Below are 451,123 nucleotides of genomic sequence, written 5' to 3'. Positions count from 1 at the left end.
GATGGCCGAGCGCATTGCGACCTTCGATCCGCTATCGAAGCGGCTGGCCGAGGCATTCTGGCCGGGGCCGCTGACGCTGGTGTTGCCGCAGCAAACCGGCAACGGCATCCATCCGCTGGTTACCGCCGGGCTGGACACGATTGCGCTGCGCATGCCGAAGGGGTTCGGCGGCGAGTTGATCGCAAGACTCGGCCGGCCGCTGGCGGCGCCCAGCGCGAACTCTTCGGGCAAGATCAGCGCCACTACGGCCGAGGCCGTGGCGGCGGATCTCGGCGCTAAAATCCGGTTGGTGGTCGACGGCGGCGCGACCCCGGTCGGGCTGGAATCGACCATCGTCAAGGTCGAAGGCAACATAGTGCGGCTGCTGAGGCCAGGCGGCATCGCCGCCGCCGACATCGAAGCCGTCATCGGCACAAAATTGCTCCGCGGCGTCATGGCGGGCATCGAGGCGCCAGGCATGCTGGCGTCGCACTATGCGCCGGGCGCCGCGGTGCGGCTCAATGCGCAAAGCGTATCCGAAGGCGAGGCCTTGCTGGCATTTGGTGGCGACCGCGCCGAAGGATGGCAAACGGCCGTCGCCTTGCGCAACCTGTCCGCGTCAGGCGACCTGCGCGAAGCAGCAAGCAATCTCTTCGCCTATCTGCAGGAGCTCGACAGCAGCGGTGCGGCGACGATCGCCGTCGAGCCGATCCCGGTCGACGGGCTCGGCGAGGCGATCAACGATCGGCTGTTTCGTGCTGCTGCCCCACGTGACAAGCTCGACTGAGCGCCATAGTTTCTGCCCATGAACGACGCCCCCTTCGATCTCGACCCCGCCCTCATCGATCGCTTCGCGGCAATCGTCGGCGACAAATATGCGTTGCGCGACCAGGCCGATATCGCGCCATACCTCACCGAGCGGCGCGGGCTTTGGCACGGCAGGACAGGGCTGGTGCTGCGGCCTGGCAGTGTCGACGAGGTCAGCCGGATCATGCGTTTGGCGAGCGAGACGGGAACGCCTGTCGTGCCGCAAAGCGGCAACACCGGGCTGGTCGGCGCGCAGGTGCCCGACGCGTCTGGTCGCGAAATTGTGCTGTCGCTGTCGAGGCTGAACCGCATCCGCGAGATCGACGTCTTCTCCAACACGGTGACCGTCGAGGCCGGCGTCATTCTGCAGACGCTGCAGGAAGCCGCCGATGCAGCCGACCGGCTGTTTCCGCTGTCGCTCGCCGCGCAAGGCTCCTGCCAGATCGGCGGCAATCTCTCGTCCAATGCCGGAGGCACCGGCGTGCTTGCCTATGGCAATGCCCGCGAACTCTGCCTCGGCGTTGAAGTGGTGCTGCCGACCGGCGAGGTGTTCGACGATTTGCGCAAGTTGAAGAAGGACAACACCGGCTACGATTTGAAGAACCTGTTCGTCGGCGCCGAAGGCACGCTCGGCATCATCACCGCGGCGGTGCTGAAACTGTTTCCCAAGCCGAAAGGGCGCGAGGTCGCCTTTGCCGGCCTGTCGTCGCCGGAGGCGGCCCTGTCCCTGTTCAGCCTGGCCATGGACCGGGCAGGGGCCGCGCTGACCGCCTTCGAACTGATCGGCCAACGCCCCTATGACTTCACGCTCCGCCACGCGCAGGGCGTCACCCGGCTGCTGGCCGAGGATTGGCCCTGGTATGTGCTGATGCAGGTTTCGTCGGGCCGCTCGCCCGAGGACGCTAGGGGGCTGATCGAGGAAGTGCTGTCGGAAGGTCTCGGGCAAGGCATCGTCGGCGACGCAGTGATCGCGGCAAGCCTGGCGCAGGGCGACGCCTTCTGGAATTTCCGCGAGGTGCTGCCGGATTCGCAGAAGCCCGAAGGCGCCTCGATCAAGCATGACATTTCGGTGCCGGTGGCATCCATCCCGGCGTTCATCGCCAAGGCCGCCGGCGCTGTCGCCTCGGTCAGCCCGAAAGCGCGTGTCGTCTGCTTCGGCCACATGGGCGACGGCAATCTCCACTACAACATCTCCCGGCCGGAGGAGGGTGACGACGAAGCCTTTCTCGGCCTCTACCACGCGATGAACCATGCCGTGCACGATGTCGTGCGCTCCTTCCATGGCTCGATCTCGGCCGAGCACGGCATCGGCCAGTTGAAGCGCGACGAACTGATCGCAACCGCGCCGCCAATGGCGATCGATCTGATGCGCCGTGTGAAGGCCGCTTTCGATCCGGCGGGGATCATGAATCCCGGTAAGGTTATCTGATCCTTTCAACATCTTGTGGCTGGTCTCATTCCGATAACCATCCACTGAGATCAGCAAAATTTAACTGACTTTCTTAAGCGCAGCGGTAAGGAGCCCGCGCTACTGTTTCGCATAACGAGGCCGGGAAAACTGGCCCGGTGGGATCCGTGAAAACGGCTCTCAGGAGAAACACAGGAAGGCAGTAGATGAACAGTGTACTGAAGCCCGTCTGGGCTGGGCGCAACATGCGTCTGGACCCATTCCGCCTGCCGCAAGTGGTCAGCTATGCCACCCGCGACGATTATGGCGACGTTACCTTCACCATCGACCAGCGTGGCGCCGTCATCCGCCGTACGCTCGAGATGAGCGGCGTGCCGGCGATCATCGCGCTGCCCGCCAACGCGTTTCGCGGCGTCGCCGCCCGCGCGATGGAGGATCCGGAAGGCAATGTCACGGTAACCCTGGAACTCCTGCACAACGACCCGATGCTGTCGGTGCCGCTGCTGGTGGCCGACGATCTCGACGACGTCGCCGCCGACTGGCGCGCCTGGGCCGATGCCTACCGGCTGCAGATGCTGCTGATCGAATCCGACGGCATTGCCCGTACGCTGGAAGAATCCCTGGGCGCTGCCATCAAGGCGTTGCCGGCCAAGGATCGCCGCAAGGGTCGTGTATCGACCACGCGCCGTCCGCGCTTCCTCGCCCGCCGCAGGGCTGGCGATCTCGGCCTGCGACTGGTCATCGACGGCGAAGAGATCATTTCGAGAGAGTAGCCAAAGCCGCCGCTACACCAGCGGCTTCAGCGCCACCCACAGCGAGCCGCCGATCAGGCCGATGAAGATCAGCCAGCCGACCTGGTTGTTCGATTTGAACAGCCGCAGGCACTGGTCGGGATCGTTGATATCCAGCACCGCTATCTGCCGCGCCATATGGGCGCCGGCGGCGATCAGCCCGGCCAGCGCCACCACCGGCGCTTGCGCCGAGGCAAAGGCAATGGCGAAGCAGACCAGCGTTCCGCCATAAAGCCCGACCAGCCAGGTCTTGGTGTTGTCGCCGAACAGCCGCGCCGTCGAGCGCACGCCGACAATGGCGTCGTCTTCCTTGTCCTGGTGCGCATAGATCGTGTCGTAGCCGATCACCCAAAGGATCGAGCCGATATAGAGCATGATGGCAGGGCCATCGAGATCGCCGAACTCCACCGCCCAGCCCATCAGCGCACCCCAGGAGAAGGCCAGGCCAAGCACGAATTGCGGCCAATTGGTGAAGCGCTTCATGAAGGGATAGACGGCAACGATGACCAGCGAGACGATGCCGAGCGGAATGGCGAAGTCGTTGAACTGCAACAGCACGACGAGGCCGAGCAACGCCTGGATGACCAGGAATATCCAGGCCTGGCGGCGCGTCACCTTGCCGGCCGGCAGAGGCCGCGAACGCGTGCGCTCGACCTTGTTGTCAATGTCCTGATCGACCAGATCGTTATAGGTGCAGCCGGCGCCACGCATGGCGACGGCGCCGACAAAGAACAGGGCCAGGAACCACGGCGACGGCAGCAATGTGAGCAGCGGGTCGGTGGGGCGCGGATAGGCGCTGGCGGCAAGCGCTGCCGACCACCAGCAGGGCCAAAGCAGCAATTGCCAGCCGATAGGCCGGTCCCAGCGGGCAAGCTGCGCATAGGGCCATAGCCAGCGCGGCAGTATCTTGTAGACCCAATGGCCGCTCGGCGCGTCGGCGACGCGGCCCTGGGCCGCTTTCGACTGGATGGTTTCCATCGTGCTGGAGTGGCAGCAGCGGCAAGCGCCGTCAAGCGGCCGCATTGTCGCTCAGGCGGTGAAAACATCATGGCTGGCAAACCATTCCTTCGCCACCTCGATGAAGGCCAGCGCCGCCTTCGAAAGCCTCTGCCTTGTGTCATGGGTGAGGATGATGCGCTGCATCGGCAGCGGGTCGGACAGCGGCTTGCAGACCAGCGGCAGGCCGTCATAACTCCTGTCGCCATATGGCCTGGTGTAGCTCACCGCGACGCCGAAGCCGTTGGCCACCATGCTGCGCTGCAGTTCGAATGAACTCGTCGTCGACTGCGAGACCGGCGACAGGCCGCGGCTGAGGAACAGGTCCAGCATATGCTGCCAGCTGTGCGGCTGGTCGGTGGTAACAAGTGGATGGCTCGCCAGCTCCGCCAGGCTGACGCTGGCCTGGCCGGCCAGCGCGTGGCCTTGCGGCAGAAGCGCGTGCGGCCGCAGCTCATGCAGCAGGATGCGGGCGAAGTGCGAGGGCAGGCCGAGATCGTAGGTCAGGCCGAGATCGATGGCGGAATCGCCGAGCCGCCGGCCCAGCGTCTCGAAGGTCTCGTCGCGCACGACCACAGTGACCGTCGGGCAGCGCTGCGAAAAAGCACGGATCAGCGCCGGCGCGAAATAGGGCGCCAGATCCTCGAAACAGCCGAGCACCAGCTCGCCGCCGACATCGGCATCGCGCGTGCCGAGCCCTACCAGTTCGTCAGCTTCGGCCAGCACCTGCTTTGCCTTGGCCACCGCGCCGCGGCCGAACGAGGTCAGCGCGATGCCGCTGCCGCGTTGGCGCACGAACAATTTCTGGCCGAGCGTGGCTTCGACATTGTCGATCGCCACCGAGATCGACGGCTGTGAGACGTTCAGCATCCGCGCGGCCGCGGTGACGCTGCCATGCCGGGCAACGGCGACGAGGTAACGGAGCTGGGCAAGGGTCAGGTTCATAGGATTAAGCTATAAGGAAGATGAGAAGTTATTATTTTACGCGATGTGCGGCGGCTGCGATAGTCGGTCATCCAACAGGGGAGACATGACATGGCCGCCAGATACATCGATGCCGCAGCAATTGCCGATTATCAGCGCGATGGCGCGGTCTGCATACGTGGCGCCTTCAAGGATTGGGTCGGCACCATCGCCGCCGGCATCGAGCGCAACATGCAGAACCGCAGCGCCACGGCGTCGGACATCGCCAACGGCAAGGGCAGCTTCTTCGACGATTACTGCAACTGGGAGCGCATTCCCGAATTCGTCGACGTGGTGCGCAACTCGCCGGCCGCCGAACTGGCCGCGGCCGCGATGCAGTCGCGCAGCGCCCAGTTCTTCCACGACCATGTTCTGGTCAAGGAGCCGGGCACGCAGAAGCCGACGCCCTGGCACCAGGACATCCCGTACTATTTCGTCGACGGCAGCCAGACCGTCAGCTTCTGGATCCCGATCGATCCGGTCAAGGAAGCGACGCTGCGGCTGATCGCCGGCTCGCACAAATGGGACAAGATGGTGCTGCCGGTGCGCTGGCTGAACGATGACAATTTCTACGCCGGCGAGGGTGACTATCGGCCGGTGCCGGATCCCGACAACGACCCGTCGCTGAAGGTGCTCGAATGGGAGATGGAGCCGGGCGACGCCATATTGTTCGACTTCCGCACAGCGCATGGCGCGCGCGGCAATCCGACGGCGGCGCGACGCCGGGCGCTATCGCTGCGCTGGGTCGGCGACGATGCGCGCTATGTCGAGCGCCCCGGCCGCACGTCGCCGCCCTATCCCGGCCATGATATGAAGCCCGGCCAGAAATTGCGCGAGGACTGGTTCCCAGTGGTTTTCCAGAGCTGAGCCTGCGAGACAGCGCTTTTCTACCTCGGCTTGCCGGTGCGCGCGACGTTCCCGTGCGCAACCGGCATCGCGCAAGGTAAAGCTCTTGACCCGCGCCGCCCGGCGCAATAGCGCAGTCCCTGTCGTGAAATGACAAGGGACATTGGCATGCGCGTTTTGTTGATCGGCTCCGGCGGCCGCGAACATGCCCTGGCCTGGAAGATCGCGGCCTCGCCGCTTTTAACCAAGCTCTATGCCACGCCCGGCAATCCGGGCATCGCCCGCGAGGCTGAACTGGTCAAGCTCGATATCGCCGACCATGCCGCGGTCACCGCCTTCTGCAAGGACAACGCGATCGACCTCGTCGTCGTCGGGCCGGAAGGCCCGCTGGTCGCCGGCATTGCCGACGATCTGCGCGATCAGGGCATCCGCGTCTTCGGCCCGTCGAAGCGGGCGGCAAGGCTTGAAGGCTCGAAAGGCTTCACCAAGGACCTCTGCGCGAAATACGATATCCCGACCGCCGCCTATGGCCGCTTCACCGATCTCGCCGCCGCCAAGGCCTATGTCGAAAAGGTCGGCGCGCCGATCGTCATCAAGGCTGATGGGCTTGCCGCCGGCAAGGGTGTCACCATCGCCATGACGTTGGACGAGGCGCGCGCCGCGCTCGATGCCTGTTTCGACGGCGCCTTTGGCGATGCCGGCGCCGAAGTGGTGGTCGAGGAATTCATGACCGGCGAGGAGGCAAGTTTCTTCTGCCTGTGCGACGGCACCACGGCACTGCCCTTCGGCACCGCGCAGGACCACAAGCGCGTCGGCGACGGCGACACCGGCCCCAACACCGGCGGCATGGGCGCCTATTCGCCGGCGCCCGTAATGACGCCCGAGATGGTCGAGCGCACCATGCGCGAGATCGTCGAGCCGACCATGCGCGGCATGGCCGAGCTTGGCGCGCCATTCGCCGGCATTCTCTTTGCCGGGCTGATGATCACGGACAAGGGACCGAAGCTGATCGAATACAACACCCGCTTCGGCGATCCCGAATGCCAGGTGCTGATGATGCGGCTGAAGGACGATCTCCTGGTGCTGCTCAACGCCGCCGTCGATGGGCAGTTGGCACACAGTTCTGTGCGCTGGCGCGACGATGCCGCGCTGACCGTGGTGATGGCGGCGCGGGGCTATCCCGGCACGCCGGAAAAGGGCTCGGTCATCCGTGGCCTCGACGAAGCCGCTGGCGACGGCGATGGCGTTGAAATCTTCCATGCCGGCACCGCCATCAATGGCGGCGCGCTGGTCGCCAATGGCGGCCGCGTGCTCAACGTCACCGCGTCAGGCAAGACGGTCGGCGAAGCGCAGAGCCGTGCCTACGCCGCCCTCGACCGCATCGACTGGCCGCAAGGCTTTTGCCGTCGCGACATAGGCTGGCAGGCAGTGGCGCGGGAGAAAACCAGCGCCGCCGGGTAATTCAGCGCTCGCGAACCAGTTCCGTCGAGGCCGTACTGACCGGATCGGCGGCCTGGGAGAAGGCGGCCTCGAGCAGAGCCTCCGAACGATACGCGGTCCGCTTCCAGGCAACATACTCGGCAATGCCGAAGCGCGCGCGGCGCGGCACCGTCTTGACCACCGGCATGCGGAAGGCGGCGCGGAATGTCTGCCAGCGCGCGCCGAGCACCGTCACCATTTCCTCGACCGTCGGCGGCGTCGCCACATCGGCGTAGGTGATGGTGACTTTGCCGGCCAGCCCCGCCTCGCGCGAAACCGGCACCGGGATCGAGGCGAGGTAGTCGGCCGGCACATCGATCAGGCCGCCAAACGGCCATTGCTGACGTAGTGCTGCCGCATCCATTGGCGCGACGTTGACATCGATGTCGTTGGGCGTGCCGGCGACGCGGTACGGGCAGCGCAGGCGGCCGCAATTGGCCTGCGCCGAAAACTGCCATAGCGCATAGCCCTTCCAGTTGCCTATCGGAAAATGCACGTCGATGTCGGGCTTGTAACGCGCATACCAGAGCGGCAGCCGCGACAACAGCCGATATTGATAGCGGTTGTCGGCGATGAACTGTGCGGTCTTGCCATTGCTGTAGAGTATCGGGAATCGGCCGAGCCGCCGGTGCACCTGGCGCACGAATTCCTCGGCATCCTCCAGCGACATCCACTGCGAGGGGTCATTGCCTTCGAGATCGAGGGCCAAGAGATCGTCCGGCGCCGGTTCGGCAAAATCGATGAAATTGTTCGCCTGTTCGACTGGATTGCCGGGGCGGGCAAGATGATAGGCGCCCCATTTCAGCCCGAGCGCCTTGGCCACCACCTTGCGCGTCTGGAATAGCTCGCGCGTCACCGCATAGCGTTTCCACAATGTCTTGCAGAGTTTGACCGTAGTCTCGTCGCCATAGCAGAAATAGGGCGGCGGCAGCCCGTCCGAGGCCTTGTTGATGAAGCCGACAACGCGCTTGTCGGTGGAAAGTGCGGCCCAGTCGATGGAATTGTATTCGTAGGCGTCGACCACCAGCGCGCGGTCGCCATCCCGCCACGGCTCGGAAAAGTCGGAGGCTTTAGCCGCCGATATCAGCGCCATCATCGCCGCGAGAGCGATCGCTGAGCGGCGAAGAAGATGCGCCGGCGTTTTCAAACAGGGGATCCCCGCTGACCAAACACCGATGGTGAACTGCTATGGTTAAGGAAGTGCTTTCTTCTGTGTCTCAGCACATAAGGTGCCGCTGGGAGGATGACGACGTCAACTAAAGAGCTTCAACGCCGTGGCGATGGGTAAGAACAGCGAAAGCGGACGACTCTCAAATGGCGTGAAACCATGCTTGCGATAGAAAGCGGCGGCCTGATTGTCTTTGGCATCAACGATTAGCGCAAAGGAGGCAGGTGCTGCCTGGGCGCTGCGTCGCAATGCGTCCACGATCAGCGCTGTCCCAACCTGCCGTCCCTGGTATCGGGTGTCGACCGCCAGCCTTCCAACTAATATCGCGGGCAGGACAGGATAACGAGGCAGGCGCCTTGTCAGGTCTTCTGGCAACGATGCGATGGGTATGCTTGAAGCCGCGAGGGTGTAGTAGCCGGCAACGGCACCGCCGTCGCTGTCGATGGCGACGAAGCAATTGCTGACCCGCCGTTTGATGTCCTGGCTCGCTTGTTCGCCGAGGTAGCGGTCGAGCGCCGCCACGCCACAGCTGAATGCGCTACGATCATGCGACCCGGCAAGCGGCTCGATGATCAGGTTCAGATTCACCGGGATTCGGCGACAAGTCGCTTGTAGGCATCGGCGGCCTTGCGGAGCGCGTCATTGGGCTCGGGAGGATTGAGAATGGCGTCCACCAGAGCGCGCTGATCCTCGATGGACAGGCGGATGATAGCGGTCTCCTCAATGGTGCGTTGTGCAGCTTCCTGTGCTGCAGCGACAACAAAGTCGCTGACGCTGCGGCCTTGGATTTCGGCAGCACGTTTTACTACGCTCAGCATATCCGGCGAGATACGCGCTTCGAGACGGGAAGTACGGGTCTGTTGGTTTGGCATCATGTCACCTCGGTTTGTATATGTACGGGATTTAGCCGTACATATCAAGAGATGGCGGTTTTCAACGCCGCGTAACCGGCGGCACCTCAAGCGGATCCGGCGCCGGCTCTTGCGGCAGCGTGCCTTCAGCCGCGCGCTTGCGGTAATGGGCGAGCGAGCATTTTGGTGAGCACAATATGCCGCGATCGGTCCAATAGGCGGGACCTCTCTCGAGCTCGCCATGATAGTACCAGAAGCCACTCGCTTGATAAGGCAGGCCGCATTCGATGCAACGGTAAGTCTCGGGTCTGGCAAGCATGGCAGGTTCCGGTTCGCTTTGGCGCCGGCGCCGGCGCCGGCGTCGGCGTCGGCGTCGGCGGTCGACTGCGCGGAGTCTAGCGCGACTGTCAGCGATTGCAAAATCCGCGTGACAAAGTTTGACGTTTACGTAAAAAGAAGATCGGAGGCCGCCCAAAGGCGGATGGTTTTGCGTCGGCCCGGGTCCTAGGATCGAGCGACCGAAGCAGCGGAGGAGAAAAGCGGCATGTATAAGGCGCCTGTCGACGACATTTCGTTCACGCTCAAGCATGTCGCCGGTCTCAAGCCGGCGCTCGACAGCGGCGCGTTCGGCGATCTCGGCGAAGACCTTGTCGATGCCATCCTGGCCGAGGCCGGCCGTTTCGCCAGCGAAGAGGTGGCGCCGCTCTACAAGATCGGCGATGAGCATGGTGCGGTGCTGAAGGATGCAGCCGTGACCACGCCGCCCGGCTGGAAGGCGCTTTACCGCAGCTGGATCGACGGCGGCTGGAACGCGCTGTCGGGGCCGGAAGAGTTCGGCGGCCAGGGCCTGCCGACCATGCTCGGCGTCGCCGCGCTCGAAATGTGGAACTCAGCCGCCATGGCCTTCGGCATCGGCCCGACGCTGACCATGGGCGCCGTCGAGGCGTTGGACAAGCACGCTTCCGATGCGCTCAAGGCCAAGTATCTGGCCAAGCTCGTTTCCGGCGAATGGATGGGGACGATGAACCTGACCGAGCCGCAGGCCGGTTCCGATCTCGCCGCCCTGCGCAGCCGCGCCGAGCCTGCCGGCGACGGCACCTACCGCATCTTCGGCCAGAAGATTTTCATCACCTATGGTGAGCACGATTTCACCGACAACATCATCCATCTGGTGCTGGCGCGGCTGCCCGACGCGCCGGCCGGCACGCGCGGCATCTCGCTGTTCCTGGTGCCGAAATTCCTCGTCAATGACGACGGGTCGCTCGGCGCCCGCAACGACGTTTTCTGTTCGGGCCTGGAGCACAAGCTCGGCATCCATGCCTCGCCGACCTGCACCATGATCTATGGCGACGGTTTTCAGGGCGCCACGCCCGGCGCCGTCGGCTGGCTGATCGGCGAGGAGAACAAGGGGCTGGCCTGCATGTTCACCATGATGAACAACGCCAGGCTTTGCGTCGGCATGCAGGGCGTGGCGGTGGCTGAAGCCGCGACGCAGAAGGCAATCGCTTATGCCAATGAGCGCCGCCAGGGCAAGGCGTCGGACTATACCGGCGCCGGCATGGCGCCGATCGTCCATCACCCGGACGTACAGCGCAATCTCCTGACCATGAAGGCGCTGACCCAGATCGCCCGCGCCATCTCCTATAGCTGCGCTCACGCCATAGACCTCGCGCGTGCCTCGGCAGGCGAGGAAGCAGCGCATTGGCGCGACCGCGCCAATCTCCTGACGCCGCTGGCCAAGGCCTTCTCCACCGATGTCGGCGTCGACGTCGCGTCGCTGGGCGTCCAGGTGCATGGCGGCATGGGTTTCATCGAAGAGACGGGCGCGGCGGCGCTCTATCGTGATGCCCGCATCGCGCCGATCTATGAAGGCACCAACGGTATTCAGGCGATCGACCTGGTGGCGCGCAAACTGCCGCTCGGCGGCGGTGAGCACGTGCATGGCTACATCGCCGAACTGAAGGCGGTCGCCGATGAGGTGCGAACCTCGAACCTGCAGGGCTTCGGCCGCACCGCTGAAAACCTCGATCGGGCGCTCGATGATCTCACCGAAGCGACGCGTTTCCTGCAGACACTGCTGGCCGATGGCCGTCTCGACGAAGCTCAGGCGGGTGCCACGCCCTATCTCAGGCTAATCTCGCTTGCCGCCGGCGGCGCCTATCTGGCGCGTGGCGGGCTAGCCGAGCAAAGCCGCGTCGCCCTTTGCCGCTTCTTCGCCGAAAACCTGTTGGGTGAAGCGCACGCCTTGAAGGACCGCGTCATCGACGGCGCCGAAAGCCTCGCCGCTGCCGGCAAGGCGCTCATGTCAGCCTGAATTACTAAGGCGCTCACCAGGGAAAAATGACCGTGACAGACCATATCCTCGTCGAGCGCCAGGGCGCCATTCAGATCATCCGCATGAACCGTCCGGACAAGAAGAACGCGCTGACGCGCGCCATGTACGCGACAATGTCCAGGGCCTTGGCCGAAGGCGATGCCGATCCGGCGGTTCGCGTCCATGTCTTCCTCGGCGTGCCCGGCGCTTTTTCGGCCGGCAACGACCTCGCCGACTTCCTCGTCATCGCCACCGGCGGCGAAGGCGGTAACGAGGTCTGGGACTTCCTGATGGCGCTGGCCAAAACGGAGAAGCCCATCGTCTCGGGCGTCGACGGCATTGCGGTCGGCATCGGCACCACGCTCAATCTGCATTGCGACCTGACCTTCGCCACGCCGCGCACCGTCTTCCGCACGCCCTTCGTCGACCTCGGCCTGGTGCCGGAGGCGGGCTCCAGCCTGCTGGCGCCGCTCATCCTCGGTCGTCAGGGCGCCTTCGCCCTGCTCGGTCTCGGCGAAGGATTTTCCGCCGAACGCGCCAAGGCGGCCGGCCTGATTTACGAAGTCGTCGAGGAGAGCGCGCTGGAGAGCGCTGTGCTGGCTGCTGCCGGCGCGATCGCCGCCAAGCCGCCGCAGGCGCTGAAGATCGCGCGCGACCTTATGCGCGCGCCGCGCGATGAGCTCGTCGCCCGCATCAAGGTCGAGAGCGGGCATTTCTTTGAACGATTGAAGTCCGATGAGGCGCGCGCCGCGCTGACCGCCTTCATGACGCGGAAAAAGGGATAGGCGCCCGCGGCAGCGGACGCCTACGATTCTCTCAGGTCAGCTTCTTGTTGGCCTGCTCGTCCAGCGCCTTGCCGAAATCGTCCGCTGCCCAGCCGGCATCGAGCGCGCGATGGAACAGCGCCTGTTGCGTCTCCGGCGCCAGCCCGCCGATCGGCGGGTCGCGATCGAGGTTGGTCGGGAAGGAATAGCCTTCGGCCGTCGAGGCGATCGCATTCACGGCCGCTTCCTTCGAGATCGCGCCCGCTGCCAGCAGCTTCTGGATGGTCGGATAGAGCGCGCGGCTCATCCGGGTGCGGTCGACGCTTTCCATCGCCCGGCCATAGCCTGACGAGACCTGTAGCAGATTAGCCATGCGCCTGATGTTGGTGGAGCGGTTGTTGCCGGCGCCGTGGAACAGAGCCGGGTTGAAGAACGCCGCGTCGCCTTTCTCCAGGGCAAGCTGCACATGATGCTCGGCGAAATAGGCCTTGAACTCGGGCAAGCCGGTGGCGAGATAGCCGTGCAGATAGGCTTGCGAATAGGGCAGATAAAGCGTCGGGCCGCTCTCCAGCGGCATGTCGCAATGGGCAACGGCTCCCTGCAGCGTCAGCACCGGCGAGATGCGGTGAACATGCACTGGATAGCGCTCGATGACTTCCGGCGACTGGAAGCCGAGATGATAGTCGCGATGCGCCGATTGCGCCGCGCCGCCCGGGTTCACGCAATTGATCTGTGACGTCATCTGGTAGGCCGGACCGAGCCATGCCTCGGAGATCAGCGCGGTGATCTCATTGCCGTAATAGGCCGCGAAGGCGGCGGGATCGCGCAGGCAGAATTTTTCGAGCGCATTCCAGATGCGGTCATTGGCGCCAGGCTTGGCGAAATGGTCGCCGCCGCCGGTGCCGGTGGCATGTTGTTCGGCGATCATGTCGTTGAAGAGCGTCGTTGCGGCGTCGATCGGCGCGGTGTCGGCGAACGCCTTCTTGAACGCCACCACGCCCGGCCCGTCGGTCAGCGCCTCGACCCATTCGGCCAGCAGCGCCTTGCGGGTTTCGGGATCGCCCGCCGCCTCGCGCACGACGTCGCCATCATAGACCGGCACGTTCTTTTCGATGCTGGCGGCGAAGGGATAGTCGGCGGCGTCCGTCTTCTGCTCGACAAGCGCGCGAAAATCCTCGATGTCGCATTGCTGCTTGGTCAGCCAGACCTTCGCGGACCTGATCCTGGCTAGGTTGTCGGCCTTCATGACGCATCCTCCTGTTGCGGTTCTGATTGTGATTGCCGTATACAACAGCCTGCTGTGCTTGTTGCCTCGCAAACACCTCAAAAACACCTCAAGACATGTCGCGCGCGTTTCTCCTCAAGGACATCGCCCTCCAGGCTGGGCTCAGCCTCGCCACCGTCGACCGTGTGCTGAACGACCGGCCGGGCGTGCGCGAGCACACGGTGCGGCGGGTGAAGCAGGCCATTGGCGAGCTTGAACAGCAGCGCGACCAGATCGGCCTTTCCGGCCGCAAATTCGTGCTCGACGTCGTCATGGAGGCGCCCGCCCGCTTCAGCGACGCGGTTCGGCAGGGGCTGGAGCAGGCGATGCCGTCCTTGCAGCCGGCGATTTTCCGCGCCCGCTATCATCTCGCCGAGACCCGTAACGTCGAGACTACCGTCGGGATCATCGATGCGCTGCAGCGTCGGGGCTCAAATGGCGTGTTCCTCAAGGCTCCGGATGTCGCGGAGGTGAGGGCCGCCGCTGCGCGGCTTGTTGCAGCCGGCATCCCGGTTGTGACGCTGGTGACGGATCTCCCTGATACGGGGCGGCAAGCCTATGTCGGGATGGACAACCGCGCGGCGGGCGAGACGGCGGCCTACCTCCTGGGCGAATGGCTCGGCGGCGGCCCGGCGCGCATCCTGGTGACTATTTCAAGCAACCGTTTCCGCGGCGAGGAAGAGCGCGAGATCGGCTTCAGGCAGGCGCTGCGCGAGCGCTACCCCGGGCTTGGCATCGTCGAGGTCAGCGAAGGCCATGGCCTCGACCGCGACACCGGCCGGCTCGCACGCGATGCCTTGCGCGAGCATTCCGACATTGCTGGCGTCTATTCGATCGGCGGCGGCAACCTGGCTGTCGTCGAGGCTTTCGCCGCGCTTGGCCGCTCCTGCCGCGCTTTCGTCGGTCATGATCTCGATGCCGACAACATCGCGCTGTTGCGTGCTGGGCGCATCAGCGCTGTGCTGCATCACGATCTCGGCCAGGACATGCGCAACGCCTGTCTGCATGTCATGCGTGCGCACGGGTTGCTGCCGAAGTCGCCTGTGTCGGGCATGGCCAACATCCAGATCATCACGCTGTTCAACCTGCCGCAGATGGTGGCGTGGCGGTAGGCGTCAGGGGACAACAGCTCAAGGGTTGTCAAGGCGCTGCGGCTTGCACTATCTCTCGACGGCCGCTGGCGGGGGCCTTGCCAGGTGGAGAGGACATGACCCGAGAATTTGCCATCGATGCGCGCAGCGCCGAAGCCGCCGCGCATTGACGGGTTGAACGCCACGACATGCTTGCCGATGTTTTGAAGCCGCTGGGCCTGACGTTCAGGCTCTGGTGGCGTTTTTGGCCGCAGCTGATCGCCATGGTGCTTTTGGGCATTGTCGGCAGCGATCTGTTCATGCAGATCGCAGCGCGCACCGCTTTCCTCAACCATATGGCCGGGCTTGCGCTGCTGACGCTCGTCGCCTTGACGCAGCTCGTCGTCACCGTCGCCATGTTCCAGACGCTGCTACCCGCCTTGCCGGCGATCCGTGCCGCGCAGCAGGCGGCTCGTGGACAGGCGTCCGGCGAGACGGGTGCCGAAAAGAGCAGCGGCGCCGCGCGGCTGGCGCGCATGGTCACCGTCGCGCTTCTGCCCTTCTTCGCCTACTACGCCGCCTGGGGCTTTCTCGGCGACACGGTGCGGCAATATTCGCGCGTCACGCTCGACATGGCGCCGTTCGGCGAAGGCGCGGGCAATGTGCTCGATGTGCTGGATTCGCGTTGGCTGGTGTTTTCCGTCGTCATCTCCTGGCTGGTCAGGCGTTTCGCACAGGCGATGCAGAAACGCGGCGGAGCAAAATCCTTCTGGCAGATCGTGGTGGTGATCTGCGAGACCAACTGGATTTTCGTCGGTCTCTACGTCATCTCGCGCTGGAAGGACGACATTGTCGGCTGGATCATGAGCCGAAACATCTTTTCCGTCCTGCAGGCTGCCGCCGACGGCGTGGCCAACCCTGTGGCAAAAGCCTTTGCCGAGCCGATGGTTCCGGTCGAGATCACGTCCATCGACACGACGACGAAGCTGATCGCGCTGTTCTTCTTCATGCTGCTGCCGGTGATCTGGCTGGTCATGACCGCGCTGATCTATGGCTATGACGTGCGCGACGACAAGGAGCTACTGCGCGTGCACGAACGGGTCGGACGCCTCGGCGCTCGCTACCGCACCATTCCGAAATTCATGCGCGACTTCGTCGAGCATTTCATCTCCGGCTATCGCTCGCGCTATCTGCCGATCGCCAACGGCGTACGAATCACGCTGAGTTCCGGCGTCATGCTCATGCTCACGCTGATCGTCGGCTATCGTCTCATCGATTGGCTGGCGGCGTGGGCGTGGCTCGGCGCGACCCGCATCATCGGCCCGCACGACCTCGACACCTGGCAGGTGCTATCTGAAGGCGTCTCGCTGCTGTTCGGCAGCGCCTTCCAGGACTCATCGACCGGCATTCTGGTCGAGCCGCTGCGCATCTGCTTTCTCGCCGCCATCCTCGAAACCGCCTTTGTGTTACCCAAGCGCCAGACCAGCGAGACGGCGCAGCGGACCGGTCCGGCGGGAGCGGCGCAAGATGCTTGAGAGCGCCCGCTCGCGGCTGAAGACATGGGTCGCCGCCGGCATCGGCACGGCGGCGGCGATTGCCGTTGCCGGCGCCTTCGGGGCAAGGCATGCGCAGGTGCCGGTTCTGGCTCCGGCAAGCCCGATCGAAACAGGGCAATGGCTGCTGCAGCCAGTGAAGGCCTATGTCAGCGCTGAGAAATACGTCTACGGCACCTTGCTCAAGCCCGGTGCGAAAGCGCTGGTCTTCGAGGTCGACATGACTAACCGCACGGCCCAATCCACCAAGGACTATTTCGAGCTCCTCCAGGCAACCCGGCCGCCGCTCGACCCCGCGACAAAACCGTACATCGTGCTGACCCGCGATTCGACACTGTCGCCGGAATTGCACCCCGGCATGACGGAGCACATGGCCTATATCTGGGAGCTGCCGGATGGTACTGCCGCACCGGCAAGCCTCGACCTGACGGTCATCAGCAAAATCTACAAACAGCGCGACAATCTCTACGGTCTGCCGGGCTGGTTCAATCCAAGCCCGATCGGCACGCTGACCATCCCTGTCGGGCCCGAGACCGGGGACAGCCAGCAATGATGCGCAGACTGGCCAATCTCGTCCTGCTGCTTGTCGCCGTAGCCTTCTGCTACGGCCTGCAGATTTCGAAGCCGCATTATGCCGACCTGATCGGTCCCATTCCCGTGCGCGGCAAGGTCGGAGACACTGTCATCGGCCGCAGCTTCGAGGTGCGCGCCGAAAAGCTGGAGTTTGCCCGCAAATTGAAGACGGACCGGTTCGGCGAGACGAAGTTGCTGACCACCGGCGGCGTGTGGGCAGTGGTGACGGTCGAGTTCGCGGCCAGGGCTGCGTCGACAACGGTCGCGGTCGCGTCCTGGCGCGGACCAACGGGATTGATCTACGACCACACCGAGCGGCTGTCCTTCATCAACAACGGCTTTCTCCCTGTGACTGTCGATCCTGGCCTGCCGCGGAAGGCGAGGCTAATTTTCGAAATGAGGCCGGAGGACGCCGGCGACGCGACGGTGCTGATCTCGAGCAAGCTGATGGCGGCGCTGGATTCACAGGCCGAGATTTCGATCGGGCCGGTCGCTTCCGGTTCCGACGGCATGCCTGCCGGAACCGTCGACACGCTCGATCTGACCCAGCCGATTGATGGGCAACCGAAATGACGGCGCTGATTGAGGACAGTGGGCTGACGGAGAAAAAGTGGCGCCGCCGCAGCCTTTGGGCGTTGCTTGTGCTCATTCCCCTGACCTTGGCCGTCGAAGCCTATGACAGCGTCAAGGCGCTGCTCGGCGACAATGATTTGTTCGAGCGCCGCGTCGCCTGGGGCCAGAGTGCGCATTTCGGCGGCAGCGACTGGAAATTGACCGACCTGCGCGGCGCCTTCGGCATGAAGAACCTGCCGCCTGATTCCGTTCCGGTGCTGGCCGATTTTGCGGTGACTGTCGGCGATCCTGACCTGCAGAATCTCTGGCTTGGCTGCAAGGTGATGCTGATCGATGCCGAGGGCCGGCGCTGGTTGCCGACGTCCATTGTCTCGCTGAAAACGCCGGACAATGTGCAGACCTGCATTTCGGCAATGTTCTCAAACGCCAAGACCGGCGACACGCTCAATCTGCGCGAGACCTTTCTGGTGCCGAAGGAAGCGACCAAGTCGATACGGCCGGCGGTCGGCGTCGCCAGCGAACGGCCGCATTTCCTGCTGTTCCAGCTGGAAAAGGATTGATCTCCAGCGGTCACGGCGATCCTCAGGGATAGAGCCGCGTCTTGTCCCAGCCGCCTTCGGCGTTGCGTGAAAAGACCAGGCGGTCGTGCAGCCGGAACGGCCGGTCGTGCCAGAACTCGATCGCCTGCGGCACGATACGGAAGCCCGACCAGTGTTTTGGTCGCGGGATCTCGCCGATTGGATAGCGCGCCGTGTATTCGGCCACCGCCTTCTCCAGCGCGAAGCGGCTTTCCAGCGGCCGCGACTGTTTCGAGGCCCAGGCGCCGATGCGGCTGCCGCGCGGGCGCGTCGCGTAATAAGCATCCGCCTCGGCGTCGCTGACGATCTCCACCGGTCCGCGTATGCGCACCTGGCGACGCAGCGATTTCCAGTGGAAGCACATCGCCGCCTTCATGCTGCCAAGAATCTCGCGGCCCTTGGCGCTCTCGAAATTCGTGTAGAAGACAAAGCCGCTTTCATCGAACCCCTTGAGCAGAACCATACGCACATCCGGCATGCCGTCTGCATCGACGGTTGCCAGCGCGACGCCGTTGGCATCGTTGATTTCGCTTTTTTTGGCGTCCTCCAGCCACTCGGCAAAGAGCCGGAACGGCTCGGCGGCCTCGGTAAAGTCACCAGTTGTTAACTCAGTGTCACTCATAGTTTTTCTCAAATTGTCTCGAGCTTCAGGAGGTTGCCGATTGTCGCGTATCGCGCAAGCTTTTGACAGCGGGCAATGGAGCGCTTTCGCTTCGGCCAGTTCGAAAGCCGTGATCGTGATCGTCGCCTTGCCGCTTGCCGCCTGCGGCGCCGGCGGCTTCAGCCTGGAAAAGGCCGAAGTCGACCGTTCCATCGTCACCTCAAGTGCGCCGGTGAGGACGACATCAACGGACGCCGACAGCGCTTCCGACCAGACCACGATCGGCAATGCGGTCTCTTCGGCCGACATCGAGGAGCTTCGCGGTCAGGCCGTGCCGTGGGCGAATGCAGACACCGGCTCGCGCGGCTCCATCACCGAACTGGCCGAGTTGCAGGACAAGGGCCAGACTTGCCGCAGCTTCACCGCCTCGCGCGAAAGCTTCGATGGCGTGGCTTTGTTCAAGGGAGAACTGTGCATGGCCGGCGCCGGCGGCTGGCACATGCAGGACTTCAAACCGTTCTGATTTTCGAGACTTGCGGGCACCGCAATTTCAGCCTTGATAAGCCTGTGCGCTACTGGAATTTCTTCCTATGCAAGCGCATATAAGGGGTAACGTGGATTCACTCTTTTTCCAGGGCAGGACGCATGCGCGACCCCTATGAGGTGCTGGGCGTTGCCAAGAACGCATCGGCCAAGGACATAAAATCGGCCTACCGCAAACTCGCCAAGAAGCATCATCCGGACCAGAATCCGAATGATCCCAAGGCGAAGGACCGGTTTGCCGCTGCCAACCAGGCCTATGAAGTGATCGGCGACGAGAAGAACCGCGGGGCGTTCGACCGCGGCGAGATCGACGCCGACGGCAAGCCGAAATTCCAGGGTTTTGAGGGCGCAGCCGGCGGCGATCCGTTCGGCGGCTTTCGCCGCCAGCAGGGCGCCGGCGGCTCGCGCTTCGAATTCCGTTCGGGCCGTCCGGGCGGCGATCCGTTCGACGGCAACAGCGACATCTTCAGCCAGATCTTTGGTGACGCCTTTTCCGGCGCGCGCGGCGCCGGTGCCGGCGACCGCCGCCAGCAGGCGACGGCCGCAGATTTGAACGTGACGCTCGACGTCACCATCGAGGAGATGGCGACCGCCGAAAAGGTGACCGCCATGTTCCCCGACGGGCGCAAGATTGCGGTCAAGCTGCCGGTCTATGTCGAGGACGGCCAGACCATCCGGCTGAAGGGCCAGGGCGAGCAAGGGCCCGGACAGCCCGGCGATGCGCTGGTCAAGATCCACATCCGCAGGCACCCGCGCTACCGCATTGAGGGTCGCGACCTGCATGCCGATCTGGAGGTAGCGTTGGCCGATGCGGTGCTGGGCGCCAAGGTTCCAGTCGAAACGCCGACCGGCAGGCTGGCGGTCAATGTCCCGGCCTGGTCGAGCTCGGACAAGGTTTTACGCCTGAAGGGCAGGGGCTTGCCGCAAAAGGCTGGCGGCCATGGCGATCTTTACGCCCATGTCCGCATCATGCTGCCGGAAGGTGGCGACAGCGAGCTCGAAGCGCTGATGCGCGGCCGCAAAGGCTGACGCAACTCGACTTCGCTGGCTAGCTGCCGGGCGCTGCTTCCTCCATCCGCCTGATGGTTTCGCCGAAGCGGCGCAACGCCTGCCGCACCGGGACATGTGGGCTCTCGATCTCCAGCAGGATCATCGTCTCGCTGCCGAGGAAGGCGGCGCTGACCAGGCTGGTCACTTCGGCGGCGGAAAATGGCCCGAGGCCGCCGAACCGCCGCTCCGCCTCTTGCGCCAGTCCCTCCAGCAGTTCGAACCAGCCGCGCAGGTCACGGCGCACCGCCTTGGCGATTTCGGGGCTCGACAGGCTTGCCGCGATCATCTCGTGCAGGATCCGGACATAGCCGGAGGCCAGATCCTCGTTGAGGAAATCGCAGGCGCGCTCCCAACGCTGCCATAGCGGCATCGGCGCAGCAAACGTCTCCGCCTGGCGCTTCAACAGCCCCTCGTTCAGATGATCGAGCAGGGCCAGGAACAGCCGTTCCTTGGAACCGAAATGATAGTGGATCTGGCTGAGCGGAACACCGGCGATCTCGGCAACGCGGCGCGTCGACAGATCGGCATAGCCGCCTCGATAGAGGCACAGCTCGGCTGCCGAAATCAGTTCGGCGCGCGTGTCGCGCTTTGGCTTGTTCTGGGGTGAAGCAACGGCTTCGGCAGCATCCGTCATGCGGCGTGCCTGCCGCTTGTAGCGGCACAATCTGGGCGGGTCATAGCTTCTCCTGTCCGGGCTGGACGTCGCGCCACCATATCTCGGTCGAGCGACCGATCAAGTTGACTTGCTATAAGATTTATGGTTTTTGACGCGAATTCGGTCGACCGACCGAATATTGGTGCTTGCATGGAGGGGCAGTCATGGCGGGCGTAATCACCCTTATCTACGGCGTTGCCGCATACCTGATATTTCTCGGCTCGTTTCTCTATGCAGTCGGTTTTGTCAGCAATACAGTCGTACCGAAATCGATCGATTCAGGGATTGCGGGAAACCCGGTCGAAGCCATCATCATCAACGCCTTGCTGCTCGGTCTTTTCGCCGCCCAGCACAGCATTATGGCGCGGCCGGTGTTCAAGCGCTGGTGGACGCGGATTGTCCCGCACACGGCTGAACGCAGCACCTACGTGCTTTTGGCCAGCCTTATCCTGCTTTTGCTCTACTGGCAGTGGCGGCCAATCCCCGGTCCCGTCTGGACGGTCGAGAATCCGATGTGGGTCGCCATCATCCAGTGCGTATTCTGGCTCGGCTGGGCGGTTTTGCTGATCAGCACCTTTCTGATCAACCATTTCGAGCTGTTCGGCCTGCGCCAGGCTTTGGCGGCGTTGCGCAAGACGGAACCGGCTCCGCCGGTCTTCAGGACGCCGCTGTTCTACAAATGGGTCCGGCACCCGCTTTATGTCGGCTTTCTCCTGGCCTTCTGGGCGACGCCGTCGATGACATGGGGCCATCTTCTGTTCGCGGCGGGCAGCACCGGCTACATCCTGCTCGGCATCTTTCTCGAAGAACGCGATCTCGTCGCGATGTTCGGCGATCAGTACCGCCTCTACCGCAAGCAGGTGGGAATGCTCATTCCCTGGCGCAAAGTCACCGAGTAGGCGGCATTCGGTGCCGACCGGCCGATTCGGCTGGTCGGTCGCGGGCCTGGGCTGTCGGGGCGCGCTGGCCGCAGTGAGCCATTTGAAGCTCACAAACACGTTACATACCCCCAATCGTTGTTTGCCCAGTGTCTGAATTGAACGCGCGGCCCGTCTGCGCTTGAAGCGCCTTTCTGCCTGTGCGATAGGCACTCCAAAGCAGAAAATCTTTCGGAGAGCGCTGACATGGCGGGTGGACAGGGCCTTATGGCCGGCAAGCGCGGGCTTATACTGGGCGTCGCCAACAACAGATCGATCGCCTACGGCATCGCCAAGGCCTGCGTCGACCATGGCGCCGAGATCGCGCTGACCTATCAGGGCGAGGCGTTCAAGAAGCGCGTCGAGCCGCTGGCGGCGGAACTGGGCGCCTTTGTCGCCGGCCATTGCGACGTCACCGATCCGGCGAGCCTCGACGAGGTGTTTGCCAGTGTCGCCAAGCACTGGGGCAAGCTCGACTTCCTCGTCCACGCCATCGCCTTCTCCGACAAGGACGAGCTGACCGGCCGCTATGTCGAGACCACGCGCGACAATTTCCTGCGCACCATGGACATTTCGGTGTTTTCCTTCACCACCATCGCCAAGCGCGCCGAGGTGCTGATGACCGAGGGCGGCTCGCTGCTGACGCTGACCTATTACGGCGCCGAAAAGGTCATGCCGCACTACAACGTCATGGGTGTCGCCAAAGCCGCGCTCGAAGCCAGCGTGCGCTATCTCGCCGTCGACCTCGGTGGCAAGAAGATCCGCGTCAACGCCATCTCGGCCGGTCCGATCAAGACCCTGGCTGCCTCCGGCATCGGCGACTTCCGCTACATCCTGAAGTGGAACGAATACAATTCGCCGCTGAAGCAGACGGTCACCCAGGAAGAAGTCGGCGATTCCGGCGTCTACTTCCTGTCTGATCTGTCGCGTGGCGTCACCGGCGAAGTCCATCATGTCGATTCCGGCTATCATGTCGTCGGCATGAAGGCGGTCGACGCGCCGGATATTTCGACTGTCAAGGAATAGTCCTGTCGCGATTTCCGCCTGCCTGTCCTGATTTCAGGAAGACCTGATGGTTCCGCTCGTCTACATCGTGCGCCACGGCCAGACGCAGTGGAATGCAGAGGCCCGGCTGCAGGGCCAGGCCGACACCGATCTCAATGAACTCGGCCGCGAGCAGGCGACCCGCAACGGACGGCGGTTGGCCGGACTGATCGACAATCCCGGCGATTTCGATTTTGTCGCCAGCCCGATGAAGCGGACGCGAGAGACGATGCAGCGCCTGCGCGCGGCAATGGGGCTCGATCCGGACGCCTACCGCACCGACCCGCGCCTGGTCGAGGTGCACTTTGGCGACTGGCAGGGCTTTACCTTTGCCGAACTTGAGGCGCACAGCCCCGGCTCCCCGAAGGCGCGCCGGCGCGACAAGTGGAATTTCCAACCGCCGGGCGAGGGCGCCGAAAGCTACCAGATGCTGCTCGAACGGGTGAAGCCCTGGTTCGACGCGTTAAACCGCCAGACCGTCTGCGTCATCCACGGTGGCGTCGTGCGGACCCTGTTCAGGATGGTGGAAGGTGTTTCCGAGCACGAAGCGGCGAACCTGGAAGTGCCGCAGGACCGCGTGCTCAGGCTGCAAGACGGGCGTCTGAAGTGGCTTTAGGGCCGAAAGCCCAAGCTTCCTGACGCCAAGGACCGACAAACAGGACGTCCGTCCTGTTTGGCCAGGCAAAGCTCCGTGGAGCGGGCAAGAGCCTTCGGTATCGGCCCTATTCGGTGCCGGTCTTACTCGGTATCGGGCAGTTCCATGTCGGTGACGACGTTCTCGCCATTCGTCACGTCATAGGCGATCACGATATCCATGCCGGGCTTCAGCGAGTCGAGATCGGTCTCGGCGTTGAGCTTGTAGGACTTGCCGTCCTCCAGCGTCAGCGTCAGCGCGTCCTTGTCGACCTTCTTGATCAGGCCTTCGGTCTGGCCGGCATAAGCGGCGGTGGAAATCAGCAACATGGCGGCAGCAGCGCCAATCAGGGTACGCATCGTCGTCCTCTTTGTCATTGCGCCTGCACGGATGGCGGCGAGCTTTTCAACGGGCGGATGGAAGAGAGCAGAAACCAACCGAATGTGTCAAAACTAAAACCGCCGGATCACAGTTTGACCCCTGGGGAAAACGCCAATAGAACGCACCCTTGATCCGGTTCCGCTGCCGGACAGGGCAAAATTCCATGTCTCACAACACGTTCGGCCATCTGTTCCGCGTCACCACCTGGGGCGAAAGCCATGGCCCGTCGCTCGGCTGCGTCGTCGACGGTTGCCCGCCCGGCATCCGCTTCACGCGGCAAGATATCCAGGCCGAACTCGACAAGCGCCGTCCCGGCCAGTCACGTTTTGTGACGCAGCGCCGCGAACCCGATGAGGTCAAGATCCTGTCCGGCTTCATTCTCGACGACGACGGCGAGACGATGATCACCACCGGCACGCCGGTCTCGATGCTGATCGAGAATGTCGACCAGCGCTCCAAGGATTATGGCGAGATCGCCCGCCAGTACCGGCCCGGCCACGCCGACTACACTTATGACGTCAAATACGGCGTGCGCGATCATCGCGGCGGCGGCCGTTCCTCAGCCCGCGAGACGGCAGCACGCGTGGCTGCCGGTGCGCTCGCCCGCAAGGTGGTGCCGGGCATGGTGGTGCGTGGCGCGCTGGTTTCGATGGGCGAAAAGTCCATCGATCGCGCCAACTGGAACTGGAATTTCATTGGCGACGCCGAAAACCCGTTCTTCACCCCGGATCCGGCCTCGGTTCCGGTCTTCACCAGCTATCTCGACGGCATCCGCAAATCCGGCTCTTCGGTCGGCGCGGTGATCGAGATCGTCGCCGACGGCGTGCCGGCCGGCCTCGGCGCGCCGATCTACGCCAAGCTCGACCAGGACATTGCGTCCGGCCTGATGTCGATCAACGCCGTCAAGGGCGTCGAGATCGGCAACGGTTTCGAGGCCGCCCGCATCACCGGCGAACAGAATGCCGACGAGATGCGCATGGGCAATGACGGCAAGCCGGTCTTCCTGTCCAACAATGCCGGCGGCATTTTGGGCGGCATCTCGACCGGCCAAGCCATCGTCGCCCGTTTCGCGGTCAAGCCGACCTCGTCGATCCTGACGCCGCGCAAATCCATCGACAAGGACGGCAACGACGTCGACGTCACGACCAAGGGCCGCCACGACCCCTGTGTCGGCATCCGCGCCGTGCCGATCGGCGAAGCCATGGTTGCCTGTGCCATCGCCGACCACTATCTGCGGCATCGAGGACAGACGGGAAAGGGAATAGGCAGTAGGGAATAGGCAGTAGGCACCATGCCGGCCCGACACAGCCCTTTTCCTTCCCCACGGCCTATTGCCTAATTCCTATTCCCTGCGAGCGAAGCGAGCCTTCCATGCCTTACGATCAGAAGAAAATCGTCGAAGCCCTCCGCGCTTTCGAGCGCGGCGAGATCGTCGTCGTCATGGACGATGACGGGCGCGAGAATGAGGGCGACCTGATCGTTGCCGCCGTGCATTGCACGCCCGAAAAGATGGCCTTCATCATCCGCCACACCTCGGGCATCGTCTGCACGCCGATGCCGCGCGAGGAGGCCAAGCGCCTGAACCTGTCGCCGATGGTCGCCGACAATGATTCCGCCCACACCACCGCCTTCACCGTCAGCGTCGATTTCAAGCATGGCACCACGACCGGCATTTCGGCCGAGGACCGCACACTGACCGTGCGCAACCTCGCCAACGGCAATGTCGGCGGCTCCGACTTCGTCCGGCCCGGCCACATCTTCCCGCTGATCGCGCGCGAAGGCGGCGTGCTGATGCGCTCGGGCCATACCGAAGCGGCGGTTGATCTGTGCAAGCTCGCCGGCCTGCCGCCAGTCGGCGTGATCTCGGAACTGGTCAATGATGACGGCACGGTCAAGCGCGGCCCGCAGGTGGCGAGCTTTGCCGAAGAGCACGGCCTCAAGCAGGTTTCGGTCGCCGATCTCATCGCTTACCGGCAGCGCAAGGAAACGCTGGTCGAGCGCGTCGCCTGCTCCGAAATCGATACGCTGGGCGGCAAGGCGCAGGTCTTCACCTACACGCTGCCCTGGGACTCCATGCACCATGTCGCCATCGTCTTCGGCGACATCAGAGACGGCGAGGACGTGCCGGTGCGCCTGCATTCCGAGGATGTGGTGACCGACGTGTTCGGCACCAGCCACAGGCTCGACGGCATCATGAAGGCGATGGGCGAGCGCAAGCGCGGCGTTATCGTCTATCTCAGAGAGGGCTCCGTCGGCGTCGCCCATCAGGAGCGCAAGCGGCCGCTGAGCGCCGACCGCGAGGACCATGAAGAGGCGCGCCGCCGCGAGAACGAATGGCGCGAGATCGGCCTCGGCGCGCAGATCCTGAAGGATCTCGGCATTTCCTCGATCAACCTGATCGCCTCGCGCGAACGCCACTATGTCGGCCTCGAAGGCTTTGGTATCCACATCGCCAAGACCGAGATTATCTAGGGTACTGGGGGCAGTCGGATGAGCTTCGAGGCATATCTCAATTGCTTTGAAGGTGGCGAAGAGAGCTACTTCCCCACGTCGATCATCGAGGAAGCCTTCGCGCCGTTCATCACCAGGCGTGAACCGGAGTTCTCATGCTGGGTCGTCACCTATGACGATACTTCGTCGGCCGACCTCTATCTCAATCTGGATCCCGGTGACGCCTCGCAATGTTCCGGCTTCACAATCGCACGGCCGCCTGATGATCTACGCCTCTACGAGGCGTTGTGGAAAATCCTGCGCGTCACCAGTTCGGTCGTTTATTGCGCTGGAGAATGCCTGCCGATGGTCGGGCGCGTTGAAACCATACCCCATCTGGACTCGGATATGGTCGAGACACTGGGAAGTCCTGTTGTCGTTGTTGACGGGGACGAGATTCGCAGCAGGCTTGAACAGTCCTAGGAAGCAGGGCTTCTTCAAAACTGCGTCCGGTCCGTGAGCTGAACCGGACGCGTGTGCTTCTATTCCGCGGGAACGGCGGCCGCGTCGCATCCGTCCAGTTCGCATGTGTGGGTGGCCAGGCTGCGCTGTCCGGCGAGCACGGTGACCAGTGCGATAGTGCCGGCAGCCACAGAGACCCAGAACCCGTTCCGGGCGCCGAATTCATCCACCACCGCGCCGGCGGCAAACGAGCCGAGCGCCATGCCGATGCCGATCCCGGTCATCACCCAGGTGATGCCTTCGGTCAGCATCGTTTCCGGCACGTGCCGCTCGATCAGGCCGAAGGCGGTGATGAAGGTCGGCGAGATCGCCACGCCGCTGATGAACACGGTCAGCGCCAGCAGCGGCACGGTGCCGGCGGTGAGCGGCAGCAGCGTGCCGAGCGCGACGAGGGCGACCGCGATGGCCAGCTGGCGTTGCAGCGGCGCCTTCAGGTTGAGCGCGCCGACGACGAGGCCAAGCACGAACGATCCCAGCGCATAGACGCCGATAACGAGGCTGGCGGCGCCGGGCTGGCCGAGCTCCTTGGTGATCGCCACCGTGCTCACTTCCGTCGTCGCGAAGGTCGCGCCGACAAAGATCAGGGCAAAGGTGATGATCTGCACTGGCCGCAGCCGAATGGCCGAGCCGCTTGAGACATGATCCACCGGCCGCACTTGCGGCTCAGTCGAACGCTGCAGGATGAAGGCTGTCGAGCCAATAGCGAGGAACAGTGTGCTGACCAGAACACCGGCTTCCGGGAAGAGGGCGGCGCTCAAGCCTACCGACAGCGATGCCCCGGCGATGTAGACCAGCTCGTCCGCTGCCGACTCGAAGGCGAAAGCGGTGTTCATCTGCGGCCGGCCGCGAAAAATCTCTGTCCAGCGCGCGCGCACCATGGCCGGCATGCTGGGCATGGCGGCGGCCGCCAGCGCCGACACGAACAGCGTCCACACCGGCCAGTCCTGATTGGCGGCCGCAATCAGGATTGCGAAGGCGAGCACGGTGACGATGGTGGTGGGCACGACGACCCGCGTCTGGCCGAGGCGGTCGACCAGCCGTGAGATTTGCGGCGCCACGAAAGCATTGCTTAGCGCGAAGGCCGCAGAGACGGCGCCCGCCAGCCAATATTCGCCGCGCGTTTGCGCGAGCATGGCCACAATACCGATCGGCGCCATGGCGATCGGCAGGCGGGCCAGGAAGCCCGCGGCGGCAAAGCCCTTGGCTCCGGGGGCGCGAAAGATTTCGGCGTAGGGGTTTTGCATGGCTTGGTTCCTCGACAAAGGCCAATTCGACAATTACATACGATGCGTATGATTGTAAGATAGGTCATACGCCGCGTATGTCAATTGGCATACGACGCGTATGTAAGTAGGTCCAGAACCATGCACAGACCCCGCAAGGAGATGATCGCCGAAACGCGCGCCAAGCTGATCACGGCGGCCCGCCACGCTTTCGGCACGATCGGCTACGCCGAAGCCTCGATGGACGACTTCACCGCATCAGCCGGGCTGACGCGTGGCGCGCTCTATCATCACTTCGGCGACAAGAAGGGCCTGCTGCAGGCGGTCATCGCCGAAATCGATGGCGAGATGGCGGTTCGCATAAATGAGATCGCGTCGAAAGCGCAGAACCGCTGGCAGCATTTCGTCGACGAATGCACGACCTATATCGAGATGGCGCTGGAGCCGGAGATCCAGCGCATCATGTTCCGCGATGGTCCGGCCGTACTCGGCGATCCGGCACTTTGGCCGAATGCCAATGCCTGCGTCGGTTCAATGACCGATCATCTGACCGCTCTGCAACAGGAGGGGGTGGTCGTCCCCGGCGTCGACCCCGAAACCGCCGCGCGGCTGATCAATGGCGCCAGCAGCCAGGCGGCGCAGCGGATCGCCAATTCGAGCGATCCCGAAGCGACGTCGAAGACCGTGGTGGCCGCCTTCAAGCAGCTGCTCGAAGGCCTGCTCAAAAAGCAGGGTTCGCAGCCGGTCTGAACTCTCACCAGCCGAGACCCGGCATTTGCCGAGATTGACAATTCCGGACCCGGGTTCATCCTCTGCCACCATCTCTGAGGGGAGATTCGGGCATGTGGGATTTCGAGATCGGCAGGTCGGTGTCCATCATGATCAGGACATGGCCGTTCATCGTCTTTCGCATGATCGTCTATTTCGGCATCACGCTCGCCTACATCGTGGCGACCGGCAGCGGCGCCTCGGTCGGCTATGGTGTCGGCCACATCTCCACCGATCCTGACGGCCCGCTTTCCTTTGCACTCTGGGGCGGCATCGTCGGCATCGGCGTCGTTTCGATCGCGCTCTACTGGGTCCGCGAATACATCCTCTACGTCGTCAAGGCCGGCCATATCGCCGTCATGGTCCATTTGATCGACGGAAGGGAGGTTCCAAATGGCCAGGACCAGATCGCCTACGCCAAGGATGTGGTGAAGGAGCGTTTCGCCGAGGCCAACATCCTTTTCGTGGTCGACCAGCTGGTCAAGGGCGCCATCCGCGCCATCACCGGCCTGCTCGGCGGCATTGCCGCTTTCCTGCCCATTCCGGGCCTCGGCGGCCTGGTCGCTTTCATCAACACGGTGATCCGGCTGTCGCTGACCTATGTCGACGAAATCATCCTCGGCTACAACATCCGCATCAACTCGTCCTCACCCTTCGAAACCGCCCGGCAAGGCGTCGTGCTCTATGCCCAGAACGGCAAGACGATGGTCAAGAACGCCGTCTGGCTGGCGGTCATCATGTGGGGCGTTTCCTTCGTCATCTTCCTGCTGATGCTGGCGCCGGCCGCCGCCATCATGTGGTTCATACCGGGGCAGCTCGGCGGCTGGGCCTTCGTGCTCGCCATCCTCCTTGCCTGGGCCTTCAAGGCGGCCTTCATCGAACCCTTCGCCATAGCCTGCCTGATGCAGGTCTATTTCAAGACCATCGAAGGCCAAGTGCCGAACGCCGAATGGGACCAGCGGCTGGCCGAGGCGTCGTCCAAGTTCAGGGAACTCAAGGACAAGGCGCTGGCCTCCTTCGGTGGCTCGCGCTGGACGCAGCCGAGCACCTAGAGCCCCATCCCGATAGAAGCGGGATGAGGCTCTGTCTCTTTTGCTTGACCATGATCTTTCCAAAAACCGGTTCCCACTTTTTGGGATCATGGTCTAAACCCTGTTGAACGTCTCAACGGTGCGCCGTCAAACCATGGTCAAAGCGGCCGGGCGCGCCTATATCGGGTCATGGTCACAAGGCTCTACACCCATCCGATCTTCCTCGAACATCTGACGCCGCCCGGTCATCCCGAGCGGCCAGACCGCTTGCGCGCCATCGAGCGCGTGCTCGACGACGAGGCGTTTGCCGGGCTCGATCGGGTCACGGCGCCGCAAGGCGACGAGGCCACCATCCTTTACGCTCACCCTGAGGATTTCGTCGCCCGCGTCCGCGCCGCGATCCCTGAAAGCGGCATCGTCCCGATCGACGCCGACACCAGCGCCAGCCCGAAAAGCTGGCAGGCTGTGGTCACCGCGATCGGTGCGGCCAATGCCGCCGTCGACGATGTCTTCGAGGGCCGTGTCGCCAATGCCTTCGTCGCCGCGCGTCCGCCCGGCCATCACGCCGAAAAGACCACGGCGATGGGCTTTTGCCTGTTCAACACCGCAGCCATCGCGGCGCGTTATGCCCAGAAGAAACATGGCGCAGAGCGCGTCGCCATCGTCGATTGGGATGTCCACCACGGCAACGGCACGCAGGACATTTTCTGGGACGATCCGTCGGTGCTCTATTGTTCGACGCACCAGATGCCGCTCTATCCCGGCACCGGGGCCAAGAACGAGACCGGCGTCGGCAACATCGTCAACGCGCCGCTGGCGCCGCAGACCGGCTCAGACATGTTCCGCGATGCCTTGCTGTCGCGCGTTCTGCCGGCGCTCGACAATTTCGCGCCCGATTTGATCATCATTTCCGCCGGGTTCGACGCCCACCATCGCGACCCGCTTGCCGAGATCAACCTCAGCGAGGACGATTTCGACTGGGCGACCGGCCAGCTGCTGGAACGCGCCGGGCGCCACAGCGGCAACCGGCTCGTCAGCCTGCTCGAGGGCGGCTACGATCTGCAGGGTTTGGCATTTTCGGTCGCCGCCCATGTCGGGCGGCTGATGAAGGGATAAAGTATGGCTGGCGAAGCAAACGAAGACGTCAAGGCGATGAGCTTCGAGCAGGCACTCGACGCGCTGGAAAAGATCGTCGATGATCTCGAACGCGGCGACGTGCTGCTCGATCAGTCGATCAAGATCTATGAACGCGGCGAGGCGCTGAAGGCCCATTGCGACCGGCTGCTGAAGTCGGCCGAAGACAAGGTCGAGAAGATCCGGTTGTCGCGCGACGGCAAGCCGGTGGGAACGGAGCCGCTCGACGCGGAGTAATTTGTCAAACGGGGCGGGCAGAGAAAGCAGGTAAGGAGTTCAAGCATGTGCAGAAACATCAAGACCCTGTTCAATTTCGATCCACCCGCGACCCATGACGAGATCCGCGACGCCGCCCTTCAGTTCGTGCGCAAATTGAGCGGAACGACGCGCCCCTCGCAGCGCAACCAGGCGGCCTTCGACCGTGCCGTCGAGGCGATCGCTGAATCGGCGCATGAATTGCTGCATTCGCTCGAAACCACGCATCATCCGCGCAATCGCGAAGAGGTGGCGGCCAAGGCGAAAGCCAAATCGGCGCTGCGCTTCGCCTGAGGAAATCCAGATGAGCTTCTTCCCCGGCAAGGACCCTGAGCCTGGCGATGCCTTCGCCAGCGACCAGATCGAGCTGATGGTCATCCCGAACGCCAAGGACATTGACGGTTTTCAGGTTCGCCGCGCTCTGCCGACGGCAAGGCGGCGGCTGGTCGGTCCCTTCATCTTCTTCGATCGCATGGGGCCGGCGATATTGCGCGCCGGCCAGGCGCTCGATGTCCGGCCGCACCCGCATATCGGGCTTTCCACCGTCACCTATCTGTTCGACGGCAACATCAGGCACCGCGACTCGCTCGGCACCGAAATGGTCATCCAGCCCGGCGACGTGAATTTGATGACCGCTGGCCGCGGCATCGTCCATTCCGAGCGCACGCCGGAAGAACTGCGCGGCGCGCCGATGTCGATCTCCGGCCTGCAGACCTGGCTGGCTTTGCCCGACGGCAAGGAGGAAGTGGCGCCGGTGTTCGAGAACACCGCAGCGCTCCTTCTGCCCGAAATCGACGCCGAAGGCGTCAGCGGTCGCGTGGTGATCGGCGATTTCCAGGGGTTGCGCTCGCCGGTAAGGGCCGATACCGAAACGCTCTACGCTGATCTGCGCCTGGCCCCCGGCGCCAGCGTGAAAATTCCCGCCGACGCCGAGGAACGCGCCATCTACACGCTGGACGGCGATGTTTCGATATCGGGTGACCGCTTTCCGGCCGAACGGCTCCTGGTATTCAGGCCTGGCGACGAAATTGTTGTTTCGTCCGAGCGCGGCGCCCATTTCATGCTGTTCGGCGGCGCTTCGCTCGGCTCCCCACGCCACATCTGGTGGAACTTCGTCTCGTCGTCGAAGGAGCGCATCGAACAGGCCAAGCAGGAATGGAAGACGGGCCGCTTCGATATCGTTCCTGGAGACGAGGAAGAATTCATTCCGTTACCGGACAATTAACGTCAGCAGGACCCGCGTCACTGACACGCATTTACATTCGGGCGGCGCAGGCATATTTCGCCCATGATCAACGCGCATGAACGAAAATAGCTGGGCAGGCTCCTAAACAGTGAACGCAACGCTGCATACGCCGCTTCTCGACAAGGTTCGCATTCCCGCCGACCTGAAGAAGCTTGACGAAAGCGAGCTGCCGCAGCTGGCCTCGGAGCTGCGCGCCGAGTTGATCGATGCCGTCTCGCATACGGGCGGGCATCTCGGCGCCGGCCTCGGTGTCGTCGAACTGACCGTGGCATTGCACTACGTCTTCAACACGCCGGAAGACCGGGTGATCTGGGATGTCGGCCACCAGGCCTACCCGCACAAGATCCTGACTGGGCGCCGCGACCGCATCCGCACGCTGCGCCAGGAGGGCGGCCTGTCCGGCTTCACCCGCCGCACTGAGAGCGAATACGACCCGTTCGGCGCCGCGCATTCCTCGACCTCGATTTCGGCCGGCCTCGGCATGGCCATGGCGCGCGACCTCTCCGGCGGCAACAACAATGTCATTGCCGTCATCGGCGACGGCGCCATGTCGGCGGGCATGGCCTTCGAGGCATTGAACAATGCCGGCGCGCTCGATGCCCGGCTGATCGTCATCCTCAACGACAACGACATGTCGATCGCGCCGCCGACCGGCGCCATGAGCGCCTATCTGGCGCGTCTCGCTTCAGGGAAGACCTATCTCGGCCTGCGCGATTTCGGCAAGAAACTGACCTCTTATCTCGGCAAACGCGCCGATCGTGCTATCAAGCGGGCGGTCGAGCATGCGCGCGGCTACGTCACCGGCGGCACGCTGTTCGAGGAGCTCGGCTTCTACCATATCGGCCCGATCGACGGCCATAATCTCGAGCATTTGATCCCGGTCCTGAAGAATGTCCGCGACCATGCCGACGGCCCGGTGCTGATCCATGTCGTGACCCAGAAGGGCAAGGGTTACGCGCCGGCTGAGGCTGCGCCCGATAAATATCACGGCGTCAACAAGTTCGACGTCATCACCGGCGCGCAGACCAAGGCGCCGGCCAACGCGCCGGCCTACACCAAGGTGTTCGCCGAAAGCCTGATCCAGGAAGCCCGCGCCGACGACCGCATCGTCGCCGTCACCGCCGCCATGCCGAACGGCACCGGCCTCGATCTGTTCGGCGAAGCGTTTCCGACCCGGACCTTCGATGTCGGCATCGCCGAGCAGCATGCGGTGACCTTTGCCGCCGGCCTCGCCACCGAAGGCTACAAGCCCTTCGCCGCCATCTACTCGACCTTCCTGCAGCGCGCCTACGACCAGGTCGTCCACGACGTGGCGATCCAGAAACTGCCGGTGCGCTTCCCGATCGATCGCGCCGGCTTTGTCGGCGCCGACGGCGCCACCCATTGCGGCGCTTTCGACACCACTTTCCTCGCGACACTGCCCGGTTTCGTCGTGATGGCGGCGGCGGACGAGGCGGAGCTTCGCCACATGGTGCGCACCGCCGCCTATTATGATGAAGGCCCGATTGCCTTCCGCTATCCGCGCGGCAATGGCGTCGGCGTCGATATGCCGGAGCGCGGCTCGGTGCTCGAAATCGGCAAGGGCCGTATCGTTAGGGAAGGCACCAAGGTGGCGCTGTTGTCCTTCGGCACGCGGCTGCAGGACTGCCTGATCGCCGCCGAGGAACTCGGCGCGGCCGGGCTTTCGACGACGGTCGCGGACGCCCGTTTCGCCAAGCCGCTCGATGAGGATCTGATCCGCCGGCTCGCCCGTTCGCACGAAGTGCTGGTGACGGTGGAAGAGGGCGCTGTCGGCGGCTTCGCCAGCCATGTGCTGCAGTTCCTCGCCCATGAAGGCCTGCTGGAAAGCGGCCTGAAGGTGCGGCCGCTGGTGCTGCCGGACGAGTTCACCGACCACGCCAAGCCGGAAAAAATGTATGCCGATGCCGGGCTCGATGCCGCCGGCATCGTGCGCACGGTGTTCGTTGCGCTTGGCCATTCGGCCCACGCGCAGCGCGCCTGAATCAAAATCTCAAGCCTTTGAAGCGGTTTGCCGGCTTCCTTCCGTAACGTTCTGTTAACGCTTCTGTTTGGCGTTTCGCTTACCGTGTCTTTTGGCCGTTTTTCAACGCCGCCCTGCTAGAACCCGACCAAGGCAGGGAGTTAAAAACAATGCGAACGCTTCTGTGCGGCGTGGCCCTTTTGGCCGTCATCGCCGCGCCGGCCGTGGCCGAAACCCGCTACGACCGCAAGCTCGAACAGGCGGTGGTCGAGATCGTCGCCGGCAAGATGGGCAACATCAGGGGCGGATTCTCCTACAAGCAGGTGCCGCAGCTCGTCGTCGTGCCGGATGCGCCTGTCGTGCCTGTCGAGCCGTCGCGCAAGCAGGCCTCCGGCGATGTGGGTGATGCCCTGATGCCGGCCGTCGAACGGCCGGTTTCGCGTACCATTTTCTAGAACCACATATCGCGTACGCAGCGCCCATCGCGCGGCAGGTCGTCATAAGTATCGAGCCCGTCGAAATGATCGATCGGCAGGTCCGCGACCGCCTCCGGCGGCGCCAGCCTGACATTGACGGCGATCCGCGTGCGGCCGCTGGAACCGGTGCGCAGGCCGCGCCAGGCAAGCACACAGGCGCAGGTAGGGCAGAACAGGATCTCGAGCGAGGGCGTCTCCTCGCCGGCCCGCGTGTAGGAACACACCGGCCCCACGACGCGGATGCGCTCATCGACAAAATCATAGGCCCAGAGCGTACCGTAGCGGCGGCAAAGCGTGCAGTTGCAGGCGGTGATCGGCCCGGGGTCGCCCTCCAGGTTCCAGTGGGCGGCGCCGCAATGGCAGGTTCCCGTCAGCATTGGTCCTCCTCCGTATTGCCTGACCATCCCGCCCCGGCATCTTTCAGCTGGGCATGTTCTCGAACTGGGGAAGGTCAAGTGGCTTTACCCATCCGAGACGACGCCTGGTGAACATCTCGAGTTTCGGCGCGATCAGCTCAGGGCGGTCGAGACTTCCGAGCTGGACGAACACCGTGCCGGGGAAGCCTTCGAGATTGTCCGTGAATACCCGCGCCGCACATTCCGGGCAGTAATTCCGGTCGAGCCCATTGCCCGAATTGGCGATGTAGTGAAACGCTTTCGGTTTGCCGCTGATCAGCGTGAAATCATCCTCTGGCACGGCGAAAAACGTCGCAGCTTCGCCGCCGGAAGCCTTCTTGCAGTCGAGACAGTGACAAATTGCAATGAAAGTGGGATCGGTATCAAACTCGAATTTGACGGCGCCGCAGGCGCACTTCGCAGTGTACTTCTTGGCCACGACTTGGTCTCCTTGTATTGCAATGACAGTGGTTTTAAACGTGCCCACCCTGCGTCGCATGAAGCGTCGTTAGGGGTCGCCTTCAAACGTCCAGCGGGCGGCGCCGCAATGGCAGGTTCCCGTCAGCATTGGTGTTCCTCCGCAATGCGTGAGCGCCCCGGCCATCTTGCCGGACTTGCTGCGATATTCAACCGGCCGACTGATCTGCGTCTCCAGTTCCAGTGTCGCTCTCATGCCAATGTCCTTGCCTTCGCGACCGGCTTTCGCCATGAAGGCCGATGAACTCCCCGCTGCCAGCCAGCACACGCCAGCGGCTCGACGAACTGCTCGTCCAGCGCGGCCTGTGCGCGAGCCGGTCGCGCGCCCGTGACGCGATCGAGCGTGGCACCGTGACGGTCGACGGAGTGATCGCCCGCAAGCCCGGCCAGACGGTTCTGCCACAATGTCTCATCGCCATCGACGATCCCGCGCAGGGCTATGTCTCACGCGCGGCGCTGAAGCTGATCGCCGGGCTCGACCATTTCAGTCTCGACCCCGCGGGCAGCGAGGCGCTTGACATCGGCGCCTCGACCGGCGGCTTCACCCAGGTGTTGCTCGAACGCGGCGCGGCTCACGTTACGGCCATCGATGTCGGCCACGGCCAGATGCATTCCGATGTCTCGTCCGACCCGCGCGTCACGGCGATCGAGGGATTGAACGCCCGCGAGCTCACGGCTGCCGATCTCGGCGGCCGTACCCCGGATTTCATCGTTTCCGACGTCAGCTTCATTTCGCTGAAACTGGCGATGCCACCGGCGTTGGCATTGGCACGGGACGGCGCTCGTGCGGTGCTTCTGGTCAAACCGCAATTCGAGGCCGGCCGCGAGGCAATCGGCAAGGGCGGCTTGCTGAAAGACCCCTATGACGCCGCCCGCGTTGCCGGCCTGCTGCAGGAATGGCTCGAAGGCGTCCCTGGCTGGCGTACATTGGGCCTGCACATGTCGCCGATCGAAGGCGGCGACGGCAACCGCGAATTCCTGCTCGGTGGGATCAAGGACCGATGAGCACGCGCTTCACCATCAAGAGATTAGGCTCGCAAGGCGATGGCGTCGCCGAGACGGAAACGGGCGAGCTGTTCATCCCCTTCACGCTGCCCGGCGAAACCGTCACCGCGGCGCGCGAAAGGGACCGAGCCACGCTGATGGCGGTGCTGGAGGCCTCGCCACTGCGCATCGAGCCGGCCTGCCGGCATTTCACCGAATGCGGCGGCTGCGCCGTCCAGCATCTGCAAGCCGACGCTTACCGGCAATGGAAACGCGACAAGGTCGTACACGCCTTGAAGGGCATTGCCGGCGACGTCGGCGCCTTGGTGCCGTGTGCACCACACACACGCCGCCGCGTTGTGCTTGCCGCAAGGCGCGCCGACACCGGCATGCTGCTCGGCTTCCATCGCCATCTGTCGCCGGAAATCATCCCGATCGAGGAATGCCCGATCTCGCTGCCGGAGATCGTCGCCGCGCTCGATCGCTTGCGATCCGTCGCCGACCTGGTTTGCGCCACGACCAAATCGTTCCGGATGGCCGTCACTGTGACGGGTTCTGGCCTTGACGTCGCGGTCTATGAGTCGGGCAAGCTGGGCGAGAACCAGCGTCGGGTCGCCTCCAACTTCGTCATGGCCAATGGATTTGCCCGGCTTTCGATCGACGACGAGATCGTCATCGAGCCGAAAAAGCCGGTGGTCATGTTTGGCACCGTCGCTGTCGCCGTGCCGCCTGGCGCCTTCCTGCAGGCAACCGAAGCCGCCGAGCAGACGATGGCCGACCTTGTTGGCGGACACCTGAAACGGGCCAAGAAAGTCGCCGATCTTTTCGCCGGCTGCGGCAGCTTTGCGCTTCGGCTCGCGGCGAAATCCGAGGTCCATGCGGTCGAAGGCGACGCGGCCGCCCTTTCGGCGCTCGACCGGGGATCACGCTTCGCGACCGGCCTGAAACGGGTAACCGGCGAACGCCGCGACCTGTTCCGGCGTCCGCTGACGTTCAAGGAGCTGAACGCCTTCGACGGCGTCGTCTTCGACCCGCCGCGCGCCGGCGCCGAGGACCAGTCGAAGCAGATCGCCCGCTCGGACGTGCCGTTTGTTGCCGCTGTCTCCTGCAATCCGGTAACGCTGGCGCGGGACCTGCGCATCCTCATGGACGGCGGTTATGTGCTGAAAAGCGTAACACCCATCGACCAGTTCCTGTGGTCGCCGCATGTCGAGGCCGTGGCGCTGCTGGAGAAGCCGAAGAGACGGCGTTAATCCGCCGATTTTCACAACGCCGTGCTTGAGTTTGCCGCTCCCCGCAAGACGTAATCGGCTTGCATCCTAGCCTTCGCGGACGCTTTCGTACCCGGCCGCTTTTGCGGCCTTAATGAACTTACGGTCGAAGGTCACAAACGCAGAGCAGTGCGAGGACTTGCCCAGATGGAGCGCATCGGCGAAATCCATTCCCGTCTCGGCTAGATCGAGCGCGGAAGAGACAATCGCAGCATCCTCTATCTCGACAGCGGGAAGCCCGCCGAACACCCGCAGTGCATTGACGATCGAGGCCTGATCATAACCATAGGCGCTGCGCAGCACCCACTCAGCCTCCAGGATCACCGTGACGGTGACAAAGACGGGTTGACCGTCGATCAGCCGCCGGGCTCGCGGGGACTGCTCGGGATCGTCGTTCGTCAGATACCTGACGACAACGTTGGTATCAATCGCGAGCATGGCGCCGTCGGGCTTCAGCAAGGACGCCCGCGTCCATTTCCTCCAGCGTCTTCGGCCTGCCACTGTGCGGTAGGACGCCAAAGACATCTTCTGGTCGCGTCGGGGCAAAGGCCGGCGCCGATTTCAAAAGTACTCCGTCCGGCGTGTCTTCGACCTGAAGGCGCGTGCCCGCGCCCCAGTCCCTCCGTTTCCGGATCGCGCTGGGCAGGATTACCTGTCCCTTGGTGGAGACGGTCGTTATAAGCTTTTCTGTCGCAGCCATCGCGGACACCTTTGTGTAAGACAAAGGTAAGATAGCCTTATCGCGGCAGCTATTCAAGCCGGCCGGATTTGTATCCTCAAACCCTGGTGCCGCCGACCGTCATCTGGTTCATCCTGAGATGCGGCTGGCCGACGCCGACCGGTACGCCCTGTCCGGCCTTGCCGCACATGCCGATGCCGTTGTCGAGCTTCATGTCGTTGCCGATCATCGACACACGGTGCATGGCGTCAGGCCCGTTGCCGATCAGCATGGCGCCCTTGATCGGCTGCGTCACCTTGCCGTTCTCGATCATGTAGGCCTCGGTGCAGCCGAACACGAACTTGCCCGAGGTGATGTCGACCTGGCCGCCGCCGAAGGAAACGGCATAGATGCCGTTCTTGACCGAGGCGATGATCTCGTCCGGTTCCATGTCGCCAGATGTCATGTAGGTGTTGGTCATGCGCGGCATGGGCTGGTGCGCATAGCCTTCGCGCCGGCCGTTGCCGGTCGCCTTCATGCCCATCAGCCGGGCGTTCTGGCGGTCCTGCATGTAGCCGACCAGCTTGCCGTCCTCGATCAGCACATTGCGGGCCGATGGCGTGCCTTCATCGTCGACGGTCAGCGAGCCGCGCCGCTCGGGCATGGTGCCGTCATCGACCACCGTGACGCCCTTGGCCGCCACCTGCTGACCGAGCAGGCCGGCAAAGGCCGAGGTCTTCTTGCGGTTGAAGTCGCCTTCCAGCCCGTGGCCGACCGCTTCGTGCAGCATGACGCCCGGCCAGCCGCTGGACAGCACGATGTCGAACGTGCCGGCCGGCGCCGGGATGGCTTCGAGGTTGACCAGCGCCTGGCGCAGCGCCTCCTTGGCCGCATGCTTCCAGCTGTCCTCGACCAGGAATTCGCCGAACGCCTTGCGCCCGCCCATGCCGTAGGAGCCGCTTTCCTGGCGGTCGCCGTCGCCGACCACGACTGAAACGTTGATCCTGACCAGGGGGCGGATGTCGCGCACCATCTGGCCGTCGGCGCGCACGATCTCGACATGCTGCCACGACGCTGCAAGCGAGGCCGTCACCTGGCGCACGCGCGGATCCTCTGCCCGCAGCCATGCGTCGATCTCCTGCAACAGCTTGGCCTTGACCTCGAAGGAAGGCGACGGGATCGGGTTCTCATCGCCATAGAGATGGCGGTTGGTGCGGGCAGGGGCGGCGGCAAGCGTGCCGGAATAGCCGCCCTTGACGGTCGACACCGCATCCGCCGCGCGCAGCAGCGACGCTTCGGACAGATCGCTGGAATGCGCGTAACCGCTGGCCTCGCCTGCCACGGCGCGCAGGCCAAAGCCCTGGTCGGTGTTGAAATTGGCGGTCTTCAGCTTGCCATTGTCGAACATCAGCGCTTCGCTCTCGCTGTATTCGAGGAACAGTTCACCGTCATCGGCGCCGTTGAGAGTGTCGGCGACGATCCGCTTGATGCGATCGTCGGAAATATCGAATTGGCCGATCAGGCTGTTCATGGCAGGTCCGTTCACGCGAGGAATGGTTGTCGCCACGATGTAGGCGCGAAGACCCGCCTGCACAATCCGCAATGAGAATTGCTAGCCGGCGACCGCCTGGACATCAAGCTCAGGGCAGGGCGGCAAAACCGTCGGCGAAGCCTTTGAGGTCGACGGGGATGCCAATGCCTTCTTCCGGCGTCTGAAAGACGATGAAGGTGGCCGACGTGCCGGTCTTCAGCGTGTCGAGCAGCGGCTTTTCGAGAATGACCTCGGCATAGCAGCCGTCCTGGAAGCAGCGCACGAAATAGGCGCGGCCGATGTCCTTGCCGTCGACATTGAGGCCGAGCCCGTTGGGCAGGAGCACGCCGAGCGGCGCCAGCACGCGCAGGATCTCGGCTTTGTTATCTGCCGTGCGCAGCACGACGACGGAAAGTCCCATTTCCGGGCGATCCTCGGCGACGACGTTTTGCATCATCACGCACTGTTCCGAGGTGGCGCCGGCCGGTGTGTCGCAGATGATCGACCACGCGCCATGCGTCGACTTGACCGTGCCGCTCGGCTGCGCTGCATTGGCGATGCCGGTTGCGGACGAGCCGATACCGATCAGGGCGGCGAGAAAGATGACCTTCGCCCCGCTTCTCGAAAGCCAAGCGCTTTTCGAATGCCAAGCGTTTCTCGAAAGCCAAGAGGTCATGACGGCTCCATTGCGAATCACGGCACTTTAAGCCGCGCCAAGGCCAAGTAAAGGATAGGGCGACCGCCGGTCAGCCCCGGCAAGCGCAATAATGCGCTTTTCCCTAGCAAATTCGCCCGAATTGCGACCGTCGCGCGCATTCCGGCCACAAGCCCGCGCAGCCCATCTGTCGACGATACGCGCGGGGCAAAAGGCCGCTGAAACGGTGTGGTCGCGCTTGCGCGCAAAAATGCCGCACGGTTTCGTCCGCTCCTTTCTTGCGGAGGGAAATAGAGTATGGTTTGAACCAGCTTGGGACTGTCCGGGATTCCCATCCCGGCATTGTTCGATATTCTTGCGTCGCGATCGCGAGGAACCGGGAGATGAAGAGGGCGATGAGAAAATTCCCAGCAAGCGCCAAATTGATGGCAACAGCAGGTGCTGCCGTCGCATTTTTCGCCGGTGCCTCCGCCCACGCGGCCCAGCCGCAGCCGTGGGAGACCAGTTTTCAGCCGCCGGCAACCGACATGATGCGGCAGATCGAGTGGTTCGGGAACTACACGATGTGGTTCGTCGTCCCGATCACCGCCCTGGTGCTGGCCCTTCTGGCCTGGTGCATCTTCAGGTTCCGGGCAAGCGTCAACCCGGTTCCGTCCAAGACCAGCCACAACACGCTGATCGAGATTATCTGGACAGTCGGGCCGGTCGTGATCCTGCTCTTCATCGCCATTCCCTCGTTCCAGCTCCTGACCGCGCAGTACACGCCGCCGGAAGAAGCCAAGCTGACCGTCAAGGCGACGGGCAATCAGTGGAACTGGGACTATGAGTACCAGACCGAGAACACGCTCTCCTTCAACTCGGCCATTCTTCAGGACGCCGATCGCGCGGCGATCGGCAAGGAAGACCGCAAGGTCTATCCGCGCCTGCTGGCGGTCGATAACGAGCTGGTGGTGCCGGTCAACACCATGACCCGTGTCCTGATCACCGCGACCGACGTCATCCACTCCTTCGCCATGCCGGCCTTCGGCATCAAGATGGACGCGGTTCCCGGCCGCACCAACGAGACCTGGTTCAAGGCGGAAAAGGAAGGCCTCTATTATGGCCAGTGCTCGCAGCTCTGCGGCAAGGACCACGCCTTCATGCCGATCGCCATCCGCGTCGTCTCCGACGCGCAGTACAAGACCTGGCTGGCAGCAGCCAAGACCGACCTTCCCGGCGCCAACAAGGCGCTGATGGCCGAGGTCGACGGTACCAACAAGGTAGCGGCCGCCGGCAATTGATGCCGCGGGTTAGCAAGAATTAGGGAACGGAGCCGACCATGGCAGATGCTGCAGCTCACGACGACCACGACCACAAGCCCTATCACGGCTGGGTCCGCTGGGTGTATTCGACCAACCACAAGGACATCGGCACGCTCTATCTGATCTTCGCGATCTTCGCGGGCATCGTCGGCGGCGCGCTTTCGGTCGTCATCCGCATGGAGCTGCAGGAGCCGGGCATCCAGATCTTCACCGGCCTGGCGCAGATGGTCTACGGCATGAACGGCGATGCCGCCATCGACGGCGGCAAGAGCATGTACAACGCCTTCGGCACCGCGCACGCCCTGATCATGATCTTCTTCATGGTCATGCCGGCGCTGATCGGCGGCTTCGCCAACTGGATGGTGCCGATCATGATCGGCGCGCCTGACATGGCCTTCCCGCGCATGAACAACATCTCGTTCTGGCTGCTGCCGCCGGCCTTCATCCTGTTGCTCACCTCGATGTTCATGCCGAGCGCGCCCGGCGCTTTCGGCGTCGGTGGCGGCTGGACGCTCTATCCGCCGCTGTCGACCTCCGGCCAGCCCGGGCCAGCCATGGATCTGGCGATCCTGTCGATCCATATTGCCGGCGCCTCGTCGATCCTCGGCGCCATCAACTTCATCACCACCATCTTCAACATGCGCGCGCCGGGCATGACCCTGCACAAGATGCCGTTGTTTGCGTGGTCGGTGCTGGTCACCGCCTTCCTGCTGCTCTTGTCGCTTCCGGTTCTGGCCGGCGGCATCACCATGCTGCTTACCGACCGCAATTTCGGCACCACCTTCTTCGCGCCGGACGGTGGCGGCGATCCGATCCTGTTTCAGCATCTGTTCTGGTTCTTCGGTCACCCGGAAGTGTACATCCTGATCCTGCCGGGCTTCGGCATCATCAGCCACATCGTCTCGACCTTCTCGAAGAAGCCGGTGTTCGGCTATCTCGGCATGGCCTACGCCATGGTGGCAATCGGCGCCGTCGGCTTCATCGTCTGGGCGCACCACATGTACACGACCGGCCTGTCGCTCGACACGCAGCGCTATTTCGTCTTCGCCACCATGGTTATCGCGGTGCCAACGGGCGTGAAGATCTTCTCCTGGATCGCGACGATGTGGGGCGGGTCGATCTCGTTCAAGACGCCGATGCTGTGGGCGCTGGGCTTCATCTTCCTGTTCACCATCGGTGGCGTCACCGGCGTCCAGCTCGCCAATGCCGGCCTCGACCGCTCGCTGCATGACACCTATTTCGTCATTGCGCACTTCCACTATGTGCTGTCGCTGGGCGCTGTCTTCGCCATCTTCGCTGGCTGGTACTACTGGTTCCCGAAGATGACCGGCTACATGTACTCGCCGGTGATCGCCAACACCCACTTCTGGGTCACGTTTGTTGGCGTCAACCTGATCTTCTTCCCGCAGCACTTCCTCGGTCTTGCCGGCATGCCACGCCGTACCATCGACTATCCGGACGCGTTTGCCGGCTGGAACTATGTGTCGTCCATTGGCTCCTATATCTCGGCCGTCGGCGTTTTGATCTTCCTCTACTGCGTCTTCGAGGCTTTCCAGAAGAAGCGGGTCGCCGGCGCCAATCCATGGGGCGAAGGTGCAACGACGCTCGAATGGCAGCTGCCTTCGCCGCCGCCCTTCCACCAGTGGGAACAGCTGCCGAAGATCAAGTAAGGCAGCTGAATACGAAACCGCCGGCCCGCCGGCGGTTTTGGCCAACGGAATGATTGGACTCAACTACGCATGGCCCTGGTCGACGACCCAATGATTGACGAAGCGGGCTTTCGCATGTCGGAAGCAACCGCGGGCGATTTCTTCGCCCTGCTGAAGCCGCGCGTCATGTCGCTGGTGGTGTTCACGGCCTTTGTCGGCATGGTAGCGGCGCCCATGACCATCAACCCGCTGCTGGCGGTGATTGCCATCCTGGCCATTGCCATCGGCGCCGGCGCCTCGGGCGCGCTCAACATGTGGTACGACGCCGACATCGACGCGGTGATGAGCCGGACCGCCCGCCGCCCGGTGCCTTCCGGCCGCATCCTGCCCGGCGAAGCCCTGAGCTTCGGGCTTGTGCTGTCGGTGCTGTCGGTGATGACGCTGGGTGTGCTGGTCAACTGGCTGTCGGCGGCGCTGCTCGCCTTCACCATCTTCTTCTATGCCGTCGTCTACACGATGTGGCTGAAGCGCTCGACGCCGCAGAACATCGTCATTGGCGGCGCTGCCGGCGCCATCCCGCCGGTGATCGGCTGGGCGGCGGTGACCGGGACGGTCAGCCTCGAAAGCCTCGTCCTGTTCCTGATCATCTTCTTGTGGACGCCGCCGCATTTCTGGGCGCTGGCGCTGTTCAAGTCCGATGACTACGCCAAGGCCGGCATCCCGATGATGCCTGTTATCGCCGGCCAGGCCTCGACCCGGCGCCAGATCTTTGCCTATGCGCTGATCCTGGCGCCGATCGGCGTGCTGCCCTGGGTGCTCGGCTTCACCACCGCCTTCTATGGTATGGCTTCGCTGGCGCTTGGCGCCGGCTTCGTCTGGTATGCCTGGAAAGTGCTGCGCATGACTGACGACGACCGCGTCATGAAGCCGGCCAAGGCGTTGTTTGCCTATTCGCTGCTCTACCTCTTTGCCATCTTCGCCATCTACCTCGCCGACTGTGTCGTCGGTCGCGCCTTGGCCATCGGTGGAGCATGACCATGATCGACAAGAAGCTTGAACTGGTCACGCTGACCGAGAGCCAGAAGAAGGCGCGGCGCAACCGTTCGGCGGCCATCGGCGTGGCGCTGGCGGTGCTGGTCGTCATCTTCTATGCCGCGACCATCGTGAAATTCGGCCATACCGGATGAATGTGAGGCCGATGATGACCCGCCAGACCGTGACTGATCCCGAAAAGAAGAACACCAACCGCGTCGTCGCCGCTGTTTGCGTTGCCTTCTTCGGCGGCATGATCGGCATGGCCTATGCCGCGGTGCCGCTCTACAAGATGTTCTGCCAGGCCACCGGCTATGGCGGCACCACGCAGCGCGCCGAAAAGCAATATGCCGGCCGCGTCCTCGACCGTGACATCACCGTCCGCTTCGACGCCAACACCAACGGCATTCCCTGGCAGTTCCAGCCGGTCGCCCGCTCGGTCACCATCAAGATCGGCGAGACCACGCAAGCCCATTACAGCGCCACCAACAAGTTCGACCGCGCCATCACCGGCCGCGCCACCTTCAACGTGCAGCCGGAACTGGCAGGTCCCTACTTCAACAAAGTCGAGTGTTTCTGCTTTACCGACACGACGCTGAAGCCCGGCGAGACGCTGGACATGCCGGTCGTGTTCTATGTGGACCCAGACATCGTCAACGTGCCGGAGCTGAAGGACTTGAAGACGATCACCCTGTCCTACACCATGTTCCCGGTCGAAAAGAACAAACCGGTCGCTTCATCGGCGCCGGACAGCACCACCAAAGTTTCAGATACCGAAGCAAATCTCGGGGGTTGATATGGCAGACGCGCACGCAAAACCACAACACGACTACCATCTCGTCAACCCGAGCCCATGGCCCTTCCTGGGGTCCATCGGGGCGCTGGTCATGGCGATCGGCGGCGTCGCCCTGATGCAGTATCTCAAGAACGGTGATTTCCCGGTCTTCGGCCACAACATCGCCAACCCGTGGCTGTTCTTCATCGGCCTGATCATCGTCCTCTACACGATGTTCGCCTGGTGGTCGGATACGATCAAGGAAGCGCATGAGGGCCACCACACGCGGGTCGTGTCGCTGCATCTGCGCTACGGCATGATCATGTTCATCGCTTCGGAAGTGATGTTCTTCGTCGCCTGGTTCTGGGCCTATTTCGACGCCAGCCTGTTTCCGAGCGAAGCGCAGCAATATGCCCGCACCGCCTTTACTGGCGGCGTCTGGCCGCCGAAGGGTCTCGAAGTCCTCGATCCCTTCCATCTGCCGCTCTACAACACCATCATCCTGCTGCTGTCGGGCACCACGGTCACCTGGGCGCACCATTCGCTCATCCACGGCGATCGCAAGGGGCTGATCAATGGCCTGGTGCTGACCGTCGGTCTCGGCATGCTGTTCACCATGGTGCAGGCCTATGAGTACATACACGCGCCGTTCGGCTTCAAGGATTCCATCTATGGCGCCACCTTCTTCATGGCGACCGGCTTCCATGGCTTCCACGTCATCATCGGCACCATCTTCCTGGCTGTCTGCCTGATCCGTGCGATGAAGGGCGACTTCACGCCGAAGCAGCATTTCGGCTTCGAGGCGGCCGCCTGGTACTGGCACTTCGTCGACGTGGTCTGGCTGTTCCTGTTCAGCGCGATCTATGTCTGGGGATCGGCCGGTGCGATGATTGAAGGCCACTGACGGCTTTCATCGGGGGATCAGCGCCCAAGGAATCAGAGAGGCGGCCGCGGCAATACGGCCGCCTTTCTTCTTTTTGGCGCCCATCCATAGCTTACGGTTTCGGCAGATGGGGCTGGCTGCTTCAATTGGTCGACTGGACCGACGGCTGCATTGCGGTTACCGACTCCGACATGGATGAAATCTGGACTATGGTGCCGGACGGAACGCCGATTGAAATCGAGCCGTAGAGCATGAGCGAAGACAAAGCGATCTGGCCACCCGTCGAGCCGATTTCGGCCGGCCTGCACGGCCGCTGTCCGCGTTGCGGCGAAGGGCGGCTGTTCTCCGGCTTCCTGACCGTCGGCAAGCGCTGCATGAATTGCGGGCTGGATTATTCCTACGCCGATGCCGGCGATGGTCCGGCCGTGTTCGTCATCCTGATCATCGGCTTCATCATCGTTGGGCTGGCGCTGTGGGTGGAAGTGACGCTGAGCCCGCCGCTCTGGCTGCATTTCATCATCTGGATACCGCTGGCGGTGGCGCTGTGCCTGACGGCGCTCAGGCTGATCAAGGGCGTGCTGCTGACGCTGCAATACACCAACAAGGCTGCCGAAGGCCGGCTGGACCACGAGCAATGAGCGAGGCACTGGCGAAAACCGCCGGCCGTTCGCGGCCGAAGACGGCGTTGCTGCTCGGCCTCGGCCTGGTGCTGTTCGTCATACTACTGGGGCTCGGCACCTGGCAGATGCAGCGCCTGCACCGGAAGGAAGACCTGCTGGCGACCATCGACCAGCGCACCCACTCGGCGCCGCGGCCACTGGCGGACGTCGAAAAGGAATTCGCCGCCACCGGCGATGTCGACTACACGCCGGTCACTGTCAGCGGCACATTCCTGCATTCGGGCGAGCGGCATTTCTACGCCACCTGGGACGGTGACGCCGGCTTCAATGTCTACACGCCGCTGGCGCTCGACGATGGCCGCTTCGTGTTGATCAACCGCGGCTTCGTGCCCTATGATCTCAAGGATGCCGCCAAGCGCCCGCAAGGCCAGGTGACGGGCAAGGTCACGGTCACCGGGCTGGCCCGCAATCCGCTGCCGGCCAAGCCGTCGATGATGCTGCCCGACAATGACGTGGCCAAGAACATCTTCTACTGGAAGGACCGGGATGTCATGGCGGCGAGCGCCAGCCTGCCGGCTGGTGCCGCGCTGGTACCGATCTTTATCGACGCCGACAAGACGCCGAACCCCGGCGGGCTGCCTGTCGGTGGCGTCACCATCATCGATCTGCCGAATTCTCATTTGCAATATGCCTTCACCTGGTATGGCTTGGCAGCCGCCCTTGCGGCGGTTCTGATCATCAGGCTGCGCCGCCCGGCAAAAGCCGAATGATGCCAGTCGCCCTTGACAGGGCAGGGGTGCACACCTCATTTCGGCTCTGAACAACGGCCCCGGATTCATGCTTCACACCAAGACCAAGCCTCCTCTGACGATCCGGCTCTGCCAGCCGCGCGGCTTTTGCGCCGGCGTCGACCGCGCCATCCAGATCGTCGTGCTGGCGTTGAAGAAATACGGCGCGCCGGTCTATGTCCGCCATGAGATCGTGCACAACCGTTATGTCGTCGAAGGCCTGCAAAGCCTCGGCGCGGTGTTCATCGAAGAACTGTCGGAAATCCCGGCCGAGCATCGCAAGTCGCCGGTGGTGTTTTCGGCCCATGGCGTGCCGAAATCGGTGCCGGCCGATGCCCAGGCGCGCGAACTCTTTTATCTCGACGCCACCTGCCCGCTGGTTTCGAAGGTGCACAAGCAGGCGATGCGCCACCAGCGGCTCGGCCGCCATGTGCTTTTGATCGGCCATGCCGGGCACCCCGAAGTGATCGGCACCATGGGCCAGCTGGCGGACGGCGCCGTCACGCTGATCGAGACCGAGGCCGACGCCGCGGCCTTTGCGCCGGCCGACCCCGAGGCGCTCGGCTTCGTCACCCAGACGACGCTGTCGGTCGAGGACACCGCCGGCATCATCCGGGCGTTGCAGGAGCGCTTCCCGCAGCTGCATGCGCCGGCCGCCGAATCGATCTGCTACGCCACCACCAACCGCCAGGAGGCGGTCAAGGAAACCGCCGCCGGCGCCGATCTCTATCTGATCGTCGGTGCGCCCAATTCCTCCAATTCGCGCCGTCTTGTCGAGGTGGCGGAGCGCGCCGGCGCCACCATGTCGCTTCTCGTACAGCGCGCCGCCGAAATTCCGTGGAATGACATCACCAACATTTCGACGCTCGGCCTGTCGGCCGGCGCGTCGGCGCCGGAGATCATCGTCGACGAGATCGTCGATGCCTTCCGCCAGCGCTTCGAGGTGACCATCGATCTCGCGATCACGGCGACCGAAACGGAGGATTTTCCAGTCATGCGGGTTCTGCGCGATGTCGAACTGACGCGGGCCGACATGGCCTTCGTCAACGGAGCCGCGTGAACAGCCCATGGCGGTCTACACCGATGTCAACGAGGGCGAACTCGGCGCGTTCCTCAAGGCTTATCCGGTCGGCGAACTCTTGTCCTACAAGGGGATTGCCGAAGGCACCGAGAATTCGAACTTTTTGCTGCACACATCGAGCGGCGCCTACATCCTGACGCTCTACGAGAAGCGCGTCGACAAGGCCGACCTGCCGTTCTTCCTCGGCCTGATGGGCCATCTCGCTCGCAAAGGCATTTCCTGCCCGCTACCGGTGACTGCCCATAACGGCACCGTCATCGGCACGCTGGCCGGCCGCCCGGCGGTCATCATCACCTTCCTTGAAGGCCTGTCGCTGCGGCGGCCGACGGCGGCGCATTGCGGCGAGGTCGGCAAGGCGCTGGCGGCACTCCATCTCGCCGGCCAGGATTTTGCGATGACGCGCGAAAACGCGCTGGCCATCGATGGCTGGCGCAAATTGTGGAACGCCTCGCGCGGCCGTGCCGACGAGGTCGAGCCGGGGCTGGCGGCCGAGGTCGACGCCGATTTCGCCGATTTCGAACGCCATTGGCCACAGGGCCTGCCTGCCGGCATCATCCATGCCGACCTGTTCCCGGACAATGTCTTCTTCCTCGGCGAAAAACTGTCCGGCCTGATCGATTTCTATTTCGCCTGCAACGACCTCTACGCCTATGACGTCGCCACCTGCCTCAACGCCTGGTGTTTCGAGAAGGATTTTTCCTTCAACCTCACCAAGGGTACGGCGCTGCTGGCCGGCTATCAGAGCGTGCGGCCCTTGAGCGACGGCGAGAAGGCGGCGCTGCCGATGCTGGCTCGCGGCTCGGCGCTGCGCTTCATGCTGACCCGGCTCTATGACTGGCTGACCGTGCCCGATGGCGGGCTGGTCATGAAGCGCGATCCGACCGAATATATCCGCCGCATGCGCTTCCACCGCGCGATCAGGTCTCCTTCGGAATACGGACTGGCATGACCAAGCAGGTTGAAATCTTCACCGACGGCGCCTGCTCGGGCAATCCTGGTCCCGGCGGCTGGGGCGCCATCCTGCGCTTCAACGGCAAGACCAAGGAATTGTCGGGCGGCGAGGCCGAGACCACCAACAACCGCATGGAGTTGCTGGCCGCCATTTCGGCGCTGAATGCGCTGAAGGAGCCGTGCGCCGTCGAGCTTCATACCGACAGCAAATATGTCATGGACGGCATTTCTAAATGGATCCATGGCTGGAAGAAAAACGGCTGGAAGACCGCCGACAAGAAGCCGGTCAAGAACGGCGAACTCTGGCAGGCGCTGGACGAGGCCAACCGGCGCCACAAGGTGACCTGGAACTGGGTCAAGGGTCATGCCGGCCACACCGAGAACGAACGCGCCGATGAGCTCGCGCGTGAAGGCATGGCGCCATTCAAGAAGGGCTCGGCCAAACCTGCCGCGCCGAGGCTTGCAGCGGCGGTGAAGCCGGCAGCATCCGAGAAGCAGCCGGCGACCCCAAGAGCACGGCGCTCGACCCAGAGCTATTGAGTTCGGGCTACCGGCAGGAAAACATCGCTCGTGCCGATCGCATACTACATCACCACCCGCAGGTTCAGATCGATGCCAACGTTCCCGTGCCGGAATGGGGACTGTCCGACATCGGGCGGGCGCGTGCATCAGCCATGCTCGGCCAGCCATGGGTCGGGTCGATCCGCCGTATCGTCTCGTCGGCTGAGCGCAAGGCGATCGAAACCGCTGAGATCCTCGCCACGCATCTCGGCCTTACGGTCGAGGTGAGAGCGCGCATGCACGAGAACGACCGCTCGGCTACAGGCTTCCTGCCGCCGCCGGAGTTTGAGGCGGTCGCCGACCAGTTCTTCGCCAACCCGCACAAAAGCATCCGCGGCTGGGAGCGGGCCATCGATGCCCAGCAGCGCATTGTCAGCGAGGTCGAAACGATGCTCGGCACCACCAGCGACGGCGATATTGCCTTTGTCGGCCATGGCGGCGTCGGAACGCTGTTGTTGCTCTTGCTCAGCGGTCGCGAAATCAGCCGCGAGGCGGACCAGCCGGCGGGAGGTGGGAACTTTTTCACCTATGATGTCGGCGCGCTTCGCGTCGTCCACGGATGGTGGCCAATCGACAAGCCGCGCCGCGGCAATTGATGGCCGGAAGCCAGCAATTCTAGGCTTTGGCTTAAAGTCGATTTCATCCCTGGGTGATAGAACTGCGCAATCGATCTTAGCGATGGGGCGCGGCAATGTTCGGACGCAGGACTTTCGGCAAGCAGCAGCATAGCTTTGCCGATCTCAAGAAAATGATGCGTCCGACGCCGGATGCCGATGGCGTGACGCGCGTTTTCTCGAAGGAACTCTGGGACGATCCGAAGATCGGCTCCTTCCTGCGTGAGGCCGGCTTCGCGCCGGACGACCAGCGCAACATCATGCGCACGGCGAACGACTACATCGCTCTCTTCGCTGCGGCCAGGTACCGGCTTCAACTACGCACCGAGGCCTTCAACGCCGAGATGGCGGCACGCCACGACTATTGCTGCGCCACCCCCTTCCTGGTCATCGACCAGTCGATCTGGGACGGCGAGCATGGCGCCTTCCTCTATGCCCAGATGGATCTCATCGGCTTCGACGATTGGAACGTCGTCATGCTGGCGGCGGATGCGCGGACCACGCAGTCATGCGGCTTGCCGGCTCATCCAGGCTCGGTGCCGGCGCTTGCCCAGGCCATGACCGGGCACGTGATCCTATGGAAGGCGCGCTACGAATCCGCTCTGGAGGAATTCGGCGTCACCGCCACTGGTGGCCAGGGCATCACGCGAGAGCAGTTCGAGGCGGAGAAAGACGCGCTGCGTCAGGAGATCATCGACACCGTGGCCGCGATGAAGCCGCTCACGATCACCGAATAGAATCCTCAGCGGATCAGCAGCGCCGTGCCATAGAGGCCGAGTGCGAACACCGTGTGCGAGATCACGTTGAAGGCGCGGATCTGCATCGGGTTGGGGCGCTTTGACGCTGCCCAGCCGGCGCCCATGCCAGGCGCCAGCAGGAACCAGCCGGCGCCGATGGTGACCATGCCGAGGATGAAGGCCGGCAAGAAGGTCGGTGCGTCCAGCCATGCCCTGCCCACCAGCGCCACCAGGATGATGCCGTAGACGATGCCGGTGAAATAGTGGAAGACCCAGCCCAGCGCCTGCTCATGCGCATAGGGTGCGGCATCAGCGATATCATCGTGGAAGACCTTGCCTTCCCTAAGATGCCAGACCCAGCGGCCGGGCGGCCCCCAGTTCGGCCGTGGTTGGCCGAGCGCTAGATGCAGGAACATCGCCCAGAGATCCATCAGCACCGTGGCGCCGATGCCGATCGCAACACTGCGCCAGATGATGTCAAACATCGTCGATGTCCCCCAAAGCAGGCAATCCGGCAGGAAGCGCGCCGTGGTCAGGCCATGGCGCGCATGACCCGATGCGGCCGCAGCGGCTTAGAGCTGGCTCAGAATGTGAGCCGCACCGGATGTGTCGACACCGGGCTTGGTCTCGACATTGAGCGCGGTGACCTTGCCGTTGTCGACGATCATCGAAAAGCGTCTCGAGCGCAGCCCCATATCGTTGCTTATGAAATCGAGGCCGACCGACTTGGCGAAGTCGCCATTGCCGTCGGCGAGATAGAGGATCTTGCCTTCACCACCGGTGAAATTTGCCCAGGCGCCCATGACGTGGGCGTCATTGACCGAGACGACGGCGATGGTGTCGACGCCGCGCGCGAGGATGGCGTCGTGGTTCTCGAGATAGCCCGGCAGATGGTTGTTGCTGCAGGTCGGCGTGAAGGCGCCGGGAACGCCGAACAGCACGACCTTCTTGCCCGCAAAAATCTCGGCCGAGGTGATAACCTTGGCGCCGTCGGCGGTCATTTCCTTGAAGGTCGCATCGGGCAGTTTGTCGCCAACGGCAATCGTCATGACGGTTCCTCGTGTGAAAGCAGGGAAGGTTTCTTGCGATAGCGAAATCAGGCATCTCCCGCAACCGCCGACAGGGCCTGGATCAAGGGAAAGCCTGGATCGGGACTCGGATCAGGGGAAAGGCAAGACGCCCTCGACCGCGCCTTCCGCACTTGTCAGCGTATAATACAACCCGCCATCGGTCGGTGTCGTCGACGGACGGTCGAGGATCGGGATGGTAAACACCAGCCGACCGTCCTTTTCGCTGCGCGCCGGGGCGCCGAACATGTAGTCGCGTTCGCCGGCAACGAAGAAATCCGCCGCCTCCGGATCGCCGGGAAAGGTTGCCTCGACGATCAGCGTCTCGTGGTTGCCGGGCAGGACCTTGATGCCGAAATCAGCCTTGGCAGGGGCGGGCAAGGTGGCAAGGGCCGCCTTCACCAGGGCCGCGTCCTCGGCATTGTCGGGATCGGCGGCGGGATCGACGCTCAGCCGCGTCTGCACCGGGATGCAGATCGTCTCGCAGATGCCGAGAAAGATGTCGGCATCGATGACGGCTGCATCCCCAGGCGACGACAGGGTGAATGTCACCGGTAGCGAAACCGGATGGTTGTAGCCGGCCCATTTGCCGTAGCCGTCGTCATGGCGCTGCGGCGGCGGGAAGGAAAAAGCCGCATCGGTGATGTTGGTGCTGGCCGAGACATCGATTTGCGGCGGCACGCCGGCATCGCCCGGATCGCGCCAGTAGGTTTTCCAGCCGGGCTTGAGCGCAATGTCGAGCACGCCATGGATACGGCCGGCCTCGTCGGCCTTGCCTGAGGTCACCAGGCGCACCTTGCCGCCTTCGCTGTTGTACCAGTCCGAAGAGGAAGCCGCGGCGGGCAGGGCTGCCCCGCATCCGATTGCGGCGCCGAGCAGCAGGATTTTCAAGCTTTGCATGGCAGTGATTTGATCGTCAGTTCATGGCCGCGCAATGTTTTCATGGCGCTCTGCGTATCATATTTCCGTGACCTTCGGGCAATGAACAGTCGAGTTCAAGCAATCAGCCGAGGGAAGTTGGTAATCAGGAATCCGTTGTTCCAGCCATTGGGCTTTGGGCGAATCGCGCGCGGCGCATCTTTTCGGCGTGTCGGAAACGCGTTACGCTCCCTTCCATGGACTTGTTGCGCCACAAAAAGACGGCCGGCGGACGCGGCTTTCTTGACGACCAGTTCCTGATTGCCATGCCCGGCATGAAGGACGACCGCTTCACGCGCTCGGTCATCTACATCTGCGCGCACAGCGATGAAGGCGCGATGGGCCTGATCATCAACCAGACGCAGCAGATGCTGTTTCCCGATCTTCTGGTGCAGCTCGGCATCATGAACGAGCAGGAGGCGATCCGACTGCCGGCGCAGGCCCGCGACTTCGTCGTGCGCAATGGCGGCCCGGTCGACCGCAGCCGTGGCTTTGTCCTGCACTCCGGCGACTACCGGGTGGAATCCTCGCTCACCGTCTCCGACGACATCTGCCTGACCGCGACCGTCGATATATTGCGCGCCATCTCGTCCGGCCGCGGCCCGCGCCGCGCGCTGATGGCGCTCGGCTATTCCGGCTGGGGCGCCGGCCAGCTGGAAACCGAGATCGCCGAGAATGGCTGGCTGACCTGCCCGGCTACGCCGGAGCTTCTGTTCGACGCCGACATCGAACGCAAATACGACCGCATCCTGGCTTCGATCGGCATCGACCTCGCGCATCTGAGCCTGGCGGCTGGGCACGCCTGACATATCAGCCGACCTAGAGGCCGTTTCGAAACTCGCTCATGCGAGTCATATGGTGGTGATTTCGAGAACCGGAGCGGAGCGTACTTCTCGTACGTGAGCACCGGAAGCGCAGAAAGCGCCATCAGATGGCCGCAGGAGTAGAGTTTCCAAACGGCCTCTAAGCCTGCGTCATCGGATACTGCTCCTTCAGCGCCTTCAGCACCTGGTCGCCGGGCATTGGGGCGCCGAACATGAAGCTCTGCACGTATTCGCAGCCCATCTGGCGCAGTTCCAGCGCATCGCTTTCGTCGGAAATACCCTCGGCCACCACCGACAGGCCGAGCTCATGCGCCATGTTGACCATGGATTTGAGCAGCACCGCGCGCTTCGGCGTCGCGTCGTCGACAAAACTCTTGTCGATCTTGATGGTGTCAAAGGGGAAGCGCGTCAGATAGGCGAGCGAGGAATAGCCGGTGCCGAAATCATCGAGCGACAGGCCGATGCCGAGCTGCTTCAGCTTGGTCAGCACATGCGAGGTCTGCTCGGGATTGTCCATGACCAGCGATTCGGTGAGTTCGAGCCGGAAGCAGCGCGGCTTCAGATTGGCGCGCGCGATGACCGAGCGGACGTCGCTGACCAGGTCGCGGCGGATCAGCTGGCGGCTGGACAGGTTGACCGAAACCGACAGCGGCGTGTCGCCGATCTGCTTTTGCCAGCCGGCGAGGTCTTCGGCCGCCTGCTGCATGGCGAACAGGCCAAGCTGCACGATCAGGCCGCAGCTTTCGGCGACCGGGATGAAATCACCGGGCGGGATCATGCCACGGCGCGGATGGTCCCAGCGCAGCAGCGCCTCGAAGCCGGCAATGCTGCCATCCTCCAGCCGCACGATCGGCTGGTAGGCAAGGGTGAATTCACGCCGCTCGATGGCGCGGCGCAGATCGGATTCGAACTGCAGCCGGTCGGTGCCGACGGTGCGGAACGCCGGCCGGAACGGCTCGATCCTGTCGCCGCCGAAGCGCTTGGCCTGGTGCATGGCAAGCTCGGCGTCCTTGACCATGTCTTCGGCCGACGTCTGCGCCGAGGTCCAGGTGATGAGGCCGATCGAGGCAGTCAACACGATCTCGCGCTTGGCGAAGGTGATCGGGTTGTTGATCGCGTGCTTGATGGCATCGGCGACCGCGGCGATGCGGGCAGGGTCCTGTTCGGAAAGCAGCATCAGCGCGAACTGGTCGCCGGCAAAGCGCGACAGCGAATCTTTCGGCTTCAACAGCCGGTGCAGGCGGCGCGCAATGGTGAGCAGGATGGTGTCACCGGCCGAGATGCCAAGCCCGTCATTGACCTGCTTGAACCGGTCGATGTCGATGACGAAGACTGTCGGCCGCACCTTCTCTTCGGTACGCGCGATCGAGATGATGGCTTCCAGCCGGTTCATCAAAAGTTCGCGGTTGGGCAGGCCAGTCAGGTTGTCGTGAACGGCGTCGTGCAGCAGCCGTTCCTCGGATTTTTTCTGCTCGGTGACGTCGACCATGGTGCCGACGCAGCGAATCACTTCGCCGTCCGAGCCGATCACTGGCCGCGCCCTGAGCAAGAACCAGTGGTAATGCCCGTCGGCGCCGCGCAGGCGGAAATTCTGCGACACCCGGCCGCGCCGGTGTTCGAGCACCACGTCGAGCGTGGTGCGGAAAGTATCGCGGTCGTCGGCATGCAGCACCGGCAGCCAGTTGCGGGCAGCACCCCCCAGGCTGTTGGGCGCGAGGCCAAGCTGGATGCTGACATCGGGCTTGGTGACGACGCGGTCGCGCAGCACGTCCCAGTCCCACACCGTGTCGCCGGATCCGGCCACCGCCAGCGCCTGGCGCTCGAGATCGGAGAACAGGCCCTGATGCAGCGCGCCGCCGGCAAAGGCATGCTGCATGACGGTGAAGCCGATCAGCAGGATGATCAGGATCAGCCCGCCGCCCAGTGCCGGCTGGGCGATGTCGTTGTCGAGCATGCCGGTGATCGCCATCCACGAGCCGCATAGCCAGAGCAGCACCATCACCCAACTGGGCACCAGCATGATCGCCCGGTCGTAGCCGCGGATGCCGAGCAGGATTATGAGGCCGAGCCCGGTCAGCGCAGTGGCGGCAAAGGACAGTCGGGCGATGCCCGAGGCGACGGCCGGATCGACGATCGCCACACCCGCAATCAGCACCAGGCCGAGGATCCAGACCAGCGCGCCATAGCTGAAATGGCCGTGCCATCGGTTGAGGTTGAGATAGGCGAACAGGAACACCACGAAGGTCGCCGCAAGCGCCACCTCCGTTCCCGCTCGCCACATCTGCTCATTGCCGGGCGATATCTCTATGATCTTGTTTAAAAAGCCGAAATCGACGCAGATATAGGCGAGAACGGCCCAGGCGAGTGCTGCGGTCGCCGGGAACATCGAGGTTCCCTTGACGACGAACAGGATGGTCAGGAACAGCGCCAGCAGGCCGGCAATGCCGATGACGATGCCGCGAAACAGCGTGTAGGAATTGACCGAGTCCTTGTAGGCTTCCGGCTCCCAGAGATAGACCTGCGGCAGCTTGGGCGAGGCGAGTTCGGCGATGAAGGTGATCACCGTTCCCGGGTTCAGCGTCACCCGGAACACGTCGGCGTCAGGGCTTGACTGGCGGTCGAGAGCGAAGCCCTCGCTGGGCGTGATCGCGGCAATGCGGGTGGCGCCGAGATCGGGCCAGAAGATGCCCGAATTCACCAGCCGGAAATGCGGCGCCACGATCAACCGATCGAGCTGCTGGTCGGTGGTGTTGGCCAACGCGAACACTGCCCAGTCGCCGGTCGAGCGCGCGTCATTGGCCTCGACCTCGATGCGGCGCACAATGCCGTCGGGGCCGGGCGCGGTCGACACCTGGAAGTTTTCGCCCTGGTTGCGGTAGATCTCAACGGCGCGCGACAGGTCGAGCGCGACATCGTCACGGGCAATCTTGATCGGTTCGACGGCGAGGGCCGGGAGCGCCGCGCAAAGCGTGACGACAGCCGCCAGAACGAAGGCCAACAGCGACCCGTTTCGCAGGAAATTCGTCAAAAATCAGTCCTTCGTTCCACCGCCCGGCGGATCGTCCGCGATCCGGGCGTAGAGGTAGTGGTCCTGCCAGATGCCGTTGATCCTGAGGTAGGATCGCAAAAGTCCTTCGCGCCGGAATCCGGCTTTTTCAAGCACGCGGATCGACCGGGCGTTGTCGGGAATACAGGCAGCTTCGATCCGGTGCAACCTCAGCGTATCAAAGGCGAAGCGGCAGACCACCTTGACCGCGTCGGTCATCAGGCCGCGGCCGCCGAAACGCTCGCCGATCCAGTAGCCGACATGGCCGCTTTGGGAGACGCCGTGGCGGATGTTGCCGAGCGTAATGCCACCGGCAAGCTTGCCGCTGGCCTTCTCGAAGATGAAGAAGGCGATCGCGGTTCCCTGTGCATAGTCTTCGCGGTAGCGGCCGATGCGTAGCCGCCAGGCGGTGCGGTCGAGCTCATCGGGCGTCCAGCGCGGCTCCCACGGTTCGAGGAAGCCGCGGCTTTCGCCGCGCAGTGCCGACCACTCGCGATAGTCGTTGGTGTAGGGCACGCGCAGCGTCACCCGGTCGCCCTTCAGTGCCGGCAGGTCACGGCGAAAGAAAGGGAGCGCGAACACGGGCGCTTGAGGGGCTTAGACGGCGAGCTTGCGGGCCGTGGTGTGCGTGCCCGCAAGCGAATCGAGGATCGCCTCATAGGGCGCGAGCGTACCCACGGGGCCGACGGCGGTCAGCGTCGGCTTGGTCGAAAACAGCCGTGACGACAGGTCGGTCAGCCGCTCGATGGTCAGCGCCGACAGTCGTTCCATCAACTCCTCCTTGGCAATCGGCCGGCCGAACAAAAGCAGCTGCCTGGCGATCTGCGAGGCGCGGCTGGCCGGGCTTTCCGCCGACATGATCAGTCCGGCGCGGTATTGCGCACGGGCCCGGTCGAGTTCTTCCTGCAGGATGTTTTCGCCGGCCTTCTGCAACTCGTCGATGATGACCGGCACCAGTTCGGCGATGTCGCTCTGTCCGGTCGCGGCATGGACGCCGAAAATGCCGGTGTCGGAAAAGCCCCAATGGAAGGCATAGACGGAGTAGCACAGGCCGCGCTTTTCACGGACCTCCTGGAACAGCCGTGATGACATGCCGCCGCCGAGGATCATCGACAGCACCTGCGAGGCGTAGAAGTCGCGCACATGATAGGCGCGGCCTTCGAAGCCGAGCACGATCTGCGCATCCATCAGGTCGCGGTCTTCACGGAAATCGCCGCCGACATACTGCGCATATTGCGGCATGGTGCTGTCGGCCTTGCTGCGGAAGCCGCCGAGATGCTTTTCGACCTCGCGCACGAAATTGTCGTGCTTGATGTCGCCGGCCGCCACGACCACCATGCGCTCGGCGCCATATTGGCGTTCGATGAAATCGTGCAGCTGTTTGGAGGTGAAGGATTTGACGGTTTCCGGCGTGCCGAGGATCGAGCGGCCGATCGTCTGGTGGCGAAACGCCGTCTCGGTGAAACGGTCGAAGACGATGTCGTCAGGCGTGTCGTGCGCGGCGCCGATCTCCTGCAGGATCACATGCTGCTCGCGCTCCAGCTCCTGCGGATCGAACTCGGACTCCTGCAGGATGTCGGCCAGAATATCGACCGCCAGCGGCACGTCGTCGGACAACACCCTGGCATAGTAGGACGTCGTCTCGACGCTGGTGGCGGCATTGATCTCGCCGCCGACATCCTCGATTTCCGAAGCGATTTCGAAGGCGGTACGCCTTTTCGTGCCCTTGAAGGCCATATGCTCAAGCAAATGGGCCATTCCGTGCTCTTCGTCACGCTCATTGCGAGCGCCCGACTTAACCCAGGCACCAAGGGCAACGGATTCGAGGCTTGGAAGGGTTTCGGTGGCGACTGTCAGGCCGTTCGACAGACGGCTTACCTCAACACCCATATGGCAAGTACTCCCTAACGCGCTGCCCTTGAGTGGCGGCTCACGTAATCTTCCACCATTTTCAGGTCGGATGGAAGTACCGTGTATTTTTCGTCGGCTGACATCAAGGACCCCAGCCATGCGGGCAGGGCCGGTGACACGCCGCAGGCGGCTTCGACGGCGGCCGGGAACTTCGCCGGATGGGCGGTGCCCAGCACCACCATCGGCACTGCGCCGTCAGCCTTGCCGGCGGCGACATGCACGGCCGCCGCCGTGTGCGGGTCGAGCAGATAGTTGCTTGTTTCCAGCGTCGATCGGATGGTGGCGGCGACTTCATCCATGTCAGCGCGGCCGGCGTCGAATTCGGCCCGCATCCTGGCCATTTCAGTCGTTTCGATGGTGAAGGCGCCGGACTGCTTCAGCCCGGCCATGTAACGCCGAACGGTCTCGGCATTGCGGTCGGAGGCCTCGAAGAGCAGGCGCTCGAAGTTCGACGACACCTGGATGTCCATCGATGGCGACGTGGTCGCAAACACACCCTTGGTGCGGTATTCGCCAGTCGCGAAGGTGCGCGCCAATATGTCGTTGTCGTTGGTGGCGACGATCAGCCGCTCGATCGGCAGGCCCATCTTTTTCGCGGCGTAACCCGCAAAGATGTCGCCGAAATTGCCCGTCGGCACGGTGAAGGACACCGGCCGATCTGGTGCGCCGAGCGAAAGCGCCGAGGAAAAATAATAGACGATCTGGGCCATGATGCGGGCCCAGTTGATCGAATTGACGCCCGAGAGCGAGACGCCATCGCGAAAGGCGTGGTCGTTGAACATATCCTTCAGCAGGCCCTGGCAATCGTCGAAATTGCCTTCGATGGCCAGCGCCTGGACGTTGGCGGCGGTCGATGTCGTCATCTGCCGCTGCTGCACCGGCGAGACGCGGCCATGCGGGAACAGCACGAAGATATCGGTGCGGTCGCGGCCGGCAAAGGCGTCGATTGCCGCTCCGCCGGTGTCGCCTGACGTGGCGCCGACGATCGTGGCGCGCTGGCCGCGCTCGGCCAGCACATGGTCCATCAGCCGGGCAAGCAGCTGCATGGCGACGTCCTTGAAAGCCAGCGTCGGACCGTGGAAGAGCTCGAGGATGAAGGTGTTCGGGCGGGTCTGCACCAGCGGGCAGACGGCCTGGTGGCGGAAGGTGGCATAGGCTTCGCGCACCAGGCGTTCGAAGACGGGGGCGGCGATCTCGCCGCCGAGGAACGGCGTCAGCACGCGGATGGCGAGGTCGGCATAGGGCAGGCCCCGCATGGCGCGGATATCGGCTGCCGAAAACCGCGGCCACTCGCGCGGCACATAGAGCCCGCCGTCGCGTGCCAGTCCGGCCAGCACCGCGTCGGAAAATCCCAGCGCGGGCGCTTCCCCGCGAGTACTCACATATTGCATGTCACAGACCCGTTGCCGCTTGGCGTTTCCGTTCACCACAGAGTGGTTAATTTCTGCGCTGGCTCAGTCGCATTTTTGCCGCGCCGTTGCTATACGTCACCAGCTTTGCGAGAGGGAAGTGCAGTTTCATGGCGTTTTATAAGTTCGACCGTCGCTTTGTCGCGGGTCTGGCGCTCACCGGCTTTATGCTTGCCGCCGCCGGCTGCCAATCGAGCGACAATGGCATCCTCAACCTCGGAATAGGCAAGAAAGCCGACCCGAACGCGCCAATACCGCCGCAGGACCCTAAGATTCTCGCCAGCCAGCTGCAGGCCTATTGCCCGAAAGTGACGGTGCGTGACGGCACCGCCTATTTCAACACCTATGCCAAGGGCGCGCCGCAACCGAAAAAGAAAAAGGCTGACGCCGCGCAGGGTGCCGAGGCCGCTGCCGCCGCGCAGACAGCGCCGGATGGCACCATCGTCGACCCGAACAAGGATCCGACCAAGATCATCTACCAGGCCTCGATCAGCGATGTGAGCCGCGATTGCAGCCGTGCCAACGGCCAGCTGACGATGAAGGTTGGGGTTGCCGGCAAGATCGTGCCGGGACCGATGTTCACCCCCGGCACCATCACCATGCCGATCCGCATCGCCGTCATGCACGGCACGGACGTGCTTTATTCGCAGATCCACCCCTATCAGATCCAGGTCAGCGATCCCTCGACCGCCACCCAGTTCGTCTTCACCGATTCCAACGTCGTCGTGCCCGAGCCGTCCGCCAGAGACTACCAGGTCTATGCCGGCTATGACGACACCGCGCCGGCGGCGGCGGACAAGAAGTCCGGCAAGAAAAAGAAGCGGGCTCCGGCGACGAACTAGGCGTCGCCTGGGCGCCGTCGCGGCTGCGACGGTGGCGGTCAACTCTCTGAAAGATCGAAACGATCCGATCGTTACCCTGCAGGTGTGCGCCTGCAGGCAGGTGGCGTCTTGCGCTTTAAATCCTGATCCATTCCACCAGCGCACTTGACTCATTCATATCTCGGCGGTTATACGTCGATCAATAGCTCGCAGGTTATTGATCCCGATGCCAGACGCCCACGACACTCTGTTCAGAACGCTTGCCGACCCGACCCGGCGGGCCATCTTCGAGCGCCTTTGCCGCCAGGGTGAGCAGACCGTTGGGGCGCTGACGGCGCAGTCCGGGGTCTCGCAGCCGGCGGTGTCGAAACATCTCGGCGTTTTAAAACTGGCCGGCCTGGTGCGCGACCGCCACGCGGGACGGCAGACCCATTACAGCGCCCAGCCCGCGGCACTTGGTCCGCTGGCCGACTGGACAGTTCAGATGACCGGATTCTGGGAAACCCGTTTCGACCATCTCGAGGATCTGCTGAAAAGGATGGACCAGTGAGTAAGCCGGAACTGCGCACCGTCGTCGTGGAACGCGAAATATCCTGGCCGGCGGAAAGGATCTGGCGGGCACTGACACAACCGCATCTGATGGAGGAGTGGCTCATGAAGAACGATTTCAAGCCTGTCATCGGCCACAGTTTCAATCTTCGCGGCGACTGGGGCGGCGTGCTCGACTGCGAGGTGCTGGCCATCGAACCAAACAGGACGCTGTCCTACAGCTGGGATTTTGCCCATGAGGATGCCGCCTACAATCTGAAGAGCGTGGTGACGTTCACGCTCACGCCCACCAGCACGGGAACCCATCTGCGCGTCGAGCAGTCGGGCTTCCATCCGAGCCAGAAGCAGGCCTATGGCGGCGCCCGGGTCGGTTGGCAGCAATTCCTCACCAAGCTGGAACAGGTTCTGGCGAAGCCAGATTGAGGCCTGCCGGCACAATTCAGCGCCATGCCCTGATCTTGGGGCACCAAACGCAAAAATGGAGAAATCAATGAAGATCAAGCTGACCAGCGTCTATGTGGACAACCAGGACAACGCACTGCGTTTTTACACCGACGTGCTGGGCTTTGCCGTGAAGGCCGACTTCAGCAACGGGCCTTTTCGTTGGCTGACCGTAACCTCGCCCGACGAGCCCGAGGGAACCGAGCTGCAACTCGCGCTCAACGACAACCCGGCTGCCAAAACCTACCAGCAGGCCATCTTCAAACAGGGCCAGCCCGCGCTCATGCTGTTCACCGACGACGTCAAGGGCGACTACGAGCGCATCAAGGGGCGCGGCGGCGCGTTTGCCATGGCGCCAACTGAAGTGACCGGCTCGACCATTGCCCAGCTCAACGACAGCTGCGGCAATCTCATCCAGATCACCCAGCTGGCACGCTGGTAAGCGCTCGTTTTCAAGAGGAGGTGGCAATGAACTGGAGCAAATGGATACGCCAAACTCACCGCTGGCTGTCGATCATCTTCACGCTGACCGTGGCAGCCAATTTCATCACCATGGCATTCGGGCAGCCTCCGGCATGGGTGGTCTATTCGCCGCTGCTGCCGTTGTTCCTGCTGCTGTTCAGCGGGCTCTATATGTTCGTGCTGCCTTACGTCGCGAGATCGCGTGACGAGCAGGGCGCGCAAGGGTAGGACATGGCGAAGGCGCCCGGACAATTGAAGGCTGCAAAGCAGGACGCGGCGAAACCGGTCCTGCTTTCAGGCGGCAATCCGCAGATCGCCAAGGGCTACGGAGATGGCCCGGTGCAGGCCTATATCGCGGCCATGCCGGACTGGAAGAGCGATGTTGGGCGCCGTCTCGACGCGCTCATCACCGACACCGTCTCCGGTGTCTACAAGGCCGTCAAATGGAACTCGCCGCTATATGGCATCGAAGGCGAGGGCTGGTTCATCAGCCTTCATTGCTTCACCAACTACGTCAAGGTCGCCTTCTTCCGCGGCGCCTCGCTGGATCCCGTCCCTCCCGGTGGTTCCAGGCAAAAGGACGTGCGCTATCTCGACATTCATGAAGGCGAGGAGATCGACGAAGACCGCTTTATCGCCTGGGTGAAGCAGGCCAGTAAACTGCCCGGCGAGAAGATGTGAACGGAGGCAGACCATGAAGACCAGCGGTGCGAACAAGTCAGAGGCGGGACCCTCTGCTTCCGAGCGGATAGACGCCAGAATCCGCGAACTTGACGATTGGCGGGGCAAGACGCTGGCCAGCCTGCGCAAGGCCATCCTCGACGCCGATCCCGAAATCATCGAGGAGTGGAAGTGGATGGGCAGCCCGGTGTGGTCGCGCGACGGCATGATCGCCGTCGGCAACGCTCACAAGGAAAAGGTGAAGCTGACCTTTTCGCACGGCGCCAGCCTGCCGGATCCCGACAAGCTGTTCAACAACGGCCTCAATGGCAAAGTGTGGCGCGCCATCGATGTTTCCGAGGGTGAGGAGATCGATGCGGATGCGCTGAAAGCGCTCGTCCGCGCCGCCATCGCCTATAACGGGGCAAAGAAGAAACCGGCGCGCGCCAAGCTGGCCAAAGCCAAGGAGTAAGGTCAGGCGTCTGACCACTCGGACAGCGCGGCAATCACGCTTTTCAATTCGGCCCAGCGGCGGATGACGGTTTCGGCACCGGCCTCGGTCAGTGCGTCGGCATGGCCGGGATAGCTGTGCGCGGCGCCGGTGAAGCCGATGACGCGCATGCCGGCGGCCCTGGCGCCGGCGACGCCGTGCACCGAATCTTCGATGACGAAGGTGTTTGCCGGATTGGCGTTGAGTTTCTCGGCCGCGACCAGGAACACGTCGGGGGCGGGCTTGGTCTTCTTGCTCGGTATCTCCAGCGCTGAAAAAATCCGGCCGGCGAAGAACGGCAGCAGGCCCACCTTCTCCAGCATGAATTCGATCCGCTCGGAGCGTGAATTCGAGCAGACGCAGCGCGGCGCGGTGACCGCCGCAACCGCTTCGCGCGCGCCGTCGATGGCGCGCACATCGCTGCGCAATTTGCGGTCGACCAGCTCTTCGGCGCGGTCGATCATCGAGGCCTGGAACGGTATGGCGGATTTTTCCTCGACCCGCATCATGATGTCCTTGAAGGTCAGCCCGGCATAGCTTTCCGCGATCTCTTCGGCCGATATTTCGAAGCCGGCGAGTGTCAGCAGTTCGGCTTCGACGCGGGCTGCGATGATTTCGGAATCGACGAGTACGCCGTCGCAATCGAAGATGACAAGATCTGGCTGGGGCATGGCAATCCGGAACGAGGGAGGGCGGTGGCAGGCCCGGCAGGGCTCAAGCGGCGCGACATACACCAACGGGCCGGGCTGCGCAAATTAACGGAGTCAGGGATGCCGCGCCGATTTCGCCCTTCACCGAATATTTACGCTGATCGGTAACCATAACGGGGAGTAAACAGTAACGCGTGCTTTGGGTGTAAACATGTCTGCCGTGCGTCTTCTCGACGACCTTTCTCACGCTCCCCAGCAATCCGAGTGGCTGGACACGATCCTCAAGGGCGATTGCGTTGCCGCACTCGACCGGCTGCCGGAAAAATCCATCGACATCATCTTCGCCGATCCGCCCTACAATCTGCAGCTCGACGGCGACCTGCACCGGCCCGACCAGTCCAAGGTCGATGCCGTCGACGATGACTGGGACCAGTTCGAGAGCTTCGAGGCCTATGACGCCTTCACCCGCGCCTGGCTCTTGGCGGCGCGCCGCGTACTGAAGCCCAATGGCACCATCTGGGTCATCGGTTCCTACCACAACATCTTCCGCGTCGGCGCCAAGATGCAGGATCTCGGCTTCTGGATCCTCAACGATGTCGTCTGGCGCAAGACCAATCCGATGCCGAATTTCCGCGGCCGTCGCTTCCAGAACGCGCATGAGACCATGATCTGGGCCTCGCGCGACCAGAAGGGCAAGGGCTACACCTTCAACTACGAAGCCATGAAGGCCTCCAACGACGACATCCAGATGCGTTCCGACTGGCTGTTCCCGATCTGCACCGGCGGCGAGCGGCTGAAGAACGACAATGGCGACAAGCTGCATCCGACGCAGAAGCCGGAAGCGCTGCTTGCCCGCATCATGATGGCCTCGACCAAGCCGGGCGACATCGTGCTCGACCCGTTCTTCGGTTCCGGCACCACCGGCGCCGTCGCCAAGCGGCTTGGCCGCCATTTCGTCGGCATCGAGCGTGAGCAGGCCTATATCGACGCCGCCAATGAGCGCATCGACGCCGTGCGGCCGCTGGAAAGCGCCGATTTGACGGTGCTCACCGGCAAGCGCGCCGAACCGCGCGTCGCCTTTGTCAGCCTCATCGACACCGGGCTAATGCAGCCCGGCGCCACGCTTTACGACGCCAAGAAGCGCTGGTCGGCCAAGGTGCGCGCAGACGGGACGGTGGCGATCGGCGACAGCGCTGGCTCGATCCACAAGATCGGCGCCGAGGTGCAGGGGCTGGACGCCTGCAATGGCTGGACCTTCTGGCACTATGAGCGCAGCGGCGGCCTGACCCCGATCGACGAGCTGCGCCGCATCGCCAGGCTCGGCATGGAGCGAGCAGGGGCCTGATTGCCCTTCCGCAACCGCCTAAGATCAGACTTCAATCCCAAAACGCTCAAGGTCCGCCTTGAGCGTTTTTGCATCCGTGAACAGCACTGACTGCCAGCCGGCTGCCTTGGCTCCGTCGACATTTCTGGGGCTGTCGTCGATGAACAATGTGGCCGATGGTTCGAGCCCGAACGCGGCGACGTGGTGATCGTAGATGGCGCGGTCGGGCTTGATCTCATGGATGTCGGCCGACACGGTGACGCCGCGCGGGCGGCTGAGGAAGTCGAAGCGCTCGCGGGCTTCAGCAAGCGTGTCGGCGGCGAAATTGGTCAGCATGGTTACGTCGTGGCCGCTCTCGATCAGGCCCAGCATGATGGCGACGCTGTCGTCATAGGCATGCGGCACCATCTCGTGCCAGTGGCGGCGGAAATTGCGAATGTTTTCAGCGTGATCGGGATGCTCGGCAATCAGCAGTGCTTCCGCCTCTTCCCACGTCCGGCCACGGTCCTGCTCGATGTTCCAGTCATGCGTGCAGACATTGTCGAAGAACCACTTGCGCTCTTCGGCATCGGGGATCAGGCGGCTGAACGGAATGTTCGGATCGTAGTGGATCAGCACGCGGCCGATGTCGAACACGATGTGGCGGATTTCAGGCATCTTTATCCCTTCAATGCGGACGCTGCTTGCTGCATGTCGCCCAAAAGTGTGCAGCGGTTTTGGGAAAACGACATGCACAAAAAACAACCCAAAGCGCGTCGCGGTGTGATCGCCTCACACAAGACGCGCTTTGGTCGCGCCCGGTATCGCCGCTTCGATTACCTTTTTCATGACGGTTGGCAGCGCTTCCCCGGAAATGTCATGGGCCAGCGACCAGAAATGCCCTTCCGGCGCATCACGTTTCACCTGCGCATGAAAGACGTCGAGCTCGAGCGCGAAATGAGTGAAGACATGCGCAATCTGGCCGGCGCGCCGCCAGTCCGCGGGGAAGGGAGCGGCTTCCGCCGTCGTTGCGCCGTCGATCCGCGCGGTCCAGCCGGTGGTCGGCACCTCGGTCATGCCGCCGAGCAGGCCTTTGTCGGGCCGTTTGCGCAACAGGATGGCGCCGTCGCCGCGTTCGGCCACGAAGGCAGCGCCGCGCCTCAACGGCTTGTCGGCCTTCGGCAGGCGGACCGGAAAGCGCTCGGGATCGCCGGAGAGGATGGCGGTGCAATCCTCGCGCACCGGGCACAGCATGCAACGCGGCCGCTTTGGCGTGCAGATGGTCGCGCCAAGGTCCATCATCGCCTGGGCGAAGTCGCCGGGCCTGGATTGCGGAACCAGCTTCTCGACCAGTGCGCGGATTTCGGGCTTGGCCTCGCTGACCGGGGTTGCGATCGAATAGAGCCGCGAGATGACGCGCTCGACATTGCCGTCGACGACAGCCGCCGGCCGGTCGAAGGCGATTGCCGCGATCGCCGCCGCCGTATAGGCGCCGATGCCCGGCAATTCGCGGAGGCCGGCTTCATTGTCGGGAAAGCGCCCGCCTTGCTTTGCAACGAGATCGGCACAGGCCTTGAGGTTGCGGGCCCGCGAATAGTAGCCGAGCCCGGCCCAGGCCTTCATCACATCCTCGGTCGGCGCTGCGGCGAGTGCCCCGACATCAGGCCATTTTTCGACGAAAGCGCGAAAATAGGATTTTACCGCTTCGACAGTGGTCTGCTGCAGCATCACTTCCGACAGCCAGATGCGGTAGGGATCGGGCATTTTGCCGCTAGCCGCCGCGCGCGGCGTGATCCGCCATGGCAGCTCACGATGGTGTGCGTCGTACCAGGCCAGCAGGCGGGTCGGGATGTCAGACGCGGCTTTGCCGCTGTCTCCGGACGCGGCTTTGCCGCTGTCTCCGGATGCGGCCTTGCGGGTCTGTTCGTGCAGTGCCATTGATCGCGGGCTGGCTCTAAGCTGGTGTGGAGCGTGGCTGGAGAACGTACATGGCAGGGAGAACGCCTTACGGCAATCCCGTTCCGGTGAGCGATCTCGCGACCCAGATTCTCGATCCCGTGCTGCGCAAGCGGGCCGGCATTTCGATCGGGCTGGTGCAGTCGTGGGAAGAGATCGCCGGGCCGCGCCTTGCCGGCCATTCGCGCCCGGAAAAAATTCAATGGCCGCGCCGTATGCATGAGGACGACCCGTTCGAGCCGGCGACGCTGGTCATCGCCTGCGAAGGCATGGCGGCGCTTCATTTGCAGCACGAGACGGGCGAAATCATCAACCGCGTCAATTCTTTCCTTGGCTTCAACGCAATCGGCCGCATCAGGATCGTGCAGAAGCCGGTGCTGTCAGAGAAAGCCCGGCCGAAACCGGCTCCCAGGCCGCTGACGGCTGTCGAAAAGGCCAAATTGTCCGATACCGTGGGCAAGATCGAGGATGAGGGCCTGCGCGCCTCGCTCGAGCGGCTGGGCGCCACTATTCTCGGCGAGCGGAAGAGGCCAGGGTAGTCGGCCGGTCATGAACCCGTCACCAATCTCGCGCATTCGTGATGATGCATATAGAGTTAGGCGATTGGAATGGGGACAGCGATGCCTTAATTCCCGCCAACTCTCGCCTTTTCTAGCCTTTGCATTGCAAAATCCAACCATTGTCAGGTGATTCGCATGAACCGTAGCTTGTCCCGCAGAAACCTCCTGTCGTCGCTGGCAGCCATTCCGGCAGTGGCACTGCTCGCCGCATGCAGCGATTCCGGCGAGGACGCCAAGGCTGCGGACGTGAAGCCTGCGGCGCCAGCCGTACCTGCTGCGACGCCTGCCACGCCGGCCGCCGCCAAGGCGCCGGACTCGACGGGCGACGTCAACATGGCGGAGCTGCTGAAGCCTGGCGCTCTGCCCGACAAGCAGCTCGGCAAGGACGACGCCAAGGTCACCATCGTTGAATATGCTTCGATGACCTGCCCGCATTGCGCGCATTTCGCCGCGACCACCTTCCCTGAGTTGAAGACCAAATACATCGACACCGGCAAGGCGCGCTACATCCTGCGCGAATTCCCCTTCGATCCGAGCGCCGAGGCCGGTTTCATGCTGGCGCGCTGTTCAAAGGACAATTATTTCCCCATGGTCGACGTGCTGTTCAAGCAGCAGCCCAACTGGGTCGGCGTCAACAATACCAAGGATGCGCTGCTGCAGATCTCCAAGCTCGCCGGTTTTACACAGGAGTCCTTCGAGGCCTGCTTGACGGACCAGAAACTTCTGGACGATGTGAGATCGGTCCAGAAGCGCGGCGCCGATGAATTCAAGGTCGACTCGACGCCGACCTTCTTCATCAACGGAAAGACCTACAAAGGTGCGATGTCGATTGAGGAAATGTCGGCCATCATCGACCCTCTGCTCTGACGTCCAGGCGACGTCGGAGCGACTGCGCTTTGGCGTCTGCGCACCTCCGTGTCTTCCAGGCAGGCGCGAATGAAGTTTTCGCGCCTCCGCCTCCTCGGCTTCAAGTCCTTCGTCGAACCCGGCGAGTTCGTCATCGAACGCGGCCTGACCGGTATTGTCGGGCCGAATGGCTGCGGCAAGTCGAACCTCGTCGAGGCGATGCGCTGGGTGATGGGCGAAAGCTCGTACAAGAACATGCGTGCGTCCGGCATGGACGATGTGATCTTTTCCGGTTCGGGAACGCGTCCGGCCCGCAATACCGCCGAAGTGACGCTGTTCCTCGACAACAGCGACCGCACCGCGCCCGCCGCCTTCAACGACGCCGATGAGTTGCAGGTGTCGCGCCGCATCGAGCGTGAGGCCGGCTCGCTCTATCGCATCAACGGCAAGGAAGCCCGCGCCAAGGACGTACAGCTTCTGTTCGCCGACCAGTCGACCGGCGCCCGCTCGCCCTCGATGGTCGGCCAGGGCCGCATCGGCGAACTGATCCAGGCCAAGCCTCAGGCACGCCGCGCGCTGCTCGAAGAAGCAGCCGGCATTTCCGGCCTGCACACGCGCCGGCACGAGGCCGAGCTTAGGCTGAAGGCTGCCGAGCAGAATCTGGAACGGCTGGACGACGTCGTCGGCGAACTGGAGAGCCAGATCGAAAGCCTGAAGCGCCAGGCGCGCCAAGCCTCGCGCTTCAAGAACCTGTCGGCCGATATCCGCAAGGCCGAAGCCACGCTGCTGCATCTGCGCTGGACGCTTGCCAAGACCCAGGAAGGCGAGGCGCGCTCGGCGCTTGCCGTTGCCACCGCTTTGGTCGGTGATCGCGCCTCGGCGCAGATGAACGCCGCCCGGGAGCAAGGCATCGGTGCCCACCGGCTGCCCGATCTGCGTGACGCCGAAGCGGCAGCGGCCGCCGCTTTCCAGCGCCTGTCTATCGCTAAAGCGCAGATCGAGGAGGAGGCCGGCCGCATCCGCGCCCGCCAGGCCGAACTCGAGCGCCGGCTGCAGCAACTCGACGGCGACATCGCCCGCGAAGAGCGCATGGTGCGCGACAATGCGGATATCCTCGAGCGCCTGCGCGAGGAAGAAGCCACGCTCAACTCCGAAAATGCCGGCGCCGCCGAACGTGAAGCCACCACGCGGGCCGCTTTCGAGCAGGCTGGCGCGACACTCTCGCAGAGCGAAGCCAGGCTCGCCGCGCTGACCGCCGAACGGGCCGAGGCGGCCGCCTCGCGCAACCAGATCGAGCGCACGCTGCGCGAAACCGCCGAGCGCCGCGACCGCTTTGCCCGCCAACTGGTCGACGTCGACCGCGAACTGTCGGAGATCGTGTCGAAGGTCGCGGGCTTGCCCGATCCTGCCGAGAAGCGTGCTCTGGTCGAGGACGCGCTCGCCCGGCTGGAGGAAACCGAGGCCGGCGCCATATCAGCCGAACAGGCGGTTGTCGAGGCTCGTGCTGCCGAGAGTGCCGCCCGTCCGCCGCTGCAGGATGCCAGGGCGGAACTCGCCGGGATCGAGACCGAAGCCCGCACGCTGGCCAAGATCCTCAATGCCGCCAGCGGCGATCTTTTCCCATCGGTGCTGGAGCAGCTCAGCGTCGAGCGCGGCTATGAGACGGCGCTTGGTGCGGCTCTTGGCGAGGATCTCGACGTGCCGCTCGACCGCAGCGCACCGGTGCATTGGGGCGAAAGCCAGGTTCAATCAGGCGATGCGGCTTTGCCCGAAGGCATCAAGAGCCTTGCCAGCGTAGTGCGCGCGCCTTCGCAGCTCGCCCGCAGGCTAGCGCAGATCGGTATTGTCGATACTGCTGACGGCCGCCGGCTGCAGGCGCTGCTTGCGCCCGGCCAGCGGCTGGTCAGCCGCGACGGCGCGCTGTGGCGCTGGGATGGACTGACCGCCAGCGCCGATGCACCGACCGCAGCCGCGCAGCGGCTGGCGCAGAAGAACCGGTTGGCCGAACTCGATGCCGAGGCGGTGCAGGCGACGCAGATCGTGCGCGAGGCGGAAGCCGCGCTGGCCCAAGCCGAACAGGCGCTGCGCCAGGCGAGCGAGGCCGAGCGCAACGCGCGCCAGGCCGGGCGCGATGCCCAGCACGGGCTGGACGCCGCCCGCAACGCGCTGGCCGAGGCTGAAAAGGCCGGCGGTGAACTGGCAAGCCGTCGCGCCGCCCTGGACGAGGCGCGCGCGCGCATCGTCGACAGCCATGAAGAGACGGCCGCCGCCTTTGCCGAGGCCGAAATGCTGCTGCAAGACGCGCCCGATCTAGGCGACCTGCAATTGCAGCTCGAACAATCCGCCGCCAATGTCGGCAGGGACCGCGCAACCCTTGCCGACGCGCGCGCCGTGCATGAGGGCCTGCGCCGCGAAGCCGAGGCGCGCACACGCCGGCTCGACGCCATTGGCGCCGAGCGCAGCAGCTGGCTGCAGCGTGCCGAAAACGCTTCGACGCAGATCGCCTCGCTCGGCGAGCGCAGGGCCGAAGCCGAAGCGGAGCGCGAGACCTTGGCCGACGCGCCCGACGAAATCGACGCCAGGCGGCGCGCGCTGCTGTCGCAACTGACCGAGGCCGAGACCTTGCGCAAGGCCGCCGCCGACCGTTTGCAGGAGGCCGAGAACAAGCAGGCCGAGCTGGACAAGGCCGCCACCGCGGCAATCCAGTCGCTGGCCGATTCCCGCGAAACCCGCGTCCGTGCCGAAGAGCGGCTGACCGCCGCCGACGAGCGCCGGCTCGAGGTCGAGGCGCGCATCCAGGAAACGCTGAACACGCCGCCGCATCTGGTCATCCGCCACACCGGCCTGGAAGCCGACAGCCCGATGCCGGAAATGGCCGAGATCGAGCGCCAGCTCGACCGGCTGAAGGTCGAGCGCGAACGGCTCGGCGCCGTCAATCTGCGCGCCGAGGAAGAGCAGAAGGAACTGTCGGACCGGCTGGAGACCATCGTTTCCGAGCGCGAAGACATCATCGAGGCGATCCGCAAGCTCAGGCAGGCGATCCAAAGCCTGAACCGCGAGGGCCGCGAACGGCTGCTCGCCGCTTTCGAGGTCGTCAACGGCCATTTCCAGCGGCTGTTCTCGCATCTGTTCGGTGGCGGCACGGCGGAGCTGCAGCTGATCGAGTCAGACGATCCGCTCGAAGCCGGGCTCGAAATCCTCGCACGTCCGCCCGGCAAGAAGCCGCAGACGATGACACTGCTGTCCGGTGGCGAGCAGGCGCTGACGGCGATGTCGCTGATCTTTGCCGTGTTCCTGACCAATCCGGCGCCGATCTGCGTGCTCGACGAAGTCGACGCGCCGCTCGACGACCACAATGTCGAGCGCTTCTGCAACCTCATGGACGAAATGGCCGCGACCACTGAGACGCGCTTCGTCATCATCACCCATAATCCGATCACCATGGCGCGCATGAATCGCCTATTCGGCGTGACCATGGCCGAGCAGGGCGTAAGCCAGCTGGTGTCGGTCGATCTGCAGGCCGCCGAGGCGATGCGCGAGGCGAGCTGACGCGTCAGCTTGGCCAGTGGCCTCAATTTCGGCTTTCGACTATAGCAGCAATGGAACGCAGCCAACTGACGGCTGGTTTGCCCATGCGCTTGGAGAATCCTGTTGCCTGTACTCGTCACCGGAGCCGCGGGGTTCATCGGAAGCCATGTCTGCCATCATTTGCTGAACCGTGGCGAAGCGGTCGTCGGCGTCGACAACATGAACGACTATTACGACCTGGCGCTCAAGGAGGGCCGGCTCGCCCGCCTCACGCCACATAATGGCTTTTCCTTTCACCAGCTCGACATCGCCGAGCCTGGCGCGCTCGCTGATGCGCTGGCCGGACAAGGCATCGTCAAGGTCGTGCATCTGGCGGCACAAGCGGGCGTGCGCCATTCGCTGGACAATCCCCGGCTCTATGTCCGTTCCAACGTCGTCGGTCATCTCGAAGTGCTCGAATTCTGCCGCGCAACAGCCGGCTTCGAGCACCTGGTCTATGCCTCGTCGAGTTCGGTCTATGGCGGCAACCGCAAGGTGCCGTTCTCGGAGACCGATCAGGTCGACAGGCCGGTATCGCTCTATGCCGCCACCAAGAAGGCCGACGAGTTGATGAGCCACACCTACGCTCATCTCTTTGGCCTGCCGCTGACCGGCCTGCGCTTCTTCACCGTCTACGGCCCCTGGGGCCGGCCCGACATGGCCTACTGGCTGTTCACCCAGGCGATGCTGGAGGGCAGGCCGATCCGGGTCTTCAACGATGGCGAGATGTGGCGCGATTTCACCTATATCGACGATGTCGTTCGCGCCATTGTCGCCGTGCTCGACAAGCCGCCGGTCGAGGCGCCGCCATGCCGGATCTATAATGTCGGCAACAATCGGCCCGAGCGGCTCGACGATTTCATAACCACGCTGGAGCGCCTGCTCGGCGTCACCGCCATCCGCAACAGCGAGCCGATGCAGACCAGCGACGTCGAGCAGACCTATGCCGACATGACGGCGCTGGAACGCGATTTCGGTTTCAGGCCCAGCGTCTCGATCGAGGATGGCCTGAAGAAATTCGTCGACTGGTACCGCTCGGAATGGATGGCAAAGGCGGCAGATCGCTGACTGCGGGAAGCCGGCCATTGTGTGCCTGCGGAGAGGGAAATTTAAGCGCAAACTGAGAGATTGACGCAACGTCAAGACGACGGGGAGGCTTGCGGTGGACCTGAACTACGACTTCGAAATGCAGTCGATCTTTCCGAAAGCCGTCTGGCTTGTCCCGGAATGCAAGGAGCTGCTCGACGGGCAGGGGATCGCCCACAACATGAAAGGCAACTACGTCGCGGCTTTTGTCGATCCGGCAACCGCCGTTGCGCTTTGGCAAGAGACCGCCGACTTCAGATCGTCGTTCATAAAGGCGGACTGGAGCACACTGCCTTATGAAGGTGAATCGGATGCCGGCAAGGCCCATTTCCTGATCCCCAAATTGATGGAGATCCATGCCAAGGCCGCCAGTGGCGCTTATACCGCGGAAGCCGTCCGCTACGCCGTGTATGACCTTCATCTCTTCACCAGGAAGCTGACCATGGGCGAGATTCTCGATGCGAACGGCAAGCCGACATGCTCGGATCTGACCCGGCAGAAAATGACCAACGCCCGGCCCGCATCGAAATTCGACGCCAACAAAGCGGTGATGGCCATGGCCTCCGACCCCAGAAATCATCCCGCGCACGAGAAGACGACGGTGCAAGCATCGCCAGCCAAACCGACTGAAGCGGGCCTCGGCCTGTTTAGACGCGCCGCCCGTGCCTTTGGCCGCAAGACGAACTGACGGCCGGATTGTCATGTCGGATCAACACGCAACTTCGGTTGCTGAAATATGATGGGACGCATGGCGCCCTCAACTCATCACCCGAAGTTGTGCGCGAACGAGTTCGTGTTTGTCGCCAATTCGGCAGACGCCACGTTTATCGGAAGCCAAGGAAGCTCAAGATCGCAATCACGATGACCACTGCTCCGACGAGCCAAATTATGTTGTTCATGATACCTCTCCCGAAATCTGTTGCTGGGAGTGAACTCGTTAGAGCCAACTAACGTTCCCGCATTTTTCTGCGTCGAAACAAATGGCCGCCATCCCTTTCGTCGGCCGGCGGACCAAGGTCCGAGCAGGGTATGACTGAAGTCCTGGTGCCAGAGCCATAGGTCTGAAGGCGGCAACCTATGCCCTCCAAATACATTAGGACCGGGCTGCCGAGCGTGAGTCCCTTCATCGGCGGTCAATCGGGTGCCCGCCAATCCTCAGAGAGTAGCGGGCACCCGATTTCCGTTCACCCCAAACGGCGTGCGTTTCAACAACGAGGCTAACAGTGACCTTTGTCCAGAGATCAGTGCGTGAAGGCGCAACCCGACCAGCAAACGACAACGACATTCATACCCATACCCCGGAAGTTTCTTCGATCCTTGACCTCATACCGTCCGCTGACGACGACAAAGTCGCTGACCTTGTCAGGCGAACAGAGCGCCTTGGAATCGCGGTAGTTATCGCGATGGGTATTTTGCTGATCCTGGCACCGGTGGTCTACCTTGCACTTTCCTACGGGATCTGAGACGGCCGGATTGGTGGCCCTCTCGGGAAGTCCTGAAAGACGTGTGCCGGCGGTCTTCCTCGTAAGACAGATGCTTCACACCCCAGATCAGCAGTTCGAACCCGACGACATAGAGGGTCATGCGCAGCGCTGCTTTGTCGAGTTGCGCAACTCCTCGTGGTTGGCTTTGAAAGAACGTCTTCACCAGATGCAGCCAACAAGACCTGGTGTCGCAATTCCTCTTTCGACATGCCGTGTTGAGCGGAGCAGCCGCCATTGATCGCGCCGCGTGAACCGACAACGCCGCTCGGAACCAAAGGGGTGGGACGCGGTTATCCCCGCGAAGGGAAAATTAGCAGATGGAGATATTGCAATGAAAACAATGATCGCGAGCGCTTTGGCGCTGTTCATCGCGATGCCGGCGGTAGCTTCGGCAGCCGAAGCTGACGTCATCATCACGACCCACCATCGACATCATCACAAGAGCGTCAAGATCATCAATGACCAGGGTCAACGCCTTCATCACCGCAAGCACGGCACGGTTGCCTTCTACGACCACGGCCGCAGACATCATCGCCCGGATACTGTTATCGTGACCGGCTCGATCGAGCGTCGCCATCATCGGCATTATCATCCCGTTATCATCCAGGACGACAACGACTACTGATCCTCTTCGCACGGCCCGGCTCTGTGGATGGAGTCGGGTCGCGTGGGGACTCGGATAGCCCATGACGGCAGCCATTCACGACGTCTGTAAATCATTGAGTTCAAAAGACATACGAATTGGCTGGGGCGCCAGGATTCGAACCTGGGAATGTCGGTACCAAAAACCGATGCCTTACCACTTGGCGACGCCCCAGCAGGCGAGCTTTGCCCGCTGCGCGCGGCCTTATAGGACGAGCGGCACGAAAGCTCAATGCCGAGTTGGCCCCTGTGCAAAACTGATCCACCGCTCGGCACGGGTGCTCGCTATTCGCCCCAGACCGCCAGCTCATTGCCGGCCGGATCAGTGAAATGGAACCGCCTGCCGCCCGGGAACGAAAAGATTGGCTTGATGATCGAGCCGCCGGCATTCTCGACCGCGTCTAGGGTTGCTTCCAGATTCTGCGAATAAAGCACCGGCAGCGGTTTGGCCGGCGCCTCCGTGGCATCCGCCTGGAAGCCGCCGTCGAGCCCTTCGCCAAAAGCCGAATAGGTCGGCCCATAGTCGGTGAACGACCAGGAGAAGGCAGAACTGTAGAAAGCCTTGACGCTGTCCAGCGTGCCGCCGGTTGCAGGCAATTCGAGATAGTCGATTTTTCCGTTGAGTTTCATCACGCTACTCCCAACTTGTTCCCTATATGTTCTATATCGCGGGCGGCTAGTCGGCAAGTCTTTTTGACGCAGCTTTTGCTTAATCGATTGTAGTGGCCGGGCTTGGCTGACCACGCCTTGCCTTTCGCACTGCAGCATAATAACGCTCGGGTCGGAATGCGGGGGAACCGGGTCTTGGCCCCGGTGTTGTCTATCTTCCACGGAAGTGTTGTCTATCTTCCAAGGACTTGGAGGGCGAGCATGACCAAATGGGTCTACACCTTCGGCGATGGCGCCGCGGAGGGACGTGCGGGCGACCGCAATCTTCTCGGCGGCAAGGGCGCCAATCTGGCCGAGATGTGCAGTCTTGGTCTGCCGGTGCCGCCGGGCTTCACGCTGACCACCGAAGTCTGCAACGCCTATTACGCCAACGGCAGCGCCTATCCGTCCCAGCTGAAAGCCGATGTCGTCAAAGCGCTGGACCATATCGGCACGCTGACCGAACGCCGTTTCGGCGATCCGTCGAAATTGCTGCTGGTCTCGGTGCGCTCCGGGGCGCGGGCCTCGATGCCCGGCATGATGGACACCGTGCTCAACCTCGGCCTCAACGACGAGACGGTCGAAGCGCTGGCCACCGATTCCGGCGATGCCCGCTTTGCCTATGACAGCTACCGCCGCTTCATCCAGATGTATTCCGATGTCGTCATGGGGCTCGACCACGAAGTGTTCGAGGAGATCCTCGAGGACCAGAAGGCGAGTCTCGGCTATGAACTCGATACCGAGCTGACATCTGAGGAATGGCAGGGGGTCATTGCGCTCTACAAGGCCAAGGTCGAGGAGGAACTCGACAAGCCGTTTCCGCAGGACCCGCACGAGCAGCTTTGGGGCGCGATCGGCGCGGTGTTTTCGAGCTGGATGAACAACCGCGCCATCACCTACCGGCGCCTGCATGACATCCCGGAAAGCTGGGGCACCGCGGTCAATATCCAGGCCATGGTGTTCGGCAATATGGGCGACACTTCGGCCACCGGCGTTGCCTTCACCCGCAATCCCTCGACCGGCGAAAAGATGCTCTATGGCGAGTTCCTGGTGAATGCGCAGGGCGAGGACGTGGTTGCCGGTATCCGCACGCCGCAGAACATCACCGAGGCGGCGCGTATTGCCGCCGGCTCCGACAAGCCTTCGCTGCAGAAGCTGATGCCGGACGCGTTCCACTCCTTCGTCGACATCTCCGACCGGCTGGAGCAGCATTACCGCGACATGCAGGATCTCGAATTTACCATCGAGCGCGGCAAATTGTGGATGCTGCAGACGCGCTCCGGCAAGCGCACCGCCAAGGCGGCGCTGAAGATTGCCGTCGAAATGGCGCGCGACAAGCTGATCACCACGGAGGAGGCGGTCGCCCGCATCGATCCGGCCTCGCTCGACCAGCTGTTGCACCCGACCATCGATCCGAAGGCGCCACGCGACGTCATCGGCGTCGGCCTGCCGGCTTCTCCGGGCGCGGCGACCGGCGAGATCGTCTTCTCGTCCGCCGATGCAGAAGAGCTGAAGACGCAAGGGCGCAAGGCGATCCTGGTGCGCATCGAAACCAGCCCCGAAGACATTCACGGCATGCATGCTTCGGAAGGTATCCTGACGACGCGCGGCGGCATGACCAGCCACGCCGCAGTGGTGGCGCGCGGCATGGGCAAGCCTTGCGTGTCGGGCGCCGGCTCGCTGCGCGTCGACTACAAGGCCGGCACCCTGATGTCGATGGGCCAGACCTTCCGCAAAGGCGACATCATCACCATCGACGGCAGCAACGGCCAGGTGCTGAAGGGCGCCGTATCGATGCTGCAGCCGGAACTGTCCGGCGACTTCGCAGCCATCATGGAATGGGCCGACGGCGCGCGCCGCATGAAGGTGCGCACCAATGCCGAAACGCCGCTCGATGCGCGCATGGCGCGCTCCTTCGGCGCCGAAGGCATTGGGCTCTGCCGCACCGAGCACATGTTCTTCGACGGCGAGCGCATCGTCGCCATGCGCGAGATGATCCTGGCCGACACCGAGAAGGACCGTCGCACTGCTTTGGCCAAGCTTTTGCCGATGCAGCGCTCGGATTTCCTCGAATTGTTCGAGATCATGGCCGGCCTGCCGGTGACGATCCGGCTGCTCGACCCGCCGCTGCACGAATTCCTGCCAAAGACTGAAGCCGAGGTGGCGGAAGTCGCCGCTGCCATGAATGTCTCGCCGGACAAGCTCCGGCAGCGCACCGAGGCTTTGCACGAGTTCAACCCGATGCTCGGCCATCGCGGCTGCCGTCTCGCCGTCTCCTATCCCGAGATCGCCGAGATGCAGGCGCGCGCCATTTTCGAAGCTGCCGTCGAGGCCGGCAAGAAGGCCGGCGCGCTGGTGGTTCCCGAAATCATGGTGCCGCTCGTCGGCCTGGTGAAGGAACTCGACTACGTCAAGGCGCGCATCGATGCCGTCGCCAAAAGCGTGATGGAAGAGACCGGCGTCAAGATCGACTATTTGACCGGCACGATGATTGAGCTTCCTCGCGCGGCGATCCGCGCCCATGTCATCGCCGAGTCGGCCGAGTTCTTCTCCTTCGGCACCAACGACCTCACCCAGACCACCTTCGGCATCTCGCGCGACGATGCGGGCTCGTTCCTCGAGACCTACCGCCAGAAGGGCATCATCGAGCAGGATCCGTTCGTCTCGCTCGACATCGAAGGCGTCGGCGAACTGGTGCGCATGGCTGCCGAAAAGGGCAGGGCGACGCGGCCCGACATCAAGCTCGGCATTTGCGGCGAGCATGGTGGCGACCCGGCCTCGATCCGCTTCTGCGAAGAGGTCGGCCTCGACTATGTCTCGTGCTCGCCCTATCGCGTGCCGATCGCAAGATTGGCTGCCGCGCAGGCCGCGGTGCAGATTGCCAAGATGGTGGCGCCGCGCCCCAAAAAGAGCGCCGCGGCATCCTGATTTCGACATAGTTCTTTCCGCGTCGCACAGATGGCCACCTCGAGGGTGGCCGTTTGGCGCTAAGTTTACGAATTTGTATGGAAATTCACGCTGATTTGCCCGCTTTAACACGCAATCCCGACATCGTTTCTACCCACCTTTGCGGTCCCCCAACCCGCCCGGTGCCGAAAACAGATGTTGCAGATTTCGCCCAGACCCTTCCGCTCGATCCTGATCCTCCAGACCAAGTTCATCGGTGATATTGTTCTCTCCTCCACGCTCGCCAGGAACCTGCAGCTCGAATATCCCGGCGTCAGGATCGTTTTTCTCTGCGAGGCCCGCCTCGCCAGTTTCGTCACCGCCCACGGCATCGCCGAGGTCGTGACCTTCCGCCGCGCGGCCATGCGCGGCACCCCGCTGGAGCGTGGGCGCGAACTCTATTCGATGATCAGCAAGCTGCGCCAATTTCGCTTCGACCTGACCATCGACCTCACCGATTCAAAGACCTCGCGCATCATCGTCAGGTTTCTCAATGCCAGGACCCGCATCGGCTATAACCCTCCAGAAAGACCGCTGCGCTGGCATGAGCGTCAGCCCGCCAATCTGTTTGCCAGGCCGTTCGGCTTTGGCGAGCAGCACTATCTCTACCGCTATCTTTCGCCGCTCGAGCCGCTTGGCGTCCCTCTGCGCGTGCGCGTGCCGTCGATCCGGCCCCAGCCGCTGGAGACAGCGAGGGCCCAGGCGCTGCTGGAGAAATACCGGCTGCGGCCAAACGGTTTCATCGCGGTGCATGCCGGCGCCAGCTTCCACGGCCGGCGCTGGCAGCCGGAACGCTTTGCCGCCGTGATCGACACGATTGCGCGCGAGACCGGACTGGATTTTGTGCTGGTCGGCGGACCGGACGAGCGCAAGCCGGCCGAGCAAATCCTCGCTCACGCCGCGTCGCCGATGGTCAACCTCGTCGGCGCGCTATCTCTCGAAACGCTGCTCGCGGTGTTGCAGCAGGCGCGCATGTTTGTCGGCAATGAGAGCGGCCCCATGCACATGGCAGCAGCCGCCGGAACGCCGGTGGTCGGCCTGTATGGCCTGACCAGCCCGGTCGTCTGGGGGCCGGTCGGCGTGCCCAGTCTCGCCTTGCAGCCGTCCATGCCGTGCAATTGCGTGGCGGGCAGCCTGTGCAATCCGCTCGATCCCAGCAAGGCCTGCTGTGTCTGGCGCCTCGAGGTCGAACCGGTCGTCGCAGCGGTGCGCGAAGTCCTGTCGCGGATGCATGTGGAGTTGGAACGCGCTGTCTGATGGTGCGCGGCGGTCACATTGTCGGGATATCAGCTCTTCTCATGGCTGATATCCCGATTTCCGCCTTGTTGCGGGTCTTGGGATGCGGCTATGACAGCGCCGATTCTCAGACAAGACAGGCATCCTTTGCAAAAGCTGCTTTGCGCCTTGGCGCTATCTATCTTGGCCGTGTCCTCGGTCCAGGCTGCGCCGCTCGTCGAGCCGACGCTGCATCTGAAGGCTGAGGACGGTGGCAGTGCCGGCCGCGTCGCGCTCACGCTCGACGCTTGCGGCGGGCAGACCGATACGAGGATACTTTCGGCCCTGGTGGAAAACCGGATTCCGGCGACGATCTTCGTCACCGGCATCTGGCTGAAGCGCAACGCCGCCGCCGTCGAGATCATGCGCGCGCATCCCGATCTGTTCGAACTGGAAAACCATGGCGGCCATCACATCCCGGCCATCGACACGCCGCGCAAGATTTACGGCATCCGCAGCGCCGGCAGCCCTGAAGCTGTGCAGGCCGAAGTCGAGTCGGGCGCGGCCGCACTCGCCCGGACCGGCGAGCCGGCGCCGAAATGGTTCCGCGGCGCGACCGCCGAATACAGCCCGTCGGCGATTGCCATGATCCGCAAGCTCGGTTTCAAGATCGCCGGCTTTTCGATCAACGGCGATGGCGGCTCGTTGCTCGGCGCCAAGGAAACCGCCCGGCGCATTGGCGCCGCCAAGGATGGCGACGTCATCATCGCCCACATCAACCAGCCGACCCACGCGGCCGGCGAGGGCGTCGTGCAAGGCCTGCTGGCGCTCAAGGCCAAGGGCCTCACCTTCGTGCGCCTCGACGACGCCGATGGTGTCGGCAACGACGGCACCACGGATTAATGGTCGAGCACCGACGTAGGGGTGCGTTCAGATTCAGGTCAGGCTGAGCCGAGAATAGTGCGCTCCGAGAACCGGAGCGGAGCGTACTTGAGGTACGCGAGCACCGGAAGCGCAGGAACGTGCTGTTCGCAGGCCGGCCTCACCTGAATATCAATGCAGCCCTCAGCCAGGCGTGGCTTCGATCGTCACCCTGTTCGGATAAAACGCGCCGTGATCGCGAATCCCGGCCATCTCGTCGAAAGGGTGCTGATAGGCCCACATTGCGTCCTTGCCGGTCTCGCCTGCCGGCAGCACGCTCCAGTAGCTGGCGTCGCCCTTGTAGGGGCAGTGGGTCGACAGAGCGGTTTTGCCGAGCTGGGTGAAATCGATGTCTTCGAAGGGGATGTAGAAAGCCTGGGGGTAGGGCGGTTCGGACAGAAGCTTCGCCCGCGTCGACGAGGCGATCACCGTATCGCCGGCACGCACGACCACGGTGCCGCGATAGGGTTCGACGGTGATGACCTTGCCGGGATTGCTCTGAAAGCCGGGGGCGGGGTTGGCGATCTGGTCCATGCGGTGGTTCTCCTGTCCGGGTGGGAGCGTTGTCCGATTGGGAGCACGGGGGGATTGCTTCCCATCTCCTTAAAGTGTGTTCGGAGAACCTGTTGCGCAAGGCCATCGTGACATGCCAGGCGTGCCTGGTCGGTCGTTGAAACGATCACATATGCGAGAACGTCAGGCTGCGGTTTTGAACACGTCCATGAGGCCGGCATAGGCTGCGGCAATACCGGCCACCGGATTGGTGCTTCTTGACGTGGTCTCGACCTTCAGCGCGCCGCCGCCGGTCGGCAAAGTGAGCAGCAGGAACTGGCGATTGCCGCCGTCACCGATGGATGCGGCCGCGACATGCTGGCCCTCACCTTCGTTCTGGACGCACATTTTAAACAGCAGCGTGCCGCCGACCGCCTCGAGGGCGCCGCCGACCACCTCGACAAATTCGTCTTCGGAAACCTTTTTGGCCTCCGGCACCAGATCGGCCAGACTTGCGGCCACCGTATCTTCAAGCTCTTTGTCGTCGAGTTGAATGTCGTCCAACTGCACGTCTTCGGCCTGGCTGTCGTCCAGTTGCCCGTTGTCCAGCTGCCCGTTGTCCAGCTGCTTGTCGTCGAGCTGCGCGTCCATGCGAACCTCTTTCAGTCGCCTATCGCACCCCTTGCCCCGTTAACGAACGTTAACACCGACGATGGCCGGATTATGGCGGTTTTCTCTAGCGTTCGATCACTGCTTGCTTCAGCCGTTAACGGTTGGAGACTTGATGACTGGACAATCTGTCCGTTCGTCTCACAATGGAACAAAAGACGGGAAAACGAGGAACCAATGGGAGGAACCAGATGCTCGGACTGATGCAGGAATGGCCGCTGCTCTGCCACAAGCTGATCGACAATGCCGAGCGGCAGCACGGGACACGCGAGATCGTGTCGCGCTCGATCGAAGGTCCGATCGTTCGCACCACCTATGCCGAGATCCATCGCCGTGCGCTGAAGGTTGCCCAACGGCTTGAACGCGATGGCTTTGCGCTCGGCGACCGCATCGCGACCCTGGCCTGGAACACGGCGCGCCACATCGAGGCCTGGTACGGCATCATGGGCATCGGCGCCATCTATCACACGCTCAACCCGCGGCTGTTTCCCGAGCAGATCGTCTGGATCATGAACAATGCCGAGGACAGGGCGATCTTCGTCGACCTGACCTTCATGCCGCTGCTGGAAAAGATCGCCGGCGCGGTCAAATCGCTGCGCAAGGTGATCGTGCTGACCGACAAAGCGCATATGCCCGAGACGACGCTGCCGAATGTGGTCGCCTATGAGGACTGGCTGAACGAAGTCGATGGCGACTTCGCCTGGCAGGTTTTCAGCGAGAACACCGCCGCCGGCATGTGCTACACCTCCGGTACGACGGGCGATCCCAAGGGCGTTCTCTACAGCCACCGTTCGAACGTGCTGCACGCCATGATCGCCGCCATGCCCGACGCCATGGGCATCTCCGCGCGGGACACGATTCTGCCCGTCGTACCGATGTTCCATGCCAATGCCTGGGGCCTTGGTCAGAGCGCGCCGATGATCGGCGCCAAGCTGGTCATGCCCGGCTGCAAGATGGACGGCGCCTCGATCTACGAACTGCTCGACACCGAGAGGGTGACCTTCAGCGCCGCCGTGCCGACGGTGTGGATGATGCTGCTGCAGCACCTGGAGGAGACCGGCAAGAAGCTTCCTCATCTCAAGAAGGTCGTCATCGGCGGCTCGTCCTGCCCGCGCGCCATCACCAGGAAATTCCAGGACAATTACGGCGTCGAGGTCATCCATGCCTGGGGCATGACCGAGATGTCGCCGCTCGGCACGCTGTGCACGATGAAGCCGCAATATCGGGAGCTCGAGGGCGAGGCCCGGCTCGATATTCAGGGCAAGCAGGGCTACCCGCCCTTCGGCGTCGAGATGAAGGTGACGGATGACGACGACAAGGAACTGCCGTGGGACGGCAAGACCTTCGGTCGGCTGAAGGTGCGCGGTCCGGCCATCGCCAGAGCCTATTATGGCGGCGTCGGCTCCGAGCAGTTCGACAAGGACGGCTGGTTCGACACCGGCGACGTCGCCCATATCGATCCGGGTGGCTATATGCAGATCACCGATCGCGCCAAGGATGTGATCAAGTCGGGCGGCGAGTGGATCTCGACCATCGACCTGGAGAACCTCGCCGTCGGTCATCCCGATGTCGCCGAGGCCGCGGCAATCGGCGTCCATCATTCGAAATGGGGTGAACGGCCCTTGCTGGTCGTGGTCGCCAAACCGGGCAAGGAGCCGAGCAAGGCCGACATCCTGGCCTTCATGGACGGCAAGGTGGCGAAGTGGTGGATGCCCGACGACGTCGCTTTTGTCGGCGAAATCCCGCACACCGCCACCGGCAAGATCCAGAAGATCACCTTGCGCAAGCAGTTCAGCGATTACCGCCTGCCGACGGATTGACCGGGACCGTGCGATTCTTGGGGCGCATACCGTTGTCGAAAACGTTAGGCAGGGGATGTTCAATTTGAGCATCCTTTGCTCTAAGCCTCTGTGCGGGTTGGGGCGGTGCTGAAGACAATGGACGTTGACGAGCGGCAGACATCGAAGGCGGCCGGCTGGTCGCGGCGCACGGGCGCTTTTGCTCTCGTGCTGCTGCTGACCGTGCTGGCCGGCCATCATTTCGAACTGGTTGAAACGCCGGCCTTCCTGTGGGTGCTGGCGATTGTCGCTCTGCTGGCTGCGTTCGCTTTGCTGTTTGCCGGCCTCGCTCTGTCCAGGTTGTGGCATTTCGGCGACCGCGGCGGACGCGACCTCTCGGTCGGCGCCTTGCTGGCGCTGCTGGTGCTGACGCCCTACGGCATCGCCGCCTATTGGGCGGCGACCACGCCGCCGCTCAGGGACATTTCGACGGATCTCGACAATCCACCTGATCTCGATACCAGCGACCGCACCAAGGATATGAACGTGCTCGCGCTGCCAACCCCGGGCGAAGCGCGGCTGCAGGCCGACGCCTATCCGCTGGTCACCGGACACAGCTACAATTTGCCGTTCGAAACCGTCGTCGACGCCGTCGAAACCGTGCTGGACCGCCGCGACTGGCCGCTTACCGCGCCGTACCCGGTGACAGAAGGCCAGGACGAGGTGACGATATCAGCCGTGGCCCGGAGCTTCGTGGTCGGCCTGCCCGCCGATGTCGCCATCCGCGTGAGCAATGATGGCGACACGATCGTCGTAGACATGCGCTCGGCCTCCCGCTACGGCCGCTACGACCTCGGCGACAATGCCGCGCGCATTGTTGGGTTCCTCGCCGAACTCGACCAGGAGGTTGCGGGGCAGGTGGGTGCTGCGCCTGCTGAGTGAGGTCCACGTCCCCGGTACCAAAATGCCGTCGATGGCCGGGTTACCGAGGCAATGCGCGAGGCAAGCTGACGCAAAAAGCTGTTCTCGATAGCGCTATAGGGGCTTGGGTTTGTCCTGCCTGGTTCCAATGAACAGGGAATATGTTCCTGTTGGCCATACTTCGGAAAAAATCCAAGTGATTTACCCTCAAAAAATCAACGGGTTATCGAAAAAATTCCCTAGGTCGCGGAGCAGGGAATTGTTTTTTGAGAACAGGGAATGAATTCAGCGCTATCAGCGCCCTAGCAGGGAAATCTGCAGATCACCAGAAAAGCCACCGGGGACAAATACTCACATTCGCGCCATCGCGGGCCTGGACTTAAATATGGATCGGACAACCACCATGGTGCCGCTCACGTGGTCGGATTGGGTAATCAATTCAATCACAGCCGGGACGCCTAATCACCGGCAAGCGAAAGGATGCCCCGTTTGCCGAGAACCCTGCAAGCTATATCCGGCGCCGTCCGTTGTATTCGTTCCCAGCCGATAGACCGTCGCTCTCGCCAACCATCGTCTTTGCAACTTCAAATATCGCTCTTTCGGTGAAAATGTGCTTGTGCTTTAGATCGCCGAGCGAGCTTGCGATGAAAGGCGGGTCCATGAATTGGCCGCCCGTTCCTGGCCGCGAACGGTAGCTCTTTCGTTCCACGGGTTCCAAGGTTGGAACGTGATCCTCATCATAGCAGTATAGGCCAATCGCCAGTTCCGACCATGGGAGCGGCTCATTCATTTCTAGCCTTACACCCAGTCTTATCCCGCTCATAGTTCCCAAGGCCGGCGTTCGAAGCTCGCCAGTTCGAAGGTCAATTCGGTTTGCGGTTGCCATGAGGATGAGCGCTTCAAGTGCATCTGCAAGCGTGTGATCGCTCGGCAAATCAGAAAGCTCCGGCATTGGTACGGGAAGGAACGCAAGGTTCCAAGGCCCGCCTTCGGTCGTGGTCGCACCGTTTTGTTCCACAGGATACGTGCTGTATTTGACGCGCGCCGTCCCTCCCACGGCCAAGAGAAGGTTTGCTGCATCGCGCGCACCCATGGTTCCCGATCCACGCCCGGCCTTTTCCTTGGCCATAAACCCGGCATTGCGAAGCATACGAGCCTGTTGACGCACGGTCGCTAGCTCAATGTCGAACACCTCAGAAATAGCTTGGGCGAGTTCACCAGGTCGGGCCATGGGCTAGTCCTTTCCTGCCACTCACGCATGAAGCTTGACATCGGACCTTGGGAGTCATAATCGATACCTTTACAATCGATACTTTAAATATTGATAGATGGTGGATCTGGGTGATGGCGACAATCGAGCACGCGAGAATGTTCTCCCAAGCATGCCTGAAACCATACCCAGGAAACCCTCGGCGCCATACTCAGTCACAAACCAGGAAGCTGGCACGTCTCATAACCCGATACGGTTTCACCAATCCGATTGTCATCGACGAAGACAACGTCATTCTTGCGGGCCATGGTCGCTTTGCCGCGGCGCAATTCCTCGGGCTAGACGAGATTCCGGCAGTGCGGGTTCTTGGGCTGACCGAGCCTGAAAAGGTCGCCTTTCGCATTGCCGACAACAGGATAGGTGATGAGTCCGTCTTTGACCCTGAACTTTTGAGCATCGAATTGCACCACCTTCTCAGTGTTGACTTTGCACTCGAAGATACCGCCTTCGATGCGATCGAGCTCGATCCAATCCTGAATATCGGAATGGCGGCTGCGGTACCAGACGAACCCGCTTTCCCAGAACTTGAACTTGCAGCTACGGCAAGGCCAGGTGATCTATGGATGCTAGGTAATCATAAAATCCTGTGTGGCGATGCCCGAGACCCAACCAGCTACGCGTTGCTGCTAGGCCCGGATCTCGCAGACATGGTGTTCGCTGACCCCCCTTGGAACCTCAAGATCGATGGGTTCGTCAGCGGTAAGGGCCGGGTCAAACATCAAGACTTTCGCCTAGCGTCAGGCGAGATGACTGACAACGAGTTCTGCAGCTTTCTGGACGCTGTCCTTAGAAACATAAAGACCGTGATGTCAGACGGATCGCTGGCTTACGTTTGTATCGACTGGCGCGGTGTACATCATCTCATCAACGTAGGGGCGAGCCAATTTTGCAAGACGATGAACATTGCCGTCTGGGCCAAATCCAATGCTGGAATGGGCAGCCTCTATCGAAGCCAGCACGAATTTGTGGTCATATTCAAAAATGGTACCGCACCCCACGTGAATAACGTGCAGCTCGGAAGGCTTGGCCGCTACCGTTCAAATCTTTGGCAATACCCAGGAGCATCAGGTTTCTCGAAATCACGTAAGACCGATCTGGCTGATCATCCGACGGTTAAGCCTATCGAACTGATTGCCGATGCAATCAAGGACGTTACCAAACCCGGTGACCTCGTTCTGGATCCATTCGGCGGAGCCGGAACAACGTTGCTCGCGGCACAGCAGACCAAACGTCGTGCCGCGCTGATAGAGATCGAACCTAAATTTGTCGACGTCACGCTCCGCCGCTTCCAGCAGACGACCGGAATTGAACCCCTGTTGCTGCCCGATCATGTCCCGTTGTCGCTCGTTCGAGCACAGCGTCTCGGCAAAAAGGAGATCGTCCTTGCCGATTGACGAGAAGGATGGGGGTTATGGACGTCCTCCAAAAAAAAGTCGTTTCAAAAAAGGCGTTTCCGGCAATCCGAAAGGGCGTCGGCCGAAAAGTCGGAACACTGTCACGATTTTGTTCAACGAACTGGAGAGCATCATCACCATTGGAGAGGGCGATACGAAACTCAGACTCACCAAGCGAGAGGCTCTCATAAAAAGCCTGGTAAACGACGCCATCAAGGGGAAAAATCAAGCAAGAGCTCTCCTGCTGCGCATTTTGGAAGTCGATAACCCACCAGAGCCGTTCTCCAAAACGATGGATGACGAGGCAGTGCTTGACGACTACGTGAAAAGGCAAAAGGACGGATCAGACGAAAGCCCTGCGGATGAACAGCAATAGCGCGATTATAGCGCTCTATCGTTCGGATTTCATGTCCTTCCTGAAATTTGCCTTTAGGGAATTACATCCGGGCAAACAATTGGAGGGAAATTGGCACGTCGACGTCATGGCGGATCGCCTCGAGCGTCTTTTGAGGGGCGATGTTAAGCGGCTGATGATAAACATTCCGCCACGGTCGCTGAAATCGTTTTGCGGGTCTATCGCTTTGACAGCCTTCGCACTGGGAAGGCGCCCGACAAAACGGATCCTGCTGATAGCCGGCAGCAGGCAGCTTGGGCAGGAACTCCTGGGAAAACTCATCAAGCTGATGCGATCGGGTAGATACAAATCACTGTTTCCAGACGTGCGCGCACGATTTTCGTCAGGCGCCCTCGAATCCGCCCACGGCGGTTTCGTCAGTCTCGCTATTGTTGGCCAACAACTTAGCGGACGCGGAGCCGACCTCATCATTGTCGATGATCCTCTTTCCCCGTCTCACGCTAAGGATGAAGCGCGACGCAATGAAGTGAATGCGTGGTTCGATGACGAAGTCATCACCAGATTGAATAGCCAGGCGGGCGCCATATTAATTTTGATGCAGCGTGTCCACCCCAACGATCTTTGTGGACATATTGGCCCTAAGAGCGGTTTCGAGAGGCTGACCATAGCGGGCGTTGCTGGCCGCGATGTTGCCTATGAGGTGTCTGACGGAAGAAAATTTATACATAAAATGGGCGAGGTAATGGATCCTCAGCGCGAGTCCCGTGCCACCCTGATAGATCGGCTCAACCAGATTGGCGCCTTCAATTTTATATCACAGTATCTGCAAGGAGATTTTCGGGTTTGGAGCGAATCTGAATTTAGAACGGGTTTCGTCTATTCTGTGTCTAAAAACTGGACGCCTGAGATGGAACTGCCAGGTGGTTTTGTAAGAATACCAATAGCCAACGATATTCTGCACGAGATTTTCTTCGTACCACGCGATGGCCCGAAGCTCGTTCAACCCAGTGAAATTCCGTCTGATTTGCTGGACAGACACATGGCATTGCTGGTCGAAACTCTAAACAAAAGATACAAGGAGTGGGAGCTGCAGAACCAAGCAGAGCGGGATCAACGGCGATTGTCGTCGTAAAAATGATCCCCCAATCCTGGGCGGCCTCGCGCCTAGCAAGGCGCCGCTACCAGGACATCTGGTGAATTTTGAGCCATACCTACGCTCATCTCTTTGGCATACCATAGACCGGCGTGCGGTTCTTCACCGGCTAAGGCCCCCGGAGGCGCGTGACATAGCCTATTTGGCTGTTCACCAAGGCCACGCTTGACGGCGGGCCGACCGGTTTGCTCAACAATGGCGAGATGTGACGGGTTTCACTTACATCGACGATGTGGGGAGGGCGATCGTTGTCGTACTGGACAGCCAACTTTGGCCAACGTCCCGCCCAGCAGGCTTGCAACGTCGACAACAACTAGGTGCGGCTCGGCGATTTCATCGACACCCTGGAAAGATTGCTCGGTGCAAAGGGGATTCGCCAGAGCGAGTCTATTCAGAGCAGCGACCTGTGCAGGCATTAACCACAGAGCGCTACTTCGCGGAATACTCTTGACAGATCCTCCACGTCGAGCAGTACTGATCTAGCGTAGTTACATGGCCTTGAAATGAAGTAGTACTATTTTGTGGAGACAGATATGAAGGAAAAAATTGCCATCAATAGGGCTGCAAATATTCAAGCAGAGATTTCGCACCTTCGAGCCATATGCGGGGAGGAGGACGATGACTTGTTGGCTGATATGATCGAAGGCGATACTGATATTGATAGTTTTATCGGAAAGATGGTTGAAATTATCCAGATCGACGAAGCTTATTGTGAGGGTTTAAAAATCTATCAGCAGAAATTGGCCGGCCGAAAGAAACGACTGGAAGAGCGCTCGAAACGTCTGCGAACCCTTCTTGCAAGTGTAATCACCGAGCTGCCGGGTCGGAACTACCGACATGCTCTGGCTCATGTCCGTGCCTTTGACGTTGATCCACGCATCATCGTCACCGACGAAAGCGCGATTCCCTCGATCTACTGGGTACCGCAGGACCCAAAACTCAATGAGCCTGAATTGCGGAGGCATCTTCTTCAGCGGCAGACGTTGATGAAGCTTTTAGCCGATTGTCGCACCGAGGATGAGAAGCAGGCACGACGACAGGAGGTTGATCGCGACATCCCGGACATCGCGGGCGTGTCATTGGGGAATGGCGAAGTATCTGTCCGAATTCGAGGATCATGAGATGATCTTGTCTTCTCGACCGGACCTATTTCCGCCCGCGACGTCGGCCCACCAAAGGTTCAATCTGACTCCCGCTCAACTCGACCTGGTTTGGGATATGAATCGAGGTTTGAGCCGACGCGAGTTCGACCAATTCATTGAAACAAGCCGAACGCTCGGCCTGAACCCATTCAAGCGGCAAATATGCGCTTTCATCCTGAACAAGTACAACGCGAAGGCACGGCAATTCGTGATCGTCACCACCATTGCCGGCCTGCGGGCCATCGCTGACAGGACAGGGACCTATAGGCCTGATTCAAAAGCCGCGCGTATCACATTCAGCGATGAAGCTAAGAACGCTCGTTCAAACCCGCACGGGATTGTCGATTGCATCGTAACACCCTACCGATTTTCAAAGGACCGGTGGCACCGAATTGTTGGTCAGGTTTGGTGGGACGAAATTGCGCCTATTCGCCAACGCGAGGACGGAGAAGCGTATCTGGATAGCGGTACTCCATGGCCTATTCGGCCCCGGGGACAGATCATCAAATGCGCTGAAGCTGCTGCCCTGAGGGCCGGCTGGCCGGCCGATCTTGCGAATGTCTATTCAGATGACGAGCTGGATAGGGCCAGGACAGCCGACATTCTGCCATCAGATGCTGCCGATGACGCGAAAAAGGCGCGATTACTGGAGCGTACGCAGCCGCGTGGCACGGTGTTGATCGACATGTGGGATGGCAACGGTCTGTATGCTGTTCCCATCAGCGGTTTTCACTATCGCGTAAGTGAATTCATCCGATCGTATCATGACACGCGGCACGATGAGCTGCTGCGATGGCGAGATCAGCAGCGCGTGGCGTTTCAGCAGTTCTTCGTACACGACAAGATTGCCGCTATGGACCTCAAACGTCAATTTGAAGCCATCGAGGCCAGAGCATCGGTACAGCCGGTGGAGTTGGCCAGTGGCAAATAAGGTACCAATCGCGTCTCGAGAAGAAGTAGCGCGCCCGCCCAAGGGTTGGCGCAAGCCGATGCCGTTGGCGGTAAAACTGCAAGTGATCGTGAATCAACGCGGTATGGCGCCCAATGGCGACCTCTTGGACGCGATCGAGATAGGGATTCATTTCGATCATCGACCGCCAATTCACGAGCGAGTGTATGACGCCGATCGAGACGAAACTACGCCTCGAGCAAATGACATCGAATTCATCGTCGCATTACCGATCCCCGCTCATCGCAAAATCAGTGCACAGGATGTCTCACGAATGGGCAAAACCGAACGCCAACGCGCGACGGAATTAGACTTCCGGCAGCGACTTCATCGAAAACTCCCAGGGCAGGGCCGCGAGTCTCGCGGAAAAATCCGAAGCAGGCCGTTCCAAAAAAAAGAAAAATGATTTGACGTAGGGAGGCAACCTTGCGGATGTGAGCATGACAACGCTTAGGGGTTCTTTGAGAACGTCGTAGGTTTTTAAATATATCGACGTGAGATTTGGCTGGGGCCAAAATTCGAACCTGGGAATGCAGTACCAACTCGGATGCCTTACCACTTGACGACGCCTCAGTAGCGGGCACATGTCAGCCGAATAGTATTACGCCGCCGGCACAAAAATGCCGTCGATGGCTGCATCCCCCTCGGTGCTGACCTGGCCGCGGGCAACCAGATCCTCGAGATGGGCAAGCACCGACAGGGCGGCAGCACCGTGCAGGCGCGGGTCGGTGTCCCTGTAGATCGCCTTGACCATGTCCGGGATCGTCCGGTCACCGCCGCGGATCCGCTCGAGGATCGCCCGTTCGCGCATCTTGCGGTGAGTCTTCAGCCCGCGCATGAAACTGCGCGGCGCTGTCACCGGCCCGCCATGGCCGGGCAGCAGCAGGCGGTCGTCGCGCGCGATCAGTTTGTCGAGCGAGGCCATGTAGTCGGCCATCGCGCCGTCCGGCGGCGCCACGATCGAGGTCGCCCACGCCATCACATGGTCGGCCGAAAACAGGATACCGGTGCCTTCCAGCGCAAAAACCGCGTGATTGGCGGTGTGGCCCGGCGTGAGCACGGTTCTGATCGCCCAGCCATCGCCCTCGACCAGCGCATCGTCGGGCAGCGCGACATCCGGGAGGAAAGCCGTGTCGGCGCTGGCGTCGAGCGGGTTGATCTCGCCGATCCGCAGCGGCCGCGCCGGACGGTGCGGGCCTTCGGCCAGCACGACAGCACCGGTGCGCTCCTTCAGCCGGGCGGCCAGCGGAGAATGGTCGCGATGCGTGTGGCTGACGAAAATGTGGCTCACCGGCCGGTTTGCGATCACTTTCAGCAATGTCTGCAAATGCCCATCGTCGTCGGGGCCTGGGTCGATCACCGCCAGTGTGTTGCGGCCGATGATGTAGCTGTTGGTGCCGTGAAAGGTGAAGGGGCTGGGATTTTGGGCGGTGACGCGCTGGACGTCCGGCGCAACGGTGACGCCCTCGCCATAGGCCGGATCGAAGCTGGTGTCGAATTTGAGCGCCATGGCGGTGTCGTTGAGCTCCGGTCAAGGGGACGGCAAAAGCGATTGCCGCATAGCACGGAAGCCAATATAGGAAAAAGCGAGGCTGCGATCTGCGGCAATCCGGATTGGGGAAGACCATGGCACTTGCAACGACGATGCGTCCGCTTGTTTCTCTCGCTTTGCCGCAGGAGGGCGCGATGCGCCTGGCAACGCAGCTTTTGCTGGCGATCGCCGGAACGCTGCTTTTGACCCTGTCGGCGAAGACGAAAGTCGTGCTCGGGCCTGTCGACATCTCGATGCAGACGCTGGCCGTCCTGCTGATCGCCACCGCATTTGGCCTGCGGCTTGGCGTCGCTACGTTGCTCCTCTACATGGCCGAAGGCGCCATGGGCCTCCCGGTCTTCCAGAGCACGCCTGAAAAAGGCATCGGCATCGCCTACATGATCGGCGGCACCGGTGGTTATCTCGCCGGCTTCGTCGTCATGGCGGCTATTGTCGGCTGGGCCGCCGATCGCGGCTGGGATCGCCACCCGATCAAACTGTTCAACGCCATGCTGGTTGCCGAAATCGTCATGATGGCCATGGGCTTTGCCTGGCTGGCCACCCTCATCGGCGCGGAAAAGTCCTGGCAGTTCGGGGTCCTGCCGTTCATCCTCGGCGACCTGATCAAGGTGGCGCTCGCCGCCAGCCTGGTGCCGGCGGTATGGTCGCTGCTGCCCAAGCAACCCTGAAAATCGCTTGAACGCAAATGAGCCGGCGGGTGCGAGCCCGCCGGCTTTTTGTTGACCAGCCGTCGGCTCCGGCCGAAACGCTGATTGCTCGCTCCGGAGCAAAGCAGGATGTTTCATCGAAGATGGTGGTCGACGATATACACTCCCGGCGGCGGCGGTCGGCATGTCGAAACATGCAAGATGATGCTCTCTCGCCCGGAGGCTCTGGAACACAGAAATCCATGCGACTGAATCACTGGGTCCTTGCGAAGCGAGGCCGCTTTCAGCGTCGGCGCCTGTCGAGTTGGTGATAAAGATCGGCGTAAGACTTCCCCATTCTGTCGCCGGTAAAGAAACGAACGTACCGATCACGCGCGGCTTGCCCCCATTTAGCCGCTTCGACCGGCGAGTCGACCAGCCGGTTGATGGCTTCGGCAAGACGCGTCGCGTCCGATGGCGGAATGACAAGTCCGGTCTCGCCATTTTCGTTCACATAGCTTGTTCCAGTACCGAGTTCGCAAGAAATCATCGGCTTGCCGCACATCGCGGCCTCGACCAGTGACAGCCCAAAGGCCTCCGACCTCTGGTTTGACGGAAAAACAAATCCGAGGCAGTTGTGTAGCAGCGCCATTTTGCGCGGCTCGGCCACCTCGCCAAGGAAAATCAAATTGTCGCGGCGCAGCGTTTCGGCCTGAGCCTTGAGTTGCCGCTCAATGGGCCCAGAGCCGGCGATGACGATCTTGCAGCGGATCCGGCCGGCGGCCTCGATCAGGACATCCAACCCCTTATAGTAGCGCAGGACACCGACAAACAGCACGAACGGTTCGGTGATCGTCGATCGGCACCAGTTGTTGTCGGCTTCGGTTGGCACAGGATAGGCATTTTCGTCGATGCCGATGGGAATGACCTCCGATTTGGCTCTGAATGCCCCAAGGACAGGACTCGAATCCAGATAGTTCGGGGACGTCGCCACGATCGCATCGACGTCCCCAAGGAAGCGCATCATCAGCGGACGGTAGAAAGGTAGTATGAGTCTCTGTTTGACGATGTCGGAATGATAAGTGACGACGCTTGGCTTGCGGTGACGGGACTGAAAATGCACCACGTCCATAAGCGGCCATGGAAAGTGATAATGGATCAGGTCGGCCTTTGCCGAGAGTGCCTTGAACTTGGCGAAGACGTCACGCGAAAAACCGGTCGACGCCAGTTCGAAATCCAGCCTGGCTTTTGTGGCCATGTGTTCGTCCAGGTGCTGCGTGGCCTCGCGCGGATTGCGGCTCAGCGACAGCACTTCCGTTTCGATGCCGTGCCGTGCAGTGCTTTGCGCGATGGCATGGATCGTCCGCTCGACGCCGCCAAAGGTATCCGGCCAATAGGTCTTGAAGAAGTGCAGGACTTTCAAGCGGAGGTCTTTCGTCTTTGCCCGATGGCCTGTTCAAAAATGCCAAGCATGCCCTTGGCGTGACCTTCCCAGGTGAAGCGCTCCGCATTCCGGCGCGCTCCTGCCGAGATTCTCTGCCGCAATTGCGCATCGACGCACAGCCGGCCGAACGCGCTGGCCATTGCATCGGGATCGTTCGGGTCGACAAGAATAGCACCTTCGCCGGCGACTTCCGGCATCGATGATGTATTAGAGGTCAGCACCGCCTTGCCGAAAGATTGCGCCTCGACGATCGGAAAGCCAAAGCCTTCGTAGAGCGACGGCATCGCCAGGAAAAGGCAGTTAGAATAGAGCGTGGCAAGCATCGCGTCGTCGACAAAGCCGGTGAAGATGACATTTTTCTCGAGCCCGGCAAGCCGCACCTCGTCGGCCAGGCTCGTCTGTTTCCAGCCGCTGGCGCCGACGATGACAAGATCGCAGCGCAGCCGCGTGCTTGCCGGTAACATGCCGTACGCCTGTATCAAATTGCGCAGGTTCTTCCTCGGTTCGAGCGTGCCGACGAAAAGCGCGTAGGGCCTGATGATGCCTAGAGGCTCAAGGCTTGAAAAGCCGGATGGAGCGGGCAGGGCGGTCGTACCGGGAGCCACGGTTTTGATCGGCGATTTCAGCCAGCTAAACTCGCCTGCCAAGGCAGTGGCGATAGCCGCCGAATCCGTAACCACGACATCGGCGCGCTTCAGGGCGGGCTTCATCATCGTGCGGTCGCCCATCCAGGTCCGGATGCGCATGGTTTCCGGCGCGTGCAGCCAGACAAGATCGTGGATGGTGACCACCCGAGCGACCCGTTCATCCAGACGGAGGGGCAAGCGGTGAGCCGGCCCCCAGAAGACATCTAGCCCATCGCGCGCGGCCCAGGCAGGCAGGATGGCTTGCCCCCAGAGCGCCCGGCTGAGAGGAGCCTTGAAGCCGCCTGTCCGCAAGCCTACGCCGCGCGGGAGTTCATAGTTGGCGTTGATTTGGGCGGGAACGTAGACACATACCTCGGCACCGAGCGTCGACAAGGCCTTGATCGAATTGTGGACAAACCTACCGATACCATCCGTGGCTGATCCGAGATTTCTGCCGTCGATACCGATTCTCAAGATTGTGCTCCAGCCGGCCAGCGAGCCCGACTTGCTTCCCTGCCAAAAGCGCGCGCCTCTAGACTAAACCGACTTGGGGATGAGCTTCCGCTTCCAGAGTTGTCCCCATGCATAAAACAACAAATCTCCGGTGACCGTAGTCCCGCGCCCGAGCACCACAGCCAGCAAGATGACCGCGGGCGGTGCCAACCCGACCAGGAGATAAAGCAGGGCGGCTTCCCTCACCCCAACGCCGGCGGGTGCGCCTGGTGTAATCAACCCGAGCAGCCATGCCAAAACATAGGCGCCGCCCACGAGCGGGATCATCGCTGCAGTAAAGGTAGCTCCCGCCATAACAAATACGGAAACGAAAACAGCTCCGGCGACGCCGAGAAAAATTAGATAATAGAGCACGGCGCGCCCGAACAGCCTTCCGGCCATCTTCGTTGCCATCAGCGGGCATATTGCTGCAATGCATAGAAACGCTATGACCCCGACAAAAACTGGAACACTTGGTAACAACTTTGGCACCACAAGCGGGAGGAACAGCATGGCAACGGCAGCAATCACAATCAGCTCGAGGCCTGCAGATTTTGCCAGCGCACCGTGCCTGATCCCCGCCGCTGCGCCAATCACTTGTCTGCTTGTATAGTGAAATATGTTACCCGGAACGTACTTCGCGACCTGGGACGTAGAGTAAGCCCAGAGCGCCCAACGGCTGTCTGGTGACTCGCCCAGATAGAGTAGAAACGAGCGCCAGGCCAATGCCAGCAAGGAGTTTGAGGCGGCAGTGATAACGGCAGCAAGCGCGATCGAGATGTATCCGACAGGGCTCAAACTGACTGCATCTAGCTCTCCTCTGTAAGCCCATAACTTGAACGATACAGCGGCCAGACCGGCGATACCGAGAAGTCCCCCAAACAGGTTGAGCGTCCTCTTTGCCCCCGCGGAGGAATATGCCGACCTCATTTCTGAGATCAAACTGCCCTTGCGGTTCACTTCTCGCTCGACTCGAAGACGGCCAATTGGTTTGCACCAAAAAGAAACCGCCTGAATGTAGTCATGCGCAATCCGCTATTGCTGCCGGCATCGCTCAATTGCTTTCGGTTCATCAAGCTCTGATGTTCGTCATGGCTTTCTCGGGCGAATATCCCAATCCTGGATCCGAGGCCGTGGGCCCAATCGAGAATCGGATTGGGCGTTGTCAACACGAGCTTTCCTCCCGGAGCGAGACGCTTCCTCGCGTCAGCTAAAAAGCCCAGAGGATCAGGCAAATGCTCAATTATGGCCAGTCCAACTACCGTGTCAAAAACCTCCCCGTCGAGAAGGGCCATCTGGTCCAGAGTGTAAAACCGTCCCTTGGGATTTCTCGATTTGGCAATTTCAATGACCCTGGCGTCAATGTCGACGCCGGCATACTTGGTCGCGTCGACTGTATCGCATACCAGACCAATACCGCACCCAAAATCCAGCACTCTGCCTCCGATAAATGGAGCAGCAGCACTCATTCTTTGCCTGCGAAGAAACGGAGAAAGGAGGCCGTCTAGATTGTCATTCATCGATGCGTCTGTGAGGTGTCCTGGTGATCACGATCAATTTCGCGAGGATGCCGAGCGTAAACATTTGAAAGCCAAACAAGCCAGCTCCCATCACAAGATTCACGTTTTCGACTGGCTTTGACGTTCTTCCCAGCATCCATTCGAGAATCTGAAATAGAAAAACAAAAATCGAGAGCAATATGAACGCGGATCCAATAGCGCCAAAAATTTTCATCGGCTTCGAGATTGCGACAACGACGATAATCTGACGCAATACCCTGAAGGGATATTTGAATGAAACAAAAGACTCCCCAGTCTTCCTTTCATGAAATGACACAGGAACCTGCGAAAAGCGCATTCCTTTCAAGAAGGCATCCAGGAGAATTTGCTGAGTGTAATTATAGTCCCCTGGTATGTCGAAAACAGCAAGGTAAGCGCGATTGCATGCGAAAACGCCAGGCTGACTGTCTTCGACAGGCCATTTCGTCAACCATTGCATAAGTGCACGGAAAGTGCGGTTCCCCCATCTGCGAACAAGCGGCATTTTGTAGGAAATTCGGGAAAACCTGGCGCCATAAACGAGGTCTGACTGATCGGACAAGATCGGCTGGATAATTTCGACAATGTCCTTGGGGTCGTGTTGCAGATCAGCGTCGAATTTGACGACAATGTCGGCACCTCGCTTGGTGGCTTCCTCCATACCACTTCGAACTGCGGCCCCCAGCCCGCGGTTCTTTTTGTGCGTGACGACCACATTTGCTCCGGCCGCAACAGCCAGTTCTCCTGTTCTGTCCTTTGATCCATCATTGACGACCAGGACTGAGAGTCGAACGCCATGCACCAAGAGGGCTTCTTTTATGGTGGACACTCCCTTGATGGTCGCTTCAATGCTCTTTTCCTCATTGTAAGCGGGGACTACCACGAACAGGGTGGATACGCGTGGTTTTGTCGGCTCAGCAACCTCAAAAGAGCTCACAGTGGTATCGTCGAGCGTTACCATAACTCGTGGCGTCTCCATGGCTTGATCGTCTAAGAGGGCGCCAGCGCGTCCCTCATTTGTCGGCGGCACTATCATACGAGCGGAGGCAAGCCAACTATTGTCTGGAATTTTCCTCCGGCCGTGCTAGCGCGACAAACATTAAGTAATTGATTTAATTTTATTTTTTGTGAGTGAGAAAATCTCTGCAATTTTTCTGTCGACAGGATTTGCGAGGGAAGAAATAGCCACTCGGTAGCGCCCACTATTGCGCTATGCTAGGCGTTCGCGCGCCCCAGGAGATGATAACAATGCTCAAAGCCGCTGCGCTAAGAATTCCGCAGATCAGGAGGCTGTGGCACGATCGCGCCGATCTCCTAGCGCAACGTGACGCCTTGCTGTGGGAATCGGTATCAGGGAGGCCGTCTTGCTTTTTCTCCTTGGGCGGCTCAGTTCCGGCCCGGTCATTCTTCTGGCAGTGGTGATTGGCCGAATGATCACCGTCTTGGGCGATCTTCTCTTTTTTGCCGGCGGGCAGGTCGCCGGTCGGTGGTTGCGCTGCCAGGCTCGATGAGGCCACTCATGGCGGGCTAGTCGTCTTGATTTTGCGGATGATGTCGTGCTTAGACGTGCCATGAATACATCCGAGTATCGGCCAGACATTGACGGAATCCGCGCGGTCGCGGTGTTGGCCGTACTCCTGTTTCATCTTGACATTTGGCCGTTCACCGGCGGTTTTGTTGGCGTCGATGTGTTCTTTGTCATCAGTGGGTTTCTAATCACGAAAATCCTTTCTGACAGCGAAAGAATCGGGAGGTTTTCATACCTCGGGTTTTATGCCAGACGCGCGAGGAGACTACTGCCGGCACTTCTGGCAACCATCGTCATCACGTTTGTCATGGGAACCGCATTCCTTCTACCTGAGGACTTGTCTCGACTTTCAGGGTCGACGATCGCAGCGATGCTGGCGGTCACCAACATCTTCTACTGGAACGAAAGTGGCTATTTCGATATTGAATCGACTTTGAAGCCGCTCCTGCATACTTGGTCGCTGGCAGTCGAAATTCAATTCTATCTCATCTGGCCGGCGTTCATCGTCTTTCTGGCCAATCGAAGGATGATGTCGGTTGGGATATCGGCGGCAGCGGCTGTGAGTTTTGTGGCCTGTATCTATGTGATGACCGTCGCGCCGACCATGGCGTTCTATTTCACGCCATTCCGCGTATTCGAATTTGCCATTGGTGGTTTGGTCACCGTTGCCCCGCGGATCAAATCCAAATTGCTGACGGAGAGCGCCTACGCTCTCGGGCTTGCGGCGGTTCTTTGGTGCGTCGTCAGGTACACCAACTTAACGTCTTTTCCTGGCTGGACGGCGCTTCTACCCTGTGCGGGCACTGCTCTGGCGATCTACGCAGGGGATGCCCATGGGTCTGTCTTGCTTCGCGCTAGGCCTGTCGTCTGGATCGGGCGCATCAGCTATTCGCTATATCTCGTGCATTGGCCGCTGATCGTGTTCGCCAGATATGACATGCAAAAGCCGATCACAGGATCGGAGCAAATCGCCCTCATCGCATGCACTTTTGGCCTCGCCATTCTGTCTTTCTATGTGATCGAGGCCCCGTTCCGAAAGAAAGCGCGCCGAGCGGCGTATGTGGTTGCAGCTATGGTCGCCGCGATGGTCTCTTTGACAGCAGGCCAAAGCTGGGCGACCGGCTGGCCGTGGCGATTCTCAAAAAGCATACTCGCTCTTTATATACCCGATCGAACTGCCCTTACGAAATATGTATGGGCGAACCACGTTGAGAGATCGCTTGTCGAGGATTTCAAAACCTCAAAAGTCCGGATCCTGATCGTCGGAGACTCCCAAGCCGCGGATGTCACAAACATATTTGTTGAGGCTGGCGAAGAGCGAGCGGCAGAGATCATCACCAGAACCGTGTACACTGAGTGTGGGATTCCGTATCTCCCACCAAAGGCTGCAGAGCAGTTTATGACCGCAACGAACTTCATGACGATGAAGGACAAATCGTTCGTTGCGAGGTGCTTGTCCCTGCAGCAGCGTGTTATCGCTTCTAAGGCTCTCGCGTCGGCGGACTATGTCGTGATCGGCTACTTCTGGCGTGATTTCGCGCTGCCTTACGCTGATGACATGATTGCTGCGATCAAGCAGCACACACACGCAAGAATCGTGATTGTGGGCAACAAGGCGTTCTCTTCCACCCCTACACAAATGGCGCGTCAGAATGGCGGCCTTGTCGGTTTGGAGCAGTACGCCTATGCGCGTCGTGACGAGAAGGCCATGAAGGCCAACGACTACCTGAAGAGCAGAGGCGAGTTGTTCCTAGACCTCATGCGGTTCGTCTGTCCTCGCATCGGCTTCTGCAACGTCGTATCGAGTGCGGGCACTCCCCTGTATTTCGAGCTTACCCACTTGACCCAAGAAGGGGCCAGATTCATGTCTAAACCCACGACAAGTGCTTTTTATCAATCGATCGGCAAGACCACGACCATTGCGCAGCCGTAGTGTTGCGCCCGATCGCACATGAGCGGAAAAGCTTCCTTTTTCAACTTTTGGAACACTGCCGATCATGGCCAAGTTGTGGCCCACGTGTTGCCTTCTTCGTTTGCGGTTGAAAACAAGACCGCCCGTGGCGGTCTGTGATTTGTTTTGCTAGGCGTTGCGCCACTTCAGGGAGACGACATGCTCAAAGCCGCCGCGCTAAGAATCCCGCAGATCAGGCGGCTCTGGCAGGATCGCGCGAATCTTTTGGCGCAACGCGATGTCCTGATCAGAGAAAACGAGGAGCGGTTGCGATCCGGCGGACCGGAACCTGGAAGTGTATTCTTTCACTACAACTGCAGTTTCGATGCGATCGACGCAATCAACAAGCACGCTCGGAACGACGTGATGGCACATCCGTCCTACGTTACGAACTTTCTCGGCGTCAAAGTTTCGCCGCGGTTTTTCCCAGGTATTCTCGATGGCAAGGCCGGCACCCTCGAGCCGATACCGATCCCCGCCAACTGGCATGCCGACATAGCCGAATGGGCTGCCGCACTCAGGGCTGTTGACTTGGCTTCGGGACGCTTCCGCGTGGTTGAACTGGGCTGCGGCTGGGGGTGCTGGTTGAACAACACCGGCGTTGCTGCGCGCAACAAAGGGCTAGCCGTCGAACTGATTGGTATCGAAGGCGATAGCGAGCATGTCGCCTATGCCTACGAGGCAATGGCGGCAAATGGCTTCTCTAGCGAAGAGTTCCGTATCATCCATGGTGTTGCGGCGCCGGAAAAAGGCGTGGCTCTCTTTCCGGTAGTCGACAATGCCGGCGCATCCTGGGGCTCGGAGCCGATCCTCAATGCGACGGCTGCACAGATCAAGGAAGCCGAGGCGTCCGGGCAATATCAGCAACTTGGCGCTTTCCCGCTAGCCGAGATCGTCAAGGGCGAGCCGGTGGATCTCCTGCACATCGATATCCAGGGCGGCGAAGCAGACTTCGTCGAAGCCGCTATCGGCGACCTCAATAAATTCGTCCGCTACATTGTGATCGGTACCCATTCACGCCAGATCGAGGGACGGATCATGAGCATCCTGTTGAATGAAGGCTGGAAACTCGAGATGGAGCGGCCGGCAATCATTCGGCTGATCGACGGGCGCCCACAGATCTCGGTTGATGGCGTCCAAGGCTGGCGGAACGCTTCCCGCTCTGGACAGTAGCAAATCCTGCGGAGGCCAGTAAGTCGAACTGGGTGGACAAGATGGCGGGAGCGGCAAGGAGCCCGAGTGCCACCGCGAGAAATCGCTAGCTATTGGTGCCCATTTTCAATTGTCCCGCCGACGTGTTTGTCCCTTGCCAGCCGCGAAATTCCGGTCGTGGTTGAGATGGCGACAATCCGATATCCGCCGGCGCACTGCGGTTTTTTGTAACGGTAGCTGTCAAGATCGACAACTTCGCTGATGAATGTCTCCCCGCCGTTCACGCATTGCGCTTGCAGGTAAGCGAGGCTGTCAAACGGGATGATGATCTCACCGCCGGCAGCGTCTCGATAGGTGACATCAACGGCACACGATTCCCCGACGCAGGTTTCCGCAGCATCCATCGACGCGATATGCGTGCTCTCGATGCGCGGGAACCCAAGAGTCCAAGGCATGACTTGCAGGCCAACAATCGAGATGACAAAGACACCGCCGACAAGCCAGTTTTTCTCCCATCTGGTGAGATAGTCGCGGCCGGCTAGGATCAGGACGCAGACCATGAGAAAGATGGTTGAGGTGAATATTTCTCGCGAAAACCCGTACTTCAGTTGGTCCGCACCACCCATGATGTAGCTGGCATAGCCGACCGGAACGGCGATCGCAGACCCTAGACCAATCAATATGGCCCTGTCGGTAAATACGCTCCCTATGAGGGCCGGACGCCTGACAAGCAGGAGAAGCCCGACGACAACCGTCGCAACATAGAATGGCACCTGCAAGGCGAATGGCATGCGCCAATTGCTTAGGGTTGGGTCATCCTGAACAACCAGCATCGTGGCCTTTTGATAGTCGACCTCTCTGCAGACGGAATAAAAGCACGGATCGGCGAACATCTGAACGAGCTTGATGGGTAGATCGTCAAGCCGGATGTTTGACCCTCCGGCGCTTTCGTGATCCATCCCCCCGGCGTATTGATGATAGAAATTGAACTGGCCAAGGACGAAGAAATGCGCGGCGTATCCAGAAACGAACGCGCCGGCGAAAGCAGCAACCAAATCCCACTTGATGCGGCGGCTGATCGCGACATCGATCAGAAAGGCAACGATGAGAAACCCGACAATCACGTAGGTATCGAACAGTCTGGTTGTCGCCATGACGCCGAGGCAAATACCCGCAAGCGTCGCCGTTTGCCATGATTGCTTTAGAGACATCGCGATCAGGAATACCACCGCTGGCAGGCCGTAGACGAAATGCGACCACGGGATTGATGACATGAAGATATACGGCGTCGAAAGCACAAAGGCAGCGAACGTGAGCCCGACGAGGACATTCCTCCTGTAGTCATGCGAGAGAGCCATTGCGGCAGGGACGGCAATCGCCAATGCGACGCACAGCCGGTTGAGCAGAACAAAGGCTCCGATTGAATCGAGGCCAAACAGCCTCTTCAGCACCGCGACAGCGGCAATATAGCTCGGGCCCATGTATTCGAAATCGAGGGCCGTTCGTGCGTCTCCGCTACCGACCGTGTCCATGATGCGCATATAGAACGACTGATCAGCCCAACCGTTCATGGCCTCATAGGTTTGTTTGTAGTGCGGGAAAAGAAGGATGACCAAAGCCAGTGCCAACGCGATGACTACCCTGTGACCAAATCCAATTGGGTTGTCATCTTGCATCGCCGCCGGCCCCGTTACTTCCCGAGCCTCCCATTGTCATGAAAGACCAGCTAGCGCAACGGCAGGCGCGATGCCTAATCGCCGACCTCCGGGAGCATATCAGCGCCAACTTCAAAGAACCATTGATTGCCGTTTCACAGGATGGTGTCGGCGTCAGGACCATTGCCGCCAAGACTGCGCAACGACCGACGAGGTCAATGTCAATGAATGCGCCGCTGTACTCTCGCATGAGGTGGGACACTGGCCTTCGCCGCCTGGCTAATCCGAAGAGCACGTTCTATTGTTCAGCCCGATTTGCGGGCGATCATGATCCAGCCGATCGAGCCCGGCTCTTCCGCGAAATGCTCAACCTCGAAACCGCATCGCTTCACGCATTTTGAGATGAAATCGGCGCTCCATCCGCTTTCGAACCAGCCGAACTTGCGAATGCAATAAATCGAAAGCGGGTCGGTGCGAATGCCCCAGTGCTTCCAGATATCGTTAACCGGTTCGCCCGCCAGCATGAGCTTTCCGCCTGGTTTCAACCTGTTGTGCACGAGCGACAGCGTTTCCCATGGCTTTATCGCGTGGTGCAGGCTCTCATAGTAAAGCACGGCGTCATAAAGCCCGTCGCCGGGAATGGTCTCGAAGCTGCCTTGAACGGCGCTGACCTGGTGGCCGATCCGCTTCGCCCTGGTGTTCACCAGTTCGACAAAGCGCGGATTGATGTCGAGACCGGTGACTTCGAGTCCGCTGAAGGCCATCAGTTCGCAACTCGTACCCCAGCCGCAACCCATGTCCAGAACATGGGCGCCGATCTGTAGTCCCGAATACTGGATGGCCCGCGCGACACGCCCGACATGCAGCGCTACCGCCGTAGGCGGCTGATGGGTGTAGGGATTTGCGCCGGCAATGTGGTCCGCCATCGCGAAGTCGGTCAGTTCATTTACATCTTGGTTGATGTCGCGCCGCGCGATCTCCCGATATACGGCTATCTGCTGAGCGACATATTCGTCCCCGAACGGATCCAGCTTCTGGTTCACTCTGATCTCGGGCAGATAGTTCATGCCACGCCAGAACTGCTCGACCTGCGGAGAACTTGGAGGCCCGAGGCTGTCGGAACAGGCAATGAAGGAATCGAGGTTGCCGGGCGTAATTGCCTTCCCGTGCCGCCAATTTGATGGCCGCACGGACAACACCGGATTCCCGGCCGAGGCTCTGTTTTTCGCCAGGTATTCGGACGACTGTCTGATGCTGTCGTGAAACGCCTCGACATCCCGGTGGGCTGCCTGGTGCGCGGAGATGACCTCATCCGATTCAGGCGGGCGATCAAGGAGTTGCTTGTAGCCGGCAATGACATCGCTGCGTGCGATCATGCGTTTCTGCTTCCTACCCAGTCAGCCCATGAACCCATCTGGCTACAAAGCCACGCGAAGGGGGCTGCCGAACCAACGGACGCCCTCCTGGACGAGTTCGATATCGACGCGTGCGGCACCACGTTCTCTAAGCGACGCGGGGACGTTTACGGCCAGATAGATTGTATCATTCGGCACCAGAACAAATGGAATATAGGTGCGCGCTTGGTCATACTGGAGGAGTTCGCCAGCGGCGTCGAACGCATGATAGCTTAACGCAACTCCCATGTGGCCGTCGGTCGGGCCGAGGCTCGACCAGGCTGTCCCGGAGAGGTTGGTTACATTGACAACGATCTTCAATGCAGCGCCGTCATCGGTCCTATAGGGACCTTCCACAAGTTCAAGGCGATGGACGCGCTGCTCCTCATCGAGGGCTGCTGCGACCCGTGTGTCGCCAAGGTCGGTGAGCGGTGTGAAAGGCCTAGGCGATCGTGGCTCGTAGACCTTGTACCAGTTCCGCCCAACAACAATATCTTCCAGCTGCGCTGCGCTTTCGGACCAGGTTGGCCAGGACGCATGGGGAGGCGTGCCACCGGACGTACGATTCAGAAAACTCTTAACGGCCGCAGCCAGCGCGGCAGGCGAGCCGACCTTGAAGAAATGCGCCTCCGCTGCCCCCTTGCTCACTTCGCGGAACACGGGAATGTCACTGGCCAGCACCGGTTTGCCAAAATGGCCTGCCTCGACAATGGGCAGCCCGAAACCTTCGGCAAAGGAGGCCGCAATCAAGGCGTCGCACTCGCTGTACCGAGCGGCCAGGTCGGTATCGCCAACCTTTTCGTGTAGGTGAAGACGCTTGCCGAATTCCGCATGGCGCCGAATACGGTCGGCCAGATCCGAGATGCCCCACCCGATCTTTCCGACGATAACCAGCTCGACATCGAAACCATCGGCCCATAGTGCCTCGAAGGCTTCCAGTGCAACGCGGTGGCCCTTGCGGGGCTCCAGCGTTCCGACCATCAGGAAGCGAGGACGGGCCGCGGCCATGTTCCGCCGAGCCGGCTTGGGTGAGGACACGTCGGTTGCGAAATCCGCGCCGAGATGCCAGTAGCCGACCCTCATGCGGCGTGGAAACCGGATGCCTGCGAGCAATTCCAGCAATTCGTCGGCGACTGCGCGCGAAATGCAGACAAATCCGGTCGAATAGGCGAGAGCGGTTTGAAACCATGCACTGAAAATGGGCGGCATGCCTTCATGGCAAAAGGCGGCCGAGCGCAGGGGAACCGTGTCGTAGAGGCAGGATATGACTTCGCCGCCCTTGATCAGGACCGGGCGAAGAAATGCCGGATGGAGGGTGTGGAAAGGCCACGAGCTGTCTAGCATCAAGACGGTGTCGCCGGCGTGTGGCCGGATACGGTTCGATGGTTGCTTCGACGGCGGGCGTGCTGTCCATTCTCTTGCAAAGTACCAGCCGGATTCGTCGTCGCAGAACGAGATGTACTTGCCCTCGTCGCTCGACCGGGGCGGGAACATGTTTTCACAGATCCGCCGAACAACGCGTTGAATACCAGTCTTGTGGTCGTCTATCAGTGTTGCGCTCGCGTCCACCAGCAACCGCGGCTTCGTGGCTTCAGGCTCGGCGAGGGCCATCAGGGTCGCCAGGTCCGTTTCATCACCTTTGTTGACGCCAAGCGCCTTGACCAGGTCAACCTGCTGCGGAGCCGTGTGGCGGTTGACTCCGTGCAAGCCCTGAACGACGCGCTCTGCGACTTTTCGCCAACTGAACGTGTCAATTCTTTCCCGCGCGAGTTCATTCAGCCTTTGCGCATCGAGCTTGCCTGCCGCCACCGTTTCGATTTTCTCCGCAAGATCCGAAGGTGACGAGGGGTCGAAGAGCAATGCGCCGTCTCCGACAACTTCGGGAAGCGCGCCCGTTCTGGCCGCGATTGCAGGCGTTCCGCAGGCAATTGCTTCCAGCGCAGTCAGCCCGAATCCTTCCATGAACGACGGCTGGACTAGTGCAAGCGCCCCTTTGTAAAGACGAACCAGCGTTCTGTCATCGACCGCGCCTGCGAATACGAGGCGGTCAGAAGATAAGTTGTGCAATTCCCAATTTTTACGGTATTCAATCTCTTCTCGGTCGGTAATCTCTCCGGCGATTACGAACTTCAAGTTCTCCTGCAGTGATATGGAAATTTTCTTAAATGCAGATGGGATTATTTCAAGATTCTTTCGCCAATCTGAGCCGCCAACGTAAAGAACGTATTTCCCATCAATTGGACTTTCACCCGAGATATCGTTGATGCATTTAATAAAGCTTTCAGATATTCCTGTGCCGATGCATGTCTCTTGTGACGACTGGACGAAATGTCGAAATTCTTGAGAAGAAAAATCTGAAATGGTGAACACCAGATCGAAATTCTTGTAGCTGGAAAGACGCCGGTGATAATATTCCCGTTGACGAAGATCGCGAATGTATTTGTGCGGAAACCTGAACGGGATCGCATCATAAAACAGGGCCGCCGTTCTGACCGCCGCCAATGACCCTCCGAGGTAGGGAATCGCGGAGTCGACTGCGCCTTCGAACGGGCTGGCAGACAAGGCAACGTCTGGATTGAGCTGATTGACATGATGGACGAGGGCCATCTCACTACGACTGCGCCATGGCGTGTGTCCGTAGTCGGCTTCACCGCCTTCGACTTTACCATGCCATACGTGAATGCGCTCCGATGGCACGATGCCCGAAAGCAGCGATCGCGCAGCAACTGTGGCGTCAGGCATCGCGGCATTAAGCGAAACCGAGAGCTCGATGCTGCTTTCGTGAGTCGAAAGGGCGCTCAGCAGATCCAGGACGTAGCGTCCGATCCCGCGCTTGCGGCTATGCGTCTGGAGACACTGGCCGTCGACCCAGAGTCTCAAGGGCTGTGTGTTGGTCATGCCGACTTTCCGGTCTCGAGGCGTTTGCGCCACAGGCCAAGAGCAACCGGGTCAGGTTCAAGCGTCCAACCCGTGTCGATGGGGACCAAACCGCTGCTTGCGCGTGCGAACGCCAGGAGACGGCGTTCGACCGGCGGAACCAACCGCACCATGCGCTGGACAAATGCGGCGATCCTGGGCCTTCGGCGCAACCACAGAAACCCATGCACCATCACAAGCCGGGCATTTGCCTTTGGAAGTCGACCCACAGCCCGAGAGCCGTAGACAAGACCACGCATTGGCGCTGCAACTCTCCATGAGGTCGAGTTCTGAAAGGCGGTGATCTGGGTTGCCAGCTGCTGAGCCCGTTCCTCGACACTCGTGACTTTTTTGCTTAGCTTGGCAATTTCGGCATCACGCTCGCGGATGGCGGCTTCCTTGCGAGCCAGCAGTTCCGTGCTCGCGGTATCTGCATCCGCAATGTGCTGGTGGAGGCGGTCAATTTCATCATCCCTCCCCTGGATGGCAGTCTCTTTCAAGGCCAACTGTTCCGCCTTGGCAACCTCCGCTTCGGCAATCTGCAGACGAAGACGTTCGATCTCGCCATCGCGCGTGGCTACCGCCTTGTCTTTGACTATTTCCGCCAGCTGCTTGCCGAGAGAAGCCACCGTGTTCCTCAGGGCGATATTTCCTGTTCGCAACAGCTTCGACTGGGCAGTGAGATTGTCGCTCAATTGGCGAAGTTGGTCCGCGTTGGAGGACATCGTTGCCTTGACCCCTTCCGATATGCCCACGATCTCGTCATCGGCTGAGCGGAGCCATTCCCTTAGCTTTCCGGTGTCGGTGGGGGCCGGCTGTGACACTGACTGGACAAAGGCGGCAAGCGAGTCTGGTGCTTCCGCAGCTTGTTTATCACGTTTTCTTGCCAGGCAGGCATAGTCACGCGCCACTTCGAACATGAGATGAATGCTTCGCTCGATCGGCCCCGCGTTGATCATCGGCGCGCCGTTCAACCTGACGATTGCTGTCTCCGGGAAGCCCGCTTGTTCCACCAGAAACTCAAGAAGATCGGGGGGCAGCGGGCTTTTGTGAGTCGGATCGAGGTGGAAAGTATGCGTCCCGACCGAGATATTTTCCGGATTGGGTGTCTCCAGGATCAGCAGGCCGTCTTCGGCCAGCACCCTCTGGCATTCACCCAGCAGTCCGATAAGGTAATCGGTCGGTACATGCTCGACCATGTGGAAGGCCGAAATGACGGCCACGCTATTGTCCGGCCTGCCGCCGAGATATTCGAGCGCGTCCTGCAATTCGATTGTGAGGCCGTTGTCGATGGCCTCCTGCGCCATGCGCGCATTGGTATCCACGCCTATCGCATCGAACCCGGACTCGGTGAGTATCTCCAGCCATTCGCCCCGTCCGCAGCCGAGATCGACTGCCAGGGTCGGCCCTTCGGCCTGCCGCGGCATCTGCTCCAACAAGGGCAGATAGACCGTCAGCCGCTCTGTTATGAGTTCTCGCGAACCCCGGAAGCGGTCCTCGAACGCCTTGTACAAATCGTCAAAGCTCTTTTTCATCGAGTGATTTCAAACGCGTGTTCAAGACGGCTTGTCCCAATGAAAAATGGCGGGCTCGAATTGATGACGTCGAAAACCTCGACGTTTTCAATCCAGTCGAAGTTGTTGTTGATATGAACGTCTCCCGTATGCAGCGATATGGAAAGGCCGTATGAGCCTTGGCCAAGAGCGCAGGAGAGGCGCAGGCGGCATTCGACCTTGTCCCCGGCCGAGAGGTTGGAAAGAACTTGGCCCGTATGCCAGGTGTTGGTTCCCCAGACGATATGGCCGGCGCGGTCCTTCAGCATGAAACCGATGACAAGCTCCGGGACATCTTCCTTGGCGACAACCCGCGCCCGAATCGTCACGGTCTGCCCCGAAACGGCGGTCCTGATTTGCCCCCCGCTGTCGCTGCCGAGCAGCGTCACCGATTCAACGGCCACTGCCTTGGTCCCGCTTCTGCTGTAAAGCCACTCGTCCCTTTCGCGCCGCTGCTCGATGGTCAGCTTCGCGTTCTCCTTGGCCGCAATCAGGGCGTTGTAGTAGTCGACGACCTCGTCCGGCGGCCCGTCCTTCAGCACCTGTCCCTTGTCCAGCAGAATTACACGGTCGCACAATGCTCTCACATCGCCCATACCGTGAGTGACCAGGATGATCGAGGTGCCGGCGGCCCTGAAACTGCGTATCCGGTCGAAGCTCTTGTGCTGGAAATAGCTGTCGCCAACCGAAAGCACCTCGTCGACGATCAGCACCTCCGGCCGTTCGGCAGTGGCGAGCGCGAAGGCCAGGCGCGCCTGCATGCCGCTTGAATAGGTTCGCAGCGGCTGGTCGAAGAAGTCGCCGATTTCGGCAAAGTCCTCGATATGTGGCATGAGTTCGGCCAGGCGCGCTTGCGAGAGCCCCATCAGTCCGCCGGCATGGTAAGCGTTCTGCCGCCCGGTGAACTCGGGATTGAAGCCGAGCCCGAGTTCGAGGATGGCGCTGATGCGGCCACTAACGCTTGCCGCCCCTTCGGTTGGCCGCACGGTGCCGGTGATCAGCTTCAGAAGCGTGCTCTTGCCAGCACCGTTCTGGCCGATAAGGCCAAGGGCCTCGCCGGCCTCCAAGGAAAACGAGACGTCCCTAACCGGCCAGAATTCCTCCGTGGGCTTGACTGGCGCTCCGAACCAACCCGCAAACCTTTCCAGATTGCTTGCATAGTTCGCGTAGCGTTTCGACAGATGGCTGACGGAAAGCACGGTCATGGTTACAGCACGTCGACGAGTTCGGCGCTTGCGCGCCGAAAAAAGATCATCGCGCAGACCATGCTCACAAGTCCCAGTACTGCCGGCACAATCAGGCTTTCCGGGTTTGGCCAGCGGTTAAACAACAGCGCATCCTGGTAGAGCGCCACCAGCGGCGCGATCGGATTGAGATCGATCATGAAACTATATCTCTCGGGCACGACATTAGCCGGATAGACGATCGGCGTCAGCCAGTACCAGAGTTGCAGCACGATCGTCATGACCTGCGCGACATCGCGGATGAACACGTTCATCACGCCGAGGATCACGCCAATGCCGAATCCGATCGCCGCGATCATAATGATCCCGATTGGTAGCAAGACCAATGCGCGGCCCGGAATATGTCCGAGGAAGATGAAGATGATGAACAGTGCGGCCAGCAGCAGCAAATGATTGATCAGCGCCGTGCCTCCCACGATCACGGGCAGGCACAGTCGCGGAAACGCAATCTTCTTCATCACGGATGCCTGTTCGATGAAGACGGTCATGCTGCGCGTGAGAATCTCGCTGAACAGTGTCCAGGCGGCCATGCCGGATAGGAGATAAATCGGATAGGCTGCGGGACTATCCGTATCCGGAAGCCTTGCCTTGAGAACTTCCGAAAGGACGATCGAAAAGATAACCGCCTGCGCAAGCGGGTGAAGGATGAACCATAGGCCACCCAAGCGCGACCGCACGAAACGCCCTTTCAGGTCGCCTCTGATGGAGGATACAACGAAGTGGCGATATTGCCACAGGCTTCGGAACATTTGCTAGACCCTTTGCGCGCTGCGTCTTGCTGTCAGCCTGCGCTGCACATCCGCTGCCAATACCCCAGAACGTCGCCCAGTGTCTGCTCGAATGGCACCAGAGGCTGCCAGTTCAACTCGGCGCGTGCCTTTGACGCATCACCTGACGCGACGGGAATGTCGTTCGGGCGGAGTTTTTCTGGGTCGGCACGCACTTCGATGTCGATGCCTGACTGCGCGACAAGCGTGTCAAGGATATCCCGGATTTTGCGGGGTTGTCCGGACGCGATGTTGTAAACATGGTCCGGTCCGGCATCCAGATCCAGTATCGCGGAGCTCACATAGGCACGCACGACGTCGCGAACATCGAGGAAATCGCGCTCCGCTTCAAGATTTCCCACGTGAATGACTGGTTCTCTTTTGCCCGACACGATCTCGGCAACCTGGCGCGCGAAATCGGAGACCACATAGGTATCGGACTGACCGGGGCCGGTGTGGTTGAACGGACGATGGCGAACGGCGCGCAGGCCGTCATAGGCCATTTGCCCAATCATCAGGTCGGCAGCCGCCTTGGTCGCGCCGTAGACCGTCATCGGCCGAAGCGGCGCCGTTTCCTTCACCGGGCCGGCAGTGTCCTGGAACGAAGCACCATAGGCTTCCGAACTACCGACATAAACCAACCGGGCGTCAGCCGCATGGCGCATAACAGAGTCGGCGAGGTTCATTGTTCCCGTAACATTGACGTTCCAGGCATGCCGCGGCGAATTGCGTGCATCGGATGGCACCGCGACCGCCGCCAGATTGATAAGCGCGGTTGGCTGTACCTTACGGACGGCCGTGTCGACTGCTTCTCGGTCCAGCAGGTCGATGGCGTTTTGTTGTCCTTTGCCGTGACCGAACGCAAACACCTTGCAACCAGCGTGGTCCCGCTCCAGCAACTGCAATAGCGCCGAGCCGACGAACCCGCTTGCGCCGGTTATTAGAATTCGATGCGTCAACCTATCACCTCTAGCGCAACCAAGGCTCTCTGCCCAACTCAGCGCGCGGCGGGATTGGTGTGGCGTTCGAGATCGGCGTCTACCATTTCACGGATCATCTCTTCCAGCGTGATCGTCGCCTCCCAACCCAGCTTTTGCTTTGCCTTTGCCGGATTTCCAAGCAGAATTTCGACTTCGGCGGGCCTGAACAAGTCCGGATCGATGACCAGATGGTCATCGATGTTGAGGCCCACATGGTCGAATGCGATACGGCACATATCGCGTACAGTTGTTGTCCTGCCTGTGGCAACGACAAAATCATCCGGCAGGTCCTGTTGCAGCATCAGCCACATGGCGCGGACATAGTCCTTCGAATGACCCCAGTCACGCTTGGCATCGATGTTTCCGAGCCGCAATTCCTTCGCCGTGCCCTTTTTGATGCGGGCCACCGCATCGGTGACCTTGCGGGTCACGAACTCGATGCCTCGAAGCGGTGATTCGTGATTGAACAAGATGCCGCTTGAAGCGTGCAACCCGAAGCTCTCGCGGTAATTGATGGTGATCCAGTGGCCGTAGAGCTTCGCTACCGCATAAGGGGAACGGGGATGGAAGGGCGTTGTTTCCGACTGCATGGGCTCCTGGATGAGACCGTACATCTCCGACGACGAAGCCTGATAGAAACGCGCCCCGGGGATCTCGAGGCGAAGCGCCTCCAGCACATTCGTCACGCCTATGCCGGTGACGTTGCCGGTCAGGATCGGCTGCTGCCACGAGGATTTGACGAAGGATTGGGCGGCAAGATTGTAGACTTCGTCCGGTCTAACGTCGCGCATGGTTCGCGCCAGGCCGGATAGATCCGTCAGGTTACCGTCGACGATCCTGACGTCCCTCTCGATGCCAAGCCATTTCAGACGCGTCGTGTTGACGTCGGCCGTGCTCGATCGCCGCGCCAGTCCATGGACCTCGTAGCCCTTTTCGAGCAGGAGTTCCGCCAGATAGGCGCCGTCCTGCCCGGTAATGCCGGTAATCAAAGCTGTTTTTGTCATCAATGCTCTCGATGTGTCTGTTTCTCCCCAGCCCGTTTCCGATGATTGCCCGCCCCGCCTGCGAGCCAAATGAAATGGATTGCTACACCCGACCGTATGCGTCGTCGAAGCGCACGATGTCGTCCTCGCCGAGATAGTCGCCGCTTTGGACCTCAATGATCACGAGGTCAACTCGACCTGGGTTTTCCAGCCGATGTTTGTGACCGCAAGGGATGTAGGTTGACTGGTTGGTTGCCAGGAACAATTCCTGGTCGCCGTTCACTATTTTCGCCGAGCCGCTGACCACGACCCAGTGCTCGGAACGATGATAGTGCATCTGCAAACTCAGGCGCCGGCCCGGCTTCACCTCGATGCGCTTGATCTTGAAGCGCTCGCCCTCCTCGAGAACCGTATAGGTACCCCATGGCCGGTGGACGGTGCTGTGAAGCAAATGTGCCTGATGTCCAGAAGTCTTGAGGGAGTCAAACAGTTTCTTGACGTCCTGAACACGGTCGCGGGATGCTACTAACAAAGCATCGGGGGAATCCACGATCACCAGGTCGCTGATGCCGACTGTGCCGATGACGCGCTTACCCGAACTTATGTAACTGCCTGTGGTGTCCACCGTCCGAACGTCGCCACGAATTCTGTTCCCGCTCTCGTCGGGGGCGACCAGTTCGGCCATTGCGTTCCACGATCCGATGTCATTCCATTCCATGTCACACGGGACGACGGCCAGGTTCCGGGTCTTTTCCATCACCGCATGGTCGAGCGAAATGCGCGGAGCCAAAGCAAAATGTTCGGATGAGAGTTCGATGTTGGCAAAGCCTTCGTCACGGCTGACGCGCCCGTTCTCATAGCTGGCGAGCGCGGCCTCGATCACTGTGGGACAATGCAAAGCCATTTCGTCGAGCATGATCTGGGCTTTGAAGCAAAAAATGCCGGCGTTCCAGTAGAATTGCCCGGACGCGACATAGGCTTTGGCGGTCTCGATATCCGGTTTTTCGATGAAACGGACGACTTTTTCACCGTCGGCCTCGATATAGCCGAACGCAGTGTCAGGTCTGGTCGGGCTTATGCCCAATGTCGCAATACGCCCATGCTCGGCATGTTCGATGGCTTTGGCCATGACGCCTAAAAACGCAGGCACATTGCCAATCATATGATCCGCCGGAAAAATGCACAGAATCGCATCGGGACCCTGTGTTGCCTTGGCGTGGATGGTGGCCGCAGCCACGGCGGCTGCCGTATCCCGACCCTCGGGCTCAAGCAGAAAAGTACGCGGCAGAACGACGGAACCCAGTTCGTCGAAGTCGTCTTTCGTAAGGAAGAGATGATCCCTGGACGTCACCGTAACAAGCTCGACAACATCCTGGATTGAAGCGGCGCGCAGCACAGTATGCTGTATGAGCGAATGTCCATCCGCCACCTTGAGGAAGGGTTTGGGATGCGATTGCCGGGAGGCTGGCCACAACCGCGAACCGGCTCCACCACTGATGATGACGGGAACAACTTTCATCAAATGACCTCTGTGCCTGTGGACGCGATTGTCCGCGCCTTCTCCAGTGTCAACGCCACAATAGCCGCCGCCCTGCTGGAGGTCGCGGCCTCCGAATAGCAACGCAATTCCGGCGCATTCCCGGACGGTCGCAAGTGTATGATCTCGCCTGTATGCATGCGCGCCCTGATCCCGTCGGTTTCATCGACGTCGGCAACGGTGCCAAACGGGGCTAGAAATTGTTGGAGCGAATTGGGGCTCGCAAGCTGACGTATCAAATTGCGCGAACTTTCCAGCGGAAAGTTTTCAAGACGCTGGCTTGCGCAGAACGGAAGCTTCCACATCTCGCGTAGGCGGGATACCGATCTTTTTGCGGATGCTGCGGTGCCGAGCACCGCCAGGATGGGCAAGAGCGAGTCTCGTGTCGGCAATGCAGCCAACGTCTTTCCATCAAGCAAGCAATCCGAACCCAAGAGGACGCCGCCGTTGGCCTCAAAGCCGACGACAATGCTGCCATCACGGTAAGACGCCTCCATGGCTTCGATGACAAATGGAGACCCAACCTTAGTTCTCAGGACCTCAAAACCCAGAGCGTTTGAAATACCCGAATTGGAGGTCACGGGCGTTACGACAGTATCTGCGGCTACGAAAAGAGCCGTGGCCAGCCCAATCAGGTCGCCCCGAAACAGATTACCGTTCTCGTCAGCGATAAGGGGGCGATCGGCATCGGCGTCCGTCGACACAATGGCATCAAGCCTGAACTCCTGGGCCCAACCTTTCAGCTTTGCAAGCGTGGCCGAATCCACGGCCTCGGTATCGACAGGCACGAAGGTTTCGCTTTTCCCGACCGGGATCACGTCGGCGCCGAATGACAGCAGAACCTGCTCCAGCAGTTCCGCGGCCACCGAACTGTGCTGGTAGACGCCTACTCTCATTGCGGAAAGCGAATCTGCTCTCAGGATACTACTGGAGCGCTCCAAATAGCCGGCAATCGCTTCATCGCGGCGCGTTGGCCAGGCCGTTCCGGGAAGGGGCGGCAGGCGGTAGATATCTGATCTTTCGGCGACATATTGCGTTATCGCAGCCTCGTCCGCCTTATCGATCTCACCATGCGGGCTGTAGAACTTGATCCCGTTGCGATCTGCAGGAATATGCGAACCGGTTACCATGAGGGCCGGCGCGCCGTGCCTTTGGGCATACAGAGCCAGCGCGGGCGTTGGGATAGCGCCGCAATCGATCGGCTGAAATCCACTTCTGGCCAATGCCGCCATGCAGTTGTCGGCAATGGCCGGACTGCTGTCGCGCAAATCGCGGCCGACGAAGACAAGGCTATTCGACTGGACTCCGCTGGAAACTAAGCGCCAAGCGAAGGCCTCGGTATAAAGTCCGCTGGGTCCTCCAGCCAATTCCGAAGCCAGACCTCGAACACCGCTTGACCCGAATTTCATTATTCCGCTTTTCTGGTTTGAAAGGAAGGCTGGTAATATTGCAGTAGGCTATGCTGTCAACCGCAAATTCGCTCGTGACCCTACCCTTTTCTGTTTCCCCGGACCACAAGCACATTCCAGGCAGGGTCGGTGAAATGGAAACGCCGGCCGCTGGGAAAGTGAAGAGATCAGCTTGACGTCGGGCTGCCTGTGTTCTCAACGGCGTTGCCGCGGGGGGGGCTTCGTAAGAAATTCGAGCTAGTTCTGTCCTGATGCTGTTAGGTGATGACCAATTTAGGACCGAGATTGACAAGCCGTTGCGCGAAACCTACGAGCAACTGGCGTCGAGACGGGGCCTCGGTAGTTCAAGGAGATCTTGTTGAAGGGAATTATCCTTGCAGGAGGCAGCGGCACCCGTCTTTATCCGATAACGTTGGCTGTCTCGAAGCAAATCCTCCCCATATACGACAAGCCGATGATCTACTATCCGCTGAGCGTATTGATGCTCGCCGGAATTCGCGAGATTCTTATCATCTCAACACCACGCGACTTGCCGATCTTTCGCGAGTTGCTGGGTGACGGTTCGGAATTCGGGCTTGAATTGTCCTATGCCGAACAGCCGCAGCCCAACGGGCTTGCCGAGGCCTTCATCATCGGTCGCGACTTTATCGGCAAGGACAACGTGTCGATGATCCTCGGCGACAACATCTATTTCGGCGAGGGCCTGTCGCAGCTCTGCCGCGCCGCCGCGCAGCGGGAAAGCGGCGCTTCAGTGTTCGCCTACCATGTCGAGGATCCGCAGCGTTATGGCGTAGTGTCGTTCGACAAGCTCAGCGGCACCGCTTTGACGATCGAGGAAAAGCCGGAGAAGCCGAAGTCCAACTGGGCGGTCACCGGCCTCTATTTCTACGACAACGAGGTCGTCGACATCGCTTCGAGGATCAAGCCCTCGGCGCGCGGCGAACTCGAGATCACGGCGGTCAACAACGTCTATCTCGAGCGCGGGCAGCTGCATGTGCATCAGCTCGGCCGTGGCTATGCCTGGCTCGACACCGGCACGCATGACAGTCTGCATGAAGCCTCTTCCTTCGTGCGCACCATCGAGCACCGCCAGGGCATCAAGGTCGCCTGTCCTGAAGAAATCGCTTTCGAGCAGGGCTGGCTGACCGCCGACAAGGTGCTCGTGCGCGCCACGCGCTTGGGCAAGAACGAATACGCTGCCTATCTGCGCCGGCGTGTCACCGAGCTGACGGAGGATTAGAGTGGACGTCAGGCAGCTCGGTCTCGACGGCGTGCTGGAGATCGTGCCGAAGCGGCACGGCGACGCGCGCGGCTATCTCATCGAGACCTGGAATGCCGAGCGCTTTTTTGAAGCCGGTATCGACTTGCGTTTCGTCCAGGACAACCACTCCTACTCGGCGGCAGCGGGCGTCTTGCGGGGGCTTCACTATCAGCTGCCTCCACGCGCGCAGGACAAGTTGCTGCGCGTAATCAGAGGCAGGATCCTCGACGTCGCGGTCGATATTCGCCGCGGCTCGAAGACCTTCGGCAAGTGGGTGGCGCTCGAAATATCGGCCGAGAAAGGCAACCAGATCCTGGTGCCGAAGGGTTTCGCGCACGGCTTCGTCACGCTCGTGCAGGACACCGAGGTTCTGTATAAGGTCACTGACACCTATTCGCCGGCGCACGACCGCTCGATCCGTTTCGACGATCCCGACATCGGCATCGATTGGCCGTCGCCAGCCGGCGGCTTTGAGCTCTCGGCCAAGGATCTCAAGGCGCCGATGCTTGCCGCAGCCGAGGTGTTTGCATGATGCGCGACGATGTGAGGAGAGCGCCATGAATTTTCTGGTGACAGGCGGTGCCGGCTTCATTGGCTCGGCGGTGTGCCGGCATTTGTGCGCCAATCCGGCCTACCATGTGACCAACCTCGACAAGCTCACCTATGCCGGCAATCTCGCCTCGCTGCGCACGATCGAAAATGCGCACAACTACAAATTCGCGCAGGCCGACATCTGTGACGAGCGGGCGGTTCTCGACATCCTCCACCGCGACGAGATCGACGTCGTCATGAATCTCGCCGCCGAAAGCCATGTTGACCGCTCGATCGACGGCCCAGGCGCCTTCATCGAGACCAACATCGTCGGCACCTACCGGGTGCTGAATTCGGCGCTCGAATATTGGCGCGGCCTTGGCGAGGACAGAAAGGCCCGCTTCCGCTTCCACCATGTCTCGACCGACGAGGTGTTCGGCGATCTGCCCTTCGACGGCGGCACGTTCGTCGAGGAAACGCCCTATGCGCCGTCCTCGCCCTATTCCGCCTCGAAAGCGGCGTCCGACCATCTGGTGCGGGCCTGGCACGAGACCTACGGCCTGCCGGTCGTGCTCTCCAACTGCTCGAACAATTACGGGCCTTATCACTTTCCTGAAAAGCTGATCCCTCTGGTAATCCTCAACGCGCTCGACGAAAAGCCCCTGCCGGTCTACGGCGCCGGCGCCAATGTGCGTGACTGGCTGTTCGTCGAGGATCATGCCCGCGCCCTGGAGCTGGTCGCCACCAAAGGTCAGCCGGGCGAGAGCTACAATGTCGGCGGCAATTCCGAGCGCACAAACTTGAGCGTCGTCGAGACGATCTGCGACCTGCTCGACAGAAGGCGCCGGCGCAGCGGCGGCAGGAGCTACCGCGATCTGATCAGCTTCGTCACCGATCGCCCCGGCCACGACCGCCGCTATGCCATTGATGCCTCCAAGATCAGCAGGGATCTTGGCTGGGCGCCGGCGGAGAGTTTCGACAGCGGCCTAGCAAGGACGGTCGACTGGTTCCTCGACAACAAATGGTGGTGGGGGCCGATCCGCGAGCAGCGCTATGCCGGCGAGCGACTGGGGCAAGTCCAGTCGCGGGGCCAGGTTGAAGGCAGGAAGGGCGCGGCGTGAGGCTGGTTGTCACTGGACGCAACGGTCAGGTCGCCACCAGCCTGCTGGAGGCCGGGAAGGCGCGCGATGGCATCGAGGTCGTCGCCGTCGGCCGGCCGGCGCTCGATCTGGCGCGGCCCGACACGGTGTTCGACGCCATCGCAGCAGCGCGGCCGGATGTCGTTGTGTCGGCCGCCGCCTATACCGCCGTCGACCAGGCCGAGGACGAGCCCGATCTTGCCTTCGCGGTCAACGCCGTCGGCGCCGGCAAGGTCGCCGAGGCGGCGGCACGGCTCGGCGTGCCCGTCATCCATCTGTCGACCGACTACGTCTTCGACGGCACCGGCGAGGGGGCCTATGTCGAGACCGACGCCACCGCGCCGCTCGGCGTCTACGGCGCCTCCAAGCTTGCCGGCGAACTGGCGGTGGCGGCCGCCAATCCGCGCCACCTGATTCTGCGCACCGCCTGGGTCTACAGCCCGTTCGGCAAGAATTTCGTCAAGACCGTGCTGCGGTTGGCCAGCGACCGCGACGAGATAGCGGTTGTGGCCGATCAGTGGGGTAATCCCACCTCGGCGCTTGATATCGCCGATGCGATCCTGCAGGCGGCGGCGATGTTGCGCGATGACGACAGCTTCGATGGCTATGGAATCTACCATCTCGCCGGAGCTGGCGACGTCAACTGGAGCGGCTTTGCCCGTCACATGCTCGACACGAGCGCGCGGTACGGCGGTCCCACAGCGCGGGTGCGCGACATCGCGACCAGCGACTACCCGACCAAGGCGCGCCGCCCCGCCAATTCACGGCTGTCGACGGCAAAATTCGCCACGACTTTTGGCTGGAATGCGCTGGGTTGGCCGAAATCGACGCAAAAGGTGGTTCTATGTCTCCTTCGGTCTGCTTGATGATGCCCTTGCCAGGATCTGTCCATAAAAGGGCGCGAATCGGCAAATTCGCGCATTCTGATCACGAACAGAGGCGCAGCCTCGCCTCGCCGATGCACTCCTGCTTTTGATGCCCCAGTTGCACCTGTCGTCCCAGCGGCTCGACTTTTTGCGAAAATCTCGCGAAAATATTAGCCGATTGATCTCCCAATCCCTTAACCAAGCAGCTTGCGAAAAAAATATCTGGCGACGACCTCAACTCCACGCTATGCGATACAAAGCGGCGGGGCTGGGGATTGGCACTCTAAACTGGTGATTGGTGACGGGTTTCCGTCGCTCTCGCACCACGTTAGTGTCCATGTTCTTGCGCCTGGAGTTCAGTACTACCCAATGACATCCTATGTAGAAGCCGTGTCGGGACTTCGGCCGAAGATGCGGCGCGCCATCATCATGGTCCAGGATCTTGTCATGGTTCTGGTCGCGGTGGCGTTCAGCCTTGTTTTGTCGCAGTCGAGGCTGTCGTTCGATCCGCTGTCTTATCCTGGTCTCGCCTGCTGGACGCTCATCGTCGTGCTAGGCCATCTCCTGTTCAGGTTTTGCGGCCTCTACAACACCGTGTGGCGTTTCGCGTCGACGCCGGACTTCTTCAATATCCTGAAGAGCTGCGCGATCCTGACCGTCACACTCTATGTCGTCTCGCTGGCGGTTCGATCGTTTCAGCCGGTGACCGGCCTCAACGAGCGCCAGTTTATCGTCTTTTTCCTCGTCTCCTTCACCATCATATCGGCGCCCCGGCTCTACTACCGGTTCCTGCGCGACGGGGCGAGCTGGCGAATCCTGAGCCGCAACGCAAACAATGTGGCGATCAAGCAGGCGCTGTTCGTCGGCAGGCTGGGCGAAGCAGACGTCATCATCCGGTTCACGCGCACGGCCGAGCCGGCCGAGTATTCCATTGCCGGCATCATGGCCATCGAGAACGGCGCGCCGTTGGGCACGCAGATCCAGGGCGTCCCGGTGGTGGCCGTGCGGCCCCGCCTCGTCGAGGTCCTGGAAGAATATGCAAGAGGCACCAAAAGCCTCGACATGCTGATTTTCGGCAATGGCACCGAACGCGAGATCGAGGAATATTCGGAGCTGGTCCGTGTCGCCCGTCACAGCGGCATCGCCGTCGTCCAGTTCTCCGGCGTTTCGGAACTCGGGCAGGGCGGAAAGCTGGTTCTCGACGCTGTCGAAATGGAAACCATCCTGCGCCGCTCCACGGTTCCTTCCGATGTCGAGCGCATCGGCGGCTTCGTCAGCGGCAAGCGCGTCCTGGTCACCGGCGGCGCCGGCTCCATCGGCCGCATCCTGGTCAAGCGGTCGCTGGAACTTGGCGCCGAGGCGGTTCTGGTCGCCGATATCTCCGAGTTCGGGATTTTCCAGCTCGACCAGCAGGTCGACGAAAAGGATCATGCCCGGCTCAAGAGCCGCATCGTCGATGTCACCGACCGGCGCCAGATCACCCGGGTCGTCAGCGATTTCAAGCCCGACATCATCTTCCACGCCGCCGCGCTCAAACATGTGCCGCTGCTTGAGGAAAACTGGGAATCGGCGATCCAGACCAACATTTTGGGAACCCTCGTCTGCGCCGAGGTTGCCGCCAAATGCGGCGTGCCGCAGTTCCTGCTGATTTCCAGCGACAAGGCGGTCGATCCAACCTCGGTGCTCGGCATGACAAAACGCGCCGCCGAGCAGATCGTGTCTTCGCTGCACGAAACGCACGCCACCGAGCCCAATGGCCGTCGCTCCGGCACCAAGTTCATCGCCGTGCGGTTCGGCAATGTCTTCGGCTCCAACGGATCGGTCGCCACCATATTCCAGGCGCAGATCGAGGCCGGCGGTCCGGTCACCATCACCGATCGCCGCATGACCCGCTACTTCATGACGGTAGCCGAAGCCGTCGACCTCGTCATCATGTCGGCGGCCGATGCCGAGCGGCGCCAGGGCAAGGACGACTACGCCATCTACATGCTCGACATGGGCAAGCCGGTGCCGATCCTCGAAGTCGCCGAGACCATGATCCGCATGGCCGGCAAAAGCCCCTACACCGACATTCCGATCCGGTTCACCGGGATCAGGCCCGGCGAGAAGCTTCACGAGGTGCTGCATGGCGGCAATGAGGAGATTGTCGCGCTCGACATCCCCAAGATCTTTGGTCTCAGAACCGATGTCGTGGGATGGCCCAAGGTCCAGGCCGCGCTGACATCGCTGCAGGCGGCCATGCGTGATCAGGACAAGGCCGCTGCGCTTGCCGTGATGGCCGGACTTCATCAGGTAGAAACATCTGTCGGCGACGCGCGCCAGCAAATGCGATCGAAAACAATCGGACAAGCAAGCTAGAGACTGTCGCGAGCGGCTGCGATTGGATCCGCCATGATCCGCGGCCGATGGTGCGATATCGGCAGCATGAGGCAAATCTGATCGAGGCCAACGTGTCGTGCTTGCCTTGTGGGCGGATGGCCGCGTACTACCCGACCGTCATTTTGCCTCCGGCGTTGGCCGGCATTGTTGTCTGAACCTGGGAGCATGCCGGCATGGCCGTGAAAGGACCGAAGCGCGCCTTCGACCTCGTCGTGGCGGCGGTTCTCTTGCCGCTGGCGTCGCCTTTCGTCCTGCTTGCCATGCTGGCAATCAGGATGACGTCGCCTGGACCCGCATTGTTTTCGCAAACTCGGGTCGGCCAGAATGGCGTGCTATTTGCCTGCCACAAGCTGCGGACGATGGTTGTGGGAACGCCGTCTCTGCCCTCGCATCAGGCGCCGGCAAACTCCGTCACTGCCGCCGGCGCGGTGCTGCGAAAATTCAAGATCGACGAACTGCCGCAGCTGTGGAATGTGCTGGTGGGCGAGATGAGCCTGGTCGGCCCGCGACCGTGCCTACCCACGCAGACCGACTTGATCGAACGCCGCAGGCAATTGGGTGTGCTTGCTGCGCTTCCGGGCATTACCGGGCTGGCGCAGATGAAAGGCATCGACATGTCGGATCCGAATCTCTGCGCCGAAACCGATGCCGAATATCTCAAAGCGGCCTCGGTCGGCCTCGATATCCGCATTCTCATAGGCACGATCTTCTATCGCTGAGCAGCGCCTGATTTGTAGCGGCGCGCGAGTTCGGTCAGCTGTTCGAGTGTATCCGTCCGCGGCGCCCAGCCTTCGGACACCAGCAGGGACGGATCGCATATTTGCGTCGCTGTCATCGCGTCCCATGCCTTGCGTTTGCCAAGCATGGTCAGCACTGCGCGCATCATGCCGGCAGGCACCGCAGACAGCCGCAACGAGTAGCCATAACCGTCCCGGAAGGCCTTGATGATCGCTGAGACCGGGAGGGGTGGGAGGTCGCAGGCGACGTAGACGGGGCGAAGCGGCTGCGGACGCCTCAACAGATACACCGCGGTCCGCGCTGCCGTCTCGCATGACATCAGCGATCGTACGCCGCTGAAGACCGCCGCCGGCAGCGACAGGCTCATAGGCATGCCGCCCATGCGCATCAGCGTCGCCAGGTTTCCCTTCATGCCTTCGCCATAGACCGGCGGCAGGCGCAGCGCCGTGGCGTCGGTTGGCCTGGACGCATAGGCTTCCAGTGTCCTGATCTCGCCTTCGCGTTTCGAGCGTCCATAGGCGCATTGCGGGGCAGGGGGTGTCGCCTCGCTGATCGTTCCGCTGAAACCGGGACCGGCCACCGCGCGGATCGACGACAGATAGATGAAGCGCCCGCTTGACCGCCAGGCGGCCGCGCGCGCCAGCTGTGCGGTCAGTGTCGCGTTGGCGGAAAGGAAGTCGGCCTCGCTGGCCTTGCGGTCGTTGTTGAGCGCTGCACAGTGGACGACATGGGTGACGTCTCGCATCAGCGCCTGGAATGCCTGGGCCGGCGCATTGAAGGCCGGTAACAGGACCGCATCGCTCGCGGGATCGAGCTGTTGTGGGCGACGCGATGCCAAGCGTACTTCGAACCCGGCTTCGCCAAGCTGGTTGACGACCTGCCTGCCGATGAAACCCGTCGCGCCTGTGACCAGCACTTTCATCGCTGGCTTGCCTGCGGCGTCGAGGTCGGTTCCGGCAACGCCTGTTGGCGGCCCGATGCAAGATAGGTCCCGGACACCAGGAACACCATCAGTGTGGCATCGAGGATGTCGTGGCCGACCAGGATGCCGGTCAGGCCGCCGATGAGATAGGTGATCACCGTAACGACAATCATCGTGGCGCCGAACCGCTCGCTCGTGTCGGTGCTGGTGCGCAGCACGATGGCAGCATTTCTTGCGGCAACGACGAACACAGCCGCGAGCGTTACGGCTCCAAGCAGCCCGGCCTCCACCAATGCGGTCAGGAAGCCGTTGTGGAAATGGCTGAAGCCCGTGGACGGCATGTTGAACTGATTGTGGAATCCATCCTTTATCAGCTCGCGGCTTGCAGCAATGCCGTGACCGAAAATCGGCATGTCGTGGAAGGCGCTCAGCCCAATCTGCCAAAGTGCTGCGCGCAAGCCGAGCGCGGTTGTGTGGTCACCCTTCGTGGCGAGCGCATTCCAGTCGCTGAACAGGAAGGCCGCGCGCTCGGAAATGATGGGGAGGCCGACGACAGCGATGACGATGCCGGTCGCGCCTGCAATCAGCAAAAGGCGAATGGCGTTTCTGTTGTTGAGCTTGCGACGGTTGATCAGCAGGACGGCGATGCCGGCCACCAGCATCGCCAGCCAGATGATCCGCGACCCCGAATAGAGGATGGCGACCGCACCGGCCAGCGCCGCGCAGGCCAGCAAGGCCTTGTTCTTTTCGATGCCCGACAGGGCGCCTGCCAGGCACATCATCACGCTGAGACAGGCAACGGTCGCAAACACGATTGCGTTGCCGGCGCCGCCTTCGGCTCGCATGCCCAGCCAGTAATATTGCACGATCGCCAGCAGCAGGGCGCCAAAACAAGCGGCAGCGCTCGCCAGCACGACGATGCGCGTCAGCGTGGTTTTCTCGGTAATGCTCCAGGTCGCGTATGAGACAGGGAAAAACAGGAAGGTGATCAGCCCTGCCAGATGCGGCGCATCCCTGGCGATCGAATTGTTGACGATGGAGGCGAGTACGCAGGCTGCGCAATAGGCATAGATCGCCACCGTCATGGCGACCATCGGCCGGTCGATGTTGAAACGCCGTCTTTTCAGCGCAAGCAGAAACACCGACCACAGGCCACCGCCATTGAACACGAAGCTGACCGCCGATCCCAGCACAGGCGGGCAAAAGAAGCAGAGGATGGAGAAGGTGATGTTGATCCGTGCGGGCGAGACGTGCTGCTTGATCGTGGAAATCGGGGTCAATGCTCTGGTTCACAATGCGCTGGGTCGCTGCGCGACGGATGGTGTTTGGCGGCGGCATTTTGCGGCATGCCACGTGGCGCGGGTTCAGCAGCCGGTATAGCGATTGGGCCCGGTTTTCGATAGTGCGGCGAGGTCGGTCCGCCATTTCTCTCGGTGCAGGCAATATTTTCCCCGGCCTTTCAGGGGTATCGATCCGCTGAGCAGGAATTTCCAGATTTTGCGTTTTGCGTGGAAAATTCGTTCCCGATCGACGCTGCTACCGGCCTTTCCAGCATTGTTATATCAGATGGCGATCTGCTAAAACGCCGGCACGAACCAAATAATGTCCAGCAGAGAAGCTTGAACCGGGTGGCTGAGAAGGACGCCCGATCCATCTGATGCAAGGTCTGGATGGCACGAGAGAACGCTCACAGTCCATGAACATTGCACTTACGCATTTGCAGCGGCTCGAGGCCGAATCCATCCACATCTTCCGTGAGGTTGCTGCCTCCTTCTCCAAGCCGGTGATGCTCTATTCCGTCGGCAAGGATTCCTCCGTGCTGATGCATCTGGCGATGAAGGCCTTTTACCCGGCCAAGCCGCCTTTTCCCTTCCTGCATGTCGACACCACCTGGAAGTTCCGCGAGATGATCACCTTTCGCGACCAGATGGCGCAGAAGCTCGGTTTTGACCTGCTGGTCCACGTCAATGAAGACGGCGTGCGCGACGGCATCAACCCCTTCGACCACGGCTCCAACACCCACACCCATGTGATGAAGACGGTGGCGCTGCGCCAGGCGCTCGACAAGTACGGTTTCGACGCCGCCTTCGGCGGAGCGCGGCGCGACGAGGAGAAGTCGCGCGCCAAGGAGCGCATCTTTTCCTTCCGCAACGCCCAGCATGTCTGGGACCCGAAGAACCAGCGGCCGGAAATGTGGAAGATCTTCAACACCCGCATCGCGCCGGGTGAATCGATCCGCGTCTTTCCGCTGTCGAACTGGACCGAGCTCGACATCTGGCAATACATTTTGCAGGAAAACATCCCGATTGTGCCGCTCTATTTCGCCAAGGAGCGGCCGGTGGTCGAACGTGACGGCATGCTGATCATGAAGGATGACGATCGCATGCAATTGCGCCCCGGCGAGACGGTGGAGAACCGCCTGGTGCGCTTCCGCACGCTCGGCTGTTACCCGCTGACCGGCGCCATTGAATCCGACGCCGACACGCTCGAAGCCATTGTCGGCGAGATGCTGACGGCGCGCACCTCCGAGCGCCAGGGGCGCCTCATCGACCGCGATGAAGCCGGCTCCATGGAAAAAAAGAAGCGCGAGGGGTATTTCTGAGCATGCGCCACATCCTGGCCAAGAGCCTCGCCCCCACCGACGGCATCCGCGAATACATGGCGGCGCAAGAGAAGAAGTCGCTTCTGCGCTTCCTCACCTGCGGCTCGGTCGACGACGGCAAGTCGACGCTGATCGGCCGCCTTCTGTCCGACACCAAGCAGATATTCGAGGATCAGCTCGCCGCACTCGAGCGCGATTCGCGCAAGCACGGCACCACCGGCGACGACATCGACTTCGCGTTGCTGGTCGACGGCCTCGAGGCCGAGCGCGAGCAGGGCATCACCATCGACGTCGCCTATCGCTTCTTTGCCACGCCCAAGCGCAAGTTCATCGTCGCCGACACGCCCGGCCATGAGCAATATACGCGCAACATGGCGACCGGCGCCTCGACCGCCGATCTTGCCATCGTGCTGATCGATGCGCGCCAGGGCGTGCTGCGCCAGACCCGGCGCCACTCGATCATCGCCTCGCTGCTCGGCATTCGCCACATCGTACTTGCCGTCAACAAGATCGACCTCGTCGGTTTCGACCAGGCGGTGTTCGACCGCATTGTCGAGGATTACCGGCAATTCTCGCACGAGCTCGGCTTCCAGACGATCGTGCCGATCCCGATGTCGGCCCGCTATGGCGACAATGTCACCAGCCGCTCGGACAAGACGGCGTGGTATTCCGGCCCGTCGCTGATCGAGCATCTCGAGACCGTGTCGGTCGACGAGGCGGCGGTCGAACTGCCGTTCCGGTTTCCGGTGCAGTATGTCAACCGGCCCAATCTCGACTTCCGCGGTTTTGCCGGCACCATCGCGTCCGGCCAGGTCGCGCAGGGCGACGAGGTGGTCGTCGCCAAATCCGGCAAGGCCTCGCGGGTTAAGCGCATCGTCGCGCACGGCGGCGATCTCGCCCAGGCCGTCGCCGGCCAGGCCATCACGCTTGTGCTCGATGACGAGGTCGAGGTCTCCAGAGGCAACATGCTGGTGTCGCCAGCGGCACGGCCGCAGGTCGCCGACCAGTTCGCCGCCAACATCGTGTGGTTTGACGAGGCAGCGCTGTTGCCGGGCCGCTCCTACATTCTCCGCACCGAGACCGACCAGACCAGCGCAACCGTCACCGACCTGAAATACCGCGTCAACGTCAACGATTTCGCCCGCGAGGCGGCGAAGTCGCTCGACATGAACGAAGTCGGCATCTGCAACATCTCGACCCGCGCGCCGATCGCTTTTGACACCTTCGCCGACAACCGCACCACCGGCGCTTTCATCCTGATCGACCGCATCACCAACGCCACGGTCGGCACCGGCATGATCCTGCATACGTTGCGCCGCGCCGAAAACATCCACTGGCAGTCGCTCGATGTCGGCAAGCGCGGTCGCTCCGACCTGAAGGGCCAGCGCCCGGCCGTGTTCTGGTTCACCGGCCTTTCCGGATCGGGCAAGTCGACCATCGCCAACCTGCTGGAGAAGAAGCTATTCGCCTCCGGGCGCCACACCTACATTCTCGATGGCGACAATGTCCGCCACGGCCTCAACCGCGATCTCGGCTTCACCGATGCTGACCGCGTCGAAAACATCCGCCGCGTCGCCGAAGTGGCCAAGCTGATGGCCGATGCCGGGCTGATCGTCATCGTCTCCTTCATCTCGCCCTTCAGCGCCGAACGACGCATGGCGCGCGAGTTGATGGCCGACGGCGAGTTCGTTGAGGTGTTCGTCGATACGCCGTTCGAGGAATGCGCCAGGCGCGATCCAAAAGGCCTTTACGCGCGGGCGCTGAATGGCGAGATCAAGAACTTCACCGGCGTCGATTCACCGTATGAGGCCCCGGAAAAACCGGAAATCCATCTTAAGACACTCGGCAAGACGGCCGAGGAGATGGTAGAGGCTCTGGAACACTGGCTGAACGAGCGCGACATTGCTGAAGACCAATACGAAGCCGGCGGCGGCATCTGACGACGAGGTGATGCTTGGCCTGTTCGAGCGCCTGGCGCTCGAAGCCGGGCGCGAGGTGATGCGGGTCTTCAGGGCGGGCTGCGCGGTCGACAGCAAATCCGACTCCTCACCGGTGACGGAAGCTGACCGCGAGAGCGAGACGATTATCCTTGCCGGCCTGCGTGCGGCTTATCCCGACATTCCCTGCGTCGCCGAGGAAGAGGTCGCTGCGGGCATCGTGCCACCCGATCTCGATGGCGCCTTTTTCCTGATCGATCCGCTCGACGGCACCAAGGAATTCGTCAACCGCAGGACCGATTTCACCGTCAACATCGCGCTTGTCCGGCATGGTGTGCCGGAGATCGGCGTCGTCTTCGCGCCCTGCAGCGGGCGCTTCTTTTCGGGACGGCCGGGCAGGGCGGAAGCAATCGAAGTCGACGACAATTACCGGATCGTCGGCCGCCGGCGGATTTCGGTCAGGACGGCGGTCACGCCGCTGGCCGTCGTTGCCAGCCGCTCGCACAACACACCGGAGACCGAAGCCTTCATCAGGGACCTCGGCGCCGCCGAGATCGTTTCGGTCGGCTCATCGCTGAAATTCTGCCTGCTCGCCGCAGCCGAAGCCGACATCTATCCGCGCTTCGGCCGCACCATGGAGTGGGACACGGCTGCCGGTGACGCCGTGCTGCGCGCCGCCGGCGGCATGACGCGCACGCTGGACGGTGAGCCGCTGGCCTATGGCAAGCGCAAGCAGAGCGACGACGAGGATTTCGCCAACCCGCATTTCATTGCGAGTGGGAAGGCGGCGGAGGCGGCGTAAGGCGCCTCTAAGCCGCTGCTACATGCGCCGAGTTCGAGCCGATATAGTTGCGGATCGTCTCGATGATGCGGTCCTGGTCGGCTTCGCTGAGGTAGGGATGCATCGGCAGGCACAGGATCCGTTTCGGCAGTTCCTCCGACACGGTAAGGCCGGTCGGCGTGCGCCGATAGTCGCGATAGGCGACCTGCTCGTGCAGCGGCTTCACGTAATAGATCACCGACGGGATCTTCTTTTCGGTGAGATGTGCCCGCAAGCCGTCGCGCTTCGGCGTCTCGATGGCATATTGCGCCCAGGCCGAGCGGCCGCCACCCAGATTGCGCGACGCCTTGACGATGTCGCCGAGACCTTCGGCATAGCGCTTGGCCACTGCCTGGCGGGCGACCATCTCGTCTTCGAGGATGGCGAGCTTTTCGATCAGGATCGCCGCCTGGATCGTGTCGAGGCGTGAATTGATACCGACGCGGACATTGTCGTACTGGGTTTCGCCCTTGCCGTGGAAGGCAAACGAACGAAGCTGATCGGCCAGCGCGTCGTCATTGGTGAACATCGCGCCGCCATCGCCGTAGCAGCCGAGCGGCTTCGCCGGATAGAAGCTGGTCGAGCCAACATGGCCGAACGCGCCGCACATCTTGCCGTCGGCAGAGCCGCCGATCGATTGCGCCGCGTCCTCGATCACCAGCAGCCCTTCGCGCTTGGCAATCGCCATGATCGCCTCGTAGTCGGCGGCAAGCCCGAACAGGTCGACCGGAATGATCGCCTTCGGCTTCAGCCGGCCTTCCTTCTTGATCATGGCAATCGCCGCCTCGAGGCTGGCAATGTCGATGTTGTAGGTCTCGGCGTCGACATCGACGAACACCGGTTCGGCCTTGGCCAACGCCACCACTTCCGCCGTCGCGGCGAAGGTGAAGCTTGGCACGAACACCGCGTCGCCCGGGCCGATGCCGGCGGCAAACAACGGCAAAAGCAGCGCGTCGGTGCCGTTGGCGCAAGCCACGACATGCTTGGTGCCGATATAGGCGGCGAGCTTGTTTTCGAATTCGGTGACCTGCGGCCCGAGGATGTAGCGGCCTTCCTCGACGACATTGTCGATCGCGGCCTTCAGCCGGTCGCGGATACGTTCGCGCTGCGCGCCAAGATCGATGAACTGCATGTCGGCCTCAAAACGGTAATGCGCGCGGGTCCCGGGGACAACGACACGCGCAGAAACAACAACTTAACCGGCCCGCTGGTACCAGAGTTGGGCCGGTCGAGAAAGCCGGCCAGGCCAGGCGGCCGGTGGCCGAGGTGTCGCAGCCTGTTACCACAGGTTTTTGCCGCACTGCAGCAAGATGCCGGAAATCCGGGCTTTTCAAGACGCGACGCGGCTAACTTATTGCGTCTTTCCGGCTCGCGGAAACATAAAGTGATCGGATCTCGTGGCGGCTAGCGGCCGGATAAAGCGTGGATCAGGCGATTTCATGCCGCCAGGGCGGGTTGGCGCCGGCTCGTGACACGGTCACCGCCGCCGCCTTGGCGCCAAGCGCCAGCGCCTGGCGGATGGCGTCCTCGGAAAGGCCGCCGATGTCAGCCTTGGTGAGCAAGCCTTGTTCGTGGAGCGAGGCCAGAATGCCGGCGTTGAACGTGTCGCCGGCGCCGACCGTATCGACCACCTCCACTTTCTGCGGCATCACCGTAACCTTGTGCTCGCGGCTGTAGCCGACAGCACCCTCGCTGCCATGGGTGACGACGATCAGCTTGGGGCCGCGATCCAGCCAGTTGCGGATGACGTCCTCATGCGAGCCGGCCTCACCAAACCAGTGCAGATCCTCGTCCGACAGCTTCACGATGTCGGCCATCGCCATCATCGAGCGGATGCGACGAAGATGCTTTGCCTTGTCGGGGATGAAATTCGGCCGGATGTTGGGATCGAGCATCATGACGCGGCGCTGGTGCTCGCGCTTCATGAATTCCTCATAGGCAGCACCCGCTGGGTCCGAAATCAGGCTGATGGCGCCGAACAGCATTGCCTCGATCTCTGCGCCCAGCTCCGGCAGGTCTTCGGTGGTCAGCATGCGCCCGGCGGTGTTCTCGTCATAGAAAGTATAGGTGGCCTGGCCGTTGGTGAGCCGCACGAAGGCAAGCGTCGTTGGGCGAGGGGAGGTGTGTGCGTAGGTCGAGCTGACCTTGCTTGCGCCGAGCGCCTCGCGAAACTGGCCGCCGAACAGATCCGACGACAGGCCGGAAAAGAAGCCGGCTGGTGCGCCGAGGCGGCCAAGCGCGATCGCCGTGTTGAACACCGCGCCACCGACATAGGGCGCGAAGGCCGGCTCGCCCTGCGTCGTCGTGCGCGGCAGCATGTCGATCAGGGCTTCGCCGCAGCAGAGGATCATGATTTCTTGTTCTCCGGCGGATAGATCACGCCCTTGCGGATGATGATGTTGGCATAGAGCCGGGGTTCGCTGGTCGCGACGATCGCATAGGCCGACCGGACGCGTGCATAGAAGTCGGCGCCGGCTAGCGCAACCACTTTGCGCCCCGGCGCGCGCCTGGTGCAGATTGCCTCGATTTCATGGTGGACCGGATCGGCAACTGAGGGATCACCCCTGACCGAGGCGCGAAACAGCGCTTCCGGCACGAAGTCGTCCACCGGCAGCACGCTCAAAATGGCGTCGAGCACTGGAATGAGATGATGGCCGTCGGCGCGGACCAGCCGGTTTGCCTGCTCCTCGGCTGGGTAGTTGCCGTCGACCAGCGCGATCTCGTCGCCATGGCCCATGGCGCGCAAGATCGCCAGAAGCTCCGGACCGAGCAGCGACGGAATACCGATCAGCATTCAGGTGCTCCTGGAAATCGTGGTCGAACCGATGAGGAAGCGCTCGGACAGCGGCAGGCTGGCGCCACCCAGTGCCCGCGCATGGATGCCGACGGTGCCTTCGCGTACCGCCGGCAGCTTCAGGCCTTCGCCGTCGATCGTACCGATGGCCGCTTTGATTGCATCGACGAGGCGCCGCCGGACAGCGAGCGGCATCCAGCCATCGATCACCGCGGCCTCGAAATCGATCACCGAGGACGCCGCAACGATGGCGTAGGCGAGCGCCTGAGCGGCATTGGCGATCCAGTCGTCGAGCTCGTGGCCGATCTCGCCCCAATCCTCGGGCGACGTCCACAGATGCGAAGCCTCGACGCCGCGTGCGTTAAGCGCCTTTTCCAGCATGGCAATCGAGGCGACGTCGATGAGCTGCGTCGGCTTGCCGTCCGGCCCCGGCACCGGTATCGAGCCCAGCGCCCCGGCATTGCCGGTTGGTCCACCAAAAAGCCGGCCGTTGAGCACGATGCCGCCGCCGGCAAAGGCGCCGATATAGAAATAGACGAAGTCGCGCACGCCGCCGGTCTGGCCGAACACCAGTTCAGCGCCGCAGGCAGACGTCGCGTCGTTCTGCAGATAGACTGGGAATTCGCATTGCGACTGGATGTCGGCGCGGATGTCGCGATGTCGCCACTCGTCCATGATGTCGCGCGGCGCACCGGCGGTGTCCGCCCAGTTCCACAGTTCGAACGGCATGGCGATGCCGAGCCCGGCAATGCGCTTGTCCTGCGCCGGTGTCAGCTCGGCACGCATCGTCTTCATGCCCGATGTGACGAACTCCACCGTCTCGCGCGGCGCCGGATATCGGTAGGAATGCTGCAGCATCGAGCGCACATGCCCAAGGAAATCGATCAGCACCAGTTCGGCGCTGCGGCGGCCGATTTTCAGGCCGATGAAGAATGCGCCTTCGGGGTTGAGCGCCATCGGGATGGAAGGCTGGCCGATCTTGCCGCGCAACGGCGCCTGGCGCACCAGCAGGCTGTCTTCCTCCAGTTCGCGCATGATCACCGAGACGGTCTGCGCCGAAAGCCCGGTCATGCGCGCAATGTCTGATTTGGCCAAGCTGCCATGCTGGCGCACCAGCGACAGCACCAGCCGCTCATTATGGTCGCGCATGCCGCTCTGGTTGGTGCCACGGTGGAGACGGCTGTCGGCCGCCTCGGGCGAACCGTGCCTCGCAATGCCGGTCTCCACCCTTGTTCCTTCCCTTGGTTTATTCTCACTGCTTTTGCGGCAGAATGGGTGAACGGCGCAATGCTGTCAATAATAAATAAGAGTGATTTAATTATTGACAGGCCCGGCGGACTGGTGTCTTTTGAGGGCGCGTCCACACTGGGAGAACTTCGGTGGATGCGCTCGAGATGCCGGTTGGCGGCATCCGCATGGTTCCATGGGAGGAAGATCGTGACCAAAGCATTTTTGAAGTCCACCGTGTTCGCCGCGGCGGGCCTCGGCCTGATGGCTTTTGCCTCTACGGCATCTGCCGCCGGCGTCGGCGCCTGCCTGATCACCAAGACAGACACCAACCCCTTCTTCGTCAAGATGAAGGAAGGCGCCACGGCGAAAGCCAAAGAGATCGGCGTCGACCTCAAGTCCTATGCAGGCAAGGCGGAAGGCGACAATGAAGGCCAGGTTGCGGCGATCGAATCCTGCATCGCCGACGGCGCCAAGGGCATTCTGATCACCGCGACCGATACGGCGGCTATCGTGCCGGCGGTGAAGAAGGCACGTGACGCAGGAGTGCTGGTGATTGCTCTGGATACGCAGCTTGAGCCTGCCGACGCCGCCGATGCGACTTTTGCCACCGACAATTTCAAGGCTGGCGAGCTTATCGGCTCCTGGGCAAAGGCGACGCTGGGCGACAAGGCCAAGGACGCCCATATCGCCTACATGGATCTGATTGCCAGCCAGCCCTCGGTCGACGTGCAACGCGACCAGGGCTTCATGAAGGGCTTCGGCATCGACCTTGGGGATCCCAAGAAAATCGGCGACGAAACGGATGCACGCAATGTCTGCCATGATCTGTCGAGCGGCAACGAAGATGGCGGCCACACCGCCATGGAGAACTGCCTGCAGAAGGATCCGGACATCAACGTGGTCTACACCATTAATGAACCGGCGGCCGCCGGCGCCTATCAGGCGCTGAAGGCAGTCGGCAAGGAGAAGGACGTGCTGATCGTCTCGGTCGACGGCGGCTGCCCCGGCGTCAAGAATGTTGCCGAGGGTGTGATCGGCGCCACGTCGCAGCAATATCCGCTGCTGATGGCCTCGCTTGGCATCGAGGCGATCAAGGCCTTCGCCGACAGCGGCAAGAAGCCCGAGCCGTCGCCGGGCCTGAACTTCTACAACACCGGCGTGACGCTGATCACCGACAAGCCGGCCGCCGGCGTAGAGTCCATCGACACCAAGGCAGGTCTCGCCAAGTGCTGGGGTTGATTTGAGCGCATAATCGGCTCAGTCTCAAAACAACGATAAGAAAAATTGCGCGGGGCGGTTCAACGCCTCGCGCATCAGGCGGGAGGCCGTGTTGAGCGTTGAAACGACCAAAGTCAGTGGACCGCAGGAATTTGAGAAGACTCTAGCCGCTAGCGACACCAGCGTCGCTTCTTTCGACACCCATTCCCGCACCGCTCTGGAGAGCATCCAGCACAGGCTGCACAAAAGTCCGGCCATGGTGCCGTTGATCATCCTGCTCCTCTCAGTAATCCTGTTCGCCGTCGTCGTCGGCGGGCGTTTCTTTTCTCCGTTCACGCTGACACTGATCCTGCAGCAGGTGGCGATCACCGGCATGGTGGGCATCGCGCAGACGCTCGTGGTGCTCACAGCCGGCATCGACCTGTCCGTAGGCGCAATCATGGTGCTGAGTTCGGTCGTAATGGGTCAGTTCGCCATGCACTACGGCGTCCCGGCCCCGATCGCCGTCGCCGTCGGGCTTCTCGTCGGAGCGCTGTGCGGCTTTATCAACGGCGTCCTCATCGCCAGGGTGAAGTTGCCGCCTTTCATCGTCACGCTCGGCACATGGTCGATCTATGCGGCCATCAATTTTATCTACTCCGGAAACGAGACCATCCGCAGCCAGGATCTCGAAACGACTGCGCCGCTGCTGCAGTTCTTCGGCAGCTCCTTCAAGGTCGGCGGCGCCGTCTTCACCTATGGCGTGCTTTTGATGCTGATCATGGCGGCGATCGCCTGGTACGTGCTCAACCACACCGCCTGGGGACGGCATGTCTATGCAGTAGGTGACGATCCGGAGGCGGCCGAACTATCGGGTGTTCGGGTCGACCGGATGCTGCTCGCGGTCTATACGCTCACGGGCATCATCTGCGCCATTGCCGGCTGGGCACTGATCGGGCGCATCGGATCGGTGTCACCACAGGCCGGCCAGTTTGAGAACATCAACTCGATCACCGCCGTGGTGATCGGCGGCACCTCGCTGTTCGGCGGACGCGGCTCCATCCTCGGTACGATCTTCGGTGCCCTCATCGTCGGCGTGTTTGCGCTCGGCCTGAGGCTCTGGGGCACGGACCCCCAATGGACGCAATTGTCCGTTGGCGCGCTCATCATCGTTGCGGTCGGCATTGACCAATGGATCAGAAAGATCTCGGGATGACCCAAGAACCCATCCTCACCGCGCGCGGTCTGGTCAAGCGCTATGGCCGCGTCACCGCCCTCGACAATGCCGACTTCGACCTGTACCCGGGCGAGATCCTGGCCGTCATCGGCGACAACGGCGCCGGCAAGTCGTCGCTCATCAAGGCGATTTCCGGCGCGGTGACCCCCGACGACGGCGAGATCCGGCTCGAAGGGAAAACGATCGCCTTCAAATCGCCGATGGAGGCTCGTGAAGCCGGCATCGAGACCGTCTACCAGAACCTGGCGCTGTCGCCGGCGCTGTCCATCGCCGACAACATGTTCCTCGGTCGCGAGATCCGCAAACCCGGCTTCCTCGGCGACTGGCTGCGCATGCTCGACCGCCCGGCGATGGAGAAGCGCGCCCGCGACAAGCTCACCGAGCTTGGGCTGATGACCATCCAGAACATCAGCCAGGCCGTGGAAACGCTGTCAGGCGGCCAACGCCAGGGCGTTGCGGTAGCGCGCGCCGCCGCCTTCGGCTCAAAGATGGTGATCATGGACGAGCCCACCGCGGCACTTGGTGTCAAAGAGAGCCGCCGCGTGCTCGAACTGATCCTCGACGTCAAGAAACGCGGCCTGCCGATCGTGCTGATCTCACACAACATGCCGCATGTCTTCGAAGTGGCCGACCGTATCCACATCCATCGGCTGGGACGTCGCCTCTGCGTCATCGATCCCAAGCAATATACGATGTCGGATGCCGTGGCTTTCATGACTGGAGCCAAGGTTCCGCCCGAGGCGGCACTGGCAGCTTGATCCCTTGCCACGGATAAATTGCCGCAGGGGAACCGACGGCTATCCGATCTAAATCGATTGAATGTATGTTGCGATGCACTAGGATGGGCTGGGACTGACAGCGAAAGCCGGTATGATCGCAGCACGATCACGAGAGGCAGTATGACGCGAACAATGACAGCCAAAGCTCCTGTTCTCGAAATCCCCGATCCCAAGACGCTCGCCGACGAGGTGCTGTCGGCCCTCAAATACAGGGTCGGCAAGGGCACCAACGTCGCCACGCAATATGATTGGCTGACCGCCTCGATCAAGGTCGTGCGCGACCGCATCGTCGATCACTGGATGCAGGCGACGCAGGAGGCCTACGCCCAGCAGGAAAAGCGCGTCTACTATCTGTCGCTCGAATTCCTCATCGGCCGGCTGATGCGCGACGCCTTCTCCAATCTCGGCCTGATGGACAATATGCGCGAGGCGCTGAAGTCGCTGGGCGTCGACCTCGACCTCATCGCCGGGCTCGAACCGGATGCGGCGCTGGGTAATGGCGGTCTCGGCCGGCTCGCCGCCTGCTTCATGGAGAGCATGGCCACCGTCGACATTCCCGCGCATGGCTACGGCATCCGCTACGCCAACGGCATGTTCCGCCAGGAAATTCATGATGGCTGGCAGGTCGAACTGCCCGAAACCTGGCTCGACCACGGCAACCCCTGGGAGTTCGAACGCCGCGAACGCGCCTTCGAGGTCGGCTTCGGCGGTTCGGTGGAATCGATTACGTCCAAGGATGGACGGCTCGAACGCCACGTGTGGAAGCCGACCGAACATGTCCAGGCCGTCGCCTACGACACGCCGGTGGTCGGCTGGCGCGCCAACCGGGTCAACACGCTGCGGCTGTGGTCGGGCATGCCGGTCGATCCTATCCTGCTCGACAAGTTCAACGCCGGCGACCACATCGGAGCGCTGGCCGAAAGCAACAAGGCCGATGCCTTGTCGCGCGTGCTCTATCCCGCCGATTCCCACAAGGCCGGGCAGGAGCTAAGGCTCCGCCAGGAATACTTCTTCTCCACGGCCTCGCTCCAGGACATCCTTCAGCGCCATCTCAGCCAGTATGGCGATCTCGTCTCGCTGCCCGACAAGGCGGCGATCCATCTCAACGACACCCATCCGGCGATTGCCGTGCCGGAGCTGTTGCGTCTGCTGATGGACATCCACGGCATGGATTTCGACCAGGCCTGGGACATCACCAAGCGCACCTTCGGCTATACCAACCACACGCTGCTGCCAGAGGCGCTGGAAAGCTGGCCGGTGCCGCTGTTCGAGCGGCTTTTGCCGCGCCACATGCAGATCGTCTACGCCATCAATGCGCAGGTGCTGCTCGAGGCACGCGCCACCAACCAGTTCTCGGGCGAGCAGATCAGCCGCATCTCGCTGATCCAGGAAGCCGGCGACCGCCGCGTGCGCATGGGCAACCTCGCCTTTGTCGGCTCGCACTCGATCAATGGCGTGTCGGCGCTGCATACCGAGCTGATGAAGGAGACGGTGTTTGCCGATCTCCACAAGCTCTACCCCGACCGCATCAACAACAAGACCAACGGCATCACGCCGCGGCGCTGGCTGATCCAGTGCAATCCAGGCCTCACCGCGCTCACCCGTGAAGCGATCGGCGACCGCTTCCTCGACGATATCGACGCCATCAAGGGGCTCGACGCCTTTGCCGGCGACGCTGCCTTCCGCGACAAGTTCGCCGCCGTCAAGCGCTCCAACAAGGTCAAGCTCGCCAATCTGGTCGCCGACCGGCTCGGCATCAAGGTCGATCCGTCGGCGCTGTTCGACATCCAGGTCAAGCGCATCCACGAATACAAGCGCCAGCTGCTCAACATCCTGGAGGCCGTTGCGCTCTACGACCAGATCCGCTCGCATCCCGAGCTGGACTGGATGCCGCGCGTCAAATTCTTCGGCGGCAAGGCGGCGCCCAGCTACCACAACGCCAAGCTGATCATCAAACTGGCCAACGACGTCGCCAAGGTCATCAACAGCGACCCGTCGGTGCGCGGCCTGCTGAAAGTGGTGTTCGTACCGAACTACAATGTCAGCCTGGCCGAGGTGCTGATGCCGGCCGCCGACCTGTCCGAACAGATCTCGACCGCCGGCATGGAAGCGTCGGGCACCGGCAACATGAAGTTCGCGCTGAACGGCGCCTTGACCATCGGCACGCTCGACGGCGCCAATGTCGAGATCAAGGAATGCGTCGGCGACGACAACATCTTCATCTTCGGCTTGACCACGGCCGAAGTCGCCGAGCGGCGCAGCAATGGCTACAACCCGCGCGCTGTCATCGAAGGGTCGCCGGAACTGGCGCAGGCTGTCGCCGCCGTCTCATCGGGCGTGTTCTCGCCCGACCAGCCGGATCGCTACCGCGAACTGATCGACGGTCTCTACAACACCGACTGGTTCATGGTTGCGGCGGATTTCGACGCCTATGCCGCCGCCCAGCGCGATGTCGACGCTGTCTGGCGCAACAGTCCCGACTGGTACGCACGCGCCATCCGCAACGTCGCCCGCGTCGGCTGGTTCTCTTCCGATCGCACAATCCGCCAATATGCGAAAGAAATCTGGAACGTGCCCGCCTGATATGATTGCATGAGGCCGCGAACAACGTGGCCTCGTGAATGTCGCCCAAAAGTGCGTAGCGGTTTTGGGATAACGACATGAACAAAACAAAATAGATCCCTGGGAGGGACGCTACCTGATGAGGAAACCACGCGTGACCGCTGCGACAAGCGGGCCGGACGGGCTGGCGCCAGCCGGCGATGTCGCGGCGATTGTTGCCGGCACGCATGGTGATCCTTTTTCAGTCCTGGGCGTGCATGAAGCCGGCAAGGGCTTTGTCGCCCGCTGCTTCGTGCCCAATGCCGAGTTCGTCACCGCCTATACGTTGACCGGCAAGGCGGTCGGCGAACTCTCATGCCGCGACGATGCCGGTTTCTTCGAGGGCAAGGTTTCGATCGGCAAACGCCAGCCGCTGCGCTATCACGCCAAAAATGCCGGCGGCGACTGGTGGTTGACCGATCCCTATTCCTTCGGCCCGGTGCTCGGCCCGATGGACGACTATTACATCGCGCAAGGGTCGCACCTCAGGCTGTTCGACAAGCTCGGCGCCCATCTCATCGACCATGAAGGCGCCTCCGGCGTGCATTTTGCCGTCTGGGCGCCCAATGCGCGGCGCGTCTCGGTGGTCGGCGATTTCAACGAATGGGACGGCCGCCGGCACACAATGCGCGACCGCCGCGACACCGGCATCTGGGAACTGTTCATTCCCGATATTGGCGCCGGCCACCCCTACAAATACGAGATCATCGCCCCCGATGGCGTGCGCCTGCCGCTCAAGGCCGATCCGTTCGCCTTCAAATCCGAGCTGCGCCCGGCCACCGCTTCGGTGACGGCGGTGCCGCCGGCGCATGAATGGGGCGACGAGGCGCATCGCAGTTACTGGCGCAAGGCTGATCCCAGGCGTGAAGCCATCTCGATCTACGAGGTCCATGCCGGTTCGTGGCAGCAGCACGATGACGGCAGCTTCCTGTCATGGGACGAGCTTGCCGACCAGTTGATCCCCTATGCCGTCGAAACCGGCTTCACCCACATCGAATTCCTGCCGATCTCCGAACATCCCTATGACCCGTCCTGGGGTTATCAGACAACCGGGCTTTATGCCCCTTCGGCCCGCTTCGGCGACCCAGACGGCTTTGCCCGTTTCGTCGATGGCGCCCACCGCGCCGGCGTCGGCGTCATCCTCGATTGGGTGCCGGCGCATTTCCCGGTCGACGCGCATGGCCTGGCCAATTTTGACGGCACAGCGCTCTATGAGCATGCCGATCCGCGCAAGGGTTTCCACCCCGACTGGAACACCGCGATCTACAATTTCGGCCGCCGCGAGGTGGTGTCCTTCCTCGTCAACAATGCGCTGTTCTGGGCCGAGAAATACCATGTCGACGGTCTGCGCGTCGATGCGGTCGCCTCGATGCTTTACCTCGACTACTCGCGCAAGGCCGGCGAATGGATCCCCAACGAGAAGGGCGGCCGCGAGAACCTCGAGGCGGTCTCCTTCCTGCAGAAGATGAACAAGGAGCTCTACGGCCACCATCCCGGCGTGATGACCATCGCCGAGGAATCGACTTCATGGCCGAAGGTCTCCGCGCCGGTGCATGAGGGCGGACTGGGCTTCGGCTTCAAGTGGAACATGGGCTTCATGCACGACACGCTGGAGTATTTCGCCAAGGAGCCGATCTTCCGCAAGCACCACCATAACGACCTGACCTTCGGACTGACCTACGCCTTCTCCGAGAATTTCGTGCTGCCGCTGTCCCATGACGAGGTCGTGCACGGCAAGGGCACGCTGCTCGGCAAGATGGCCGGCGACGACTGGCAGAAGTTTGCGACTTTGCGCGCCTTTTACGCCTTCATGTGGGGCTATCCCGGCAAGAAGCTGTTGTTCATGGGCCAGGAATTCGCCCAGCGCCGCGAGTGGAGCGAGGCGCGCGCGCTCGACTGGAACCTGCTCGATTTCCGCCCGCATCGCGGCGTCTGGCAGACGGTGCGCGACCTCAACTATCTCTACCGCTCGCGCCCGGCGCTGCATGCGCGCGACTGCGAGCCGGACGGCTTTTCCTGGCTGATCGTCGACGACAAGGAAAACTCGGTCTTTGCCTGGCTGCGCAGCGCGCCCGACGGCAACCCGATCGCCGTCATTTCCAACTTCACGCCGGTGCCGCGCGACAATTATCGCGTGCCGCTGCCCAAGATCGGCAAATGGCGCGAAATCATCAACACCGACGCTTCGGACTATGGTGGTTCGGGCAAGGGTAATGGCGGCGTGGTCGAAGCCAGGGCGGAAGGAGGAGGCATTTCGGCGACGATGCTTTTGCCGCCGCTGTCGACGATCATGCTTGAACTCGTAGAGGACTAGGTCCGTCGACGCGTTGCGGACCTTGTTCGTCAAACTCGTTGCGGACTGAGCGATGCTCCAGACTGGTAATTTGGGAGGGTAAAAATGGCAGACTTGAAGAGAACCCAGCCGCTGGCGCGTGATGCCATGGCCTATGTGCTGGCCGGCGGCCGCGGTAGCCGACTCAAGGAGTTGACCGACCGCCGCGCCAAGCCAGCGGTCTATTTCGGCGGCAAGACGCGCATCATCGATTTCGCGCTGTCCAATGCGCTCAACTCCGGTATTCGCCGCCTCGGTGTCGCCACCCAGTACAAGGCGCATTCGCTGATCCGCCACCTGCAGCGCGGCTGGAACTTCCTGCGCCCCGAGCGAAACGAAAGTTTTGACATCCTGCCGGCCAGCCAGCGTGTCTCCGAAACGCAGTGGTATGAAGGCACCGCCGATGCCGTCTACCAGAACATCGACATCATCGAGGCCTATGGCCCCGAATACATGGTCATCCTGGCCGGCGACCACATCTACAAGATGGACTACGAGCTGATGCTGCGTCAGCACGTCGACGCCAATGCCGACGTTACCGTCGGCTGCCTCGAAGTGCCGCGCATGGAGGCGGTGGGCTTCGGCGTCATGCATGTCGACGGCAAGGACAACATCATCGCCTTCGTCGAAAAGCCCGCCGATCCGCCCGGCATTCCCGACAATCCGGAGTTCGCGCTGGCCTCGATGGGCATCTATGTCTTCAAGACCAAGTTCCTGATGGACCAGCTGCGCCGCGATGCGGCCGAGCAGGGCTCAAGCCGCGATTTCGGCAAGGACATCATCCCCTATATCGTCGAGCACGGTAAGGCGATCGCGCACCGCTTCACCAAATCCTGCGTACGCTCGACCGCCGAGAACGAGGCCTACTGGCGCGATGTCGGCACGGTCGATGCTTACTGGGAAGCCAATATCGACTTGACCGATATTACCCCCGAACTCGACCTCTACGACCGCGACTGGCCGATCTGGACCTATGCCGAGTTGAAGCCGCCGGCAAAGTTCGTGCATGACGAGGATGGCCGCCGTGGTTCGGCCGTGTCCTCGCTGGTCTCAGGCGATTGCATCGTTTCGGGTGCTTCGCTGAAGCGCAGCCTGATCTTCACCGGCGCCCGCATCAACTCCTATTCGACGCTGGAAGAAGTCGTCATGCTGCCCGATGTTCATGTCGGCCGGAACGCAAAGTTGAAGCGCGTCGTTATCGACCACGGTGTAAGGATACCGGAAGGCTTGGTGGTTGGCGAGGACCCAGTCCTCGACGCCAAACGCTTCCGCGTCTCGGAAAAAGGCATCTGCCTGGTCACGCAGGACATGATCGACAAGCTGAAGCTGTAAGACAGGATCGGACCAGAAACGCATGCAGGTTCTGTCGGTCACGCCCGAAATCTTCCCGCTGATCAAGACCGGCGGACTTGCCGACGTGACCGGCGCACTGCCGATCGCACTGGCCGCCAAGGGCGTGACCATGCGCACGCTCATCCCAGGCTTCCCGCAGGTGATGGGCGCCTTCAAGAAAAGGAAAGCCGTCTACCAATATCCGCTGCTACAGGGCGGCAAGGCTTCGGTCCACACCGTGCAGATCGCCGGGCTCGATCTGTTCGTGCTCGACGCGCCGCATCTCTACGACCGTCCGGGCGGCCCCTATGGCAATGCGGCCGGCGCCGACTGGCCCGACAACTGGCGGCGGTTCGCGGCGTTGAGCCAGGTCGGCGGCGACATTGCCGGCGGCGCCATCTCCGGCTACCAGCCGGATCTGGTGCACGCCCATGACTGGCAGTCGGCCATGACGCTGGCCTATATGCGCTACGGCAAGGCGGTCGGCGTGCCGTCGCTGATCACCGTGCACAACCTTGCCTTCCAGGGCCAGTTCGGCGCCGGCATCTTCGGCGAGCTCGGCCTGCCGGCGGTGGCGATGGCGCTCGACGGTGTCGAATATTATGGCGGCGTCGGCTTCCTCAAGGCCGGCCTGCAGGCGGCCTGGGCGATCACCACGGTGAGCCCGACCTATGCCCAGGAAATCCGCTCGCCGGAATTCGGCATGGGCCTCGACGGCCTGATCAACATGCGATCCTCGGACCTCTACGGCATCGTCAACGGCATCGACACCGACATCTGGAACCCAGAGACCGACAAGCATCTGGTGTCGGCCTATTCCGCGCAGACGCTCAAAGCTCGCCTTCCCAACCGGGCGGTTGTCGAGGATCGTTTCAGCCTCGAACGCGACGACAGCCCGATCGTCTGCGTCATCAGCCGGCTGACCTGGCAAAAGGGCATGGACATACTGGCGGCGGTGGTCGACGGCGTCGTCGCCACCGGCGCGAGGCTGGCGATCCTCGGCTCGGGCGACGCCGGCCTCGAAGGCGCGCTGCTTGCCGCCGCCGCCCGCCATCGCGGCCGCATCGGCGTCGTCGTCGGCTATGACGAGGGGCTTTCCCACACCATGCAGGGCGGCTGCGACGCCATCATCATTCCATCGCGCTTCGAGCCTTGCGGACTGACCCAGCTCTACGGCCTGCGCTATGGCTGCGTGCCGGTCGTTGCTCGTACAGGCGGCCTTGCCGACACCATCATCGACGCCAATGAGGCAGCGATCTCGGCAGGCGTCGCCACCGGCTTCCAGTTTGCGCCCAACAATGGCGGCGCGATGCTGCACGCCATCCGCCAGCTGGTCGACGCGCATTCAAATCCCGCCGTCTGGGAACAGATACAGCGCCAGGGCATGAAGGCCGATGTCTCCTGGGACAAGAGCGCCGACAAATACGTTGAACTCTACCGCCTGCTGCTTTCGAAAAGGGTTGCCTGAAGCATGATCCGGACCGTCCCCACCAAACCCTATCTTGACCAGAAACCCGGCACGTCCGGCCTGCGCAAGAAGGTGCCTGTGTTCCAGCAGGAGCATTATGCCGAGAACTTCATCCAGTCGATCTTCGACGCGCTGGACGGCTTCAAGGGCAAGACCCTGGTGATCGGCGGCGACGGCCGCTTCTACAACCGCGAGGTCATCCAGAAGGCCGTCGCCATGGCGGCGGCCAACGGCTTCGGCAAGGTGATGGTCGGGCAGGGCGGTATCCTGTCGACGCCGGCCGCCTCGCATGTCATCCGCAAATACAAGACCTTCGGCGGCATCATCCTGTCGGCCAGCCACAATCCGGGCGGTCCGCATGAGGATTTCGGCATCAAGTACAATGCCGGCAATGGCGGCCCGGCGCCGGAAAAGCTGACCGACGCGATCTTCGAAAAGACCAAGACGATTTCGAGCTTCAGGACCGCCGACATCGCGGCGATCGACATCGACAAGATCGGCACGGTCGAGGCTGGCAGCATGGCTGTCGAGGTGATCGACCCGGTCACAGACTATGCCGAATTGATGGAAAGCCTGTTCGATTTCGACGCCATCCGCGCCAATTTCAAATACGGCTTTCGCATGCGCTTTGATGCCATGCATGCGGTCACCGGTCCCTATGCCAAGGAAATCCTCGAGCGCCGGCTTGGCGCGGAAAACGGAACCTGCCGCAACTACAAGCCGCTGCCTGATTTCGGCGGCCATCACCCCGATCCGAATCTGGTCCACGCAAAACATCTCTATGACGAGATGATGGGGCCGGATGCGCCCGATTTCGGCGCCGCTTCCGACGGCGACGGCGACCGCAATCTGATCATCGGCAAGGGCATTTTCGTCACCCCGTCGGATTCGGTGGCGATGCTCGCCGCCAATGCCCAACTGGCGCCGGGCTACAAGGACGGCCTCAAAGGCATCGCCCGCTCGATGCCGACCAGCGGCGCGGCCGACCGCGTCGCCGAAAAGCTCGGCATCGGCATCTATGAGACGCCGACCGGCTGGAAGTTCTTCGGCAATCTGCTCGATGCCGGCATGGCGACGATCTGCGGCGAGGAAAGTGCCGGCACCGGCTCCAACCATGTCCGCGAAAAGGACGGGCTGTGGGCGGTGCTGTTGTGGCTCAACATCCTGGCGGTGCGTGGCGAAAGCGCCAAGCAGGTGGTCACCGAACATTGGGCGACCTACGGCCGCAACTACTATTCGCGCCACGACTATGAAGAGGTCGAGACCGAGCGCGCCAATGCGCTGGTCGACGAACTCCGTGCGAAGCTCGCTTCGCTGCCCGGCACCAGCGTGCGCGGCCTGAAGATCGCCAATGCCGACGACTTTGCCTACCACGATCCGGTCGACGGTTCGGTGAGCAAGAACCAGGGCATCAGGGTTCTGTTCGAAGGCGGCTCGCGCGTCGTGTTTCGTTTGTCCGGCACCGGCACGTCGGGCGCGACGCTTCGCGTCTATATCGAGCGCTACGAGCCGGACAGAGCGAGGCACGATCTCGACACGCAAGAGGCACTCGCGGATCTGATTGCCGCGGCGGATGATATTGCCGGGATCAAGAGCCACACCGGCCGCAACAAGCCGAGCGTGATTACTTGAGAGTGGCGCCAACCTTACCCTCCCCCTTATGGGGAGGGTCGATCCGCGTAGCGGATCGGGGTGGGGGCGCTCGTAGAGCGCTTTCGCTGCGCCGACCCCCACCCCGCTCACTTCGTTCGCGACCCTCCCCACAAGGGGGAGGGTGGGGGACGCGCCCATGACCCAACTCGGCGCCACCATCACGCCCGATGGCATACGCTTCGCCGCCTGGTCGTCATCCGCGCGGCGCCTGTGGGTGTCGATCTTCGACGACAACGGCTCGCGCGAAATCGACCGGTTCGAACTCCAGCCGGAAGGCGAGGGCGTCTATACGCTGTTCGTCGCCGGCCTTGCCACCGGCACCCACTACGGCTTTCGCGCCGATGGCGACTATGCGCCGGAGCGCGGGCTGTGGTTCGATCCCGACAAGCTGCTCACCGATCCCTACGCCGTCGAGATCGACCGGCCCTATGTCCATCACTGGCGGCTCGCCGCCCGGCGCAACGAAGGCGCCGACACCGCGCCGCTGATGCCGAAGACCGTCACGCGCGCACTGTCAAAGCCGCTGCCGATCGAGCCGCCGCTGTTCAAGCCCGGCGGCCTGATCTACGAACTCAACGTCCGTTCCTTCACCAAGCTCCATCCGGATGTGCCCGAAGCGCAGCGCGGAACCATCGCCGCACTCGCCCATCCTGCGGTCATCGATCACCTGAGACGCCTTGGCGTCTCGGCCGTCGAGTTGATGCCCATCACCGCCTCGATCGACGAGCGCCATCTGCCGCCGCTCGGTTTGAGCAATGCCTGGGGCTACAACCCCGTCACCTTCATGGCGCTCGATCCGCGGCTGGCGCCCGGCGGGCTGGCCGAATTGCGCGACACCATTGCGGCCCTGCGCAAGGCCGGCATCGGCACCATCCTCGATCTGGTCTTCAACCACACCGGCGAGAGCGACCGGCTCGGCTCGACGCTGTCGCTGCGCGGCCTCGACGATCAAGCCTACTACCGGCACGAGCCGGGCGGCAGGCTGGCCAACGACACCGGCACCGGCAATACCATCGCCTGCGACCACCCGGTCGTTCGCGACATGGTGCTCGACACGCTTCGCCATTTTGTCCGCCACGCCGGCGTCGACGGTTTCCGCTTCGACCTGGCACCGGTTCTCGGCCGTGTCGATGGTGCGTTCGAGCCCGCAGCGCCGCTGCTCCAGGCCATCGCAACCGATCCGATCCTTGCCGACAGGGTGCTGATCGCCGAGCCTTGGGACATCGGCCCGAATGGCTACCAGCTCGGCAATTTCCGCCCGCCATATCTGGAATGGAACGACCGCTACCGTGACGACGTCAGGCGCTTCTGGCGCGGCGATGCTGGCGCCGTCGGTGCGCTGGCAACAAGGCTCGCCGGCTCGTCCGATGTCTTCGCCAAAGAAGGGCACAGCATCAGCCGGACGGTGAATTTCATCGCCGCGCATGACGGCATGACTTTGGCCGACATCGTCGCCTATGAAGCCAAGCACAACCAGGCCAATGGCGAGAAGAACCGCGACGGCCACAATGAGAACCTGTCCTGGAACAATGGCGTCGAGGGCGAGACCTCCGACAAGGCGATTGCCGAGGCCCGTTCCGATGATCGCCGGGCGCTGCTTGCCACCTTGTTTGCCTCGCGCGGCACGATCATGCTGACGGCGGGCGACGAATTCGGCCGCACGCAAAAGGGCAACAACAATGCCTATGCGCAGGACAATGCCATCACCTGGCTCGACTGGGCCGGGCGCGACACCGCGCTGGAAGCCCATGTGTCGGCGCTCGCGGCACTCCGCCGCGCGGTTTCAGCGCTTGCCGACCCGCGCTTCCTGACCGGGGAGCCGCCGGCCGGTTCGGATGTGCCCGATGTCGCCTGGCTGGCCGAGACCGGCGCGCCGCTTGGCGAAGCCGACTGGAACGATGCCTCGCGCCATCGCCTCGTCATGCTGCTAGCCGATAGCGGGGACGGGCGCCTCGCCGTCATCGTCAATGGCGACCGCCGCCAATGCGTCTTCACCCTGCCCGTGCGGGAAGGGTTCCAATGGCAGCCGGCGATTGAAACGCAGGCGATCGACCTTGCGCGCCCGCTGTCCGGCCGAAGTGTCAGTTTCATGATCGAGCGCCGGACCGCAAAGGGCCGCGCCAGGAAGGGTTCGTGATGGCCGACGGCAATACAGAGCAGGGGGCCGACTGGTGGCGCGGCTGCGTCATCTACCAGATCTATCCGCGCTCGTTCCAGGACACGACCGGCGACGGCAGCGGCGACCTCTCAGGCATCACATCGCGGCTGGCGCACGTCGCCTCGCTGGGCGTCGACGCCGTCTGGCTGTCGCCCTTCTTCAAGTCGCCAATGGCCGACATGGGTTACGACGTCTCGGACTATCAAGCGGTCGATCCGATGTTCGGCACGCTCGATGATTTCGACGCGCTGGTGGCCGAGGCGCACCGGCTCGGCCTGAAGGTGATCATCGACCAGGTGCTGTCGCACTCCTCCGACAAGCACGAATGGTTCGTCGAAAGCCGTACCAGCCGCGACAACCCCAAGGCTGACTGGTACGTCTGGGCCGACACCAAACCCGACGGCAACGCGCCCAACAACTGGCTGTCGGTTTTCGGCGGCCCGGCCTGGGAGTGGGACGCGACCCGCCGGCAATATTACATGCACAATTTCCTGGCCTCGCAGCCGGACCTCAATTTCCACAATCCGGAGGTCCAGGACGCATTGCTGGAGACGGTGCGGTTCTGGCTCGACCGCGGCGTCGACGGCTTCCGCCTGGATACGGTCAACTACTACGTCCATGACCGCTGGCTGCGCAGCAATCCGCCTTTGGCGTCGAGTGTCGCCGGCACCAATGGCGAAACCAACACCTACCTTTTCCAGGAGCATCTGTTCGACAAGACGCAAGCCGAGAACCTCGATTTCCTCCGACGCTTTCGCTCTTTGCTCGACGAGTATGGCGGCCGCGCCAGTGTCGGCGAGGTCGGCGACGAAGGCCGCTCGCTGCAGACACTCGCCGCCTACACCTCCGGCGGCGACAAGCTCAACATGTGCTACACTTTCGACCTGCTTGGGTCACAATTCTCGCCCGCCCATGTGCGCGGCTGCGTCGAAGCCTTCGAGGCAGCGGTTGTCGACGGTTGGGTGTGCTGGGCGTTCTCCAACCACGATGTCGTGCGCCATGTCAGCCGCTGGACGCGGCCGGGCGGCGATCCAAATGCGGTGGCGGCATTCGCAATCGCGCTGCTTTCGTGCCTGCGTGGATCGATCTGCCTCTACCAGGGCGAAGAGCTCGGGCTGGAGGAGGCGGAGTTGACCTTCGAAGACCTGCGCGATCCCGTCGGCATTCGTTTCTGGCCGGGGGTCAAGGGCAGGGACGGTTGCCGCACGCCGATGGTCTGGGAGGCGGGCGCCGACAATGCCGGTTTTTCCTCGGGAAAACCCTGGCTTCCGGTGCCGGAAAGCCACCGCGCCCAAGCGGTCGACATCCAGAATGGCGACGAAAATTCCGTGCTTGCCGGCTACCGGGCGATGCTGGCCTTGCGCAAGGCGCATCCGGCTCTGGTCAAGGGTTCGATCCGCTTTCTCGATACCGGGGGCGATGTCCTTGCCTTCATCAGGCAAAGCGAGGGCGAGACATTGCTCTGCGTCTTCAATTTCGCCGACGAGCCGGCCGACTGGCCACTGCCGCCGGATTTCGGGCCCGTCGTGGCGATAGCTCCAGGTGGCGGTGCGGTCCTACAGGAGGAGGGGCTGTCGCTGCCGGCGCTGGGCTGGTTTGTCGGACGAACCGGCTAACCGATAGGTCGGGATTATTGCACCAGAACGGAGCGGCCGCAGGTCGCGCCGGTGACCCGGACATCGGCCTGGCCGACGCTCACACCGAGCGCCGCAAGCACATTGTAGACCAGCGTGTCGACGGGCGCCGTCACGCTGTTTAGCAGCGCCACCACAGCCGGCTTCACCGTTCCAAGCAGGGCGCTGAGGTTGATCGGCAGGCCCAGCACGTTGGCCGTCAGCGACAGATTGCTGACCAGCGAGGTGGTCAGCGACTGCGTCAGGTTCTGCGTTGAGACGGTCTTGATCGTCTTGGCGGTGATGTCGCTATAGTTGAAGACGAGGTCCGTCGAGTTCATGTTGGTCATCGCAAACGCCGCAGAGCCCTTCACCGACAAGAGCGGGACGAGCAGCAGCTTCACCGCAGCGATTTCGGTGTTGTAGAAGGATTGCGGTTTGGTGAAATCGGCGAAGGCGCCGGGATTACCGTCGGCACTGCTGGCCGCGAGATGCGCCTCGACGACACCGGGGCGCGTGGCGATGGTGACCTTGATGCTCTCGGGACGGCCCGTCGGACAGCTTATGTCCGTCAGCTTGGCCTCCGCATAGGCGATTTCGATATGCAGCGGCAAGGTAACGGAGAGCAGGGTGGTGCCGCCGCCGATATTGCTGTTGCCGACGGTGACCGACGCCAGCAGCTTGATGCGTGTCTGCGCGGTGCGCACCACGGTACCGGCCTCGCCGACAGCCAGCCATGGCGAGGACTGCATCGGCTCGCCAATGGCAACGTTGAGCGTCGTGGCGGTGAGGCCAGGCACGGTGAGGCCAAGGTCGAGCTGGGCCTGGTGGGTGCCGTTGGCAAGCGAGGCTGCGGCCGTCAGCATTCCCATGGCGCTGGTATCGACACCCAGGCCCGACGGCTTTTGCCCGAGGCCCAGACGGCCGACCGAGCCGAGGTCGACAAGGTGGCTGAGTGGAATCTGGACCGTGCTGGTGGCCTTCGAGGCCACCGACTGCAAGGCCAGCTTGGCCGTGTTGCCAAGCCCCGGGACATTGGCCATGGCGGTTGCGATCTGGCCGATGCTCGCCTTTGAAGCCAGCACATCCGAATACGACACACCGGTCATCTTCAACTGAACCGCGAGCGCGTCGACAAAGGAAAGCACGTTGATGTCGGCCGCGATCAGGGAATTATAGTCCATTACGCTGAGTGAGATGTTGCCGCCCACCAGCCCGTTGAGGAGTGCGTTAAGCAGGCCGCCATTGACGCTAAGCAGCCTTGAGCCGACCGAAAATGTCGCCTGCGCCTGGGCGTTTGCGGTTGCCATCGTGCCGATGACCGGCGGCGCCATGAGCGAGGTGCCGAAATAGAGCGTGCCCTGCTTCTTCAGGAAGACTTGCACGGAATTGTAAGGCAGCTTGCCTGCCTCGAACCGGCTGCCGGCGGCGATCGAACTCAAACCGGTGTAGCGCCCTGGCACAATCTGGACCACCGCCTTGGTGGCTGTCGGCGCGACGGTTGTCCCGTCTTTCTGCACGGCAACCGAGCTGATGCCATTGTCCTTCAGCGTCGTCAGCACCGCCGTTTCGACGTTGGCGAGGTTGGCTGCGGCAGTGATCGCCGCCAGGTCGACGATCGACTGCGCTGCGCGGCGCTCGTTGAACAGTGCACCCTGGTCGACGGCGAACGCCGTCAGCACCAGCGCGACGGGCGCGCAGAGCGCCGTCATGACAGCGAAATTGGCCCGCTTCTCGCGCAGCAGCCGCCGGCATATCTGCCACATTCCAGCAACGGCACTACGCATCAGATGCCCCCGACCCGGATCGTCGATTGACGTTGAATGGTCATGCCCGGCATCGACAGATTGGGAAACAGATTCCAGATCGGCAAATTCCGTGCGTCGTAGCTGACCGAGACCACGAACTGGCTGCCATCTGCGACGCTGTCCTTGGCATCGACCGTCAATTTCGTGGCATCGACGAAGGGATAACCGTTGACATCGTTGTTGATGAAGTTGGTCACCAGCGTCTTGCGTTCAGTGGCGTTCAGCCCCGCAATCGCCGTTCGCGCCGCATCCGCCGCGATTTGTTGGACCGAGTGGCTGGCACCGAAATAGATGCCATATGCAACCATTCCGAGCAGAAGCAGGATGAACAACGGCGCCAGCATGGCAAATTCGATCGCCGAGGTCCCCGAGGCGTTCGCCCGGAAACGACACCACAAAGCGGGGAGTTTTGGGTTCTGCAGCATACTGCCGAGCATGCCAAACTTCGCTTGCAAAAACAGAAAACCGATAAGGCAACCGCAAGGTGCAGCCAGTTGAAATGCATTTGAATTTTAGCTGGTTCTATTTTAGCGGAAGACTGCTCACTCAACGTCAAGCAGCGGGCGGTTGAAATAATATTTCCGTCTGTCTAGTCTCCTGCCACCAGCCGCCGGAAAGGGAACCGGCGGCGCGCTCGAAGGGGCCAGAAATCGGTCCCGGGGCGTCAACACTCGTAAGGCGTAGCCGATGGGCAGCGCCACAGGGAGAGACTTCATGCTGAAAAATATGCTGAAGGCGACACTGGTCGCCACGACCATGACCTTTGCCGCAGGCACGTTCCTGACGCCGGCCCTTGCCGAGACTGTCTATAACAGAGGCAGCGCCGCCGAAGTGGAGACGGTCGATCCGCACAAGACCTCGACCACCTACGAAGCCGATGTCATACGCGACCTGTTCCAGGGACTGGTCATGCACGATCAGAAGACGAACCTCATTCCGGGCGCTGCCGAAAGCTGGACCGTATCCGATGACGGCACCGTCTACACCTTCAAGCTGCGCAAGGACGGCTTGTGGTCGGATGGCAGCCCGGTGACGGCGGACGACTTCGTCTACTCCTTCCGTCGGCTGGAGGATCCGGCAACCGCCGCCGAATACGCTTCCATGCTCTATCCCGTGAAGAACGCCGAGGAAGTCAACACCAAGAAAGGCAAGCCCGAGGACATGGGCGTCAAGGCGATCGACGCCAACACCCTGGAAGTGACGCTGAAGGCGCCGACGCCATACTTCCTCGAGATGCTGACCCACCAGGCCACTTATCCGGTCAACAAGGCCTCGATCGACAAGCTCGGCGCCGACTGGATCAAGGCGGGCAATCTCGTTTCGAACGGCGCCTATACACTGGCCGAGTGGATTCCCAACGACCACATGAAGCTGGTCAAGAATCCGAAATTCTGGGACGCCGCGACCGTCAAGATGGACGTCGTCAACTATATCCCGACCGAAGACCGCTCATCGGCGATGAAGCGCTTCGAGGCCGGCGAACTCGACAGCTACGGCGACCTGCCGACCGAACAGCTCGCTGACCTCAAGACCAAGTTCGGCGATCAGGTCCGCGTCGGACCATATCTCGGCACCTATTACTATGCGATCAAGACCGACAAGGCGCCGTGGGATAATGTCGAGCTGCGCAACGCCATCTCGATGGCGATCGACCGCGACTTCCTCGCCGAGAAAGTCTGGCAGAACTCGATGCTGCCTGGCTATTCGATGGTGCCTCCGGGCATCGCGGGCTACACGCCGGCATTGGCCAAATATGCCGACATGCCGCAGATCGACCGCGAGGACGCCGCCAAGAAGATCCTCGAGAAACTCGGCTATACGCCCGAGCATCCGCTGAAGATGGAGATTCGCTACAACACTTCGGAGAACCACAAGAACACCGCGGTTGCCATCCAGGAACAGCTGAAGCCGCTCGGCGTCGAGATCACGCTGCTCAACACCGACACCAAGACCCACTATTCCTTCCTCGAGCAGAAGGGCAACTACGACGTGGCGCGTGCCGCCTGGATCGCCGACTACAAGGATCCCGAGACCTTCCTCGGCATCACACGCAAGGCCAGCGGCAACAACTATTCGGACTACGTCAGCCCGGCATATGAAGCGGCCATGGACAAGGCCGCGGCTGCGGGCGGCAAGCCGGAAGAGCGCATGAAGGACCTCACCGAGGCCGAGCGTATTCTTGTCGATGACGTCGGCAACATTCCGCTTCTCTACTACAGCTTCCACGATATCGTTTCCTCGAAGCTGCATGGCTTCGATGACAATGTGATGGACGTCCATCCGTCCCGCTTCGTCTCCAAGGACTGAATCATCCTTGACTGGACCGCCGCGCCCCATCGGGCGCGGCGGGCTGGTCGGTCATCGCATCGGTCCGAAAATCGTGCTCGATTTTCGGCAAGCCCGGTGCGAAGATTTGGCGCCGGAGCATGGCAATGCGTCCGTATGGACGTGATGTCGCTCTGGCCGAAACGGGGCGCCGATGCTGCGATATATCTTCCGGCGGCTTTTGACCGCCATTCCGACGCTATTCGTCATCGTGACCATGGCGTTCTTCCTGATACGCGTCGCACCGGGCGGCCCATTCAATCAGGAGCGGGGCTTGAGCCCCGAGATCAGGGCCAATCTCGAAGCTCAGTTCGGCCTCAACGATCCGCTCTGGCTGCAATATGCCCACTATCTCGGCAATCTTTTGCGCGGCAATTTCGGACCGAGCTACAATTTGCCTGACTTCACCGTCACCGAACTGTTCGCCAAGGGCTTGCCGATTTCCGTCCAGCTTGGCACCTCCGCGCTGATCCTGGCGCTGCTGCTTGGTTCGGTGCTCGGCACCATTGCCGCGCTCAACCAGAACAAGCTTGGCGACTATACGGTGATTGCGCTGGCGACCGCCGGCAGCACCATCCCCACCTTCGTCATCGCCCCGGTGATCCAGTTGCTGTTCGGGCTGACGTGGAAGCTGTTGCCGATCGGCGGCTGGGGTGACGGCGCACTGATAAACAAGATCGGCCCGATCTTGACACTCGCTTTGCCGCAGATCGCCATCGTCGCCCGCCTGATGCGCGGTTCGATGATCGAGAGCTTGCGTTCGCATCATATCCGAACGGCGCGTGCGCTCGGCCTGTCGGACTGGTCGGTGGTGGTCAAGCACGCGCTGCGCGGCGCCATCCTGCCGATCGTCTCCTTCACCGGTCCGGCGGCCGCGGCACTGCTCACCGGTTCGGTCATCGTCGAGACCATCTTCTCCATTCCCGGCGTCGGCCGTTATTTCGTCGATGCCGCGCTCAACCGCGACTACACGCTGGTGATGGGAACCGTGGTGGTGATCGCGCTCTTTACCATCGTCTTCAACCTGATCGTCGACGTCATGTACGCGGTCGTCGACCCAAGGGTGCGCTATGACTGAGGGCGCGCTATGACTGATATCACAGCCGCCGCCGCTCAGCCGGCCGTCGTCGGTCGCTCGCTCTGGGCCGATGCATGGGCGCGCCTCAAAGCCAACCGCGCCGCCATGTTCAGCCTCTATTACCTGGCCTTCATCGGCGTCATCAGCATATTCGGGCCCTGGTTCGTGCCGCATCAATACACCACCATCTACGCCGACTATGTGCGCACGCCGCCAAGCTTCTCAGCCTATCCAAAGGCCGACATGATCGAGACGGCGCTCACCGATGCGATCAAGCGCATGCGCGTCGACATCAAGGAGTGGAAACAGGACGGCGATCGCATCACCGTCACCGTCACCTCGACCAAGCCGATCGACGACCGCAACATCCGCTATCTCGACCGCTCCGATGCCTTCGACGATACCAAGATCGAGAGCAAATCGGCCGACGGGCTCGAAGTGACGATGACCACCTCGGTCAAGCAGCAATATTTCCTGTTCGGCACCGACAATACCGGCCGCGACCTGTTGTCCCGCACGCTGATGGCAGGGCGCATTTCGCTGGCCATCGGCCTGCTTGCCGGCGTTGTCGCCGTGGTCATCGGCGTGCTCTACGGGGCGGCAGCCGGCTTTTCCGGCGGCAAGATCGACGAGGTGATGATGCGTATCGTCGACGTACTCTATTCCTTGCCCTTCATCTTCTTCGTCATCATGCTGGTGGTGTTCTTCGGCCGCAACTTCGTGCTGATGTTTTTAGCGGTCGGGGCGGTGCTGTGGCTCGACATGGCGCGCATTGTGCGCGGCCAGGCGCTGTCGATCCGGCGGCAGGAATATGTCCAGGCGGCCGAAGCCATGGGCGTCGGCCAGCGCGGCATTCTGCTGCGCCATGTCATCCCCAATCTGCTCGGACCAGTGGTGATCTACATGACGCTGCTGGTGCCGCAGGTCATCATCCTGGAAAGCTTCCTGTCCTTCCTCGGCCTTGGCGTGCAGGAGCCGATGACCAGTTGGGGCGTGCTGATCTCGGTCGGCGCCAAGAACATCGGCACCGCCAACTGGCTGCTCCTGTTTCCGGCCTTCTTCCTCGTCTCGACGCTCTTTGCGCTGAACTTCGTCGGCGACGGCCTGCGCGATGCGCTCGACCCAAGAGACCGATAAAAATGGGGACCGTTGAGATGGACACTCCCGAAACGATCCTCAGCGTCAAGGACCTGCGCGTACGCTTCCGCACGCTCGACGGCGCCGTCGAAGCGGTCAAGGGCATCAACATCCACGTCAATGCCGGCGAGACCGTCGCCGTGGTCGGCGAATCCGGCTCCGGCAAGAGCCAGACGATGATGGCGGCGATGAGTCTGCTGGCGTCCAACGGCGAGGCGACAGGCCATGTTGATTATCGCGGCCGCAACCTTTTGACCATGAGCAAGACCGACCTCAACAAGGTGCGCGGCGCCAAGATCAGCATGATCTTCCAGGAGCCGATGACCTCGCTCGATCCGCTTTATTCGATCGGAAACCAGCTGATGGAGCCGATCCGCAAGCATCGCGGGCTGAACGCGGCCGAGGCGCGTGAAGAGGCGCTCAAGCTGCTCAGGCTGGTGCATATCCCCGATCCCGAGCGGCGGATGAAATCATATCCGCACGAAATGTCCGGCGGTCAGCGCCAGCGCGTCATGATCGCCATGGCGCTGGCCAACGACCCCGACATCCTGATCGCCGACGAGCCGACGACGGCACTCGATGTCACCATCCAGGCGCAGATCCTGGTGCTGCTCGCCGAACTGCAGCGCAAGCTCGGCATGGCCATCGTCTTCATCACCCACGATCTCGGCATCGTCAGGCGCTTTGCCGACCGCGTCTATGTCATGCGCTATGGTGAGGTGGTCGAGGAAGGCGAGGCCGAAGCGCTGTTCGCCAACCCGCAGCATGCCTATACGAAAATGCTTCTGGCCGCCGAACCGACCGGCACCAAGGCGCCGCCGCCGGCCAACGCGCCGGTGCTGCTCGAAGGCAGGAACGTCGAGGTGACGTTCAAGATCGGCGGCGGCTTCCTCGCCGGCGAGCCGCTGCTTCTGCGTGCCGTCGACCACATTTCGATCCGGCTGAAACGCAACCAGACGATCGGCATCGTCGGCGAATCCGGCTCGGGAAAATCGACGCTCGGCCGCGCGCTGCTGAGGTTGTTGCCGAGCGACGGCGTCATCCGCTTCGGCGATCGTGATATTTCAACCGCCGACCGCCAGGCGATGCGGCCGCTCAGACGCGAATTGCAGCTGGTCTTCCAGGACCCGTTCGGCTCGCTGTCGCCGCGCATGACCGTCGGCCAGGTCATCACCGAAGGGCTTCTGGTTCATGAGCCCTCTTTGTCCGGCAAGCAGCGCGACCAGCGCGCCGTGGAGGCACTGCTCGAGGTCGGCCTCGACCCCAATGCGCGCAACCGCTATCCGCACGAATTCTCCGGCGGCCAGCGCCAACGCATCGCCATTGCCCGCGCCATGATCCTGAAGCCGAAAGTGGTGGTGCTGGACGAACCGACCTCCGCACTCGACCGCTCGGTGCAGAAGCAGATCGTCGAACTGCTGCGCAAGCTGCAGGCCGACCACGAGCTGTCCTACCTCTTCATCAGCCACGATCTCGCGGTCGTGCGGGCGATGGCCGACTACATCATCGTCATGAAACAGGGCAAGATCGTCGAGGAAGGCCCGACCGAAGAGATCTTCAGCAACCCTCAGGCCGCCTACACGCAGACGCTGATGAACGCGGCGATCGATGTGACACGGTTCAGGTTGAGTGCTTGAGGCGTGACGTGAAGCAGATCGTCAGGGCAAGGGCCAGTTCGCTTAGCCCGCTGACCTGAGGCATCTGTTGGCTCTTGTCGCGACAATCGCGTCTTGTTGTTGCTTCAGCCCTTCGATCCTGGCTGTCTCACGATTGGCGACAGCGTTCTTCACGCGTGCGCCACCGAGCAGCCACTTCGGCACGCTGGTGTTGGCGACCTTGCCGCGGGTGATGGCGGTCTGCGAGATGTCGCGTGCGATATCGCCAACGGCATTGTTGAGCTCGGTGCAGGACATGCTGTCATATTTCGCCGGGTTGACCGCACTGCCCAGCGATGAGCAGCCGCCGACAATCGACAGAGCGAGCATCACCGCTGACAGCCGGCCTGCGTCCGAAATCAACAAGGTCATATTCCGCAAACCTCACTCCGTACCGATGTTTCGGCGGTTGTCCTATTATCGAGGTAGCGCAGATGGTTGTCTCGTCAAAACACCATGCCGACACCGGACGCCGATGCGGCCGGTTCGCCTCTAAGGTAGCTTGTGGGATGTCGGGAGAAACAAACATCTAAGTGTCTGTTTTTTCTGGTCGGAGTGGCAGGATTTGAACCTGCGACCCCCTCGTCCCGAACGAGGTGCGCTACCAGGCTGCGCTACACTCCGTGACCAGACCGCGGGCTTATAGCTGCCGCATCTCGTTCCTGCAAGCGGCAATGGCAGCGCTTCTGTCGCATTTCGTTCGCTTTCGTCGGGCATCGCCGCAAAGCCAGGATTTCCTCCCCGGGATAAACCCGGCTTAAAGCCTTGTGTGCTAGGTCGCAGCCTCGATAAATCGTGTTTTCGCCATCTGGAGCTCTGCTGCCTTGCCCCTGAAAATCGTTGGCGACGCCCGACCCAACAGCTTCGAATTCGAAACCGAGGCGCTGATCAAGGCGTCCGGATTTCGTGAATATGATGCGCGCTGGTGGTTCGGGCATGCCGGCTCCGCGCAGCCGCCGGAGCTCAACCTGATCGGTGTCCAGGCGCTAGGCATCGGCCTTGGTACTTTGATCCGTCGCCTTGGCGCCGGGCCTGACATTGTCACCGGGCATGATTTCCGCGCCTATTCGCTTGGCATCAAGCTGGCGCTGGTCTCCGGCCTGATGGCTGCGGGCGCCAGGGTAAAAGACATCGGCCTCGCGTTGTCGCCGATGGCCTATTTCGCCCAGTTCGCCCTTGACACACCGTCCGTCGCCATGGTCACGGCGTCGCACAATGAGAATGGCTGGACCGGGGTCAAGATGGGCGCGGCGCGGCCGCTGACTTTCGGGCCGGAGGAAATGAGCGCCCTGAAACAGATCGTGCTGGCCGGCGACTTCGATCTTGCCGGCGGCGGCTCCTACGAATTCGTCTCCGGTTTTCGCGAGACCTATCTCGATGACCTTGTCGGCGACAAGCGCATCGCGCGCAAGCTGAAGGTCGTGGCCGCCTGCGGCAACGGCACCGCCGGCGCTTTCGCGCCGCAGGCGCTGGAGCGCATCGGCTGCGAGGTGATCCCGCTCGACGTCGAGCTCGACCACACTTTTCCGCGCTATAACCCCAATCCCGAGGACATGCAGATGCTGCATGCCATCCGCGACAAGGTGCTGGAGACTGGCGCCGATGTCGGCCTTGGCTTCGACGGCGACGGCGACCGTTGCGGCGTAGTCGACAATGAAGGTAACGAGATTTTTGCCGACAAGGTCGGTGTCATGCTCGCGCGCGACATTTCCAGCCAATATCCCGGCTCGACCTTCGTCGTCGACGTCAAGTCGACCGGGCTGTTCAACACCGACAATGTGCTGCGCGCCAACGGCGCCGTCACCGATTACTGGAAGACCGGCCATTCCTACATCAAGCGCCGCGTTGCCGAGCTCGGCGCCGTCGCCGGCTTCGAGAAGTCAGGCCATTTCTTCTTCAACCCGCCGATCGGCCGCGGCTACGATGATGGTCTCGTCACCGCCATCGCCATTTGTGAGATGCTCGACCGCAACCCAAAGAGTTCGATGGCCGGCCTCTACCGCTCGCTGCCGCTGACCTATGGCACGCCGACCATGTCGCCGCATTGCGCCGACGAGGTGAAGTATGGCGTGGTCGAGCGGGTGGTGGCGGACTTCCAGGCGATGCAGCGCGATGGCGAGACCTTTGCCGGCCAGAAGATATCAGACCTCATCACCGTCAACGGCGTGCGCGTCGTCGCCGAGGACGGCACCTGGGGGCTGGTGCGGGCGTCCTCGAACAAGCCGGAGCTTGTCGTGGTGGTCGAGAGCCCGGTGTCGTCGGACCGCCGCCGCCAGATGTTCGAGGCCGTCGACGCCGTGCTGCGCGGCAGCCCCGAAGTCGGCGCCTACAACCAGACGTTCTAGAATCAGCGGTTGGCCGCTGAAGATGTCCGCCCGAGGGTGCTCCAGTCGAACTCTCGCGCCCAGTCGGCAAAACTGTGCCAGCCGACCTCCGGAAACTCCCTGTGCAGGGTGGCGATATCGACGTCGTAGCCGACGCGGTCGAACCACTCGAACATCCGCGCCGCGTCCTCGCTTTGCTGGCGAGCGACGGCGATCGGGATTTCCTGATAGCCTATCGGGCGCCCGATGACCTCCGACAGGATTTTCGCCTCCTCTTCGCCCGACAATTCGTCGCCGGCGAAATCGAAGCGCTTGCCGAACACTTGTTCGCGCCGCTCGGCCAAGGCCGCAACGAAGGCGCCGATGTCAGCCAGAGCGACCAGCTGAAGGACGCGCTTCGGCGGCACCGCGAAGGCATAAGTGCCCTGGCTGAGCGCGTTGATTGACCATGGTGCAACGACATTCTCCATGAAGGCGACCGGCGCGCTGATCGTGTAGGGGATGCCGAGCCCGACGACATGTTTCTCGACGAGATATTTGCTTTCGAAATGCGGGATGCCGGTTTTCTTGTCGGCACTGGCAACTGATGAGTAGATCAGATGCCCGACGCCGGCAGCCTTCGCCGCATCGGCGGCAAGGATCCCTTGGCGGGTTTCTTCTTCCATGCCAGCCTCATAGCTGTTGCCCATCAGGAACATTGTGTCGACGTCTCCAGCAGCCCTCATGACGGAGGCTTTATCAGCGAGATCACCGGCCACCACTTCGGCGCCCGCTGTCGCCAGCTGTCGCGCGACTTCGCTCTCTGGCTTGCGCGTCAGCGCCTTCACCCGATGTCCTTTCGACAGCAGGGCGCGCGCCACCGCGCCGCCTTGCTGGCCGGTAGCACCGGTCACCAGAATGGTTAGTTTGTTGATCATCTCGTCTGCTCCTTTTTGTTGGCTGGAGCAAAATTAGGGCCTGTCGCATTGATGCATAATTGCCTATAATTGGAAAACTTTGTCCCGTTTTTGGATACAATGCTCGATCTCAACGACATCGTCGTGTTCGCCCGCGTCGTCGAAGCCGGCAGCTTCACCGCTGCGGCGCGCCTGCTGGCCATGCCCAAGACGACCGTCAGCCGCCGCGTTGCCGCGCTTGAGCGCGAGGTTGGGGTCCGCCTGCTGCAGCGCACGACGCGTAGCCTCAACATGACGGCTGCCGGGCGTCTCTATTACGAGCAGAGCAGCCAGGCGCTGCGGACGATCGAGGAAGCCAATCTGCGCCTTGCCGAAACCAGGGCGGAGCCGTCGGGCACGATTCGCATTTCGGCCCCCGTCGGCTTCGGCGGCCATTTCCTTACCCCCGCCGTGGTCGACTTTCTCAAAATGTATCCAAAGACCAAGGTCGAGCTCCGCCTGACCGACGACAGGCTCAATCTGGTCGAGGACGGTATCGATCTCGCTTTCCGCACCGGCGTGCTCCAGGATTCGACGCTGATCGCCCGCAAGCTTGGCTCCACGCACAGGCTGCTCTGCGCCAGCCCGGACTATCTCGCGCGTCACGGAGTGCCGGAAGAGCCGGTGGATCTCGCGCGCCATCAATGCGTCGTCGCTGGCCCATCGACGTCGGGTGCCCACTGGGTGCTGGACGGGCCGCGCGGCCAGCAGACGGTCGCCGTGGCTGGCCGCTTCGCCGCCAATGAGATGCAGGCGGTCATCGCAGCCACGCTTGCGGGCTTCGGCATCGCCCAATTGCCCCACGTGCTTGCCGAGGGGTTGATCAATGAAGGGCGGTTGCGGCGCGTTCTCAAGGAGCATACGACACCGGCCGGTGGCATCAATGTCCTCTATCCGAGCAGCCGTCACCTTTCGCCTCTGGTCAAGGCCTTCATCGAGCTGGCAGCCGAGCGGATTTCCAGCCAGATAAACACGGCTTAAAGGCATGCGTGCTACCCAATCGACCAACAACTCCTGAGCGCGAGACCCGAATGACCGAGCGCATCGTCAGTTTTGTTATGAGCGGCGGCGTCGGTTCGCGGCTCTGGCCGTTGTCGCGCGAGGACAATCCGAAGCAGTTCCACGACCTGTCCGGCGACGGCTCGATGCTGGCCAAGACCTTGCGCCGGCTGACGGCGCGGCCGGAGGGCGAGACACCGATCTTCCTGATCGCCGCCGAACGTCATGCCGAGCGCGTCCATGCCGACCTTGCGGGTCTCGACCTCTCAGGCGGCGGCCCGCTGTTCGAGCCGACCGGCCGTAACACCGCCGCCGCGGTCGCGCTGGCCGCGCTGCGTACATTGTCGGAGTTCGGCGACAGCCTGGTGCTGGTGGTGCCGTCCGACCACGAGATCGCCACGCCGAAGCAATTCTGGCAGAGCGTCGAGGCTGGCAGCGAGGCAGCGCTTGCCGGCCGGCTGGTGGTGTTCGGCATCAAGCCGACGCAGCCGGAGACCGGCTATGGCTACATCGAAGTCGCGGCCGAAAGCAGCGGCGTCTTCGACGTCTCCCGCTTCGTCGAAAAGCCTGACCTCGCCACCGCGCAGAGCTATCTCAAGGCCGGCACCTTCTACTGGAACACCGGCATCTTCCTGTTTCGCGCCGGCGCCATGCGCGATGCCTTCGCGGTTTTCCAGCCTGATATCTGGCAGGCCACGGAAGCGGCCTACAAGGCCGCGACATCGGATCTGTCCGGCCTCTATATGCCGCTCGACCTCTACTCCGCTATCCCGTCGAATTCGATCGACTACGCGATCATGGAGCGGGCCAAGGACATCGCCATGGTGCCGGCCGGCTTCCGCTGGAACGATCTCGGCTCTTGGCAGTCGCTGCTCGATGTCGGCCCTGCCGATGCCAAGGGCAATGTCGTCGTCGGCGATGTCGTCGCCATCGATTGCGAGAACTCCTACATCAGAAGCGACGGCCGGCTTTTGTCGGCGATCGGCATGAAGGACGTCGCCATCGTCTCGACGGCGGACGCCACTTTCGTCGCCCCGGTCAGCCACAGCCAGCACGTGAAGAAGATCGTCGAGCAGTTGGAGAAATCGGGTCGGCTGGAAACCAGGTTTACGCCCGCGCATGACCGCGTCATCGAAAGCGGCGCCTGGCGCCGGCGCGTGCATCACTGGCTGTTCGAAGAGACCTTGCCGCTGTGGTCGACGGCGGGCGTCGACGAGCGCCATGGCGGTTTTCACGAGGCGCTCGGCTTCGATGCCAAGCCGCTGATGAAGCCCAAGCGCATGCGCACCACGGCGAGGCAAGTCTATGCCTTTGCGGTTGCCAAAGCGCGCGGCTGGGACGGTCCGGCGGACCGCCTGATTGCCCACGGCATCGACTTCATGGCCGGCAAGGGCCGCACCGACAGAGGCGGCTGGGTGCGCACACTCCATGTCGACGGCTCCGTCGCCGACGCCACCGAGGACGCCTACGACCACTCCTGCGTGCTGCTGGCGCTGGCGCATGCGCATATGTGCGGCAACCCCGATGCCTTGCTGCTCGGCGAGGAGACCTTCGTGTTTCTCGACGCGCATCTCGAAGACAGCCGCATGACCGGCTTTCTCGAGACGTCGGACGGCGAGGGCGAACGGCGTTCTAACCCGCATATGCATCTGCTCGAAGCCTTCCTCGCCTGGCACCAGGCGACCGGCGACCGTGCCTATCTGCGTCGGGCGGCGCGCATCATCGATCTCTTCCGCAGCCACTTCTTCGACGCCGATAGCTGGACGCTGGGCGAGTATTTCGACGCCGGCTGGAAGCCGGCGGCTGGCGAGAGAGGCACATGGACCGAGCCCGGCCATCATTTCGAATGGGCCTCGCTGCTCACCGATTTCGCCGCCCGCAGCGGCCAGAGCGAGTTGAGCAATTTTGCCCGAAAGCTCTATGCCTCGGCCATCGCCAACGGCCTCAACCGCGCCACCGGCCTTGCCTACGGCGCTGTCTCAAGACAGGGCCTGCCGCTCGACCTCGTCTCGCGCAGCTGGCCGCAGGCCGAAGCGATCAAGGCGGCGATCGCGCTGGACGGTTCAGGCGGTCCCGACCTCAAGCCCGAGATCGAGGCGCGCGTCGGCCGGCTGTTCCGCTGGCACATCGACCCCGCCCCGCTCGGCCTGTGGATCGACCGCATCGACGAACGCGGCCGCTCGCTCGCAAGCGACGTGCCGGCGAGTATCTTCTACCATCTGGTGTGTGCGCTGACGCAGTATCTGGATGGGACGGCGGAGGGGTGAGGCTGCTTATCTCCCCCCTCGAGGGGGAGATGGCCGGCAGGCCAGAGGGGGTCGGTTCGACTGGATGCGACCTTCTTGCGGCCGATGAAGGCTGGCGCTTCACGCGCGGCGACCCCCTCTGTCGCCTTCGGCGACATCTCCCCCTCAAGGGGGGAGATTACGCGCTCACCCGCTCTCGCCTCTCAATACGGGCTCGCCACATCCCCGGTCTCGACATACACCGCCTTGAGCTGCGAATAGAGCGCCAGCGCTGCCAGCGAATTCTCGCGCCCGATGCCGGACTGCTTGACGCCGCCGAACGGGATTTCCACTGGCGTCAGATTGTAGGCATTGATCCAGCAGGTGCCGGCCTGCAGCTCGGCGATGACGCGATGGGCGCGCTGCAGGTCGCGGGTAAACACACCGGCGGCGAGGCCGAATTCGGTGTCGTTGGCGCGGTCGATCACCTCGTCCTCACCATCAAATTTCAGCACGCTCATCACCGGGCCGAAGATCTCCTCACGCGCGATGCGCATGGTGTCCGTGACGCCTGTGAACACGGTCGGTTCAACGAAGAAGCCGCCGTCAAATCCTTGCAGCGACGGCACATTGCCGCCACAGGCGAGCGTTGCCCCGTCCTGCTGGCCGGCCTTGATGTAGGAAACGACCTTCTCCTGCTGCGCCTTGTTGACCAGCGGCCCCATCTGCGTCTCCGGATCGAGCGGATCGCCGATACGGATCTTTTTGGTCCGCTCGACCAGCCGGTCGACAAAACGGTCATGGATGCCGCTCTGCACGAAGACGCGCGTGCCGTTGGAGCAAATCTGGCCCGTGGAATAGAAATTGCCGAGCATGGCGCCGCCAATGGCGTTTTCGAGATCGGCATCGTCGAAGACGATCAGCGGTGACTTGCCGCCAAGCTCCATCGTCGCGTGCTTCATCTTCGAGCCGGCAAGCGACAGCACCTTGCGACCGGTCGGCACCGAGCCCGTCACAGAGACTTTGGCGACGACATCATGGCCGACCAGGCCGGCGCCGACATCGCCATAGCCTTGCACCACGTTGAACAGCCCGTCGGGCAGGCCGGCCTCTGAGTAGATCTCGGCCAGCGCCAGCGCCGACAAAGGCGTGTTTTCCGATGGCTTGAAGACCATCGCGTTGCCCATGGCGAGCGCGGGTGCGGATTTCCAGCCGGCGATCTGGATCGGGTAGTTCCAGGCGCCGATGCCGACGCACACACCCAGCGCCTCGCGGCGCGTATAGGCAAAGGGTCCGCCGAGATCGATGGCCTCGCCGTTGAAGGCGGCGACCGCGCCGCCGAAATATTCGAGGCAGTCGGCCGCCGACAGCGCATCCGCCACCAGCGTTTCCTGGATCGCCTTGCCGGTGTCGAGCGTCTCGATGCGAGCGAGGTCGGCGTTGCGGGCGCGCAAAATGTCGGCGGCGCGGCGCAGGATGCGGCCGCGCTCCACCGGCTTCATCCGCGCCCAGGCCGGTTGCGCGGCGCGTGCCGCCTCGATCGCCAGCTCCAGCACATTCGGCGTCGCCGAATGCAGCGTGGCGATGATCTCACCCGTCGCAGGATAGATCACCGGCAGCGGCGCACCGCCTTCGTCCTCGATGTAGCGGCCGTTGACATAGTGCGATGCCGTTGGCTGGGCGCGCATATGAATTCTCCAATGATCTTTCCTACAGCGCCGCGCGTCCTCTTGGACGCGCAAAGGTCGCTGTAGCACTTTAGTTTGGCGGAAGCAGTCCGCCCGACAATGCCCTATCGATCCGCGACCTGCCAGCGAGGATTGATCCAGGGTTCCTGGTTGGACGGCGCCAGCGGCGTGCGGCCGAGAATGTGGTCGGATGCCTTCTCGCCGGTCATGATAGACGGCGCGTTGAGATTGCCGTTGGTGACGCGCGGGAAGATCGAGGAGTCAGCGACACGCAGGCCGTCGACGCCGATGACCCGACACTCCGGATCGACCACACTCATGATGTCATCGGCGCGACCCATCTTGCAGGTGCCGCACGGGTGATAAGCGCTCTCGGCATGATCGCGGATGAAGGCGTCGAGATCCTCGTCCGACTGGACGTGCGAACCTGGCGAGATTTCCTTGCCGCGGAAGTTGTCAAATGCCTTCTGGCCGAAGATCTCGCGGGTCAGCCTGATGCAGTGGCGGAACTCGGTCCAGTCGTCTGGATGCGACATGTAGTTGAAGCGGATCACCGGGGTCGCTTTGGGGTCGGGCGAGCGCAGCGTCACCGAGCCGCGCGACTTCGAGCGCATCGGCCCGACATGCGCCTGGAAGCCGTGCGCCTTCGCCGCCGCCTTGCCGTCATAGCGCACCGCAGCCGGGATGAAGTGATACTGGATGTCGGGGTAGTCGACGCCGGCCTGCGAGCGCACGAAGGCCGCCGCCTCGAAATGGTTGGTGGCGCCGAGACCGGTCTTGAAGAACAGCCACTGCGCCCCGATCAGCGCCTTGGAGAATGGGTTGAGCACCGAATTCAACGTGATTGGCTGCGTGGATTCCTGCTGGATGTAGAGCTCCATATGATCCTGCAGATTGCGGCCGACACCCGGCCGGTCGGCGACGACCTGAATGCCGTTTTCGGCAAGATGCGCGGCCGGGCCGATGCCGGACAGCATCAGGATTTTGGGCGAATTGATCGACGATGCGGCGACGATCACCTCACGTCGTGCCTTAACGACTTGAATCTGTTTGTGAGCTTCGATCTCGACGCCGACGGCACGGTGATTCTCGATGATCACGCGGCGGGCGAAACCTTTGACCACACTGACATTTTGCCGCTTGAGAGCCGGCTTCAGATAGGCACTCGCTGCGGACCAGCGGCGGCCGCCGCGAATGGTCTGTTCCATTGGTCCGAAGCCTTCCTGCTTCGAACCGTTGTAGTCGTCGGTCAGCTCAAAACCCGCCTGACGGCCGGCTTCGACGAAGGCGCCGTAGAGTGGATTTTTGCGCGGGCCGCGCTGCACATGCAGCGGGCCGCCATGGCCGCGCCAGCCATCCTCTCCGCCGTCATTGTCCTCCATCCGCTTGAAGTAGGGCAGCACGTCGGCGAAGCCCCAGCCGGTCGCACCCTCTTCGGCCCAGTGGTCGAAGTCGCGGGCGTGGCCGCGCACATAGACCATGCCGTTGATCGAGGACGAGCCGCCGATCACCTTGCCGCGCGGCGTCGCCAGCACGCGGCCGCCGAGATGCGGTTCCGGCTCGCTGGCGAAGCCCCAGTCGTAGAGGCTCATGTTGAGGGGAATGGAAAGGGCCGATGGCATCTGAATCAACGGCCCAATATCGGTGCCGCCGAACTCGATGACGATGACCGAATTCTTGCCATCTTCCGACAGCCGATAGGCCATGGCCGAGCCGGCCGAGCCGGAGCCGATTATGACGAAATCTGCTTCAAGCATGGTTCATATGCGCCATGAAATCGGCGAGCGAAACGTTGCCGCCGGTAGCCACCACAAGGACAGTTTTGCCCGTTACATTCACCTTGCCGCCAAGCAGTGCCGCCAGCGACGCGGCGCCTGACGGCTCCAGCACCAGCTTCATCCGTTCGAAGGCGATCTTCATCGCCCGCCGCACAGAGGCATCGTCGACGGTGATGCCGCGCACGCCAGCGGCCTTGACCGCCGCGAAGGGCGCGTCGCCCGGCCGCCGTGACATGAGCCCGTCGCAGATCGATTTCGGCGCGATCGGCATGGTCTCGATGGCGCCATGCGCCAGCGACGAACCCATGCCGTTGAACCCGTCAGGCTCGACGCCGATGATCTCGGTTGCCGGTGACAGATAGTGGAAGGCGAGCGACACGCCGCCGATCAGCCCGCCGCCGCCGACCGAGCAGAACAGAAGGTCGGCGTGAGCACCTTTCGCATCGAGTTGCTCGAGCGCTTCGAGTCCGGCGCCGGCCTGGCCGGCAACGATCTCCGGATCGTCGAAGGGATGCAGCAGCGCGAGGCCTTCGGTCTCGGCGATCTGGCGCGCCTTGGCGGCTGCGACCTCTTCACGAGCGCGATCGCCATGATCCGTCAGCACCACGCGTGCGCCATAGCCTGCTGTCGCGTCGCGCTTGGCGGCCGGCGCATCGATCGGCATGACGATGGTGACGGGGATGCCGAGCGCCTGGCCCGCCGCCGCCAGCCCTTGCGCGAAATTGCCCGAGGAATAGGCGACGACACCTTTCCTGGCTTCATCCGGCGACAGCCGCTTCAGCCGCCAATAAGCGCCGCGCACCTTGAACGAGCCGGCCCATTGCAGCGATTCCGGCTTGATGAAGACGCGGGCCGCGCCGGTCTCCTTGGCCAAGGCTGTCGATTCCAGGAGCGGCGTGATCTGCGTCGCCTTCGACGTCACGGCATAGGCCTGCCTGAGATGGTCGAGGGAGGGGACAATGGTCATCATTCGCCTCGCGGAAAGCGTTTCTGTTCCTCGAGATTGTCGAGGTTCATATGGTTGCGCATGTAGCGTTCCGAGGCCTTCTGCAGCGGCTGGAACTCCCAGGGGTAGTGCGTGCCGTTGCGGAGCGCCGGATAGACCACCCAGCGTCGCGCCTGGCTGGCACGCACCGCGGCATCGAAGGCGGCCATGTCCCAGCGCGCTCGCACCGCTGCTGTGAAGGCCGCCACCAGATCGGCATGCGCCGGATCGGTGGCAAGGTTGGTCAGCTCGCGCGGGTCGGCTTCGAGATCGAACAGAAGCGGCGGGTCGATCTCGCAATGGATGAATTTGTAGCGGCCGTCGCGGATCGCCACCAATGGCGCGTTGGAACCCTCGGCGGCGTATTCCATCAACACTGGGGCGTCGCGTTTCGTGCCCTCGATCAACGGCAGCAATGACTGGCCGTCGGTCCACGGCGCGATTGCGGAGATGTCGATGCCGGCGAGATCGCACAGCGTCGGCGTCACGTCGAGGTTGGAGACCGGCGCCTCGATCAGGCCTGCCGGAATGCCCTTGCCGGCGATCATCAGCGGCACCCGCGCCGAGCCCTCGAAAAAGTTCATCTTGAACCACAGGCCGCGCTCGCCAAGCATGTCGCCATGGTCGGAGCAGAACAGGATGATGGTGTCGTCCAGCATGCGCGTGCGCTCCAGCACCGACATCAGCTCGCCAACCTTGTCGTCGAGATAGGAGATGTTGGCGTAGTAGCCGCGCCGCGAACGGCGGATCTGCTCCGGCGTAATGTTGAAACTGCCGTAGTCGCTGGCGCGGTAGAGCCGTTGCGAATGCGGATCCTGATCGACATAGGGGATGAACCCCACCTCCGGCTCAAGCGCCGGACAGTCGTCATAGCGATCCCAATATTGCCGCCGTGTGACATAGGGGTCGTGCGGGTGGGTGAAGGAGACTGTCAGGCACCAGGGCCGGCTGGTCGCATCATCGGAGGTGCGAGCAAGATCGTAGAGTTTCTGCACGGCATGGAAGGCGACTTCGTCGTCATACTCCATCTGGTTGGTGATCTCGGCGATCCCGGCGCCGGCCACCGAGCCCAGATTGTGATACCACCAGTCGATGCGCTCGCCGGGCTTGCGGTAATCCGGCGTCCAGCCGAAATCGGCCGGGTAGATGTCGGTCGTCAGCCGCTCTTCGAAACCGTGCAACTGGTCCGGCCCGACGAAATGCATCTTGCCCGACAGGCAGGTGTAGTAGCCGGCGGCGCGCAGATGATGCGCATAGGTCGGGATCGAGGAAGCGAACTCGGCGGCGTTGTCATAGACCGCGGTGCGCGACGGCAATTGCCCGCTCATGAAGGCGGCGCGGCCGGGCGCGCAGAGCGGCGAGGCCGTGTAATTGTTGCCAAAGCGCGCGGCACGCGCGGCCAGCGCCTTGAGGTGCGGCGCATGCAGGAAGTCCGCCGGCCCGTCCGCAAACAGCGTGCCGTTGAGCTGATCGACCATGACGATCAGGATGTTGGGTCGCTTGCCAGTCACTGTCGCCCGCCGAGTTTGATTTCCAGATAGTCCTCGACCAGCGCGATCGCGGTCGCCGCATCCGGCACGCCGTCCTTCAGCGCGCGCCTGATATAGAGCCCGTCGATCAGCGCCGCGGTTGCTTCCGCCGCGCGGTCGGCTTCGTGCCTGGCCAGGATGCCGGTCAGCCCGCTCATCAGGTTGGTATGCAGCCGCCGCGCATAGACCCTGAGCAGCCGGCGCAAGGCCGATGATTTCTGCGCCTCGACATAGAAGGCGAGCCAGGCGGCGATGGTTTCCGGCTGGAACTGGATGTCGGAGAAGTTGACGGCCACCACGGCCGAGACACGTTCGCGCGGCGAGCCGGCGGATTGCAGAGCGCGCCGCATGTCGATGGTCAGTTCTGCCAGTATGTGCCGCATCGTCGCCAGCAGCAGTTCATCCTTGGCGCCGAAATAGTGGTGCGCCAGTGCCGAGGATACGCCGGCGCGGCCGGCAATCTCCGACATGGTCACGTCGAGCGAGCCGCGCTCGCCGATCGCCGAGATCGTCGCGTCAATGAGCGCCCTGCGGCGCAATGGTTCCATTCCGACTTTCGGCATTGTTGTTCCCGGCTCTTGGCCTCCATGATTATTTTTTATTGACGCGTCAATCAACAAAAAATCGACTCGATTGCAGCCTGCACCAAGCGATTGTCGGTGTGCGGCCCTTTTCGACGCGGGAGGGATTGTTTATATTTGAACAATAAAGGCGAATTGCGCCACGAGCCGACATGCTAGGCTGGCGCCAAGGATGGAGACCGCCATGACCGCATGCATCGTTGGCTGGGCGCATTCGCGCTTCGGCAAGCTGGAAGGCGAGACGCTTGAGGGGCTGATCACCAAGGTCGCGGTCGACGCGCTCGACCATGCCGGCATCGGCCCCGACGAAGTCGACGAGATCGTGCTCGGCCACTTCAATGCCGGCTTTTCCCCTCAGGATTTCACCGCCAGCCTCGTGCTGCAGGCCGACGACCGGCTGCGCTTCAAGCCGGCGACCCGGGTCGAGAACGCCTGCGCCACCGGCTCGGCCGCGGTCCGGCAAGGCATCCGGGCCATCGATGCCAATGCTGCCCGCATCGTACTGGTGGTCGGCGCCGAACAGATGACGACGACGCCCGGTCCCGAGATCGGCAAGAACCTGCTCAAGGCCTCCTATCTGCCGGAGGAGGGCGACACGCCTGCGGGTTTCGCGGGTGTCTTCGGCAAGATCGCGCAGGCCTACTTCCAGCGCTACGGCGACCAGTCGGACGCGCTGGCGATGATCGCCGCCAAGAACCACAAGAACGGCGTCGACAATCCGTACGCGCAGATGCGCAAGGATTTCGGCTACGAATTCTGCCGCCAGGAAAGCGAAAAGAACCCCTTCGTTGCCGGTCCGCTCAAGCGCACCGACTGCTCGCTGGTCTCAGACGGTGCTGCCGCCCTTGTGCTTACCGACACATCGACAGCGCTGAAGATGCGCCGCGCCGTCGCTTTCCGCGCCAACGAGCATGTCCAGGATTTCTTGCCGATGTCGAAGCGCGACATCCTGTCCTTCGAAGGCTGCGAACAGGCCTGGAACCAGGCCTTGAAGAACGCAGGCGTGACGCTCGACGACCTCTCCTTCGTCGAGACGCATGACTGCTTCACCATTGCCGAGTTGATCGAATATGAGGCGATGGGCTTGGCCAAGCCCGGCGAGGGCGCCAAGCTGGCGCTGGACGGCACGACAGCCAAGGACGGCAGGCTGCCGGTCAATCCGTCCGGCGGGCTGAAGGCCAAGGGCCATCCGATCGGCGCCACCGGCGTGTCGATGCATGTGCTGACCGCCATGCAATTGACCGGCGAGGCCGGCGGCATCCAGGTGCCGAACGCCCGGCTTGGCGGCATCTTCAACATGGGCGGCGCTGCCGTTGCCAACTACGTTTCCATTCTCGACCGGATCAGGTAGAAGCAGCCCGTATTTTTCGGGGCAGCTTATGACAAATCCGGTTCTGGTCGAAGTCTTGCGCGGCGCGATCGTCGAGAGCGCCCATCGCGGCGCCGTGGCGGTATTCGACGCTGACGGCAAGCCTGTCTGGGAAATCGGCGATACGGCGCGGCCGGTGTTTCCGCGCTCCGCGGTCAAGGCGATCCAGGCGTTGCCGCTGGTCGAAACGGGCGCTGCCGACGCCTATGGCTTCGGCGACCGCGAGCTGGCGCTGGCCTGCGCCTCGCATTCCGGTGAGCCGGTGCATGTCGAATTGGCGCAGGCGATGCTGGCCAAAGCCGGCCTCGACAAATCAGCGCTGGAATGCGGCGCGCACTGGCCGTCGAGCCATGGTGCGGAGATTGCGCTGGCGCGCGCCGGTGGCCCGCCAAACCCGCTCCACAACAACTGTTCCGGCAAGCATTCCGGCTTTCTCTGCACCTGTGTGCACTCAGGAATAGCCCATCAGGGCTACGTCAAGGCAGGCCATGCCTTTCAGGAGATGGTGCGCGACGCCATGCAGGCGGTGACCGGCGCCACCCACGATGCCGATGACCGGGCAACCGATGGCTGCTCGATCCCGACCTATGCCGTGCCGCTGAAAAGCTTTGCGCTGGGCTTTGCCCGCATGGCGACGGGCAGGGGTTTTGCGCCGCAACGTGCAAAGGCAGCCAAACGTCTGCTGTCTGCCTGCATGGCCGAGCCCTTCCTGGTCGCCGGCACCGGCAAGGCCGACGTTGCGCTAATGCAAGCCGCGCCCGGCCGTATCTTCGTCAAGACCGGTGCCGAGGGCGTCTATTGCGCCGCCGTTCCGGAGCTTGGCCTCGGCATTGCGTTGAAATGCGACGACGGCGCCGGCCGCGCCGCCGAGGTGATGATCGCCGCGGTGCTGGCAAAACTTCTTAGCGCCGACGACACGCTGGCGGCCAACCTTCTGGACCAAGCCAATCCGCCGGTCGAAAGCCGCATCGGCGCCAAGGTTGGCTCGCTGCGGCCGACGGCGGCGCTCAGCTGACGCGGTTTCGCTCGATCGTCAGATGCGCATAGCCGCCATCGCTTGACCGTGCGAGGTCGCCGGTTGCCGGTTCGGCCCAGCGCTGGCCGATGATGGCGCCGTTCTTGGCCCCGTCGATAACATTGTCTGAGATGATTGCGGTTCCAGCCCCCTCGACCACGGTCACGGCGATGCCGGTTCCGGCCTGACGGATGATGTTGCCGGTCGCCACCACATTGCGCATATAGGCTCCCCAGCCGATCTGCATGCCGTAGAGCGGCGCGTTCTCGATGACATTGCCGCTAACCGTAGTGTCGGCCTCGACGCCGATGCCGACGCCGAAGCCCGGCGCATCGGCGGGATAGGGGCCTGTGGTCGACAGGTTGCGCACGATGTTGTTCGCGCACACGCCCATGCGGCCGCCCTCGTTGAAATTGACGATCGAGATGCCGTTGGCCGCACCGTCGACGATGTTGTTGCCGATGATGGCGCCCTCGAAGGAGAATTCGGAATAGAGCGCCGTCTCGCCCGACCGCGAACAGGTGTTGCCGGTCATCTGCAGATTACTGGAGCTGTTGGCGCGGATCGCCGAGAAGGCGCAGTCCGAGACGATGTTGCCGGTGATGGAGACATTGCCGGCGCGGAAGGCATTGATGCCGTTGCCGTTCTGGCCGGTGCCGCCGCTGCGCGCGCCGATCCGCTGCACGCGGTTGCCGCTGACGATGGTGCCGTCCTCGGCCTGCTGCCAGCGGTGCACGAGGATCCCGCCATTGCCGCAATCGGACACGGTATTGTCTGATATCGCCAGACCGGTCGCCTCGACCGAGTAAATGCCGGCGTCCGCCGCCCCCGAAATCTCCGAGCGCTCGACGCGGCCCGCTGCATGTTCGAGCGCCAGCCCGTGCTTGCCGCTGCCTGTAATCTGGCAATTGTCGATGACGAGATGAGCGACGCGGCGCAGGTCGAGCAGGCCTTGCGCGTCATCGGTCAGCCAGTTTTTGGCGCCGTCGAACACCAGCCCGGTGAGTTCGATATGCTCGGCCTGTTCGGCCGTCAGCAAATGACCGCCGCCGCCATAGACGATGCGCGAGGCGCCGGGCACGCCGGAAAGCCTGGCGCGGGCGGGCAGGATCAGGTTGGACACGACATAGTTTCCGGGCGGCAGGAACACCGGCGCGTTGCGGTCGCTGGCTTCGGCCAGCATTTTGGCGAAGGCCTTGCTCTGGTCGTCCGGTGCGTCCGGCTGCACGCCAAGCTCGGTGGCGTCGATCGAGCCGCGCGCTGCCGTCTTCGCCAAGGCGTTGCCCGACGAAAGACCGAGCACGGCAAAGCCGGCCGTCCCCTTCAGGAGCACTCGTCTGTTCAACATCGACACATCCCTTGCGATCCTCCGGCCTACCGCAGGAATCATGCCAGCCGCAGCGGCCTTCGCCCGGCCATAGTCCGGCCAATGACCGGGCTCGGCAAGTGGCTTGTACAGTCGCCGAAGCGGGCCTAAGTTTATCCAATGAGCAGAGCTTTTACCCGCGAGGAAGACAGCGAAAACGCCATTGCCGGCATTGGCGAGCGGCCGATCAGCCAGCATCGCAATCTGGTGACGGAGCGTGGCCTGGCGCAGATCGAGGACAATCTGACCGATCTGCGCGACATATTGGCGAAAGCCGAGAGAAAAGCTGATCGCGAGCGCATCGCCGTCGTGTCGCGCGACCTGCGCTACTGGACCGCGCGCCGTGAAAGTGCCGAGCTCTCCGTGCCTGAGCCGGGCAGCGACCAGGTGCGCTTCGGCATGGGCGTCACGCTGGAAAGTGATGACGGCAAGAAGGTGCACTGGAAGATCGCCGGCGAGGACGAGGCCGATCCGTCAAAGGGCAGCATTTCCCACGTCTCGCCGATGGCGGTGGCGCTGTTCGGCAAGAGGGTTGGCGACGTCGCAAGCGTCAACGGCAAGGAATGGGAAATCGTCAAGCTGTCGGATGTCTGACGTCAGCTGACCCTATCTGCTCAGCCAGCTTTTGCAACGCGGGCTCATACTTGTCCGTGACATCGCGAGCAACACGCATTTGCCTTTCGAGATGGTCACACGGCACCGGCATTAGGATGATGCCGTCATCGGTTTCGATGATCTGGAGTTCATCGCCCGCTTGCAAGTTCAAGCTGTCGAGCAATTCCCGCGGCAAGATTACGACGCCCGATCCGTCGTCAAGTCCGTGAATGATGGTGCTCATTTCTATACCGTAGGTTGCGTGATGCGTTATGACGCAACTCTGATAGGCATTGCAACTGTTTCGATCAGCCCGCCAGCAGCCGATCCAGCAGCCGATCCGCCGCTTCTGGAATAACCGTACCCGGCGGGAAGATTTCCGCCGCCCCGGCTTCCAGCACCGCGTCGTAATCCTGCGGCGGGATGACGCCGCCGGCGACGATCAGTATGTCGGCATGGCCGAGTTTCTTCAGCGTATCGCGCAGTTCGGGTATCAGCGTCAGGTGTCCTGCGGCCAGCGACGAGGCGCCGACGATATGGACGTCCTGCGCGACCGCCAGTTTGGCGATCTCATCCGGCGTCTGGAACATTGCGCCGACGGTGACGTCGAAGCCGAGATCGGCGAAGGCCGTGGCGATGACCTTCTGGCCACGGTCATGGCCGTCCTGTCCCATCTTGGCGACCAGGATGCGCGGCTTGCCGCCGGACTTCTTCTCAAAAGCTTCGAGCTTCTCCAGCAGCCGGTCGACCGTCAGATTGTCCCCAAGCGCGTTGCGATAGACGCCGGAGATCGTCTGCACCGAGGCGACGTGACGGCCAAAGACCTTTTCCAGCGCCAGCGAGATCTCGCCAACGGTCGCGTTGGCGCGCGCGGCGCGGATGGCAAATTCCAGCAGGTTTTCGTTACCTTGCGCAGCACGGGTCAGCGCATCGAGCGCGCTCTCGACCGCGCCGACATTGCGCGTGCCTTTCAGGTTCTGCAGCTTGGATAATTGCCGGGCCCTGACCTCGGCATTGTCGATCTTCAAGACGTCGACTTCGATGTCGTTTTCGGGGCGATGCGCGTTGACGCCGACCAGCATCTGCTCGCCGGAATCGATGCGCGCCTGCGTGCGCGCCGCGGCCTCTTCGATGCGCAGCTTCGGGATGCCCTGTTCGGTCGCCGCCGCCATGCCGCCGAGGGCTTCGACCTCTTCGATATGGGCGAGCGCGCGCGCCGCCAGATCATGCGTCAGCCGTTCGACATAGGCCGAGCCGCCCCATGGATCGATGATGCGCGTGGTGCCGGATTCCTTCTGCAGAATGAGTTGCGTGTTGCGGGCGATGCGGGCCGAATGGTCGGTCGGCAGCGCCATCGCCTCGTCGAAGGAATTGGTGTGCAGCGACTGCGTATGGCCCTGCGTGGCCGCCATCGCCTCGATCATGGTGCGGGTGATGTTGTTGTAGGGGTCTTGTGCCGTCAGCGACCAGCCGGAGGTCTGCGAATGGGTGCGCAGCGACAGCGAGCGCTCGTCCTTCGGCGCGAAATTCTTCTGCATCAGGCTCGCCCACAAAAGCCGCGCAGCGCGGAGCTTGGCGACCTCCATGAAGAAGTTCATGCCGATCGCCCAGAAGAAAGACAGCCGCGGCGCGAAACGGTCGATGTCGAGCCCGGCGGCAACGCCGGCGCGGGCATATTCGATGCCGTCGGCAATGGTGTAGGCAAGCTCCAGGTCCGCCGTCGCACCGGCCTCCTGCATGTGATAGCCGGAGATCGAGATCGAGTTGAACTTCGGCATGTGCTGGGAGGTGTAGGAGAAGATGTCCGACACGATCCGCATCGACGGTTTCGGCGGATAGATGTAGGTGTTGCGGACCATGAACTCCTTCAGAATGTCGTTCTGAATGGTGCCCGCGAGATCCTTCTGCGCAACACCCTGTTCTTCGGCCGCCACGATATAAAGCGCCATGATCGGCAGCACGGCGCCATTCATGGTCATCGACACCGTCATCTCGCCGAGCGGGATGCCGTCGAACAATTGCCGCATGTCGAGGATGGAATCGATGGCCACACCTGCCATGCCGACATCGCCTGATACGCGCGGATGGTCGCTGTCATAGCCGCGATGGGTGGGCAGGTCGAAGGCGACCGACAGGCCTTTCTGGCCGGCAGCGAGATTGCGCCGGTAGAAGGCGTTGGATTCTTCCGCCGTCGAGAAGCCAGCATATTGCCGGATCGTCCACGGTTGCTGGACATACATGGTCGGGTAGGGGCCGCGCACAAAGGGCGGCATTCCCGGATAGGTCTCGAGATGGGTGAGGCCCTTAAGGTCGCCTTGATGATAGAGATGTTTGACTGAAATGCCTTCCGGCGTCAGCCGCTGGCCCTTGACCTCGACGGGCGCGCGCCGTGGCGCCGACCAGCCGATCTCTGAGAAATCCGGGATCACGGTGCGGCTCCGATTGACTGGTCGATGCGGGCCGGAAACAGGGCCTCGCAAACCGCCACGCCCTCGGTGAAAGGAGGCCGCCGCTCGGCCGCCAGCGTCTCGACCGGAGCTTCGCCTTTCAGCGGGTAAAGCGTGGTGCCGATGATTGCCCGTTCGCCGCTCCGATAGGCCTCGGCACGGCGCTGGGATGCTGCCTTGACGCGCGACTGGATATGGCCTTGCTGCAGGCTTGCCAGAACGCCGCCTTCCGCTTCGATCCTCTGGAACTCCTCCCACGCCGCTTCGCAGAGGCCTGAGGTCAGCGCCTCGACCGCGCCCGACCCGAAGGCAGGGTCGGCGACATGGTCGATATGGCTTTCATTGGCCATGACCAGCTGCGCGTTGCGGGCGACGCGGCGGGCAAAGCCGGCCGGCAGCCCATGCGCGATGGTGTGTGGCAGAATGGAGATCGAATCCGCGCCGCCGGCGGCCGCGGCAAAGCTGGCGATGGTGGTGCGCAATATATTGGTTTCGGGGTCAGCCGCCGTCATCATGCGGAACGATGTCTCGGCATGGATGTTGGCCGTCGACGCGGGGATGGAACAGGTTTCCTGGATCCGCGCCCAGAGCCTGCGCAGCGCCCGTACCTTTGCCATGGACAGGAACTGAGCCTGGTCGACGCTCAGCGCGAAGCCGATATGCGGGGCGGCATAGACAAGCGGTTGGCGCGCATCCTCGAACATCCGGAGATAGGACACCGCCGAGGCAAGCATGGTGCCGAGTTCCTGCGCCTCGGTGGCGCCGGCATTGTGGAACACCCGCCCGTCGGCTTCGAGCAGCACGCCTGGCACGCCCAGCGAAAAGAAATGCGCCAACGATTGCGGCATCGATGCCTGCAGGGCCTCGATCGACATGCGCAGTCGGCCGGTTCCGGCAAAGATCGCCGCCGGGTCGATGCCGAAGGAGAGGTTGAGCTTGGCCGGGTCGGACCGGCGCTTGCTCAGGAATGCCACCAGCCAGTCGGCGACGGCGCGGCTCCATGGATGGGCGTCGATGCGGATCTGCGTGCGGTTGAGCGGCACGCCGTCCAGCACCGTCTCCAGCGCCTGCGCCGTCCTCGGCAGGCCATAGCCGAACGCATTCGGGGCGCCTTCGAAGACCAGCGACAGGCCGGTTGCGCCCTGCGCGACGTCGTCCAGAGCCTGAGCCTTGGCACGGCCGATATCGGGATCGTCGATGCGCTGGCTGACGATCCAGGGCAATTTGGGATTGGCACGGACCAGCGGTTCGGCCCCGGCGGCGCGATCGTAGAGCGGCTCTATGCGAATCTGATCGTCGGTGTGCGAGACCAGTTTTTCCTCGAAGGACGCGCCGGCGAGCGCCTTTTCCGCCAAGGCCAGCCAGCGCTGGCGCTCGACGTTTGTGGGTTCGACTTCCTTCAAGGCTCCGGCGCCCATCCATTTTCCTCGTTCTTATGCGGCCGCACCAGCCTGGAGCGGTTCAGTCTACGGTCCCCTGTCCGATATCGCAATGCAATGCGCCTCCAGGGTCCGAACTCGATCTCTCTGATATAGGCCAGCCCGCGTGGACGAACCATGAACGATTGCCAAACAGCGGCAAAATCCGCAAGCTCCAAAACCCGATTTGGAGCATTGGTTCAATTCAGACGATTGGCCCAATCTGGATGAATGGCCAATCTGGACGAATGGCATTGTCGCTGTGCAACGGCCTCACTATACGTGCGGCAAGGCCATTGGCTTTAACACATCAGCTTGCGGAGACATGGGCATATGGCTGACGACACCAGCATTTTCCTCGGCGCCAGCCGCAAGCCCGACGACAGCTATCAGCGTGCCGAACAGCTGCTGCTGCAATATGGCAATCGCCACGGCCTGATCACCGGCGCCACCGGCACCGGCAAGACGGTCAGCCTGCAGATCCTGGCCGAGGGTTTCTCCAATGCCGGCGTGCCGGTGTTCTGCGCCGACATCAAGGGCGACCTGTCCGGGATCGCCATGATGGGCAAGGCGCAGGATTTCCTGGTCAAGCGGGCCGAACAGGTCAAGCTCGACCCTTATGACTTCCAGGAATTCCCGGTCATCTTCTGGGACCTGTTCGGCGAGCAGGGCCACCCGATCCGCGCCACCGTCTCGGAAATGGGGCCGCTGCTCCTGTCGCGGCTGATGAACCTTTCCGAAGCGCAGGAGGGCATCATGAACATCGCCTTCCGCATCGCCGATGAGGACGGCCTGCTGCTGCTCGACATGAAGGATCTGCAGGCGCTGCTGGCCAACATCGCCGAGCGCGCCGAGGAAATCAGCTCGCGCTATGGCAACGTCACCAAGCCTTCCGTCGGCGCCATTCAGCGTACGCTGCTGGTGCTGGAACAGCAGGGCGCGGCGCATTTCTTCGGCGAGCCGGCACTGCGCATCGCCGATATCATGCGCACCACCCGTGACGGCCGCGGCGCCATCAGCGTGCTCGCTGCCGACAAACTGATGATGAACCCCAGGCTCTACGCCACCTTCCTGCTCTGGCTGATGTCGGAGCTGTTTGAGGAACTGCCCGAGGTCGGCGATCCCGACAGGCCGAAGCTGGTGTTCTTCTTCGACGAGGCGCATCTGCTTTTCGACGAAGCGCCGAAGGTGCTGATCGACCGCGTCGAGCAGGTGGTTCGCTTGATCCGCTCCAAGGGCGTCGGCGTCTACTTCGTCACGCAGAACCCTTTGGATATCCCTGAGAAGGTTCTCGCCCAGCTCAGCAATCGCGTCCAGCACGCGCTGCGCGCCTACACGCCGCGTGAGCAGCAGGCGGTGAGGACGGCGGCCGAAACGTTCCGGCCCAATCCCGATTTCGACTGCATGACCGCGATCACCCAGCTCGCCACCGGCGAGGCACTGGTCTCGACACTGGAAGCCAAGGGCATCCCGTCCATGGTGCAGCGGACGCTGATCCGGCCGCCGTCGTCCAGACTTGGCCCGATCACGGCGGACGAGCGCCGCAAGCTGATCGACCAGAGCCCGGTCGCTGGCCAGTACGACCAGACCATCGACCGCGAATCGGCTTTCGAAATGCTGCAGAAAAAGGCCAAAGAGGTGCAGGACGCGGAGGCGCAGCAGCCGGACGCCGGCCGCTCGCGCTGGACCATTCCGGGCTTCGGCAATGACGGTCCGCCGCCGCAATCAGGCGGTCGCCGCGCGCCGTCGCCGCGTCCGTCCAACCGCCAGACCGTGACCGAGGCCGCGATCAAGTCGGTGGTGCGTTCGGTCGGCTCGTCGGTCGGCCGCGCGATCGTGCGGGGGATTCTGGGCAGCCTGTCCAGGGGACGGTAAGAAGCACTAGCCCGTCAGGCTGACATGAGGCAGCGGAGGCCAACGCCTGCTGCCTGCCGCCATGCCGCATCGCCTAGCCGAAGCGGTTGCTCGATTGGCCTCGTTCCCCCGGCCGGAGCGCAAAGAGGCCGCCCTCGTGCGGGTGCGAGTCAAGGTGCTCGGCGGTCATCGTGAAGCGCGCCGAGGTAACGAACAGAGTATCGAGATCGGCGCCGCCAAAGGCGCAGCTCGTCGGCCACGAGCAGGGCAGTTCGACGGTCCGATCCAACCGGCCGTCCGGCGCGATGCGGGCAAGGCAACTGCCGCCCACGACCCGGCAGTTCCAGATGTAGCCTTCGGCATCCATGCACGAGCCGTCGGGCAGGCCTCGCTGGAAGTCGCCGAAAAGCAGCCGCCGATCGGCGAGCCGTGAAGCACCGCCGTCCCAAGCATAGCTGTAGATTGCATTTTTCATCGTGTCCGCAGTCACGAAGCGGCCGTCCTGCGTCCACACCATGGTGTTGGTGATGCCAAAGCGGTCGTCGGACAGGCGCGTCACGCCGCCGTCGGGGGCAACCCGAAACAGCTGCCCGGCTTCCTGCGTGATGGCGACGGGTGCGTCATCCGCTCCGATGTTGTTGGCCATCGTGCCGACCCAGAACGACCCATCGGGTGCGACGACGCCTTCATTCAGCCGTATGTCAGGCCTGTCCGGCTCGATCGTCGCGATCGTTCGGAACGCCCCGCCGAAGTTCCACAAGGCAATCTCGTTCCTGAGGCCGACAATGGCGCCGCCATCGGCGCGCAGGCCGATCGAGGTGACCAGATCGGGTGTCTCCCAGGACTCGTGATCTGAGGTCAGCGGATCCAGCCTGTGAATCCTGTGGCCGATAATGTCGATCCAGACCAGCCGGTTGCGGCGATCGTCCCAGATCAGGCTCTCGCCCACCACGTCGCGCGCATCGAAAGCCAGGCTGGCGTTCGTCTCGTTCATGCGGTTCCCCAGGTTAGAAACACTCTTGACACATATCTCTTGGATAAATTAACAACAATTAGATAGCAACCTGTCATACAGGTTTTGAGGGAGTGAGATGCAGGATCCGACGGAGACAGCGGCTGAGCCGAATCCCGGCCTTGTGAGCACGGCGATCCAGGCGATCACCCAGCACATCCGCTCCGAGGGCCTTGCTGCCGGCGATCCGCTGCCAAGCGAAGCGGCCATGACGCGCCAGCTCAATGTCTCGCGAACCGTCGTGCGCGAAGCGTTCCGATCGCTTTCGGCAATGCGCCTGATCGACATGAGCGCCGGGCGCCGCGCCACCGTCGCCAAGCTCGACACCGGCGCCATGTCGATGGTGATCGAGCACGGCATCACCACGCAGCAGATCAGCGTTCATCAGGTCTATGATGTCAGGCGTACGATCGAGATGCGCACCGTGGCGCTCGCGGCGCTCCGCCGCACCGAGGCGGAAGCCGCGGCAATCGCGCAATCCGCCAGGCTGATGCGTGAGAATTTCCAGAACCCCGAGATCGTCATGGAGCATGACATCGCCTTTCACGAGGCGATCGCCGCAGCCTCGCACAACCCGGTCTTCTCGCTGATCGTCACCGCCTTCAGCGGGGTGACACGCCGCACCTGGGTGATCGGCTGGCGAACACGCTCTTCCAGCGAAGACCAACTCAAAATGATCAAGGGGCACGAGGACATAGCCGAGGCGATTCTCAAGGGCGATCCGCGGCTCGCCGTCGAGCACATGGCGCAACATTTCGACAAGAGCGTCAAGGCTCTCCTCGATGCGGGAATCGCCTGACATGAAGATCACCGCGATCGAGACCATCCGCATCGAGGAACGGCCCAATCTTCTCTGGGTCGAGGTCCATACCGACGAGGGCATCACCGGGCTTGGCGAGACCTTCTTCCTGTCGCGCACCGTCGAGGCCTATCTGCACGAATATGTCGCGCCCCGCGTGATCGGCCGCGATCCGCTCCAGATCGACCTTTTGTCCGCCGACCTTGTCGGCTATCTCGGCTTCCGCTCCAGCGGCGCCGAGGTGCGCGGCAATTCGGCCTTCGACATCGCGCTGTGGGACATTTTCGGCAAGGTCACCGGCCAGCCGATCGCGCAGCTTCTCGGCGGCTTCAGCCGCCGCTCCATCCGCACCTACAACACCTGCGCCGGCACCGAATACATCAAGGACGCCAAGGGCCAGACGACGGCCAATTACGGCATCGGCGCCGGGCGCGACTATGACGATCTCAACGGCTTCCTCAACCGTGCCGGCGAGCTGGCCCAGGAACTGCTCGAGGACGGCATCACTGCCATGAAGATCTGGCCGTTCGATCACGCCGCCGAAAAGACGCGTGGCAACGACATTTCGGCGGCCGACCTGAAATCCGCGCTGCAGCCGTTCGAGAAGATCCGCCGCGCCGTCGGCGACAAGATCGACATCATGGTCGAGTTTCATTCGATGTGGCAGCTGCTGCCGGCCATGAAGATCGCCGGCGCGCTGAAACCTTACGCCACCTACTGGCACGAGGACCCAATCCGCATGGACAGCCTCGGCGATTTGAAACGCTACGAGGCGGTCAGCCCGGCGCCGATCTCGGCCTCCGAGACACTGGGCAGCCGCTGGGCGTTTCGCGACCTGCTCGAAACCGGGGCTGCCGGCATCGTCATGCTCGACATCTCGTGGTGCGGCGGCTTGTCGGAGGCGCGCAAGATCGCCGCGATGGCGGAGGCCTGGCGGCTGCCGGTCGCACCGCATGACTGCACCGGTCCGGTCGTGCTCGCCGCCTCGACGCATCTGTCGCTCAATGCACCCAACGCACTGGTCCAGGAGAGCGTGCGTGCCTTCTACCGCACCTGGTACCGAGACCTGGTGACGGCGCTGCCGGAAGTGAAGAACGGCATGATCACCGTGCCGCCGGGACCGGGGCTGGGGCTGGCGCTCAACCCCGACCTTGGCAAGGCCTACACCGTCCAGCGCCGCGTCTCCGACAAGACCGACATCTAGAAAATCCAAAGGGAGGAATTGAAATGAAAAAACTGACTGCAACACTTCTGCTTGGCGTCGCTCTTTTCGGCGCCCAGACTGCCGCGCGTGCCGACGGGCTGAACATTGTCTTCACGCACCATTCGTCGGCCTCGAACACCTTCTGGCAGGCGGTGAAGAAGGGCTTCGACGACGGCTGCGCCAAGGTCGAGGCTAATTGCAACATGGTCTTCACCCAGACCGAAGGTTCGATCGAACAGCAGGTCGCCAACATGCGCGCTGCCCTTGCCGCCAAGCCCGACGCGCTGCTGACCTCGATCGTCGACGACCATGCCTTCGATGACGTCATCAAGGAGGCGCGCGATGCCGGAGTGCTGGTGATCGCCGTCAATGTCGATGATACCGAAGGCGCCAAGGGCAATGCGCGCCAGGCTTTCGTCGGACAGGGCTTCAAGCCGGCGGGCTATTCGCTCGCCAAGGCCATTTCCGAAAGTTTCCCGAAGGACGGCCCGATCAAGGTGCTGGTCGGCATCTCGGCGCCCGGCCAGAACTGGTCCGAAAGCCGTGGTGCCGGCGTGATGCAGTTCCTTGAGGAATACAAGGCCGCGCATACCGACCGTGACGTGTCGTGGGAACGCATCGACAGCGGCACTGACCTTGCCATTACCTCCGACCGCGTCGGTGCCTATCTCAATGCCCATCCTGACACCACCGCCTATTTCGACACCGGGTTCTGGTGTGCCGGCGTCGCCCGCGTGCTGCAGGATCGCGGCGTAGCGCCAGGCAAGGTCCTGCTCGGTGGCTTCGACCTAGTGCCCGAGGTGCTGCAACAGATGCAGAAGGGTTACGTGCAGGCGCTGGTCGACCAGCAGCCCTACATGCAGGGCTTCATGCCGGTGATGGAGGCCTATCTTAACAAGAAGATCGGCCTGGCGCCTTCCGACATCGACACCGGCCAGGGCATCGTGCGGCCGAACGAGGCTGACGCGATCATGGCGCTCTCCGCCCAGGGCATGCGCTGACAGCGAAGCGCCAATGAGCGGCTTTGCATCGGCGGCGCCGCGCGCCGCCGATGCATCAACAACAGTTCGAATTGCTGGAGCCTGACGTGAAGCGTCTGTTCAAGACCTATCTCGAAAAGCCGGAGCTGGCCGGTCTGATCCTGCTCTTGCTGCTGATCGTCGTGTTCCAGATCCGCTCGCATGGCGTGTTCCTCAACCAGGACAATCTGCGCGGCATTCTCGGCATCCTGCCGGAGGCCGGCCTTGTTGCCATCGGCGTCACCATCCTGATGATCAGCGGCGAGTTTGACCTCTCCGTCGGCTCGGTCTTCGCGCTGATGCCGATGACGATGGCGGTGCTGATGGTGCATGGCGCCCCGTTCCCGCTGGCGCTGCTCGCCGGACTGCTGGTCTCGGCGGCCATCGGCTTCATCAACGGCTACATCACCATTCGCTTCGCCATACCGAGCTTCATCACCACGCTCGGCATGCTGTTCATGGCGCGCTCGCTCACCGTCGTCGTCTCGGGCGGCTTCCCGCCGCTGCTCCCGGCCGACCTGCCGAACTGGCTGTTCACCTCTTTCGTTGGCCCCGGCAACATGTTCCGCATGTCCTTCCTATGGTTTGCCGGCATCGCGGTGCTGACCTCGCTGATGCTTTCGCGCACCAATTTCGGCAACTGGATCAAGGCTACCGGCGGCTTCCCGCCGGCCGCCGCCGCGATGGGCATCCCGACCGCCAGGGTCAAGATCATCTGCTTCATGCTCTGTTCGATGCTCTCCGGCTTCGCCGGCATGCTGCAGGTGCTGCGGCTGGGCTCGCCCTTGCCGTCGATCGGCGAGGGCATGGAACTGCAGGCGGTGGCCTCCGCCGTCATCGGCGGCGCTTCGCTCGCCGGCGGTATCGGCACCGTCATGGGCGGCATCATCGGCACGACGCTTATCCGCATCATCGACAACGGCCTCGTGCTCAGCCATGTCGACGCCAATTGGTTCAAGTTCGCCATCGGCTTCCTGACCATATTCGCCGTCGTCGCCAATGCCTGGATGCGCAAGCGCGCCAAGGCCATCAAGATGGAGGACTAAAGCGGTGGCCGACGCGATCATCTCCGTGCACAACCTTCACAAATGGTATTCCGGCGTCCATGCGCTGAAGGGGGTAACGCTCGACTTCACCCGCGGCGAGGCGCTTGGGCTGGTCGGCGACAATGGCGCCGGCAAATCAACCCTCATCAACATCCTCTCCGGCGTCCACACGGCGGACCAGGGCGAGATCGAGGTCGAGGGCAGGACGGTCCGCATCGCCAAGCCGCGCGACGCGATGGATCTCGGCATCGAGACGATCTACCAGTACAATTCCATGGTGCCGACCATGTCGATCGCCAGGAACCTGTTCATCGGCCGCGAGCCGACCCGTTTTTCGGTCTTTGGCGTCGGCTTGCTCGACCAGAAGAAGATGGCCAGCGAAAGCATCCGCGCAATTGCCAATGTCGACCTGCACCTGCGCTCGCCGGATGCCCTTGTTGGCGAGCTTTCCGGCGGCCAGCGGCAGGGCGTCGCCATCGCCCGAGCCATGCATTTCAAGTCGAAGGTGATGATCCTCGACGAGCCGACCAATCATCTCTCCGTCAAGGAGACGAAGAAGGTGATCGGCTTCGTGCGCGGCCTGAAAGAGCAAGGCATCACCGGCGTCTTCATCAGCCACAACATGCACCATGTCTTCGAATGTTGCGACCGCGTCGTGGCGATGGCGCGCGGCGAAATCGTGCTGGACAAGCGGGTCACAGAGACTTCGATCGATGAAGTCCACAGCGTTCTGTAAGAGGCGGCGGCAATGAAGGTCCTTGCCGATCGTGTCGTGCTCTTGACCGGCGGCCTTGGCTCGCTCGGCCGGGCCCAGGCGGTGACGCTGGCGCGGGCCGGCGCGCGCGTGCTGGTGCTCGACCGCCCCGACAGCGAGGACGGGCCAGGAATTGCCTCGGCGCTCGCCGTGAAGGCAGGCGGCGACGTGGCTTTTGTCGGCTGCGACCTCAACCGGCTTGCGGAGGCGGAAGCCACGGTGGCGGCTTTGGCGCTGAGGGAAGGCGGCATCGACGTCTTGATCAACAACGCTGCCCTGATCATCAACCGGCCATTCGAGGAATTCTCGCTGACCGAGTATGAGGATCAGATCCGGGTCAACTCTTCGGCTGCCTTCGCCTTGGCGCGGGCCTGCGCGCCGGCGATGAAGGCGAAGGCCTATGGCAAGATCGTCAACTTCTGCTCGATCACGCTCAATGGCCGCTGGGACGGCTACGTGCCCTATGTCGCGTCGAAGGGCGCGATGCTGGGCCTCACCAAATCACTGGCGCGGGAGTTTGGGCCGCACGGCGTCCGGGTCAACGCAGTATCGCCCGGCGCGGTGGTTTCGGAGGCCGAGGCGCGGGTGTTCGGCGACCGGCTGGCGCAATACAACGACTGGATCCTGGAGAACCAGGGTCTCAAGACGCGCATCGAGCCGCATCACGTTGCCGATCTCGTACTGTTCCTCGCGTCGCCCGCCTCGGACATGATCAGCGGGCAGAACATCGCCATCGACGGCGGCTGGTGAGGGATGGCCGGCCTCCTGGAGCTGCGCGATGGCCGCGCCCGTGTCGTCCTGGCGCCGCAGAAGGGTGCGTCGATCGCGCGCTTCGACGCACTGGTGGATGGCGCAACGGTGCCGCTGCTGCGGCCCGGCGATGGCACCGGCACGTCGGGCTGCCAGGTTTTGGTTCCCTGGTCGAACCGCATTTCAGGCGGTGGCTTCGCGTTCGACGGCCGCTTCCACGCCGTCGAGCCGAATGTGCCGGGGGAGGTCTTTCCAATCCATGGCGACGGCTTCCAGAGGGAATGGCGGATTGCCGGCCACAGCGCCACCGAAGCGGAATTGATCCTCGACGCCGGCGGGATCGGCCCCTACCGATACACGGCATGGGTCGCCTATGCGCTGCACGACGGGGCGCTGGATGCCACACTCACCGTGGAGAATCGCACCGGCATTCGCCTGCCTTACGGCCTCGGCTTTCATCCGTGGTTCCCACGCAGTGCCGGAACAACGCTCGAAGCGAAGGCGGCGCGGGTGTGGCTGGAGGACAAGCGTCATTTGCCGGTCGGCGTGGCGCCTGTGGCCGATTATCCCGCATGGAATTTCTCAAGCGCCTCCCTGCTGCCGCGCAACTGGGTGAACAACGCCTTCGACGGCTGGGACCGCCGCGCCAGGATCACACAGCCCGAGGACGGGATCACTATCTCGCTCACGGCCTCACCGGCGCTCGACGTCTTCATCCTGTATTCGCCGTCGCAGGATGCCGATTTCTTCTGCTTCGAGCCGGTGTCGCATGCCGTCGATGCGCATCACGGCGAAGGGCTGACGCCGCTTGAACATGGCGCTACGCTGAGCGCAAACATGCGGCTTGATTGGAGTTCCACCGCTTCGCGTTGACGCGAAACAGGCCCGCGCAACCGTTGAGACCCTTGATCTAGCGCGCCTTGAGCCGCTGGTGGTGGGTCGCCTGCTTGGCGCGGTTGCCGCACAGCGCCATGCTGCACCAGCGGCGCTTGCGGCCGCGCGTGTGCCGCCGGACGCGGCAAATGCCGCTGCTCCGGCCGGGGCGGGGAAGGGAACTGCCCTTCGCTCCGCCGTCACAGATCGTGTTGCCGATCAGTTCACCGGGCCAAGCAGAACCGAACCGTCCGGCACGCCGCCATCGATCGGAATGGCTCTGCGATTTGCGCTCGCCACCATCGGCTGGCCGATATCGGACGTCACCATGACCGGGCTCTTCGACGGCACGCGGTCGTAGAGATCGATGATGTCCTGGTTCATCAGACGCACGCAGCCCGACGAGACGGATTTGCCGATCGAGTTCCATTCCGGCGAACCGTGCAGACGGTAGAGCGTGTCGACATTGTCATGGAACAGATAGAGCGCGCGGGCGCCGAGCGGGTTCTTCAGCCCGCCGGGCATGCCACCGTTCTTGGCGCTGTATTGCTCGAGTTCAGGCTGGCGGGCGACCATCTCATCCGGCGGCGTCCATTTCGGCCACTTCTGCTTCCACTGGACGACGGCGTCTCCCGACCATTCGAAGCCGGCGCGGCCAAGGCCGACGCCGTAACGGATCGCCTGGCCGCCTTCGCGCACCAGATAGAGGAAGTGGTTGGTCGTATCGACGATGACGGTGCCCGGCCTCTGGCCGGTCGGATCGGGAACGATCTGACGCAGGAATTGCGGGTCCATCTTCTTGATCGGGATGGCCGGCAGGTCGAAGCCGCTGTCCGAAATCGGGCCGTACATCGTCGCATAGTCGCCGAGCGGCGGCTCTTCATAGGTCGGCGGCGGCGGTTCTACCGGCGGCGGCGTCGAGCTGGTGGTGGTGCAGGCGGAGACCGCAATCGAGGCGGCGCCGAGGGCTGCGGCGTTCAGAAAGCCGCGACGGCTCAGGCGATAGGGGTCGAATTCGGTCTTCAACATGGTTGCCTTTTTTAAGTCTCAAATCGCAAAAAAGCGTGAATGCCTTCAAGCGGCGCAGTGTTGGCCTCCCCCCCAATGCCTGGCGCGATAGGCGGTTCCGATTCTGGCCTGAGGGTGGACAAACAAAGGCGAAGCTGTGACCGTCCTGCCACTGTTGCTCCAAGGCAACAGAGTGGTCAGCCGCCGGTCAGCAGGCCTTCAAGCGATGGCAAAATCAAAGCCGGCGGGAAGTCCCTGTATTCCTCGGGCTGGTTGGCGCGGTTGATCCATACGGTGCGAAAACCGAATTTGGTCGCACCGGCAATATCCCAGCGGTTGGACGACTGAAACGACACCGCGCCCGGATAGAGGCGCCAGCCCGTCGCCACCATGTCGTAGGTCGATGGGTCGGTCTTGAAGCGCTTGACGGCATCGACCGAAAAGATGTCATCCAGCACCTGGTCGAGCGCCGCCGATTTGACCGCCGCCTCCAGCATCTCGGGCGAACCGTTGGACAGGATCGCGAGCTTGGCGCCGGATGCTTTGAGCGCCTTCAGCACCGCCGGCACCTCCGGATAGCAGTCGAGCCGCCAATAGGCTTCGAGCAACTTGGCCTTCAGCCCCTTGTCGGCGGACGGAACCTTGCGCAGGGCAAAGTCGAGAGCCTGTTCGGTGAGCTGCCAGAAATCGGCGTAGCCGCCCATCAGCGTGCGCACCCAGGAATATTCCAGCTGCTTGGCGCGCCAGATTTCCGAAAGAAGCTGGCCGTCCGGCCCGATCTCGCCGTCATGACGGCGCACGGCAGCGTGCACGTCGAACAACGTGCCATAGGCATCGAAAACGTAAGCCGCGTAATGCATGGCGACAGTTTTGAGGGCAGGCGGGGCAAGGTGCAAGCATCGATTGCAGTCCTGGTCGCTTTCTTGGGGCTCGCTGGCCTCAACAAAATCCGCCCCATGCCGGTTGACGGCGCCGGTCAAAGCATCTTCCAATGCCGGGAACAGGCAGCTTTGAAGCGGAACCGAAACAATGACACTGGCGACTGCGGCGCTCTCGACGACATGGACCTTCGTCGACGGCGACTGGTACGAAGGCAATGTCGCCATCCTGGGGCCGCGCAGCCACGCCATGTGGCTCGCCACCAGCGTCTTCGACGGCGCCCGCTGGTTCGAAGGCGTCGCCCCCGACCTCGAACTGCATGCCGCCAGGGTGAACGCCTCGGCGATCGCGCTCGGTCTCGCGCCGTCAATGGACGTTGACCAGATCGTCGGCCTGACCTGGGATGGGTTGAAGAAGTTCGACGGCAAGACGGCGGTCTATATCAGGCCGATGTACTGGGCCGAGCATGGCGGCTATATGGGCGTGCCTGCCGATCCGGCCTCGACCCGCTTCTGCCTTTGCCTCTATGAATCGCCGATGATCTCGCCGGCCGGCTTTTCGATCACCGTGTCGCCGTTCCGGCGGCCGACCATCGAGACCATGCCGACCAATGCCAAGGCCGGCTGCCTCTACCCCAACAATGGCCGCGCCATTCTCGAAGCCAAGGGGCGCGGCTTCGACAATGCGCTGGTGCTCGACATGCTGGGCAATGTCGCCGAGACCGGAACCTCCAACATCTTCCTGGTCAAGGACAGCCATGTGCTGACGCCGGCGCCGAACGGCACATTCCTGTCCGGCATCACCCGCTCGCGCACCATGACGCTGCTTGGCGATTACGGCTTCAAGACCACGGAGAAGATGCTGTCGGTGCGCGATTTCCTCGAAGCCGACGAGATCTTTTCGACCGGAAACCATTCCAAGGTCGTGCCGATCACCCGCATCGAGGACCGCGATCTGCAGCCCGGGCCGGTGGCCAAGAAGGCGCGCGAACTCTATTGGGAATGGGCGCATTCGAAGCCTGCCGGCTGAGCTACCGGCGCTTCGTTGGCCGGGCGTTCTTTTTTGACGCAGCATCCTGTCCGCAAAACCGTGTGACACCTTTCCGGAACCCGCTTAGAAAGGAACCGGCGCTTCATTCCGGAGTTGTTCCAGAACAATCCAGCCCTATCTTAATCCGGTATCCGCACCGGGTTTTTCCATGAGGAGTATGACCGATGGCTTTTGAATTGCCCGCCTTGCCCTATGACTACGAGGCCCTGCAGCCCTACATGTCGAAAGAGACACTGGAATATCACCACGACAAGCACCACAAGGCCTATGTCGACAACGGCAACAAGTTGGCCGCTGAAGCGGGTCTTGGCGACCTGTCGGTCGAAGAGGTGGTCAAGCAGTCGTTCGGCAAGAATGCCGGCCTCTTCAACAATGCCGCCCAGCACTACAACCACATCCATTTCTGGAAGTGGATGAAGAAGGGCGGCGGCGGCAACAAGCTTCCGGGCGCCCTGCAGAAGGCGGTCGACGCTGACCTCGGCGGCTACGACAAGTTCAAGGCCGACTTCATCGCCGCCGGCACCACGCAGTTCGGTTCGGGCTGGGCCTGGGTCTCCGTCAAGGACGGCAAGCTGGCAATCTCCAAGACGCCGAATGGCGAGAACCCGCTCGTCCATGGCGCCTCGCCGATCCTCGGCGTCGATGTCTGGGAACATTCCTATTACATCGACTACCGCAACGCGCGGCCGAAATATCTCGAGGCCTTCGTCGACAGCCTGATCAACTGGGATCACGTGCTCGAAATGTACGAAAAAGCGAAAGCTTGATTCATTCAGAAAAGCCCCGGTATCCCCGGGGCTTTTCTTTTTTCAGCCGAAACACGAGGCACACAGAAAATCGGCAGAATCCGTTCGGCAGACAGGGAATAATCCCGGCCCGCCGTCCGTTAACGTTAGGTCGCGACCCCCCATCATCCTTGGAGCCAATTGAATGAGAAAGCTTGTCATCGCCATCTCTATGCTCAGCCTCGCCGCCTCGGCGGCCTTTGCCGACCCGATCCTCGACCGACAGGGACTGATGAAGGAGCGCGGAAAACTCGTCGGCGGCCTGTCGAAAATCGCCAAAGGCGAAGCAGACTTCGATGCCGCTGCCGTGCTGACGGCCTTGCAGGCGCTGCAGGTCAACGCCGAGAAGGTCGATATCGACACGCTGTTCCCGGCCGGCAGCGACAGCGGTGACACCACCGCTTCGCCGAAAATCTGGGAAGACATGGCGGGCTTCAAGACGACGAACGAGAAATATGTCACCGACGTCAAGGCCGCTGTCGCCGCGGCGCCTGCCGATGTCGACGCGCTCAAGGCGCAGATCGGAACCCTTGGCAGCGATTGCGGCACCTGTCACCAGACCTACCGGGTGAAGAAGGGCTGACCCCGGGCAATGGCCCTGTTGAAAAAGCTCATCGGCGCCGCCCTTGTCCTGGGCGTCGTCGGCGCCGGCGCCGGCTGGTTCTTGTCGGCGCCAGTGAAACTCGACACTGACACCTTGGCGCAGCTCGGCCCCGGCGACGCCGCCAGGGGCAAGCGCATTTTCAATGCCGGCGGCTGCACCTCCTGTCACGCCAAGCCGGGCTCGGCGGGCGAAGCCCGCCTGCAGCTGGTCGGCGGCCTTGAACTCAAGACACCGTTCGGCACCTTCGTACCGCCCAACATCTCGCAAGATCCCAAGGACGGCATCGGCGCCTGGACGGTCGAGGACCTGGCCAATGCCGTGCTGAAAGGTGTGTCGCCTTCCGGCGAGCATTTTTATCCAGCCTTTCCCTATGCGTCTTACGCCCGCATGAAGCCGGCTGACATTGCCGATCTTTACGCGTTCTTGAAGACCCTGCCGGCGGTCGCCGGAAAGGCGCGGGATAACTCCTTGAGCTTTCCCTTCAACATCCGTCGCGGCCTAGGCCTGTGGAAGCGGCTCTACCTCAGCAAGGAGCCGGTGATTGCCTTGGCCGACGGCACGCCTGACCCGGTACTGGCTGGCCGCTACCTCGTTGAGGGACCCGGCCATTGCGGCGAATGCCACACGCCGCGCGACTTCACCGGCGGCACCAGGAAGAGCCAGTGGCTGGCCGGTGCGGCGGCAGCCGCCGAAGGCAGCGGCATCGTGCCGAACATCACATCGGGCGAGGGCGGCATCGGCGATTGGTCGGAAGCCGACATCGCCAACTATCTCGAAACCGGTTTTACGCCAGATTTCGATTCCGTCGGCGGCGCCATGGTCGACGTGCAGCGCAACATGGCCCAACTGCCACCGGAGGATCGCGCGGCAATAGCCGCCTATCTTAAGGCGGTGCCGCCACACGCCAACGGCTACCCGGCGCGCAGCAAGCCGGCCAAGTGATCCCGACTATAGGTGGCGGTCACCGAGGAAATCGAAGCCCGTCTCGAAGAAATGACTGTAATTGCAGGTCAGTTCCTCGCCGGGCGCGATGTCGCGCAAGGCATAGGTCTCCTCGGGCGAAGAAACATCGCAATTCGGTTCGTCGTCATGGTTCATGTAGCGGGCGTCGTCGGCTTCGAAGACGATATAGGCCGGATCGCGACGGTCGGGATAGGAATAGCGGTCGAGATAGCTCTTCACCGGCCCGCTCTCGCCCTCATAGGTCTCGACGTCGATGATCCGGTCGAATCTTGGGTCGAGCTTCCAGACCAGCGTGCCCTTGGCAATGTGGTTCTTGGCGAAAACACCGATGCCCTGGATCGGCGATTTCTCGAGATAGGTGTCGACGAGCAGCATAGTGGACCCTTTGCGTATGCCATGACCTGGAAGGCGCCGCGCATTGGGTAGCGCGCAGCCATTGCAATTGCGAGTGAAAATGAGCAGCGCGGAATTCAAAAAGTGATGATCAATACGCCTCGACGGGCGCGCCTTTCGGCACCGGCATCAGCGCTGCTGCAAGGCCAGGCGAACGCCCAAGGCGCAGTAGATGCCGCCAACGACCTTGCCTTGCCATTTCACTACCGATGGATTTCGACGCAGGAACGTGCCGAGCCGGCCCGCACTCACGGCAAAGACAACTGTGCTGAAAAGGCCGAGCAGAACAAAGATCATGCCGAGCGCCATAAGCTGGAGCATCACCGACCCGTTTTCAGGCCGGACGAACTGAGGCAGGAAGGCGAGGAAGAAAAGCGCGGTCTTTGGATTGAGCACTTCGGTCAGGACAGCCTGTCGAAACGCCTTCCTGGCGGAGATCGCAAGCGCTCCGACAGTAGGATCGGTCGGTGTTCTCTCGATGATCGCACGAATGCCGAGGTAAACCAGATACGCCGCGCCGATGTATTTTACGATGCTGAACAGCATTGCCGACGTGGCGATGATCGCCGAAATGCCGACCATCGCCATGACGGTATGGAACACATCGCCGGCCGCGACGCCCGCGCCCGTCGCGATGCCAACCCTGGTTCCGGAACTCGTCGCTCGCGCCACCGTCAAAAGCGTGGCTGGGCCCGGAATAAACACAAAGCTAAGCACAACCGCTATGTAAGCCGTCAAGGTGGATAGATCGATCATTTGCTACGCCTCCGTTGCAGTCTCTGCCTTGCCGGTCACCTTCAGTGCAAAGGAATAGGTGTAGGCGATCTCCTCAAGCCGGGAAAACCGGCCCGACGCGCCGGCATGGCCGGAATCCATGTTGATCTTGAACAGCACCGGATTGGTCCCGCTCTTGCGCTCGCGCAGCCGCGCCACCCATTTGGCCGGCTCCCAATAGGTGACGCGCGGATCGGTAAGGCCGGCCAGCGCCAGGATCGGCGGATAGTCGTGATCCGCGACATTGTCATAGGGCGAGTAGGCGGCGATGATCCGGTAGTCCTCCGCTGATGCGATCGGATTGCCCCATTCGGGCCATTCCGGCGGTGTCAGCGGCAAACTTGCATCGAGCATGGTGGTCATCACGTCGACGAAGGGAACCTCGGCAACGATGGCGCCGAAACTTTGAGGGGCCATGTTGGCGATCCCGCCCATCAGCATGCCGCCGGCCGAGCCGCCTTGGGCGACGATGCGGTCATTCTGGGTGTAGCGCTCAGCGACGAGATGCTTCGCGACGGCGATGAAATCGGTGAACGTGTTCATCTTATGCGCCCGCTTGCCGTCATCGTACCAGCCATAGCCCTTGTCCTTGCCGCCGCGGACATGGGCGATGGCAAAGACAAAGCTGCGGTCGACCAGCGAGAACCAGTTGGTGTTGAAGGCGGCCGGAATGGCGATGCCGTAGGAACCGTAGCCATAGAGCAGACACGGTGCCGAGCCATCGAGCGGCGTGTCGCGATGATGAAGCAGCGAGACCGGCACCAACTCGCCGTCGGCGGCGGGCGCCATCAGCCGGCGCGTGACATAGTGCTCCGGATTGTGGCCGGACGGCACTTCCTGGGTCTTCAAGAGCACGCGCTCGCGGTTGCGCATATTATAGTCGAAGACCTGTGCCGGCGTCGTCATCGACGAATAGGTGAAGCGCATGATCTCGGTGTCGTATTCATAGGATCCCGACAGGCCGAGCGAGAACGCCTCTTCGTCGAATGAGATCAGGTGCTCTTCGCCGCTGCGGCGGTCGCGCACGACGATGCGCGGCAGGCCTTCCTTGCGCTCGAGCCTGACCATATGATCCCTAAAGCCGACCACTGACAGGATCAGCCGGCCCGGCTCGTGCGCCACCAGCTCTTCCCAGTTGGCGCGAACCGGGTCATTGGCCGGCGCCGTCATGATCTTGAAGTCCTTGGCGCCGTCGGCATTGGTGAGGATGAAGAAGATGTCGCCACCTTCCTCCAGATCATACTGCAGGCCGATCTCGCGCGTCGCCACCAGCTTTGGCTCGGCCAGGGGCTGATCAGCGCGCATCAGTCGGTATTCCGAGGTTTCGTGATCGTTGATGCCGATCATGATCCATTCGTTGGAGCGCGTGCCGCCGACATCCATGAAGAAACCGGGATCGGTCTCCTCATAGATCAGCCGGTCATTCTCAGGGTTGCCGCCGAGCGCGTGGAACAGCACCTTGGACGGGCGATGATTATCGTCGAGCCTGGTGTAGAAGAAACCGTCATCGCCGGCATTCCAGGTGCCGCCACCACTGGTGGCCTCTATCTGGTCGGGCAATTCCTTGCCACTGGTGAGGTCACGCACGCGAAGTGTGAAGAATTCCGAGCCCTTGTCGTCGAACGCCCACAAGAGCTTGCCATGGTCGGCCGAATGGTCGACGCCGCCGAGGCGGAAATAGGGCTTGCCCTCGGCTTCCGCGTCGCCGTCGAGCAGGATCTGCTCGTCGCCGCCATCGCGCGGCATGCGGAAATAGCGTGGCTGTTCGCCGCCAAGCTTGAAGGATGAGCCATAGGCATAGGGGCCATCCTTCATCGGCACCGTCGAATCGTCCTCCTTGATGCGTCCTTTCATCTCGCCGAACAGTTGTTTCTGAAGCTGGGCAGTGTCGGCCATCAGCACTGCCTGATAGGCGTTCTCGGCTTCGAGATGGGTCCGGATGCGGCCGTCGAGCAGGGAAGGATCCCTGAACATCGCCTGCCAGTTATCCGCCCTCAGCCAGGCATAATCGTCGGTGCGGGTAATGCCGTGATGCGTGTCGAAGACAGGTTGTTTCTCAGGGCTCGGCGGGCTGGCGGTCGGAAAGGCTGGGGTCTTGGTCATTGCGTCTCACTGAAGAAGTTACTTGAATGGCAAATGAACACGCCGATCAGCGCGGGTTCAAGGGCCGGGATGCATTGGTGGCGGCGGGCTCGGGAAGATGAGCCCAGAAGATGTACAGGAGGAGAGGACGATGAATTTCTATACTAGCACCGCTGCGGCTCTCGCCGTCGCTTCGACCGTTCTGGCCTTCACCGGCCAGTCTCATGCAACCGCGTTTGCCGCTTGGCAAGTGGCTGGCGTGCCGTTCGGCGACACGCTCAACGTTCGCAAATATCCGTCCAACGCATCCCAGAAGCAGGCCGCCTATCCCAACGGGACGATCCTGCAGATGACCGGCAAGTGCACGGGAGGGCTGAACCTTCTGGAGATCGCCGGCCAGCCGCGCTGGAAGCAGAAACAGGCAATCCGCTACCAATGGTGTCAAGTTTGGCACGATCCGGCACAAAATGGCGGTTTTGTTACTGGCTGGGTCTATGGAAAATACCTTACTCCATATTGAGTTGGGTGATTCCAGCGGCTTTTGTCCGTTTTGCTTGCGAGCGGCAGTAAATGTCCGCAACCTATGGTTCTCGCCGAATCCGATCGCGGGGACAGGCCGTGCCGCGCCCAAGCATAGCCGAAGCTTTTATCCGAAATCGCTGATGTAATGCCGGCATGACGTTGGGTCATGCTGCTTCTGGTCCGACCAGAAAATATCGCGAAGTTACAGAGTGCACGAAAGATTGAAGCTGAAGAGCGACTATTCGATGAATATCGTTGAATATAGCGCAAGATGCGAATTGACTTACTTGGTCCGCAGGCTCATTAAGATGCCCGGACGCGAATCCATGAAGCTCTTCCCGCGTGAAATTCGCGCCATGCCCGATCTCTCAAAAAGGGCGCAAACAGAAACATCTTTCGTTGGGGCCTAAACACCATGGATATCGTCGAAACACCTTCCAGAAATAGCGATGCGCTGATCGAGCTGACCGCCGATGTGGTGGCGGCCTACGTCAGCAACAATCCCGTGCCAGTCGGCGAGCTGCCGAATCTTATCGCCGATGTCCATGCCGCTCTCGGGCGCGTGGGCGGAACGAGCGAACAACCTCCGGCCGACAAGCAGAAGCCTGCGGTAAACCCGAAGCGTTCTGTCCATGACGACTACATCGTCTGTCTTGAAGACGGCAAGAAGTTCAAGTCGCTCAAGCGTCACTTGATGACCCACTACGGTCTGACGCCCGATGAATACCGCGAGAAGTGGAATCTCGACGCCAGCTATCCGATGGTTGCCCCCAACTATGCCGCTGCCCGTTCGCAGCTGGCCAAGAAGATGGGCCTCGGCCGCAAGCGCAAGGGCCGGTAACACCGGCTCCAGTTCGACAAGATCAACGGCGCCTTCGAGGCGCCGTTTTTGTTTCCGGGATTAAGCGGTCTGCTTGAGCGCCATTTCGGCGTCGCGCTTGATGCGCTTGACCATCGAGCGCAAGCCATTGGCGCGCTGCGGCGACAGATGTTCGTCAAGGCCGAGTGACTTCAGCGTCGCCTCTGCGTCCGTTTGCAGGATCCGGCTGGCAGTCCGTTCCGAAAACAGCGCCAGCATGATGGCGACCAGGCCGCGCACGATATGAGCGTCCGAATCGCCGGTGAAGGTGATCACGGGATCGGCGCCCGGCGCTCGGCTCGTGGTCAGCCAGACCTGGCTGACGCAGCCGGGCACCTTGTTTACGGCATTGCGTTCGGCGTCGGGAAATGGCGGTAGGGCTTCACCGAGCTCGATCACATAACGATAGCGATCTTCCCACTCGTCGAGCAAGGAGAAGTCGTCGCGGATCGTCTGGATCGTCGTGGCCATTGCTTGGCATATAGTCATCCGCGGCTGCGGCGTCACGGAAAAAGAAGAAAAGCACCGCAGGCGTCGAGAGGTCCGACCGGCCTGCGGTGTCGCTGCAGATACAGCGGAAACGGTGTTTAGTTCTTGGCTACCAGGTTGGCAGGTATGTTAACTGTCGCCGGCAGCACGATGTCCTCGGCGACGCTGCCGGTGGCCAGTGAGGTATCGGGCGACGTCGCGGGCTCGGTGCTGTTGTCGTCCAGCATGGCGGCGGCGATCTTGGCGGTTTCCTTGGCCCGGGCGGTGATCGTGTGCATCGCCGACTTGCCGGTCTCGCAGACATCGGGCTTGCGCTCGCAAATGCCGGCGATGTCGCCGACCGCCTCGCGCGCCGCAAACAGTGCCTGGATCGGCCCGACGCTCTGGTGGCCCTCCTCGTCGGAGCCGACGCTCAGTGGCAGCGCCAGCAGCACCAGCGAAAACCAGAACGCCATTCTAATCAGAAAGCCCATCGAATTGCCCTCTCGTCCATGACCGGATCATGCGTCCATGCGCCATGACCTCTTTTATCACACCGACAATGGCACAAGAGGCGCAAAGGACGGCTTGCTTGCTCAGTAAAAATTTTCCTCAAATTCTAGGCAAATTCGAAACGAAGCATTTTGCAATGCATTGGCTTCAAATGCCGGCAATTTTCTTCATCTTGCGGTAACCATCTAAGCGATTGTTCTGCATGGTGATATCCAGAAGTGGAGGCATGCCGGCTCAGGATTCTGCCGCCGCAGGCACGCCTTTCGCACATAACGCTCCGTTTACTATGGCCGCAAATGACGGTGCATTCCGGCGCCGGCGCCGCAATTTTCGCCGAAGCGCGGGCGTTGCTCCGGTCAGCCTTATTCATTCCTTAAACGCTGGATGCGACTTTCAAATCAACAAGAGCCACCTGCAAAGCAGGGGCAGTCACGACCGGGTGCGAGTGCGTTGCGTTGAGTTTGACAACGTCCAGATATTTTGAACTGCCTGGCGCGCTGGCGGCCGGTTGCGAACGCATGGTCCATCCCGCCATCGTCGGCCGGGATGGCCGCCTGCGCCAGCGCCGGTTCATCGGCACCATGCTTGCCGCTCCGTTCTTTGCCGCGGGCGCTGCCGTGACGCTGGTCACCTCTGGCATGGGCGCCGCCGTCACGGTCGCAACCATTTTCGCCGCCTTCGGTCTTTGCTGGTTCGCCGCCTTGCTGGTGGCTGCGTCAGGCAAGATGGCGCTGGCCGCTCAGGTCGCGCTTGTCGCCGGCGGTCTTGCCCTTGCCGGGGCCATCGCGGCCGCGGGCGGCCTGGCGTCACCGGTTGCGCTGTTGGCCCTGGCGCTGCCATTCGAAGCCTGGTGGATAGGCAGTTCAAAGCGCGCGGCACTTTGGGGCGGCATTTCCGCCCTTGCCGCAGTGCTGCTGCAGCCCTTTGTCGGCTCTGTCGTTCCGCTCGGCGCGGTGCAAGTCGCGGCGTGGCACTGGCTGCTGCCGCTGGCCTGGGGGCTGACGCTGGTTCCCCGCCTTGCAACTCTTGGCGATGCCGCACGCGCACAGCCTGCGTTGCTTCCAAATGAGCACCTCGAAGACATGATCGACGCCGTTGTCCTGCATGTCGCCCGGCATGGCGAGGTCCTGGATGCATCGGCCAAGGCGCGCACCATCCTGAAGCTGCCGCCGGAACTGCTTTTCGGCGCCGGGCTGTTTGACCGCATCCATCTGTCCGACCGCGTTGCTTATCTGAGCGCCCTTGCCGACCTGCGCGATGGCGCCTTGGCGCGGCGGCTCGATCTTCGCGTACGCCTGCCGCAGGACGGCAAGTCTCCGACGGCCGACAATTACCGGCCATTCCAGCTCGAACTGGTTCGGGCCGAAGGGCAGCAGGAGACCTTCACTCTGCTGCTGCGCGAGAACGACGAGATCGCCGAACTGCGCGACGAGCTTGCCGCCGCCAATGAGGCGGCAGCGTCGGCCGAGGTGGCGAAGGGCCGCTTTCTGGCGGTCGTCAGCCACGAGCTTCGCACGCCGCTCAACGCCATCATCGGTTTTTCCGACATGCTGCTGCATGAGATGTTCGGCGGCTTCAAGGACCCGCGCCAGAAGGAATATGTCGGCCTGGTCAGGGATTCGGGCCAGCATCTGCTTGCCGTCGTCACCTCGATCCTGGACGTGTCGAGGATCGAGGCCGGTGCCTATGCGACCGAGCCCGAACCATTCCGCTTCATCGAGGCGGTCGACATGTGCCAGTCGATGATGCAGCTGCAGGCCAATGCCAAGAACATCGACCTCCAGGCGCAGATTGCGCCCGACGCCGGTGAGATCAATGCCGACCGCCGCGCCGTGCAGCAGATCCTGATCAACCTCGTCTCCAACGCGATCAAGTTCACGCCCGATGGCGGCGATGTCGTCGTCGGCGCCAAGCGGATCGGTTCGCGGCTGCATTTCTGGGTCAGGGACACCGGCATCGGTATCGCCGAGGAAGATTTCGCCAATCTCGGCAAGCCGTTCATGCAAATCCAGAACGACTATACCCGCCGCTTCGAGGGCACCGGGCTCGGCCTCTCGCTGGTCAAGGGCCTGGTGGCGCTGCACGAGGGCACGATGTCGATCGAGAGCATGCCGGGCGAGGGGACCACAGTGACGATCAGCCTTCCGGTGAATGGGCCCAAGAAGCGCGCGACCGACAGGAACGGCGTGCTGCCGATGCCCGTGACCAGGACGAAGGGCGACGCGAAAGGGGACAGGAATGGCTCGCTCCGCAAAACAGCCTAAGGCGGTCAAGCGCCGCAGCAGCGCTTTCGAGACCGGCGCGATTGCGCTCGGCGGCGCGATCTCGCGCAATCCGGTCCTGGTCGGCGGCTCGACCGCCTTCCTGGTGACGCTGTTCTATGTTTCCGCCAATGCGCTGTGGTACCAGCCGTTTCCGCATGCCGGCGCCTTCTTCGCCACCCGCAGCATCGAGGGTTTTCCGCGCCCCGGCACAGACGAACCTGAAACCACCATCAACATCCTGCGGCCTGGCCCGACGCCGGCCAAGAGCGACCCGACGGTCGAGCAGGTGCAAGGCATCTTGAAGGATCTCGATTTCTACACAGGCACCGTCGACGGTATTTCCGGGCCGAATACCTACAAGGCTATCCAAGCCTATCAGCAGAAGGTCGGCCTGCCGGCATCCGGTGAGATCGACGCCGTCCTGCTCGACCAGCTCGGCGCCAAACAGACGACAGCAGGCATCCCGCATCCGGCGCCACGGCCGGTGGATATGACCGCTGCTCCCGCTGCCGCGCCCGCGGCTGTACCCGCGCCAATTCCGGTCTCCGCGCCGGCATCCGCCCAGGCGCCCGATCCCCGCATTGTCAAGATTCAGGCCGGGTTGAAGGCATTCGGCAATGACGACATGCAGCTCGACGGCGTCGTCGGCGCCCGCACCAAGGCCGCGATCAAGGAATTCCAGTCGCTGTTCGGCCTGCCGCAGACCGGCGAGCCCGACGAGGTCGTCTACGTCAAGATGCGCGAAATCGGGCTGACGAACTGAAGAGAGCAGCGACAGCCCTATGGCCAGTTAACTGAGCCACTGCTCCGGGTCGCGCATTCCGTGGACAATCGCTACGACCAAAATGCCGTAGGGTGTTGGCTCATAGATCATAATATAGCGCCCTTCCACCAGGATACGGGCCGTGGAGCTCAACTCCGGCCGCGCCGCCCCCATTTGAGGGTGCTCAGAGGCGAGTTCCAATTTGTCGAAGATACGCCCTATCAGTCTGTCAGCCGCCTTTTCACTATCGACGGCAATGTGGCGCCAAATATCCTGCAAATCCTGAGAGGCTCGTGGGGTAAGCCGATATTTAGCCACGGGCCGCGCGTTCTTCCTTCAAAGCGCGCAAGAAAGCGGTGCGGTCGACCTCCTGACCTTCGCCGCTCGCCATGCCCTCATCATAGGCCCGTTTGAGGTGAGCCAATTCAAGAACGCGGAGTTCCTCGCGTTGCTCCCACAGGCGCAACGCTTCTCTGACAATTTCGCTGTTGGATGCATAGTTTCCACCATCCACGGCGTCCTGCAGGAGAGCGACCTGCTTTGGCGTTAGCGATACGGTGAGGGTGCGCATGGGCTGATTTTTCATTCATCTATCCTAGCATTTCGCGCATTTCCTAACAAGGTTTGTTAGGAAATGGCTGTCGGAACGGTCATCATCTGCTCGCGGTTGAGCAAGAATCCCGATATTACCGGTCGCATGTCGTCCAGAACCCTGCCATGCGCGTAACCACCGATCTTTGGGTGTCGGCCCTGCTGCGCCGTGTGTTCGGCGCCGGCGGCTTCGCGGCTGTCGCCAAGCGTGGCGCGACCGAGGCCGGGGCTGTCTTCGTGCTGTCGCGCGGCAGGCTGGGCGGGGTCTCCCTGTTCGGGCCGGCGCCGCAGACGAGCTACGATTCGGCCAAACCGGACGACCGGTTTTTCACGTTGCTCGGCGCCGGCGACGATGCCGTGGTGCTCGATGCCAGACTTGAGCGGGAGAAAAAATTCGATCCCGATATCTGGGTGGTCGAGATCGAAGCCGGGACGGTTCCCGTCGAAGATCTTCTCTCCGTCAAGACGCCTTGAGGCTGGCCCCGGCAGCGTTGCTGTCTGGCGCCTGGTCGGCGTTCGCGGCGACGTGCGCGTTGCCGCGAACGGCCGTCGATAGTGTTTCGGCTTTCCAGACGCGGAGCTTTTCGAGGGCCGCCTCGTGGTGCAGCAGCCGGTAGCGGTCAAGGAAGATGCGGATCGCCTGCGGGTGCGGAAACTCCCGGGGGTAGACGGCGACCGTGATCAGGAATGCCCTGTCCTCGCTGAGGTCGAGCGCCCGCAAGGCGGCGAGCAGCAAGAGGTAGCTCGAATGCTCGGTCAGCGCGCGCGCCGTCGAGAAGTCGATGTCGAGTGTGTCAGCAAGCGCGGTCTGGAAGAAGGCGGCATTGCCGGTCAGTGCTGTTTCGCGCAGCTTGCCGTAGGTTGCTGAGCCGACGAAGGGATTGACCGATGTCGCCTCGCTCTCGGCGAGCATCATCGCGCGCAACCGGCGCCTGGCGCTTTCGGCAGCGCTGCCGGGCAGTTTTGGTGAGCTGAAAGCGGCGGCAGCGGATTCGGCACTGTCGTCCGCCACTTCGGCGATCGGCTCGGGCTGCCGCACCCGCACCAAAGTCGGCTTTTCCAGCGCTTTGATCAGCTGCGCGATCGTCGGGTTCAGACCCTTGCGGCGAGCCATGGCGCGCGCATGGGGCAGGCCGTGGCGGCCGATCAGCGCGATGAGGTCGATATCGCTCAGCGCCCGCGAACGGACCAGCAGGGGCGCGCAGACATCGACCGGCTCCTCGCAAAGCCGCCGCACCAGGGCGGCCGGGGCATATTCGCATTCAGAGAGGGCTGCGGCGACGTAGCGGCGCGATTCGACCGACACGCTGTCGAACAGCGGCAGCGTCAGATCCTCGAGCTGCGCGATCTCGCGGCGCGACGGGCGGGTCAGCGAACAGAACGCCGACACGGCGGCGCGAAAAAGCCTTTCGGCTTTTCCCGACTCCGTCCGTATGGCGATTTGCCTGAAATCCGAAGCTGACACGGAAGATACGCCCGATACTCGACACGACCCGGACCATGCTCAACCGCAACTGTGTCGGTTTCGCTTGAGGCCTGGAACAAACATCAAATTAGCGGCGATCCGTTAGCGCTCCGTTAACCCTCTGCCTGCCTTAATCACATTCGGAGGCGTTGCGTTGTGCTCCGGGGCAACCGAGAGGAATACGCGAACCATGGGCATGGTACTGTCTTTTGTGCCGCGACGGGCACCAGTTAATCGAGCAGTTCAGGACACCGGCGCGCCGGCGGCGGTGATCATTTTCCCCGGCGTCCGCTACGAGCAACCGCCAGTGGCGGGCGAGGCGCGGCCGGCCGGTTCGGACAAGCCAGGCACACCGCGGACGCCTGTTCCGCACCACTGAGCGGCCTCATCGGGCTGGAGATCAGTAGTCTTGCAGTTCACAGGAGCTCTGCTCCAGAAACTGTTCGACAATCGGCTTCCAGCTGTCGTCGGGCACGAAGGCGCGGATGACGAAGATGCCTTCCTCGATCGGCGCTTCGACGAAGATCGCTCCTTGCAAATCCTCCGGAAGTTCCCGGCGCACGTCGATCATCTGTGCCGGCGTCAGCACAACGGTGTCGAGCTTGTTGCCCGTCGCGGTATGGTCGTTGAAGGAATAGAAATTGTGGCCGTTGCGATCATAGACCGAGACCGACCAGAACGGCACGCTGCCCGGTGCCTTGATGCGCACCATGCCTTCGGCAAGGTCGAAGCGGCAGGCGGCGGCGTAAAACAGCGGATCGACCGACTTCACCACGGGCGCGCCACCGGCCTCGGCGTCGAGCCTGGTCATCTTGTAGAGGTCGGACGCCATCGCCAGCCGTGACCAGGCGTCGCGCTCGGTAAACTCCGGCACCAGCAAAAGCACCACGATGTGGACGATGCCGGCGCCGAGCAGGCCGAGCAGGATGGCGTGCAGCAGCCTACGCATTGCAGCCCGCCTTGACGATGCGGGGCAGCGTCACGTCGGAAAGGCCGGTGCTTGAGGCGATCGGCGTGTCGTAGAAGGTGAGCACGAAATACATCCGGCCAAAGCCTTCGGTCAGAAGCCAGTTGCCGGGCGCCGGGCGATTGCCGACGGCAATGATCACCGAATTGTCGGGCTGGCGCAGCACCTGGTAGGATTGCAGCGCCGCCAGCCGCGGCTTGCCGGTGTCGACCACGCCGAGCGATTGATCCGCGGCATAAAGCGTCCAGAACCGGGCGGTGGGGAAACTGCCTTCGATCCTGTAGTCGCATTGCCGCTGAAGTTCATCGCCGGCCGCATCGCGCTCGGCGATGAAGGACAGCCCCTCCGCCTTGCCGAGCGCCAGCACGCCCTCACGCGCCACGCGGGCCTTCGAATAGGGGTCGGCGTCTTGCGTGCCGATCTCGGGGAAGGCGGTCCATTGGCCGATGCTGATCGCGCCGACGCCACTCTGCGCCTGCAGCGCATACCAGACGCTGCCGCCGCCGCCGCCGATGGCAATGGCTAGCGAAAGCAGCGTGAAAAAGGCGGTCTTGAGCATGAAGAACCGGGACGAGAGAATTGTCGTTCGGGGATATAGCGGGGCAGGCCGCAGGGCAAGCGGCCCTGTGGAATGGCGGATCAGAGCGCCGACAAGGTCTCCGGCGTCGATGGTGCATCGAGCACGGGTGCGGCCTGGAACACCTTGGTCATCTCGCGCAGTGTCTGCGTCGTGCGGCTGGACAGCACCGGCGGGCGCTCGGCGGCGGCGTCGGCGGCCGCCTGCTCGGCATTTTTCTTCTCCGCTTCGTCGGCCTTGGCGGCGATCTCTTCGTCGACAAAAGGTTTGTCGAGGCCGGGGATCGGCTTCAGGTCGATATTCTGGTGCGCGTAGACCATCAGCCGCTGCCACACCATCGCCGGCAGCGTGCCGCCGGTCATGTTGCGGGTCGGGGTGAAGTCGTCATTGCCGAGCCAGACAGCGGCCGTGTAGTTGCCGGTGAAGCCGACGAACCAGGCGTCGCGGTAGGACTGCGTCGTACCGGTCTTGCCCGCAACAACGATGTTGGGCAGCTGCGCGCGCCGCGCCGTGCCGATCGCCGGCACTGCCGCCAGCATGGTGTTCATGTATATCAACGCCTGTTCCGACAAAACCCGATGCGGCGCCGGCGCATCCTTGGCGAAGTCGTAGACGACATCGCCGGTGCGGGTGACGAGCTGGGTGATGCCATGCCTGGAGCCGACGAAGCCGTTTTGGGCGAACACGCTGTAGCCCGTCGCCTGGTCCATCACCGTCATGCCCGATGTGCCGAGCACCATGGTCTTGTGCGATTCCAGCGGCGATTCCACGCCGAATGATTCCGCCATCGCCTTGATCGGGCCGATGCCGAGATAGTCCTTGGCCAGCCGCACCGGCACGGTGTTGATCGACTTGGCGATCGCCGTGATCAGCGTCACATTGCCGGCCGAGCCGCCATTGTAGTTGTGCGGCGACCAGCCGCCCCAGCTGATCGGCCCGCCGGAGACGACGGAGTCCGGCGTGAAGCCGTGTTCCATCGCAGTGGCGTAGACGTAAGGTTTGAATGACGAACCGGTCTGGCGCAGCGCCTTGGTGGCGCGGTTGAACTGGCTGGCGCCATAGTCGCGGCCGCCGACAATGGCGCGCACCGCGCCATTGGTCTCGATCACCACGACGGCGCCTTCGGTGACGTTGTATTCCTTGCCGAACTGGCGGAGATGGAATTCAACGGATTCTTCCGCCGCCTTCTGGATGTTGGCGTCGAAAGTGGTGTGGGCGACCAGCGAATGCTGGCCGGGCTTGGCGATCTTCTTGACCTCGTCGAAGGCCCAGTCGAGGAAATAGTCCGGGCTCTTCTGCTCGCCGCGGTCGACGATCTCGGCCGGATGCAGCCTTGCCTGCAGCACCTGGCCTTCGGTCATGAAACCGGAATCGACGAGGTTCGACAGCACCACATTGGCGCGGGCGCGGGCAGCCGGCAGGTTGATGTGCGGGGCGTATTTGGTCGGCGCCTTGAACAGGCCGGCCAGCATCGCCGCCTCGGCAAGGTTCAGGTCCTTGACGCTCTTGCCGAAATAGAAATCCGCCGCCGCTTCGATGCCGAAGGTGCCGCCGCCCATATAGGCGCGATCGAGATAGAGCTGGAGGATCTCCTTCTTCGACAGATTGGCCTCCAGCCACAGCGACAGGAAGGCTTCCTTGATCTTGCGCTGCAAGGTCCGCTCATTCGACAGGAACAGGTTCTTGGCCAGCTGCTGGGTGATGCTGGAGCCGCCCTGGACGACGGAATTGGCCCGCACATTCTCGAAGATGGCGCGCGACAGGCCGAGCACGTCGATGCCGTAATGCTCGAAGAAACGCCGGTCCTCGGTCGCCAGCACCGCCTTGATGACATGGTCCGGCATCTCGTCGACCGGCACGGAATCGCGCTGGATGATGCCGCGCTGGCCGATCTCATTGCCGTAGCGGTCGAGGAAGGTAACGGCGAAATCGCCCTGGCTGCGCCAGTCGCCTGTGGTGATCTGGAAGGCCGGCATGGCCAGCGCCAGGAGCACCACGAAGCCGCCGGCGCCCATGGTGAAACCTTCGCTCAGCACCTCGATAATGCCGCGCCGCCAACCGGTGACGCGGAAGCGCCGCGAGAAAATGGTTGCCGATTCCCAGAACTGGCCGGCCTTGAAGCCGATTTCGTAGAGCGAGGAATCGATCCAGGCATCCACCGCCAGCAATGCTGCGGCGATCGGACCTCTTCTTCTTGGACGTCGTTCTAAAGGACTGGCCATTCCCGAAACTCACCCCACCCGGACCTGAGAACCGCAAGCGGGCAATTTCAGGGCGGGCATACCCAGCAAAGACTATTCATCCATTTCAGCCCGGCTCACAAGGGCAGCCGGGCCACACCGCACGGATTGTTGAGCATGGGCATGCTGGCCTGTATCAGCGTGCGGCGATGAAGTGCATGAAATGCGCCACATCCGCTTCGCTCGGCTCCTGGCCGGTGAAGGCGCGCAGATAGGCGGCGAGATGGCTGACCCGCGCTTCGACTGGCTCCTTGAGGTCGAGCACGTAGTAGCCGATCTGCATGTAGTAGAGCACGCGTGCCCGGATGAAGGCGTCTTCCTCGGGATAGCCGTGCCGGCGATACATCTCGCGGATGGCGCCGAGACGGTCGTTGTCGGCCTGGTCGATGGCGGCACGAACATCGTCGGAGCGCCGTGCCCATTCACGGACGGCAAAATCGAGCCGCGGATCGAACAGGCGCTCATCGGCCCAACATTCGAAGACGTTCAAGACGGCCATGATGATGGTTTCGGCCGGCCGCTTCGCGCGCTCGACGATCGCCTTGGTGTTGGTGTCATGCCAATGGGCGAGCAACTGGTCGAGCAGGTCCTGGCGGCTCTCAAAATACCAGTAGAAGCTCGAGCGGGAGACGCCGAGTTTCTGGCCGAGGGTCAGCACCCGCACGCTTTCGATGCCGTCCGAGACCAGGGTCTGCAGCGCCAGATCGATCCAGTCCTGGCGCGTCACCTTGATGTTGCCGGGTGCCGGCTCGGCCTGCGGAGCAATCATGATCATGGACACACAAGTGCCATGGCGCGGAATTCTGCGCAAGCTCTGGACACAAGTGTCTGGACACATGTGTCCAGAGTATGTATCGTGTGGGCATCCAACGAGAGGGAGAGGCTCGTGAAGTCGCATTATCGGGCGGTCGTCATTGGCGGAGGCGTGGTCGGCGCCTCGGTGCTTTACCATCTGGCGCGCTTCGGCTGGAGCGAGGTGGCGCTGATCGAACGCGCCGAGCTGACCGCCGGTTCGACCTGGCATGCCGCAGCCGGATTCCATGCGCTGAACGCCGATCCCAATGTCGCGGCGCTGCAGGACTATACGATCAAGCTCTATCGCGAGATCGAGGCCGAGTCCGGCCAGAATGCCGGCCTGCATATGACCGGCGGCGTCAACATGGCAAGCGACCCGCAGCGCTGGGAGTGGCTGAAATCGGCCTGGGCGGTGTTCCAGTCGGTCGGCATCGAGACCGCGCGGCTGGTGACGCCTGAGGAGATCATGGCAATCTGCCCGATCGTCGACGTCAACGGCGTGCTGGGCGGCCTCTATGATTCCAACGAAGGCCATCTCGATCCCTACGGTACAACGCATGCCTATGCCGGTGCTGCAAAAAAACGCGGCGCCGATGTCATCCTGCGCAACCGGGTGCTCGATCTGAAGGCGCGCGCCGATGGCGGCTGGGATGTGCTGACCGAACAGGGCACGATCGTTGCCGAGCATGTCGTCAATGCCGGTGGCCTGTGGGCCAAGCAGGTCGGCCGCATGGCCGGCGTCGAGCTGCCGGTGACGCCGATGGAGCATCATTACTTCGTCACCGAGGACATTCCGGAGGTGGCCGCGCTCGACAAGGAGCTCGGCCTCGCCGTCGACCTCGACGGCTTTTCCTATCTCCGCCAGGAGCGCAAAGGCGTCCTGCTCGGCGTCTATGAGCAGAACCCGAAGCACTGGAACATGGACGGTGCGCCCTGGGATTACGGCATCGAGCTGATCCCGGAAGACATCGACCGCATCAGCCCCGAACTGACGAAGGCCTATGAGCGCTTCCCGTGCCTGGCCACGGCTGGCATCCGCAAATGGGTCAACGGCGCCTTCACCTTCACGCCCGACGGCAACCCGCTCGTCGGCCCCGTTCGCGGCCTTAGGAATTACTGGGTTGCCTGCGGCGTCATGGCCGGCTTCAGCCAGGGCGGCGGCGTCGGCAAATCGCTGGCCGAATGGATGATCCATGGCGAACCGCATGCCGACATATTCGGCATGGACATCGCCCGCTACGGCGCCTTTGCGGCCAACCGCGAATATCTGAAGCAGACGACACGCCAGTTCTATGCCCGCCGCTTCGTCATGACCTTCCCCAATGAGCGCCTGCCGGCCGGCCGGCCGCTGAAACGCCCCGGCGCCTATGACGGCATGACGGCAGCGGGATGCGAATGGACGTCCTCATGGGGACTCGAAATCCCCGCCTATTTCGCACCGATCGGCTTTCGCGAGGAGACGACGCTGAAGCGCTCCAACGCTTTCGACATTGTCGGTGACGAGGCGTTGCAGGTGCGCCACGCCGCAGGTCTCGTCGATACCTCGGCCTTCTCGCGCTATGCCGTATCGGGGCCGGGTGCGCAGGCCTGGCTCGACCGGCTGCTGGCGTCGAAGCTGCCGAAGCCGGGGCAGGCGAGGCTGGCGCCGATGCTTGGGCCGGACGGACGGCTGAAGGGCGACCTCACCGTGCTCAACTGGGGTGGCGGCGAATACTGGCTCATGGGCTCCTACTATCTCCGAGAATTCCACATGCGCTGGTTCGAAGCGCATCAGGCGCAAGGCGTTTCCGTCATCGACATCTCCGACACCGTCAGCGGCTTCCTCGTCACCGGACCGAAGGCGCGGGATATCGTGGCACGGACCACGCATCAGGACGTCTCGGCAGGCGCCTTGCCGTTCATGGCTTGCGGCCGGTTCGACATTGGTATGGTGAGTGCCCGCGTGGCGCGGCTGTCGATTGCCGGCGAGCTCGGCTTCGAGATCAACTGCCCGGCCATCATGCACGCCGCCTTGCGTGAAACCCTGCTCGCCGCCGGCGCGGATCTCGGCCTTGCCGAAATTGGCTACTATGCGCTCAACGCACTGCGGCTGGAAAAGAGCTTTGGCATCTGGTCGCGCGAATTCACCCAAGCCTACACGCCGGCGCAAACCGGCCTCGATCGTTTCATCGCGTTCGGCAAGGGCGATTTTATCGGTCGTGACGCCGCCCTCAGACAGCGTGAAGCAGGGTCCTCGCAACGGCTCGTGACATTGGAGATCGATGCTGTCGATGCCGACGCCAGCGGCTTCGAGCCGGTCTGGCACAAGGGCCGGCGCGTCGGCTTCGTCACCTCCGGCGGTTATGGCTACACGATTGGCAAAAGCGTCGCGCTGGCGTTGCTTAACGACGATTTCGCCGGGGAGGGGACCGAGCTTTCGGTGCACATTGTCGGCGTTGAACGGCCGGCGCGCGTTATTCCGGCCTCGCCCTACGACCCCGAGGGCAAGGCGATGCGGCAATGAGGAGAAACTGCCATGGTTGATGAGGCCGCACGGGACAACAGGCGCGAGCGTCGTCGAGGACACGCCAGTGAGGCCGGTAGCGGGTCAAGCCGCCACCCGAACTACCGGTCGCTGAAGAACCCGTTCCTACCGCAGCCGGTGTTTTCGGACGACCAGGTCGCCGCCATCCACGACACGGCGTTGCGCGTACTGGAAGAGCTCGGCATCAAGGTGTTGCTGCCCGAGGCGCGCACCATCTTCGCCCACTCCGGTGCGCTGGTCGATGAAGATAGCCAGATGGTGTGCATCGGGCGCGATATCGTCACGGCAGCGCTGGCCTCGGCGCCAAAATCCATCCGAGCGCTGGCCGGCGACCGCAGCCGCGACCTCACGCTCGAACTCGGCTCGATGACGTTCCTGGCCGGCGCCGGCGCACCCAACGTCACAGATCTCGAACGCGGCCGGCGGCCGGGCACACTCGCCGCCTTTGAGGAGCTGACCAAGCTTATTCAGCATTTCGACGTGCTGCACATGCTGTGCCCCTGTATCGAACCGCAGGATGTCGACAACCGTTTGCGCCACTATGCCGCCAACCGAGCCCAGCTGACGCTGTCGGACAAGTTCCCCTTCGTCTTCGCGCGCGGCACGCCGCAGGTCGAGGATGGGTTCGAGATGGTCCGGCTGGCGCGTGGTCTCTCGCAGGACGAGTTCCTTGCCGGCGTCCATTGCTACACCGTCATCAACACCAATTCGCCGCGCCAGCTCGACATCCCGATGGCGCAAGGCATCATCGACTTTGCCAAGGCCGGCCAGGTGTCTGTCATCACACCCTTCTGTCTGGCCGGCGCCATGGCGCCGATCACGGTGGCCGGCGCATTGACGCTGCAGCACGCCGAGGCGCTGGCCGGACTGACGCTGGCGCAGATGGTGCGGCCGGGCGCGCCGGTGGTGTACGGCTCGTTCTCCTCCAATGTCGACATGAAATCGGGCGCGCCGGCCTTCGGCACGCCCGAGCACGTCAAGGCGACCCTTGGTGCCGGCCAGCTGGCGCGCTTCACCGGTCTGCCCTGGCGCTCCGGCGGCGGCAGTGCGGCCAACGTTTCCGATGTGCAGGCAGCGCACGAGACGCAGTTCGCGCTGTGGGGCTCGGTGCTTGCCGGCGCCACCGTCTGCATCCATGCAGCGGGCTGGCTGGAGGGCGGCCTCAGCGTCTCCTATGAGAAGCTGATCACCGATATCGAGGCGTTGCAGACGGTTGCCGAACTCTGTGCGGCGACACCCGGTGATGAGGATGCGATCGGCTTCGATGCCATCGCCGAAGTGCAGCCGGGCGGACACTTCTTCTCCGCCGGTCACACAATGGCGCGCTACCGCACCGCCTTCTACGAGCCGCTGGTCGCCGACTGGTCGAATTTCGGCAACTGGACGCAGTCCGGCTCCAAGTCGGCCACCGAGCGTGCCACCGGCATCTGGAAACGGGCGCTGGCCGACTTCCAGCCGCCGGCGTCCGCAGCCGCCACATCTGATGTGCTCGACGAGTTCATCGCCCGGCGCACCGAAGAAGGCGGAGCGTTGCCGGTTTCCTGAAGTCAGCCCGGCTTGCGCCCGACGACAAAGGCGACGGGCGCCCCGGTCGGGCCTGGCAGCATTCGTGTCTCGACATAGCCGCACTGCTCGACGCAGTCGCAGGCGGCGTCCTTTTCAAACACCGTGCCACCGAATATGCCTGTGCGGAAATGGGCGAGCGCCTGTCCGAGCGCGTCCGGCCCGGGCTTGACCATCGCCAGCAGCAGCCAGCCGCCGGGACGCAGCGCGGCGTGGCCGCGCGCGACAATCGCCCTGACCTGCGGCTCGGGGATGAAGGCGCTCGGCACGAAGACAAGGTCGAACGCGTTCTCCTCAGTGATGTCCTGGCCGAGCCCGGTGCGCAGTTCGATGCGATGGTCGAGACCTGCCGCCATGACATTGGATCGCGCCTGTGCAATCGCCTCGGGCATGGGATCGACACCGACCACCTTGAGGCCGGGCCACTGCCTGAGCATTGCGATCGACAGCGCGCCGACGCCGACGCCGATATCCAGGAAGGTCGCGCTAGGCGACTCAAGCCGCTCCGGCAGATCGGCAAGCAGCGGCGCGATCAACCGCTTCAGCAGCAACGGGAAACCGGCCGAAACATCGCCGAAGGCCTGACGCATGCCATCCTCCAGATGCCGGCTGCTTTCAGAAGGCTCCGACAGAAGCTTGCCGCCCGACAGCAGGTCGGCCTTGATGCCGGCAAGCACCGGTGCAAGTTCGCGAGCGCTGGTGTTCGCCACCACGTCGGATATGCCGAGTTCGCCGAGCACCGCCTCGGTGCGCCGGGCGGTATCGCCGTCGAGCGTCGTGCCGCGCACGCGGGCGTCGATCGCCAGACCGAGTGCCACCAGCGCGTTGGTCGATGTCGCGTGCTTGGCAACCATTGTCCGTAGGTCCTGAATGTCCATGGCCATCTCCTTGACTTGGATCACGCCGATCCTCGCGCGAACGCGACGCTGTCGCGATTTGCAATTTGTGCGCATGTCTGTGCAAAATTGCACAGGCACCGACGGAGAAAGGCGCGTGGCAAAACCCGGCGAACCCGATTGGAACGACTTGCGCTATTTCCTCGCCACGGCACGCGCGGGAACGCTATCGGGCGCGGCGCGTGCGCTTGGCGTGCGCCATACGACCATCAGCCGCCGCCTGACCGCGCTCGAAGCAGCGCTCGGGGTCTCGCTCGTGGTGCGACGACCGCACGGCATCGAGATCACGCCGCTTGGCCGCAAGCTGCTGCCGCTCGGCGACGACGTCGAACGCGCAATGCAGGCGCTGCTGGCATTGGCGCGCTCGGGCAGGAACAGTGTTCGCCTCGCCCTTCCGTCCGGCCTCAGCCCGTTCTTCGCTGAGCGCATGGCCGCCTTCAACAAGGCCAACCCTGCCATCAATCTCGAATTGTTCAGCGGCAGCCGGGCGGTCGACCTGCAGCAGGGCGAGGCAGATCTCGCGATCAGGATGGGCGTCGTCGCCGACGATACGCTGATCGCGCGCAAACTTTGTATCGCCGGCTGGTCGATCTATGCCTCGCAGCGTTATCTCGACCGTCACCCGCAGCCTATCGACCCGCGTCATCTCGCCGGACACGAAATCATCGGATTCGATGCCAGGCTCGCCAGCGTTCCCGGCGCAAGATGGATAGAGGCGCATGGTGCCGGTGCGACAACGGTCTTTCGCGTTGCCGAAATGACGGAAATGCTGGCGGCGGCGCTGAGCGGCGCTGGGCTAGCCGTGATGCCTTGCATGCTGGCGGAATCCGAGCCGCGCATGGTGCGGCTTGCGCCCGACGTTCTCGGCAGTCACCCGGTTTTTCTCGCCTATCGTCGCGAAATCGGAGCGGAAGCGCCGGTGCGCGCGGTCATCCGTTTTGCAGTCTCCGTCATCAAGGACCATGCCGCATTGATCAGCGGCGAGACGCGCTGAGCCCTTTGGTGCAGCCGTTACATCGGCCGCTTGTCGCCGGTCTTCGGGAGATCGCGGCGGATTGTACCGGCGTCGGTCAGTCTGTGCTTGTCGGCGGCAATCCGGCGGATGCGATCGAAGCGGCTTTCCTCGGCCGGCTTCGCCGGCACGCCATTTGGCTTCGGGACGAACGTGATCATCTGTCGATCTCCCTGTCGTTGCTGACTGCTGACTGACGGAAATCCTCAGGCTGCCGGGAAAATCTCCCCGGCGGCCGTTGTTCTGCCTTGGCCCGTCCGGCTTTTCCGGGCGGGCATTTCTGGCGGTGGTCAGTAGCCGCCCATGCCGCCGCCGCCGCCCGCGGGCGCTGCATCCTTGGCCGGGATGTCGGTGATCATGGCTTCGGCGGTGATCAGAAGCGCTGCGATCGAGCCGGCATCCTGCAGTGCGGTGCGCACCACTTTCGCCGGGTCGACGATGCCCGCCTTGATCATGTCGACATAGACCTCGTTCTGGGCGTCAAACCCCTGATTGTGGTCCTTGCTGTCGGAAAGCTTGCCGACAACGATCGAGCCTTCGACACCGGAATTCTCGGCGATCTGGCGGATCGGCGCTTCGAGCGCGCGAAGCACGATCGAAATGCCTGCCGTCACATCGTCATTGGCGCCGGTCAGCCCATTAAGCGCCGACCTGGCGCGCAGAAGCGCCACGCCGCCACCGGGGACGATGCCTTCTTCGACCGCCGCGCGCGTCGCGTTCAGTGCGTCGTCGATGCGGTCCTTCTTTTCCTTCACTTCCGACTCGGTGACGCCGCCGACACGGATGACGGCAACGCCGCCGGCAAGCTTGGCCAGCCGCTCCTGCAGCTTCTCCTTGTCGTAGTCGGACGTCGTCTCCTCGATCTGCCCCTTGATCTGGGCGATGCGCGCCTGGATGGTGGCCTTGGTGCCGGCGCCGTCGATGATCGTGGTGGTGTCCTTCTCGATCAGCACGCGTTTGGCGCGGCCGAGCATCTCGATGGTGACGTTTTCGAGCTTGATGCCGAGATCCTCGGAAATCATCTGGCCAGCGGTGAGCACCGCAATGTCTTCCAGCATCGCCTTGCGGCGATCGCCGAAGCCCGGCGCCTTGACTGCCGCGACCTTGAGGCCGCCGCGCAATTTGTTGACGACCAGCGTCGCCAAAGCTTCGCCTTCGACGTCTTCCGAAATGATCAGCAGCGGCCTGCCGCTCTGAACCACCGCTTCGAGGATCGGCAGCATCGCCTGCAGATTGCCGAGCTTCTTCTCGTGGATGAGGACGTAAGGCTCTTCCAGCTCGACACGCATCTTGTCGGCATTGGTGACGAAATAGGGGCTGAGATAGCCACGATCGAACTGCATGCCTTCGACGACGTCGAGCTCAGTGTCGGCGGTCTTGGCTTCCTCGACGGTGATGACGCCGTCATTGCCGACCTTGTCCATCGCCTTGGCGATCATGGCGCCGACGCTGGCATCGCCATTGGCGGCGATGGTGCCGACCTGCGCGATCTCGGCCGACGACTTGACCTTCTTGGCCTTCGCCTTGATGTCCTTGACCACGGCGGCGACCGCCTGGTCGATACCGCGCTTGAGGTCCATCGGGTTCATGCCGGCGGCAACCAGCTTGGCGCCTTCGCGCAGGATCGAGGCGGCCAGCACCGTGGCGGTGGTGGTGCCGTCACCGGCAAGGTCGTTGGTCTTCGAGGCCACTTCGCGCACCATCTGCGCGCCCATGTTCTCGAACTTGTCGGCAAGTTCGATTTCCTTGGCCACCGTTACGCCGTCCTTGGTGATGCGCGGCGCGCCATAGGCCTTGTCGATGATGACGTTGCGGCCCTTGGGACCGAGCGTGACCTTCACCGCATTGTTGAGGATCTCGACGCCGCGCAACATACGGTCGCGCGCGTCGGTGGAGAATTTGATTTCCTTGGCAGACATTTTTTCATCCAGTTCGTATTTGGAGTGGACCGTTCGCCGCGCGGACCGCGCAGCGCGCCAATCAGGCAGCCTTCTTGGCTTCGACGCTCTTCTCGATCACGCCCATAATGTCGGCTTCCTTCATGATCAGAAGGTCCTCGCCGTCGATCTTGACTTCGGTGCCCGACCATTTGCCGAACAGGATCAAGTCGCCTGCTTTGACGTCGAGCGGGACAAGCGCGCCGTTTTCGTCGCGAGCGCCGGGGCCGACGGCGATGACTTCGCCTTCCTGCGGCTTTTCCTTGGCATTGTCGGGAATGATGATGCCGCCCTTGGATTTGGTATCGCCTTCGGCGCGCCGGATGACGACGCGGTCGTGGAGTGGCCGAAACTTCATGAGAACTTCTTTCTGGGGCCGGCACAGGCGGCCACGCCGCTCTTATAGGCGCGTTGGCACTCGATAGATAGGAGTGCCAAAAATTATTCGCGGGCAATCCAAAATATTTAAAAGTATTATGCGGCTTGCGGATTTCCAGACATCGCGCAGCGTCTAAATAATTCAAAAAATTGAATTTCTACGCCAAAGCGACTATTTATGTGGAAAGTTTCATTTCAACGATTTCAGCCACAAGGGAGATTTAAGCGATGGCCGACGGCAATCAGAGTATCATGGAAAAAGCTGAGGCCCGCTTCATGGACAAGCAGAAGAAGACGGCCGAGCGCAACAAGGCAACCTCCGACTACGTGTCCGAGGCGAGAGCCAGGGAGATCAAGACGGCAAGGCTCAGGGAATTACGCCTGGCCAAGGAAGAGGCCGACCGCGTTGCCGAAGCCTTGAACCCGACACCGAAGAAGAAGCGGGCGACAGCCAAGAAAGCCGCCACCGCACCGAAGGGAGCCAAGTCATGAGCCTGACATTCCCCAATCCAAGCCGCAGCTATGACGAGGCCGGGAAGCGCATACGCTTTGTCGGCCATGACGGTATGTTCCAGATTTCCTTCTCTGTTGCCGCCGATGCGCTCTCGAAGGCGCCATCGGGGACGGCGACCTCGGAAGCCACCTATCTGGCGGCCTTCGATACGGCGTCCAGCTCAATCCATGACATCGCCAGCAAGGCGTATGCCCGCAGCCGCAAGAGCGTGTATGTGCTCACCGCCGCGGACTTCAGCTAGCTGCTGGATCAGGATTTGCGGTCCGCCTTCGCCCGCCGCTTGACGTCTTGATTGTTCAGGCGGTCAGCCATCGCTTCCGCATCGCGTATAGTCATGCCCACCATGACCTGATGCTTGAGCTCGACAGGCTGGCCGGTGAAGATGTCGTAGATGGTCCAGCTCTCCGGCTCGTCCATGCGCAATGCGTAGCGGTTTGCCATCGCGGCATCAGGCCTTTGACATGAAAAATGCCGCCGCCAGGATCAGGATGGTCCAGACCAGCACCGACAGCTTCAAGGCCAGGCCGCCATGCACGGAAAGAACCTCCCGCATGCGCAAAGCTACGGTGCTCTTCGACAGGGTGGGTGCTGCTGCAATCGCGACCGGGGGCTTGACGCCGAGCTTTCCAAAAGCCGGCAGCAGCGATGGCGTTCGCATGAAATGACCTCGAATTGTCGGAGAAAACAGGCCTCCTCATAACACCCTTCTTGAAACTCCCTGCATGCCAAATAGAAACCGGTCGGTGAAACGGCCATGCCGCCCGATTCGCTTCTTCCACCAGGCGGATCGTCATCTGGCGAAATCCGTGCAACGCGGTTAGGTTGCGCGCGAAACTGCCGGCGAGCATGAGGTTTGTTCCAGAGCATGATGCCGAAAAGTGTGAAGCGGTTTTCGGATGACATCATGCTCTTAGGCGTGTGACAGGCGAGCGGAGACGACGATGACGGCGCCCGGCGATTTGCTGCAAGCCTTGTTCATGAGATTGAAGAGCGACGCCTCGCTAACGGCGCTGCTCGGCGGCGCCGGTTTGCGCGAGCAGGCGGCCGACAGTGCTGCCTTTCCCTATGTCACCTATGGCCGGACCAGCGCGTTCGATCTGGACACCGGCACTGATAATGATGACGACCAGCTCATCACGCTGCATGTCTGGTCGAAGGCGCAAGGCGAGGCCGAGACGCGGCTGATCATGGACAGCATCCGGGCGCGCCTCGACGGCGCTGCATTCGCCACCGGCTCGCGCGACCAGACCCGGCTGTCGCTGGAATTCGCCGAAGCCCGTTACGACGAGGACCTGGCGCTCCATCACGGAGTGATACGAATTCGGGCCATCACGCAGAGCGAACCCTAAATCTGCGCCTGGATCTCGGCCTTGTCGATGACCGACCACACCTCGCGGATGCGACCCTCTCCGAATTCGTAGAACACATTTTCGGTGAACGACACGCGCTTGCCATTCACCGGCAGGCCGAACAGCACTCCCTTGGGATGACAGTCGAAATGCAGGCGCGCCGCCACGCGCGGTGGTTGGCAGACCAGGAGTTCGATGTTGAAACTGAGATCGGGAATGGCCTCGAAGTCGCCTTCGAGCATGCGGCGATAGCCTGACAGGCCGAGCATTTCGCCATTGTGCTGGACTTCATTGCCGACAAACTTTCCGAGATTGGCCCAGTCCTGGGTATTCAGGCAGGCGATGTAGCCCCGGTAGAGGTCGGCAAGGTCACTATCCGTCATGGCGCGCTCCGATGGTTTGGCGTTTCCTACGCTATTTAGGGCGCCCGTCGAATATGTCGCTTTGACCGACGCCTAGGGCGCTTGCGACAGACCTCCGGTCGCCAGGGCAGGTTTCAAGAATCCGCCGCACGAAAACCATAGCCGCACAGCCTTTTTTCCGGCTATGAATCCCTCGCCCGGTCTGAGGGGACCGGGCGGCATGACTGCATTCATTCGTTTCGCGCGCAGGGGTATTGCGGGGATGGATTTTCAACCATTCACCGTTCATTTCACGTTCAGCACAGTTGCGTTACAACGCCAACCATGAAAACGCTTCGCTCCCATTTCAGAACCGCGACACTGGCGCTTGGCATCGCCGGCGTGTTGGCGTCGCAGGCAACGCCGGCGGCCGCGGCCGACTGCTACGCGATCGGCCAGCAGGTTGCCGAGCAGAATGGCGGAACACTGGCCAAGGCCTCGCAGTCGACGCGCGGCGGCCAGGAGGTCTGCGTCATCGTCGTGCTCGTTCCTGGCAAGGACGGTCAGCGTCCACGCCGTTCCGAGATCGTCGTCCCGGCGAACTGATCCAGTCTTCCCTCTTGCAGGGCTCGTTTCCCAGGCCGCCGGAATCGGCCTATATCTGAGACATCAACAGGCCTGACCGATCATGCGCGTACTCGTCGTCGAAGATGACAAGGATCTCAACCGACAGCTGGCCGACGCGCTGGTCGATGCCGGCTATGTCGTCGACCGCGCCTATGACGGCGAGGAGGGTCATTTCCTCGGCGACACCGAGCCCTATGATGCCGTCGTGCTCGATATCGGCCTGCCGCAGATGGACGGCATCAGCGTCGTCGAGCGTTGGCGCCGCAACGCCCGCAAGATGCCGGTGCTTATCCTCACTGCGCGCGACCGCTGGAGCGACAAAGTGTCGGGCATCGATGCCGGCGCCGACGATTACGTCACCAAGCCGTTCCACATCGAGGAGGTGCTGGCGCGGGTGCGGGCGCTGATCCGGCGCGCCGCCGGCCATGCCTCGTCCGAACTCACCTGCGGCCCGCTGCGCCTCGACACCAAGGCCTCCAAGGCCGATGTCAACGGCCAGCCGCTGAAGCTGACCTCGCATGAATTCCGCCTGCTTGCCTATCTGATGCACCATATGGGCGAGGTGGTGTCGCGCACCGAACTGGTCGAGCATCTCTACGACCAGGATTTCGACCGCGATTCCAACACCATCGAGGTGTTTGTCGGCCGGCTGCGCAAGAAGATGGGCATCGACATGATCGAAACCGTGCGCGGCATGGGCTATCGCATGCGTGAGCCGGAGGCGTAAGGCGGAACCGCTCCCCATACCAGCAAGGAAGCCGTTTTCGGCGCGGCTGTGGCCGCGCTCGCTGGCTTTTCGCGTCATCGGCTTTTCGACGATCTGGGCGATCCTCACCCTGATCGTGATCTTCACACTGATCACCACGCTCTACCGCCAGGCCAGCGAGCGCGGCTTCGACAGCCTGCTGTCGGCGCATCTGTTCAACCTGATCGGCTCCGTCGGCGTTTCCGACTCCGGCCAGCTCACCGGCGCTCCCGACCTCGGCGACCTCCGCTTCTCGGAGCCGAATTCGGGCTGGTACTGGTCGGTGGAGCCGGCTTCCGAAGGCGTGCACGGCAACCTCCACTCATCCTCGATGACGACGACGATCCCGTCGCCGACCGTCGCCGAGGTGCCTTTCAATTCCAGTTTCCAGCGCAGCTATTCCACCGACGGCATCGGCGACGAGGAACTGCAGGTGTTCGAAAGCGAATTCGTCCTCGACGCCAAGAACCGTGCCGCGCGCTTCCGCGTCATGGGCAACAAGACCGAGCTCGAGCAGGAGATCGCTACCTTCCAAGGCCGCCTGCTGATCTACCTCAGCCTGTTCGGTGTCGGCATGATCGCCATCAACGCGATCGCCATCCTGCTCGGTCTGCAGCCATTGCGCCGGGTCCGCAATGCGCTTGCCCTGGTGCGCGAAGGCACGGCGCAGCGGCTCGACGGCCAATTCCCCGCCGAGATCGAGCCGCTCGCCAACGAGACCAATGCGCTGATCGAAAACAACAAGCGTATTGTCGAGCGCTCGCGCACGCAGGTTGGCAATCTCGCCCATTCGCTGAAGACGCCGCTGGCCGTGCTGATCAACGAGGGGCGGGCGCTGGGCGGCGCCAAGGGCCAGCTCATCGCCGACCAGGCCGCCTCGATGCAGAAGCAGGTCGATCATTATCTGCAGCGGGCCCGCGTCGCCGCGCAGCGCGACAGCGTCGTCTACCGCACCCCGGTGACGCCGCTGGTGCAGCGCATGGTGCGCGTGCTGCAAAAACTCAAGCCTGATGTCAGCCTGTCGCTTGCCTTGCCTGCTGCCGACATCGTCTTTGCCGGCGAGCGCGAGGATCTGGAGGAACTGCTCGGCAACCTTCTCGACAATGCAATGAAATGGGCGAAGAACAGGGTTGTCGTGTCTGTCACGCCTGCTGCAAGCAAGGACGCCACCGGCCTGTTCGAGATATCAATCGAGGATGACGGTCCCGGTATTCCCGAGGACAAGGCCCGCGATGCGTTGAAACGCGGCCGCCGCCTCGACGAGACAAAACCAGGCACCGGGCTCGGACTTGCCATTGTCGCCGACCTCGTCAACGAGTATGGCGGCGCTCTGGCGCTGGACCGCTCCGCCATGGGTGGGCTGAAGGCGGTGGTGCGCTTGCGGAGCCTCCAATGATGCTTCAGCGCCAATCGACATGGCTGGGTGCCTGTGTTATGGCGACCTGTCGATTGCTCCTCGGATGGTCGGCAAACGGCCAAATTTCCGACAAATATCAATACTATGGCCAGCAGACATCCCCGATGACGCGGCCCCCAGCGCATCCCGTTCAAGAAAACCGGTTGTTGGCATGAAGATTCGCGTTGCGCTCGTTTCCGCACTGCTCGCTCTCTCCGGCTGCGGAACGCTGGGCAAGGGCAGTGGCCCGGATATCTCCATCACCAACCCGCCCGCGCCCCCTCCATCCGGTGCAAAGGTTGCCACGACGATCATCGCGGCCATGGCCGGCGGGCTCGTCGGCGGATCGATCGGCAGTGGCTTGAACGAGACCGAGAAGCGCAAGGCGCTCGAGGCGGAATACAAGGCGCTCGAATACACGGCGAGCGGCCAGAAGGTGACGTGGAAGAGCGACAGTTCGGCCCATTCCGGCGAGGTTGTCGCGGCCCAGCCCTATCGCGTCGGCTCGCAGGATTGCCGCCAATACACGCATACGGTGTTCACCGGCACGGCCGGCCAGACTGCGCGTGGCACCGCATGCCGCAACGCTGACGGCAGCTGGACGCCGCTGACCTGAGCATCCGGTCCGGCTGGTCGGGTCTCGTCAAAGCGTCGCAGCACGCTTGTGTTGGCAGAGCAGGGCTCTCGCTCTATTGGAAGAACCATGCTGTTCTGGGTCATAGCCGCAATCCTCACGCTGGGCGCAAGCCTGGCGGTGCTGCTGCCGCTGACCAGCGGCGGCAAGAGCGCTTCGACCAGCAGCGACCATGATCTCGAAGTCTACCGCGACCAATTGGCCGAGCTTGAGCGTGACGCCGCGCGCGGCCTGATCCAGCCGGCGGAAGCCGAGGAGGCACGCGCCGAAATCGCCCGCCGCATCCTTCGCCTGGGAGATGTTGGTCAAGCCAATACCGGCCAGGCCGATCAGCCCGGCACGCGGCAGCCGTCGAGGGCGGCCAGGCTGGTGGCGACATCAGCGGTGCTGCTGGTCCCACTGCTCAGCTGGGGCCTGTACAGCCAGCTCGGCTCGCCCGATCTGCCGTCGCAGCCGCTTGCCGAACGGCTGGCCAAGAACCCGGCCGACTCCTCGGTCGACGAACTGGTGGCGCGCGCCGAGGCGCATCTTGCCGCCAATCCGTCGGACGGCAGGGGATGGGACGTGCTCGCCCCGATCTATCTGCGCCTGCAGCGCTTTTCCGATGCCGTGACCGCCTATCGCAACGCCATCCGCCTCGACGGCGATACCGCAGCACGCCAGGCCGGTCTCGGCGAAGCCATCGCCAATGCGGCCGGTGGCATTGTCTCGGCCGATGCGCAATCGGCTTTCGAACAGGCGTTGAAGCTCGACCCGGCAAACCCGAAAGCGTCCTTCTACCTGGCCATGGCGCTGGCGCAGGAAGGCCGCATACCGGAAGCCACAGCGGCCTGGCAGAAAATGCTCGGGCTCCTGCCGCAGGATTCGCCGTGGCGGGGTGCTGTCCAACAGGCGCTGGCCGAGGCCGCCAACCGCAGCGTGGCGTCAGGAGAGCCCGCGAAAGGCCCTGATGCCGCAGCCGTAGATGCTGCCTCGTCGATGGCGCCGCAGGACAGGCAGGCGATGATCGACACCATGGTCGCCGGCCTCGACGAAAAACTGCGGCAAAATCCGCGCGACACGGAAGGATGGATGCGGCTCATTCGTTCCTATGTTGTGCTGGGCAAGGCCGACCAGGCGCGCGATGCGCTGCATCGCGGTATTGCCGTGTTTGGCGCCGACAGTGACGAAGCGAAGAAATTCACCGCCTTTGCCGCCTCGCTCGGCCTGACGGCGACGGAGTAGGGCATGACGCGCAAGCAGAAGCGATTGTCTGTGATCATCGGGGGGCTCGCCTTCCTCGGCGCCGCCACCGGGTTGACCTTCTATGCGCTGGGCCAGAAAGCCTCCTATTTCTACATGCCTGCTGATCTCACCACCGCCAGCCTGCAGCCGGGACAGCGCATCCGGCTCGGCGGCCTCGTCGAAAAGGGCACGGTGGTGCGCGGGCAGGGCGCAACGGTGGCGTTCTCGGTGACCGACACGCACAAATCGGTCAAGGTCACCTATACCGGCATCCTGCCCGATCTGTTCCGCGAGGAGCAGGGCGTCATCACCGAAGGCGCTTTCGGAACCGATGGCGTCTTCGTCGCCGACAGCGTGCTGGCCAAGCACGACGAGCGCTACATGCCCAAAGAAGTGGCCGACGGCCTGAAAGCCAAGGGTGTGTGGCAGGAAAGCAAGAGTGAGTGATGGTTGAGACCGGACATTTCGCGCTCGTCCTCGCCTTCGCGCTGTCGCTGGTGCAGACGCTGGTGCCGCTCTATGGCGCGCGCACCGGCAACCAGCGACTGATGGCCGTCGGCGGCCCGGTCACGGTCACCGGCTTCGCGCTCACGGCGCTCTCCTTCGCAGCCCTCGCCGGCGCCTATGCCAGCTCCGATTTCTCGGTGGCGAGCGTATGGGAAAACTCGCATTCGCTGCAGCCGCTGATCTACAAGATCACCGGAACCTGGGGCAACCACGAAGGCTCGATGCTGCTCTGGGTGCTGATCCTGACCTTCTTCGGCGCGCTGGTCGCCGTCTTCGGCTCCAATTTGCCGGCAACGCTGCGCGCCAATGTGCTGGCCGTGCAAGGGGCGATCGGCGCCACCTTCTTCCTGTTTATCCTGGCGACGTCCAATCCGTTCATCCGGCTCAATCCGGCGCCGATCGAAGGCCGCGACCTCAACCCGGTCCTGCAGGATCTCGGCCTCGCCATCCACCCGCCGCTGCTCTATCTCGGCTATGTCGGCTTCTCCATCTGCTTCTCCTTCTCGGTCGCGGCCCTGATCGAGGGTCGCATCGATGCATCCTGGGCGCGCTGGGTGCGGCCATGGACGCTGGTCGCCTGGATGTTCCTCACCGGCGGCATAGCCATGGGCTCCTACTGGGCCTATTACGAGCTCGGTTGGGGTGGCTTCTGGTTCTGGGATCCGGTCGAGAACGCCTCCTTCATGCCGTGGCTGGCCGGCACCGCCCTGCTGCATTCGGCGATCGTCATGGAGAAGCGCTCAGCGCTCAAGATCTGGACGCTGCTGCTCGCCATCCTCACCTTCTCGCTGTCGCTGCTCGGCACTTTCCTGGTGCGCTCCGGCGTGCTGACCTCGGTGCATGCCTTCGCCACTGACCCGACCCGCGGCATCTTCATCCTGTGCATATTGACGCTGTTCATCGGCGGCTCGCTGGCGCTGTTTGCGCTGCGCGCGTCGCGGCTGACGGCCGGCGGCCTGTTCCACCCGATCTCGCGTGAAGGCGCGCTGGTGCTCAACAATCTGTTCCTGACCACGGCCACCGCCACCGTGTTGGTCGGTACGCTCTATCCGCTCGCTGTCGAGGCGCTTTCGGCCGGCAAGATCTCGGTCGGCGCGCCGTTCTTCAACCTGACATTCGGCCCGCTGATGGTGCCGCTGCTGGTCGTGGTGCCTTTGGGGCCGTTGCTCGCCTGGAAACGCGGCGACCTCTATGCCGTCGCCCAGCGCCTGATGGCGGCCTTCGCCGCCGCCCTCTTGGCCATGCTGGTCACCGGCCTGTTCATCGACGGCGCCTCGGTGTTCGCCGCCCTCGGCGTCGGCCTCGCCTTTTGGCTGGTCTGCGGCGCGCTCACCGACCTTGCCGTCAAGTCCGGCTTCGGCAATGTGTCGCCCGCCATCATGCTGCGCCGTTTCGCCGGCCTGCCGCGTTCGGTGTTCGGCACCGCCCTTGCACATCTCGGCCTCGGCCTGACGACGCTCGGCATTGTCGGCACGCTGTGCTTCGGCACCGAAAAGATCCTGTCGATGCATGCCGGCGAAAGCGTCGAACTGTCCGGCCACACGCTGCGTTTCGAAGGGCTCTATCCTGCGCAGGGCCCGAACTACAGCGAGCAGCGCGGCCGCTTTTCCCTGATCGACGCCGATGGCGGCGTTTCGGCTGAAATCACCTCGGCCAAGCGCTTCTTTCCGGTGCGGCAGACGACGACGACCGAATCCGGCATCGAAACGATCGGGTTCAGCCAGCTCTATCTGTCGCTCGGCGACGAGGGCACCGACGGTTCCGTCGTGGTGCGCCTGTGGTGGAAGCCGCTGGTGACGCTGATCTGGGGCGGCGGTCTGGTGATGATGGCGGGTGCGGCGATGTCGCTGTTGGACCGTCGCCTGCGTGTCGGTGCCCCCTCGCGCCGCCGCAAGCAGGCAGCTTCCATGCCGTCGGCAGGCGTGCCGTGAGCACCAGGTTCTCGCTGGCTTCACTCGTCCTGCTGCTGGCGCTGCTGTTTGCCGGCGCGGCGCAAGCGGTGAAACCGGATGAGGTTCTCGCCGATCCCGCGCTCGAGGCGAGGGCGCGGCTGCTGTCGGAAGGCCTGCGTTGCATGGTCTGCCAGAACCAATCGATCGACGAATCCGACGCTGACCTCGCCCGCGACCTCCGCATCCTGGTGCGCCAGCGCCTGGTTGCCGGCGATACCGACCAGCAGGTGATGGACTATATCGTGTCGCGCTACGGCGAGTTCGTGCTGTTGAAGCCGCGCTTCAGCCCGCGCAACGCCTTGTTGTGGGGCACGCCCGTGCTTCTGCTTCTGGTTGGCGGCATTTTCATCGTGCTGACCACGCGTTCGCGCCGATCGCTGGCGACCAAGGCGCTGAGCGCCGAGGAACAGGCGGCGTTGGACAAGATGCTGACCGACTAGCTCGGCCATTCCTCCAGAGGCCAGTCGCGCGACGTGTGGATGACGCGCAGGATGACGACACTCTGACGGCCGGCGATTGGGCGCAGCTCATAGGCAATTATGTAGGGCAGGCGACCTATGGGCTTCTCGTAGGTGCCCGTTACTCGGCCTGGCCGGCCCGTCGCCATATCACCAAGGCCCCGACTCATTTCACGAATACGATCTGCGAGGCGTCTGGCAGCGTCAGGATTGTCCTGCGCGATAAAAGCAACTTGCTGCTTGAGATCGTCCAGCGCTTCTCGCGACCAGGTGACTGACCGCTTCACGCCTTGCCCGCGCGCCTGGTTTCAGCCGCTTCGATCACGGCGTCGATTTCGGCCATGGCTTCGTCGTGGGCCACGACACGGCCAGCCGTCGCGTCAGCCATACCGCGTTTGATGCCGTCGATGATATCGAGTTCGCGATCGACATAGGCCGAAACCGCCTCGGCGGCGAGGAAGGATTTGCTGCGCCTTGTGTCCGCAGCGATCCGCTCCAGCTTCAGCTTCGTTTCGGACGAGACCCGAATTGTCATGGTGGTGCTTGCTGTCATAGTGAAAGCCTTGTGCTCAAGTGTGTACACCATAGGACGCCGAGCGAGCGCCGCCAAGCGATTTGTGGACCCACAAACATTACAAAACTTTCATGCTTCGGAAATGGCGCCGTAATGTGCGCCTCTCTATTCCTCTTGTCCGAGGATGCTCTGCCTGAGCCGCATCCAGTAAAAAGAGGATACGAGACCATGCCTATTGCCCCCAGTTCATATTCCCGCACCCGCAAGCGCCTGTTGGCCGCTGCCGCTTCGCTGGCCATTGCCGGCGCCATTGGTTTCGGTGCCGTTGCCACCGGCACGGCCCCTGTTCTGGCCGACGCTGTGCGTGTCGAAGCACCGCAGGTGCCGGGCTTTGCCGATGTCGTCGAGCGCGTTTCGCCGGCTGTCGTGAGCGTCAAGGTCAAGGCCAAGATCGAGCCGGCCGCTGATGACGGCTCCGACCAGTCCGACGATCCGGATGGCGGCATGAACAATCTGCCCGACAATCCGCAGCTGCGCCAGTTCTTCAAGCAATTCCGCGGCTTTGGCGATCAGAACGGCCAGGGCGGCGGCAACCGCCGCTTCAGCCATCGCGACCACAACAACGACCAGCCCCGCCCGGTGGCGCAGGGCTCCGGCTTCTTCATCTCCGATGACGGCTATCTCGTCACCAACAACCATGTCGTCGAGGAAGGCTCGGCCTTCACCGTGGTGATGAATGACGGCAAGGAACTCGACGCCAAGCTGATCGGCACCGATCCGCGCACCGATCTGGCCGTGCTCAAGGTCGATGGTGTCGGCAAGTTCACCTATGTCGACTTCGCCGATGATTCCAAGGTTCGCGTCGGTGACTGGGTGGTTGCCGTCGGCAATCCGTTCGGCCTCGGCGGCACGGTTACCGCAGGCATTGTCTCGGCCCGGGGCCGCGATATCGGCGCCGGCCCCTATGACGATTTCATCCAGATCGACGCTTCGGTCAACCGCGGCAATTCTGGCGGCCCGACGTTCAACCTCAACGGCCAGGTCGTTGGCATCAACACGGCGATCTTCTCGCCCTCGGGCGGCAGCGTCGGCATCGCCTTCGACATTCCGGCTTCGACCGCCAAGCAGGTCGTGCAGGACCTGATGAAGAGCGGCTCGGTGCAGCGTGGCTGGCTCGGCGTCGAAATCCAGCCGGTCACCTCGGATATTGCCGAATCGCTGGGCTTGAAGTCGCAGAACGGCGCTCTGGTTTCCAGCGCCCAGGACGCTGGCCCCGGCAAGAAGGCCGGCATCACGGCCGGCGACGTGATCACCCAGGTCGAAGGCAAGGACGTTGCATCGCCGAAGGAGCTGGCCCGTCTGATCGGCGCCTATTCGCCCGGCAAGTCGGTCGATGTCACCGTGTGGCGCGACGGCAAGAGCCAGACGATCAAGGTCGATCTCGGCACGTTGCCGTCCACCGACAAGCAGGCATCAGTCGATCCGCAGCAGCCCGCCGCACCGGCAAAGCCCGCTGCGCTGGCCGATCTCGGCCTCACCGTTACCAAGTCGGAAAACGGCAAGGGCCTGGTGGTCACCGATGTCGACCCCGACAGCGATGCCGCCGACCGCGGCATCCAGCCCGGCGATGTCATCACCTCGGTCAATTCGACGGAGGTGAACGGCACCGAGGACGTCGCCAAGGCGATGGCCGATGCGGTCAAAGCCGGTCGCAAGGCGGTGCTGATGCAGATCACCCGCGACGATTCGAACCGCTTCGTCGCCCTGCCGGTCGCCAAGGGCTGACATCACACAGTTTCCAGTGCGGCGGTTTCAACACCCCCGAGCCGCCGCACGGGAAAGCAAGGGGCCGAACGCGTTAGTCAGTCATCGTGTTCTGCCCCCGGCGGCAGCGGGCCCCATCGCCCGCTGCCGCTCTAACAGCAAAGCATGTCGCCCAAAAGTGCACGGCGGTTTTGGGATAACGACATGCTTGAACGAAAGCTTTCACGCCAATGTCGGCCTCTCAATCTTCCAGCGAAATCGCGTATAACGGCTCTATGAAGATTCTCGTCATAGAAGACGATCGCGAGGCGGCCGACTATATGCAGAAAGCCTTTGCCGAGGCCGGGCACACCGCCCATGTTGCCGGCGACGGCGAAACCGGCTTTGCGCTGGCCGATGCCGGCGACTATGACGTCATGGTCGTCGACCGCATGATGCCGCGCCGCGACGGGCTTTCCGTCATCGCCGGCTTGCGTTCGCGCGGTAACACCACGCCGGTGCTGATCCTGTCGGCGCTGGGCGAGGTCGATGACCGCGTCACCGGCCTGCGCGCCGGCGGCGACGACTATCTGACCAAGCCCTATGCCTTTTCAGAATTGCTCGCTCGCGTCGAGGTGCTGAACCGCCGCGCCAGCGCCAGGGAAGCCGAAACCATGTACCGGGTCGGCGATCTCGAACTCGATCGTCTCTCCCATTCCGTGAAGCGCGCCGCGCGTGAGATCACGCTGCAACCGCGCGAATTCCGTCTGCTCGAATATCTGATGCGCCATGCCGGCCAGGTGGTGACGCGCACCATGCTGCTCGAAAATGTCTGGGACTATCATTTCGATCCGCAGACCAACGTCATCGACGTGCATGTCTCGCGGCTGCGCGGCAAGATTGAGAAGGGCTTCGACAAGCCGATCCTGCATACCGTGCGCGGCGCCGGCTATATGCTGAAGAGCGGCTAGAGCATGATCCCAAAAAGTGGGTACCGGTTTTTGGAGAAGATCATGCTCCAACAAAGGGGTAGGTCATGATGAGATTTCAACCAAATCTCATCATGAGCTAGGCACCCATGGCCCTTTCCCTGCCGGCCATCATGAGGACGACGGCGGCGCGGCTTTCGGCGCTTTATTTCCTGCTTTTCGCCCTCTGCGCCGTGTTGCTCGTCTTCTACATGACGTCGCTGTCGGCGCGCATGCTGACCGGCCAGACCCAGCAGACCATCAATGACGAGGTGCTCGGCCTTGCCCGCGCCTATCAGCGCGGCGGCCTGCCGGTGCTGGTGCGCGTGGTCGAGCAGCGCTCGCGCCAGCCCGGCGCCAACCTCTATCTCATCGCCGACGCCAACGGCCAGATCCTGACAGGCAATGTGCAGAGCCTCGAGCCAGGCGTGCTCGAGACCGACGGCTGGACCACCGAGCCATTCTCCTACCGCCGCTTCGGTGAAGGCGAGCTTGAGCGGCAGCGCAACTCGGCCGCCGACCAGAGCGATACGCAGCCCGGCCAGAACGAGGTGCAGGCGGAGGGCGAAAAGGGCCACAATGCCATCGCGCTGGTGCTCAGGCTGCCCAACCAGATGATCATGCTTGTTGGCCGCGATCTCGGCGAACCCGAGCGTTTCCGCGCCGTCATCCGTCGCGCCTTGATGCTGGCGCTGGGCATGATGGGCCTGGGCGGGCTGTTGATCTGGTTCTTTGTCGGCCGCGCGGCGCTGAAGCGCATCGACAGCGTCTCGGAAGCAAGCCGCCGCATCATGGGCGGCGATCTCACGGGAAGGCTGCCTGTGACCGGCGCTGGCGACGAATTCGACCGCCTGTCGGAAAACCTCAACACCATGCTGGCCAGAATCGCGACGCTCAACGAAGGCCTGAAGCAGGTCTCCGACAACATCGCCCATGATCTCAAGACGCCGCTGACCAGGCTGCGCAACCGCGCCGAGGCGACACTTTCGGGCAAGCACAAGACCACCGACTACCGTCAGGCGCTGGAAGGCACCATCGCCGAGTCCGACCATCTGATAAAAACCTTCAACGCCATCCTGATGATCTCCAGGCTGGAGGCGGGCTATTCCTCCGAAAGCACCAGCAAGGTCGATCTCGCAGCCGCCGTGCGCGACGTCGTCGAGCTGTACGAGCCGGTGGCTGAGGAGGCGGGCGTGGCGCTCGAAACCTCTGTGGAGGGGGATTTCTCCGTCAATGGCAACCGCGAGCTGATCGGCCAGGCGCTGTCGAACATCGTCGACAACGCCATCAAATATTCAACCGACGCGACTGAGAAGCCTTCTGTGCGCGTGACCCTGCAGCGCGTCGGTCATGACATCCGGCTCTCCGTCGCCGACAATGGCCATGGCATTCCCGATGACGCCGATCGCGCCAGGGCGACCGAGCGCTTCGTGCGGCTGGAAAAGAGCCGCTCGCAGCCGGGATCGGGCCTGGGCTTGAGCCTCGCCAAGGCGATCATGACGTTTCACAATGGCAGACTTGAACTTTCGCCCGCCAATCCCGGATTGTCCGTTATCATGAGTTTCCCCGCGCGGGAGGACCATTGATGGCGGTGAGGATGGCTGAGACGCGGATCGAGACCGAATGGCAGCTGCAGCTGGTGGCGCAACTAGTGCCGCTGGATGGGAGCCGCGCCCGGCGTAAACTGTCGGAGATCGCCGGCGCCGCCGAGGACGAAGGTCTGCCGCGGCTGGCGAAATTTTTGGGCGGCAAGGGCGCCGCCCAGCAGTTCCTCGCCGCCGTCTTCGACCTCTCGCCCTTCCTGCGCGATGTCGCGCGCCGCCGGCCGCAAATCCTCGATGCGCTGTTCGATGCCAGTGTCGAGGTTAGGCTGCTCGCAATCGCCGAAGCGATCGGCAAGGCCGCCTTTACCGAGACCGTTTCGGAATCGAGCCTGATGATGGAGCTCAGGCAGCGGAAGCGGGAAGCCCACTTCCTGATTGCGCTTGCCGATCTCGCCGGCGAGGCCGAGACGGCACTCACCGTGCGCCGCCTCAGCGATCTCGCCGACGCCTGCACCCGCGCCGCCGTCGACTTCCTGCTGCGCGACGCGCACAGCCAGGGCAAGCTCAAATTGCCCGATCCCGAAAAGCCGTCGCGGCAGTCCGGCTGGATCCTGCTCGGCATGGGCAAGCTCGGCGCTCACGAATTGAATTTTTCCTCCGACATCGACCTTGTCGTCTTCTTCGATCCCGAAGCGCCGGCGATCGTCGATCCGCTCGACGCCACCGAACTGTTTGCGCGCCTGACCCGCCGCCTCGTGCGCATCCTCCAGGATCGCACCGAACACGGCTATGTCTTCCGCACCGACCTCAGGCTGCGTCCCGATCCCGGCTCGACGCCGCTGGCGATCCCGGTCGAGGCAGCACTTCGCTACTATGAGGCGCGCGGCCAGAACTGGGAGCGCGCCGCCATGATCAAGGCGCGCCCGGTAGCCGGCGATGTTGCAGCCGGCGAAGCGTTCCTGAGGGAGCTGCAGCCCTATGTCTGGCGCAAATACATGGACTATGCCGCGATCGCCGACGTCCATTCGATCAAGCGCCAGATCCATGCCCACAAAGGCCATGGCGAGATCGCGGTGAAGGGCCACAACGTCAAGCTCGGCCGCGGCGGCATTCGCGAGATCGAGTTCTTCGTCCAGACCCAGCAGCTGATTGCCGGCGGCCGTTTTCCCGAACTGCGCGGCCGCGAGACCGTACCGATGCTGGGCGCGCTGACGGCGCGCAACTGGATCACCGCCGATGCCCGCGACGCGCTCACCCGCCAATACTGGTTCCTGCGCCGCGTCGAACACGCCATTCAGATGGTCGCCGACGAGCAGACGCACATCCTGCCCGACGATGATGAGGGGCTGGAACGCATCGCCCACATGCTGGGCTTTGCCGATGCCGCCAAATTTTCCGAAACTTTTCGCGCCGCTTTGCACGAAGTCGAGCGCCATTACGCAGCATTGTTCGAAACCGCGCCGGAACTGTCGGCCGGCGTCGGCAATCTGGTCTTTACCGGAGATGTCGACGATCCCGACACGTTGCAGACCTTACACGGCCTTGGCTTCAAGCGACCGAGCGACATCTGCCGCGTCATTCGCGGCTGGCATTTCGGCCGCTACCGCGTCACCCAGTCGGCCGAGGCGCGCGAGCGGCTGACCGAACTGACACCGGCGCTGCTCAAAGCCTTCGGGCAGACGCGCCGGGCCGACGAGGCTTTGGTGCGCTTCGACGACTTCCTCGCCGGTCTTCCGGCCGGCATCCAGCTGTTTTCGCTGCTGCGGTCGAACCCCGCTCTGCTGAAACTGATGGCGACCATCATGGGCGCCGCGCCCCGGCTGGCGACGATCATCACCAAGCGTCCGCATGTCTTCGACGGCCTGCTCGATCCGGCGCTGCTGAACGAACTGCCCAATCGCGCCTATCTGTCCGCGCGCCTGGCGGCTTTCATCGAAGGTGACAGGGCCTATGAGGACGTGCTCGACCGTCTGCGCATCTTTGCCTCAGAGCAGAAGTTCTTGATCGGTGTGCGCCTGCTCGCCGGCTCGATCAGCATGAGCCGTGCCGGCCGTGCCTTTTCCGACCTCGCCGACCTCACCATCGACGCCGCACTGCAGGCGGTGACGGCCGAATTCGCACTGCGCCATGGCCGCATCGCCGGCGGCACGGTTTCGCTGCTCGGCATGGGCAAGCTCGGCAGCCGTGAGCTTACCGCCGGCTCGGATGTCGACCTCATCCTGCTCTACGATCACGACGCGGATGCCGAGGAATCCGACGGCGACAAGCCGCTGGCGCCGTCGCACTACTACACCAGGATGACGCAGCGGTTGATCGCGGCTGTCTCGGCGCCGACCGCCGAGGGCGTTCTCTACGAGCTCGACCTGCGCTTGCGGCCATCCGGCAACAAGGGGCCGGTCGCCACCCATGTCGACGCCTTCAAGAAGTATCAGCGCCATGAAGCCTGGACCTGGGAGCACATGGCGCTGGCCCGCGCCCGCGCCATCGGCGGCGACGCCGCACTGTGCGCCGAGGTCGAAGTCGAGGTGGCCGCACTTCTTGCCCTGCCGCGCGACGCTGCCAAGGTGCGGGCCGAGGCATCCGAGATGCGCGCGCTGATCGAGAAGGAAAAATCGCCGCGCGATCTGTGGGATATCAAGCTGATCCCAGGCGGCCTCATCGACCTCGAATTCATCGCGCAGGTGGCCGTCATCACCGGCCAGGTCGATGCCGCCCACAGGCCGACCGCGACCGGCGAAATCCTGTCGCATCTGGCCCCGGATTTCGCCGAGGCTGACGTCAGGCAAGAGCTTGGCGAAGCCTACCAGCTTTATCTGGCGCTGACCCAGATGACGCGGCTTTGCCTCACCGGTGCCTTCGAACGCGACGACGTTCCGCCGGGATTGTCGGATCTGCTTCTGGCGGTGACTGGCCTGCCGGATTTCGGTGTGCTGGAAGCACATCTCAAGGAAACGTCGCAAAAGGTCAGAAAGGATTTCGACCTTTTGCTTCGTGCGAAACAATCGTGAGGGCGTGAAGCGCTGACGGCTGTTTCGGATCGCATCGGGGGTGACGATGCAACAGGAGAATACCCATGAGAAAGACAACCGGACTTGCCCTGGCCTTCGTCGCGCTTGCCGGCGCGGTCGGCACCACCGCCTATGCCGAGAACAATGCCAGCGCCAGAATGCGCGAGGGCACGATGATGCGCCTCGACAAGGCGATGAAGGATTCCAACGGCACCATCAGCTTCGACCAGTTTTCCGATGCCATGAACGCACGGCTGAAGAAACTGGTCGCCGACAATGGCGGCAAGCTGACCGTGGCGCAGCTCGCCGACGCGCTGGAGAAGGCGCGTTTCGAGGAAATGGCCAAGCGCATCGTCGCCCGCTACGACACCAAGGGTGACGGCACGCTGACCACCGACGACATCACCGGGCGCGAGAAGAAGGTGTTCGCCATGCTCGACCGCAACAATGACGGCAAGATCGAGCGCAGCGAACTGCCGAAGAACGGCCGCATGGGCCGCCATCGCCAATGGGACGGCGGCGACGACAGCATGCAGTGAGTGGTGACTACGGCCCCGGCGGCGAAAGCCGCCGGATTCTGGAGGGCCGCATTCCTTCACGCCCCCCTCTGTCCTGCCGGACATCTCCCCCACGAGGGGGGAGATTGGCTGTTGCCACGGCCTTCGCCAATCGCCAGCGTTGCAGAACGAGCGGAGCGTCGAAACTGCTGATCTCCCCCCTTGTGGGGGAGATGTCCGGCAGGACAGAGGGGGCGCTGTCCCGCATTGCCTAGGATTGCAGGCTAGAACTAAGCCGCCGCCTTCACCGCGGGCGTCACCTTCTTCACCGGGATGCGCACAGACACGATGGTGCCGACGCCTTCGGTCGAGCGGATTTTCAGCGCGCCGCCCTGCAACTCGGCCAGCGAGCGCGAGATGGCAAGGCCAAGGCCGGAGCCGGCGTGGTTCTTGGAGAACTGGTTCTGTACCTGTTCGAACGGCCGGCCGAGCTTGCTCAGCGCTTCCTTCGGAATGCCGCAGCCAGTGTCTTCGATGGTCAGCACCAGCGCGCCGGAGGTATTGCGGGCGCGCACCGAGATGTGGCCGCCCTGGCCGGTGAACTTCACCGCATTCGACAGCAGGTTGATGGCGATCTGCTTGATCGCCCTGCGGTCGGCGAACAGCGTCATCGTATCGGCAATGCGGGTTTCGACCGTGATCGATTTCTCCGCCGCCTGCAGCGAGATGACCCGCACCGTTTCGCGGATCAGCGGGCAGAGATCGATTTCCTCGCGGTCCATCGAGAACTGGCCTGCTTCGATCTTGGACATGTCGAGTATGTCGTTGATGACGCCGAGCAGATATTTGCCGCTGCCGTTGATGTCGTTGGCATATTCTTCGTAGCGCGGCGAACCGAGCGGCCCGAACAGGCCCTGCTCCATCAGTTCGGAAAAGCCGATGATGGCGTTGAGCGGCGTGCGCAGTTCGTGCGACATGTTGGCCAGGAACTCGGACTTGGCCCGGTTGGCGGCTTCGGCGCGCTCGGTTTCCTTCATGTACTTGCGGTTGAGTTCGACCAGTTCCTTGGCGCGTTCTTCCTCGGCCCGGCGGGCAAGGCTGAGGTCGTGGATGGTCGCCATCAGCCGGCGCTCGCTGTCGACCAGCTTTTCCTGGTGCAGTTTGATCTGGGTGATGTCGGAGCCGACGGAGACGGTGCCGCCATCCCGGGTCCTCAGTTCATTGACCTGCAGCCAGCGGCCGTCGGAGAGCTGCCGCTCGAAGGTCGCGCCGCCTTGCGGTCCGTTGGTGTTGGCCAGCCGCCGTTCCGAGGCGAAGGCCAGCATGCGCTCTTCCAGCGCGGCGCGCGCCGCACCCGGCATGACGTCGCGGTCGGACAGGCCGTTGTCCTTCTGGTACTTGGAATTGCACATGATCAGCCGCTGGGCGGCATCCCACAGCACGAAGGATTCGTTGATATTCTCGATCGCGGTCCGCAACCGCAGGTCGGCCGCCTCGGAACGCAGTGCCAGATGCCGCTGTTCGGTGACGTCGACGGCAATGCCGATCAGCTGAATCTCAGGCGCTTCCGGGTCGATCACCTGGGCCCTGGCGCGCATCCACACCCACTGGCCGTCGGCGTGGCGCATGCGGAACACCTGGTCGATATGGTCGATCTCGCGCTCGACAATTTTGTTGGCCAGCTCGAACAGATCGCCGTCTTCGGGGTGGATGATGTCGTCGACCTCGCCGAAGGACAGCATCGAGTTGCAGGGCTCGTAGCCCAGCATGTCGTACATCGAGCGCGACCAGTACATCTTGCCGCGCACCATGTCCCAGTCCCACAAGCCGCAGCGGCCGCGAACCAGCGCCATGTCGATGCGCTGATGGGCCTCGAGATAGATGCGGTCAGCCGTCTGGGCGCGCGATGCCTGGCCGAAATAGGCGTAGAGGATGATGATCAGCACGCCCGCCGTCAGCACGAACAGCGTGACATTGAGCGACACGGTCTTGCGCCAGCTGTCGAACACCGCCTCCTGCGGCACCAGCACGGCGGCGGCGTTCTTGCGGTCCCGCGTCAAGCTGACAGCAGCATACCAGTCCTGCCCACCGATGCTGACATCCATCACCCCGGCGCGGTCGCCGAACATGAACAGCGGCTGGCCGTCCAGCACGAGGCTGTCCAGTGATCGCCCTTGCCAGCCGGTCGACAGCGGCGACACGGCAATGATTTTGAAGGCGCTGTCGGTGATGACAAGTACGTGGCTTCTGCCCATGGCGCCCTGGCGACTGGTGCTTTCCAGCAGGTCGATGGCGCCGCCGTCGGCCGCGTTCGGGTCGGCCGAGATTGCGTTCGCCATCTGGCCAGCGGCCAGACCCAGCACCGCCTTGACGTCGCGCTCGGCCTCGTCGCGCTCGTTCATCAGCGACAGCACGCGAAGAGCGGCAATGACGATCAGGAAGATGATGATGAGCGCCGGTATCGAACGGCGCAGAAGGGGCTCGGCAGCCAGGAGCCGCCGGTAGGCTGGTTCAGCGATGAGCCGCGTATTGCCGGCGAGGCCATCGCCCCGCGCCTTGCGCCGCTCAAAAGCCGTTCCTTCGGGCGCGCCCCACGCGTCCGCCTTGGCCATAAATGGCACTCCCCGAATTTCCGTACGCTTGACGATCCGGCAACACCGCACGTCCGAATCGTCTGTAAAGAATCAAAGGTGATTCGCCTTGTCCAGTGGCGCGGGCGAAAAACATTAAAAATTGATTGAAATAACGCTGAAGCTGCTGATCTCCCCCCTTTTGGGGGAGATGGCCGGCAGGCCAGAGGGGGGCGCTGTCCCTCGGCGTATCAAATGGCTGGAGAGCCAACCAAAAAACAGTTACAACGGGTGCCGGATGCAGCCCTGAACTGAGGCGAGATCGAAGGCTGCGATCCTTCGCGCCCCCCTCTGCCCTGCCGGGCATCTCCCCCACGAGGGGGGAGATTATGCACCTCAAGCCAGCGTCCGCTCCACAATATCGCGCAAATCCGCTGACAGGTTCTCGCCATTGGCGATGGCCAGCAGTGCTTCCCTTGCCTTGGCTTGCCTGCCAGGCTCCAGCGAGCGCCAGGAGCGCAGCGCCGTCGCCAATCTGGCCGCCACTTGCGGATTGCGCTTTTCGACCTCGAGGACGGTCTGCGCGAAGAACCGGTAGCCTTCGCCGTCGGCGCGGTGGAAGCTGGTCTGGTTCGCGCTGGAGAATGTGCCGATGAGCGAGCGCACCCTGTTCGGATTGGCCATCGAGAAGGCCGCGTGACCGGTCAGTGCCCGCACCGTTTCAACGGTTTTCGGTCCCGGCACGCTGGCTTGAATCTGGAACCATTTGTCCATGACCAGCGGATCGATGCCATATCGCGTCTCGAAGTCTGCAAGCGCCTTGACCGCCTCGGACGACCCGTCATGGCGATGCGCCAGCACGGTGAGCGCCGCGGCGCGGTCGGTCATGTTGGTCGCGGCTTCGAAATGCCGAGCGGCAAGTGAGGCGCCTCCCGGCAGCAGCGAGAGATAGTCGAGCAGGATGTTGCGCAGCGCCCGTCGTCCAGCACTTGCGGCATCGGGGCTGAACGGACCATCGTCGGCGAGGCGGCCATAAAGATTGGTGAACGCGTCCTGGTTAGCGCGGGCGATCGCCAGCGCCAGTGCCTCGCGGGCAGCGAAGATGGCGTCGGGATCGATGTTCTTGCCGATGTCGCGGGCAATATCGGCCTCGCCGGGAAGCGCCAGCGCCAGCGCCCGGTAGGCGGGCTCCAGCGTCTCGTCGCCGGCAATCTTGCCGGCAAGTCCGGTCAGCCTGGCAGTGAAGGCCGGCTTCGCGCCGCCGAGGATCTGGCGGAAGGCCGCTATCAGCGCATCGGTGAGCAGCGTGTTGAACGCCTGCCAGCGCGCAAAAGCGTCGCTGTCATGGCCGGCGAGGAAGAACTGGTCGTCGGCCTTCTGCTCGACCGAAAGCGTGATCGGCGCCGAAAAGCCGCGGTTGAGCGACACTGCCGGCCGCTCGTCAACGCCGGAGAAGCGCACCAGGTGGCGGCGCTTGCGGATGTGGATGACGCCGTCCTCGACGGTAGCGCCCTCGACGCCGCTATGGGCGACCGGCTCGCCGCCGGCGCCGACCAGGCCGAAAGCGAGTGGGATGTGCATCAGCCGCTTGCGGCTTTCCGACGGCGTCGGCGGCACGGACTGCTCGATCTCGAGCGTGAACTCGCGCGTCGCCGGATTGTGCGTCGAACTGACGGTCAGGTTCGGCGTGCCGGCCTGGTGATACCAGAGCGCAAACTGCGACAGGTCGCGCCCGGAGACATCCTCGAACACCTTCAGGAAATCCTCGATCGTCGCTGCCTCACCGTCATGGCGCTCGAAATACAGGTCCATGCCGGCGCGGAAGGTCTCGGCCCCGAGGATAGTGCGGATCATGCGCACCACTTCCGAGCCCTTTTCGTAGACCGTCGCGGTGTAGAAATTGTTGATCTCGCGGTAGCGGCGCGGCCGCACCGGATGCGCCAGCGGCCCCTGATCTTCGGGGAATTGATGCGCTCTCAGCGTGCGCACCTCGGCAATGCGCTTGACCGCGCGCGAGCGCTGGTCGGCGGAGAATTCGTGGTCGCGAAAGACCGTCAGGCCTTCCTTCAGGCAGAGCTGGAACCAGTCGCGGCAAGTGATTCTATTGCCTGTCCAATTGTGGAAATACTCATGCGCTATGATCGCCTCGATATTGGCGAAATCGGCATCGGTCGCGGTTTCGCGGTCGGCAAGAACATATTTGTCGTTGAAGATGTTGAGGCCCTTGTTCTCCATCGCCCCCATGTTGAAGTCGGAGACGGCGACGATGTTGAAGACGTCGAGATCGTATTCGCGACCGAATGCCTGCTCATCCCATTGCATCGAGCGCTTCAACGCATCCATGGCGTAACCGGCAAGCCCTTCCTTGCCCGGCTCGACATAGATGCCGAGCTCGACCTTGCGGCCGGACATGGTGACGAAACTGTCAGCGACCTCGCCGAGAGTGCCGGCCACCAGCGCAAACAGATAGGACGGCTTGGGGAAGGGGTCGTGCCATGTAGCGTAGTGCCAGCCATCGGCCAGCGCGCCGCTTTCCATCGGATTGCCGTTGGAGAGCAGCAGCGGCGCCTCGTCCAGCTTGGCTTCGATGCGCACGGTGTAGACCGAGAGGATGTCGGGGCGGTCGAGGAAATAGGTGATGCGGCGAAAGCCCTCGGCTTCGCATTGCGTGCAATAGACATTGCTGGAGCGGTAGAGGCCCATCAGCGCCTCATTGCTGGCCGGCGCGATCTCGGTCTCGAGCAGCAGCTGGAAACGGGCTGGTGGCTTCAGAATGGTCAGCTGATCCGGCGTGACGAGATAATCGGCCGGGGCGAGCTCGCGGCCGTCAATGGCGATGCGCTTCAGCGCCAGCCCGTCGCCGTCCAGCACCAGCGGTGCCGAGGCGGCAGCATTGTCGCGACGTTCGATCGTCAGCACGGCGGTAACGCGCGTTGCGTCTGGCGAAAGGCGGAAGGTGAGGCCGGTTTGCGGGATGGAAAAGTCGTTGGGGCGATAGTCTTCGAGCTTGAAGACCTGGCCGGTATCGGTTCGCATTCCCTGGGGTATCCCTGTCGTTATCGGAGCCTGCGGAGGTATCCGCTGGCCCAAGAAATCTGAAGTGCGCGCTCTTTACACGAAACGGTCACTCGACAAAACTGCGCCAATGCCTATTTCGGGGCGTTTCCCTTCCATCTTCATCGCGAGGCCTTGATGACCGTCGTCACACCGAAATTCGGCATGGACGCCTCCGCGCAGTGTCGTGGGAAGCACATCTCGGCAACGATCCGGGAAGCGGCGGGAGCGTGACCTCAGGGCCGAGAGACGAGGCGGCCGGGAAGCTGTCCGATCATCCAGGGCGTGTGCTGACCGGGATCATGCTCAAGGTCATGTCAGTGGCGGTCTTTGTCGGCATGCAAACCTGCATCAAGGCAGCCGGCACTTTGCCGGCGGGCCAGATCGTCTTTTTCCGCTCCTTCTTCGCCATCTTCCCGATCATCGTCTTCCTGGCCTTCAGGAGAAAACTGGGCACAGCGTTTGCCACCAAACGACCACTGAACCACATTGCGCGCGGTGTCGTCGGCGTTTGCGCCATGGGGCTCGGCTTCTTCGCGCTGACGCGGCTGCCGCTGCCGGAAGCGATCACGCTCAACTATGCGCAGCCGTTGCTGGTGGTGGTGTTCTCCTCGCTTTTCCTCGGCGAGGCCATCCGCATCTATCGCTGGAGCGCGGTTGCGGTCGGTCTCGTCGGCGTGCTGATCATCTCGTGGCCGGAACTGACGCTTCTCACTTCGGGCGCCGCACTCGGTGACCAGGAGGTGCTGGGCGTTATAGCGGCGCTGGTTTCAGCGGCAATCTCCGCCAATGCCATCCTGCTCGTGCGCAATCTTGTCCAGACCGAACGAACAGCGACCATCGTGTTGTGGTTCTCGGCGACGGCGAGCGTCATGGCGCTGTTTACGCTGCCCTTCGGCTGGCAAGCGCTGACACCGCTGCAGGCCGGTCTGCTGGTCGCTGCGGGATTCTGTGGCGGGCTGGCGCAGATCCTGATGACGGCCGCCTACCGCCATGCCGAGGCCTCGGTGGTGGCGCCGTTCGAATATACCTCGATGATCCTCGGCGTGGTCGTCGGCTATTTCGCCTTTGGCGATATCGCCACCATCAACACGCTGGTCGGCGGTGTGATCGTCGTCACCGCCGGCATCTTCATCATCTGGCGCGAGCGCCAGTTGGGGTTGGAGCGCACCCGCACGCGAAAGGCGGCTCCGCCACAGGGCTGATCAGGACGACTGCGCGCGTTCTTTAGCGAGCCGCACCAGCACCGCTCGCGTCGGCTCGTCGGCCGGGAAGAACGATTCGATCGCGAGTTCCGACAGCGTCACATCGAGCGGCGTGCCGAAGACGGTGATGGTGCTGATGAAGGACAGCACCTGATCGCCATGCGCCAGCCGCAGCGGATGGACGATGCCATTCGGCTCCACTTGCACGGGTCGCGCGCCCTTGAGGCCGGAAGGATAGGTTCGCAATTCGCGCTCCAGCTCGACCAGTACGGGATCGCCGGCGGCATCGTTCTGGTGTTTTAGCCGCTCCAGCAGATGCGCCCGCCACTCGCCGAGATTGACGATGCGCGGGGCGATGCCGTTCGGGTGCAGGCTGAGGCGCAGCACATTGACCGGCGGCTGAAGCAGCGACGGCTCGGCAACATCGGCCAGAAACGGGCCGATGGCGGCGTTGGCCGAAACCAGGTTCCAATGTCGGTCGACGGCGAGCGCCGGAAATGGTTCATGGCCCTTGAGCACGGTCTCGACCGCCGCCATCGCCGGCGCCAGCGTCGCGTCGGTGAGCGGCCGTTCGCTGAAGCTTGGCGCAAAGCCGGCAGCCAGCAGCAACTGGTTGCGCTGCCTGAGCGGAATCTCAAGCTGCTCGGCCAGATGCAGCACCATGTCGCGCGAGGGGGCGGCGCGGCCGCTTTCGACGAAGGAGAGATGCCGCTGCGAAATCTCGGCCTCCATGGCGAGGTCGAGCTGGCTCATGCGGCGCCGCGTGCGCCATTCGCGGATCAGGCTTCCGGCTGAGGTTTGGAGTGTTGTCATGACGGAGGATTAGGCCGGGGAGGGGCGTATTTCAATTACCTCTGAGGTCATCCGATCTCCCCCACGAGGGGGGAGATCGGCCAATCACGCCAATCCCCGCAGCTTCGCCTTCACCTCGAGGAAATCCCGCCACGCCAGCTTCTTGTGCGCGGGCGTCCGCAACAAGTAGGCTGGATGCAGCGTCGGCATCGCCGGAATGGCGATGCCGGACGCCGTCGTATGCACCCGCCAGTTGCCGCGCAGCCGCAAGATGCCTTCGCTCGTGTTGAGCAGGGTCTTGGCCGATGGGCCGCCCAGATTGATCAGCACCTTGGGATTGACCAGTTCGATCTGCCGCTCGATGAACGGACGGCAGATCTCTGTCTCGTGCGGCGTCGGTGTGCGGTTGCCGGGCGGCCGCCAGGGAATGACGTTGGCGATATAGACGGAAGTCCGGTCAAGCCCGATCGCCGCCAGCATGAGGTCGAGCAGCCTGCCGGAGCGGCCGACGAAGGGCAGGCCTTCAATGTCCTCGTCTCGGCCGGGTGCCTCGCCGACCAGCATCACCGAAGCCTGCGGATTGCCGTCGGCAAAGACCAGGTTCTTGGCGGTGAATTTGAGGTTGCAGCCGTCGAAGGACGCCATGTGCTGGCGCAATGCGTCGAGTGTCGAGGCGCTTGCCGCCATTTGCCGGGCCAGTGCCGCCTGTGCCTCGTCGGGCACCGTCGCCGTGGCCGGCACGGAGCGCGCCGGCGCGTCCGGCACCCGGCTCGCGTCCAGTCCTGGGGTTGCCGCAGCTTGCTCCGGTGCATTGTTTTCGTGAGGCGGCGCGGCTGGCGCGGGCGCGCGCTCGGCCGGCCTCGGCGTGGCCTCGGCAAACCGGTTGACCGGCGCGTCTTCCAATGCCTCGTCGACGCCTGCGCTGGCGTAGAATGCCAGGAGGTCGGCAAGGCCGGATCGGTTGTTGGGGGAGGCGGCAGTCATGGCCGGCACATTCGTCCGCTGAGCGCCAATTTGCAAGCAAGGCGATCCTGTTCCGCACCAAGGTGTGTTGAGATTGAGGTCAGGCCGGCCTCACCTGAATATCAGCGCACCTTACCCGGTTGGTATGCGGGGATCCTGCACCAGATAAAACGTCCAGCGCGGCGTATAGTCGGTGATCAGAAATTCGAAGCTTCCCCTCTTCAGCGGGTCGATCTTGCCGTTTTTGAACAGCAGCCGGTCATAGGGTTCGAAATCGCGGTCGAAATCGGCATAGGCGCTCGACACGATATTGTCGGGCGTCTTGTTGCGCTGGTCGAAGGACAGGCCGTCGCCGAACACGCTCGGCTGGTTTAGGATCTCCTGCAGCTCGAACTGGAATTCGACCCAGGCCTGGCCGCTGTTGTTGAGCACCTCGATGCGCATGTACAGGACGCCGTTGGCGAATTCGCCATTGGTGCTGAACGGCTGGATCGGCTTGGTGGTGCGGATTGTGAGCGTCACCGGCGTCGACGAATTCAGCTCCTCGGAGATGATCAGCGGGTCGTCCTTGGTGCCGGTGCCCGAGGCGCCGGTGATGTGGAAACCGCCAAGCTCGTCGGAAAAGGAATAGGCCCCGGTCGCCCACACCTTCACCGGCTCGGCATGAGCAGCAACCGGCGCGAGCACCGAAAGGGCGAGAAGGAGCGCTCGGCAGGTCCGGCCGGGCGGAAGGGGAAAGCGCGTCAATGAAAAGCCGGACGGCGTGCGCATGGGCAGAAGTATGGCCGATAAGCGAGCCGTCGAACAATTAAAATATGGGGAGCTGAGCTCGGCCGCGCGCAAAAGGCTTGCGGCAGAGTTGTTATCCGCGACTTTTTGGCGAAAACGGCATTGTCACGTCAGCGCCGGTTTCCTGTCGCGAATTGATGCGCTATGCAGCGCAGGAGCCAGCAAAATGCCCGGAAACGGCTAGCCAGTGCGGAGGGGTTGATGAGCGAGATCGAACGCGAGAGCATGGAATTCGACGTGGTCATCGTCGGGGCCGGCCCGGCGGGCCTTGCCGCAGCGATCCGTCTCAAACAGGTCAATCCCGAGCTTTCCGTCGTTGTGCTGGAAAAGGGCGGCGAGGTTGGAGCCCACATATTGTCCGGCGCAGTCGTCGATCCCATCGGCATCGACCGCCTGTTACCCGGCTGGCGCGAGGAAGAGGGCCACCCCTTCAAGACGCCGGTCACCGCGGACCATTTCCTGGTTCTCGGTCCCGCCGGCTCGTTTCGCCTGCCCAACATCCTGATGCCGCCGCTGATGAACAATCACGGCAACTACATTGTCTCGCTCGGCAATGTCTGCCGCTGGCTGGCGACCAAGGCCGAAGCGCTCGGCGTCGAAATCTATCCGGGCTTTGCTGCCGCCAGCCTCGTCTACAACGATGCCGGCGCCGTCACCGGTGTCATCACCGGCGACATGGGCGTCGAAAAGGACGGCACGCATGGCCCGGGCTTTGCGCCGGGCATGGCGCTGATGGGCAAATATGTGCTGATCGGCGAGGGCGCGCGCGGTTCGCTGTCCAAGCAATTGATCGCCAGATACAAGCTGTCCGACGGCCGCGAACCCGGCAAATATGGTATCGGCCTCAAGGAACTCTGGCAGGTCAAGCCGGAGAACCACAAGCCGGGCCTGGTGCAGCATTCCTTCGGCTGGCCGCTCGACCTGAAGACCGGCGGCGGCTCCTTCCTCTACCATCTCGAGGACAATCAGGTGGCGGTCGGCTTCGTTCTCCACCTCAACTACAAGAATCCCTGGCTGTCGCCCTTCGAGGAATTCCAGCGCTTCAAGACGCATCCGGCGATATCGGGCACCTTCGCGGGCGCCAAGCGCATCGGCTATGGCGCGCGCGCCATTACCGAAGGCGGCTGGCAGTCAGTGCCGAAACTGTCCTTCCCCGGCGGCGTGCTGATGGGTTGTGCGGCGGGCTTCGTCAACGTGCCGCGCATCAAGGGTTCGCACAATGCGGTGCTGTCCGGCATGCTGGCGGCCGAACATGTCGCGCAAGCGATCGGCGCCGGCCGCGCCAATGACGAGCTCACTTCCTACGAGAACGCCTGGCGGGCAACCGATATCGGCAAGGATTTGAAGAAGGTCCGCAACGTCAAGCCGCTCTGGTCGCGTTTCGGCACTGTGCTCGGCATCGGCCTCGGCGGTCTCGACATGTGGCTGAACACGCTGTTCGGCTTCTCGCCCTTCGGCACGCTGAAGCACGGCAAGGCCGATTATGCGACGCTGGAGCCGGCCGCCCAGCACGAGAAGATCGTGTATCCCAAGCCGGACGGCGTGCTGACCTTCGACCGGCTATCCTCGGTGTTCCTGTCCAACACCAACCATGAGGAAAACGAGCCGGTGCATCTGCTGGTTGCCGATATGGCCCTGCAGCAGCGCTCCGAGCACGACGTCTTTGCCGGCCCGTCGACCCGCTATTGCCCGGCCGGCGTCTACGAATGGGTCGACAAGGATGGCAATGCCGCCGCCGATCCGGCCGCCAAGGACGTGCGCTTCGTCATCAACGCGCAGAACTGCGTGCACTGCAAGACCTGCGACATCAAGGATCCCAACCAGAACATCAACTGGGTGCCGCCACAAGGTGGCGAGGGGCCGGTCTACCAGGGCATGTGAGGGGCTGCCTTGGCCGCTGCCGGCAAAGATACCGGCGCGGGGCCGGTTACCAAGGCATGTAAGGCGCTCGGCGCCATGATTGTTGAAACCGTCATCTGCTTGTGGTCTCATTGTCGGGTCCATGTGGGAGAATGGCATGCGGGTGTTGGTCTTGTTTTGCGTCGCCGTCATAGGCGCGGCCTGCGGCACCGTCGGGACGGCGTCGGCGGGGGTGAAAACCGTCGTCAAGACGCGGACCTATGACATCACCGGCACCACAGGTGCCGGTCTGGTCATCGCCATGAACCGCAGAGGCCCCAAGCACGGTTTCATGACCCACGCCATCGCGCAGACAAGCTACACCGCGGACTGGAACCTGGATCTCGGCCAGGCCAACGGCGTCTGCCGCCTGCGCCAGGCCAATGGAACGCTCAACATCACCTACACCTATCCGCGCGTGGCCTCGGCCGTCACGCCGGCGCTGCACAAACGCTGGAACCGGTTTTTCACTGGCGTTCTCGCTCATGAAGGAACCCATGGCCGTATCGCCGGGCAGATGATGCAGGCCGCTGAGCGGTCGGTTCGCGGCCTGAAATTTGCCAACGATCCGCAATGCAATAAGACGCGCGTCGAAGCCAAGCGGCGCTTGCAAGCCACCTCCAAGCTCTACGAGGCAAAACAGATCGCCTTCGACGCGCGCGAGCACAGTGAAGGCGGCCATGTCGAGCGTATTATCGAGGCCCTGGTGGGCTTGTGAAACCTCAAGCCCGTAACGTGTTGATCTAGCTGCGCATGCCGGGCCGGATCAGCGACACGGTCGCTGTGGCGTCCTCGTCGGCCGGCTTGGTCTCGTCGCGCTTCAGCGAAAACTCCACCATCACCGGCAGGTGGTCCGAGCCGGTGTCCTCCAGCCGGGTTGACGACAGGATCGTCACCTTGCCCCTCGAGAACACCTGGTCGATCGGCAGGCCGGCATAGCGGCGCAGGAAGTCGGGCAGCGTCCGGTGAATCCAGCTCGGCCCGGCCGATGGCATCACAGTCAGTCCACCGAGCGAGGCGACACGCCGCACCGCAGCGCTCCACGGCACGGCGTTGCAGTCGCCGGCCATGATCGCCGTCTCGCCGAGCGAAGTGAGCGTCTTGGTCAACTCGCCGATCTGCCAGTATTGCTCCTTCGGCCACGGCCAGCTCAGATGGATCGCGGCGACATCAACGCCGATGCCGCCGAAATCAACGGTGGCGGTGGCCATCGCACCGCGCGGTTCACAGTATGGTTCGGTACCAACGGCAAACGGCCGCCTGGACAGGAGCGCCACGCCGAACACGCCGTTGGGATAGGCGCACAGGATGCGGTAGGGATAGGCGCTGCTGATATAGCCGAGTTCGGTTGCCCACATCGCCGATACTTCGTCGAGCGTGATCACGTCGGGGTTGGTGCGGCCGATCAGCGAGAGAACCTTCTTGGGCGTCGGATTGTTGAAGCGCAGGTTCATCTGCAGCAGCCGGTAGACCATCTCGTTGCCGGGCTCGGCGTCACCGGCGGCCTGCACCGGCCACAGGCGCGGCAAGGTGCTCAACGTGCTGGCGAAGGCGGCCACGGCGAGGAGCAGGCCCACACCCGCCTGCAGGCGAAACGAGGTGGCAAGCAGCGGCAGCCCAATCAGCGCCATCAGCACGGCCAGATGGATGCGGAAATGGGCGAAGGAATCGAAGGCCGGATGCAGTGTGCCAAAGAACCCGGCTACAAGCGCGGCCGAGATGCCGAGCATTGCCAGGAACGCCATCGAAGCCATCATGTTTCGCACGCGTGCCATCAGACCGGGTTTTGATTGCCGAGGTGTCAGGCCTGTTATCGGCGCAAATGCGGCCCAATCAAGATGACGAAACGCCTCGCGGCTAACATTTACCTGAAGCCAGTCTACTGGAACGCCGTCTCCGAAAAGCTTCTCAGCTTGCGCGAATGCAACCGCTCCATCGGCATTTCCGCCAGCTTCTCCATCGCTTTGATGCCAATGGTCAGATGCTGCGCCACTTGCCGCTTGTAGAACTCGGTCGCCATGCCGGGCAGCTTCAATTCGCCATGCAGCGGCTTGTCGGAGACGCATAAAAGCGTGCCGTAGGGAACACGGAAGCGGAAGCCATTGGCGGCGATGGTGGCCGATTCCATGTCGAGAGCGATGGCGCGCGACTGCGACAGCCGCTGGACTGGCCCGCGCTGGTCGCGCAGTTCCCAGTTGCGGTTATCGATGGTGGCGACGGTCCCGGTGCGCATGATGCGCTTGAGATCGTAGCCGGAAAGCCCGGTGACTTCGGCGACCGCCTCCTGCAGCGCCACCTGAATCTCGGCCAGCGGCGGGATCGGCACCCACACCGGCAGGTCGTCATCCAGCACATGGTCTTCCCTGACATACGCATGCGCCAGCACATAGTCGCCCAGCGCCTGTGTGTTGCGCAGGCCGGCGCAGTGGCCGAGCATCAGCCAGGCATGTGGCCGCAGCACGGCGATATGGTCGGTGATGGTCTTGGCGTTGGACGGGCCGACGCCGATATTGACCATGGTGATGCCGCCATGGTTCGGCTTCTTCAAATGATAGGCCGGCATCTGCGGCAGGCGCGGCGCCGCCACGCCTTCGCTGGGCACGCTTTGCCCCGCCTTGGTGACGACATTGCCCGGCTCGACGAATTCGGTATAGCCGTGGCCGCCTTCCGCCATCTGCGCCCGCGCGCGGGCGACGAACTCATCGATGTAGAACTGGTAGTTGGTGAAAAGCACGAAGTTCTGGAAATGCTGCGGGCTGGTCGCGGTGTAATGCGTCATGCGGTGCAGCGAATAATCGATGCGCTGCGCCGTGAATGGCGCCAGCGGCCTCGGTTCGCCGAACGCCACCTCGAATGTGCCATTGGCGATCTGGTCGTCGGTGCCGTCGAGATCCGGCACGTCGAACAGGTCGCGGATCGGCCGCTTGATGCGCTCGGCGGCTGCGCCATCGACATGGGTGCCTTCAAGGAAGGCGAAATGCAGCGGGATCGGCGTGGTTGATTCCGAAACCGTCACCGGCACGCCGTGATTGCGCATGATCAGCCGAAGCTGCTCGACGAGATAGGTTTCGAACAGCGCCGGCTGGGTGATGGTGGTCGAGAAATGCCCCGGCGTCGGCATGTGGCCGTACGCCTGGCGCGAGTCGATCTGGGTGAATGAATTGGTGGTGACGCCGATCTCCGGGTAGAAGGCGCGGTAGCGCTTGCTCTCGTCGCCGCCGGCGGCAAGTGCCGCAAAGGAGTCACGCAGGAATTTGGTGTTGCGGTCGTAGAGCGCCTGCAAGGCGGCCACGGCCTTTTTGGCGTCGTCGAAGCTCTTCTTGCCGAAAGGCTCCGGCATGACGACCGATTCGATAGCTTGTGGGTAGATTCGCTTTTCCATGGCTCAATATAGAGACTCAGGACAGCACTTGGGAGGGGGAGGTGGCCACCGAGGCAGCCAAGTCGTCGATTTATTCGTCCACGCTCCAAGGTGTGCTGAGATTCAGGTCAGGCCGAGTCGAAAATGGTGGCTTTCGAGAACCGGAGCGGAGCGTACTTGAGTACGTGAGCACCGGCCTTCGCCGGCCGTAGCCTTAACTGCCATGGCACCTATAAGTGCTTCGGCCGGCGAAGGCCGGAAGCGCAGAAGGCCGCCATTTGCAGGCCGGCCTCACCTGAACATCAGCACACCTTACCCGCGCTGCAGGCTGACCAGCAAGACAAAGCCAACGCCATGCTTCTTTGTCGCCGGCGCGTCGATCGTCGTGTCGTCACCGGCGCGCATCATCGGCATGGCCAGGACCGGCGCCGACAGCACGATCAGGACGAGCGCCGCCCGCGGCAGAAGCCGGAGGGTCTTGAGGGCGTTGGCGGCGATGCGGTTCATGGTCTTGGCTTTCTTTCTGGTCTCAGGTCTCTGTCGGTTCAGCGGCGGAAATGGTTCATGCAATCGAATTGGCAGGCGTTGGAACTGGCTGCATCCCAGGAGCGGGCCGGACGGCCGGCTTCGGCCACGAGAATGGCGAAGAACATGCCGAACAGGCTCATCAACAGGCAGACGATGGTGAAGCGGCGAGCGAGCATTTGCGTGGTGTCTCCTTGAGCACGCCATCAAAATGCCCTGATGCGACTGAACCGGCTCTGATGCCGGCGTTCATCTGCGGTTCAAAGTGATTGACGATGTTTTAGGGAGAGCATCTGCCCCGGATACGAGGCCGCGAGGTGCCGATGCGGGTGTGTAGTGGACCGTCCTGGAAAAGAAAACGGGGCCTGTGAAGGCCCCGTTGTCGTCATGTCAAAACCGCAAGCTCAGAGCTTGTGCCAGACTTAGCTTTTATTTTACGGAATGCGAAAAATGCATGGCTTGAAACGCGGGTTTCGGCTCCTGATATGGGGATGAAGGGCATCGTCGTGGACCTGACAGCCCAATCGCTGGGTTTGTGGAAATCAAATCGTCCGGTTGCCATTTCTCCTAACGGGCGGGTACCCCCACGGGGGGCTTGAGGTTGGAGTGCACTAAGCAATACCGAAGCAAATTTTTTTCGCAAAATGTCCGACCGATGAACGTCTGGCGTCGCTCGATGTCTATGACTTTTAATCCTTGTAGCGCCGGTACAGGAGTAATGCGCTATGGTTGACGCACTATCTGTGTAGCAAGTAATTTTCGTGCTACCGTTTCCTGCAACAGCTGGGGGGCGTGATTTGGTCGACGAAATCCATCGACTTGGGATAAAGCTGAAATTCGCGTATTCCGTTTGTGGCCTCTTTCTGGGCTTCACGGCGATAATTGTTGGCGGGGTTCTCGCCCTTTATGGCGCACTCGGGAAAACTTCCTTCGTAGCGAAAATGATCGGGTTCGAGACGAACCTTACAGATGCACCTCCTGGTGTCGTCTTGTTTGTTGTTGGGCTTTTTATGGTGCGCTTCACGAAATTTTCGGTTGTTGAGCAACTCAGGACGACCGAAGAGGTTCGACAAGATAGTCTCTCGCCAATCACTATCCCGGCACTTTCAGCAACCTCTGTTCCCGCAATTCCATTTCCTCCTCAGCCAGAGCCCCCACCGGGCCCGCCCGCATCAAAGCTGACTCGAACTGGAAAGTCGGCGAAAGACATCACCATGCGGGGTAGGGATGTAATAACGCGAACTACTGAGCAAAAGATTGCGTACAAGCTTCGCCCTGAGAAGCCCTACGCCAGGATCGAAAGCGCGCCTTCCAAACCCGCAGCCGCCAAAGCCGCAGCCAAACCCGTAGCCGCCAAAGCCAAGGCAGTAGCTGCAAAAGCCGCGCCCAAAGCAGCGGCCGCCAAAGCCGCAGCCGGAAAAGCTGCGCCTAAAAAGGCCATCGCCAAAGCGGCGCCACGCAAAGTAAGAGCCTGAGGTTGAATGGGGCGCGCAATGAACGTCGGGGTATGGCTTAGCAAGAATGCGTACGGGTGGTCGGATTTGACTACCGCAGAGAAGATCGCGATCAGGGACTTTCCCGTGTTGTGGGCGCTGTTTGAGCTTTCAGCGACGGGCAAGGAAGCGAACGTGAAATCCATCGTGGCTGCCGTGGCCGGTTTGGCGCCGTTCGTTAACCCGATCTCTGTGCCCTTCACTGAAGCCTTGGCTTACTACCAAGCTCGATTTTACCATGGCGGCTATCAGACCAAACACTTCAACGATCTTCGGTTGACCAACGAGGCTTGGCAGCATCATGTGAAGCCGGTTTTTGAGGGGGCTGCGGTCAACTCTCGCCAACGTTTGATCGCGCTGCTCCTAATAATACACCGGCTGCGCAACAACTATCTCCATGGCGAAAAGGCTGTCTACGGGTTTGCCGGACAGCTGGACAATTTCAGGCACGCCAATCGTTGCTTGATGGCCGCTATTCCACTTTGGCCATAGACGACCTGGCAAAGCCCTGCCCAGCTAACGTTCCATCCACTCAAGCGCCGGTAGTCGGCTTTGGGCCATTCAGGTCGCCCGCCATTACAAGTTCTCTTCGATACGTTAGCCACTGCGCTGGATCGATCGAGACATGTTGACCAATTTGGTCTTTCCCAACTTTCCGAAGAGAGGGGCCCATCTCTTTCTGAAGCAACTCGACAAAGCGCTTGCGCATCGCCCAGACCTGTTCCCGATGCAGGCGGTTGTGCGTGCTCCTTCCATGCGCAGCCAGGTATCTCGCTGCGTAGCAGGCTCGTAGAACTTCATCCAAAATGCTTGTTCGAATGCCATCGTCCTGCGGCCGCCATCGGTTCTTCACGTTTGGAAAGAACAAGCGCCCTTTGTCGACCAGTGCGCTGGCTTGAAAGCTGAGCCGTTCCACAGCAGTCCTATCGAGAGTTCCATCTTTAACTATCGGATCGCAGTGGGTCTCAAGCTCAGCCATCAGGTCAATAACGTCGCTGCCCCAACCGGTCAGGTCGCTGTCGCGCTCCCGTTTTGCTTTGCTTAGCGAAATGAGCCATTGAATGAATGCGAGGAGCAATCCGACCAGTGCGATCGCTGGTGTCCAGTCATAACTATACATCGTTGCTCCCCTGATGCTCGCGCGTTTCCCTCAGCTCTTCCCAAAGCTGCCCCGGTCCCAGCAGAACGTCCTTAAGACCCTCTCGGATTTTTGCAGAGTCCAACGCCTGCTTGCTCATAGTCTGGTGCGCCTCGAAGGCGTCGATAATGGCGTCGAGAATAGCTTTGGACAGATCCGGGGAATTGGCGAACTGCTCCTTGGTGTTGTTGGCGGCTTGCTCGGCGAGCGTGTCAGACTCCATCAGTTTGCCCTTGATGACGTTGTTGACGTAGATGAGCTGATCATCATCGGTCACATCGCCCTGAAACAAGTCATTGAGCTTGGCGACGATCTCCGCCAGCAACGCTTTCTGCTTCTCCTGAATTGAACCTGACCCGGTTTCAGAAATCGGCTGGAGCTTCTCGCCCTCTCCACCCAGCACCAGCGTGCGCTTCCCCCTGTCGGCCAGTTTGTGGTGGGTCAGCACCAGCCCTGACACGTCGATCTCCTGCCTCTCGCGTCCGAACTCCAGCAACGGGATGAGGCGGCGGTAAAAGATATGGCGGCTTTCGATAGCGGTGTTGCCGTAGTCGAATATCTGGGACAGGAACGCATAGAGGCGAACGAACGCGCCCATGTCGGCACGGAACAGCACGAGAGCATCCATCGTGTCCTGAGCGTCTTTGGCCGCCTTGGCATCATCTTTCGACCTGGCTATTCGCAACCGCTCTTGAGCATCCCTGTAGGAGCGCAAGAGCCGATCAGTGACAGGCGTGATGGCGGCGAGGAGGTCGCCCTGCTTTGATGTCGGGTCCAGCTCGACCTTGACCACCCGCTCGACCTCGAAATCGTCGTAGTACCCCAAGGCGTCCAGTTTGGCCCGCAGGTCGAAGACGAGATTGGGGTCAGTCACATTCTCCAACGAGGCAGTCTCGTAGTAGGTCTGGAAAGCCTTGAGGATGTCGTCGCTGCTGTTGATGAAGTCGAGGACATAGGTCGTGTCTTTCCCGGGATGCGCTCGGTTGAGCCGCGATAGTGTCTGCACCGCCTGTATGCCTGCCAACCGCCGGTCGACATACATGCCGCACAAAAGGGGCTGATCGAACCCGGTCTGGAATTTATTGGCCACGAGCAGGATGTGATACTCGGGCAACTTGAAGGCCTCGCGGATGTCGCGACCGTTCAACCCGGGGTTCATCTCCTTGCTGGTCTCGCTGAAAAGGTCCGGCCCGCTTGTCTGGTCGTTGACCTCACCCGAAAACGCCACCAGCGTCCCCAGCTTGTAGCCCTTCTCTTTGATGTATTTGTTGATGGCGAGTTGCCAGCGCACGGCCTCGATGCGGCTACCCACCACCACCATCGCTTTGGCCTTGCCGTCGAGCAGCGGCTGTACCAGCGACCGGTAGTGCTCGACCACCACCTGTACCTTCTGGCTGATGTTGTAGTCGTGGAGCCGCACCCAGCGCATCAGCGACTTGACCGCAGCACTGCGCTCGACCTCGGTGGCGTCCAGCTCCTTGCCCTCATGGGCAAGCTTGAAGGCCAGGCTGTAGGGCGTGTAGTTGCGCAGCACGTCGAGGATGAAACCTTCCTCTATGGCCTGTCGCATGGAATAGACGTGGAAGGCGGCGGGTAGGTTGGTCTCGCTGGCCGCCTGATCGGGAAAGGGGCGGCGACCGAAAAGCTCCAGTGTCTTGGCCTTGGGTGTGGCGGTGAAGGCAACGTAGGTAATGCCCTTGACGCTCGCTCGCGCGGCCATCTGGGCGGCGAGAATGTCCTCGTTGCTGACTTCGCCGCCGTCGCCGAGATCGTCAAGTTCCTCAGGGGAAAGCACGGCCTTCAGCTGAGCTGCAGACGCCCCTGTCTGGCTACTGTGCGCTTCATCGGCAATTACCGCGAAGCGCTTGCCCTGCGATGCCGCCAAGTCCTGCACGGCCTTAAGGGCAAATGGGAAGGTCTGGATGGTGCAGACGACGATCTTCTTGCCCCCAGCCAGCGCCTCCGCCAATTGTCCGCTTTTCGCGCCGCTCTCACTCTTGATCGTCGCGACGACGCCGGTGGTGCGCTCGAAATTGAAGATCGCTTCCTGCAATTGCGTGTCAATGACGTTGCGGTCTGAAACCACCAGAACCGTGTCGAAGACCTTCTGGTGCTTCTCGTCGTGCAGATCGGCGAGGAAGTGCGCGGTCCATGCGATGGAATTGGTCTTGCCGGAGCCAGCCGAGTGCTGGATCAGGTACTTGCCGCCAGCCCCTTCGGCCAACACCGAAGCGCGAAGCTTGCGCGTGGCGTCGAGCTGGTGGAAGCGCGGGAAGATGATGCCCTTGATCTTCTTCTTCGTGTCCCGCTCGGCCACCATGTAGCGCCCGAGGATTTCCAGCCAAGAGTCCCGCTGCCAGATGTCCTCCCACAAGTAGGCTGTGGGATGACCCTTGGAGTTCGGCGGGTTTCCCTTGCCGCCGCCGTTGCCTTTGTTGAAGGGCAGGAAGCGCGTCTGCGGGCCTTCAAGCCTTGTTGTCATCATCACTTCGGCGTTGCTGACAGCGAAGTGAACCAGAGCCCCACTCGGGAAGTTCAACAGGGGTTCGGGGTTCTGGCCCTTGGGGCTCGGACTGCGGTCGAACCTATACTGGTCTACCGCGTCGGTGACCGATTGTGTGAAGTCCGTCTTCAGTTCGACCGTGGCGACCGGCAACCCATTGAGGAACAGCACGAGATCGATGGCGTTCTCGTTGGCAAGGGAATAGCGCACCTGTCGCACGACACGCAGCCGGTTGGCCTGATAGCGGTTGAGGATGTCGGCGTTCATCGCCAGTGCTGGCTTGAACTGTGCGAGCGCCAAGGGTGCCCTGAGACCGATCATCTCGACGCCGTGCCGGATCACGTCGAGCGTCCCGCGTTCATCGAGCTGCTTGCGGATGCGGTCGAGCAGGAGCGGCTCAGCCGCAGCGCCATGGGTTTTGCTCAGGGTCGCCAAGGCGTTCGGCTGGCTCGCCCGGACCCACGCTACGACATCGGCGGGAAACAACGCACGGGTTCTGTCGTAGGTAGCCGCATCGCTTTCGTCGTGGAGCCAGCCGCTCGCGGCGAGGTGGGCGCAGACCTCGACCTCGAAGCTGATCTCCTTGTGCAGGGTCATTTTCCCTTGCTCCCCTTGCCGCTTCCGGGGGCGCCGCCTTGGACGAAATGAACTCTGGCCGACTTGCGACCGGAAATGCGCTCGCCTTCCTTGATCTTCGCTTGCCGTTCCTCGATGTAGGACCTTGGGAGCGGCACTCGAGACGCTTCAGGGCTTCTGTCCGGCTTCACGACAGCTAAGCCGCCCATCGTCTTCTGCAACCGGCAAAGCTCTGCTTTGAGACGTCTGCGCTGCGCGGCGTCTTTGCAATCCGCGAGAGTTTCCGAAAGCGATTTGATCCGCTTCTCGATCCATGCGGGCGGAGTAAATTGCGCAATAATTCGTCCGGAGAGTGTTCGCTTCATGCCGCCGTCTCGACGTTCGCGTGTTGCCGGACGTCGATCTTGCCTGTAACGGCGGCAGAAATAAGCGCGGATCGGCGCTCGGTCAGTAAGTCAATTGCCGAGGCCGCCTCAGCGAGAAGCCCGTCAATTTTTAACGTTTGTAGATCGAGGTACGTCGCTATTTCATCTTGCTCACGTGGGGGCGGCAATGGCACCCGCGCACGCTTCAGGTCGAAGATATTGATACCTCGGACCGCAGCTCCAAGGGACCGCTGCTCCAACTGAACGAAGACCGCAATCGATTTCAGAGCATAGAGCAACCAACGGCAGTTAAGGCTGGACCTCGGAGACACTCGCGCGACATCTTGTGTGATGTTGGCGTCGAGTAATTCGTCCGGCACCAACTCCGCATCCCCGATGGAGCCCCGTATCGAGTATACTATGTCGTTAGGCCGCAAGCGGGCTCGCGCAAACGGTGCTTCTATTTCCGCAGTAGTTCGGTTTAGTAGATCAATGCGGAGCCTGTGCGGTCGAACATCGCCGCCCTTTACGATAGGCACTCCCTCCGCGACATCAGGTCCTGGTAAAACAATGCCATACATGATGTTGCGACCGGGCGCGGTTAACCGCATCAGCGGCGACACGTCCCAATGCTCCGGCACATCGCCCAGCCACTCGACGCCCGAGGCCTTCATCGGGACAATAGGGTTCAGACCGTTCGTGACTGCATGGGAAATGACGGCCTGGCGCTTCTCCCTGAGCAATTCGATCAATCGCTTCTGCTCCTCCACCAGCGCATCAATCTTGGCCGTTTCGCGATCGAGGAACGCGACTATAGCAGCCTGTTCATAGAGAGGCGGCAGGAGCAGCGGGAAGTCCATGAGGTCTTCTCTGCTCATTTGCAGCGAATTTGGTCTAATGCCTGTTAATAATCGTGTATAACCTTGGACATAGATCGAGCATCGCATGAGATAATGGACGTACCGTCGATCAACGTCTTGCAAGAAATCGTATGAACGGTATGCAGGACTTACATATCCTTCAAAAGCAGATACTCCAAGGCCTGCATAGTTGAGCCACATCGTATTAACGACCAGTTGCCCGGGTCGAACAATGCGATAGCCAACTAAGTCGTCAGCCGACCGGCGACGGTTGTCGTCGTCGTATTCCTTTATTTCAATTCCACGGTATCCGGAGACGGAGAGCATCTCACCCACAATTTCCGTCTCAATCTTCTCAGAACTTTCTCCGAAGACGTATCGAAACCTTTTAATGGACCAACCTTCTGGTATGTCGCCGATCCAAGAAGTTCTCGACGGAACGCTGGAACGCTCAGTTGCCGGGATCATGCCGACAGCTCCCCGATCATAGTTAGGATGCGATCAGTAACCTGCTTCAGGTCCGCATCGATGTTAGCCAACGGGCGTGGCGGCTCGAAAACGTAGAAGTGCCGGTTGAAAGGGATCTCGTAGCCGACCTTCGTCTTCTCGTGGTCGATCCATGCATCCTCTGCGTGAGGCAGAACCTCACGTCGAAAATATGCATCCACCTCCTCGCCCAAAGGCACGTTCTCGGTGTCCCTGAGGGCGCTGTCAGCCTGGGGTCTGCCCTTGTTCTTGCCGCGCTCGACGAGGACAAGGCGTCCCCGCTTATCAAGCAATGGGCGCTCGACGGTTATGGTGCGGTAGCCAAAGTCCTCGTTTGAGAAGATCAACGACAGCGGAGCAAGCTTTAATTTGCCACCGTCGGGCGTTGCCGGGGGTTGTTCCCCCTCAAGCACGACCTGCCGCGCCATTTCTTTGTCATTCGCGTCCAGCACGGTTGCAAGTTTCGCCTGATGGAAACCGCCAAATAATTTGGTCACGGTGGCGATGTCGTCGTCGCCCATTTCCTTCCGCTTGGAGCCGAGGATCTTGCGCATCTTGCGCCAGAAACTCGAGCCGTCGATGAGCTGCACCTTGCCCTTGCGGTGAACGGGCTTGCGGTTCGACAGCACCCAGACATAGGTGGAAATGCCGGTGTTGTAGAACATATCGGTCGGCAAAGCGACGATAGCTTCCACCAGATCGTTCTCCAGAACATAGCGGCGGATTTCGCTTTCGCCGCCGCCCGCCCCCCCGGTGAACAAAGGCGAGCCGTTCAGCACGATGCCGAAGCGGCTGCCGCCATCGACCGCTGGTCGCATCTTGGAAATAAGATGCAAGAGGAACAGCAGCGATCCATCGGAAACCCGGGGCAATCCGGGACCGAACCTACCGTTGAACCCTTGGCTCTCATACTCGTTGCGGACAGCTTTCTCGACCTTCTTCCACTCGACGCCGAAGGGCGGATTGGAAAGCATGTAGTCGAACTTTTCGTGCGGATGACCGTCGTCGGACAGGGTGTTGCCGAAGACGATGTTGGCGACATCCTGCCCTTTGATAAGCATGTCCGCTTTGCAGATGGCGTAAGACTCCGGGTTCAGCTCCTGCCCGTACATGACGAGCGAGGCCTTATCGTTGTGTTCGACGAGATGCTCACCGGCCACCGAAAGCATCCCACCGGTGCCCGCTGTAGGGTCGTAGATGGTTCGCACCACGCCGGGCTTCGACAGGATGGCGTCGTCTTCGACAAACAAAAGGTTGACCATCAGCCTGATGACTTCGCGCGGCGTGAAGTGTTCACCAGCGGTCTCGTTGGAGAGTTCCGCGAACTTGCGGATCAGTTCCTCGAACACGAGGCCCATCTGGTGGTTGTCGACCTTGCTGGGGTGCAGATCGATGCGAGCAAATTTCTCGGTGACCTGATAGAGCAGCCCTGCCTTGGCGAGGCGGTCCACCTGTACCGCGAACTCGAACCGCTCGAAGACGTCGCGCACATCCGGCGAGAAGGCCTGGATGTAGGCGAACAGGTTTTGGGCGATATTGTCCTGATCGCCCATCAGTTTGCGCATGTCGAGCTTTGAGGTGTTGTAGAAGGTCTGCCCGGCCTTCCGCAGAACGAAGGGCTCGGGGTTCATGCCTTGGGCAGTCTTGGCCGCATGTTCCGCCAGCACCGCTTCCTTGGTCGGCTCCAGTACACAGTCCAGACGCCGCAGCACGGTGAAGGGAAGAATGACCTTGCCGTAGTCGGCCTGCTTGTAGTCGCCCCTAAGGAGGTCCGCCACGGACCAGATGAATGCCGACAATGCCTGCTGGTTCAATTTTCGATGTCCCCCAAATCAGCCTCGGCGAGACTAAAGACCAGTGGTCAACAAATGGCAATGTCGGAGGAGTAAGCAGTAGGCTTGTTCGCTCACCATTGTGCAGTATGGTCCTACGAAAGTCGCCATATGCCATATGGGGAAGGAAGTCTTGATGCAGTTCACCTTGAACAGTTCGCGGAGAAAAGACGATAGCCGAGGGATGACCCATGAGGGCACGCTGCGGCTCGCCGGGATGGAATGGTTTGGCGGCAAACTCGTGTTGTCGGCGAACGGATCAAACAACGATGCCAAGGCCTTTGGTCAACAAGACGGACAAACGGATTTTCAGCTTAGTTTGCAGCTCGATGAGGAGACCCTCTCCAATATCCTGATCGCGATCGCCAAGCGAAAGGAGAATGGCTCTGTGAGGCTGACGAAGCGATCGAAATGAAATAGTGGGCTGCCCCGCGTCGCAGCGATCAGGTTCGTCGCTCGCACAACAAAAGGCGACCACCTCAGAGCTCTGCAGAAGGATTTTAACTCCGTCTCGCTCACCTTGGGTCTCTCACGCAACGCGGCTATTCTCTGCGCTAACGGAGAGGCGTTGGTAGTCGCTCTTTTTTCCTGTTCAAATGTGTGAAACATCGGCTGTCGGCAATAATGCCAATGATTGGGAGCCGACAGAATGACACACTTCAAGATCGTGTTTTTTGATAGCAGAGGCCGGGTTGTTGCGGAGCGCACCATCCCCTGCGAGAGCTACTGGGATGCATGTCAATGGGGGTGGAAAAATATGCCCTCAAGAGCGGAAGATTTTCACGCCGAGGAAGCCTCGTACGACGAGCGGGTGGAGGAGTCCGAGCGGGAGAATGACCTGATAATTCTGAGAGCTTTTCACATTCTCAGGAAGCGGGCTGGGCTGACCAAAGGTCTGACGTGAGTGCATTTGGGCGTCGGCCTCGCGGCCCTGTCTATTCAGCGAAAAAAGGTGGGGGCAAGGACGCACGCCTTATAGCGAGCCCGACAGCCGACTTCAGGTTATCGTCAGGTAAGCGATCGGAGAGGCTTCGCCTATACCGATAGAGGAGCCTGACGGTACTGAAGCTGCGGCTAAGGTGAGACAAAAGAAATGATCATCAATGATGACCATCAATCTTGTCTCCAAGGCCTGTCTCAAAAGCGAAGCTGGCAGGGCGGTCGGTTGTCCCATGAACGGCGAAGCCGTCTCACGTATGGGTTTCCGACTGCGGGCCGCCAGTTATCTCCTCGACGAGATCTGACGCGCCCCCCAGTTACCTCTCGTCTATAGTATAGCGACGACCAGTTTCTTTGACTTAGAGGTTGCTAATGGACCTTGCGTGGTACCAAACCGCCTGCTTGGACATGCCACTCAGTCGAACGATCTCAGCCTGCGTTCTGCCCTCGGCCAGTAATGCCCGCACGGTATCCCGAGCCTTGGGTTTCTTGACGGCTCCCGCTGGTGCCTTCAGGAACTGGGCGAGAAACTCAAGTCCATCTGGGGTTACCAAGGTTCGGAGCCTCTGCACGCCGTTCGGTCCGTAATGAATGGATATCAGGAGGCCATCGCTTATCGCCGCTCTGGTGGCCACTGCTTCATGTCGGTACTCCGGGTTCCTTGCTGTCGGGTCGGTCACCATGGGCACCATGCGCCAAGCGATGCGTCGCTCGACAAGCCCCTTGCGCTCCAGCAGGGGGATCAGTTTTCGGACGCTGGTGTTGATGCCATAGCGTTCCCGAAGGACAACCAAGGCCTTGGATAGTGACAGGCAGCCGGTGACGATCTCGCCAGTGATGACGTTGAAGATTTCTCCGCGAGCAAGGATGGGCCGAACGCACCCGGCTTTGTGGCGGACACTCTCGGCGATCACCTCTGCGGCGGTCAGTGAGCGACCGCCACGGGCAACGGCTGCTGATTTGTGTTGCTTGATCCACCCCTTGAGGCCGGGCGTGGGCGTGGTGTGCATGGTCATAGGGATGGAATGCCTTTCTTCGGGCCGTACGGCGCGTTGGGAGTCGGTTGGCTGAGGTTGGCAGTTAGACAGCTGGCCTGGGCTTGACGCTTCTCAGGCCGCGCTCTGGGTTCAGGCGGCGTTGCCGTCCCGAATGGCCCTTAGTTCATCGACCGAATAGCGGCGGGTGAACCAGTCAGGCATTGGGGCTCGGGTGTCTTTGGGACGTCGGGTGCCCTCGGCGACAAGCTGCAATGCTGCTCAAGATGCAGGAGGGGGTGCCCGTAAATCGTGAGGGGCAGGTAGTCGCCGCAGGAAAGCGTTCTACCCCTCCGTATGGCAACCTAATGAACGGCCTCTATGCCCAGTATGGGCCCCTAATTAGCTCACACAAATGAGCGTCTTCCACGTGCAGTATGGAAGGGTATTGCGGCAGAGAAGGAAAGAAATTTTCCCGTTCTATGTCCCAGATGAGAGGGTAATTATTTTGTTCTAATCGCCGGTACTTTTGGGAGTGTTTGAGGAAAATTTTTCTCATCACGCCCTAAGCGACGGAGGTTCTATGTACAATATGAGTACCTAATTATCCCGGCTCGCCGGTGCTGTCGAAAATAAGCGTGTGGCTGTAGCCGCTTCGCATGGTGACGACCGCCCGCCTGAGGGTCTTGCTGTCGCTCTCAAGATCGATGCGCTTCACGAGGTTGGAGATAAGCCCTTGGGCTCCCTTCCGGTCCTCCTTGGCCAACCGCCTAATCTCGTCCTGATCCATCTCGAAGTCGATAACAGCCGCCGCGCTCTCACTGTACCGCGCGTCATTCTCGCGGATGGCCACGATCTCCCGCCGCTTCGCCTCTATTTGGCGGGCCAGTTCGTCGGCCTTCCCCAGCAGGACCTTGCGGACATCGGCGGTTTCAGCCTCGGCGATACCGGCGAGGACATTGGATTGCTTGGCCTCAAGGGCACCTATGCTCTCCTCAAGTTTCCCTGCGAGGTCGGGGGCCGTCTGGTCCTGCGGTACAGGAACAGCCAAGAAACCAATCCGGTCAATGAACTCCCGCTCAAACTGGTCGTATCGCCAGTTAGGCGCGGTGCAGTCCGTACTCTTGAACGTCTTCCCGGTGCAGGTGAAGTAGCCCCACCCCACACCACCTTTCTTGGAGGACGTGAGGGCCATTGAGGAGCCGCAGTCGCTACAGTAGACCATGCGGGAGAACAGGTTTGACGTATTGCCTACCTGTCTGCTGTGCTGTCGGGCCTTGGTGCGCTGACGGGTGGCCAGCCATTCGGTCTCGCTGATCAGGGCAGGAAAGTAGCCCGGCACCTCCTCGCCCTTAAGGACAAGGCACCCATAGGCGGCTGGTGAGCGGAGGACATCGCCGACCACAACTTGAGCCCATGAATTCCCTGCGGGCGAGGGGATGCCGCGAGTGTTCAGTAGCTTTGTAATGGCCTGCTGCCCGTGACCTTCCTTAGCAAGCTCAAATATCAGCCGGGCGTCGTCGGCACGGCCATTGAAGCCGTAGGTTTCCCGGTCGATCCAAAAGGGTAGCTTCGCAACCTTGACCCGCCCGACACCACTGGCGACTGCCTCACGGGCCTTCTGTGCCTTGCGGGACCATGCCTCGCCCACCCGATGCGATAGCTTGGCGCTGTACTCATAGGCCGCCTGCATGGACATGAGGGACATCATGAGGCTGGCAAAGTTAGCGCGGTAGTCGTCATAGGTGTGGACCCGCTGGTCTTGCAGGGTCACCAAGGTAAGGCCGGTCTTGAGGAGTTCGGAGAGGACTGGCTGGGCATCCATGGGATGAATGCGCGAGAAGCGGTCGAGGTTCTCCAAGAGGAGGACCGTATCGCTCGGGATGGTCCCGGCCTTCACATCTGCAATGAACTGCCCAAGGCTGGCCTCAAGGTCGAGGTTTCCACCCTTGAAGGCTGACACGCCGTTGTCGACCAATTGTCGGTCGAGGCTTAATCCATGGATTGCACAGAAGGTCTCGGCATTCTTGGTCTGTCGAGCGAGACTGTCACCTTGGGCCTGCTTGCCTGAGGACCAGCGAGCATAGGAAATCGCATTGCGGCCCTTGAGTTCGCGAGGCTGTAGCATGACTGGACGGTCTCCGTTGGTGCCTTGGAGACCGTCCGATATCAGTATGCAGAATTAAAGTCTATGCCAGGTCTGGCTCTTGCAGATCAGCCCACCGAGCACGCAGCCGCTCATCTTCAGCGAGGTGCCCGACAGTGTGGCCTTGCCGGAATAGGTCTTGTCGTTTGCCGGATCGGTGATGTCGCCGGCATATTTGTTGTTCCCGGTCGCCTTGAGCGAACCAATGGTCTTGCCGGCATATTTGCCGGTCTTCAGCGTGATGGAGAATGAACCGCTGCCGCCAATGAGTGCGGTGTCGCCGGCTTGCGTCTTCCAATTGCCTTCGATCGGATCGGCCCAGGCCGCACCCGCCATCATCACTGTAGCCGCCAGGGCCAAGCTCACTTTGCCAAACATATCTGTCCTCCCTGTGGTTTTAGGTGGGGCGCCCGCCTCTCTGCCCCTTACGCAAACGTAAGCTAATCCAGCTCCCGGCAAAACAAAAGCGGGTGCCGTGAGGGAAGGGTTTGCAATTTTCATGAGGGTCGAGAAAGCGCTCAGTGAGCAGGAAATGAAACGATCGAGGCGTTGGCTTTGGTTTCCGTGGTTAGCAGAGTGTTGATCGGTGCCCCACAAATTTTCGTCAAATCCGGCGCGAAACGGCGCCGTTGCAGGCTTTGTATCCTTAACGAATTTCCGCGTTTACTTCTTGTTTTAGCTTTGTTTTCTCCAAATTAAGCACGCCATTTAACGGCGGATTCAAGGCTCGGCTGCATTCTCGAAAGCATCGAAAGAGCGGCTCCCCAGGGGACACCGGGGGACAGAAAAGGCCCGCTCTCGGGAGCCAGACAGGGGACTAAAATGGCACGTTTTGAAATGCTTGAAGCGGGCTTCGGCGCCATGGGGGCAACTGCCCAGGCCGACATTCTTTTCGAACTGGGCATGATGTATGCGACCGGCCGCGATTGCGAGACCGATGTCGTTGCCGCCCACAAATGGTTCAACATCGCCGCCATCAAGGGCTCGATCCGTGCCGCCGAGCTGCGCTCGGAACTGTCGGCTGCAATGTCCAAGGTCGAGATCGCCAGGGCGCTGCGTGAAGCCCGCGAATGGATGACCATGCACTGAGATCTCAAGCAGACTATCGAAACAGGGAAGCCCCGGGGATCAAGACCGCAAAGACGGCCTGAACCGGTATAACAACAAGGCCGCGATAAGACGGCCGGCGACGAAGAACAAGAACGCGACAGGCCGGAATGGTCAAGTCGTGCACAATGGGGACGGAGAGTAGGTTTTCGGGCGCGGGGGCGCTTGGCGACTGCTCCACGAGCAAAAAAGCCACGACCGGCCGGAACAAGGCTGGCGTGGCTTTTTGCGTTGATGAGGCCCAATCGAGTGGCGCCGATGCGCCTAGACAGGCCCAATGAAGGATGAAATTGTCCCGCCTTCTGAAAGAAGCGCGGCCAGAGCGGCTGCGCGCGTGTGGGAGGAGTTCTATCACCATGAAAAAAATGGGTATTTTGAGCGCGGCCGTATTTGGCCTAATGATGAGCGCGCCGGTTGCCTTTGCCGATGACATCACCATTTCGGTGGTCGGCCCAATGACCGGACAGCTCGCCACGATTGGCGATCAGTTCAAGCAGGGCGCAACGGCAGCCGCCGACGCGATCAACGCCGCCGGCGGTGTCAACGGCTCGATGATCAAGCTCGACATCGAGGACGACCAGTGCGATCCCAAGCAGGCGGTTTCGGTGGCCAACCGCATCGTCGCCAACAGCGTCAAGTTTATTGACGGCCATGCCTGCTCGGGCTCCGCCATTCCGGCCTCCGCCGTCTATGCCGAAGCCGGCGCTCTGATGATGAGCCCGTCCGCCTCCAATCCCGAGCTGACCGACGCCGCCGCCAAGGCCGGTTGGCCGACAATTATGCGCCTCTACACGCGCGACGATGCGCAGGGCGCTTTCATGGGCCCGTGGATCGCCAAGAAATATGCCGGCAAGAATGTCGTCATCCTGCATGACAAGAGCGCTTACGGCCAGGGCGTGGCGGATGCCGTCAGGGCAACAATGAATGCCAATGGCCTCAAGGAAATCGACTATGAAGGCATTAATTCCGGCGAAAAGGACTATTCAGCGCTCGTCACCAAGCTGAAGGACCTCAAGGCCGACGTCGTCTATTTCGGCGGCTATCACCCCGAAGCCGGGCTGATCCTGCGTCAGTCGTCCGAGCAGAATGTCAAGTTCCAGCTGATCATGCCGGACTCGATCGCCACGCCGGAATTCTGGCAGGTCGCTGGCCCGGCCGGTGAAGGCACCATGTTCGTCTTCCCTGCCGACCCGCAGGCCAAGCCGGAAGCCAAGGAGGCCGTCGCCAAGATCAAGGCGGGCGGCTTTGTGCCGGAAGGCTTCACGCTGTTCTCCTACGCCGTGGTTCAGGCGTTTGCAGAGGGCGTCAAGCGCGCCGGAACCGACGATCCGGTCAAGGTTGCCGAAGCGCTGAAGAACGGCACGCCGTTCAGCACCGTGGTCGGCGACGTGACCTTCGACGAGAAGGGCGATCTGAAGAACGCCAGCTACGACATCAACCAGTGGCATGACGGCAAATACGCGCCGATCGCGCAGTAATCGTCAAAACCACCGATCGGAAATGGCCGGGCTTGTCCCGGCCATTTTTGTTTAAGCCGGCTATGCAGCCTCTTCGACGAAGCGAACCAGCACCGTCCCGTCGGTGACCTGCGCCCCTTCCGCCGCGATCTCGGCGATCACGCCGTCATGGCTGGCCGAGATCGTGTGCTCCATCTTCATCGCTTCCAGGATCAGCAGCGGCTGGCCCTTGACCACCGCTTCGCCCCTTGCGGCGCGCACCAGTTTGACCAGCCCGGGCATCGGCGCGCGCAGGCTGCCGGAAGCAGCGGCGGCCTCGTCGGTTCGCGCCAGCGGATCCGGGACGAGGAAACTGTAGCCGACCGCGCCTTCGAAAACGGTGACGTGGCCTGGCCAGCGGGCAAGGCGAGGGGCGGCGCGAAGATCATGCGAGTTGACGCTGTCATAGGGCGCGTCCAGCGCCACCTCGAAGCGCCCGTCCGGCCGCACTGAAACGCGTGCCAGTATATCGTCCTCGCCATGGCGTAGCCGCGTGCGCCGCGCAACAGTGTGGAAATGCGCATAGCCGGCAAGCGACGACCACGGATCATCCGATGGCGGCAACGCACCGGCGCCGGCCGCGGCAAGGGCTGCCGCGGCAACGATCTCGCCGCTCGGCGGGGCGACTGCGGTCAGTGCTTCCTGATGCCGGCCGATCAGGCCGGTATCGACATCGCCGGCCGAAAAATCGGCGTCTGCGGCAAGTGCCGCGAGAAAGGCGGTGTTGACAGTCGAGCCGGCAATTTCGGTTTGCGATAACGCTGTGCCGAGCGCGTCGAGCGCCGCCTGCCTGTCCTTGGCGTGGACGACCAGTTTGGCGATCATCGGATCGTAGAAGGGCGAGATCGCATCGCCGGCCCGCACGCCGGTCTCGATGCGCATCGTGGCGCCTTCGGGAGCTTTGTCGGGAAACGCCAAATGATGCAGCGTGCCGGTCGCGGGCAGGAATCCCTTGGCCGCGTCCTCGGCATAGATGCGCGCCTCGAAGGCGTGGCCGGAGAGCTGGATGTCGCTCTGCGTCTTCGGCAGCTTTTCGCCGCTAGCCACCCGCAACTGCCATTCGACCAGATCGGTGCCCGTGACCATTTCGGTGACCGGATGCTCGACCTGCAGGCGGGTGTTCATTTCCATGAACCAGAAGCGGTCGGCCTTCAGCCCTTGCGATGCGTCGACGATGAATTCGATGGTGCCGGCGCCCGAATAGCTGATTGCCTTGGCGGCCTTGACCGCCGCCTCCGTCATCGCCTTGCGCAACGCCGGCGTCATGCCGGGCGCCGGTGCTTCCTCGATCACCTTCTGATGGCGGCGCTGCGCCGAGCAGTCGCGCTCAAAGAGATGCACGGCGTTGCCGAAATTGTCACCGAACACCTGGACCTCGATGTGGCGCGGCTTGTCGACATATTTTTCGACCAGCACGCGGTCGTCGCCAAACGCGGCCTTGGCCTCGCGCCGTGCGCCCGACAGCGCCTCGGAGAAATCGTCTGGATGCTCGACCCGGCGCATGCCCTTGCCGCCGCCGCCGGCGCGCGCCTTGATCAGCACGGGATAGCCGATCTCGCGCGCCTTGGACGCGAGCAGCACGATCTCCTGCGCCTCGCCATGATAGCCCGGCACCACCGGCACGCCGGCCTTCTCCATCAGTCGCTTGGCAGCATCCTTCAACCCCATGGCGCGGATCGAGGCGGCCGACGGACCGATGAAGGTGAGCCCCGCCGCCACCACCTGGTCGACGAAATCAGGATTTTCCGAGAGGAAGCCGTAGCCGGGATGGATCGCTTCGGCACCTGTCGCCAGCGCGGCCGCAACAATCTTGTCACCGCGCAGATAGCTTTCACCGACGGGCGAAGCGCCGATATGCACTGCCTCGTCGGCCATTTCGACATGCAGAGCCTTGGCGTCGGCATCGGAATAGACGGCAACGGTGCGAACGCCGAGCCTGCGTGCCGTACGGATGACCCGGCAGGCGATCTCGCCGCGATTGGCGATCAGGATCTTGGCGAACATGGAGCCTCCAGAGTCAGAACCAGCACTCGCTGACCTTGCATGTCACATCCTGAACACGCCGAAGCGTGTCTCCTCGATTTCAGCGTTGAGCGCGGCCGACAGGCTGAGCGCAAGCACTTCGCGCGTTTTCGCCGGGTCGATGATGCCGTCGTCCCACAGCCGCGCCGAGGAGTAGAGCGGGTGGCCCTCGTGCTCGTATTTCATCAGGATCGGCTTCTTGAATTTCGCTTCCTCGTCCGCGCTCCACTCACCGCCCTTGCGCTCGATGCCCTCGCGCTTGACCACCGCCAGCACCGTGGCCGCCTGTTCGCCGCCCATCACCGAGATGCGCGCGTTCGGCCACATCCACAGGAAGCGTGGCGAATAGGCGCGTCCGCACATGCCGTAATTGCCGGCGCCGAACGAGCCGCCGATGATCATTGTCACCTTGGGCACGCGTGCCGTGGCGACCGCCATCACCAGTTTGGCGCCGTCCTTGGCGATGCCACCGGCCTCATATTTTCGCCCGACCATGAAGCCGGTGATGTTCTGCAGGAAGATCAGCGGGATCTTGCGCTGACAGCACAGTTCGATGAAATGCGCGCCCTTCAGCGCACTTTCGGAAAACAGCACGCCATTGTTGGCGATGATGCCGACCGGCATGCCCTGGAGATGGGCAAAGCCGGTGACCAGCGTGGTGCCGTAATTCTGCTTGAACTCGTCGAACTCGGAGCCGTCGACGACGCGCGCAATCACCTCGCGCACATCATAGGGCTGGCGCAGATCGGTCGGCACGATGCCGTAGAGTTCACGCGCGTCGTGAAGCGGCGGTGTGGGTTTCTGTAAGGTCAGGCTTACGGTCTTGCGCCGATTGAGATTCTTCACAATGCGCCGGCAGATGGCCAGCGCATGTTCGTCGTCCAGCGCATAGTGGTCGGCGACGCCAGACAGCCTGGTGTGCACGTCGGCGCCGCCGAGATCCTCGGCGCTGACGTCTTCGCCAGTGGCCGCCTTCACCAGCGGCGGACCGCCGAGAAAAATGGTCGCCTGGTTGCGCACCATGATTGTCTCGTCTGACATTGCCGGCACATAGGCGCCGCCCGCCGTGCACGAGCCCATGACGCAGGCTATCTGCGGGATGCCGGCCGCCGACATATTGGCCTGGTTGTAGAAGATGCGGCCGAAATGCTCGCGGTCGGGAAAGACCTCATCCTGGTTGGGCAGGTTGGCGCCGCCGCTGTCGACGAGATAGACGCAAGGCAGGTTGTTCTGCAGTGCGATCTCCTGCGCCCGCAAATGCTTCTTCACCGTCAGCGGGTAATAGGTGCCGCCCTTCACCGTGGCGTCGTTGACCACGACCATCACCTCTGTGCCTTCGACGCGGCCGACGCCGGCGACCATGCCGGCCGAGGAAATCTCCTCGCCATACATCGACCATGCCGCGAACTGGCCGATCTCAAGGAAAGGCGAGCCGGTGTCGAGCAATTGCGCCAGCCGCTCGCGCGGCAACAGTTTGCCGCGCGAAACATGGCGCTCGCGCGCCTCATCCGAGCCGCCACGTTCGACGCTTGCAGCCTTGTCCGCAATGTCGGCAACCAGCGCCCGCATACGCTCGGCATTGGCGCGGAAGGTGTCGGAAGAGGGCGAGATCTGGGAGGCTAAAGTGGCCATTGACGAACCTTTTGTGATATCATATTTTAGTATCACTATGGGCCCTCGCCCTAGCCCGAGAGGAGCCGATTACCACGGTATTCAATTTGGGGAGGGCGGAAAGTCGTGAAGGCCGCGCACCGGCAGACACTGGACAAGATATTTGCAAATCCGGTTAGCGCTTCGATCAAATGGCGCGATGTCGAGGCATTGCTGGTGGCGCTTGGAGCCGAGGTCTCGGAAGGCAGCGGTTCACGAGTGAGGTTCACCATCGCCGACCAGACACTGTTCCTGCATCGCCCCCATCCATCGCCCGACACCAAGCGATGGGCAATCAGGGACATTCGAGAATTTTTGAACAATGTTGGAATAAGGCCATGAAACTTTACAAGGGTTATGCCGGATCGATCGAGTTCGACGATGAGGATATGGTGTTCCATGGTCGCGTCCTTGGCATTCGCGACATCGTCACTTTTGAAGCCGAGACTGCAGAGGAATTGGTGAAGGCGTTTCAAGGCAGCGTCGACGACTATCTTGCTTTTTGCAAGGAGCGTGGGGCTGATCCTCAGAAGCCTTACTCCGGTAAACTCGCTTTGCGTACGACACCAGAGATTCATGCGCTTCTGGGCAAGGCCGCCGCCAGCGATGGCAAATCGATCAATCAATGGGTATCGGACACGCTTGCCGAAGTCGCGCGCAAGCGGCTCGACGAAGGTTCGACAAAAGTCCGAACCCGCGCGCACTAAACGCCCTCCGCCATGATTTCACGGCCGATCAGCCAGCGGCGGATCTCGCTGGTGCCGGCGCCGATCTCGTAGAGTTTGGCATCGCGCAACAGCCGGCCGGTCGGATACTCGTTGGTGTAGCCGTTTCCGCCAAGCAGCTGGATGGCGTCGAGCGCCATCAGCGTCGCCTTTTCGGCGGCAAACAGCACGCAGCCGGCGGCGTCCTTGCGGGTCGTCTGGCCGCGATCGCAGGCGGCCGCTACCGCATAGACGTAAGCGCGCGCGGCGTTCATCGTCGAATACATGTCGGCAAGCTTGCCCTGCACCAGCTGGAACTCGCCGATCGGCTGGCCGAACTGCTTGCGCTCATGCACATAGGGGATCGCCACGTCGAGACAGGCCGCCATCAGCCCGATCGGGCCGCCGGCGAGCACGGTGCGTTCGTAGTCGAGACCGGACATCAGCACCTCGACGCCGCGACCTTCCTCATGCAGTACATTGTCATAGGGAACCTCGACATTCTCGAACACCAGTTCGCCGGTGTTGGAGCCGCGCATGCCGAGCTTGTCGAGCTTTTGCGCCGTCGAAAAGCCGGCCATCTTCTTTTCGACTATGAAGGCGGTGATGCCGTGCGACTTCCGTTCCGGATCGGTCTTGGCGTAGACGACCAGCGTTTCGGCGTCGGGACCGTTGGTGATCCACATTTTCGAGCCGTTGAGCACATAGCGGTCATTGCGCTTTTCGGCGCGCAATTTGAGCGAGACGACGTCGGAGCCGGCGCCCGATTCCGACATGGCCAGTGCGCCGACCCTTTCGCCGGAGCACAATGCCGGCAGATATTTCTCCTTCTGCGCCGGTGTCGCCCAGCGGTTGATCTGGTTGACGCAGAGGTTCGAATGGGCGCCATAGGAGAGGCCGACCGAGGCCGAAGCACGGGAAATCTCTTCCACCGCGATCACATGGGCGAGGTAGCCCATGCCGCTGCCGCCGAAATCGGGATCGGCGGTGATGCCCAGCAGGCCGAGCGCGCCGAGTTCTTTCCACAGGTGCATGGGGAATTGATTGCTGCGGTCGATATCGGCGGCGATCGGCGCTATTTTCTCCTGGGCGAAGCGGCGCACCAGATCGCGCAGCGCCTCGATGTCTTCGTCATGCCCGAAGCTGAGCGTGTTCGTGTACATGCCGTTCCTCCCCGATATCGATCTTCGCGCCAACCAGGCGCATTGTCATGGAAAGATATGTCGCCGTGACTTCAGCCATCGACAGCCGCTCGCCCGGTCGGAACCAGACGATGACGCCGGTCATCATCTGGATCAGCGCCATGGCGGTGAGCCCGGTGTCCTCAACGCTGAAGGCGCCTGTTTCTGTCCCGTCGCGCAGGATGGCGCGCAGTTCCTTCTCATAGGCGGTGCGCATGCGCAGGATCTGCGTCAGCCGGTCATGCGACAGGCTGCGCAATTCCATGTTCGAGACATGGGTGGAAGGGCGGCGCTCGATATGGAAGGCGATGTGGTTTTCGACATAGGCGGCAAGCCGCGTCGTTGGATCGGCGGCGTCGGGGCGTGCGGCGTCCCACGCTACGATCAGCCCTTCCATGTGTTCACGCATCAGCGTGAACAAAAGATCTTCCTTGGTCGGAAAATAGCGGTAGAGCGCGGCAGCCTGGACGCCGACCTCTGCGGCGAGCTGGCGCATCGACATCGCCTCGTAGCCGAAGCGTGCGATCAGGCTGACCGCCGCCTCGCGAACGGCGGCTTCGGTCTTTTCACCGTCGGATCCGGTGGTGCGCGCCATGATCGCCTCCCAATAGGCTCTATTAATAAAACGAACGTTCAATTAATTCAAGTAGGCAATTAAAATCGTTCCGTCTAGACGATGATCCGAAAGTCGATGGGCGCGTCGCGGCGTTCGAATTCCTCAGTCTCGACCTTCGAAACCAAAGCTCCCCTTGGTCCTTGCCGAAGTCGTTCGATCATTGTCGAAACCGCAGCATCGGCACCGGCAATCCAGGCCGTCACTGTGCCATCCCGTTCGTTGCGCACCCAGCCCACGAGGCCAAGCCCTATCGCTTCGCGTCGCGCCCACACCCGGTAGCCGACGCCTTGCACCTTGCCATGCACGCGTACCTGCACCGCCTTTTGCTGGTCATCCATCGTTATCTCCCATGCACAGAGTCTGGCGCAGGATCGAACGAAAGCAACAGGCTTGAGAGGCTGGATTGTTGCTGGATCGACGAGCGCCGGGCTCACACCTTCGAGATGAATGGCATCGTCCAGTAAATAGTTGACCAAATCAACTAATTCGGTGAAGATCGGCACTGCGGAAATCTTCGGAGAAAGGTGCCTGCCATGCCAGCCGATCGAAATGCGTTGGTTGCCGAGATGCGCGGCTTCAACAGGTTCTACACGTGCCTGGTCGGGCTGCTCGACGAGACGCTGACACAGAGCGCCTACACGCTGACCGAAGCCAGGGTGCTGTTCGAACTCGGCCACCGGCCAGCTGACGTTTCTGCCGGTCCCGGCGGCGAATCGGGATTTTTGGCGCGGGCGTTCCATCTCGATCTTGCGCCTGTTGCATCGGACCTTGCTGGCGAACTCCAACTCCCGCCGGCCCATCTCATGCGGATCCTGAGGAAATTCATGGCCGCTGGCCTGACCGAACTGAGTGCCGATCCGGATGATCGGCACCGGCGGGTCCTGTCGCTGACCGCCCGGGGCAGTGCCGCGCTGGCCACACTTCAGGCGGCGGCGAATCGCGATCTCGCCTGTCTGACCGCCGGCCTCGCCGATGATGAAGCCGCCGAGCTTTCGGATGCGCTGAAACGGGTCACGCGGCTGCTCGGTGGTGGCGCCAAGGATCGCAGGCTCTGCCGGCTGCAAGGTGATGCCGGTCTGCCGGCTGTGCTCCCTCAGCGTCATGCCGTCGCCACATGGCGGTGGCAGCGGCCGGTCTAGTTCCCGCGCGCCGCGGCGAGTGCGCCGGGCAGTTCCTCGGCAAAGATGTCGAGCTCATGGTCGAGGCCGACGCTGACCCGGATGCAGCGGTCGAGGCCTGGCGCCATCGGCTTGCGGATGAACACGTCACGCGACAAAAGGTTTTGCAGCACCTTCAGCGCGAAGGCGCCGTCCCGGCAGCAATCGATGGTGACGAAATTGGTCGCCGACGGCAGCGGCTTCAACCCGTTTGTCTCGGCAATCCCGGCTATGCGTGTGCGCCCGGCTTCGACCCGCGCCACCACGCTGCGCAGCCAGTCCTGGTCGGCAAGCGCTTCGACGCCGGCGATCTGCGCCATGCGGCTGACGCCGTAGTGGTTGCGGATCTTCTCGAAGTCGCGGATCACCTCTGCCTCCGCCACAGCATAACCGCAGCGTATGCCGGCCAGCCCGTATGCCTTGGAGAAGGTGCGCATGCGGATGACGTTCGGCCGCGCGACATCGATCGGCGGCAGCGCCGAGGCCGGCCCCAATTCGCCATAGGCCTCGTCGAGCACCAGCATGGTGGTTTCCGGCAAGGCTTCGATGAAGCGGGTGATTTCGGCTGCTTCCCACCAACTGCCCATCGGATTGTCGGGATTGGAGAGATAGACCAGCGGCGCCTTCTCCCTGGCGACGGCCTTGAGCAGGCCTTCCAGACTTTCCTTGTCGTTCTCGTAAGGCACCGTGACCAGCCGGCCGCCGACGCCGGCGATATGGAAGTTGAAGGTCGGATAGGCGCCGAGCGAGGTGACCACCGCGTCGCCGGGCGCCGCATACATACGCGCGACCAGGCTGAGCAGCCCGTCTATGCCTTCGCCGACCACCACGTTCTCAGTGCCGACGCCCAGATGTGCGGCCGCGGCCACCTTCAGATCGTAATTGTCCGGGTCGCAATACATCCACTGGTCACGCGCGACGCTCTCCATACGGGCGATGACGCGCGGCGAAGGTCCGAAACTGCTCTCATTGGCGCCGATGCGGGCGCGAAACGCGCGGCCGCGCTCGCGCTCCTGCGCCTCCGGGCCGACAAAAGGCACCGTCGAGGGAAGCGCGCCGACAAGCGGCGTGAGGGCAGGGCGCTGGCGCATGGTAAGGCTCACGAGAAAAAGGGCCTTCTTGCTAGCGTGGCCGGTGAGTGGGTGCAATAGAGTAGACCGTCCCTGCTTGGTCGAAGTCCTTCAAGTGCCCTTCTGGACCAAAGGTCTCACCTGATGACCCGTTCGGACATCGTCTGGACCGTGCATAGCCTTGGGGTGATAGACGCCCCGCTCAAAACGAAAGAACCCGGCGGTTGCCCGCCGGGTTCGATCTTAAGCCAAGCTCTGTCTGTTAGAACGAGCGCTGGAAGCGGAGGATACCGCCGACGCTGCTCTTCTTGTCGGCATTGGTGAAGTTGGAGAAGTCGGCGTCGTCGAACTTGCCTGCGTTGAGATAGTCGACTTCGGCCGTGACCGTGAAGCCGGGAACCACATCGTAGGCGATGTTGGCGGCGATACCGAGGTTCTTCCATTCGTCATACGAAGCCTGGAGGTTGAACGAGGTCTTCTCGTTGATGGTGTAGGTACCACCACCCCAGACTGCCCAGTTGCCGCCCCACTGCTTGTAGAAGCCGCGGCCGCCGGCGTCGATCGCATAGCTCGGATCCGTCAAATTGTCGTCGCTGCCGTAGCCACCCATGACGAAGAGCGACAGGTTCTGCATCGGGGTGATGTCCAAACGAACCTTGCCTGCGACTTCTTCATAGTTGCTGTCATAAGCGACGACACCGGTGATGGCGCCCCAGCCCTGCGTGTACTTCACGCCGCCGACGACATGCGGAACGTAGCTGTCGATCGTGCCGACGGTGCCCGAACCTTCTTCGAGCGAGACCACGGCCGAGAAACCGTTCCCGGCGTCGAAGTAGTACTGGACAACATTGGTGTCGAAATCGCCGTAAGGAACCAGCGTATCCTGGATGACGTTGCCGGCGTAGCCGATGAACGTATCGAAGGCCGATTCGTCCTTACCGACGCGAAGGCCTCCGAGCTGGATCCAGGCGAAGTTCAGCGACACGTTCTTGTTGCCGGCCGGGTTGGAGTTGAATTCATCTGCTTCCGTTGCCGGATCGTCTGCCGAGGGGTAGCCGTTGCGGTTGCCGAAGTTGAAGCGCGTCTCGGTGTAGGTCTTCAAGGTGCCGAGTTCGGTTTCCTGGCCGGTCCAGGTCTTCAGCGTGAAGCGGGCATTCTTGTAGAAGGTATCCTGCTCGTCGCCATCCTTGTGGTCGAAGGACCTCGCACCGTCGAACGAGCCGACGTCGCCGACGCCGATGTCGTAACGGATATAGCCGCCGATGCGCAGGCAGGTCTCGGTGCCGGGGATGTAGAAGTAGCCCGAGCCGTAAACGTCGCAGATCTTGACGTATTCAGCCGGTTCCGGCTCGGCGACGACGACGGCGTCGGCGGCGCGCGCACCGGAAACTGCGATCAGGGCCGCAGCGGAGCCGAGAAGAAGGCTCTTGATGTTCATTTTCTGACCTCCAGTCAGAATCGAACGGAATTGCCGAGCAATCGACAGGCGTTTCGGTCATAATACCTTGTTATTGCTATATTTTATCGGGGAAAAGCGGGATTTTGCGACTGGCTTGCGGCCGTCACCACAGGCGCCTGTTGGCGAAAGCGTGCCCCGAACCGGATTTGAGATAACGCTCGAATGAAGCTGCCCTAGCCTGATTCGAGAAGGCCATATAGGTCACAATCCGCCATGGCAGGAACTTGGACGTATGGCTGGATTTCCCCGTATTGTGTTCGGCGAGCCGTCGTTTCAAGTCAGACGTTATGCCGACATAACGTTCGCCTTTCGAACCCTCGCTCTCAAGCAGGTACACGTACCACACGAGCCGGCCCTCCTTCGCCAAGGCTTCGGAGGGCATCCTCTCCGCCATCCTGCTTCGCACGAATTGTTGGGCCTGTCCTGCGAAGCTCGAAGAGCGAAGCAGGATGGCGGAGAGGATGGGATTCGAACCCACGAGAAGCTTTTGACCTCTACTCCCTTAGCAGGGGAGCGCCTTCGACCACTCGGCCACCTCTCCGTTGCGCCGGTGGATAAAGAAAAGCGCCGGCACAATCAACAAGCCGGCGCCATTATCCGTGAAAAATCCGGATTCGGCCGCAGCAGCCCCTTCGCATGCGGCGATTCTGCGGCAGCTCCCTGGCCAGCGAGTCGGTAACGGAGCCGCAATTTCGGCCGGCCATCGCCGGATTCGGCCGCATTTCGAAGCCCCGGCCAAGGCTTCCGGGCTCTTCGATAGTTAACGAGAGCTTTCTGACTGAGGCCAAATCGTGTCATTTGTGCAACAACGCCAGGGGATAGCGCCCGGATAGCCCTTTTGCCGGTACGATCGTGGTTGAACGACGCCGCCTCATGGGTAATGTCGAATTCGAAGGAGCGGCGCGGTGCGCATCTTTTTCGGTAGTGGGGATGGGGCAGGGAACGCTGTCCTTCAGCAAAGAATACCCAGACCCGTTTTTTAACTTTTGACTGGAGGTCAGAAAATGAACATCAAGAGCCTTCTTCTCGGCTCCGCTGCGGCCCTGATCGCAGTTTCCGGTGCGCGCGCCGCCGACGCCGTCGTCGTCGCCGAGCCGGAACCGGCTGAATACGTCAAGATTTGCGACGTTTACGGCTCGGGCTACTTCTACATCCCCGGCACCGAAACCTGCCTGCGCATCGGCGGCTATATCCGTTACGACATCGGCGCCGGCGACGTCGGCTCGTTCGACGGTGCGACGTCCGCCGACGTTGAGGACGGTGGCAGCAACGACACCTGGTTCAAGCACGCCCGTTTCTCGCTGAAGACCTGGACCGGCCAGGAAACCGAGCTCGGCACCTTGAAGACCTACACCGAGACCCGCTTCAACTTCCAGAACAACAACCGTGATTCGGGCGCGGATCCTGTTGGCCCCGCCGGCCCCAGCATCAATGCGGCTGGCAACGGCGACACCGTTTCGCTGAACTTCGCCTGGATCCAGCTCGGTGGTCTGCGCGTCGGTAAGGACGAATCGGCCTACAACACGTTCATCGGCTACGCCGGCAACGTCATCCAGGATACGCTGGTTCCCTACGGCGATTTCGACACCAACGTCATCCAGTACTACTTCGACGCGGGCAACGGCTTCTCGGCCGTGATCTCGCTCGAAGAAGGCTCGGGCGGCGGCACTGCTGATGTCTACGGCGTCGGCACGATCGACAGCTACGTTCCGCATGTCGTCGGCGGCGTGAAGTACACGCAGGGCTGGGGCGCCATCACCGGCGTCATCGCTTACGACAGCAACTATGAAGAAGTCGCCGGCAAGGTTCGTTTGGACATCACCCCGATGCAGAACCTGTCGCTCTTCATCATGGGCGGCTACGGCACTGACGACAACCTGACGGACTCGACCTACGCGTTCCCGGCTGGCGGTCGCGGCTTCTACAAGCCGTGGGATGGCAACTGGGCAGTCTGGGGTGGTGGCACCTACACCATCAACGAGAAGACCTCGTTCAACCTCCAGGCTTCGTATGACGAAGGTGAGAACCTCGGCATCGCCGCCAACATCGCCTACGACGTCGTTCCCGGCCTGACGGTCACGGCCGAAGTCGACTACGTCAATGCAGGTTCGATCGACAGCACCGATGGCCTGAACCACAACTGGACCGGTATTACTGATGGCGACGACGCCATCGGCGGCATGCTCCGCTTCCAGCGCTCGTTCTAAGGGCTGGCTTTATAAAGGTGAATACCAGCCCGGGCGCTTCAACGCCCGGGCTGTTTTGTTTCGTGACTGGGTCAAGACAAGCAGAAGGAACAGGGGGAATCGGCAGCTGAACAGTCCGTAGGGTGAGTTCGTGGGATCCGCTGATGGGCGGATGAATTCACAACTGCGTGATTTAAATCTCTTGAAAGGACGCTTCCAAGCGGATAGGTCTGACTCTATCCACTCGGGGGTGTGGCATTTTATGACCATCGAAGCGATACAAGAGGGTGATCCCTCCGAACATTTCTCAATGTTCTCTTCTCAGAATGCGAAGATAAAATACAGCTACAACAAGATCAGAGAAGTAAAGTCGCACAGGGTCGGAGAGCTCTTTTCAGCATACCGGGACATACTCTGGGATGATGGGCGACATAAGTACAATGTCAGCTCGTTCATCGGCGAAATAGACGAGATCCTCCTTGGGGATCGTTTTAGCGCCTTCGACCAGAGCACCCTCGACAACCTTATCGGCACCTTGCGCCAGCGCGGCAACAGCAACGCAACCATCAATCGAAAGATGGCTGCCCTCAGCAAACTGCTGCGCAAGGCTTACAAAATGGGGGATATCCACAGCCTGCCTGAGTTCCGCCGCCAGAAGGAGCGGGCGGGACGGATTCGTTTCCTCGAAAGGGACGAAGAGGCAAGGTTGTTCTCCGCCATCAAGAGCCGCAGCGAGGATGCCTACCGTCTCTCGGTCTTTCTCGTCGACACCGGCTGCCGCCTCGGCGAGGCGCTCGGACTGATCTGGAACGACATCCAGGAACACCGCGTCTCGTTCTGGATTACCAAATCCGGCCGTAGCCGCACCATCCCGATGACCGAACGGGTCAAAGAGGTGATCAAACTGCCTCCGGCCGAAGGCCGCCGGCCCAAGGGCCCGTTCACCAAACTCAGCCAGGCACAGTTTCGCGCTATCTGGAACGATGCGAAAGCGGAAGTCGGCCTCGGCGCCGACGACCAGGTGGTTCCGCACATCTTGCGCCACACCTGCGCCTCGCGCCTGGTCCAGGGCGGCATCGACATCCGACGCGTGCAGATGTGGCTCGGCCACCAGACGCTTTCGATGACCATGCGTTATGCGCATCTGGCCACCAACGATCTCGACGGTTGCGTCGTCGTGCTGGAGACGCCCCGCGGCGAGGGGCCATCCAGTGGAAGCTCGGCCTTCGCATCGCCACTGACCACTCTTTCAGCAGCAGCGCCGACGCAAAAGAGCGAAGCGACCGCGGCGAAAGCGGCGAAGGCGCCCAGAAAAAGCTCGAAGGCCAAATAGTTCCGCCGATCGTTGATATACTGAAAAGGTAACCCCAAGATCAGATTTGATCTTGGGGTTTACTTTGCCCGGGCCGTGTTTTCCGCTCCAGCCAGGAAGGCCGCGATGGCGCCGGGCAGATTGCCTGTCTCCAGGAAGGGTGCATGCCCCTGGCCTTCGACGACAATCGCTTCCATGCCGGGATGCCGCTTTCTCATCTCCTCGAGTGTCTCCCCCGACAAGAGTTTCGAGTTGGCGCCGCGTATGGCAAGCAGCGGTATGGCCGCCAGCGTCTCGAACTGCGGCCACAGATCCGGCAACGGCTTGCTGGGGTCGAGGCCGGCCAGCGTCTCGACCAGCCGCGGGTCGAAATCCGGCACCAGCCCCTGATCCGTCTCGCGATAGAGAGCCGACACCATCCGCTCCCAATCCGCCTCGGTCAGCGCGGTAAAGTCACCGCCATGAGCGCTCCGTTGGGCATTGATAGCCTCGGTCCGGCTCTTCGGTTTTGGTGATGGATCGAGATAGGTGCGGATATGGGCGAGCCCCTCGGCCTCGATCACCGGGCCGATGTCGTTGAGCACAATGGCTTTCAGCAAGATCGGCCGCAGCGCACCGAGCACATGGATGATCAGCCCGCCGCGCGACGTGCCGACAAAGGCTGCATCCGCGATGTCGAGCGCCGCGAGCCCGGCGAGAATATCGCCGGCTTCGATGCCGACATTATAATGGCCGATATCGGGGTCGTAGGTCGACTGGCCGCGGCCGCGATAGTCGAAGGCGATGACCTTGCGCGGATCGTCGGTGCGCTGTGAAAGATAGAACGCCAGTTCGTGAAAGTCGCGGGCGTTGCGGGTCAGCCCAGGCAGGCAGACGACCGGCCAGGTTCCCGAGTTTGTCTCGCCATAGACGCGGGCGTGAAGTCTTAGCCCATCCGGCGCTGTGTAGAAAAAGTCGGAAAAGCCGTCGCTGCTCGTCATATTAAAGGGACTCCTGGCCTGATCGTCTCCGACTGCTACAGGCGAGGGCGGGGGTGGTCAAATCGAGGGTTGTCGGCAAGCTGACACTCTTGGATATGTCGGAGGAACAGCGCCCCCCTCTGTCCTGCCGGACATCTCCCCCACGAGGGGGGAGATTGGCGGTTCCGGCGCTCCGCCTTCCTTCGACGGTGGAGATTGGCGAAATCGGCAATGAAAGCTGATCTCCCCACTCGTGGGGGAGATGGCCGGCAGGCCAGAGGGGGGCGCGAAGGATCGCCAACATCTGCTTTGACGACAGCCCTGTCGCCTCAGCTCCGCCCGTTCACCAGATCCCCCACAATGTCGTACTTCCCTGAAATGCGCATCTTGTAGACTTCGTAATTCTCCATCACGCGCTGCACGTAACTTCTTGTTTCCGTGTAGGGAATCCGCTCGATCCAGTCGACGACGGCGTCGATGCTCTTGCCGCGCGGGTCGCCATATTTGGCCACCCACTGAGTGGCGCGGTTGGGGCCGGCATTGTAGCCGGCGAAGGTCAGCACATAGGAGCCGCCGAAGCGGTCGAGCTGCTCGCCGAGGAAGGCCGCGCCCAGCGTCGCATTGTAGCCGGCATCGCTGGTCAGCCGATCCTGCGAAAAGCTCAAGCCGGCCTTCTTCGCCAATTGCTTTGCGGTGCCCGGCATCAGTTGCAGCAGGCCGCGCGCGCCGGCGCTGGAGACGGCGCCGACATTGAACTCGCTTTCCTGGCGCGCGATGGCATAGGCCAGCGCCTTGCCCGAGCCGGAAATGTCGGCGGTGTCGGGAATGACGCCCAGGGGATGCGACAGCGCGCCGACATCGATGCCGCGCGCCCCGGCGATCTTGCCGATCTTCAGCGCCATGAAATGATTGCCCTGCTTTTCCGCCAGAACGGCCAGCAGCGCCAGTTCGCCGGGGCTGGTCAACTGCCCGGCGAGATCGCGGTAGAGCGTTTCGGCATAGCGGTCATAGCCCGCCTCCTGCAGCCGTTTGATGGCGCTGACCGCTTCGCGGCCGTCAAAGCTTTGGCGGTCTGCGGTGCTTGGCTCGGGATAGACGATGTTCAGCGTGCGCAAACCAACCCGTTCCGCTGCCAACTGCCCGTAGAAAGTGGTGCCATAGGCGGACGCCTTGGTGAAATAGGTCTTCGCATCGCCGGGGCCGCCGACTTCCGCCGCGCGGCCAAGCCAGTAATAGGCGCGCGACAGCGACATCGGTCCCTGCGCGAGATCGGCGATGCGGGCAAAATGGGTCGAGGCGGTCGCGGGATCGTTGAGGCCGCGCAGTGCATACCAGCCGGCGTGGAATTCGGCCTCGGCGGCACTGGCGGGGCTTTCGGCGGCATGCGCGGCAACGATCTTGTAGGCGGTCTTCCAGTCGCCCTGGTCGACCAGTGCGCGCGACAGCACGCGGCGCTCGACCCACCAGGCATCGGGATCGACCAGCGCGTCGCGATCGGTTGGCGCTTTCATCACCACCGCGGCGGCGTCGGCAAACTTCCGCTGCTTGCGCAGATATTCGGCTTGCGCAAAGAAATAGCCGGCCGATTGCTGCGCCGCAGGCACTGCTTTCAACAGCAAGGCCGCGTTCTTGTCCCCACGCGAGGCGGCAGCCCAGGCATCGGCCAGCGGTTGCGCACCGGCAAGGCCGGCGACCCGCAGCGCCGAATTCTCCCGGTCTGCATAAAACATCCGCTCCATGCGGAAACGGTGATCGGCAGCCGGGATGATGGCGCCAAACTCCTTGACGACGGCCGCTTCGTCCTTGGCTTCCAGCTTTTCGGTGCGCCAGAACGGCGTTAGCACCGAGAGCGCCGCCTTGGTGTTGCCAAGCGCCACATAGGAGCGGGCCAGGATCACCACGCCTTCGAAGGTCAGCGGCTGGCTGCCGTCGAAGGCTTTCACCACCGTCTGTGGCGAAGGGCTTTCGCGGTAGAGCGCGCGCTCGCTGTTCTTGCGCAAGGCGATGGTGCCCGGCCAGTTCGGCAGCATCTTTGCTGCGTCCGCAATCTCGCCACTCGGCACCCGGTCGCCACCATAGAGCGCGATCGCCCAGGCAAGGATATGGCGGTCGAGCGACTTGGCCGGCAAGGTCTCGCGCACCGCGCGTGCGGCGGCAATGTCGTTGCCGGCAAGCGCATCGAGGCCGCTCTTAATCACTGCGACATCAGTGGCAGGCCCCGTCGTCTGCGTGCCTTCCTGTGCGCGGTTATCCTGTTGGCCCCCATTCTGCACGCTCGGCACCGGGATTGTCGACGTGACCTGCTCATCGACGTCGTTGCCGATCGTCACGATGGACATCAGCGCGGTGACGACGCCAAGCAGCGCGAAGCTATGGGGCCGACGGGCCGGCATGGTCTCTATGTCTTTCCTTATTCCGGCATTTCTTCCAACAGGGCATTTTGCCAGCAGGCGAAGATGCCTCGAAGCCTAGACTTAGGTCGTGAAGAGCCCGTAAACAAAGGGTTATCGAGGCCGTTCGAATTGCGCTTGCTGGCACCATCGGCATGCTTGCCGCGCAACAGTGTCGAGACTATGGTGCGCGGCTTCGCTTTCGGCTAGAAGGCGCCCGATGCATGTCGCCCAAAAGTGGGTACCGGTTTTGGGACAACGACATGCATAAACAAACAAGTCCCAAGGAGTTGGACGACATGCTGAGAGGCTCGCTTACTGCGCTCGTGACACCGTTCGAAAAGAGCGGGCGTTTCGACGAGAAAGCCTTTCGCGCTTTTGTCGAGTGGCAACTCGCAGAGGGCACCAGGGGCCTCGTCCCCGTCGGCACCACGGGCGAGTCGCCGACGCTGTCGCATGACGAGCATCGCCATGTCGTCAAGGTCTGCATCGAGGTGGCCAACGGCCGCGCTCCGGTCGTTGCCGGCGCCGGCTCCAACAACACCGCGGAAGCGGTCGGTCTGGTGCAATATGCCGAGCAGGCGGGCGCCGACGCGGCTCTGGTCGTCACGCCTTATTACAACAAGCCGACGCAGCGCGGCCTCTACGAGCATTTCGCCGCTGTCGCCAGGGCGACCAGCCTGCCGATCATCATCTACAACATCCCGCCGCGCTCGGTCATCGACATGATGCCCGAAACGATGGGCCGGCTGGCACACGACTTCAAGAACATCGTCGGCGTCAAGGATGCCACCGGCAAGGTCGAGCGTGTGTCCGAACAGCGCGCCACCTGCGGCAAGGATTTCATCCAGCTTTCGGGTGAGGATGCTTCCGCGCTCGGCTTCAACGCCCATGGCGGTGTCGGCTGCATCTCGGTGACGTCGAATGTCGCGCCGCGGCTGTGCGCCGAATTCCAGGAAGCCACACTGTCCGGCGACAGCGCCAAGGCGCTGGAGTTGCAGGACCGTCTGCTGCCGCTGCACAAGGCGATCTTCCTCGAGCCCGGCCTGTGCGGCGTCAAATACGCGCTGTCGAAGATTGGCAAGGTCGAGAATGTGGTGCGCTCGCCGCTGGTGACGATCGAGGCATCGACCGCCGAGAAGATCGATGCGGCGATGAAGCACGCCGGCTTGATAAATTGAGGATGAGGCGCCACCTCTCCGCATCATGAATCAAGTCAGAAAAGCCGATCCCAACAACAAGACCGTTGCGGAAAACCGCAAGGCGCGGTTTTCCTATGAGGTGCTCGACACGGTCGAGGCCGGTCTGGTGCTGACCGGCACCGAGGTCAAGTCGCTGCGCCAGGGCCATGCCAACATCCAGGACAGCTACGCCTCGGTCGAGGGTGGCGAGATCTGGCTGATCAATTCCTATCTGCCGGAATATCTGCAGGCCAACCGGTTCAACCATGAGCCTAGGCGGCGCCGCAAGCTGCTGCTCAACAAGCGCGAGATGGCAAAACTGTCGCAGAGCATCGAGCGCGAAGGTATGACGCTGGTGCCGCTAAAGATCTATTTCAACGATCAGGGCCGCGCCAAGCTCCTGCTCGCCGTCGGCCGCGGCAAGAAATTGCACGACAAGCGCGAGACAGAAAAACAGCGCGACTGGTCGCGCGAAAAGGGCCGGCTCATGAAGGAACGCGGCTAGAACCTCGGGCAGCCCCAGAAAAGCCAGACATCGGCTTTTCAAATTTCGAACAACTGCGGCAGCGACACATGACGGGGAAGGCTTGAAGAACCGGATCATCCTCTGGGGTGCGGCCAGTCTGGTCTTTGCCGGCCTCGTCGCGGCAGGCGGCTTCTTCTATTTCCAGACATTCTCGCCGGATCGGGACAGCTATCCGGTCAGGGGCATCGACGTCTCCCATCATCAGGGCGAGATCGACTGGCGGCGCGTCGCCGCCGATGATGTCGCCTTCGCCGTCATCAAGGCGACCGAGGGCGGCGACCATGTCGACGATGCCTTCGCCAAGAATTTGCGCCAGGCACGCGCCGCGGGTCTTGCAGTAGGCGCCTATCATTTCTTCACCTTCTGCCGGCCGGGCGCCGAGCAGGCGAAGAATTTCATCGCGGTGGTGCCGCACGATCAGCCGCTGCTGCCGCCGGTGGTCGACATCGAATTCGGCGGCAACTGTCCGCAACGCCCGTCACCGGAACAACTCGCCACCGAACTGCAAGCCTTCCTCGGGCCGGTTGAAGCTGCCTTCGGAAAACCGGCGATCATCTATCTGACCGACGAGGCTGAGGACGCCTATGCGGGGCAGATAGCTGTGCGTCAGCGCTGGCTGCGCTCGCTGGCGATCAAACCGAGCGAGGATGGCTGGATCTACTGGCAGTACCACAATATGGGCCGCGTCGACGGCATCGAGGGCGATGTCGACCTTAATGTGCTGCAGGGCGGACACCAAACGCTGGCCGAGTTGTTTGCGCCATCTGCACAACCTTCGCCATCGCCCTGAATCAGGCAGTCTTGGTAGCAGGTCTGGCGACAGCCGAAAAAGCCATCCCCGCAGCCATGATCAGGATGGCGACGAACTGGGTGCCGGTCGGCGTTTCACCGAGCACCGTCATGGCGATCAGGACCGTTGCGATCGGCACACATGGCATGAACAGCGATGCCGTTTGCGACCCCAGCTGCCTGACCACATAGGTATAGAGGAACATGGCGGCCGCACCGGCCAGAAACCCTTGAATGACGATCTGGCTGGCGATCTCGGCCGCTGATGCAGCGCGGAGGCCGCTTGGGGCAAAGAAAGAGAGCAACGGCAGCGGCATGCATGACAGGAGCACGACCGTTGCGGTCGCCGTGACCGGATCGACGCGCCAGCGCCGCACGAGAACGGCATAAGCGGCAAACATCGCGCCCGATGCGATGAACAGGAGATCGCCGAAGAAGACGTCCTTCATGTCGCCGCCGATGCGCGCTGGCGCAATGAACAGGATCAGCCCGGCGATGATGGCGGCGACGCCGATGGTTCGCTGGCGCGAAGCCTTGTCCGTCGTGGCGATGTGAGACAGCACGAACGAGAAGAACACGATCGACGCCGGGCAGAGCGCCGCGCCGTGCGCGGCGGGTGCGTAGGTGAGGCCCCAATTGATGATGATCGGGTAGGGCAGTCCGGCCAGCGCCGCCAGCGTCAAGGCACGCCTCCAGCCCAATGCCTTGCCAGTCGCCAGGCCGCTGCGCCAGACGACTGGCAGCATGACCATGCCGGCGCCGATAAAGCGCAAGGTCGCCAGATCCGTTGCCGTCAGATGCTCCCGCAGGCTAAAGCGAGCCGCGACGAACTGCACGGCGTAAATGCCGATCATGGCCAGGCCGGCAAGGATTGCCGGCTTTGTGTTTCGATCCTCTGTCACGCGCATTCTCGTCCCGCTCGATCCTGCCAGGGGAGGATTTTTCCTCCAGACGGCTTTCGTTGAAAGCGCAGCCTATTGTTGAAAATGGTGCGGCGAAATATGCTCATTTCGCGATAAGAAAGTGAAATTCACGCATAAGAGGCAATTTGAACGTGAATCATGAATCCGATCAGCTCGACGCCATCGATCGCAGCCTGCTGCGGTTGCTGCAGGAGGACGGGCGTCGCACCACGCTCGATCTAGCAGCCCGCGTCGGCCTGTCACCGACCGGCACCAGCCAGCGGGTGAAGCGGCTCTTCCGGGACGGTTTCATCACTGCGGTCCGGGCCGTGCTCAATCCGCAAAAGATCGGCCGCGGTACGCTCGTCTTCATCGAAGTCAGGCTCGACCAGGCGGCGCCGCATGTGTTCGACCGTTTCGCCGAAGCGGTGGCGAAAGCCCCCGAAGTGCTGGAATGCCACATGGTCGTCGGCGGCTTCGACTATCTGGTCAAGGCGCGTATTTCGGAAATGGCCGCCTACCAGGATTTCCTCAAGCGCGTGATCCTGCCGCTGCCGGGTGTCAGGGAGACGCACACCTATGCGTCGATATCGGACGTGAAGCCGGACGCGCTGCTGCCGGTGTGAGACGGGGCGCCTGAAGTCATGCAGCCCGCGAAACCTCCGGCGCCAGCGTCACATTCGCATCGCCCCAGACTTTCAGGGCTGTGATCACCGGCTCCAGGCTTCTGCCGCGCGCCGTCAGGCTGTACTCCACCTTCGGCGGCACCTGCGCATAGACCTTGCGGGCGATGAGCCCATCCATTTCCAGCTCGCGAAGCTGGTTGGTCAGCATCCGTTGCGTGCAGTTCGGGATGCGCCGGCGTATCTCGTTGAAGCGCATCGTGCCCTCCAACAGATGGTAGAGCACGACGCCTTTCCACTTTCCGTCGATGTAGCGGAGCGTGCCCTCCACGGTGCAGCCGGGACTGCAATCGAATCGCTCATGGCGAATACGCGGCATGACGGTATCCTTTTCGACACTATGTGCTTTATATGTGCATTCTTGCGCTTTGCGAACATAAGCCGCATCTCTGCCCCACACAACGCTCAACAGCAATTTCGGAGAACCAGAATGCGCGCCGTCGGCTATCAAATCCCAGCCCCCATCACCGATGAGGCGTCCCTCGTCGATATCGACCTGCCCAAGCCGGAGCCGAAAGGCCGTCAATTGCTGGTCGAGGTGAAGGCGATCTCGGTCAATCCGGTCGACACCAAGATCCGCAAAAGCGCCAAACCCGAAGCCGGAAGCTGGCGCGTGCTTGGTTGGGACGCTGCCGGCCGGGTGGTCGCCACGGGTTCGGACGCCAGCCTGTTCAAGTCCGGCGACGACGTCTTCTATTCCGGCGCACTGCCGCTGCAAGGCACCAATGCCGAGTTTCACCTTGTCGACGAGCGCCTTGTCGGCCGCAAACCGAGCTCGCTCCACTATGCGGAGGCGGCTGCGCTGCCGCTGACGGCGATCACCGCCTTCGAGGCGCTCTTTGACCGCCTCGATGTGAAGAAGCCTGTTCCGGGCGCCACAAATGCCGTCCTGATCATCGGCGGCGCCGGCGGCGTCGGTTCGATCGCGGTCCAGCTGGCGCGCCAACTGACCGATCTGACGGTGATCGCCACCGCATCGCGGCCCGAAACACGCGACTGGGTGCTCGGCCTTGGCGCCCATCATGTCATCGATCATTCCAAGCCTCTGGCCAAGGAAGTCGCCGCCCTCGGCATCGGCGCGCCGGCCTTTGTCTTCTCGACGACCAACACCGACAAGCATTTGGCCGAGATCGTCGAACTGATCGCGCCGCAGGGCCGTTTCGGGTTGATCGACGACCCCCAGGCGCTCGACATCAATCCGTTCAAGCGCAAGAGCGTTTCGGTCCACTGGGAACTGATGTTCACTCGCTCGCTGTATGAAACGTCTGATATGGCCGCGCAGGGCGCGCATCTCAACGAACTGGCACGGCTCGTCGATGCCGGCACCATCCGCACCACTTTGGGTGAGACGTTTGGCCCTATCAATGCCGCCAATCTGAAGCGTGCCCATGCGCTGATCGAGACCGGCAAGGCCAAGGGCAAGATCGTGCTGGAGGGATTCTAGAGCAATTCCAGGAAAAGTGTGAAACGGTTTTCCGTCCGGAATTTGCGTCAAACAAGAGATAGAGTAGTTCGCCCTTTCCGTGAAACGGTGAACTGCTCTATGGCGGCGTTAGTTCCGCAGGAATTCCGCGATCTCGCTGAAAACCTTGACGAACATGGCTTCGGTCAGGACACCAGTGTTGGTGTTGTAGCGCGAGCAGTGATAGCTGGAAAACAGTGTCACGGCGCCGGCCCCGAGCCGGCCGCCATGCTTGAACGGATAGGCGGCGACACGCTGGCCCAGCGCCCTGACCGTCGACTGGTGTGCAATCGAACCCAACGCCAGCACGGCGCGCAGCCTGGGGAAACTTGCAATCGTCGGCACCAGGAAGCTGCGGCAAGTGGTGATCTCGGCGCCAACCGGCTTGTTTTCCGGCGGCACGCAACGCACCGCGTTGGTGATCGCGGTGCCGACCAGCTGCAACCCGTCATCCGGCCGCGCCTTGAACTCGCCGCGCGCAAAACCGTGCCCAATCAGTGTGGAGTAGAGCAGGTCGCCGGCATAGTCGCCGGTGAACGGCCGCCCGGTACGGTTGGCGCCGCGCAGGCCGGGCGCCAGCCCGACGATCAGAAGTTCGACGGCGTCGTCGCCCTCTGGCGGCAGGAAGGTTGGCACCGGCGCATTGAACCAGGACGGCTCGCGCTGCCGCCAGTCCGCGATAAAATCATGCAGGCGCGGGCAGAGCGGGCAGTCGCGGTCGGGTTCGGAAGCGGCGTCCAAGGCCGCCGCCGTCAATAATCTTCCTCTTCGACCTCGGCCGGCTCGGGCCGGCGCACCGGCCGTTCGGAAGGATCGCGGCCGACCTCGTTCTTCAGCGATGTCAGGTCGATGAAATGATCGGCCTGGCGGCGCAGATCGTCCGAGATCATCGGCGGCTGCGAGGCCATGGTCGAGACGATCGAGACCTTGCGCCCGCGCCGCTGCAGCGCTTCGACCAGCGTGCGGAAATCGCCGTCGCCGGAGAAGATGACATAGTGGTCGACGACGTCGGCAAGTTCGAGCGCATCGACGGTCAGTTCGATGTCCATATTGCCCTTGATCTTGCGGCGGCCGGTCGAGTCGGTGAATTCCTTGGCCGGCTTGGTGACCACCTTGAAGCCATTGTAGTCGAGCCAGTCGATCAAGGGGCGTATCGAAGAGTATTCCTGATCCTCGACCAACGCGGTGTAGTAGTAAGCGCGCAGCAGATAGCCGCGCTTCTGGAAGCTGGACAGCAGTTTGCGGTAGTCTATGTCGAAGCCGAGTGCGCGCGAGGTGGCGTAAAGATTGGCACCGTCGATGAATAGAGCGATTTTTTCACGGGGGTCGAACATGGCAATATTCCTTTTTCGAAATAGGTGGCGGACTAATCGAAATGGGTCGCTTATATCGGTCGGCTCGTAAATAAACCGGCTGACCTTTCGTCAACCGAGATAGCGCCAGTTTTACGGCAATCCAAGGGTGCCAGGGCGCACTGCAAGCAATTGTGATCAGCACTGTGTCGACGCGGGCAGACGGGCTTTGCCGGCAAGGCATTGACCGGTGTCAGCCGGCCCACGAGGCCCCAGCGCCATAATGCTTGTATTTTGGCGGCGTTCGGGTTATGGACCGCGCCTGTTTTCCATCAAATCCAGGCATGAAAGGGGCAATCAATGGCCCGCGTAACCGTTGAAGACTGCATCGACAAGGTCGACAACCGCTTCGAGCTCGTGCTGCTCGCCGGCCATCGCGCCCGCCAGATCAGCCAGGGCGCGCCGATCACCGTGCCGCGTGACAACGACAAGAACCCGGTCGTGGCGCTGCGCGAGATCGCCGATGAGACGCTGTCGCCCGACGACCTCAAGGAAGATCTGATCCACTCGCTGCAGAAGCATGTTGAGGTTGACGAGCCGGAAGCCGACGGCGAGGCGATTGCCGACCAGACCGGCGGCGCCGTCGCGGCAACCGACGCCGACGACGCCGAAGATAACGTCACCTTCGATCGCATGACCGAGGAAGACCTGCTGGCCGGCATCGAGGGCCTGGTTCCCCCGGAAAAGAGCGACGACTACTAAACGGGCGCCCTGGACCTGCCTGGAATACGTTTCCGGCACTTCCGTCCCGTCAGTTTCGTGGCTATCTATGAGATGCGCCGTACATCAGTGCGGCGCATCAATCATTTCAGCACCGCGAGAACCCGCCCATGATGCGTCAGTATGAGCTTGTCGAGCGCGTCGCGCGCTACAAGCCTGACGTCAACGAGGCGTTGCTCAACAAGGCCTATGTCTACGCCATGCAGAAGCATGGCCACCAGAAGCGCGCGTCCGGCGATCCTTATTTCTCGCATCCGCTCGAAGTCGCCGCCATCCTCACCGAAATGCACATGGACGAGGCGACGATCGCCGTCGCTTTGCTGCACGACACGATCGAGGACACCACCGCGACCCGGGCCGAGATCGACGATCTGTTCGGCCCCGAAATGGGCAAGCTGGTCGAGGGCCTGACCAAGCTGAAGAAGCTCGATCTCGTCTCCAAGAAGGCCGAGCAGGCGGAAAACCTGCGCAAGCTGTTGCTGGCCATCTCGGAGGATGTGCGCGTCCTCCTGGTCAAGCTCGCCGACCGCCTGCACAATATGCGCACCCTCGATCACATGCCCGAGGCCAAGCGTCTGCGTATCGCCGAGGAGACGATGGACATCTATGCGCCGTTGGCCGGGCGCATGGGCATGCAAGGCATGCGCGAGGAGCTGGAGGAGATCGCCTTCCGCTTCATCAATCCGGAGGCCTATCGCGCCGTCACCGCAAGGCTTGCCGAGATCTTCGAGCGCAACAAGGGCGTGCTGACCGACATTGAGAAGGCGCTGTCGGCGCTGTTTGAAAAGCATGCCATCAATGCCGGCGTGAAGAGCCGGCAGAAGAAGCCGTGGTCGGTGTTCCGCAAGATGGAGGCCAAGGCGCTGTCCTTCGAGCAGCTCTCCGACATTTTCGGCTTCCGCGTCGTCGTCGACAGCGTCGAAGACTGTTATCGCGCGCTCGGCGCCATCCACACGACATGGTCGATGGTGCCCGGCCGCTTCAAGGATTACATCTCGACGCCGAAGCAGAACGACTACCGCTCGATCCACACCACCATTGTCGGCCCATCGCGCCAGCGCGTCGAACTGCAGATCCGCACCCGCGAGATGAACAAGATCGCCGAGTATGGCGTCGCCGCCCATTCGATCTACAAGGACACCGGGGGCAAGACGAATGGTGCCGTCCATGCGATCTCGAAAGAGACCAACGCCTATGCCTGGCTGCGGCGCACCATCGAGCAGCTGGCCGAAGGCGACAATCCGGAAGACTTCCTCGAAAACACCAAGCTGGAGTTGTTCCAGGACCAGGTGTTCTGCTTCACGCCGAAAGGCATGCTGATCGCGCTGCCGCGCGGCGCCACGCCTATCGACTTTGCCTATGCCGTGCATACCGATGTCGGCGACACCTGCGTCGGCGCCAAGGTCAACGGCCGCATCATGCCGCTGATGACCGAGCTCAAGAACGGCGACGAGGTCGAGATCATCCGCTCCAAGGCGCAGGTGCCGCCCGCTGCGTGGGAATCGGTTGTTGTCACCGGCAAGGCGCGCTCGGCCATCCGCCGCGCCACCAAGAACGCCATCCGCAAGCAATATTCCGGTCTCGGCGCCCGCATCCTCGAGCGCGCTTTCGAACGCGCCGGCAAGACCTTCGCCAAGGAAAACCTGAAGCCGGTGCTGCACCGGCTGGCGCGCAAGGACATCGAGGATGTGCTGGCCTCGGTCGGGCGCGGTGAGCTCGCCTCGACCGACGTGATGAAGGCGGTCTTCCCCGACTACAAGGACGAGCGCGTCACCGTCAGCGCCCCCAAGCAGCGCGAGGAGGGCTGGTCGAAGATCCGCAATGCCGCCGGCATGCTGTTCCAGATGCCTGGTACGCGAGCCGCGCGCAAGGACAAGGACCAGCCGCGCGATGGCGCGGTGCCGATCCGCGGCGTGCGCGGCGACCTGCCGGTGCGCTTCGCGCCGGAAGGGGCTGTGCCCGGCGATCGCATCGTCGGCATCGTCCAGCCGGGAACCGGCATCACCATCTATCCCATCCAGTCGCCGGCGCTGCAGGCCTTCGACGACCAGCCGGAGCGCTGGATCGATGTGCGCTGGGACATTGACGAGCAGACCAAGGAGCGCTTTCCGGCGCGCGTCTCGGTCACCGCCATCAACGCGCCGGGGTCGTTGGCCGACATTGCCCAGGTGGTTGCCTCGAACGACGCCAACATCCATACGCTGTCGATGGTGCGCACCGCGCCCGACTTCACCGAAATGCTGATCGATCTCGAAGTCTGGGATTTGAAGCACCTCAACCGACTGCTGTCGCAGCTCAAGGACAATTCGAGCGTCAGCGATGCGCGGCGCGTCAACGGCTAACCACTAGTTCCAGGGCAGGGCAGATGAATACCGACGAAGTGCTGGGCATTTTCCGCGAGGCGGGCGCTGTTCTCGAGGGACATTTCATCCTGACGTCGGGCCTGCGCAGTCCGGTCTTCCTGCAGAAGGCGCGCGTCTTCATGCATGCCGACAAGACCGAGCGGCTGTGCAAGGCGCTGGCCGAAAAGATCCGCAAGGCGGTGCCGGGCAAGATCGACTATGTCGTCGGCCCGGCGATCGGCGGGCTGATCCCGGCCTATGAGACGTCGCGCCATCTCGGCGTCCCGGCGATCTGGGTCGAGCGCGAAGGTGGCGAGTTCAGGCTGCGCCGCTTCGAGATCGCGCCGGGATCGCGCGTCGTCATCGTCGAGGACATCGTCACCACTGGCCTGTCGATCCGTGAGACCATCGACTGCCTGCGTGCGCTTGGCGCCGAAGTGGTGGCTGCCGCATGCATCATCGACCGCTCGGCCGGCAAGACCAATGTCGGCGTGCCGCTGATCGCGCTCGCCGAATATGAGGTGCCGGCCTATCCCGCCGACCGCTTGCCGCCCGAGCTCGCCGCCATCCCGGCGATCAAGCCCGGCAGCCGCAATATCTAACGGGTAACACTATGATCGCCGGCATCGATCATTTCGTCCTGACGGTCCGCTCGGTGGAGGATAGCTGCGCCTTCTACCAGCGGGTGCTTGGCCTGAAACGCCTTGACGAGCCGGAGCGGCCGACGGCGCTGCTGTTTGGATCGCAGAAGATCAACCTGCATCAGGTAAGCCGCACCTTTGAGCCGAAAGCCAAGACACCGACCCCTGGGTCCGGCGATTTCTGTCTCGTCGCTGCAAGGCCACTCGCCGAGATCTGTGCCAGCCTGGAGGCCAATGGCGTGGCAATAGAAGTCGGTCCGGTCGAGCGTACCGGCGCTCGCGGCACAATGATGTCGGTCTATTTCCGCGATCCGGACGGCAATCTGGTCGAAGTCAGCGACTATCGGGAATAGCGAGATCGAGCCGCATGGCGCCGCGGCGATCGGCCTGCATGCCGTGCTCGGCTTCGGCGCGCAGCAGCGCGGCAAGCCGTTCATCGATCTCGACGCCCTCCAGGATGCGAAACCCCAGGCCACGATAGAACGGCGCATTCCACGCAACATCGCGAAACGTGGTCAGCGTGATTGCGGCAAGGCCGCGTTGCCTGGCGTCTACCGCCGCCCGTTCGAGCAGGGCGCGGCCGATGCCGCGGCCCTGCAGTTCAAGGCGCACGTCGAGTTCCCAGATATGCAGCACATCGCCTTCGATGGTGGCGCTGAGCAGGCCGACCAGTCGGTCCTGATCGTCGATGGCGACCAGACATGAGCCTTGCCGGATCAGGGCGCGATGGCGTTCGGCGCTGACATTGTCCCCATCGGCGAGCCAGGCAAGTTCAGGGATCGTCCGGAATGCCTCTCCTGCAGACTGTTCGACATCTGGCAGCAACTCGGCGTCGTCTTCGCGGGCGGGTCTTATCGTCGTCATGGGAGTTTCACCTGATGTTGTCCTCAGTTTCGCCCCAATGGCGCTCTTGTTACTCGCCTGCGGCAGACCATCGCGGCGGCGTTTCATTGTTCCGCCGCGACGCAGTCGCTATATCAAAGTCGTTGTTGCCTTTCTGCGCACTCGAAGCGCAAGATAGAGCTATCGCGCCCGGCCAGGGATGGTTGCAATTGGGCGCTGATGAACCGGGAACTGGAACAGAGTGCTTTTTCGACGCCGCAAGCCTGATGGCATTCTGGAGCGGGTGCGTACCTATCTGTGGCCGCGCCGCTCGTTTTCTCGCTCGTTGCAGTATTTTTCCAAGCGCATCCTGCGGCTGAAGGCCACGCCGCATGCGGTGGCGGCCGGCGTCGCGGCCGGCGTATTCGCCTCCTTCTTCCCGCTCGGCTTCCATTTCGCCGTCGCCGCCGTGCTCTGCTGGGTGATCGCCGGCAATCTGGTGGCTGCCGCCCTCGGCGCGGTATTCTTCGGCAATCCGCTGACTTTCCCGCTGCTGTGGGGGGCGTCCTGGGAAGTCGGCAAGCTGATCCTGCATGAGCGCCTGCCCAAGAACGGACCGCCCGCGCATCTCGGCGAAATGATGCACACGCTGTCGTTTGCCAAGCTGTGGCACCCGGTGCTGGAGCCGATGCTGATCGGCGCGGTGCCGCTCGGGTTGGTCTTCGGGCTCATCTTCTACGGCATCACCCGCTGGGGCATGACCGTCTTTCGTGAGCAGCGCAGGAAGCGCATGGCGGAGCGGGCGCACAAAGCCGGGCACGGCGGGCGGGAAGTTCCTGCGGAATGATCATCGGCATCGGCAGCGACCTGATCGACATCAGACGCATCGAAAAGTCGCTGGAACGGCATGGCCAGCGTTTCATCCAGCGCATCTACACCGAGGTCGAACAAGCCCGCTCCGAGGGCCGTGCCGGGCGTGCCGCCTCCTATGCCAAGCGCTTCGCCGCCAAGGAAGCCTGCGCCAAGGCGCTCGGCACCGGCCTGGCGCAAGGTGTGTTCTGGCGCGACATGGGCGTCGCCAACCTGCCCAGCGGCGCGCCGACCATGGCGCTGACCGGGGGCGCGGCCCTCAGGCTGGCCAAAATCCTGCCGCAGGGACACCAAGCGGCGATCCACCTCACAATCACCGATGATTTCCCGCTTGCTCAAGCCTTTGTGATTATCGAGGCGCTGCCCGCCGAACAAGCGCCACATTGATTGCATCTGACGACCGGCGATTATATCTAACGCCGACATGACGTTGCCCAGCGCACGCCGAGACTCTATACCATCCAACGCACAATCGAGGACGACATGAGCGTGGCTGAAAAATCCGAGAAGAAATCCGGCGGGCTTGGCGAAATCGTCAGCGTCATCATCCAGGCTTTGCTGCTGGCCATGGTCATCCGCACGCTCCTGTTCCAGCCCTTCTCGATTCCGTCGGGATCGATGCGGCCGACCTTGCTCGAAGGCGACTATCTCTTTGTGACCAAATGGTCCTATGGCTTCTCGCGCTATTCGCTGCCGTTCGGCCCCGACATCTTTTCCGGCCGCATCTGGGGCTCCGACCCGAAGCGCGGCGACGTGGTGGTGTTCAAGTTCCCGCCGGATCCTTCGCTCGACTACATCAAGCGCGTCGTCGGCCTGCCCGGCGACAGGATCCAGATGAAGAACGGCCAGCTGTTCATCAACGGCGAGGGTGTTCCGCGCGTGAAGACCGGCCAGATCGAAAACCCAGATATCACGGAAGTGCCTGAGCCGGTCGATGTCTATCGCGAGACGCTGCCCAACGGTGTCAGCTACGACACGCTCGACCTGACACCGAATTCGGTTACCGACAACACCCGCGAGTTCGTCGTGCCGCCCGGCAACTATTTCATGATGGGTGACAACAGGGACAATTCTTCCGACAGCCGCCTCAGCGTCGGCTACGTGCCGGCCGAAAACCTGGTCGGCCGCGCCAACATCGTCTTCTTCTCGATTGCAGGGAAGGCGAGCCCGCTTGAGATCTGGAAATGGCCGTCGCTGGTGCGCCTGTCGCGCATGTTCCATTTCGTAAATTGATGGCTTTGAAGCGCCCGACTGGTGAAACTCTGGCCGATCTGGTGAAAGCCAAGACCGGCCATTCCTTCCGGGATGTCCGTTTGCTCGAGACCGCGCTGACCCATTCCAGTGCGGTCAAGGCAAGCAGCAACAACCAGCGCCTCGAATTCCTCGGCGACCGCGTGCTCGGCCTGATCGTTGCCGACCTGCTTTTCGAAAAATTTCCCGAAGCGCCGGAAGGTGAGATAGCCCCTCGCTTCAATGCCCTGGTCGATGCGCGGACATGCTCCGACATCGGCATTGAAATGCAGCTGGAAGATCTGGTCCGGGCCGACGCCGCCTTGAAGGCGCGCTCGCGCGGTTCGGGCGGAAACTATCTGGCGGATGCGGTCGAAGCGCTGATCGCGGCGGTCTACATCGATGGCGGCCTAGACGCGGCGAGGCAATTCGTCTTGCGCTACTGGGAGCCGCGCTCGCAAAAGGTGGTGGCAAAGCCGCCCAATCCGAAATCCGACCTGCAGGAATGGATCGCCAAGACCAGCGATGTCAGGCCCGAATACGCGATCGAAAAACGCGAAGGGCCCGAACACCAACCGGTTTTCACGGTTTCCGTGAGGGTCAGCGGCTTTGCCCCGGCAAGCGGCATGGGCGGCTCTCGTCGCGCAGCCGAAGAAGCGGCGGCATCGGCATTTCTGTTACGCGAAGGCATCTGGGCCAACCAAGGGAGTGCGGCATGACCGCCAGCGAAGATCTCCCTCCGGCAGCGGAAACCCCTGCCACACACTCCGGCTTCGTCGCCCTGATCGGCGCGCCCAATGCCGGCAAATCGACGCTGGTCAACCAGCTGGTCGGCGCCAAAGTGTCGATCGTCACCCACAAGGTGCAGACCACCCGCGCCATCGTGCGCGGCATCGCCACGCACGACAATGCGCAGATCGTCTTCGTCGACACGCCCGGCATCTTCAAGCCGAAGCGCCGGCTCGACACGGCGATGGTGACCACGGCCTGGGGCGGCGCCAAGGACGCCGATATCGTGCTGCTGCTGATCGATGCCGAGCGCGGCATCAGGGGCGATGCCGACGCCATCCTCGAGCGGCTGAAGGATGTCCGCCAGCCGATGGTGCTGATCCTCAACAAGGTCGACCGGGTCAAGCACGAGGCGCTGCTGGCCCTGGCCGCGGCAGCGAACGAGAAAGTGCCGTTCAAGCGCACCTTCATGGTCTCGGCGCTGACCGGCTCCGGCTGCAAGGACCTGCTCGACTACCTCGCGCAGGCGCTGCCGGCCGGCCCCTGGTATTATCCGGAAGACCAGATCTCCGACTTGCCGATGCGTCAGCTGGCGGCCGAGATCACCCGCGAAAAACTGTATCTGCGCCTCCACCAGGAACTGCCTTATTCCTCCCATATCGAGACCGAGAAATGGGAAGAGAAGCCGGACGGTTCGGTGCGCATCGACCAGACCATCTATGTCGAGCGCGACAGCCAGAAGAAGATCGTGCTCGGCCACAAGGGCGAAACGATCCGCGCCATCGGCCAGTCCGCGCGCATGGAGATCGCCGGCATTTTGGAGCAGAAGGTGCACCTGTTCCTGTTCGTCAAGGTGCGCGAGAACTGGGGCGACGACCCCGAGCGCTATCGCGAGATGGGGCTGGAGTTTCCCCATTGAACTTCGTCGTCTAGAAATGCCGCCCTGGCAGTTGAGACGACGACGTGCAACCAAAACTGACCATCGATACCGATCTCGTGCGCCGGTTGATCGACGCCCAGTTCCCGCAATGGCGGCATCTGAAGGTGAGCCCGGTGGCATCAGGCGGCTGGGACAACCGTACCTTCCATCTCGGCGACGAGATGACCGTGCGGCTGCCAAGTGCCGCGCCGTATGCGCTGCAGGTCGAAAAGGAGCACCGCTGGCTGCCCAGGCTGGCGCCGCTTTTGCCGCTGCCGATTCCGGTTCCGCTGGCGATGGGCGAGCCGGCGGAAGGCTATCCCTGGCATTGGTCCGTCTACCGCTGGATCGAAGGCGAAACCGCGAAGACCGCCGAAATCGCCGATCGTCGAGAGTTCGCGGTTGCGCTGGCCGATTTCCTCGTCGCGCTGAGGCAGATCGATCCGGCGGGCGGACCGGCTGCGGGCGAGCACAATTTCTTTCGCGGCGGATCGCTGACTGTCTACGATGCGGAGGCAAGGCAAGCCATTGCCGCGCTGAGCGGAAAGATCGACACGCAGGCAGCCACCATTGTCTGGGATGCCGCCTTGGCCGCCACTTGGCAGGGCTCACCTGTCTGGTTCCACGGCGACGTCGCCTGGGGCAACCTTCTGGTTGAAGACGGTCGCCTGAGCGCCGTCATCGACTTCGGCACCTCCGGCATCGGCGACCCGTCCTGCGACCTGGCGATCGTCTGGACGTTCTTCGAAGGCGAAAGCCGGGAGGCTTTTCGCAATCGCATCGCAGTCGATGAAGCGACCTGGGCACGCGGCCGCGGCTGGACGCTGTGGAAGGCGCTGATCACCGTTGCCGGACACGACGCCAACCAGGCCGAAGCTGACAGATCTCGCCGCGTCATCGATGACGTGCTGGCCGACCACAGGAAATTCACGTGATCATAGCGTTTCGACGACGTGTTGGGGGTCCAATGTCAGCACAGATCGCACGCGGCGCGCCAAAATCTTGATTTCGCCACGCAACCGGTGACAAGCTCTCGCCATGGAATGGCGCGACGAGGGAATCATTCTCGGCACCCGCAAGCATGGCGAAACCAGCGCCATCCTCGAGGTGATGACGCGCGCGCATGGCCGCCATCTCGGCCTGGTGCGCGGCGGCCGCTCGCGCAAGCAGCAGCCGGTGCTGCAGCCCGGCAACCGCGTCGACCTGTTGTGGCGGGCCCGCCTCGACGAGCATCTCGGCACCTTCCAGGCCGAGGCGATCGAGATGAATGCCGCCCGGCTGATGGATAGCGCCGTCGCTGTCTACGGCCTGCAGACCATGGCCGCGCATCTGAGGCTGCTGCCGGAGCGCGACGCCCATGGCGGCCTTTACGAGACGCTGGCCGTGATGATTGCCCATCTCGACGATGCCGATGCCGCCGGCGAACTGGTGGCGCGCTTTGAACTGCTCATCCTCGACGAACTCGGCTTCGGCCTCGATCTCAGCCAGTGCGCGGCGACCGGCGCCTGGCAGGACCTGGCCTATGTCTCGCCGAAATCCGGCCGCGCGGTGTCGCGCCAGGCTGGCGCGCCGTGGCGCGACAAGATGCTGGCGCTGCCGGCCTTCCTGCAGCGGGGCTCGGGCCTGCGCGCCGATCAGGCCGCACTCGAGGATGCCTTCCGGTTGACCGGTTTCTTCTTCACCCGCCACGTCTACGAGCCGCGCGGCATCGATCAGCCCGACGCCCGTGCCGGCTTCCTCGCCGCCTTGCGCAAGCATCATTTGGGCGGCAAGGCCGCCGCAACAGCAGACGCGACCTCCGAAATCACAACGTGAGCATCACATGAGTGAAGTCGAACTTTATCCCGGCCGGGTGTCGCCGCTTGGCCTCGGCACCATTCCGCTTGGCGACCTCCTCGAATACAACGGCATCGAACTTTTGCAGCGCATCATCGATGGCAAATATCCGGCGCCGCCTATCTCCTTCCAGCTGAATTTTACCCTGACCGAAGTGTCGGAGGGGCGCGCGGTGTTTCGCGGCATGCCGAGCGAACGGCATCTCAACCCGTTGGGCGGCGTGCATGGTGGCTGGGCGGCAACGCTGCTGGACTCTGCACTGGCCTGCGCGGTGCAGACGTTGCTCGACAAGGGTGAGGCCTACACGACGGCCGAGTTCAAGGTGAATTTTACGCGGCCGATCACGCCGAAGACCGGCGAAGTGGTCTGCGAGGGCAAGATCGTCCACAAGGGCCGCACGCTGGCGGTGTCGGAAGCGACGCTGAAGGATGCGCAGGGCAAATTGCTGGCCTTCGGCACCGAGACATGCTCGATCTTTCCAGCCGCCAATCTGGCTACGCGCTAGGTTCGCTATCCGAGGGGAGGGCGACGTAGCGCCTAATCGACTTTGCGACTGCCCAAAAAATCATCGAGGATGGCGCGCTGACCGCTGAGGATCTTGAGGCTGGCTTCAGCCAATGAAAACCAGCCGGCTCTGTCGACTTCGGGAAATTCCTTCATCGCGCCCGACCGTGGCGGCCACTCCATGGTGAACATGTTGCTTTTTACGGCATCGGCGTCGATGTCGGCTTCGACACTCCAGGCGATGACGATCTTGCCGCCGGCTTGCCGATAGCTGCCGACGGGCTCGAAATCACCATCGATGGCGACGCCGAGTTCCTCTCCGGCCTCGCGCCGGGCGGCCGCCAACTCATCCTCGTTCTCCTCGACGAGACCCTTGGGGATAGACCAGGCGCCTTCGTCCTTCCTTGCCCAGAAGGGACCGCCGGGATGAACCAGCAGAAATTCGATAATGCCGGCCTTTGTCCGGTGGATCAGCAGTCCCGCGCTTCTTTTAGGCATTTGATTTTCCCAGGAGTTCACCTGAGAATAACATGGTCTCTGGCAAGTGGCGGTGGCACGCCATTCCTGACCATCTCAGATGATGGGTGAGGATAATGGTCGTAGACCGCTGGAATTTGCCGACGAAACATGCTCGATGATTTTTCTCCGGTCACCATTGCGGTGGCGTGACTTGAATAGCCGTCTGGGGTGGCCGTGTGGCCGCCGCAATTGTCAGTGAAAACTGGCCTGGTTTGGGGGAACCGCCATGTTTGAGAGCCTGATTGGCGCTGTCGTCGTTGTCGTGCTGTTCGTCCTCGTCTTGCGCCAGCAGGGCCGCATCAGCCTGATCGAACGCGAACTCGGCGCGCTGCGCAGCCTGGTTCTGTCCGGCGTGAATGTCGCCGCGCCCGCTGCCAAACCGGTCGAGCAGGCCGCGAACGACAGTGTGCCGGCGCCCCCTGAGGCAATTGCAACAGTTGCCGATGTAGCTCCGCCAACAGTGCCTGAAGCAGCACAGGCACCGGCCGCGGAGGCCGAAGCGGCCACCAGTGAGGCCGTGCCAGAACTGTCAGAAGCGGCCAAGGCGGCGTTAGCCGGATCCGCGCCGGCCGCCGCGAAAGCCGCTCGCCAGAGCGAGGTCGAAACCGCGCTTGGCACACGATGGGCGGTCTGGGTCGGCGGCATCGCGCTGGCCTTGGGCGGCCTGTTCCTGATCCGCTATACCATCGAGGCCGGCATTTTCGGCCCTGAAGTGCGGCTGGCCCTCGCAGCCTTGCTCGGTCTGGTGCTCGTCGGCGGCGGCGAGTTCATCCGCCGCACGGGCTTCAAGGTCCCGGTGGAAGGAGTGGCTGGCGCCTATATCCCGGCGATACTGACGGCCGCCGGCGCCTTCATCCTGTTCGGCACGGTCTATGCCGCCCATGCCGTTTACGGCTTCGTCGGTCCGGCCTTCGCCTTCACCGTGCTCGGCGCCATCGGCGTGGCGACGATTGTCGCCGCTCTCGTCCACGGCCAGGCGCTGGCCGGCATCGGCCTTGTCGGCTCCATGGCAACGCCGGCACTTGTGTCCTCGCAGGCGCCTAACCCATGGGCGCTGTTCATCTATCTCGCCATCGTGCTTGCCGCCAGCGCGGTGATCGCCCGCATGCGCGACTGGAAATTCCTGATCGCGGCGGCCTTCTTCGGTACCGGCGCCTGGACCATCGCCTACATGATGGCTGCGCCCGGCACCGACCTTGCCGTCATCCTGTTCATTGACGCGGTGACGCTGGCTGTGCTTGCCTTTGTCTGGCTGGGCAGTCGTGGCGGCGAAGCCGAAACTGCAAACAAAGGCTTCGACTGGCCCTCGATCGTGCCGGGAGTTTTCGTCGCATTTTCGGCGCTCGGCCTGTCCGTCGACAAGACGCTGGTCGCCGCCGGCGGCGCCTTGCCGGGCGCGTTCGTCCTCGTCGCCCTTGTCGCCACCGCACTCTACCGGCCGCGCGCGCTGCCGCTGCTGCACGCCGCCGGCGTGGTGAGCGTGATGATCTATCTCGGCATCATTCCGCCCGCCACCATCGGCTCAGACTTAGCCCAGGGAAACATAGGCTTTGACGGCATGCCGGTGGCGGCCGGAAACCCCTGGACGCTGCACATCGGCATTGGCCTCGGCCTGGTCTTCATCGGCGCCGGCTTCTGGGCCGCACGCCGCTTCGCCGCCACGGCACAGGTCCGCGCGGCATGCTGGGCGGCATGGGGCGTCGCCGCGCCAATGGTCATCCTGCTGACGCTGTGGCTTGCCTACGGAAATCTCGATCGCGACCTTGCCTATGCCGCGGTCGCTGCCCTTCTGGTCGTCGTCTTCGCCGCTGGCGGCGAATGGATCGCGCGCGCCGAACAGCCGCCGCTCAAGGGCGACGTCGCCGTCTCCTTCGCGCTTGGCGGCTCGGCTCTGGCCGGCCTCCTGATGCTGCATATGGCGTTCGGTTCCGGCTGGACAACCGTTCTCGCCGGCGTTGCCGCCATCGTGCCGGCGCTGGCCACGCGCTGGCGCAGCTATCCGGTGCTCGGCTGGATTTCGGTCGGCGCGGTTGTCGCCGTGCTTGGCCGCGTCGCCTTCGATCCGACCATCGTCGGTGCCGAATTTCTGACGACGACGCCCGTGTTCAACTGGCTGCTGCCGGGATACGGCGTGCCGGCGCTGGCCTTCGGTTTTGCCGCCTGGCAGCTCGCCCGCACCACCCCCGCACTACCAATAACTGGCAATGGCCGGCCGCGCCTTGCCATGGAGGCGGGTGCCGCCCTGTTCGCGCTGCTCACCGTGGCCATGCTGGTGCGCCACGCCATGCATGGCGGCGTCATCGACACCGGCACCGTCACGCTCGCCGAACAGGCGATCTACACGCTGATCGCCATCGGCGCCGGCGCCATATTGGTCGCAATCGACATGCGCTCGCCAAGTTCGGTGCTGCGCTACGGCTCGATGGCCGCCGGCGTGGTCTCGGTCGCCTTCATCGTCTTCCAGCATTTCCTGGTGCTGAACCCGTTGTTCACCGATGAATCGACCGGCCAGATCCCGGTGTTCAACCTGTTGTTCCTGGCCTACCTGCTGCCGGCCATCGCCGCCGGCGGGCTGGCGCTCTACGCCAGGTATAAGCGGCCGCCATGGTATGCGCAGATGCTGGCGGTGGTGGCGGCGTTGCTCGCCTTCGCCTATGCCACACTGTCGGTCAGGCGCGTGTTCAAGGGCGAGTTCATCGGCCTGTGGAGCGGCCTCGGCCAACTCGAGACCTACACCTATTCCGCGCTCTGGCTGGTCATCGGCGTCGTGCTGCTCACTGCCGGCGTCTGGTTGAAATCGCAGGTGCTGCGCATTGCCTCGGCGGCGCTGATCGCGATTGCCGTGGTGAAGGTCTTCCTGTTCGACATGTCGGAACTGGAAGGCGTGCTCAGGGCGCTGTCCTTCATCGGCCTCGGCGCCGTGCTGATCGGCATCGGCCTGTTCTACCAGCGGCTGCTGACACGGGCGGCGAGGGAGGGCAGCGCGGGTTCTTGAAGGAATATGCGAGGTGGAATACCCAGACATCCAGTAAAGGACATGCCGATGCCGCTCTATATCCGGGACGAAGAAGTGCATGCGCTAGCCATCAAATTGCAGCACCAAATCAACGCTGCGAGCAAGACGGAGGCGGTGCGGATCGCGCCTGTGCATGAACTCGAACGCAATCGCGCCGCAGTGCCGTTACGCGATAGGCTCGCCAAATTGCAATCGGAGGCTGCGAAGGCAGGTCTGCCCAATCCCGAGTTTGATATGAAAAAATTCAGCGACGAGATGTGGGATGACTGACGCTTCGTGCGGTGTCGGGAGCAGCCGCCATTCTCAACTTGGGCCGGGTTGTCTTTCCTGCTGACGGATTTGGGAGAATTCGGCTTTCTTATTGATTGCCGGGAATAATTTGGCCGATCACCTCGTTATCTCATTGCTTGGGTGACCGGGGCGGCAGACCGCTTCGCGCTGGCTGCTTGCGCCGCGCCGGGAAGGCGCGTTCAATCGGGTTAAACAAGGGCGACCTCAGAACCAGCGGTCATGGACGAAAAGAAGGCAGCAATCCTTGGTGAAATACCGCGCCTGCGCCGCTACGCACGCTCGCTTCTGCGCGACCGCGATTCCGCCGACGATCTCGTCCAGGATTGCCTCGAACGGGCGCTCTTGCGGCTCGACAGCTGGCAGACAGGAGAAAGCCCCCGGAGGTGGCTGTTTACGATCATGCATCATTTGTTCATCGACCAGATGCGCAAGGTGAACCGGCGCGGCGAGGCGGCGATCCTGCCGCTTGACGCAAACGAGGCGCAGGCAGTCCCCGCCGAGCAGGCGGAGAACGCCGCCTCGCGCGAGATCATCGACGCGCTGCAGGCGATCAGCCCCGACCGCCGCGCCGCCCTCGTCATGGTCGCCATCGAAGGATTTTCCTATGCCGAGGCTGCCAACATTCTCGGCGTGCCCGCCGGCACGCTGATGTCGCGCATAGCGCGAGGGCGCGAAGAACTGCGCAGCCTGCTCGACGACACGGCGCGCCGCCGCTCGATAAGGATCGTCGAGAAATGACCCGCCGCGATTTTTCCGAACGCGACATCCACATGGCCCTCGACGGCGAACTGCCGAGCGATGAGCGCGCCGCCTATGACGCCTGGATCGACGCCAATCCCGAAATGAAGGCGAAAAGCGCCCGCTACACCGCCGACCGCGCCGCGCTGCGCGCCGCCTTTGCCGGCGTGCTCGACGAGCCGGTGCCGATGCTGTTCAAGCAGATCGTGCGCGGCGAAGGCCCAACCAGGGTAGCGACGCGGCCCTCGCGCTGGTGGCTTGCGGCCGCGGCGGCGGCAGTGCTCGTCGTCGGCGGCCTCGGCGGCTATTTTGCCGGCATCGACGGTATTGGCAGGGATGACGGGGCAGACGACCAACTGGCCGAGGAGGCGATCGCCGCCCATGTCATCTATGCCGCCGAACAACGCCATGCGGTGGAAGTGCCCGCCAGCGACAGGGATCATTTGCAGACCTGGCTGTCCAACCGTGTCGGCTTGAAGCTGGTGGCGCCGGATCTTGTGGCGGAAGGCTTCCAGCTTGTTGGCGGCCGGCTGCTGCCTGCTGGTCAGGGCAAGGCGGCGATGCTGCTTTACGAGGACGCCAAGGGCCAGCGCATCTCCCTGTTCGTTACCGCTGATTCCTCAGCCAAGTCGAAGGGCACCTACATGGTCGACGCCGACGGCCCCGAGGCGGTCTACTGGCTGGACAAGGGCTATGCCTGCGCGGTCGTCGGCTCGCTGCCGCGCGAGCAACTGGCGGCTGTCGCCAAGCGCGCCTACGGTCAGCTTCTGGCGGGTCTCGCCAGTTGAGCGCATTCCGTTTTCGGGTCATGGACGGGGCGGCGCAGCACTTCGCGGTGCCGCCGCCACCGCCCGCCACTCGCGGCGGAACCTGTCACAATTCGGCCCTATTCAAGGTGCGATAGCGCTTGGGTGATATCGGCGTTTCGGCTGATGTTTGCGATGTGTTCGACCGGGGCTTTCCACCCACTCAATCGAGGTTTTCTGAACCCGCATGCCTGCCGAGATTCGCAAGGCCCGCGCGTCCGACGTCGATGACCTCGCCGCCATCGAGAAGGCGGTTTTTTCCAGTGACCGCATTTCCCGGCGCTCCTTTCGCCTGTTGATCGAACGCGAGACGGCCGAGATGCTGGTCGCCGAAAGTGATGGCCGCGTCGCCGGCTACGCCGTGGTGCTGTTTCGCAAGGGCAGCGGCGTCGCCCGGCTCTATTCGCTCGCCACCAGTCCGTTTTTCAGCGGCCTCGGTATTGGCCGCATGCTGCTTGCAGCGGCCGAAGAGGCCGCCTTCGAACACGGCCGCATGATGCTGCGCCTCGAAGTGCGCGAGGACAATCTTCGCGCCATCCGCATCTATGAGCAGAGCGGCTATCGCAAGATCGGCCGCGAACCGCACTACTACGAGGATGGCGAAACGGCGCTGCGCTACGAGAAGACCTTGCGCGGCGATATTCCGGTCGCCACCAAAGTGCCGTTCTACCAGCAGACCTGTGAATTCACCTGCGGCCCATGCTGCCTGATGATGGCGATGGCCAATTTCGATTCCGGCTTCGCGCCCGATCCGGTCATGGAAATCCGCCTGTGGCGCGAGGCGACGACCGTGTTCATGATGTCCGGCCCCGGCGGCTGCGAGCCGTTCGGCCTTGCGGTGGCCGGCCACGAAAACGGGCTTGCGGCTGAAATCTTCGTGTCCTTCTACGGCGCGCTCTTCCTGCAGTCAGTGCGCAGCGAGGACAAGCGCCGGGTGATGGAACTCGCCCAGGTCGACTTTCGCCGCCGCGCGGAACAATACGGCATCCCGGTGAATTACCGTCCATTCGCCATCGACGACATCCGTGGCGCCCTGGCCGAGGGAAAACTTGTGCTGGTGCTGATCAGCGGCTTCCTGATGTTCGGCAAGAAGGTGCCGCATTGGGTGCTGGCCATTGGCGACGATGGCGACCACATCCTGATCCACGATCCCTGGGTCGAGGACGAAAGACAGGAGACCATCCTCGATGCCGCCAACATTCCCGTCCCCCACGGCATCTTCATGAACATGGCGCAATTCGGCCGCGACGGACTGCGTGCTGCCATCACTCTTGGGAAACGCTGATAACAATGACCTGGGTCATCCTCACCGGCCGTCAGAACGATCTCGACCAGGCGGCAACGCCGCACAAGATCATCACCAACCGTGATTATCTTGCGCATCCGGCGCTGTTTCGCGGCCAGCAGCCGAAGGTCATCAACCTGTCGAACAATTACGCCTACCAGAGCCGCGGCTACTATGCCTCGCTGCTTGCCGGTTCGCGCGGCCACAAGGTCATCCCGACGGTCGAGACGATGATCGACCTGTCGGAGCGCAAGCTCTACGAGCACGCGCTGCCGGAACTGGAACTGGCGCTCAACAAATGCCGCAAGGATCTCGGCGGCGTCTTTCCGCAAAAAGTCTGCATCTTCTTCGGCATCGGCCCGTCGAAAATATGGGATCGCTTCGCCAAGCTGTTGTTCGACTGGTTCCGTGCCCCCGCGCTTGAGGTCCACATCAAGGACAGCGCCGAATGGGCTTCGATCCGCAAGATCGGCTTCCTGCCCCTGGCCAGGATGACCGAGGAGGAAGAAGCCTTCTTCGTGCAGGCCCTCGAGACCTACACCAACCGCGAGTGGCGTGACACCAAGGGCCGCACGCCGGCGCGCTACACCTTCGCCACGCTGGTCGATCCGCATGAGGAACTGCCGCCGTCGGAGATTTCCTCGCTGCGCTACTGGGCCAAGATCGCCGAAAAGATGGGCGTCGAAATCGAGCCGATCACCAGGAAGGATCTCGCCAAGCTCGCCAACTACGACGCGCTGTTCATCCGCGAGACAACCTCGATCTCCAACCATACCTACCGCTTCGCCCGCCGCGCCCAGCAAGAAGGCATGCCGGTGATCGACGACCCGCTGTCGATGATCCGCTGCACCAACAAGGTCTATCTCAACGAGCTGATGGCCTACAACAAGGTGCCGGTGCCGCCGACGGTGATGATTGCCGGCACCACGGACCTCGAACTGGCGGCGCAGACGCTGGGCTTTCCGCTGGTGCTGAAAATCCCGGATTCGTCGTTCTCGCGCGGCGTCAAGAAATGCGGCAACTTCGAGGAACTGAAGACGCTCGCCACCGAGTGGCTGGAGGATTCCGATCTTCTGATCGCGCAGAAATTCATTCCGACCGAATATGACTGGCGCGTCGGCGTGCTCGGCGGCCAGCCTCTGTTTGCCGTGCACTATCTGATGGCCAAGAAGCACTGGCAGATCGTCAACCACAAGGCCAGCGGCAAGCCCGATCAGGGCGGCATCAAGACCTTCACGCTGAAAGAGACGCCACCACATGTCGTCGAAACAGCGGTGAAGGCGGCGCGCTGCATCGGCGACGGGCTTTACGGCGTCGACCTCAAGGAAACCAAGGATGGCGTCTTCGTCATCGAGGTCAATGACAACCCCAATCTCGACCATGGTTGGGAGGATTCCGGCGAAAAGGACGAGGTCTGGGTGCGGCTGACGCAATGGTTCCTGGAGCGGCTCGACCGTCCGGGAAGGTAATTCGACCGGGGGAACAATGCAGTTCATCGTCATCGAGGATTTCACCGGCTGCGATCGCAAGGAGATTTATCGCCGCTTCGGCGAGCGCGGCCGACTGAAGCCGGACGAGCTTGTCGTCCACCACTCCTGGATCGCGGCGGATATGAGCCGCTGCTTTCTGCTGGTCGAGGCCGATGACGTGACGCTGCTGCAGCGCTGGGTCATCGAATGGGCTGATTTGGTGGAGTTCGAGATCATTCCCGTGGCGACGAACAAGGACATGGTGGCCGCATTGGCCAGCCACCTGTAAGCAGGTGAGAACATCGAGGTTCCCTAAGCTATGTGATGTCAAGCTGAAATTCTAAGCTGTTGAGTCAAGAACCAACTGGAGAATTGAGCGTCTGCAGTTGTGCCTTGGGGCAACTACCTTTTGCAGCCGTCGCCTGAGGCGTGGCTGACAGCATCATTTGACCCTCGGTATTGGGTTCATGGCCCGGCTACTGATCAGCCCTTTTTTGCACCGTAATAATAACAGTGCCGGCTATGAACGACGGAATCTTGTTAAAGCCGAACGGGGTTTTATCCAGATTTCCAAGAAGTCTAACTACGATGTCAACCCGGCTGTCGGTTTGATTAGTAATCTGTGCTTCCGCACGTTCTGCCGATTGTATCTCTAGTTGTACCCCCACGATCTTCTCGCCGGGAGCTACAGAAAACGTTCTGGGAAACAACCCTGGCTCAAATCCCTGAACTTGAAACGGAAAAGACTGGATGGCACTTCTAGGGGGAGGTGGAGCTGCGATGCTAAATGTACGTTCAGCTACGTTGGATCCTCGTGAAAACAAGCTGCGCTGCTCGGCAGTCAGCGCCACTTTGAAGTTGCCAGGCGTTGCAATGACAAATTCGGCGACTCTCCCATCCTTCGTTTGAGTCTTATTGATAGCCTCGGTAAGCTGCCAGTGACTAGTATGTTCGCCGCCTTCTGTCGCATCGGTACAGGTGAGAACGGTGGGAGCAAAACTGCCTTCAAACGCGCAATCAAACACGATATTCAAGCTACCAGAGCTTGTCTGCGAGTATATAAGCGCGGATATGATAGCCATAAAGGTTGCAAATGTGCTGATGACTAAAAGGATTCTGAATCGGATCTTTGATCCTTGAAAAAACTTTGGGAAAATTACATAAGCAAGCACAATGCCCGCGCCGATCAAAACGCCAATCCAGAGAAAACTTAAATAAGCGATATCAACTGTTTCTATCATCTAATTCGACCACTTGTTAAGTTTGTTGCCCATTGGGCGCGGATGAGCTCGGCGGAGACGGAGGCTCTACATCGCTGACGTTCGCCAAGTCGGATGAGCTCTCTGCCTGGGGCAAGTTTGCAAGGTTCGGCTTCTGCTGGACGAGAACATTCAAAGCGGCAACCCATCCGCACCCAGCCGCGAGTGCCTGAAAAGCGTCGGTCGGCTTAAAACAAATTAGACCAACAATTGGTCCGAATATTGTTACAAGAATAAAGTCTAAACGAAAGTAATATGTGTCGCTTCTGTTCGGAATCAGTAGCTTGAGTCTCGGTATTGTTCCTTCCATACCTTTTGTGGCTGCAAAAAAATACATCAGTAGCGAGCCGACTAGCGCTGTTCCGTATAGCGATAATCCCGGCAGGAGAGCCGAGACCCAAGTCGATGTTAGTAGGTTAGTCAGGGTTTCCATTTTTGCCCAGCCGCTGCGGCCGTGGTGCTTTCTTTGGAGAATATCATCGCAATGAGGTGGCTTGGAAACGAGATAAGGTGAGGGCACATCTGGTAGAACAAAAGCGCGAGCCGACAATTTCTTGGCATGGCCACGTTTCTCCAAAAATTCTCAAACAACGAACGGTCACAATACCTTTGATATTTAGGTTATCGCAACCCGTTGGCATTGCCGCAACTCATCATGACGAAAGCGAATATGCCGGAGAAGACCATAAATCTTCTCAGTCTGCCTGAAGCCGCAGGTCATGATGCTCGACCGCCTATGATCGTGGCGCTTCTTTAGTTGCAAGGCAATACTTATATAGCAGTTTCTTTCAATGTTTTGGAGTCGTCAAAGGCGAGGGTATCGGGTAGCAAGATTCGGCTGATTCCGGTATTTGTCAATTTCTCCGAATGTGCAAAGAGCCCGGCGACTAACTACGCTGAGCGGTTTTCCGACCTTTGGACGTGGCACGAAAACGAAAGCAGCCTCCGTCATCAGGAATTCAGGGCTCGCACGCCGAGCGTCGGCGAACCCACGGAACGCCGGCATTCCTCGATCAGCCAATCGCGAAATGCCGCCACCACGTCGCGCCTTGCGCTGCGCTCCGGGATCGTCAGGCAATAGGGTTGGCGCAGCGCGATCGATAGGGCATTCGCCCGGACCAGCCGGCCGTCTTCCAGTGCCTTGGCGCAATAGATGCCTTGCGCCAGCGCCACGCCCAGCCCTGAAATTGCCAGGTCGAGCGCTGCCCGCGACGAGTTCGCCGACAGGCCGCGCTGGACTGCCCGGCCGGGCTCGATGCGGGCCGCCTCGAACCAGTTGCGCCATGACGGAAACGACGCGCCAGTCGGCCCCCAGTCGGTGTGGATCAGCGGCATGCGGACCAAGCTTTCGGGTTTGATCGTTGCCGTAAGCCCAGGCGCGCAGACGGGATAGACGGCGTCCCTGACAATGTCCTCGGTCGGGTGTTCACGATAATGCGGTCCGAAGGACAACCTGATGTCGATCAGCTCGCGATCGAACGGCACCGGGTCGTCATCGCCGCGCAGGGAGATATCGACAGCGCCGTGGCTGGCGACAAAGCCGGCGAGACGCTTCGAAAGCCAGCCCATCGCCATCGACGGCGGCACCGATATGACAAGGCGCGGGCGGAAGGCATCGCCGCCGCGCGCGATGCTGCCGATCTCCTGGAAAGCCAAGGTCAGCCTCGGCAGCATCTCGACGCCGGCTTCGGTCAGCACCACGCGGCGGTTGACGCGGTGGAACAGCTTGCGGCCCATCTGCTCTTCGACCGTGCGGATGAGCTGGCTGACGGCGGCCGCCGAAATCGATAGCTCTTCCGCCGCCGCGGCAAAGCTCCCGGAGCGGGCAGCTGCCTCGAAGGCTTGAAGTCCTCTCAGGGATGGAAGTGCAGCCATTGGTGCTCTGATAGATAAGTTCAGCTTATCTATTTTACAGAAATCCTCGTTTTTCGAAAGGTTTCTTGTTGGGGTAGCGTGGCGCCATGACCGTATCAGCCCAGACCGAACCCAGAGACCATCGCGATGTCATCGCGTCGCTGACCAATGAGCAGCGCAGCCGCCTGACCGGCAAATCGGACGGGCCGGGACTGGTCCAACTCGCCTTCCATCTCGGCGAGATCATCATTATCGGCGCGCTGATTGCGGCTGAGGTGCCATACTGGCCAGTGCTGATGCTGCCGCAAGGCATTCTTATCGTCTTCCTGTTCACCCTGCTGCATGAGACGGTGCACAGGACGGCCTTCGAGACGCAATGGCTCAACGATGCCGTGGCAAGGGTCTGCAGCCTGGCGATCGCGCTGCCGGCCGACTGGTTTCGCTACTTCCACTTCGCCCATCACCGCTTCACCCAGGATCCCGAGAACGATCCCGAGCTCGCCTTTCCGAAACCGGAGACGATGCGGCAATATATCGTCCATGTCTCCGGCCTGCCGGTGTGGTGGGGGCATTTGCGGACGCTCTACACCAACGCGACCGGCGGCTGCCGCGACGGCTACGTGCCGCCAAAAGGCCTGCCCAAGGTACGCACCGAAGCCCGCGCCATGATCGCCTTCTACGTCGTGGTCGCGGCGCTCGCACTCTGGTTCAAGGCAAGCGTGCTGCTCTATGTCTGGATCGTGCCGGCGCTGCTCGGCCAGCCCTTCCTCAGGCTCTATCTGCTGGCCGAACATGGCCGCTGCCCGCTCGTCGCCAACATGCTCGAAAACACCCGCACCACGCTGACCAACTGGCTGGTACGCAAGGTTGCCTGGAACATGCCGTACCACGCCGAGCATCACGCCTATCCCGGCGTTCCATTCCACCAGCTGCCGGCGTTCCACCAGTTGATCGAACGGCATCTCAAAGTGGTCGAGCCCGGCTATGTCAGCTTCCACGAAAAATACATCGAGACGCTGCGCTGACGGCGGTGTTCAAACTGCGGTCTCGGCTGCCGTGGCCGGTAGCGTCTGCTCGACGAGGGTGACGAAATAGCGGAGCACGGTGGGAACGATGGCGTCGTTGAAGACATAGTGATCGCCGTGCAGCCCTTCGCCCGGCCCGACCGCGCCGGCGCCGATCCACACGTAGCAGCCGCCGGCTTCGCGGACCATATAGGCAAAATCCTCGCAGCCGAGGCTCGGGTTGAATGCGGTCTCGACCTGCTCGCGGCCTACGACAGCGGTGGCAGCATCGACGGCCTGTTCTGTCGCGACTGACGAGTTGACCAGCGGCGGATAGCCTTTCCGATAGGCGAGCTTGCAGGTCAGGCTGTGCGCCGCAGCGATACCCTCCGCGATCTCCCCGATCAGTCTTTCGCAATGGTCCGACAGAGCGGGCTCGAAGAAGCGGCAGGTTCCCTGCAGCCAGACCTTGCCCGGGACGATGTTGCCGACATTGCCGCCATGGATCTGCGTGATCGAGACGACCAGCGCCGTCTGCGGATCGACCGAGCGGCTGACGATGCGCTGGACGGCCTGGACGAAGGCGCTGGCCGCGAGCACGGGGTCGTCGCCAAGCTGTGGCATGGCGGCATGTGCGCCGGTTCCCTCGAAGCTCAACTCGAAAGTGTCGACGGCCGCCATCATCGCACCGGCACGGGCCGCGATCTTTCCGAGCGGCAGTCCCGGCCAGTTGTGGACGGCGTAAACGGCTTCGACCGGGAAGCGCTCGAAAAGCCGGTCCTCGATCATCCGCATGCTGCCGCCTTCATTCTCTTCCGCAGGCTGGAAGATGAAATAGACGGCGCCGTCGAAGGCTCTGCTATCGGCGAGCAGCTTGGCAGCGCCGAGCAGCATCGCAGTGTGGCCGTCATGGCCGCAGGCATGCATCATGCCATCCTTTTTCGACGCGTAGGGCAATCCCGTCTTTTCCAGCACAGGCAAGGCATCGAGTTCGGCCCGGAGCCCGATCGCGCGCTCCCCCGGCCGTCCCCTGAGGACGCCGACGACACCGGTGCCGCCTATGCCTTCATGGATTTCGTCGAGCCCGAAGGCGCGCAGCTTTTCGGCGACGAAGCGCGCGGTCTCATACTCGCTGAAACCAAGCTCGGGATTGGCGTGGATGTGATGCCGCCATTCCACCACCTGCGGGGTGAGGGCGGCGACGGGGTCGTTGTGCAGCATTGCGTTCTCCTTGCCGGCCGTCGTAAATTCGGCCTTGTCGATGCCAGCACCTAAAGGGTTTTGCGCCGGCAGCGTCTTGAACAGGATTGACCGTGTCGGGAATTCAGCAGCCGCAGGAGACAACGCAGTTCTGGCGTCATCCGCGCTTTCGCGATCTTGGCATGCTCAAGGCGCGCTTCACCCGGCATCGCTACCAGCTGCACACCCACCCGACCTATGTCGTCGCCCTGATCACGCAGGGTTGTGAGCGTGTCCGCATCGGCAACGAGACCGTCGTCGCCCCGACGGGCACGGTCCTCCTCGTCAATCCGGAGATATGGCATGATGGCGAGGCGGGTGCCGAGCAGGGTTGGGGCTACCGCACTTTCTATCCCTCCGCCTCACTCATGGGCGCGATCGCTGCAGAACTCGGGCAGGATCGTGCGCCACTGTTTTCACAAACGATCGTCGATGATGCCGACCTCGTCCAGGCGGTGGCCGCGGCACACCAAAGCTCGACATCAGGCGATGTCACAAGTGCCGAGACATCCATGCTCATCGCCCTGCGCAAGCTCATCCTGCGTCACGGCGACTGGGGCGGCAGGCGGCGCGAAGCGGTCGAAAGCTTCGGATCGAAAAACAGGCTCCGGGTCTATGAACAGCTCATCGAGGACAGGCTGACTTCGGACCTCGATCTGCATCGGCTCGCCGAAGCCGCGGGCGTGACACGCTTTCAGGTCATCCGGGATTTCAAGAAAGTGCTGGGTCTCACCCCCGCTGCCTTCATCCGTGACCGCCGGCTGCGCCGCGCCGATCTCCTGATCCGCCAAGGCTCAAACCTCGCCGACGCAGCCTTTGCGGCCGGCTTCTCCGATCAGAGCCATCTTTCGCGCACCTTCCGCGCCGCGCATGGAATGACCCCGGGCATGTTCAGGCGAGCCGGGACGCTGCCCTCAACTTGAGCAGTCGAGCCATGTCAGCCGCCTTTGACGGCACGCCGATCAGAAAGCCCTGCGCCTCGACGCAGCCAGCCTTGCGCAATACATCTAGCTGCGCTTCGGTCTCGACGCCTTCGGCGGTGACGGTGATGCCAAGTTCGGCACCAAGCCCGATGATCGAGCGCACGATCGCCGCCGTATCTTTGTTATCGATATCATGGATGAACGAACGATCGATCTTGATCTTGTCGACGGGAAAACGCCTGAGATAGCCGAGCGACGAATAGCCGGTGCCGAAATCGTCCAGCGCGATGCGGATGCCGAGTTCGCGCAGCTGCCTCAGCGTCTTCAGCACCGTCTCGCTCTCATCCATCAGCACGGTTTCGGTGATCTCCAGCTCAAGCCGCCAGGCCGGCACGCCGGAAACGGCCAGCGCCGAAATCACGCTGCGGGCAAAGTCGGCGCTTTTGATCTGCACGGCCGAGACGTTGACGGCGATGCGCATTCCAGGTGGCCAGCCCGCGGCCACGTTGCAGGCCTGTTTCAGCGCCCATTCGCCCAGCGGAACGATCAGTCCGCTGTCTTCGGCTGCCGCGATGAAATCGTCGGGCGCCACCAGGCCGCGCGTCGGCGAATTCCACCGCATCAAGGCTTCGGCGCCGACGATTTCGCCGGACGCGATGTCGGTGATCGGCTGGAAATCCAGGACGAATTCCTGCCGCTTCAGCGCGGTCTCGAGATCGGTTTCGAGCGCCCGGCGCGCCCGCACCATGGCATCCATGCCGGGATCGAAAAAACGGTAGACGTTGCGGCCTTCGCTTTTGCCCCTGTAGAGCGCCATGTCGGCGTTCTTCAAAAGCGTGTCGGCGTCCTTGCCGTCATCGGGGTAGAGAGCGATACCTAGGCTGATGCCGACATGCATGTCACGGCCCTTGTCGCGGAACGGCTGGCCGATGACAGCGACGATGCGCTTTGCCAGTTTTTCCGCGTCCGCAGCACCTTTGGGATTGAACTGGAGGATGGCGAACTCGTCCCCGCCGAGGCGGGCGACGACATCGGTGTCGCTGCGCAAACTGTGCCGCAGCCGCTGGGCCACGCACTTCAGCAGCCAGTCGCCGGCCGGGTGCCCCCAGGTGTCGTTGACGGCCTTGAAGCGATCGAGGTCGAGCGAGAATATCGCCAGCGGTGTATCGGCGGTTTCGCCAAGCGCCTGGTCGAGCCGTTCGCGGAACATCGAGCGGTTGGGCAGGTCGGTCAGCGTGTCGTAATGGGCAAGGTGGCTCATGCGCTCTTCGGCGCGCCGGCGCTCGGTGATGTCTTCGAAGGTCGCCACCCAGCCGCCGCCGGCAAGCGGCCGGCGCGCAATCAGCAACGTTCGGCCATCGGCAAGGCTGCGGTTTGTCGAACGCGTTTCGCCGGCCTGCAGGCTGGCCCTGGTCTTGGAGATCTCGCCATCAATATCTATCGACGGATAGATGCGCAGGCGCACCAGCTGCTCGAGCAGGTGGCGATGGCTCATGCCGAGCGGGAAGTCGCTGGGCGTGACGTTGTAGAGGTCGAAGAAGCGCTGGTTGCGCACGATCAGCGTGCCGTCCGTGTCATACATCAACAGGCCTTGCGACATGTTGGCCAGCGCCGCATCGAAGCGGCGGTGCTGCTCTTTCAGTTCCTGCTGGGCCCGCCTTTGCTCCGTAATGTCCTCATAGATCGACACCCAGCCGCCCGAGGCCAGCGGCCGATGGGTGATGGAAACGATACGGCCGTCCGACAGTATTTCCTCGTAGGTCGAGGCTTGCGCTCGCTCGATATAGGGCTTGCGGATGGCATAGAGGTCTTGGGCGCTCTGTGAGGCGACGCCGATGTCGACGCTGTGCTGGAGGATATCCAGGAACGGGATGCCGGGCCGCACGATCTTCGCATCGAGGGAGAAGATCCTCAGATAGTTGCCGTTGCAGATGATCATCCGCTCGTCGGCATCGAACATGCACAGGCCATGCGACATGTTCTCGACAGCCGCCGAGAAGCGCTCGTTCTGGTGGCGCAATTCGTCTGCGATCTGCCTTGGCGGGGCGACGCCTCCGGCTTCCCGTCTGCGGACGGGCGAACCACCCTTGACGTGCGCAACGGACATGAGGCGTACCTGCTGACCGTGATCGAAACCCGGTACTGTGGGTCCCGCTGGTTAATTTAGCGTATGTTCACTCGGCCGAACGCACGGCAACCGCTGCCTGGCGCTGCTTTTCGATCGTCGCATAGCGCTTGAGAAACGCTGCCTGCGCCGAGGTCACCGAGCGCGGGGTGAAATCGAAGCGGTCGGCATTGAAGCCGCGCGGCCGGCCGAAGAACTCGGTTGCCTCCGCGGTCGAAAAGCCGGCGAGCAGCGTCGCCTCGTAGTAAGCAGCGATCTGGTCGGCGCGCTTGATCTCCTTGCGCAGGCCGACGCCGAGTTCGGGCGGTAGCGAAAAGCGTTGGTGGATGGCGCGCTGCAGCCTCAACTCACAGTCCTTGTAGGAGCCGCCCATCACCGATTTGAACGGCGAGATCATGTCGCCGATGACATATTCCGGCGCGTCGTGCAGCAGGGCGGCCAGCCGTGCATTGGCCGAGGCGTCCGGCTGCAATTCGCCAAAAAGCGCCTCGACCAGCAGCGAATGCTGGGCAACCGAAAATGCGTGATCACCGCGGGTCTGACCGTTCCAGCGGGCGACGCGGGCAAGCCCATGAGCGATGTCGGAGATTTCGATGTCGAGCGGCGAGGGGTCGAGCAGGTCGAGCCGTCGTCCCGACAGCATGCGCTGCCAGGCGCGCGGCGGCGCGCCGACACGGTCGGCGGCCATCAGGCGTCCTCCGCGCCGACCGCTTCCCTGGGAAAGCTGAACTTTGCCCAAGAGGGAATAGCGAGCGAAACAGCGACGTCACCCGCCAGGATCGGCTGGCCGGCATCGAGCGCCGCCTTGACCCGGTCGATGCGGGCAATGGCAAGGCCGCTCGTACCTTCGCTCGAGCCGAGCGTGCCGACCGGCCGCCCTGCAACCGTCAGCTCCGTGCCCGGCGCGGGCAAGGCATGGTCGGCCGAAACGATCATCACGCGCCGCCTGGCGGTGCCGCGATGCTGCATGCGCGAGACCACTTCCTGGCCGACATAGCAGCCCTTCTTGAAGCCGACCCCGCCGGTCTCGTCGAGCAGCACGTCATGCGGAAAGGCGTCGCCGAGCTGATAGTCGGAACCGCTCTCGGCAATGCCGTGGGCTATGCGGAGCGCTTGCCACGCGGCGGCGTCGCCGCCCGCCGGCGTGCCGCCATAGCTGCGCGTGACTGACAGCTGGCTGAAGCGTGCATCAGCAACGTCAGTTGAATCAGTTTGTGAGGCGGTTGAATCGGGCCCCCATGCGACCGTCACAAGCGATTGATCCTGCTTGGCAATCTCGACCTTGGCGCGCAGCTTGTAGAGCGTCAGCCGGCGCAGGAAATCATCGGCGACATCAGCGCGGCATTCCAGCCGAAAGCTGTTCTCGCCGCTGCGCGAGATCAGGAAATCGAACAGGATCTTGCCTTGCGGCGACAGCAGCGCGCCGGGCTTTGCCTCTGCGGCGCCCAGCGTATCGAGGTCGGTGGTGAGGATGTTCTGCAAAAAATGCTCGGCATCCGGGCCAGACACGGCAATGAGGGCGCGGTTGTCGAGCGGGGCAAAGGGCATGGGCGGCAAAGAACCTGATCTTGCAAAACAGTCGGTCATTACGTAAGCCGCTGATACTCCCCCCGCAAGAGACCGAACGCCCATGGCCATCACCTTCGACCTCATCCTGACAGGCGGCACGGTGGTCAACCATGACGGCGAGGGCGCCCGCGACGTCGGCATCAGGGACGGCCGCATCGCGGCCATCGGGGATTTTCGCCAGGCCTCGGCCGGCGAAACGATCGACTGCCACGGCCTGCACATTCTGCCGGGCGTCGTCGACAGCCAGGTGCATTTCCGTGAACCGGGGCTGGAGCACAAGGAAGATCTGGAGACGGGTTCGCGCGCCGCTGTGCTGGGCGGCGTCACCGCCGTCTTCGAAATGCCCAACACCAACCCGCTGACCACCAGCGAGGCGGCGCTTGCCGACAAGGTGCGGCGCGGCACCGGCCGCATGCACTGCGACTTCGCCTTCTGGGTCGGTGGCACGCGCGAGAACGCCAATGATGTCGGCGAACTCGAGCGGTTGCCCGGTGCTGCCGGCATAAAAGTGTTCATGGGCTCGTCCACCGGCGACCTGCTGGTTGAGGACGACGAGGGTGTCGCTTCGATCCTGAGAAACACCCGCCGCCGCGCCGCCTTCCACTCGGAGGACGAGTTCCGGCTGCGCGAGCGTCTCGGCCTGCGCGTCGAGGGCGACCCGTCATCGCATCCCGTCTGGCGCGACGAGATCGCTGCCTTGCGCTGCACGGAGCGGCTGGTGCGCATCGCGCGAAGCACCCGCGCCCGCATCCATGTCCTGCACATCTCCACGGCGGAGGAGATCCTGTTCCTCGAGCAGCACAAGGATGTCGCCACCTGCGAGGCGACGCCGCATCATTTGACGCTCGCCGCCGACGATTATGCGCGGCTGGGAACGCTGATCCAGATGAACCCGCCGGTGCGGGCGGCGCGCCATCGCGACGGCGTCTGGCACGGCATTGCGCAAGGCATTGTCGATGTGCTGGGCTCCGATCACGCGCCGCACACGCTGGCCGAGAAGGCAAAGCCCTATCCGGCATCGCCGTCGGGGATGACCGGGGTGCAGACGCTGGTGCCGATCATGCTCGACCACGTCAATGCCGGCCGGCTGACCTTGCAGCGCTTCGTCGACCTGTCCAGCCACGGCCCGCAGCGCATCTTCGGCATGGCCAGAAAAGGCCGCATCGCCGCCGGCTACGACGCCGATTTCACCATTGTCGACATGAAGCGTCGCGAGACCATCACCAATGCACAGGCCGGCTCCAAAGCCGGCTGGACGCCCTATGACGGCAAGGAAGTCACCGGCTGGCCGGTCGGCACCATCGTGCGCGGCCGCCGTATCATGTGGGACGGCGAGGTCGTCACGCCCGGGCAGGGCAGGCCGGTGGAGTTTTCCGAGGCGCTGTCGGCTTAGCGGTTTCTTACTGCGTTGGATTTTTTAAGCACTATCCACTACGTTAAGGGCGCTATGAACGCAGATATCACGCCCATGATTGTCCCCGCGGAGTTTCCGGAGCTTCAGGCGATAGCCTGGAACCGCGACGTGGCACGTCCGATTCCAGCCGAAGAGGCATTTGCGCTGTACGAGCGCAATTGGCGGTTTGTCGATCAAAAGCGCCTTACCATGCGTGAAAAACTGCTTATCCAAAGTCTGGCAGACAAATTCGGTCATGGCGTGCTTTTGACCGCTGGCTGAACTCGGTTCTTCTCCTGATCTTTCCCTCGCAGCCAGAATATCAACAGGACATAGCGCGAGCGTTATGAAGGAATTCAAGAGGCCCGAGCACCAGATCATTGCCGAAGTGCTCGGATTGATGGACCGGCGTTTCCTGACAGTAAACCAATGTTGGTTCGGCGGGGGGACGGCTATTGTCATGAAATTCGGGGAATACCGCCGCTCACTGGATGTGGACTTCCTGTGTGCCGACAGCGATGGCTATCGGGAATTGCGGACCGCGGCAGCCGAACGCGGCGTCAGAGTATTCTTTCCTGAGCCGGTTGAAGCCGTTCGAGACTTCCAGATCGATCAATATGGCTTGCGGACGATTGTGCGATTGAAAGGCCAAACGATCAAGTTCGAAGTCATCCGCGAAGGTCGCATCAAACTGCAAGGCCGGTTCGACGACGATCTGAATGTATCCGCCCTGGTTCCGACGGATATGTTTGCCGAGAAGTTGTTGGCCAATGCCGATCGGTGCCAGGATCGCGCGATCGCATATCGCGATGCCATCGATCTTGGAGTGCTGGTTAGTGTCTATAAGGAAATCCCGAGCGATGCTCTTCGCAAGGCACAGGCGGCCTATGGCCTGGATATAGAGCGCAAGGTGGCTTGGGTGGTAAACCGGCTGCGGGACAAGGACGAACTACGCCATGCGGCCGAGGTCTTGCAAATGGATCCTGAAGCGGCAGTCGAAGCGATTTCAGCTCTTCGAAACGAACGCATCCGCATCTGGCCAGAGGCGGGTATTGGGGGGGAGCCCTCCAACACTGGCCAATAGGAAAAACTCAATCCCCGGCGACGAAGAACGTCCACTGCCCGGCGGGCGTGATGCCGACGCGGTAGAAGATGTAGGCGCCGAACTGCTTCATGTCGTCATAGTCGCCGGCGGTGACGATCTTGAACAGTTCGACCCGCTGTTTGGCATTGAGCTTGTCTAACGGCAGGGCGAAGAAATACGGCCAGACATAGAGCTCCTGCGGCGTGCCGACGTCGACATGGACGTAGCCGGCATTGAGCACCTCTTCCATGATGGCGAGGATTTCCTGGCCTTCAGAGTCGCCCGAAAGTCCTTTCAGGAAGGCGATCGGGTCGCCCTCGATCTCGCCGAGCGACAATTGGGTCATCGTGTCGCCACTGCCGATCAATGGCCTCAGCTTCTCGATGTCACCGCTGACGCAGGCTTCGACCATCAGGTCGTGCATGCGCCTGACCGGCTCCGGCAATTTGGAAAGGTCGTAAACGACTTCAGGCACCGGCGCATCGGGATCGACACGCGGGTTGGCCACGCCACCATCGTCGGTCGGCCCTTCCGGCTCGCTTTGTTCGGGCTCTGTGGGCGATTTCGGCTGGCTGGCCGCCGGCGGCGTCGTGCCGGGTAGATCGGGCATAGGCACGGTATTTTCGGATGGAGCCGTCTCGCCGTTGGCGGGCGGCGCAGCTGGCGCCGGAAGCTCCTCGCGCTTGATCTCGCTGAGTGCATAGGCGGGGCTGCTGGTCAGAACAACCGCCAGCGGAACCGCGGCACACGAAGCGGCAAGCCAGATGCTGAGGACCATGCCGCGAGGCCGGCCTGACATCGAAAAATTCACCGCTTGCCTCTCCTTGGGCCCGGACCTTTTCAGGTGCCAGGCATGATGCCCAACCGGCGCGCCCTCGTCAAAGAACAAAGGTCCCAAGCGCCGCTATGCGTCCAAGGGACGCGCGCCGCTCTAGCTCCTTGCCTTGACGCAATTCCGGACGGAAAACCGTTTCACACTTTTCCTGGAATTGCTCTAGTGCCGCAGCCGCTCCGGCTCGAAAGCGCCGGCGATCACCTTTTCACGCATGCGGTCGAGCAGGGCAAGGGCCGAGGTTTCACCATTGGCGCGCAGCATCTCGCCGAACGCTGTTTCAAGTGCCGCCTCGGCGATGATTTCCGGCTCAATGCCGGCCGACAGGCCTTCCGCCCAGGCCTCGCTATGGCTTTCCACCGCGGTCAGGCGCTTTTCTTCCCTGACCAGCGCGTCGATGTCGTTGACGCCATGTTCCATTGCGATGTCCACCCTTTTCAAGCGGCGATCCGACGTGTCGGATCCGGCTTGGGCTGTCCCTATCTCCACGCAGGCTAAGTAAGTATTTGTAAATACGACATTTTTTTGATCGTGTTTTACAAACTTCATCGCCAGCGTTCGGTCCGGTTCAAACTTAGCCGATTAGACCGGCGAGCGGGATGAAAACCTTCAGTTTGAGTTAATTCCACATCCGCGCGCTAACGTTTCGTTAATACTGTTGCCAAAGTGCAACACCAAGATTGCATCAAGGCGCCGCGGATACAAGGCCGATGCTCGAAAAGGCGTTGGCTGTGACGTCAGGCCCCCGTCAGTTGCCGTAGCGCGAGGCGATGTCGCGCGACAGCGTCTCGCCTTCCTTCATGTAGCGGCTGATCGCTTCGGTCGCCGATGCCGTGCATTGCGTATAGGTGCCGCCGAAGGAGCGGTAGCCGCGATTGAAGCTGGCGATGAAGCGGGCGCGCCGCTCGGGATCGGGATTTTCCGATTCGATCAGCTTTTCCATCTCGGTGCGCCACTGGTCGCCTTTTTCGCCGCACAGATTGCGCAGAAAATGCAGCGATCCCAGCACCTCGGCCAGCCGCATCAGCCCAGGCTCGAACGGCGACTCGGCGGCCAGCGCCGGCTGCACGGCGATAGTCGTGCTGGCGGCGAGGCATGCGGCGAGGAAGAGCGCGGCGCGGGTCATAAGTCTATCTGGCGAAACAATTTGTCGCCTGCAAGGCGATTCTCTGGGTTCAGACACCGGCACCGCTTGGGCCCAGAAGCTCCTCGGTGACCTCAAACACGTCGCCCGCGAGCGGCATGTCGGTCATTTCGTTCAGCGTATAGAAGGCGGCGGTCTCGGCGTCGTCACTGGCCGTTGCCTCGCCGCCGGCATAGACAGCGCCGAAGACCGTCAAGAGATAGTCGACCGGATGATTCTCGCTACTGCCGTCGATGTGGATATCCCGAAGCGGACGATAGTCTTCCGCCCGCAGCCCGGTCTCCTCCAGCAATTCGCGCGCCGCCGCCTCCTGCAGCGTCTCGCCGGGCTCTACCTTGCCGCCGGGAAAGGCGTAGACCCCTTGCGAGGGCGGCCGCGCTCGCTTGACCAGCAGCACCGTTGTGCCGCGCACGACGGCGACGGAGACGGCGGGAAGTGTCTTGCGCTGCTCGTTCATCGATCTCGATTCGCCTCGCCGAGGCCAGACCTTGTGGACCGGCCGGCGGCAAGCAGCTTTAGCGGTTGCGCAACGACGGTTCCATCGCCACTTTCGCGATCGGATCATTTCATCGAGCTTGCCCATGTGCGGACGCTTTGCCCTGACGGCCACTCCGGACCAGACCGCTGCCTTGCTCGGCCTGGCGGAACTGGAGGATTTTCCGGCCCGCTACAACATCGCGCCGACGCAGCCGGTGCTGATGGCGCTGTCCGGACCGCCGCGCATGCCGGGCTCGAATTTTCCGGATCGCCAGGCGATGCTGGTGCGCTGGGGTCTAATCCCGGCCTGGGTCAAGGACACCAGGGAATTTCCGCTGCTGTTCAATGCGCGCTCGGAAGGAGCGGCGGAGAAGGCCTCGTTCAAAGCCGCGATGCGCCATCGCCGCGCATTGGTGCCGGCCTCCGGCTTCTATGAGTGGCAGCAATCCGGTAGCGGCAAGAAGGGCCAGCCCTACTGGATACGGCCAAGGCATGGCGGGCTCGTCGCCTTTGCCGGGCTGATCGAAACCTATGCCGAGCCGGGTGGTTCGGAGATGGATACCGGCGCCATCCTCACGGTCAACGCCAATGCCGGCATCGCCCATATCCATGACCGCATGCCGGTGGTGATCGCGCCTAAGGATTTTGCCCGCTGGCTGGACTGCCGCACACTCGAGCCGCGCGACGTGGCCGACCTGCTTCGACCCGCACAGCCCGATTTCTTCGAGGCTGTGCCGGTCTCCGACCTCGTCAACAAGGTCGCCAACACCGGGCCGGAGATACAGGACATGGGCATCGTCGGGCCTGAGCCCGAGAAGGTCAGGCGCCAGAAGCCCGGCGCGGACGACAGTCAAATGACGCTGTTTTAGAGCACGATCCCAAGAAGCCAGTCTTCGGGACGAACCTGCTCAAAATAGGAAGAGCTGTTGTTTTCAGGCGCTCTCAAGCGCCTCAGCCTTCCCATGCCGGCACGCGCCTGGTCGGCGGCCGGGTGGCCTTGCTTATGCAGCGCGGGGCGAAGTGATTTTCGGCGCCGGCTTCTTCTTCTTTGCGGTGTGCAGAAGGGCGGCGACGATCGCGGCCGGGCCGATCGCACGGTAGTGGTTGGCAAGCGCTGGTTGCTTGGCGCGGCTCGATTCCTGCTTGGTTCGTGACATCAATCTCTTCCCTGGTAACATTTCCGTGTCTGCGTTTGCCGGCCGAATCTGACCGAATCGTGACCTCTGGTGAACTAGCCGGCGAATGTTTCATGACTGTGCCGACATGTTTAATAAAATGTTTCAGTGGCTCATGACCTGTGATCCAGCGACGCTTTTGCCGGAAGTTGCGACTTGACGGCAACACCGGCCAAGGCGATAAAGCCGCCCATGAAAACGTTTTTCGCCATTTGTGGCATTTGCATTATTGGCTAGCCTCGCGCTGGTCCGGACGTTTTCGCCTCATCTTTCCCCAGAGTGGACAAACGCCCCGGCCAGCAGGCTGGAGCCCGATTTGTGCTTGGCACAAGGGCGGCTCTAACCAGAACTTAGTTGACCAGAAGGGCACGCATGTCTGACGCATCGAAGGGTCTCAGCCTCTACAACACGCTAACGCGGACGAAGGACGTGTTCGTCCCGATCGACGCTGCGAATGTGCGCATGTATGTCTGCGGCCCGACCGTCTACGACTTTGCCCATATCGGCAATGCGCGGCCGGCGATCGTCTTCGACGTGCTGTTCCGTTTGCTGCGTCATGTCTACGGCGAGGCTGGTGTCACGTATGTGCGCAACATCACAGATGTCGACGACAAGATTAACGCCCGCGCGCTGCGCGATTTCGGTACAGAGATCGCGTCCGGAAAACTGACGCTCAACGAGGCGATCCGCCGCGTCACGGAAAAGACCGCCGACCAGTACCATAGGGATGTCGCCGCACTCGGTTGCTTGCCGCCGACGGTCGAGCCGCGCGCCACCGAGTTCGTGGCGCGCCGCGCCGACGGCAAGGCCGACATGATCACCCTCATCGAGCGTCTGATCGACCGCGGCCATGCCTATGTCGCCGCCGGCGAGGTGCTGTTCGACACCGCCTCGATGCCGGATTACGGAGAACTGTCGAAGCGCAATCTCGACGAACAGCAGGCCGGCGCTCGCATCGCCGTCGATGCGCACAAGAAGAACCCCGGCGATTTCGTGCTGTGGAAACTGTCGTCGCCGGAAGAGCCCGGCTGGGACAGCCCGTGGGGCAGGGGCAGACCCGGCTGGCACATCGAGTGCTCGGCCATGTCGGCAGCCTACCTCGGCGACGTCTTCGACATCCATGGTGGCGGCCTCGATCTGATCTTCCCGCACCACGAGAACGAAATTGCGCAGTCGCGCTGCGCGCATGGCACCGACGTCATGGCCAATGTCTGGATGCACAATGGCTTCCTGCAGGTCGAGGGCCAGAAGATGTCGAAGAGCCTCGGCAATTTCTACGCCATCGCCGAGCTGCTGGAGACTGAGACCTTCGGCGGCCGCAAATGGCCGGGCGAGGTGCTGCGGCTGGCCATGCTGATGACGCATTATCGCGAGCCGATCGATTTTTCCGTGCGCAAGCTGGAAGAGGCTGAGAACACGCTGCGCAAATGGAAACGTGCTGCGGACCTGGCACCGGCGGCCGGAGAAGTGCCGGCGGAAATCGTGGCAGCGCTTTCGGACGATCTCGCCACCTACGCCGCCTTCCAGCAGCTGACGCAGCTTGCCGGCGAGGCGGCGGAGGGTAACGAAGCCGCCGCCTCGCTGAAGGCATCGCTGCTGTTCCTCGGCTTCGATGTCGCTTCGGCAGACGTGGATGAAGACAGCGTCGCAAAGGCTATCGCCAACCGCCTCGCTCTGATCGCTGCAAAGAACTGGGCGGAAGCCGACCGCATCCGCGACGAGCTTCTGGCGCAAGGCGTGCAGTTGAAGGACGGCAAGGACCCGGTCACGGGCGAAAGAATCACCACCTGGGAGGTAAAAAGATGATCGACCATCTTGGCATCAACGTCGCCGATTTCGACGCTTCGAAGGCCTTTTACGATCAGGCAATGGCGCCGCTTGGCGCCTCGCTGATCTACATGGTGCCGCTGGAGTATACCGGCGGCGCCAAGATCGGCGGCTATGGCCGCGACCGGCCGGTGTTCTGGCTGCAGGCCGGCAAGGACGAGCCGAGGACCCATCAGCACGTCGCCTTCACCGCGCGCAGCCGCGCCGAGGTCGACGCCTTTCATGCCGCGGCGCTTACCGCCGGCGGCAAGGACAATGGCGGGCCGGGTCTGCGGCCACACTACCATCCGAACTACTATGGCGCCTTCGTCTTCGATCCCGACGGCAACAATGTCGAGGCCGTCTGTCATGCCCCGGAATAAATATGAAACGGAGTGAGACGCGATGAGCCTCGACAACCGGCCGATCTATACCGGCGGCTGCCAATGCGGTGCGGTGCGCTTCCGTGTCGAGGGCACGCTGGGCGATGCCTCGATCTGCCATTGCCGCATGTGCCAGAAGGCGTTCGGGTCCTTCTACGCGCCGCTGGTTTCGGTGCGCGGCGCCAAGCTCGACTGGACGCGCGGCGAACCGAAATATTTCGCCTCGTCCAGCCATGTCGATCGTGGCTTTTGCGCCAATTGCGGCACGCCGCTGACCTTTACCGCGCCTGATGGCGTTGGTCTCGCCATTGGTGCCTTCGACAATCCGGCTGAAATCGTGCCGCTGATCCAGTGGGGCACAGAGGCAAAACTGCCCTATGTCGATGCCATCCCGCAATTGCCGGGCGAGGACACGATGGCCGACATGTCGTCGGCCCCTTATCTCGCCGAGCTCGTCTCCTACCAGCATCCCGATCACGACACCGAACAATGGCCGCCAGAGGAGAGATCATGACCGATGAAATTCGAACCGGCGGCTGCCAGTGCGGCGCCGTGCGCTTCCGTATCAAGGGCAAGCTCGGCCGCCCGTCCATCTGCCATTGCCGTATGTGCCAGAAACAGTTCGGCTCGTTCTTCGGTGCGCTGGTGACGGTGCCCAAGGACGGCGTCGAATGGGTGCGCGAGGAGCCGACCTATTTCCAGTCGTCGGTCAACATCGATCGCGGCTTTTGCGCCCGCTGCGGCACGCCGCTGACCTATCGCCAGCCGGGCGCGCTGGAGATCGCCATCGGCGCCTTCGACGACCGCTCGGATCTGGCACCGCAGATCCAGGTTAACTACGCGGTCCGGCTGCCCTGGGTGGAGACGATCTTCGATCAGCCCGTGCATCAGGATCCGGATTTCTACACCCGCCAGGAGCAGATCATCTCCTTCCAGCATCCCGACCACGAAACCACGGACTGGCCGGCGCACGGCCTGCAGATATGAGCAATGAAATGAGCAGTGAACTTCGTACTCTTTATCCCGAGATCGAGGCCTTCGAGTCCGGCATGCTCGATGTCGGCGATGGCCACCAGATCTATTGGGAGCGCTCCGGCACCAAAGGCGCCAAGCCGGCCGTGTTCCTGCATGGCGGTCCCGGCGGCGGCTTCTCGCCAAAACATCGGCGGCTGTTCGACCCGAAGCTCTACGACGTCATTCTGTTCGACCAGCGCGGCTGCGGAAAATCGACGCCAAACGCCTCGCTCGACGCCAACACCACCTGGCATTTGGTCGCCGATGTCGAGCGCCTGCGCGAGATGTGCGGCTTCGACAAATGGCTGGTGTTCGGCGGCTCCTGGGGCTCGACGCTGGCGCTTGCCTATGCCGAGAGGCATCCCGACCGCGTGAGCGAACTCGTCGTGCGTGGCATCTACACGCTGACCCGCGCCGAACTCGAATGGTACTATCAGTTCGGCGTCTCTGAAATGTTCCCCGAAAAATGGGAGCGTTTCCAGGCGCCGATCCCGCAAGCCGAGCGCGGCGACATGATGGCCGCTTACCGCAAGCGGCTGGTCGGCTCCGACCGCAAGGCGCAGATGGAAGCCGCCCTTGCCTGGAGCCTGTGGGAAGGCGAGACGATCACCTTGCTGCCGGAGCCGGAGACCAGCGACAAGTTCGGTGAGGACGACTTCGCCATCGCCTTTGCCCGCATCGAGAACCATTATTTCGTCCACGCCGGCTGGCTAGAGGAAGGGCAATTGCTGCGCGATGCGCATAAGCTGAAGGACATCCCCGGCACCATCGTCCATGGCCGCTACGACATGCCGTGCCCGGCGCGCTACGCCTGGGCGCTGCACAAGGCGTGGCCGAAGGCGGATTTCCACCTCATCGAAGGCGCCGGCCATTCCTATTCGGAGCCGGGGATCCTCGATCGGTTGATCAGGGCAACGGACAAGTTCGCAGGAAAGAAATGACACCGGCCTTCGGGCCAGAGGAGGGTGCGCAGGCACCCGCGCAGCCATGACAAAGCAACGCCTCCATCTCTTCGACACCACATTGCGCGACGGCCAGCAGACGCCGGGCATCGACTTTTCCGTCGAGGACAAGATCGCGATCGCAAAGCTGCTCGACGAGTTCGGCATGGACTATGTCGAGGGCGGCTATCCCGGCGCCAATCCGACCGACACCGCCTTCTTCCAGCAGAAGCGCACGGCGAAGGCAAAGTTCGTCGCCTTCGGCATGACCAAGCGGGCAGGGGTGTCGGCGTCCAACGATCCGGGTCTGGCGGCGCTCGTGCAGTCGAAGTCCGACGCCATCTGCTTTGTCGCCAAGAGCTGGGACTATCATGTCCGCGTCGCGCTCGGCTGCACCAATGAGGAAAATCTCGACTCCATCAAGACTTCCGTCGAAGCAGCAATCGCTGTCGGCAAGGAGGCGATGGTCGATTGCGAGCATTTCTTCGACGGTTTCAAAGCCAATCCGGGCTACGCACTCGCTTGTGCGAAAACCGCCTACGATGCCGGCGCACGCTGGGTGGTGCTGTGCGACACCAATGGCGGCACGCAGCCCTCGGAAGTCCACGCCATTGTCGATAAGGTCATCGCCGACGGCATCCCCGGTGACCATCTCGGCATCCATGCCCATGACGACACCGGCCAGGCGGTGGCGAATTCGCTGGCCGCCGTCGAGGCCGGCGTGCGCCAGATCCAGGGCACACTGAACGGCATCGGCGAGCGCTGCGGCAACGCCAATCTGGTCTCGATCGTGCCGACGCTGGCACTGAAGCCGGCCTTCGCCGACCGGTTCGAAACGGGCATTTCGGCCGAGGCGCTGACCGGCATCTCGCGCCTTTCGCGTGCCTTCGACGAATTGCTCAACCGCGCGCCGGAAGCGCAGGCGCCCTATGTCGGCGCCTCGGCCTTCGCCACCAAGGCCGGCATCCATGCCTCGGCGCTGGCCAAGGAGCCGGCGACCTATGAGCATGTCGAGCCGCAAGCCGTCGGCAACCGCCGCCGCGTCATGGTCTCCGACCAGGGCGGCAAGGCCAATTTCCTTGCCGAATTGAAGCGTCGCGGCATCGACGTGCCGAAGGACGATCACCGTCTCGACGCGCTGATCTCGGTGGTCAAGGAACGCGAGGCCGAGGGTTACGCCTATGAAGGCGCCGATGCCTCCTTCGAGCTCTTGGCGCGCAAGATGCTGCACGGCCTGCCGGAGTTCTTCAACGTCACCTCGTTCCGCTGCATGGTCGAGCGCCGCTTCGATGCCAATGGCCAGTTGAAGACGGTCTCCGAAGCCATCGTCAAGGTGATGGTCGAGGGCGAGGAGAAGATGTCGGTGGCCGAAGGCCATGGCCCGGTCAACGCGCTCGACATTGCGCTGCGCAAGGATCTCGGCAAGTTCCAGGGCGAGATCGCCGACATGGAGCTGGCCGACTTCAAGGTGCGTATCCTCAATGGCGGCACCGAGGCGATCACGCGCGTCCTGATCGAATCGCATGACGGCACCGGCGCCCGCTGGTGGACGGTCGGCGTCTCGGAAAACATCATCGACGCCTCGTTCCAGGCGCTGATGGATTCGATCGTCTACAAGCTGATGAAGAACCGCGACATGGCGGGGCTGGTGGCAGCGGAGTAGGACCGGCCCCCTTTCCTCGCCCGCCACACGGGGGCGAGTAACTGCTCTACGACCGTCCACCCATCAGAAAAAATCCATTGATCCATCAGCAATTTGGGATGGTTTTGAGCACCCCGCTGGCGCATAGCGTTGGCCCATGGCCAGCGAAACGATCCAGTCCGACGCAGACTCCAAAGCCCGCAGCGGCTTCCTGCTGGCGCTGGGCGCCTATCTGCTATGGGGGCTGTTGCCCTTCTACATGAAGGCGGTCGCGCATCTGCCGCTGATCGAGGTAATCGCCCACCGCATCGTCTGGTCGGTGCCGATTGCCGCTGCAGTGCTGGTCTGGGCCGGCCGCACGGCCGATTTCAAGGCAGCGATCCGCTCGCCGCGCAGCATCGCCATGGCGGCACTGACGGCGACGCTGATTTCGGTCAACTGGGCCATCTATGTCTGGGCGATCTCGGTCGACCGCACGGTCGAGACCGCACTCGGCTACTACATCAACCCGCTTGTCGTCATCGTTGTCGGCGCACTGGTGCTCGGCGAGAAACTCGACCGGCTGCAAATCGCGGCCGTGGCACTGGCAGGGGTCGCGGTCGCTGTGCTGACCATCGATGCCGGCAAACTGCCCTGGGTGTCGCTGGCGCTGGCGTTTTCCTTCGCCGCCTATGGTTTTTTCCGCAAGACGCTGCCGATCGGTCCGAGCCAGGGCTTTCTGCTCGAAGTGCTTTTGCTGTCGGTGCCGGCGCTTGGCTACATCATCTTCCTGATCGCCACCGGCCAGGATCATTTCATCTCCAGCAACGGCACCGACACGGCATTGCTGATCGGCTGCGGACCGATCACCTCGGTGCCGCTGCTTTTGTTCGCCTTCGGCGCCAAGCTGCTGCGCCTCTCCACCATCGGCATCATGCAGTATATCGCGCCGACCATGGTGTTCCTGATCGCCGTGCTGATCTTCGACGAGCCGTTCGGCACCACGCAGGCGATTGCCTTCGCGCTGATCTGGGCGGCGTTGGCGATGTATTCCTGGTCGATGTTTCGTGGCCGTGAAATCCGCCCGGTGGCTGTGGCCGCGAAATAGGGTCTCCTTCCATGTACGTGCTGCATATCGCCAACAAGAACTATTCGTCATGGTCGCTGCGGCCATGGGTTCTGATGCGTACCCTCGACATTCCGTTTGAGGAGCGGCTGACGCCGTTCCCGACCGGATCGAGCTGGGACCTCTACCGGCCGTTTTCACCCAGTGGGCGTGTGCCTTGCCTGGTCGATGACGGCTGGGCTGTCTGGGATTCGCTGGCTATTGCTGAGTATCTCGCCGAGCACCACCACGGTGTGTGGCCGGTCGAGGCCAAAGCACGCGCCTGGGCACGTTCGGCCGCCGCCGAAATGCATTCGAGCTTCACTGCCTTGCGCGGTGCTTGTCCGATGAATTGCGGCGTTCGTGTAAAACCGTTCCCGATGTCCGATGCGCTGAAGCAGGATCTCTTCCGGTTGGGCGATCTCTGGAATGATGGTCTTGCCCGGTTCAGCGGGCCGTTCCTTGCAGGCGGCCATTTCACCGCCGTCGATGCCTTCTTTGCTCCGGTGGCGTTCCGCGTGCAGTCCTATGGGCTCTCTTTCGAAGGGGCAGCTGCCGCCTATCCCGCGCAATTGCTGGGGCTACCGGCGATGCAGGAATGGTATGCGGCGGGCCTCGCAGAGACCTGGCGGGAGCCGGACCATGAGACGGAGGTCGCTGCCGCCGGCACCGTCACCGAAGATCTTCGCGCCACGGCATGAAGTCAGCCTGACGGACCCTACATGCGCCCGAGCCGCCTGACGAACAGATAAGTCGCCGCCGCGATAACGGTTGCGATGGCCGTCACCACCCAGAATCCCATCGACGTGTTGACCAGCGGCAGGCCGCCGACATTCATGCCGAACAGGCCCGAGATGATGGTCATCGGCAACAGCACAGCCGTCATCACCGACAGCACATAGAGCAGCTGGTTCGACTGCATCGTTAGCTTGGCCATCAATTCGTCCTGCAGCAGCCTTGTGCGCGCCTGCAACTGCTCGCCGTCGTGATAGAGCGTGTGCGCCCGGTGCGAGAGCCTTGTCGCCATGTCGTTGATCGGGTCAGGCAGCTCATTGCGATGCGAATGGTCGAGATGGCGGAACAGGTTTGTGAGCGTCGCCATCTGCCGGTGGATGACCACGAGCTGACGGCGCGCCTCGACCAGCGACTGCCGCTCGCTGTGCCAGGCATCGCGCACGATGCGGTCCTCAATGCCGTCCAGCGTATCGCCAAGGCCGTGGAGCTCGGCCGCCATGCCGTCGAGCGACTGGCCCATGACCGCCTCGATCAGGTCGGCCGGGGAGCGGAATTTGCGCGATCCGCTGTCCACCGCCTTGCGGACGAGATCGACCGATTCCAGCGGCTGCTTGCGCGCGCCGATCAGCGTCTTGTCATTGAGGGCGAAGCGGAAATGACCGAGCCCGCGCGCCTCCGCCGAATAGTCGTGGCGCAGATCCGGCAGATCGCCGTAGAGCCAGTCGTCCTCGAGATCGATATGGCAGCCCTGGCTCGCGCCGAGGAAAGCTTCGCGCACCGGCGCCGGCAGCGCCGCCTCGGCGGCGATCTCGCGGCGGGCGCGCAGGTCGGACAGCTGGTAGCTGCGCCATGTCCACGCAGCCTGTGCCTCCTCCTTGGTACGCAGGCCCTCGGCAGTGAAATGATAGATGAAGAACAGCCCGTGCTCGTCGGGCAGGTAAGGCGACAGGGGAGTGCCTTCCGCGTTGAGAGCGATGTTCACGGCTCGCCTCGCCAGATCCAGATTTCGACTACGCCGACGCGCGGATGCCGGCCCCTCTTTCGTAACACGAGGCAGGCGGGTTCCGTGTGACAGTTTCTTGACAGGCGATCACAGTCTGTCGATCAGCAGAGCCGGCGTCAAAGATCCTTGCGGAACAGATGCAGGCGATGCAACGGCTTCGCATTGGACTTCTGCTTCTGGGCGAGGCTGGCCTTGTTGCTGTCGCCTGTCCAGGTGTTGCAGCATCGCGGCTAATGCCGGCGAAGAGGGCACGACAAGGCAGTATTGAGTAGATTATTTGGCCGCATTTGGCGTGGAGGCTAGCAAATAGCCGGCGGCCTGGATTGCCGCCGGCTGCGTGGTTGCGGTGAGGATCAGCGCTTTGGCCCGAACCCGGGGTAGGGCGCGAGCGGCACCACTGCGGCAACGTCCATCATGCCGGCCTTGACCAGCGGCAAGGTGGCGAGGTGGCCGCGCACGTCGGTGTCGCTGCCGGCTTCGAACATCATGCCGCTGCCCGGAATATCGCCGCGGTTCCAGACCTGGCGCACGGCGCCTTCGGCATAGAGCGTACGGCGCTGTTCGGCCTCGCCGGGCAGCAGCGGCGCGAAATCGGCATCGCTGAACTTTTCGGTGTTGCGGGTGAGAAGGGCAAAGAACTGCATTTCTGTCTCCTGGGGTTGCGATGCCCGAACTATTGCTGCCGCTGGTCAGACTGTCCAAGACTGATTAGGCTAAAGTTGAGACCTCTCAGGACATTCAGAGGTGGATGAAAATGTTCGACCTGCGTCAGCTCCGCTATTTTGTCGCCGTGGCCGAAGCCGGCACTGTCGGCCGCGCCGCTGAACTCCTGCACATCTCGCAATCGCCGCTGAGCCGCCAGATCATGCAGCTCGAGGCGCAGCTTGGCGTTACCCTGTTCGAACGGGCAAAGCAGCGCGTCCATCTCAATGCCGAAGGCAAGGCGTTTTTGGCGGAGGCACAGGCGCTGCTCGCCAATGCAAGGCGTCTGGAGGAGCTCGGCCGTAACCTTGCCAGCGGTGCGGTCGGGCGGCTCACCATCGGCTATGTCGAGGGCGCGGTGCATGCCGGCCTCGTCAGCCGGATGTTGCGGCAGTTTCGCCGCGACCGGCCGGATTTTCATCTGCAGTTGAAGAACCAGCGCTCGGCCGTGCAACTCGAAGGATTGCGTCAGCGTTCGCTCGACCTCGGCTTCGTCTATGGCCCGCCCGCCGCTGACGATCCCGATCTCGCCGGCATGCTGGTCAGACGCGAGCCGCTGGTGCTGGCGATGCCGCAAAATGATCCGCTCGCCGCCGTCGCCGACATCCGGCCTGAGCATCTCGACGGCCGCGTCTGGATCACGGTGGTACGCCAGCCCGACGACACCAACCGCGCTCAGTTCCTGGCCGCCTGCGCCAAGGCCGGCTTCCTGCCCGACATTGCCTATGAGACGGCCGACCCCCTGACCTCGCTCGGCCTGGTCAGCGCCGGGCTTGGCCTGGCGACGGTTCAGGCCAGCCTGCAAAGCGCGGCACCTTCAGGGATCGTGTTTCGCGATCTGCCGTGGTTCGAGCGCACGGTCTCGATCCATCTGGCATGGCGGCGGCAGGACAAGCGGGCGGTGATTGCGGAGTTGCGGAAGGCAGTAGGCAGTAGGCAGTAGGCAGTAGGGGTTGCCGTTTCTCGGCAGTCTATTCCCTATTCCCTACTGCCTAAGCCCTCACATCTTATCAATCACCGACTGCATGCCTTCTGTCGGCGCATCGACCGACGAGCCCGCCACCATGATGGCGGCGACGATGGCTTCGGGGTCTTCGACCACCAGCGGTTTGACCCGCTGCGCGGTGTGAATGAAGCCTTCGCTCGACATATGGTCGATCAGCGCCAGCATCGGATTCCAGAACCCTTTGACGTTGGCGAAGACGATCGGCTTGCGGTGATGGCCGAGCTGGCCCCAGGTCATCACCTCGACGATCTCCTCGACCGTGCCGATACCGCCGGGCAGCGCCACAAAGGCGTCGGATTTTTCGAACATCTTGTGCTTGCGCTCGTGCATGTTGTCGGTGATCAACAGCTCGTCGAGCCGGTCAAGCGCGGTTTCGGTCGCCTCCCTGTTGATGAGGAAGCGCGGAATGATGCCCGTTACCTTGCCGCCGGCCTTGAGCGCGCCTTCGGCGACGGCGCCCATAATGCCTTTGGTGCCGCCGCCGTAGACCAGCCGCAGGCCGGATCTGGCGAGTGAGCGGCCAAGCAGATGTCCGGCCTTGGCGTAGATTTCATCGCGGCCCGGAGACGAGCCGCAGTAGACGCAGACGGATCGAATCGTGTTCATGCGTGATTGGTGATTGGGTCTGAATGCGGGGTCAAGCCCCAGAGGCTGACAAGCCTGGGCTTTTTCTTGTCGGTTCCGGCAAAACACGCTAGACCGGCGTTAGGTGGCTAAGGGGTAGGGGAAATATGGCTGTTAATCCACTGAAGGCGTTTCTGTTCGCGGCGGGTGGGACCGTCGCGGTCATTGGAACCGCCTATGTATCGGGCGCACTCGACCCGTATCTCAATCCCACGCCGCCGGCGGAGATTGCGTCGCTGACACCGCCGGCTGACCCCGGGACCGAGGGAAGGCTGCCGCCGGCGCCTGCTGCCCCGACCGACGCCAAGGCTACGCCGGCACCGGCGCCTGCCGACGCAACAGCTCCTGCGACAGAAGCCGCCGCTCCGGCAGCACCCGCCGCTGCACCGGCTGTGGCCGGCCCGGTTGTGCCGAGCTTCGATGTCGTGCGCGTCGAAAGCAACGGCTCGATCGTCGTTGCCGGCAATGCCGCGCCCAATTCGAAGGTCGAAATCCTCAATGGCTCGACAGTGCTCGGCTCGACGGTCGCCGGCCCGGACGGCGCCTTCGTCATCGTCCTCGACGATCCGCTCAAGCCCGGCGACTATACGATCGCGTTGCGTTCAACGGTCGGCGATGTCGTAACGCCTGCGGTGCAGACCGCCGTCGTTTCGGTTCCCAAGGATGCCGCCGGCCAAGTGCTGGCGATGGTCGAGGAGCCGGGCAAGCCGGCCGAGCTGCTGACCGTTCCCGCGCCCGAGACCAAGCCTGCGGCAACGGCTGCCGGCGATCAGGCCGCTGCTCCCGCTACCGAGGCGCCTGCCGCGACCGCGCCTGCCGCCCCGGCCGAAACTGCGCCCGCCGCTCCGGCTGCGGTGGATGCCGCAGCGGCTCCGGCGGCACCGGCCCCGGCAGCAACGCCGCCGGCTGCGGCGGTGGCCGAACCCAAGATCGTCGTCGAGGCGGTCGAGATCGACGGCAACAAGATTTTCGTCGCCGGTCTGGCTGACGCCGGCCGCAAGGTGCGCGCCTATGCCAACGATATCCTGCTCGGCGACGCGCTGACCTCGCCGGACGGCCACTTCCTGGTCGAGGCGATGCGCGACATCCCGGTTGGCAGCTACACCATCCATGTAGACGGTCTCGATGCCGACGGCGTGAAGGTCGTGGCCCGCGCCGCCGTGCCGTTCGAGCGCGAACCTGGCGAGACGATCGCCGCAGTTGCGCCCGCCGAGACCAAGCCTGCCGACGCAAAGCCGGCCGCACCGGCTGCTGCCGAGGCGCCGGCCGCTCCCACAGCGCCAGCCACGGTCGCGGTTGCCCCGGCAGAGCCCGCACCAGCTACCGGCGCACCGGCGGCCGCCGCGGAGGCTCCGGCTGTGGTTGCTGCCGCTACGCCCGAGGCGCCTGAGACGGTTGCGCCGAAACTCGAACATGCCGACGGCGCCGTCATCATCCGCCGCAACGACACGCTGTGGCAGATTTCACGGCGGGTCTACGGTCACGGCGTGCGCTTCTCGACCATCTATCTCGCCAATCAGGACCAGATCAGCGATCCCAATCGCATCTGGCCGGGACAGGTGTTCAAGGTTCCGGAAAAGTCGAAGGAAGGCGAAGCCGCCGACCTCAAGGCGATGGGCGAGCAAGCGACGAAGGCGCCGACCAAGACACAGTAGGCGATTGGCTAATCTCCCCCCTCGTGGGGGAGATGCCCGGCAGGGCAGAGGGGGGCGCTGTCCAGCCGGCCTGTCGGTCAATCCCAAGCGATGTATTCCATTCGGCTGATAAGATTGCCGACCATAGAAAGGTCGCGTTTCTTCGCGCCCCCTCTGTCCTGCCGGACATCTCCCCCACGAGGGGGGAGATTGCCGATCTACCCATCGGGTTAGCTTGCCCCATCATCGTTCATCGTCTATCGCCGATGAACGATGACAGACTCGCTCGCTGAACCAGACCACGCAAACTGCGCACCACCAGCCAGCCGCGCCGTTGCGGCTCGCTTCGCGGCCCTCTCGCATCCGGCGCGCATCGAGATTCTCAAACATCTCTCGGCCAGCCGTTCGTGCTGCTGCCGCGAGGTCGTCGATCACCTCGACCTTGCGCAATCGACAGTGTCCCAGCATCTGAAGATCCTGGTCGAAGCCGGCCTGGTCCGCTTCCAGCCCGACCGTCAGCGCTCGCGCTATGAAGTCGACCGCACGGCGCTCGCGGACGTTTCCGCATCGCTGACCGCGCTCGTCAATTCCTGCTGCTCCGGCCGCTGACCTCTCACCCAAAAGGCAAGAAAAGTGGCAGAAAAAACCGTTTCCGATAGCTCGACCTTCGGCACCTTGCGCAATCTGTGGCCGTATATGTGGCCGGCCGACCGCGCCGATCTCAGGGCGCGCGTCACCTGGGCGACGCTGCTTCTGGTCGTTGCCAAGCTGACACTGGTTGCCGGTCCGTATTTCTTCAAATGGGCGACCGATGCGCTGGCAGGTGACGCCAAGTCGCCGCCGCCGCTGCCGTCCTTCCTGCTGGCGCCTGTCATGCTGGTCGTCGCCTACAATGTCGTGCGGCTGGTGCAGCTCGGCTTCAACCAGTTGCGCGATGCACTGTTTGCCCGCGTCGGCCAGTATGCGGTGCGCCAGCTCGCCTTTCGCACCTTCGTCCACATGCACCAGCTGTCGCTGCGCTTTCACCTCGAGCGCCGCACCGGCGGCCTGTCGCGCATCATCGAGCGCGGCACCAAGGGCATCGAGACGATCGTGCGCTTCATCATGCTCAACACGGCGCCGACCATCCTCGAATTCGCGCTGACCACCGGCATCTTCGCCTACACCTATGGCTGGAAATATGTGGCCGTGGTGGCGGCCACTGTCTGGCTCTATGTCTGGTTCACGGTCCGCGCCAGCGACTGGCGCATCTCGATCCGCCGCGACATGAACGACAGCGACACCGACGCCAACACCAAGGCGATCGACTCGCTGCTCAATTTCGAGACGGTCAAATACTTCAACAACGAAGCGATGGAAGCCGAGCGCTTCGACCGCTCAATGGCGCGCTATGAAATGGCGGCGACCAGAATCTGGACCTCGCTCGGCTGGCTGAACTTCGGCCAGGGCATCATATTCGGCCTCGGCACCGTCATCGTCATGTGCATGTCGGCGCTGGAGGTGCAGGCCGGCACGCAGACCGTCGGCGATTTCGTCTTCATCAACGCCATGCTGGTGCAGCTTTCGGTGCCGCTCAATTTCATCGGCTTCATCTACCGTGAAATCCGCCAGGGCCTGACCGATATCGAGCAGATGTTCGACCTGCTCGACGTGCCGCAGGAGATCACCGACAAGCCGGATGCAAAGCCGCTCGCCGTCTCGGCCGGCAAGGTCGAGTTCCGCGACGTGCATTTTTCCTATGATCCCAACCGCAAGATACTGAAGGGTGTCTCCTTCGAGGTGCCGGCCGGCAAGACGGTGGCCATCGTCGGCCCGTCCGGCGCCGGCAAGTCGACCATTTCCCGGCTGTTGTTCCGCTTCTACGACGTCCAGGGCGGCCAGGTGCTGATCGACGGCCAGGATGTCCGTGATGTGACGCAGGAGAGCCTGCGCGGTGCGATCGGCATGGTGCCGCAGGACACCGTGCTGTTCAACGACACCATCGCCTACAACATCCGCTATGGCCGCGTCGGCGCCAGCGAGGCGGATGTCGAGAAGGCCGCCGAGCTTGCCCAGATCGGGCCGTTCATCGCGCGGCTGCCGGAAGGTTATCGCTCGATGGTCGGTGAGCGCGGGCTAAAACTGTCGGGCGGCGAAAAGCAGCGCGTGGCGATCGCCCGCACCATTTTGAAGGCGCCGCCGATCCTGATGCTCGACGAAGCGACCTCGGCGCTGGACAGCCACACCGAACAGGAAATTCAGGCCGCGCTCGACCTGGTCAGCAAGGGTCGCACCACCATCGTGATTGCCCACCGGCTGTCGACGGTGATCACCGCCGACGAGATCATCGTGCTCAAGGACGGCCAGATCGCCGAACGCGGCACCCACGCCGAACTGATGCGCAAGCACGGCCTCTACGCCTCGATGTGGGACCGCCAGCGCGAGGCGACGGAGGCCGAAGAGAGGCTGCGGATTGCACGGGAGAGCGACGAGCTGGGTGTGATCGTGCGCAGAAGGACCTCGGAGGTGAGCTAGGGGCGGTGGAGCGCCAATCTCCCCCCTTGTGGGGGAGATGCCCGGCAGGGCAGAGGGGGCGCTGTCCCGCTGACTTTTGCATCTTTAAATTGCATCTCGACTTTTGGATGCTTGGCGTTCACCAGGCGTAGGCGATGCTTCACGCCCCCCTCTGTCCTGCCGGACATCTCCCCCACGAGGGGGGAGATCGGACGTCGCCCACGATTTCGCCAATCCTCATGGTTTTCCCTCTTGACCTCAACCTAAGTTGAGATCGCAAACCCGTTCCTGAGCCACCGAACCCACGTCGTTCAAGAACGGAGACAATTTGAAAATGGATCAACTCAATCAACAGCATGACAATGGCAGCGTGTTCCGGGTCGACAAGTTCGTCGTGCCTGTCGAAGCCCGGCAGGAAATCCTCACCAAGGTCAGGATGACACATGAGTTGCTGCGCCAGCAGCAGGGTTTCGTGCAGGATTTCCTGCTTGAGCAGTTCTCCGGTCCGGGTGAGTTCAACCTGGTCACCATCGTCGAATGGGAAAGCCAGGCGGCCGTCGACAAAGTGGTGCGGATCGTCAATGCTGCGCATGAGCGCGTCGCTTTCAACCCACAGGAGACCATCGCCCGGCTTGGCGTGAAGGCCGATATCGCCAACTATCAGCGTCTGCCTGAACTATAGGACGGCCAGCCGACGCCAGGTGCGGGCGCTTCGGCGCTCCGCACCTGGCCGGTGCGGGCGTCGCTGATCATGTGTTCGAAGCCACGCCATTCGGCGGCGGTGATAAACAGTGTCCTGCCGTCCGGCCCGCCCAGCATGCAGGCAAAGCAGCCGCGATCGACAGTAACTGTCTGTAGCACTTCACCACCTTCGCGCACCCGCACACAGCGCTTGTTGGGGACGTCCGCATACCAGGCCGCGCCTTCGGCATCGAGGCAGATGCCGTCGGGAAAGCCATCGAGATCGGCCCAGACGCGGCGGTTGGAAAGGCTGCCATCGGCAGCGATGTCGAAAGCGGTCAGCCGGTTGGCGTGCGATTCCGCGATGATCAGCGTCTTGTTGTCCGGCGTCACCGCCATGCCATTGGCAAAGGCGATGTTTTCGGCCACTTGCCGGATTGTGCCGTCCGGCGTGATCAGCACAATGGTGCCCGGCCCGAAATGCTCTCCCGCAGCCGGCGCCGGCCCGCCGCCATTGACATAGATGTTGCCACGCCCGTCGACGACGATCTCGTTCCACGGGCTGTTCGACAGCGACCGGAGATCGGCATGGGTGCCCAGCGTTCCATCCGCCTCCTGCCGCAGCAGCAACCCTTCGCGCCCCGAAATGACCAGCAGCCGTCGATCCGGCAGCCAGTCGACGGAATAGGGCAGGATCGCCGGCACGGTGAGCATCACCTCGCTCTTGCCGTCTTCATCCACCGCGACGATCTCACCGGTTCCCCAGTTGCAGACCCACAGCCGCCCATCATGCCAGCGCGGCGATTCGCCGAAAGCGAGGCCTTGTGTAATGACCTTGGCGTTCAAGGCGACTGATTTCGACGATGGCATTGCTGACCCCTTGGTTTGTCAATTCGGCATTGTCGCGAAGCGCTTTCCTGCCAAGGACGTGTGAGCCTATGCCGCCCCGACATGACCGTCGGAAATTTGCGCAAACCATCGTGCGGATGCCGCTTGCAAATTTGATCAGATCGGAGTGCCTTTCCTCCTTGAGGGCAGCTGATATTGTCGCGTCGGAAAGTAACCCCTCCGCGCAAGCTTTCCGGCCAAGAAAGTATTTTCGATGTTCGGCTTCTTTTCTCGCAAATCCAAGAAAACGCCCGAGAAGGCGGCATCAGATTCTGGAAAGCAGTTGGAATTCGGCCTACCGTTGCCGGTCGTCGTACTGCGTTCGAACGTCGAGGAGGCTGATGAAGAGCCGTTTTTTCTCGTCTTCGCTGTCATGCAATTCGTCATAGCGATGGTTTCGAAGGGACTCTATCGTTATCCCGAAATCGACCCCAAGGCGATGCAGGCCGTTCATGCCGACTCATACTCTTCGGAGGTAAAGAATGGCGGCCATAGTCAATTCATCCACAATGCCGGGCAAGAAATCGGTGCCATGATTGCCAACGCACGAGCTGGACTCACTGCTTGTGGAGCAAAGGGCCAACTTGCGACTCTGGAAAAGATGTCCGGCTGGATTGCAGACCATCCCGACGAAGCCGCCGAGCAGACGGGCTTCGAGGGCGGGCGGGATGATTTTCTCGATACACTTGATCATGCGTTCTACGTTGCTGATGAGGCCGCGCCCATGGAGAAGCTTTTGGCGCGCTGGATCGCGTCATGGCCTGATCTGCAAATTGTCGGGAATGACGATTACGAGGATGTCATACAGCGGTTGGTGATCGCCAATCCACAGCGCGAAGGCAGGCTTCTTCATGAGTCGATCAGCAAACTGGTCAGCCAGATGTTGAGCCCGCGCGACGTCGGTGCCGGCCTCGCCTGCGCAGCGATATCGCCATCGGAGATCAAACTGGGGTTCGGAATGGCAAGAATGCTGGATGTCGGAGGCGAAAAGCAAATGGTCTTTCAACTCCGCACCGACGCGAATGAGCTCCGGCTATGCGCAGCAACAAAGGCAAACGTAACCGTTTACGAGTATATCCCCCCTGACGATCCACCGGTCATGCGCCCAGGTGAGAACTTGTTGGGAGCTTATGCACCTAGGATCGGGATGCCGCTTGGACGCGCGGAGGAGTCAGAGGTTGAGACAGTAGTCCAACTGACGGAACAAAATCATGCGCCGGTCGCTGTCGACTTCCTGCTGCGCAAGGCCGGCTTCGATCCGCTGGGTGCCATCGTTTCAGCCAACTCTGTGGTGCAAACGGCGGAAGGGCCAGTGGTGAATTGGGTGGTGCTGGCGTCTGACCGGACCTTCCTCTCCCTGTCTTCGCCGAATGGCAGTGTGCTCTTACGTGGCGAGGATTACGAAAAGCTCGCCGAGGCTACGATGCCTGAACTCGACGCCCACTTCGATCGCTCAGCTGCGGCGGGCTAGCTACGGAGCCTACTGTTTTTCGCTCAGGAAGAACGTGCCGTCGGCATGGCCGTTGGCGCCGCATGATGGCGGCTCCGATCTGTCGTCCTTGCCGGTGCCGTCCTGCTCGACGGTGAGCGCATCACCATCGCGGCGAAAGGTGAAGACGAACCCGGTTGGCTTGTCGTTGTCGCCGGTGTCGACCAGCCGCAGGGTCTTGCGCTTCTCGACCGTGCCACCGATGTCGCACGCACCGCTTCCCGAGACAGGATTGGTGACGATCTCTGCCGAAATCTCGAGCTTGCCGGCGCCTGCTGCCTTGATGTCGACGCTGCCGCGCACGCTGCTCCATGTGCCGATGAGACCGGCATCCGCCGGCTTGCGGATGCCGGTCAGGAAGGCCGCGCGGTCACGCAGGAATTCGCCGAGATCGAAAGTCTGCTGCTCCTTGGGCGTATTCTCGTTGAACTCGGCGATCTGGTCGCGATATGCGATGAAATCGCTCTGGTCGTCCCGCAGCGCCCTGCCGGCAGGAGCATCGAGCGTCTTCAGCAGCGCGGCATAATTCTTCGCTACGTCGGCATCGGCTTGCGCAAGAGTCGGATCTGCGCAGATCGCCTTTTCCGCGACACTCGCGGCCTTGGCGCAGTCGAAGGACGGCTTGCCTTGCGCCGCTGCGTGGTCGCTCGCTGCCAAGAGTACGGTCAAAACGGCACCGATGGCTGCCAATTGCGTGGCAGTGAGGTGTGCTTTCCCTGTTTTCGGGATCATGGGCAGTCGGCCTTTTCACCGCGCGTTCAGCCAGCGGTGGCTTGAATTCTGGCGGCAAAGCCGCCGACAGGCAAGCACATCGCCGTTGCTGCCGGCCGTGGCCAATGCAGCCTTGCCCAATGTTGCGTTGCGACGACGGAGCCTTTCCGGTATTGAGGCCGGACCTGAAACAGGGACTGCCCCCATCCCATGAGCTCCACCCAATGAGCCTCGTCGACTCGGTCAAGAATGCCTTCGTTCCGATCCATCGCGAGGGCTATCCGTTCATTGCCGCCTTCGGCGCGGGCACGCTGTTCCTCGGCTATTTCTCCTCGGTGCTGTTCTGGATCGGCCTGATCCTGACCGCCTGGTGCGTCTATTTCTTTCGCGATCCCGAGCGTGTCACGCCGGTCGACGACCGGTTGGTGGTCAGCCCCGCGGACGGCATCATCTCGGCGGTCGGGCCGGCCGTGCCGCCGCGCGAGCTCGGCCTCGGCAACACCGAAATGACCCGCATCTCGGTGTTTATGAACGTCTTTTCCTGCCACGTGAACCGCGCGCCCGTGCGCGGCCGCATCACGAAAATCGAGCACCGGCCGGGCAAGTTCCTCAACGCCGAACTCGACAAGGCAAGTTCGGAAAATGAGCGCAACGGGCTGGTCATCGACAGCCCCAACGGCACCGTCGTCGCCGTGCAGATCGCCGGCCTGGTGGCGCGGCGCATCGTCTGCTGGGCCGAGACCGGCGGTTCGATCGCCATCGGCGAACGCTTTGGCCTGATCCGCTTCGGCTCGCGCGTCGACGTCTTCCTGCCTTCGACCGCGGTACCGCGCGTTGCCGTCGGCCAGACCGCGGTCGGCGGCGAAACCGTGCTTGCCGAATTCGGCGGCATCGCCGCAACGCCGCTCGTCAGGATCTCGTAAGCGGTGGGCGCGCCCTTCAAAAAATTCGAGGCACACGGCAGCGGCGGCCCGCGCATCCGCGAAATCCCGATGCGCATGGTGCTGCCCAATCTGGTCACCGTGCTTGCCATCTGCGCCGGCCTGTCCGGCATCCGCTTCGGCTTCGAAGGCCGTTTCGAACCGGCAGTGGTGATGGTGCTGCTTGCCGCTTTCCTCGACGGCATAGACGGCCGCCTGGCGCGCATGCTGAAGGCGACCTCCAAATTCGGTGCGCAGATGGATTCGCTCGCCGACATCGTCAATTTCGGCGTCGCCCCGGCTCTGGTGCTCTATGCCTTCCTGCTCGACCGCGCGGGCTCGCCGGGCTGGATCGCGGTGCTGCTGTTCGCCATCGCCTGCGGCTTAAGGCTGGCGCGCTTCAACGTGCTCGATGAGGACCACGATCGCCCGATCTGGCAGAGCGAATATTTCGTCGGCGTGCCGGCGCCGGCGGGCGCCGTGCTGGTCATGCTTCCGCTCTATTTGTCGTTCCTGCGCGTTGGCGTTGAGCCCAGCCGCCCCGCCGCCTTCGTCGCCACCGGCTTCACCATCCTGGTTGCCTTCCTGTTGGTCAGCCGGCTGCCGGTCTATTCCGGCAAAAGCCTGAAAGTGCCGGGCGACAAGGTGCTGCCGATCATCCTCGCGGTGGTGCTCTACGTGCTGCTGCTGATGACCTATCCCTGGTACACGCTGACCGCCTCGGTCGCCGGTTATCTCATCTTCCTGCCGTTCAGCGTGCGGGCGTATTCCAAGCGCGCCAAGCGCGAGGGCGAGAAAGTGCCGCCTTCGGATATCGGCTGAATTCTCCCCCCTCGAGGGGGAGATGGCCGGCAGGCCAGAGGGGGTCGCCGCGCGTGAAGCGCTAGCCTTCTCTTCGCTGCAAACGGCGTTGCGTCCCGTCGAACCGACCCCCTCTGTCGCCTTCGGCGACATCTCCCCCTCAAGGAGGGAGATACGCTACGCCGCCACACCCAGCTTTTCGATCGCCAGCTTCCGCGTCGAGACGTAATCGGTCTTGCCGGAGCCCAGCACCGGGATTTCCTCGACCTTGACGATGTCGTTGGGCACCATCAACTCGGCCGCCCCGGCCTGCTTGCCGAACTTGCGCAACTCTTCCGCATCGGCGTCGTCGGCGGTGGTGACCAGCACGATGCGCTCGCCGCGCCTTTTGTCCGGCACCGCGACCGCGGCATGGCGCTCTTCCGGCCACAGCGATTGCACCAGCATTTCGACCGCGCCCAGCGACACCATTTCGCCGGCGATCTTGGCGAAGCGTTTTGCCCGGCCGCGAATGGTGATGAAGCCTTCGCGATCGACAGAGACGATGTCGCCGGTGTCGTGCCAGCCGTCCAGCGGCTGCAATTCGCCGGGACGGTCCGCCGTCATGTAGCCCATCATCAAATTCGGCCCGTCGAGCCACAGGCGGCCGGCATCCTCGATGCCCTCGACCGGTTCGAGCTTCATGCGCATCGCCGGCAGCAGCCGCCCGACCGTGCCGTCGTGGCCATGGATGGCGGTGTTGACGGCAACCACGGGTGCGGCCTCCGTCAGCCCGAAGCCCTCGATGATCGAAGCATCGAAGCGCTCACGGTAGAGGCGCCGCGTCTCCGGCTTCACCGCTTCGGCGCCGGCAACGACGAAGCGCAGGCTGGAGAAATCGCCGTCCTTGGCGGTGCGGGCGTAGTTGGCGAGAAACGTGTCGGTGCCGAACATGATGGTCGGCTTCACCTTGCGCGCGATCTCCGGGATGATCTTGTAGTGCAGCGGCGAGGGGTAGAGGAACAGTTTTACGCCGGTCACCAGCGGCAGGATGGTGCCGCCGGTCAGGCCGAAGGAATGGAAAACCGGCAGCACGTTGAGCAGGATGTCGGACGGCGAAATGGTGACGCGTGCCTCGGCTTGCATGGCGTTGGCGTGAAGATTGCGGTGCGACAGCACCACTGCCTTGGGCGTGCCTTCCGAGCCTGAGGTGAACAGGATCACCGCCGGCTTGGCCGCATCCTGCCGCTGCAGCGGGAACCGCCACAGGGCGGCGGCTGCGAGTTTCTCCAGTGTGGTGACGCTTGCGCGCACATCCTCCAGCCACAGCATCTTGGCGCCGCCGGCCTCGACCGCGGCGATGATGTCGGCGAGCGCAGCCTTTTCGACAAATGCGCGCGACGAGATGACGGTGCGGATGACAGCCGTGCGCACCGCGGCGGTGACGCTGGCAGGCCCCGCCGTGTAGTTGATCATCGCCGCCACCCGGCCAGCCGAAAGCAGGCCGACGAAGGACAGCACCACGCCATTGGCATTGGGCAGCAACAGCCCGACCGCTTCGCCGGGCGCTGTCATAGCCTCGAAACGGCGGCCAAGCACGCGCGCGCCGATGAACATTTTTCGGTAGCTGAGCGAGCCGCTGATCACGTCCTCAATGATCGGATGCGAGGCGCCGGTGCAATCGGCTGCATCGCGCATGGCCAGGAACAGGCCGCGATCGAGGTTGCTGCCATAAAGCCTGGCCTCGGCGATGCGATCGAACAGCGCATTGGTGTTGGAGGCCTGGTCGGGATTGCGCGCCGCCAGCTCGGCAATCGTCATCGGCTCCAGCACGCTGATCGACAGTTTCGGGAACCAGTGGCGGGGCGCCCGGTCTTTTGGCGTCAAGGAAACCGGCAGGTCGCGTGCGCCGGCGACGAAGATCGGCACGATGCGGGCGTCGGCCTGCATGGCGATGCGGGTGACGGCGCGAAAGAGGCGAAATGACTTCACATCGGGCTCGACGGCATCGGGCAGATAGACGGCAAGCCGGCCCTTGCCCCTCAGCACGCGCACCAGCCTGCGGCTGACGAAGAGATGCTCGGCATTGAAGGCGATGGTGCGGCCAAGCTCGCGCCACGGCTCCAGCCAGGGCGAGCGCGCCGAGGCTTCGTCGAGGATGTGCAGCGTGTCGTCGGGCAGCAGCGACAGCATCAGCGCCGGCTCGAAGCGCGACTGGTGCGAAACCACATAGATCACCGGCGTCGGCGTATTGCGCGCAATGCGGATGCGCCGGTCCTCGATCCGGTAGGCGAGCTTGAACGGCACGTAGAGCAGCGCCTGGGTGAAGCGCAGGTCGAGGCGAAACGTCTCGATCGCGCCAATCAGCAGCCAGGCCAGCACGAGGCCTGCAAGCAGCGCCAGTGTCAGGATCATGCCGCGTCTCTCCCAACGTTCCGGTATCGCGGCTCTTCGTCCGCTTCGGGGGCAGAGGGTAACGCAATGGGGGGCAAGGTCAATGTAGAGCGTTTTTCCTTCTCCCCGTTCACGGGGAGAAGGTGCCCGAAGGGCGGATGAGGGGCGGCGCTGTCTTCGTTGGCTCCCTCACGCCGCCTTAAGCCGCCCACTGATGAACCGAAACTCCTGGCTCTTGCCGCCATAGCCATAAGCGGCGGCTGGAACCTCGTGCACGAAGGCGTAGCTCTCCTCATGCACGCCACCCAGCAGCCCACCAAAGGCGCCAAAGATCGCCTTCAGATATGCCTCCAGCTCCAGCTTGGTGTTGGTGCCGTCGACCACCTTGATGTCGAGCCAGAAGGTGTTGGCGCCGTGCTCGGCCAGCGACTTGCCGCCGGCGAACCAATGCTGCGGGTCGACATAGCTGACGGCGACGGCGGTAATCGTCGGGTCCTTGCGCAGATGGGTCGCCGTTAGTTCGGTGACTTCCTTGGCGATAGCAGCGGACAGTTTTGCGTTGGGCTTGCCGGTGACGCTGACATTGATGATCGGCATTTTTCTCTCCTTTTGGTTGAGCGGCGTCTGTTTGCCGTTGGAGAGACCATGTCACGACCTTAGAATCAAAAAAATCGAATTGTTTCGAATAAAAGGTTCTGTATTGTCGAAGTATGCAAGCGCTCGACCCCGATTTACTCAAAACCTTCCTGGCCTTTGTCGATGGCGGCTCGCTGGCGCAGGCTGCGTCTGTTGTCGGCCGCTCGCCGTCGGCGGTCACCGCCCAGATGCAGCGGCTGGAGGAGATCGTCGGCGAACCGCTGCTGGTGGTGCAGGGGCGCGGGCGCGGCCTGACGCCGGCCGGCGAGGATCTGGTCGGCCATGCACGCCGCATCCTTGCCGTGCACAGCGAGGCCTGGCTGGCGCTGAAGGGGGCGCGCGCCGCTGGCCGCGTCGCCATCGGCACGACGCAGGATTTCGCCGACAGCGGCCTGCCGGAGCTGCTGCGCGCCTTTGCAACCAGCCATCCGCGCGTCAGGATCGAACTGCGCGTCGGCCGCTCGGCCGAGCTTGGCGAGGCGCTGCAGGCCGGGCAGCTCGATCTGGCCATTGTCATGCGCAAAACCCCGGCCAATGACGAAGTCGGGCTGTTCAGTGAGCCGATGCTGTGGCTGTGCTCGCAAAAGGGGCTTGCCGTGCGGGAAGAGGAATTGCCGCTGGCGCTGCTCGACCCCTATTGCGGCTTTCGCGAGGCCGCTCTTGCAACCCTCGATGCCGCCGGCCGCCGCTATCGCATCGCCGCCGGCAGCGCCAGCCTTGCGGGCCTGCGCACCGCGGTCAATGCCGGCATTGCGCTGACCTTGCGCACGGCGCGATTTGCCCATTCCGGTATCGTCGAAGCGCCGCGCGAGCTCGGCCTGCCGCCGGTACCGATGGCGCAATTCGCCATCCGGCTCGGCCAGGGCGCCGAGCGGCCGGCGCGCGACCTTGCCGCCTTGCTCAGCGACAACCTCGCTTTGCCCGGCCTTACCAGCTGATTTCCCCTAGCAGTCTGATTTTCAAAGAAAAAGCCGACCTTTACGGTCGGCTTTGAGGAAGACGGGTCGAGGGGTTTGGGGGGACTTGGGGGGTGACCCGTCGCACCAATAATGCCCGAGTCGAATGATGGTTCCATGACTCCGAAAATAATTATGGGGTTGCCGCACTTTTTCTCGCCACCAGCCAGTCGCGCCCCGCATGGGCAAAAACCGCGCACAGCACGATGCCGCCGCCGATCAGGCTGGCGGCCGGCGCGATCTCGCCGAGGAACAGGAAGGCGAACAGGATCGCGAACGGCACTTCGGCCGCACCGAGCAGGCCGGATTCGGGCGCCGGGATGAGCCGCGAACCTTCCGTCCACAGGATCGACGCCGCTGCAAACGATCCCCCGAAGGCGATAAGCAGCACGGCGTCACGGGCCGACACCGCCAGCGGGTCGGTAACGAACCAACCGAACACGAACAGCAGGAACGCCGACACCGCGCCCGCCCACACCACGGGCGTGTCGCGGAAGGCGCGCACCATGATCATGTAGAGCGCGCTGCCGGTGGTCATCAGCAGAGCGAGCCCGTCGCCGAACAGATGGCCTGTGCCGAAGCCCGAGCCGACCATGATCGCCACGCCGCACAGGGAGACGGCAGCGGCAACAAGCGTCTGCGCACGGAACGGCTCGCGCACCAAAACGAAGGCGAGCAGCGCGGTGATGAAGGGCGCGGTGGCGTAGATGACCGCGACATTGGCGACATAGGTGAATTTGAACGCCGAGATGAAGGCGATGCTGGCCGCGGCGCCCTCGATCGCCAGCAACCAGCCGCGCCAGCCGAGCCTGAGGCTTTCCCGCACGCCGGAGCGGCGCCGGCGCCACAGCACATAGAAGGTGATCAGGATCGAGCCGACAAAACCGCGCCAGCAGGTGATGGTCAACGGGTCGGCATGGATCGATTTGGTCAGCACGCCGGTGAGGGCGAAGAAAGCCGCCGACGCCGACACCAGCGTGATGCCGAGTGTGCGCTCGGCGGCGGTATCGGTGGTGCCTGGGCTAGCGAGAGTTTCCGTCATCTCAGCAGGCTATCCGCCTCCTCCTGCCACCATTCTGTCAGCACAGGGATACTCATAGCCGCTTGCGGAAATGCTCGTTGCCGATGATCAGCAAGCCGGCGCCGACGATCAGCGCCGCACCCAGAAACACCTCGCGGCGTGGCACATCACCCCAGATGGCGAAGCCGAGCCCAAAAGCCCAGACCAGCGAGGTGTATTCGAATGGCGCCACGATCGACACCGGCGCCCGCTTCATGCCTTCGAACAGCATAAATTGCGCCACGCCGCCGAGCGCGCCGACGCTGATCAAAAGCATCAGCTGGTGCCAGTCCGGCATCTGCCAGACCAGCAGTGCCGGCACCGCAGAAAACACCAGAAAGTAGAAATTGTTCAGCACGAGCTGGATCAGCGTGCGCTCGGCCATCGCCGTCTTGCGCAACAGCACCACGGCGATGCCCCACAGCACCGCTGCCGCCAGCACCAGCAGCATCGGCGCGGACAGGCCGAGATGGGCCGGGTCGCAGGCGATGAAGACGCCGACAAAGCCGATGAACACCGCCAGCCAGCGCAGCAGCGGCACCTTCTCGCCAAGCATCACCACCGACAGCACGGTGACGATGATCGGCGCGGCGTAATAGATGGTGGTGAGTTCGGCCAGCTGCAGCGATCGGGCGGCGTTGTAGTAGCAGAGCCAGGCGCCCAGCGTGAAAGCGCTTCGCAGCAGCATAGGCCGCACGATGGGCGAGCGCGCCGCGTCAGTAAAGAGGCGCGGCCCGCCGATCGCCGCACAACCGATAAGCACGGTGATCGAGCGGAAGAACATGATCTGCCAGACGCTGATACCGACGACCAGCAGCTTGATCGCCGCGTCCTGCGTCGAAAACAGGAAATAGGCGCAGCCGGTGAACAGAATGCCGGCAAGCACCCTTTCGCGGGTTTCCAATATGGCGACATCGGCCATGCTGCATCGGCCTGTTCAGAAGGAAAGTTGAAGGCGGCTCCGGCCCCTGTCGGACCCGCTTGCGTCAGCTATACGGGCGAAAGCCAGCGCGGCGCTGCTCCAGCGCCGGCCTTGCGTTGGGGCAGCCCGGCGAACCGCGCTGTCGCGGCGTTCACTGCGTCGCCTGGTAGAGCTCCGAAGCGGCCTCCTTCAGCGCGCGCCGGCCGTCGGGCCTGAAATACATCATATGGCCGCCTTCAACGACATCGAGACGGACGGGTTTTGCGCCGCCGAGCGTCGGGAGCTGGTTCACCAGATAGCGCGAGGCGAGATAGGGCGTGACCAGATCGGTGTCGCCGTTGACGATCACCACGCCCAGCGCCGGGTTGAGCGAACGCGCCCGCTGCAGATCGTCCATCACACCGGCATAACCTTGCCGCGAGCCGCCATAGTCCCAATTGTGGGTGACGTCGCCATTGAGCAACCGGTAGCTGACATCGGTGCGAAAGTTCAGCTCGTCGCTGAGATAGGCAACAAAGGCTGAGGTCAACGCCGGCACGCTGCGGTCGAGCACCGGATCCGGGCTGGCGCTGCGAGCGCTCTCCGGCGCGATGTCGGCGGTGGCGATCGTGCCGTCATAAGGGCTGAGCACCTTGCCGCCGGCGCGCTGGAACTCGCGCGCGAAAAGGCTGGTCGGGATGCGGGCGAAGTTGCGCTGCACGAGCTCGAGCGGCAGGCCGGTGATCTCGGCCACGCGCTGGCTGGCCAGCCGCCCGCCCTGTTCCAGCCCGCTGGTCAGGGCGGTGAGGTAGTCACCCAGCGCATACTTTTCGACCTCGGCGAGCTTTTCGCGCAGCGCCTCGCCGTTGACACCTTCGCCGCGCAGGCGCACCGCCGCCAGCGAGGGCAGTTCTAGCGCCCAATGCAGCGGCTGGAATTCGTCGGGCAGCACCAGCGTGAACTCCAGCGCCGGCGAGATCAGCACGATGCCGTTCGGGCTGAGGCCAGCATCCTCCTGCAGGGTCCGGGCAAGCAGCGCCGCCCGGAACCCGCCATAGCTTTCGCCGGCGAGGAAGAGCGGCGATCCGATGCGCCCGTTCTGGGTAAGGTAGAGCCGGATGAAGGCGCCGATCGAACTGGCGTCCTGGCTGACGCCCCAAAAATCTTTTGTGTCCTGGCCGGGCGCTTCGCGGCTGTAGCCGGTGCCGACCGGATCGACGAAGACTAGGTCGGTCATGTCGAGCCAGCTGTCGGGATTGTCGACGAGCTTCTGCGGCGGCGGCAGGAATTGCCCATGCGCTCCGGTCGCGATGACGCGCGGGCCGAGTGCGCCGAGATGCAGATAGGCGGACGCCGCTCCGGGGCCGCCATTGAAGACGAAGGTGATGGGGCGAGCCTTCTCCGCGCCCGCCCGCGGCGGCAGCGTGTAGGCGACATAGAAGATTTCGGCCGTGACATCGCCCTTGCCGGAAAGCAGCGACAGCGTGCCCGCCTTTGCCTGATAGTCCAGCTTGCGTCCGGCAATGGTGATTGAATGGCTGGTGATCTGCGGCGCCGGCAGTAACGACAGCACACCGCCCGTGGGTGCAGGCCGCTCCGGCGTTTCGGCGAGGCCAGGCTGGGCGAGGGCTGCGAGCACTAGCAGAATTGCAGGAATTAGCTTCAGCTTGGCACGCATGACACCTCCGGGAATGGCTCCCGCATAGGTATGATCTGGGTGGTCGAAGTCAAAGTAACTCTTCGCGAACGTCGTGGCCCCTCTGTCCCGCTGGCATATCAGTGCTATCAAAGCGCGAAGAACTCGAAAGGAACAGACATGGACGCCACCGCACTCAAAGCCATGCAGGCGCCGCTCAAGGAGATCTATCGCGGCGATGCCGCGCAGGCGCTGATCACGCTTCGCGCCAGGGGCTCGATCGACGACCAGTCGATCGCCTGCAAGGTCGAGACGGGCAGGGCGCTGGCCGTGGCCGGCCTGCATCCGGCGACTGGCGGTTCCGGGCTCGAACTGTGTTCGGGAGACATGCTTTTGGAGGCGCTGGTGGCGTGCGCCGGCGTGACGCTGAAGGCGGTGGCGACGGCGCTGGAGTTCAGGCTTGGCGCTGCCACCGTCGAGGCCGAAGGCGATCTCGACTTTCGCGGCACGCTGGGTGTGGCCAAGGATGCCCCTGTGGGCTTTCGCGCCATCCGGCTGAATTTCAACCTCGACACGGATGAGCCGCAGGAGCGCATCGATTCGCTGATCAAGCTGACCGAACGCTACTGCGTGGTGTTCCAGACCATCAACAGCAAACCGGAATTGACGGTTTCAGCGCGGCGCTGAAACTGCTGATCTCCCCCCTTGTGGGGGAGATGCCTGGCAAGGCAGAGGGGGGCGCTGTCCCGCCGGCCTCTCATTGCTGCCGCCAAACCCTATGACGTTCAAAATCAGGGGATAGGCAAAGTACTAAGGTTGGCGTTTCTTCGCGCCCCCCTCTGGCCTGCCGGCCATCTCCCCCACGAGGGGGGAGTTCAGCAGCGTCGACGCTACTGAGCCGCCGGCTCTTCCGCGTCGCCCTCGTCAGTGAAAGGCGAGGCGCTCGGCACGCAGTTGACCGCCCAGCCGGCTGGGGTCGGCTGCTTCTGGTATTCGGTGATGGCGTTGGTGCACTGTTCGCGGGTGTCGAAGGTGCTGGGCAGAACCACCATGCCGCCTTGCGGGCCGGCGATCACCAGGTACCAGACCAATGCTACGCTGGGAGCAGCCATGGGAATTCCTCGCTTTGCTGGATGTCGGAGTCGGATCGACCCTAGCAACTCCCGGCTGATGGCGAAAGCAGGGCGACGGGGGAGGGACTTGCCGGATCATCACAGACCCGTGAACAGAACCACTCCCCCAGACGTCTCTCAGTTCACCGCAAAGCAGTAGAACAGGCCGTCGCCGCCGGTGCCTTTCAGCGCGTCCTGGCTGCAGCCGCCGCGTGAGGCATGCGAGGAATTCCAGGATTTCGCCGCCGCCGACTCATCGAGGCCGGTGCGGTCGTGATGGCCCATCATCGCCGCGCCCTCCGCGCCACTTAGCGTCCAGTCGCCGCAGGTCTGGTCGGCGATCTTGGTGCCGTCGGGCTTCGAGCCGGTCAGTATGTCGTGCCGGTTCGGCTTGTCGCCGCGGCCATTGACCACTTCGCCCTTCTCGTTCAGCGCCGTCTGCTTGCTGATGGCGTTGGCGTCGCTGTGCAGCGAGGCGACGTCATCGGCGATCGTTTCGCCCTTGGCATTGACCCACGGACCCTTGCCGATGCGGTCGCGCGCATCGGTGTCGGCGGTCGAGAGATAGGCGTGCCATTCCTTGCCGGTAGCCCCGGCCGCTTCCGCCAGCGAGGCGCAATGCGCATCGGCACCTTTGAGCCCGCCGAGATCCGCGCCCTTGCCGGAACCGACGCTGGTAACGAAGAAACTCATCTTGGCGTCTTGGGCGAGGGCTACGCCAGCTGTGGCGGCAATCGCAGCGGCGGCAACAAGAAGAAGTCTACGCATGTCGGTCCTCCGATTTCGAATGTTCTACATTCGAAGAAACGTAACTGGAGGCCTGTTTAATCCCGACGCATGTCGCCCAAAAGTGTGCAGCGGTTTTGGGAGAACGACATGCGTCAGAAAAAGACCAGCTTTTATTCCGGCTGCTGGTAAGCGACGAAGCGCTGGTGCCTGGCCTGGAAGATCAGCCCGGTCTCTTTCAACTCGGGGCTCGCCAGCGGCAAGATGCGTTTTGCGATCTCGGAGGGATGCGGCAGCGTTTCTGGATCCTCGCCGGGCGCGGCCTGCGCGCGCATGGCGGTACGGGTGGCGCCGGGGTCGGCGGCATTGACGCGCAGCGGCAGGCTCTGCGTCTCATGCGCCCAAGAGCGCATCATGGTTTCGACCGCCGCCTTCGACGCCGCATAGGGCGCCCAGAAGGCGCGCGCCGAATGCGCGGCCCCGGAGGACATGAGAATGGCGCGGCCGGCGTCGGACAGCCTGAGCAGCGGGTCGACCGAGCGGATCAGCCGCCAGGTCGAGGTGACGTTGATGGTCATCACCTTCTCGAAGGTTTTCGCCTCGACATGGCCGATCGGCGAGATGACGCCGAGCACGCCGGCATTGGCGACCAGAATGTCGAGCTTTCCCCAGCGCTCATGAATGGCGCCGCCCAACCGGTCGATGCCGGCCATGTCGGCAAGATCGAGCGGCACCAGCGTCGCTTCGCCCTTGCCGGTTTTTGAGCGCTCGGCCTTGATCTGGTCGTCGAGCTCTTCCAGTCCGCCAACGGTGCGGGCAACGGCAATGACATGCGCGCCGGCGGCGGCAAGTTCTTTCGCGATGAAATAGCCGATGCCGCGCGAGGCGCCGGTAACGACCGCGACGCGGCCGGAGAGGTCGAGGGTAGAAGTCAACGGGCAACTCCGAAGATTGGTGCGCTATGTCGGACTTGGCTCTGTCGCGTCAGCCAGCGTACTTGGCGAAAGCGGAGATGAGAGCGCAATCTCCCCCCTTGCGGGGGAGATGTCCGGCAGGACAGAGGGGGGTGTGAAGGATCGCCAAGATTGGTTCGTTCCCGCAAAGGGACCGAAGGGAGAGCATAAATAGGAATTACGGGCAGGTCGGCGGGACAGCATCCCCCTCTGCCCTGCCGGGCATCTCCCCCGCAAGGGGGGAGATCGGATGTTCCGCCGGTTTCGCCAATCACAGTCGCGACAAGACTCTACGCCCCGTTGTTCGCCAGCAGCGACAGCGTGCGCACATTGTCGTGGCCTTCGAAGTCGAGCAGGCGGGTGGGGTACTGGCCGGTGAAACAGGCGTCGCAGAATTGCGGCTGTTCATTGTCGCGGCCGGCCTCGCCAACGGCGCGGTAGAGCCCGTCGATGGTAAGGAAGCCGAGCGAATCGACGCGGATGAATTCGGCCATTTCCTCGATCGACATGCGCGACGCCAACAGCTTCGACTTCTCCGGCGTGTCGACGCCGTAGAAGCACGACGCGCTGGTCGGCGGCGATGCGATGCGCATATGCACCTCTCGGGCGCCGGCATCGCGCACCATCTGCACGATCTTCTGGCTGGTGGTGCCGCGCACGATGGAATCGTCGACCAGCACCACGCGCTTGCCCTCGATCATGCGGCGGTTGGCGTTGTGCTTGAGCTTGACGCCCATATGGCGGATGGAATCGCCGGGCTGGATGAAGGTTCGGCCGACATAGTGGTTGCGGATGATGCCGAGTTCGAAGGGAATGCCTGCCGCCTGCGAAAAGCCGATCGCCGCCGGCGTGCCCGAATCCGGCACCGGCACGACGATATCGGCCTCGACCGGGCTTTCCTGCGCCAGTTCGGCGCCGATGCGCTTGCGCACCTCATAGACGTTGCGGCCTTCGACAGAGGAGTCCGGTCGGGCGAAATAGACATATTCGAAGATACAGAAGCGGGTCTTCTGCGGCTCGAACGGGAACAGGCTCTCGATGCCCTTCGAGGTCACGACGACCATTTCGCCGGGCTTCAGGTCGCGTACGAAGCGGGCGCCGATAATGTCGAGCGCGCAGGTTTCGGAGGCCAGGATCCAGGCGCCGTCGAGGTCGCCGAGCACCAGCGGCCGGATGCCGAGCGGATCGCGGCAGCCGATCATCTTCTTGGAGGTCATCGCCACCAGCGAGAAGGCGCCTTCGACCTGACGCACGGCGTCGATGAAGCGCGAATTCAAATCGCGCTCCTTGCTGGTCGCAACGAGGTGCAGCAGCGTCTCGGTGTCGGAGGTCGACGAGAAGATCGCGCCCTGTTTTTGCAGCGCGCGCTGCACGGTCATGGCGTTGGTGAGGTTGCCGTTGTGGGCGACGGCAAAGCCGCCATCGGCGAGTTCGGCAAAGAAGGGCTGGATGTTGCGCATGCCGGCGCCGCCAGTGGTGGCGTAGCGCGTGTGGCCGATGGCGCGGTTGCCTTGCAGGCTGTCGATGACATGCTGCTTGGTAAAGGTGTCGCCGATCAGGCCGACATGGCGTTCGACATGGAACTGGGTGCCGTCATAGGAGACGATGCCGGCCGCTTCCTGGCCGCGATGTTGCAGCGCGTGCAGGCCCAGTGTGACGATGGCCGCGGCGTCCTGCCGGCCAAAAATGCCGAACACACCGCATTCATCGTGGAAATGATCGTCTGCTTCGGCGGAAAGCACGTCGTCTGCGTCTGCCTTCGAAACTGCCATGGGGCTCAAGCTCCGCTAAAATGGCCATATAAGGCGATAGCGCCGCGAAAGCAACGCACGCCGTGTGCCGTTCACACCATCGTCAGACCAGAACTGACGGAATGGCCGGCAAAGGCCATCCGTCCAGTGCTCAGTTTGCCGGTGCGGCCGGGGCCGGAGCGGCGGGCTGTGCCGGCGCATTGTCGGCCGGAGCGTCGGTCTCGTCGTCGGGCGCGGGCGCATCCTCGCCGGCTGCCGGAGCATCCGCCGCCGGTGCATCGGCTGCCGGAGGCGTCTCGGGTGCTGCGGGCTGATTCGGATTGAGCTTCTTCAGGATGGCGTTTTCCGGATCTTCGGGCAGCAGGCTTTCCAGCTTGGCGCCGATGGTCTCGAGCAGCGGCTTCGACTTGGCGTTGGCGATCCAGGCAGGTGCCTTGGCGCCGGCCAGCCAGTTGAAGAACAGCAGCGCCACGGCGACGACGAGGATGCCGCGCGCGGCGCCATAGAGGAAGCCCAGCGTACGGTCGAGCGCGCCGATCCTGGAATCGATGATCCAGTCGGCAAGCTTCATGGTGATGACGGAAACGACGATCAGCGCGATGAGGAAGACGACGCCGGCGGACGCTGCCATGGCGATCTTGTCACTTTCGACATAGGGCTGAACGTAAGGCAGCACCGGCTTGTAGAAGAAGAACGCCGCCGCGGCGGCTGCGGCCCATGAGACGACGGACAGGATCTCGCGAGACAGGCCGCGAACCATGGCGAGCATCGCCGAGACCAGGGTGAAGCCGACGAGAATTCCGTCAAGCAGCGTAATCGGCATGTTGTTCGCCCCACTCCGATTGTCTTTTCACGGCTCGGGCGAGCCGCGTTAGTCTTCCTCGTCGACACGGCTGCGCCGTGAGCCGGCTATGCGCGCGACGAGATCGGCAAGTTCGGTTGGCTGGAAAGCGCCGGCCCCGATCCCCCCGACAACCTCCTCACTGCCCAAGGGCAGAACCGCACTTCCAAAACCCAGCTTTTCGGCCTCTTTAAGGCGCTGTTGCGCATGCGCAACGGGCCTCACTGCGCCCGACAGGCTGATTTCGCCGAAATAGACGCAATCGGCGGGAAGGGCAAGACCGGTGAGCGACGAAACCAGTGCAGCGGCGACCGCCAGATCGGCCGCCGGCTCGGAAATCCGGTAGCCGCCGGCGACATTGAGATAGACATCATGGGTGCCGAAGCGCACCCCGCAATGGGCCTCAAGCACGGCCAAGATCATCGACAGCCGGGCGCCGTCCCAGCCGACGACGGCGCGGCGCGGCGTGCCCAATGAGGACGGCGCCACCAGCGCCTGGATCTCGACCAGCACCGGCCGCGTACCTTCCATCCCGGCGAAAACCGCTGCGCCCGGCGACTTTGCATGGCGTTCGCCGAGGAACAGCTCCGACGGATTGGCGACCTCGCGCAGGCCCTTGTCCGACATTTCGAAGACGCCGATCTCGTCGGTCGGGCCGAAACGGTTCTTCACCGTGCGCAGGATGCGGTAGTGATGGCCGCCTTCGCCTTCGAAATAGAGCACGGCGTCGACCATGTGTTCGACGACGCGCGGCCCGGCGATCTGGCCTTCCTTGGTGACATGGCCGACCAGCACGATGGCAGCGCCGGTGGATTTGGCATAGCGGATCATCGCCTGGGCGGCGGCGCGCACCTGCGTGACGGTGCCGGGCGCCGAATCGGCCATGTCGGTCCAGAGCGTCTGGATGGAATCGAGGATCACCAGGTCCGGTCGCCGGCCATCGGCTATTGTTGCCAGAATATCCTCGACATTGGTTTCGGCGGCGAGTTCTACCGGTGTGTCGGCAACGCCAAGCCGCTGCGCCCGCAGCCTGATCTGGGCAACGGCCTCTTCGCCCGAGACATAGACGATGCGGTGGCCTTTTGACGCCAGTGCGGCGGCCGCTTGGGTGAGCAGCGTCGACTTGCCGATGCCGGGATCGCCGCCGACCAGCAGGGCCGAGCCGCGCACAAAACCGCCGCCGGTGGCGCGGTCGAGCTCGCCAATGCCCGAAATGATGCGCGGCGCGTCCTCGATGTCGCCGGACAGGCTGGTCAGCACCACCGCGCGGCCCTTGCGGGCATTGCGCGTGTTGGCCGGGCCTGAGCCAATGCCGCCCGACGTGCCTTCCTCGACGAGTGTGTTCCACTCGCCGCAGGCATCGCATTTGCCGGCCCAACGCTGATGCACGGAGCCACAATTCTGGCAGATGAACTGGACGCGGGATTTAGCCATCAGGCGCGGCCTGCGATTAAGGAAAGACAGGTTAGCGGGACAGCGCCCCCCTCTGTCCTGCCGGACATCTCCCCCACAAGGGGGGAGATCAGATTGCGCATAGGGCTTCGCCGATTTTCAGCGTTGGAAAAGAGAGCACCGCCGCGAGTGACGGCCAATCTCCCCCCTCGTGGGGGAGATGTCCGGCAGGACAGAGGGGGGCGCCGTGGAGAGCTGCCATTCCGGATCATTGGTGCGACTTCGGACAAGCGGCTACTCAAACCTCTCCGCAATATGATGCTCTTCAGCAAGGTCGGAGAAGCGCGTGAACTCGCCCTGGAAGGCAAGGCTGACCGAGCCTGTTGGGCCGTGGCGCTGCTTGGCGACGATGACTTCGGCCTTGCCGCGCATCTCGTTCATCTCGTGTTCCCACTTGATGTATTCGTCGGTGCCGGGCTTCGGCTCGCGGTTCTTCAGATAATATTCCTCGCGATAGACGAACATCACCACGTCGGCGTCCTGCTCAATCGAACCGGATTCGCGAAGGTCCGAGAGTTGCGGGCGTTTGTCTTCACGGCTTTCGACCTGACGCGACAGCTGCGACAGCGCGATGATCGGCACGGAGAGCTCCTTGGCCAGCGCCTTCAGGCCGGTGGTGATCTCGGTGATTTCCTGGACGCGGTTCTGCGAGGCCTTGGCGGATGAACCCTGCATCAGCTGGATATAGTCGATGACGATGAGGTCGAGACCGCGTTGGCGTTTCAGCCGCCGCGCCCGCGCCGAGAGCTGCGCAATCGAGATACCGCCGGTCTGGTCGATGAACAGCGGAATCTTCTGCATCGTCTGCGAGCAGGCGACCAGCTTTTCGAAATCCATCTCCGAGATCTCGCCGCGGCGGATTTTTGACGACGAAATTTCCGTCTGTTCGGAAATGATGCGGGTGGCGAGCTGCTCAGACGACATTTCCAGCGAGAAGAAGCCGACGACGCCGCCATTGGCTGCCTTGAACGAGCCGTCGGCCTGCTGCGCCGGCTCATACATCTCGGCGATGTTGAAGGCGATGTTGGTGGCGAGCGATGTCTTGCCCATGCCCGGACGGCCGGCAATGATGATCAGATCCGACGCCTGCAGGCCACCCATGCGGCGGTCGAGATCGCGCATGCCGGTGGCGAGGCCTGACAGGTGGCCATCGCGCATATAGGCGGCGTTGGCCATGTCGACGGCGGTCTTGACGGCGTCGGTGAAGCTTTCGAAACCGCCATCGTAGCGGCCGGTTTCGGCCAGCTCGAACAGCCGCCGCTCGGCGTCTTCGATCTGCTCGGACGGCGCCATGTCGACCGGCGCGTCATAGGCGATGTTGACCATGTCCTCGCCGACGGTGATCAACGCGCGGCGCGTGGCCAGATCGTAGATGGCTCGGCCATAGTCGGTGGCGTTGACGACGGTGACGGCTTCGACCGCCAGACGAACCACATATTGCGCCACAGTCATGTCGCCGACCTTCTCGTCGGCCGGCAGGAAGGTTTTCAGCGTGATCGGCGTCGCCACCTTGCCCATGCGGATGAGTTCGGCCGCGACCTCAAAAATCTTCCTGTGCAGCGGCTCATAGAAATGGCCGGCCTTGAGGAAGTCGGAGACGCGGTAGAAGGCATCGTTGTTGACGAGGATGGCGCCGAGCAGCGCCTGCTCGGCCTCGATATTGTTCGGCGCCTCACGATAAAGCGGTTGCTCCGCCACGCCGAATTTTCGCGCTGCCTCTGCCATGATGTCCCCGATTGTGATCCCGGCTTCTCGATATCAGAACGAGGCAAATCGATGCTGACCTTTCTGCATCACCGCACGACCAATCAACCTTGATGCCCGTTGTTCACAGGGGCGGTAAACCGTCCACAGAAGAGTGTTCCCGCGCCCCGATTCCGGTTGACTCCGAAAGGCGCTGATCTCTATCCGAGTCGCTGGAACAGAGCAAGAACAATCTCGGCGGCTATCCGCTTCTTCCATCCAACGTATCGCCCCAGTCCAGCCGTCGCGCCGCCTTGAACAACTCGCCGTCGCGCTTGGTGAAAAGCGTCTCGCCGGCGCCACCGTCCGGCTGGCACAATTTGAGCAGCACCTTGCCGGAGCCGGCCTTCGGCGGTGCAATGACGCGCGGCTGATGTGCAGGCGCAGGCTGCCGTGACGCCGCGACGTAGATGAATTTCTCGTCCTCCCACGGCACGTCGGCATCCTTGGCCAGGCGGTGCAGGCGCGAGCGGGCGACGCGGCGCGAAAAATGGCACCAGTCGGGTCGCTCAAGCGGGCAGGGTGCTCCATGCGGGCAAGGCGCCAGCAAATGCGCGCCGGCCTCCAGCAATTGCTGGCGGACTGCCAGGATGCGCTGCCAGCCGGCCGGCGTGCCTGGCTCGACGATCAGCAGCGTGTCGCCGGTCAACTGCCAGAGCCGGGCGACAAGCTTCGTCAGCGATGCCGGCGCGATCTCGTCCAGCACATAGGCGCAGGTGACGAGATTGGCGGGCTTGAGGTCGGCAAGGTCGATGGTCACGTCGCCGGCACGCCAGTCGGTCTTGGCGGCGATGGCATCAAGAGCGAGCGACTGGCCGACCTTGCGCACCGCCGCACTGGCTTCAAGCAACACCGCCTGTTCGATATCGGGCCAGAGGTCCGTGGTGGCCCAAAGCACCGTGCCAGGACCGGCGCCGACATCGAGCAGGGTTTTGGGCTGGAAATCGGGCCGTGCCTCGGAAAGCGCGTCGAGGCTGGCGCGCACCGCGGCATAGGTCGCCGGCAGCCGCGTCGCCAGATACGCCTTCACCGCCATCTCTTCGGCCATGTGCAGGCGGCCGTCGCGCAGTTCGGCACGGTAGCGGTCCGACAGCGTCTTGGCCGCCTGGCGCAGCGCCGGCAGCGGTATCGTTTCGAGCAGGCGCTCGACACCTTGTCTGAGCGGTGCGGGCAGTTCCATGGTCAGGCCCCGCGCGGGGCGAGCAGGATGACCGAGGCGCCGGCAATGCAGAGTGCCGCGCCGGCAATATCCCAGCGGTCGGGGTGCACGTCTTCCACCAGCCATAGCCAGCCGAGCGACGCCGCAATGTAGATACCGCCATAGGCGGCGTAGGCGCGGCCGGCCGCTGACGTATCGACCAGCGCCAGCAGGAAGCCGAACAGCGCCAGCGAGACCAGGCCGGGCGCCAGCCACAGCGGTGACTTTTCAAGCCGCCACCAGGCCCAGAAGGAAAAGCAGCCCGCAATCTCGGCCAATGCGGCGGCGATGTAGAGGAGGTAGGTCATGAAAAAGGTCTCACAATAGCGAGACCTTTTTCATGTTTGGGCAGGCGATGGCAAGACCGATGGGCCGCAGCTACTCCCGGTCCGCCACCTTGCGGCGGCGCGCCGGCTTGGCGACAACAGACCTTGTTGCAACCGACCTGGCAACAGCAGGCTCGGCGGCCGCCGTCTCCTGGCGATGCCCGATCTCGCGCAGCTCCAGCGCCTTTTCGCATTTGGCCATGTAGTCGCGCGTCATTGGCAGCGTGTCGTTCTTCTTGGCGATCTGGATCTGGAAGATCACCAGGTCCTGCCAGCGGAAGGCGGCTTCCGAGGCGGCGAGATAGAATTCCCACATCCGGCAGAAGCGCTCGTCATAGATGGCCTTGGCCTTGTCGCGGTTGGCGGCAAAGCGCTGGCCCCAGTGCTTCAGCGTATCGGCGTAATGCAGCCGCAGAATCTCGACGTCGGTCACCACCAGCCCCGACTTCTCGATCGCCGGCATCACCTCCGACAGCGACGGAATATAGCCGCCCGGGAAAATGTACTTGCGGATGAAGGCGCTGGTCGCCCACGGCACGCCGGAGCGGCCGATCGTGTGCAAGAGCATGACGCCGTCCGGCTTCAACAGCGTCGCCGACTTCTCGAAGAAGGTGCGGAAGTGGTTGACGCCGACATGCTCGAACATGCCGACCGAGACGATGCGGTCGAAACGTTCGTTGAGTTCGCGGTAGTCCTTCAGGTCGAAATGCACGCGGTCCTGCAGGCCTTGCGCATGCGCCCGGTCGGTGGCGACGCCGTGCTGCTCGGTCGATAGCGTCACGCCTTGCACGTCGACGTCGAAGGCCTTGGCGAGATAGAGGCCGAGCCCGCCCCAGCCGGAGCCGATATCGAGCACGGTCTGACCGGCCTTCAGCCGGAGCTTGGCGGCGATGTGACGCTTCTTGGCGACCTGCGCCTCGTCGAGCGTCATGTCCGGCTGCTCGAAATAGGCGCAGGAATACTGCATGTCCTCGTCGAGGAAGAGCCGGTAGAGGTCGCCCGACAGATCATAGTGGCGCTGCACGTTGCGGCGCGAGCGCGAGGTAGTGTTGATCTGCTGCAAGCGGCGGAAGGCGTGGCGCAGACCCTCGATCGCCTTTGTCCAGGTGGCGTCGATGCCGCCGCTGCCCATGTTCTGGAAGGCGATGCGCATCACACCCAGCACGCCGCCCTCGAGGATGTCGAGTTCGCCGTCCATATAGGCTTCCGGCACCGCCAGCATCGGATCGAAGGAGATGCTACGCTCGGCATGCTTGGTCTTGATGTGCATGTGCACAGGCTCGCCGCTGCCGTCGCCGAATATCACGGTCGAGCCCTTCGGCCCGGTTACTTTGAGATTGCCTGTACGCACCAGGCGGTCGAGAACGCGCTTCAACAGAATATTCATCACCAAATGTCCCCTCACGGTCAGACTGGCTGTCTAATTCTGCCTTAATATATAGGGGCTCGAAAAGTTCCATTTGGCACAAAAATGCCCGGGCGAGACGCCCGGGCATTGGTCCAGAAAGGCTGGATGACGACAATGTGATTGGGAGCGCTGCTCCCTCGCTTGTCCTTAAGCGATCAGGCGTTGTCTTCGCCGCCTTCGAACTCGGTATTCGGGTCGAAGAAGTTCTCCGGCCGCGCATTGTCGTTGATGTCGTCGCCATAAATGGCTTCGGCGGTGGTCAGCGTCTCGCCCTTGGCCTGGCGTTCGGCTTCTTCGGCCGTGCGGGCGATGTTGAGGCTGATGGTGACCTCGACTTCCGGATGCAGCGCGATCGCCACATTGGTGACGCCGATGGTCTTGATCGGCTGGTTGAGCTGGATCTGGTTGCGGTTGACCGAGAAACCTTCCGCCGTCAGCAGGTCGGCGATGTCACGGGTCGACACCGAACCGTAGAGCTGGCCAGTCTCGCCGGCCGAACGCACGGCGATGAAGCTCTTGCCGTCGAGCTTTTCGGCAACCTGGCTGGCTTCCGACTTGCGCTCGAGGTTGCGGGCTTCGAGCTGGGCGCGCTGGCCTTCGAACTTCTTCTTGTTGGCTTCGTTGGCGCGCAGCGCCTTGCCCTGCGGCAAGAGGAAGTTGCGGGCAAAGCCGTCCTTGACCTTGACGGTATCACCCATCTGGCCGAGGCGGGAAACGCGTTCGAGAAGAATCACTTGCATGGTCTTGTTCCTTCGTCTGGGCACCGATCGCGGGATCGGCGCCGAATTGAATGGAACAGGTCAGGAAGCTCGGGCGCCTTGGCGCCGGTGTCGCTGTCCTGCCTGTCGCGGCAGTTAGAGGTTTTTCACCTCAACTCGGGATTTCAATGCATGTCGCCCAAAAGTGGTCCCGGTTTTGGGACAACGACATGCATCATCGAATTAACCCTGCGGCGCCCGTCGCCGTGGGAGAAAGAGAGCAGGCGGCGAACCGCCTGCTCGAAAGTCTTAGCGAACCACGTAGGGCAGCAGGCCGAGGAAGCGGGCGCGCTTGATCGCCTTGGCGAGTTCGCGCTGCTTCTTCTGGCTGACGGCGGTGATGCGCGACGGCACGATCTTGCCGCGCTCGGAAATGTAGCGCTGCAGAAGACGCACGTCCTTGTAGTCGATCTTGGGCGCGTTGGCGCCGGAGAACGGGCAGGTCTTGCGGCGACGATGGAACGGGCGCCGGGTCGGGATCTGATTGATGTCGACCATTATTCTGCACCCCCTTCAACACCTTCGCGCGGACGGCGCGGACCACGATCGCCACCGGCGTCGCCGAACGAGCGCGGCGGACGATCGCCACGGTCGCCGCGATCACGGTCGCCGAACGAGCGCGGACCACGATCGCCACGGTCACGGTCGCCGAAGCCGCCGCGTTCCGAGCGCTCTTCGCGCTTCTGCATCATGGCCGACGGGCCTTCCTCATGCGCCTCAACCTTGACGGTCAGGAAACGCAGCACGTCTTCGGACAGACCCTGCTGGCGCTCCATCTCGTTGAGCGCGGCCGGCGGGCAGTTGAGGTCCATAAGCGTGTAGTAAGCCTTCCGGTTCTTGTTGACCCGGTAGGTGAGGGACTTCAGTCCCCAGTTCTCGACCCGACCGACGGACCCGCCATTTGCTGCGATGACGCCCTTGTACTGTTCGACAAGCGCATCGACCTGCTGCTGCGAGAGGTCCTGCCGGGCAAGGAACACATGTTCGTATAGAGCCATAGTGGTTCAATGCCTTTCTTCGTTTCTCTCCCGGATCCTCGCGGCAAAAGCCTCTGCAACTTCTCTGACCCGCTGGTCCCAAAGGGGCGGGGAAGAAAGGAGCATTTCGAGACGGTCGAGAGCGGAGACACGGGAGGCGGAAGCGCTTCTGGCTTCACACGAAGGTTTTGGGTAAAACCTCCGGCCCTCCGTTCAGCCCCCAGCAAGGACCGGCAGATTGCGGGCGTCTATACAGCAATTTGGCGGGAAGGCAAGGGCACGAGGCGTTCCAGACAGCGTCCTTGGCGTCGCAGGCCATCAACTTGTATGGGCGACGACCTTGTCCACCGTTTCGGGGAAGAAGTCGGGCGCGGCCTTACGCTTGCCGAACATCATGTCGTATTGCAGCAGGCGAAAATCGTTGATCGCCGGATCGACGTCCTTCTGCCGCGCCCAGTCTGGGGTCGCTTCGCCTGAAGGCGTCAGCAGCAGGTTGCGGTCAACAACGCGGTAGCGTTCGCGCAGCGCGCCGAGGAAGCCGGTGTAGTAAGGGTGTGTGATCCCTGCCGTGGTCAGGATGTGATAGGGCAGGAAGGCCGGACTGACCGCGCCCATATCCTGCGCCGGACCGGTGCGGTTCGACCAGATGATCAGCGGCGTCTGGTGGTGCTCGAGTGCCGCCTCCGGCGTAGCCTCCCTGCGCGGCGCGACATTGTCTTTCAGGAAGCCGGTCTCGACATAGACGGGACCGAGCGGCGGCAGATGGTCGCCGAAGAAGGCGATGACCGTCGGCCGCTCGCGCTTCTTCGCCCATTCGATCAGCCGTTCGAGGCCACGGTCGGCATCGGCCGAACCCTCGGCGTAGCTGAGCAGCGATTCCCGCGCCCATGTGCTGATGGGTGCCGCGACCTTGTGGGTCGGATTGTAATAGCGGTACGGCTCGTAGGGGCCGTGGTTCTGCAGGCTGACGGCGAAGAAGAACACCGGATCCTCGCTGGCGTCGGCCTCGCGGATGATCTCGTCGGTCATTGCCGCGTCGGAGGCCAGCGGCCCGCGCTTTTCCAGCGGCGGCAGCGTCTCTTCCGAGCGGAAATCGTTGAAGCCGAAATCGGCATAGACCGCGCCCCGGTTCCAGAACCAGTTGGTGCCGGGATGGATGGCGCGCGCGCGGTAGCCTTCGCTTTTCAGGAAGGTCGCCAGCGACGGCGTCGGCGTGCGCACATATTGCTGATAAGGGATCGAGCCCGCCGGCAGGAAGGCATTGGAAAAGCCGGTCAGCGCCTCGAACTCGATGTTGGCGGTCATGCCGCCGAATTCCGGCGAGAACATATAGCCCGAGCGTAATGCCCGCACGTTGGGTATCGGGTCCGGCGTGATGGTGACGCCGGGCAGCTTGGTCGGATCCCAGAAGGATTCGCTCATCACCACGATGATGTCGGGTTTCTCATCCGGCACCGAGGCTGTCACATCCGGCCTGTCGATCGCGTCGATCGCCTTGTCGGAGTAGCCGGCCGGCGCCGAAACATGCGCCATCGGCACGTTGAGCGCGAAGGCCAGTGCAAAGCCGTTGGAGGCGTAGTTCTCCTTCTGGTCCCACATGATCGGGATGATCTGCAGCCGGTCGCGGGTCCACGAGAAAGTGGCGTAATCCATGATCGAGACGAAGAAGGCGAGCAGCGGCACCGCCAGCGTCAGCCGTGCCAGCCGCCCCTTGCGGCTGAGGATCGGCACCTTGCGGCGCCACAGCCGCCAGCCATAGATCAGCAACGACAGTCCGGCGACGATGCCGACAGCCATGGCCACCGCCGTCCAGGGCCGCTCGCGCACCAGCAGCGGCATCAATGCCATGATCTGGCGCGAATAGAGGAAATCGGTCGGGTAGAGCGGATCGCCGAGATAATGCGACTTCTGATGCCCGACAAAGGCCAGAGCCAGCGTCAGCGGCGCGACGATCATCAGGCTCTGGTGGCTGCGGCCGAGCACGGCGTCCAGTCCAATCAGCACCAGCGCAAAGACGATGATGGTGGTCCAGCCCGGCTTGAACGGCTGCAGGAAGAAGTCGACCGTGCCGAAGAAGTCGCCGCGCACGATCCATTCGATTGCGAACACCAGGGCGGCCGAGGCAAGCAGCGTGACCAGGCCGTAGCGGATGACAGGCCATCTGCGCCCCGGCAGATAGCCGGTGGACGGATCGTCCTCCAAGAACTGTGGCGCGGGTACGGCCGCGCCCTTCCTGATCCTTGCCACGTCTTTTCCCCCGGGCCCAAGCAACGCGTTTTTTCCACTCGCGTCACCGTTCTGTCATAGAACTGTCATCCAAAAGCTAGCGCCTGTGGCGAAAATAAGAAGAGCCAGCAAACGATTCGTGAGCGGTTTTCATCAGGAGTGATCGGCAAAAAGCCTTTCGGAACAGGGACTCGGGGTCAGTTTCCGGCTGGACCAAGGGCCGAAATGCCGACCGCGGGCTTGACTTGGCGGTCCGCCTTGCGTCACAGGCAGGAAAAATCAGGCGCTGGAGAGAGCCCAAATGGCCGTTGCATTCACCTTTCCGGGACAAGGCAGCCAGGCTGTCGGCATGGGCAAGGACCTCGCCGACGCCTTCCCCGAGGCGCGCAGGGTCTTCGAGGAAGTCGATGACGCGCTGGGTGAAAAGCTGTCGAAACTGATCTGGGAAGGTCCGGAAGAGACGCTGACCTTGACCGCCAATGCCCAGCCGGCGCTGATGGCCGTGTCGTTGGCCGCGGTTCGGGCACTGGAAGCGCGCGGCTTTTCGCTGAAGGGCAAGGTTGCCTACGTCGCCGGCCATTCGCTCGGCGAATACTCCGCCCTTGCCGCCGCCGGCTTCGTTTCGGTCGCCGATGCCGCCCGGCTGCTGCGCATTCGCGGCAATGCCATGCAGGCGGCAGTGCCGGCCGGCGAGGGCGCGATGGCGGCGATCATCGGGCTGGAACAGCCGGATGTCGAAGCCGCTTGCGCCGAGGCTGCAACGGGATCCGGCAAGGTCTGCCAGATCGCCAACGACAATGGCGGTGGCCAGCTGGTGATCTCCGGCGCCAGGGCCGCGGTGGAACTCGCCGCAAAACTATGCACCGAAAAGGGCGCCAAGCGAGCGCTGATGCTGCAGGTCTCTGCCCCCTTCCATTCGGCGCTGATGGCGCCGGCGGCCAATGTCATGCGCGAGGCGCTGGCCGGGGTAACCAAGCATGCGCCGGTGGTTCCCGTTGTCTCCAACGTCACCGTGACCCCGACCAGCGATCCCGACGAGATCGCACGGCGCCTGGTCGAGCAGATTACCGGGCGCGTGCGCTGGCGCGAAACGGTAGAGTGGCTCGGCGCCAACGGCGTCGCTTCGCTTTACGAGATTGGCGCCGGCAAGGTGCTGTCGGGCCTGGCGCGGCGCATCAACCGCGACATCGCCACATCGGCCGTCGGCACGCCCGCCGATGTAGAGGCCGCGCTGGCCGCGCTTGGCTAGGTGAGTTTCAACGTTACCGACAGGTGTCGCATGCCCACATCGAAGATTGGCCGGCGCAAAGCGGAGCACTTAGGCGACGAGTATCGCATTGCAACTGAGGTTGTGGAGCGCATTCGGCGTGGCGACGAAGATGTCCTAAAAGCCGAAGACTTCTGGCATGGCTTGGATGATTTGACGTATATGGACCCAGGATCGCCTGCGGCACTGTCGGAAAAATGAGGTTGAAAAAATGTTTGAACTGACCGGCCGCAAGGCGCTTGTCACTGGCGCATCGGGTGGCATTGGTGAGGCGATTGCCCGGGTGCTGCATGCGCAAGGCGCCATTGTCGGCCTGCATGGCACCCGCATCGAGAAACTGGAGACCCTGGCCGGTGAACTCGGCGATCGGGTAAAACTGTTTCCGGCCAATTTGTCGAACCGCGACGAGGTCAAGGCGCTTGGCCAGAAGGCGGAGGCCGAACTCGAAGGCGTCGACATCCTGGTCAACAATGCCGGCATCACCAAGGACGGCCTGTTCGTGCGCATGTCGGATGCCGATTGGGACAGCGTGCTCGAGGTCAACCTGACCGCCGTGTTCCGGCTGACCCGCGAACTCACCCATCCGATGATGCGCCGCCGCCATGGCCGCATCATCAACATCACTTCGGTGGTCGGCGTCACCGGCAATCCCGGCCAGACCAATTACTGTGCCTCCAAGGCCGGCATGATCGGCTTTTCCAAGTCGCTGGCGCAGGAGATCGCCACCCGCAACATCACCGTCAACTGCGTCGCCCCGGGCTTCATCGAATCGGCCATGACCGACAAGCTCAACGACAAGCAGAAAGATGCGATCATGGCCGCGATCCCGACGCGCCGCATGGGCACGAGTGTTGAAGTGGCGTCTGCCGTCGCCTATCTCGCCTCCAACGAAGCCGCCTACGTCACCGGCCAGACCATCCATGTCAACGGCGGCATGGCGATGATCTGACGGGACATGGCCGGGTTATAAGAAGACATGGCCGGCTTGTGAAAGAAGACATGGCCGGCTTGTGAAAAGAGACCATTTCGCCTTGGACCTTAGCCAATTTTCGTGTAATGCGGCCCGCAACCCGGCGGTTCGGGCAAAAACCGGTCCGGCACCGTTGCGTTTCCGGCAGGACCATCTTTCAGCTTGATTAGCGGCATTCTGCCCGCTAACGAAGACAGACAAACAAAAGACGAGGATGCCCCAAATGAGTGACACCGCAGAGCGCGTCAAGAAGATCGTCATCGAACATCTTGGCGTCGATGCCGACAAGGTGACCGAGCAGGCGAGCTTCATCGATGATCTGGGCGCGGACAGCCTCGATACGGTCGAACTCGTCATGGCGTTCGAAGAAGAGTTCGGCGTCGAGATTCCGGACGATGCGGCCGAGACCATCCTGACCGTCGGCGATGCCGTGAAGTACATCGACAAGGCTTCGGCCTGACGCCATCCGCAGTCATCACCGGGGAGGACCTGCGATGAGGCGTGTCGTCGTCACGGGCCTTGGCCTGGTTTCGCCGTTCGGCATGGGCTTCGAGCACAGCTGGAAGGAACTGCTGACCGGCCGCAGCGCCGCCAAGCGCGTCACCGAGTTCGAAGTGGAAGATCTTGCCTGCAAGATCGCCCACGTCATTCCGCGCGGTGACGGCACCAACGGCACGCTCAATCCCGAAGCCGTGCTTGAGCCCAAGGAACTGCGCAAGATCGGCGACTTCATCCTTTACGGGATTGCGGCCGCCGACGAAGCGCTGAAGGATTCCGGCTGGGAGCCCAGCACCGAAGCCGAGCGTTGCGCCACCGGCGTCATGATCGGCTCCGGCATTGGCGGTCTCGAGGGCATCGCCGAGAATGCGCTGATCCTCCATGAGCGCGGACCGCGCCGCATCAGCCCGTTCTTCATTCCTGGAAACATCATCAATCTGGTCTCCGGCCAGGTATCGATCCGGCACCGGCTGAAAGGCCCCAACCACGCCGTCGTCACCGCATGCTCGACCGGCGCGCACGCCATTGGCGATGCCGCCCGGCTGATCATCTTCGGCGATGCCGACGTGATGCTGGCCGGCGGCGCCGAATCGCCTGTGACCAGGCTCTCGCTTGCCGGCTTCGCCGCTTGCCGGGCGCTGTCCACCGACCGCAACGACACACCTGAAAAGGCCTCGCGCCCCTACGACCGCGACCGCGACGGCTTCGTCATGGGCGAGGGCGCCGGCGTCGTCGTGCTGGAAGAACTCGAACACGCCAAGGCGCGTGGCGCCAAGATTCATGCCGAGGTCACCGGCTACGGCCTGACCGGCGACGCCTATCACATCACCGCACCTGCCGAAGACGGCGACGGCGCCTTCCGCTGCATGACGGCGGCGCTGAACCGGGCCAAGCTGACGCCCGCCGATATCGACTATATCAACGCGCACGGCACCTCGACCATGGCCGATACGATCGAACTCGGCGCTGTCGAGCGGCTGGTCGGCAACGCCGCCTCGAAGATCTCGATGTCGTCGACCAAGTCGTCGATCGGCCATCTCCTGGGTGCCGCGGGTGCCGCCGAGGCGATCTTCTCGATCCTCGCCATCCGCGACAACATCGCGCCCGCCACCATCAATCTCGACAACCCGGAACGCGAAACCGCGATCGATCTTGTACCCAACACGCCACGGCATCGCCAGGTCGACGTGGCGCTGTCCAACTCCTTCGGCTTCGGCGGCACCAACGCTTCGCTGGTCTTCCAGCGCTATATCGGCTGATTGCGGTATCGACCGGCGCGCCAGCGGTCTGTCGTCAATTTTGCCATATTCGAGCCTACTCTGCCGCTGGGGATTCGTCGCATCGGCCTGAAACCGAAGGCGCTTTTTTAGAAAGCACGATGCGTAGGCTTGAAATGTTAGGGCACGCTGTACGTCCAACCGGGCGCATGGTCGCTCTAAGAGATCAGATGGTAGGGCGCTTATGAACACCAATCCGGGCGGCAGCGGACAATTCGGACAAAACCAGCAGACCGGCCCGATCGTGCCGAAGACTGCGGCCGAGGCCTTGCGGCCGGAAGCCGGCACACCGCCGCCGAAGCGCTCACGCGCCTCGCGCAGCCAGGTCGTCGTGTTCATGAACTTCGTCATCTCCGCTGTGATGTTGATGATCCTCGCCGCCGGCGTTTCGCTTTATTTCGGCAAACAGGCCTTCAACGAACCTGGTCCGTCCGCCAATGGCGACACCTTCCTGGTCAAGCCGAGCACTGGCGTCCAGGACATTGCCGACCAGCTCGAACGGCGTGGATTGATCAGCGACGCCCGCATCTTCCGTATTGGCGTGCGCGTCTATGGCAATGATTCAGCGCTGAAGGCCGGCGAATACGAGGTCAAGCCGCGCGCCTCCATGCGCGACATCATGGAGCTTCTGAAGAGCGGCAAGTCGGTGATGTACTCGCTGACCATTCCCGAGGGGCTGACGGTCGAGCAGGCGCTGCAGCGCGTCGCCGAGCAGGATGCGCTGACCGGCGACATGCCGGCGACCACGCCGGCCGAGGGAAGCCTCGCAACCGACACGTTGCGCTTCACCCGCGGCGCCACGCGCCAGCAGATGGTCGACAAGCTGCTCGCCGACCAGAAGAAGCTGGTCGACGAAGTCTGGCAGCGGCGCGCGCCCGACCTGCCTCTGGCCAATGTTGACGACTTCGTCACCTTGGCCTCGATCGTCGAAAAGGAAACCGGCCGGGGCGACGAGCGCTCGCGTGTTGCCGCCGTCTTCCTCAACCGTCTGGCCAAGGGCATGCGGCTGCAATCCGATCCGACCATCATTTACGGCCTGTTCGGCGGCAAGGGCAAACCCGCCGACCGGCCGATCTACCAGTCGGACATTGAGAAGCAGACGCCCTACAACACCTATCTGATCAACGGTCTGCCGCCGACGCCGATCGCCAATCCCGGCCGCGCCGCACTCGAAGCCGTCGCCAACCCGTCGAAGACCGATGATCTCTATTTCGTCGCCGACGGCACCGGTGGCCATGTCTTTGCCACGACGCTTGCCGAGCACAATGAGAACGTTGCCCGCTACCGGGCGCTGCAGAAAAAGCAGGCTGAAGACGCCGCCAAGGGCGCCAAGACCCCGGGCCAGACCGACGCGCCGGCGGATGGCGACGACAGCGGTGACGCCAGTGGCGATGCCGGCGGCGATAGCGGGGATGCCGGCGGCGATGCGGGCACTGCCCAGTAGCAGGCCGGCACTTTTTGACGGATTGACCTTACGCCTAGCGGACACAGGCGACGCGCTGCTGCTTTGAACGAGCAGCGCGGTTCGAAGCGCCTTCGGCTTTGCTGCGGTGCCGCTGCTTCGCTCGATTTCAGCACTGCGAGATCAAAACGACACCGGAAATCAACACCTTGCCGGTATTGCGATTCTAACATTCGCGCCGCCCGTGATATCGAACGCGGGCAGGTTTCAGAATCGGGCCATCAGGGAGACACGAGCCGCATCATGAATTTGCAGAGCATGACCGGATTTGCACGCACTGTTGCCGAGCACGACGGCGCCTCGATCGCCTGGGAGGTCAAGTCGGTCAACGGCAAGAGCGTCGAGGTCAGGCTGCGGCTGCCGCAAGGTTTCGAGCGGCTGGAGCCGGCTGTTAGGCAGACGCTGCAGAAGCGCTTTTCGCGCGGCAATTTCCAGGCGACCCTGACCGTCGGCCGTGCCGCCGGCCAGCAGGTGCAGCCGGTCGTCAACGACGTCTTCCTCCGGGATTTGGCCGGCTTGGCCAAGCGGCTGCAGGACCAGTTCGGTGTTGCCCCGGCAACCGCTGACGGCCTGCTTTCCCTGCGCGGCGTGCTCGATATTCCCGAAACCAGCGAAACCGAGGAGGTACGGGCAGCGCTCGATGCGGCGATCCTGTCGGCACTCGAAACGGCGCTCACCGGTCTCGAGCAGGCGCGCCAAAGCGAGGGCGAAGCACTGCGTTCGCTGCTTTCCGGCCACATCGACGCCATCGAGGCGCTGACGCTCAAGGCCGAGGCCGACCCGTCGCGCGAACCGGCGGCAATCCGCGAGCGGATCGCCGAACAGGTGCGGCTGCTGATGGATGCGTCGGCCAATCTCGATGCCGGCCGGCTGCACATGGAAGCGGCGTTTCTCGCCACCAAGGCCGATATCCGCGAAGAGATCGACCGGCTGAAGACACATGTGGCGTCTGGCCGGGCGCTGCTGGCAAATGGCGGCGCCATCGGCCGCAAGCTCGATTTTCTGGCGCAGGAATTCAACCGCGAATCGAATACTCTGTGTTCGAAGTCGAACGCCGCCGCAGTCACCGCCATCGGGCTGGAGCTCAAGGCGGTGGTCGACCAGTTTCGCGAACAGGTCCAGAATCTGGAGTAACCCAAAATGGGTGCCAAGGAGCCGATGGTTGCCAGGGATCTGGGGTCCCGCATTCGCCGCCGCGGGCTGATGCTGGTCCTGTCGTCGCCGTCCGGCGCCGGCAAGTCGACGATCGCGCGCAACCTGCTGGAAAGCGATGGCAGCTTGGAACTGTCGGTCTCGGTCACCACCAGGCCACGCCGCGGCTCGGAGATCGAGGGCGTCCACTACCACTTCCGCACCATGCGCGAATTCGAACGGCTGCGCGATTCCGATGCGCTGCTGGAATGGGCCGAGGTGCACGGCAATTGCTATGCGACGCCGCGCGAGCCGGCCGAACTGGCGCTGGCGCAAGGCCGCGACATGCTGTTCGACATCGACTGGCAAGGCGCCCAGCAGCTCAAGGAGAAGATGCGAGCCGATATCGTCTCGATCTTCATCCTGCCGCCGTCGATGAAGGAACTGAAGGCGCGGCTGAAGCGCCGGGCCGAGGACCAGGAGCACGTAATCGAGACCAGGCTGAAGAACGCCCGCAACGAGATCGAGCACTGGAAGGAATACGACTTCGTCATCGTCAATGACGATCTCGACCGCGCCTTCGCCGAAGTGCGCGGCATTGTCATTGCCGAGCGGCTCAGGCGCGACCGCCGGCCGGGTTTGTTCGATTTCGTATCGGGGCTGCTGGACGAGAAGACGGAGTGAGTAGCTCCTCCACCGTTGGGTAATCTAGTCACATCAGCTGTCTGGCAGATCGTCCGGCCAACGCTGCGCTCCGTGAAGTACGCGCAGGATTCGAATCATGCTGTCGGTCAGCTGATAGGCTGCCACGTATGACGTGCCGACGATGACAAGCTCTCGTGTCCCAGCGAGTCGGCCGGTCCGGCCGCTTTGGGGAAAGTCTCGAAGACGGCTGATCGCGGCGACGATCCGTTCATCGACGGCGATCGCGGCCGCAGGATTGTCAGCCTCGATATGCGTGAAGATGCCGTCGCGATCTGAAAGCGCGAATTACGACCAGACGATCTTCAAGGTTTAGGTTCACCAGCCGTGCGCCGCGCCGCTGCGCGTCTCTCGGCAAAATGCGCCTCGACTTGATCGTCGGGAATGTTGGGTCGGGTGTCGTCGAGCGCTTCGCGCACCTTGGCGCGAAACCACGCGTCATAGGCCTCGTTGTTTGTGACGAGATCGATGGGCAGCGCGCCCTCGTTGGCGGTTCGGGTAAGCAATATCCGCACCGCATCCGAGACCGTCAGCCCCATGCTTTCGAGCACCGCCGAAGCCCGATCCCGGATGTCGGCGTCGATACGCGTCTGGACCAGTGCATTTGCTGGCATGGCAATCTCCTTCGACATCAATGTAATGCGTTTGAATGACGATTGCTAGCCCGGCGCCGGCGGTCACACCGCATTCGTCAGCCGCACGAATTCCTCGACGCTGAGCGTCTCTGCCCGCCGGGTCGGATCTATGTTGGCGCGCATCAGCAACGCCTCACCGCCCAGGCTCTTCACGCTCTGCCGCAGCATCTTGCGGCGTTGACCGAAGGCGGCTTCAGTCACGCGGCCGAGTTTTTTTACATCCGTTGCCAGCGGGCTGGCGCGCGGCACTAGATGCACCACCGAGGAGGTCACCTTGGGTGTCGGCGTGAACGCTTGCGGTGGCACGTCGAAGGCGATCCTCGCCTCGGTCCGCCAGCCGGCCAGCACGCCGAGCCGGCCATAGGCCTCGCTGCCGGCGCCAGCGACAATGCGCTCGGCCACTTCGCGCTGGAACATCAGCGTCATCGATTGATAGAAGGGTGGCCAGTCGGTGACGGTCAGCCAGCGGATCAGAAGCTCGGTGCCGATATTGTAGGGCAGGTTGGCGGCAATCCTCACCGGGCCGCCGCCTTGCGACGCGGCATTGGCAAGAGCGGCAAAATCCGTCTTCAGCGCGTCGCCGCTGATCACCTCAAGCCGGCCCGGATAGTGGTTGGAGACCTCGGCAAGCGCCGCCAGGCAGCGTTCGTCGCGTTCGATGGCGATGACGCGCCGGGCACCGGCAGAGAGCAGCGCCCTGGTCAGCCCGCCGGGGCCGGGGCCGACCTCGATCACCGTGCTGTCGCTAAGGTTGCCGGCGGCGCGCGCGATCTTGCCGGTCAGATTGAGGTCGAGCAGGAAATTCTGGCCAAGCGCCTTCTTCGCCTGCAGCCCATGGCGCTCGATCACCTCGCGCAGTGGCGGTAGCCCATCAATGCTCATGCGGCTGCGACCTTTGTGCCGGTATCGGCCAGCCGGCGGGCCAGCTTCAGCGCCGCGATCAAGCTGTCGGGACGTGCGACGCCCTTGCCGGCGATGTCGAAGGCTGTGCCGTGATCGGGCGAGGTGCGGATAAACGGCAGGCCAAGCGTGACGTTGACCGCCTCGTCGAAGGCCAGCGCCTTGGCCGGGATCAACGCCTGGTCGTGATACATGCAGATCGCCACGTCGTAGCCGGCGCGGGCGCGCGCATGAAACATCGTATCGGCCGGCAGCGGTCCAAAAGCGTCGATGCCTTGCGCGCGCAAGATGTCTACCGCCGGACGGATGATGCGCTCATCCTCCGTTCCCATGGCGCCGCTTTCGCCGGCATGCGGATTAAGGCCGGCAAGCGCGAGCCTCGGCCTGGCGATGCCGAAACGGTTTGCAAGATCGGCGGCGGTGATGCGCGAGGTTGCAACGATCAGCTCCGTCGTCAGCGCCTTCGGCACCTCGGCCAGCGCAATGTGGATGGTAACCGGAACCGTGCGCAATTCGGGGCCGGCGAGCAGCATCACCGGCGTCACCACGCCACCGGTGTGGAGAGAGGCCAGATGCGCCAGATATTCGGTGTGGCCGGGAAAGCCGAAGCCGGCATCATAAAGCGGCTTCTTGGCGATCGGACAGGTGACGACCGCGGCCGCATGCCCGGCAAGGCAGTCGGCGACGGCGCGATCGATGGCCTCGATGGTGCCGGCGGCATTGGCCGGGTCGGGCCGGCCGGGATTGTCGGTGAAGCGAGCCGCCAGCGGCACCACGGGCAAAGCGTGTTGAAAGACATCGGCTGCTTGCGCCGGCACCGTCTCCACGATTGCCACCTCGGCGCCGAGCCGCCGCGCCCGCGCGGCGATCAGCGCCGGATCGGCGAGAAGATAGAAGGGGGCTGCACCCGAACCGCGGGCGCTCTGCCATGCGGCAATGGCGATTTCCGGCCCGACGCCGGACGGATCGCCGACGCTCAGTGCCAGCGGAAGCTCTGTCTCACGCACGGCTAGGCCGGTTTCAGCGCGTGACGATCTTGGCTTTCGCCTTCAGCTCCTCGACATATTTGGCCGAGAGTTCGTCGGCGTTCTTGTCGCCGCTGCCTTCGCTCTGGAACACCATTTGGGCAGCCTTGTCGTCGGAAACCTCACGTGACGAGCAGATTCCGATGAATTCGATGCCGCGATCGGTCTCGCGCACGGTCGTGGCGCCGCCCAGCTTGGTGGCCTTGATCTGCTCGGCCCAGTCCGGCGGCAGTTGCGGCGCCAGCACCCGGGGGAGGTCGCGAACGGTGACGTCGATGAGGCCCTTGGCGAATTCACGTGTGGTGGCGCAGCCGTTGAAGCGGGCGCGCATGGCCTCGGCCTCACGCTTGCGTTTGGCGAGTGTGGCGCTGCGCTCGGCCTTCGGCACCACGAAGATCACCTGCTGCAGCATGTACTCGGTGGCGCTCGGCTTGGCGCCGCCTTTTTCGAGCATGTGCTTGACCAGGTCCTGTTCGCTCACCTGCCCGCCGCCGCCGCTATAGCGCGCGCTCAGCGCCTGGTTCCACGCCATCTGGGCGCGGATGAATTCCTTGAAATGCTCCTTGGTCACGCCGGACTGCGCCATGACACCGTCGAGCTGCTTGAGCTGCATCTTGTTGGTCGAGGCAAAGCGCTGATAGGCGGCCTCGACCTGAGCGTCGGTGACGCGGATGCCAAGGCGCCTGGCCTCCGCCATGCGCAGCGTCTGGTCGATCATTTCCTGGCCGGCATCACCCTTTTTGCGCTGCAGTTTCAGGAAGGCAGCCCGGTGCGCGATGTCGCCGGTGGTGATCGGCATGTTGTTGACGACATACTTGATTTCACTGGCGAAGGCCGGCGGCGTCATCATGGTAACTGAGACCGAGGTCGCCGCTACCAGGAGCGCGAATCCTGCCGAAAACAGGTATTTCCTCATCGAAAGCATCCCAATTCTAGCCCGGTTTTGGATGAGCGAATGCCGTGCCCGCTCTATGCGGCAAAACGATGTCGTCAGCCGGCTCTACTGGATGGTGTCGATCGAGCTTTGTGACGAGCCGAAATCGCCGAGCGTGCGGAACGACAGGTTGAAGCCGATATTCTGCGACACTTCCCTAGTGTTGATGTCGCGTGATTCCGAGTACGTCATCAAATAGGTGAAGCAGGAATCATTGTAGGCGAAGCCGACCCCGTCCTTGACCAGCACGCTTTGCTGCAGGTCGTAGGTGCCGGTGCCGAAGACTCGCCAGTTCTGAGCCAGGTGCGTCGAGGCGCCGAGCGTGACTTCGTGGCGATCGGTGGTGAAACCGTAGAGCGGCTGCGCCTGGATGAACGCGTATTTGGCGCTCAGCGAAACCGGCAGGCCGGAATAGGCGGCCTTCACCTCGGCGCGGCGAACTTCGAAGCTCTGCTCGTCAAAGCGGCCGCTGAACGAGCCGGAGAAGCCGCTCGGGCTGCTGAAGCCAATAAGGCCGACATAATCGGAGGTCGAAGTCTCCAGGCCGGAATCGGCACCCGCATTGACCAGATCGGCTGAATCGAACGAGTTGCGTCCGCCCATCTGGTAAGATTGGCCAAAGATGGCGTTGGTGCCCCAGCCATTGTCATAGGCGCCCGAATAGCGGAATCCAATATTGGCGCGGCTGCCGCCCTCGACGCGGTCGTAGCCGGAGAACTTGTCGCGTTCGAACAGTGTCGTGGCGTCGAAGACGAAGCTCTGTGCATCCTCGTTGGGAACGGCCAGGCCGCCGACATACTGTTCGTTCGGGCGCATGAAGACCTGCGCCATCGGCTCGACGATATGGCTGGAGCCGGTCATCGAAAACAGCACCGGCCAGCGCATTTCAAGTCCGGCGGTCGCCATATAACGGGCAAAGGAGGACCGCATGTCGTCGGCGGCACCGACATTTGTCGCCATCTGGTTTATCGCAGTCAGCGAAGCCGAAGAAGCATTGAGATAGTCGACGTCGCCCTGCAGAGCCAGAAGTGGCGTCAGCTGCAATCCACCATCGGTGGTGAAGGTACGCTTCCATTCGGCCTCGGCGGTGACGCGACCGGATTCGCCCTCGATGCCGCGCACGCGCTGGACGCCTGAGGCCGGCACGTAGGGGGTGAAATAGGCCTGATCGAGATCGTCACGACGGATGACCCGCGCATTGACGTTGAACGACAGCTGGCCGCCGGCCACCGACATGTCGGGGATGTAGGCATAGTCGAGCGACGGCAGCACCCAGGGCTGCTTGTCGCTACGCGACGAGATGTTGCTGTCCAGCGCGTTTTCCTGAACCTGGAAGCGCATGGCGCGCACATCGAAGTAATTGCGGCCGTTGAGGCCGGTCAGGTAGACCGACGATTGATGCACGGCGTCGTTGTAGCCGTCGATCGTATAGGTGCGCGAGAAATTCTTGTCGGTCTGCAGCAGGATGTCCCAGCCGAAGTCCCAGCGCGGATTGATCGCGAACTGGCCCTTGGTGCCCATCATGCCACGGAACTTGTTCTGATCGCCGATGTCGCCCGAATTGACATTGTGGCCAGCGCTAGTGGGGAAAGCGGAGCCATCGATGAAGGCGTTGGGGTCTTCCTGCTGGATGCCGGCAATCTTGAGCGTGTACTGGCCGTTGTTGAAGCGCTGGCGCCACTCGGCCTCGCCGAGGAAACCCTGCTTGGTATAGCCGCTACCGGTGACCGTGAGGTCGTAGGTCGGCGACAAGGCGAAATAGTAGGGGACTTTGACGCCGACGCCGAGATCGGAGTTGAAGGAGATGCTGGGGATCAGGAAGCCGCTTTTGCGCTTGACCGTCGGGTCGGCGATCTCGAACGCCGGCAGATAGGCGAGCGGGAAGCCGAAGAATTCGAAATTCGCGTTCTCGAAGCGAACCGTCTTCTTTTCGCCGTTCCAGATAATCTTCCTGGCTTTGACCCGCCATGTCGGCGCCTTGTCCGGCTTGTCTTCGCAAGGTTCGCAGGCTGTGTAGACACCGTTGTGGAACGTCGTCAGCACGCCGCCCATGCGTTCGGCGCTTTCGGCGGCGAAATAGGCCTTTTCGGGGGTTTCGACGCGCAGCGCATTGACGAAACCGTCGGCGAAATCGTCGGTAATATCGATATGCTGCGAGTTGATCTTGGTGCCGTCGCTGTTGACGATCTCGACATTGCCGCTGGCGAGGAGCCGCTTGGTGTTGCGATCATACACGACACGCTGGGCGACGAGCTTGTTGCCGCCGTAGTCGATCTGGACGCCACCGATGGCGGTGACCGTCTGGTTGTCGTTGTTATAGACGAGCGTGTCGGCCGCCAGCAGCATCTGGGTGCCGGAGGGAACTTTCGTTGCCACGTCGGTGACGTCCTGCGCCAGCGCGGGGGCCGTCAGCACGCCGCAAGCAAGCAGGCACGCCAAGGCGCTCGCCGAATAAAGGCGCGCCAAACCGGCCTGCCTATGGCTGCGCAAAGCCGCCTCCCTCACTAGCCGTCTTCCTTGTATAGCAGGAATGTCACCCCAAAGAACATAGCCACGACAACCGGAACCCATGCAGCCACGGCTGTGGGCACGAATCCCGCCACGCCGAATGCCTTGACCAATACCGAAACGACATAAAGCAGAAAGCCGGCGAGGACGCCACCCAGAATCATCGTTGCCGACTGCCCCATCCTCGCAAATCGCATTGAAACTGTTGCCGCAATTAGCGTCATGGCCACAAGCAGGAACGGTAACGCCACCAGCGAATCGAACTGCATGGCGAAGGCATTTGCCTTGAGGCCGAAGGAGCGGGCAACCTCGATCTTGCCGGGAAGCTCGTAAAACGGGATGGTTTCGGGGCGCGCCAGCCGCTCCTGCACGAACTCCGGCTTGAGGTTGGTCGGCAACTGATCGGTCGTTTCCGAGCGGATGTTGCCGTCCTTGAACACCTTCACGTCCTGCAATTCCCAGTAGCCGTCGCGCAGGAAAGCCCGCGCTGCGTCCTTGCGCTCGAGGATATTGCCTTGCGGATCGAGGACGAAGAACACCGCGTCGGCCATCTCCAGGCCCTGGTTGAGGATGGCGCGGGCGCCGATGATGGTGTCACCGGAGCTTGTCTTCTGGCGGATCCACGGCGTGGCATCGGCCGCCACCGCGTTCGAATTGCCGGACCGCAGCTGGTTTTCCATCTGCTCCGACCAGGAAAAGCCGTGCGCGGCGATCGGATTGAGAACGCCGACCGAGAGCACGCCGAATAACAGCGCACCGATGCAGCAGGGCAACAGAAATTGCCAGGCCGACACGCCGGCCGAACGAGCAATCACCAGCTCGTATTTGCGGTTGAGCGACACCAGCGTCGCCATCGCCGAAAACAGGCCGACGAACGGCACCGTCTGCAGCATGATCATCGGCATCCTCAGCGCCGAGATGGCGACCGCCGTGCCATAGGTAAAGCCCGGCAAGCCGGTGATGCGGCCGGACAGTTCGGTGAAGTCGATCAGGAACACCAGTGCCAGGAGGCCGATAAAGAACCAGATCGTGATCGACACGTAGCGGAAGAAGAAGTAGCGGCCCAAGGTCCAGCCCATCGTCAGGCTCCCTGGCCGGATGTGTAGCGCCGGGTGAGGCGCAGCTTGAGCGCCGTCCAGCCATCGCCAACGCGACCGGCGAAATTCGTCATCCAGTCAGCCCAGCGATCGGGCAATTCCATGCTTCGCGAGGTGACGATGAACCAGATGGCGACCGCCGAGGCGACGATCGGCACGCCATAGACCATATAGGCATATTGCGGGATTTTGTCGGCCTTCCCGCCGGCAAAGAAGCCCAGCCAGCGCACCAGCAGCGCAATGGCAATGGCTGTGATCAGGGGATGGATGCGCGCCTCGCGGTGCGAACGTGCATCGCCTGCCACGGCCAGCGCGATCAGCGCGAACACCAGAGAATACGACCATTCGGAAAAGCGCTGGTCGAGCTCGGCCTTGTAGGCGCCGGGCCTGCGCTGGAAGATCTTGTCGTTGGGGTCCGGGTTGAAAAGATACTGCGTCGTTCGGTCCTTGGGCAGGAGCAGGATATCGTTCGCCGCCGACATGAAGGCGGACATGTCGAAGGCGTAGGAGGTGAAGCGGATGACCGACAGGTCGCCGGTCAGCGTCTTGCGATGAATGACGCCGTCATTCATCATCAGCACCTTCTCGTCACCCTTTTCGACGACGCTGCCGCTCTTGGCATAGTAGATCAGATTGGCGCCTTCCTCGCGCGAATCGGCGACGAAGATGCCGCCGAGCCGGTTGTCCGGCAGCCGCTCGCCGATCTGCAGGAACAGCCCGTCGTCGATCTTGCGGAACGTGCCTTCCTGGATGATCAGCGACAAAAGATCGGCGCGCGACGACGCGATCAGCTGGCGGTTCTTCTGCCTGGCATAGGGTTCGACGCCATTGTCGACGGCGAAGGAAAACACGCTGGCCGCCAGCGCGATCAGCAGGACCGGCCGCACAATCGTCCAGCGCGAGGCGCCGGCGGCGTTGATGACGGCCAGTTCCGAATCGGAGTTCATGACGCTGAGCGTCTGCGCTACCGCCACCACCAGGGCGAACGGCACCACGATCGGGATGATAGTGGGGATGATGAGGGCCGCGACCTCGAAGAAGGTCAGCGCCGATTGGCCGCTGTCGGTGACGAGGTCGATGCGGGCGAGTACCTGCGTCGTCCAGACAATGGCCAGTGTCCAGATCAGCGCGGCGAGAAACACCGCCAGCGCGCGACGCATGATGTAGCGTTCAACGACCTTCATGTAAGGCTTTTCTCGATTTGCCGAACGGCATCATGCCCGCAGACAAGGTAGTCGTCCGGCTGCGCCTGTACAACTGGGTGTGTTTGGCCATTTCTTTCAGGCGGTTCGATCCGACTTCCATCCCACATCGCCCGTCCCGCGGGGCGGAGTGTCGGCGGCAATGGATAAGAAAGGGAGAACATCGATGGTTAACAACAGGTTGCGGCAGGAAAGCGGGGCCGTGCCGCGACGAATCGTCATCGATTCCACAGCGGATATGGCCTCCGATTCCGGCAAAGTCTTGCCAAATGAAGGAAAACGACCAAATGTCGCGCATCTTCCCTGAAAACGTATCTTCCCTGAAAATCTGAGCCGTTTCCGAAAGCAGGACCTTATGACTTTGAGACCGTTGATCGCCTTCGCCAAATTTGCCGCGCCCAAAAAGGGCAGCGTCTTCGTGCTGGCGGCCGACGATGGCGGTGTTGGCGAACCGGCAAAGGCTTGCGATCCGGACGGAACGCTGGCGCGGGCGTTTCCGGTGGCGGATTTTTCCGGAAAATTCGCCAGCGTCATCGAAGTGCTGGCGCCGCAGGGGACATCGCTCGACCGGCTGGTGGCGGTGGGCACTGGCAAGGTTGCCGGTCTCGATGACTTTGCCTGGTTGAAGCTTGGCGGCACCATTGCCGCGTCCCTGCGCAAGGCGACGGAAGTGGCCGTTATTCTCGATGTGCCGGGCGCAAAAATTGGCGGCAGGCAAGCGGCGAACCTTGCCGCCGGCATCATCCTGCGCAGCTACTCCTTCGACAAATACAAGACCAGGAAGGACAAGGAAGACGCCGAGCCGAAGAAGCCGGTCAAGGTGACCATCCACACCGCAGATCCGGCCGCCGCGAAAAAGGCCTTCGCCGATGAAGTGGCGGTCATCGACGGCGTGCTTCTTGCGCGCGACCTGGTCAACGAACCCGCCAATGCGCTCGGCCCGGTCGAATTCGCAGCCCGCGCCAAGGAACTGGAAGCGCTCGGCGTCGAAGTCGAGATCCTCACCGAGAAGGAAATGAAGAAGCTCGGCATGGGCTCGCTGCTCGGTGTTGCGCAAGGCTCGCCGCGCGGCGCCCGCATGGCTGTCATGCAATGGAAGGGCGGCAAGGCCAAGGACGCACCGGTCGCCTTCGTCGGCAAGGGCGTCACCTTCGACACCGGTGGCAACTCGATGAAGCCGGCTTCCGGCATGGAGGATATGAAGGGCGACATGGGCGGTGCCGCGGCCGTCATCGGGCTCATCCAGGCGCTGGCCGCGCGCAAGGCCAAGGCCAATGTCGTCGGCATCATCGGGCTGGTGGAAAATGCCGTCGACGGCCACGCCCAGCGCCCCGGCGACATCGTCACCTCGATGTCGGGCCAAACGATCGAAGTGCTCAACACCGATGCCGAAGGCCGCCTCGTGCTGGCCGATGCGCTGTGGTACTGCAACGACCGCTTCCAGCCGAAATTCATGGTCAATCTGGCGACGCTGACCGGCGCCATCATGGTTGCGCTCGGCCAGCACTATGCCGGTCTGTTCGCCAACAATGACGAACTCTCGGACAGGTTGACGGCGGCCGGCCAGGCGACGCAGGAGCGGCTGTGGCGCATGCCGCTCGGCGCCGAATACGACAAGCTGATCGATTCCAAGAACGCTGACATGAAAAACATTGGCGGCCGTTATGGCGGCGCGATCATCGCCGCGCAGTTCCTGCAGCGCTTCGTCAAGGAAACGCCATGGGCGCATCTCGACATCGCCGGCACCGCGATGGGCTCGCCGCCGAGCGAGATCAACCAATCCTGGGGCTCGGGCTTCGGCGTCAGGCTGCTCGACCGCCTGGTGCGCGACAATTACGAGGGATAAAGGCTGAGGCATGGCCGATGTCCTGTTCTACCACCTGACCGAATCGACGCTGGAGGATGCGTTACCCGGCCTGCTCGAGCGCAGCGTCGATCGCGGCTGGCGCGCCGTGGTGCAGACCGGAACCGAGGAACGACGTGACGCGCTCGACCAGCATCTGTGGACATTTCGGGACGATTCGTTCCTGGCGCACGCGACCGACCGCGAAGCCTATCCGGCCGAGCAGCCGATCCTTCTGACCACCAGCGAGGTCAATCCCAATCAGGCGCAAATCCGCTTCCTTGTCGACGGCGCCGCCCCCGCGGATCTCGCCGGCTACGAACGCGCCGTTTTCCTGTTCGACGGCCATGACGCAGCCCAGGTCGAAGGCGCCCGGACGCATTGGAAGACGTTGAAAGAGGCCGGCCACGCCGTGACCTACTGGCAGCAGACGCCCGACCGGCGCTGGGAGCGCAAGGCCTAGAGGGTTGCGCCGACGCGTCTTGAAAACGACGCTGTTATGTCAGAACGATCCGATCTAAGGATTGCGAAAAGCGCAACTCACGCGGCGGGCTGAGAATGCGGGTCAAGATCATCGGAACCGGGCGAGCCGTGCCGGCTCAATGCGTGACGTCGCGCTCTCTCGATGCGCGGCTTGGGCTTGACGATGGCCATCTCGAAGCTGCCACCGGCGTCATCGAACGCTATGTCTGCGAGGCCGAATCGCAAGTTGACCTTGCCTGCGCGGCGGCGCGCCTCGCGCTTGCTGACGCCGGGCTCGGTGCCAGCAGCATCGATCTGGTCATCGGCGGTTGCGGCGTGCCTTACCAGCCGCTGCCGGCGACCGCACCGCTGGTCATGCATCGCCTAGGGCTGGCGGACGGATCGGCCGCCGCCTTCGATGTCAACAGCACCTGCCTCGGCTTCCTCACCGCCTTCGAGACTGCATCGCGCCTGATCGAGGCCGGGCAATACAGGACGGCGCTGGTGTTTTCCTCCGAAATCGCGTCGCGCGCTCTGCCGTGGCAGGACCAGCCGGAAATCGCGGCCCTGTTCGGCGATGGCGCGGCGGCGGCGGTCCTGCAACTGGCAGCGCCCGGAGAGGGCAGGGTAGCGGCCAATCTGATGCGCACCTACCCTTCCGCCTACGAAGCCTGCAGCATCGGCTCCGGCGGCACGCGTTTCGACTTTCATCGCCAGCCGGAGGAATTCGCCCGCCACAGCCTGTTCCACATGGACGGCAAGGAGTTGTTTCGCGTCACCTCACGCCATTTCAACGGCTTCGTTGCCGATTTGCTCGACCGCGCCGGCTGGCAGCGCGACGATGTCGATGTCGTCGTGCCGCACCAGGCAAGCCCTTTCGCGCTTGCGCACATGGTGCGCCAGACCGGTTTTGCCAGCGAAAAGCTGGTCGACATCGCCGCCCGCCACGGCAACCAGATCGCCGCTTCCATTCCCTTTGCGCTCGACGTTGCGCGCCGCGAACGGCGTATCGCGCCAGGCGCCAAGGTGCTGTTCCTCGGCACCTCGGCCGGCGTGTCGTTCGGCGGCATGGCGCTGGAAGCTTGACCGTGGCGCGCGTGCTTGTCACCGGCGCCAGCGGTTTTCTCGGCGCCCATGTCCTGACGCGGTTGGCGGCATCGGGTATACCGGCGCTTGGCGTTGGTCGCGACGCCAAACGTTGCGCTGAGCTCGAAGCCAATGGCCATAAGGTTGTTCGCCTCGATTTGTCTCAACCGTTCGATAGGTCAGCCGATCGCGCGCTCAATGGCGTCGATGCGATCATCCATTGCGCGGCCCTCTCGGCGCCCTTCGGCAGGTTGGCGGATTTCGAGGCAGCCAATGTCGTGGCAACCCGCAGCCTTGTCGATTTCGCACGTCGGCAAGGCGTGCGCCGCTTCGTCCATATCTCCAGCCCGACAGTCTGTTTTGCCTATCGCGACCAGCTCGGCGTTAGCGAAGATGCTGGCCTGCCTCCGCCGGTCAACCACTATGCCCGCACCAAGCGGCAGGCTGAGGAGATCGTGCTGACGGCGCCTGAAATCGGCCCGGTGGTGCTGCGTCCGCGCGGCATCTATGGCGTCGGCGACCGCACCCTGCTGCCGCGCCTGCTGCAGGTGGCGCGGCAGCGCCCGCTGCCGCTGTTTCGCGATGGCCAAGCGCGCATCGATCTCACTCACATCGATGACGTCGTCGACGTGGTGCTTGCCGCACTGTCTGCCGGCAGTGCCGCCGAGAGTCAGATCTTCAACGTCTCCGGCGGAGAGGTGGTGCCGGTGCGCCACATTGCCGAGGCGGCCTGCGCCCGTGCCGGTGTGCAGCCGCGCTGGCGCAAGATGCCGCTATGGCCGGCAATGCTGGCGGCCGGGTTGGCGGAGACGGTGGCTGAGCTTCTGCCCGGCCGGCCCGAACCGCCGGTCACGCGCTACGGTCTTGGCCTGTTCGCCTATGCGCAGAGCCTCGACATTACCAAGGCCGGCCGCATCCTCGACTGGGCACCGAAAGTGTCGTTCGAGGAAGGGCTCGATCGCACCTTCGGCAAGGCGACGGAGGGAACGGCGTGAAGATCGTCTTCGCCAACAGCGCCTTTGTCAGCGCGGCCGAACGCCTGATCCTGCGCGGCGGCAGTTGGACGAAGGTCAGGCTGCGTGTTCGCTACGGGCTGATCCTGCATCCGCAGGTCGGCCCGGTGCTGATCGATACCGGCTACACACCGCACGTGACTCAAGGCAGCGAGCGCAGCACGGCGCTGCGTCTCTACAGTGCGATCCTCCGGCCCGAGCTCAACGAAGCCGAGCAGCCGCAGCCGGTGCTGGCGCGTTTCGGCCTGTCGCCGGAAGATGTTCGCACAGTCATCGTCACTCATTTCCATGCCGACCACATGTCCGGCTTGTCTCTGTTTCCCAATGCCCGCTTCATCGCCAATGACGCTGCCTGGGCGCGCGCAAAGGCCAAGACGGCGTGGCAGAATCTGCGCCATGGCGTGTTCAAGGAACTGTTCCCGCCTGACTTCGAGACCCGGCTCGACGGGCTGTCGTCGAAACGGAAAATCGAGCCGCGCGGTGATGTCCCTGGCGGCGCCGACCTGTTCGGCGACCGCAGCGTTGTCGCCGTCGATCTGCCCGGCCATGCCGATGGCCAGTTCGGCCTGCTGTTCCCCAATCTGGAGCGGCCACTGCTCTACGCCGTCGATGCGCAATGGCTGATCGAAGCCCTTGTCGAAAACCGGACACCCGGTCTGCCGGCTACCCTGCTGGCCGAGGATGCCGGCGAGCTCGATCCGACCAGCGCGATGTTGCGTCGGTTTCTGGCAACCGGCGGCGAGGTCGTGCTTTGTCATGATCCGGCGGTGACGGCCTACGATCTTGATGGAGAAAACGCATGAACGGGCCGGCCGAGGCAATTGGCTCGTTTGTGTTGACGCGATGGCTCTCGCGCAAGAGCCGCGAGAGTTTCGAACGCTGGCAGGCGCATGCCTTGCGTCGCTTTCTCGACCGCGACCTGCCGCGTGCGCCGTTCTATGGCAAAGCGCCGCGCCATCTCGGTGATCTGCCGGTGACCGACAAGGCGACGGTGATGGGCAATTTCGACCACTTCAACATTCATGGCGTCTCAGCCGCGGAGGCCTGGAAGGCGCAGGCCGGTGATGGCCGCATCGGCGAGCTGACGGTCGGCGCCAGCACTGGCACGTCGGGCAATCGCGGCCTGTTCGTCATTTCCGATGCGGAGAAATACCGCTGGCTGGGCACGATCCTGGCCAAGGCCGTACCCGATCTGCTCTGGCGCCGGCAGCGCGTGGCGGTGATCCTGCCGCAAAATACCGGGCTCTACGAGAGCGCGCGCAAATCGCGGCGCATCGACCTCGGCTTCTTCGACCTGACGCGCGGGCCGGAGAGTTGGCGTGCCGCACTCGAGGATTTCGCGCCGACGGTGATCATCGCGCCGCCAAAAATGCTGCGGCATTTCGCGGCCGAGGGCTTTCGGCTGAGGCCTCAGCGCGTCTTCAGCGCCGCCGAAACGCTCGATCCGGTCGATCGTCCGGTCATCGAAACATTCTTCCGGCTGCCACTGGACCAGATCTACATGGCGACGGAGGGGCTGTTCGCCGTCACGTGCCGAAAGGGCGGGCTGCATCTGGCCGAGGATTCTGTGTACTTCGAGTTCGAGCCGGCCGGCGGCGGCCTGGTCATGCCGCTGGTCACCGCCTTTCGTCGCCAGACCCAGATCATGGCGCGCTACCGCATGAACGATCTGTTGCGGCTCTCCGAAACGCCATGCCGTTGCGGTTCGCCACTGCGCACGGTGGACGAGATCGTCGGCCGCATGGACGATGCCTTCCGGCTTGCCTCGCCGCACGGGCAGTTTCTTGTGACGCCCGACATCCTGCGCAACGCCGTGCTCAAAGCCGACAGGCGCATCGACGATTTCCGCCTGGTCCAGACCGCGCCCGATGCGATCGAACTCAGCCTGGCCCCCGGGCTTGCCGACGAAGCCGCTATCGCCGCGCATCGGGCCGTGCGCACGCTGCTGGCGGCGCGCCAGGCGACAGCGACGGTCAGTCTGGTGCGCAAGGACCTGCCGTTGGAGACCGGCCGTAAACTACGCCGGGTCGAATGCCGGTTGGGAGCGGGGCCGTGAACCAGCCTGCCGCATTGCCGCGAGAGCAACTGGACCGGGTGGAGAACAGCCCGCACGACGTCGACGCTTTCGTGCGGCTTTTCAACGAGGTGCCGGTGCGTGACCTCGTCCGCAATCTGACGGTGGCCGTCGAGACTTTCGAGAGCGCCGGCCGCTGCTTCCCGCTGACGCTGAACGACAGAAGCGAAGCGCCGAATTGTTATATCTGCTGCCCGTCCAGCGCCTATATCGACTACGCCATCGACGAGACCCGCAACTTCGTCTCCTCGCCTTTGCTGCAAAGAGCGATCCGGATGCTGATCGGCCTCTGCGCGCCGCTGGTCAGGGCGAGTGGCCTCGACCATCAGGTGCAGGTCAACAACTGGCTCTATTCGACCAATCCGGTGCCACTGCTCGACCGCAAGGCCGTCGCTGCGATCCGCGACGATCTCACCGCGCGCTTTCCCGACCGAGCCATCGTCATCCGCTCGCTGAACGAGATTGCCGATCCCTCGACCATCGCCGCGCTGAAGGCGCAAGGTTTTCGAATGCTGGCGGCGCGACAGATCTACATTTTCACTGAGCGCGGTTCGGCCATGACCAACGACATGAAGCGCGACCGCAAGCAGCTGCGCACGACGTCGTTCGAGATGGTCGGGGATGCCGACTTCAGCGAGGCCGACTATGCGGGCTGCGAGGCGCTCTACCGCATGCTCTATCTCGATAAATACACGCCGCTCAACCCGCACTATACCGCCCGCTACATCAGCGAGATGCACCGTCGCGGCATTCTGCAACTGGCGGGCCTGCGTCGTCCCGGCGGAGAACTGGTCGCCGTCACCGCTTTGTCGAAGAACGGCAGGACACTGACGCAGCCCATCGTCGGTTATGACACCGGCCTGCCGGTGAGCGAAGGCCTCTACCGCATGATGATGGCGTTGGCACAGGACCATGCCACGGCGCATGGCCTGTTCTTCAACATGAGCGCCGGCGCCGCCGCCTTCAAACGCTTGCGCCGTGCCGTGGCGACGGTCGAATACAACGCCGTCTATGCCGGCCATCTGCCGCGCCGCCAACGCGTGGCGGTGCGGATCATGGAATTTGTGCTGGCGAGGATCGGTATTCCCCTGCTCAGGAGATTTGAACTTTGAGCGAAGCCCGGCAGCAAAAAGACAAAGACTATTGGCAGGCGGTGGTGCTGTCGGCCGATGTCAAAGCCAAGCCGAAACGCATCCTGTTCGATGGCGCGCCGTTGGTGCTGTTTCGCTCGACGCAAGGCATCGCCGCCCTGTTCGACCGCTGCGCCCACCGGCTGGTCGAACTGTCGACCGGCAAGGTCGTCGGCGGTGAGATCGAATGCCCCTATCATGGCTGGCGCTACAATGGCGAGGGACGCTGCACAGCAATTCCCGGCCATGTCGGTGACATCCCGCACTATCGCGTCCGCCGCTACAGCGCCATCGAGCGCGACGGCGTCGTCTTCATCTCGTCGGGCACACCCGAGGCCGAGCCCTATCTCCACTGCATGCAGGGCAAGGATGTCGTCGTGAAGCGCGTGCGCAGTTCGGCGCAATCGACGGTTCTCGACGCGGCCGAGAACATTCTCGACGCCACCCACACCCACTTCACCCACAAGGGCGTGCTGCGTGGTCTCACCGCAAAGCGCCATCTCGTGCGCGTCGAGGTGACCGGCGGCGAGGGCTGGGTCGAAAGCTGCTACACCGGCGAGGACCGCCAGCAGGGGCTGGTCAGCCGTCTCCTTGAAGGCGAGCGCGCCAGGACCATCGGCCGTTACCGCCATCCAGGCATCGTCGAACTGGAATATTGGGGAAAGGGCGGTCTGGCGCTGGCGACCACCTTCCATTTGCGCCAAGCGGACGAGCGGACAGTCGAGGGCGTCGGCTGGCTCATCGGCCCACGCCAGGGCCTGTTCGGCGAGCTCAAGGCGCTGGCCTTCCGGCCGCTCTTCGCCTTCGCGCTGCAGCAGGATCGCCGGGTGCTGAAATCGGCCAGCGACAATGCCCGCATCCCGCCGCAAGTGCTGCCGGCGATCGGCCCGCTGGATTTCCTGCGCCGCGACATTGCGGCGATCATGGCAGGCAAGATGCCACCGGCGGCGGCTGAACCGAGAGTGTACCAGATCGAGCTGTAAGAAAACTGCGAGATCTCTTCTACGTCTGATCCGGCCCGTTCCACTCGATATCCCGCGTCGACGCGGCCTGCAGGCTGATGCGCTCGCGCAGTGCTGTGCCTGCTATCTCGGCCAGAGCGCGCCATTGCGCTTTCTTAGGTGCGGGATCATTCGGCCAGTCGAGCAACTCATCGGCCTCGCGCATAGTTTGGCGGAAGCGGCCAAGACCACCCGATCGCAGCGCCGCCGGCAATCCATAGATCCACATCGCTAGCCGCACCGTCTGCAGCCTGGCGACATCAGGCTTCACCTCCGGACCGTCGTCCAGCACAGCGTCGGCAAAGCGCTGCGGATCGCGAAAGAAATGCAAGCCGCTCACGGCGCGCGGATTGCACTCTAGCGGCAGCACCTTGCCGTCCTTCTCGCGGATCAGGTCGAACGAAATCTGGCCGGTCCAGCCAGCGCCGGCGACGAAGGTCTCGACAAAGCGCCGAGCGGCGGCGTCTTCGACCGGCTCGAAACAGATGCCGGCGCCTTTGCCGGCACGGTAGAGCGAACGGTAGAGCGCCAGCGCCTTGAGCTTGCCGTCCAGCGCCACCGCATAGGCACTGATCTCGTCGCCGGCGATGAAGCGCTGCGCCACCCACGCGGCGGCGGGTGAGGGGCGAACGGCGTCGAGGTCGCCTGGCGATGGTCGCAGCAGCACGTGTCTGGCGAAGCGCGACCACACCGGCTTGAACACCAGTTGGCGCGAACGATCGCGTACACTTGCGAGATCGGTATCGCTTTGCAGCAGTGTCGTCTCAGGCACGTCGAGGCCAAGGCTTTGCGCCAGCCGGATGAAGGTATGCTTGTTGTGGACGCGGGCGAGCATCGCCATGTCGGGCGCGAACAGGCGGGCCGGCATGGCGCGGTCGCGCCAGAGCTGGCCGAGATACAACACTTCCTCGCAAGTCGGGATAACGAGTTCGATGTCTTCCGCACGGACAAGCGCTTCCACGGATTGTGCACAGGCTTCGCCAGCAAAGCGTGGCGGCGGCAGGCGATAGTAGGCGGCGCATGCCGTGCTCGCCGCGGCGATCGGCCGGACCGGACTGTCGGCCAGGATCACCCGCCGCCCGGCGCCGTGCAGCAGTCGCGCCAGATGCAGCGCCACCGGCGCGCGGGCGCCCGTGACCAGCACTGTGCTACCTGCCATCGAAGACCTGCATCAAGCCCGCCCTCCATCGCGACTCTCCCAGTCAGGCTTGCGCGAAATCGGCGGTGTTGACAACGTCCCGATGCAATTGGCGCGAGGTGAACCACGCCGTCATCGAAGCCGCCGGCATGGAACGCCTGCGCGACAGCGCCAACACAAGGTAGTTGTCAGGCAAGGCGCGTCCGAAAGGCGCCGGCCAATCCAGATTTCGCGAGCCGTTACATCAGGGACGCGGTTGCCTGACGACTGCGAACGACGTTCGGCTTCTGGTCGCCAACGTATTCGACGTTCGTGTCCACCAGACGGTCGCTGTCGATCCCGGCCGCGGTCAAGATATCCTCGATCGCCTTCACGCGCTGCTTGGCCAGTTCCTTGTTCGTCTTTGCAGCGTCGGCGCCGGTGAATTCCCTGGCCGCGAAAGCCGTCAGTTCGACATTGCAGCGCGAGTCTCGGATGCTGGCCGCGAACTTCTCAAGGTCGGCCTTGACCTGCGGTGAAATCACGTATGACTGGCTATAGAAAAACAGGTCGACCTGCACAGCGCTGCGCTTCTCATATTGCCGGCACGATATTCCTTGCTTTGGCAGCGTGTACAGTATCGCGCTCCGCGCCGTATTGGTGTCGGCGGCGTCATCAACCCAATGCGAAAGCGCCAGCACCATTTCGGGCTTGACGCCTTGCGCCTTGAGAAAATCGCCGGTTGCATTGAGCCTGCGACCAGCGACGTCGTAGGCTTTGTTGTAGTTGCCTTCCTTGCTCGCCGTTGCGTAGAGCCGGTAGCCGCAATCGTGCCCGGCATCCTTGATGAACGCCGCCAGGGACTTCGCGGATTCCCCGGATATCTTGCCGTCGCCCTTATTGAACAGGACGCGGTACGAGTTCCACTGGACGCATTTCGGCCCCACGTCGCGTTCCTGGGCGATCGCACCGAAAAATGCTGCGCTGCCGACAATGATAATAAGGGCCAGAACAAGACTGAATGACTTCTTCATCTTCTGGCACCTCCTGAACTCGCTCAGTTTAGTACCGCATTCAGTTCTTCGACAAGGTAACGTTCTCGCGATCGACGACGCCTGCCTGCTAGTCCCACACCAGCAATAACTTGCGCCAGAAAGCATTGGACGGCATCGGCTTCGAGCCGCGTGGCAATCGGATTGCCAGATAGATCGTCAGCCACTTGCGATCGATCTCCCGGATCGAAACTTTCAGGTCATGCAGTTCGAAAGGCCTCGAAACGCGCGTCCATCCGGAGAATGACAAGGCGCCCACCGGAGCATCGTGTTTCCACACGAGTTTTTCTTCCTGCCTGCCCAGCGCCATGGCGAACTCGAATGGGGAAGCGTCATCGTGAGCGATCTCCACCGTCGCGACGACACTTCTGGCAAAGGCCGGGAAGGCCGAATTGAGGGCGGCAACAACCGGGCCACGCGTGTTTGGCCGCAGGAATATGCCGCCATTGTCGCCGGCGATGAGCAGCGTCGGTAGCTCGGACGGATGGTTAGTCACAAGCGTCGCACGCTTCAGTTCATCATTGGTCATTCGACGCATGCGTTGGCGCTGTTGCGGTGCGTTGAGGCGCGGGCGCTTCGCGTCGGTCGAAACGACATGGCGGATCTGAACGCTCGAAAAGCCGCCGAGTACGCGCGCGTCCGGGCGGCTGCCGCCGCATTTGACTGCAAACAACAAATCGCGTCGGCCGGTTGCCGGCGAACTGACGGTCGCCCCTATCTCACGCGCCTCGTGCCGTCGGCTGACATCAGCCCAACCGCTCCCGCTCCCATCCTCAAGCAGCTGGGCGAGATTGCTGAAGGTCTGGTTTTCCGCGTCCACGATCGCGAGCTGAAACTGCGCGGAGCCTGTCAGCTCCTCGTCGAGGTAAACCCAACAACTGGCGCCTATGGCGCCCGGCGGGCAGACGCCTTTCAGCAAAGCCATGGTGACATTGCTGCCCTTGGCTTCGAGGAACAACTGGTCCGGCGATTGTTCGACATAGCTCAGCAGGTTCGGATCGGCATTCGGATACGAACTGACATGAGCCAGGCGCATGGGCTCGGCGGAAAGATACTGCTCGCGGTAAAGTGAGGAATGTAACTCCGGCACGGTCTCTTCGGTCGCCGCGTTGAGTATTTCAACCACACCCAGGGCGAAGTCGGTTCGTCCTGCATGGGCGAGAAGCGAAATTGCGGTATCCGCCCTGCCTTCGCGTGCCGCGATCTCGGCCAGCAACTGCATTGCGTCTGCGGTGTTGGCGGGACCAGTGCTCAATCTGAGATACCGCTCGTCGTTGACGCGCAGCTCCAAATTCCAGAGGTTGAGCTCTTTCTCGTGATTGTCGGTGTTCGAGCTGATGCCGAGTTGCACGAACATGTCCGTTTTCGCGAATCTATGCTTTCGAAAGACAGCGATGATCGGTTTGCGATTCCTCAACCACTCGGCATTTCGATTCATGCCCGTCGGTGCCGACCGGTACCAATAGAGCGGCTCCGGGACGGGGACGATCTCCAGACCTGCCAGGTCCGCACGAAGGAAAAACTCCCAATCGCTGGCGGAAAAGCCCCGCTCTTCGTTCAGGTAACCTATCTTGTCGAACACCTCACGCCGGAACATCGCATTGGCATCGCCATACGGATTGTTGAGCATGGCGATGTCCGTAGGTCCGCCAACCGGGAAGTAGAGCATGTAGCCGCTCTTGGTATCCGGCGGCACGAAGGGCTCGTTGAGCCACTTGGCGAAGGTCGTGCAGATATCGGCGCCGGAATTCTGCATGCCGGTGACGAACGTACTGACGGCATTTGGGAACAGCACGTTGTCGTCGTCCAGGAACAGGATCAGTGACCCCTTGGCGGCGCGGATTCCCGTGTTGCGCGCCTTGCCGAGGAAGCCGTTCTTCTGCCGGATGATCAGCCAGCCTCGCTGCTCGAACTCCGGCTCGAGCTCCGCCAACAATTGGATTGCATCTGGATCGGTGCTGCCGTCATCGACGACGATCAGTTCGATGTTGGAATAGTCCTGGCGTCGAACCGAGGCAATCGCCTGCGGCAACAGGCGCGCGCGGTTGTAGTGCGCCGTTATGATCGAAACGAGCGGTGGCCGGCTGCGGCTGCGGCTGGAGACCTTACCGGGATCACGGGAGAATTTTGCGTGCAGTCTGCTCCAGGCTTTCTCGCGCGCTTCCCGTTTTTGCAGGGGCTTCGCCGGACCAAACGATCGGCTTTCCATCACAGCCGCAATTTTGGCCGCGATGGCGGAAGCTGACGCCTCCATCATGACGGCGTCGGCCGACTTCGGATGGAGCACGTCACGTATGCTGCCGACATCTGTCGCGATGAACGGAATCTCTTCGTCGAGGCACGTCATCACTTCCAGCGGGAGCTGAGCCGCTGAGTGCGTCATCGCCACCAGCGCATGACTCTGCCGCAGGTATCTGTAGATATCAGGCTCATCTCGAATGGGCAGGAGCTTCAATTTGAACGGCCATTGCCGCGCACGCCGAACGATCATGCCGCCCGAATGCTCGCCCAGGACATGACCAAACGTGCCGACAACAGTCACTGTCAGATCGGTGACGCCGCTGTCGGCCAGACGATCGAGCGCATCGCAGAACAGCGTCAGTCCATCACGCGCCTCTGTGCCTGAGAAATGAACCACTTCGGCGGCGGGCCGCTCTCGCGGCCTGTAGTGATCGACAGCGAAGTTCGAACGCCACTCCTCCGGCTCCAGGGGCGCAGCAATGTGATGGCTGGTGGGCAGCTTCCATGCCGCCTTGGCCATCCAGTCGAGCAGCGACTGGCCAGCGATGACAAGATGGTCGCACGTCTCGGCCGACGTCTTTTCCATGTGCGCGACGGTCATCTGCTCTTTTCGTTCGACCGCCCGGGAATTGGCTTCCAGCTTCCACATAAGCGGCTCATGCGCGAGCACGACGATCGCAGGAGGGTCGGGAAAGACGCCTGTTCGCTTCGCAAGGGCAGAGAAATGCGCCAGTCCGCCTTCAAGCGCAAAATAGACGACGTCGAATGCGTTCTGCTTGAGGTAGTGGTAGACAGCCAATGAGTTCTTGTCGCTGGAATCCATGCCGCGCAGCAACTCGGGCGACTGCGGCAACAATTCGAGCCGCACCAGGAAATTGTCGAAGCACCATTTGCGTAGCCTGGCGATTTCCTGATCGTCGGGCTGGCTGCCGAGCGGGCTCGGCGCCCAAAGCAGCGTCACCGTGTCACCGGTTCCCGCCAGATGCTGCGCCAGCGCGTAGGTCACCGACCCGTGATCGCCAGTCACCGTCGAGCCGAACTCAACCTCCGAAACGACACACACATTGCGAGGCTTCTGGCTTGCCTGTCGCTTGCCCTTGGGCATGGCGCCTGCCTTGGAACCAACGCTCAATGAGTCCCCCTTGTCAGCCCGCTTCGTTCGAAACAGTCTTGCCAACAGTTGGATAACACTTTGATAATCGTTTCGCGGGACTCTCCATACCGCACCTGCCTTTCGCGTAAACTGGTTGATGACGTTCGGATGGTTGAACTTCGCTCCCCAAAACATCTCGCGCGACTGGACGACCGGCCGATTGACGTGACCGATGGCGAGATCTTGTGCTTTGTCGGACTGCGCAACGAAGCCAAATTGCTGCGGCAACTTCTCGACCACTACCGCGGCCTCGGCGTCGATCGGTTTTTCTTCCTGGACAATGGCTCCACGGACGGGACGCGTGAGCTGATCCTGGAGCAGCCGGACAGCCACTGCTTCCACACGGAAGGATCGCATTTCGCTGAAAACATCGATCCGCCGCGATGGATCAACACGCTCATGAATGTGTTCGGCACCGGCCATTGGTGCCTTTCGATCGACGCTGACGAGCTTCTCGTCTATCCCGATTTTGAGCGAGCGAACCTGCGGCAGCTTTGCAGCTACCTCGATTCGACCGGCGCGGACGCAGTTATCGGCTCCATGATCGACATGTATGCCGACGGCCCGTTGGCCGAATACAGTTATGATGGCACGATCCCGCTTGTTGAAGCTTCACCCTACTTCGACCCGGAGCCAGGGTGGCTGCGCGCCCGCGACGGTACGTATCCACCCGAGCAGATGTTCGGTGGCGTGAGGGAACGGGTCTTCTGGCACGGCCGGTTCAAGCAAACCTTTCCCCCGTGCCTGACAAAGGTGCCGATCGTAAAATGGGGGCGGGGCACGCATTATCACGTCGCACAGCACACGATCAGCAAGGTCCGATTCAGCGAACTGCGCGTCGCATTGCTGCACTTCAAATTCGTCTGGGGATTTCGCCAGAAATCAGCATCGTCTCTGAGTGAAAATGCGCAACTCAAGGAAAAGACGCTTGAGGAGCGCGCTGCCTACATGGAGGCCCTGGAGCGCGATCCGAAACTCGCGCTCCGCAATCAAAGGTCTGTCCGCTATCGCGGTGACGCTGCCCAGCTGGTCGAACTCGGCTGGATGAAAACCTCGGAGCGCTATGCCGGATTCGTATCAACCTTGGCCACACAACACCAGCGCAGCGACTACGCCACCTGATGTGCCCGAACTACTGAAGGGAAAAATCCGCCTGATGCTTATCCGCCGTAGCGGCCGCCGCCTTCACCGTGGTCATTGCTCCCATCACCGCCCGCAAACTGGCCCAGACTGTTGAGAGCAAGCGCCTTGCAGGCGGTCGGAGCATTCGGGTAACGGTGCAGATAGTCCTCAAGCGCCTCGATGGTGCCGGTTTTAAGGGCCTGCTCGCATGCAAGCTCGGCTTCCTTGACACCAACATCGATACTCGCCTGCGCCGCGCCAGAGAAAGCGACGCTCAGACCCAGCAGACTAAGTCCGCCCAAAAGCAAAGAATGAACCTTGCGCATAACGCACCCCACACACACAAAACAACCCACTGAAATATTAGCATCTATTAACGTTTTGTCAACCATTTCGGCAAGGTTGGGGAAACATGGTTAACGCGCGCAATTGATCGCGCTAGGGTCTCGCTGGCGCTCGGAGATTTCATTTGCTTTGGGCGGATCGCCGCTAGTCGCTGAACAGTGTCAGCTTCCGAAAGAAAGCATTGGTTGGAAAACCATTGGACGTTCCAGCGAAACGAACGGCGAGAACGATTGAAAGCGGCATCTTCCGTCGTGCGCGAAGCGCTGCCACCAAGGGATGGCGCACAAATCTGTCTTCGATGCTCATCCAGCCTGAAAAGGCGATCGTTTGCGCGCCGATATCCTGTTGCCAATCTATGGTTTGGTCGGGTCGAGCAAGGGCGAGAGCAAAATCCATCGCCGGCGCATCGGCATGAGCGATTTCAACGGTTGCTTCCACCTTCCGGAAGAAGGCTGGAAATTGATGATCAAGCGATGCAGCGACCGCGCCGTCCGCATGCGGACGCAAGAACACCCCGCCGTCATCCGGCGCGACAAGCAGCAGCGGGAGAGCCGAGACGCGCGGCGTAAGCAACCGCGCGCTCCTCAGCATGTCGTAGTCGAGGGTGATCGAACTGCCGCCGACATCAGGACGGTCCGGGGCATTGTGGTATGTGGCGGCGGGGCGTCCAAGCAAGGTGGCAGCCGTATCGGGCCGACCGATCGACCCAGCAATGCTCGCGAGTTTTTCTATGGCTGCATCGCTGTTCGGTTCGATGTCGCAGAGCTCCCGATATTTTCGATTGCCGGGGGTGTATTTCAGGTTTTCGCGGGCACTCTCAATTTCGGACCGGTGCGTGTTCTGGGCGATGGCCAGATGATGCAGCAGGCGGACGTCATCGGATTGGCTCGAGCTGAACGCCTCCAGGACGGGAAGCCGGTTGTCGTACCAATTCGACGTCCGGAACATTCCATCCGGTTTCGAGCGATACCAGTATAGCGGTTTTGGAATCGTCCTGATCTTGAGACCCGCGAGAGAGGCTCGCGCAAAGAACTCCCAGTCGTGCATGGCGTAGCCGGGTTTTTCGATCAAGAACCCGATCTGCGAGAACACAGATCGGCGCATCATCGCATTCGCGTCGCCGTAGACGTTGTGGATCAGGCCGAGCGCGTCGGGACCACCCAGGGGCAGGTACTGGATCAGCCCGTCGGCGCGATCCTCGGGCACAAAATCCTCGTAGAAGATCAGTTGGAACGCAGTGCAGATGTCGGCGCCCGATGTTGCCATGGCACGCACGAAATGATCGACGGCCTCCGCAAACAGCGCGTTGTCATCGTCGACGAACAGGATCAGCTCGCCACGCGAAGCGCGGATGCCGGCATTTCGCGCCGCGCCGAGATGCTTGTGCGGTCGGCGCAGGATCTTCCATCCGCGCTGACGGAAGGTCGGTTCCAGCGTATCCAGCAATCGCCTGGCTTCGTCCAGGTCGCTTCCGTCGTCGACCAGAACCAGCTCCAGGTGATCGTAGGTTTGCGCCTCGATCGCTGCAATTGCCTGTTTCAGATAGAGCGGCCGGTTGCGATGGGCCATGACGATAGAGACCAGTGGTGACGACCCGGCACTTTTATCAACGCGCCTGCGCTTGGTTGGCGTCGGCAAATTGCGCGTATCCAGCCAGGACTGCCGACATTGGCGGAGCCTGTCGACAGGCAGCGGGCGAGGCGGGTCATTGAGCGCCGCCGAAATCGCCAGCGCCAACGCGGCAGCGTCAGGATCGACCAGCCGAGGTTGCCTCGCCTGCGCATTCCAGCTCTCGGCGTTCGCGTCGACATTGGTCGCAACGAAGGGCAGTCCCGCCTCGATACAGGCGGCGACGGCGGCGCCCGTCGATGCGGCGCGGGCGGGGATGACGGCGAGTGCGCCGGTCCGCGCGACATAGTCGAGCTTTGCGGCGGGGCTTGCGCACGCCAACAGGTTGAGCTTGAACGGCCACCGCTCGGCGCGCCTCAGAAGCAGTCCACCGCTGTGCTCGCCCATGATCTTTCCGAATGGACCGAATGCGGTGACCGTCAGCTCTTTTGGCGCCGTTGGCGCGATGATGTCGATCGCGTCGCAAAGCAGCGTCAGGCCATCGCGGAAGCGCCACCCGGCCAAGACGGCAAGTTCTCTGGCGCTTCTCGTCGCAATCGACGGCCGCGCTCCGGCTGGACCGAGACGATCCTGCAACAGCAACATCGGCGTCACGATCGCCTTCTTCACCTTCCAGCCCTTCGACAACATCCACTGTCGCAAGGCGGCCGACACACAGATCGTCCTGTTCGCCATCTCGGCGCAGTATTTCTCCATGTAGGCGACGGCAATCGCGTCGGTGCTGTCCATGAACGCCTTGTCGGCTTCATGTTCCCATTCTTCCGGAGCGTGGGCGACGACCACGATCGGCGGCGCGGCAAAGGCCGCAGTCTCGACCGCCAGCAGCGTGTAGTAAGGCAACCCGCCCTCAAGCGGCGCGTAGACCAAATCGTGGCCGGACCGTTCGAGATAATGCAGCACAGCGGCGGACCGGCTCTCGGGCGTCGCCAGCGACGGAAGCAACTGATCAGACTTGTCGAGAATTTCCAGTCGCACCGAGGCCGCCTCCAGGTCGCGGTGGCGCGCTGCCTCCTCCTCTAGAGATGCTGCATCCCTGCCGGGAACCCATAGCAGGGTGACGTCGTCGCCATCTTCGGCGAAAAGCTTGGCCAGTTCGACCATGGCGGCGTCTTCGCCACCCTGACCGATTACATTTGTCACGACGCAGACGCGGCGAGGCTTGCCTTCCTTTGACGGCCTCCGCTCCTTGCCACCAACGGCCATCCGACTTCCTCTGATCCAGTTCCGCCGAATGCGCTCCGCAGCGCAGTCGATCCGCAATGATGCCCGCGCCGGGTTTACTTTTCAGTGATCATCCTTCTGCGCGATTAGTAAACCAAATCGTCAATCAGGCCCTAAAACGGCTGCACAATCAATCAACTGATACAACTTTAGCGACGCGGAATATTCAATCTTTACGCCTCCCAGCTAGTCATTGACGGCATAGCAGGAGGCGCAAATGAAAACGATAATGAAGTTTCTCGGTGCGCTCGGTTTGATGGGCGCACTGGTCTCGGCAAGCTCCGCAGGAGAATTGCTGCGACCGCGCATCAGCCTTGGCTCGGCCAACGTCAAGACAATCAGTGGCGATCGCGGTGGCTATGTGATCGACTATGCCATCCGTGCGCTGAAAATGCGTCGCAGCGGCACCTTTGTGCGGTTCAACGGTTCGTGCGACTCGGCCTGCACGCTTTATCTGTCGATGCCCAAGAGCAAGGTGTGCATCACGCAGAACGCTTCGTTCGGCTTTCACCTGCCGTATGGCGTTTCTGCGCGGGGCAATCAGGTGGCCGCGAATTTCATGATGAAAAACTACCCTGGCTGGGTTCGCGGCTGGATCGCCAAGCGTGGTGGGCTGAAGAGTTCCATCGCGAAGATGACATACGCGGATGCGAGCCGCTTTCTGCCGACGTGCCCTTCCGAACAGCGGGGCATGACCGTCGCGAGCCTGAGCCCGACGCGTCTGCGTGGCGGCTGATTGCCGACGCAGTACTGAAAGATCACGACGGCGGGTGCTCGACAGCGCCCRCCGTCGCCGATTCATACGGCGGGTGCACAGTTGGTTAGACAGCTCACTTGGCCAAAACGCATCGCGGATCAATGCGTTCGGTTAACCAGTTCTCAAGAGAGTTGGTTAACGCAAACTTGATTTTGTTGACTCTTTTTTAGCGCAAGCCGATTCTGCGGGTGGGGGTTTGAAGGCTATCGGCCGTGGTTTGGGCCGAAGCGCAGACTGGCGGCGGGCAATTGTATGAGCATCGGCGGCAATATGGGGTCGGCGCGCCGACCTGAGAGCGGCCTTACAGAATCGAAGGCGGGGACGGCTTCATCGAAGGACTTGCGCTTCCGGCGCATGAGCCTGCGGATCATTTGCACGGGCCTGTTGTCCTGGCTGCTTTTGGGTGTCTACCGCGGCGCAATCGTTGATCCGCAAACCACGTTTCCAGGCCTTTTGGCGGCCATCCCCAAGGGATTGGCATCGAGCTACTACGACTTGATTGTCGTTACGTCCCTGACCGTGGTGACTCTGATCCTGCTTTTCCTGGCAAAGGCCAGCCGCCTCGGCTCAGCAATCGTCGTCTTCCTCTTCTATGTTGCTGTCGTGGTCTCTCTGGGTTGGGGATTTGCCAACATCAATCTCGTCAAGATGCTGGGCGAACCGTTCACGTTCCAGTGGCTGGTCTATGGCGACTTCCTGCAGAATGCTGATGCCAGGAACGCGATGGGCGACGCGCTCAACATCAAGGACTTCGCGACCCTTTCCGGGTCCGTCATTCTGGTGCTCATCCTTGGCTATGCCGCGGCCAGCTTGTGCCAGCGGCTGAGCGCCGCTGGCTACGGGGCCTTTCTGGGCGTGCTCGTTGTGTGTGTCGGCGCGGCCCTCGCCGGCACTGGATACCACGTGCGTGCGGAGGCGCTGCCGGCGGCCAAGATCGACAATCCGATCCTGTATTTTGTTGAATCGGCCGTGCTCAGTCCAACGCCGGTCGTGCTGTCAATGAATGCCAGCACCAATGACCCGGATGTCGCGAGCGTCGGCGAGCGTCCGCCGGAGACATCGACCTTCAAGGCGCCGACGCCAAACCCAATCAAGAACGTGCTGATTTTCATGATGGAGTCGGTGCCGTCCAAATACATCGAGACGTTTGGCGGCAAGTATCCGGTCACACCGAATATCAAGAGTTATGCGAACGACTCCATAAGATTCGACAACATATATGCGCACGCGCCGTCCACGCATTACTCGATATTCTCTCTGCTCACTTCTATGTACAACGACATTTCATACTATGGCATGACCACCAGGTATCCTTATCTGCCTCTGGATACGATCTCCAACATCCTGTCCAAGAACAATTTCCGTACAGGGTTTTTCTGGAGCGCGGATTCCCGATTCCAACGGGTCGATGAGTTTTTCCTCAACAAGGGACTGGATGTGATCCAGGACTACCGGGGGCAGAAATGCGGTACCCCGACCTTCAAGCTCAGCTCCGAGCAGTGGAAGAACATGGACTACAACAGCGATCTTTGCACGGCGCAGTCGATCATCGACTGGATGAACAAGGACGAGGCAAAACCCTTCTTCGGCATAATGTTCACGGCGATGACCCATTATCCCTACATCACCGACAGCCCGATGTTTTCGAAGATGGCGCCTTCCGCCGATGGCAACACGCTGGTCCACTACTCGGATGACCAGAAATTCAATGCTTATCTCAACGCCCTGAAGGTCGGCGATGCGGCGCTTGGTGAGATCCTTGAATCGCTCAAGCAGTCCGGCAAGCTCGATTCGACGCTCGTGGTCATATTGGGCGATCATGGCGAGGCGTTCGGGGAGCATGGCGACTACATTCATGCCAGCGCGATCTACGAGGAAAACATCCACATTCCGCTCATCATGGTCAACAAGCATCTCTTTCATGACGAGGTTGCGCACCCGGTCGGCGGCATCATCGATATCGCCCCGACGATCTTCGACATACTCGGACTTCAGCTGCCGAAGCAGTGGCAGGGGCGCAGCCTGTTCAGCGAGCAACGCCCAAACAAGACCTTCTTCTTCAATCCCTGGGCCGGTTTCCTGTTCGGCTATCGCGAGAACGATCGAAAGGTCATCTTCAACGCGACCACCGGCAAGGTGGAAGAATACGACCTCAAGGCCGATCCCGGTGAACGAACCAACCTCTTCAAGGTCGATGCCGGCGACCGAAACGCGCTGCTGCAGCCCATCGGCGGATGGGTACAATCGCAGAGGCAGCGTGTGGCCGACCTAGTGGCCGCCGCGGCGAAAGACACAGGACGTTGCTCCATCACCAGTCTGGAGGTCGACGCTGCCGGCGTTAATCTCCAGGGCGCGCCTCGGTTCGACGTCGTGGTCGATGGAAAGACCGTCGCCGAGATCGACGTCCCGGGCAACGAAAGCGCCGCATCGACGCCCGAAGCTGCCGTGGCGGAGCTAATGCAGGCGTCGACCGAGGCCAAGCCGTTCCACATCGATCTCAGCAGCGTGCCGAACCCGAAGACGATCGAGCTTCGCTATATCAACGACCTGTGGGGCGGAGAGGGCAAGCCAGGTGATCGCAACCTGTTCATCAAGCGCGTCAAGGTGAACGGTCAGCTGGTGCCAAAAGCCAGGCTGCATGTCGACGAGCAGTCTCATGGCTACACCGACGAAAACGGGACGGCCATGTACAGCAACGGCTCGCTATGGGTTAGCGGCCCCTTCGTCGAGGGATGTGTATAACGTGCCGCGTGCCTGACCGCCGTCTTCGATCTTACAGCCCGTGCGCGCCGCGACAGATACTGTCGGCCCTCGCGGTTGACATCTTCGCGTGGCAGTCAATAGCATGCGAAATACTGATGGTTGGGGCGTAGAGCCAGTTGTCAGCGCAGAACGGACCGGGCCCGTTCTTGCGGTATGCTCGGCCGGTCGACGCCCGCTTGGGAAACGAACATCGAATGCGATCGCTCAGCATGACGACCCGGACCGGATTGCCATCTGAATCAGCCAGCGGGGCGAGGCGCTATCGACTTGCCGGGCGTGTTTCCCTTGCCCCCCTCCTGGCCATTTGCTGCCAGATGGTGCTTTGCGGAGCCGCGCACGCAGCTGGTGCTAAAGACAGTGGACCTGCAGATGCCGTTACTGTCCCGACCGCTTTCGAACTTCAGCTTGTTTATGCTGACCGCACGTGGATATGGGACAACGGAGCGGCCTATTTCGGACAGAAGGATCGACCGGTCCGGGCCTGGACCTCCGAGCAGGACACGGTTTCTGTCGGCGAAGGCAGATGGCATCTAAGCAACGATGGCAAGATGTGCATGGATCTCGTCTGGCGGTCCAAGAGCTACGCGGCGCCGATTCGCACGTGTTTCAGCCACCGCATCCGGGGTGGGACCCTCCAGCAGCGCAAGGATCCGGACGGAGTCTGGTACAGTTTCAGGCACTCTTCGGAAAACCCTTCCGACGAGCAACGGAAATTCGAGGAAGGCGATACAAAGGGCGCGCAGTTTGACCAGATCCGTAGCCTGATCGATTCCAAGAGTTGATGCATGCGGCTCAAAGTGCGCAGCGATTTTGGGACAACGGCATGCATGAAGACAAAGCGCGTTGACGGGCTTTGGTTTCAGGCCCTGTCGTGAGGGCCCTCCACGATTTCCAGGGCCGAGCCGTATCAAAGGCTCGCTGAGAGGCCCTCACTCACCTCAGCGAGCCCACGTCCCGACACACGACAAACGGGACGACTACTACCAGCTTTGCGAGCTGGTATTGCTTTCCGATGCATTTGACATGTCTGGCGCAGTTGACCGACCGCGCTTCGCTGTCGGCATCGGAATTGTGGACGCGGCGGCCTCCAGTCCGAAGAATGGGGCGGCTGTCCTGACGATCGTATCGATGTCGGAAAGTTCCGGCATGAAATCGAGATGTTCGCGTGCTTTGGCCGGGTCGGCGTAGAGCTCTGCCGGGTCTCCCGGGCGCCGGGGCCTGAAGACGGCCGGAACCGATTTTGACGTCATCCGGGTGACTGCCTGGAGAATCTCCTTGATGGACACCCCGCGTCCGGTGCCGAGATTGACCGACAGGCTTTCGCCACCCGCCTCCAGATGCATGAGAGCCCTCAGATGCGCGCGGGCCAGATCGCTGACATGGATGTAGTCGCGCACGCAGGTGCCATCCGGAGTGTCATAGTCCGTGCCGAAAACCTCGATCTCGTCGATCGTGCCGGATGCGGCCATGAGCACTCGCGGGATCAGGTGCGTTTCCGGCGTGTGCCATTCGCCGAGCTCGCCCTCCGGATCGGCGCCGCAAGCGTTGAAATAGCGCAGGATCGCATATTTCATTCCGTAGGCGGAGGCATAGTCCCCGATGATCTGCTCGCCCATCAGCTTGGTCCGTCCATAGGGGCTGATCGGATTTTGTGACGAGGTCTCGCGCACCGGCAATGTTTCGGGCACACCGTATGTCGCGCAGCTGCTTGAAAAGATGATGTTTTCGATCGAGCTCGCGCGCGCCGCATCAAGCACCGCGATGGTACCCGACACATTGGTCGAATAATATTCCGCGGGCTCATGAACAGACTCGCCGACATAGGCCAGCGCTGCAAAGTGGATTATCGCTTTCGGTTGATACGTCCCGATCGCCTGCTGCAGCGCCTTCCGGTCCTGGATATCGCCGACGACAAGTGGCCCCCAGGCAACGGATCTCTCGTTGCCGCGGCTCAGATTGTCGAAAACGACGGGCAGGTAGCCGGCAGCTGACAACAGCTTGCATGTGTGGCTGCCGATATAGCCGGCCCCACCCGTCACCAGGATTGCCGGCCGGCTCATTTACATCGCAGCTTCTTTGACGGGCCGGCCCGAGTAGAGCAGGGCGTCAAAATACGCTGTGGTATGCGCGAGCCCCTGGCTCAGGCTGATCTTTGGCTCCCAGCCAAGTTTTTCCCGGGCAAAGGAGATGTCGGGCTTGCGCTGTTTGGGATCGTCGACCGGCAGCGGCCTATGCACGATCTTCGACCGCGAGTTGGTGTATTCGATCACCTGTGTCGCCAGTTCCAGAATGGTGAATTCGGTAGGGTTGCCAAGATTGACCGGGTGCTTCGGAGCGCTCGGTGCGTTCATCAGCCGGATGAAGCCTTCGATCAGGTCGTCCGCGTAGCAGAATGAACGTGTCTGCTGGCCGCTGCCGTAGACGGTCAGGTCGTCACCGTGCAAAGCTTGGACGATGAAGTTCGACACGACGCGGCCATCGTCTGGTTGCATGCGGCGGCCATAGGTGTTGAAGATCCGCGCGACGCGGACATCGAGGCCATACGTTCTCGAATAGTCGAAGAACAGCGTCTCGGCCGAACGCTTGCCCTCGTCATAGCAGGATCGCGGACCATGCGGGTTGACGTTGCCGAAGTAGCCCTCCGGCTGCGGATGCACCAGGGGGTCGCCATAGACCTCGGACGTCGAAGCCTGGAAGATCTTGGCATTGTTCCGCCGCGCGAGTTCCAGCAGGTTCAGCGAACCAAGCACGCTTGTCTTGAACGTATGGATCGGATCGGCCTGGTAATGCGGCGGGGAGGCCGGGCAGGCGAGGTTGTAGATTTCATCGACCTGAAGATCCGAAGGCAGTGCGTCGACAATGTCGTGCTCGATGCAGGTAAATCGCGGATCGCGCAGGAGGGCATTGAGATTGTATCTTTTGCCGGTGTGGAAATTGTCCAAGGCGACAACTTCGTATCCATCCAGCAAAAGACGCTCGCACAGATGCGAACCCAGAAACCCTGCCCCACCGGCAACCAGGGCGCGGCCCCTATTGGATTTGGCGCCCCTCCGGCTGTTCCCGGATTCGAGTTTCAGAACGTTGACAGATCTACCCATACTCTACCCCTTCGCCCTTACGCACTACTCACGCTACCGCCGAACCGGGACATAGCGTTGCCGGGCGACGTTCCTGAGAACGTCACAAACCTTCCGCTTCGGCGGAATCGTCACTCCTGCTGTCTGTTGATTGCTTTCTGAGTTCGCTGGGCGACGCTATACGGCTATTGGCTGCCGTTCAGCATTCGAAACGCCCCGAAATCGCTGTTACGCGTTTGGTGCCACCATCGCCCATTACTCGCCCAAATTGCACATCCCAACGTACCAAAAATATACCTGTGGACAACATAGTCAACTAAATTAGCGAATCGTTAACCGTGATCGTTCGGGAGTGGTTAATCATGAGGTCGGCAGCGTCTGCGGCAGCATTCCGAGGGCCGAGTCGAAATTGGAAATATACCAACAAAAAACATAAATATTTACGGGAATTTTCGCTGACGTAGGGCAACGATGTGGCAGGATAATTTCAGAAATGGAATCAGAAACGCTGGTTAAAATCAATACTGTTACTGTGTATTTTTAGATGTATTTGATGTTGTTTTCATTTATAGAATATCGAGAATATAGGAACATCACGGCTCTTAAATAAATTCTTAGAAAACGATGCGATCGGAATGGTCGTTGCGTCTATTCATTTATTTAGACTTACCTAATTTAGTGATGGCTTTTGAGCGTATAGGTAGAAATCCGGCAGCATTGCGATGCAGACATGACGCTGATGCGGTTGGACGGCGGGCAGCTCGCTTTGGCCAAATCCGCACAAACATTCATTTGGCTATTATCCTTTGTCTTGGACAGACGAGGCCCCGCCGCGCAGGCCATCGCCTTTTGATCCTCGGAGCGCTATTGGCAAGCTGGTCGAATACTCGGTGATCCTCAATGCGCTTTCTCTTCTTCCTGATCCTGCTCGCCGGTATCGCCGTCGGCATCGTCTATCCCTGGGCGATGACGAATTTCTCCGGTCACGAGATCGGCAGCTACAGGGTCTACGAGCAGGGCCGCTTCAAGCCGGTGACGGTGACGCTCTCGGCAGGCGATGCGCCGGTCAGGGTACTGGTCGATCTGACCGCCCGGGCCGAACGCATCGTCTCGCAGCAGCGCACTGTCCTGACACTGACCGCTGCCGCCGGTAGCCGCACGGTGCTCGCCTCGACGCTGCAGTTCAACCACTCAGACAATCCGCGCCAGGTCAGCCCGCAACTGCCCGACAAGATCTTTCGCGACGAGGCCGGCGTGATCGCGACCGTCAGCCCCGGCGCCTATCTCTTCACCGTCGGCCCGGGCGATGCCGATGATATCCCGATGCGGGCGGTGGACCTGGTGCTGCGCTCCGGCGCCGGCGAGATCGACAACCGCGCCCGGCCGGTCGGCTACGGGCTGATGGCCGTCGGCCTGATCGGGTTCCTGCTCTCCTTGCGTTTCGGCGGCAGCCGGCCGGAGAACCCGAACTCGAAGCCGCCACCGCCGCGCTGGGGCAGGGGCTCATCGACATGAGGGCGGCATGAACTACCGTCACGCCTATCACGCCGGAAATTTCGCCGATGTCGTCAAGCATGTCGTGCTCAGCCTTCTGCTCGACTATCTGAAGCAGAAGGACAAGGCATTCCGTGTCGTCGACACCCATGCCGGCATCGGCCGCTACGATCTGTCGTCGACGGAAGCGCAAAAGACCGGCGAATGGCAAGGCGGCATCGGCCGCCTGATCGACGCTTCGTTGGACAAATCGGCGGCTGCGCTGCTTGCCCCCTATCTCGAAGCCGTGCGTTCGCTCAATCCCGATGGCGGCGTGAAGAAATATCCGGGCTCGCCACTCATCGCCCGCCATCTCATGCGCAAGCAGGATCGGCTGTCGGCGATCGAACTGCATGGCGAGGATGCCGCCAGGCTGAAGACGCTGTTCGCCGGCGATTTCCAGACAAGGGTGATCGAACTCGACGGCTGGCTGGCGCTCGGCGCGCATTTGCCGCCAAAGGAAAAGCGTGGGCTGGTTCTTATCGATCCGCCTTTCGAGGAAGCCGGCGAATTCGACCGCCTCGTCGACGGGATGCAAAGAGCGCACAAGCGCTGGCCGGGCGGCATTTATGCGCTGTGGTATCCGATCAAGGACCGCAAGGCGATCATCGCCTTCCGCAAGGCGCTCAAGCAATCCGGCGTCCCGAAGCTGCTCGACATCGAGTTCGAGATCCGGCCTGCGTCGCGCGAACCCAGCCTAGACGGCAGCGGCATGGTGGTGGTCAACCCACCCTTCACGCTGGAGCGTGATCTGCGCATCGTGCTGCCGGCTCTGCACAGATTGCTGGCGGTCGAAAAACCGGCGCACTGGTCGCTGGAATGGTTGGCCGGGGAGTAGCGACGCTTCGCAGCGGGCGACGCCCGCGGCGGCACCGCCGACATCAACGCCCAGCAGGATTATGGCTTCATGTAAAATCGCAGCCTGGCCGATCCCGACGGTCACATCTGGGAAGCGATGTGGATGGATCCGGCCGCGATACCGCAGGGCGACGCCAAGCAGGGCTGAACCAGGTTCCGGCAGCCCGCCGGCCATATCAGGCCCGTTTTCCCTAAAATGGCGAAGGCGAGCTTTTCAAAGGCTCAGGACAGTGGTTTCTCGGTTTCGCACCGGCAAAACCGGTTGGGAAGCGGGAAACCATCGTCGGCGCGACCGCTTGACCGCGCGCCGCCGAATCCGCACAGTGCGCGCAGTCGACCTTTGAGAGGCTGCCATGACTCGCTTTGCCAAATCCGCTCTTGCTGCCCTGATTTCGCTTTGCACGCCGCTGGCCGCACCCCTTGGCATCACCCAGGCAGCGCAGGCCGCCGATCTTTCCGTCTATTCCGACGCCGACAGCGGCGTCTGCGGTGAGGCCTGGGTGCTGAACAAGATCTCCAGCCGCTTCTCCTATCAGGTGCATCACGTGCCGCATCTGCCTGACGTCTCGATCACCGATTTCCAGCGCATTCACCAGCATCGCTACCTGCCGGCGAACGACGAATGGCCGATCGGCCGCCGCTATTGCGGCGCCACCGTCAGCCTCTCCGATGGCCGTGCCCGCACCATCTGGTACCTGATCGAGGAAGGCCAGGGTTTTGCCTCGATCGGCGACAATGTCGAGTTCTGCGTTTCGGGCTTCGATCGCTGGATGGTCTACAACGGCCGCTGCCGCGTCCTGCGCTGAGGCTGGTAAGACCGCCCGTTGACGCTGCTGATCTCCCCTGCGCAAAGGGGGGAGATCAGATGTCAACTCGGCTTCGCCAATCTCCCATTTGCCGCCACGGGTGCTGGTGCACACTCACGCCTTCCCACCCGACACATAAGCACAGATCAGCTCGACGAGTTGCTTCTGCAGTTCCGGCGCATCGAGCATGTCTCGCCGCGCGGCATTGTGGATGACGCCCTCGACCGCCGAGGACAGCACCCGGGCTACGGTCTCATTGTCCTTCCTGCGCCTGCGATATTGCGTCACCGCCGCTGTATAGTGATCGAGATAGCGCGACTGGAACGAGGCGTGGGCGGCGCGTGAGCCGCGATCGCCCGGCGCCTCGTCGAGCAGCACCTGATGCAGGGTCGGATGGATGCTGTGCGCATCGATCATGCCGCGTACCAGCTCCTGCGCGAATCGCTTGAGCGGCTTGTCGCCTTCGGCTGATTCGGCGATCACCGACAGCACCTGATCGAAATGTCGCCGGCGAATTGCCTCGACCAGCGACAGCTTGTCGGGAAAATATTGATAGAGCGAACCGATGCTGACACCGGCGGCTTCGGCCACCTTGTTGGTGGTGAAGCCGGCCCAGCCGAGCGCGCTCAGAACATGAGCACCGGCTTCGATGATCGCCTCGACGGTTGCGCGCGAACGCGCCTGGCGCGGCTGCTTGCGCATGCGCGAGCGCGGCTTTGCAATGCGAGTAGACATGTCCGCTCCATCAGCCAAGAATATGGACAACATACTCACATTTTTTGGAAAGGATACGGGCCATGAGCGCGCAGGATCTGCTTCGCGATCTCTTCGTCTATCAAGCCTGGGCCAATGGCGAGTTGCTTGAGAAGCTCGCGAGCCTGGATCAGCAAAAGCATGCGAAGGAACGTCATGCCGCGATCCGTCTGCTCAACCACAATCTCGTCGTGTCGAGAATATTCGCGGCGCATCTTTCCGGCACGCATCACGGCTACGCGTCAGACAATACTGAGGCCACGCCGACGCTCGATGAACTCGGCGCCGATGTCGCTGCCATGGATCGCTGGTATCTCGACTATCTGGAAACCGTGTCGCCAAAGCTCCTGTCGGAGTCGGTGCCCTTCATCTTCACCAACGGCGACAAGGCAATGATGTCACGGCAGGAAATGCTGACTCATGTCGTCACGCATGGCGGCTACCATCGCGGCGAGATCGGCCGCATCTTGGTGCAGATTGGCGTCACGCCGCCGTGGGATACGTTTGCCGTGCATCTGCATCAGACCGAGCCTTCGCGCCGGCTGCAGGTGCGTGAGCCGGTTGCGGTGTAGGGGCCACACCCCTTGGTTTCCAAGGGGTAGCGGCTTCCAAGACGAGGATCGCCGCGATCCTTCACGTCCCTTTGTTCGCTGAGCATCTCCGGCGCGCAGAAGCTGGCGATCTCACTTCTCGTCTGGAAGATGTCCGGCGCAACCGGATGGGTGCAGCCCCCTCAGATGCTGTCTTTCAGAGCGTCCACCTAAGCTCTCTCAATATACGAGTAAAAAGCTCGCATTCGATTTGGTGCTGTTTCTGCAGTCATCAGGATGAAGCAAGATCAGTCTCTGCGGCGCGATGATTTTTTGCAATCCGCTAAGCCGTCGATGACCGTACGAGATCGACGGCGATGCAAGAGAATGTGAGCTTGACGAGAAGATTGTATGAGTCGTTGCGCTCAGAAATTCTCTCACAAAAGTTCGTTGTGAAGCGCGAAGATTCTTTGCCGATTTCTGTGCCGACCATCGCGACATGCTCTCATCGTAACCGAAATTTAATCTGCGAAATTCTATGTAATGCTTCGCTGGCTAGACACACGCGAGTCAGATATGAATTAACTTGCCGGGTCACTAACGGCCATCGGCACAAACGCAAGGGGCATCGCATGGCAAAGACCACGACGAAGGCGCCGGCGGCGAAAGCGCCGGCTAAGAAAGCGGCACCGAAAGCTGCCGCGAAACCTGCAGCAGTAAAGAAGGCAGCACCGAAGGCAGCGGCAAAGCCGGCAGCCAAGGCAGCGGCGAAGCCGGCGGCTAAGGCTGCGGCAAAGCCCGCCGTCAAGGCAGCAGCGAAACCCGCCGCCAAGAAGCCGGCCGTCAAGGCAGCGGCGAAGCCTGCTGCGAAGGCAGCAGCCAAGCCCGCCGCCAAGAAGCCGGCAGCCAAGGCAGCGGCCAAGCCCGCCGCCAAGGCTCCGATGAAGGCCGCCGCCGCCAAGTCGACGGCAGCTGTGAAGAAGGCAGCACCGGCCAAGAAGCCAGCCGCCAAGAAGAAGTAACAGCGGACGACATTCTATCTCAAAGCTCCCGGGAACTTTGCCGATTGGCAGATTCCCGGGAGCTTTTTTGTTGAGCTTTCGGTCTTGTTTTGATGCATGTCGTTCTCTCAAAACCGGTGCCAATTTTGAGCGACATCCATTAGCCACTTCATTGCCGTCGGATTGGCTGCCTGGTTTTGTCCTTCTGGCAGTTGCCCCTAAAGAGAAGATCGGCCAACACTGAGGCGCGCTGCTTATGAACGTATTCAAGCGACGCGCTCTAGGCCTTTGTTTTACGCATGTCGTTCTCTCAAGACCGGAACCACTTCTGAGCGACATGCGCTGACAGTCCGCAAACAGGGAACCGATCATGCCGAAGCTGTTCTACGCGTCCTCATCCCCCTACAGTTCCAAGGTGCGCATGGCGGCACTCTATGCCGGCATCGCCGTCGAGCTGGTGCCGATCAAGACCGAGGACAAGCCGGCCGAATTGATAGTGGCCAATCCGCTAGGCAAGATCCCGGTGCTCGTGCTCGACGACGGCCGCTCGATCCACGACAGCCGTGCCATCACGCAGCATCTCAACCGAGCATCAAAGAATCTGTTGTTGCCGCGCAATTCCGACAAGCGCCTCGAGGCCGAAGTGCTGGAGGCGCTGGCCGACGGCATTTGCGACTGCGCACTGTCGATGGTCTATGAGCGGCGCACGCGGCCCGAGGAGATGGTCTACCAGCCCTGGCTCGACCGCCAGTGGGGGAAGATCACCGCCGCACTCGACCTCCTCAACGCCAATCCGCCGAAACTGCCGAAGAAGATCACGCTCGGCCAGCTGGCGCTGCGCGCCTGCCTTGGCTACCTCTCGCTGCGCTTCGCCGGCAAATGGGAAAAGGGCCGCGGCAGGCTGACCCGCTGGGCAGCGCGTTTCGACGAGAAGTTCCCGGAACTGAAAGGCTGCGTGCCGGGGTGAGAACTGCCGATCTCCCCCCTTGTGGGGGAGATGCCTGGCAAGGCAGAGGGGCGCTGTCCCGCCAGCCTGTCATCGAGTGGAAGCCGGAGCCATCACCGAGTTTGTTCGAACAAGCTTCAACGTCGGCGATCCTTCGCGCCCCCTCTGTCCTGCCGGGAGATTGGCGCCTCACTGCCGCGCTCCACTTTCCATATTGAACCGCCGCTCGGATTCGTGCTTGCTTGGCGCCCGGTAAATCGCACACAGGCGGTGAACATGGCGAAGTCATCCACCACAACCGGCAGCGCGGCCGACCCGATGGTCGAGCGCCTGCGCACTGCCCTTGGCAACCGCGCCTTGACCGAGCAGAAGATGTTCGGCGGTACCTGCTTCCTCATCGACGGCAACATGCTGGTCGGCACATCGAAGCGCGGGCTGCTGGTTCGCGTCGGCAAGGCCGCGCACAGCGCCGCCGTTGCCCGTCCGCACGCGCGCCCGATGGAGATGGGCGGACGCACCATGGAAGGCTATGTCCATGTCGCGCCGGAAGGCACCGCGACCGACGCCGACCTTGGCCGCTGGCTCGATCTCGCGCTTGCCTTTGTCGGCACGCTTCCAGCAAAATCGAAATCTGCCAAGGTCGCAAAGAGGCGCGCCTGAGCGGGTGGCGCGGCGCATTCTAAGCTTCGCCGAGTGAGTTTTGCCGAGTTGGGGCGCACGGCGAGGGGAGAGTGCGATGGCCCTTACGGGAATTTGCATGTGCGGAGCGGTTGCCTGGACCTACTCCGGAGACTTGACGCGTAACCTGGTCTGTCACTGCGCCGATTGTCAGCGTGCCACGTCTTCTCCCCTCACGGCCTTCCTGGGGATGAAGCCGGAACAGCTGAGCTGGACCGGCGAGATCGTACACTATGAGAGCAGCCCCGGGACGTTTCGCGGATTTTGCCCGACTTGCGGCACAAGGCTCTATTTCCGCTCCGACAGATGGCCCACCGAGGTTCATGTCCATGCCGCCATGATGAGCAACCCGGGCGAATACCGGCCGGATGCGCAGGTCTTCATGCCGTCGAAGGCGGGATGGCTCGACCGGCTGCCGTCGATCCCGGCCCATGATGGTTTCCAGCAAGAGCCGATGGTTCACCCGCCTGCCGAGACAGTTTGAGGTCTGGCGCCTGGACGGCAGCCACTTCGGGGCGCGGGCACGGCGGCCGGCTCGCAGTTTTCGGTGAGTTTGTTGCCTTCTCGTACAAAATTCTCGAAACCGGCAAGCCGAGAAAGGGCGCAACGGGTAAAATTGCCTACCGCCGGGCACAAAAAAAGCCGGGCGCGAGGCCCGGCTTTCTTGTGTCGTGGCTTGAACGACAGTTAGAACTTCATACCAACGCCGAAAGTGACGCGGTTGTCGCTTTCCTTGACCTTGGTGCCGACACTGTCGAAGCTCTTGGAACCGAAGTCGGTGTAGCGGTACTCGACACGGCCGAACACATTGTCTGTGATCTTGATGTCGGTGCCGACGCCGGCCGTCCAGCCGAGCATGGTGCTGCTGTCGCTGTCGCCGGGGACCGAGACCTTCTGGTTCTTCAGGGCGCCACCGCCAGTACCGTAGAGCAGGATCTCCGGGGTCACAGCGTAGCCGAGACGAGCGCGCAGCGAGCCTTCGAAGCCGCCCTTGGAATTGACACCGCCGCTGTCACCCTTGACGCCGTTGTAGCCGAGATCGGCTTCAGCACCGTACACGAAGTTCTCCTGCTGCCACTGGTAGCCGCCGAAAACGCCGCCGACGAAGCCCTTGGTCTTGATGTCGGGGCCGCCGTCGTGGACTTTGGCATGACCGCTGAAACCGTAGCCAGCGCTGATACCGGCATAGGGGCCGGCCCAGGAAGCGACAGGGAGTTCGGCGATCGGCGCCGGTGCCGGGGGCTCTTCCGAGACGACGTCAGCGGCAAAAGCAGTACCGCTGAGGGCGAAGAGCCCGAGCGCGACCGCGATTGGCGCGAATTTGAGATTGGCTTGCATTGTTGTTTACTCCTTAAGCCACAAGACACGTAGGCTTGTTTGTCTTGAACGCCATCGACCCGTCCGGGGGATGAAACGGATCTGGCACTCAACGGTTCCGAATGTCGTGTCAAAATGCGGCGGCAGCGAACCTGAAAATGGGTCATTCCCCGGCGCGAATGAGGCCGAAGCTTGGCGTTGCATCTTCGCAACAGCGAAATGTCAGCACGTTTGCGATGCTGCACTGCACTCGGCTTGGTGCAAGGAGTCCAGCGTCCTATATTGCGGTCCTGCCGGCCCGAATCCGGGACGGGTCACAGTGCTGAAAAAGCCGTTTCGCCACATTCCTGCCCCAGGTGGAAACGGCATTTAACCCCTGGACGCGTCACAATGTGCCGGCTAGCGGAATTGAGGCGCAGATTGAGGATTGACAGATGATCGAAGCCGCCAGGACGGCGCTGGTGACGGGTGGGGCAAAGCGGATCGGCAAGGCGATCGTCGAGGATCTGGCCGCGCATGGTTTTGCCGTCGCCATCCATGCCAACCGCTCGGGCGCCGAGGCCGACGCGCTGGCCGCACGGATCAGGGGCGAGGGCGGCCGCGCCGCCGTGGTCGCCGCCGATCTGACCGACATGGACGCCGTTGGCGATCTCGTCGGCCGCTCCGAGGCAGCACTCGGCCCGGTCACGCTGCTGGTCAACAATGCGTCGCTGTTCGTCGACGACAGCGTCGAGGACTTCGACTGGACGGCCTGGGACCGCCACTTCGCCATCCATGTGAAGACGCCGGCGCTGTTGGCGCAGAACTTTGCGCGCGCCTTGCCCCAGGGGCAGGAGGGGCTGATCGTCAACATCGTCGACCAGCGCGTCTGGCGGCCGACGCCGCGCTATTTCTCCTATGCGCTGTCGAAGTCGGCCTTGTGGACACAAACCGAAATGCTGGCGCAGGCGCTCGGCCCACGCATCCGCGTCAACGCCATCGGTCCCGGTCCGACGCTGAAGAATGCGCGCCAGGAAGATGATGATTTCCAAAAGCAGGTCGACGGCCTGATCCTGAAGCGCGGCCCGCAATTGACCGAATTCGGCGCCACCATCCGCTATCTCTGGGATGCGCGCTCGGTGACCGGCCAGATGATCGCGCTCGACGGCGGCCAGCATCTTGCATGGCAGACGCCGGATGTGACAGGCATGGTGGAATGAGTCCCGCAGACCACAAAGACAAGCAGCGCGGCGCCGCCGACGATATGCCGCCCGACATCGACCTCGAGGATGAGGCGGCCGAGGAGATTGTCGAGCCCGAGGCCGCTGGGCCAGATGTCGCCTTCACCGCGATCGACTGGGCGCCGCATGCCGGCGACGCCGACGGCATGGTCGGCGCCGAAGTCATCCAGACATTGGTCAAGCGGCTGCCCAATGCGCCCGGCGTCTACCGGATGATGAACGCCGCCGGCGACGTGCTTTATGTCGGCAAGGCGCGCAGCCTGAAGAAGCGGGTGACCAACTACGCGCAAGGCCGGTTCCATACCGCCCGCATCGGCCGCATGGTGCGCGAGACGTCGACGATGGAGTTCGTCGTCACCCGCACCGAGATCGAAGCGCTTCTGCTTGAAGCCAATCTTATCAAGCGCTTGCGACCGCGATTCAATGTGTTGATGCGGGACGACAAGTCGTTCCCCTACATCCTGTTGACCGGCGATCACGTCTCGCCCGGCATCTACAAGCATCGCGGGGCACGGTCGCGCAAGGGCGACTATTTCGGCCCGTTTGCCTCTGCCGGCGCCGTTGGCCGCACCATAAATTCGCTGCAGCGCGCTTTCCTGCTCAGGAGCTGCACCAACTCCTTCTACGAGAACCGCACCCGGCCGTGCCTGCTCTACCAGATCAAGCGCTGCGCCGGTCCCTGCACCGGCGAGATTTCGCATGGTGACTACGCCGAGCTTGTCACCGAGGCGAAGGATTTCCTGTCGGGCCGCAGCCAGAAGGTGAAAACCGAAATCTCCGCCGCCATGCAGGAGGCGTCGCGGGAGCTCGATTTCGAGCGCGCCGCCATCTATCGCGACCGGCTGGCGGCGCTTTCGCATGTGCAGAGCCATCAGGGCATCAACCCGGCGACGGTCGACGAGGCCGATGTCTTCGCCATCCATCAGGAGGGCGGTCAGGTCTGCATCCAGGTGTTCTTCTTCCGCACCGGCCAGAACTGGGGCAACCGCGCCTATTTCCCCAAGGCCGATCCGGCACTGGAGGGGGCGGAGGTGCTGGGCTCGTTCCTGGCGCAGTTCTATGACGACAAGCAGACGCCACGGAATATTCTTCTGTCGCGAGGCGTCCAGGACCAGGAACTGCTGGCCGAAGCGCTGTCCACTCGCGCCGGCCGCAAAGTGTCGATCTCGGTGCCGCAGCGCGGCGAGAAGAAGGATCTGACCGACAACGCGCTGCAAAATGCGCGTGAGGCGCTCGGCCGCCGGCTGGCCGAAACCTCGACGCAAGGCAGGCTGCTCGCCGGCTTTGCCGAGACGTTCGGCTTGCCGAAGCCGCCCGTGCGCATCGAGGTCTACGACAATTCGCACATTATGGGCACCAACGCCGTCGGCGCCATGGTCGTCGCCGGGCCGGAAGGCTTCGTGAAGAACCAGTATCGGAAATTCAACATCCGCTCGACCGAGATCACGCCCGGCGACGATTTCGGCATGATGCGCGAGGTGATGGAGCGGCGCTTTTCGCGGCTGCTCAAGGAACATGGCGATGTCGCCGTTGTCGACGACGCGGCGGCGGGCGACGACATCGAAGAAGACATTTCCGGCAGCTTTCCGGCCTGGCCTGACGTCATCCTGATCGATGGCGGCCAGGGCCAGATGAGTGCGGTGCGCAAGATTCTCGCCGATCTCGGCATAGAGGACCGCGTCGTGGCGATCGGTATCGCCAAAGGGCAGGACCGCGACGCCGGCCGCGAGCGCTTCTTCGTCAGGGGCAGGGACTCGTTTTCGCTCCCCGTTCGCGATCCCGTGCTCTATTTCGTCCAGCGGCTGCGCGACGAGGTCCACCGCTTCGCCATCGGCTCGCACCGCGCGCGGCGCAAGAAGGAGCTGGTCAAGAGCCCGCTCGACGAGATCGCCGGCATCGGTCCCGGCCGCAAGCGGGCGCTGCTGCTGGCCTTCGGCACCGCCAAGGCGGTCAGCCGCGCCGCGGTCGAGGATCTGGTCAAGGTCGACGGCATTTCCGAGCAGGTGGCGAAACTGGTCTACAACCATTTCCACGAGAGCTGACGCATGTCGCCCAAAAGTGTGGAGCGGTTTTGGGACAACGACATGCGTCACCTCTAAGAGAGACAAGCCTATTTTCGTCTGGCCAATCGAATCTCGGCTGTTGACCCCCTACATCCGGTTCTGATTTGAGTACGCAGGCAGAAAGAGTCCCTGAGATATGGCCAAGCGCGCGTTCAACCTGCCCAACATGCTCACCTACGCCCGCATCGTCGCGGTGCCGCTGGTGGTGCTGTGCTTTTTTCTTGAAGGGCATCTGAAATCGAGCGACTTCGCCCGCTGGTCGGCGCTGATCATCTTTCTGCTGGCCTCGATCACAGATTATCTCGACGGCTATCTGGCGCGCGCCTGGCAGCAGACCTCCAACATTGGCAAGATGCTCGATCCGATAGCCGACAAACTGCTGGTCGCCACCTGCCTGCTGCTGCTCGCCGCCGACACCGACCGCCACGCCGGCATTGCCGGCTGGTCGCTATGGGCGGCGATCATCATCCTGTGCCGCGAGATTCTGGTTTCGGGCCTGCGCGAATATCTGGCGGCGCTGAAAGTCTCGGTGCCGGTGACGCAGCTGGCCAAATGGAAGACCGCCATCCAGATGGTCGCCATCGCCTTCCTGCTCGCCGGCCCCGCCGGCGACAAGATCTTTCCGCTGACCACCCAGACCGGGCTGGTGCTGCTGTGGATCGCCGCACTGGTCACGCTCTACACCGGCTATGACTATTTCCGCGCCGGCCTCAAGCACATCATGGACGAGTGAGATGACGAAGCTCATCTATTTTGCCTGGGTGCGCGAACGGATCGGCAAGCCTGAGGAAGACGTCGAACTGCCCGCCGGCATCGAGACGGTGGCCGATCTCCTGCGCTGGCTGAAATCGCGCGGCGAGGAGTATGAGCATGCGCTGCAATATCCTGATGTTATCCGCGTCGCCATCAACCAGGAACATGTCGAGCATCGCGAGAAGATATCCGGCGCGCGCGAGATCGCGCTGTTTCCGCCGATGACCGGGGGCTGACACCATGTCCGGCGCGCCGACGGTGCGCATCCAGCGCGAGGATTTCGACGTCGCCGCCGAGATCGCCGGGCTGACCGAGGGTCGCGCGGACATCGGCGCCGTGGTGTCCTTTTCCGGCCTCTGCCGCGATGAGCAAGGCCAGTTGTCGGCACTCGAGCTCGAACATTATCCAGGCATGGCCGAAGCCGAGATCGGCCGCATCGCCGCCGAGGCGGTTCAGCGCTGGCCGCTGCAAGGCCTGACCGTCATCCATCGTCACGGCAAGATAACGCCCGGCGAAAACATCGTGCTGGTGGTGGCGGCTTCCGCGCACCGGCAGGCGGCGTTCGAGGCGGCGAATTTCCTGATGGATTTCCTCAAATCACGCGCCCCCTTCTGGAAGAAGGAACACCGCGTGGACGGTACCGACGGCGGCTGGGTCGAGGCCAAGGACGCCGACGACCAGGCTGCGGCACGCTGGACACAGTCGCCGGCGGACTGATCCGCAGCCGGAATATTGCCATGCAGCCGCCTTCCATTGACCGCATTCCCTTGGCCAAATCGCTTCCGGCAAAGGGAGCAAGGGCATGCTGGACAGGATCGCTGAATTCTTCGTCTTCGGTTTTGTGCCGCTGGTCGTCGGTATGCTGGCCGTTCCCGAGCCTTCCGTCGCCGCCGAAAAAACCCTGAAGGGCGAGGTGATGTATCGCGAGCGCATCGCGTTGCCGCCCAACGCCGTGCTGTCGGTACAGCTCGCCGATGTGTCGCTGGCCGATGCGCCGGCCGCCATTGTCGGCGAACGCAAGGTGGCGCCGGCCGGCCAGGTGCCGATCAAGTTCGAGATCAGCTTCGACCCAACGGTAATCCGGCCCAACATGACCTACGCGCTGCAGGCGCGCATCACCGCCGACGATAAGCTGCTGTTCATCACCGACACACGCTATCAGGTCGATCCGCTCAGCGATGCGCCGCAGACCATCGTGTTGAAAATGGTGGCGCCGAGCGACAAGCCGACCTCGGCCTCGCTGTTCGACCAGAGCTGGCTGGTCGAATATATCGACGGCATCGGCGTGATTGCGCAACCGCAGGCGACGTTCCGGGTCAGCGAAGCCGGCAAGGCCGGCGGCAGCGGCCCTTGCAACACCTATTTTGCCACCGCCAAGGTCGACGGCTCGACGATCGCCATCAGCGACATCGGCTCGACCTACAAGGCCTGCGCGCCGGAGGTGATGGCCGAGGAGAAGGCGTTGTTCGAGGCGCTGGCCAAGGCGGCGTCCTATCATGTTGAAGCTGGCAAGCTCACCATCGCCGACAAGGATGGCAAGAACATATTGCGCTTCAACGCGGCAAGCTGACGTCGACGGATCGGGCGTAGCGGCGGTGCTGGGAATCGTCTTCGCGACTTTCCGGCCCGGATTTCGCAACAGCCGGGAATAGTCCGGCCGCGCGAAGCGTTAACTTCCCATATGGCGGGTAGGCAAAAGGGACATGTCCCTTCACTGAAGCCGCCAGACCGAATGCAGGTCGATCTGGCCACTCAAAAAGGAGTCCAGATATGAAAAAGCACGCGCACATCCTTGCTGCCACAGTCGTATCGCTGATTACCTTCGCCGGCTTTGCCAGGGCCGACGACCATTTGTTCAATGCACTTCAGCATGGTCTCAGTCCTGACAGCCAACCCTTCCAGACCAACAAGGCCGGCCATGGTGGCGACCTCGCGCCTGGGCAGGGCAGTCCGTTTGTCGGCGCCGACACCAAGACACCGGCCACCGACACCGAAGCGGCGAATGATCATGCGAATGTGAAAGAGCGCCAAGCAAAGTGACAAGAAGCCGCCGCGAGAAGCGGCGGAAATTCTCGTTTGTCCGATGCCGCGCCGCGGGTTGACCGCCCTGGAGAGCATCAGCCCCGCGGTGGCGGCGGCGCCGGCGTCAGGCCGAACCGGCGCATCAGGTCCATGAGCCTGGCGCGGTCGGGCGGACCACCGGCACCGAAGATGGCGAAGGCCTCGCGAAAATAGTCCGGACCGATCTCCGCCGGCGTCACCACGCACAGCACCTTGGCGGCCTCGGCGGTGTCGTTGTCGAAGCGGTGAACCGCGCCTCGTGGAATGCACAGCGCCTGGCCGGGTCCGATATCGTGCCGGTGTCCGTCGACGGTCAGCGTCAGCACGCCTTCGATCCCGTACATCGTCTCCTCATAGTGGTCGTGGCTGTGTGCCGGGGCGGGCAGGCGCTGCGAGCCGGCGACCGTCAGTTCGAAGGCGGCGATGCTGCCGTTCGATTGGTCGCCGGTCAGCAGGAAGCGAATGGCAAGGCCGCCATGGCTGATTGTTTCGTCCGCGGGATTGACGCTGACCTGGCTGGCTTTCTCTAGCATTCCATTCTCCCATGTGGTAAATCGAATTTACCGATATGGGTAAACTCAATTTACCATGGTGTCAATGCCGCAATCCGCCGAAGATCCGTCAAAGAAGCCGCCGCTGATCGGCGCGCTGCTGCGCGTGCCGGCCATGGCCATTCACCGCAAGCTGATCGGGGATCTCAGGGCATCGGGTTTCGAGGACCTCAGCCCGCCGCATATGGCGGTCATCCAGTATCCTGGTCCAGATGGAATGCGTCCGAGCGCGCTTGCCGAGCGCGCCGCAATGAGCAAGCAGGCCATGAATCAGCTGCTCAAGACGCTGGAAGCGACGGGTTACATCACCCGCTCGGCGGCGCCCGATGAGGGCGGCGGGACCATCGTCCACTTCACCGATAGGGGCCGCGCCGCCTACCAGAAGATGGCCGACATCCTGCTCGACGTCGAGCGGGAATGGGCCGAGGAGCTCGGGCAGAAGCGATTCACCGAGCTGAAAACGCTGCTCGGCGACCTCTGGGACACGCCGCTCATTCGTTGAGCTCAAACCGGCTTCGCCTTCTCGAACGTCGCCCCATAGTGATAGGGCGGCACCTCGACCAGTTTAATAAGCTTCAGGCCGCCGGCTTCCGCATCCGCGATGGTCTGTCGTGGTGAGAGCCTGAGTTCGGTTCGTGGGCCGCGCGGCTCGCCCAGCACTGTCGTCGCCTCACGCGGCTGCTGGTGCCAGTTGACGATGGCAAAGTGTCCGCCGGGGGCGAGCGCCTCGCGCACGGCACGCGCCAGCCGCGGCCGGTCGGGCACGCCGTGGAAGGCGTTGGCCATGAAGACGAAGTCGACGGGCCGGGACACAAGGTCCGCGAGCTCGTAGGCGTCGCCGGCGACGAATTCGCAATTGGTCACGCCGGCGCCGGTCAGCCGGCGTTGCGCGGCCTCCAGCTGGTCGGCGTCGATGTCGATGGCGATGACACGGCGGGCGACCGTGGCGATCGGCAGCGTGAACCAGCCGTCGCCGCAGCAGAGGTCGACCGCCTCCATGCCTGGCTTCAGCCCGGTTGCCGCAAGCACGCCGGCGGGATCCGGCCACAGCGCTTCCCACCAAGTGCTCGACGGCATCTCGGTGCCCTGGAAGAAACCGGGGATGGCGCTGGTCATGGTCGGGTCGGATCCGCTGGTGGCTGGTCCGACCTTAGCGCAGGCCGATCTTCGGGGGGAGTACAGCGGGGTCCAACGCCAAAGAAAAAGGCCGGCGAAACGCCGGCCTTTTGCATGCATTCCGTTCGTGTCGGTTCAGCCGACAATCTCGGTATCCGAGAACCAGTACTTGATCTCTTCGGCGGCGGTTTCCGGCGCGTCGGAGCCGTGCACCGAATTCTCGCCGATCGACAGCGCATGGACCTTGCGGATGGTGCCTTCGGCGGCGTTGGCCGGGTTGGTGGCGCCCATCACTTCGCGGTTCCTGGCGATGGCGTTTTCGCCTTCCAGCACCTGGACGATGGTCGGCGCCGACGACATGAATTCAACCAGTTCGCCGAAGAACGGGCGATCCTTGTGGACGGCATAGAAGCCTTCGGCCTCACGGCGGCTCATCCACACCCGGCGCGAGGCGATGACGCGCAGGCCGGCCTCTTCCAGCATCCTGGTGATGGCGCCGGTGAGGTTGCGCCGCGTCGCGTCCGGCTTGATCATGGAAAAGGTGCGTTCGATCGCCATTGGTCGTCCTTGTGATGAAGAGAGGAATTGGGTGATGAAGAGTGGAATTGGGAGTGGCGGGCTCTATACAAGCCGCCCGGCCCATTGCCAAGGGGAGGCGCTCGACCCGCGCTATTGCGCCGCGACCGGAGCCCTGGCGGCGCCGACGTCGCGCAGCGGCGGCAGGCCGTAGAGCCGGCTGTATTCGCGGCTGAACTGCGATGGGCTTTGATAGCCGACACTGTAGCCGGCGGAGCCGACATCCAGGCGCTCCGTCAGCATCAGGCGGCGCGCTTCGTGCAGGCGCAGCTGCTTCTGGTATTGCATCGGCGTCATCGCCGTGACTGCCTTGAAATGATGATGCAGCGACGACACGCTCATGCCGGCGTGTCCGGCCAGCTCCTCGATGCGCAGCGGCCGCGTGAAATTCTGCCGCAGCCAGGCGACGGCCTGGGCGATCCTGTTGCTCGGGGTCTCGATCATGGCGATCTGCAGCAGGCTGGGACCGAACGGACCGGTGGCCACGCGGTAGAGGATTTCCTGCTCGATCAGCGGCGCCATCGCCACAATATCCTCAGGCCGATCGAGCAGCCGCAGCAGTCGCAAGACGGCATCAAGAAGGTCCGACGGCGCCTTGTTGACGGCGACCGCCCGCTCCGGCGCAACTGCCGGCCTCACCTTGCCGATCCGGCCGAGCAGTTCCTTCAGCCGCTCCGGCTCTATTCGCATGCCGAGCCCGAGATTAGGCGCTTCGATGCTCGCCTCCGTCACGCGCGATACCACCGGAAGATCGAGCGAAACCACCAGATAGTCGCCAACCCCGTAGTGGTGCACGTGCGGCCCGAGCGTCAGGCTCTTGGCACCCTGGACGACAAGGGCAAAACACGGCCATTGGGCAGTGTGGACAAACTGTGTCGTCGAAGAACGCCGGGAGAAGAAGAGGTTGCCGATCGCCGTCGGGCGCTCCTCGTCATGCGTTGTGAAACGCGTAATGATCGACGCCATTTCCTGGTAGGGGTCGTGCGGACGCGTCAAGCGGGCCCCGATATGTTCGAAGCTGTCATGACTCCAATCATATCCGATCCTGCACGCACGGCCAGTGTCGGCAGGTGAGCTTTGCAGGATCGTACATGAATCTTGCAGGATCGCGATAACGTTCGGTCGTCGCTTCATCGCATAACGCCGCCAGCGGGAGCGTGCTCCCAACCATTCAGGCGGAGCTTCCCATGACTAACATCTCTACAAGCAAGGTCGTGCTGATCACCGGAGCCAGCAGTGGCATCGGTGAGGCCACAGCTCGCCATCTGGCGGCGAGCGGCCACAGGATCGTCCTCGGCGCCCGCCGCACGGACCGCATCGCAGCACTCGCCGCGGAGATAGAACAGACCGGCGGGCAGGCCGTGCACCGGGAATTGGATGTAACCGACCTCGACAATGTCAGGGCATTCGTCGCTGCCGCGCAGGAGCGTTTTGGCCGGGTCGACGTGTTGGTGAACAATGCCGGCGTCATGCCATTGTCGCTGATGGCGGAATTGCGGATCGACGAGTGGAACCAGATGATCGACGTCAATTTGCGCGGCGTGCTTCATGGCATTGCCGCCGTGTTGCCGATCATGAGCGGGCAGAAATCTGGACACATCATCAATGTGGCTTCGGTCTCCGGCCACCGGGTCGACCCAACCGCGGCGGTCTACTCGGCGACCAAGTTCGCGGTGCGGGCGCTTTCCGAAGGGCTGCGCCAGGAAAGCCGGGATCTGCGCGTGACAGTAATCAGCCCTGGTCTCACCCGCACCGAATTGTTTGACGGCATCAGCAATCCCGAGATCAAGGCCGGCGCCAACGCGATGCTGGATCAGTCCTCCATTCCGGCCAGCGCTATTGCCGAGGCGATCGGCTTTGCCATCGGCCAGCCAGACGGCGTCGATGTCAACGAACTGATCGTGCGGCCAACGGCCCAGGGCTGAGGCAGCAACAGAGCGAAAGGTATATGAAATGACAGAAGCGATCGAAGTAACGACGTTCAGGCTCAATGGGCAGTCCTGCCGGGAATTCGTCGCGGCCAACGCCGATATCGACGCCTGGCTTAAGCTCCAACCGGGTTTTCGATCGCGCCGCATCGCCGAGCGTGACGACGGCGCCATCGTCGACGTGCTGATCTGGGCTACGGAAGAGGACGGCCGCAACGCCGCAAGCGGCATCATGAGCGAGATGGGGCATTCGCCGGTGCATGCAATGATCGATCAGCGTAGCGTGGACTGGACCGTGGCGCCGGTCCGCCACAGTATCGGGTGAGGGAGCTTTTGCGATGGACGATCATGCAAACCATCGTTGCGGGTGGGCGCAGAGCGATCCGCTGATGCGCGCCTATCACGACGAGGAGTGGGGTGTGCCGCAACGCGACCCTCGCATGCTGTGGGAAATGCTGATGCTGGAAGGCTTCCAGGCAGGATTGGCCTGGATCATCGTGCTGAGAAAGCGTCAGGCCTTTCGCGCCGCCTTTGCCGGGTTCGAGCCGGAGGCGGTCGCACGGTTCGGCGCGGCCGATATCGAGCGGCTGATGGCTGATCCCGGCATCGTCCGCGCCCGTGCCAAGATCGAAGCGACCATCCGTGGCGCCCAGATCTTCTGCGAGATGGCGGAGCGCGGCGAGAGTTTCACCGATTTCTGCTGGTCCTTCACCGATGGCAAGGTCGTAAAGAGCGACGGCCACAGCTGGGTCGCGTCGTCGCCTCTGTCCGAGCGGATCTCCAAGGAAATGAAGCGGCGCGGTTTCAAATTCGTCGGCCCGACCATTGTCTATGCCTGGATGCAGGCGGTCGGCATCGTCAACGACCATGCCGCCGGCTGCTTCCGCCGGGCTGAAGTCGAGGCCGCCTAGCGCTTGGTCACCATCGAAGAGCGGCCGAACCCCTCTCGCTCCGCCGTCGGCGAGGTGTGCCAAGGCGGATCCTGGGGCGAAGATGGACGGTTCGCATAGGCGGGGATATTATCTCGGGGAAGTCAGTTGAACGGCGAGCTGGGCGCTGAGGAAGCTTTGACGAGATGAACTGGCACGATCGGAGACCCGGGGATATCAAGGGCATCCTGCTCATGGTTGCCGTCTTAGGCGGCTTGGTCGTTGCCCTGCTGCTCTTTCCCGGTCTTGGCAAGAACACGAACTTCGGCTTCGGTCCGGAATGGCAATGCGCCCCGATGGCGAAGGGCGACCCGATCTGCGTCAAGCTCATCGCCAAGGATGAGACCAAGTGACTTATCGCCAAGAAGGTGACTTGTCGCCGGAAAGTGACCGGCACTACCGCTTGATCACCACAGGCCGCCGCCGCTGCTCCCAGCCCTCGCGTTCCAGCGTCGGCACATCATGCTCCTCGCTGGCATAGCCGAGGCAGAAATAGCCGATCAGCGTCCATTCGGGCGGCGTGTCGAGGATTTTAGCCATCTCGGCCGCATCGAGGATCGACACCCAGCCCATGCCGATGCCTTCCGCCCGCGCCGCCAGCCACAGCGTATGCACCGCCATCACGGCCGAGTAGTCGATGGTCGCCGGCATGGTCTTGCGGCCGAGCCCGTGGCCCTGTTCCGTTGTGCGGTCGGCGAAAACCGCGAACTGACAAGGGGCCTCATTGAGGCCGGCGAGCTTCAGCCGGGCATAGAGCGCGGCGCGCTCGCCCGAAAAGCATGCCAGCGCCTCGGCATTGCAGCGCTCGAAAGAGTCTCTCACGGCCGCGCGCCGTTCGGCGCTCTCGACCACGACGAAGCGCCACGGCTGGCTGAGCCCGACCGACGGCGCGATGCACGCAAGCTCCAGCAGCCGCTCCAGCGTGCCCTCCGGCAAAGCCGTCCGCTCGAAGCGCCGCACATCCCGGCGCCAGCGCAGCAGCGCGACCAGCCCGGTGCGAAAATCGTCGGTAAAATCGGGGGGTGGCATGGCGATCGGGAGGCTTTTGTTGGGAATAGGCAGTAGGCAGTAGGGAATACAGCGCGGAGACCCTATTGCCTACTGGCTATTTCCCTAATTCCTAGGCGGCTGCCGCCGCCTCCACCGTACGGCCAAGGCCGTCATGAAGGTCGAGGCAGCGTCCGAACCATTGCGCAACGATGTCGCTGTCGTCGAGCAAGCGGTAGGGCGAGGTGATGCGTGCCCATTGCAGCGCGCCAAAGACGATGTAATCGGCAAAGAGCGGCGAGGCGCCGCCGATGAACGGCTGATAGCCGAGCATCGAGCGCAGCGGCTCCAGCGCGGCACGGAAGCCGGCGAGCCCGGCATCGCGGGCGGCCGTCACCGCCTCCAGCGGCTTGCCGAAGCGTTGCTCGCGGCTGGTGCGGAAATAGGCGGCGTTCTCGTCGTCCTGCATGGCGTGGATGTCGAGCAGCGCGGCCGTGGTGACATAGGGATGGACGGTGAGTTGCGACCACCGCTCGATGAAACGCGCCATCGCCTTGCCGCCGTCGCCGCCAAACAGCGTCGGCCGCTCGGGATAGGCCTCGTCCAGATAAAGCGCGATGGCAAAGGAATCGGCCACCACACGATCGCCGTCGCGGATCACCGGCACGGTCTTCGAGATGCCGCCTTCGACCCTCGGCACGTCGAGGAAGCGCGTTGGCAGGCTGGACCTGTCCAGCCCTTTATGCGCAAGCGCCATGGCAATCTTCCAGCAATGCGGGCTGAACGGACGGGACGTGTCGCGTCCGACGAGTTCGTAGAACAGAATGGTCATTGGCGGCTGCGTCCTCGCGGTCTAATTAGGCGCCTGCGGTTGAAGCGGAACTCGTCGGCGGGAAGAAAAGATGAAACAGCATTTCATGATGTTTGCGGCCTACAATCAATGGGCCAATGGCCGCATCTATGAGGCCGCCGCCGATCTCCTGGATGAAGAATTCGAACGGGATGTCGGCGCCTTCTTCGGTTCGATGATGGGCACGCTCAATCATTTGCTGGCCGCCGACCGCGTCTGGATGAAGCGCTTTACCGGCGAGGGCGACGCACCTTCGAGGACCGATACGATCCTCCACCGCGCCTTGTCAGTCCTCAGCCTGGCACGCGAAGCGGAGGACAAGCGGATCATCGACTGGGTCGGCGGCATGAGCGACAAGGCGCTTGCTGGCCGCTTCTCCTACATGACGATCTCCGACATGCGCACCGTGTCGCAGCGGCTGGCGCCGGCACTCAGTCACTTCTTCAACCATCAGACCCATCATCGCGGCCAGGCCCACATGATCCTGACCGTGCTTGGCCGGCCTTCCGTCCCGCTCGATCTGGTACAGTTCCAGCGCAGCGAGGAAGGCCGCGCCTACGCCTGATTTCAGGATTGGGTTGTCTTATATTAGTAACTTATAAAGTTTTAGAATAAAGCGCGCCTTGTTTTAGCGTGGCAATGAAATGTTCAAAAACTAAGATTCACGGAAACAGAAAGTACGTTGAAACCGGAATGCATCTCCAAGCGTAGCTCTTGGTGCATGAGCAATACGATGGATTTTCCAAGAGATTGCAATGCGGGACTGGAAGGGCAACAGAGGAGAGTGTCATGTCTAGTATCGTTCGGAAAATCGCCAGAACATTTGCAAGCGGAGCGCTTGTCGTTATTCTTGCCGTTCCTGCAAGTGCGGCTGAGGTTGGCCTTGGTGGCATCGGCGGCGTTTCCATCGGTGGCAATTCAGCCAACGGCAATGTCGGCGGTGCCAACGGAGCCAACGCAAATGCCTCCTTCGGCGGCAGCAGCACCGACGCCAGCGCCTCTATCGGCGGCACGAGCGGCGCCAATGGCAACGCCGTTATTGGTGGCGGCGGTGGCGCGGCCACGGTGTCCTTGGGCGGGACCAGCGGCGCGGTGACCAATGCGACCCTGGGCACAGGCAATGGTGTCAATGCCGCGCTGAGAACGACGCTCGGCGGCACGAGCGCCAATGTTGGTGTCGGCACCGGAGTTGGTACGTCAGGCATTCCTGGCACTCCGGGAACTGTCAGCACGCTGGGTCTGCCCGGCGTCGTTGCCAGCATGTCGAGCAGCCAGCTGACACGCATGAAGAAGCGTTGCATCGACGTCCTCAGCAGCGAGGGCACCTACGACCGCGACCTGCGGCAGCTCTGCCTGATGATCTCCCGTCGCTGAGACGGGTTTCGCCGGGAGTGTCGAAACCAGCCGAGAGGCTTTACGGCACTCTCCTCCGGTCAGTCGGAAAGCCCGCTACGCGAGTGGCGGGCTTTTGTGACCGCCGGCATCGTCATGGCGATCGGCGGTGCTATCGATGGGCTGTTAACCACATTACAATTGAAGGCAAGGTTTTAGGGTTTCATTTGTGTTCCCACTGCAAAATGGCGGACACGATGGGAGAATGGCATGCGGATCGATCTGTCGCCCACGAGCTGGGGCAGGGTCATAGCGGTCACAGTTGTCGGCACGGCGATCTGTATCGCGGCTGCCTTCTTTGTCGATTCCTACAATTTTCCGTCGCTGTCGCCTGATGCGTTGCGCTGGGCGAAGCTCACCGACCTGTTGCTGCCGCTTGTGCTGGGTGGATCGTTCTTCTCTTTCCTGATGTACAAGATGCGTCAGCTGGCCATCGCCCAGAAAGAGCTGAGCATCGTCGCGGCGACCGACAGCCTGACGGCAGTGTTCAACCGCGGGGCGTTTTCAATGCTGGTCGAAGCCTATCTCGACCAGGCGCGCAGCCAGGCCGTCGTCAATGCCGGCGCCTTGCTGATCGTCGACGCCGACCATTTCAAGACCATCAACGATCGACTGGGTCACGATTGCGGCGATCAGGCGCTGAAGCTGATTGCCGAGACGATCAAGGCCCAGCTGCGCGGCGCCGACATTGTCGGCCGCATCGGCGGCGAGGAGTTCGCCGTTTTCCTGCCCGGCGCCGACCCGTCGCAGTCCTGGCTGGTCGCCGAGGGGATTCGGCGGCGCATCCGCGAGGTTGATTTTTCCCCGGGTGGACGACCTTGTCCGCTTTCGGTGAGCATCGGCGGCGTCGCCTTCAGCGGACCCACCACCTATGCCGACATGTTCGTGACGGCCGACCGGCACCTCTACAAGGCCAAGTCGAACGGGCGAGACCAGGTCAGTTTTGAGACGACAGGGCCGCGCGGCCTGCTGGCCGGCGACCCGGCAACGTTCCATTGAGACCGAGCAATAGGGTCGGAGCGGGCCTGGTGACCTGATCCGCAGCGGCCAGCCAACGTCAACAATCCGTTCATCCCTTGGCCATTAATCTCCGGTGAGCCGATCTTCGGCTGCAACGAGGGCAGGGTGTCCGATCTCGTAGACCTCAAGGCGGTGCTGGTCATAGCACTTATCTTCATTCCGCTGGAGCGGCTGTTGCCGCTGCATGCGGAGCAATCATCGACGCGCCGGCATTGGCTGAACGACGTCGTCTACCTGCTGTTCAACGGCATCATCACCAAGATCGGCCTGCTCCTCGTGATCGGCACAGCCATGCTGGTGCTTGACCGATTTGTTCCGGCCGGACTTACGCAGGCGGTGCAGTCGCAACCGGTCTGGCTGCAGGCCGTGGAGGTTCTGGTGCTGGCCGATACCGGCTTCTACCTGGCGCATCGCGCCTTTCACGCCGTCCCGTTCCTGTGGCGCTTCCATTCGATCCATCACAGCATCGAGGAGATGGATTGGCTGGCCGCGCACCGTGTCCATCCTGTCGACCAGATCCTGACCAAATCGGCGTCGTTCCTGCCGGTCTTCGCGCTCGGCTTCTCGACCACCGCCATACTGATCTTCACACTGATCTATCAGTGGCAGTCGCTGTTCATCCATTCGAACACGCGTATCAAGTTCGGACCGTTGAAATGGCTGCTGGCGTCACCGCAGTTTCATCACTGGCATCATGCCAATGAGCGCGAAGCCTGGGACAAGAATTTCGCCGGGCAGTTGCCTTTGCTCGATATGCTGGGCGGCACCTTGTTCATGCCCGACAGGATGCCGCAGAAATACGGCACCGATGATCCGGTCCCGCCGCTCTATCATCAGCAGCTTGCCTACCCGTTTGTCGGCAACACGGAGCAGCTCGCGCAGCCGGCGAGGCTGGCCGAAGCCTCCCCGACGTCGGCCGGCAAGTCCGATTGATCTTTTCGCGGGTTAGACTTGGTCCCGCCGCGTCTCAGGCGGCATAGCCGCCATAGCCGCGCGGGCGGCATCCACGGCTGCGGCCGGCGGCTATTTCCACATGCCGCGCATGCGGGCGCCGAGGTCGACCCTGACTTCAGGTCTGTGGCGCGGATCGTCCTTTGCGTGGACGCTCGCCCACGAGGTCTGCTCGAAGGCGCCGAGGATCGAGGCTGGGATGAAGCGGCTGCGCGAGGCGTAGACGTTGCGGTCGCCGCGCGCCGGCTGGTTGTGCGGGTAAAAACGCTGCGGCGTCACCAGGTGCAGGCCGTCCTTGGCGCGCGTCATCGCGACGTAAAGCAGCCGGCGTTCTTCCTCGATGTCTTCCTTGGTGCCGACGCCGAGATCGGCCGGGATGCAGCCGTCGACGGTGTTGAGCACGAAGACATTCTTCCACTCCTGGCCCTTGGCCGAATGGATGGTCGACAGGATCAGATAGTCCTCGTCGCGATGCGGCGGTCCGGCCTGGTCGCTGGTCGCATCCGGTGGATCGAGCGTCAGCTCGGTCAGGAAGCGCTCGCGCGAGGCATAGCCGGCACCGATCTGCTCGAGCTGCATGAGGTCGGCCCGCCGCGTCGTCGCATCCTCGTGCATGCGCTCGAGATGCGGCTCGTACCACAGCCTGACCTGTTCGAGATCGGCCGGCCATTTTCCCGACCTGGCGCGCAGGCCGGAATAGAGCGCGACGAATGCCGGCCAATCCTCCGCAGCGCGTTGCGGTGGCCGGAAGCGGGCCAGCCCCATCGCTTCATCGAGCGATGTCGCCATGGTCTCGACGACGGCACTGGCCGCCGAAGGGCCGATGCCGGGCAGGAGCTGCAGCACGCGAAAGCCGGCGACGCGGTCGCGCGGGTTCTCGGCAAAGCGCAGCACCGCCAGCACGTCCTTGACATGGGCGGCGTCGAGGAATTTCAGCCCGCCGAACTTGACGAAGGGGATGTTGCGACGCGTCAGTTCGATTTCCAGTGGTCCGCTGTGGTGCGAGGCTCGAAACAGCACCGCTTGCGATTTGAGCACCGTGCCGGCCTCGCGCTCGGCAAGGATCGCCTGGCAGACATAATTTGCTTGTTCGGCCTCGTCGCGCACGCTGACCAGTTTCGGCTTTTGCGATGATTTGCGGTCCGACCACAGATTCTTGGTGAAGCGCTCCGACGCCTCGGAAATCACCGCGTTGGCTGCCGCCAAAATGGTCTCGGTCGAGCGGTAATTGCGCTCCAGCATGATGACTTCTGCGGCTCGCGCGAATTGCTGGGGGAAATCGAGGATGTTGCGCACTTCCGCGGCACGGAACGAATAGATCGACTGCGCATCGTCGCCGACCACCGTCAGTCCGGCGCCGTCCGGCTTCAACGCCGAAAGAATCGAAGCCTGTAGCCTGTTGGTGTCCTGGTATTCGTCGACCAGCACATGGTCGAAACGGGAGGAAAGATGCGCGGCGATTTCAGGCTCGGCCGCCATCTGCGCCCAATAGAGCAAGAGGTCGTCGTAATCGAGCACGTTCTGCGCCTGCTTGGCCTCGACATATCCGGCGAACAGCGCCTTCAGCTGGTCGGCCCACCCCGCGCACCAGGGAAAAGCCGAACCCAGCACCTCACCGAGTGGCGCCTGCGCGTTGACCGCGCGCGAATAGATCGCCAGGCACGTGCCCTTGGTCGGAAAACGGCTTTCGGTCTTCGAAAAGCCGAGCTCATGCCGGGCGAGGTTCATCAGGTCGGCGGAATCCTCGCGGTCGTGAATGGTAAAGGCGGGGTCGAGGCCGATCGTCAGCGCATAATCACGCAGCAGTCGAGCGCCGATACCATGAAATGTGCCGGCCCAGCTCAACGCGTCGGCGATGACGGACGCGTCGCGGCCCAGCACCTCGCCGGCAATGCGTTCCACCCGCCTGGCCATTTCGGTGGCGGCGCGGCGCGAGAACGTCATCAGCAAGATGCGTCTCGGATCGGCGCCCTTGACGATCAGATGCGCGACCCGGTGGGCGAGCGTATTGGTCTTGCCGGAGCCGGCGCCGGCAATCACCAGCAACGGCCCGGCGATCTGGCCGTCACCATGCTCGACGGCCAGCCGCTGCTCGGTGTTGAGCTTCGCCAGATAGGCAGGCTGCAAAGTCGAATCATTGATGGCGATGGTCATCGCCCATCAAGCATCGTTTCCGCTTTGTTCGCAACGGGCGAGCGCCCGGCCTCTACCACGCCTTTATCCCTCTTTGATGGTTGGGCTATCTTCGCGGAGCCACGCCCATCGCCGCCGATTGGCGCCGCAAGGCGCGTTCGTCGCCGGGCATCGGCAGCGGTTCGAAATCGTTGGGCACCTCGTCGATGACTTTTCTGGCGGCGCGATAGGCGGCATAGGCGACAAGGCCGGTTATGAGCAGACGGATCATGGCGTGATCTCCTTTGCTCAACCAACCGCAAAGGCGGCGTTTTATTCCCCCGCCGGCTAGGCATCCCTTGCGGACGTGCAACCAAAGTGCAGCCACCTCGTTGCCTTACAAATGGGGAAGGAGAGCAACGGGGAGGGCGGACGAAGGAGGTAGCCATGAAGAGGCTTCTGATCCTGTTTGCCGTTGGCTTGGGGCTCGCGGCCTGCGACAACAACATCCAGCCGACCAAGGCGCCCGTGGTCGATCAAGTCCCGCAGCCGACGCCGAAGCCGGCAACTGGTGACGAACAACCGCCACCGGCGCAATGATCCGGGTCATCGCGGCCAAGATGAATCTTTACCGCCCCAGCAGATTTCGGGCGGCGTGGAGCAGGGTGGACCAGCGCGATACGGTCTTGTCCAGTTCGAAGACGAGATAGCGCGCGGGTTCGGCGCCGATGGACTTCAGCCCGTGCATTGCACCGGCAGGGTGATAAAGCAGCGCCGGAGCCGAGACCCGCTTGCCCAGCGTCTCAATCGCACCGGAAAACAGGACAATGGCCACGTCATAACGGTCGGCATGGGGCGCGTAGCCGACGCCAGGCATCGCGATCGAGACATGACAGTGCAGTCGATCGAGCCATCTGGTCCTCGCGTTGAGGATCGTTCCCCGATTGCGCTTGCCGAGATCCGCCGTGGCAAACAGCGTGTCTGAGCCCCGCACGAAGGCCAGCTTCGACGCTTCGCCCGGCGCATGGCCTCGCTCGTTGCGCCATTTCAGCATCGTGTAGAGCACTGGTCTGTCGCTGGCATTGACCAGCGTGTGCGGCTGGAAGGCGGGATAATAGGCGAAATCGCCTGCGTTCATCGTCTCGCGTCGAACGCTCTCAGACCCGATGTCGTCGGCGGTTATCAACGCTGCTTGCCCCGAAACGACAATGAGGATCTCTTCTTCCACATGGGCGTGCAGTGGATGCGGCGTGGCGCCGGGCGCCAGTACCGATGAGTGTGCGTCCATGAATTCGATCTTAGCCGTGCGGCCGCGAAAGTGTGGCATCGAGGCGAAATGTGCCACCGGCTTGGCCGGCAGTTCGGGCAGATCGAACGCGGCGTTCGGTATCGCGGCAAGCCTGCGCGCGCCGGGCGGTCTGGCGATATGGTTGACACCGATCGGCGAGCGGCCGGAAACGACCAGTACCGGCGGTCTTGGCTCCGTCCTGAAACGAAACGGCCATTCGAAGGCTTCAGGAATGAAGACCGGGCGGTCGGCGCGGGCATATTGCAGCAGCAAGGCGACGCGTGTGGTCGTCGACGGATTGTGCGAGCCATGCCAGACCCTGCCGTCAAAGACCAGCGCTGCACCGTCGCAAACGTCGGGCTGAACGATTGTTGCGTCTTGGGCAAAAGTCCGCGCTGCATCCAGCACAGCCGCATCGGAATTTTCCGTCGCATTCATTCCAAGCCTGGCTTTGATCTCCTGAACCGTGGCGCCGTAGCGGTGCGAACCCCTGACGAATTTGAGGCCCGACGCGGAATTTGTGTTCTCCAGGCCCAGCCACACGGTTAGGAAGCCGCCATCGGCCGATGACGATTCGACATCGCAGTGAAACGGATGCTCCGTGTCCGGACGCCTGATGACGAGATGCGCGGCCCACAGAATGATGTCTTCGCCGAGGACCGGGCGTACCAGCTCGAGGATGCGCGGGTCGCTGGCGATCTTGTAGTAGTGATGATTGGCGACAGCGGACGCCTTGCTCCAAACCTTCTTTTTCTGGCGTTCCTTGATCAGCCTGGGCAGAAGGCGGCCACGTTCCTTTCGGCTTAGAACCGGAAACGGGCCAGCGAAACCGTCGCGCTCAATGTCGTCGATCATCAATCAGCTCGCTTCAGGTGAACCCAATCGGAACCGATTGCCTGAGCCGAGAGTACGACAGGCGCGCATAGCAAAACAAGAGCGGGGAAGAAGGCCGGCGCCGCTTGGGAGGAAGCTGAAAGCGCCGGCCAAGCGGGAAAACAGGCCCGCCGCGCGACCGAAGATAGCTGAGTCTTTCCTCTGCGTCATGAGGTGGGCCGCATCGACTGCTTCATGACGGCGCTCCTGCACAAAATTCAACAGAAAAACCCTGAAATCCTGCAGCATGTCGCTACGACTGGTCCGCTCTGCGCAGTTACTGCCGGAAAGATGAAAAAGGTTCTGTCCGGCGCCCTCATATTCGCCTCGATTACAATCTCGGCGCTGGTCTTGTGGACTGTAGCCTACAACTACCGGGAACGACTGAGCGACCGTCAGCTCATCGCGATAGCGGCGGGCAGAGAAGTGGAAAGGAGAGTTGGGTCGGTTAACTACGCGTCTTTGGAGGATCTAATAAATAGAAACCCTGTGTGCTGCATCGTGCTGCACTCGAACCATGAATGGCTTCGATTTCCTTATCAAATCTTCGAAGAAGATGATGCTGTCGTTCTGTTGAATTACATCGTCAACAACGACCCGAAGGAGAAGTATTTTTCCGCCGAAGTGGCTATTAGCTCCAAGGGAGACGTGCTGCGTTCCAGGGGAACCACAACAGATTTGCAGCCGTTAAGATAGACACTCTTTGGCGGCGCGTTTCGCGTGGGGTGAAGTGACAGGCCTGGCGACCTCAGGCCATCGCCTGCCGCAGCACCGGGCCGCTGGCGATCTCGGCGTCCAGTTGGCACTGCGTCAGCGCCGCCTCAGCCATGATCCACTGCTTGAACAGTTCCACCTTGCGCGCGTAGGGCGCGGTGACCGGGCTGACGAAATACCAGCCGGCGGTGTTGGGGTGATGTACGGCAAATGGCGCCACCAGCCGCTCGGCGCGGATGTCGCTCGCCATATAGGCGCGGTTGGCGACTGCAAAGCCCATGCCGGCATTGGCCGCCTCATAGGACATCATGCAGGAATCGAAAAAGATGCTCTTGGCCTCGCCGAGCACGGAACTCGCGCCGGCAAAACCCAGCCACGACTGCCAGTTCTGCGTGCAGGTGTCGGAATGCAGCAGCGTGAAATACCTGAGGTCGTCCGGCGTCACCTTTGACAGCGGCTTATCGCCGAGAATCTCGTGAAACAGCTTCCTGCTGCAGACCGGCGTCAAATCCTCCTTGAACAACAGGTCTGCCGCCAGGTCTGGAAAGCTGCCGTCTCCGTAGCGGATCTCCAGGTCGAACTCGGAGGTGGCGAACTCATTGGTGGCGTAGGAGGTCGAGACCCGCATCTCGATTTCGGGATATTGCCGCTGGAACAGCGGCAGACGCGGAAATAGCCAGCGCGCGGCGAAAGTCGGCAGCACCGAAATCTTCAGCACATGCGCCTGCGACTGTCCGGTCGCTTCCATGCTGGCTGCCACGATCCGCTCCAGCGCCTCGCGAACGCGCGACACATAGGTCTCGCCCTCGGGCGTCAGCGAAACCGCATTGCCGCCACGCTGGAAGATCTTGAAACGCAGCTGGTCCTCGAGGCTTTTGACACGCTGGCTGACCGCGGAAGCAGTAATGAACTGCTCTTCGCCGGCGCGCGTAAAGTTACGGTGCCGGGCGGCACTTTCGACAATCTTCAGCGAATTGAGGTTGACCTGACTGAGCAGACGCACGCGTTTCGACCTTAAGCTGGGCTTACACTAGCACCAGCATTCCTAATTTTACAGGGGTGGGGGAATTAATCGACTGTTTACCAAGTGATGCCCCCACCCTGGAGAAGTAGAATGAACGCCCATACCATTCCCGATTTGCGCTGTGCGATGAGCCGTGAAGCCATTATCGGTCACGAAACAGCCTGGAAAGTGTCGAGTTTTGGCGTTGCGCAGTATCTGCACGGCTACGACCCGGCGTTGCTGGCGGCGATCGAGGAGGCGGCGTTGAAGCTCAAGTCCAGCCACGCCGTGCACAAGCATCTCGATCTGACCTTCATCACCGGCGCCGATCGCTTCATTCCGGAGATCAAGGAACTCCTGCATGACAAGCTGCGCCTGGAACGTCTGTCCGATATGATGGGCACCAAACTCGAGCCGTACCCGCTGTCGATCGTCGGTTCGACCGTCACCTTCATGAATCCCAAGGACGGCGCCGTCGATTGGCATTGCGACGGTGTTCCGGTCACCGAACTCATTCCGCTGTCGATCAGCAATCCGCTGGTTGGCGGCCATCTCGAAATCTACTGCGATGATTCCGAGACCGGCCGAGCCATCCTCGAATCCGGCCGCGAGATCCCGCGCAACCGCATCATGCGCATTGACCACAAGATGAACTACGCGACGCTCGGGCAGTTTCTTGGCGTTCTGCACCGGACGGCACCGATCCAGTTCGGTGAGCGCGTTACGCTGGTGCTCAACCAGCGCTCGGTGGCCAAGCCCTATGTCGATGACAACCGCATGTTTTATCTCGCAGCCGACAATGATCATGATCGCGAATGGGTCAACGAGTTGGCCGAAGACGTCTGGACAAACCAGCTGCCGGCCTATCGCCGCTTCGAGGAAGAGCGTCCGGTTGCGGCGGCGGCCGATGCGCCGTCCCCGGGCGGGTCAAGGGAATCATGGTAGCCTGAGCACAGAAGTGGACACCGGTTTGACCGTCGGTTCGGAAGAAATCATGGTCGGCAATGGAAACAGGGCACCATCCCGGCGGTTCCGGGATGGATCGGGCTCGCCATCCGCTCTGGTCTTCGCCGCCGGCGCGGTCGCCCTGTGGTCGACCAATGCGCTGGTCGGCAAATCCCTGCTGGCCAGCCATCCGGTATCGCTCGTGCAGTTGCTGCAGTTTTGCGGAGCGGCACTGGTGTTCGCCGTCATCCATCTGGCGAGCCGCAAGAACGCGACGCCGGAAAACGCAGCCACGGGCGCCCGGGCGATTGCGGTCGGCATCATCGGCCTGGTCGGCACCATGGTGCTGCAATACATCGCCTTTGCCTCAATGCCGGTGATCGAGGCCAATCTCGTCGCCTACACCTGGCCGCTGATGGTCGCGGCGGCGGTCATCGTGCTGGGCAAGCCGCAACGCCCTGTGCTCCTCGGCTCGACTGCCGTGCTCGGCTTTGTCGGCGTGGCGCTGGTGATCTCGGGTGGCCGCGGCCAGCCTTTTCTCCAGGGCAGCATCGTCGGCTATCTCGCCGCCTTCGGCTCAGCACTGTGCATGGCGTTCTATTCGATTGCGGTCGCCCGCCTGGCCACACCGTCGGAGCGTTTGCTTTTGCCTTCGGCCCTGGTCGGCGTCGGCCTGACCTTGCTCTGGTGTGTTCACGACGGCGCGGCCTGGCCAACTGGCGCGGACCTCCTGCTTGGCCTCTATCTCGGCGCCGGTCCGATGGGGCTGGGCTATTATTTCTGGTCGCGCGCCTTGAAACTCGAAGGCGGCGGCAAGGTTGCGGTTGTCGCCTATCTGACGCCGATCGCCTCGACACTGCTGCTGACGCTGTCCGGTGAAACGCTGACGCTGACCGCGATTGCCGGTGCGGTACTCGTCATCGGTAGTTGCATTGCGGTGGGCATAGAACGCTCGGAGGCTGAAAACCATGCTTGACGACGATGAACGCCTCGCCAGACAGGAAGCATTCTGGCTGCTCAAGGAGTTCGGCGCCGAGGCGCCGCTCTATGCCGCGATGAAAGCCGAAAAGGCGATCGAGCAAAAAGACTTCGGGCGGTGCGCCCGCTGGAAACGTATTCTAGAGATATTGGCCGACTCCAGACCCGTTAGCTCGGCAAGGGCGAAATCGGCCGCTTCGAAGTATTAGATTTTCTAATTTGCAACTTTGCAACCTGATGTGGAAACATCCTCCTGCACCGATTCTTGATGATTTACTGACGCTTAACGACCCACTGGGGGGGTGCTGTTAAGTGGATACATCGAGAACACTCTTCAAAAAAAAGCCGGCAACTGCATCACCGGCGGGAGAAAAACAAATTGCAAACTCTCGACAACAAGACTGCTATTGAACTGACCGCCGACATTGTATCGGCCTATGTTGGCAACAATCCACTGCCAGCTTCTAGTCTACCGGATTTGATCGCAAGCGTCAGCGCATCGGTTCGCAAGTTGGGCAATGCTGCTGCCGTGGAGAGCCCTGCGCTTAACCCTGCCGTCAATCCGAAGCGCTCGGTGTTTCCTGATCACATTGTCTGCCTCGAGGATGGCAAGAAATTCAAGTCGCTGAAGCGCCACTTGATGACCGACCATGGCCTCAGCCCGGACGAGTATCGGACCAAATGGAGCTTGCCGTCGGACTATCCGATGGTAGCGCCGAACTATTCCGCGACCCGGTCGGCATTGGCCAAATCCTCTGGCCTCGGCCGCAAGCCGGCCATTCCGGCTGCCGCTGCCAAGGTGACGAAGCGCAAGGCGAAGGCCTGACCGCAGGAGCTGTCCCACAGAGGGACCGGCCATTGATCCCTGGCGAAAATGCTTCCGCAACCCTGCGGCGCGCCATCATCTTGTCGCGCTCGGTTGGCTGCGGGAGCGGATTCTCGGCCAGACCGCCGTCGACCCGCGCCAGGGTGTCGAGGCACGGCCGTCGAAGCGCTCCGGCTCAACTGCCTGGACGCGCTCGACCGCCTTCAGCGACGCGTTCAACCGGATCACTCCGGCGGCGTCTGACTTTCCGTCCGTCCCGCACCCTGCTCGGCCGCCAGATTGTCGGCTTCGATGGCCGTCATTTCCAGAAAATAGACCAACATGTGATAACGCGTCTGCGAAAGCATCCTCGCCAATTTCCGGGTAATTTCGGCGACATATCTTAGGACGCGTAGATCGTTTTCGACCCTTTCCATCATGAGCTCCTGACCGTCAAATTGTTTTTGGCGCCCCTCAAAGTCGACTCACGGCGCGATTACATGTTCACAGCATTGATAAGAAAATTGAAGTGACTTTTCTGACAGTGCGATGCTTGGACTAAACGATATAATTGTTTATGCCTCCGCCGGGATCCGCTTTCGGCTACGCTGCCGGATCGGCGAGAAAGGGCGCTGTCCGTACCCTGCACAACAGTGCCGCCTTCGTGCGGTTTTCGCGCCAGATCGTACCAGCCGACCCCCAAGCCCTTGCGAAGCGCCGGTGTCCCGTGCAAAAGCGCGGCCATGCTTATCATCAACGATCTTTCGCTCCGCATGGCCGGACGCTTGCTTCTCGATCATGCCTCGCTGACCTTGCCAGCCGGCACCAAGGCCGGCCTCGTCGGCCGCAATGGCACCGGCAAGACGACCTTGTTCAAGGCCATCACCGGCGATTTCCCCTCCGAGACCGGCTCGATCAGCCTGCCCAAGAACACCCGCATCGGCCAGGTGGCGCAGGAAGCGCCGGGCACCGAGGAGCCGCTGATCGAGATCGTGCTCAAGGCCGACCTCGAGCGAAACGCGCTGCTTGAAGAGGAAAAGACCGCCACCGACGCGCACCGCATCGCCGACATCCACATGCGGCTGGCCGACATCGACGCGCACTCGGCCGAGTCGCGCGCGGCCACCATTCTTGCCGGTCTCGGCTTTGACGACGCCGCGCAGCGCCGCCCGGCCTCGTCCTTCTCCGGCGGCTGGCGCATGCGTGTGGCGCTCGCCGCCGTGCTGTTTGCCGAGCCCGACCTTCTGCTGCTCGACGAGCCAACCAACTATCTCGATCTCGAAGGCACACTGTGGCTGGAGAACTATGTATCGAAATACCCGCACACGGTGCTTCTGATCTCGCACGATCGCGACCTGCTCAACCGCGCCGTCAATTCCATCGTCCATCTCGACCAGAAGAAGCTGACCTTCTGGCGCGGGGGCTATGACCAGTTCGAGCGCCAGTACACCGAGCAGAAGGAGTTGCAAGAGAAGGGCCGCGTCAAGCAGGAAGCTGCGCGCAAGCACATGGAGTCCTTCGTCGAGCGCTTCCGCGCCAAGGCTTCGAAGGCGAGGCAGGCGCAGTCGCGCATCAAGGCGCTGGAGAAGATGAAGCCGATCGCCGCGATCGTGAACGACACGGTACGGCCCTTCTCCTTCCCGGAGCCGGTGAAGACCGTGGCCTCGCCGATTGTGGCGCTCAATAACGTCAATGTCGGCTACACCGACGGCCAGCCGATCCTGAAGAAGATGACGCTGCGCATCGACGCCGACGACCGCATCGCGCTGCTCGGCGCCAACGGCAACGGCAAGTCGACCTTCGCCAAGCTTCTGTCGGGCCGGTTGAAGCAGGAAACCGGCACCATGACGGTGGCGCCGGGGCTGAAGGTGGCGATCTTCGCCCAGCATCAGCTCGATGATCTCAGGCCGGAGGAAAACGCCTACGAGCATGTCCGCCGGCTGATGCCGGAGGCGCCGGAATCAAAGGTGCGCGGCCGCGTTGCCCAGTTCGGCCTGACCACTGAAAAGATGAACACCGCCGCCAAGGACCTGTCGGGCGGCGAGAAGGCGCGGCTGTTGATGGGCCTGTCGGCTTTCGAAGGGCCAAACCTGTTCATCCTCGACGAACCGACCAACCATCTCGACATTGACAGCCGTGAATCCCTGATCCACGCGCTGAACGAGTTTCCCGGCGCCGTCATCCTGATCTCGCACGACCGCCATCTTCTGGAGGCGACCGCCGACCGGCTGTGGCTGGTGAAGGACGGTGCGGTCAACCCGTATGACGGCGACCTCGAAGACTACAAGACGCTGGTCACCGGCGTGTCGGGCGACCGCCGCGGCAAGCGCGAGGCCGAGAAGGCATCAAAGGCCGATCGCCGCCGCGATGCGGCCGCGCGCCGCGCCGCCTTCGAACCGCTGGCCAAGGAAATCCGCGCCACCGAAGCGCTGATGGACCGCATCCGCAAGCGCATCGACCTGATCGAGGACGAACTCGCCAATCCGGCCGTCTACGAGAAGGATCCATCGACGGCGACGAGGCTCGCCAAGGAGCGCTCGCAGCTGGCACAGCAGCTGGCCGGTCACGAGGAGAAGTGGCTGACCATGTCGGCGGAATATGAGGAAGGCACGGCGGAGTGAGCGTAATCTCCCCCCTCGTGGGGGAGATGCCCGGCAGGGCAGAGGGGGGCGCTGTCCCACCAACCTGTCGGCCTTGTTGCAGCCACCCACCGCCGCCTTCGGTGAACGAATAGATAGGTCGCGATCCTTCGCGCCCCCCTCTGTCCTGCCGGACATCTCCCCCACTTGGGGGGAGATTGGCTAATCATCTGGCCCTACACGCCGATCACAAAACCCGCTAAATGCGCCCCATGAACCAGCACGCCAAGCTCCGCATCGGCCACTCCGCCTGTCCGCATGATTGTCCGTCGACCTGCGCGCTCGAGGTCGAGTTGCTCGATGGCAATCGCATTGGCCGCGTCCATGGCGCCAAGGCCAACACCTACACTTCCGGAGTCGTCTGCGCCAAGGTCGCGCGCTATGCCGACCGTGTCCACCATCCCGACCGGCTGCTGAAGCCGTTGGTGCGCGCCGGCGCCAAGGGCGACAGCCTCTGGAAGGAATCGAGCTGGGAGGCGGCACTTGACCTCGTCGCCGAGAAATTCATCGCAGCGGAAGAAAAATACGGCTCGGAGACGGTCTGGCCCTATTACTATGCCGGCACGATGGGGCTGGTGCAGCGCGACGGCATCGACCGGCTGCGGCATGCCAAGAAATATTCCGGCTTCTTCGGATCGATCTGCACCAACCTGGCCTGGACCGGCTGGATGATCGGGGCGGGCGCCTTGCGCGGTCCCGACCCGCGCGAGATGGCCAAGTCCGACTGCGTGGTGATCTGGGGCACCAATGCCGTGGTCACGCAGGTCAATGTCATGACCCATGCCATCAAGGCGCGCAAGGAACGCGGCGCCAGCATCGTCGTCATCGACGTCTACGAGAACGCGACGATGAAGCAGGCTGATATGGGCCTGGTGCTGAAGCCCGGCACCGATGGCGCGCTGGCCTGCGCGGTCATGCACGTGCTGTTCAGGGAAGGCATGGCCGACCGCGCCTATCTCGAAAAATACACCGACGATCCCAAGGGCCTGGAAGCGCATCTGGAGACGCGCACGCCGGAATGGGCATCCGCCATCACCGGCCTAACCGTCGCCGAGATCGAGGCCTTCGCACGATTGGTCGGCACGACGAGGAAAACCTATTTCCGCCTCGGCTATGGCTTTGCCCGCCAGCGCAACGGCTCGGTCAATATGCATGCGGCGTCCTGCATCGCCGCCGTCACCGGCGCATGGCAGTATGAGGGCGGCGGCGCCTTCCATTCCAATTCCGGCATCTTCAAGCTCAACCAGGATCTGCTGGAAGGCACGGCGATGCGTGATCCCAACATCCGCCATCTCGACCAGTCTCGGACCGGTCCGGTGCTGACAGGTGCGGCGGACGCGCTCTATGGCGGCCCGCCGGTGACGGCGATGCTGATCCAGAACACCAACCCGGTGAATGTCGCGCCCGAACAGCGGCTGGTGAAGCAGGGTTTCCTGCGCGATGACCTGTTCACCTGCGTGCACGAACAGTTCATGACCGACACGGCAAAACTCGCCGACGTCGTGCTGCCGGCAACGATGTTCCTCGAGCATGACGACGTCTACAAGGGCGGCGGTAACCAGCACATCACGCTTGGTCCCAAATTGATCGAACCGCCGGAAGGGCCGCGCACCAATCATTTCGTCATCGAGCAACTGGCCGAACGTCTCGGCGTCGCCGGCCGGCCGGGTTTTGGCCTGACCGAGCAGCAGCATATCGACATCATCTTGGGCAAACGCGGGCTGGGCAGCTTCGCCAGCCTGAAGGAAGACAAATGGGTCGACCTGCAGCCGGATTTCGAGGCGGCACATTTCGTCAATGGCTTCGGCCATGCCGACAAGAAATTCCATTTCCGAGCCAACTGGAGCGGGCAGGCGGCGCCTAACCGGCCGCCGAAAAGCATGGGCCTGTTCGGGCCGGTGGCGGATCTGCCGGAATTCCCCGACCATGTCGACCTGATCGAGGTCGCGGACGCCGAGCACCCGTTCCGGCTCACCACATCGCCGGCGCGCAACTTCCTCAATTCGACCTTCTCGGAAACGCCGGTGTCGAAGGCCAAGGAAGGCCGCCCGGAACTCCTCCTGCATCCGGACGACGCCGCAGCCCTTGGATTGGGCGACGGCGACCGCATCGAGGTCGGCAACCGGCGCGGCGAGGTGGTGCTGCACGCAAAGCTATTCGATGGCCTCAAGCGCGGCGTGGTGATCGCCGAAGGCATCTGGCCAAACAGCGCCCATGAACGCGGCGAAGGCATCAATGTGCTGACCGGCGCCGATGCGCCGGCGCCCTATGGCGGTGCGGCCTTCCACGACAACAAGGTCTGGCTGCGACCGGCCGGTTGACCCGGCTATCCCGGCAAAGGCACCGTCAGCCCGACCTTGACCCGGTCCATGGCAACGAAGGTGCGGAATTTCCGGACATTCTTGCTGTCGAAGAAAAGTTTGCGCGTCAGCGCCTCATAGGCGCCCATGTCAGCCACCGTGATGACCAGGATGAAATCGGCCTCGCCGGTGACGTAGTAGCATTGCTGCACTTCCTGCGCCGCCGAGAATTGCCGCTTGGCCGCGTCTATCAGGTCTGAGCGTTCGCTCTCCAGCTCCACCTCGACGAAGATGGTGATAGGCTGGCCGACCGCCGCCGGATCGACCATGGCGACATTGCCGGCGATGACCCCGGACTGTTCCATGCGCTTGATGCGCCGCTGCACCGCCGGCGCCGACAGGTTGACGGCCTCGCCGATCAGCCGCTGCGGCGTCGTGTTGTCCCTTTGCAGGATGGCAAGGATGGCGAGGTCGAAACTGTCGAGTGAGGGCGATGCAGGCAATGGAGGGATCCCGGCGAAACAAACTTGCATTTCGAAGCGCCAATTACAGCGCTCTTTGCACCTGCGCTGCAATATGATTTCGTCTGATCTCAAGGAGGCCGCCCGTGTTCCTGCTCAACAACAATGCCTTGCACCGCCAGCCGCTCGATCCCGTCGATGCCGAAACGCTGGGGACCGCCGGCGTCGACACGGTCGAACGTTTTCTGGCCCATCGCGACAATCATCTGCCAACGCCGTTGCATGCGCTGCCGGCGCTGGCCGGAGAGCTCGGCCTCGGCGCCATCCACATCAAGGATGAAGGCTTTCGCCTCGGCCTCGGCAGCTTCAAGGCGCTGGGCGGCGCCTATGCCGTCTTCCGCCTGGTGCTGGAGGAGGCGAGCCGGTCGCTCGGCCGGCGCGCAGATGTCGCCGATCTCGACCGGCCGGAAATTCGGGCGGTCGCTGCCGGCATGACGGTGGCCTGCGCCACCGACGGCAATCATGGCCGCTCGGTTGCGCAAGGGGCGCAGCTTGTCGGCGCCAAGGCGGCGATCTTCGTTCACGCCGGCGTCAGCGAGGAGCGCATCGCTGCCATCGCCCGCTATGGCGCCGAGATGATCCGCGTCGACGGCAATTATGACGACTCGGTGAGGCAAGCTGCCGAAGTGTCCGCCGAGAAGGGCTGGACGGTAGTGTCCGACACATCCTGGCCGGGCTATGAGCGCATTCCCGGTCTGGTCATGCAGGGCTATACGGCGATCGTGCGCGAAGCGCTGCGTCAGTTGCCGCAGCCGCCAACCCATGTCTTCGTGCAGGCCGGTGTCGGCGGCATCGCCGCCGCGCTGGCCGGCCATCTCGCCATCGTGCTCGGTGACGCCAGGCCGACATTCATCGTAGTCGAGCCGGCCCGCGCCGCCTGCGTTGTCGCAGCCGCCCAGGCAGGCCGCGTGGTCAAGGTCGAGCACGACCAGCCGACGGTGATGGCGATGCTTGAATGCTATGAGGCCTCAGCCGTCGCCTGGCGTGTGCTGGCGCGCGTTGCCGACGCCTTCATGACGGTGGACGAGGATGAGGCCGTCGCGGTGATGCGGCGGCTGGCCCGGCCGACTGGCGGCGATCCGGTGATCGTTTCAGGCGAAAGCGGCGGTGTCGGCCTCGCCGGGCTGATCCGGGCGGTGGCCGACAACAGCGCCGCTCTCGGGCTCGACGGCCAATCCCGCGTGCTGCTGATCAACACCGAAGGCGCCACCGACCCCCATCGTTATGCAGAGCTGGTTGGGCAAAGCCCTGCCGATGTGCTCGCCGGCAAGATGCCGGTCGGGGTATTGTCATGATCGGTGTCGATGCGCAGCGTCTGCTTGGCCGCATCCGTGAGCTTGGCGCCGTCGGCCGCGACGGGGAGGGGAGGCTGACCCGGCTCGCCGCCTCAGACACCGACAGGCAGGGCCGCGACCTCTTCGTCAGCTGGCTCAACCAAGCCGGGCTCGATGTCGCCATCGACCGGGTCGGCAATATTTTCGGCATCTGGCAAAGCCCGGACAATGCCGCTCAGGCGCCGCTGCTTATCGGTTCGCACATCGACACCGTCATCGATGCCGGCATCTATGATGGCTGTTACGG

At 62.5% G+C, this 451,123-nt stretch carries 439 protein-coding genes, 3 tRNA genes and 4 pseudogenes (2 of these 446 running past the window's edge); 254 read left to right on the top strand and 192 right to left on the bottom strand.

Translation table 11 applies throughout. The features are described 5' to 3' along the window. The 3 genes from AC1D1B_RS10455 to AC1D1B_RS10445 form a co-directional block, all read left to right on the top strand. On the top strand, positions 1-766 hold the 3' portion of the coding sequence (locus AC1D1B_RS10455; RefSeq protein WP_477331771.1) for an L-threonylcarbamoyladenylate synthase. Its footprint begins 200 nt before the window's first position; only the last 766 of its 966 coding nucleotides appear in the window; the start codon falls outside the window, past its left edge; it ends in the stop codon at positions 764-766. Between the two features lie 18 nt (positions 767-784). Next, a complete protein-coding gene (locus AC1D1B_RS10450; protein WP_477331769.1) occupies positions 785-2,215 on the top strand; it encodes an FAD-binding oxidoreductase in 1,431 nt (476 codons plus the stop codon). Between the two features lie 185 nt (positions 2,216-2,400). Next, on the top strand, positions 2,401-2,967 hold the full coding sequence (locus AC1D1B_RS10445; RefSeq protein WP_192256257.1) for a DUF6101 family protein: 567 nt from the start codon (positions 2,401-2,403) through the stop codon (positions 2,965-2,967). 12 nt (positions 2,968-2,979) lie between these two features. Here the strand turns inward: AC1D1B_RS10445 and ubiA are convergent, their stop codons facing one another. Continuing rightward, positions 2,980-3,963, bottom strand: a complete 984-nt coding sequence (gene ubiA, locus AC1D1B_RS10440; RefSeq protein ID WP_477332122.1) for a 4-hydroxybenzoate octaprenyltransferase — start codon at positions 3,961-3,963, stop codon at positions 2,980-2,982. Between the two features lie 51 nt (positions 3,964-4,014). Further along, positions 4,015-4,926 (bottom strand): LysR family transcriptional regulator, encoded by a 912-nt coding sequence (locus AC1D1B_RS10435; RefSeq protein ID WP_477331767.1) that lies wholly within the window; start codon positions 4,924-4,926, stop codon positions 4,015-4,017. A 90-nt stretch (positions 4,927-5,016) separates the two neighbouring features. Between AC1D1B_RS10435 and AC1D1B_RS10430 the strand changes: the two genes are divergently transcribed. Then, positions 5,017-5,811 carry a phytanoyl-CoA dioxygenase family protein gene (locus AC1D1B_RS10430; protein ID WP_477331765.1) on the top strand — a complete coding sequence of 265 codons (795 nt, stop codon included), beginning with the start codon at positions 5,017-5,019 and terminating at the stop codon, positions 5,809-5,811. Positions 5,812-5,958: 147 nt separating this feature from the next. Beyond that, entirely contained in the window at positions 5,959-7,251 is a 1,293-nt protein-coding gene (gene purD / locus AC1D1B_RS10425; RefSeq protein ID WP_477331763.1) for a phosphoribosylamine--glycine ligase, read from the top strand. Position 7,252: 1 nt separating this feature from the next. Here the strand turns inward: purD and AC1D1B_RS10420 are convergent, their stop codons facing one another. The 4 genes from AC1D1B_RS10420 to AC1D1B_RS10405 all read right to left on the bottom strand — a co-directional run bounded on the left by AC1D1B_RS10420 (position 7,253) and on the right by AC1D1B_RS10405 (position 9,607). Continuing rightward, complete coding sequence (locus AC1D1B_RS10420) at positions 7,253-8,365, bottom strand: glycoside hydrolase family 25 protein (RefSeq protein ID WP_477332120.1); 1,113 nt, start codon at positions 8,363-8,365, stop codon at positions 7,253-7,255. 156 nt (positions 8,366-8,521) lie between these two features. Continuing rightward, positions 8,522-9,025 carry a GNAT family N-acetyltransferase gene (locus AC1D1B_RS10415; RefSeq protein WP_477331761.1) on the bottom strand — a complete coding sequence of 168 codons (504 nt, stop codon included), beginning with the start codon at positions 9,023-9,025 and terminating at the stop codon, positions 8,522-8,524. After that, complete coding sequence (locus AC1D1B_RS10410; protein WP_477331759.1) at positions 9,022-9,309, bottom strand: type II toxin-antitoxin system TacA family antitoxin; 288 nt, start codon at positions 9,307-9,309, stop codon at positions 9,022-9,024. The genes AC1D1B_RS10415 and AC1D1B_RS10410 overlap by 4 nt, the downstream gene beginning before the upstream one ends. A gap of 61 nt (positions 9,310-9,370) precedes the next feature. Continuing rightward, positions 9,371-9,607 carry a hypothetical protein gene (locus tag AC1D1B_RS10405; RefSeq protein ID WP_477331757.1) on the bottom strand — a complete coding sequence of 79 codons (237 nt, stop codon included), beginning with the start codon at positions 9,605-9,607 and terminating at the stop codon, positions 9,371-9,373. A gap of 225 nt (positions 9,608-9,832) precedes the next feature. Between AC1D1B_RS10405 and AC1D1B_RS10400 the strand changes: the two genes are divergently transcribed. Both AC1D1B_RS10400 and AC1D1B_RS10395 read left to right on the top strand, forming a co-directional pair. After that, positions 9,833-11,602, top strand: coding sequence for an acyl-CoA dehydrogenase family protein (locus tag AC1D1B_RS10400; protein WP_477331756.1), 1,770 nt, complete (start codon positions 9,833-9,835; stop codon positions 11,600-11,602). Between the two features lie 32 nt (positions 11,603-11,634). Then, on the top strand, positions 11,635-12,387 hold the full coding sequence (locus AC1D1B_RS10395; protein ID WP_477331754.1) for a crotonase/enoyl-CoA hydratase family protein: 753 nt from the start codon (positions 11,635-11,637) through the stop codon (positions 12,385-12,387). Between the two features lie 31 nt (positions 12,388-12,418). Here AC1D1B_RS10395 and AC1D1B_RS10390 read toward each other — a convergent pair whose 3' ends face one another. Next, the gene (locus AC1D1B_RS10390) at positions 12,419-13,612 is read right to left on the bottom strand and encodes a phytanoyl-CoA dioxygenase family protein (RefSeq protein ID WP_477331752.1); all 1,194 of its coding nucleotides are present in this window, start codon (positions 13,610-13,612) and stop codon (positions 12,419-12,421) included. A 95-nt stretch (positions 13,613-13,707) separates the two neighbouring features. Between AC1D1B_RS10390 and AC1D1B_RS10385 the strand changes: the two genes are divergently transcribed. From AC1D1B_RS10385 to AC1D1B_RS10365, 5 genes are all read left to right on the top strand, one after another. After that, positions 13,708-14,742, top strand: coding sequence for a LacI family DNA-binding transcriptional regulator (locus tag AC1D1B_RS10385; RefSeq protein WP_477331750.1), 1,035 nt, complete (start codon positions 13,708-13,710; stop codon positions 14,740-14,742). 167 nt (positions 14,743-14,909) lie between these two features. After that, complete coding sequence (locus tag AC1D1B_RS10380; RefSeq protein WP_477331748.1) at positions 14,910-16,235, top strand: hypothetical protein; 1,326 nt, start codon at positions 14,910-14,912, stop codon at positions 16,233-16,235. Next, entirely contained in the window at positions 16,228-16,806 is a 579-nt protein-coding gene (locus AC1D1B_RS10375; protein ID WP_477331746.1) for a hypothetical protein, read from the top strand. The genes AC1D1B_RS10380 and AC1D1B_RS10375 overlap by 8 nt, the downstream gene beginning before the upstream one ends. Continuing rightward, positions 16,803-17,399, top strand: a complete 597-nt coding sequence (locus AC1D1B_RS10370) for a hypothetical protein (protein ID WP_477331744.1) — start codon at positions 16,803-16,805, stop codon at positions 17,397-17,399. Before AC1D1B_RS10375 ends, AC1D1B_RS10370 begins: the two co-directional genes overlap by 4 nt. Then, positions 17,396-17,959: a hypothetical protein gene (locus AC1D1B_RS10365; RefSeq protein ID WP_477331742.1), complete on the top strand. Its 564-nt coding sequence runs from the start codon at positions 17,396-17,398 to the stop codon at positions 17,957-17,959. The genes AC1D1B_RS10370 and AC1D1B_RS10365 overlap by 4 nt, the downstream gene beginning before the upstream one ends. Positions 17,960-17,981: 22 nt before the next feature. Here AC1D1B_RS10365 and pdxH read toward each other — a convergent pair whose 3' ends face one another. Further along, positions 17,982-18,599 (bottom strand): pyridoxamine 5'-phosphate oxidase, encoded by a 618-nt coding sequence (pdxH, locus tag AC1D1B_RS10360; protein WP_477331740.1) that lies wholly within the window; start codon positions 18,597-18,599, stop codon positions 17,982-17,984. 40 nt (positions 18,600-18,639) lie between these two features. Here pdxH and AC1D1B_RS10355 point away from each other — a divergent pair, with 40 nt between their 5' ends. Continuing rightward, entirely contained in the window at positions 18,640-19,101 is a 462-nt protein-coding gene (locus tag AC1D1B_RS10355) for an RT0821/Lpp0805 family surface protein (protein ID WP_477331738.1), read from the top strand. 122 nt (positions 19,102-19,223) lie between these two features. Next, on the top strand, positions 19,224-20,150 hold the full coding sequence (locus tag AC1D1B_RS10350) for a DnaJ C-terminal domain-containing protein (protein WP_477331736.1): 927 nt from the start codon (positions 19,224-19,226) through the stop codon (positions 20,148-20,150). A 19-nt stretch (positions 20,151-20,169) separates the two neighbouring features. Here AC1D1B_RS10350 and AC1D1B_RS10345 read toward each other — a convergent pair whose 3' ends face one another. Further along, entirely contained in the window at positions 20,170-20,805 is a 636-nt protein-coding gene (locus tag AC1D1B_RS10345) for a TetR/AcrR family transcriptional regulator (RefSeq protein WP_477331734.1), read from the bottom strand. 185 nt (positions 20,806-20,990) lie between these two features. On the opposite strand from AC1D1B_RS10345, the gene mddA reads away from it, so the two are divergent. From mddA to AC1D1B_RS10330, 3 genes are all read left to right on the top strand, one after another. Beyond that, the gene (mddA, locus tag AC1D1B_RS10340; RefSeq protein WP_477331732.1) at positions 20,991-21,725 is read left to right on the top strand and encodes a methanethiol S-methyltransferase; all 735 of its coding nucleotides are present in this window, start codon (positions 20,991-20,993) and stop codon (positions 21,723-21,725) included. A 225-nt stretch (positions 21,726-21,950) separates the two neighbouring features. After that, positions 21,951-22,769: an enoyl-ACP reductase FabI gene (fabI, locus tag AC1D1B_RS10335; protein ID WP_477331730.1), complete on the top strand. Its 819-nt coding sequence runs from the start codon at positions 21,951-21,953 to the stop codon at positions 22,767-22,769. Between the two features lie 46 nt (positions 22,770-22,815). Further along, positions 22,816-23,403: a histidine phosphatase family protein gene (locus AC1D1B_RS10330; RefSeq protein ID WP_477331728.1), complete on the top strand. Its 588-nt coding sequence runs from the start codon at positions 22,816-22,818 to the stop codon at positions 23,401-23,403. Between the two features lie 122 nt (positions 23,404-23,525). Here AC1D1B_RS10330 and AC1D1B_RS10325 read toward each other — a convergent pair whose 3' ends face one another. Continuing rightward, complete coding sequence (locus tag AC1D1B_RS10325; RefSeq protein WP_023747552.1) at positions 23,526-23,780, bottom strand: DUF1344 domain-containing protein; 255 nt, start codon at positions 23,778-23,780, stop codon at positions 23,526-23,528. Between the two features lie 185 nt (positions 23,781-23,965). Between AC1D1B_RS10325 and aroC the strand changes: the two genes are divergently transcribed. The 3 genes from aroC (at position 23,966) to AC1D1B_RS10310 (ending at position 26,715) form a co-directional block, all read left to right on the top strand. Continuing rightward, a complete protein-coding gene (aroC, locus tag AC1D1B_RS10320; protein WP_477331726.1) occupies positions 23,966-25,081 on the top strand; it encodes a chorismate synthase in 1,116 nt (371 codons plus the stop codon). Positions 25,082-25,173: 92 nt separating this feature from the next. After that, positions 25,174-26,274: a 3,4-dihydroxy-2-butanone-4-phosphate synthase gene (gene ribB / locus AC1D1B_RS10315; protein WP_477331724.1), complete on the top strand. Its 1,101-nt coding sequence runs from the start codon at positions 25,174-25,176 to the stop codon at positions 26,272-26,274. Positions 26,275-26,292: 18 nt separating this feature from the next. Continuing rightward, positions 26,293-26,715 (top strand): hypothetical protein, encoded by a 423-nt coding sequence (locus AC1D1B_RS10310; protein WP_477331723.1) that lies wholly within the window; start codon positions 26,293-26,295, stop codon positions 26,713-26,715. Positions 26,716-26,774: 59 nt separating this feature from the next. Here the strand turns inward: AC1D1B_RS10310 and AC1D1B_RS10305 are convergent, their stop codons facing one another. Next, positions 26,775-27,998, bottom strand: a complete 1,224-nt coding sequence (locus AC1D1B_RS10305; RefSeq protein ID WP_477331721.1) for an MFS transporter — start codon at positions 27,996-27,998, stop codon at positions 26,775-26,777. Between the two features lie 120 nt (positions 27,999-28,118). On the opposite strand from AC1D1B_RS10305, the gene AC1D1B_RS10300 reads away from it, so the two are divergent. The 8 genes from AC1D1B_RS10300 (at position 28,119) to AC1D1B_RS10265 (ending at position 34,847) form a co-directional block, all read left to right on the top strand. Next, positions 28,119-28,727 (top strand): TetR/AcrR family transcriptional regulator, encoded by a 609-nt coding sequence (locus AC1D1B_RS10300; protein WP_477331719.1) that lies wholly within the window; start codon positions 28,119-28,121, stop codon positions 28,725-28,727. Positions 28,728-28,819: 92 nt separating this feature from the next. Beyond that, complete coding sequence (locus AC1D1B_RS10295) at positions 28,820-29,797, top strand: hypothetical protein (protein WP_477331717.1); 978 nt, start codon at positions 28,820-28,822, stop codon at positions 29,795-29,797. A gap of 168 nt (positions 29,798-29,965) precedes the next feature. Beyond that, positions 29,966-30,892, top strand: coding sequence for a histone deacetylase family protein (locus AC1D1B_RS10290; protein ID WP_477331715.1), 927 nt, complete (start codon positions 29,966-29,968; stop codon positions 30,890-30,892). Positions 30,893-30,895: 3 nt separating this feature from the next. Next, complete coding sequence (locus AC1D1B_RS10285; protein ID WP_477331713.1) at positions 30,896-31,147, top strand: exodeoxyribonuclease VII small subunit; 252 nt, start codon at positions 30,896-30,898, stop codon at positions 31,145-31,147. A gap of 45 nt (positions 31,148-31,192) precedes the next feature. Then, positions 31,193-31,459, top strand: coding sequence for a DUF2277 domain-containing protein (locus AC1D1B_RS10280; protein ID WP_181058335.1), 267 nt, complete (start codon positions 31,193-31,195; stop codon positions 31,457-31,459). Between the two features lie 10 nt (positions 31,460-31,469). After that, entirely contained in the window at positions 31,470-32,390 is a 921-nt protein-coding gene (locus tag AC1D1B_RS10275) for a pirin family protein (protein WP_477331711.1), read from the top strand. 109 nt (positions 32,391-32,499) lie between these two features. Further along, positions 32,500-34,413: a 1-deoxy-D-xylulose-5-phosphate synthase gene (gene dxs / locus AC1D1B_RS10270; RefSeq protein WP_477331710.1), complete on the top strand. Its 1,914-nt coding sequence runs from the start codon at positions 32,500-32,502 to the stop codon at positions 34,411-34,413. A 149-nt stretch (positions 34,414-34,562) separates the two neighbouring features. Further along, positions 34,563-34,847: a hypothetical protein gene (locus AC1D1B_RS10265; protein WP_477331708.1), complete on the top strand. Its 285-nt coding sequence runs from the start codon at positions 34,563-34,565 to the stop codon at positions 34,845-34,847. Here the strand turns inward: AC1D1B_RS10265 and AC1D1B_RS10260 are convergent. The 3 genes from AC1D1B_RS10260 to AC1D1B_RS10250 form a co-directional block, all read right to left on the bottom strand. Next, positions 34,844-35,245: a GFA family protein gene (locus AC1D1B_RS10260; RefSeq protein WP_477331706.1), complete on the bottom strand. Its 402-nt coding sequence runs from the start codon at positions 35,243-35,245 to the stop codon at positions 34,844-34,846. The genes AC1D1B_RS10265 and AC1D1B_RS10260 overlap by 4 nt on opposite strands. A gap of 43 nt (positions 35,246-35,288) precedes the next feature. Next, positions 35,289-35,702: a GFA family protein gene (locus tag AC1D1B_RS10255; RefSeq protein ID WP_477233801.1), complete on the bottom strand. Its 414-nt coding sequence runs from the start codon at positions 35,700-35,702 to the stop codon at positions 35,289-35,291. A gap of 69 nt (positions 35,703-35,771) precedes the next feature. Next, a complete protein-coding gene (locus AC1D1B_RS10250; RefSeq protein WP_477331704.1) occupies positions 35,772-35,936 on the bottom strand; it encodes a hypothetical protein in 165 nt (54 codons plus the stop codon). Between the two features lie 44 nt (positions 35,937-35,980). On the opposite strand from AC1D1B_RS10250, the gene AC1D1B_RS10245 reads away from it, so the two are divergent. Together AC1D1B_RS10245 and AC1D1B_RS10240 are read left to right on the top strand one after the other, a co-directional pair. Next, complete coding sequence (locus AC1D1B_RS10245) at positions 35,981-36,745, top strand: TlyA family RNA methyltransferase (protein WP_477331702.1); 765 nt, start codon at positions 35,981-35,983, stop codon at positions 36,743-36,745. Then, positions 36,742-37,977: a class I SAM-dependent RNA methyltransferase gene (locus AC1D1B_RS10240; RefSeq protein WP_477331700.1), complete on the top strand. Its 1,236-nt coding sequence runs from the start codon at positions 36,742-36,744 to the stop codon at positions 37,975-37,977. Before AC1D1B_RS10245 ends, AC1D1B_RS10240 begins: the two co-directional genes overlap by 4 nt. Before the next feature lie 66 nt (positions 37,978-38,043). Here AC1D1B_RS10240 and AC1D1B_RS10235 read toward each other — a convergent pair whose 3' ends face one another. The 4 genes from AC1D1B_RS10235 to AC1D1B_RS10220 form a co-directional block, all read right to left on the bottom strand. After that, positions 38,044-38,433, bottom strand: coding sequence for a type II toxin-antitoxin system VapC family toxin (locus AC1D1B_RS10235; protein WP_477332118.1), 390 nt, complete (start codon positions 38,431-38,433; stop codon positions 38,044-38,046). Next, the gene (locus AC1D1B_RS10230; protein WP_477263384.1) at positions 38,420-38,695 is read right to left on the bottom strand and encodes an AbrB/MazE/SpoVT family DNA-binding domain-containing protein; all 276 of its coding nucleotides are present in this window, start codon (positions 38,693-38,695) and stop codon (positions 38,420-38,422) included. The genes AC1D1B_RS10235 and AC1D1B_RS10230 overlap by 14 nt, the downstream gene beginning before the upstream one ends. A 76-nt stretch (positions 38,696-38,771) precedes the next feature. Next, the gene (gene tldD / locus AC1D1B_RS10225; protein ID WP_477331699.1) at positions 38,772-40,184 is read right to left on the bottom strand and encodes a metalloprotease TldD; all 1,413 of its coding nucleotides are present in this window, start codon (positions 40,182-40,184) and stop codon (positions 38,772-38,774) included. Positions 40,185-40,293: 109 nt separating this feature from the next. Next, positions 40,294-40,860 carry an invasion associated locus B family protein gene (locus AC1D1B_RS10220; protein ID WP_477331697.1) on the bottom strand — a complete coding sequence of 189 codons (567 nt, stop codon included), beginning with the start codon at positions 40,858-40,860 and terminating at the stop codon, positions 40,294-40,296. Between the two features lie 362 nt (positions 40,861-41,222). On the opposite strand from AC1D1B_RS10220, the gene coxB reads away from it, so the two are divergent. The 14 genes and pseudogenes from coxB to AC1D1B_RS10150 all read left to right on the top strand — a co-directional run bounded on the left by coxB (position 41,223) and on the right by AC1D1B_RS10150 (position 51,831). Beyond that, positions 41,223-42,119 carry a cytochrome c oxidase subunit II gene (coxB, locus tag AC1D1B_RS10215; RefSeq protein WP_477331695.1) on the top strand — a complete coding sequence of 299 codons (897 nt, stop codon included), beginning with the start codon at positions 41,223-41,225 and terminating at the stop codon, positions 42,117-42,119. Between the two features lie 38 nt (positions 42,120-42,157). Further along, positions 42,158-43,810: a cytochrome c oxidase subunit I gene (gene ctaD / locus AC1D1B_RS10210; RefSeq protein ID WP_181058324.1), complete on the top strand. Its 1,653-nt coding sequence runs from the start codon at positions 42,158-42,160 to the stop codon at positions 43,808-43,810. A 69-nt stretch (positions 43,811-43,879) separates the two neighbouring features. Beyond that, a complete protein-coding gene (locus AC1D1B_RS10205; RefSeq protein ID WP_477331693.1) occupies positions 43,880-44,824 on the top strand; it encodes a heme o synthase in 945 nt (314 codons plus the stop codon). A gap of 2 nt (positions 44,825-44,826) precedes the next feature. Further along, positions 44,827-44,976: a hypothetical protein gene (locus AC1D1B_RS10200; RefSeq protein ID WP_181058533.1), complete on the top strand. Its 150-nt coding sequence runs from the start codon at positions 44,827-44,829 to the stop codon at positions 44,974-44,976. A 14-nt stretch (positions 44,977-44,990) separates the two neighbouring features. Continuing rightward, positions 44,991-45,617 (top strand): cytochrome c oxidase assembly protein, encoded by a 627-nt coding sequence (locus AC1D1B_RS10195; RefSeq protein ID WP_477331691.1) that lies wholly within the window; start codon positions 44,991-44,993, stop codon positions 45,615-45,617. A gap of 1 nt (position 45,618) precedes the next feature. Further along, the gene (locus AC1D1B_RS10190; RefSeq protein WP_477331689.1) at positions 45,619-46,500 is read left to right on the top strand and encodes a cytochrome c oxidase subunit 3; all 882 of its coding nucleotides are present in this window, start codon (positions 45,619-45,621) and stop codon (positions 46,498-46,500) included. Positions 46,501-46,595: 95 nt separating this feature from the next. Continuing rightward, positions 46,596-46,727, top strand: a pseudogene (locus AC1D1B_RS10185) (L,D-transpeptidase family protein); the annotation flags it as partial. Positions 46,728-46,730: 3 nt separating this feature from the next. Continuing rightward, positions 46,731-47,117 (top strand): DUF983 domain-containing protein, encoded by a 387-nt coding sequence (locus AC1D1B_RS10180; protein WP_477331687.1) that lies wholly within the window; start codon positions 46,731-46,733, stop codon positions 47,115-47,117. Beyond that, positions 47,114-47,869, top strand: coding sequence for an SURF1 family protein (locus AC1D1B_RS10175; protein WP_477331685.1), 756 nt, complete (start codon positions 47,114-47,116; stop codon positions 47,867-47,869). Before AC1D1B_RS10180 ends, AC1D1B_RS10175 begins: the two co-directional genes overlap by 4 nt. 67 nt (positions 47,870-47,936) lie before the next feature. Further along, the gene (ispH, locus tag AC1D1B_RS10170; RefSeq protein WP_477331683.1) at positions 47,937-48,947 is read left to right on the top strand and encodes a 4-hydroxy-3-methylbut-2-enyl diphosphate reductase; all 1,011 of its coding nucleotides are present in this window, start codon (positions 47,937-47,939) and stop codon (positions 48,945-48,947) included. Positions 48,948-48,954: 7 nt separating this feature from the next. Then, positions 48,955-49,917 (top strand): homoserine kinase, encoded by a 963-nt coding sequence (locus tag AC1D1B_RS10165; RefSeq protein WP_477331681.1) that lies wholly within the window; start codon positions 48,955-48,957, stop codon positions 49,915-49,917. Next, positions 49,914-50,459: a ribonuclease HI gene (gene rnhA / locus AC1D1B_RS10160; protein WP_477331679.1), complete on the top strand. Its 546-nt coding sequence runs from the start codon at positions 49,914-49,916 to the stop codon at positions 50,457-50,459. Before AC1D1B_RS10165 ends, rnhA begins: the two co-directional genes overlap by 4 nt. Further along, on the top strand, positions 50,456-51,076 hold the full coding sequence (locus AC1D1B_RS10155) for a histidine phosphatase family protein (protein WP_477331677.1): 621 nt from the start codon (positions 50,456-50,458) through the stop codon (positions 51,074-51,076). Before rnhA ends, AC1D1B_RS10155 begins: the two co-directional genes overlap by 4 nt. Before the next feature lie 95 nt (positions 51,077-51,171). Beyond that, positions 51,172-51,831, top strand: a complete 660-nt coding sequence (locus AC1D1B_RS10150) for a hypothetical protein (RefSeq protein ID WP_477331675.1) — start codon at positions 51,172-51,174, stop codon at positions 51,829-51,831. A gap of 5 nt (positions 51,832-51,836) precedes the next feature. Here AC1D1B_RS10150 and AC1D1B_RS10145 read toward each other — a convergent pair whose 3' ends face one another. The 3 genes from AC1D1B_RS10145 to AC1D1B_RS10135 form a co-directional block, all read right to left on the bottom strand. Next, positions 51,837-52,316, bottom strand: coding sequence for a DUF2938 domain-containing protein (locus tag AC1D1B_RS10145; RefSeq protein WP_477331673.1), 480 nt, complete (start codon positions 52,314-52,316; stop codon positions 51,837-51,839). Positions 52,317-52,403: 87 nt separating this feature from the next. Continuing rightward, entirely contained in the window at positions 52,404-52,880 is a 477-nt protein-coding gene (locus tag AC1D1B_RS10140) for a redoxin family protein (protein ID WP_477331671.1), read from the bottom strand. A 111-nt stretch (positions 52,881-52,991) separates the two neighbouring features. Beyond that, positions 52,992-53,798, bottom strand: coding sequence for a protein-disulfide reductase DsbD domain-containing protein (locus AC1D1B_RS10135; protein ID WP_477331669.1), 807 nt, complete (start codon positions 53,796-53,798; stop codon positions 52,992-52,994). A 215-nt stretch (positions 53,799-54,013) separates the two neighbouring features. Between AC1D1B_RS10135 and AC1D1B_RS10130 the strand changes: the two genes are divergently transcribed. Continuing rightward, positions 54,014-54,622, top strand: coding sequence for a YqgE/AlgH family protein (locus AC1D1B_RS10130; protein ID WP_023668405.1), 609 nt, complete (start codon positions 54,014-54,016; stop codon positions 54,620-54,622). Between the two features lie 157 nt (positions 54,623-54,779). Here the strand turns inward: AC1D1B_RS10130 and AC1D1B_RS10125 are convergent, their stop codons facing one another. The 4 genes from AC1D1B_RS10125 to thrC are packed head-to-tail and all read right to left on the bottom strand — an operon-like array spanning position 54,780 to position 60,988. After that, positions 54,780-57,668 carry an EAL domain-containing protein gene (locus AC1D1B_RS10125; protein WP_477331667.1) on the bottom strand — a complete coding sequence of 963 codons (2,889 nt, stop codon included), beginning with the start codon at positions 57,666-57,668 and terminating at the stop codon, positions 54,780-54,782. 3 nt (positions 57,669-57,671) lie between these two features. Continuing rightward, positions 57,672-58,268 (bottom strand): GNAT family N-acetyltransferase, encoded by a 597-nt coding sequence (locus AC1D1B_RS10120; RefSeq protein WP_181058308.1) that lies wholly within the window; start codon positions 58,266-58,268, stop codon positions 57,672-57,674. A 15-nt stretch (positions 58,269-58,283) separates the two neighbouring features. After that, complete coding sequence (locus AC1D1B_RS10115; RefSeq protein ID WP_477331665.1) at positions 58,284-59,576, bottom strand: M16 family metallopeptidase; 1,293 nt, start codon at positions 59,574-59,576, stop codon at positions 58,284-58,286. A gap of 14 nt (positions 59,577-59,590) precedes the next feature. Then, on the bottom strand, positions 59,591-60,988 hold the full coding sequence (gene thrC, locus AC1D1B_RS10110) for a threonine synthase (protein WP_477331664.1): 1,398 nt from the start codon (positions 60,986-60,988) through the stop codon (positions 59,591-59,593). A gap of 128 nt (positions 60,989-61,116) precedes the next feature. Here thrC and AC1D1B_RS10105 point away from each other — a divergent pair, with 128 nt between their 5' ends. The 7 genes from AC1D1B_RS10105 to AC1D1B_RS10075 all read left to right on the top strand — a co-directional run bounded on the left by AC1D1B_RS10105 (position 61,117) and on the right by AC1D1B_RS10075 (position 64,411). Next, a complete protein-coding gene (locus AC1D1B_RS10105; protein WP_477331662.1) occupies positions 61,117-61,848 on the top strand; it encodes a hypothetical protein in 732 nt (243 codons plus the stop codon). Between the two features lie 205 nt (positions 61,849-62,053). After that, positions 62,054-62,377 carry an ArsR/SmtB family transcription factor gene (locus AC1D1B_RS10100; RefSeq protein ID WP_477331660.1) on the top strand — a complete coding sequence of 108 codons (324 nt, stop codon included), beginning with the start codon at positions 62,054-62,056 and terminating at the stop codon, positions 62,375-62,377. After that, positions 62,374-62,799 (top strand): SRPBCC family protein, encoded by a 426-nt coding sequence (locus AC1D1B_RS10095; RefSeq protein WP_477331658.1) that lies wholly within the window; start codon positions 62,374-62,376, stop codon positions 62,797-62,799. Before AC1D1B_RS10100 ends, AC1D1B_RS10095 begins: the two co-directional genes overlap by 4 nt. A 67-nt stretch (positions 62,800-62,866) precedes the next feature. Next, positions 62,867-63,259 carry a VOC family protein gene (locus AC1D1B_RS10090; RefSeq protein ID WP_477331656.1) on the top strand — a complete coding sequence of 131 codons (393 nt, stop codon included), beginning with the start codon at positions 62,867-62,869 and terminating at the stop codon, positions 63,257-63,259. Positions 63,260-63,285: 26 nt separating this feature from the next. Beyond that, positions 63,286-63,507 (top strand): hypothetical protein, encoded by a 222-nt coding sequence (locus tag AC1D1B_RS10085; protein WP_477331654.1) that lies wholly within the window; start codon positions 63,286-63,288, stop codon positions 63,505-63,507. Positions 63,508-63,510: 3 nt separating this feature from the next. Then, the gene (locus AC1D1B_RS10080; protein ID WP_477331652.1) at positions 63,511-63,960 is read left to right on the top strand and encodes a DUF1801 domain-containing protein; all 450 of its coding nucleotides are present in this window, start codon (positions 63,511-63,513) and stop codon (positions 63,958-63,960) included. Positions 63,961-63,973: 13 nt separating this feature from the next. Continuing rightward, positions 63,974-64,411, top strand: coding sequence for a DUF1801 domain-containing protein (locus AC1D1B_RS10075; RefSeq protein ID WP_477331650.1), 438 nt, complete (start codon positions 63,974-63,976; stop codon positions 64,409-64,411). Between the two features lie 2 nt (positions 64,412-64,413). On the opposite strand, the gene AC1D1B_RS10070 is transcribed toward AC1D1B_RS10075, so the two are convergent. After that, complete coding sequence (locus AC1D1B_RS10070) at positions 64,414-65,100, bottom strand: HAD family hydrolase (protein ID WP_477331648.1); 687 nt, start codon at positions 65,098-65,100, stop codon at positions 64,414-64,416. 190 nt (positions 65,101-65,290) lie between these two features. On the opposite strand from AC1D1B_RS10070, the gene AC1D1B_RS10065 reads away from it, so the two are divergent. Next, a complete protein-coding gene (locus tag AC1D1B_RS10065; protein WP_477331646.1) occupies positions 65,291-66,424 on the top strand; it encodes a DNA methyltransferase in 1,134 nt (377 codons plus the stop codon). 24 nt (positions 66,425-66,448) lie between these two features. On the opposite strand, the gene AC1D1B_RS10060 is transcribed toward AC1D1B_RS10065, so the two are convergent. Next, the gene (locus tag AC1D1B_RS10060) at positions 66,449-67,060 is read right to left on the bottom strand and encodes an HAD family hydrolase (protein WP_477331644.1); all 612 of its coding nucleotides are present in this window, start codon (positions 67,058-67,060) and stop codon (positions 66,449-66,451) included. A gap of 114 nt (positions 67,061-67,174) precedes the next feature. Further along, positions 67,175-68,320 carry an A/G-specific adenine glycosylase gene (gene mutY, locus AC1D1B_RS10055; RefSeq protein WP_477331642.1) on the bottom strand — a complete coding sequence of 382 codons (1,146 nt, stop codon included), beginning with the start codon at positions 68,318-68,320 and terminating at the stop codon, positions 67,175-67,177. 50 nt (positions 68,321-68,370) lie between these two features. On the opposite strand from mutY, the gene AC1D1B_RS10050 reads away from it, so the two are divergent. From AC1D1B_RS10050 to AC1D1B_RS10020, 7 genes are all read left to right on the top strand, one after another. Next, positions 68,371-68,877, top strand: coding sequence for a DUF721 domain-containing protein (locus AC1D1B_RS10050; RefSeq protein ID WP_477263442.1), 507 nt, complete (start codon positions 68,371-68,373; stop codon positions 68,875-68,877). Between the two features lie 156 nt (positions 68,878-69,033). Further along, the gene (locus tag AC1D1B_RS10045) at positions 69,034-69,765 is read left to right on the top strand and encodes a DsbA family protein (protein WP_477263444.1); all 732 of its coding nucleotides are present in this window, start codon (positions 69,034-69,036) and stop codon (positions 69,763-69,765) included. 69 nt (positions 69,766-69,834) lie between these two features. Next, on the top strand, positions 69,835-73,293 hold the full coding sequence (smc, locus tag AC1D1B_RS10040) for a chromosome segregation protein SMC (RefSeq protein ID WP_477331640.1): 3,459 nt from the start codon (positions 69,835-69,837) through the stop codon (positions 73,291-73,293). A gap of 102 nt (positions 73,294-73,395) precedes the next feature. Continuing rightward, positions 73,396-74,379 carry an NAD-dependent epimerase/dehydratase family protein gene (locus AC1D1B_RS10035; RefSeq protein ID WP_477331638.1) on the top strand — a complete coding sequence of 328 codons (984 nt, stop codon included), beginning with the start codon at positions 73,396-73,398 and terminating at the stop codon, positions 74,377-74,379. 94 nt (positions 74,380-74,473) lie between these two features. Continuing rightward, positions 74,474-75,085, top strand: coding sequence for a hypothetical protein (locus tag AC1D1B_RS10030; protein WP_477331636.1), 612 nt, complete (start codon positions 74,474-74,476; stop codon positions 75,083-75,085). Between the two features lie 535 nt (positions 75,086-75,620). Continuing rightward, positions 75,621-75,860 carry a hypothetical protein gene (locus AC1D1B_RS10025; protein WP_477331634.1) on the top strand — a complete coding sequence of 80 codons (240 nt, stop codon included), beginning with the start codon at positions 75,621-75,623 and terminating at the stop codon, positions 75,858-75,860. A 352-nt stretch (positions 75,861-76,212) separates the two neighbouring features. After that, positions 76,213-76,506 carry a hypothetical protein gene (locus AC1D1B_RS10020; protein WP_477331632.1) on the top strand — a complete coding sequence of 98 codons (294 nt, stop codon included), beginning with the start codon at positions 76,213-76,215 and terminating at the stop codon, positions 76,504-76,506. Positions 76,507-76,623: 117 nt separating this feature from the next. Here the strand turns inward: AC1D1B_RS10020 and AC1D1B_RS10015 are convergent. Continuing rightward, positions 76,624-76,698: transfer RNA gene (locus AC1D1B_RS10015), tRNA-Gln, on the bottom strand. A gap of 110 nt (positions 76,699-76,808) precedes the next feature. Then, positions 76,809-77,153, bottom strand: a complete 345-nt coding sequence (locus AC1D1B_RS10010) for a VOC family protein (RefSeq protein ID WP_477331630.1) — start codon at positions 77,151-77,153, stop codon at positions 76,809-76,811. A 240-nt stretch (positions 77,154-77,393) separates the two neighbouring features. Between AC1D1B_RS10010 and ppdK the strand changes: the two genes are divergently transcribed. The 3 genes from ppdK (at position 77,394) to AC1D1B_RS09995 (ending at position 82,235) form a co-directional block, all read left to right on the top strand. Continuing rightward, positions 77,394-80,099 (top strand): pyruvate, phosphate dikinase, encoded by a 2,706-nt coding sequence (gene ppdK / locus AC1D1B_RS10005; RefSeq protein WP_477331628.1) that lies wholly within the window; start codon positions 77,394-77,396, stop codon positions 80,097-80,099. A 174-nt stretch (positions 80,100-80,273) separates the two neighbouring features. Then, on the top strand, positions 80,274-81,374 hold the full coding sequence (locus tag AC1D1B_RS10000) for a glycosyltransferase family 9 protein (RefSeq protein WP_477331626.1): 1,101 nt from the start codon (positions 80,274-80,276) through the stop codon (positions 81,372-81,374). Positions 81,375-81,464: 90 nt separating this feature from the next. After that, on the top strand, positions 81,465-82,235 hold the full coding sequence (locus tag AC1D1B_RS09995; protein WP_477331624.1) for a polysaccharide deacetylase family protein: 771 nt from the start codon (positions 81,465-81,467) through the stop codon (positions 82,233-82,235). A gap of 162 nt (positions 82,236-82,397) precedes the next feature. On the opposite strand, the gene AC1D1B_RS09990 is transcribed toward AC1D1B_RS09995, so the two are convergent. Both AC1D1B_RS09990 and AC1D1B_RS09985 read right to left on the bottom strand, forming a co-directional pair. After that, positions 82,398-82,787 (bottom strand): DUF427 domain-containing protein, encoded by a 390-nt coding sequence (locus tag AC1D1B_RS09990; RefSeq protein ID WP_477331622.1) that lies wholly within the window; start codon positions 82,785-82,787, stop codon positions 82,398-82,400. A 162-nt stretch (positions 82,788-82,949) separates the two neighbouring features. Next, positions 82,950-83,309, bottom strand: a complete 360-nt coding sequence (locus AC1D1B_RS09985; protein WP_477332117.1) for a hypothetical protein — start codon at positions 83,307-83,309, stop codon at positions 82,950-82,952. Between the two features lie 296 nt (positions 83,310-83,605). On the opposite strand from AC1D1B_RS09985, the gene AC1D1B_RS09980 reads away from it, so the two are divergent. Together AC1D1B_RS09980 and AC1D1B_RS09975 are read left to right on the top strand one after the other, a co-directional pair. Further along, complete coding sequence (locus tag AC1D1B_RS09980) at positions 83,606-85,234, top strand: fatty-acid--CoA ligase (protein WP_477331620.1); 1,629 nt, start codon at positions 83,606-83,608, stop codon at positions 85,232-85,234. A 117-nt stretch (positions 85,235-85,351) separates the two neighbouring features. Next, complete coding sequence (locus tag AC1D1B_RS09975; protein WP_477331618.1) at positions 85,352-86,134, top strand: DUF1499 domain-containing protein; 783 nt, start codon at positions 85,352-85,354, stop codon at positions 86,132-86,134. 487 nt (positions 86,135-86,621) lie between these two features. On the opposite strand, the gene AC1D1B_RS09970 is transcribed toward AC1D1B_RS09975, so the two are convergent. Beyond that, positions 86,622-87,344 (bottom strand): hypothetical protein, encoded by a 723-nt coding sequence (locus AC1D1B_RS09970; RefSeq protein ID WP_477331617.1) that lies wholly within the window; start codon positions 87,342-87,344, stop codon positions 86,622-86,624. Positions 87,345-87,457: 113 nt separating this feature from the next. Between AC1D1B_RS09970 and AC1D1B_RS09965 the strand changes: the two genes are divergently transcribed. The 6 genes from AC1D1B_RS09965 to AC1D1B_RS09940 all read left to right on the top strand — a co-directional run bounded on the left by AC1D1B_RS09965 (position 87,458) and on the right by AC1D1B_RS09940 (position 92,782). Then, positions 87,458-88,777, top strand: a complete 1,320-nt coding sequence (locus tag AC1D1B_RS09965; protein ID WP_477331615.1) for a site-specific DNA-methyltransferase — start codon at positions 87,458-87,460, stop codon at positions 88,775-88,777. Continuing rightward, positions 88,767-89,153, top strand: coding sequence for a DUF5681 domain-containing protein (locus AC1D1B_RS09960; RefSeq protein ID WP_477331614.1), 387 nt, complete (start codon positions 88,767-88,769; stop codon positions 89,151-89,153). Before AC1D1B_RS09965 ends, AC1D1B_RS09960 begins: the two co-directional genes overlap by 11 nt. Next, positions 89,140-90,264, top strand: coding sequence for a hypothetical protein (locus tag AC1D1B_RS09955; protein WP_477331612.1), 1,125 nt, complete (start codon positions 89,140-89,142; stop codon positions 90,262-90,264). Before AC1D1B_RS09960 ends, AC1D1B_RS09955 begins: the two co-directional genes overlap by 14 nt. A 554-nt stretch (positions 90,265-90,818) precedes the next feature. After that, positions 90,819-91,406 (top strand): siphovirus Gp157 family protein, encoded by a 588-nt coding sequence (locus tag AC1D1B_RS09950; RefSeq protein ID WP_477331610.1) that lies wholly within the window; start codon positions 90,819-90,821, stop codon positions 91,404-91,406. Beyond that, positions 91,372-92,358: a phage recombination protein Bet gene (gene bet, locus AC1D1B_RS09945; RefSeq protein ID WP_477331608.1), complete on the top strand. Its 987-nt coding sequence runs from the start codon at positions 91,372-91,374 to the stop codon at positions 92,356-92,358. Before AC1D1B_RS09950 ends, bet begins: the two co-directional genes overlap by 35 nt. Continuing rightward, positions 92,348-92,782 carry a hypothetical protein gene (locus AC1D1B_RS09940; RefSeq protein WP_477331606.1) on the top strand — a complete coding sequence of 145 codons (435 nt, stop codon included), beginning with the start codon at positions 92,348-92,350 and terminating at the stop codon, positions 92,780-92,782. The genes bet and AC1D1B_RS09940 overlap by 11 nt, the downstream gene beginning before the upstream one ends. A gap of 195 nt (positions 92,783-92,977) precedes the next feature. Here the strand turns inward: AC1D1B_RS09940 and AC1D1B_RS09935 are convergent, their stop codons facing one another. Next, positions 92,978-93,886: an MBL fold metallo-hydrolase gene (locus tag AC1D1B_RS09935; protein WP_477331604.1), complete on the bottom strand. Its 909-nt coding sequence runs from the start codon at positions 93,884-93,886 to the stop codon at positions 92,978-92,980. Positions 93,887-94,002: 116 nt separating this feature from the next. Here AC1D1B_RS09935 and AC1D1B_RS09930 point away from each other — a divergent pair, with 116 nt between their 5' ends. Beyond that, a complete protein-coding gene (locus tag AC1D1B_RS09930) occupies positions 94,003-94,596 on the top strand; it encodes a biotin transporter BioY (RefSeq protein ID WP_477331602.1) in 594 nt (197 codons plus the stop codon). 262 nt (positions 94,597-94,858) lie between these two features. Here AC1D1B_RS09930 and AC1D1B_RS09925 read toward each other — a convergent pair whose 3' ends face one another. From AC1D1B_RS09925 to AC1D1B_RS09905, 5 genes are all read right to left on the bottom strand, one after another. Continuing rightward, positions 94,859-95,977 carry a glycosyltransferase gene (locus AC1D1B_RS09925; protein WP_477331600.1) on the bottom strand — a complete coding sequence of 373 codons (1,119 nt, stop codon included), beginning with the start codon at positions 95,975-95,977 and terminating at the stop codon, positions 94,859-94,861. Further along, positions 95,974-97,098 (bottom strand): glycosyltransferase family 4 protein, encoded by a 1,125-nt coding sequence (locus tag AC1D1B_RS09920; protein ID WP_477331598.1) that lies wholly within the window; start codon positions 97,096-97,098, stop codon positions 95,974-95,976. Before AC1D1B_RS09920 ends, AC1D1B_RS09925 begins: the two co-directional genes overlap by 4 nt. Before the next feature lie 63 nt (positions 97,099-97,161). Then, complete coding sequence (locus tag AC1D1B_RS09915; RefSeq protein ID WP_477331596.1) at positions 97,162-98,076, bottom strand: hypothetical protein; 915 nt, start codon at positions 98,074-98,076, stop codon at positions 97,162-97,164. Next, positions 98,073-98,585, bottom strand: a complete 513-nt coding sequence (locus AC1D1B_RS09910; RefSeq protein WP_477331594.1) for a class I SAM-dependent methyltransferase — start codon at positions 98,583-98,585, stop codon at positions 98,073-98,075. The genes AC1D1B_RS09915 and AC1D1B_RS09910 overlap by 4 nt, the downstream gene beginning before the upstream one ends. Positions 98,586-98,628: 43 nt before the next feature. Next, positions 98,629-99,615: a glycosyltransferase family 2 protein gene (locus tag AC1D1B_RS09905; RefSeq protein WP_477331592.1), complete on the bottom strand. Its 987-nt coding sequence runs from the start codon at positions 99,613-99,615 to the stop codon at positions 98,629-98,631. A 595-nt stretch (positions 99,616-100,210) separates the two neighbouring features. On the opposite strand from AC1D1B_RS09905, the gene AC1D1B_RS09900 reads away from it, so the two are divergent. Next, positions 100,211-102,115, top strand: coding sequence for an acyltransferase family protein (locus AC1D1B_RS09900; RefSeq protein WP_477331590.1), 1,905 nt, complete (start codon positions 100,211-100,213; stop codon positions 102,113-102,115). A gap of 177 nt (positions 102,116-102,292) precedes the next feature. Further along, on the top strand, positions 102,293-103,306 hold the full coding sequence (locus tag AC1D1B_RS09895) for a class I SAM-dependent methyltransferase (RefSeq protein WP_477331588.1): 1,014 nt from the start codon (positions 102,293-102,295) through the stop codon (positions 103,304-103,306). Between the two features lie 89 nt (positions 103,307-103,395). Here AC1D1B_RS09895 and AC1D1B_RS09890 read toward each other — a convergent pair whose 3' ends face one another. The 10 genes from AC1D1B_RS09890 to AC1D1B_RS09845 form a co-directional block, all read right to left on the bottom strand. Beyond that, the gene (locus tag AC1D1B_RS09890) at positions 103,396-104,961 is read right to left on the bottom strand and encodes a hypothetical protein (RefSeq protein WP_477331586.1); all 1,566 of its coding nucleotides are present in this window, start codon (positions 104,959-104,961) and stop codon (positions 103,396-103,398) included. Between the two features lie 284 nt (positions 104,962-105,245). Next, a complete protein-coding gene (locus AC1D1B_RS09885; protein ID WP_477331584.1) occupies positions 105,246-106,316 on the bottom strand; it encodes a class I SAM-dependent methyltransferase in 1,071 nt (356 codons plus the stop codon). 42 nt (positions 106,317-106,358) lie between these two features. Next, positions 106,359-109,232: a glycosyltransferase family 4 protein gene (locus AC1D1B_RS09880; RefSeq protein ID WP_477331582.1), complete on the bottom strand. Its 2,874-nt coding sequence runs from the start codon at positions 109,230-109,232 to the stop codon at positions 106,359-106,361. Further along, entirely contained in the window at positions 109,229-110,785 is a 1,557-nt protein-coding gene (locus AC1D1B_RS09875) for a class I SAM-dependent methyltransferase (RefSeq protein WP_477331580.1), read from the bottom strand. The genes AC1D1B_RS09880 and AC1D1B_RS09875 overlap by 4 nt, the downstream gene beginning before the upstream one ends. Next, on the bottom strand, positions 110,782-112,008 hold the full coding sequence (locus tag AC1D1B_RS09870; RefSeq protein ID WP_477331578.1) for an ABC transporter ATP-binding protein: 1,227 nt from the start codon (positions 112,006-112,008) through the stop codon (positions 110,782-110,784). The genes AC1D1B_RS09875 and AC1D1B_RS09870 overlap by 4 nt, the downstream gene beginning before the upstream one ends. A 2-nt stretch (positions 112,009-112,010) precedes the next feature. Then, positions 112,011-112,796: an ABC transporter permease gene (locus AC1D1B_RS09865; protein ID WP_477331576.1), complete on the bottom strand. Its 786-nt coding sequence runs from the start codon at positions 112,794-112,796 to the stop codon at positions 112,011-112,013. A gap of 32 nt (positions 112,797-112,828) precedes the next feature. After that, positions 112,829-113,773: a GDP-mannose 4,6-dehydratase gene (locus AC1D1B_RS09860; RefSeq protein ID WP_477331574.1), complete on the bottom strand. Its 945-nt coding sequence runs from the start codon at positions 113,771-113,773 to the stop codon at positions 112,829-112,831. A gap of 38 nt (positions 113,774-113,811) precedes the next feature. Beyond that, positions 113,812-114,798: a GDP-mannose 4,6-dehydratase gene (gene gmd, locus AC1D1B_RS09855; protein ID WP_477331572.1), complete on the bottom strand. Its 987-nt coding sequence runs from the start codon at positions 114,796-114,798 to the stop codon at positions 113,812-113,814. An 82-nt stretch (positions 114,799-114,880) separates the two neighbouring features. Continuing rightward, positions 114,881-116,296 (bottom strand): mannose-1-phosphate guanylyltransferase/mannose-6-phosphate isomerase, encoded by a 1,416-nt coding sequence (locus AC1D1B_RS09850; protein WP_477331570.1) that lies wholly within the window; start codon positions 116,294-116,296, stop codon positions 114,881-114,883. Then, positions 116,296-117,723: a phosphomannomutase gene (locus AC1D1B_RS09845; protein ID WP_477331568.1), complete on the bottom strand. Its 1,428-nt coding sequence runs from the start codon at positions 117,721-117,723 to the stop codon at positions 116,296-116,298. Before AC1D1B_RS09845 ends, AC1D1B_RS09850 begins: the two co-directional genes overlap by 1 nt. Before the next feature lie 358 nt (positions 117,724-118,081). Between AC1D1B_RS09845 and rfbA the strand changes: the two genes are divergently transcribed. The 6 genes from rfbA (at position 118,082) to AC1D1B_RS09815 (ending at position 124,618) form a co-directional block, all read left to right on the top strand. Beyond that, positions 118,082-118,963: a glucose-1-phosphate thymidylyltransferase RfbA gene (gene rfbA, locus AC1D1B_RS09840; RefSeq protein ID WP_477331566.1), complete on the top strand. Its 882-nt coding sequence runs from the start codon at positions 118,082-118,084 to the stop codon at positions 118,961-118,963. A 1-nt stretch (position 118,964) separates the two neighbouring features. Continuing rightward, positions 118,965-119,516 carry a dTDP-4-dehydrorhamnose 3,5-epimerase gene (gene rfbC / locus AC1D1B_RS09835; RefSeq protein ID WP_477331564.1) on the top strand — a complete coding sequence of 184 codons (552 nt, stop codon included), beginning with the start codon at positions 118,965-118,967 and terminating at the stop codon, positions 119,514-119,516. A 25-nt stretch (positions 119,517-119,541) separates the two neighbouring features. Further along, a complete protein-coding gene (gene rfbB / locus AC1D1B_RS09830; RefSeq protein ID WP_477331562.1) occupies positions 119,542-120,636 on the top strand; it encodes a dTDP-glucose 4,6-dehydratase in 1,095 nt (364 codons plus the stop codon). Next, a complete protein-coding gene (gene rfbD / locus AC1D1B_RS09825; RefSeq protein ID WP_477331560.1) occupies positions 120,633-121,520 on the top strand; it encodes a dTDP-4-dehydrorhamnose reductase in 888 nt (295 codons plus the stop codon). The genes rfbB and rfbD overlap by 4 nt, the downstream gene beginning before the upstream one ends. Positions 121,521-121,889: 369 nt before the next feature. Beyond that, complete coding sequence (locus AC1D1B_RS09820) at positions 121,890-123,878, top strand: SDR family NAD(P)-dependent oxidoreductase (protein WP_477331558.1); 1,989 nt, start codon at positions 121,890-121,892, stop codon at positions 123,876-123,878. A gap of 194 nt (positions 123,879-124,072) precedes the next feature. Beyond that, positions 124,073-124,618, top strand: coding sequence for a sugar transferase (locus AC1D1B_RS09815; RefSeq protein ID WP_477331556.1), 546 nt, complete (start codon positions 124,073-124,075; stop codon positions 124,616-124,618). On the opposite strand, the gene AC1D1B_RS09810 is transcribed toward AC1D1B_RS09815, so the two are convergent. Together AC1D1B_RS09810 and AC1D1B_RS09805 are read right to left on the bottom strand one after the other, a co-directional pair. After that, complete coding sequence (locus AC1D1B_RS09810; protein ID WP_477331554.1) at positions 124,609-125,559, bottom strand: NAD-dependent epimerase/dehydratase family protein; 951 nt, start codon at positions 125,557-125,559, stop codon at positions 124,609-124,611. The genes AC1D1B_RS09815 and AC1D1B_RS09810 overlap by 10 nt on opposite strands. Further along, on the bottom strand, positions 125,556-126,839 hold the full coding sequence (locus AC1D1B_RS09805) for an O-antigen ligase family protein (protein ID WP_477331552.1): 1,284 nt from the start codon (positions 126,837-126,839) through the stop codon (positions 125,556-125,558). The genes AC1D1B_RS09810 and AC1D1B_RS09805 overlap by 4 nt, the downstream gene beginning before the upstream one ends. A gap of 416 nt (positions 126,840-127,255) precedes the next feature. Here AC1D1B_RS09805 and cysD point away from each other — a divergent pair, with 416 nt between their 5' ends. The 3 genes from cysD to cysQ are packed head-to-tail and all read left to right on the top strand — an operon-like array spanning position 127,256 to position 130,900. After that, complete coding sequence (gene cysD / locus AC1D1B_RS09800; RefSeq protein WP_477331550.1) at positions 127,256-128,161, top strand: sulfate adenylyltransferase subunit CysD; 906 nt, start codon at positions 127,256-127,258, stop codon at positions 128,159-128,161. A 2-nt stretch (positions 128,162-128,163) separates the two neighbouring features. After that, positions 128,164-130,101, top strand: coding sequence for a sulfate adenylyltransferase subunit CysN (gene cysN / locus AC1D1B_RS09795; RefSeq protein WP_477331548.1), 1,938 nt, complete (start codon positions 128,164-128,166; stop codon positions 130,099-130,101). Between the two features lie 10 nt (positions 130,102-130,111). Then, on the top strand, positions 130,112-130,900 hold the full coding sequence (gene cysQ, locus AC1D1B_RS09790) for a 3'(2'),5'-bisphosphate nucleotidase CysQ (RefSeq protein ID WP_477332115.1): 789 nt from the start codon (positions 130,112-130,114) through the stop codon (positions 130,898-130,900). Positions 130,901-130,907: 7 nt separating this feature from the next. Here the strand turns inward: cysQ and AC1D1B_RS09785 are convergent, their stop codons facing one another. The 4 genes from AC1D1B_RS09785 to AC1D1B_RS09770 form a co-directional block, all read right to left on the bottom strand. After that, positions 130,908-132,050, bottom strand: coding sequence for a DegT/DnrJ/EryC1/StrS family aminotransferase (locus tag AC1D1B_RS09785; RefSeq protein WP_477331547.1), 1,143 nt, complete (start codon positions 132,048-132,050; stop codon positions 130,908-130,910). A 295-nt stretch (positions 132,051-132,345) separates the two neighbouring features. Beyond that, positions 132,346-133,269, bottom strand: coding sequence for a carbohydrate kinase family protein (locus AC1D1B_RS09780; RefSeq protein WP_181058258.1), 924 nt, complete (start codon positions 133,267-133,269; stop codon positions 132,346-132,348). After that, positions 133,266-133,712, bottom strand: coding sequence for an RbsD/FucU family protein (locus tag AC1D1B_RS09775; protein ID WP_477331544.1), 447 nt, complete (start codon positions 133,710-133,712; stop codon positions 133,266-133,268). The genes AC1D1B_RS09780 and AC1D1B_RS09775 overlap by 4 nt, the downstream gene beginning before the upstream one ends. Beyond that, the gene (locus AC1D1B_RS09770) at positions 133,713-134,939 is read right to left on the bottom strand and encodes an ROK family transcriptional regulator (protein WP_477331542.1); all 1,227 of its coding nucleotides are present in this window, start codon (positions 134,937-134,939) and stop codon (positions 133,713-133,715) included. 225 nt (positions 134,940-135,164) lie between these two features. Between AC1D1B_RS09770 and AC1D1B_RS09765 the strand changes: the two genes are divergently transcribed. From AC1D1B_RS09765 to bglA, 10 genes are all read left to right on the top strand, one after another. After that, the gene (locus tag AC1D1B_RS09765; protein ID WP_477332113.1) at positions 135,165-136,181 is read left to right on the top strand and encodes a substrate-binding domain-containing protein; all 1,017 of its coding nucleotides are present in this window, start codon (positions 135,165-135,167) and stop codon (positions 136,179-136,181) included. A 91-nt stretch (positions 136,182-136,272) separates the two neighbouring features. Continuing rightward, on the top strand, positions 136,273-137,355 hold the full coding sequence (locus AC1D1B_RS09760) for an ABC transporter permease (protein ID WP_477331540.1): 1,083 nt from the start codon (positions 136,273-136,275) through the stop codon (positions 137,353-137,355). Beyond that, complete coding sequence (locus AC1D1B_RS09755) at positions 137,352-138,134, top strand: ATP-binding cassette domain-containing protein (protein WP_477331538.1); 783 nt, start codon at positions 137,352-137,354, stop codon at positions 138,132-138,134. Before AC1D1B_RS09760 ends, AC1D1B_RS09755 begins: the two co-directional genes overlap by 4 nt. Before the next feature lie 141 nt (positions 138,135-138,275). After that, positions 138,276-140,738 carry a glycogen/starch/alpha-glucan phosphorylase gene (locus tag AC1D1B_RS09750; protein ID WP_477331536.1) on the top strand — a complete coding sequence of 821 codons (2,463 nt, stop codon included), beginning with the start codon at positions 138,276-138,278 and terminating at the stop codon, positions 140,736-140,738. Between the two features lie 118 nt (positions 140,739-140,856). Continuing rightward, on the top strand, positions 140,857-143,070 hold the full coding sequence (gene glgB, locus AC1D1B_RS09745) for a 1,4-alpha-glucan branching protein GlgB (protein WP_477331534.1): 2,214 nt from the start codon (positions 140,857-140,859) through the stop codon (positions 143,068-143,070). 84 nt (positions 143,071-143,154) lie between these two features. Beyond that, on the top strand, positions 143,155-144,420 hold the full coding sequence (gene glgC, locus AC1D1B_RS09740; protein WP_477331532.1) for a glucose-1-phosphate adenylyltransferase: 1,266 nt from the start codon (positions 143,155-143,157) through the stop codon (positions 144,418-144,420). A 22-nt stretch (positions 144,421-144,442) separates the two neighbouring features. Next, a complete protein-coding gene (glgA, locus tag AC1D1B_RS09735; protein WP_477331530.1) occupies positions 144,443-145,888 on the top strand; it encodes a glycogen synthase GlgA in 1,446 nt (481 codons plus the stop codon). A gap of 3 nt (positions 145,889-145,891) precedes the next feature. Next, complete coding sequence (locus AC1D1B_RS09730) at positions 145,892-147,520, top strand: alpha-D-glucose phosphate-specific phosphoglucomutase (protein WP_477331528.1); 1,629 nt, start codon at positions 145,892-145,894, stop codon at positions 147,518-147,520. Between the two features lie 157 nt (positions 147,521-147,677). Next, positions 147,678-149,678 (top strand): glycogen debranching protein GlgX, encoded by a 2,001-nt coding sequence (gene glgX / locus AC1D1B_RS09725; RefSeq protein ID WP_477331526.1) that lies wholly within the window; start codon positions 147,678-147,680, stop codon positions 149,676-149,678. Beyond that, positions 149,678-151,315 carry a beta-galactosidase BglA gene (gene bglA / locus AC1D1B_RS09720; protein WP_477331524.1) on the top strand — a complete coding sequence of 546 codons (1,638 nt, stop codon included), beginning with the start codon at positions 149,678-149,680 and terminating at the stop codon, positions 151,313-151,315. The genes glgX and bglA overlap by 1 nt, the downstream gene beginning before the upstream one ends. 14 nt (positions 151,316-151,329) lie before the next feature. Here bglA and AC1D1B_RS09715 read toward each other — a convergent pair whose 3' ends face one another. Together AC1D1B_RS09715 and AC1D1B_RS09710 are read right to left on the bottom strand one after the other, a co-directional pair. After that, positions 151,330-153,099, bottom strand: coding sequence for a pilus assembly protein TadG-related protein (locus tag AC1D1B_RS09715; RefSeq protein WP_477331522.1), 1,770 nt, complete (start codon positions 153,097-153,099; stop codon positions 151,330-151,332). Further along, positions 153,099-153,545 (bottom strand): TadE/TadG family type IV pilus assembly protein, encoded by a 447-nt coding sequence (locus AC1D1B_RS09710; RefSeq protein ID WP_477331520.1) that lies wholly within the window; start codon positions 153,543-153,545, stop codon positions 153,099-153,101. The genes AC1D1B_RS09715 and AC1D1B_RS09710 overlap by 1 nt, the downstream gene beginning before the upstream one ends. Before the next feature lie 262 nt (positions 153,546-153,807). Here AC1D1B_RS09710 and AC1D1B_RS09705 point away from each other — a divergent pair. From AC1D1B_RS09705 to AC1D1B_RS09690, 4 genes and pseudogenes are all read left to right on the top strand, one after another. Beyond that, positions 153,808-155,175, top strand: a pseudogene (locus tag AC1D1B_RS09705) (peptide ABC transporter substrate-binding protein); the annotation flags it as partial. Between the two features lie 424 nt (positions 155,176-155,599). After that, entirely contained in the window at positions 155,600-156,523 is a 924-nt protein-coding gene (locus AC1D1B_RS09700) for an ABC transporter permease subunit (RefSeq protein WP_477331518.1), read from the top strand. A 9-nt stretch (positions 156,524-156,532) separates the two neighbouring features. Continuing rightward, a complete protein-coding gene (locus tag AC1D1B_RS09695; RefSeq protein WP_477331516.1) occupies positions 156,533-157,660 on the top strand; it encodes an ABC transporter permease in 1,128 nt (375 codons plus the stop codon). 17 nt (positions 157,661-157,677) lie between these two features. Then, a complete protein-coding gene (locus tag AC1D1B_RS09690) occupies positions 157,678-159,297 on the top strand; it encodes an ABC transporter ATP-binding protein (RefSeq protein WP_477331514.1) in 1,620 nt (539 codons plus the stop codon). Positions 159,298-159,339: 42 nt separating this feature from the next. Here the strand turns inward: AC1D1B_RS09690 and AC1D1B_RS09685 are convergent, their stop codons facing one another. Further along, positions 159,340-159,687, bottom strand: a complete 348-nt coding sequence (locus AC1D1B_RS09685; RefSeq protein ID WP_477331512.1) for a hypothetical protein — start codon at positions 159,685-159,687, stop codon at positions 159,340-159,342. A 175-nt stretch (positions 159,688-159,862) separates the two neighbouring features. Then, positions 159,863-159,939, bottom strand: a tRNA-Pro gene (locus AC1D1B_RS09680). A 200-nt stretch (positions 159,940-160,139) separates the two neighbouring features. On the opposite strand from AC1D1B_RS09680, the gene AC1D1B_RS09675 reads away from it, so the two are divergent. Continuing rightward, the gene (locus AC1D1B_RS09675; protein ID WP_477331510.1) at positions 160,140-161,660 is read left to right on the top strand and encodes a phosphomannomutase/phosphoglucomutase; all 1,521 of its coding nucleotides are present in this window, start codon (positions 160,140-160,142) and stop codon (positions 161,658-161,660) included. Between the two features lie 2 nt (positions 161,661-161,662). Here AC1D1B_RS09675 and AC1D1B_RS09670 read toward each other — a convergent pair whose 3' ends face one another. Continuing rightward, positions 161,663-162,556: an NmrA/HSCARG family protein gene (locus tag AC1D1B_RS09670; RefSeq protein ID WP_477331508.1), complete on the bottom strand. Its 894-nt coding sequence runs from the start codon at positions 162,554-162,556 to the stop codon at positions 161,663-161,665. A 99-nt stretch (positions 162,557-162,655) separates the two neighbouring features. Between AC1D1B_RS09670 and AC1D1B_RS09665 the strand changes: the two genes are divergently transcribed. Both AC1D1B_RS09665 and AC1D1B_RS09660 read left to right on the top strand, forming a co-directional pair. Then, complete coding sequence (locus AC1D1B_RS09665) at positions 162,656-163,555, top strand: LysR family transcriptional regulator (RefSeq protein ID WP_477331506.1); 900 nt, start codon at positions 162,656-162,658, stop codon at positions 163,553-163,555. 50 nt (positions 163,556-163,605) lie between these two features. Beyond that, on the top strand, positions 163,606-165,840 hold the full coding sequence (locus AC1D1B_RS09660; protein ID WP_477331504.1) for a mannose-1-phosphate guanylyltransferase/mannose-6-phosphate isomerase: 2,235 nt from the start codon (positions 163,606-163,608) through the stop codon (positions 165,838-165,840). Between the two features lie 182 nt (positions 165,841-166,022). On the opposite strand, the gene betB is transcribed toward AC1D1B_RS09660, so the two are convergent. The 5 genes from betB to betI all read right to left on the bottom strand — a co-directional run bounded on the left by betB (position 166,023) and on the right by betI (position 172,341). Next, positions 166,023-167,486, bottom strand: coding sequence for a betaine-aldehyde dehydrogenase (gene betB / locus AC1D1B_RS09655; RefSeq protein WP_477331502.1), 1,464 nt, complete (start codon positions 167,484-167,486; stop codon positions 166,023-166,025). A gap of 104 nt (positions 167,487-167,590) precedes the next feature. Further along, positions 167,591-169,243, bottom strand: coding sequence for a choline dehydrogenase (gene betA / locus AC1D1B_RS09650; protein WP_477331500.1), 1,653 nt, complete (start codon positions 169,241-169,243; stop codon positions 167,591-167,593). Then, positions 169,236-170,234, bottom strand: a complete 999-nt coding sequence (locus AC1D1B_RS09645; protein WP_477331498.1) for a threonine/serine dehydratase — start codon at positions 170,232-170,234, stop codon at positions 169,236-169,238. The genes betA and AC1D1B_RS09645 overlap by 8 nt, the downstream gene beginning before the upstream one ends. Continuing rightward, a complete protein-coding gene (gene betC, locus AC1D1B_RS09640) occupies positions 170,231-171,760 on the bottom strand; it encodes a choline-sulfatase (protein ID WP_477331496.1) in 1,530 nt (509 codons plus the stop codon). The genes AC1D1B_RS09645 and betC overlap by 4 nt, the downstream gene beginning before the upstream one ends. Beyond that, a complete protein-coding gene (betI, locus tag AC1D1B_RS09635) occupies positions 171,757-172,341 on the bottom strand; it encodes a choline-binding transcriptional repressor BetI (protein WP_477331494.1) in 585 nt (194 codons plus the stop codon). The genes betC and betI overlap by 4 nt, the downstream gene beginning before the upstream one ends. A gap of 202 nt (positions 172,342-172,543) precedes the next feature. On the opposite strand from betI, the gene AC1D1B_RS09630 reads away from it, so the two are divergent. Continuing rightward, entirely contained in the window at positions 172,544-173,710 is a 1,167-nt protein-coding gene (locus AC1D1B_RS09630) for an acetyl-CoA acetyltransferase (RefSeq protein WP_477331492.1), read from the top strand. 28 nt (positions 173,711-173,738) lie between these two features. Further along, on the top strand, positions 173,739-174,743 hold the full coding sequence (locus tag AC1D1B_RS09625; protein ID WP_477331490.1) for an asparaginase: 1,005 nt from the start codon (positions 173,739-173,741) through the stop codon (positions 174,741-174,743). On the opposite strand, the gene AC1D1B_RS09620 is transcribed toward AC1D1B_RS09625, so the two are convergent. Then, positions 174,736-176,091 carry a TIGR03808 family TAT-translocated repetitive protein gene (locus AC1D1B_RS09620; protein WP_477331488.1) on the bottom strand — a complete coding sequence of 452 codons (1,356 nt, stop codon included), beginning with the start codon at positions 176,089-176,091 and terminating at the stop codon, positions 174,736-174,738. The two genes, AC1D1B_RS09625 and AC1D1B_RS09620, sit on opposite strands and share 8 nt — an antisense overlap. 138 nt (positions 176,092-176,229) lie before the next feature. On the opposite strand from AC1D1B_RS09620, the gene greA reads away from it, so the two are divergent. After that, positions 176,230-176,703: a transcription elongation factor GreA gene (greA, locus tag AC1D1B_RS09615; protein WP_477331487.1), complete on the top strand. Its 474-nt coding sequence runs from the start codon at positions 176,230-176,232 to the stop codon at positions 176,701-176,703. Here greA and AC1D1B_RS09610 read toward each other — a convergent pair. From AC1D1B_RS09610 to AC1D1B_RS09600, 3 genes are all read right to left on the bottom strand, one after another. Beyond that, positions 176,684-176,947: an AbrB/MazE/SpoVT family DNA-binding domain-containing protein gene (locus AC1D1B_RS09610; RefSeq protein ID WP_477331485.1), complete on the bottom strand. Its 264-nt coding sequence runs from the start codon at positions 176,945-176,947 to the stop codon at positions 176,684-176,686. The genes greA and AC1D1B_RS09610 overlap by 20 nt on opposite strands. Before the next feature lie 64 nt (positions 176,948-177,011). Beyond that, complete coding sequence (scpA, locus tag AC1D1B_RS09605) at positions 177,012-179,132, bottom strand: methylmalonyl-CoA mutase (protein WP_477331483.1); 2,121 nt, start codon at positions 179,130-179,132, stop codon at positions 177,012-177,014. Continuing rightward, a complete protein-coding gene (locus tag AC1D1B_RS09600) occupies positions 179,129-180,568 on the bottom strand; it encodes a methylmalonyl-CoA mutase subunit beta (RefSeq protein WP_477331481.1) in 1,440 nt (479 codons plus the stop codon). Before AC1D1B_RS09600 ends, scpA begins: the two co-directional genes overlap by 4 nt. Positions 180,569-180,901: 333 nt before the next feature. On the opposite strand from AC1D1B_RS09600, the gene AC1D1B_RS09595 reads away from it, so the two are divergent. Beyond that, positions 180,902-182,443 (top strand): helicase HerA-like C-terminal domain-containing protein, encoded by a 1,542-nt coding sequence (locus tag AC1D1B_RS09595; RefSeq protein ID WP_477331479.1) that lies wholly within the window; start codon positions 180,902-180,904, stop codon positions 182,441-182,443. A 73-nt stretch (positions 182,444-182,516) separates the two neighbouring features. Here the strand turns inward: AC1D1B_RS09595 and AC1D1B_RS09590 are convergent, their stop codons facing one another. Next, entirely contained in the window at positions 182,517-183,416 is a 900-nt protein-coding gene (locus AC1D1B_RS09590) for an SMP-30/gluconolactonase/LRE family protein (RefSeq protein WP_477331477.1), read from the bottom strand. 97 nt (positions 183,417-183,513) lie between these two features. Between AC1D1B_RS09590 and AC1D1B_RS09585 the strand changes: the two genes are divergently transcribed. From AC1D1B_RS09585 to AC1D1B_RS09555, 7 genes are all read left to right on the top strand, one after another. After that, entirely contained in the window at positions 183,514-184,233 is a 720-nt protein-coding gene (locus tag AC1D1B_RS09585) for a FadR/GntR family transcriptional regulator (protein ID WP_181062131.1), read from the top strand. A 1-nt stretch (position 184,234) separates the two neighbouring features. Then, positions 184,235-185,437: a mandelate racemase/muconate lactonizing enzyme family protein gene (locus AC1D1B_RS09580; protein ID WP_477331475.1), complete on the top strand. Its 1,203-nt coding sequence runs from the start codon at positions 184,235-184,237 to the stop codon at positions 185,435-185,437. A gap of 23 nt (positions 185,438-185,460) precedes the next feature. Then, positions 185,461-186,438, top strand: a complete 978-nt coding sequence (locus AC1D1B_RS09575) for a substrate-binding domain-containing protein (RefSeq protein ID WP_477331473.1) — start codon at positions 185,461-185,463, stop codon at positions 186,436-186,438. Positions 186,439-186,524: 86 nt separating this feature from the next. Next, positions 186,525-187,502: an ABC transporter permease gene (locus AC1D1B_RS09570; protein ID WP_477331471.1), complete on the top strand. Its 978-nt coding sequence runs from the start codon at positions 186,525-186,527 to the stop codon at positions 187,500-187,502. A 4-nt stretch (positions 187,503-187,506) separates the two neighbouring features. Further along, positions 187,507-188,238 carry an ATP-binding cassette domain-containing protein gene (locus tag AC1D1B_RS09565; RefSeq protein WP_477331469.1) on the top strand — a complete coding sequence of 244 codons (732 nt, stop codon included), beginning with the start codon at positions 187,507-187,509 and terminating at the stop codon, positions 188,236-188,238. Positions 188,239-188,250: 12 nt separating this feature from the next. Next, positions 188,251-189,006, top strand: a complete 756-nt coding sequence (locus AC1D1B_RS09560) for an SDR family oxidoreductase (protein WP_477331467.1) — start codon at positions 188,251-188,253, stop codon at positions 189,004-189,006. 3 nt (positions 189,007-189,009) lie between these two features. Then, on the top strand, positions 189,010-189,879 hold the full coding sequence (locus AC1D1B_RS09555) for an aldose 1-epimerase (RefSeq protein ID WP_477331465.1): 870 nt from the start codon (positions 189,010-189,012) through the stop codon (positions 189,877-189,879). 37 nt (positions 189,880-189,916) lie between these two features. On the opposite strand, the pseudogene AC1D1B_RS09550 reads toward AC1D1B_RS09555, so the two are convergent. The 3 genes and pseudogenes from AC1D1B_RS09550 to AC1D1B_RS09540 all read right to left on the bottom strand — a co-directional run. Beyond that, positions 189,917-190,012 (bottom strand): annotated as a pseudogene (locus AC1D1B_RS09550) (CGNR zinc finger domain-containing protein); the annotation flags it as partial. 86 nt (positions 190,013-190,098) lie between these two features. After that, positions 190,099-190,908, bottom strand: coding sequence for a L,D-transpeptidase (locus AC1D1B_RS09545; protein WP_477331463.1), 810 nt, complete (start codon positions 190,906-190,908; stop codon positions 190,099-190,101). Between the two features lie 176 nt (positions 190,909-191,084). Continuing rightward, on the bottom strand, positions 191,085-191,747 hold the full coding sequence (locus AC1D1B_RS09540; RefSeq protein ID WP_142866649.1) for a haloacid dehalogenase type II: 663 nt from the start codon (positions 191,745-191,747) through the stop codon (positions 191,085-191,087). Between the two features lie 169 nt (positions 191,748-191,916). Between AC1D1B_RS09540 and AC1D1B_RS09535 the strand changes: the two genes are divergently transcribed. The 4 genes from AC1D1B_RS09535 to AC1D1B_RS09520 all read left to right on the top strand — a co-directional run bounded on the left by AC1D1B_RS09535 (position 191,917) and on the right by AC1D1B_RS09520 (position 195,147). Then, complete coding sequence (locus AC1D1B_RS09535) at positions 191,917-192,795, top strand: branched-chain amino acid aminotransferase (RefSeq protein ID WP_477331461.1); 879 nt, start codon at positions 191,917-191,919, stop codon at positions 192,793-192,795. A gap of 185 nt (positions 192,796-192,980) precedes the next feature. Next, complete coding sequence (locus AC1D1B_RS09530; RefSeq protein WP_142866647.1) at positions 192,981-193,583, top strand: superoxide dismutase; 603 nt, start codon at positions 192,981-192,983, stop codon at positions 193,581-193,583. Positions 193,584-193,746: 163 nt separating this feature from the next. Then, the gene (locus tag AC1D1B_RS09525; RefSeq protein WP_477331459.1) at positions 193,747-194,184 is read left to right on the top strand and encodes a c-type cytochrome; all 438 of its coding nucleotides are present in this window, start codon (positions 193,747-193,749) and stop codon (positions 194,182-194,184) included. A gap of 9 nt (positions 194,185-194,193) precedes the next feature. Further along, on the top strand, positions 194,194-195,147 hold the full coding sequence (locus AC1D1B_RS09520; protein ID WP_477331457.1) for a cytochrome c: 954 nt from the start codon (positions 194,194-194,196) through the stop codon (positions 195,145-195,147). Positions 195,148-195,153: 6 nt separating this feature from the next. On the opposite strand, the gene AC1D1B_RS09515 is transcribed toward AC1D1B_RS09520, so the two are convergent. The 3 genes from AC1D1B_RS09515 to AC1D1B_RS09505 form a co-directional block, all read right to left on the bottom strand. Then, entirely contained in the window at positions 195,154-195,543 is a 390-nt protein-coding gene (locus tag AC1D1B_RS09515; RefSeq protein WP_477331455.1) for an SET domain-containing protein, read from the bottom strand. A 147-nt stretch (positions 195,544-195,690) separates the two neighbouring features. Beyond that, positions 195,691-196,317 (bottom strand): LysE family translocator, encoded by a 627-nt coding sequence (locus AC1D1B_RS09510; RefSeq protein ID WP_477331453.1) that lies wholly within the window; start codon positions 196,315-196,317, stop codon positions 195,691-195,693. 3 nt (positions 196,318-196,320) lie between these two features. Then, a complete protein-coding gene (locus AC1D1B_RS09505; protein ID WP_477331451.1) occupies positions 196,321-198,438 on the bottom strand; it encodes a S9 family peptidase in 2,118 nt (705 codons plus the stop codon). Positions 198,439-198,535: 97 nt separating this feature from the next. Between AC1D1B_RS09505 and AC1D1B_RS09500 the strand changes: the two genes are divergently transcribed. Both AC1D1B_RS09500 and AC1D1B_RS09495 read left to right on the top strand, forming a co-directional pair. Next, complete coding sequence (locus tag AC1D1B_RS09500) at positions 198,536-198,937, top strand: SH3 domain-containing protein (RefSeq protein WP_477331449.1); 402 nt, start codon at positions 198,536-198,538, stop codon at positions 198,935-198,937. 417 nt (positions 198,938-199,354) lie between these two features. Continuing rightward, on the top strand, positions 199,355-199,780 hold the full coding sequence (locus tag AC1D1B_RS09495; protein WP_181058877.1) for a Ros/MucR family transcriptional regulator: 426 nt from the start codon (positions 199,355-199,357) through the stop codon (positions 199,778-199,780). A 60-nt stretch (positions 199,781-199,840) separates the two neighbouring features. Here AC1D1B_RS09495 and AC1D1B_RS09490 read toward each other — a convergent pair whose 3' ends face one another. Both AC1D1B_RS09490 and AC1D1B_RS09485 read right to left on the bottom strand, forming a co-directional pair. Continuing rightward, on the bottom strand, positions 199,841-200,269 hold the full coding sequence (locus AC1D1B_RS09490) for a SufE family protein (RefSeq protein WP_477331447.1): 429 nt from the start codon (positions 200,267-200,269) through the stop codon (positions 199,841-199,843). A 116-nt stretch (positions 200,270-200,385) separates the two neighbouring features. Then, entirely contained in the window at positions 200,386-200,760 is a 375-nt protein-coding gene (locus tag AC1D1B_RS09485) for a DUF5330 domain-containing protein (RefSeq protein WP_477331445.1), read from the bottom strand. A gap of 537 nt (positions 200,761-201,297) precedes the next feature. Here AC1D1B_RS09485 and AC1D1B_RS09480 point away from each other — a divergent pair. Continuing rightward, entirely contained in the window at positions 201,298-203,043 is a 1,746-nt protein-coding gene (locus tag AC1D1B_RS09480; protein WP_477331443.1) for a PAS domain-containing sensor histidine kinase, read from the top strand. Further along, positions 203,018-203,806: a peptidoglycan-binding domain-containing protein gene (locus AC1D1B_RS09475; protein ID WP_477331441.1), complete on the top strand. Its 789-nt coding sequence runs from the start codon at positions 203,018-203,020 to the stop codon at positions 203,804-203,806. Before AC1D1B_RS09480 ends, AC1D1B_RS09475 begins: the two co-directional genes overlap by 26 nt. A gap of 27 nt (positions 203,807-203,833) precedes the next feature. Here AC1D1B_RS09475 and AC1D1B_RS09470 read toward each other — a convergent pair whose 3' ends face one another. Both AC1D1B_RS09470 and AC1D1B_RS09465 read right to left on the bottom strand, forming a co-directional pair. Then, on the bottom strand, positions 203,834-204,124 hold the full coding sequence (locus AC1D1B_RS09470; protein WP_477331439.1) for a type II toxin-antitoxin system RelE/ParE family toxin: 291 nt from the start codon (positions 204,122-204,124) through the stop codon (positions 203,834-203,836). Beyond that, positions 204,117-204,392 carry a type II toxin-antitoxin system ParD family antitoxin gene (locus tag AC1D1B_RS09465; RefSeq protein ID WP_477331437.1) on the bottom strand — a complete coding sequence of 92 codons (276 nt, stop codon included), beginning with the start codon at positions 204,390-204,392 and terminating at the stop codon, positions 204,117-204,119. Before AC1D1B_RS09465 ends, AC1D1B_RS09470 begins: the two co-directional genes overlap by 8 nt. A gap of 131 nt (positions 204,393-204,523) precedes the next feature. Here AC1D1B_RS09465 and AC1D1B_RS09460 point away from each other — a divergent pair, with 131 nt between their 5' ends. Further along, a complete protein-coding gene (locus tag AC1D1B_RS09460; protein WP_477331435.1) occupies positions 204,524-204,871 on the top strand; it encodes a DUF1491 family protein in 348 nt (115 codons plus the stop codon). Here the strand turns inward: AC1D1B_RS09460 and AC1D1B_RS09455 are convergent. The 5 genes from AC1D1B_RS09455 to AC1D1B_RS09435 all read right to left on the bottom strand — a co-directional run bounded on the left by AC1D1B_RS09455 (position 204,858) and on the right by AC1D1B_RS09435 (position 210,421). Continuing rightward, entirely contained in the window at positions 204,858-205,862 is a 1,005-nt protein-coding gene (locus AC1D1B_RS09455; RefSeq protein WP_477331433.1) for a hypothetical protein, read from the bottom strand. The genes AC1D1B_RS09460 and AC1D1B_RS09455 overlap by 14 nt on opposite strands. 400 nt (positions 205,863-206,262) lie before the next feature. Beyond that, the gene (locus AC1D1B_RS09450; protein WP_477263755.1) at positions 206,263-206,811 is read right to left on the bottom strand and encodes a DUF1254 domain-containing protein; all 549 of its coding nucleotides are present in this window, start codon (positions 206,809-206,811) and stop codon (positions 206,263-206,265) included. Beyond that, the gene (locus tag AC1D1B_RS09445) at positions 206,804-207,388 is read right to left on the bottom strand and encodes a DUF1214 domain-containing protein (protein ID WP_112564152.1); all 585 of its coding nucleotides are present in this window, start codon (positions 207,386-207,388) and stop codon (positions 206,804-206,806) included. Before AC1D1B_RS09445 ends, AC1D1B_RS09450 begins: the two co-directional genes overlap by 8 nt. An 80-nt stretch (positions 207,389-207,468) precedes the next feature. After that, positions 207,469-209,628, bottom strand: coding sequence for a transglycosylase domain-containing protein (locus tag AC1D1B_RS09440; RefSeq protein WP_477331431.1), 2,160 nt, complete (start codon positions 209,626-209,628; stop codon positions 207,469-207,471). Between the two features lie 154 nt (positions 209,629-209,782). Further along, the gene (locus tag AC1D1B_RS09435) at positions 209,783-210,421 is read right to left on the bottom strand and encodes a TetR/AcrR family transcriptional regulator (RefSeq protein ID WP_477331429.1); all 639 of its coding nucleotides are present in this window, start codon (positions 210,419-210,421) and stop codon (positions 209,783-209,785) included. A 111-nt stretch (positions 210,422-210,532) separates the two neighbouring features. On the opposite strand from AC1D1B_RS09435, the gene AC1D1B_RS09430 reads away from it, so the two are divergent. Together AC1D1B_RS09430 and AC1D1B_RS09425 are read left to right on the top strand one after the other, a co-directional pair. Next, the gene (locus AC1D1B_RS09430) at positions 210,533-212,944 is read left to right on the top strand and encodes a GcvT family protein (RefSeq protein WP_477331427.1); all 2,412 of its coding nucleotides are present in this window, start codon (positions 210,533-210,535) and stop codon (positions 212,942-212,944) included. 12 nt (positions 212,945-212,956) lie between these two features. Continuing rightward, on the top strand, positions 212,957-214,510 hold the full coding sequence (locus tag AC1D1B_RS09425) for a trimethylamine methyltransferase family protein (protein WP_477331425.1): 1,554 nt from the start codon (positions 212,957-212,959) through the stop codon (positions 214,508-214,510). 2 nt (positions 214,511-214,512) lie between these two features. Here AC1D1B_RS09425 and AC1D1B_RS09420 read toward each other — a convergent pair whose 3' ends face one another. Then, a complete protein-coding gene (locus AC1D1B_RS09420) occupies positions 214,513-215,406 on the bottom strand; it encodes an SAM-dependent methyltransferase (protein ID WP_477331423.1) in 894 nt (297 codons plus the stop codon). A gap of 115 nt (positions 215,407-215,521) precedes the next feature. On the opposite strand from AC1D1B_RS09420, the gene AC1D1B_RS09415 reads away from it, so the two are divergent. Next, positions 215,522-216,418 (top strand): LysR family transcriptional regulator, encoded by an 897-nt coding sequence (locus AC1D1B_RS09415; protein WP_477331421.1) that lies wholly within the window; start codon positions 215,522-215,524, stop codon positions 216,416-216,418. Positions 216,419-216,435: 17 nt separating this feature from the next. On the opposite strand, the gene AC1D1B_RS09410 is transcribed toward AC1D1B_RS09415, so the two are convergent. The 3 genes from AC1D1B_RS09410 to AC1D1B_RS09400 form a co-directional block, all read right to left on the bottom strand. Continuing rightward, the gene (locus tag AC1D1B_RS09410; protein WP_477331419.1) at positions 216,436-216,597 is read right to left on the bottom strand and encodes a hypothetical protein; all 162 of its coding nucleotides are present in this window, start codon (positions 216,595-216,597) and stop codon (positions 216,436-216,438) included. A 129-nt stretch (positions 216,598-216,726) separates the two neighbouring features. Continuing rightward, positions 216,727-218,355: a chaperonin GroEL gene (gene groL / locus AC1D1B_RS09405; RefSeq protein ID WP_477331417.1), complete on the bottom strand. Its 1,629-nt coding sequence runs from the start codon at positions 218,353-218,355 to the stop codon at positions 216,727-216,729. Between the two features lie 61 nt (positions 218,356-218,416). Further along, a complete protein-coding gene (locus tag AC1D1B_RS09400) occupies positions 218,417-218,731 on the bottom strand; it encodes a co-chaperone GroES (RefSeq protein WP_019859661.1) in 315 nt (104 codons plus the stop codon). A 248-nt stretch (positions 218,732-218,979) separates the two neighbouring features. On the opposite strand from AC1D1B_RS09400, the gene AC1D1B_RS09395 reads away from it, so the two are divergent. Both AC1D1B_RS09395 and AC1D1B_RS09390 read left to right on the top strand, forming a co-directional pair. Next, a complete protein-coding gene (locus tag AC1D1B_RS09395; protein WP_477331414.1) occupies positions 218,980-219,243 on the top strand; it encodes a hypothetical protein in 264 nt (87 codons plus the stop codon). Next, entirely contained in the window at positions 219,240-219,506 is a 267-nt protein-coding gene (locus AC1D1B_RS09390) for a DUF1488 family protein (RefSeq protein ID WP_181058896.1), read from the top strand. The genes AC1D1B_RS09395 and AC1D1B_RS09390 overlap by 4 nt, the downstream gene beginning before the upstream one ends. 8 nt (positions 219,507-219,514) lie before the next feature. Here the strand turns inward: AC1D1B_RS09390 and AC1D1B_RS09385 are convergent, their stop codons facing one another. Next, positions 219,515-219,706, bottom strand: coding sequence for a hypothetical protein (locus AC1D1B_RS09385; RefSeq protein ID WP_477331412.1), 192 nt, complete (start codon positions 219,704-219,706; stop codon positions 219,515-219,517). A 7-nt stretch (positions 219,707-219,713) separates the two neighbouring features. After that, positions 219,714-219,923 carry a hypothetical protein gene (locus AC1D1B_RS09380; protein WP_477331410.1) on the bottom strand — a complete coding sequence of 70 codons (210 nt, stop codon included), beginning with the start codon at positions 219,921-219,923 and terminating at the stop codon, positions 219,714-219,716. A 283-nt stretch (positions 219,924-220,206) separates the two neighbouring features. On the opposite strand from AC1D1B_RS09380, the gene AC1D1B_RS09375 reads away from it, so the two are divergent. Continuing rightward, on the top strand, positions 220,207-220,614 hold the full coding sequence (locus tag AC1D1B_RS09375; protein WP_477331408.1) for a DUF3168 domain-containing protein: 408 nt from the start codon (positions 220,207-220,209) through the stop codon (positions 220,612-220,614). On the opposite strand, the gene AC1D1B_RS09370 is transcribed toward AC1D1B_RS09375, so the two are convergent. Next, positions 220,611-220,997 carry an ester cyclase gene (locus tag AC1D1B_RS09370; RefSeq protein ID WP_477331406.1) on the bottom strand — a complete coding sequence of 129 codons (387 nt, stop codon included), beginning with the start codon at positions 220,995-220,997 and terminating at the stop codon, positions 220,611-220,613. The genes AC1D1B_RS09375 and AC1D1B_RS09370 overlap by 4 nt on opposite strands. Before the next feature lie 303 nt (positions 220,998-221,300). Here AC1D1B_RS09370 and AC1D1B_RS09365 point away from each other — a divergent pair, with 303 nt between their 5' ends. The 8 genes from AC1D1B_RS09365 (at position 221,301) to AC1D1B_RS09330 (ending at position 228,480) form a co-directional block, all read left to right on the top strand. Then, positions 221,301-221,561 carry a hypothetical protein gene (locus AC1D1B_RS09365; protein WP_352584879.1) on the top strand — a complete coding sequence of 87 codons (261 nt, stop codon included), beginning with the start codon at positions 221,301-221,303 and terminating at the stop codon, positions 221,559-221,561. Positions 221,562-221,643: 82 nt separating this feature from the next. Then, on the top strand, positions 221,644-222,309 hold the full coding sequence (locus tag AC1D1B_RS09360; protein ID WP_477331404.1) for a response regulator transcription factor: 666 nt from the start codon (positions 221,644-221,646) through the stop codon (positions 222,307-222,309). Then, positions 222,293-223,723 (top strand): ATP-binding protein, encoded by a 1,431-nt coding sequence (locus AC1D1B_RS09355; protein ID WP_477331402.1) that lies wholly within the window; start codon positions 222,293-222,295, stop codon positions 223,721-223,723. Before AC1D1B_RS09360 ends, AC1D1B_RS09355 begins: the two co-directional genes overlap by 17 nt. A gap of 172 nt (positions 223,724-223,895) precedes the next feature. Then, positions 223,896-224,339 carry a hypothetical protein gene (locus tag AC1D1B_RS09350; protein WP_477331400.1) on the top strand — a complete coding sequence of 148 codons (444 nt, stop codon included), beginning with the start codon at positions 223,896-223,898 and terminating at the stop codon, positions 224,337-224,339. An 87-nt stretch (positions 224,340-224,426) separates the two neighbouring features. Beyond that, entirely contained in the window at positions 224,427-225,581 is a 1,155-nt protein-coding gene (gene ccmI, locus AC1D1B_RS09345) for a c-type cytochrome biogenesis protein CcmI (RefSeq protein ID WP_477331398.1), read from the top strand. A gap of 3 nt (positions 225,582-225,584) precedes the next feature. Then, positions 225,585-226,028 (top strand): cytochrome c maturation protein CcmE, encoded by a 444-nt coding sequence (gene ccmE, locus AC1D1B_RS09340; RefSeq protein ID WP_477331396.1) that lies wholly within the window; start codon positions 225,585-225,587, stop codon positions 226,026-226,028. After that, a complete protein-coding gene (locus tag AC1D1B_RS09335; protein WP_477331394.1) occupies positions 226,028-228,019 on the top strand; it encodes a heme lyase CcmF/NrfE family subunit in 1,992 nt (663 codons plus the stop codon). The genes ccmE and AC1D1B_RS09335 overlap by 1 nt, the downstream gene beginning before the upstream one ends. After that, positions 228,016-228,480 (top strand): cytochrome c-type biogenesis protein, encoded by a 465-nt coding sequence (locus AC1D1B_RS09330; RefSeq protein ID WP_477331392.1) that lies wholly within the window; start codon positions 228,016-228,018, stop codon positions 228,478-228,480. The genes AC1D1B_RS09335 and AC1D1B_RS09330 overlap by 4 nt, the downstream gene beginning before the upstream one ends. Here the strand turns inward: AC1D1B_RS09330 and AC1D1B_RS09325 are convergent. Then, positions 228,477-228,785, bottom strand: a complete 309-nt coding sequence (locus AC1D1B_RS09325) for a type II toxin-antitoxin system RelE/ParE family toxin (protein WP_477331390.1) — start codon at positions 228,783-228,785, stop codon at positions 228,477-228,479. The two genes, AC1D1B_RS09330 and AC1D1B_RS09325, sit on opposite strands and share 4 nt — an antisense overlap. After that, positions 228,782-229,051, bottom strand: a complete 270-nt coding sequence (locus tag AC1D1B_RS09320; protein WP_477331388.1) for a CopG family ribbon-helix-helix protein — start codon at positions 229,049-229,051, stop codon at positions 228,782-228,784. Before AC1D1B_RS09320 ends, AC1D1B_RS09325 begins: the two co-directional genes overlap by 4 nt. Positions 229,052-229,240: 189 nt before the next feature. Between AC1D1B_RS09320 and AC1D1B_RS09315 the strand changes: the two genes are divergently transcribed. The 5 genes from AC1D1B_RS09315 to AC1D1B_RS09295 all read left to right on the top strand — a co-directional run bounded on the left by AC1D1B_RS09315 (position 229,241) and on the right by AC1D1B_RS09295 (position 236,814). Further along, positions 229,241-230,797, top strand: a complete 1,557-nt coding sequence (locus AC1D1B_RS09315; RefSeq protein ID WP_477331386.1) for a Do family serine endopeptidase — start codon at positions 229,241-229,243, stop codon at positions 230,795-230,797. A 254-nt stretch (positions 230,798-231,051) separates the two neighbouring features. After that, positions 231,052-231,726, top strand: a complete 675-nt coding sequence (locus tag AC1D1B_RS09310; protein WP_477331384.1) for a response regulator transcription factor — start codon at positions 231,052-231,054, stop codon at positions 231,724-231,726. A gap of 107 nt (positions 231,727-231,833) precedes the next feature. After that, entirely contained in the window at positions 231,834-233,309 is a 1,476-nt protein-coding gene (locus tag AC1D1B_RS09305; protein WP_477331382.1) for a sensor histidine kinase, read from the top strand. After that, complete coding sequence (locus AC1D1B_RS09300; protein WP_477331380.1) at positions 233,309-236,275, top strand: bifunctional [glutamine synthetase] adenylyltransferase/[glutamine synthetase]-adenylyl-L-tyrosine phosphorylase; 2,967 nt, start codon at positions 233,309-233,311, stop codon at positions 236,273-236,275. Before AC1D1B_RS09305 ends, AC1D1B_RS09300 begins: the two co-directional genes overlap by 1 nt. 65 nt (positions 236,276-236,340) lie before the next feature. Continuing rightward, a complete protein-coding gene (locus tag AC1D1B_RS09295; protein WP_477331378.1) occupies positions 236,341-236,814 on the top strand; it encodes an EF-hand domain-containing protein in 474 nt (157 codons plus the stop codon). A 248-nt stretch (positions 236,815-237,062) separates the two neighbouring features. On the opposite strand, the gene AC1D1B_RS09290 is transcribed toward AC1D1B_RS09295, so the two are convergent. After that, the gene (locus tag AC1D1B_RS09290; RefSeq protein WP_477331376.1) at positions 237,063-239,384 is read right to left on the bottom strand and encodes a PAS domain-containing sensor histidine kinase; all 2,322 of its coding nucleotides are present in this window, start codon (positions 239,382-239,384) and stop codon (positions 237,063-237,065) included. A gap of 354 nt (positions 239,385-239,738) precedes the next feature. Beyond that, the gene (gene pepN, locus AC1D1B_RS09285) at positions 239,739-242,378 is read right to left on the bottom strand and encodes an aminopeptidase N (RefSeq protein ID WP_477331374.1); all 2,640 of its coding nucleotides are present in this window, start codon (positions 242,376-242,378) and stop codon (positions 239,739-239,741) included. 320 nt (positions 242,379-242,698) lie between these two features. On the opposite strand from pepN, the gene AC1D1B_RS09280 reads away from it, so the two are divergent. Further along, a complete protein-coding gene (locus AC1D1B_RS09280) occupies positions 242,699-243,601 on the top strand; it encodes a DMT family transporter (RefSeq protein ID WP_477332111.1) in 903 nt (300 codons plus the stop codon). On the opposite strand, the gene AC1D1B_RS09275 is transcribed toward AC1D1B_RS09280, so the two are convergent. From AC1D1B_RS09275 to AC1D1B_RS09265, 3 genes are all read right to left on the bottom strand, one after another. Beyond that, positions 243,602-244,414, bottom strand: coding sequence for a helix-turn-helix domain-containing protein (locus tag AC1D1B_RS09275; RefSeq protein WP_477331372.1), 813 nt, complete (start codon positions 244,412-244,414; stop codon positions 243,602-243,604). 84 nt (positions 244,415-244,498) lie between these two features. After that, positions 244,499-245,377, bottom strand: coding sequence for a uracil-DNA glycosylase (locus AC1D1B_RS09270; RefSeq protein WP_477331370.1), 879 nt, complete (start codon positions 245,375-245,377; stop codon positions 244,499-244,501). A gap of 111 nt (positions 245,378-245,488) precedes the next feature. Further along, positions 245,489-246,127, bottom strand: coding sequence for a hypothetical protein (locus AC1D1B_RS09265; RefSeq protein ID WP_477331368.1), 639 nt, complete (start codon positions 246,125-246,127; stop codon positions 245,489-245,491). A gap of 219 nt (positions 246,128-246,346) precedes the next feature. Here AC1D1B_RS09265 and AC1D1B_RS09260 point away from each other — a divergent pair, with 219 nt between their 5' ends. Both AC1D1B_RS09260 and AC1D1B_RS09255 read left to right on the top strand, forming a co-directional pair. Then, positions 246,347-248,026 (top strand): electron transfer flavoprotein-ubiquinone oxidoreductase, encoded by a 1,680-nt coding sequence (locus AC1D1B_RS09260; protein WP_477331366.1) that lies wholly within the window; start codon positions 246,347-246,349, stop codon positions 248,024-248,026. A 136-nt stretch (positions 248,027-248,162) separates the two neighbouring features. Further along, positions 248,163-248,762: a DUF922 domain-containing protein gene (locus AC1D1B_RS09255; RefSeq protein WP_477331364.1), complete on the top strand. Its 600-nt coding sequence runs from the start codon at positions 248,163-248,165 to the stop codon at positions 248,760-248,762. 25 nt (positions 248,763-248,787) lie between these two features. Here AC1D1B_RS09255 and AC1D1B_RS09250 read toward each other — a convergent pair whose 3' ends face one another. From AC1D1B_RS09250 to AC1D1B_RS09235, 4 genes are all read right to left on the bottom strand, one after another. Next, on the bottom strand, positions 248,788-249,801 hold the full coding sequence (locus AC1D1B_RS09250) for an endonuclease/exonuclease/phosphatase family protein (protein WP_477332109.1): 1,014 nt from the start codon (positions 249,799-249,801) through the stop codon (positions 248,788-248,790). Positions 249,802-249,923: 122 nt separating this feature from the next. Continuing rightward, positions 249,924-251,384: an AMP nucleosidase gene (locus AC1D1B_RS09245; RefSeq protein ID WP_477331362.1), complete on the bottom strand. Its 1,461-nt coding sequence runs from the start codon at positions 251,382-251,384 to the stop codon at positions 249,924-249,926. Positions 251,385-251,717: 333 nt separating this feature from the next. Then, positions 251,718-251,912: a hypothetical protein gene (locus AC1D1B_RS09240; protein WP_477263827.1), complete on the bottom strand. Its 195-nt coding sequence runs from the start codon at positions 251,910-251,912 to the stop codon at positions 251,718-251,720. A 38-nt stretch (positions 251,913-251,950) separates the two neighbouring features. Next, complete coding sequence (locus AC1D1B_RS09235; RefSeq protein ID WP_477263829.1) at positions 251,951-252,109, bottom strand: hypothetical protein; 159 nt, start codon at positions 252,107-252,109, stop codon at positions 251,951-251,953. 618 nt (positions 252,110-252,727) lie between these two features. Here AC1D1B_RS09235 and AC1D1B_RS09230 point away from each other — a divergent pair. Both AC1D1B_RS09230 and AC1D1B_RS09225 read left to right on the top strand, forming a co-directional pair. After that, positions 252,728-253,405 carry a hypothetical protein gene (locus AC1D1B_RS09230; RefSeq protein WP_477331360.1) on the top strand — a complete coding sequence of 226 codons (678 nt, stop codon included), beginning with the start codon at positions 252,728-252,730 and terminating at the stop codon, positions 253,403-253,405. A gap of 18 nt (positions 253,406-253,423) precedes the next feature. Beyond that, positions 253,424-253,915: a hypothetical protein gene (locus AC1D1B_RS09225; protein WP_477331358.1), complete on the top strand. Its 492-nt coding sequence runs from the start codon at positions 253,424-253,426 to the stop codon at positions 253,913-253,915. A 40-nt stretch (positions 253,916-253,955) separates the two neighbouring features. Here the strand turns inward: AC1D1B_RS09225 and AC1D1B_RS09220 are convergent, their stop codons facing one another. The 5 genes from AC1D1B_RS09220 to AC1D1B_RS09200 are packed head-to-tail and all read right to left on the bottom strand — an operon-like array spanning position 253,956 to position 261,165. Then, a complete protein-coding gene (locus AC1D1B_RS09220) occupies positions 253,956-254,543 on the bottom strand; it encodes a hypothetical protein (protein WP_477331356.1) in 588 nt (195 codons plus the stop codon). Continuing rightward, positions 254,536-257,661, bottom strand: a complete 3,126-nt coding sequence (locus tag AC1D1B_RS09215; RefSeq protein ID WP_477331354.1) for a type I restriction endonuclease subunit R — start codon at positions 257,659-257,661, stop codon at positions 254,536-254,538. The genes AC1D1B_RS09220 and AC1D1B_RS09215 overlap by 8 nt, the downstream gene beginning before the upstream one ends. Next, the gene (locus AC1D1B_RS09210; protein ID WP_477331352.1) at positions 257,658-258,005 is read right to left on the bottom strand and encodes a hypothetical protein; all 348 of its coding nucleotides are present in this window, start codon (positions 258,003-258,005) and stop codon (positions 257,658-257,660) included. Before AC1D1B_RS09210 ends, AC1D1B_RS09215 begins: the two co-directional genes overlap by 4 nt. After that, positions 258,002-259,333, bottom strand: coding sequence for a restriction endonuclease subunit S (locus tag AC1D1B_RS09205; RefSeq protein ID WP_477331350.1), 1,332 nt, complete (start codon positions 259,331-259,333; stop codon positions 258,002-258,004). Before AC1D1B_RS09205 ends, AC1D1B_RS09210 begins: the two co-directional genes overlap by 4 nt. Further along, positions 259,330-261,165 (bottom strand): type I restriction-modification system subunit M, encoded by a 1,836-nt coding sequence (locus tag AC1D1B_RS09200; protein ID WP_477331348.1) that lies wholly within the window; start codon positions 261,163-261,165, stop codon positions 259,330-259,332. The genes AC1D1B_RS09205 and AC1D1B_RS09200 overlap by 4 nt, the downstream gene beginning before the upstream one ends. 154 nt (positions 261,166-261,319) lie before the next feature. Here AC1D1B_RS09200 and AC1D1B_RS09195 point away from each other — a divergent pair, with 154 nt between their 5' ends. Continuing rightward, on the top strand, positions 261,320-261,598 hold the full coding sequence (locus tag AC1D1B_RS09195) for a hypothetical protein (protein WP_477331346.1): 279 nt from the start codon (positions 261,320-261,322) through the stop codon (positions 261,596-261,598). A gap of 234 nt (positions 261,599-261,832) precedes the next feature. Beyond that, positions 261,833-262,087 (top strand): hypothetical protein, encoded by a 255-nt coding sequence (locus tag AC1D1B_RS09190; RefSeq protein ID WP_477331345.1) that lies wholly within the window; start codon positions 261,833-261,835, stop codon positions 262,085-262,087. Between the two features lie 394 nt (positions 262,088-262,481). Here the strand turns inward: AC1D1B_RS09190 and AC1D1B_RS09185 are convergent, their stop codons facing one another. From AC1D1B_RS09185 to AC1D1B_RS09175, 3 genes are all read right to left on the bottom strand, one after another. Next, a complete protein-coding gene (locus tag AC1D1B_RS09185) occupies positions 262,482-263,138 on the bottom strand; it encodes a hypothetical protein (protein WP_477331343.1) in 657 nt (218 codons plus the stop codon). Between the two features lie 562 nt (positions 263,139-263,700). Beyond that, positions 263,701-265,224 carry a recombinase family protein gene (locus AC1D1B_RS09180; protein WP_477331341.1) on the bottom strand — a complete coding sequence of 508 codons (1,524 nt, stop codon included), beginning with the start codon at positions 265,222-265,224 and terminating at the stop codon, positions 263,701-263,703. Positions 265,225-265,278: 54 nt separating this feature from the next. Further along, positions 265,279-265,620, bottom strand: coding sequence for a DUF2147 domain-containing protein (locus tag AC1D1B_RS09175; protein ID WP_477331339.1), 342 nt, complete (start codon positions 265,618-265,620; stop codon positions 265,279-265,281). 444 nt (positions 265,621-266,064) lie between these two features. Between AC1D1B_RS09175 and AC1D1B_RS09170 the strand changes: the two genes are divergently transcribed. Both AC1D1B_RS09170 and AC1D1B_RS09165 read left to right on the top strand, forming a co-directional pair. Further along, complete coding sequence (locus tag AC1D1B_RS09170) at positions 266,065-266,331, top strand: SEL1-like repeat protein (RefSeq protein ID WP_025583692.1); 267 nt, start codon at positions 266,065-266,067, stop codon at positions 266,329-266,331. Positions 266,332-266,705: 374 nt separating this feature from the next. Next, positions 266,706-267,827, top strand: coding sequence for a branched-chain amino acid ABC transporter substrate-binding protein (locus AC1D1B_RS09165; RefSeq protein WP_477331337.1), 1,122 nt, complete (start codon positions 266,706-266,708; stop codon positions 267,825-267,827). Between the two features lie 60 nt (positions 267,828-267,887). Here the strand turns inward: AC1D1B_RS09165 and AC1D1B_RS09160 are convergent, their stop codons facing one another. Then, positions 267,888-269,849 (bottom strand): acetyl/propionyl/methylcrotonyl-CoA carboxylase subunit alpha, encoded by a 1,962-nt coding sequence (locus AC1D1B_RS09160; RefSeq protein ID WP_477331335.1) that lies wholly within the window; start codon positions 269,847-269,849, stop codon positions 267,888-267,890. A gap of 42 nt (positions 269,850-269,891) precedes the next feature. Then, positions 269,892-271,499, bottom strand: a complete 1,608-nt coding sequence (locus AC1D1B_RS09155; protein ID WP_477331333.1) for a carboxyl transferase domain-containing protein — start codon at positions 271,497-271,499, stop codon at positions 269,892-269,894. Positions 271,500-271,604: 105 nt separating this feature from the next. Here AC1D1B_RS09155 and AC1D1B_RS09150 point away from each other — a divergent pair, with 105 nt between their 5' ends. Both AC1D1B_RS09150 and AC1D1B_RS09145 read left to right on the top strand, forming a co-directional pair. After that, a complete protein-coding gene (locus AC1D1B_RS09150) occupies positions 271,605-271,859 on the top strand; it encodes a type II toxin-antitoxin system HicA family toxin (protein WP_477263843.1) in 255 nt (84 codons plus the stop codon). Continuing rightward, positions 271,856-272,224 (top strand): type II toxin-antitoxin system HicB family antitoxin, encoded by a 369-nt coding sequence (locus tag AC1D1B_RS09145; RefSeq protein ID WP_477263845.1) that lies wholly within the window; start codon positions 271,856-271,858, stop codon positions 272,222-272,224. The genes AC1D1B_RS09150 and AC1D1B_RS09145 overlap by 4 nt, the downstream gene beginning before the upstream one ends. Here AC1D1B_RS09145 and AC1D1B_RS09140 read toward each other — a convergent pair. From AC1D1B_RS09140 to AC1D1B_RS09110, 7 genes are all read right to left on the bottom strand, one after another. After that, positions 272,221-273,384: an isovaleryl-CoA dehydrogenase gene (locus tag AC1D1B_RS09140; RefSeq protein WP_477331331.1), complete on the bottom strand. Its 1,164-nt coding sequence runs from the start codon at positions 273,382-273,384 to the stop codon at positions 272,221-272,223. The genes AC1D1B_RS09145 and AC1D1B_RS09140 overlap by 4 nt on opposite strands. After that, on the bottom strand, positions 273,353-273,997 hold the full coding sequence (locus AC1D1B_RS09135; protein WP_477331329.1) for a TetR/AcrR family transcriptional regulator: 645 nt from the start codon (positions 273,995-273,997) through the stop codon (positions 273,353-273,355). Before AC1D1B_RS09135 ends, AC1D1B_RS09140 begins: the two co-directional genes overlap by 32 nt. A 74-nt stretch (positions 273,998-274,071) precedes the next feature. Continuing rightward, entirely contained in the window at positions 274,072-274,356 is a 285-nt protein-coding gene (locus AC1D1B_RS09130; protein ID WP_477332107.1) for an acylphosphatase, read from the bottom strand. A 797-nt stretch (positions 274,357-275,153) separates the two neighbouring features. Next, the gene (locus tag AC1D1B_RS09125) at positions 275,154-276,266 is read right to left on the bottom strand and encodes a pyridoxal phosphate-dependent aminotransferase (protein WP_477331328.1); all 1,113 of its coding nucleotides are present in this window, start codon (positions 276,264-276,266) and stop codon (positions 275,154-275,156) included. Positions 276,267-276,507: 241 nt separating this feature from the next. Beyond that, entirely contained in the window at positions 276,508-277,683 is a 1,176-nt protein-coding gene (locus AC1D1B_RS09120) for a porin (protein WP_477331326.1), read from the bottom strand. A gap of 124 nt (positions 277,684-277,807) precedes the next feature. Then, complete coding sequence (locus AC1D1B_RS09115) at positions 277,808-278,086, bottom strand: GIY-YIG nuclease family protein (RefSeq protein ID WP_210284971.1); 279 nt, start codon at positions 278,084-278,086, stop codon at positions 277,808-277,810. A 68-nt stretch (positions 278,087-278,154) separates the two neighbouring features. Further along, positions 278,155-278,245: transfer RNA gene (locus AC1D1B_RS09110), tRNA-Ser, on the bottom strand. A gap of 463 nt (positions 278,246-278,708) precedes the next feature. On the opposite strand from AC1D1B_RS09110, the gene AC1D1B_RS09105 reads away from it, so the two are divergent. Together AC1D1B_RS09105 and AC1D1B_RS09100 are read left to right on the top strand one after the other, a co-directional pair. After that, positions 278,709-279,911: a porin gene (locus tag AC1D1B_RS09105; protein ID WP_477331324.1), complete on the top strand. Its 1,203-nt coding sequence runs from the start codon at positions 278,709-278,711 to the stop codon at positions 279,909-279,911. A 241-nt stretch (positions 279,912-280,152) separates the two neighbouring features. After that, entirely contained in the window at positions 280,153-281,223 is a 1,071-nt protein-coding gene (locus tag AC1D1B_RS09100) for a tyrosine-type recombinase/integrase (protein ID WP_477331322.1), read from the top strand. Positions 281,224-281,282: 59 nt separating this feature from the next. On the opposite strand, the gene AC1D1B_RS09095 is transcribed toward AC1D1B_RS09100, so the two are convergent. Beyond that, positions 281,283-282,182 (bottom strand): alpha/beta fold hydrolase, encoded by a 900-nt coding sequence (locus AC1D1B_RS09095; RefSeq protein WP_477331320.1) that lies wholly within the window; start codon positions 282,180-282,182, stop codon positions 281,283-281,285. A gap of 308 nt (positions 282,183-282,490) precedes the next feature. Continuing rightward, the gene (locus tag AC1D1B_RS09090) at positions 282,491-284,554 is read right to left on the bottom strand and encodes a lytic transglycosylase domain-containing protein (protein ID WP_477331318.1); all 2,064 of its coding nucleotides are present in this window, start codon (positions 284,552-284,554) and stop codon (positions 282,491-282,493) included. 296 nt (positions 284,555-284,850) lie between these two features. Between AC1D1B_RS09090 and dapA the strand changes: the two genes are divergently transcribed. From dapA to AC1D1B_RS09075, 3 genes are all read left to right on the top strand, one after another. Next, on the top strand, positions 284,851-285,732 hold the full coding sequence (gene dapA, locus AC1D1B_RS09085) for a 4-hydroxy-tetrahydrodipicolinate synthase (protein ID WP_477332105.1): 882 nt from the start codon (positions 284,851-284,853) through the stop codon (positions 285,730-285,732). A gap of 25 nt (positions 285,733-285,757) precedes the next feature. Further along, complete coding sequence (gene smpB, locus AC1D1B_RS09080; RefSeq protein WP_477331316.1) at positions 285,758-286,237, top strand: SsrA-binding protein SmpB; 480 nt, start codon at positions 285,758-285,760, stop codon at positions 286,235-286,237. An 82-nt stretch (positions 286,238-286,319) separates the two neighbouring features. Then, complete coding sequence (locus AC1D1B_RS09075; RefSeq protein WP_477331314.1) at positions 286,320-287,048, top strand: glycoside hydrolase family 25 protein; 729 nt, start codon at positions 286,320-286,322, stop codon at positions 287,046-287,048. A 1-nt stretch (position 287,049) separates the two neighbouring features. Here the strand turns inward: AC1D1B_RS09075 and AC1D1B_RS09070 are convergent, their stop codons facing one another. Then, positions 287,050-287,949 carry a DMT family transporter gene (locus AC1D1B_RS09070; RefSeq protein WP_477331312.1) on the bottom strand — a complete coding sequence of 300 codons (900 nt, stop codon included), beginning with the start codon at positions 287,947-287,949 and terminating at the stop codon, positions 287,050-287,052. A gap of 152 nt (positions 287,950-288,101) precedes the next feature. On the opposite strand from AC1D1B_RS09070, the gene AC1D1B_RS09065 reads away from it, so the two are divergent. Further along, positions 288,102-288,575, top strand: coding sequence for an Lrp/AsnC family transcriptional regulator (locus tag AC1D1B_RS09065; RefSeq protein WP_023727560.1), 474 nt, complete (start codon positions 288,102-288,104; stop codon positions 288,573-288,575). A 16-nt stretch (positions 288,576-288,591) separates the two neighbouring features. On the opposite strand, the gene AC1D1B_RS09060 is transcribed toward AC1D1B_RS09065, so the two are convergent. Continuing rightward, the gene (locus AC1D1B_RS09060; protein ID WP_477331310.1) at positions 288,592-288,951 is read right to left on the bottom strand and encodes a winged helix-turn-helix transcriptional regulator; all 360 of its coding nucleotides are present in this window, start codon (positions 288,949-288,951) and stop codon (positions 288,592-288,594) included. Positions 288,952-289,062: 111 nt separating this feature from the next. Between AC1D1B_RS09060 and AC1D1B_RS09055 the strand changes: the two genes are divergently transcribed. Then, on the top strand, positions 289,063-290,076 hold the full coding sequence (locus AC1D1B_RS09055; protein ID WP_477331308.1) for a zinc-binding alcohol dehydrogenase family protein: 1,014 nt from the start codon (positions 289,063-289,065) through the stop codon (positions 290,074-290,076). Positions 290,077-290,184: 108 nt separating this feature from the next. Here AC1D1B_RS09055 and AC1D1B_RS09050 read toward each other — a convergent pair whose 3' ends face one another. Both AC1D1B_RS09050 and AC1D1B_RS09045 read right to left on the bottom strand, forming a co-directional pair. After that, positions 290,185-290,850 (bottom strand): uracil-DNA glycosylase, encoded by a 666-nt coding sequence (locus AC1D1B_RS09050; RefSeq protein ID WP_477331306.1) that lies wholly within the window; start codon positions 290,848-290,850, stop codon positions 290,185-290,187. Further along, positions 290,847-291,428, bottom strand: a complete 582-nt coding sequence (locus AC1D1B_RS09045; protein ID WP_023670234.1) for a LabA-like NYN domain-containing protein — start codon at positions 291,426-291,428, stop codon at positions 290,847-290,849. The genes AC1D1B_RS09050 and AC1D1B_RS09045 overlap by 4 nt, the downstream gene beginning before the upstream one ends. 318 nt (positions 291,429-291,746) lie before the next feature. On the opposite strand from AC1D1B_RS09045, the gene rpoZ reads away from it, so the two are divergent. From rpoZ to AC1D1B_RS09025, 4 genes are all read left to right on the top strand, one after another. After that, positions 291,747-292,148 (top strand): DNA-directed RNA polymerase subunit omega, encoded by a 402-nt coding sequence (gene rpoZ, locus AC1D1B_RS09040; protein ID WP_454588394.1) that lies wholly within the window; start codon positions 291,747-291,749, stop codon positions 292,146-292,148. A gap of 128 nt (positions 292,149-292,276) precedes the next feature. After that, positions 292,277-294,508, top strand: a complete 2,232-nt coding sequence (locus AC1D1B_RS09035) for a RelA/SpoT family protein (protein WP_477331304.1) — start codon at positions 292,277-292,279, stop codon at positions 294,506-294,508. Positions 294,509-294,531: 23 nt separating this feature from the next. After that, a complete protein-coding gene (gene pyrE / locus AC1D1B_RS09030; RefSeq protein ID WP_142867697.1) occupies positions 294,532-295,110 on the top strand; it encodes an orotate phosphoribosyltransferase in 579 nt (192 codons plus the stop codon). 11 nt (positions 295,111-295,121) lie between these two features. After that, the gene (locus tag AC1D1B_RS09025) at positions 295,122-295,502 is read left to right on the top strand and encodes a VOC family protein (RefSeq protein ID WP_477331302.1); all 381 of its coding nucleotides are present in this window, start codon (positions 295,122-295,124) and stop codon (positions 295,500-295,502) included. Here AC1D1B_RS09025 and AC1D1B_RS09020 read toward each other — a convergent pair. Next, entirely contained in the window at positions 295,483-296,013 is a 531-nt protein-coding gene (locus AC1D1B_RS09020; RefSeq protein WP_477331300.1) for a GNAT family N-acetyltransferase, read from the bottom strand. The two genes, AC1D1B_RS09025 and AC1D1B_RS09020, sit on opposite strands and share 20 nt — an antisense overlap. A gap of 220 nt (positions 296,014-296,233) precedes the next feature. Between AC1D1B_RS09020 and AC1D1B_RS09015 the strand changes: the two genes are divergently transcribed. From AC1D1B_RS09015 to AC1D1B_RS08980, 8 genes are all read left to right on the top strand, one after another. Then, positions 296,234-296,818 carry a DUF2062 domain-containing protein gene (locus tag AC1D1B_RS09015; RefSeq protein ID WP_477264757.1) on the top strand — a complete coding sequence of 195 codons (585 nt, stop codon included), beginning with the start codon at positions 296,234-296,236 and terminating at the stop codon, positions 296,816-296,818. Further along, positions 296,815-297,228: a holo-ACP synthase gene (acpS, locus tag AC1D1B_RS09010; RefSeq protein WP_477331298.1), complete on the top strand. Its 414-nt coding sequence runs from the start codon at positions 296,815-296,817 to the stop codon at positions 297,226-297,228. Before AC1D1B_RS09015 ends, acpS begins: the two co-directional genes overlap by 4 nt. Positions 297,229-297,324: 96 nt before the next feature. Further along, a complete protein-coding gene (gene lepB / locus AC1D1B_RS09005; protein ID WP_477264753.1) occupies positions 297,325-298,074 on the top strand; it encodes a signal peptidase I in 750 nt (249 codons plus the stop codon). After that, complete coding sequence (rnc, locus tag AC1D1B_RS09000) at positions 298,074-298,790, top strand: ribonuclease III (protein ID WP_477331296.1); 717 nt, start codon at positions 298,074-298,076, stop codon at positions 298,788-298,790. Before lepB ends, rnc begins: the two co-directional genes overlap by 1 nt. After that, complete coding sequence (era, locus tag AC1D1B_RS08995) at positions 298,787-299,719, top strand: GTPase Era (protein WP_477331294.1); 933 nt, start codon at positions 298,787-298,789, stop codon at positions 299,717-299,719. Before rnc ends, era begins: the two co-directional genes overlap by 4 nt. A gap of 44 nt (positions 299,720-299,763) precedes the next feature. Then, positions 299,764-300,654 carry an aminoglycoside phosphotransferase family protein gene (locus AC1D1B_RS08990; protein ID WP_477331292.1) on the top strand — a complete coding sequence of 297 codons (891 nt, stop codon included), beginning with the start codon at positions 299,764-299,766 and terminating at the stop codon, positions 300,652-300,654. 103 nt (positions 300,655-300,757) lie between these two features. Beyond that, positions 300,758-301,534, top strand: a complete 777-nt coding sequence (gene recO / locus AC1D1B_RS08985) for a DNA repair protein RecO (RefSeq protein WP_477331290.1) — start codon at positions 300,758-300,760, stop codon at positions 301,532-301,534. A gap of 7 nt (positions 301,535-301,541) precedes the next feature. Continuing rightward, positions 301,542-302,060, top strand: a complete 519-nt coding sequence (locus AC1D1B_RS08980) for a PaaI family thioesterase (protein WP_477331288.1) — start codon at positions 301,542-301,544, stop codon at positions 302,058-302,060. A 32-nt stretch (positions 302,061-302,092) separates the two neighbouring features. Here AC1D1B_RS08980 and AC1D1B_RS08975 read toward each other — a convergent pair whose 3' ends face one another. After that, the gene (locus AC1D1B_RS08975) at positions 302,093-302,557 is read right to left on the bottom strand and encodes an NUDIX hydrolase (protein WP_477331286.1); all 465 of its coding nucleotides are present in this window, start codon (positions 302,555-302,557) and stop codon (positions 302,093-302,095) included. A 247-nt stretch (positions 302,558-302,804) separates the two neighbouring features. Between AC1D1B_RS08975 and AC1D1B_RS08970 the strand changes: the two genes are divergently transcribed. The 7 genes from AC1D1B_RS08970 to AC1D1B_RS08940 all read left to right on the top strand — a co-directional run bounded on the left by AC1D1B_RS08970 (position 302,805) and on the right by AC1D1B_RS08940 (position 310,472). Next, positions 302,805-305,573 carry a DUF2339 domain-containing protein gene (locus AC1D1B_RS08970; RefSeq protein ID WP_477331284.1) on the top strand — a complete coding sequence of 923 codons (2,769 nt, stop codon included), beginning with the start codon at positions 302,805-302,807 and terminating at the stop codon, positions 305,571-305,573. A gap of 48 nt (positions 305,574-305,621) precedes the next feature. Continuing rightward, positions 305,622-305,864, top strand: a complete 243-nt coding sequence (locus tag AC1D1B_RS08965) for a type II toxin-antitoxin system VapB family antitoxin (RefSeq protein ID WP_477331282.1) — start codon at positions 305,622-305,624, stop codon at positions 305,862-305,864. A 240-nt stretch (positions 305,865-306,104) separates the two neighbouring features. Beyond that, positions 306,105-306,623, top strand: a complete 519-nt coding sequence (locus AC1D1B_RS08960; protein ID WP_477331281.1) for a sigma-70 family RNA polymerase sigma factor — start codon at positions 306,105-306,107, stop codon at positions 306,621-306,623. Further along, the gene (locus AC1D1B_RS08955; protein WP_477331279.1) at positions 306,620-307,411 is read left to right on the top strand and encodes an anti-sigma factor family protein; all 792 of its coding nucleotides are present in this window, start codon (positions 306,620-306,622) and stop codon (positions 307,409-307,411) included. The genes AC1D1B_RS08960 and AC1D1B_RS08955 overlap by 4 nt, the downstream gene beginning before the upstream one ends. Positions 307,412-307,616: 205 nt before the next feature. Beyond that, on the top strand, positions 307,617-308,714 hold the full coding sequence (locus AC1D1B_RS08950) for a peptidase C39 family protein (protein WP_477331277.1): 1,098 nt from the start codon (positions 307,617-307,619) through the stop codon (positions 308,712-308,714). Positions 308,715-308,719: 5 nt separating this feature from the next. Next, positions 308,720-310,183, top strand: coding sequence for a RimK family protein (locus tag AC1D1B_RS08945; RefSeq protein ID WP_112560739.1), 1,464 nt, complete (start codon positions 308,720-308,722; stop codon positions 310,181-310,183). Between the two features lie 16 nt (positions 310,184-310,199). After that, positions 310,200-310,472, top strand: coding sequence for a DUF3303 domain-containing protein (locus AC1D1B_RS08940; RefSeq protein ID WP_112560740.1), 273 nt, complete (start codon positions 310,200-310,202; stop codon positions 310,470-310,472). 187 nt (positions 310,473-310,659) lie between these two features. Here AC1D1B_RS08940 and AC1D1B_RS08935 read toward each other — a convergent pair whose 3' ends face one another. Both AC1D1B_RS08935 and AC1D1B_RS08930 read right to left on the bottom strand, forming a co-directional pair. Continuing rightward, complete coding sequence (locus tag AC1D1B_RS08935; RefSeq protein ID WP_477331275.1) at positions 310,660-311,424, bottom strand: hypothetical protein; 765 nt, start codon at positions 311,422-311,424, stop codon at positions 310,660-310,662. A gap of 969 nt (positions 311,425-312,393) precedes the next feature. Beyond that, positions 312,394-313,317, bottom strand: coding sequence for a LysR substrate-binding domain-containing protein (locus AC1D1B_RS08930; RefSeq protein WP_477331273.1), 924 nt, complete (start codon positions 313,315-313,317; stop codon positions 312,394-312,396). 86 nt (positions 313,318-313,403) lie between these two features. Here AC1D1B_RS08930 and AC1D1B_RS08925 point away from each other — a divergent pair, with 86 nt between their 5' ends. After that, entirely contained in the window at positions 313,404-314,321 is a 918-nt protein-coding gene (locus AC1D1B_RS08925; protein ID WP_477331271.1) for a fatty acid desaturase family protein, read from the top strand. A gap of 9 nt (positions 314,322-314,330) precedes the next feature. Here AC1D1B_RS08925 and AC1D1B_RS08920 read toward each other — a convergent pair whose 3' ends face one another. After that, the gene (locus AC1D1B_RS08920; RefSeq protein ID WP_477331269.1) at positions 314,331-315,521 is read right to left on the bottom strand and encodes an amidohydrolase; all 1,191 of its coding nucleotides are present in this window, start codon (positions 315,519-315,521) and stop codon (positions 314,331-314,333) included. A 161-nt stretch (positions 315,522-315,682) separates the two neighbouring features. On the opposite strand from AC1D1B_RS08920, the gene AC1D1B_RS08915 reads away from it, so the two are divergent. After that, positions 315,683-316,462 carry an AraC family transcriptional regulator gene (locus tag AC1D1B_RS08915; protein WP_477331267.1) on the top strand — a complete coding sequence of 260 codons (780 nt, stop codon included), beginning with the start codon at positions 315,683-315,685 and terminating at the stop codon, positions 316,460-316,462. Here AC1D1B_RS08915 and AC1D1B_RS08910 read toward each other — a convergent pair. The 3 genes from AC1D1B_RS08910 to ygfZ all read right to left on the bottom strand — a co-directional run bounded on the left by AC1D1B_RS08910 (position 316,431) and on the right by ygfZ (position 320,135). Then, positions 316,431-318,569 carry a putative bifunctional diguanylate cyclase/phosphodiesterase gene (locus tag AC1D1B_RS08910; protein WP_477331265.1) on the bottom strand — a complete coding sequence of 713 codons (2,139 nt, stop codon included), beginning with the start codon at positions 318,567-318,569 and terminating at the stop codon, positions 316,431-316,433. The two genes, AC1D1B_RS08915 and AC1D1B_RS08910, sit on opposite strands and share 32 nt — an antisense overlap. A 67-nt stretch (positions 318,570-318,636) precedes the next feature. Continuing rightward, the gene (locus tag AC1D1B_RS08905; RefSeq protein ID WP_477331263.1) at positions 318,637-319,275 is read right to left on the bottom strand and encodes an HD domain-containing protein; all 639 of its coding nucleotides are present in this window, start codon (positions 319,273-319,275) and stop codon (positions 318,637-318,639) included. Then, on the bottom strand, positions 319,275-320,135 hold the full coding sequence (gene ygfZ / locus AC1D1B_RS08900; RefSeq protein WP_477331261.1) for a CAF17-like 4Fe-4S cluster assembly/insertion protein YgfZ: 861 nt from the start codon (positions 320,133-320,135) through the stop codon (positions 319,275-319,277). Before ygfZ ends, AC1D1B_RS08905 begins: the two co-directional genes overlap by 1 nt. Before the next feature lie 82 nt (positions 320,136-320,217). Between ygfZ and AC1D1B_RS08895 the strand changes: the two genes are divergently transcribed. From AC1D1B_RS08895 to AC1D1B_RS08885, 3 genes are all read left to right on the top strand, one after another. Then, positions 320,218-321,549: a dihydroorotase gene (locus tag AC1D1B_RS08895; protein ID WP_477331259.1), complete on the top strand. Its 1,332-nt coding sequence runs from the start codon at positions 320,218-320,220 to the stop codon at positions 321,547-321,549. A 54-nt stretch (positions 321,550-321,603) separates the two neighbouring features. Further along, positions 321,604-321,831: a hypothetical protein gene (locus tag AC1D1B_RS08890; RefSeq protein ID WP_181058983.1), complete on the top strand. Its 228-nt coding sequence runs from the start codon at positions 321,604-321,606 to the stop codon at positions 321,829-321,831. Between the two features lie 64 nt (positions 321,832-321,895). Beyond that, a complete protein-coding gene (locus AC1D1B_RS08885) occupies positions 321,896-322,633 on the top strand; it encodes a nucleotidyl transferase AbiEii/AbiGii toxin family protein (RefSeq protein ID WP_477331257.1) in 738 nt (245 codons plus the stop codon). 7 nt (positions 322,634-322,640) lie between these two features. Here the strand turns inward: AC1D1B_RS08885 and AC1D1B_RS08880 are convergent, their stop codons facing one another. The 4 genes from AC1D1B_RS08880 to AC1D1B_RS08865 form a co-directional block, all read right to left on the bottom strand. Continuing rightward, the gene (locus AC1D1B_RS08880) at positions 322,641-323,444 is read right to left on the bottom strand and encodes a hypothetical protein (RefSeq protein WP_477331255.1); all 804 of its coding nucleotides are present in this window, start codon (positions 323,442-323,444) and stop codon (positions 322,641-322,643) included. 183 nt (positions 323,445-323,627) lie between these two features. Then, positions 323,628-323,885 carry a hypothetical protein gene (locus AC1D1B_RS08875; protein WP_008874920.1) on the bottom strand — a complete coding sequence of 86 codons (258 nt, stop codon included), beginning with the start codon at positions 323,883-323,885 and terminating at the stop codon, positions 323,628-323,630. Between the two features lie 328 nt (positions 323,886-324,213). Beyond that, positions 324,214-324,591, bottom strand: coding sequence for a TIGR02301 family protein (locus AC1D1B_RS08870; RefSeq protein WP_477331253.1), 378 nt, complete (start codon positions 324,589-324,591; stop codon positions 324,214-324,216). A 49-nt stretch (positions 324,592-324,640) separates the two neighbouring features. After that, positions 324,641-325,066 (bottom strand): NUDIX hydrolase, encoded by a 426-nt coding sequence (locus AC1D1B_RS08865; RefSeq protein ID WP_477331251.1) that lies wholly within the window; start codon positions 325,064-325,066, stop codon positions 324,641-324,643. A 124-nt stretch (positions 325,067-325,190) separates the two neighbouring features. Here AC1D1B_RS08865 and AC1D1B_RS08860 point away from each other — a divergent pair, with 124 nt between their 5' ends. Further along, positions 325,191-325,955: an SOS response-associated peptidase gene (locus tag AC1D1B_RS08860; RefSeq protein ID WP_477331249.1), complete on the top strand. Its 765-nt coding sequence runs from the start codon at positions 325,191-325,193 to the stop codon at positions 325,953-325,955. Between the two features lie 132 nt (positions 325,956-326,087). Here AC1D1B_RS08860 and AC1D1B_RS08855 read toward each other — a convergent pair whose 3' ends face one another. Further along, positions 326,088-326,243 (bottom strand): hypothetical protein, encoded by a 156-nt coding sequence (locus AC1D1B_RS08855; RefSeq protein ID WP_112560752.1) that lies wholly within the window; start codon positions 326,241-326,243, stop codon positions 326,088-326,090. A 390-nt stretch (positions 326,244-326,633) separates the two neighbouring features. Here AC1D1B_RS08855 and cysS point away from each other — a divergent pair, with 390 nt between their 5' ends. The 8 genes from cysS (at position 326,634) to AC1D1B_RS08815 (ending at position 333,832) form a co-directional block, all read left to right on the top strand. Further along, positions 326,634-328,067 carry a cysteine--tRNA ligase gene (gene cysS, locus AC1D1B_RS08850; RefSeq protein WP_477331247.1) on the top strand — a complete coding sequence of 478 codons (1,434 nt, stop codon included), beginning with the start codon at positions 326,634-326,636 and terminating at the stop codon, positions 328,065-328,067. Next, entirely contained in the window at positions 328,064-328,450 is a 387-nt protein-coding gene (locus AC1D1B_RS08845) for a VOC family protein (protein ID WP_477331245.1), read from the top strand. The genes cysS and AC1D1B_RS08845 overlap by 4 nt, the downstream gene beginning before the upstream one ends. A 22-nt stretch (positions 328,451-328,472) precedes the next feature. Further along, positions 328,473-328,964, top strand: coding sequence for a GFA family protein (locus tag AC1D1B_RS08840; protein WP_477331243.1), 492 nt, complete (start codon positions 328,473-328,475; stop codon positions 328,962-328,964). Further along, positions 328,961-329,437 carry a GFA family protein gene (locus AC1D1B_RS08835; RefSeq protein ID WP_477331241.1) on the top strand — a complete coding sequence of 159 codons (477 nt, stop codon included), beginning with the start codon at positions 328,961-328,963 and terminating at the stop codon, positions 329,435-329,437. The genes AC1D1B_RS08840 and AC1D1B_RS08835 overlap by 4 nt, the downstream gene beginning before the upstream one ends. Positions 329,438-329,445: 8 nt before the next feature. Beyond that, entirely contained in the window at positions 329,446-330,405 is a 960-nt protein-coding gene (pip, locus tag AC1D1B_RS08830) for a prolyl aminopeptidase (RefSeq protein WP_477331239.1), read from the top strand. A gap of 46 nt (positions 330,406-330,451) precedes the next feature. Further along, on the top strand, positions 330,452-332,068 hold the full coding sequence (gene cimA, locus AC1D1B_RS08825) for a citramalate synthase (RefSeq protein WP_477331237.1): 1,617 nt from the start codon (positions 330,452-330,454) through the stop codon (positions 332,066-332,068). A 136-nt stretch (positions 332,069-332,204) separates the two neighbouring features. Further along, complete coding sequence (rarD, locus tag AC1D1B_RS08820; protein ID WP_477331235.1) at positions 332,205-333,134, top strand: EamA family transporter RarD; 930 nt, start codon at positions 332,205-332,207, stop codon at positions 333,132-333,134. 11 nt (positions 333,135-333,145) lie between these two features. Continuing rightward, positions 333,146-333,832, top strand: a complete 687-nt coding sequence (locus AC1D1B_RS08815; RefSeq protein WP_477331233.1) for a glutathione S-transferase family protein — start codon at positions 333,146-333,148, stop codon at positions 333,830-333,832. A 17-nt stretch (positions 333,833-333,849) separates the two neighbouring features. Here AC1D1B_RS08815 and AC1D1B_RS08810 read toward each other — a convergent pair whose 3' ends face one another. Together AC1D1B_RS08810 and AC1D1B_RS08805 are read right to left on the bottom strand one after the other, a co-directional pair. Further along, positions 333,850-334,848 carry a CorA family divalent cation transporter gene (locus tag AC1D1B_RS08810; protein ID WP_477331231.1) on the bottom strand — a complete coding sequence of 333 codons (999 nt, stop codon included), beginning with the start codon at positions 334,846-334,848 and terminating at the stop codon, positions 333,850-333,852. Positions 334,849-335,222: 374 nt separating this feature from the next. Further along, positions 335,223-335,513: a muconolactone Delta-isomerase family protein gene (locus AC1D1B_RS08805; protein WP_477331229.1), complete on the bottom strand. Its 291-nt coding sequence runs from the start codon at positions 335,511-335,513 to the stop codon at positions 335,223-335,225. 110 nt (positions 335,514-335,623) lie between these two features. On the opposite strand from AC1D1B_RS08805, the gene AC1D1B_RS08800 reads away from it, so the two are divergent. Beyond that, the gene (locus AC1D1B_RS08800; RefSeq protein WP_477331227.1) at positions 335,624-336,514 is read left to right on the top strand and encodes a LysR family transcriptional regulator; all 891 of its coding nucleotides are present in this window, start codon (positions 335,624-335,626) and stop codon (positions 336,512-336,514) included. Positions 336,515-336,571: 57 nt separating this feature from the next. On the opposite strand, the gene AC1D1B_RS08795 is transcribed toward AC1D1B_RS08800, so the two are convergent. Beyond that, positions 336,572-337,183, bottom strand: a complete 612-nt coding sequence (locus AC1D1B_RS08795) for an LOG family protein (protein ID WP_477331225.1) — start codon at positions 337,181-337,183, stop codon at positions 336,572-336,574. A 125-nt stretch (positions 337,184-337,308) separates the two neighbouring features. On the opposite strand from AC1D1B_RS08795, the gene AC1D1B_RS08790 reads away from it, so the two are divergent. From AC1D1B_RS08790 to AC1D1B_RS08775, 4 genes are all read left to right on the top strand, one after another. Beyond that, positions 337,309-338,856: a LysM peptidoglycan-binding domain-containing protein gene (locus AC1D1B_RS08790; protein WP_477331223.1), complete on the top strand. Its 1,548-nt coding sequence runs from the start codon at positions 337,309-337,311 to the stop codon at positions 338,854-338,856. Positions 338,857-339,108: 252 nt separating this feature from the next. Next, on the top strand, positions 339,109-339,444 hold the full coding sequence (locus AC1D1B_RS08785) for an ArsR/SmtB family transcription factor (protein ID WP_477331221.1): 336 nt from the start codon (positions 339,109-339,111) through the stop codon (positions 339,442-339,444). Between the two features lie 24 nt (positions 339,445-339,468). Further along, complete coding sequence (locus AC1D1B_RS08780) at positions 339,469-341,349, top strand: ABCB family ABC transporter ATP-binding protein/permease (RefSeq protein WP_477331219.1); 1,881 nt, start codon at positions 339,469-339,471, stop codon at positions 341,347-341,349. 313 nt (positions 341,350-341,662) lie between these two features. Beyond that, a complete protein-coding gene (locus tag AC1D1B_RS08775; RefSeq protein WP_477331217.1) occupies positions 341,663-342,010 on the top strand; it encodes an antibiotic biosynthesis monooxygenase in 348 nt (115 codons plus the stop codon). On the opposite strand, the gene AC1D1B_RS08770 is transcribed toward AC1D1B_RS08775, so the two are convergent. Then, the gene (locus tag AC1D1B_RS08770; RefSeq protein WP_477331215.1) at positions 341,989-342,879 is read right to left on the bottom strand and encodes an SMP-30/gluconolactonase/LRE family protein; all 891 of its coding nucleotides are present in this window, start codon (positions 342,877-342,879) and stop codon (positions 341,989-341,991) included. The genes AC1D1B_RS08775 and AC1D1B_RS08770 overlap by 22 nt on opposite strands. A 232-nt stretch (positions 342,880-343,111) precedes the next feature. Here AC1D1B_RS08770 and AC1D1B_RS08765 point away from each other — a divergent pair, with 232 nt between their 5' ends. Then, positions 343,112-344,368 carry a DMP19 family protein gene (locus tag AC1D1B_RS08765; protein WP_477331213.1) on the top strand — a complete coding sequence of 419 codons (1,257 nt, stop codon included), beginning with the start codon at positions 343,112-343,114 and terminating at the stop codon, positions 344,366-344,368. Between the two features lie 9 nt (positions 344,369-344,377). Here the strand turns inward: AC1D1B_RS08765 and AC1D1B_RS08760 are convergent, their stop codons facing one another. Further along, positions 344,378-345,055 carry a lysozyme inhibitor LprI family protein gene (locus AC1D1B_RS08760; protein WP_477331211.1) on the bottom strand — a complete coding sequence of 226 codons (678 nt, stop codon included), beginning with the start codon at positions 345,053-345,055 and terminating at the stop codon, positions 344,378-344,380. 266 nt (positions 345,056-345,321) lie between these two features. Between AC1D1B_RS08760 and AC1D1B_RS08755 the strand changes: the two genes are divergently transcribed. Together AC1D1B_RS08755 and AC1D1B_RS08750 are read left to right on the top strand one after the other, a co-directional pair. Further along, a complete protein-coding gene (locus AC1D1B_RS08755; protein ID WP_477331209.1) occupies positions 345,322-346,020 on the top strand; it encodes a phosphatidylserine decarboxylase in 699 nt (232 codons plus the stop codon). A 3-nt stretch (positions 346,021-346,023) separates the two neighbouring features. Next, positions 346,024-346,839 carry a CDP-alcohol phosphatidyltransferase family protein gene (locus AC1D1B_RS08750; protein ID WP_477331207.1) on the top strand — a complete coding sequence of 272 codons (816 nt, stop codon included), beginning with the start codon at positions 346,024-346,026 and terminating at the stop codon, positions 346,837-346,839. Positions 346,840-346,995: 156 nt separating this feature from the next. Here the strand turns inward: AC1D1B_RS08750 and AC1D1B_RS08745 are convergent, their stop codons facing one another. Then, positions 346,996-349,212, bottom strand: a complete 2,217-nt coding sequence (locus tag AC1D1B_RS08745) for an AMP-binding protein (protein ID WP_477331205.1) — start codon at positions 349,210-349,212, stop codon at positions 346,996-346,998. Between the two features lie 168 nt (positions 349,213-349,380). Beyond that, complete coding sequence (locus AC1D1B_RS08740) at positions 349,381-349,788, bottom strand: tautomerase family protein (RefSeq protein WP_477331203.1); 408 nt, start codon at positions 349,786-349,788, stop codon at positions 349,381-349,383. A gap of 113 nt (positions 349,789-349,901) precedes the next feature. On the opposite strand from AC1D1B_RS08740, the gene AC1D1B_RS08735 reads away from it, so the two are divergent. Further along, complete coding sequence (locus tag AC1D1B_RS08735; protein ID WP_477331201.1) at positions 349,902-350,765, top strand: LysR substrate-binding domain-containing protein; 864 nt, start codon at positions 349,902-349,904, stop codon at positions 350,763-350,765. 151 nt (positions 350,766-350,916) lie between these two features. Here AC1D1B_RS08735 and AC1D1B_RS08730 read toward each other — a convergent pair whose 3' ends face one another. The 3 genes from AC1D1B_RS08730 to AC1D1B_RS08720 all read right to left on the bottom strand — a co-directional run bounded on the left by AC1D1B_RS08730 (position 350,917) and on the right by AC1D1B_RS08720 (position 354,422). Next, entirely contained in the window at positions 350,917-351,825 is a 909-nt protein-coding gene (locus AC1D1B_RS08730) for a DMT family transporter (protein WP_477331199.1), read from the bottom strand. A gap of 52 nt (positions 351,826-351,877) precedes the next feature. Next, positions 351,878-352,765, bottom strand: coding sequence for a DMT family transporter (locus AC1D1B_RS08725; protein ID WP_477331197.1), 888 nt, complete (start codon positions 352,763-352,765; stop codon positions 351,878-351,880). A gap of 151 nt (positions 352,766-352,916) precedes the next feature. Beyond that, on the bottom strand, positions 352,917-354,422 hold the full coding sequence (locus tag AC1D1B_RS08720) for a S10 family peptidase (protein WP_477331195.1): 1,506 nt from the start codon (positions 354,420-354,422) through the stop codon (positions 352,917-352,919). 138 nt (positions 354,423-354,560) lie between these two features. On the opposite strand from AC1D1B_RS08720, the gene AC1D1B_RS08715 reads away from it, so the two are divergent. Continuing rightward, positions 354,561-355,067 carry an OsmC family protein gene (locus tag AC1D1B_RS08715; RefSeq protein WP_477331193.1) on the top strand — a complete coding sequence of 169 codons (507 nt, stop codon included), beginning with the start codon at positions 354,561-354,563 and terminating at the stop codon, positions 355,065-355,067. Positions 355,068-355,270: 203 nt separating this feature from the next. Here AC1D1B_RS08715 and AC1D1B_RS08710 read toward each other — a convergent pair whose 3' ends face one another. The 14 genes from AC1D1B_RS08710 to AC1D1B_RS08645 all read right to left on the bottom strand — a co-directional run bounded on the left by AC1D1B_RS08710 (position 355,271) and on the right by AC1D1B_RS08645 (position 369,872). Further along, entirely contained in the window at positions 355,271-355,492 is a 222-nt protein-coding gene (locus AC1D1B_RS08710; protein ID WP_023689120.1) for a hypothetical protein, read from the bottom strand. Positions 355,493-355,630: 138 nt separating this feature from the next. Next, complete coding sequence (locus AC1D1B_RS08705) at positions 355,631-356,260, bottom strand: hypothetical protein (protein ID WP_477331191.1); 630 nt, start codon at positions 356,258-356,260, stop codon at positions 355,631-355,633. A 131-nt stretch (positions 356,261-356,391) separates the two neighbouring features. Further along, the gene (locus tag AC1D1B_RS08700; RefSeq protein WP_477331189.1) at positions 356,392-357,153 is read right to left on the bottom strand and encodes an SDR family NAD(P)-dependent oxidoreductase; all 762 of its coding nucleotides are present in this window, start codon (positions 357,151-357,153) and stop codon (positions 356,392-356,394) included. Positions 357,154-357,461: 308 nt separating this feature from the next. Next, positions 357,462-358,943: an amidophosphoribosyltransferase gene (purF, locus tag AC1D1B_RS08695; RefSeq protein WP_112397309.1), complete on the bottom strand. Its 1,482-nt coding sequence runs from the start codon at positions 358,941-358,943 to the stop codon at positions 357,462-357,464. Positions 358,944-359,073: 130 nt separating this feature from the next. After that, positions 359,074-359,745, bottom strand: coding sequence for a CvpA family protein (locus tag AC1D1B_RS08690; protein ID WP_477331187.1), 672 nt, complete (start codon positions 359,743-359,745; stop codon positions 359,074-359,076). A gap of 48 nt (positions 359,746-359,793) precedes the next feature. Next, complete coding sequence (gene radA / locus AC1D1B_RS08685) at positions 359,794-361,197, bottom strand: DNA repair protein RadA (protein ID WP_477288147.1); 1,404 nt, start codon at positions 361,195-361,197, stop codon at positions 359,794-359,796. 252 nt (positions 361,198-361,449) lie between these two features. Next, a complete protein-coding gene (locus AC1D1B_RS08680; protein ID WP_477331185.1) occupies positions 361,450-362,940 on the bottom strand; it encodes a replicative DNA helicase in 1,491 nt (496 codons plus the stop codon). 220 nt (positions 362,941-363,160) lie between these two features. Further along, the gene (locus AC1D1B_RS08675; protein WP_477331183.1) at positions 363,161-364,138 is read right to left on the bottom strand and encodes a small ribosomal subunit Rsm22 family protein; all 978 of its coding nucleotides are present in this window, start codon (positions 364,136-364,138) and stop codon (positions 363,161-363,163) included. Between the two features lie 2 nt (positions 364,139-364,140). Next, on the bottom strand, positions 364,141-364,464 hold the full coding sequence (locus tag AC1D1B_RS08670) for a YnfA family protein (protein ID WP_477331181.1): 324 nt from the start codon (positions 364,462-364,464) through the stop codon (positions 364,141-364,143). A gap of 70 nt (positions 364,465-364,534) precedes the next feature. After that, positions 364,535-365,869, bottom strand: coding sequence for a class I SAM-dependent methyltransferase (locus AC1D1B_RS08665; RefSeq protein ID WP_477331179.1), 1,335 nt, complete (start codon positions 365,867-365,869; stop codon positions 364,535-364,537). Positions 365,870-366,045: 176 nt separating this feature from the next. Next, complete coding sequence (gene rplI / locus AC1D1B_RS08660) at positions 366,046-366,630, bottom strand: 50S ribosomal protein L9 (RefSeq protein ID WP_181059027.1); 585 nt, start codon at positions 366,628-366,630, stop codon at positions 366,046-366,048. A gap of 267 nt (positions 366,631-366,897) precedes the next feature. Continuing rightward, a complete protein-coding gene (rpsR, locus tag AC1D1B_RS08655; protein WP_006203718.1) occupies positions 366,898-367,146 on the bottom strand; it encodes a 30S ribosomal protein S18 in 249 nt (82 codons plus the stop codon). Beyond that, positions 367,146-367,646 carry a 30S ribosomal protein S6 gene (gene rpsF / locus AC1D1B_RS08650; protein ID WP_477331177.1) on the bottom strand — a complete coding sequence of 167 codons (501 nt, stop codon included), beginning with the start codon at positions 367,644-367,646 and terminating at the stop codon, positions 367,146-367,148. Before rpsF ends, rpsR begins: the two co-directional genes overlap by 1 nt. Before the next feature lie 297 nt (positions 367,647-367,943). Beyond that, positions 367,944-369,872, bottom strand: a complete 1,929-nt coding sequence (locus AC1D1B_RS08645) for an LTA synthase family protein (RefSeq protein ID WP_477331175.1) — start codon at positions 369,870-369,872, stop codon at positions 367,944-367,946. Positions 369,873-370,152: 280 nt separating this feature from the next. Between AC1D1B_RS08645 and fabD the strand changes: the two genes are divergently transcribed. The 8 genes from fabD (at position 370,153) to gmk (ending at position 377,140) form a co-directional block, all read left to right on the top strand. Beyond that, positions 370,153-371,100 (top strand): ACP S-malonyltransferase, encoded by a 948-nt coding sequence (fabD, locus tag AC1D1B_RS08640; protein WP_477331173.1) that lies wholly within the window; start codon positions 370,153-370,155, stop codon positions 371,098-371,100. A 30-nt stretch (positions 371,101-371,130) separates the two neighbouring features. Continuing rightward, a complete protein-coding gene (locus AC1D1B_RS08635; RefSeq protein WP_477331171.1) occupies positions 371,131-371,319 on the top strand; it encodes a hypothetical protein in 189 nt (62 codons plus the stop codon). A 10-nt stretch (positions 371,320-371,329) separates the two neighbouring features. Further along, complete coding sequence (gene fabG / locus AC1D1B_RS08630) at positions 371,330-372,067, top strand: 3-oxoacyl-[acyl-carrier-protein] reductase (RefSeq protein WP_027045360.1); 738 nt, start codon at positions 371,330-371,332, stop codon at positions 372,065-372,067. Between the two features lie 244 nt (positions 372,068-372,311). Further along, the gene (locus tag AC1D1B_RS08625) at positions 372,312-372,548 is read left to right on the top strand and encodes an acyl carrier protein (protein WP_006203723.1); all 237 of its coding nucleotides are present in this window, start codon (positions 372,312-372,314) and stop codon (positions 372,546-372,548) included. Positions 372,549-372,582: 34 nt separating this feature from the next. Next, the gene (gene fabF / locus AC1D1B_RS08620) at positions 372,583-373,845 is read left to right on the top strand and encodes a beta-ketoacyl-ACP synthase II (RefSeq protein ID WP_477331170.1); all 1,263 of its coding nucleotides are present in this window, start codon (positions 372,583-372,585) and stop codon (positions 373,843-373,845) included. A 202-nt stretch (positions 373,846-374,047) separates the two neighbouring features. Next, on the top strand, positions 374,048-375,307 hold the full coding sequence (gene mltG, locus AC1D1B_RS08615; RefSeq protein ID WP_477331168.1) for an endolytic transglycosylase MltG: 1,260 nt from the start codon (positions 374,048-374,050) through the stop codon (positions 375,305-375,307). A gap of 261 nt (positions 375,308-375,568) precedes the next feature. After that, the gene (locus tag AC1D1B_RS08610) at positions 375,569-376,459 is read left to right on the top strand and encodes a YicC/YloC family endoribonuclease (RefSeq protein WP_477331166.1); all 891 of its coding nucleotides are present in this window, start codon (positions 375,569-375,571) and stop codon (positions 376,457-376,459) included. 6 nt (positions 376,460-376,465) lie between these two features. Then, a complete protein-coding gene (gene gmk / locus AC1D1B_RS08605) occupies positions 376,466-377,140 on the top strand; it encodes a guanylate kinase (protein ID WP_477264616.1) in 675 nt (224 codons plus the stop codon). A gap of 33 nt (positions 377,141-377,173) precedes the next feature. On the opposite strand, the pseudogene AC1D1B_RS08600 reads toward gmk, so the two are convergent. The 8 genes and pseudogenes from AC1D1B_RS08600 to lptF form a co-directional block, all read right to left on the bottom strand. Continuing rightward, positions 377,174-377,467, bottom strand: a pseudogene (locus AC1D1B_RS08600) (type II toxin-antitoxin system RelE/ParE family toxin). Further along, complete coding sequence (relB, locus tag AC1D1B_RS08595) at positions 377,464-377,772, bottom strand: type II toxin-antitoxin system RelB family antitoxin (RefSeq protein WP_477331164.1); 309 nt, start codon at positions 377,770-377,772, stop codon at positions 377,464-377,466. The pseudogene AC1D1B_RS08600 and the gene relB overlap by 4 nt, the downstream one beginning before the upstream one ends. Positions 377,773-377,835: 63 nt before the next feature. After that, entirely contained in the window at positions 377,836-378,675 is an 840-nt protein-coding gene (rsmA, locus tag AC1D1B_RS08590) for a 16S rRNA (adenine(1518)-N(6)/adenine(1519)-N(6))-dimethyltransferase RsmA (protein ID WP_477331162.1), read from the bottom strand. Then, positions 378,672-379,700, bottom strand: coding sequence for a 4-hydroxythreonine-4-phosphate dehydrogenase PdxA (gene pdxA / locus AC1D1B_RS08585; protein WP_477331160.1), 1,029 nt, complete (start codon positions 379,698-379,700; stop codon positions 378,672-378,674). Before pdxA ends, rsmA begins: the two co-directional genes overlap by 4 nt. 13 nt (positions 379,701-379,713) lie before the next feature. Continuing rightward, positions 379,714-380,643 (bottom strand): SurA N-terminal domain-containing protein, encoded by a 930-nt coding sequence (locus tag AC1D1B_RS08580; protein ID WP_477331158.1) that lies wholly within the window; start codon positions 380,641-380,643, stop codon positions 379,714-379,716. Between the two features lie 75 nt (positions 380,644-380,718). After that, a complete protein-coding gene (locus tag AC1D1B_RS08575) occupies positions 380,719-383,157 on the bottom strand; it encodes an LPS-assembly protein LptD (protein ID WP_477331156.1) in 2,439 nt (812 codons plus the stop codon). Further along, positions 383,157-384,239, bottom strand: coding sequence for an LPS export ABC transporter permease LptG (gene lptG / locus AC1D1B_RS08570; protein ID WP_477264605.1), 1,083 nt, complete (start codon positions 384,237-384,239; stop codon positions 383,157-383,159). The genes AC1D1B_RS08575 and lptG overlap by 1 nt, the downstream gene beginning before the upstream one ends. Positions 384,240-384,241: 2 nt before the next feature. After that, positions 384,242-385,441, bottom strand: coding sequence for an LPS export ABC transporter permease LptF (gene lptF / locus AC1D1B_RS08565; protein WP_477331154.1), 1,200 nt, complete (start codon positions 385,439-385,441; stop codon positions 384,242-384,244). Between the two features lie 373 nt (positions 385,442-385,814). On the opposite strand from lptF, the gene AC1D1B_RS08560 reads away from it, so the two are divergent. The 8 genes from AC1D1B_RS08560 to AC1D1B_RS08525 all read left to right on the top strand — a co-directional run bounded on the left by AC1D1B_RS08560 (position 385,815) and on the right by AC1D1B_RS08525 (position 394,050). Further along, positions 385,815-387,305 (top strand): leucyl aminopeptidase, encoded by a 1,491-nt coding sequence (locus AC1D1B_RS08560; protein WP_477331152.1) that lies wholly within the window; start codon positions 385,815-385,817, stop codon positions 387,303-387,305. Positions 387,306-387,315: 10 nt separating this feature from the next. Continuing rightward, entirely contained in the window at positions 387,316-387,765 is a 450-nt protein-coding gene (locus tag AC1D1B_RS08555; protein ID WP_477331150.1) for a DNA polymerase III subunit chi, read from the top strand. A 95-nt stretch (positions 387,766-387,860) separates the two neighbouring features. After that, the gene (locus AC1D1B_RS08550; RefSeq protein WP_477331148.1) at positions 387,861-388,850 is read left to right on the top strand and encodes a 3-oxoacyl-[acyl-carrier-protein] synthase III C-terminal domain-containing protein; all 990 of its coding nucleotides are present in this window, start codon (positions 387,861-387,863) and stop codon (positions 388,848-388,850) included. A gap of 2 nt (positions 388,851-388,852) precedes the next feature. Next, positions 388,853-389,845 (top strand): NAD-dependent epimerase/dehydratase family protein, encoded by a 993-nt coding sequence (locus AC1D1B_RS08545; protein ID WP_477331146.1) that lies wholly within the window; start codon positions 388,853-388,855, stop codon positions 389,843-389,845. Beyond that, positions 389,842-390,666: an MBL fold metallo-hydrolase gene (locus AC1D1B_RS08540; RefSeq protein ID WP_477331144.1), complete on the top strand. Its 825-nt coding sequence runs from the start codon at positions 389,842-389,844 to the stop codon at positions 390,664-390,666. The genes AC1D1B_RS08545 and AC1D1B_RS08540 overlap by 4 nt, the downstream gene beginning before the upstream one ends. After that, on the top strand, positions 390,663-391,919 hold the full coding sequence (locus AC1D1B_RS08535; protein ID WP_477331142.1) for a F390 synthetase-related protein: 1,257 nt from the start codon (positions 390,663-390,665) through the stop codon (positions 391,917-391,919). The genes AC1D1B_RS08540 and AC1D1B_RS08535 overlap by 4 nt, the downstream gene beginning before the upstream one ends. Continuing rightward, complete coding sequence (locus AC1D1B_RS08530) at positions 391,916-393,049, top strand: GNAT family N-acetyltransferase (RefSeq protein ID WP_477331140.1); 1,134 nt, start codon at positions 391,916-391,918, stop codon at positions 393,047-393,049. Before AC1D1B_RS08535 ends, AC1D1B_RS08530 begins: the two co-directional genes overlap by 4 nt. Continuing rightward, a complete protein-coding gene (locus AC1D1B_RS08525; RefSeq protein WP_477331138.1) occupies positions 393,046-394,050 on the top strand; it encodes a Rieske 2Fe-2S domain-containing protein in 1,005 nt (334 codons plus the stop codon). The genes AC1D1B_RS08530 and AC1D1B_RS08525 overlap by 4 nt, the downstream gene beginning before the upstream one ends. A gap of 19 nt (positions 394,051-394,069) precedes the next feature. On the opposite strand, the gene AC1D1B_RS08520 is transcribed toward AC1D1B_RS08525, so the two are convergent. From AC1D1B_RS08520 to AC1D1B_RS08510, 3 genes are all read right to left on the bottom strand, one after another. Next, a complete protein-coding gene (locus AC1D1B_RS08520) occupies positions 394,070-395,227 on the bottom strand; it encodes an ATP-grasp domain-containing protein (RefSeq protein ID WP_477331136.1) in 1,158 nt (385 codons plus the stop codon). 218 nt (positions 395,228-395,445) lie between these two features. Next, positions 395,446-396,219, bottom strand: coding sequence for an OmpA family protein (locus AC1D1B_RS08515; RefSeq protein ID WP_477331134.1), 774 nt, complete (start codon positions 396,217-396,219; stop codon positions 395,446-395,448). 88 nt (positions 396,220-396,307) lie between these two features. Beyond that, positions 396,308-399,610, bottom strand: a complete 3,303-nt coding sequence (locus AC1D1B_RS08510) for a DUF6212 domain-containing protein (protein WP_477331132.1) — start codon at positions 399,608-399,610, stop codon at positions 396,308-396,310. Between the two features lie 129 nt (positions 399,611-399,739). On the opposite strand from AC1D1B_RS08510, the gene AC1D1B_RS08505 reads away from it, so the two are divergent. Further along, positions 399,740-400,753 carry a glycosyltransferase family 2 protein gene (locus tag AC1D1B_RS08505; RefSeq protein WP_477331130.1) on the top strand — a complete coding sequence of 338 codons (1,014 nt, stop codon included), beginning with the start codon at positions 399,740-399,742 and terminating at the stop codon, positions 400,751-400,753. Between the two features lie 38 nt (positions 400,754-400,791). Here AC1D1B_RS08505 and AC1D1B_RS08500 read toward each other — a convergent pair whose 3' ends face one another. Both AC1D1B_RS08500 and AC1D1B_RS08495 read right to left on the bottom strand, forming a co-directional pair. Continuing rightward, positions 400,792-401,079 carry a hypothetical protein gene (locus AC1D1B_RS08500; RefSeq protein WP_477331129.1) on the bottom strand — a complete coding sequence of 96 codons (288 nt, stop codon included), beginning with the start codon at positions 401,077-401,079 and terminating at the stop codon, positions 400,792-400,794. Between the two features lie 163 nt (positions 401,080-401,242). Further along, positions 401,243-403,828, bottom strand: coding sequence for a DUF6212 domain-containing protein (locus AC1D1B_RS08495; protein ID WP_477331127.1), 2,586 nt, complete (start codon positions 403,826-403,828; stop codon positions 401,243-401,245). Positions 403,829-404,165: 337 nt separating this feature from the next. On the opposite strand from AC1D1B_RS08495, the gene AC1D1B_RS08490 reads away from it, so the two are divergent. The 3 genes from AC1D1B_RS08490 to AC1D1B_RS08480 all read left to right on the top strand — a co-directional run bounded on the left by AC1D1B_RS08490 (position 404,166) and on the right by AC1D1B_RS08480 (position 408,250). Next, positions 404,166-404,684: a hypothetical protein gene (locus tag AC1D1B_RS08490; protein ID WP_477331125.1), complete on the top strand. Its 519-nt coding sequence runs from the start codon at positions 404,166-404,168 to the stop codon at positions 404,682-404,684. A 273-nt stretch (positions 404,685-404,957) separates the two neighbouring features. After that, complete coding sequence (locus AC1D1B_RS08485) at positions 404,958-407,447, top strand: sulfatase-like hydrolase/transferase (protein ID WP_477331123.1); 2,490 nt, start codon at positions 404,958-404,960, stop codon at positions 407,445-407,447. A gap of 215 nt (positions 407,448-407,662) precedes the next feature. Beyond that, positions 407,663-408,250 carry a DUF995 domain-containing protein gene (locus AC1D1B_RS08480; RefSeq protein ID WP_477331122.1) on the top strand — a complete coding sequence of 196 codons (588 nt, stop codon included), beginning with the start codon at positions 407,663-407,665 and terminating at the stop codon, positions 408,248-408,250. Positions 408,251-408,448: 198 nt separating this feature from the next. Here AC1D1B_RS08480 and galE read toward each other — a convergent pair whose 3' ends face one another. Both galE and AC1D1B_RS08470 read right to left on the bottom strand, forming a co-directional pair. Continuing rightward, entirely contained in the window at positions 408,449-409,528 is a 1,080-nt protein-coding gene (galE, locus tag AC1D1B_RS08475; RefSeq protein ID WP_477331120.1) for a UDP-glucose 4-epimerase GalE, read from the bottom strand. Then, positions 409,529-410,566 (bottom strand): UDP-glucuronic acid decarboxylase family protein, encoded by a 1,038-nt coding sequence (locus AC1D1B_RS08470; protein ID WP_477331118.1) that lies wholly within the window; start codon positions 410,564-410,566, stop codon positions 409,529-409,531. Between the two features lie 879 nt (positions 410,567-411,445). On the opposite strand from AC1D1B_RS08470, the gene AC1D1B_RS08465 reads away from it, so the two are divergent. From AC1D1B_RS08465 to AC1D1B_RS08455, 3 genes are all read left to right on the top strand, one after another. After that, the gene (locus AC1D1B_RS08465; RefSeq protein WP_477331116.1) at positions 411,446-412,060 is read left to right on the top strand and encodes a hypothetical protein; all 615 of its coding nucleotides are present in this window, start codon (positions 411,446-411,448) and stop codon (positions 412,058-412,060) included. A gap of 7 nt (positions 412,061-412,067) precedes the next feature. Continuing rightward, a complete protein-coding gene (locus AC1D1B_RS08460; RefSeq protein WP_477331114.1) occupies positions 412,068-412,916 on the top strand; it encodes a 23S rRNA (adenine(2030)-N(6))-methyltransferase RlmJ in 849 nt (282 codons plus the stop codon). Positions 412,917-413,289: 373 nt separating this feature from the next. Then, entirely contained in the window at positions 413,290-413,742 is a 453-nt protein-coding gene (locus AC1D1B_RS08455; protein WP_477331112.1) for a hypothetical protein, read from the top strand. Between the two features lie 114 nt (positions 413,743-413,856). On the opposite strand, the gene AC1D1B_RS08450 is transcribed toward AC1D1B_RS08455, so the two are convergent. Beyond that, positions 413,857-414,477, bottom strand: a complete 621-nt coding sequence (locus tag AC1D1B_RS08450; RefSeq protein WP_477331110.1) for a TetR/AcrR family transcriptional regulator — start codon at positions 414,475-414,477, stop codon at positions 413,857-413,859. A gap of 62 nt (positions 414,478-414,539) precedes the next feature. Between AC1D1B_RS08450 and AC1D1B_RS08445 the strand changes: the two genes are divergently transcribed. From AC1D1B_RS08445 to AC1D1B_RS08425, 5 genes are all read left to right on the top strand, one after another. After that, positions 414,540-415,067: a DinB family protein gene (locus AC1D1B_RS08445; RefSeq protein WP_477331108.1), complete on the top strand. Its 528-nt coding sequence runs from the start codon at positions 414,540-414,542 to the stop codon at positions 415,065-415,067. 590 nt (positions 415,068-415,657) lie between these two features. Next, positions 415,658-416,047, top strand: coding sequence for a hypothetical protein (locus AC1D1B_RS08440; protein ID WP_477331106.1), 390 nt, complete (start codon positions 415,658-415,660; stop codon positions 416,045-416,047). Positions 416,048-416,396: 349 nt separating this feature from the next. Further along, complete coding sequence (locus tag AC1D1B_RS08435) at positions 416,397-416,993, top strand: glutathione S-transferase family protein (protein ID WP_477331105.1); 597 nt, start codon at positions 416,397-416,399, stop codon at positions 416,991-416,993. Between the two features lie 255 nt (positions 416,994-417,248). Beyond that, positions 417,249-417,632 (top strand): TfoX/Sxy family protein, encoded by a 384-nt coding sequence (locus tag AC1D1B_RS08430; protein WP_477331103.1) that lies wholly within the window; start codon positions 417,249-417,251, stop codon positions 417,630-417,632. Between the two features lie 76 nt (positions 417,633-417,708). Further along, entirely contained in the window at positions 417,709-418,134 is a 426-nt protein-coding gene (locus AC1D1B_RS08425) for a GFA family protein (RefSeq protein WP_477331101.1), read from the top strand. Between the two features lie 203 nt (positions 418,135-418,337). On the opposite strand, the gene AC1D1B_RS08420 is transcribed toward AC1D1B_RS08425, so the two are convergent. Beyond that, positions 418,338-418,988 carry an outer membrane protein gene (locus AC1D1B_RS08420; protein WP_181059072.1) on the bottom strand — a complete coding sequence of 217 codons (651 nt, stop codon included), beginning with the start codon at positions 418,986-418,988 and terminating at the stop codon, positions 418,338-418,340. A gap of 413 nt (positions 418,989-419,401) precedes the next feature. On the opposite strand from AC1D1B_RS08420, the gene AC1D1B_RS08415 reads away from it, so the two are divergent. The 7 genes from AC1D1B_RS08415 to AC1D1B_RS08385 all read left to right on the top strand — a co-directional run bounded on the left by AC1D1B_RS08415 (position 419,402) and on the right by AC1D1B_RS08385 (position 425,043). Further along, positions 419,402-420,166 carry an SDR family oxidoreductase gene (locus AC1D1B_RS08415; RefSeq protein ID WP_477331099.1) on the top strand — a complete coding sequence of 255 codons (765 nt, stop codon included), beginning with the start codon at positions 419,402-419,404 and terminating at the stop codon, positions 420,164-420,166. Continuing rightward, positions 420,163-422,229 (top strand): excinuclease ABC subunit UvrC, encoded by a 2,067-nt coding sequence (uvrC, locus tag AC1D1B_RS08410; protein ID WP_477331097.1) that lies wholly within the window; start codon positions 420,163-420,165, stop codon positions 422,227-422,229. Before AC1D1B_RS08415 ends, uvrC begins: the two co-directional genes overlap by 4 nt. Before the next feature lie 157 nt (positions 422,230-422,386). After that, complete coding sequence (pgsA, locus tag AC1D1B_RS08405) at positions 422,387-422,983, top strand: CDP-diacylglycerol--glycerol-3-phosphate 3-phosphatidyltransferase (RefSeq protein WP_023673449.1); 597 nt, start codon at positions 422,387-422,389, stop codon at positions 422,981-422,983. 1 nt (position 422,984) lies between these two features. After that, positions 422,985-423,239, top strand: a complete 255-nt coding sequence (gene moaD / locus AC1D1B_RS08400) for a molybdopterin converting factor subunit 1 (RefSeq protein WP_477264540.1) — start codon at positions 422,985-422,987, stop codon at positions 423,237-423,239. Positions 423,240-423,243: 4 nt separating this feature from the next. Continuing rightward, positions 423,244-423,720 carry a molybdenum cofactor biosynthesis protein MoaE gene (locus AC1D1B_RS08395; RefSeq protein WP_477331095.1) on the top strand — a complete coding sequence of 159 codons (477 nt, stop codon included), beginning with the start codon at positions 423,244-423,246 and terminating at the stop codon, positions 423,718-423,720. Between the two features lie 85 nt (positions 423,721-423,805). Further along, positions 423,806-424,573, top strand: coding sequence for a YbaY family lipoprotein (locus AC1D1B_RS08390; RefSeq protein ID WP_477331093.1), 768 nt, complete (start codon positions 423,806-423,808; stop codon positions 424,571-424,573). A 200-nt stretch (positions 424,574-424,773) separates the two neighbouring features. Further along, positions 424,774-425,043 carry a hypothetical protein gene (locus AC1D1B_RS08385; RefSeq protein ID WP_477331091.1) on the top strand — a complete coding sequence of 90 codons (270 nt, stop codon included), beginning with the start codon at positions 424,774-424,776 and terminating at the stop codon, positions 425,041-425,043. Between the two features lie 77 nt (positions 425,044-425,120). Here AC1D1B_RS08385 and AC1D1B_RS08380 read toward each other — a convergent pair whose 3' ends face one another. Next, a complete protein-coding gene (locus AC1D1B_RS08380; RefSeq protein ID WP_477331089.1) occupies positions 425,121-425,597 on the bottom strand; it encodes a cupin domain-containing protein in 477 nt (158 codons plus the stop codon). A gap of 64 nt (positions 425,598-425,661) precedes the next feature. Here AC1D1B_RS08380 and AC1D1B_RS08375 point away from each other — a divergent pair, with 64 nt between their 5' ends. Then, positions 425,662-426,117 (top strand): MarR family winged helix-turn-helix transcriptional regulator, encoded by a 456-nt coding sequence (locus AC1D1B_RS08375; protein ID WP_477331087.1) that lies wholly within the window; start codon positions 425,662-425,664, stop codon positions 426,115-426,117. 2 nt (positions 426,118-426,119) lie between these two features. On the opposite strand, the gene AC1D1B_RS08370 is transcribed toward AC1D1B_RS08375, so the two are convergent. The 3 genes from AC1D1B_RS08370 to AC1D1B_RS08360 all read right to left on the bottom strand — a co-directional run bounded on the left by AC1D1B_RS08370 (position 426,120) and on the right by AC1D1B_RS08360 (position 428,303). After that, positions 426,120-426,731 (bottom strand): class I SAM-dependent methyltransferase, encoded by a 612-nt coding sequence (locus AC1D1B_RS08370; RefSeq protein ID WP_477331086.1) that lies wholly within the window; start codon positions 426,729-426,731, stop codon positions 426,120-426,122. A 135-nt stretch (positions 426,732-426,866) separates the two neighbouring features. After that, positions 426,867-427,289, bottom strand: a complete 423-nt coding sequence (gene ndk, locus AC1D1B_RS08365) for a nucleoside-diphosphate kinase (RefSeq protein WP_142867808.1) — start codon at positions 427,287-427,289, stop codon at positions 426,867-426,869. 111 nt (positions 427,290-427,400) lie between these two features. Continuing rightward, entirely contained in the window at positions 427,401-428,303 is a 903-nt protein-coding gene (locus tag AC1D1B_RS08360; RefSeq protein WP_477331084.1) for an AraC family transcriptional regulator, read from the bottom strand. A 191-nt stretch (positions 428,304-428,494) separates the two neighbouring features. On the opposite strand from AC1D1B_RS08360, the gene AC1D1B_RS08355 reads away from it, so the two are divergent. The 4 genes from AC1D1B_RS08355 to AC1D1B_RS08340 all read left to right on the top strand — a co-directional run bounded on the left by AC1D1B_RS08355 (position 428,495) and on the right by AC1D1B_RS08340 (position 430,517). Next, positions 428,495-429,232, top strand: coding sequence for an SDR family oxidoreductase (locus tag AC1D1B_RS08355; RefSeq protein ID WP_477331082.1), 738 nt, complete (start codon positions 428,495-428,497; stop codon positions 429,230-429,232). Between the two features lie 28 nt (positions 429,233-429,260). After that, complete coding sequence (locus tag AC1D1B_RS08350; protein ID WP_477331080.1) at positions 429,261-429,560, top strand: hypothetical protein; 300 nt, start codon at positions 429,261-429,263, stop codon at positions 429,558-429,560. 13 nt (positions 429,561-429,573) lie between these two features. Continuing rightward, positions 429,574-430,146: a DNA-3-methyladenine glycosylase I gene (locus AC1D1B_RS08345; protein WP_477331078.1), complete on the top strand. Its 573-nt coding sequence runs from the start codon at positions 429,574-429,576 to the stop codon at positions 430,144-430,146. A 164-nt stretch (positions 430,147-430,310) separates the two neighbouring features. Further along, a complete protein-coding gene (locus AC1D1B_RS08340; protein WP_477331076.1) occupies positions 430,311-430,517 on the top strand; it encodes a hypothetical protein in 207 nt (68 codons plus the stop codon). A 43-nt stretch (positions 430,518-430,560) separates the two neighbouring features. On the opposite strand, the gene bluB is transcribed toward AC1D1B_RS08340, so the two are convergent. Together bluB and AC1D1B_RS08330 are read right to left on the bottom strand one after the other, a co-directional pair. Then, positions 430,561-431,193: a 5,6-dimethylbenzimidazole synthase gene (gene bluB / locus AC1D1B_RS08335; protein ID WP_477331074.1), complete on the bottom strand. Its 633-nt coding sequence runs from the start codon at positions 431,191-431,193 to the stop codon at positions 430,561-430,563. A 91-nt stretch (positions 431,194-431,284) separates the two neighbouring features. Then, positions 431,285-431,983: a glutathione S-transferase family protein gene (locus AC1D1B_RS08330; RefSeq protein WP_477331072.1), complete on the bottom strand. Its 699-nt coding sequence runs from the start codon at positions 431,981-431,983 to the stop codon at positions 431,285-431,287. 70 nt (positions 431,984-432,053) lie between these two features. On the opposite strand from AC1D1B_RS08330, the gene AC1D1B_RS08325 reads away from it, so the two are divergent. The 4 genes from AC1D1B_RS08325 to AC1D1B_RS08310 all read left to right on the top strand — a co-directional run bounded on the left by AC1D1B_RS08325 (position 432,054) and on the right by AC1D1B_RS08310 (position 435,346). Next, on the top strand, positions 432,054-432,566 hold the full coding sequence (locus AC1D1B_RS08325; protein ID WP_477331070.1) for a DinB family protein: 513 nt from the start codon (positions 432,054-432,056) through the stop codon (positions 432,564-432,566). Positions 432,567-432,790: 224 nt separating this feature from the next. After that, complete coding sequence (locus AC1D1B_RS08320) at positions 432,791-433,375, top strand: hypothetical protein (RefSeq protein ID WP_477331068.1); 585 nt, start codon at positions 432,791-432,793, stop codon at positions 433,373-433,375. A 228-nt stretch (positions 433,376-433,603) separates the two neighbouring features. Then, a complete protein-coding gene (locus AC1D1B_RS08315) occupies positions 433,604-434,392 on the top strand; it encodes a GGDEF domain-containing protein (RefSeq protein ID WP_477331066.1) in 789 nt (262 codons plus the stop codon). A 126-nt stretch (positions 434,393-434,518) separates the two neighbouring features. Then, positions 434,519-435,346, top strand: a complete 828-nt coding sequence (locus AC1D1B_RS08310) for a sterol desaturase family protein (RefSeq protein ID WP_477331064.1) — start codon at positions 434,519-434,521, stop codon at positions 435,344-435,346. 90 nt (positions 435,347-435,436) lie between these two features. On the opposite strand, the gene AC1D1B_RS08305 is transcribed toward AC1D1B_RS08310, so the two are convergent. Together AC1D1B_RS08305 and AC1D1B_RS08300 are read right to left on the bottom strand one after the other, a co-directional pair. Further along, the gene (locus AC1D1B_RS08305) at positions 435,437-437,518 is read right to left on the bottom strand and encodes an ATP-dependent helicase (RefSeq protein ID WP_477331062.1); all 2,082 of its coding nucleotides are present in this window, start codon (positions 437,516-437,518) and stop codon (positions 435,437-435,439) included. An 85-nt stretch (positions 437,519-437,603) separates the two neighbouring features. Beyond that, positions 437,604-437,768, bottom strand: coding sequence for a hypothetical protein (locus tag AC1D1B_RS08300; protein WP_477331060.1), 165 nt, complete (start codon positions 437,766-437,768; stop codon positions 437,604-437,606). Positions 437,769-437,923: 155 nt separating this feature from the next. On the opposite strand from AC1D1B_RS08300, the gene AC1D1B_RS08295 reads away from it, so the two are divergent. Continuing rightward, entirely contained in the window at positions 437,924-438,076 is a 153-nt protein-coding gene (locus tag AC1D1B_RS08295) for a hypothetical protein (RefSeq protein WP_477331058.1), read from the top strand. Positions 438,077-438,104: 28 nt separating this feature from the next. On the opposite strand, the gene AC1D1B_RS08290 is transcribed toward AC1D1B_RS08295, so the two are convergent. After that, positions 438,105-439,619: a cupin domain-containing protein gene (locus AC1D1B_RS08290; RefSeq protein ID WP_477331056.1), complete on the bottom strand. Its 1,515-nt coding sequence runs from the start codon at positions 439,617-439,619 to the stop codon at positions 438,105-438,107. 213 nt (positions 439,620-439,832) lie between these two features. Between AC1D1B_RS08290 and AC1D1B_RS08285 the strand changes: the two genes are divergently transcribed. Then, entirely contained in the window at positions 439,833-440,333 is a 501-nt protein-coding gene (locus AC1D1B_RS08285) for a hypothetical protein (protein WP_477331054.1), read from the top strand. Positions 440,334-440,385: 52 nt separating this feature from the next. Here AC1D1B_RS08285 and AC1D1B_RS08280 read toward each other — a convergent pair whose 3' ends face one another. Next, entirely contained in the window at positions 440,386-441,354 is a 969-nt protein-coding gene (locus AC1D1B_RS08280; RefSeq protein ID WP_477331052.1) for a LysR substrate-binding domain-containing protein, read from the bottom strand. Positions 441,355-441,465: 111 nt separating this feature from the next. Here AC1D1B_RS08280 and AC1D1B_RS08275 point away from each other — a divergent pair, with 111 nt between their 5' ends. The 4 genes from AC1D1B_RS08275 to AC1D1B_RS08260 all read left to right on the top strand — a co-directional run bounded on the left by AC1D1B_RS08275 (position 441,466) and on the right by AC1D1B_RS08260 (position 444,103). Then, positions 441,466-442,299 (top strand): hypothetical protein, encoded by an 834-nt coding sequence (locus AC1D1B_RS08275; protein WP_477331050.1) that lies wholly within the window; start codon positions 441,466-441,468, stop codon positions 442,297-442,299. A gap of 49 nt (positions 442,300-442,348) precedes the next feature. Beyond that, positions 442,349-443,275: a DMT family transporter gene (locus tag AC1D1B_RS08270; RefSeq protein ID WP_477332103.1), complete on the top strand. Its 927-nt coding sequence runs from the start codon at positions 442,349-442,351 to the stop codon at positions 443,273-443,275. After that, positions 443,268-443,486, top strand: coding sequence for a hypothetical protein (locus AC1D1B_RS08265; protein ID WP_477264497.1), 219 nt, complete (start codon positions 443,268-443,270; stop codon positions 443,484-443,486). Before AC1D1B_RS08270 ends, AC1D1B_RS08265 begins: the two co-directional genes overlap by 8 nt. 170 nt (positions 443,487-443,656) lie before the next feature. Next, entirely contained in the window at positions 443,657-444,103 is a 447-nt protein-coding gene (locus tag AC1D1B_RS08260) for a Ros/MucR family transcriptional regulator (RefSeq protein WP_477331048.1), read from the top strand. A gap of 224 nt (positions 444,104-444,327) precedes the next feature. Here AC1D1B_RS08260 and AC1D1B_RS08255 read toward each other — a convergent pair whose 3' ends face one another. After that, complete coding sequence (locus tag AC1D1B_RS08255) at positions 444,328-444,522, bottom strand: hypothetical protein (protein ID WP_477331046.1); 195 nt, start codon at positions 444,520-444,522, stop codon at positions 444,328-444,330. A gap of 303 nt (positions 444,523-444,825) precedes the next feature. On the opposite strand from AC1D1B_RS08255, the gene AC1D1B_RS08250 reads away from it, so the two are divergent. Together AC1D1B_RS08250 and AC1D1B_RS08245 are read left to right on the top strand one after the other, a co-directional pair. Further along, the gene (locus AC1D1B_RS08250; RefSeq protein ID WP_477331044.1) at positions 444,826-446,703 is read left to right on the top strand and encodes an ABC-F family ATP-binding cassette domain-containing protein; all 1,878 of its coding nucleotides are present in this window, start codon (positions 444,826-444,828) and stop codon (positions 446,701-446,703) included. Between the two features lie 230 nt (positions 446,704-446,933). Beyond that, positions 446,934-449,042 (top strand): molybdopterin-containing oxidoreductase family protein, encoded by a 2,109-nt coding sequence (locus AC1D1B_RS08245; protein ID WP_477331042.1) that lies wholly within the window; start codon positions 446,934-446,936, stop codon positions 449,040-449,042. 5 nt (positions 449,043-449,047) lie between these two features. Here AC1D1B_RS08245 and AC1D1B_RS08240 read toward each other — a convergent pair whose 3' ends face one another. Next, on the bottom strand, positions 449,048-449,554 hold the full coding sequence (locus tag AC1D1B_RS08240; RefSeq protein WP_477331040.1) for an Lrp/AsnC family transcriptional regulator: 507 nt from the start codon (positions 449,552-449,554) through the stop codon (positions 449,048-449,050). Positions 449,555-449,628: 74 nt separating this feature from the next. On the opposite strand from AC1D1B_RS08240, the gene AC1D1B_RS08235 reads away from it, so the two are divergent. Together AC1D1B_RS08235 and AC1D1B_RS08230 are read left to right on the top strand one after the other, a co-directional pair. Beyond that, complete coding sequence (locus AC1D1B_RS08235) at positions 449,629-450,837, top strand: diaminopropionate ammonia-lyase (protein WP_477331038.1); 1,209 nt, start codon at positions 449,629-449,631, stop codon at positions 450,835-450,837. Beyond that, on the top strand, positions 450,834-451,123 hold the 5' portion of the coding sequence (locus tag AC1D1B_RS08230; RefSeq protein ID WP_477331036.1) for an allantoate amidohydrolase. It continues 937 nt past the right edge of the window; 290 of the gene's 1,227 nt are visible here — the first part of the coding sequence; its start codon is at positions 450,834-450,836; its stop codon lies beyond the right edge, outside the window. The genes AC1D1B_RS08235 and AC1D1B_RS08230 overlap by 4 nt, the downstream gene beginning before the upstream one ends.

The sequence above is a fragment of the Mesorhizobium sp. P2_C5_2 genome (assembly GCF_056404535.1).
Note: the sequence above shows the minus strand (reverse complement) of the source record. Positions and strands in the feature narration are given on the sequence as shown.

Bases quoted from the DNA above. Each gene is read 5' to 3' on its own strand.
- AC1D1B_RS08735 (WP_477331201.1), top strand. From the start codon at position 349,902: ATGCAAGCGCTCGACCCCGATTTACTCAAAACCTTCCTGGCCTTTGTC.
- AC1D1B_RS08355 (WP_477331082.1), top strand. From the start codon at position 428,495: ATGACTAACATCTCTACAAGCAAGGTCGTGCTGATCACCGGAGCCAGC.
- AC1D1B_RS10325 (WP_023747552.1), bottom strand. From the start codon at position 23,780: ATGCGTACCCTGATTGGCGCTGCTGCCGCCATGTTGCTGATTTCCACC.
- AC1D1B_RS08435 (WP_477331105.1), top strand. From the start codon at position 416,397: ATGCCGAAGCTGTTCTACGCGTCCTCATCCCCCTACAGTTCCAAGGTG.
- AC1D1B_RS10045 (WP_477263444.1), top strand. From the start codon at position 69,034: ATGAACCGTAGCTTGTCCCGCAGAAACCTCCTGTCGTCGCTGGCAGCC.
- AC1D1B_RS09980 (WP_477331620.1), top strand. From the start codon at position 83,606: ATGCTCGGACTGATGCAGGAATGGCCGCTGCTCTGCCACAAGCTGATC.
- AC1D1B_RS08455 (WP_477331112.1), top strand. From the start codon at position 413,290: ATGACTCGCTTTGCCAAATCCGCTCTTGCTGCCCTGATTTCGCTTTGC.
- pip (WP_477331239.1), top strand. From the start codon at position 329,446: ATGAGCAGTGAACTTCGTACTCTTTATCCCGAGATCGAGGCCTTCGAG.
- lptF (WP_477331154.1), bottom strand. From the start codon at position 385,441: ATGAAGGTCGTTGAACGCTACATCATGCGTCGCGCGCTGGCGGTGTTT.
- AC1D1B_RS10000 (WP_477331626.1), top strand. From the start codon at position 80,274: ATGTTGCAGATTTCGCCCAGACCCTTCCGCTCGATCCTGATCCTCCAG.
- AC1D1B_RS09890 (WP_477331586.1), bottom strand. From the start codon at position 104,961: ATGCAAGATGACAACCCAATTGGATTTGGTCACAGGGTAGTCATCGCG.
- fabI (WP_477331730.1), top strand. From the start codon at position 21,951: ATGGCGGGTGGACAGGGCCTTATGGCCGGCAAGCGCGGGCTTATACTG.
- AC1D1B_RS09055 (WP_477331308.1), top strand. From the start codon at position 289,063: ATGCGCGCCGTCGGCTATCAAATCCCAGCCCCCATCACCGATGAGGCG.
- AC1D1B_RS10230 (WP_477263384.1), bottom strand. From the start codon at position 38,695: ATGGCTGCGACAGAAAAGCTTATAACGACCGTCTCCACCAAGGGACAG.
- AC1D1B_RS10165 (WP_477331681.1), top strand. From the start codon at position 48,955: ATGGCGGTCTACACCGATGTCAACGAGGGCGAACTCGGCGCGTTCCTC.
- fabD (WP_477331173.1), top strand. From the start codon at position 370,153: ATGGCCGTTGCATTCACCTTTCCGGGACAAGGCAGCCAGGCTGTCGGC.
- AC1D1B_RS09490 (WP_477331447.1), bottom strand. From the start codon at position 200,269: ATGGCCACGACGATCCAGACGATCCGCGACGACTTCTCCTTGCTCGAC.
- AC1D1B_RS10295 (WP_477331717.1), top strand. From the start codon at position 28,820: ATGTGGGATTTCGAGATCGGCAGGTCGGTGTCCATCATGATCAGGACA.
- AC1D1B_RS08920 (WP_477331269.1), bottom strand. From the start codon at position 315,521: ATGCTGCACAACGACCCCGTCGCCGCCCTCACCCCGCAGGTGGTGGAA.
- uvrC (WP_477331097.1), top strand. From the start codon at position 420,163: ATGAGTCCCGCAGACCACAAAGACAAGCAGCGCGGCGCCGCCGACGAT.
- AC1D1B_RS09275 (WP_477331372.1), bottom strand. From the start codon at position 244,414: ATGACAACACTCCAAACCTCAGCCGGAAGCCTGATCCGCGAATGGCGC.
- AC1D1B_RS08555 (WP_477331150.1), top strand. From the start codon at position 387,316: ATGGCCGATGTCCTGTTCTACCACCTGACCGAATCGACGCTGGAGGAT.
- AC1D1B_RS08670 (WP_477331181.1), bottom strand. From the start codon at position 364,464: ATGACCTACCTCCTCTACATCGCCGCCGCATTGGCCGAGATTGCGGGC.
- AC1D1B_RS09630 (WP_477331492.1), top strand. From the start codon at position 172,544: ATGACCGCATGCATCGTTGGCTGGGCGCATTCGCGCTTCGGCAAGCTG.
- AC1D1B_RS09575 (WP_477331473.1), top strand. From the start codon at position 185,461: ATGAAAAAACTGACTGCAACACTTCTGCTTGGCGTCGCTCTTTTCGGC.
- pyrE (WP_142867697.1), top strand. From the start codon at position 294,532: ATGAATACCGACGAAGTGCTGGGCATTTTCCGCGAGGCGGGCGCTGTT.
- AC1D1B_RS09045 (WP_023670234.1), bottom strand. From the start codon at position 291,428: ATGTTCGACCCCCGTGAAAAAATCGCTCTATTCATCGACGGTGCCAAT.
- AC1D1B_RS09245 (WP_477331362.1), bottom strand. From the start codon at position 251,384: ATGCCGGAGCCTTTCGGCAAGAAGAGCTTCGACGACGCCAAAAAGGCC.
- thrC (WP_477331664.1), bottom strand. From the start codon at position 60,988: ATGCAATATGTGAGTACTCGCGGGGAAGCGCCCGCGCTGGGATTTTCC.
- AC1D1B_RS09270 (WP_477331370.1), bottom strand. From the start codon at position 245,377: ATGACTGCCGCCTCCCCCAACAACCGATCCGGCCTTGCCGACCTCCTG.
- AC1D1B_RS09500 (WP_477331449.1), top strand. From the start codon at position 198,536: ATGAGCCCAGAAGATGTACAGGAGGAGAGGACGATGAATTTCTATACT.
- AC1D1B_RS10180 (WP_477331687.1), top strand. From the start codon at position 46,731: ATGAGCGAAGACAAAGCGATCTGGCCACCCGTCGAGCCGATTTCGGCC.
- AC1D1B_RS09235 (WP_477263829.1), bottom strand. From the start codon at position 252,109: ATGCTCGCTCGCCGCTTCACCATCGTCTGCCTGTTGATGAGCCTGTTC.
- AC1D1B_RS08495 (WP_477331127.1), bottom strand. From the start codon at position 403,828: ATGGTCGAACTGGCCAAGCTTTTCGCCGAAGATGGCGACGACGTCACC.
- AC1D1B_RS08930 (WP_477331273.1), bottom strand. From the start codon at position 313,317: ATGGCTGCACTTCCATCCCTGAGAGGACTTCAAGCCTTCGAGGCAGCT.
- AC1D1B_RS08705 (WP_477331191.1), bottom strand. From the start codon at position 356,260: ATGCGTAGACTTCTTCTTGTTGCCGCCGCTGCGATTGCCGCCACAGCT.
- AC1D1B_RS08690 (WP_477331187.1), bottom strand. From the start codon at position 359,745: ATGCCGATTACGCTGCTTGACGGAATTCTCGTCGGCTTCACCCTGGTC.
- AC1D1B_RS09315 (WP_477331386.1), top strand. From the start codon at position 229,241: ATGCCTATTGCCCCCAGTTCATATTCCCGCACCCGCAAGCGCCTGTTG.
- AC1D1B_RS10345 (WP_477331734.1), bottom strand. From the start codon at position 20,805: ATGACGGATGCTGCCGAAGCCGTTGCTTCACCCCAGAACAAGCCAAAG.
- rnc (WP_477331296.1), top strand. From the start codon at position 298,074: ATGGCTTTGAAGCGCCCGACTGGTGAAACTCTGGCCGATCTGGTGAAA.
- AC1D1B_RS09400 (WP_019859661.1), bottom strand. From the start codon at position 218,731: ATGAAGTTTCGGCCACTCCACGACCGCGTCGTCATCCGGCGCGCCGAA.
- AC1D1B_RS08560 (WP_477331152.1), top strand. From the start codon at position 385,815: ATGACTTTGAGACCGTTGATCGCCTTCGCCAAATTTGCCGCGCCCAAA.
- AC1D1B_RS10145 (WP_477331673.1), bottom strand. From the start codon at position 52,316: ATGTTTGACATCATCTGGCGCAGTGTTGCGATCGGCATCGGCGCCACG.
- AC1D1B_RS10175 (WP_477331685.1), top strand. From the start codon at position 47,114: ATGAGCGAGGCACTGGCGAAAACCGCCGGCCGTTCGCGGCCGAAGACG.
- AC1D1B_RS09420 (WP_477331423.1), bottom strand. From the start codon at position 215,406: ATGGACATTCAGGACCTACGGACAATGGTTGCCAAGCACGCGACATCG.
- AC1D1B_RS09510 (WP_477331453.1), bottom strand. From the start codon at position 196,317: ATGATCGATCTATCCACCTTGACGGCTTACATAGCGGTTGTGCTTAGC.
- AC1D1B_RS09885 (WP_477331584.1), bottom strand. From the start codon at position 106,316: ATGATCGCACGCAGCGATGTCATTGCCGGCTACAAGCAACTCCTTGAT.
- rnhA (WP_477331679.1), top strand. From the start codon at position 49,914: ATGACCAAGCAGGTTGAAATCTTCACCGACGGCGCCTGCTCGGGCAAT.
- mddA (WP_477331732.1), top strand. From the start codon at position 20,991: ATGGCGGGCGTAATCACCCTTATCTACGGCGTTGCCGCATACCTGATA.
- purF (WP_112397309.1), bottom strand. From the start codon at position 358,943: ATGGCAGTTTCGAAGGCAGACGCAGACGACGTGCTTTCCGCCGAAGCA.
- AC1D1B_RS10260 (WP_477331706.1), bottom strand. From the start codon at position 35,245: ATGCTGACGGGAACCTGCCATTGCGGCGCCGCCCACTGGAACCTGGAG.
- ubiA (WP_477332122.1), bottom strand. From the start codon at position 3,963: ATGGAAACCATCCAGTCGAAAGCGGCCCAGGGCCGCGTCGCCGACGCG.
- AC1D1B_RS08665 (WP_477331179.1), bottom strand. From the start codon at position 365,869: ATGAATATTCTGTTGAAGCGCGTTCTCGACCGCCTGGTGCGTACAGGC.
- AC1D1B_RS10380 (WP_477331748.1), top strand. From the start codon at position 14,910: ATGCTTGCCGATGTTTTGAAGCCGCTGGGCCTGACGTTCAGGCTCTGG.
- AC1D1B_RS10290 (WP_477331715.1), top strand. From the start codon at position 29,966: ATGGTCACAAGGCTCTACACCCATCCGATCTTCCTCGAACATCTGACG.
- rfbB (WP_477331562.1), top strand. From the start codon at position 119,542: ATGAATTTTCTGGTGACAGGCGGTGCCGGCTTCATTGGCTCGGCGGTG.
- AC1D1B_RS08385 (WP_477331091.1), top strand. From the start codon at position 424,774: ATGAAAAAGCACGCGCACATCCTTGCTGCCACAGTCGTATCGCTGATT.
- AC1D1B_RS08450 (WP_477331110.1), bottom strand. From the start codon at position 414,477: ATGTCTACTCGCATTGCAAAGCCGCGCTCGCGCATGCGCAAGCAGCCG.
- AC1D1B_RS09815 (WP_477331556.1), top strand. From the start codon at position 124,073: ATGGCCGTGAAAGGACCGAAGCGCGCCTTCGACCTCGTCGTGGCGGCG.
- AC1D1B_RS08375 (WP_477331087.1), top strand. From the start codon at position 425,662: ATGCCGCAATCCGCCGAAGATCCGTCAAAGAAGCCGCCGCTGATCGGC.
- recO (WP_477331290.1), top strand. From the start codon at position 300,758: ATGGAATGGCGCGACGAGGGAATCATTCTCGGCACCCGCAAGCATGGC.
- AC1D1B_RS09100 (WP_477331322.1), top strand. From the start codon at position 280,153: ATGACCATCGAAGCGATACAAGAGGGTGATCCCTCCGAACATTTCTCA.
- AC1D1B_RS09485 (WP_477331445.1), bottom strand. From the start codon at position 200,760: ATGGGCTTTCTGATTAGAATGGCGTTCTGGTTTTCGCTGGTGCTGCTG.
- AC1D1B_RS10080 (WP_477331652.1), top strand. From the start codon at position 63,511: ATGGCGAAGGCGCCCGGACAATTGAAGGCTGCAAAGCAGGACGCGGCG.
- AC1D1B_RS09115 (WP_210284971.1), bottom strand. From the start codon at position 278,086: ATGCCCTCCGAAGCCTTGGCGAAGGAGGGCCGGCTCGTGTGGTACGTG.
- AC1D1B_RS09250 (WP_477332109.1), bottom strand. From the start codon at position 249,801: ATGATGGCTTCGATGGCGTTCCTGGCAATGCTCGGCATCTCGGCCGCG.
- AC1D1B_RS10430 (WP_477331765.1), top strand. From the start codon at position 5,017: ATGGCCGCCAGATACATCGATGCCGCAGCAATTGCCGATTATCAGCGC.
- AC1D1B_RS08305 (WP_477331062.1), bottom strand. From the start codon at position 437,518: ATGACCATCGCCATCAATGATTCGACTTTGCAGCCTGCCTATCTGGCG.
- AC1D1B_RS08275 (WP_477331050.1), top strand. From the start codon at position 441,466: ATGAACGCCCATACCATTCCCGATTTGCGCTGTGCGATGAGCCGTGAA.
- AC1D1B_RS08315 (WP_477331066.1), top strand. From the start codon at position 433,604: ATGCGGATCGATCTGTCGCCCACGAGCTGGGGCAGGGTCATAGCGGTC.
- AC1D1B_RS09255 (WP_477331364.1), top strand. From the start codon at position 248,163: ATGCGGGTGTTGGTCTTGTTTTGCGTCGCCGTCATAGGCGCGGCCTGC.
- AC1D1B_RS08895 (WP_477331259.1), top strand. From the start codon at position 320,218: ATGGCCATCACCTTCGACCTCATCCTGACAGGCGGCACGGTGGTCAAC.
- AC1D1B_RS10350 (WP_477331736.1), top strand. From the start codon at position 19,224: ATGCGCGACCCCTATGAGGTGCTGGGCGTTGCCAAGAACGCATCGGCC.
- AC1D1B_RS10305 (WP_477331721.1), bottom strand. From the start codon at position 27,998: ATGCAAAACCCCTACGCCGAAATCTTTCGCGCCCCCGGAGCCAAGGGC.
- glgA (WP_477331530.1), top strand. From the start codon at position 144,443: ATGCAGGTTCTGTCGGTCACGCCCGAAATCTTCCCGCTGATCAAGACC.
- AC1D1B_RS08380 (WP_477331089.1), bottom strand. From the start codon at position 425,597: ATGCTAGAGAAAGCCAGCCAGGTCAGCGTCAATCCCGCGGACGAAACA.
- AC1D1B_RS09625 (WP_477331490.1), top strand. From the start codon at position 173,739: ATGACAAATCCGGTTCTGGTCGAAGTCTTGCGCGGCGCGATCGTCGAG.
- ygfZ (WP_477331261.1), bottom strand. From the start codon at position 320,135: ATGCCCTTTGCCCCGCTCGACAACCGCGCCCTCATTGCCGTGTCTGGC.
- AC1D1B_RS09850 (WP_477331570.1), bottom strand. From the start codon at position 116,296: ATGAAAGTTGTTCCCGTCATCATCAGTGGTGGAGCCGGTTCGCGGTTG.
- AC1D1B_RS08265 (WP_477264497.1), top strand. From the start codon at position 443,268: ATGCTTGACGACGATGAACGCCTCGCCAGACAGGAAGCATTCTGGCTG.
- AC1D1B_RS09990 (WP_477331622.1), bottom strand. From the start codon at position 82,787: ATGGACCAGATCGCCAACCCCGCCCCCGGCTTTCAGAGCAATCCCGGC.
- AC1D1B_RS08910 (WP_477331265.1), bottom strand. From the start codon at position 318,569: ATGTCCGTTGCGCACGTCAAGGGTGGTTCGCCCGTCCGCAGACGGGAA.
- AC1D1B_RS08390 (WP_477331093.1), top strand. From the start codon at position 423,806: ATGCTGGACAGGATCGCTGAATTCTTCGTCTTCGGTTTTGTGCCGCTG.
- AC1D1B_RS09225 (WP_477331358.1), top strand. From the start codon at position 253,424: ATGAACGTCGGGGTATGGCTTAGCAAGAATGCGTACGGGTGGTCGGAT.
- mutY (WP_477331642.1), bottom strand. From the start codon at position 68,320: ATGGCACTGCACGAACAGACCCGCAAGGCCGCATCCGGAGACAGCGGC.
- AC1D1B_RS09525 (WP_477331459.1), top strand. From the start codon at position 193,747: ATGAGAAAGCTTGTCATCGCCATCTCTATGCTCAGCCTCGCCGCCTCG.
- AC1D1B_RS08885 (WP_477331257.1), top strand. From the start codon at position 321,896: ATGAAGGAATTCAAGAGGCCCGAGCACCAGATCATTGCCGAAGTGCTC.
- AC1D1B_RS09695 (WP_477331516.1), top strand. From the start codon at position 156,533: ATGACTGATATCACAGCCGCCGCCGCTCAGCCGGCCGTCGTCGGTCGC.
- AC1D1B_RS08975 (WP_477331286.1), bottom strand. From the start codon at position 302,557: ATGCCTAAAAGAAGCGCGGGACTGCTGATCCACCGGACAAAGGCCGGC.
- AC1D1B_RS08255 (WP_477331046.1), bottom strand. From the start codon at position 444,522: ATGATGGAAAGGGTCGAAAACGATCTACGCGTCCTAAGATATGTCGCC.
- AC1D1B_RS08535 (WP_477331142.1), top strand. From the start codon at position 390,663: ATGAACGGGCCGGCCGAGGCAATTGGCTCGTTTGTGTTGACGCGATGG.
- AC1D1B_RS09870 (WP_477331578.1), bottom strand. From the start codon at position 112,008: ATGACCGTGCTTTCCGTCAGCCATCTGTCGAAACGCTACGCGAACTAT.
- cimA (WP_477331237.1), top strand. From the start codon at position 330,452: ATGACAAAGCAACGCCTCCATCTCTTCGACACCACATTGCGCGACGGC.
- AC1D1B_RS09290 (WP_477331376.1), bottom strand. From the start codon at position 239,384: ATGGCCAAGGCGGACGCGTGGGGCGCGCCCGAAGGAACGGCTTTTGAG.
- AC1D1B_RS09260 (WP_477331366.1), top strand. From the start codon at position 246,347: ATGAGCGAGATCGAACGCGAGAGCATGGAATTCGACGTGGTCATCGTC.
- ccmE (WP_477331396.1), top strand. From the start codon at position 225,585: ATGACGCGCAAGCAGAAGCGATTGTCTGTGATCATCGGGGGGCTCGCC.
- AC1D1B_RS09060 (WP_477331310.1), bottom strand. From the start codon at position 288,951: ATGCCGCGTATTCGCCATGAGCGATTCGATTGCAGTCCCGGCTGCACC.
- AC1D1B_RS09955 (WP_477331612.1), top strand. From the start codon at position 89,140: ATGAACAGCAATAGCGCGATTATAGCGCTCTATCGTTCGGATTTCATG.
- AC1D1B_RS08245 (WP_477331042.1), top strand. From the start codon at position 446,934: ATGAACCAGCACGCCAAGCTCCGCATCGGCCACTCCGCCTGTCCGCAT.
- AC1D1B_RS09645 (WP_477331498.1), bottom strand. From the start codon at position 170,234: ATGATGACCATTGTCCCCTCCCTCGACCATCTCAGGCAGGCCTATGCC.
- AC1D1B_RS10190 (WP_477331689.1), top strand. From the start codon at position 45,619: ATGGCAGACGCGCACGCAAAACCACAACACGACTACCATCTCGTCAAC.
- AC1D1B_RS09515 (WP_477331455.1), bottom strand. From the start codon at position 195,543: ATGCTGCTCGTCGACACCTATCTCGAGAAATCGCCGATCCAGGGCATC.
- AC1D1B_RS08470 (WP_477331118.1), bottom strand. From the start codon at position 410,566: ATGGGTAGATCTGTCAACGTTCTGAAACTCGAATCCGGGAACAGCCGG.
- AC1D1B_RS09785 (WP_477331547.1), bottom strand. From the start codon at position 132,050: ATGCAGTTCATCGATCTTGGCGCGCAGCGCGAACGTATCCGCGACCGG.
- AC1D1B_RS09210 (WP_477331352.1), bottom strand. From the start codon at position 258,005: ATGAAGCGAACACTCTCCGGACGAATTATTGCGCAATTTACTCCGCCC.
- rpsF (WP_477331177.1), bottom strand. From the start codon at position 367,646: ATGGCTCTATACGAACATGTGTTCCTTGCCCGGCAGGACCTCTCGCAG.
- lptG (WP_477264605.1), bottom strand. From the start codon at position 384,239: ATGGGCTGGACCTTGGGCCGCTACTTCTTCTTCCGCTACGTGTCGATC.
- AC1D1B_RS09865 (WP_477331576.1), bottom strand. From the start codon at position 112,796: ATGTTCCGAAGCCTGTGGCAATATCGCCACTTCGTTGTATCCTCCATC.
- AC1D1B_RS09710 (WP_477331520.1), bottom strand. From the start codon at position 153,545: ATGCTGCAGAACCCAAAACTCCCCGCTTTGTGGTGTCGTTTCCGGGCG.
- AC1D1B_RS08395 (WP_477331095.1), top strand. From the start codon at position 423,244: ATGTCCGGCGCGCCGACGGTGCGCATCCAGCGCGAGGATTTCGACGTC.
- rplI (WP_181059027.1), bottom strand. From the start codon at position 366,630: ATGCAAGTGATTCTTCTCGAACGCGTTTCCCGCCTCGGCCAGATGGGT.
- AC1D1B_RS09930 (WP_477331602.1), top strand. From the start codon at position 94,003: ATGGCACTTGCAACGACGATGCGTCCGCTTGTTTCTCTCGCTTTGCCG.
- AC1D1B_RS08330 (WP_477331072.1), bottom strand. From the start codon at position 431,983: ATGACCATTCTGTTCTACGAACTCGTCGGACGCGACACGTCCCGTCCG.
- AC1D1B_RS09995 (WP_477331624.1), top strand. From the start codon at position 81,465: ATGACAGCGCCGATTCTCAGACAAGACAGGCATCCTTTGCAAAAGCTG.
- AC1D1B_RS08370 (WP_477331086.1), bottom strand. From the start codon at position 426,731: ATGACCAGCGCCATCCCCGGTTTCTTCCAGGGCACCGAGATGCCGTCG.
- smpB (WP_477331316.1), top strand. From the start codon at position 285,758: ATGAATCAAGTCAGAAAAGCCGATCCCAACAACAAGACCGTTGCGGAA.
- AC1D1B_RS08855 (WP_112560752.1), bottom strand. From the start codon at position 326,243: ATGTCACGAACCAAGCAGGAATCGAGCCGCGCCAAGCAACCAGCGCTT.
- pdxH (WP_477331740.1), bottom strand. From the start codon at position 18,599: ATGAGTGACACTGAGTTAACAACTGGTGACTTTACCGAGGCCGCCGAG.
- AC1D1B_RS09125 (WP_477331328.1), bottom strand. From the start codon at position 276,266: ATGCGCCAGCGCCCTGCCCTCACGCCGCTTGTCGGCGCGCTTCCCTCG.
- ribB (WP_477331724.1), top strand. From the start codon at position 25,174: ATGCCTTACGATCAGAAGAAAATCGTCGAAGCCCTCCGCGCTTTCGAG.
- AC1D1B_RS09530 (WP_142866647.1), top strand. From the start codon at position 192,981: ATGGCTTTTGAATTGCCCGCCTTGCCCTATGACTACGAGGCCCTGCAG.
- AC1D1B_RS09780 (WP_181058258.1), bottom strand. From the start codon at position 133,269: ATGATCCTCTGCTGCGGCGAAGCCCTGATCGACATGCTGCCGCGCACG.
- AC1D1B_RS10330 (WP_477331728.1), top strand. From the start codon at position 22,816: ATGGTTCCGCTCGTCTACATCGTGCGCCACGGCCAGACGCAGTGGAAT.
- AC1D1B_RS10420 (WP_477332120.1), bottom strand. From the start codon at position 8,365: ATGATGGCGCTGATATCGGCGGCTAAAGCCTCCGACTTTTCCGAGCCG.
- dapA (WP_477332105.1), top strand. From the start codon at position 284,851: ATGCTGAGAGGCTCGCTTACTGCGCTCGTGACACCGTTCGAAAAGAGC.
- AC1D1B_RS09750 (WP_477331536.1), top strand. From the start codon at position 138,276: ATGACGCGAACAATGACAGCCAAAGCTCCTGTTCTCGAAATCCCCGAT.
- AC1D1B_RS10300 (WP_477331719.1), top strand. From the start codon at position 28,119: ATGCACAGACCCCGCAAGGAGATGATCGCCGAAACGCGCGCCAAGCTG.
- AC1D1B_RS08485 (WP_477331123.1), top strand. From the start codon at position 404,958: ATGAGCATCGGCGGCAATATGGGGTCGGCGCGCCGACCTGAGAGCGGC.
- AC1D1B_RS08730 (WP_477331199.1), bottom strand. From the start codon at position 351,825: ATGACGGAAACTCTCGCTAGCCCAGGCACCACCGATACCGCCGCCGAG.
- glgB (WP_477331534.1), top strand. From the start codon at position 140,857: ATGAGGAAACCACGCGTGACCGCTGCGACAAGCGGGCCGGACGGGCTG.
- AC1D1B_RS09970 (WP_477331617.1), bottom strand. From the start codon at position 87,344: ATGGCCCGACCTGGTGAACTCGCCCAAGCTATTTCTGAGGTGTTCGAC.
- AC1D1B_RS10195 (WP_477331691.1), top strand. From the start codon at position 44,991: ATGACCCGCCAGACCGTGACTGATCCCGAAAAGAAGAACACCAACCGC.
- AC1D1B_RS09195 (WP_477331346.1), top strand. From the start codon at position 261,320: ATGCAGTTCACCTTGAACAGTTCGCGGAGAAAAGACGATAGCCGAGGG.
- AC1D1B_RS09190 (WP_477331345.1), top strand. From the start codon at position 261,833: ATGACACACTTCAAGATCGTGTTTTTTGATAGCAGAGGCCGGGTTGTT.
- AC1D1B_RS08425 (WP_477331101.1), top strand. From the start codon at position 417,709: ATGGCCCTTACGGGAATTTGCATGTGCGGAGCGGTTGCCTGGACCTAC.
- AC1D1B_RS09185 (WP_477331343.1), bottom strand. From the start codon at position 263,138: ATGACCATGCACACCACGCCCACGCCCGGCCTCAAGGGGTGGATCAAG.
- AC1D1B_RS10280 (WP_181058335.1), top strand. From the start codon at position 31,193: ATGTGCAGAAACATCAAGACCCTGTTCAATTTCGATCCACCCGCGACC.
- AC1D1B_RS10085 (WP_477331654.1), top strand. From the start codon at position 63,286: ATGAACTGGAGCAAATGGATACGCCAAACTCACCGCTGGCTGTCGATC.
- AC1D1B_RS08840 (WP_477331243.1), top strand. From the start codon at position 328,473: ATGAGCCTCGACAACCGGCCGATCTATACCGGCGGCTGCCAATGCGGT.
- AC1D1B_RS08915 (WP_477331267.1), top strand. From the start codon at position 315,683: ATGCTCAAGGCGCGCTTCACCCGGCATCGCTACCAGCTGCACACCCAC.
- AC1D1B_RS10240 (WP_477331700.1), top strand. From the start codon at position 36,742: ATGAGCACGCGCTTCACCATCAAGAGATTAGGCTCGCAAGGCGATGGC.
- ccmI (WP_477331398.1), top strand. From the start codon at position 224,427: ATGCTGTTCTGGGTCATAGCCGCAATCCTCACGCTGGGCGCAAGCCTG.
- rsmA (WP_477331162.1), bottom strand. From the start codon at position 378,675: ATGAGCATTGATGGGCTACCGCCACTGCGCGAGGTGATCGAGCGCCAT.
- lepB (WP_477264753.1), top strand. From the start codon at position 297,325: ATGAGCGTGGCTGAAAAATCCGAGAAGAAATCCGGCGGGCTTGGCGAA.
- AC1D1B_RS08770 (WP_477331215.1), bottom strand. From the start codon at position 342,879: ATGCCATCGTCGAAATCAGTCGCCTTGAACGCCAAGGTCATTACACAA.
- bglA (WP_477331524.1), top strand. From the start codon at position 149,678: ATGGCCGACGGCAATACAGAGCAGGGGGCCGACTGGTGGCGCGGCTGC.
- gmd (WP_477331572.1), bottom strand. From the start codon at position 114,798: ATGACAAAAACAGCTTTGATTACCGGCATTACCGGGCAGGACGGCGCC.
- AC1D1B_RS09610 (WP_477331485.1), bottom strand. From the start codon at position 176,947: ATGAGCACCATCATTCACGGACTTGACGACGGATCGGGCGTCGTAATC.
- AC1D1B_RS10400 (WP_477331756.1), top strand. From the start codon at position 9,833: ATGTATAAGGCGCCTGTCGACGACATTTCGTTCACGCTCAAGCATGTC.
- bet (WP_477331608.1), top strand. From the start codon at position 91,372: ATGGCGAAGTATCTGTCCGAATTCGAGGATCATGAGATGATCTTGTCT.
- AC1D1B_RS09445 (WP_112564152.1), bottom strand. From the start codon at position 207,388: ATGCTCAAGACCGCCTTTTTCACGCTGCTTTCGCTAGCCATTGCCATC.
- pgsA (WP_023673449.1), top strand. From the start codon at position 422,387: ATGGCCAAGCGCGCGTTCAACCTGCCCAACATGCTCACCTACGCCCGC.
- AC1D1B_RS10100 (WP_477331660.1), top strand. From the start codon at position 62,054: ATGCCAGACGCCCACGACACTCTGTTCAGAACGCTTGCCGACCCGACC.
- AC1D1B_RS09130 (WP_477332107.1), bottom strand. From the start codon at position 274,356: ATGGATGACCAGCAAAAGGCGGTGCAGGTACGCGTGCATGGCAAGGTG.
- AC1D1B_RS09390 (WP_181058896.1), top strand. From the start codon at position 219,240: ATGAGCCTGACATTCCCCAATCCAAGCCGCAGCTATGACGAGGCCGGG.
- AC1D1B_RS08300 (WP_477331060.1), bottom strand. From the start codon at position 437,768: ATGATCCGTCTGCTCATAACCGGCCTTGTCGCCTATGCCGCCTATCGC.
- AC1D1B_RS08625 (WP_006203723.1), top strand. From the start codon at position 372,312: ATGAGTGACACCGCAGAGCGCGTCAAGAAGATCGTCATCGAACATCTT.
- AC1D1B_RS08550 (WP_477331148.1), top strand. From the start codon at position 387,861: ATGCGGGTCAAGATCATCGGAACCGGGCGAGCCGTGCCGGCTCAATGC.
- AC1D1B_RS09910 (WP_477331594.1), bottom strand. From the start codon at position 98,585: ATGAGTGCTGCTGCTCCATTTATCGGAGGCAGAGTGCTGGATTTTGGG.
- glgX (WP_477331526.1), top strand. From the start codon at position 147,678: ATGACCCAACTCGGCGCCACCATCACGCCCGATGGCATACGCTTCGCC.
- radA (WP_477288147.1), bottom strand. From the start codon at position 361,197: ATGGCTAAATCCCGCGTCCAGTTCATCTGCCAGAATTGTGGCTCCGTG.
- AC1D1B_RS09180 (WP_477331341.1), bottom strand. From the start codon at position 265,224: ATGCTACAGCCTCGCGAACTCAAGGGCCGCAATGCGATTTCCTATGCT.
- AC1D1B_RS09425 (WP_477331425.1), top strand. From the start codon at position 212,957: ATGGTTGATGAGGCCGCACGGGACAACAGGCGCGAGCGTCGTCGAGGA.
- AC1D1B_RS08285 (WP_477331054.1), top strand. From the start codon at position 439,833: ATGACGGCGCTCCTGCACAAAATTCAACAGAAAAACCCTGAAATCCTG.
- AC1D1B_RS09090 (WP_477331318.1), bottom strand. From the start codon at position 284,554: ATGCCGGCCCGTCGGCCCCATAGCTTCGCGCTGCTTGGCGTCGTCACC.
- bluB (WP_477331074.1), bottom strand. From the start codon at position 431,193: ATGCCACCCCCCGATTTTACCGACGATTTTCGCACCGGGCTGGTCGCG.
- AC1D1B_RS10075 (WP_477331650.1), top strand. From the start codon at position 63,974: ATGAAGACCAGCGGTGCGAACAAGTCAGAGGCGGGACCCTCTGCTTCC.
- AC1D1B_RS08890 (WP_181058983.1), top strand. From the start codon at position 321,604: ATGAACGCAGATATCACGCCCATGATTGTCCCCGCGGAGTTTCCGGAG.
- AC1D1B_RS08520 (WP_477331136.1), bottom strand. From the start codon at position 395,227: ATGGCAGGTAGCACAGTGCTGGTCACGGGCGCCCGCGCGCCGGTGGCG.
- fabG (WP_027045360.1), top strand. From the start codon at position 371,330: ATGTTTGAACTGACCGGCCGCAAGGCGCTTGTCACTGGCGCATCGGGT.
- relB (WP_477331164.1), bottom strand. From the start codon at position 377,772: ATGCCAGCAAATGCACTGGTCCAGACGCGTATCGACGCCGACATCCGG.
- AC1D1B_RS08815 (WP_477331233.1), top strand. From the start codon at position 333,146: ATGTACGTGCTGCATATCGCCAACAAGAACTATTCGTCATGGTCGCTG.
- AC1D1B_RS09665 (WP_477331506.1), top strand. From the start codon at position 162,656: ATGCTCGATCTCAACGACATCGTCGTGTTCGCCCGCGTCGTCGAAGCC.
- AC1D1B_RS10450 (WP_477331769.1), top strand. From the start codon at position 785: ATGAACGACGCCCCCTTCGATCTCGACCCCGCCCTCATCGATCGCTTC.
- AC1D1B_RS09105 (WP_477331324.1), top strand. From the start codon at position 278,709: ATGAACATCAAGAGCCTTCTTCTCGGCTCCGCTGCGGCCCTGATCGCA.
- betI (WP_477331494.1), bottom strand. From the start codon at position 172,341: ATGCCGAAAGTCGGAATGGAACCATTGCGCCGCAGGGCGCTCATTGAC.
- AC1D1B_RS08610 (WP_477331166.1), top strand. From the start codon at position 375,569: ATGAATTTGCAGAGCATGACCGGATTTGCACGCACTGTTGCCGAGCAC.
- AC1D1B_RS09495 (WP_181058877.1), top strand. From the start codon at position 199,355: ATGGATATCGTCGAAACACCTTCCAGAAATAGCGATGCGCTGATCGAG.
- AC1D1B_RS09880 (WP_477331582.1), bottom strand. From the start codon at position 109,232: ATGACCAACACACAGCCCTTGAGACTCTGGGTCGACGGCCAGTGTCTC.
- AC1D1B_RS08965 (WP_477331282.1), top strand. From the start codon at position 305,622: ATGCCGCTCTATATCCGGGACGAAGAAGTGCATGCGCTAGCCATCAAA.
- AC1D1B_RS09520 (WP_477331457.1), top strand. From the start codon at position 194,194: ATGGCCCTGTTGAAAAAGCTCATCGGCGCCGCCCTTGTCCTGGGCGTC.
- AC1D1B_RS08935 (WP_477331275.1), bottom strand. From the start codon at position 311,424: ATGATAGAAACAGTTGATATCGCTTATTTAAGTTTTCTCTGGATTGGC.
- AC1D1B_RS10310 (WP_477331723.1), top strand. From the start codon at position 26,293: ATGAGCTTCGAGGCATATCTCAATTGCTTTGAAGGTGGCGAAGAGAGC.
- AC1D1B_RS09170 (WP_025583692.1), top strand. From the start codon at position 266,065: ATGGCACGTTTTGAAATGCTTGAAGCGGGCTTCGGCGCCATGGGGGCA.
- AC1D1B_RS09460 (WP_477331435.1), top strand. From the start codon at position 204,524: ATGCGCGTAACCACCGATCTTTGGGTGTCGGCCCTGCTGCGCCGTGTG.
- AC1D1B_RS08925 (WP_477331271.1), top strand. From the start codon at position 313,404: ATGACCGTATCAGCCCAGACCGAACCCAGAGACCATCGCGATGTCATC.
- AC1D1B_RS09215 (WP_477331354.1), bottom strand. From the start codon at position 257,661: ATGACCCTGCACAAGGAGATCAGCTTCGAGGTCGAGGTCTGCGCCCAC.
- AC1D1B_RS09025 (WP_477331302.1), top strand. From the start codon at position 295,122: ATGATCGCCGGCATCGATCATTTCGTCCTGACGGTCCGCTCGGTGGAG.
- AC1D1B_RS08860 (WP_477331249.1), top strand. From the start codon at position 325,191: ATGTGCGGACGCTTTGCCCTGACGGCCACTCCGGACCAGACCGCTGCC.
- purD (WP_477331763.1), top strand. From the start codon at position 5,959: ATGCGCGTTTTGTTGATCGGCTCCGGCGGCCGCGAACATGCCCTGGCC.
- AC1D1B_RS08420 (WP_181059072.1), bottom strand. From the start codon at position 418,988: ATGCAAGCCAATCTCAAATTCGCGCCAATCGCGGTCGCGCTCGGGCTC.
- AC1D1B_RS08875 (WP_008874920.1), bottom strand. From the start codon at position 323,885: ATGGAACATGGCGTCAACGACATCGACGCGCTGGTCAGGGAAGAAAAG.
- AC1D1B_RS09950 (WP_477331610.1), top strand. From the start codon at position 90,819: ATGAAGGAAAAAATTGCCATCAATAGGGCTGCAAATATTCAAGCAGAG.
- AC1D1B_RS09300 (WP_477331380.1), top strand. From the start codon at position 233,309: ATGGCGGTGAGGATGGCTGAGACGCGGATCGAGACCGAATGGCAGCTG.
- AC1D1B_RS09145 (WP_477263845.1), top strand. From the start codon at position 271,856: ATGAAACTTTACAAGGGTTATGCCGGATCGATCGAGTTCGACGATGAG.
- AC1D1B_RS08430 (WP_477331103.1), top strand. From the start codon at position 417,249: ATGGCGAAGTCATCCACCACAACCGGCAGCGCGGCCGACCCGATGGTC.
- AC1D1B_RS08870 (WP_477331253.1), bottom strand. From the start codon at position 324,591: ATGACCCGCGCCGCGCTCTTCCTCGCCGCATGCCTCGCCGCCAGCACG.
- AC1D1B_RS08845 (WP_477331245.1), top strand. From the start codon at position 328,064: ATGATCGACCATCTTGGCATCAACGTCGCCGATTTCGACGCTTCGAAG.
- AC1D1B_RS08635 (WP_477331171.1), top strand. From the start codon at position 371,131: ATGCCCACATCGAAGATTGGCCGGCGCAAAGCGGAGCACTTAGGCGAC.
- AC1D1B_RS09305 (WP_477331382.1), top strand. From the start codon at position 231,834: ATGGCCCTTTCCCTGCCGGCCATCATGAGGACGACGGCGGCGCGGCTT.
- AC1D1B_RS09205 (WP_477331350.1), bottom strand. From the start codon at position 259,333: ATGATCCCGGCAACTGAGCGTTCCAGCGTTCCGTCGAGAACTTCTTGG.
- AC1D1B_RS09375 (WP_477331408.1), top strand. From the start codon at position 220,207: ATGACGGCGCCCGGCGATTTGCTGCAAGCCTTGTTCATGAGATTGAAG.
- glgC (WP_477331532.1), top strand. From the start codon at position 143,155: ATGGCAGACTTGAAGAGAACCCAGCCGCTGGCGCGTGATGCCATGGCC.
- AC1D1B_RS08290 (WP_477331056.1), bottom strand. From the start codon at position 439,619: ATGATCGACGACATTGAGCGCGACGGTTTCGCTGGCCCGTTTCCGGTT.
- AC1D1B_RS09905 (WP_477331592.1), bottom strand. From the start codon at position 99,615: ATGGTAACGCTCGACGATACCACTGTGAGCTCTTTTGAGGTTGCTGAG.
- tldD (WP_477331699.1), bottom strand. From the start codon at position 40,184: ATGAACAGCCTGATCGGCCAATTCGATATTTCCGACGATCGCATCAAG.
- AC1D1B_RS08345 (WP_477331078.1), top strand. From the start codon at position 429,574: ATGGACGATCATGCAAACCATCGTTGCGGGTGGGCGCAGAGCGATCCG.
- AC1D1B_RS10285 (WP_477331713.1), top strand. From the start codon at position 30,896: ATGGCTGGCGAAGCAAACGAAGACGTCAAGGCGATGAGCTTCGAGCAG.
- AC1D1B_RS08415 (WP_477331099.1), top strand. From the start codon at position 419,402: ATGATCGAAGCCGCCAGGACGGCGCTGGTGACGGGTGGGGCAAAGCGG.
- AC1D1B_RS08725 (WP_477331197.1), bottom strand. From the start codon at position 352,765: ATGGCCGATGTCGCCATATTGGAAACCCGCGAAAGGGTGCTTGCCGGC.
- AC1D1B_RS10220 (WP_477331697.1), bottom strand. From the start codon at position 40,860: ATGACCTCTTGGCTTTCGAGAAACGCTTGGCATTCGAAAAGCGCTTGG.
- AC1D1B_RS08350 (WP_477331080.1), top strand. From the start codon at position 429,261: ATGACAGAAGCGATCGAAGTAACGACGTTCAGGCTCAATGGGCAGTCC.
- AC1D1B_RS10365 (WP_477331742.1), top strand. From the start codon at position 17,396: ATGACGGCGCTGATTGAGGACAGTGGGCTGACGGAGAAAAAGTGGCGC.
- AC1D1B_RS10070 (WP_477331648.1), bottom strand. From the start codon at position 65,100: ATGCCCCAGCCAGATCTTGTCATCTTCGATTGCGACGGCGTACTCGTC.
- AC1D1B_RS09465 (WP_477331437.1), bottom strand. From the start codon at position 204,392: ATGAAAAATCAGCCCATGCGCACCCTCACCGTATCGCTAACGCCAAAG.
- rarD (WP_477331235.1), top strand. From the start codon at position 332,205: ATGGCCAGCGAAACGATCCAGTCCGACGCAGACTCCAAAGCCCGCAGC.
- cysQ (WP_477332115.1), top strand. From the start codon at position 130,112: ATGCTTGGCCTGTTCGAGCGCCTGGCGCTCGAAGCCGGGCGCGAGGTG.
- cysN (WP_477331548.1), top strand. From the start codon at position 128,164: ATGCGCCACATCCTGGCCAAGAGCCTCGCCCCCACCGACGGCATCCGC.
- AC1D1B_RS09660 (WP_477331504.1), top strand. From the start codon at position 163,606: ATGACCGAGCGCATCGTCAGTTTTGTTATGAGCGGCGGCGTCGGTTCG.
- AC1D1B_RS09585 (WP_181062131.1), top strand. From the start codon at position 183,514: ATGCAGGATCCGACGGAGACAGCGGCTGAGCCGAATCCCGGCCTTGTG.
- pepN (WP_477331374.1), bottom strand. From the start codon at position 242,378: ATGCGAACCGATACCGGCCAGGTCTTCAAGCTCGAAGACTATCGCCCC.
- AC1D1B_RS08325 (WP_477331070.1), top strand. From the start codon at position 432,054: ATGAAACAGCATTTCATGATGTTTGCGGCCTACAATCAATGGGCCAAT.
- AC1D1B_RS09265 (WP_477331368.1), bottom strand. From the start codon at position 246,127: ATGCGCACGCCGTCCGGCTTTTCATTGACGCGCTTTCCCCTTCCGCCC.
- AC1D1B_RS10390 (WP_477331752.1), bottom strand. From the start codon at position 13,612: ATGAAGGCCGACAACCTAGCCAGGATCAGGTCCGCGAAGGTCTGGCTG.
- AC1D1B_RS09220 (WP_477331356.1), bottom strand. From the start codon at position 254,543: ATGTATAGTTATGACTGGACACCAGCGATCGCACTGGTCGGATTGCTC.
- AC1D1B_RS10130 (WP_023668405.1), top strand. From the start codon at position 54,014: ATGGACTTGTTGCGCCACAAAAAGACGGCCGGCGGACGCGGCTTTCTT.
- AC1D1B_RS08715 (WP_477331193.1), top strand. From the start codon at position 354,561: ATGGACGCCACCGCACTCAAAGCCATGCAGGCGCCGCTCAAGGAGATC.
- smc (WP_477331640.1), top strand. From the start codon at position 69,835: ATGAAGTTTTCGCGCCTCCGCCTCCTCGGCTTCAAGTCCTTCGTCGAA.
- AC1D1B_RS10245 (WP_477331702.1), top strand. From the start codon at position 35,981: ATGAACTCCCCGCTGCCAGCCAGCACACGCCAGCGGCTCGACGAACTG.
- AC1D1B_RS08740 (WP_477331203.1), bottom strand. From the start codon at position 349,788: ATGCCGATCATCAATGTCAGCGTCACCGGCAAGCCCAACGCAAAACTG.
- AC1D1B_RS08775 (WP_477331217.1), top strand. From the start codon at position 341,663: ATGGATCAACTCAATCAACAGCATGACAATGGCAGCGTGTTCCGGGTC.
- AC1D1B_RS08505 (WP_477331130.1), top strand. From the start codon at position 399,740: ATGGTTGAACTTCGCTCCCCAAAACATCTCGCGCGACTGGACGACCGG.
- AC1D1B_RS09155 (WP_477331333.1), bottom strand. From the start codon at position 271,499: ATGGCCACTTTAGCCTCCCAGATCTCGCCCTCTTCCGACACCTTCCGC.
- AC1D1B_RS10405 (WP_477331757.1), bottom strand. From the start codon at position 9,607: ATGCTTGCCAGACCCGAGACTTACCGTTGCATCGAATGCGGCCTGCCT.
- AC1D1B_RS10135 (WP_477331669.1), bottom strand. From the start codon at position 53,798: ATGCAAAGCTTGAAAATCCTGCTGCTCGGCGCCGCAATCGGATGCGGG.
- AC1D1B_RS10010 (WP_477331630.1), bottom strand. From the start codon at position 77,153: ATGAAACTCAACGGAAAAATCGACTATCTCGAATTGCCTGCAACCGGC.
- AC1D1B_RS09670 (WP_477331508.1), bottom strand. From the start codon at position 162,556: ATGATCAACAAACTAACCATTCTGGTGACCGGTGCTACCGGCCAGCAA.
- AC1D1B_RS09685 (WP_477331512.1), bottom strand. From the start codon at position 159,687: ATGACCTTGTTGATTTCGGACGCAGGCCGGCTGTCAGCGGTGATGCTC.
- AC1D1B_RS09590 (WP_477331477.1), bottom strand. From the start codon at position 183,416: ATGAACGAGACGAACGCCAGCCTGGCTTTCGATGCGCGCGACGTGGTG.
- AC1D1B_RS09360 (WP_477331404.1), top strand. From the start codon at position 221,644: ATGCGCGTACTCGTCGTCGAAGATGACAAGGATCTCAACCGACAGCTG.
- AC1D1B_RS09730 (WP_477331528.1), top strand. From the start codon at position 145,892: ATGATCCGGACCGTCCCCACCAAACCCTATCTTGACCAGAAACCCGGC.
- AC1D1B_RS10375 (WP_477331746.1), top strand. From the start codon at position 16,228: ATGCTTGAGAGCGCCCGCTCGCGGCTGAAGACATGGGTCGCCGCCGGC.
- AC1D1B_RS10410 (WP_477331759.1), bottom strand. From the start codon at position 9,309: ATGCCAAACCAACAGACCCGTACTTCCCGTCTCGAAGCGCGTATCTCG.
- AC1D1B_RS09935 (WP_477331604.1), bottom strand. From the start codon at position 93,886: ATGGCGCTCAAATTCGACACCAGCTTCGATCCGGCCTATGGCGAGGGC.
- betA (WP_477331500.1), bottom strand. From the start codon at position 169,243: ATGCTTGAAGCAGATTTCGTCATAATCGGCTCCGGCTCGGCCGGCTCG.
- AC1D1B_RS09535 (WP_477331461.1), top strand. From the start codon at position 191,917: ATGACACTGGCGACTGCGGCGCTCTCGACGACATGGACCTTCGTCGAC.
- AC1D1B_RS10370 (WP_477331744.1), top strand. From the start codon at position 16,803: ATGATGCGCAGACTGGCCAATCTCGTCCTGCTGCTTGTCGCCGTAGCC.
- AC1D1B_RS09875 (WP_477331580.1), bottom strand. From the start codon at position 110,785: ATGAAAAAGAGCTTTGACGATTTGTACAAGGCGTTCGAGGACCGCTTC.
- AC1D1B_RS08440 (WP_477331106.1), top strand. From the start codon at position 415,658: ATGGCAAAGACCACGACGAAGGCGCCGGCGGCGAAAGCGCCGGCTAAG.
- AC1D1B_RS09440 (WP_477331431.1), bottom strand. From the start codon at position 209,628: ATGGCCAGTCCTTTAGAACGACGTCCAAGAAGAAGAGGTCCGATCGCC.
- AC1D1B_RS08580 (WP_477331158.1), bottom strand. From the start codon at position 380,643: ATGCTTTCGATGAGGAAATACCTGTTTTCGGCAGGATTCGCGCTCCTG.
- AC1D1B_RS08465 (WP_477331116.1), top strand. From the start codon at position 411,446: ATGCGCTTTCTCTTCTTCCTGATCCTGCTCGCCGGTATCGCCGTCGGC.
- AC1D1B_RS09580 (WP_477331475.1), top strand. From the start codon at position 184,235: ATGAAGATCACCGCGATCGAGACCATCCGCATCGAGGAACGGCCCAAT.
- AC1D1B_RS09690 (WP_477331514.1), top strand. From the start codon at position 157,678: ATGGACACTCCCGAAACGATCCTCAGCGTCAAGGACCTGCGCGTACGC.
- AC1D1B_RS09350 (WP_477331400.1), top strand. From the start codon at position 223,896: ATGAAGATTCGCGTTGCGCTCGTTTCCGCACTGCTCGCTCTCTCCGGC.
- AC1D1B_RS10140 (WP_477331671.1), bottom strand. From the start codon at position 52,880: ATGACGATTGCCGTTGGCGACAAACTGCCCGATGCGACCTTCAAGGAA.
- greA (WP_477331487.1), top strand. From the start codon at position 176,230: ATGAGCAGAGCTTTTACCCGCGAGGAAGACAGCGAAAACGCCATTGCC.
- AC1D1B_RS08445 (WP_477331108.1), top strand. From the start codon at position 414,540: ATGAGCGCGCAGGATCTGCTTCGCGATCTCTTCGTCTATCAAGCCTGG.
- cysS (WP_477331247.1), top strand. From the start codon at position 326,634: ATGTCTGACGCATCGAAGGGTCTCAGCCTCTACAACACGCTAACGCGG.
- AC1D1B_RS08960 (WP_477331281.1), top strand. From the start codon at position 306,105: ATGGACGAAAAGAAGGCAGCAATCCTTGGTGAAATACCGCGCCTGCGC.
- AC1D1B_RS10205 (WP_477331693.1), top strand. From the start codon at position 43,880: ATGGCCCTGGTCGACGACCCAATGATTGACGAAGCGGGCTTTCGCATG.
- AC1D1B_RS09555 (WP_477331465.1), top strand. From the start codon at position 189,010: ATGGCCGGCCTCCTGGAGCTGCGCGATGGCCGCGCCCGTGTCGTCCTG.
- AC1D1B_RS08905 (WP_477331263.1), bottom strand. From the start codon at position 319,275: ATGGCCGCCGACCGTGTCGGCGCGCCGCCGCGCGCCTGGCAGCGCATG.
- AC1D1B_RS09545 (WP_477331463.1), bottom strand. From the start codon at position 190,908: ATGTTGAAGACCGAATTCGACCCCTATCGCCTGAGCCGTCGCGGCTTT.
- aroC (WP_477331726.1), top strand. From the start codon at position 23,966: ATGTCTCACAACACGTTCGGCCATCTGTTCCGCGTCACCACCTGGGGC.
- AC1D1B_RS08805 (WP_477331229.1), bottom strand. From the start codon at position 335,513: ATGCAGTTCTTTGCCCTTCTCACCCGCAACACCGAAAAGTTCAGCGAT.
- AC1D1B_RS08755 (WP_477331209.1), top strand. From the start codon at position 345,322: ATGAGCCTCGTCGACTCGGTCAAGAATGCCTTCGTTCCGATCCATCGC.
- AC1D1B_RS09975 (WP_477331618.1), top strand. From the start codon at position 85,352: ATGGACGTTGACGAGCGGCAGACATCGAAGGCGGCCGGCTGGTCGCGG.
- AC1D1B_RS09595 (WP_477331479.1), top strand. From the start codon at position 180,902: ATGGCTGACGACACCAGCATTTTCCTCGGCGCCAGCCGCAAGCCCGAC.
- AC1D1B_RS08720 (WP_477331195.1), bottom strand. From the start codon at position 354,422: ATGCGTGCCAAGCTGAAGCTAATTCCTGCAATTCTGCTAGTGCTCGCA.
- AC1D1B_RS09095 (WP_477331320.1), bottom strand. From the start codon at position 282,182: ATGACGAGCAGCGACGGCTTTTCCGACTTTTTCTACACAGCGCCGGAT.
- AC1D1B_RS08340 (WP_477331076.1), top strand. From the start codon at position 430,311: ATGAACTGGCACGATCGGAGACCCGGGGATATCAAGGGCATCCTGCTC.
- AC1D1B_RS08795 (WP_477331225.1), bottom strand. From the start codon at position 337,183: ATGAACACGATTCGATCCGTCTGCGTCTACTGCGGCTCGTCTCCGGGC.
- AC1D1B_RS08460 (WP_477331114.1), top strand. From the start codon at position 412,068: ATGAACTACCGTCACGCCTATCACGCCGGAAATTTCGCCGATGTCGTC.
- AC1D1B_RS08980 (WP_477331288.1), top strand. From the start codon at position 301,542: ATGAGTGAAGTCGAACTTTATCCCGGCCGGGTGTCGCCGCTTGGCCTC.
- AC1D1B_RS10200 (WP_181058533.1), top strand. From the start codon at position 44,827: ATGATCGACAAGAAGCTTGAACTGGTCACGCTGACCGAGAGCCAGAAG.
- AC1D1B_RS08710 (WP_023689120.1), bottom strand. From the start codon at position 355,492: ATGGCTGCTCCCAGCGTAGCATTGGTCTGGTACCTGGTGATCGCCGGC.
- AC1D1B_RS09435 (WP_477331429.1), bottom strand. From the start codon at position 210,421: ATGATCATGATTGCTCCGCAGGCCGAGCCGGCACCCGGCAACATCAAG.
- AC1D1B_RS09380 (WP_477331410.1), bottom strand. From the start codon at position 219,923: ATGCGAACGCCATCGCTGCTGCCGGCTTTTGGAAAGCTCGGCGTCAAG.
- AC1D1B_RS09755 (WP_477331538.1), top strand. From the start codon at position 137,352: ATGACCCAAGAACCCATCCTCACCGCGCGCGGTCTGGTCAAGCGCTAT.
- AC1D1B_RS09475 (WP_477331441.1), top strand. From the start codon at position 203,018: ATGGCTCGCTCCGCAAAACAGCCTAAGGCGGTCAAGCGCCGCAGCAGC.
- AC1D1B_RS09505 (WP_477331451.1), bottom strand. From the start codon at position 198,438: ATGACCAAGACCCCAGCCTTTCCGACCGCCAGCCCGCCGAGCCCTGAG.
- AC1D1B_RS08240 (WP_477331040.1), bottom strand. From the start codon at position 449,554: ATGCAAGTTTGTTTCGCCGGGATCCCTCCATTGCCTGCATCGCCCTCA.
- AC1D1B_RS08835 (WP_477331241.1), top strand. From the start codon at position 328,961: ATGACCGATGAAATTCGAACCGGCGGCTGCCAGTGCGGCGCCGTGCGC.
- AC1D1B_RS10385 (WP_477331750.1), top strand. From the start codon at position 13,708: ATGTCGCGCGCGTTTCTCCTCAAGGACATCGCCCTCCAGGCTGGGCTC.
- AC1D1B_RS10235 (WP_477332118.1), bottom strand. From the start codon at position 38,433: ATGCTCGCGATTGATACCAACGTTGTCGTCAGGTATCTGACGAACGAC.
- AC1D1B_RS08295 (WP_477331058.1), top strand. From the start codon at position 437,924: ATGAAGAGGCTTCTGATCCTGTTTGCCGTTGGCTTGGGGCTCGCGGCC.
- AC1D1B_RS09775 (WP_477331544.1), bottom strand. From the start codon at position 133,712: ATGCTGATCGGTATTCCGTCGCTGCTCGGTCCGGAGCTTCTGGCGATC.
- AC1D1B_RS09310 (WP_477331384.1), top strand. From the start codon at position 231,052: ATGAAGATTCTCGTCATAGAAGACGATCGCGAGGCGGCCGACTATATG.
- AC1D1B_RS08865 (WP_477331251.1), bottom strand. From the start codon at position 325,066: ATGAACGAGCAGCGCAAGACACTTCCCGCCGTCTCCGTCGCCGTCGTG.
- AC1D1B_RS08490 (WP_477331125.1), top strand. From the start codon at position 404,166: ATGAAAACGATAATGAAGTTTCTCGGTGCGCTCGGTTTGATGGGCGCA.
- betB (WP_477331502.1), bottom strand. From the start codon at position 167,486: ATGCGCGCCCAGCCAACGGCATCGCACTATGTCAACGGCCGCTACATC.
- AC1D1B_RS10115 (WP_477331665.1), bottom strand. From the start codon at position 59,576: ATGGGTGTTGAGGTAAGCCGTCTGTCGAACGGCCTGACAGTCGCCACC.
- AC1D1B_RS09140 (WP_477331331.1), bottom strand. From the start codon at position 273,384: ATGTACACGAACACGCTCAGCTTCGGGCATGACGAAGACATCGAGGCG.
- AC1D1B_RS08790 (WP_477331223.1), top strand. From the start codon at position 337,309: ATGGCTGTTAATCCACTGAAGGCGTTTCTGTTCGCGGCGGGTGGGACC.
- AC1D1B_RS09160 (WP_477331335.1), bottom strand. From the start codon at position 269,849: ATGTTCGCCAAGATCCTGATCGCCAATCGCGGCGAGATCGCCTGCCGG.
- AC1D1B_RS08480 (WP_477331122.1), top strand. From the start codon at position 407,663: ATGCGATCGCTCAGCATGACGACCCGGACCGGATTGCCATCTGAATCA.
- rpsR (WP_006203718.1), bottom strand. From the start codon at position 367,146: ATGGTCGACATCAATCAGATCCCGACCCGGCGCCCGTTCCATCGTCGC.
- AC1D1B_RS10275 (WP_477331711.1), top strand. From the start codon at position 31,470: ATGAGCTTCTTCCCCGGCAAGGACCCTGAGCCTGGCGATGCCTTCGCC.
- AC1D1B_RS09280 (WP_477332111.1), top strand. From the start codon at position 242,699: ATGCTCAAGGTCATGTCAGTGGCGGTCTTTGTCGGCATGCAAACCTGC.
- AC1D1B_RS08950 (WP_477331277.1), top strand. From the start codon at position 307,617: ATGCCTGCCGAGATTCGCAAGGCCCGCGCGTCCGACGTCGATGACCTC.
- gmk (WP_477264616.1), top strand. From the start codon at position 376,466: ATGGGTGCCAAGGAGCCGATGGTTGCCAGGGATCTGGGGTCCCGCATT.
- acpS (WP_477331298.1), top strand. From the start codon at position 296,815: ATGATCATCGGCATCGGCAGCGACCTGATCGACATCAGACGCATCGAA.
- ispH (WP_477331683.1), top strand. From the start codon at position 47,937: ATGCTTCACACCAAGACCAAGCCTCCTCTGACGATCCGGCTCTGCCAG.
- AC1D1B_RS09810 (WP_477331554.1), bottom strand. From the start codon at position 125,559: ATGAAAGTGCTGGTCACAGGCGCGACGGGTTTCATCGGCAGGCAGGTC.
- AC1D1B_RS09240 (WP_477263827.1), bottom strand. From the start codon at position 251,912: ATGAACCGCATCGCCGCCAACGCCCTCAAGACCCTCCGGCTTCTGCCG.
- AC1D1B_RS09365 (WP_352584879.1), top strand. From the start codon at position 221,301: ATGAAAACGCTTCGCTCCCATTTCAGAACCGCGACACTGGCGCTTGGC.
- AC1D1B_RS08500 (WP_477331129.1), bottom strand. From the start codon at position 401,079: ATGCGCAAGGTTCATTCTTTGCTTTTGGGCGGACTTAGTCTGCTGGGT.
- AC1D1B_RS10265 (WP_477331708.1), top strand. From the start codon at position 34,563: ATGCGAACGCTTCTGTGCGGCGTGGCCCTTTTGGCCGTCATCGCCGCG.
- fabF (WP_477331170.1), top strand. From the start codon at position 372,583: ATGAGGCGTGTCGTCGTCACGGGCCTTGGCCTGGTTTCGCCGTTCGGC.
- galE (WP_477331120.1), bottom strand. From the start codon at position 409,528: ATGAGCCGGCCGGCAATCCTGGTGACGGGTGGGGCCGGCTATATCGGC.
- ppdK (WP_477331628.1), top strand. From the start codon at position 77,394: ATGACCAAATGGGTCTACACCTTCGGCGATGGCGCCGCGGAGGGACGT.
- AC1D1B_RS10105 (WP_477331662.1), top strand. From the start codon at position 61,117: ATGGCGTTTTATAAGTTCGACCGTCGCTTTGTCGCGGGTCTGGCGCTC.
- ndk (WP_142867808.1), bottom strand. From the start codon at position 427,289: ATGGCGATCGAACGCACCTTTTCCATGATCAAGCCGGACGCGACGCGG.
- AC1D1B_RS09335 (WP_477331394.1), top strand. From the start codon at position 226,028: ATGGTTGAGACCGGACATTTCGCGCTCGTCCTCGCCTTCGCGCTGTCG.
- AC1D1B_RS09385 (WP_477331412.1), bottom strand. From the start codon at position 219,706: ATGGCAAACCGCTACGCATTGCGCATGGACGAGCCGGAGAGCTGGACC.
- AC1D1B_RS09540 (WP_142866649.1), bottom strand. From the start codon at position 191,747: ATGCATTACGCGGCTTACGTTTTCGATGCCTATGGCACGTTGTTCGAC.
- AC1D1B_RS09395 (WP_477331414.1), top strand. From the start codon at position 218,980: ATGGCCGACGGCAATCAGAGTATCATGGAAAAAGCTGAGGCCCGCTTC.
- AC1D1B_RS09715 (WP_477331522.1), bottom strand. From the start codon at position 153,099: ATGCGTAGTGCCGTTGCTGGAATGTGGCAGATATGCCGGCGGCTGCTG.
- era (WP_477331294.1), top strand. From the start codon at position 298,787: ATGACCGCCAGCGAAGATCTCCCTCCGGCAGCGGAAACCCCTGCCACA.
- AC1D1B_RS09020 (WP_477331300.1), bottom strand. From the start codon at position 296,013: ATGACGACGATAAGACCCGCCCGCGAAGACGACGCCGAGTTGCTGCCA.
- AC1D1B_RS10445 (WP_192256257.1), top strand. From the start codon at position 2,401: ATGAACAGTGTACTGAAGCCCGTCTGGGCTGGGCGCAACATGCGTCTG.
- AC1D1B_RS09450 (WP_477263755.1), bottom strand. From the start codon at position 206,811: ATGCGTAGGCTGCTGCACGCCATCCTGCTCGGCCTGCTCGGCGCCGGC.
- AC1D1B_RS08680 (WP_477331185.1), bottom strand. From the start codon at position 362,940: ATGGCAGAGGCAGCGCGAAAATTCGGCGTGGCGGAGCAACCGCTTTAT.
- AC1D1B_RS09895 (WP_477331588.1), top strand. From the start codon at position 102,293: ATGCTCAAAGCCGCCGCGCTAAGAATCCCGCAGATCAGGCGGCTCTGG.
- AC1D1B_RS09820 (WP_477331558.1), top strand. From the start codon at position 121,890: ATGACATCCTATGTAGAAGCCGTGTCGGGACTTCGGCCGAAGATGCGG.
- AC1D1B_RS10060 (WP_477331644.1), bottom strand. From the start codon at position 67,060: ATGCCTGAAATCCGCCACATCGTGTTCGACATCGGCCGCGTGCTGATC.
- AC1D1B_RS09560 (WP_477331467.1), top strand. From the start codon at position 188,251: ATGAAGGTCCTTGCCGATCGTGTCGTGCTCTTGACCGGCGGCCTTGGC.
- AC1D1B_RS09410 (WP_477331419.1), bottom strand. From the start codon at position 216,597: ATGATCACGTTCGTCCCGAAGCCAAATGGCGTGCCGGCGAAGCCGGCC.
- AC1D1B_RS09295 (WP_477331378.1), top strand. From the start codon at position 236,341: ATGAGAAAGACAACCGGACTTGCCCTGGCCTTCGTCGCGCTTGCCGGC.
- AC1D1B_RS10250 (WP_477331704.1), bottom strand. From the start codon at position 35,936: ATGAGAGCGACACTGGAACTGGAGACGCAGATCAGTCGGCCGGTTGAA.
- AC1D1B_RS09135 (WP_477331329.1), bottom strand. From the start codon at position 273,997: ATGGCGCGCACCACCGGATCCGACGGTGAAAAGACCGAAGCCGCCGTT.
- rpoZ (WP_454588394.1), top strand. From the start codon at position 291,747: ATGGCCCGCGTAACCGTTGAAGACTGCATCGACAAGGTCGACAACCGC.
- AC1D1B_RS09965 (WP_477331615.1), top strand. From the start codon at position 87,458: ATGGCGACAATCGAGCACGCGAGAATGTTCTCCCAAGCATGCCTGAAA.
- AC1D1B_RS08515 (WP_477331134.1), bottom strand. From the start codon at position 396,219: ATGAAGAAGTCATTCAGTCTTGTTCTGGCCCTTATTATCATTGTCGGC.
- AC1D1B_RS09370 (WP_477331406.1), bottom strand. From the start codon at position 220,997: ATGACGGATAGTGACCTTGCCGACCTCTACCGGGGCTACATCGCCTGC.
- AC1D1B_RS10435 (WP_477331767.1), bottom strand. From the start codon at position 4,926: ATGAACCTGACCCTTGCCCAGCTCCGTTACCTCGTCGCCGTTGCCCGG.
- AC1D1B_RS09120 (WP_477331326.1), bottom strand. From the start codon at position 277,683: ATGAACATCAAGAGCCTTCTTCTCGGCTCCGCTGCGGCCCTGATCGCA.
- AC1D1B_RS08785 (WP_477331221.1), top strand. From the start codon at position 339,109: ATGACAGACTCGCTCGCTGAACCAGACCACGCAAACTGCGCACCACCA.
- AC1D1B_RS08745 (WP_477331205.1), bottom strand. From the start codon at position 349,212: ATGATCCTGACACTGGCGCTGCTTGCAGGCCTCGTGCTGGCCTGGCTG.
- AC1D1B_RS08955 (WP_477331279.1), top strand. From the start codon at position 306,620: ATGACCCGCCGCGATTTTTCCGAACGCGACATCCACATGGCCCTCGAC.
- AC1D1B_RS10020 (WP_477331632.1), top strand. From the start codon at position 76,213: ATGAAAACAATGATCGCGAGCGCTTTGGCGCTGTTCATCGCGATGCCG.
- AC1D1B_RS08675 (WP_477331183.1), bottom strand. From the start codon at position 364,138: ATGGAACTGCCCGCACCGCTCAGACAAGGTGTCGAGCGCCTGCTCGAA.
- moaD (WP_477264540.1), top strand. From the start codon at position 422,985: ATGACGAAGCTCATCTATTTTGCCTGGGTGCGCGAACGGATCGGCAAG.
- AC1D1B_RS09035 (WP_477331304.1), top strand. From the start codon at position 292,277: ATGATGCGTCAGTATGAGCTTGTCGAGCGCGTCGCGCGCTACAAGCCT.
- AC1D1B_RS08945 (WP_112560739.1), top strand. From the start codon at position 308,720: ATGACCTGGGTCATCCTCACCGGCCGTCAGAACGATCTCGACCAGGCG.
- AC1D1B_RS10090 (WP_477331656.1), top strand. From the start codon at position 62,867: ATGAAGATCAAGCTGACCAGCGTCTATGTGGACAACCAGGACAACGCA.
- AC1D1B_RS10150 (WP_477331675.1), top strand. From the start codon at position 51,172: ATGTTCGGACGCAGGACTTTCGGCAAGCAGCAGCATAGCTTTGCCGAT.
- AC1D1B_RS10050 (WP_477263442.1), top strand. From the start codon at position 68,371: ATGGCAGGGAGAACGCCTTACGGCAATCCCGTTCCGGTGAGCGATCTC.
- mltG (WP_477331168.1), top strand. From the start codon at position 374,048: ATGAACACCAATCCGGGCGGCAGCGGACAATTCGGACAAAACCAGCAG.
- ctaD (WP_181058324.1), top strand. From the start codon at position 42,158: ATGGCAGATGCTGCAGCTCACGACGACCACGACCACAAGCCCTATCAC.
- coxB (WP_477331695.1), top strand. From the start codon at position 41,223: ATGAAGAGGGCGATGAGAAAATTCCCAGCAAGCGCCAAATTGATGGCA.
- AC1D1B_RS09600 (WP_477331481.1), bottom strand. From the start codon at position 180,568: ATGGGCGCCGGAGCCTTGAAGGAAGTCGAACCCACAAACGTCGAGCGC.
- AC1D1B_RS08320 (WP_477331068.1), top strand. From the start codon at position 432,791: ATGTCTAGTATCGTTCGGAAAATCGCCAGAACATTTGCAAGCGGAGCG.
- AC1D1B_RS09845 (WP_477331568.1), bottom strand. From the start codon at position 117,723: ATGAAATTCGGGTCAAGCGGTGTTCGAGGTCTGGCTTCGGAATTGGCT.
- AC1D1B_RS10065 (WP_477331646.1), top strand. From the start codon at position 65,291: ATGTCTGCCGTGCGTCTTCTCGACGACCTTTCTCACGCTCCCCAGCAA.
- AC1D1B_RS08765 (WP_477331213.1), top strand. From the start codon at position 343,112: ATGTTCGGCTTCTTTTCTCGCAAATCCAAGAAAACGCCCGAGAAGGCG.
- AC1D1B_RS09320 (WP_477331388.1), bottom strand. From the start codon at position 229,051: ATGACAGCAAGCACCACCATGACAATTCGGGTCTCGTCCGAAACGAAG.
- AC1D1B_RS09480 (WP_477331443.1), top strand. From the start codon at position 201,298: ATGGTCCATCCCGCCATCGTCGGCCGGGATGGCCGCCTGCGCCAGCGC.
- AC1D1B_RS08800 (WP_477331227.1), top strand. From the start codon at position 335,624: ATGTTCGACCTGCGTCAGCTCCGCTATTTTGTCGCCGTGGCCGAAGCC.
- AC1D1B_RS09700 (WP_477331518.1), top strand. From the start codon at position 155,600: ATGCTGCGATATATCTTCCGGCGGCTTTTGACCGCCATTCCGACGCTA.
- groL (WP_477331417.1), bottom strand. From the start codon at position 218,355: ATGTCTGCCAAGGAAATCAAATTCTCCACCGACGCGCGCGACCGTATG.
- AC1D1B_RS08250 (WP_477331044.1), top strand. From the start codon at position 444,826: ATGCTTATCATCAACGATCTTTCGCTCCGCATGGCCGGACGCTTGCTT.
- AC1D1B_RS09175 (WP_477331339.1), bottom strand. From the start codon at position 265,620: ATGTTTGGCAAAGTGAGCTTGGCCCTGGCGGCTACAGTGATGATGGCG.
- AC1D1B_RS08940 (WP_112560740.1), top strand. From the start codon at position 310,200: ATGCAGTTCATCGTCATCGAGGATTTCACCGGCTGCGATCGCAAGGAG.
- AC1D1B_RS08970 (WP_477331284.1), top strand. From the start codon at position 302,805: ATGTTTGAGAGCCTGATTGGCGCTGTCGTCGTTGTCGTGCTGTTCGTC.
- AC1D1B_RS08270 (WP_477332103.1), top strand. From the start codon at position 442,349: ATGGTCGGCAATGGAAACAGGGCACCATCCCGGCGGTTCCGGGATGGA.
- AC1D1B_RS09620 (WP_477331488.1), bottom strand. From the start codon at position 176,091: ATGTTGAACAGACGAGTGCTCCTGAAGGGGACGGCCGGCTTTGCCGTG.
- cysD (WP_477331550.1), top strand. From the start codon at position 127,256: ATGAACATTGCACTTACGCATTTGCAGCGGCTCGAGGCCGAATCCATC.
- AC1D1B_RS09165 (WP_477331337.1), top strand. From the start codon at position 266,706: ATGAAAAAAATGGGTATTTTGAGCGCGGCCGTATTTGGCCTAATGATG.